The organism is Candidatus Atelocyanobacterium thalassa isolate ALOHA (assembly GCF_000025125.1).
In the GTDB taxonomy this organism is placed as follows: Bacteria; Cyanobacteriota; Cyanobacteriia; order Cyanobacteriales; family Microcystaceae; genus Atelocyanobacterium; species Atelocyanobacterium thalassae.
The window spans coordinates 57,672-519,044 of record NC_013771.1; the positions used below are offsets into that span (position 1 = coordinate 57,672).

Below are 461,373 nucleotides of genomic sequence, written 5' to 3' on the forward strand. Positions count from 1 at the left end.
ACATGATTATTCTGCTCAATTTATTCCTAATATTAGAGACTATCCTGCAATCAAAAAATCTCATGCTCAAGGTATGGCAGTTGCTTTAAAACATTCTGGATTGGTAGGTTTAGAAGGTTTTATTTTACCTATATTTCGTATCGCAGTGATCACTGACAAAGAATTTTTTGGGCAAAGTACCTTAGGATCCTCAGAATTTTTTAAAAAACGTCGTCGTTCAAATGCTAAAAAAGTCAACTTACAAAAACTTAACTCCGGCGATCATGTAGTTCATAAGAGCCATGGTATTGGTAAATTTTTAAGGCTAGAAAACTTGTCAAATCGTGAATACTTAGTTGTTCAATACTCTGATGGAGTATTAAGAGTTCCTGCTGATTCTCTTGATAATTTATTGCGTTATTCCTGTACAGATTCTACACCTCCTAAATTACATAAAATGACGGGAAAAGATTGGGGTAAATTAAAACAAAAAATACGTAAAAATATTAAAAAATTAGCATTTAATTTACTTCATTTATATGCAGAAAGAGCACAAAAGAAAGGATATTCTTATCCAGCAGATTCTCTTTGGCAACAAGAGCTTGAAGACTCTTTTCCCTATCAAGCAACACCAGATCAAGTACAAGCTATTAGAGAAGTTAAGATAGATTTGGAAAGCAACAGACCAATGGACCGTCTTATTTGCGGAGATGTTGGTTTTGGTAAGACAGAAGTAGCTATTAGAGCGATTTTTAAAGTTGTTACTAGCGGTCATAAACAAGTAGTGTTTTTAGCACCTACTACAATTTTGACTCAACAACACTACAATACTCTTCGAACAAGATTTGCTCCTTATCCTATTAGTATTGGTTTATTAAACAGATTTCGTACAACTTCAGAAAAAAAAGATATTATTGAACGTTTGACTACTGGAGAATTGGATATCGTAGTTGGAACACAACAACTTTTAGGAAAAAATATAAAATTTAAAGATTTAGGATTATTAGTAATTGATGAAGAACAACGTTTTGGAGTTAATCATAAAGAAAAAATTAGGACAATAAAAGCAAATGTAGATGTTTTAACTTTGACTGCAACTCCTATCCCTAGAACTCTTCATATGTCTTTATCAGGAATAAGAGAAATGAGTCTAATTTCTACACCTCCACCATCTCGTCGTTCTATTAAGACTCATTTATCTAGTTACGATCCAAATTTAGTAAAAGCAGCTGTTCGAGCAGAACTTGATCGTGGTGGTCAAGTATTTTATGTTGTTCCTAGAATAGAACATATTGATGAATTAGTTCTACAACTAAAGAGAATGATTCCAGATGCTAAAATTTTGGTCGCGCATGGACAAATGGATGTTAATAATTTAGAGCTAACTATGCTAAGTTTTAACAATGGAGATGCTGACATTTTAGTCTGTACAACAATTATTGAATCTGGATTAGATATCCCTAAAGTTAATACAATTATTATTGAAGATGCACAGAAGTTTGGTTTGTCACAACTGTATCAACTAAGAGGAAGAGTTGGTAGATCTGGTATCCAGGCCCATGCCTGGTTATTTTATCCAAGTAGGTCCGAATTAACTGATAATGCACTCAAAAGACTAAATGCATTACAAGAATTCAGTGAGCTTGGTTCAGGTTATCATTTGGCAACTCGTGATCTGGAAATTAGAGGTGCAGGTAATTTACTTGGAGCAGAGCAATCTGGACAAATGGAAGCTATAGGTTTTGAACTATATATGGACATGTTACAAGAAGCTATCAAAGAAGTTCAAGGAGAAAAAATACCTGAAGTAGAAGATACCCAAATAGATTTAAAATTAACTGCTTTCATTCCAAATGATTATATTGCTGATATTGAACAAAAAATAATTGCTTATCGCACAGTTGCAGTTGCCAGTTCTAAAAAAGAATTAGATCTTATTGTTGCGGAATGGAGTGAACGTTATGGGTCGATACCAGACCCTGTAAAACAATTATTAAAAACAATTGAATTAAAGCAGTTATCTAAATCGTTAGGTTTTTCTCATATTAAGATAGAAGGAAAAAACTCTGTGGTCTTAAAAACTCCAATGGAAGAACCTGCTTGGATCATTTTACAAAATAAATTACCAGAACATTTACAAACGCGTTTTGTTTATAACTCTAAAAAAATTATAATTAGAGGGCTAGGAAGTTTAAGCCCGCAGAAACAACTTGAGAGTTTATTGGTATGGTTTAAAATCATGCAAGAAAATGAGAAAGTATAATGCCATATTATTTTTTAGTTTATGTAGTATAAAGCTCTAAATATTTATACTTTAAACTATTAGCGTAAAGCAAAAATTTCTTGAAAAATATTTTTCAAGGAATTTTTGCTTTACATATGATTGATTACCTAATTTAATAAGCATCTTGTAATTCATAAAAATTTGGAGAAATGTAATCTTTGCGTAAAGGCCAGCCAACCCAATCTTCTGGCATTAAAATTCTTTTCAAATCAGGATGGTTATCATACACAATTCCATACATATCGTAGTTTTCCCTTTCTTGCCAATCAGCAGCTTTCCAAATCCAATATACTGAAGGTACATGAGGATTATCCCTTGTTAAAAATACTTTGAGACGCATCTCTTGAGGACTATCGATATTGTCTGCAACTTTAACTAAGTGATAAAAACTAACTAGTTCTTTACCGGGACCTAAATCATAGGCTCCTTGGCACTGCAAATAATTGAATCCGTAGGCATATAAGGCAGTTGACAAAGGAATTAAAAACTTTGGAGATATGCCAATTATTTCTATTCCTAAATGATCCACTCCTAAAATATTATGTTCGAAACCATTTTTCGTTAACCAATTAGAAATTGGTCCTGGTTGCAAAGCTGTTGATTCTTGTTCGTCTTTAGAGACTTTTCCTGTTGTTTTTTTTTCTTCTTCAGTCACTTTACACGTCCTCCAGTTGCTTTTCAATAGCTAAAGTAGGTAATTTTTCAGCTCCGAATATTTCGCTTAACTCTTTAGGAGGAGTATGTCTAGTTTCAGTAGCTAAGTATTTACCGGTTAATATTGGGGAAACTACTTTCATGTTATGTGGAGCACTGTAATAACGATGAGTTTGCTCCATAATAGTCGCTCTTTCTTGAATTGTTTCATTAGAGACTTTCTTCCGCAATTTAATAACAGCATCAAAAATCGCTTCAGGTCGGGGAGGACAACCAGGAATATATACATCTACAGGAATTAATTTATCTACTCCACGTACAGTAGTTGTAGAATCACGGCTAAACATTCCTCCGGTAATTGTGCAGGCACCCATTGCAATTACATATTTAGGAGAAGGCATTTCCTCGTAAAGACGCACTAAAGCAGGAGCCATTTTCATAGTTACAGTTCCTGCAACTAGAAGCAAATCTGCTTGCCTTGGACTGCATCGAGGAACTAAACCAAAGCGATCAAAATCAAAACGTGAACCAATTAAAGCAGCAAATTCAATGAAGCAACAAGCTGTGCCGTATAACAATGGCCATAGGCTAGATAAACGAGCCCAGTTGTGCAAGTCATCAACGGTAGTCAAAATTATATTTTCTGATAAATCCTGGGTAATATTACCAGGAGATATAGGATTAAGAACTTTTTCTTTTTGCGACTGTTCTATAGTTGATAGATCTGGTGTTAAATTTTGATTCATAAGAATTCAGTTATGGTCAATGTACAATAATCGTTGGAAGATATTTTAAGGCCTTAAGACCATTCTAGTGCACCTTTTCTCCAAGCATAAACTAATGCAATAACAAGAATAGCTATAAATATAAGGGCTTCAACAAAAGCTAATAGGCCTAAACTATTGAAAGCTACTGCCCAAGGATATAAAAAGACTGTTTCCACATCAAATACAACAAACACTAAGGCAAACATATAATAGCGAATATTGAATTGTATCCAAGCGCCTCCAATAGGCTCCATCCCAGATTCATAAGTAGTTAGCGTTTCAGGGCCACCATTACTGGGACGCAAAATCTTCGATGCAGTTAAAGCTAAAACAGGAATTAGATTACAGGCTATAAGAAAGCCGAGTAAATATTCGTAACCGCTGAGGACAAACACTATTTTCTATTAACTCCTCTAAAGATATGGTTTATATCATTTTGCTTACACTTTCTATTAAACCGTAAACTATGCTCAAATAAACCTCTAAAAACAACTTTAATTTTAGATAAATTATTAACAAGTATTAATCTAATAATATATGTATATATTCTCAAATAAAAAGTTTCTAGATTTTATTGTTTAAAATTATTTATTCTGATAACTTTTCTTTAAAACTTGACAAATTTTTCCAACAATCGTTAATTAATGCTGAATCTTCTTTATCAATAATTTCCGGTATTTGACAATTATTACTACATAGTTTTCTCAAGGGCATAGACAATGAGAGTTGTTCATAAATCCAAACTTTAAGGTCAAAATATCCTTCTGAAGATAAAGTTTCAGAAAAATCTTCTGAAATTATTTTTTTTCTTTAGTAAATTTTTGATTAGCACTTAAATTTTTTCCCAATAATATATTTTCAGATACATCGAGAGTAATGCGATAGTTATATTGTTGGAGACAACGGTCACAGATTAAATTTACTATAGCCTCTCCTTTAATGATAATTTCTAAAAATGTCCCTCCATGTCTAATGATGACTGTCCCACGTAAAGGGGTTAAAGTGACTAGTTCAACAATAAAATCATCTAATGTAATGGTTTGAGTTTTTTGAGGAAGTTGGAGCAAATGAGGAATATATATATTTTCCATATTCTTATCTTTTTACGAAAAATTATCTACTTATAAATTACTAAAGTTTAAAACCATAGTCTAAAGAAATATCTTTAGACTATGAGTTTATTTTTGTCATGATTTTTGGAACTTGTTGAAAAACTTCTAATTTTCCTTCACAGTTAACTCCACTAATAGTTCCTTCAAAGTCATTAATTATAACTTTACATCCAACACCATTTAATATCTCCATATAATTTTTTAGTAATATTTCCATTCCTGAAACTAGATAATATTGGTAACCAGCAATTATTGCTTCAATAATAATTGCTGCAAGCTGCTCTATTGAATGTATTTGATGTTGGCATGATTTAATATTAATTCCATTATCTGGTACGGTATTAGACCAATTAATACCTATTCCAATAATTACTTGAGTAACCATGTCATTTTGAATTTTGATTTCACTTTTTATACCTCCTAACTTTTGATTGTTGACGACTAGATCATTAGGCCATTTTAATTTAACAGGAAGTTGATAACTTCTTAATTTATTAGCTATGCTCCAAGCGCTAAACAATGTGATATGAGAAGCATTTTTTGCGGCAATATCTAATTCAAAGCCTATAGACAGGTAAAGTCCGCCTACAGAAGAATACCATTCTCTCCCCCATTGTCCTCTCCCTTTTGTTTGTTCAGAAGCAATAATGACTAGAAATCCCCACTCTTTTTTTTTATTAAATCCCAAGCTACTGTATTGGTAGAAGAAACTTTGCTAAAAGCATATATAGGATAAGATGGTTTTTTAAGATAGGATTTAATTTTTTGAACATTGGTTTTCATTTAATTATTTTAAAAAAGTATTATATTTCTTTTGGATTAGAGATTTACTTTATAAATTTCATATAAAGAAAAATTTAGTAGATTAAAAGTATGAAATTTATAATAAATAAAAGCCTATTGTATATCTATGCAGATAAAATTAAAGTTACAAAAGATATATATTTGGTCAAAATATTTTATGTACTTTAACTCAATCAAAATTAAACTAGCTATAAATAACTATTTTATTTATACACATTAATTTAATGTATAGTCTTTTTGATTTACACTAGATACATGAATTATTATCAATAAATTTAGAAACTTTATTGTGTCTAACAAAAATCTATTACTTTCATTTTTTCTTACCTTAGGAATATCACAATTTAGCATTCCTACTAATGGACAAGTATTATTACCTTATACTCCACAGCTAAGTATGGAGCAACTCGAAGCGCAAGGCTTAAAAATGGCTGAAGAAGCTTCTCAGTTAGTACGTTTTCAGCAGCATGATCATGCTTTGTCACGTGCAAAATTAGCTGTTCAATTGGCTCCACAAAAATATCAACCTTGGTTTATTTTAGGAGCATTATATGTAATGAAGCAAGACTTGGATCTAGGTATTGATGCTCTGAAAAAATCTTTAGATCTTGAACCTAAAGAGACAACAATTAAATTTACTCTAGGTAATGCATATTTTCAACAAGGAAAATATCGACTTGCAGCTACTCAATTAGAAGAAGGATTAAAAATACAACCTAATACATCTTCTGCTCAGTTTGATTTAGGTAATACTTACTTTAAACTAAAACAAATAAAAAAATCTATAGCTGCTTATCAACAAGCAATTTATATACAAAAAGATTTTTGGCCAGCCATTAACAATGTTGGCTTAATTCAGTATGAGCAAGAAAATAAAAAAGAAGCAATTAAACAATGGAGAGAAGCATTAAAAATAAATTCTGAACAAGCAGAACCAAAATTTGCTTTAGGCGTTGCTCTATATTCTGAAGGAAATAAAAAACAAGGCATACAGTTGGGGGAAAATGCTCTTAAGCTAGATAACAATTATAGTGACTTAAAATATTTACAAGAAAATCTTTGGGGAGAAAGGCTTCTTAGAGACACGAAAGTGTTTTTAAATGATCCAGAAATTAAGAATTTCATTAGTCAGTTTGCAAAAGATTAAAAAAAGCGATATTTAATGTATCTTGCAGTTTATGAAAAAAAATTCTATTCTTCTTAGTTTTATATAGTAGAAAGCTTTAACTGAGATTTATTGTCGAGTTTGTTAAATTATACTTTTAGCTAGGTTTCAATTAAAACGACATATAGCTTTAATTTAATACTTCGCATACTTTAGAGTACGCTTAATAGCTAATTCATTGGGAGACCATAAAAAATAGTCTCCCAATGAATGAATAAGCATTATATTTATTTGCTCTTTATTTTTCAAATAGAAAAATAAAATAAATTTGTTGATTTCTCTATCTTACGAAACATAGTCTCTCAACATTTTTTTCAACTCTATATTATGTACTTCTTCTTGCCCAATCATGCCTCTTGTAAATTCTTCAATATAAACTGAGGCACCTTCAACTACTTCTAATAAATCTTTATAAAGATCTAATGCTTTCTTCTCATGGTTTAGACTTTCCACTAAAATATTGTGCAAAGTATGCTCATTACTTTCTTCCATCTGAGCAATTTTTAAGCTTGGATGTCCCTCTAAACCTGTTAAAATTTCTCCAACTTGTTGAGCATGTAATAAAGATTCAGTTGCTTGTTGTTGAAAAAATTGAACAATTGGGATGCGATGAGGACCTGTAACCATCAAAGAGTAATGTGTATAGCGTACAACACCAGCTAATTCATATTCCATGATGGTGTTAAGAAGTTCATTCGTTTTGTCTCGATTAAGTGTTCTCATACTTCACCTTTTGAAGAATCTAACTTTTAATGGCAGCATTCTAACTTATTAGAAAGAGTTAGTAAAGTTATTTATACCGAACTTTACCATGAATAGAAATATCTGTAAAATAATTTTATTTTCTATCAAAAGATCTTTTGATAGAAAAAATTAATAAAGAAAAATAATTTACTTAATGGATGTAAAGTATAATTGATTTGCTAATTAAGTATTTAAGTAGTGTGTATGGAAATTATGAATATTAGATTTAAATTTTATCTCTGATAAAATTTAAATCTAATATTCATAAAAACAGCACTCTATTATCAAAATATATTGATTTTTATTTTCTAATGTTTTCAAAAAATACTATGGATCATTTTCATTGGCTACATAGAGGGACTGCTGAAATATTTCCTAATCAAAATAATTCAAATAATTCTGAAGAAAATTTAGTAAATTTATTAAAAAATTCAGATCGTCCCTTAAGAGTCAAGTTAGGGATAGATCCGACTGGTAGTGACATTCACCTAGGGCATAGTATTCCTTTTCGAAAACTACGTGCTTTTCAAGATGCTGGCCATACAGCAGTAGTTATTATTGGAGATTTTACAGCGCAGATAGGAGATCCAACTGGTAAATCAGAAGTACGTAAACAACTCAACTCAAAACAAGTTGAAAAAAATGTGGAAAGTTACCTAGAACAGCTATCTTCAGTTTTAGATTTTAGTACCCCAGGGAGATTGGAAATAAGATATAACTCTGAATGGTTCAACAAATTAGACTTTCATAAAGTTCAAGAATTATTGTCTACAATGACCGTAAGTCAGATGCTAGCAAAAGAAGGATTTTCTGAACGATATAAAAAAGAAAATCCAATCTTTCTTCACGAATTTCTCTACCCTCTTATGCAAGGATATGATTCAGTTGTTGTAAATGCTGATGTTGAATTAGGTGGGACAGATCAGAAGTTTAACATTGCTGTAGGTAGAGACTTGCAGAGACATTTTGGACAAAAACCTCAGTTTGGTTTATTACTTCCCATTCTGACTGGGACAGATGGTACTCAAAAAATGTCCAAATCTCTTGGAAACTATATTGGATTAAAAGAAGATGCATTATCAATGTATTCCAAAATAGAAAAAATTCCTGATACCTTAGTACAGAACTATTTTGAATTATTAACTAATTTAGATCTTAATGAATTACCAAAAGATTCAAGAGAACTTCAAAAATTACTAGCTACAGAAATCACATCTCATTACCATGGTGAAGAAAAAGCATTATCTGCAAAAAAAACTGCAGAAAATCTTGTAAAAAATAGAAATAGTTTACTAACAGATACTATTACTGAGTTTAATTTATCCAACGTAGTTTTTCCTGCTAAATTATTTTATATTTTAAGTGCTAGTAAATTATGTGTAAGCAGTGGAGAAGGCCGAAGACAAATACAAGGAGGAAGTGTAAGATTAGAAGGAGAAAAAATTCTTGATGTTAATCTTGTTTTCGATAATCCTGAGCAGCTTGATAATAAAGTTTTACAGGTAGGAAAAACAAAGTTTACAAGATTAGTTTCGAGATAGTAATTAATTATAAAAAATTTATATTTTCTGTTAAAAACTATATTCAAGAGATTACTTCTAAAAAACTAATTTATAAATGTTGAAAATCTTTTTTAAAATTCATTAAGAATTTTTTATAGTTATTAATTAATTTGAGTTATGATTCTTCTGAGAATTAACTTTTTTATCTCTGTAATATTGATATTTCTTTTCTTAAGATTAACAATTAGCAAGTTTGTTCTGCAGTATTACTTTTCAAGTATTCAAAGCCAGATCATGAATAAAACTTTATAAATATAATGTTTTCATATAATTAGTATTTCATCATTAGAGTATATGAATATATGAAATCAAAAAAATATTTCTAAGTCAACATTAATTAAACTATAAATTTACATCGCTTTATGGGAAGTATTTGTAAGCCAAAAATTTTAGCCTTAGATTTTGATGGAGTAATTTGTGATGGAATACGAGAATATTTCGAAACTGCGAAAAAAGCTTATAGAGTAATATGGTCGCAAAATATAAACTATGATTGTGATCGTTTATTTGGATTATTCTCTCAATTCCGCCCCGTAATTGAGACTGGTTGGGAAATGCCTGTCCTCCTAAGAGCTGTAATTCTCGGGTATAAAGCTATGGATATTGAATCTAAATGGGGTTTAATCTGTACAGAAATTCTTAGTAAAGACAATCTTAAAAAAGAAGAATTAATATTGATTTTAGATAAAACTAGAGACTCTTCTATTAATTTTGATTTAGATCATTGGCTAAATTTGCATAGTTTTTATCCAGAAGTTATCAGAGAATTGCCAAAACTATTAAATTCAACAATACACTTGTACATTGTCACAACCAAAGAGGGAAGATTTGTAAAACAACTATTAAAAAGTAAAGGGATACAGTTTCCAGAAAATAAAATCATAGGAAAAGAAATTAAACAACCTAAATATAAGACCCTAAGTCAAATTCTCATACATCACGAAGAAAAACCTCAGAACTTATGGTTTGTTGAAGATTTATTAAAAACTTTGATGAGTATTTACAAACAAGAAGAATTGAGAGGAGTTAAACTTTTTTTGGCAAATTGGGGTTATAACACGACTAGAACACATAGTTTAGCCAAGAAAAACGGCGTCTTTTTACTTTCTTTAAATCAATTTTCTAAAAATTTCTCAAACTGGATTAAATCTTAAAACATGCTACATGTGAACCAAAATTTAAGACCAGATTCTAATGTATTTACTGATAACAAACACTAAATTTTAAAAGCTTTTAAAATACAATCAAAATATTGACTAGTTAGTTTACAAATCCCTATTTTTTAAATTTGATTAACAAAAATATAAGATATTTTGAAAAATATTTGTTCATTGTTATTACGGATAAATATTCTTAAACTAGAATAAATTATTAACATATAGATGTAGAGTAAATTAGTAAACGCAACATAGTCATCTATTTATAAGTTCATGATAGAAGCAACAAACAATTTTAGTAATACCATCATCAAGTAATAGGAAAAAATGATTTATAAACTTATAACTTTAATATTAGCTCTATTGATTTCAACACAAAGCATAACCAATACATTAGCTGGTGACAATATACCTAAAACTTCTTTCAATACTACTTCATATCATTTTAATGAAGAAACTTACAAAGATATAGTTACTAATTTATTAGCACCTATATCTACCTTTCATCCTCCTACAGATTTAGCGCTTTCTAATATTTCAAACAAACATAATCTTATTAAAGATAAAAAAAATAGAGATCTAAATCTTCCTACAGAAGTTCAAAGTAAATATCAACAAGCAATGATGGAATATGACAAAGGAAACATAAAGAGTATTCAACAGAAATGGAATGAAGCCCTAGAAAACTATAAGAGAGCAATTCAAATATGTCCTAATCTTATATTTGCTAGAGTCAACATTCCACTAATTTATTATCAATTTGGTAACAACTTAGAAGCTATTAAAGAAATTAAATATTTAGTAAAAAAATATCCTATGTCTCCAGATGCAAGAGCTGCTTTGGTAGCTCTTCTATGGAGTATAGGACAAGAGGGAGAAGCTAAAAGTCACTGGGTATCTGTTGTCGGTATAGATGATCGATATAAAGATTTAGAATGGATTCAAAGCAAACGTTTTTGGCCACCTAAAATAATTATGTCTCTAGATAGTTTTCTTAATTCGAAGCAATAAAGAATTTGATAAGAAAATAAAAAATAAAGTTCGTATTAAGTTATTATTGACAATAGTAAGACTTAAATCATAAAAGCAATTTAGATACTTACAAAAAGTGAAAAAAACATTATGGAAAAAGAAATTTCTATCTTTCGTATTTCCCCTTTAATACAATTTACATTAATTAGTTTATATATTTCTTTAACCATTCCTCTACCATTTCTCGCAGAAATAACTGATTCTTCTATTTCAGTTACAGCTTTATGGATCGGAATTGCTATAGGAGGATTGATATTAGTTGGTACTTTAAGCGAAAGGGTTGTAGTTGACGAAAATCAAATTAAAATTTCCTATCCAAGTTGGTTTTCTTTCTTTTTTCATAAAAATTGGTCTTTGTCCTGGTCACAAGTAAAAGATCTAAAATTGCGTACAACTGGCCAAGGTGGTTCGGTTTATTATTTAACTAGTAACAGTTTGGATAAAGCTTATTTGTTACCCACAAGAGTGGAAAACTTCAAATATTTAATAGAATTTATTACTAGGAAAACAGGTATTGATACGAGCGAAATTCGTCCGCTCTCTCAACCATGGATGTATATTATCTTACTTTTTTGTACGTTACTTTTACTATTCGTAGACGGTTGGGTTATTTGGCAAGTTATTTTCAACTAATATTATGCGCAGAATAAATTTATGTGGTTTTATTCTTCAAATAATTAGGTCTGAAGAATTTTAGAGAAATTAGATTTAGTTAGGATTCTTTATCTTGATTCACTATACTTAAGTGCAGCATCTATAAATCCTAAAAATAACGGGTGAGCACAATTAGGACGAGAAAGGAACTCTGGATGAAACTGAGTCGCAATAAAAAATGGATGTTCTGATAATTCAATAATTTCTACCAAACGCCCATCAGGTGAAGTTCCACTTATTTTATAACCAGTTTTATTTAAGAGGCTTCTATAGGCATTATTAAATTCGTAACGATGTCTATGGCGTTCGTAAATCACTTCTTGTTGATACAAAGAAGCAGCTAATGTATCATTTTCAATGCGGCATGGATAAAGTCCAAGACGCATAGTTCCTCCTAAATCCATAACATCTTGTTGTTCCGGTAAAATATTTATTACTGGATTAGCTGTTTCTGGATTAAATTCAGCGCTATCAACATTGTCTAGGCAGGCTACATTTCTACCCCACTCAATTACAGCACATTGCATTCCTAAACATAGTCCTAGAAAAGGAATACGATGTTTTCTGGCATATTCAATAGATCTAACTTTACCATCTACCCCTCGGAATCCAAATCCTCCCGGAACAATAATACCGCTTACATTATTCAAGTACTTCTCTGCATTGTTATTCTCGATATCTTCTGCATCGACCCATCTCAATTTTATTTCGCTGTTCATAGCTATTCCTGCATGTACGAGCGATTCTACGACGGACAGATAGGCATCACTTAATTGAACATATTTACCCACTAAAGCAATTTCAAAATGCTGCTTGGGTGACCGCATTTTTTGAACTAATGTTTCCCATTGTGTTAAATCTGGTTTAGATGATTCTAAGTGCAATAATTCCAAAGCTTGTTTTGCTAATCCTTCTTTTTCAACTATCAAAGGAACTTCATAAATACTATATGCATCTTGGGCAGTAATTACTGACTCAACAGGTACATCGCAAAATTCAGACAGTTTTTCTTTCATTCCTTCTTTTAAAGGACGATCACAACGACAAACTAAAATATCAGGCTGAATACCAATAGAACGCAATTCTTTTACAGAATGTTGAGTTGGTTTAGTTTTCATTTCTCTAGCAGCAGGTATCCAAGGAATTAAAGTGACATGCATGTAGATAACATTATTTTTACCAACATCTTTTCTAAATTGCCTAATTGCTTCTAGAAAAGGTAAAGATTCAATATCACCGACCGTTCCTCCAATTTCAATAATTACGATATCAGGATTGGTATTTTTTGCAACGCGATGAATGCGATCTTTAATTTCATTAGTTATATGAGGAATAACTTGTACAGTTCCTCCCATATAATCTCCTCGTCTTTCTTTATTTAAGACTGCTTGATAAATTGAACCTGTTGTAACACTATTAAGACGAGACATAGGAGTATCTGTAAATCTCTCATAATGCCCCAAGTCAAGATCAGTTTCAGCTCCATCATCAGTAACAAATACTTCTCCATGCTGATAGGGACTCATGGTTCCTGGATCAACGTTAATATATGGATCAAGTTTTAGGATAGAAACTGAATAACGTCTAGATTTAAGTAAGCAACCTAAACTGGCTGCAATAATTCCTTTTCCGATACTAGATACAACACCACCAGTAACAAATACGAATTTAGTCATATAAGTTTAGTTAAATTATGATTTTTATATATTTATTCATTATACTAACCTGTCTTTTCTATATAAGACTTGTCTAAAATATACAATTGTACAAATTAAATATAGAAAGTTAAACTGATTTAGTATACAAATCAAAAATATTAGAGTTACAAATAAGACATACTACATTAATAATAGAGTTAAATAAAGTAAAGAGTTATAAATAACCTAAAATTTTTTAAAGTGATATTGTATTTCTTAGTATATTAATTTCTTTAATTATTCTTAGATATATAATCTAGTAGTTATAATAGATACTTATTATTAATATATAACTTAAAATTTTTAGTATACTACAAGAATAGGTATTACAGAGTTTATTATGGAATGGCAAGAAATATTAGGAAGTTTCGTTTTAATTCCAAAATCTCCAATTGCTGTCATACACTTTATTGGTGGAGCATTTATAGGTAGCGCTCCTAATTTTACTTATCGCTGGTTACTTGAGGCGCTAGCTAAAAAAGGATATGTTGTTATTGCTACGCCTTTCATTATTACGTTAGATCATTTAGCTATTTCTCATGATTTGTTAAATCGTTTTGAAAGTATACTAGAATCTGTTAATAGTGATATCTATAGAGGGATAATAAACCTTCCTGTGTATGGACTTGGTCATAGTATGGGATGTAAACTTCATTTATTAATTGGTAGTTTGTCTCCAATAGAAAGAGCGGGCAACATATTTATTTCTTTCAATAATTATCCTATTAGACAGGCTATTCCCTTTTTTGAACAGCTTAATTTCCATAATGTTTTTGATTTAGAATTTACTCCATCCCCTAATAAAACTCAAGATATTATTCAAAAAAGCTATATTATTCGACATAATTTATTAATAAAACTGACTCAAGATAATATTGATGAAACAATATCTCTAATGAAAATACTACATAGAAAATATCCTAATTTAGTAGCCTTGCAAACATTACCCGGCAATCATTTAACACCATTAGGACAAGAGGTAAATTTCAAAACTGGAAATATATTCACGCCTATGGATATTATGAAACAGTGGTTTCAGAACAAGTTATCTAATGATTTATACAACCTTAAAAATGAGATTTTAAGATGGTTAAATCCAGGACAAATTATCTAAGTTATCTAATGGCTTAAGACTTTTGAAAAGATATATCTTTAGAAAGTCTTAATTTTTTAGTTTTCACTAAAAGTAGATAATTTATATGTTCCACTATCCAAAAAAGTCAAGATACGATATACTCCTCTCGAAAGTTTAGATAGATAAAAAATGACAGCAGTAGCAATTCTTGCAGCGGGACGTGGTACACGTATGAAGTCTAACTTACCAAAAGTCCTACATACTCTGGGTGGACAATCTTTAGTACAAAGGGTATTAAATAATTGTTCTTTAATTGCTCCATCTAGACAATTTATAGTTATTGGATTTGAGGGAGACAAAGTTAAACAATCTTTAGCCCAAAATTTGTCTTTAAAGTTTGTTGAGCAAAAAGAACAGCTAGGTACAGGACATGCTGTACAACAACTTTTGCCATATTTACAGGATTTTAAAGAAGATTTGTTAGTTTTAAATGGAGATGTTCCACTTTTACGTCCTAAAACTCTACAAAATCTTTTAAGTATTCATAAAAACAACAATAATGCAGCAACGGTTTTGACAGCTAATTTACCTAATCCTAAAGGTTACGGTAGAGTTTTTTGTGACGGAAATAATCTGGTTACTCAAATTATTGAGGATCGTGACTGTAATTCAGCTCAACAACAAAATTGCAGAGTAAATGGAGGAATTTACTGTTTTAATTGGGCTAAACTTGCTCAAATATTACCTCATCTTTCTGCCAATAATCAACAAAAAGAGTATTACTTAACTGATGTAGCACAACATCTTGAACCTTTTATGGCGGTTGATGTAGAAGATTATTTTGAAATTAATGGTATTAATAATCGTCAACAATTATCTGATGCAAATAATATCTTACAAGATCGAATAAAGAAATATTGGATGAATGAAGGGGTTACCATGATTAATCCCCAAAGTATTAGTATCGACGACACAGTAAGTTTGTCGCCAGATACAGTCATTGAACCTCAAACTCATTTAAGAGGCAAAACTTATATTGGCTCAAAAAGTCATATTGGACCAGGAACTTTTATTGAAGATAGCAAAATTGGTGAACATGTAAACATATCATATTCTGTTGTTAGTCATTCTGAAATATCATCTTACTGTCAGATTGGTCCCTATGCTCATATACGTAAGGAGGTTAAGATTCATGAATCTTGTCGTATTGGTAACTTTGTTGAAATTAAAAAGTCTCAAGTAGAAAAAAATAGTAATATCGCTCATTTATCTTATATTGGAGATGCTAGTTTAGGAGAGCAAGTAAATATAGGGGCAGGAACAATTACAGCTAATTATGATGGCGTCAACAAACATCCCACTATTATCGGTAGTCAAACTAAGACAGGTGCAAATAGTGTATTTGTTGCTCCTGTAACCTTGGGAAATAACGTTACAGTTGCTGCTGGCTCAGTAGTTACTAATGATGTTCCTGATAATGCTTTGGTGATTGCTCGGCAACAACAAAAAATTATTAAAGAATGGAAAAAAACTAAAAAATAATGCTCTTCTCATGTATTAAATGAGTGAGATTTAGTTTCAATTTATAAAATACAAATAATTGTATTTTTTTAGTATTTTATGAAAATCATAATAATATCTCAGATAATGAGTTGTTGTATTTATAAATAGAATAGCTAAATAACTATATCGTATTGTAAATAATAGTATTTTGTTGATGTTTACTGTGTCTTAGAATTCTACCCTATTTACACGTTGAATATTTAAGACATCACTCATATTACAAATACTATTTGTTAAATACTCTAATTGTTGGCGATCACGAATTTCAATACGTAAGTTAACGATAGCAGGCTTGTTTTGTACAGTTTTTACACTAGCATTACAAACATTGATATTATGATTACTTACCCTTAACAGAATATCTTTTAGAACGCCTACTCTATCAATAACTTCTATTTGAACATCTACTGGATACGTGATAGTACATCCTTTTTCATCTACTCTATTCCAGCGTACTGGAATAAAGCGCTCCCCAGGTATGTTCTCAATATTAGAACAGTTTTGAGTATGGATTGAAATACCTCTGTCTCCTCTGGTAACTACGCCAATAATTGGTTCTCCGGGTAATGGTCTACAACATCCGGCAATATGGTATAGTAGTCCCTCAACTCCTAGAATTGGGGATCTATTTGGTTTTTTGAGTCCCAAAGAAGAAGGTGGTGCAGGTATATTTATTTCATGAGATTCAGCAGCTTTCTGTTGAGTTTTTACTGTTATTTCTCTTACACGATTAACTACTTGATTTAAGGTGATTCCCCCATATCCTAACCCAGATAATAGATCATCAACTGAATGATAATTACATCTTTCTACTACAGTTTTCATTGGTTCTGATTTTAATAAAGCTTCAAAACCATTTTTGCCTAGTTCTTTTTCCAACATATCACGTCCTCTGATCATATTTTCTTCTCTACAAGATCTCTTATACCATTGACGGATACGATTACGAGCAGTAGGCGTAACTACTATATTGAGCCAATTTAGACTAGGATGACAATTTTTTTGCGTAATAATTTCTACTATGTCGCCGTTATGTAATGGTTGACCAAAAACTGACCACTTGCCATTGATTCTAGCTCCTTTCATATGATTACCAACTTCTGTATGAATGCGATAAGCAAAATCTACAGTAGTAGCCCCTCTCGCTAAAGCAATAACGTCTCCATCAGGAGTAAATACATAAACATCGTCATCAAAAAGATTATCTTTAAGATTGTCAACATACTCTTGAGCATCTTTAAGATCTTTCTGCCAATCTAATAGTTGTCTTAGCCAGGTAAATTTTTCATCTTCCTGAGATAACTGAGTATAGTGAGATACACCAGTTTCTTTATATTTCCAATGAGCTGCAATACCATATTCAGCAATATGATGCATTTCTAATGTTCTGATCTGGATTTCTAAGGGACGACCATTAAATCCTACTACTGTCGTATGCAAAGATTGATAGCGGTTGGGCTTAGGCAACCCAATATAGTCTTTAAACCTTCCAGGCATAGGTTTAAAGGTATCATGAACTACGGCTAGAGCACGATAACACTCTTCTTTATTCTGAACAATAATCCTTAAAGCTGCTAAGTCATATATTTCATGAAATCCTTTATTTTGACTATGCATCTTGTAGTAAATTCCATAGAGATGCTTAGATCTTCCTTGTAATTCCAGTACTTGTATCCCTATGCTATTTAATCTCTTTTGTAATATATTTTTAACGTTTTCTATACGAGCTTCACGATCAATACGTTTTTCCGCTACTAAACCTTGTATTTCCCAATAGGCATTTGTCTCTAAATATTTAAAGGATAAATCTTCTAGTTCCCACTTTACTCTCCAAATACCTAAACGATTTGCTAATGGGGAAAATATTTCTTTGGTTTCTAAAGCAATACGTTTTTGCTTTTCTGGTTTGAGAGCATCCAAAGTTCTCATGTTATGAAGACGATCAGCCAACTTCACTACAATTACTCTAATATCCTTAGCCATTGCTAAAAACATTCTTCGAAAATTTTCAGCTTGTTGTTCTGTTTTGTTAGAAAAATTAAATTTTGATAGTTTTGTAACTCCTTCAACTAGCAACCTTACTTCTTGACCAAACATTTCTTCAATATTATCTGCAGTAATATCAGTATCTTCCACTACATCATGAAGAAAACCTGCAGCAATCATTGATTTATCTCCTCCTAAGTCTCTCAATATCCCTGCTACAGTTACTGGATGAACAATATAAGGTTCACCTGATTTGCGATATTGTCCTTTATGTAATTGATATGCGAAGTCAAAGGCATGGCAAATCAAATCTTGATTCTGATTATAGATATCTGATTTACGAGAAATTAAACATTGGTTTAACCAATCAGGAAGAGTAAAATCAAGAGGTTTATTATTGAGGGATGTAACTGTATTCATAAAATAAGTTGAGTCAGAAACAAAAGAAGAATAGATTATTCAAAATTTAAAAAAAATTAATGCTTTTTTGACGCTTCTTTAGTATTAACACTTGTATTAGAAATAAGCAATCAGTCTTTTTTAGATAAAATCAACCTTAAAAATAGAATTTAAATTTTTCAAAATTCAGTAAAAGGCGTAGTATTGATAAAAATATATTATTACGAAGCAAATACTTAATGCTACTAAAATATTACAAAAAATTCTTAGAACAACTATTTATCCTTCAGCAACAGTTTGCATCAGAAAGTATAGATATCGTAAAAGCTAAAAGAACTTTTGAGCAGATGAAAATAATATTCCATAATGAAATTACGCAGGAAAATATGCATACATATCTGCAAAATAATGACAACTGTATAATTATTCAATCAGTAGAAGTAGAAATTAATAAAAATTTAAGGTTACTGGAAACTGAGTTCTTATACTTAGAGTCTTCTCGCCAGTTAATAACAATACATAGCAGAGAAATAACAATACATAGCAGAGTAGATAAAATACAACAGAGAATAATTAAGTTAATAGAATATTCTAAATTTATAAATAAGCAACTTCATGAATCCAATACTGATTACATATAGTTAAGTTGCTTTTATAAGATACATTGATTGAATGATAACTTTTCTTACGTGCTCAATACATTTCGATATTGAAGTTATTTCTTATATTATTAAGTAATACAAGATAAACGAAAATCTAATATTAGAACAAATACAAAAGCTATTGGAAACATGCCATATTTATTAAATAAAATTAGCAAGAGTATTTAGTCTAAATATTTATAATTAAACAACAAGTGCTAGAATACGGGGTGCAAATTTCTTCTGCTAATTAATATATATCTTTAATCTTGAACTGTTTTATTAATATTTTTGAAACGATGGGGATCTGAAAATGACAACTTTATTGCGTAATTGTTGGTATGTTGCTGTAAGTAGCAAAGACTTAAAACCAAAAAAGATAATACATAAAAAAATTCTTGGTGAACCTATTCTTATTGGGCGAAAGAAAAATGGTCAAGTTTTTGCAATGCGTGATATTTGTCCACATAGAGGCATTCCCTTGAGTTATGGCTCATTAGATCAAGATGATATAACTTGTAGATATCATGGTTGGAAATTCAATACAAATAATGGTAAATGTAAAGAGATTCCCTCTTTAACAAAATACGACAATTTAGATGTGGAGCGTATTCAAGTTCTTACATATCCATGTGAAGAAGTTCAAGGTAATATTTGGATATATTTTATCAATACTAATAAAAGTCAATCTAAATCAACAGATATTCCTTCTGTTCCAACCATTCCTGATTTTGGCAAACTTAGCCCTGGCATAACAGAGACCATGCAATTTTCTTGTAATATTGATCATGCAATTATCGGTCTTATGGATCCAGCTCATGGACCTTATATTCATGATGCTTGGTGGTGGCGCAGTGGCCCTCGTAAATTTCGAGTCAAAGAAAAGCATTATGAACCTGTATCACAAGGTTTTCGTCTTGTCTCTTATAATATGCCTGTTAGTGCTCGTCCCTACAAGATTTTAGGTAAAGATGTATCTATAGAAATCATTTTTCAGTTACCTGGAGTTCGTACAGAAATTTTAAAAGGTGATCGTTATTCTGCTTGCTTATTAACATGCATTACTCCCATTGATGAATATTCATGTGAAATATTTCAAAGTGTTTATTGGACGATTCCTTGGGCAGCTGTTTTCAAACCGTTACTCAGTTTATTAACTCGTCAATTTTTAGCTCAAGATCGTGATGCAATAATCCAACAACAAGAGGGTCTTATGTATGATCCCTCACTAATGCTAATAGATGATGCAGATACTCAAGCAAAATGGTATTTTCGCTTAAAACAAGAATATCAGAGATCTCAGGAAAATAATATACCTTTTGTCAATCCTCTAGATCCCAAAATATTACGTTGGAGGAGTTGAATTCATAAGCATTAGATAGTAGACAAAACAATTTTTATAGTTCATTGGTATGTATACCTACAGTATATCGAGTAATATTCTCAATAACTATAGGTTTCTTTTCTCTTGCTTTTTATTTATGTAGTACTAACGGAAAGAATCCTAATGTAGCTAAACTGACTAGATAATAAGCATTTTATGTAATTTTTAATGATTACTTTACATCATTAAGAATGAACATGCTTTTGTAAAATTGCAACTAAACATAATATTTGGATAAATTTCTTACAAATAACTATTCTGTTAAAAAGTATAAATATTTTTTAAACTTTATTAACCATAATAAATAGATACTTTGAGATAATATCTCATCTTTAAGATAGTAAAATTCTTAGGATAGTAAAGTAAATAAATCTTAAATTGTAATAAGAATCGGTATAAGTTATTGCTATAATAGTTTTAAAAACCTATCAGAAAAGATCAATGGCTAATGTTCTTTGGTTACAAGGTGGTGCCTGTTCTGGAAATACAATTTCTTTTCTTAACGCAGAAGAACCAACCTTAGTAGATTTAATCACCGATTTTGGAATTAATATTTTATGGCATCCATCCTTGGGTATGCAGTTAGGTGATGAATTACAAGAACTATTGATTAACTGTATTAATGGAAAAATTTCTATTGATATATTAGTGTTTGAAGGATCAGTAGTTAATGCTCCTAATGGAACTGGTGAATGGAATCGTTTTGCTGGTCGTCCTATGAAAGATTGGTTGAACGACTTATCTAAAGTCGCTGGTTTTGTAGTTGCAGTTGGTGACTGCGCAACTTATGGCGGAGTTCCCGCTATGGAGCCGAATCCCAGTGAGTCCATTGGTTTACAGTTTCTTAAACGTCAAAAAGGTGGCTTTTTGGGAGATGATTTTCTTTCCCAAAAAGGTTTTCCTGTTATCAATATACCTGGATGTCCTGCTCACCCAGACTGGATCTCCCAGATATTAGTAGCTGTTGCTACTGGAAGAGTTGGGGATTTGACTCTTGATGAGTTTCATCGCCCTGAAACCTTCTTCCGTAGTTTTACACAAACTGGTTGTACGAGAAATATGCATTTTTCTTATAAGTCAAGTACTGAGGAATTTGGTCAACGTACAGGATGTTTGTTTTATGATCTGGGTTGCCGTGGGCCTATGACTCACTCTTCATGTAATCGCATTTTATGGAATAGAGTTTCTTCTAAAACTCGTGTTGGAATGCCTTGTTTGGGTTGTACTGAACCAGAATTTCCTTTCCATGATCTTAAGAAAGGAACTGTTTTTAAAACGCAAACCGTTATGGGTGTTCCTAGAGAATTACCTCCCGGTATTAATGCTAAAGATTATGCAGTAGTAACAGTTGTTTCTAAAGATGCTCGTCCATCTTGGACAGATGAAGATTTTTTCACTGTATAACATAAATATATGTTTATAGTTGATATTAAGATTTGATGACAAAGCTTAATTATCAAGGAAAAATCTAAAATAAAATGATAAAAGTAATAGTAAGCTCACTATTACTTTTATGGTTTTGTTCCCCATCCACCTTGTATGTGGAAATAATAAATAATTACAAATTATTTCTAGTATTTTATTAAAATTTTACTATTTTTGAGAGGAAAACATGGTAGTTCAAAAGCTGGAAATTTCTCCTGTAGGAAGAGTTGAAGGAGATTTAGATATTAGAGTAGATATCGAAGATGGATATGTTGTAAATGCTTGGACAAAAGCAGAATTATTCCGTGGCTTTGAAGTTATTTTAAAAGGAAAGGATCCACAAGCTGGGCTTATTGTTACCCCCCGTATTTGCGGTATTTGTGGTGCATCACATTTAACTTGTGCATCTTGGGCACTAGATACAATCTGGGAAACAGAGGTACCTCGCAACGCTATCCTAGCACGTAACCTAGGTCAAATAGTTGAAACTATACAAAGCCATCCTAGACACTTCTATGCTTTATACGCAACTGACCTAACAAACAAAAAATATAAAAATAGTCCTTTCTATGAAGAAGCATGTAAAAGATTTACTCCTTTTACAGGGACTTCTTATGAAATAGCTATAATAACTTCTGCGAAACCAGTTGAGCTTTATGCTTTATTCGGAGGACAATGGCCTCATTCTAGTTATATGGTTCCAGGAGGTGTAATGTGTGCTCCAACGCTCACTGATGTAACACGTGGTTGGGGAATATTAGAGTATTTCCGTACTAATTGGCTAGAACCTGTTTGGTTAGGATGTTCTCTTGAGCGATATGAAAAAATTCAAACTTACGAAGACTTTTTAGAATGGCTAGAAGAAAGTCCAAAACATTTTAATTCTGACTTAGGGTTTTATTGGCGTATGGGTTTAGATATTGGACTAGATAAATATGGCCAAGGACCCGGAAGATATCTAACCTGGGGATATCTTCCACATGAAGATAAGTACCAGAAACCTACAATTAAGGATCGTAATTCAGCCGTAATAATGAAAGGTGGGGTTTATGATAGTTTTACTGATATGCATCATATGGTAGATCATAGTTTTGCCATAGAAAATACAAGTCATTCTTGGTATGAAGAAGGTACTACTGATGTCCATCCTTTTGATAGAGTTACTAATCCTCAAAATATGAACAAGGCAGACTATGATAATAAATATTCATGGTCAACAGCAGTAAGTCATAAAGATTTAGGCCGCATGGAAGTGGGTTCTCTTGCACGCCAATTAGTAGCAGGTGGAAAACATGGAGAAAGTTGGCAACATTATGATGGTTTGATTTTAGATATGTTCAAAAAAATAGGCGGGCCCAGTGTACATTTGAGGGAGTTTGCACGGATGCATGAGTCTGTAAAATTATATAGAGAAGCAGAGAGATGTTTAAGAGAATTCAAACTCAATGACCCGTGGTATATAAAACCGAAAGAAAAGGATGGACGTGGTTGGGGAGGCACAGAAGCTAGCCGTGGTGCTTTATGTCATTGGGTTGAAGTAGAAAAAGGAGTTATCAAAAATTATCAGATAATTGCTCCAAGTACTTGGAACATTGGACCCAGGGACGGTAAAGATGTTAGAGGTCCTATTGAAGAAGCATTAATTGGTATACCGATTGAAGATATGAGCAATCCAGTAGAAGTTGGACATGTTGCTCGTTCATTTGATTCTTGTTTAGTCTGTACAGTACATGCACACGATGCTAAAACAGGTAAAGAGCTAGCAAGATTTCGTACCAACTAAAAATTAAATGGAAGTGATATATATTATTTCACTTCCATTCAATTCTCTGTGATACTACTAAAACTTAGTTTCATTGTATTGCTTAAGTAAGCTAGCATGAGAAAGAGGCCCTTTTAAGTGAGCCCATGGTAATACTTGATCTGTCTTCCAATTGTTATGAGCATAATATTCAAGAGGAGGAATTTCTCCTTTCAGCTCTTTGAAAGCACGCTTATAACTACCAAGAGAGTTGCCATAAGAGCGAGTTAATTTAAATAACTTGCTTAGTCTTCTATCACCTCTGGAAATTAAAGCTTGAATAATAGACCAATTATAACTCTCTGGACGAAACTCTATTCTTCTCTTGCCTAAAACTTTCTCTAAAAATTTGAGTCTTTTTTGGGATAGTTTATTTACTCCTAACCATTGAAAAGGAGTATGAGCTTTGGGGACAAAAGTACTACAGCCAAATGTTATTTTCAAGCCTTGTGCTGCTTTTTGTATAGAATCTAACATTGAAATTGTTTGTTCGATATCTTCTTCGTTTTCTCCTGGTAATCCAACCATTCCGTATAATTTAAGGTTTTTTAATCCACCAATTTTTGCATTAATTGCTGCACTAATAATTTCATCATTATCTAACTTTTTATTGATATTCTTTCTGATTTTTGGTGAGCCACTTTCAACGGCGATTGTTATAGATTTTGTTTTACGACTACTTAACAATTTTGCTAGTTTTTCTGTAACTGTATTAGCCCTAACTGAAGCAATACTTACTCTAATATCATCATACTTAGGTTGGTTTAAATAGTTCAACAAATTACCAAACTCAGGATGTTGTGTGATTGATGGTCCTAATAAACCAATTCTATTGGTAACTTTAAGACCCTTTTCAATATTAGGAATTAAAGAAGTATTTAAATCTGCTATACGAAAGGGCAAATTAAGATAACTAACTAGGCAGAAACGACACATTTCTGGACAACTTCTAACTACTTCCACCATGTAAATGTTTTCCCAAACAGCTTTTTCTGTAACTACTGTTGAAGTCGATAAAGAATCCCCACGATAAATTTGCTTTTCAATACTAGAAGGGATAGATTCCTCAATTGCTTTGATAGATTTAATTTCTCCATCATTGTCGTAATAGGTTATTTCATACAAACTGGGTATATAAATTCCAGGAATAGTTGCTAAATAAGATAATTTAACAGCTCGACTCTCATTCCTTATGACTTTATATGCTTCTAAAAAGCTATTTATTAAATCTTCTCCATCACCTAGTAAAATTACATCAAAGAAATCAGCAAAGGGTTCAGGATTGGATGTTAGTGTAGGACCACCTCCAAACACCAATGGGTGATCATCATTTCGTTCGCTGGTTTGAAGAGGAATATTTAACGTGTCTAAGATATCGAAAATATTAACATAATCCAATTCCCAAGAGAAAGAGAAACCTAATATCTCAGATTTTTTAGGCAAAGGTTCATTGATATCTGTAAATAAACGACTAACATTAACATCAGATCTACTAGCGAAGCTAGCCCAAACAGTTTGATATCCTAAACTTGTAATACCTACATTATAGTTATTTGGAAAGCAGAAAATTATTTTAATAGCATTATTATTAGGTATTTTTGGTTCAAACAATAATCGTTCTTGGTCAAAAATAGTCGTCATATTTTAGTTTTGTTTATTTATTAATTTTTTAGAACTATTTCTTAAGTTTCTGGATTAGATAATATTAATAGTTAAATTATTAATTAATACTTTTTATAAAATTAACCGGTAATTTTCTCACAATGTACTAGCTTACAAATAGAGTAATTATTTTTAATATAAAACTACGAAAATATTTTATTTTTATAAATTTTTAGTTATTATTTTTGCTAAAAAATTTGAAAAAGCAATCATGAATTTCTAATATCATAATAGCATTATTATTGATAATAATTTAATCTATTTTGTAATTAAAGAATAGCTTATAATGAGATTTATTAATTTTTAATATAAGTCAAAGTGAGAGTTACAGTTAAGGTAATAGCTGTAATTCTTTCTAGAGAATAACTAACAGTTTATTTTTTATATGTAGTAGTAATATATTGATTTCTATAAGGTTAAAAGACTAGTAATATATAATTGGGCTAACTATATACATGCAAAATAATTATATGCAGCAAAATATTGATAATATGTTGAAAATTGGTACTATAGTTGGTCCTAGAGGATTAAAAGGAGAATTAAAAGTTTTATCTAGTACAGATTTCCCTGAAAGATTTGAAATATCTGAGGAGCATTGGATTAGCGATCCTAACAAGTCAACACTTCAATCAGTTAAATTAATCAGTAGTCGCTATGTTATGGAGAAAAATATTTATATTGTTCGCTTACAAGGAATAGAGACTAGAAACCAAGCAGAGTTATTGAGAAACTATAAACTGTTTATATCTAATCACTCTATTCCAGAGTTAAAAAAAGACGAATACCATATATCTCAACTTATTAATTTAGAGGTTTATCATCAAAAAACGAAAAAACTTATAGGTATCGTAACTGATGTATTTACTACAGGTCATGATTTATTGGAAATTGAACTAGAGAATCCATCTTTACCAGAATCAGATAAGAAGCAAAAATTTTTAGTTCCTTTCGTTTATGAAATTGTTCCAATAGTAGATTTAGTAAATAGAAGAATAGAACTTAACCCTCCTAAAGGATTATTAGATTTATCTATAGTAAAATAAAGTCTCATTTAAGAGATCTAACTTGTTAAATATTAAAATTTAATCATAATTTTTGAATTTGATTGATCCATTATGTCCCATAACAGATTACAATCTACTTTTGATAAATTATATTTACTAAAATTAAGGAGAAAGCTATTCCTGAGCAACTAAACCTAACCGTGAGTTTAAGGGGAACTCATGAGACAAACGGTAATTACCAAATTTTCCGTTTAACTGGCTTACTAGATGCCTTTTCTGAACCTATATTTCGTAAAGTTGTTGGAACACATATAGATAAAGGTCCTTATGATATTATTTTGGTCCTAACTCAAATCGATTTTGTAGATAGTTCAGGATTAGGAGCATTAGTACAATTAGTTAAACAAGCCCAAAATCATAACGGAAGTTTACAAGTTGTTACTAACCCTAGGGTTACACAAACTGTCAAATTAGTACGTCTAGAGGAATTTCTATCTTTACAAACAACTTTGGAAGATGCTATCTCTCATCTTAAAGATAAGAAAAATAGTTAGAGTCTTTATTCTCTCAGCTTCAGAACAAGCCAATATTTCTAGTATGGTATGATAAAAAAATGTTATCCTGATGTTGGTTTCCGAATGTTTGTACAAACGAAAGACCATAGCAGCATTGACCGATTATCTCCTGCTTTTTTAGCCTATATCGGTGATGCTGTTTATGAACTTTACGTACGTACAGCTTATTTATTACCTCCGCGTAAATTAGCCGATTATCACAATCAGGTTGTGGCGCAAGTTAGGGCAGAAACTCAAGCAGCCGCTTTACAACAATTGCAGCCATATTTAACAGAGACTGAGAAAGATATCGTTAGGCGGGGAAGAAATGCTACGAATAGCCATCCCCGTCGTTTAAAGCCAGAAGTTTATCAGCAAGCAACTAGTTTGGAGACACTAATAGGTTATTTATATCTACAAGACTCTCAGCGACTAAATGAAATACTCAGAAATTTAGTTTAATAATTTTAATCTTGAGAGAAAAACTGTGTTGAACAAGCTAACTGCCAACCATCATAAAAGTCAGCTAGGGGAAAAAATATTTTAAAACAAAACGTTAATTCTACTTCCGGTAATCTAAAGTCAAAAACATCGAAATCTCACGATAATGATGATCTGATATATGGACGTCATGCTGTCTTGGCAGCTTTAGAAAATGACCGTCAACTAAATCGTATATGGGTTACCAATAAGCTGCGCCATGATTCTCGTTTTTCTAATCTTTTACGAATATCAAAAAGTAAAGGTGCGGTAGTAGATGAAGTTTCCCTTCAACGTTTATCTCAAATCACTAATGGTTCTAATCATCAGGGAATAGCTGCTCAAGTCTCTCCCTATAGTTACTACACTTTAGATAGATTGATAACCAAAGCTAAGCAAGAAAGTGATCAGCCAGTCATTATAATTGCTGATGGTATTGTTGATCCTCAAAATCTAGGAGCTATTATTCGCACTTCTGAAGCTATGGGTTGTCAAGGATTAATTATTCCTCAGAGAAGAGCTGCTAGTATTACCTCCTCCGTAGCTAAAGTTGCTGCAGGTGCTCTAGAATTTTTTCCTATAGCTAGAGTAATTAACTTAAATCGAGCTTTAGAAACTTTAAAAGCTGAGGGATTTTGGATTTATGGAACAGTGGCAGAGGGAGGGAAAAATTTACCTAATTTTGATTTCTCTTGTGCTATTGGTTTAGTCATAGGTTCGGAAGGTAATGGATTAAATTTACTTACTCAACGTTATTGTGATGAATTACTATCAATTCCGCTAGAAGGTAAAACTTCTAGCTTAAATGCTTCTGCTGCCGCATCAATAAGTATTTATGAAATTTTTCGTTCTCGTTCTATAAATAATTAAAACTACACTCTCAAGGATGTTAGAGATAAAATCTGGCTATATGCTTCAACTTCTTTTTTTTGTAAGTAATACCTCTAAATAACAAAATATTACATTTTTTATCTTGATAACTTAACTTCATATTATTGATTTAAAAAATTACTATATAAATTAAAAATGCTAGGATAATAGCAAAAATATATAAGAAATGTGTATATAAGCTTATGATAGAGGCGCCTGTATCTCCAGTAGTTTTAGTAATTTTAGATGGTTGGGGTTATCGCATCGAGGAAGAACACAATGCGATTAAACTTGCAAGAACCCCTGTAATGGACTGTTTATGGCAGGCTTACCCAAAAACACTTATCGAAACATCAGGTAAAGAGGTAGGACTTCCTGACGGACAGATGGGCAATTCAGAAGTGGGGCATCTTAACTTAGGTGCAGGACGTATTGTTTCTCAAGAGTTGGTAAGAATTTTCAATACAATTGAGGATAAGTCGTTTTATAGCAATAAAGCTTTAGTTAGTCTTTTTGAAAAAGTAAAACATCGCCAGGGGAAATTACACTTAATTGGTTTATGTTCTGAGGGAGGCGTACATTCTCATTTAGATCATTTATTAGAATTACTAAATTTAGCTAAACAAAAAGATCTAGACAATGTTTGCATTCATGCAATTACAGATGGAAGAGATACTAAAAAAACTGACGGTATTACATCTATTAGTAAAATCTATAAACATATAGACAAAATAGGGATAGGACGTCTCTGTACAATAAGTGGACGTTATTATTCAATGGATCGAGATCAACGCTGGGAGAGAGTCAAGTTGGCCTATGATGTCATCACAGAGAATATATTTAAAAGTAAACGCTCTGCACTTGATGTTTTGGAAAAATCTTACAAAGAAAATATAACTGACGAATTTATTGTTCCTACTCGAATTGATAGTGGAGCAATCGATTCAGGAGATGGAGTTGTTTTTTTCAATTTTAGACCAGATCGAGCTCGACAATTATGTTCTGCTTTAATAAAACGCGATTTTAATAAATTTGATAGAAAATTAATTAGTCCTCTAGAGTTTGTTACTTTTACCAAATATAGCGATCAATTGCCTGCAGAGGTTGCTTTTAAATCTAAAAACCTCAATTTTACTTTGGGAGAAGTTATATCAAATAACGGTTTAAAACAATTACGGATAGCAGAAACAGAAAAATATCCTCATGTAACTTATTTTTTTAATGGGGGAATGGAAAAACCTTTCGAAGGTGAAATAAGAGAATTGGTTAAAAGTCCCATGGTTTCAACATATGATGAATCTCCAGAAATGTCGGCCAATCAAGTTACCAATAAAGCTTGTCTGGAAGTAGAAAAATGTATTTATTCTTTAATCGTTATTAATTATGCTAATCCTGATATGGTAGGGCATACTGGGAATATGGAAGCGACAATTCAAGCTATTGAAACAGTGGATAAGTGCTTAGGAAGATTATTATCTAGTATTAGTAAAGTTGGAGGTACTACTTTAATTACTGCTGATCATGGCAATGCTGAAACCATGAAAGATAATAACAATATTTTAACTTCCCATACCCTTAATCCCGTCCCTTTAATTTTTATTGAAGGTGAAAAAAGAAAAATTACTGGCTATGGTGGAAATGTAATTCTAAGAGATAATAGTAAATTATCTGATATTGCTCCAACAATTCTTCAAATACTTGGAATTCAACAACCTGAAGAAATGACAGGAAAGTCATGTTTTGTAAACACCATAGATACAAAGATAAATAGGAAAAATAATCCTAGCTAATACTATCATTATTGAATATAATAAGAACCAATGACTAAACTACACTATGCTTATGGATTTCTCACAGATTCTACAAATAATTTGGACTATTTCTGCTATTTCCCTAATTTTTCTTATCCTTTTACATAGCCCTAAAGGAGACGGTTTAGGCGGGATTGGTGGACAAGCTCAATTATTCACATCTACTAAAAGCGCTGAAAAAACCTTAAATCAAATAACCTGGACTTTAAGTACTATCTTTATAGCTATTACAATTATATTAAGTGCAGGATGGTTAAATTCTTAGATACTTAGTTAATGCTTTGAGAAGTATAAAATTTCAAGCAAAGTAAACTTTTTGATATATTATAATTTAGCGAAATTTTTCATAAGAAGAAGAATCAATAATTTGAATGGCTAATGATGAATACAATTTTTTATATAAAGTGTTATATATATTTTAGTTAACTGTACTTTCAAAAACCTTGTCTATGAATAATTCCATTCTTTTAGAAGCAAGGACAGCTAATTGGTCGCATCGTTCGTTCTCAGGATGTCCAGAATGCCCTTTGACCCAAATAAATTGAACATTATGTTTAGTGCATAGATCTAACAACCTTTTCCATAGATCAGAATTCTTGGCTATTTCTTGTTTATTGCGTTTCCAATTATTAGATTGCCATTTACTTGCCCATCCTTTATTCATAGTGTCTACTACGTAACGAGAGTCAGAATAAATAGTTACATTACACAATTTTGTTAAAGCCTCTAACCCAATAATAATCGATATTATTTCCATACGATTATTAGTTGTTAGTCTATAGCCTCCTGATAATTCTTTTCGATATTTGTTAAACACTAATATTACTCCATAACCTCCTTTACCTGGATTTCCAGAGCAAGCACCATCAGTATAAATTTTTAATTTTTTCAAGATTATATGCCTTTTTAAAACTTATGTTGATTGTTGTTTATCTAAACATATAGATTTAAACTTTATTCATTATTCTTTTAATCTGTATTATTAATATCTAACTTAATTTTTTAATAATGAAGAAATATAAAATATAATATTTCTTCATCATTAAAAAATTAAGTTAGATATTAATAATGCTACTTAAAGCTCTTTTCATATTGACAGGATTCATTGCGTCAGCAGCAGCTGTAGGTTCATAGCCACAATGTACCATGCAATCTTTACATTGTGGATTATTACTGTTGTGACCATAATTTTCCCATTGAGTATTGTCAATCAATTCTTGAAAAGTTTCATAATGCCCTTCATTAAGCAAATAACAAGGTTTTTGCCATCCTAAGACGCTATAACTTGGACTTCCCCAAGGAGTACATTCATAATCTTTTTCTCCCATTAAAAAATCTAAAAATAAAGGGTTATGATTAAAATTCCAATTTTTTTGACCTAATTTCCATGGCATTAGAATTTCTTTAAATAAGGATTTTGTCTGTTCCCGTTTTAAAAAATGTTGTTGATCTGGAGCCCATTCGTAACTATACCCAGGAGAAATCATCGTACCATCGGTCCCCAAGGTACCTAAAAAGTCAAGAAATTTTTGTACTTCTTGAGGATCTGCACCTTCAAAAATAGTAGTATTTGTAGTAACACGGAATCCTTGAGCTTTAGCTTTTTTAATAGCACTAACAGCCTTCTGAAAAACTCCTTTACGATCTACACATTTATCATGATGTTCTTCTAATCCGTCGAGATGTACACTAAAAGCAAAATATGGAGAAGGTTTGAATTTATGTAAACTTTTCTCTAAAAGAAGTGCATTAGTGCATAAGTATACAAATTTTTTTCGTTTAACCAGGCCTTCAACAATTTCATCAATTTGAGGATGGAGCAATGGCTCTCCTCCTGGAATAGAAACAACCGGTGCTCCACATTCTTCAACAGCTGAAAAACATTGTGAAGGAGTAAGATTACGGGTTAAGATTTCAGTAGGATGTTGAATTTTTCCACATCCAGAGCAAGCTAAGTTACAGCGAAACAAAGGTTCCAACATTAATACTATAGGAAAATGTTGACGACCTTGTAAACGTTGTTTAATTATATAAGCACCAACTTTAAGTGCTTGTTTTAGTTGAACAGCCATAGAATTTTCTCACACCTTTTATTTTCTAAATATTATAGACTTTCTTACATATTATTTATGATATGTAGAAAAAATATCCATTTTATGGAAAATTTCAAAATAAATTATAAGCAATTAATAGTTATTCAAGTAATTTGATGGGTAACTATAAAATATTCTTCTTAAGAATATGTCAAAATAAAACTATAAAAAGCTAGCCTTTATAAATTTATCTTAATTACGAATTTTATGACCAATGTTCCTGTTTCACAAATTCGAAATTTTTCTATTATTGCTCATATTGATCATGGAAAGTCAACATTAGCAGATAGGATGTTACAAGAAACTCAAACGATTACACAACGAGAAATGAAAGAACAATTTCTCGATAATATGGATCTCGAAAGAGAAAGAGGAATTACTATAAAACTTCAAGCAGCAAGAATGAAGTATAAATCAAAAGATGGTAAAGAATATGTAATTAATCTTATCGACACTCCTGGTCATGTTGACTTTTCTTATGAAGTATCTCGTTCCTTAGCTGCATGTGAAGGAGCTTTATTAGTAGTAGATTCTTCTCAGGGAGTAGAAGCGCAGACTTTAGCTAATGTTTATCTTGCATTAGAAAATAATCTAGAGATTATTCCAGTTTTAAATAAGATAGATTTACCAGGTTCAGAGCCAGAAAGAGTATCTGATGAAATCGAAGAAGTTATTGGATTAGATTGTACCAATATTATTAAAGCTTCAGCTAAAGCAGGTATTGGTATTAATGAAATCTTAGAATCTATCGTAGAATTAGTTCCTCCACCTCAGGATACAGCTGATAAACCTTTGCGAGCGCTAATCTTTGATAGTTATTATGATGCTTACCGCGGGGTAATAGTCTATTTTCGTATTATGGATGGAGTGATTAAGAAAGGAGACCTAATCTATTTAATGGCTTCCCAAAAAGAATATGAAATTGATGAATTAGGAATTCTTGCTCCTAATCAAATAGCTGTAGATTCGCTTCATGCAGGTGAAGTAGGATATTTCTCCGCAGCAATTAAAACAGTTCAAGATGCAAGAGTAGGAGATACAATAACCAGTGCTCTAGAGCCAGCTACAGAACCTTTGCATGGCTATACAGAAGCAAAGCCAATGGTGTTTTGTGGCTTATTCCCTATTGATTCAGATCAATATGAAGATTTACGTGAATCCTTGAAGAAACTAAAGCTCAATGATGCAGCTCTTTCATTTGAACCAGAGACCTCTAGTGCGATGGGATTTGGATTTCGTTGTGGTTTTCTTGGCTTGCTTCATATGGAAGTCGTTCAAGAGCGTTTAGAAAGAGAATATAATTTAGATCTAATAACTACAGCTCCTTCAGTAATTTATCGCATAACTACTATAGATGGAAAGGTGGTGGAAATAGATAATCCCAGCGAACTTCCTGTGCCTCAACAGCAGGAAAAAGTTGAAGAGCCATATATTAAAGTGGAAATGATTACGCCTGAAGTCTACATTGGAACCTTGATGGAGCTATGCCAAGGTCGTAGAGGAATATTTAAAGAAATTCGCTATTTCACTTTATCCAGAACTGCTCTAATATATGAAATACCTTTAGCAGAAGTGGTTACAGACTTTTTCGATCAACTCAAATCTAGATCAAAGGGCTATGCTAGCATGGAATACGAATTAATAGGTTATAGAACTAATCCTCTCGTGAAGCTAGATATTCTAGTTAATGGCGATAGTGTAGATGCTTTGGCTATGATTGTTCATCGTGACAAGGCATACTATGTAGGTCGTGCTTTAACTGAAAAATTAAAAGAGTTAATTCCCCGTCATCAATTCAAGGTTCCTATACAAGCAGCTATCGGTGCAAAAATTATTGCTAGTGAGCATATTCCTGCGTTACGAAAAGATGTGTTAGCCAAATGCTATGGAGGAGATATTTCACGCAAGAAAAAATTGCTACAAAAACAAGCAAAAGGTAAAAAGAGGATGAAGTCAGTCGGTACAGTTGATGTCCCACAAGAAGCATTTATGGCAGTATTAAAGCTTGATCCGCAATAAAAAGTAAAATTATTACCTTATGTACTAAAAATATTTTTAAGATCTTAAATAAAAACTTATTATTCTTTGCTAGAAATATGCAATATAGTTCTATCTTAACGATCTAATTTAGTAATCTTGAGAAATTTAAATATTTTTATAATTTAAAACAATAATTTGTATAACATTTGCTAACTATCTATACCTATAAATCCATAGTCTTTAAAGATGTTTTGAGCTCTTTCTGTTAAAAGAAAGTTTATAAATTTTTTAGCTTCACTAATGTTTTGACTACTTTTAACTACAGCAATTTGATATGTTATTGGCGAATGAAGATCATAAGGTATATTAGCTAATGTGATAGCATCTGAATTTTTTGTGTCAGTGATATAAACAATTCCAAGATCTGCGTTCCCACTTTCCACATAAAAAAGAACCTGACGTACATTTTTTCCAAAAATAAATTTTGACTCTAATTTGTTGTAGACTTTTAATGCAGTTAAAGCTTCTTTAGCATATTGACCGGCAGGCACACTTCTAAATTCTCCTAATGCAAGTTTTTCAAAGTTACCGTCTGTTAAAGTATTCAGATCAATATTTTGAATTGACTTTTTGGAAGCGACTAAGACCATCTTGTTTTTTAAAAATGTTTTATTGCTTTCTCTTATTAACAAATTCTTTTTTAATAGAAAATCCATTTGTTTCGAAGAGGCAGAAATGAAAATATCTATTGGAGCTCCTCGTTCTACTTGTTGTTGTAAAGCGCCAGAAGATCCACTATTGTATATAACATCAATATTAGGGTTATCTCTTTGATAAATATCCTTTATAAGTTTCATGGCACTATACATACTAGATGGAACTGATATAAATAGTTGATTATTGTATTTTTTCTGCTGATTCGAATTAGATGTTCCACAAGCAGCTATTGACATTAAGCAACTAAGGATAATAAATTTTTTTCTGTTCATAATTAATTTTTACTACCTGATTTAAAAAAATTTTAATAACTAAAACTAAATAAAAATAACTATTGAAATCAACAAGAAGAATTAAGGCTGGCAACTAGTTATAAGTAATTAATATTATATGCATATTTAATTTTGTAGAAAAAGTAACTTTTTTTACAAAATTAAGTAACTTTTATTTTTATTTCATGATTAATCATATATATACTTTAATCTTTATATATTATGAATAAATTGTTCGTTGTCTAAAACATGAAAAAATATTATTCTTTATTGAAATCGCACTATGAAAATTCATACCATTCCAACAAAACCATTTAAAGACCAAAAAGCCTGGAACTTCTGGGTTACGTAAACCTGTAACTACTTTTCAACAATCGAATTATTTAGAAAACTTTATTCAATCTATTTTTAATAGTATAAATATTTCTCAAAAATCAACTTTAATCGTTGGTGGTGATGGACGTTACTATAATTCTCAAGCAATCCAAATTATAGTAAAGATCGCAGCTGCTAATTCTATTGAAAGAATTCTAGTAGGCTGTAAAGGTATTTTTTCTACTCCTGCTATATCTGCTGCTATAAGATATCATCAAGCTTTTGGAGGGATTATATTATCTGCTAGTCATAATCCTGGCGGCTTAAATGGTGATTTTGGGATAAAGTACAATACAGAAAGTGGTGGACCTGCTTCTGAAAAACTTACTGATAAGATTTTTTATTGTACCCAAAATATTAATAAATATAAAATTATTGAAGCTGAGGATATTGATCTTAATCATTTAGGTTCTTTTAATCTCGGGACAACAAAAGTTGAAATCATTGATTCCATAACTCCGTATATTGAATTAATGCAGAAAATATTTGATTTTGAAAAAATTCGTACTTTACTTACTTCTTCTAACTTTAGAATATCCATAGATTCTTTAAGTGCTGTAACAGGTCCATATGCTCGAGCTTTGTTCGAGAATTATTTGGGTGCTCCAAAAGGAAGCATCCAGAATGCTATCCCTTTAGAAGATTTTGGAGGTAAACATCCTGATCCTAACTTAATTAATGCTAGTAATCTTGTTAACAATTTATTTGGACCTAATTCCCCTGACTTTGGTGCAGCTTCTGATGGGGATGGTGACCGTAATATGATATTAGGTCGTAATTTTTTCGTTACACCTAGTGATAGCTTAGCTATAATAACGGCGAATGCGCATTTAATACCAGGATATGTAAACGGAGTACAAGGTGTTGCTCGCTCTATGCCAACCAGTAAAGCAGTTGACAGAGTAGCTAAAAAACTTGGTATAGAATGTTATGAGACTCCCACTGGTTGGAAGTTTTTCAATAATCTCTTAAATGCTAACAAAGTAACCCTTTGTGGAGAGGAAAGTTTTGGGACTGGTTCTAATCACATTAGAGAGAAAGATGGCTTATGGGCAATATTATTTTGGTTGAACATCATTTCTGTAACAGGTCAATCTGTAAAAGATATTGTTTATAAACATTGGGAAGAATACGGACGTAATTTTTATTCTCGCCATGATTATGAAGAGATAGAATTTAATAAAGCTAATGATTGTATGAATCATTTACGTAATACGATTAATAAAATAAAAGACCAAACATTCTTCAATCAATATAAAGTTTCTCATGCTGATGATTTCAACTATATTGATCCAATAGATAAAAGTATTTCTAATAAGCAGGGAATTCGCATTAGTTTTAGTAATGGTTCTCGAATAATTTTTCGCTTATCGGGTACAGGAACTAAAGGAGCAACTCTACGTATTTATTTAGAAAGTTATCAATCAGATAATAATAAAATCAAACTAAATGCCCAACATATTTTATCGCCTTTAATTCAAATAGCAGAAGAAATTGCACATATCAAAAGCTTTACAGGACGTGATAAACCCACAATCATTACTTAAACAAATATTGTTAGAAAAGATTTTTTCCAATCTAATAATTTATGTTAAATTACTATTATCGATTTCTTAGAAAGAAAAGAAAAATCTTTTCCCTGTATCTTACATGAAAAATCGTCACCATAAGCGAAGCTTATATTTGTCAAATATTAAATACCTTTTGTATATTTTATTCTAGATAACCACTTAGCAACTTTATATAAACAAATATCATGATTGACGCAGCTGTCAATACAATTGAAGAATTTGATCTTTCTCGTGAAGAGAGAGTTATTGAAATTCAAAATCTCATTGAAACCTTGCGTATTGCTGATGAAATAGCTGAAAAAGGCTATTTAATTACTAGTTCTGAATTAGCCGATTTAATGGATATTAATGCTAGTGCTGTTACGAGTCGTGGTGATCATTGGTCATGGCGAAACTGGGTAGTTTCTAGAGTTCGTAGAGAAGGAAACCAAATTCTTTGGCAACTAGAGAAGATTGATTAAAAAATTAAAGACTTTTAATACTATGAGATAAAGGTCTAGATATAATTTAATTTAATCTTTGAAAGTTTGCTGTAAATTACTCTTAATAGCTGAATTATACTTAAAGACTGAAAAGTTTGCTTGTCAAAATATTAGGCTTTCTAATATAGTTCAGATTAATGGTTGGGAATATGATGAGAATACTATATTACTCATATTCTCTCTTGCCTATTTTCTATCAAATTTTTGACATGTAAATGCATTTTGATAGGGTCGATGCTCAAATATAAATTTATGCTGAAGATTTAAGGATGATAATGATGCAGTCTATATTTAGTAAAGCTAAATCAAAGCAAGTCTTTAATTCTCATGTTTTTTCTATTTTTACGTCTATTTCTGTTCATATTTTGGCTTTCTCTTTGGCTAACTCCAATTTGACCAACATATTATTTTCCAAGTCTCAAAAAGTACATAAACGTTCTGAAAGTATTCAGATAGTAGAACTAGAATCCATGGAAGAACTTGAGACACCACTTCAACCTTTGAAATCTTTAAACGTTAAAGATTCTTCCATTCATAGTAATAATTCAACAATTTCTAACACTTCTTCTTCAAATATTACTAAAACTTCATCTACCCCTTTAAAAAAAGATTTTTCAAAGAATGAGAATAATACTCTTATAAAAGATGAACTAAAAATCAAACCAAATAATGTATCTGTTAAAAATAAATTAGAGAAAAATCATATTAAAGAAATAGAATCACTTGAAAAAAAATTACCAGATGATAAACCAATAAATAAAAACGATAAAGATAATATTGACCTTAAAACCCAGTTGGTCCAGTCAACTAATAAACCTCCATCTTTTGAAAAACATAAAATTAGTAAAGTCAGACAAAATCAAATTACGCAAAAGCTTTTAGAAGAAACATTAAATGGAGCTGAAAAACTTATCTATAACGATGTAGGTACTCAAAGAGCAGAAGCCAGGCAAAAAGATATAGAATGGATGCAAAGGACAGGAATAGCTTTAAAACTAAATCAGATGATAACTATTGAAGGTAGCTATCCAAAAAGTGCTTGCAACCTCAATTTACAAGGCTCTTCAGTCTATAATATATTCGTAAATAAGAATGGAAAATTAAATGGTTCTCCTTTTATGACACAAAGTTCAGGCTATGGTATTTTGAATGATCAAGGATTGGAAGACATAAAATTATATAATTTTTCTCAATCAACTAGAGTAAGAGTTATATTTCAACCTGACTATGATAAATGTCCGAATTTAGTACCAATACAGAACTCTAAAAAACATTCTACTTTTAATAAAACCATAGAAAGATCTAATAATATTGAGAACTAAATTGAATTTTTATTTAGCTCATATATTGTTCTAAAAATCATTTAATAATTCTTACTATATTTTTTTGATCAACCGCTTTAATTCACTGTAATTATGTTAAGTATTCTGATTATCAGAAAATAATCTAATCTCCTAAATTTTTTGAAAAAATTTGAACATTTTTATTATTTAGTAATTAACAATTATAGCCATAATATAGTTGAAGATCTTTTGCGACGTTAATAGGTACAAGATGAGAAATGCAACCACCAAACTGAGCAATTTCTTTAACAGTACTGCTGCTTAAAAAACTATATTCTTTATTAGTTGCTAAAAAAACAGTTTCTAATTCCTTAGCCAGAGTCTTGTTTGTATGAGCCATTTGTAATTCTTTTTCAAAGTCAGAAAGAACTCTCAAACCTCTTAATAAAACTTTAGCCTGATGAAGTTTTGCATAATCAACAGTTAATCCTGTAAAGCTATCTACTTCAATTCGAGATAAATGTTTAGTACATTGACTAATTTGTTGAACTCTTTTCTCTACAGAAAACAAAGAATGTTTATTAGGATTACATAAAACTGCAACAATTACTTTCTCAAATAAAATAACTCCTCGCTCAATAATGTCAAGGTGTCCAAGTGTAATAGGATCAAAGCTTCCTGGATAAATAGCTATCATAATCTTACTGAATTGGGGTGAAATTATAAATTAAACTGTTGATGATAGTTATACTAAGATAATATATTATTTATTACTTAGTATTGTTCTCAGATAATGCACATAGTGTGTCTTATCGAGTCAGTAATTGCTGTAGAGTAAGCTGATATAGATGATATAAAATAATGGTTGAGACTACAGACAGTAAAACATGGTTATGACAGGTGAAGATCATGTGACGCAAATTGAGACATCTTGTTTCGATTTAGTGTCTTATCTTAAAGAGAAAAAACAATTGGTTGAAGCTGCTTTAGATGCTTCTATCCCTATTACTTGTCCTGAAAAAATCTACGAAGCAATGCGTTATTCCCTTCTTGCAGGGGGGAAGAGGTTGCGTCCTATCCTATGCTTAACTACTTGTGAGCTTATGGGAGGAACAGTTGAGATGGCACTTCCAACAGCTTGTGCGTTAGAAATGATTCATACTATGTCTCTTATTCACGACGACCTTCCTGCTATGGATAATGATGATTATCGTCGAGGACAACTAACAAACCACAAGGTTTATGGTGAAGATATAGCTATTCTTGCAGGTGATGCTCTGTTATCATACGCTTTTGAACATGTTGCTACTCAAACTCATAACGTTTCTTTGACAAACTTAGTAGATGTTATAGCTCGTCTAGGTCGTACTGTTGGGGCGGCAGGGTTAGTAGGTGGACAAGTTTTAGATTTAGAATCTGAAGGGAAGTCTAATATAACATCAGATATTTTAAAATTTATCCATGTTCATAAAACAGGTGCTTTACTAGAAACTTCAGTAGTATCCGGAGCAATTTTAGCAGGAGCTAACTTAGAAGATATAGAACGCCTTTCTCATTATGCACAAAATATTGGTTTAGCTTTTCAAATTATTGATGATATATTAGATATAACTTCTACTCAGGCAGAGTTGGGGAAAACTGCTGGAAAAGATAAACAAGCTCAGAAAGCTACTTATCCAAGTTTGTGGGGGTTGGAAGAATCACAAAAACAAGCTCAAATTCTTATAGAAGATGCAATAGCTCAATTGGCTCCTTACGGCCGAGAAGCATACCCTTTAGAAGCTATTGCCAGATTTATCGTTTCTCGCAAAAATTAAAATTCTTAGCCACTAATCATGCAGAATTTTGAAACAATTATTCACAACAAAATACTGTTGGTATCTTTATTAGCTTGTTTTTCTGCCCAAAGCTTGAAATTCTTGATTGAGTTAATCCATCATCGAAAGATGAATTTTAACTCTTTAGTTAGTACAGGTGGAATGCCGAGTGCACACTCGGCATTGGTAGGATCACTAGCTACCAGCATTGGATTAACTGAAGGCTGGGAAAGCTCAGAGTTTGCTATTACTTGTCTATTTGCTATTATCGTTATGTATGATGCGACTGGTATACGTCAAGCAGCTGGTAAGCAAGCTCAAATTCTTAATCAATTAATTGATTCATTTCGAGATAATATCTTTTCCTTGAATACAGAAGAAAGATTAAAAGAATTGCTAGGACATACACCAGTTCAAGTACTTGTAGGATTGGGCTGGGGAATATGGATTTCAGTATTAGCAATAACAATATTTTAGTTTTTTAAATATGTAGACATTATTAAGTAACCGTCATGTTATGGGACAAAAAGTGCAAATTAAAGAATATCTTTACTATTATGGTGGATATGTATTGTATTAAAATCAACCAAAATTAGTGTGAGATCGTAAATTTTTTATATCTAAAGAATATTTACTTAATACAATTACTCGAAGAAATAGAAAATTTTGTTAATGTATGAATATAAAGCTCTAATTTTTTTGTCTGCTAAAAGTAAAAGTATTACTTATTGTTAAACGGTTTAAAATCAATAATTTTTTATTTAGAGATAACGCTTTTTACCACAGCTAAGATTTGAATTCTTATTCTAAAATTCCTAACCTGTATTAAAGCTAACTTAAATAAAAAATAAACATGATTTTGATGAAGTTAAAGCAAAAATTGTTCTTGAACTTTTATATCCGAGATTAAAATTAGGTGAATATTCAGTTCTCTTATTGAGGATCATACGATTTAAATAATCATTAAATAAGTACAACTATTTAAATTAGGTGTTATTTTTGATTAAAAATCTCATTTATCTATCCTCGTTTCAGAAAGTTAAGTTTATTCTAAAATGGTTGACTTATATTTGTTAACTTAACCCAACTGTAATTTACCTTTATCTTCTAATTTTATATAGGAGAAGCAAGAGGAAAACGCCATGACGCAGGCTAATGACCTATTAACCCTTACTGAACCTCAGATGGAAGTAACGTTCTTTATTGATGAAGATATAAATGAAACAAGTAGTGATTCTATTAACAGTATCACTACCGAGCCAGACGGTAAAAACCGAAAAATTAGTGCCTCTCGTCGTCGAGATACTAGCAAGAAAAAGCCTTATACCGAGGATTCAATACGGGTTTATTTACAAGAAATAGGTCGTATTCGACTCTTGCGTGCCGAGGAAGAGATCGAGCTGGCTCGTAAAATAGCTGACTTATTACAGCTTGAACGTATTAGAGAAGCTTTGTGGGAAGAACTAGATCAAGTTCCTAATGATGAGCAATGGGCTAAAAGAATTTTTCAATGGGAAAATATTGAGCAGATAATTCGTACTCAATCCTCTAAAGAGAAAGAGCCAAAATGGTCTGAAGTAACTAGTCTGTTACAAGAAAAGAAAACAATTTCCAATTTGGAAAAAATATGGGAATTAGAACAAAAATCTTATCTTCCTAAATTTAAACGTCGTTTGTACTTAGGTCGCAAAGCTAAAGATAAGATGGTTCATTCTAATCTTCGTCTTGTCGTTTCCATAGCTAAAAAATATATGAATCGTGGTCTTTCTTTTCAAGATCTAATTCAAGAAGGTTCTTTAGGATTGATTAGAGCAGCTGAAAAGTTTGATCATGAAAAAGGTTATAAATTCTCAACCTACGCAACTTGGTGGATTCGTCAAGCTATTACAAGAGCAATAGCTGATCAATCACGTACCATACGTCTTCCTGTTCATCTATATGAAACTATTTCTCGTATTAAAAAAACGACTAAGCTTCTGTCTCAAGAAATGCGTCGTAAGCCAACAGAGGAAGAAATTGCTACTCGGATGGAAATGACTATTGAGAAACTACGTTTTATTGCTAAATCAGCACAATTACCAATTTCTCTAGAAACTCCTATAGGGAAAGAGGAGGATTCTCGCTTAGGTGATTTTATTGAAGCAGATGGAGAAACACCAGAAGATGAGGTTGCCAAGAATCTTCTTCGAGAAGATTTAGAAAATGTCTTAGATACTCTTAGCCCAAGAGAGAGAGATGTTTTACGTTTGCGGTATGGATTGGATGACGGAAGAATGAAAACTTTAGAAGAAATTGGTCAGATTTTTAACGTTACTCGTGAACGAATTCGACAAATAGAAGCTAAAGCCCTAAGGAAACTTAGACATCCTAATCGTAATAGTGTTCTTAAAGAATATATCCGTTAAGTTCTATTTGTGAAGATGTAATATACAAAAAAGTATAGGGGCTCCTTTGAAAGGGAAATAGGCAACAGATACTAAAGATAAATTCTTGTTGCCTAAATTCTTTAACTAATAGACTTTTAAGTTTACTAGCTATTAAAAAACTAGTAATAATAAAAAACAATTTTCAGTATTTTTTGTAAATAATAATTTTAAAAAGTTAAACTTTTTAGCTATCAAGCTAAAATGATCATGATATAGCTCTTTTTTGTAGTGATAAAGATTAAATATAATATTAAAACGACTATAGTCTAAGTAGGTAATATGACGATCCCTCCTGATTTTTCTTCTGATTCATCTTTAAACAATAATGATAAAGAAGCTTCATCTTCCCTGTTATCAAATTCTCAATATAGAAAGTTATCAAGCTTAAATTCTGTCTCTTTTCAAGAGTCAAAAAAACCTTTATATTTGCAAGAAGTTAAATCTTCTAATCCATGGTTATTTTTTATTATTATTAGTTTAATGATCACTGGATTGATGTTTAACTTACCTTTAATAGGTTTGACAAGTGCTTTGGTAGCATTAGCTCTTTCCTTGCGTTCAATGCTTCCTCGCTTTTATAGATGGTTTGTTAGGTATCTTAACTCCTCAGAAAGAGATATTTTGATTACCCTCATTGTTTTTATCCTATCTCTAGCAGGAATACTTTACTATATTGGTGTTTATCAAATTATTGGAAATTGGTTAGATAAATTTAAATATGATGAATTTGGTTCCTGGGCTGAATGGGTTGGAGCACTTGGACAAATAATGATTGCTATACTAGCTGTTTATGTTGCTTGGGCTCAATATGTAATTTCTAAAGACCTAACTTTGCAACAAAATAGAATTACTCAACAACAAACTATTGATACTTACTTTCAAGGTATTTCTGATTTAGTATTAGATGGAGAAGGTATGCTAGAAGATTGGCCTCAAGAGCGCTCTATCGCAGAAGGTAGAACTGCTGCAATATTAAGTAGTGTAGATAAAATTGGAAAAACAAAAATTTTAAAATTTCTTTCTCAATCTAGACTCTTAACTCCACTCATGAGAGATAGTCGTTTAGGAAGACCAATATTAGATGGTTCAGGTGGATATGCTGAAGATCGTGCAAACGGGATTCGTGTTATTAATTTAGGCGTTATGCTAGCAGAGATTGATTTATCAGATCAAGATTTAAGATGGACAGATTTAAGCGAAGCTAATATGGTACGGGTGGATTTAAGTCGTTGTAACTTGGTAAAAGCAAACTTGTCTCGTGCAATCTTATATGATGCCAACCTTCAAGAGGTAGATCTTAAAAATACTCGCTTATTCTATGGATCAAGTGAAACCGCAAGTCCTCGCTCAAGAATTCATCCTCCTGACTACAAGACAGGAGCTTATACAGGAGTAGTAATCGAAAATTGTAATTTATCTGGAGCTAAAAACTTAACAAAAGAACAACATTATTACCTATGCGCTTGGGGAGGAGAACATACACGAGAAACAATTCCAGGTGGATGTCATAACATTCCTAATAAGTTAAATAAATATAAATAAACTATCAATTTCTAGCTTTTAAAAAAATCTTAAGTTAAATTTATAACCTGTGTATTTTTAGGAGAGCAAGCTTATGACGTTTCAAGAGTTTTGTTTATTGTTAGTTTCTGTACTTGCAAGTGCTCTAGGTCAATTGTTTTTAAAAATGGGGGCTTTGAAATTAGGTAAAGTTAATTCCGTTAATATCATAAGTCACATCTCAAAAATTATTGTTGTCCCAGAATTGCTTTTAGGGTTATCTTGTTATGGATTCGGAGCGATCGCATATATTTTACTATTGACTCGTGTTAATTTGAGTGTCGCCGGTCCATCTGCATCAATTATTTACATATTTTCAGTCTTGATTGGCTATTTTATGTTTAAGGAAGTTATTCCTGTTTATCGTGCTTTTGGCCTTGGACTCGTAGTATGTGGTGTTATTTTGGTTGTATGGAAACCAAATTAAATTATTATTACTTGTCAAAGTAGTAATGGTTATGTTAGTATTACTACTTGGTGGTTTAATAAGGGCTTGTAGCTTAGTGGATTAGAGCGCGTGGCTACGAACCACGAGGTCGGGGGTTCGAGTCCCTCCAAGCCCATATTTTCAAGTTATGTTGCATAATGAAAAATGTAGTTGTGTCTTAAACAGATGGATTTCATAAGAAAACTTTAAGATACAGTTACATTTTTTTTGTTAAAGGTATATTTAGATAGATATAAATTATTAAGGATAATGTCAAAGAGATATACAGTAGAAATTCATCATCAAGAAGCTAATTATGTCATTGAAGTTTCTGAAGATGAAAAAATTTTAGAGTCAGCCAGAAGAGCTGGCGTTGAACTGCCATTATCTTGTGAGGCAGGTGTATGTACAACTTGTACTGCTCATATATTAGAAGGTAAAGTAGAACAAGGAGAAGGAATGGGGTTATCTCCCCAACTTCAAGATGAAGGTTATGCTCTGCTATGTGTTTCATATCCTCGATCTAACTTAAAATTGGTCACTGAAAAAGAAGAAAAAGTATATGATAGACAATTTTCACCAAATACTTAATCTTCTTCAAAATTAGAAACTAAATTGGAGTAACTATGTTATTTCATAAAATATATAGATTTTTTAATTGCAAATATATCTCTCATAATGATATCCATCAATATGAGGATATTTTTTTGTATCAAGATTACAATTTTTAAGCTTAATAGGATCTTTAAAATTAACAGTCCAAACTTCTAAAGGTTCTTTAGTATTTTCAACGATTGTTTGTAATGTTTCAGCTTCTTGAGGGTAATCTTTACTATTTTTATCTATTAATAAAAAAGAAGTATTAGTTAGTTTTTGATTATTTTGTAATTCTAATCCTATACCCATCATTTCTCCTGTTTGGACCAAACTTTGATGCGTAGTAACAATTACAGCATCATGAGATACTGTTCTTTGAAAAATATCAACAAACTGTTCAGGTCTATAGTATTTTTGATATCCCAAATTTAATAGTACTGTTATTGAACCTAATAATCCCATAATCCATACAATATAAAACCCCATTTTTCTATTTAATAAAATAATGGAATAGATTTTTGATAATTTATGTTCCGAATTACTATGCCAAGGAATTGATAGTATGCCCCCTAAGACTGCTATCACAGCAGGAAAATAAGTAAAACTATAACGTGCACCACGAGTTAAGTCTAATCTAGCTAAATAAGTGATAGTTAAAAAAATACCAATAACTCCAGAGATAAAAGAGATAAGTACAATCAAAGGTAAGCTAAATTTTTTATCTCTTAAACCTATCTTTACTTCTTGCAGAATATATGGAACTAAAAATATTAAAAATAATAATAAAATTAATCCAGATAAAATGACGATTGGAATAGAAGATGACTCTACTGGTAAAAGTGAAATCATAGGAATCCAAACAGCTAATAATTGAAAAGGAGGACTAATAAAATATAAAACGTTATTTACTGGATGAATCCAGCTGATCATGTCATTGCCGTAACCTTTGGGTATTATGATTAGTAGCCACATTAACCCTGTACAAAACGTTCCTATAATAACTAAAAAGATTCGATAATAGTTTTTTCTTTTTAAATTCGATAGCTTTTCGTGTGGTTGAATATTATATAAAAATATCAAAGTTATAATTTCTGATATTAAGGTCAAACAAAAAAAGTAATGAATAGATAATCCAATACTATTAGCTAACAACCAAACTAAAACTAACCAGTAAGGAATAACTGATTCCTCTTTGATTTTTCTGATAGCAACAACTAAACATAGTAAAGATGCAATGACAAATAAAGTTGCAAATGTATAATGCCGTGCTTCTTGCGCAAGGTAGATGCCATATGGAGATACTGCCATTAAGGATGCACTAATTTGTCCAGCCAAGCGAGAACGAAAGCTGATAGAACTTAAAATATAGATTCCAGGAATAGAAAGAACACCAAAAAAAGCAGGAAGTATTCTCATGATCGTAATATCAATATTTTCGACAACTCCCAAATGAGATAATAAGCCTATCCATAAGTGATTAATAACAAAATATAGAGGTGGATGATTATCTTCTTCCAGCAACAGAGATATGACACTGCTAATTCCTGCATTAGTATTGAATTGTAATGGTTGCAAAAGTGTATCTAATGAAATAAGCTGATTCAGAGGTACTGAACGAAAATCATTCCCTAAACTAAAAACCATAGTGGCAAATTCATCAGTCCATGGCGATTTAGCGCCTAAATTAGTAAATCTAAGAATACCGCCGATGATTGTCCAAAAAACTAATAAAATTGAATTATTCACATAAAGTAATTGATTAATCCATTGCCTATATAATTTCACTTTTAGCACTGAAATTCCTCTTGATCAAACTATACATAAAATAACCTAAATTTAAAATATGCACCTAATAGATTGGATTGTTGTTTTAGTTTATTTTTTGGTTACTACTATTTTAGGGTTATTTATATCTTATAAAAATAAAATAACTTCGAAAAATTTTGAGAATCATAAGAATACTCATTTTATTAACAATTTACTTGCAGGTCGAAATTTACCTTGGTGGTTAGCAGGGACAAGTATGGCTGCAACAACATTTTCCATTGATACTCCTTTATATATATGTGGAATAGTTGCGAGTCGCGGGATTGCTGGTAATTGGGAGTGGTGGAGCTTTGGAATCTCTAACATCTTTTTAATATATATCTTTGCTGGCATGTGGAGAAGATCAGGATTATTAACAGATGCTGAAATTACTGAATTACGATATGGTGGAAAAAATGCTGCTATTTTAAGAGCTACTAAAGCGTTTTTATTCGCCATACCAATTAATTGTATTGGTATAGGATATGCCATGTTAGCCATTATAAAGGTAGTCGATGCTTTAGAATTATGGCAAAGTTTAGGATTTAGTCCTGGAGAAGAAGCTAAATTTTGGACAATAATCTCCTTAAATTTTTTTGTTCTTCTTTATACTGGGGTATCAGGACTTTGGGGTGTAGTCATAACAGATTTCTTTCAATTTTTTTTAGGATTAATTGGGTCAATAGTATTGTGTGTTTTTAGTGTGCATGATGCAGGAGGAATAAATAAGTTAGTTTTAGATGTTCAAAATGCAACTGATTTTGATGTATTGTCTTTTATTCCTATTGTTTACAACAGACATCTTGGTTTTACGTGGAATGATGCGGCAGGAATTACTGCAACCACATTTTCTAGTTATATATTTGTACAATGGTGGTCGTTTCGACGTAGTGATGGAGGAGGAGAATTTGTCCAAAGGCTACTTTCGGTAAAAGGAGACACAGAATCTCAGGCAAGGAATGAAGCAGAAAAGGCAACTTGGCTTTTTAATATTCTCAATTATGTTATCAGAACTTGGCCATGGATACTCACAGCATTAGCTTCTATCGTCTTACTACCTAATTTAAAAGACCCTGAGTTAGCATATCCTAAGCTTATGATAGCTTATTTACCCCCCATAGCTCTTGGATTAGTTGTTTCATCTTTAATTGCTGCTTTTATGAGCACCATTTCTACTTCAATTAATTGGGGAGCTTCCTATTTAAGTAATGATTTATACAAACGCTTTTTTCGGCCTGAAGCTTCTGATCGCGAATTGACTATTGTTGTTAAAGTAGCTTCAATTGTAGTAATAATTTTAGGTTCTATTACTGCCTTTTACGCCAATGATATTCGTACAATATTTCGTGTAGTAATTTCTATTGGAACTGGTCCTGGATTGGTTTTGATCTTAAGATGGTATTGGTCTCGTATTAATGCTGCAGCTGAACTTTCAGCAATGGTTACAGGATTTGTTATTGGGTTGATATCAGTTTTTAGTTCAAATTTTAATATAGTTTTTTCTGATTTTGGCTGGAAAATACTGGCAATTTCTATCATCACTGGTGTAGTGTGGATTTCTACAATGTTTTTAACTCCTCCCGAGAAAGAAGAAACATTAATTAATTTTTATAGGCATATACGTCCAGGAGGAAGAGGTTGGTACATTCAACAACAGCAAACAGGATTACAGCCGTCTCAAAATTTAAAGTTAGACTTGTTAAAAGTATTAGCAGCAATTTTAATAATGTTTGGTAGTATGTTTACTCTTGGAGGTTTCTTGCTACTACAGCCTATCACTGGATTGGTTTCAGTTATATCTATAATATTTGGAGGAATGTTGCTAAAAGGTCTTAAAAGAAAAGAAGTAAATCTTTAAATGTAATTCTATAAAAATGTTAAATACATGAATTTACTCGATAATTCTATTCTAATAGAATTATTCAAAAACCAAAAAAAGAATAAAAGACCTTTGTAAGAAATTTTACTTACAAAGGTCTTTTATTCTTTTGACTAGTTAAATTTTTAAATAGCTATTGGATATACACTGACCTTTTTGCGGCTTTTTGTTTTGTGCTCAAAGGTAACAATCCCATCAACTAAAGCAAATAAAGTATCATCCTTGCCTATTCCTACATTATTGCCTGGGTGAACTTTTGTTCCTCTTTGGCGAATTAGAATGTTTCCTGCTCTAACTGTTTGTCCACCAAAACGTTTAACTCCGAGTCTTTGAGAATTAGAGTCACGTCCGTTCCGAGTACTACCGGTTCCTTTCTTATGAGCCATAATTTCTTGTTGGTTGTTTTCTGTGGTTTTATAAAATAATTTGTCTTCGCAGACTTATTTTTCCTGTTTTATATCTTCTTCGGCGGAAGCTTCTGGAGAACTTTTGCAAATAACTGAACCATTGAGACTAATAGAATTAATCATTAGGCGACTAAGTTCTTGACGATGTCCTCTTTTTTTGCGTGTTTTCTTCTTAGGACGCATTTTATAGACAATAACCTTTTTGCCTCTTCGCTCTCTAGTCACAATTCCTTCTACAGTAGCTCCTTCAATAAAAGGGTGACCAATAGTTATTTTACTATCATTACTAATAAGTAATACTTTGTCGATTACATAAGAGTTACTATCATCAGTAGTAAGGCGGTTCATATCATAAAAGCGGCCAGGCTCAACACGAAACTGTGATCCTCCAGCCTCAATAATTGCATAATTCATAACTTTATCCTTGATGTTAATTGCCGTACAGGTAGAATAAAAACAAATAGTCTCATCCTTTTGCTAATACTGTGACCTGATCCGAGCAGGATCTTTTCGAGACCCTATAATATCATACTATCATTACATTTTATGTCAAACAATCTTCTCGCTATAGTTAATATTTCATTCACTATATTTTAATAGTCCTTCATTTGTTCTGTATTTAGAGGAAATAAAAAATTTAAACTTTCAAAAAATACTTTAAGAAAACAAAGTTACTTAATAAAAATTATTCCAATAATCTGTTAGGGTGTACTCTAAACAAGTTACTTCTTAATTACAATTGTATGCACCAAAATCAGTCTATTCCAACAATTACAGTAAAAAAACTTGCCGAATATCTTATAAAAGATAATTCTGAATTACAACTTATAGATGTCAGAGAGCCGGAAGAGGTAAAAATTGCTCATATCGAAAAATTCAAGGTATTTTCTTTAAGTAAGTTTCCTGAATGGTCTCAAACAATTATTAATGACTTAGACTTTGATAAAGAAACATTAGTTCTTTGTCATCATGGAGTACGATCTGCTCAAGTCTGTTTCTGGTTACTTAAAAATGGTTTTATTAATGTTAAAAATATAGAAGGAGGAATCGCTGCTTACTCTTTAATAATTGATAATAGTATTCCTCAATATTAAGTAAGAATAAAAGCAATTATTCCGTAAATGTTACATTTAAAAGCTACATTGTTATGACTGTCCCCTTTCTTTTAAATCAAAGATATCAAAAAATATTACGAGCAGCAGTTCAACATTATATTGCTACAGCAGAACCTGTTGGTTCTAATACTTTAGTTAGAGAATATAATTTAAGTATTAGTTCAGCTACTATTCGTAATACATTAGGAAAGCTAGAAAAAGCTGGATTCTTATATCAACCTCATACTTCTGCTGGCAGAATACCATCAGATTTTGGTTATCGAATATATGTAGACAAGTTAATGGTTCCAGATTATAAGTATACAAAAAGAATCATACGTACATTAAACGGACAGTTAAATCAAAAGTTTTATGATTCTAATGAAACTTTTTTACAAAAAGTAGCTCAGATATTAACTAACTTAAGTGGTTACATAGCTCTCATTACTCTCCCGCAAATGTTTCCAAACAAGCTATATCATTTACAGTTAATACAGGTATCTTCTAAGCAAATAGTATTTGTTGTTGTAACTAATGATTATAAAACTAAATCTATTTTAGTGGATATTCCATCTGTTTTAATTAATGATAATAAAGAATGGTTAGATGAAAAACTACAAATATTCTCTAATTTTTTGAATAGTCATTTAAAAGGAAGGTCTATATTCGACATTCCGAATTCAACTTGGGCAACAATAGATCAGGATTTTATTGATTACTCTGATTTTTTAAAAGGAATTCTTAAACAATTGAGGAATAATCTTCAATTATCTATTTCTACCCAAATTATAATTCATGGTATTTCAGAAATTCTTAGACAACCAGAATTTTCTAAATTAAAGCAAGTCAAGATGTTAATTCACTTGTTAGAAGAAGAACAAGATAAATTACAGTCTTTAATTCTAGATGTTCCCAAAAATAAGCTATTAAATAAACAAGTAAATATTAGAATTGGCAATGAAAACCCTCTCAAATCTATGCATCTTTATAGCTTAGTTTATTCAACTTATTGTCAACATGATATCCCTGTTGGGAGTATTGGAATTATTGGTCCAACAAGAATGTTATATGAGAACACTATTCCTCTGGTGGAATCGACAGCAAATTATTTATCGAAAATATTTAGTTTAAAATTAAGCTAGTTTCTTAAACTAACAGGTTTTATTAAGCCTATGATATGTAAAAAATGTGTTGTAAATAGAATAATTTTTAAATGAATTTCATAGAGCATATTGCAGAATTACATAAAAAATTTCAATATAAAATATCAGCAAATAAATAAAAATACATAACTACTCTTTGCTTGTCATCTTTTTCAGTAAACTGCTATATTGAAGTGCTTATAAATCCAAATTGAGGTTATCTTTGCAAAAATTACTTAACATCGCTAAGGTTATAGATGCTATTAATGAATGGATAGGCAGATTTGCTTATTGGATAATCTTATTAATGATCTTTATAGGTGTTTGGAATGTTGTAGGAAGATATGTTGGAAGGTTCCTTGGATATACTTTAACTTCCAATGCGCTTATTGAAATACAGTGGTATTTATTTGATATTGTTTTTTTCTTGGGAGCAGCATATACTCTGAAACACAATGGACATGTTAGAGTAGATGTTTTTTACAAAGATTTATCATTAAAACAAAAAGCATTAGTAGATTTTATAGGTACTTTCATTTTTTTGATCCCTTTTTGTTTAGTAATAATTTATTATTCCTGGGATAATGTTATAAACTCTTGGAAATTTCTAGAGACATCTCCAGATCCTGGAGGTTTAGCTCGTTATCCTATTAAATCAATGATTATTGTTAGTAGCATATCACTAATTTTCCAAGGAATATCTGAAGCCATAAAAAGTTTAAATAAGTTTAAAAAACAGTTAAACTCTCAGGAGGATAACCATGATCCAAGTATATGACGGATTAGGCCCACTAATGTTTGCTGTAGCATTAGTTCTACTTTCATTAGGGTATCCAGTTGCTTTTTCTCTAGGCGGAGTATCAATAATTTTTGCTTGTGTTGGGGTATTATTAGACATTTTCAACCCAGTCTTTTTAAGTGCATTGCCAAGTAGAATTTTTGGCATTATGGGAAACTATACTTTGTTAGCTATTCCTTATTTCATTTTTTTAGGTTCAATGCTTGAAAAAACAGGTATTGCCGAAAAATTGCTATTAACTATGGGAATATTGTTCGGTAAATTACGTGGAGGATTAGCCTTAGCCGTTGTGATTGTAGGATCACTACTAGCTGCTACAACTGGAGTGGTTGCGGCAACTGTTGTAGCTATGGGATTAATTTCTCTCCCAATTATGTTGCGTTATGGATATAATAAACAACTTGCAGCAGGAGTAATAGTAGCATCAGGCACATTAGGTCAGTTAATTCCGCCTAGCATAGTGTTAGTTGTATTAGCAGATCAATTAAGTATTCCCGTTGGAACCTTGTTTATTGGTTCAATTGTTCCAGGAATAATGATGGCAAGTGTATTTGCCTTGCATGTTGTCATAATTGCTATGATACGTCCTGACATTGCACCTGCAATTCCTAAAGAAGAAAGATCTATTGGAATAAAAACATTAGCAAAACAAGTCATACAAGCTATGCTTCCACCTTTACTACTTATTTTTTTAGTTATGGGAAGTATTTTTTTTGGCTTTGCGACTCCAACAGAGGCAGGAGCGGTAGGCGCTTTAGGGACTATATTTTTAGCTGCTTTTAATAAGCAGCTAAATTGGGTAACTCTTAGACAAGTATGTGATACGACATTGCGCATCAGCACCATGGTAATTTTTATTCTTTTTGGATCAACTGCTTTTAGTCTGGTTTTCCGAGGAGTACATGGAGATCAATTTATGCTAGATATATTAACAACACTCCCAGGAGGAAAATATGGATTTCTAATTGTTAGTATGTTAACAGTTTTCATACTAGGTTTTTTTATTGACTTTTTTGAAATAGCTTTTATAGTTATCCCTATTTTTAAACCTGTTGCTGAAACTTTAGGTATAGATTTACTTTGGTATGGAGTTATATTAGCAGCTAATTTACAGACTTCTTTCTTAACACCTCCTTTCGGATTCGCTCTTTTTTATTTAAGAGGAGTAGCTCCTCCAGACTTAAAAACAGAAGAAATTTACTATGGTGTTATCCCTTTTATCTTACTTCAACTTTTAGTACTGATTTTGATTGTTATTTTTCCTTCCTTTGTAAACTTTTTACCATCTTTAAGTACTAATGTTAGGTAATCTTATACTTAAAATTACAAATTAAATATTTATTTTTTTAATTCAGATGTCTGTTTAAAGTACCTTACAAACTTTATAAGAGAATCACATACAATCAAAGCATATAAATTACCGATATCTTTACTTAAGATAATATTATTCAATACATCTTTTCTAATATTAATTTTTTTAAATATGAACTTTTTGCGTGATCAAGTTAATACTTTTACAGGTAAGACTCGTTTCTTAGTATCTCGTATCTTTTTACATATCTCAGGAGAAGATGCAGCTCCTTTGTTAGGAATCCTTAATGAAGAAGCACGGGCAGCAGTAGACCAAGAAGGAGACTTATTAAAGATGGGGGAAGGGTTGGTTAGGATTTGTCAATATCTTCTTCAATTTAGTTTTAATTGGCAATCTTCTGCTAATGAAGGAGATATTTTCTGGGAAGAAGAAATGGCAGGTGACTATTTCAATGAGCTCTTTTCTGATTCAGCACAACGTTATTTAAGTAGTGAAGATTTAGAGTCAGATATAAAGAAAGAAAATTCCGTCCTAAGCTTACCATCTAATCGTAATTTAGTTATCATGATTACTATTGCCTGCACGGGAGAAGTACCAGATTTAGAAACTAATCTTGCTGATAAAGAAGCTTTAGAATATGGTTTAAAGGCTTTGCTAAACCTTCATTACCAAGAACGTTTAGAAGCACTTCAAATTCATTACTCTCCAGCACATTTTGGAGATGAGCTCACTAACGATCAATTATTATTAAATTTTCCTGAATTAATTCCTCTATAACTTTATTAAAATAATGCGCAAAATTCTTATCATCTTTTTATCATTTACTCTCTGTTTAACTACAATATCTTGTGGCTCATCAACACTGGATAAACCTTTGCCACATGATAAAGTAAATACTACTATTTCCAACCAAGTAAAGAATGGAAGTTATCCTATACATCAAGCAGAATACAATGATATTGATGGAGTATATACTATAAATTTACTTGATACTCCTCCTGGAGCTTCTTCTGTATATAGTACGAATAACTTACAAATGGCTAGGTTGACTCCTGAGCAAATAACTAATGGTAAAAGTAATTATTTAGAAATTACTGAGGATACAGTAGTAATGTATCTTAAAGAAGATTTTAAAATAGAGTATATTCATAATGTTATTGAACCACAAATAAATTCTCAAACAGAAACTTCTAAAAATGTTATGAGGAGAGAGTCTAGCTTTTGGAGTCCTTTCGCAGGTGCCATGGCAGGACAAGCACTCGGAAATATTCTGTTTTCTCCTCGATACTATGTTCCTCCACTATATCGTTCTGGAGGAGTCATGAATGGTTATGGAAGTTATGGGAATAATTACAACCAAGCTATTCAACGCTATCAGAAGAAATATAATGCTTCACCACCGGCAATAAAGAACAAACGAACTTTTAGAACAACAAGAAATCTACAAAATTCTAATTCAAGTATACGTAATTCTAGAAAAGGGATGTCTCGTTCCAGTGGCTCTGGTTTTGGCTCAAGTAATTTAGGAAAAGGTAAGACATCAAGACCTAGTGTTAGAGGAAGATCTAGCTTTGGATCAAGAAACTCTTTCCGATCTCGTCCTCGTAGTCGCAGTTTTAGAAGAAGACGTTAGTTTTACTGATAGTGAAAATTAACCATATTTAATCTTCACTATCAATAAAATTAAATATTTATAAGATTGATAAAAAATAACTATTTTGTCTAAAAATAAAATGCATATCTAAAAATTAGATATATTACGTACATAAAATATTTTACGATGGCTATATTTAGGTTGTTTTTGATGAAATTTTTATATCCATGCTAAAAATTTTTTATGAAAATTAATTTAATATTTTGAAAAAGCTATTATCATAATATTCACATAATTTTTTACATATTAATCTTAAGAAAATAAATCAATGAAAGGAGAACCATTAATTGAGTTGAAAAATGTTTCTAAATCTTTTGGTGGCTATAATATCCTAGATAAAATTAATTTAACTATCTATAGAGGAGAAGCTCTAGTTATCATAGGACCATCAGGTACAGGAAAATCAACTATTTTACGTCTTATAGCTGGATTATTACCATTAGATACAGGAAAAATTTATATTAAAGGCAAAGAACGTAAAGGAATTATCGAAGACGGTTATCAACCTATGCGAATTGCTTTAGTTTTTCAACAAGCAGCATTATTTGATTCGTTGACGGTTGATGAAAATGTTGGCTTTTTTCTCTATGAACATTCTCAATTATCTCGTTCTAAAATCCGAAAACTAGTTGATAAAAAGCTTGCTATGGTCGGATTACATGGAATAAGTGATCGTTATCCTTCTCAACTCTCAGGAGGAATGCGAAAAAGAGTTAGTTTTGCTAGGGCTTTAATGTCTAATCCTGAAAATTCCTTAGATAATCCAGAAATAGTTTTATATGACGAGCCTACTGCTGGATTAGATCCTATCTCATCTACTGTTATTGAGAATTTAGTTCGTGATTTACAAAATGATTCTGAAGGTTGTGGAAGCTATGTCATGGTATCTCACCAAGATAGTACTATTAGACGTACTGCAGATAGAGTGATTTTTTTGTATGGTGGAAAAATTCAATGGGAAGGAAAAGTCAATGAAATTGACTCTACAAATAATCCTATTGTTAGGCAATTTTTTAATGCTAGTGTTAAAGGTCCTATTCGAGTAACTGATTAATTTTTTGTATAAAAACGGTCTTTATTATCAACTATTCTGTGGAACAATGTGAGGAAGAACTATGTTAAGAATGCGAACCCTTCAAGAGGGCTCAGTAGGCTTGTTTGTTATTTTCGGTTTGACTATTTTTGGAGGATTAGTTGTCTGGCTGCGAGGAGGTGTTTTGGGGCAGAAAACTTATCAGTTTTTTGCTAATTTTAAAAATGTTAGTGGATTGCAAGTTGGTGCACCTATAAGATACAGAGGTGTAACAGTAGGTAAAATATTAGGTCTTCAACCTAATAGTAATGGAGTAAGAGTCATTTTAGAAATTTCTTCTAATCAATTAAGAATCCCAAAAGATTCTAATGTTCAAATTAATCGTTATGGATTAATTGGTGAAGCTTCAGTTGATATTACTCCATCACACAACCTCTCCGAACAAGAGCTAGCTATTGATCCTATTAGTGAAGAGTGCATAAAAGAAAGGCAAATACTTTGCAATAATGATGAAGTGATAGGTAAGACAGGTTCTCAGTTAGTTGAGGCATTGACGCGTTTAAGCAATGCTTATAGTGATCCTAAATTTATTGGTGATGTTAATTCAGCAGTAAGAAATGTATCAAAAGCAGGAGATAGAATTGCTGTCCTTAGTCAAGAGGTAACAAAATTATCAGAAGTTGCTCGCGGTCAAATTGATGGTATAGGGGATGCTATTCGTAATACTGACCAAGCGGCTCAAGATGCTTCTAAATTAATAAGAAATGTTGATTCTATAATAGTAGAAAATCGTACCGATGTTGATAAAACAATTAAAGGAGCTGCTAATTTAACTCATAATTTAAATACTTTAGTAGAAGAAAATAGAGAAAACATAGTTAATACACTGAATAGTATTGAACAAACTAGTGATCAAATACGTTTACTAGCTCTCAATTTTGGAGTAACAGTAGATAAAATCAATCAAGGAATTAGTGAGATTGATATAAAACAATTTGCAAATGATCTAGAATCTCTCATGTCTAATGCAGCGTTGACAGCAAAAAACTTACAAAACTTATCTAAATCTTTAAGCGATCCTGAAGTTATAATTACTATTCAACAAACTTTAGATTCTGCGCGTGTAACTTTTGATAATGCTCAAAAAATCACTTCTGATGTTGAAGAATTAACAGGCGATCCCGTTTTTAGAAATAATATCCGTAAGCTTATAGATGGCTTGAGCGACTTAGTATCTGAGACCGAAAGTTTAGAACAGCAGGTTTATGCCGCACAAATAATTGAATCGGTAACTAATGCAATGGAGTACAAACTATTGTCGAAAAAAAAACTACAAGAATTTTCTCCTATAATTTATCCTCTAGATAATTCAGCAGAAGATAATGTAAAAACTTAGAAATCTTAATAATAAAAAATTAAATATTTTTAGCAAGTTTTTTGACTTTATCAAATTTTAAAATATTAATTACCTTAATGACGAATATCGCCTTTTAGAGTGAATGGGATAGCTTGAATTTAGGATGGTATTTTGGCTCTTGTTTTTGAAGTCCAAACAAATAAAAAATCAAGAAAAATTTTGAGATAATTAAAACATAGTAAAGTCCAAAGTATAATAGAATGCATACAAAATATTTATAGAGAATAATAAAAAATGTTAGTTGCAATTTCTGGAGCGGGTTTGGCGGGTCTTTCTTGTGCTAAATATCTTGTAGATAATGGTCATACTCCTCTTATCGTAGAACGTCAGAGTGTTCCTGGTGGTAAAATAGCTGCCTGGAAAGATAAAGATGGCGACTGGTATGAAACTGGGCTGCATATTTTTTTTGGTGCTTATCCTAACTTACTTCAGTTATTCAAAGAACTTGATATTGAAGATCATTTGCAGTGGAAAACACACTCTATGATCTTTAACCAGTTAGAGAATCGTGAAACTTATTCACGCTTTGATTTCCCTGATCTTCCCGCACCCATAAACGGAATGGTAGCTATCTTAAGAAATAATGATATGTTGACTTGGGAAGAAAAAATTAAATTTGGGATTGGCCTTCTTCCTGCCATCATAAAAGGACAAAATTACGTTGAAGAAATGGATTGCTATTCTTGGTCTGAATGGATTTCAAAGCAAAATATTCCATCTAGAGTAGAAAAAGAAGTTTTTATAGCAATGTCTAAAGCTTTAAACTTCATAAACCCGGATGAAATTTCCGCTACCATTCTCTTAACAGCTTTAAACAGATTTTTACAAGAAAAAAATGGTTCAAAGATGGCTTTCTTAGACGGTTCTCCTACCGAAAGATTATGCCAACCATTAATAGATTACATTACAGATAAAGGAGGAGAAGTTAGATTAAACACTTCTTTAAAAGAAATTTTATTAACAGAAGATAATAATGTTAAAGGATTTTTAGTTGGAGGCCGTAACGGTGAACCAGATCAGGTTATTGAAGCAGACGCTTATATATCTGCAATGCCAGTTGACCCATTAAAAGCCAAATTACCAAAAGCATGGAAAGAATTAGAAGAGTTTAAAAAGTTAGAAGGATTAGAAGGGGTTCCTGTTATAAATCTTCATCTTTGGTTTGATAAAAAACTTACTGACATTGATCATTTGCTATTTTCTCGCTCTGACTTACTGAGCGTATATGCTGATATGAGTAATACTTGTCGAGAGTATTCTGATCCTAATAAATCTATGTTAGAACTAATCCTAGCTCCTGCACAGGAATGGATTAATAAAAGTGATCAAACAATTATTGATGTTACTATGATGGAAATTCAAAAACTTTTTCCTCAACATTTTGAAGGCAAACAAAAAGCTAAACTCTTAAAATATCATATAGTCAGAACTCCTCGTTCCGTTTATAAAGCAACGCCTAATAGACAGGCTCATCGTCCTTCTCAAAGAACTTCTATCCCTAATTTTTATTTAGCTGGAGACTATACTATGCAAAAATACTTAGGTAGTATGGAGGGAGCAGTATTATCTGGAAAATTAGCTGCTCAAGCGATAGTTAAGGATTATCCAATTTAAGTTTCTAAAACTAGAGAAACATCTCTAGCATATTTGCTGTCATTAATAGTACTATGATCAATAGATTCTTTCCTCATAAAGATAAAACTATTCGTTAAATGTAACAATGATAGATATATCTAAAAAGTTAAGAGTTCATTGATTCTTTTCTATCTTTATCGTTATAAAAATCATTCTGCTTGTGCTGAATGCTACAAATTCCTAAAACTCCCCAAACCCCAAAAGCCCTAAATTCTGTCTTAGAGGCTTATGAACGCTGTCGTCGAATTACTCAAAAATATTCTAAAACTTTTTACTTAGGAACATTATTAATGCCGCCTAAGAAAAGATGTGCAATTTGGGCTCTCTACGTTTGGTGTCGAAGAACTGATGAATTAGTTGATGGAGCTCAAGCTAACTTTACAACACCAGAAACTTTACAACAATGGGAAAATAATTTAGAGCATTTATTTGCAGGTTATCCTTTGGATGATGAAGATGTTGCCTTAGTTGATACATTAAGAAACTTTCCAATAGAAATTACTCCATTTAAAGATATGATAGCTGGTCAAAAAATGGATTTGTATCGCAATCGCTATCAAACCTTTGATGAATTAAAACTCTATTGTTATCGTGTCGCAGGAACAGTAGGACTTATGTCTAATGCGGTTTTGGGCGTTGAAGAGCATCCTTCCATCGTCCCCTGGGAATCGCAGTTTAAGCAGAATATTCCTAAAGAAGAGGCAATTGCACTAGGTATCGCTAATCAATTAACTAATATTCTTAGAGATATTGGCGAAGATGCTCAAAGAGGGCGAATATATTTACCTCTAGAAGATTTAGAACGTTTTAAATATACTGAAGAAGATCTATTCAATGGAGTAATAGATGATCGTTGGAAGAATTTAATGAATTTTCAGATTCAAAGAGCTAGACAATACTATAAAGAAGCTGAACGCGGAATCAGAATTTTATCTAGAGATTCTCGCTGGCCTGTATGGTCGGCTTTGATGCTTTATCAAGGTATCTTAGATATTATTGAAGCTAATGAATATGATGTATTTTCCAAACGTGCTTTTGTCCCAAATTTTAAAAAAATCATATATTTACCTATTGCTTGGTTAAGAGCTCAAGCACTTTAACTACTTATATTTGTAATATGTTTATTTTTTCTATTTATTAATTAGAAAAAATTTAATAAATGAGTACAAGAAAATATATTAACATTAGAGTAATGGAGCTAAGAGAAAGAGGATCATTCATGCGATATGCTGTAGTTATTGAAAAAGGAAAATATTATTATGGAGCTTATGTTCCTGATTTACCAGAATGTTCTGCAGTTGGAAAAACTGTAGAAGAGACAAGGGAACTTATATATAATTCAATTTCTAATCATCTAGGTGGATTAGAGGAGGAAGGTAATTCTTTCCCTAGTCCTAAAACTATATGTGAATACGTAGAAATTAATTAACTGTAAAACCTATAGGAGTAATCACTTTACTATGATTTAATTATTTTAGATTACTCCAAACCCTAATTTTTTCAATAATTAAATTCTTTACTTAATTATTAAACGAGATAGCTTGTAAAAAAGTAATTTATATCTAATTTTTTTACTAGAGTAAAGATGCCTAGTTATATGGTCAATGTATTATAAAAGCTTGGGACAATACAAATTGATTATTTGTCATAGATGACTATAATAAGTAATGAATAATTTGAAATTAATACAAAGTAGATGCTAAAAGCTGGAATAGTTGGACTCCCTAATGTCGGAAAATCGACACTATTTAATGCTTTGGTTGCTAATGCTAAAGCAGACGCAGCAAATTTCCCTTTTTGTACTATCGAACCTAATGTAGGCTTGGTATCTGTACCTGACGAAAGATTAAAAGTTTTAGCCGAACTTTCTAAGTCAGAAAAAATTCTACCAACTCGTGTTGAATTTGTAGATATTGCTGGACTAGTCAAAGGTGCTGCACAAGGAGAAGGTCTTGGAAATAAATTTTTAGCTAATATTCGCGAAGTAGATGCCATAGTTCATGTGGTACGTTGTTTTGATGATGATGATATTATTCATGTATCAGGTTCTGTCAGCCCAACAAGAGATATTGAGACAATAGATCTAGAACTAGCTTTGGCTGATCTTTCTCAGGTGGAAAAACGCCTAACTAGATTAAAGAAACAGAAAAGTAATCAAAAGGAAGAACAAGAAGAAATATCTATTTTAGAAAAATTCACTATTCAGCTCAATAAGGGTATGCCAGTCAGATATCTACAGCTGACAGAAGAAGAAAGAGTATTAATTAAACCTCTGGAATTACTGACTCTTAAACCAGTTATTTATGCTGCTAATGTTTCCGAAGATGATTTGAGTTCAGAAAATGATTGGGTACAAGAAGTAAGAAATTTTGCTTCTAATAGTCATGCAAAAGTAATTGTAGTTTCTGCCCAAGTAGAATCAGAACTAATAGAAATTTCAGATGAAGAAAAATTGGAGTTTTTAAATGCTTTGGGAGTAAGCGAAGGCGGCTTAAAACTTTTAATCAAAGCAGTTTATGATTTGCTTGGATTAAGAACATATTTAACCACTGGTCCTAAAGAAACTCGTGCTTGGACTATCTATGCTGGAATGAAAGCTCCTCAGGCTGCAGGTGTAATTCACTCAGATTTTGAAAGAGGATTTATTCGTGCTGAAACTATCTCTTATAAAGATTTAGTATTTTGTAAAAATATTACTTTAGCAAAAGAGAAAGGTTTGGTAAGAAGTGAAGGTAAAGACTATGTTGTTCAAGAGGGAGATGTAATTTTATTTAGATTTAATGTTTAGCAACTTTGTAAAAAAATAAATTGATATTAACTATTTGTTGTTAATCTGTTCAACTTAATCTACATAGTAAAAGTAGTTATTTTCTATCTTGTAGCATTAATATTTATGAAGAAAGAACTTTATGTATTTACTAGTCATACTATCGTATCAGTATATAAAATAAATAATATTGCTAATATTTTACATACGCATTAATTATGTAATCTACTCGCTAAATATATCTTGTGATATGTAAACTTAAAATTTTTTATTTTTACACTGAAGAAGATACATAAAAGAGTTAAAATATTGTAATACGCTTAATAAGGAGTATTTAAAACTAATGTCAGGATATGCTATTGCTGGATTCAGTGGATATATTATTTCTTATACTGTAATCGCTCTTGGATTATATTTTGGATTACGTATTGCTAAAATAATTTAGTTATGATATCGGCATCAACGCCGATATCATAACTAATATTAAGTTAAAAAAATGTTTCTAAGTCATCTAGAATGCTTTAGAAGTAACTAGTCACATAAATAAAAAATTTAATATTTTATAAAGTCATATTATTAAAATTACAGAAATAAAAGTCTAGTGTGAAAAATGATAATAATATTTCGACATTGTGCTTTTGTCTAATTTAATTATTTAAATGATTTTTAATTTTTTATTTAGAATTGTTCAATGCTTCTGTTAAAATTTTTATGGCTTCTATGATTTTGACTAATGGCAGGGAATCGAGCAAGAATAGCAGTAGATGCTATGGGAGGAGACTATGCTCCTATAGAAATCATAAAAGGGGCTATCCGAGCCTCAAAAGAATTAGATGTTGACATCTTGTTGGTAGGTAATCGTCAGCAAATTCAAGCATCTTTTCAAGATAGTAGTAAATTTTCTAATATTGAAATAGTAGATGCAGATGAAATAATTGCTATGCACGAAGGGATCAACGAACTTCGTCGTAAGCCTAAAGCTTCAATTAATGTTGCTATGGACTTAGTTAAGAAAAATCGTGCAGATGCAGTAATCTCTGCTGGACATTCTGGAGCAGCAATGGGAGCTGCTACTCTCAAGTTAGGTCGCCTGAAAGGTATTGATCGTCCAGCTATTGGAGCCGTTTTTCCAACTCTCATAGCAAATAAGTCAGTTATTGTCTTGGATGTAGGAGCTAATGTAGATTGTCGTCCTAAATATTTAGAGCAATTTGCTTTAATGGGAACAATCTATAGTAAGTATGTGATGGGAATCAACACTCCTAAGGTAGGATTACTTAACATTGGAGAAGAATCTAGTAAAGGAAATGATCTTGCTTTAGCAACTCATAAGTTATTAGAAAATAATGAAACAATTCCTTTTATTGGTAATGCTGAAGGAAGAGATATACTTTCAGGAAAATTTGATGTTATTGTTTGTGACGGTTTTGTAGGTAATGTTTTACTTAAGTTTGCCGAAGCTGTTGGTGACGTAGTATTGCAAATTATGCATGAGGAACTACCTCAAGGCTGGAGAGGATTATTAGGGACATTTATTTTAAAATCCAACCTTAAAAAACTGAAACAACGAATAGACCATGCTGAACATGGTGGTGGATTACTATTGGGAGTAGCTGGTATTTGTATTATTAGTCATGGTAGTTCTCGAGCTCCATCAATCTTTAATGCAATTCGTTTAGCAAAAGAGGCTATTGATCACAAAGTATTGGAACAAATTAACTCTTACGGAGATAAGCTAATACCAGAAAGCCCTAATTAGCAAATTGCATGATAGCGAAAATAAAAATCTTAAATGCCATTAATTTTTAATTTACTATTCACTGCTTTTCTTTTTTCATATTCTTAGTTTTAATATAGAGGATTGAAAAATATCATTAGAAATAATAAAAATAATTTTTCAAAATTTTAATCCTAGATCCTCTTTTATTCAATTATGTTAAAAAATTATCAGGGGGAATAATTATTGAGAGAATTAGATATTGGTATAGCTATTACTGGTTGTGGTTCGGCTACACCAAAACAAATAATGACAAACGAAGATTTAAGTTATCTAGTAGATACTTCTGATGAATGGATCTATAGTAGAACAGGTATCAAAGAAAGACGTCTAGCGACAAATAACTTGTCTTTAAGTGATCTCTCAGCTGAAGCTGCAATTAAAGGAATTACTATGGCAGGTCTTTCTCCTTCTGATATTGACTTAATTATCTTAGCAACTTCTACAGCTGATGATTTGTTTGGTAGTGCATCTAAAATTCAAAATATACTAAAAGCTGATAATGCAGTGGCTTTTGACCTAACAGCAGCTTGCTCAGGATTCGTGTTCGGACTAATTACAGCCGCTCAATTTATTTATTCAGGAGTTTATCAAAAAGTTCTAATAATTGGTGGTGATATGCTTTCTCGCTGGGTAGACTGGTCTGATCGTAACACTTGTGTTTTATTTGGAGATGGAGCTGGGGCTGTGGTTTGTCAACGAGCTGTCAAAAATGATCACTTACTAGGTTTCGCTATGTATAGTGACGGGAAGCAGAATGAATCCTTGAATCTAGCATATGATTTTCAAACTAAATTCCTTAAAAATGGCATGGAAATTAATCAAGGTAATTATCAATTTGTTACAATGAAGGGGAAAGAAGTTTATCGCTTTGCTATCGAAAAGGTTCCAGAAGTTATTGAAAAGGCTCTCCATAAAGCAAAATTAACAACTAATGATATTGATTGGCTTATCCTACATCAAGCAAATCAAAGAATCATAGAGGTAGTTGCTAGAAAACTAAAAATTCCATCAGAAAAGGTAATTTCAAACATTAGTAAATATGGAAATACATCAGCTGCATCTATTCCATTAGCTTTGGATGAAGCGGTAAGATCTGGCAAGATAAAATCAGGTGATATTGTCGCTAGTTCAGGTTTTGGAGCTGGTTTAACCTGGGGAGCAGTTATTTTTAGATGGACTGTTGAAGTTTAATCTTTTTATTAAACATTTTTTAAAAAATATGGTGACAAAAACAGCATGGGTATTCCCAGGACAGGGATCACAAGTAGTTGGCATGGGGAAAGATCTAGCAACAACTTCTTTAGGAGAAGAGTATTTTAAAGAAGCGCAAGATATTTTAGGTTGGTCTGTGCTTGAGTTATGTGAAGGTGATACAGTAAATTTATCTAAAACCTTATATACTCAACCTTGTCTTTATGTAATCCAATGTATTCTTGTTCGTTTATTAAAAGAGAATCAAGTCAATCCAAATCTTCTAGCCGGCCATAGCTTAGGGGAATATGTGGCTTTATATGCAGCGGAGGTTTTTGATTTTACTACAGGGCTGAAATTGGTTAAAAGTCGTGCAGAGTTGATGAATAAAGCTGTTGGAGGGAAAATGGTTGCTTTGATAAAATTTGATCGTTTATCTCTCAATGAAATAATTGCAAATACTCCTGATGTAGTTTTAGCTAACGATAATAGTGAACAACAGGTAGTTATTTCAGGTACTCCTCAAGCAGTTGATGAAGTTTCTCATAAGATTAAAGCGAAAAGAGCTATTGAGCTTAAGGTGTCTGGGGCATTTCATTCTCATTTAATGAAAGAAGCATCAGAACAATTTCAAATATTATTAGAAAATACTGATTTTAAAGAAGCACAAATTCCCATTCTTTCAAATATTGAAGCAGTTCCAAGGACTTCTGAAATTATCTTAAAAGAAAACTTAAAAAAACAAATGACTGGGTCAGTTCGTTGGCGTGAAACCATGGTTTTCATGGTAGAGCATGAAATTACTAATATAATAGAAATTGGACCAGGCAAAATTCTATCTAACTTATTTAAGAAAGAATATACTCAAATTGACACAAGAAGTATTGGATCTCTGTCTGATTTCTGAAAATAATATTAAAAAATATAATTTATATATTTCTAAATTTGAGAATAGCCACGATATCTATAGTAGGCTGAACAACTACCTTCTGAAGATACCATAGGTGCACCTAAAGGGTTTTCTGGAGTACATGTGCTACCAAAAGCTGGGCAATCATAAGGTTTCTTTTGACCTTGCATGATATCACCACTAATACATATTTGTGGATATTCTGGAATAGGTTTGTCTACAAAAATTTGAAAACGATTTAAAGCATCATATTCTTGATATTCAGATCTTAAAGATAAACCACTTTCTGGAATTTCACCGATACCTCTCCAACAACGAGATACTGTCATAAAAATTTCTTGAACTAGTTTTGTCGCCAGTACATTTCCATCAATACTCACAGAACGAGAATATTGATTTTTACAGTTAAACTCACCAGCTTCCAGTTGTAATATGCATTGATAGATTCCTTTTAAGATATCTAAGGGTTCAAATCCTGTTACGATAACAGGGATTTTATATTTTTCAGAAATAGATTGATATTCTTTATATCCAGTTATTGTACAGACATGTCCAGCAGCTAAAAATCCTTCTATTGCACAATTAGAAGATGATAAAAGCATTTTCATTGCTGGCGGAACTAAAACATGAGAGACTAATAATGAAAAATTTTTAATATTTTGGTGTCTGGCCTGGTATACAGCCATAGCCGTTGCAGGAGCCGTTGTTTCAAAACCAACAGCAAAAAAAACAATTTGTTTGTCAGGATTTTCTTGAGCAATTTTTAAACTGTCTAAAGGAGAATAAACTATGCGAACATCTCCTCCGGAAGCTTTTACCATAAGTAGATCTCTTTTTGTCCCTGGAACCCTTAACATATCCCCAAAAGAGCAAAAAATAATATTAGGTAAATTGGCAATAATTAAAGCATAATCAATCAATTCTATTGGGGTTACGCAGACAGGACATCCTGGTCCATGTATTAAAGTTATTTCAGGAGGCAAAAGTTGATCAATACCATATTTAAAAATGGAGTGTGTTTGCCCACCACAAATTTCCATAATTGTCCAAGGTTTACTAACATTTTTTATAATGTTTTCAGTAAATATTTTAATTAACTCAGAATCACGGTATTCATCAACAAATTTCATAGTATTTTTTAAAATATAAATTCTTTAAATAAGCTTTAAATATTCAGATTATCGGTTTGATTTTATATGTTGAATTAAATACATATAAAAAAATTAATTTTTTTTAATTGTTGTTTTTGTTAATTAAATTTTTCATATAAAAAGTTATGTATATAGAGAGATAAGGTTTTTTACAGTATTGCAATAGTGTAGATCAATTATTTAATATAAATGTTACCTTGATATTACATAGTTATACTTGCTAAGATAAAGTCTTTAGAGAAAACTTAAGTTAGTTTTTAAATTACAGGTCTTTACTTATGTCATCTTCGGAAAACTCTCTACCATCTAACTTAGCTTGTATTGTTGAAAAGTTTAAGAGACGTTCTGATCCTAAAAAAAGTTACGAGCAATTACTGTGGTATGCAAAAAAACTATCAGAGATGCCAGAGAATTTTAAAATAGAGACAAATCAGGTCAAGGGATGTGTATCTAAAGTATATATTAGCGCGGATCTTAAAGATGATAAAGTTTGGTATCAAGGAGATTCGGATGCCCAATTAGTTAAAGGGTTAGTTGCTTTATTAATTGAAGGACTAAATGGACTAACTCCTCAAGAAATTTTGGAAGTAAATCCTGATTTCATTGAAGATACAGGATTAAAAGTTAGCTTAACGCCATCTCGAGCTAATGGTTTTTATAATATTTTTCAACTAATGAAGAAGAAGGCATTAGCTTTTCAACTAGGAAAATCAATTTAATAGATTTTAATCAAAGAAGGTTAAGATATTTGTTCTTATTATTTAGTTAATTACTAATTTTTAATATTTATCTTAGTAATCTTGATAAGATTACTAAGATAAAAAATCAACCATTTACTACATACAAGTTATATTGAGTAATAAAGATAACCTTATTTAAACACCATTAAAAAATTATCCCTAGATAGAAAAACAGTAATGATAAACTCCTATTAGCTCAGTAATCACAAACACCAACTTTACTTAGTTGAACGATCATCCTATCTATTTCTTTAATCAAATTTGGGCCTGAGATATTAGAATTATTAGCTAAAATACTAAAAACTATCATACCAAGGTAAGAATGATCTATGTAGCCGGACAATGCTCGTACATTTCTTAAAGTTCCTGTTTTTGCATAAACATATCCTTGAGCTGATGTACTTTTCATCCGATTCCTAAGCGTACCTGTTAAACCTGCAACAGGTAAAGAAGTATAAAAATATTGTTTAGCAGAAGTATAGTACATGGCTCTCAAAACAGTAACTAAAGAACGAGGTGTAGCTATATTACGACGAGATAATCCTGAGCCATCGATTTGACGAAAACTATTAGATGTAACACCAAGTTGAACTAAAGCCTTTTTTGCAGTTTCTTGCCCATCAATATAGCGAAGTAACGTATCTGCATAATAATTATTGCTTTTGGTGTTGGTAATGTTAACCCAAGACTCTAAAGTTTTAGAACCAATTTTTGATTTAGGATTAAATAACTGTAATGCTGCAGCAGTAGTAAATATTTTATTATTAGAAGCAGGAATAAAATATTTATCTGGATTATGGCTATATAACACAGTGCCATCTTCTAATTTCTCTACTAATATTCCCCAATGTTTTTGGTGAGAAAGAATAATATTGTCTAATTCTTTGTGGATTAAAAACTTACAAGATTTAGAATCTACTCTACTAAAACTGTTTTTATGTGGTTGAGTAGATTCTAAATTATTGTAAAGAGAAGGTTGTTTAATAGAAAACATTAATTCACTAGCAAAACTATTGTTAGCCCACAAAACAAAAGTTATTACTAAGATAGCTTTTTGGTAAGATAAAAAAAAATTTGGCATCATCATAAAAATGATTTTTAATTATTCATATTAGATTTAAAACATCATGGAAATTTTAATTTTTCCTGTTTTGCTCAATAATAACTTTATGATAATCTTTTTTTTAAGTTTTAACATAATCTAAAGATTAAAAAAAACTTTTAAATATAATTAATTATTAAGTACTTTTAAAGAAGGAATGTTTAACTTTATATTTAATATCTAAAAGATCAATAATCTTTAGTAGGAAAACTGTGATTAATGAAATACCATTAAATTAGCAATTACATAATAATTTATTTCTTATGACATCACCAAATCCTTATAGTTATGGATTAGGATTGCATACAACAAGTACTCAGTTGGGGGTTAGTTTAGGTAAACAAAATCAACAAAAAAGTACTCAAGTTTGGGATCTTAACCGAAAATTATCAAGTCATTTACATAAAATTTTACAAGAATTTATTCAGCCCCAGAGATGGGAGAATATTAATTTTGCTGCCGTGGCAAAAGGGCCGGGAAGTTTTACTGGTATCAGAATTGGTATAACTGCTGCTCGTACAATAGCTCAACAACTTGAGATTCCTTTATTTAGTATATCTACATTAGCGGGATTTGCTTGGTTTCATAAAGATAATAAATTATTTAAAGAGTTAATTCCTGTACAAATGGAAGCTTCAAGAGGACAAGTTTATGGAGCAGTTTATCAAAAGAAATCTAAAGGAAATGGTTTAATTGCAGTTGTTAATGATACTGTGATGGAATTAGACAAATGGGAAAAAGTATTAAAAGATCTAAATTTATTCCATGAGCCTCTAATTGTTACATCAGAAATAGGAGCTACAGTTTGTAGTATTTTAGAGTTAGCAGAGTTTGAATGGGAACAGGGCAAACGCCCTCACTTTTCAGAAAGTATGCCATTTTATGGACATTTGAATGTTCCTAGATGACTAAGGTTCATAAGATACGAAATTTAGGTAAAAAATAAACAACTAGCATCATTTTAAAACACTATAAACACTGAAGTTTGTAGTAATGCTAAATCTTATAGTGATGCTCTGATTTTCTAAAACATAAAACCAAATATTTTGTTCATTGTATCTTCTATTTTATGGATAAGAACAACCTTTTAAGATTCCTTCCTCCTTGCTTCAGCTTAGCAGTCTTTACTTTGTCAATATGGACTATACAAAATAACTTTCAACATTATCAAGCTGCAAATTTTTGGGATAGTCTATCTAAAATTCCTTCTTCTAATATTCTTTGGGCTATTGCTTGTATGGGCTTAAATTATCTTGTTATGACAGGATATGAATGTCTTGCTCTATTTTATGTTCGTCGTATATTACCATATCGAAAAAAAATATTAGTTGGTATTATTTGTTCTGGAATTAGCAACAGCATAGGGTTTGCCGTATTAAGTAGTTGCATGATTCGCTATAGGTTTTACTCCAATTGGGGATTTTCTATGATTACAATTGCACAAATCTCGGCATTTTGCAATTTATCATTTTGTTTGGGACTATTTAGTATTGGTAGTATCCTTTTCCTAAAAGAACCTTTAGCGATTCCTCGTTTATTAGATATCCCTTTTATCTCAGTACGTCCTTTAGGAATAATTTTTTTAATTATAATTCTTGCTTATTTATTTTTTACGGTAGTTCGTCAAAAACCTCTAATTATTGGAAAATGGGTTATTCCTAATCTTTCTCCTCAATTAGCTATTGGTCAATTAATTGTTTCCAGCTTAGACTGGTCTCTTGCAGCAATGGTCTTTTATATACTTTTAAAGACTTCAGTATCTTTATCCTATCCTACTTTTTTCGGAATTTTTATATTAGCTCAAGTAGCAGGACTAGCTAGTAATGTTCCAGGAGGATTAGGAGTTTTTGAAACAGTCATGATTTTGTTACTTGCCCCATTTATTGAATCAGAAGAATTGTTAGGCACTCTATTAATTTATCGTGGAATCTATTATTTTATTCCTTTAGGAATAGCTATTTTACTTTTAGGTAAATACGAGTTAAGCAATCTTTTTAATAACAAAAAGAATAGTATTCCTACTTCTTTTGTTAATAATATAAAAAGATAAACTATAGTTTCTTCAATTATTCACCAATAAAATTACTAAAGAGTTCCGTATTGATAATATATTTTATTTAAATACTAAATCTGCGTTACTAAAAATCTAATTTTATTAATCAAACAGATTTTAAAACTTTTGTTACTATCTTTAAAGTTTTAAATATTTACAACTTATCTTTTTGATTATAGTCACTAAATAGTATGTTAGTTTAACTTTAAGCTATATATAATCATATTTTCATTGGCTTCATTTAAGATATTTTGTATTATTTCACTTAAACCTAAAATTCTCCAGCTACAGCCTTCCACTAAATAATTTTGAACAGCTTTACTTATTTTGTAAGTGCTATGAGCAGCAATTCCACCTTGTAAAATAGCAGTACCTGAGTAAAACTCTATAGATGTTGAACTATCTAGTATGTTGTTAAATGTTATTGCTGTTTTACTTATATTTAATAATAAGTGAGTAAGGATTTCGGTAAGAAGTAGTTTACCAGAACTAAAAAAGAGCTGTAACCATAATCTATCTATGTTGTGATTTGTAATAGGTAATGCGTATAAATTAAACAACTTCCTAACTAAAACTAAATCAATCAATAATCCTCCACAAATATCTAAAATAGCAATAGGGTTAAGAGAAACTATCAAAGATTTATACTTCACATATTTATCAATAATATGTTCACTATCTTTTTCGAATATTTGAATTGTTTTGAGAGCAATCTTTTCCTCAGCTTTTTTTGCTTGCAATAAAACATTAATACATAAAAGATAACGTCCTTCTTTATTTAAAACACTTAATAATTTATGTCTTAAACTTTCTATCTGAGGAGATTGAACTTCTAATTCTTCTCTGATTTGCCCATCAAAACTTCTGACTTTTACAGGTATAGATCTAGGAGAAGCAGCCACTAATAATATATCTTGAATATTAATTAATAGTGCTTCTTCATTTTTAATATTCTTACTAAATTCTTGTAAATGTTTATAAATATCAAGACAAGTTTTCTTTGGATATAAGTCAATTTTATTAAAAACTAAAATAATAGGTTTTAATAGTTTCTTTAAATATATCAAAGCTTTATATTCAACTTCGATAATATCTTCAGAAATTACAAATAAAATTAAGTCTGATTCTTCTGCAACTTCTTGGGACATTATTGATTTTTGAATTCCGTCGATTTCGTCTAATCCTGGAGTATCAATAAATTCTAATATAACTTTAGTATCACTAGGAAACCAACGGAAAGATTTTGGCCACTTTGTGGTTCCATTGATTGGTTCACTATTAAAAATATTTTGACCAACTAATGCATTTACAATAGCAGACTTACCTCTACTAACTAACCCGAAGATAGCAATTTTAATGACATTATTATTAACTCTTTCTAGTCCTAGTTCAATTACTTGTAGCTCTTTTTTAATGGATGCTTTCAACTCTAGATTATTGGTATACCGAGATAAGCAATCTTGGAGACTAGCATAAGTTTTTTGTATATAAAAATCTTGTTGATCCAAAATTAATTACTCTAAAGTATTTTTATAATGTAAAATCTCGTTAGCTACACGATCACAAACCCCTGTTTCCCCTAGAAGAAGTCGCATCTCTTTATAATTTGATAATGTTTTTTGGCGACATTCGTTATTTAATAATAATTCTAAAGACTTTTCAACAATACATTCTACAGTAGCGTCTTCTTGTAATAATTCGGGCACTATCTCTTTCATCATTATCAAATTTGGGGGTGACATAAAAGGGATAGAAAATTTAAGAATATTTCTAGCAATCCACATAGTTAGAGGATTGACCAAACATAACACTAACTGGGGAACATTTAACAATGCTAATTCTAGATTAACAGTTCCTGATTTTGCAATTGCAAAATCGGCTGCAGCCATGGCTTCTATTCCACGACCGTCCAACAAAGTAATTGATAAATCATATTTTTCAACTATTTTTTCAATAGTACCGTAATATTCTTTTAAAGAAACAGGTAATAAAAAATGAAGTTCTGGAATTTTTGTTTGTAATTGTTTAGCAGCTTTACAAATTAAAGGTAAATGATATTTTAACTCTTGATATCTAGAAGCTGGAAACAACGCAATAACAGGTTTATCAACTTCTAAACCCAAAGATTGACGTGCCACTTCTTTTGTTGAAGCTTTTTCTATTCTATCTAATAAGGGATGGCCTACCCATTTTACATTGACACCTTTTTGTTCAAAAAATCTAGCTTCTTCTGGAAAAATTGCTAAAAGAAGATCAGTTATTTCAGCAAATTGTTCAATTGTTTTATTATTAGGAGACCAGACCCAAGACTGAGGTGCAATATAGTAAATAATAGGTACTTGGGGTAAATTTTTTCTAACATACTTGCCAAGAGAAACATTCGGACCCATATAGTCTAATAAAACTAAAAGATCTGGAGGGTTATCTCTTAAGTAAGCTTTTACCCTATTTTGCATCCGCCAAGTTGGGATTATAAAAGGTAATGCTTCTATAATCCCAATAGAACCTATAGCTGCTGTATTGCCGAGCAAATCAGCACCAGCAGAGATCATAGCATCACCTCCTAATGCCATAATTTCTATAGGAATATTCTGAAGTTTCGCTTGACGATAAAGAGCCTCAACTAACAGTGAGCCCTGTAAATCACCCGAGACTTCACCTGTACTAACAAAAATTTTCATTAATTACTTTAATCCCTAATTATTTTAATGTTTACCTGGAATTAATCCACGTCTTTTTTCTCCTGTAATTGATAATTCCAGAAATTGATGTAGATATTTAGTATATTCATTACTTTCAAAAGTCTTTAATTGCTTTAATACCTGTTGTAGAGTTAAACCAGAATGATATAGTAAACGAAATGCTTTTTTGAGATGACGAATGTCTTCGACAGTAAGCCCAGAACGCTTTAATCCAATCAAATTAAGCGATCTTACTCTAGAAGGGTTCCCTTCAATCATCATAAATGGAGGTGCATCGCGGTCAATTCTACTCATTCCTCCTAACATGGCATTACGACCGATTCTTACGAATTGGTGTATACCTAAGGCACCACCTACAACAGCTCTGGACTCAATATGGACATGGCCTGCAAGAGATACAGAATTAGCAATAATTATATTATCTTCAAGTAAACAATTATGAGCAACGTGTACGTAAGCCATCAGTAAATTATTGTTACCAATTTTAGTAACTTCATTAGCGAAAGTCGCACGATTAATTGTGACGAACTCTCGAATTGTATTACCATTACCAATTTCGACGCGACTAGAACAATTTTTATATTTTAAATCTTGCGGAGCCGCTCCGATAACTGCACTAGGGAATATATAGTTATTCATTCCAATTTCTGTTGGACCTTCAATAACTGCATGAGAGCCAATAATCGTTTGTGCACCTACTTTAACCTGATCACCAATGACAGCATAAGGTCCTACTTCAGTAGTAGGGTGTAGTTGCGCATTCTTATGAATGATAGCTGTAGGATGAATTAGCGTATTCAACAGGTTATCTCCCTTTAAATAGATTCATTATTGAATTTAGTTATAAAGTACACAATAAAAGTTTTCAAGGGAACAGGAAAAGAAGAATTGAGGACATTATAAATGTGACGCAAAATCTTAATTTTGGATTCTAAATTAATAAGTTTTCTAGCTATAAATCAATGGAAAACAAAATAATTAATCAATAAAAATTTTTAAAGATAATTTATGAAATTTATTTGGGGTTTGATTACTTTTTCTTCTTTTTCTCCAGAAATATGGTTAAAAGCCAGCTTTTATTATCGTATTGTTGGTTTATTTCGAAATTGGCGACAATCTAGTTTTCTATTGCGATGGGGAAAGACTATTGGTGCTTTGCTAATTAGTCTTATATTGATGTTTAGCCCATTTGTTACAACGGGAGTTATTGGTATATGGCTTATCTCGATTGCCATGTATTGGATAATATTAATTGTTTCTGAACGTGAACAACCAGTTTTCAACTCCATACATTTATTAGTCTTTTTGTATTGGGTTATTTCAGCGATCGCAGTTATTTTTTCTCCTGTTAGAGATGCAGCTTTTTCGGGATTTATAAAACTAACGCTATATTTGATTTTTTTTGCTTGTACATCTCATATTCTACGCTCACCTATCCTAACCAATTGGTTGATTTTATCTACTTTAGGATCCGGACTATTGGTAGGTATTTATGGAGTAAGACAGAGACTTTTCGGAGTAGAACAATTAGCGACATGGAACGATCCAACTGCTTATTTTTCTAATTCAATTAGAGTTTATAGTTATTTAGGTAATCCTAATTTATTATCCGCATATATCTTGCCTTCAATTGCTTTAAGCATGGCTGCTTTTTTTGTTTGGCAAAAAACATTACCTAAATTATTAGCATTAACTATTCTTCTAATCAATACTTTTTGTCTTTACTTTACAGGCAGTCGTAGTGGTTGGATAGCGCTTATAATCTGCTTGGTAATATTTTCATTATTACTTTTTACATGGTTTAAAGATGAACTTCCTCTATTTTGGCGGCAGTGGCTTTTACCCATAACATTTGGAACATTAATAAGTTTTATTTTCGTTCTTATTGCCTCTAATGATATTTTACAATCAAGAATTATGAGTATTTTTATTGGAAGAGCCGATAGTAGTAATAACTTTCGTATCAACGTATGGACATCAGTAGTAAATATGATAAAAGATTATCCTTTTCTAGGCATTGGCCCAGGAAATGATGCATTTAGTAAAATATATCCACTTTATATGAGCCCAAAATATAGTGCTTTAAGTGCATACTCCGTTTTTTTAGAGACAGCAGTAGAGATGGGATTAGTGGGATTAAGTATTTTTATTTGGCTTATTTTTACAATAATTAATCAAGGAATACAAAAAATTAACAAACTTAAAAATGATAAAAACTCTCACGGAATATGGATTATTGCTGCAGTTGCTGCAATAGTTGGTTTATTGATGCAAGGTTTATTTGATACTGTTTGGTATCGTCCACAAGTAAATACTCTATGGTGGTTTTTAGTCGCTCTGATTGCTAGTCAACATAAGTCAAAGGAGAAAATTAATATACATAGTTAATAAAATTTTTTCTAACTGTTCATATTGACTTGTTCTAACTTTCCTTTATTAATTTTCCAACATTTATCAGCTATTGTTAATAACTCAGAAGGATCATGAGAAACAATTATTAAAGTCCAATGTCGTTTTAATTTAGATACTAAATTAATTAACTGTTTACGCATTGACCAATCTAAACCTGCTGTTGGTTCGTCCAATAATAATAAGTTAGGTTGACGAATTAGTTGAACTGCTAGAGCTAATCTTCTTTGCTGTCCACCACTAATATTGTGCGGAGAAGTGCTTAAGACGATATCCTGTAGACCTACTTCTTCTAAAGCAATTTCAATTTCCTCTCTAGTAATTTTTAAGTGACCTAATCTTAGTTCTTCTAAGATATTACTGCTGCAAAAATGGCGTTCAGGAAATTGAAAAACTAATCCTGATATTTGTTGTAACTCTGAATTAGTGATTTCTTGACCACTCCAAAAAATTTTTCCTTGGGTTTGCTCTACTAATCCTGCAAGAATTTCTAGCAATGTTGTTTTTCCGGAACCACTAGGACCAACAATAACACCTAATTGATTAAATCCTAATTCTAATGCAATAGATTTTAAAATAGGTTCAGCGGAGGCAGGAGGATGATATACGATGTCTTTAAGGTTAAGCATTAATGTGTATTCTAATAACAATTAGTTGTAAAAAGTAATTGCATATTTATTATGTCTAAAACAATAGTTCAAGAAGATTGTACGCGAATTTAAGCTTGTAGAAAAATAAAACTAGTTTTCAGTATTCTCAACTAATGTTAATATAATTAGTCTGAGTTATATAATTAATCTGAGTTATTAAATTAAACTTAATGTCTAAAGAAAGCTTTTTTGAAAGTCCAGCTATTAGCCAAGAAGCTCGATATGAGCCAGCCACCGTTATTCCCATTAAAAGAGACTCTTCTATTATTAATTGGTTAGAAGCAACAAATCGTTTAATCTACCGTGAGCAAGAAGAAATTAAGACGACTTCTGAAGAAGATGCAGAAATTTCTGATTTAATAGATGTCGATGAAAATTACGATGATGAGGATTTGAATTTGAACAGCAATGACTAGTATATAAGAGCTAAGTTGCTAAAATAGATAGGGAATTGCTTTTCCTGATCTTACACAATCTATTTTTAAGTTTAAAATATCAAATCTTTAGCTGTGAATAAAATATTCTCCTTTTCAATACTTATAAAAAAAATATTAGCAAATAATCTATTGATTTTGCTTATTTTGATAAATGTTCTTTTGGTTGGAAGTTTTGTCATATTAGATAATAAGAATATAAATTTTCATCATATCTTGACATTTCCATTAGGGCTTTCTCTGCTTATAAGTAGTCTTTTAGGTTATATTGCAGTTCCACTACTAAAAAGGTTAAAAATAGAGCAAGTCATACAAGAAGATGGTGTTAAAAAACATCTAAGTAAGGCAGGTACTCCAACAATGGGCGGAATATTTTTTATTCCAATCGCTATTTTAGTAACTTTAGTATGGTCTAACTTCTCTCTTATAACAATTACCATATCTCTTCTAACTCTAGCCTATATGTCTATTGGGTGGATTGATGATTGGTATATTTTAAGACGACAATCAAATTTAGGACTTTCTCCTCGTACAAAATTATTTTTGCAAATAACAGTAGCTATTGTTTTTTGTATATGGATAAAATCAACTCAAATAATAACAATGAACGAAATTATATTGCCTGGTAATATAATTTTAGAAGCAGGAATATTATTTTGGTTCTTATCCGTTTTTGTATTAGTTTCAGAAAGCAATGCAATTAACCTTACAGACGGAATTGATGGCTTAGCCGGAGGAACAGGAGCATTAACTTTTTTAGGACTAGGAATTATTATTTTAGACACTTCATCTGATCTCAGTATCTTTTGTGCTTGTATCGCTGGAAGTTGTTTAGGTTTTTTACTTCACAATAGCAATCCTGCTAAGGTATTTATGGGAGATACCGGCTCTCTAGCTTTGGGAGGAGCCCTTGCTGGAGTAGGAATTTTAAGTGGTCATTTTTGGGAGCTTTTTATCCTCAGTGGAATTTTTTTTATAGAATCTTTGTCTGTAATTATTCAAGTTACTTATTATAAGATGACCAAAGATAGTCAAGGGAAAGGAAAAAGACTTCTAATGATGGCACCTTTGCATCACCATCTAGAATTAGTAGGTTGGCCCGAAGGTAAGATCGTCAGAATATCATATCTAATTAATACAAGCTTAATTTTTTTAGTTGCAGTTTTATATAAATATTTTTTATAAGTCATTAATATATGATGGCACATCAGCATATACTATAAATATTGTGAACATATTGCTTCAACTTGATTTGAGAAATAATTCTGACTACCATAATCAGATCGTAACCATAGCAAATACTCAGTATTACCTGCAGGACCCTTAATAGGAGAATGAGTTAATCCGCAATATAACCATCCTAAACCATAAGAAACTTCTATTATTTTACAAATTGCTTCGCAGTGATCTTTTAAATCACGAACAACTCCGTTTTTTCCTATCTTAGATTTACCAACTTCAAATTGTGGTTTAACAAGCAATATAACCTCTTTTGGACTAGTCAAAAGTCTTGACAAAGGTTCTAAAATTTTAGTTAACGAAATAAAAGAAACATCTACAACTCCTAAGTTAGCTTGGATATTTTTTTCGTATAAAATATCAGGAGTAAGATAACGAATATTTGTTCTTTCCTTTAAGAATATTCTTTTATTTTGTCTTAATGACCAAGCAACTTGTCCGTATCCTACATCTATTCCATATACTAAACGAGCCCCTGACTGTAACAAACAATCACTAAAGCCTCCTGTTGAAATACCCCCATCAAGACATATCCTATCCACTACAGAAACCTGAAAAGTTTTAAGAGCTTTTTCAAGTTTTTTCCCTCCGCGCGAAACATATGGAGGTTTAATCTTTACCTCAATTTCAGCTTTTATATTAATTTCTGTCCCAGGTTTGTCAATAATTCTTTGATTAATTTTAACTTCTCCAGCACGAATGCATCTTTGTGCTTGCTGACGAGAAGTGTATAAGTTTTTCTCTACTAGAAGAATATCAAGTCGTTTTTTCAAGATATATGATTATAAGCTTAGCTATCTAATTGTAAAAAGAAAATATTATTTAGACAAATATTAGTTTCAAAGTTTTTCTAATTCTTTTGATATGATTCATGTAAAAATCAATAAATTAATGATTAAGACAGTTGTTATATAATATAAGTAAGAACAAAATAATTAAAAATATAATTTACATTTAATTAACCTAATTAATTTAAATATGAAATTTGTTTGCAGCCAAAATGATTTTAGCAATAACTTATCTCTGGTTAGTCGAGCAGTTCCTACTCGACCTACTCATCCTATTCTAGCAAATGTCCTGATGGTTGCAGATATCGTAAAACAAAAAATTAGCCTAACTGCATTTGATCTAAGTCTTGGTATCGAAACTAGCTTTGATGCTAATATCAGTGAAGGAGGCCAAACAACTCTACCAGCAAAATTACTTAATGATATTGTATCTCGATTACCAGAAGGGGAAATAAGCCTTATAAGTGAGGAGACAAAAGATAACCAGACAAATTTACTATATCTTAAATCAGCATCAGGTAAGTTTCAAATAAGAACAATAAGTGCGGACGAATTTCCTCCTTTACCAATGATTGAAAATGATGATTTTATTGAATTACCTACTATTACGATAACCGAAGGATTAAGAGGTGTATTGTTTGCATCAAGTAATGATGAACTTAAACAAGTACTAACTGGAGTTCATTTAAAGGGAACTGCTGATAGTTTAGAATTTGCTGCAACAGATGGGCATAGATTATCAGTAGTAGAGGCTATGTTCTCTTCAGAAATCGATAATAAGAAAGAACAAACTCTTAAAACTAAAAATTCAAATGAATTTTCAGTTACAATTCCTGCAAAAGCTTTGAGAGAATTAGAGAAAATTATTCATAATAATAATGATTTTGAAGTTATTCAATTGCAAATAGATGATCTGCAAGTCATATTTTATTTAGGAAAACAGAAGTTAACTATTCGTAAATTGGATGGAAATTATCCAAAATATAGTATGCTGATACCACAAAAGTTTGAGCATGTTATAAGTTTAGATAGAAAAAATTTCTTAAATAGTCTTGAGAGAGTGGCTGTTTTAGCAAGTCAAAAAAATAATTTAGTAAAATGTGTCTTTAATAATAAAAAACAAATTATTCTTTTATCTGTAGAGACTCAAGATCTGGGTAGTGCTGAAGAATCAATTGAAGCAAAAATAACAGGAGAAAGTGGTGATATAGCTTTCAATATCAAGTACTTAATGGATGGTTTAAAAGCTCTATCAACTAAAGAAATAAAAATGCAACTTAACGAAGGAAATAAACCAGTAATTTTTAATCCTTTAGGTGGTTTGAAAATGACATACTTAGTGATGCCAGTTCAAATGGTTAAATAAATATTCAAAATAATATTAATTACTACACAGTTTATAAGTTTTTCATATTCTAATATTGACTTAGGATATTTTTCTATAATTTATTCACTACTAAAGAATATTTTTAAATTTAATCTGTAAATTTAGAAATATTATTTTGAAACCAACTAGCATCTTCTTCTCGTTTGATAGTTAGTTCTAAAACACGTACTCCAAAAGTAGGTAAAGGATTTAGTAATTCTTGTAGATGTCGCCAATCTTGAATATTAATATGTTGAATATCATAAGTGTTACAAAGTTTTGCAAAATCAATATTTTGGGGAGTTGCAAAATAATCTTCAAACAAGAGTTTATCCTTAGAAATGGGTAACATTTCAAAAATACCTCCTCCATTGTTATTTATTAAAATAATAGTCAAATGTCCTTTAAATTTTTTACTAACAAGGAACCCGTTTGTATCGTGTAAAAGAGCTAAGTCTCCAGTAACTAGAATGTTGTTGCTGCTATTTTGAGCCATCCCTAAGGCACTGGACAAAGTGCCTTCTATTCCATTAGCACCTCGGTTAAAATATGGTATTAATTCTTTGTTGTTAGGAAACCAAAAAGATTCTGCATAACGCACCGACATACTATTAGCAATAAAGATATTAGTCTGGAGAGGTAATATCGTAGAAAGGATAAAAGGTAATTTTGCTTGCAACATTAAATCTATTCCAGTAAAAGTTGACTGAATATTTTTGTTAACATTATCATTTATTATTTTCCATCTTTTCAAATATTCTGAGTTTGATTTTGTAGACATAGTATTTTTTATATTTCTTAGATCTAAATTTTCAACAGAAGAATAAATTGAAAAACTATGATTGTGAAGTGGATCAAAGTTATCTGAAGAGCTATCAATTAACCAATATCGAGCTTGAGTTTGTTCTAACCATTTTCGTAGTCTTTTGCTGGTAGGAAACTGTCCAAACTGAATTACTATATCTGGTTTTAGAGATTCCTTTAGTTTTGGATTACATAAAATGACATCGTAAGTATTAATTAAATTAGGATTTTTATTTGCAAAATTTCTTAACGGAGACAAAGCTTCTGCCAGAATTGGATAATTTAAAAATCTAGAAATAAAAGCAATATTTTTACAGTAAAGAGATGGATTTGTAGAATTATTTACTCCTGCAATAATAATTCCTTTTTTAATAGATCTCCATTTATTTAAATAATTAAATATGTCAAATTTACAGTAATTGCTTGAAGATACTCTACTATCTTCATTAATATCTAAAAAAAAGTCCTTAAAATATTTCTTAAAGGAGAGTAACTCAATTTCTGGTTGAGTGAATGGTGCTAAAGGTTCACGGAAAGGACAGTTTATATGAACAACACCTTTATTAGGAAGAAAAGATTTGTTCCAGGAAGAAATTATGGTTTGTCTTAAATAACTTAATAGTTTTATTTCTATGAGAGGTAAAGATAACTCAGTATACCAATTACAATAACTACCATATAGTTTAACTTGATCAATTGCTTGTCCAGCATGGCAATCCCTCAATTCTGGAGGACGATCAGCTGTTAAGATTATTAGCGCAGTTTTACTTTCCCTGGCTTCAATAACAGCTGGATAAAAATTTGCTCCCGCTGTTCCCGAAGTACAAATTAAAACAACAGGTAGACGAGAACGCTTTGCTATACCTAATGCGAAAAAAGATGCTGATCTCTCATCCAAAATTGGTATGGTTTCTATTTTAGGGTGATTGGCGAATGCTACAGTAAGAGGAGTTGAACGAGATCCAGGACAAATAATAGCCGTTTTTAAGCCTAAATTAGATAAGGTTTCTGCAATTATAGAAGACCATAAAGTATTAATATTGCGAAAATCAAGATTTTTTATCAATTTCTTACACCTAAAATCTATTACAATTTTTTTTTCTCCTAAAAGAGTTCGTCACGAAATCTTTAGTTTTTGATTTCAAGCTTTTTAATTTTAAGTACCAAATTTATTTATGGAGTATTTACTATTAATAAAAAATTAAGTATATATTTAATCTATTTGCCATACAAAATAAATATTCCCTTACTTTAATTATTAAAAATAAGATTCAGATTATTATAAAAATGACACTTTTAAAGTTTCTATTTTCTGGTTAGATAAAGTATTTTGAGTAATTTATTTCCATCTATTAATTAAAATAAAAAGGCGTTTAGAATAATTCTAAATGCCTTATACTTTCAATATTATAGATTCTAAATATAGTCTATAATGCATTTGCTCCAGCAACTACTTCCATTAATTGCTGAGTGATTGATGCTTGACGAGCCTTATTGTATGACATTGTTAGAGACCCAGCTAGTTGAGTAGCATTCTCACTAGCATTACTCATCGCAGTCATCCTGGCTGCCAATTCACTAGCAGCTGATTCCTGTAGTGCTCTGAGCAACTGGTTATTAATATATAAAGGCAATAAAGCATCTAAAATTTGAACTGGATCTTGTTCAAAAATCATGTCTTGAGACAAGTTATGAACAGGTTTCTCTATTGTTTGTCGTTCAACTTGAAATTCACCTTCACGAGTTATTAAACGAAAAATCTCATCGTCTTCAGGTTCTAAGCCTTGTAAATTTAAAGGAGCTAAGGTTTGTACAACTGGACTAGAGTTAATCAAAGAAACAAAACGAGTATAAACTAGTTCAACTCGGTCTACAGTTTCTGATAGAAATAATGATATTAACTCATCAGCAATAGGCATTGCGTCATCACTTGTGGGAATTTGCTCCAAACCTATGTATTTAGCCTTTACAGATATTTTACGTTTTGAGAAATATTGAGTAGATTTACGTCCGATGGTTATCAAGCAGGGATTGATTCCTTTATCTTGCAATTCCTTAATGCGTTTCTCTGCTCGACGGATAACGTAGCTATTATAGCCTCCACATAATCCTCGATCTCCTGAAATTACTACAATCGCTACAGTTTTTACTGCTCTCTGTTTTAATAGAGATAAATCAACATCCCCATATTTCAGACGATTTAGTAAATTGTAAAGAACATTAGCTAAAATATTAGCGAAAGGCCTAGTAGAAACAACTCTCTCTTGAGCACGGCGAACTTTGGCTGCTGCCACCAAACGCATGGCTTCAGTAATTTTTTTGGTATTTTTGACCGAGTCAATACGATCTCGGATAGCTTTAAGATTAGCCATAATATTTAGTAATTATTTATCGGACTCTCATCATTTTGGATCTTCAGCTAATGTTTTAGCTTTTAAGTAAAGGTAAACATTGAGTTTACCCTTACTTAATTAAGCAGCAAACGCTTGTTTGTATTCTGCAATTGCTTCTTTTAGCAATTTTTCTGCTTCATCGGTAAGTTTTTTCTCACCTTTGACAATTTCAACGTATTTAGGCTTGCTACTAGCTATGTATTCTCTTAACCCAATAGAAAATTCCAGAGCTTTCTCTACTGGTATCTCATCAATATGACCATTCAAACCAGCATAGGCGATAGATACTTGTTCCCAAACAGCAAGAGGAGAGTTTTCAGATTGCTTTAAAATTTGGCGTAATCTTTGACCCCGTGCAAGCTGAGATTGAGTTGCTGCATCAAGATCAGACGCAAACTGAGAAAAAGCTTCTAGTTCTGCAAACTGAGCTAACTCTAACTTTAATTTACCTGCAACCTGCTTCATCGCTTTTGTCTGAGCAGCGGATCCAACTCTACTAACAGAGATACCTGCGTTAATAGCAGGACGGAAGCCTGAGTTGAATAAATCGCTGGAAAGAAATATTTGTCCATCTGTAATAGAAATTACATTGGTTGGAATATATGCTGACACATCTCCAGCCTGAGTTTCAATTACAGGTAGAGCGGTCATACTACCTTCACCAAGTTCTGGACTAAGTTTAGCTGCTCTTTCTAACAGGCGAGAATGAATGTAGAAAACATCGCCAGGATAAGCTTCTCTTCCTGGTGGACGACGTAATAATAAAGATAATTGACGATAAGCCTGTGCTTGTTTTGTCAAATCATCATAAATAACTAAGGTATGTTTTCCTTTATACATGAAAAATTCTGCTAAACTTGCTCCTGTGTAAGGTGCGAGATATTGTAGAGTAGCAGGATCATTCGCATTGGCTGCAACTACTATAGTGTAGTCCATTGCACCTTTTTCTTCCAAAACTCCAATGACTTGTGCTACGGTAGAAGCTTTTTGTCCAATCGCAACATAAACACAAATTACATCTTCAGATTTTTGGTTGATTATGGTGTCAATCGCAATAGCAGTTTTTCCTGTTTTACGATCACCAATGATTAATTCCCGTTGTCCTCTACCAATAGGAATCATTGCATCAATAGCTGTAATTCCAGTTTGTAAAGGCTCACATACTGATTTTCTAGCAATAATGCCAGGAGCAGTAGACTCAATTAATCTATATTCTGATGCCTTAATATCTCCTTTACCGTCAATTGGACGACCTAAAGAGTCAACCACCCGACCAACCATAGCTTCCCCTACAGGAACTTGGGCAATTTTTCCAGTAGCTTTAACAGTACTACCTTCCTGAATATCTAAGCCGGTCCCCATTAAAACGGCCCCAACGTTATCTTCTTCTAAGTTAAGAGCAATCCCAATCGTTCCGTCTTCAAATTCCAACAATTCTCCTGCCATAGCTTGCTCTAAGCCATGTATCCGAACAGTCCCATCTCCAACCTGAAGAACAGTTCCTACATTGGAGACTTGAACACTTTGATCATAAGATTCAATTTGTTGGCGAATAATACTACTAATTTCGTCAGGTCTGATACTAACCATAATGGGGTTTTTTAACAATTGAATGAACTACAATGAGAGAAAATTATAAGGTTCCGCTAAGACTTACGCTTATGCGCCGTAACTGACCTCGAAGACTAGCATCAAATACTTGGGAGCCAATTTTGATAATGAATCCTCCAATTAAGTCAGGATCCTTACCTATCTCCATTTCTACTGATTCAGCCCCAGTCAAACCTTTAATTTTATCGCTAATGGCAGAACGCTGCTCCTCGCTTATTTCAGTTGTAACAGTCACTTTAGCGAGAACAGTGTTAGTTAATTTTCTTGCCAAATCTATATATCTTTGACAAGTAGCTTCAAGTAAAGCGATTCTACGCTTTTCTATTAGAAGCATCACAAAATTACGGAAATATTGATGAGTATTTTTCCCAAGTATCTTGTTTAGTACAGACTTTTTATCCTCATCTTTAATAACAGGAGAGCTAATGAAAGCTCTTAGCTCCGAGGAATCTTTCAGAATCTGCAAGACGGTTTTACAGTCTTGTTCAACTAATCTTGTGATTTTATGGGATTCGGCAATAGACATCATAGCTTGAGCATAGGGCTCTGCAATTTCTGCATTAACTAGTGATCCTTTCACTACGAACCTCCTAACCGATCAATATTACGGTTAATAAGTGTTTGTTGAACATTATTATCAACTTTAGATTTCAATTGCTCCTCTGCTTTAACAATAGCTTGTTCTGCAATTTGTTTTTTTAACTGCGCAATTACTCGTTCTTGCTCAGATGAAAGATCCGCAGCAGCAGTTTCCTTAAGACGTGCAATGTCTTTTTCGTTCTGTGCCAAGATTTCAGCTTTAATAGCTACAGCCCTCTCTTGAGCAGCTTTATGAATTCTTTCTGCTTCAATTTGAGCTTGAGCTAATCTTTTTTCTTCTTGAGCTAAAGAAGTAATTGCTTGCTGTTGTTTCTTTTCAGCTTCTTGAATAGACAGAGCTATGGAATTGTGCCTTTCAGCGAGGGTATCTTTTATAATCTTACTTCCATAAAATACTAAGATACCAACAAGAATGGCTAGATTGAAAATGTTACTTTCCAAAAAATCGAAATGAAACCCAATTAAGGGGCCACTTTCAGCGTGACTTTCAGCAACTAATAATAAAGAATCGATCATACCGGTTTATCACCCAAAGGACGGCGTCGTTACTTGATTAACTTTGGACCTAAAAGTTTTTCTAAAATTTGATGACTTAATATGTCAACCTGTTTTTCTAGAACTTTTAGGGCATCTTGGCGCTGTTGCGCAATCTCTTTAGCAACAGCTTCTTTCTTAATTTGGGCTTCTTGTTGAGCAATAACAATTGCTTCACTGGCAATTTTTTTAGCCTCTGATTGAGCAGAAATAACAACCTCTTGAGACTTCTTTCTTGTCTCTGATAATTGTTGTTCGTACTGGGCAGCCAGTTCTCTAGCTTTCTCTAAATGCTCTTTTCCACCTATTTCTTGCTGACGGATATAGTCAGCTCGTTTATCTAGTACCTCATTAAGAGGCTTATAAAAAGTGGCGTTTAGAATAATTACTAATAGGATAAATTGCAATGCCATAACTGGCAAAGTTGCGTCAAAATCAAACATAACTTACTCAACTAGGTCTTTTATTTTATGATTGAGAGGCAGCCATGTAGCTACCTCTATTAACCGACTAAATCCTAAATGAAGGGATTAGCAAATAAGAGAACAAGAGAAATTACTAGACCATAGATGGTCAAAGATTCCATAAAAGCTAAAGTTAAAAGTAGAGTTCCACGAATTTTTCCTTCAGCTTCTGGCTGACGAGCAATCCCAGAAACAGCTTGACCTGAAGCGTTACCCTGACCTATACCAGGTCCAATAGCAGCTAAACCAACAGCTAGGGCAGCAGCGATAACAGAAGCGGCAGCAATAGTAGAATCCATGTTAATTCTTCCTCGATTTTATTGATGAAACAAATTACGAGCTAATTGTCAACTTAAATAACTTAGGAGTATAAGTTTTGAAGCAAGACTAAAATATTCAATTCTGTCTCTATAAACTCCCAATAAGTAAGAATCTGAGTTAATGATGGAAACTTTATATCCATCTCCTCTGTCTATTGTCTTACGTTTTGGTCATTTTTGCTTAACAGATATTTTTCTTTTTAACAGTCTGCTTAGCCAAGACCTTACTCTTATTAGTGTTCTTCTTCCTCTTCTGATTCGATTGCTTCATGTATATAAGCTCCGGCTAGGGTGGCAAATACTAAAGCTTGAATCGCACTAGTGAAAAGTCCTAGTGCCATTAATGGTAATGGCACTAGCAGAGGAACAAGAAATACAAGTACTCCTACTACTAGCTCATCAGCTAAGATATTACCAAATAGACGAAAACTCAAAGAAAGAGGCTTGGTAAAGTCTTCTAAGATTTTAATAGGTAACAGAATAGGAATAGGCTGAATATAGTTAGCAAAATAACCTAAACCTTTTTTACTAAGACCTGCGTAAAAGTAAGCTAAGGAAGTTAAAAGTGCTAATGCAACAGTTGTATTAATGTCATTAGTAGGAGCAGCTAATTCACCCTCTGGAATTTCTATAAGTTTCCATGGAATTAAAGCTCCTGACCAATTAGAAACAAAAATAAACAAAAACAGTGTCCCAATGAAGGGTAACCATTGTCTATAATGTTTTTCTCCGAGTTGGTTCTTAGCCAAATCTCGTAGAAATTCTAAAACATACTCCATAAAATTTTGCATCCCACTAGGAACTCGTTGAATATTACGAGTTGCAGATAAAGATGCAATAACCAATAGGGCGATGACAAACCAGGAAGCAAGAAATACTTGCCCATGTAACCTCAGATTGCCAATTTCCCAGTACCAGTGCTTACCAACTTCTAAGGCAGCAAGGGATAAGGTGTTTGAAATGTGTAAACCATGTAACATTGTCATTGGGTAGAATTTACCAAATCTGGTCACTGAATGGAATCTTAATCGCTCTTTTGTGCTGGAACCATTACATTCTGTATGGTATAAGCAATTATGGCGATCTTATAAGTCAAAAATCCCAAGAAGACTGGGACAATGTAAAGTTTTTGCCATTGACTAGCCACGATGATCATAGCTGCAATTAGAATTAATCCTTTTTTACCTAGTTTTTGCTGTGAGGTTCCAACTTTCTCTACTTCTTTCGCTAATATTTTTAGATAAACGATTCCTACAAGAGCTCCTAGTAAGTAATTAAGAGCCAAAAGCAAGGAATGAAATATCCAGACACATGTGAAGATGATTATTGTAAGTACTATACTTAGCAACATAAGCGTACGCTGCAACTGATAGTAATCCTTCATAAAATCTGTCTGAATTGTTTCCGTATCAGAAGCTTGAGAAATAGACCTGGTTGATTGCATACAGTTACAGGTTTTTATTTAACTAAAAGTTAGCCTATCTTTAAAATCAAAGCTAATTTAAGTTTGTAATTCTAAGTGAGCTTCGTAAGAGAATACAATAATTGCAAATTATTAAATATTCCTTACTACTTTATCTATCGTGTTAGAAAAAGCTTTATAGCGAGTCATTGTTAATAATATCATGTTGATGTAACAACATGAATAGAGGTACTGAGCCAATAAAAATAAGTTAAGGAAGTATTAAACATCTAAATATAAAATACTGGGAAAGTATGATAAATATTAAGCGAATAATAATCATATAAAATTAAAGTACAGATACGCATAATTTTTAATTAGTTAAACCAAATATTTCTATACAATAATTTCTAGAAAGCAAACATAGTTTAGACAACGTAATATATTCTACATTTTGAACAATGAGCTACTAAGAATTACTTAGGCAATAATTTTTATCATTTTGCACAATCATTTATAAAAATATTTAAAGTTTTTAGTTTTAAAAATAAAATTACTTACAAATACCTCAGTTTTACAGAATTAATTTACTCAAAAAAGTTAATTTACCTTCCTAGGTTGAAATACTACATATCTTTACTTTTTAAAAATAACTTGTAGCATTAAAATTTCAATAATGTATTAAATTATTAAACATAGATTAGATGTTATTTATGAAATTTGACAACCTATCTTATTTTAAAAACTTGTAATATCTCTTTAAACAAATTAAGTTTTAAAGTACAGCTAACTCAATTTTATTCCATTAAGTTTTAAGTATTGAGTATAGAATTCTAACAATGCTCCATTATAGGGTTTATAAAAGTATTGTACAGCAGTAATAAAAGTAGCTTGAGAAAAAGTTAAGTGTTATTTATCTTACTTTTTATTTTATCGTTTTGAAAGTTTTTTTTACTTTCCTAATATTCCAGAGATCTATGTCTAGGGTGAGGTTTTAGAATTCTTAAAATAAATTTTATTCTTTTTATTTGTTAACTCAGTTACTAGTATTATTGAAGAATCAAAATAAAAACTTAATTATATGGTTAAGCTACCTATATTTATTTTGATTCTTTAAAGAGAAGAATATTAAGTTGATAATTATGTATTTTTTTTATTTGAATTTAAAGATTTAAAGTTATATTTTTGATATGATAGCTAGTGATTAATTATATTAATCACTAGCTATCACTAATGCACATTCAAAGGACATTGAGAAAATATGACCAATGCAAATTCTACTCCCTTAATGGGAAAAGCCTTACTTCAAAAGGTAAAAGAATTATCACATAAACCTCGAAGAGAAACTGCTAAAGAGTGTGGATACTATTCAGTAACAAAAGACGGACAAATTCGTGTTAATTTAACTGATTTTTACGATGCAGTTTTAGGAGCTAAAGGAGTTCCCTTAGAGCCTGGCTCTAACAAAGATGGACGAGGACGTGAACCTACATTTCGTGTTAGCGTTCACAAAAATGGTCAAATTGTTATTGGTTCTACTTATACCGAACAAATGGGACTAAAACCCGGTGATGAATTTGAGATCAAACTTGGTTATAAACATATTCATCTAAAACAAGTTGAGGTTGAAGAAAAAGATGTTACTTAAATTATTTTCAATCTCAATAAATGTAGATGATATTGTTAACTAGGATAAAAGAAGATAGTCATTAGCCTTAGACAATAAATAGGATTAATGACTAAGGAACGAAAAAGAATGCTTAATATCTAAATTTTGAGATATGTCTCCAAAAATAGTATGTGTTATTGTGAATAAAAAATTAATCTATAAATACGCTCCACAATGTTATTAAGAGCAGTACAAGATAGCTTAGGCTTTATTCTAAATCGTATTAAATGGGAAGTGGTATCATCTTCCCTCTTCATTGAACAATTATCGATATCTTTTAAGACTTTTCCCAGTGAGATTAAAATTACTCTCTTAATACTCACTTGGTTTATTATCTGGCTACCTATTGCTATTTTTGTAAGTAAAAAGATTGTTTGGAAACCACTTGAACCATTAAAACCTAATCAAAAAATATTACTACTGAGTTCTTTATATTTACTAGTTCCTGTCTTAATATTTTTAATATTAATTTTAGATGATAAATCTTTAGCTAATTATGGATTAGTTCTCAACTATAAATTTTTAATTGATTTTTTTCTAGGCTTATTTATAAGCTTTATTGAGTTTAATAATTTTATTTAAAATAGAAGAGAAGTTTAATTATCTAAAATGGAATTTCGAAAATAAAGCTATATTAAAGAAAATCTTATTACCTACTCTAAGTTTAGTTCTATGGATAGGATTGACAGAAGAATTGGTTTTTAGAGGATTGATACAAACAATTTTAGAAGATGATCATAATATATTAATAGCAGCTATTATTTGTAATGTAGTTTTTATGTTACTTCACTTAATTTGGGAAAGAGAAGAAACTATTCCTCAATTACCCGGACTATGGTTAATGGGTATGGTCTTAACAGAAGCAAAATGGTTCTATGGTAGCCTGGGCATGCCTTGGGGATTACATGCAGGATGGATTCTTGGAATATCTTTATTAGAATCTGCAAAATTAATTACATATACAGACTCAGCAGGTAACTATATAGTCGGAGTTAAGCAAAAACCTTTAGCAGGTATTATGGGAATTTTATCTTTGTTGATTACTGCAATAATTTTATGGTGTCTCACCATGTTTTAAGATAAATCATAGAGGATATAAAATTATGCTTATTCAATTTTATAAAAATTTTCTCAATATTGAGAAAATTACAATTCCAATTACAGGTTTACCTCATTCTCTAAACCAAGTAAAAATTATCCAATTATCAGATTTTCATTACGATGGAATTTCTCTTTCTACTTCATTACTTATGAAAGCAATCCAACTAAGTAATGCAGAAAAACCAGATCTTATCTTGTTAACAGGAGATTATATTACTAACTCAACTAATTCTGTTAATAAATTGGCTTCACAGCTAAATTTATTAACAAGCAAAAAAGGAGTTTATGCAGTTTTAGGAAACCATGATACTTTACATGAAAACGAGAAAAAATTCATAACACAAGCATTCAGTCATGTAGATATTAAAGTTCTTTGTAATGAAATTGCTTACCCTTTAGGAGAATATTTACCAATAGTAGGATTAGCAGATTATTGGTCGCAAGAATTTAATCCTGAAGCTGTTATGCAAAAATTATCTCCATCACAGCCTCGATTAGTTCTATCCCACAATCCTGATACAGCAAGTATTTTAAAAAAATGGCGTGTTGATTTACAGTTATCAGGGCATACTCATGGCGGACAGATTATCATTCCAGGTTTTGGACCATGTTTAATGTTATTTCAAAAAATACATAAAAGAATTCCTCGTAAGTTACAAAGATATTTTCCTTTAGCTAAATATAGCTTAAGTATTGTAAAAAATTGGAAATGGGGTTTGGGATTGCATAGTATAGGTAAGAATAAACTATATGTAAATCGAGGGTTAGGAACATATTCACCAGGAAGATTTTTCTGTTCTCCAGAACTTACTATAATTACATTAATCAATAGTATTGATTAATGTAATTATATTAAAAATCATATGTCTATATGGTAAGTTGTTATATTTAAAGTGCAATTATCTTTACTAGAAAATTTTAGTAACTGAATTTGTACTAGGATCAATGATTTTTCTTCCCAAATTTTTAAATTTAATAGCTAGATTCACTTTTTTTTCTGATCCTAAAACATGTGTGACTTCACCCTCTCCAAAACTATAGTGTACTAAATGGTCACCAACTGCCCATTTAGTATTATTGTCCATAGAGTTGTTCTTTTTCCATGAAGATTTTTCAGGAATTATATTTGTATGGTTATCTATTAAATTTTGAGGAATTTCCTCCAAAAACTGTGAAACGATTTTAGTTTCTTTTGATCCCCATACGGATCGTTCCCTAGCATAGGTTATAAATAACTTTTCTTGTGCACGAGTTATTCCTACATAGCATAAACGTCTTTCTTCTTCTAAAGACAGAGGATTATTAAGGCTACGAATATGTGGCAAAGTTCCTTGTTCCAAGCCTACTAAAAAAACAACAGGAAATTCTAACCCTTTTGCAGAATGTAATGTCATAAGAGATACTTTATTGTTTTCATTTTCTAAATTATCTAAATCAGAAGCAAGAGATGCATTAGTTAAATAGCCTTGTAAACTAGGATCATTATTTTCCTCTCGATATTGATTCATAGCATTATATAGTTCTTGAAGATTTTCTAATCTATTATCTGACTCTTCTGTTTCCTTTCTTTTTAAATCATCTATATATCCTGATTTCTGCATTACTTGATTAAAAATATCCGTAGATACTAACTCAGTTGATTTTTCTTGTAATTTTTTAATCATATGTACAAAATTAAGAACTGCTTTTGAAGATTTTCCTGTTAAAGTTTTCACAGAAGTCTCGTCAATAAGTATTTCCCATAAGGAAGTTTTTAGTTCTTGAGAGGCTTTTAATAACAAGTCAATAGTTGTTTTTCCAATACCACGACGAGGAGAGTTGATAACTCTTAAAAGACTTACAGTATCATAGGGGTTAACAATTAAGCGTAAATATGCTACCGAATCTTTAATTTCTTGACGATCATAAAATTTAAATCCTCCTACAATAGTATAAGGAATGCTTTTACGGACCAAAATATCTTCAAATGGTCTAGATTGAGAATTAACTCTATACAAAAAAGCAATGTCTTTCCAACTTAATTCAGAATTTATACTTATTAGTTCCTGGATTTTACTAATGACAAACTCTGCTTCTATATGTTCGTCATCTGCTTTATAACAATAAATTTTTTCGCCTTTGCCTCTTGTTGCTTTAAGAGTTTTATCAATACGTTGACTATTCTTATATATGAGATTATTGGCTGCGACTAATATATTTTCTGTTGATCTATAATTATTTTCCAGTTTTATCATAGTTTTAGTGTCGTCATCTGGCAAACCATCTCCAAATTCAGCCTGAAAATTGAGCAAAATTGTAAAATCAGCCATCCGAAAACTATAAATAGATTGATCTGCATCTCCTACGACAAAAATGGACCGATTTTTCCAATTCCAGCTATTCTTATTTATTTTTCCATTTGTTGTTAATAATTGTATTAACGTATATTGAATTCTGTTTGTATCCTGATATTCGTCAACTAGAATGTGCTTAAACTGAGAATGCCAATAACCTAAAACAGACTTATTATCTTGAAATAAGCATACTGGAATTAAAATTAAATCATCAAAATCTAGGGCATTATTTTCAGCAAGTTGAGTTTGATATTCGTCATAAATTTCTGCAATAACGCGTCCTTTTGAGTAAGAGTGCTCTTTTAAATATTCTTCAGGAGACAAACCTAAATTTTTAGCACTACTTATAGCGTAGCGAATTGCTCTAGGATTAAAAGTTTTTTCATCTAAATTAAATTGTTTTAAGATTATATTTTTTAAAATATTTTGAACATCAGATTCATCAAAAATAGAAAAATTTCTATCCCACTTTCTTTTCTTACTATCTTGATATTTATTGATATCGTAACGCAGAATCCTTGCGCACAAACTATGAAAAGTACCTATCCATAATTGTTTTGTAGTTTTTTTATAAATAAAGGAAAGTAGTTTTTTTTGATTAAATTCTGACAGAGAATCAAACGGTTGTTTATAATTTTTTGAAGAAATTTCTTGAGCAAGCAGCTTATCAAGTCGATCTTTCATTTCTTTTGCTGCTTTATTTGTAAACGTTACAGCAAGAATAGATTCAGGATTAACTTTATTGTAAATAATTAAGTTTGCGATCCTATAAGTAAGTGCACGTGTTTTACCTGATCCAGCTCCTGCAATAACTAGAAGAGGACCACAAAAATGTTCTACAGCACAACGTTGAGAATGATTTAATTTAGAAAGGAAATCGGCAGAAGTAGTCATAAAGATTTAAAAATCAAATGCTATTGTCTGATTTTTTAATTGTAGCTTTAGCAATCTAATTTGTTAATAATTTAGACTAAAATAATTACAGATGCTCAGCCTAACACATTAAGTAAAAGAAAAGTTTTTGTTTACACTAAGATTCATAAATCAAAATGTAAATTTTCCCCTACAATAGAAGAAGCGGAAACAATTGTTTCCGTTCACTCCTCACACCACACTCCGTCCGGCAATGTTCGGACGGTTTCTTATTAAATAATAATCTATAAAATTTAAGTAAATCTAAAGAGAGTTTTTGATGTGGTAGAATAAAACCCTAGAGTATTCTAGAGAAATATGAGCAATTAAAGGAATTCTTATATGTCAGCTACAGCGCAAGTTACAGATAGTAGTTTCAAAACAGATGTCTTAGAGAGTGAAGTCCCTGTTTTGGTTGATTTTTGGGCACCTTGGTGTGGTCCTTGTCGTATGGTAGCTCCAGTCGTAGACGAAATAGCAGAACAATACGCGGGACAAATAAAAGTAGTTAAGCTTAACACTGATGAAAATCCCAATACAGCTAGTCAATATGGAATCCGCAGTATTCCTACTCTTATGATTTTTAAAGGAGGTCAAAGAGTTGATATGGTTGTAGGTGCTGTTCCTAAAACAACTTTAGCCTCTACTCTCGAAAAATATCTTTAATTTTTATTAAAAAGTTAAAACTATATCTAAGAGGTAAGTTCTTGAAAACTTACCTCTTTTTTAATAAATTCAATCAAACATATTTATTATTGAATGATTAATGTAGTGTTGCTAAAATTAAAACTTTAGCGATTTCTCTAAGATAGTAAAATTATATATGTTACTACTTTTATTTTATAAAACTAGCAGTTACTTTCCCTTTTATTTTATGTCCTAACCAAAAAGTGTTATGACTTAGAGAGGAAAGGTTAGATAGAGAAATTTCCCAAGATTTATTAGGATCAAAAATAATAAATTCTAAAGGAGAACCTTCTTTGATGGAAGTTAAAGGCTCTCCTAAATATTTACGGGGTTCACTGCTTAGTGCCTTCCATAACTGGACTGCTGATAATTTTTTAGTTGCTACTAATTCTTGCCAAAGTAAGGGTAATGCTAATTCTAATCCTATAGTTCCTGGAGGAGCTTCCGCAAAAGGTACTGTTTTTTCTTCATAAGTATAGGCATGGTGATCAACGGCTATCATGTCAATCACACCTTCTGAAATTCCATTAATTAATGCAGTTCGATCTTCTGGATTCCCTAAAGGAGGGTTCAATCTTAGATTAGGATCATAACTAGCAATTGCTTCTGAGTCTAACAACATATGCATCCAAGTTGTACTTGCAGTAACTGGAATACCTCTTGATTTTCCCCATGCAATTAGTTCAATCGAGCGATGAGTAGAGATTCTCATTAAATGGACAGGGGTTTGAGTCACAGCTACTACTTCTAGTATTGATGCAACTGCTGTTGATTCTGCTATAGAAGGGTTTACATTAAGACCATAATTAATTGAAGAAGAACCCTCCCTAATTACTCCGTTACCTTTTAAAGAAAAACAATCTGGAACTAGAGCAATAGGTTTCTCAAGAGGTTTAAGATATTCCAACAATCGCCACAACATACCTAAACTTTCTATTTGCTGATTATCTGTAAATCCTAGTACCCCATTTATTGCTAACTCTCTTAACTCTGTCATTTGTTCACCTTTCCCATCTTTTGTAAGATTTCCCCAAAAATTTAGTTTTACAGGTAAAACTTCTTTTGCTCGTTGTTGTAAATAGGTAAGAGAAGTTAAAGTATCAACTGGTGGAATAGTTTGAGGAAGTATACCAACACGAGTAAACCCTCCTGCAATGGCGGAAGCTGCTAAATTTTCTAATGTTTCTCTGGATTCATGACCAGGCTCTTGACTATAACTATATAGATCTACTAATCCTGGAGCAAAAATAAGATCTTTACCGTTAATAATTTCTGTATTTGAGGAAATCTTATCTATATGAAAATCTATTTTAAGAATTTTTTCCTTATCTAATAAAATGTCGCGAATAGAATGAGTATTAGTTACAGGATCTAAAACTTGAATTTGCTTCAGTAAGGTTAAGGAATCAGTTGTCATATTAAAATCGAAGTAGGCGTTTCGATTAGATTATAAATATTTAGCAATAACATATTTATTTTTCAGTTAATTTTCAGTTATTTACTACTTCAACAATTATCACATAACGAGTTAAGTTTCTTATATTTTACTCATTAGTCTTTTACATAAGAATTTTATTTTTCAGATTAATTCATATTTCTAGTAATTAGCTTGATTTTTAATAAAAAAAACTTACGATCATTACTAACCCTCAGAAATATTTTAATTAGTATTATCCTATTATTAGATCCACCTAAGGTATAAAAATCTATAAAATGAGGTCATTATTAAAAATGATTTTGCCAATTTTTTATGTAATAAGTATTAGAAAATTCTTATACCTTTCAATTATTTAAAAGTACCAATAGTATCTTTAAAAATAATAACTTGTTCATCAGCATAACCAGCAAAGTTTCTATTTATAATAAGTTTAATTTTCACGCCTAAACCAGATTGTAAGTATTTTGAATCAATAGGCAATTCTCCAACATTAATTGTGAATTTACTACCATTTAAAGTAACTAAATTACTTGGAATCTCTCCTCTATATTTTGTACTATAATCAGAAACCGGTTTTAACCATGGATCTGAATAAGTAACACTATAAATAATGTTGAATTTAGTTGAAACTAGAGAAGATTTATCTGCTTTATCAACTAATATTAATTGTAATTTTTTTTCTTTCCCAGAAATTTCCTGAACCTTTAAGCGGGTTGCATCACTTTTTTTTATAGAGTTATGAACTATAAATTGTGTAATCTTTTTATGCTGTTGTGTAGTCGCTTCTATCCAAATATCATCAGGAATATTAATTACAATACCTTTGTTATTGATATATTGTAGAGTTACTTGCTGATGGGCAAAATTACTAAAAGATTGGGGAGCATTCCAAATTAATAAAAAAGAATGTTCTAATCTTTCTACCAAAGCTAAATATTGATCATTAATTATAGAAGCAGGAGCGAATAAGGCGGCTGCATTTTTTTTAGTTTCCCAAATATTCTTTGATAAAAGATAACCTTTATTTTTTAAAGTGGCCATACTTACTGTTACCGCAGACTTATCAGGTTCAAGGGGCTTGTCAAGGTTAATCAAAGTTAAATGTCCTCTTCGACCATCTTTTCCCAAAGTTCCACTAACACCATTCAAACCATTATTACCATCTTGACATTTAAACTTTAAAGTTGTGCAGCTATAACCAGAAGTACCTGGTTCATTATCACAACTTTCCAGTGCCCAATAATAGTTATTACATTTACATCCTTCTGCTCCAATTCCTCCTTGCCCTGGTTGTCCTCCTTGACCTCCTCCTGCATTAACAAAGATTTTACTTAAGTTTTTGATATTACTTGTATATAAAGTTAAATTTCCGCCATTTCCACCATTTCCGCCATTTCCACCACTTCCACCATTTCCACCATTGGAAGCCTTTAAGTGATATTGAACATTTAAAGGCTGATTTATACATTTTGGATCGTTACCATGTCCCCCATTTTCTCCTACTTGTCCGCTTTCTCCTGCTAAGTCAAGATTTAGGGGAGAATCATCAATAAAGATGGTTAAATCTTCGCTATTATTACCATCTTTCCCTGAAGTACCATTATGAGTCTCAATACCATTTTCGCCAAATGTTCTAATCTCAGTAGCAATTGCAGATCTTATATAAAATTTAGATGTTATGAGTGATGACGAAAGATTAAAAAATTGGAAAAAAAACAGAAAGGAAATAAATTTAATTAATTGCATTTATTCGTTAGAGGATTAACGACATTCAAATTATAAAAGACTATAATTGTAAATTTTTGTTTCTTACTATTACTGATAAAACTAATAGTAAAGTTGAACTTATGATTATAGATGAAGATTAACAACTTTAAGATTCAATATTTAAATTTTAAAAATTATTTATGCTCTATAAATTCCTCACTTAATCACTTCTTATCTTAATAAATGTTACTTAAGTGTATCAATAAATTCTTCTATTCTATTCATTCCTTTTTCAATAGACATTAGGTCAGTGGCATAAGAAATACGGATACAATTATCGTTACCGAATACTTGTCCCGGAATAACAGCAACTTGGTATTTTTCCAATAAATCATCTGAAAACTGTATAGAACTTTTACTTATTTGACTAATATCAATGAATACATAAAATGCTCCCATTGGGATGGGACAACTTATTTTTGGAATGGCTGCAATTCTTTCAAGAATACTATTACGACGATCTGTAAAGGCATTTAACATTTCTTGAACACACTTCGAAGATTCCTCTTCTTCTAAAGCAGCAATAGCTCCATACTGAGCAAAAGTACAAACATTAGAGGTACTATGACTTTGAATAGTACTTACAGTTTTAATTAAGTCATTTGGACCTGCTAAATAACCAAGACGCCATCCTGTCATAGCATAACTTTTAGAAAATCCATTACTAATAATTGTTTTTTTAAAGATATCTTCACCTACTGCGCCAATACTAGTATGTTCTGCTTTAGAATAAAGAATCTTTTCATAAATTTCGTCAGAAACAACCCATATATCATTGTCTACGATTATTTGTGCCAATTCCTTAATTTCCTGATATGTATAAACTGCACCAGTAGGATTAGACGGAGAATTTAGAATAAACAATTTTGTTTTTAAAGTAATGGCCTTTAATAATTGCTTAGGTGTAATTTTATAATTTGTTTCTGCTTGAGTCTCTACAATAACAGGTGTACCTTGAGCTAATCTCACCATCTCGGGGTAACTAAGCCAATAAGGAGCAGGAATAATCACTTCGTCTCCACTCTCTATTAAGGCTAACATTAGACTAAATAATGAATGTTTCCCTCCATTCGTCACAATAATGTTGTCGGGAGTATAGTCTAATTTGTTATCTTTCTTTAATTTATTTACTATAGCCTCTTTCAACGCTAATTCACCTGATACCGGACCATATTTAGTTTTACCTTTCTGTAAAGCTAATACTGCTGAGTTTTTAATATGTTGAGGTGTATCAAAGTCTGGTTCCCCCGAACTAAGACTACAAACGTCTATACCTTGCATCTTCATCTGTTTAGCTTTAGCAGCAATATCAAGGGTGATCGAGGGAGTAATTTTCTTCACTCTTGCCGCTAGTTGATTCATATTCACTCTTCCAAAACTAATACACTACCATTAATTACTCTACAACATTTTCTACAATACACTTTCAACAATATTTTGTTTCTTAATTGTAATAAAATCTCTTTATCATAATTAAGAAAACATTAGTTAATTAATATTATTAACTTGCATAGCGCTACACTATAGTATCAATTAATAAAACTCAAAATTATTAATTTGTTAGTTATATTATTTTTTTATTTTATTAGTAAAATATTTATTGAAGTTTCACTCCAACGCAATAGCCAGTTAGGCTGAATTCCCAATGTTATAATTAAAACTGTTAAAAGTAATGCTGGAGATCTTTCAGACCAGTATATACGAGGAATGTTAACCAATCTTGGAGTCAATCTTCCAAAAAAAACACGATTTACCATTAATAAAAAATATACTGCTGTTAACCCGCTACCTATTAAACATAGTAAAGTCTGAATTGGAAAAACAGGAAAGCTACCTCGAAATACTAAAAATTCTGCTATAAAACCAATCATTCCAGGGATACCAGAACTTGCCATTACCCCAAGAATAATTAAACTTCCTGTAATAGGTAAACCGTGCTGTGAATTGAATAGACCTGACAAAAAGTCCACATCACGACTGCCTGTTTTTTCATAAACAATCCCTACAAGAAGAAATAATAAAGCAGAAATTAATCCGTGACTAATCATCTGAAAAACAGCAGCATTTAAACTTAGTGGAGTACTTGCAGATGATGCTAGTAGTATATAGGCCATATGAGCAATAGAAGAGTAAGCAACTACTTTTTTCATATCTTTTTGTGCAATAGCACAAGAAGCTCCATATAACGCACTAACGACGGCTAAAGTTGCCAATACAGGAGATAAAAATACCCATCCATCTGGAAATAAGCCAATCCCAAAACGTAGTAGACCATAAGTACCTAACTTTAGCAAGATTCCTGCTAGTAAAATGGAAACAGGTGTTGAAGCCTCTACATGTGTATCTGGTAACCAAGAATGAAAAGGAACAATAGGAATTTTAATACTTAGGCCAATCAATAATGGAATTAATAAGAATAGTTGATGTGTAAGGGATAACGAATGAGAACGTAAAGACCAATAATTAAATGTAGGGATTTCTGCTAACCATACTAATCCTAAGAAAGATATCAAAACAAGAATTCCAGAAATAGATGTATATATTAAAAACTTAATAGAAGCATAATCACGTTTAATTCCGCCCCAAATTACGAGCAAAAAATATAATGGAATAGTTTCTAATTCATAAAAAATCAAAAATAATAGTAAATCTTGTGATAAGAAAGCTCCAGATATACCACTATTTAAAATGAATATTAATCCGTAATAAAAATTCTGTTTCTGTATGTTTTTACCGCTACTATAGATAGTAATTAAAGTAAGTAAATTATTAAGGCACAACAGTGGTAAAGACAGTCCATCAACTCCTAGGCTATAGTTTAAACCAATCTTTTTTATCCAGAGAAAAGATTCATAAAACTGTATTTCTGGATCGTTTATATTAAATTTGAAAATAATAACTAAAGTTAAAATCAATAAAATAATTGATATAAAAATAGCAAATAAACGACAATAGTTACTATCTTGCTGTTTAAAAAAAAATATTATTAAAATAGCACTTAATAAAGGTAACCAAATTAAGCAACTAAGGACTGACAAATTTTTAACTCCTAGAATGTAAAAAAATATTTATATAATAATTATTTAAGAATAAAAACTAATTTTAAAAATTAGTTAACTCAAGAAAAATAATCAATGTTAGAAATTAATAATAACTGATTTCTGAGTAAGAAGAGCCATATAAGTATACTAAACCATAGTCCTGTAAATATTGTTAACACATACAGTTGTAATTGTCCTGAATTAGCATATTTTAGGATACTACTACTGAAGAAAACTATATAACTAATTAAATTATTAAGGCCATCAATAATATAACTATCAAACCAAGATGTTATACGTGAAATATTTTTAACTAAGCCCACAATAGTTAGGGCATAAACTTGTTCTAAATAAAAATCGTGAGCAAATATATCTTGAAAAAAATGTAACCATAAATTAGTAAACTTTTTACTAGATACTCTGTACTTAGCTCCAAGCAAACAGCCAAACAAACCTGATAAAATGATAGTAAAACATACTGAATTCATTATTGAAGATACCTGTAATACCAAATGCATAGGTATAATAGGCTCAATTAAAACAAAAATTATCAAAATTATCATCGGAAATGACATAAGCCAGCCGACCTCTGGTGTTCGTTTCGTTTTATTTTGAGAAACCCCTAAAAAAACAGTACAAAAAATTCTAGTTAAGTTAAAAGCACACAACATATTGATAATAGTTAAAGTAACTAATAAATAATAAAAAGAAATACTCCAATAATTATCAAACCAAATTTTCCATGTCCAAAACATGCCCATAGGAAATAATGCCACTAAACCACTTGAACCAGTCAAAAAAGCGATAGTTGTAACTGGCATTTTTGACCATAGGCCTCCCATTTCGGTAATATTTTGACTATTTGTAGTGAAAACAATAGATCCAACACTCATAAATAGTAGTGCTTTTGGAATTAAGTGTGCGCATATTAATAAAAAAGCAACATCAATATGGCCTAAACCGACAGCAATAAATACTAAACCTAAGTAGGTGCTCGTAGAGTGACATAAAGCCCTTTTAATATCTATTTGAGCCATGGCTATTAAAGAAGTACCAATACTAGTGACAATTCCTAAAACAATTAATACGTTAGAAGCTATAGACGATAAGGCAAAAATTGGCTGTAACTTTATAAGAACATAAGCTCCGGCAGACACAACTATAGAATTTCTCATTATACTCGCAGGATTAGGTCCCTCCATAGCTTTGTCTAACCACAAATTCAAAGGAAACTGGGCACATTTCCCTGTTAATCCTGCAATCAGTGATAATCCCAATAAAGTTACGTTTAACATTGAGATTGAAGTATTTGAAGCCCAGACTTCTAATTCGGAAAAAGTCAACCCTTCTCCATAACTTGATAGGGCTACTAACCCCATAAAAAAAAATATATCTCCTACTCTTTTGGTTAAAAAAGCGTCTCTTGCTGCCGTTTTCACCAGTGGTTGAGCATACCAAAAACCTACCAAAAGATAAGTAGATAAAGTTAAAATTTCTAAGAGCCCATAACTTAACAATAAAGAATCACTGAGAGCAATACCTCCCAAAGATGCTTCAAAAATTCCCATCATTCCCAAGAAACGAGCTAAAGAGGAATCTTTTTCCATGTAACCTAAAGCATATATTTGAGATAAAAAACTAATACAAGTAATGAGCTCCAAAGCTCCTAAACTAATAGGAGATAATTCAACAGATAAAGATAAATGTAATTTAGCTACATTTAACCAATCAAAAACCAAGTGTTGAACTGGTGTTTTCCAAATTAAAATAAAAGCAAAAGAGTTGTGAACAAATGCTAAAAAACTCATTAACAAGTTTAGATAAGCTCCGAAAAGAGGCCCAGCTCTTAGAGTAATATTGATTGACCAAGGTAGAGAAAGTAGCGTACCTATCAAACCATAAAACGGAATTAGCCAACTATTATCCAGGAAAAAAGTACTCATGTATAGTAATGAATTTACTTTAATAAAATTAGTTTAAAAAATATCATTGAAATCGTAAATTATCTTTTGTTATTTTTGTAAGATAATTTATATCTAAAAATACACTTCTTAAAAAATATTAATTCTAAAACTAGAATTAATATTTAAGTTATATCAAACATCTCTTAAGTAATTATCAAGTCAAAAAATAGTATCAGTTATAATCATATAAATTATTTTTAACATAAAGAAAAGCCTCCAGAGATAGCTTTTATAGGAATTATAGAACAGTTAGAATTTAACTTTTATTTCATAAATTATACTTGTATTAATTTCTTCAATAAAAACTTCCCTGTACTACTAGATACCACAATGGTCCTATCCCGTTTAAAAAGAATTGATCCTATAGTGACGTTAAAACTAACATGTTTATTAATATAAGCTTGTGCTTTTTTATCAATTGTTTCAGCAATTGATTGATAAATTTTATTACCCCATTGATTATTTGTTTCTTTATCTAACTTTCTTAAAAAATTTAGAGCATCTTCTGCTGTTTGACATTTAAATAAACTTTGTAGATTCTTAGGTGGTAATCCTACCTTGACTCCATGAGTAATTAATACTTCTAATCGTCCATCTGCTAAGTGATGATGAGTGTTAAAAATACCCCCTGCAAGTTTAATTAACTTTCCATGATATCCGAACAATAAAATAGAGTTAATTCTTTCGGCTCCAGCCATTATCAATAATGGCCCTATCCAATTAGCTGTCTTGATTATATTCTGAGAATGAATACCTATTTTTTTAGCTACAAATAAACCATTTTCTCCTAGGCAAAATACTAAAGTATCAGTTTCTTGAGATTTTTTTTGTAATTCTTTTTGACAATTGTGCAATTGGCTAATTGTACTTAAAGGTCTAGCTATGCCAGAAGTACCCAATAGTGATAATCCTTGAACTATTCCAAAGGATTCATTTGAAGTTTGTTTTGCAAGTTTTTTACCTTCTGGCAGGATGATCGTAACTATAATTTTTTCCGTAGAAGTCAGATAAAATTGTAAATTATATTTTAATAGTTTTTCGGCATAGAAATAAATGGCATCCTTAAAGCCATTATGAATCTGTTTGCCAACACCTTCTCCTCCTTTTATAACAATTTGTGTTTGATTATGATTACGTTTTTTTAATTCTACTATTACCCAAATAGGAGTATTTCTAGTTAAATCAAGATTATCACCTGGATTACTCTCAGTAATTGCTAAAGATTTATTTTGGTGAATTTTGACTACTTGATTAATAGGAACAGTTATTATTGTTGATGGTTCAACTAGATCAAGATAAATCTCGTCATTAATTTTTCTATTTTGTAATCTGAACAAGGCTGCGATTGATGATGCGCAAGCAAAAACAGGTAACGTATAGCCAGAGGAAGCTATGATATTGTTCATAATCTTTCCTTGATATTTAGACTAGAATCACAATGAGGGCAAGAGTTGTTTTTTTCAGAACAATCAAACAAATCAGACTTATTAAGTAAGGGATAACCACATCCTTTACACATTTTATAGTTTCCTTTTTCTAATTTATGTTGAACAGCAACCCTTTCATCAAAAACGAAACATTCGCCTTGCCATAAACTTTGAGATTTAGAGATGTTCTTCAAATAATTTAGAACTCCCCCTTTGAGATGAAAAACTTCTTTAAATCCTTTTTTTAATAAGTATGATGAAGCTTTTTCACATCTTATTCCTCCAGTACAAAACATAGCAACCTTTTTATGTTTATTAGGATTTAAATAATTTCTAACATAGTCAGGAAATTCCCTAAAAAAATGAGTATTGGGATTAATTGCACCTTTAAAAGTACCAATTGCTATTTCATAAATATTTCTTGTATCGATTACAATAATTTCTTTATCTTCAAGTATATTATTCCAATTTTCAGGAGCAACATAAGTTCCCACCTGTTGTTCAGGATCAATATCAGTCATCCCTAATGTTACTATCTCTTTCTTTAACCTAACTTTCATACGTTTAAAAGGAAGATAAGAAGAAGTAGAATACTTGACATCTAAATCCAGAAAATAATTATCTTTCTTTAAATAGTTAATAGTTGCTTGGATATCTTCAGGAATTCCTGCAATAGTAGCGTTTATTCCTTCCTGAGACAGCAATATAGTTCCTTTAATACTGTGATCTTGGCAGAATTTAAGTAATAATTGCTTTTTTTCAGTATATTCAGGCAAAAAAATAAATTTGTAAAAAGTTGCGATGGTATAAGACATAAAAAATAATTTTATAAGTAACTATGACAGAATAATAACAAAAAACTTTAAAAATTTAATACAGTTACTTTTTAAAAAATGTTGGCCTCCATTACAAATTGAATTAAAGTACACTGCATTGTTAAGGAAAGATAAGCAATTAAAGAATTAAAATAAAAAAACTTGCATATTTATGCTATTGTTATGTATGCTATGAGAGGTTAATAGTTAGGTTAAGTCGTAACTCAATTATTAAACAACTTTGGGGGTTTAGCTCAGTTGGTAGAGCGCCTGCTTTGCAAGCAGGATGTCAGCGGTTCAAGTCCGCTAATCTCCATATTTTTTCTTGTTAATCTTTGGTCATTCTAATTAGGATACCTGAGATTAGCCTTTTTAATGACATTTATTGAGCAAATAATTTTTTGTTATTATACATAACTAGTAGACACTAGTTATCTCTTTTCTACATGAAATGTTTAGACTATAAATAATGTTTACTACACGTTTATTTGTTTTTATTTTTAAATCTTATTTATGATTAGTACTTACCTGATATCTTAATTTTGTAAAAAATTTTAGTAATTAAATAGAACAAGTTCTATCCTTTAAACCTATACATTTAAGTCCTTTACAATCTAGAATGAGATCAATCCTACCATTTTAAATAATAACTTGTGAATGCCTCACGAAACCTGATTTTTGAATTTGATTCTATAGAAGCTGCTTTAGCCGATATTAAAGTTGGTCGTGCTGTCATCGTTGTAGATGATGAAAACCGAGAAAATGAAGGTGATCTTATTTGTGCTGCTCAGTTTGCTACTCCCAGCATTATAAATTTTATGGCAACGGAAGCAAGGGGATTAGTATGTTTAGCTATGAATGGAAAACAATTAGATGATCTAGATCTTCCTCTAATGGTTACTAAAAATACTGATAGTAACCAAACTGCTTTTACTGTAAGTATTGATGCTTCACCTCATTTCGGTGTTACTACTGGCATTTCTGCAGAGGATAGATCCAAAACTATTCAAATTGCTATTGATCCTAGTACACAGCCTGAAGATTTAACTCGTCCTGGTCATATTTTCCCGATTCGTGCAAAAGTTGGAGGAGTACTTAAACGAGCTGGCCATACTGAAGCAGCTGTAGATTTATCTAGATTAGCAGGCTTGTATCCGGCTGGTGTAATTTGTGAAATACAAAACCTAGATGGTTCAATGGCTCGCCTTCCAGAATTGATTGATTATGGGAAAAAACATAATTTAAAACTTATTAGTATTGCAGATTTAATTAGTTATCGTCTGCAACATGATCGTTTCGTATATAGAGAAACAGTTTGTCAATTTCCAAGTAAGTTTGGAACTTTTCGACTTTATGCTTATAGAAATGTATTAGACAATACAGAACATGTTGCAATTGTTAAAGGAGAACCTGATAAGTTTAAAGAACACCCAGTAATGGTAAGAATGCATTCTGAATGCTTGACAGGTGATGCTTTGGGATCATTGCGTTGTGACTGTAGAATGCAATTACAAACTGCACTAAAGAAAATAGAAGAAGCACAAGCGGGTGTTGTTGTTTATCTTAGACAAGAAGGTAGAGGGATTGGATTAATAAATAAGTTAAAAGCTTATTCATTACAAGATATAGGCCTTGATACTGTAGAAGCAAATGAAAGATTAGGATTTCCTGCAGACTTAAGAGATTATGGCATGGGAGCTCAGATGCTTAATGATTTAGGCATAAAAAAAATTCGTCTTATCACTAATAATCCAAGAAAAATTGCAGGACTGAAAGGATATGGATTAGAAATAGTTGAACGTCTTCCATTATTAATAGAATCTAATTACTATAATTCAAATTATTTAGCAACAAAAGCAGAGAAACTAGGACATTTACTTTTACGAACTTACCTGGTAACTGTTGCTATTGAATGGAAAATAGAAATTAATTCAGTTGCAGAACATTATCAAAATTTAGAGCAAATACGTGACCTGAGTCGTTCTGTAGAACTCTTTTTACAAGAAGAAGTTAGACCAGTAGCAAATGCTTTATTTGAACAACCTTCAATAATATTTCACCTAGGATTTAAACAAGTTCAAACGATTAATAAAAACTGGTATTGTGATCCTAATCATGTCAATGTAAAAGCTATTACACAAGTTCTTGATAATTTAGTAAGTTGGACAAGTGTTAAGCGACTAGAATTTTTGATTTCTTCTGAAGATGATCCTATGTCAGGCTTGCAAGTTGGTATTAAACGTCATATATTTCCTTTAAGTAAAAGCCCTTCCCAGTGCACTAATCCCTGGGAGCAACAGACTATTTATAGTTTTACTTTATGAAATTGATATTAATGATAAATATCATAATCTATGTAAATTCAATATACAGTTCAATATACAGTATAGAAAGATGCTTTATAAACGCCGTAGCTTTTTGGTAATTATAGGAAGTATGTTCGGAGGAAAAGTTTTTTCTTTGATACATAACTTTTTAATTCGTAATAAAAATATTAATATTCAAAAACAAAACTTAAATTTTTTAAGCAAAGTATTATCCGTATCTCCTAGCGCTGCTGCTTCTGATTTGCCAAATATTCTAAAACAAGAAATAAGAGTAGTTGTTATTAGTGATCTTAATGGTGAATATGGAACGACTAGCTATGCTCCAGAAGTTATTAAAAGTATATCTTTAATCAAGCAGTGGAAACCTGATTTAGTTCTATGTGCAGGAGATATGATTGCTGGTCAGAAGTATTCTTTAACCAAAAAGCAAATACAATCAATGTGGATGGCTTTTAATAATAATATTGCTTTACCTTTAAAGCAATTAAAGATACCGTTTGGATTTTCTCTTGGTAATCATGATGCTTCAGGAGCAATGTATAGAGATCAATTAACCTTTTATAAAGAAAGAATTATAGCTTCCAAATTTTGGAATAATTCCCAACGTAACCTTAGATTAAATTTTATTGATAAAAGCAAATTTCCTTTTTATTATACTTTTAATCAAAACAATATATTTTATTTAGTTTTAGATGCTTCTACTCATATTATCTCTAAGGAACAATTAACTTGGATTGAGCATAGTTTAAAAAGTTTAGAGTCTAAACAAGCAAAACTTCGTTTTGTCATTGGTCACCTTCCCCTTTTTCCCATCGCAGTAGGAAGAAATAATAACGGTAATTTCATTAAAAATGGGGAAAAATTACAATTTTTATTAGAAAAATATGATGTTCATACTTATATTAGTGGTCATCATCATGCTTACTATCCTGGTAAAAAAGGTAAGTTAGAACTACTCTATAGTGGAGCATTAGGAGGTGGTCCTCGTAGATTGTTAAATAGTAAACTGCCTCCTATAAAAACATTAACAGTAATTAATATTTCTCTATTATTAAAAGAAACAAAATATATTACTTACAATATGAATAATCTAGAAATTTTAGATATTAAAACGTTACCAAAATTAATTGGTAACGTTAAAAGAAAAGATATATCTTCTTCAAAAATAATTAACACCATATAGATTGAGAAAATATTATGATTACAACAAAGAAGAGTCCGATATTTTCACAAAATTATTTCTCAGGGAAATTATGATAAATCAACTAGTAATAACAAAGAGAATTATCTCATTTATATTGTCTATATTAATGTTAAGTTTTGCAGAAGATTATGCTCAAGCTAGTGATCCTTTCCGTAAGATCAAGCCAAGGCCTATCGGAGAAAATACTGCAGCAGCTTTTACTGAGATCTTTAAAGAAGGTAATTATCAAAAAGGTAAAAGTTATTTGCAGAAAGCAATTAGAACTGAAGGTAATGAGCCTTTAGCCTATGCGATAGAAGCATCATTAGCTTATTCAAATGAAGATTGGGAAACCATGAAGAATTCTGCAGATAAAACTTTAGCTGTCGCAAAAAAATTAGTATCTAGTGATTTATTGAGAGGTAATCTTTATCAAGCAGTAGGCCACTTCCTCCAAGGAGCATATACTTTTAAAATGCACGGACCTTTGGGGGCAGTTGACAAGCTGCAGTTAGTTTTTGACTATCTTGATATATCCGAGAATATTGACCCACAAGACCCAGAATTTAATTTATTAAAGGGATATCTTGAACTAATTCTGTCTGTTAATTTACCTTTTTCATCACCAAAAGATGCTATTTTACGTTTTGAAAAATATGCAGCTCCAAAATATATGGTTGATCGTGCTTTATTTGCTGCTTATCGAGACTTAGGAGAATATAACAAAGCTATGAGCTACATTAACATTGCTCTTGATAATAATCCTAATAATCCTGAGCTGCATTACTTTAAAGGACAATTACTTCGCAAACAAGGTAAAACTGAAGAAAGCGAAATAAAAAGCTTTAATTTACTCAAAGAAGCATATGTCTATTTTGATAAAGCCATGATTAAATTTAATCAGTTACCAAAAGGTATTCAAATACCTTTACGACATGATCATCGAGCTGTACAAGATGAAATTACTAGTATTAATTAAACAACCAAAACCATAAAATATATCCTAGAGCTTTAACACCGTCTTTCCAATTAATTTTTTTACCTTCCTCGTAAGTTCTTCCATAGTAAGAAATACCAGTTTCGTATATTCGCCATTTACGAGCCTTAGTAATTTTAATTGTGAACTCTACTTCAAATCCAAAGTCATTACAAATGAGTTCCATTTCATTTATAACCTCACGACGAAACATTTTATAACAAACTTCGATGTCTGTAAGAGTAGTGTTACATAACAGATTAATCAAATTAGATATTACTTGATTTCCTAGAAGATGGTGAAAGTATAATACTCGATGAGGTTCACCATAAAAACGGCTTCCGTAAACTATATCTGCATTATTTTCCGCAATTAATTTCCACATTCGTTTCCAGTCCTGTGGATCATATTCTAAGTCGGCGTCTTGTATAACAAGAACTTCTCCAGTAGACTTCTTAAATCCTGTTCTTAATGCGGCGCCTTTACCTTGATTAAAATGATGGAAAATTATGCTTACTGTTATTAAAGCTGTTTCTCCTTGTATTTTTGTAGATAATTGCTGTGAATTGTTTTTAATTTTATCTATAGCTGTAAGAGAACCATTATTTAATAACGCTTCAACAGGTTTTGTATTAGCAGAACCAAAGTTCCCTACTAGCCATTCTCGAGTACCATCTGTAGATCCATCATCCACTAGAATGATTTCTTTATCTACATTTGGAAGAACCATAGCTATTTTTGCTAGAATAATAGATATGGTATGGATTTCATTGTAAACGGGGATAATAATAGACAGCTTCATATGACACTTTTAAGGTAGCTGAAATTACAAAAGAACATAATCTTAGCTTTTTATATATAATATTTTTGTTTTAACATGAGAATTTTTTCATTCATGGTGAATGACTTGTTGAAGTTGATTTAGTTCCTATGTTTGAATTGTGAACTTTATAAAATGTTTTATGGAATGTCTAAAGATAGACATTAGAATGTATAAATAGCTATTAGTTCTAATTTATTTTTCTATCTAAATATCTTTATTCGCAAAAAATAAGCTTTGATATTTCTTTCTCTAAATATTAAGATAATTATTTTAATAAGAAAGTTTAATAAATAGTTAATATGAACTTAATAGAGAACCAAGAGAGAACCAAGAGAGAATCAGACAAAGCAGCTAAAAATTAGTGAGCAATCATTAGAAACTGTGAAAATATTTTTATTATTAGCATCTTTATCAATTACTCAAGTATTAGGCGATATTTTTCTAAGCCGAGGAATGAAAGATTTCGTTGGCTTTGATTCTTCTGATCCAACAATTATTCTATATTTAATTACTTACGTCCTAACTAATCATTGGATTTTATTAGGATTAGGAATACTGATAATTTCTTTAAGTCTTTACTTAACAGCAATTTCAAAATTAGATCTTAGTTATGTATTACCTATTCATGCCTCTAGTTATGTGCTAAATGGTATTTTTGCTTGGGCTATTTTAGGCGAGGATGTTACGGGTATGAGATGGGTAAGTACTTTTATTATTTCTTGTGGTGCCTTATGTGTAGGATTAAGCGACAGTAGTACGGCTGATTCAGTTCAGCATAACAATCTTAAATCTAGAAATTTACCTCTGTTTTTTTTACCATTTAGTTTGACTATTTCAAAGACTTGGTTAGCAATCATGATTAGTTCTGTATCTGATGCTAGTGGAGATTTGTTGTTAGCAGTTGGTATGAAAAAAATAGGAGAAATAGAAAGAGTAACTTTACCAGAAGTTAAAAAAATGATTATTAAGATAATCACCAGTCCTTTAATAATTAGTGGTATTGCTTGCCAAGGTATCGCATTTTTTAGTTTTATATCTGTTTTAAGTTGGACAGATATTAGTTTTGCTCGTCCAGCAACTGCACTAACGTACATTATAAGTATGTTAGGAGCCAAATTAATATTAAAAGAAAATATTCAGAGACAAAAACTATGGGGAATAATCCTTATAGGACTAGGAGTTTTTATACATCGTTAACTTAATTCTTGATTAGAGTGGCTCAAAAATATGTACTAATACTTTACGGAGAAACTATAACTTGAATATATATACTTTTTATTAAGGTAACTAATTTAAGCTATTAAATCACATAAAAAAGTAGCGAAAAAAGGTTATTACATAAAGAAAATAATAGTTCTCACTTAATTATTGGATGATTTAAAAATTGTTTTCCGCTATAATCAGCTTCAGTCATAGTTTTCTATCAATTAACAATGAATAAAGAAGACCTCGTTAACACTATTGCTGCAAAAACTCGCCTTACCAAAAAGGAAACAAGCCAAATTTTAGATGCACTAACAAGTACAATCATGGAAACAGTTGCTTCTGGAAATAAGGTAGTTCTAGTAGGGTTCGGAACATTTGAGCCAAGAGACAGAAAAGAACGAAAAGGTATGAATCCTCAAACAGGTCAACCAATTACTATTCCTGCAACTACAGTTCCAGCATTCTCTGCTGGAAAAGTTTTCAAAGGAAAAGTTGTAGAATCCATGTAGCAAAATGTCTTGTACAGATTTTGCATGATATCTCACTGCAAAACTATTTTAAAGTCGAATATCTATGCCTAACGACATGGGTATTCGACTATATTATTAAACATGGTCAACTAAAACTAATGGCAAAGTATTTAGTTTATAAAAAAGATAAGATATTTCTACATATAAAATTTATATAAACTAATGGTTACTTCTTTTATTGAGTTAACAGTTAGAATACCAGAAGACATTAAAACGCTTCAAAAAAGTATAGAGATAGAATTATCAAAGCATGGAAAATCTTTACGTTGGGCAATCACGAAAGTAGATGTCGAAAAACAAATTGCTCAAGTGGAAGCTGTTGTTATTAAAGATATTGATAGATAAATATAAAGTTGTTTTAAAATCAACAATTTAATTATACTAAAAACATTAATTATTATTCTGTAACAAACTTGTGTTTAGTCGTCCTTATAATGCTGTTTTAATTGTTCCTACTGGTATTGGAGCGTCTATTGGTGGTTATGCTGGAGATGCATTACCTTTAGCTAGAGCTATGGCAAAAATATGTGACTATTTAATTACTCATCCTAATGTTTTAAATGGAGCGCAATTATATTGGCCTTCTAGCAATATCCTTTATGTTGAAGGATATGGTTTAGATAATTTTTCTTGTGGTAATTGGGGACTAGATCCGGTACTTTCAAATAGAGTTGGACTAATTCTTGATCAAGGAATTGAGTCGGATTTAATGTTAAGACATATACAAGCGGCAAACGCGGCTAGAGCAACTCTTGGACTAAAACTAACTGATTATATAGTGACTGATGCTTCACTAGGAGTAGAACTCCGTATTACCAACTCAGGAACAAGTTGGGGGACAATTAGTAATCCGGGTAGTTTGCTACGAGCTGCTGAAAAATTAATTAATATAGATAGGGCTGAAGCGATCGCTGTAGTATCTCGTTTTCCTGATGAAATAGATAAAACGTTACTTAATAATTATCGTTCTGGAAGTGGTGTTGATCCCATAGCAGGTGCTGAATCAGTTATTTCGCATTTGATAGTTAGTCAGTTTTGCATACCAGCTGCCCATGCTCCTGCCTTAAATCCTTTACCATTAGATAGTACTATTTCTCCTCGTTCAGCAGCGGAAGAACTAGGATATACGTTTTTATCTTCTGTCTTAGTTGGATTAAGCCGTGCACCACAATTTGTCACTAAACAAAATTTTCATAGTATTTGGGCTGATGATGTTGATGCTTTAGTAGTTCCAGCAACTGCTTGTGGAGGATCATCTGTTCTTAGTCTTAATCAAAGAAATTCAGTACTAATAGCAGTAGCGGAAAATGAAACAGCCATTAATGTTTTACCTGAATCATTAAAACTAAAAGCTATCACAGTAAATTCATATTTAGAAGCACTAGGTGTCTTAGTAGCTCATAAAGCTGGTATTGATATCAATACTATTGGTCTAAACTTATCTTCTTTGTCTTCATTGACTGAGAGATGAAAGTTGGTTAATTTTCTATTCTAGTTTTTATCTTCACTAATTAAATATCTAACATTTGATCAATTTTAATCAAACACTCTTACAATATAATTTTTAGTCAACTCTTTATTATTTTATGGAAATCAAATTTCGAGAATTCAATCCTTTTGATCTATGGATATGGTTAGAATTTGAAACGATACCATCCAATCTAGAAAAACAGTATATTGAAGAAGTATTTAATTCTTGGTTTTATTTAGGTAAATTAGGAGCATTTAATGCTGAAAATTTACAAGTACAAGATGCAGGAATTGATATTAGTTATATGAATTATGATACAGATATTCTTGACAATAGTATGATGGCTCTTATGCACAACATGGGAGATTTTGAATATCAAGATCTATGGGGGCGTTGTTGGCTTGACTTAGGCACTAGTGACTTATTTTCATTAGACATTCTGATAAATTCATTAAATCAATTGGATAAAGAATTGATTAAAATTAAACAATTTATTATTGGGGGAGAGAATGAAAACTGGCGTATTGAAACACAAGAAGAGTCTATGTTTGTTGATGATGATGTAGTGTAATAAGATAACTTGGTAGAATCTTATTACACCATAATTTTATAATCTGTATTTTATATATATAAAACAAAGAATATCAATTAAATGTTGATTATGAAATTTTAAAAAGGTTTAATGAAACTTAAAAATCACAAACTTTTAGTAAAATCATAATTTCTATAATATTTATGAGATGAAAGTTATTTATAGTTTCAAATTATATTAACTTTTAACAATTTCACCAAAGTCAGCCAAAATCCTTCCATAATTACGTAAAATTCCTAATAAATTTAAACGATTTTGTTTGACTTTCTGATTCTCATCCATTACCAAAACGCTATTTTTGCCATCGAAGAATTCATCAACTAGAGGAATAATATTGATTAGCCCTTTCATTAACAGATCATAATCTTTATTAGTTACAACAAAATTTATTGTAGGCTCTAAATTGATTAAGCTATCATACAATTGTTGTTCTGATAATTTTTTAAATAAATTATTGTCAATAATTACGGAAGGACTAAACTCTTCATAGCCAAGATTACCTTGCTTCGCTAATCGAGTTGAACGATTAATAGTTTGATATACTTTCTCTAAAATCCCATTATTACGTATATTTTGTAAAAATTGAGCACGTTTTTTTAAATCTGTAATATCTTGAAAAGCGCGCTCTATATATTCAGACTCTACATCACCTAATACTGCGTTTACTAAATCATAATCAATCCCCATTTCATCTTGTAATAAAGATTGAATTCTTTGAGCAAAGAAGTTTCTTAAAGATTTTAGAGGAGATTTTTGTTCAGGATTATTTAAAAGAAATGATTGGCACCCTTCAGATATTAAACCAGATAGATTTATAGACAATTGAGATCCCCATGCTATGGAAATAATTGCGTTTGCTGCTCTTCTTAAGCCAAAAGGATCAGATGAGCCTGTTGGAATCATTCCTAGTCCAAAAATTCCAATCAAAGTATCTAAACGATCAGCAATCCCAACGACAATACCTGTCAAAGATTTCGGCATTTGATCATCATGACCACGTGGTAAATAATGATCAAAGATTCCCTGAGCGACAATCTCTAACTCTCCGCTGACTAAAGCATATTTTTGTCCCATAATTCCCTGCAGTTCGGGAAACTCATATACCATTTGAGTTACAAGATCAGCTTTGCATAATAAAGCTGTCCTCAAAACTTCTTCTATTTGTTGTGGCGTAAACTGTAATTGATTTGATACTTGCTTAGAAATATTGATAATTCGATCTACCTTATTTCTTATACTCCCTAATTCTTTTTGAAAAGTAACATTCTCTAATTTAGGTAAATAACTACTTAGAGATTGATTACTATCAGATGCATAAAAAAACTGAGCATCTGATAGCCTTGCTTTTAATACTTTTTCATTTCCCTGAGTAATTATTGTACTCTTACTAGGATCACCATTTGAAATACTAATAAATTGTGATAAAAGTTGATTACTAGATATCTTTTTGATAGGAAAATACCTTTGATGTTTAATCATTACAGTTTTAATAACTTCATCAGGAAGTTCTAAGAATTCTTCATTAAAAGTTCCTAAAATTGCCGTAGGGTATTCCACTAAATTTACAACTTCCTTTAATAACTCATGAGAAGTATCGATAACTCCTTTTGCATTTTCAGCTATGGTTTTAATATCATTTTCAATAATGTTATAACGTCTAGCAGGATCGACCTCAACATAAGCAGATTTTAATATATCTACATAGGAAGCAGCATGTGGAATATTAATAGGGCCAGGTCTTAAAACTCGGTGTCCATATGAAAAAGAGCTACTAGTTATTACACTATCTCCATTTTCAATCTTGATAGGTAATATTTGAGAATCACACAAAGATACTATCCATCTAATAGGACGGGAAAATTTAAAATCGCCATTCCCCCATTTCATGAATCTTTTACCCTCTAAACCACCAATCCAAGCATTAATTAATTCTGGTAAAATCTCAGTTGTTTTAATGCCCTGTATTTTTTTATCAACAAATACGCATTCTCCTTTTTTAGTAGAACGAATCTCCAAGGCTTCAATTTCAACATTTTGTTTTCGTAAAAATCCTTCTAAAGCTATTGTTGGTTTTCCTTCTGTAAATGCTGCTTTTACACTAGGACCTTTTATTAATTCGTTACGGTCTGTTTGCTTATCTAATAGACCAGTAATTATAACAGCAAGTCTTCTTGGCGTTCCATATACAAAAATAGACTCTGAACTCAAAAAATTCTTTTTTAAACTAGTAGGAATGATTTGTTTCCACTGATTAATAGCACGGTCAACGAAACTTGTGGGTAATTCTTCTGTGCCAATTTCTAATAAAAAGATCATACTAATATGACAAAAACATATCTTAAATAATGTATGATCTTAACACTATGCACTATAAGTTATATTGTTTTTCTAGATATTTTATATTTCTCTAAAAATTTTCAGTTTTTCAACTAATGCTATTTATTAAAGTTGAATTGTTATTCAAATACCTTTATTTATAAGATAATAAACAGATAACCACAAAATTATATAAATTCTATATTAAAAATATTTTAATCAATCCACTAAATTCTCCTGTTAAGTGCAAACACTTTACCTTCTAGTACTAACTTTTATTTACTAGATGTAAACAAATTTACGAGGGAAAACTGAGTTGTGAAACTTAATAAACCAACTATTCTTTTAGCTAAAATAATTTCTATAATTTTAATTAGTAGCGCTATCATATGTGAATTGTGTAGTGCATATATATTAGTTAATAATTATGAATCTCATAATTATTTAAGATTTTTACTTTGGATAAGCCGATGCGCACTCATGATTCATTTTATTGAATCTTTAATAGTGGTTTACCATATAAGATTGGAAAATAAAAGCTATAAAAACTATGTTAAATATGGAATTTATTCTTTTTTAGTAGGGACAGTAAGTTTATTGGAACTAAAAAAAAATAGAAATAAAGTCTAAATATGTACTTATTTTTAACTTAAAACTATTTAAGTACTAATAATATTGAAAGATATTATTTTAATGATGCTTTATGAAACGAGTATAATTTAATCTCCATATCACAAAAGTAAGTAAGCAATTTATTAAATCATTATATCCAAGGTCACTTTAAAATATAACTACATAATTTTTGAAATTAGTAAATAAAAAATTTATTGAGGATATAAATCTAATACTTTAGAAACAGTAATAATGTTTAATTTTCATATCGTCACTGTTCTTGCAAAATAATTTCTTCCTCAAATAAATATTAACAATTTATTTTTATAATATAAAATTACTTTTTTACTATCTGCAGTTACTCTAAATCTCCATTTTTATAAAACTCTCGTAACCTTTGGTTTTTATCCTGCCTAGAATAACGCCGATATTTTTTAATCTCTAATTTTGGTTCATAGACTTCTTTCCCAAAAGCTTTAATTTTAAGTTTTAATGTTGATTCTTGAACTTTCTTTTTTTGTTCTACTTCTTTTTGTGAAAGCATTTCTGCCAGAATAGTTAAATAATGTTCGTACCTTTCCCAACTTTTACTAATAATACAATTTGGTTCACTTCTATGAAGACAATTATTAAATTGACATTCACCTTGTTTGAGTTGGCTTCTCACTTCAGGAAAATAATTAATTAGTTTACGAGGATCACATTGTAAGTCAGCTTGATTAAAACCAGGCGTATCAGCTACTAAGCCTCCTTTAGGTAATCTAAAAAGTTCAACATGACGAGTAGTATGACGGCCTTTGCGCAATTTACCTGAAACTTTATCAACTCTTTGCTCAATATTAGGAACTAACTTGTTAATTAAGCTAGATTTGCCAGCTCCAGAAGGACCAGCAAAGATTGTAATCTTATTTTGCAAGCAATCATATAGTTCCTGAATCCCCTGAATGTTTAAGATGCTAATTAAATGGGGAGTATATCCCCATTTTTTCAATCTCATTTTCCATTTTTTCTGTTCATCAGGTTTAATTAGGTCAGCTTTATTAAGACATAAAACTAATGGAATTAATGTTGATTCTGCTTTAATAAGAAAACGACTCAATTGCCAAGGTTCTAATTCAGGTTCTTTAAAAGGAAAAAGTAAAAGTATCTGATCTGCATTAGCTACTTTGGGACGAGATAATTCTGTTTTACGAGGCAAGACAGAAATAATTAACCCTCGAAGATCTTGAAGACTAGACTTTTTTATTATTACACGATCTCCTACCATAACGTTTTGTCCAATTTTTTTAAGACGTTCACGTCGAGTACAAAGTAAATATGAGCTAAAATCATAATTCTCATACTCATGGTTTTCATCTAAATAAACCCGATAAAAGTTAGCTTGAGCTGCTACGACTGTTCCATAAAATTCTGGAATAGTCGTAGATAAGAAAATATGTGTTGAATCCATATCACACATAATAAACAAGATTCATAATAAAATATAGTGGAATTAATGAGTAATTCTTTATATCGATAGATTTTAATTTTTTAATGTTTAAGGACGCAGAATTTTAATAGAAAAAAATCCATGGCAGTCTTCCATGGATTCTATCTTGTACCCTTCCATGGCTAAGCTCTCAGGAACCTGCTCCATAGGCTCACCAGCATCTAACCAAACTTCTAAAATAGAACTAGAAGGAATACTTTCTAACCTTAATTTAATTCGAATAAAATTTACAGGACAAGAGACGCCACGTAAATCTAAAAGCAATTCATTTGAGTTTAAAGAATTCATTTATTAAATAGACTTCCTAAGAATCCTTCTATTCCACCTTTCCCATGAGTTTGACCCTTAATTACAGCTAGTTTCTCCAGAAGTTCTCTTTCTTCAGAATTAATTCTAGTCGGAATGTCTACATTAACTGTAATTAAATGATCACCACGGATAGCATCATTTCCTAACTTTGGTACACCTAGATTATCTAGAGTTAAGATTGTCCTAGGCTGAGTACCAGAAGGGATGGATAAATCTTTCTTTCCATCTACTGTATCTACTGATACAGTACATCCAAGAATCGCCTGAAGATAACTAATTTTAATTTCAGAAAGGATATTCATCTTTTCTCTAGTAAATACCTTGTCAGACTCAACATATAGGTATACATAAAGATCTCCTGCCACTCCTCCTCTTAATCCAGCATCTCCCTTACGTGATACCCTAAGACGAGTTCCATCACCTACCCCAGCTGGAATCGTAATTTTCACTTTCTCAGTTACTTGTCTACGTCCAGCACCTCCACAAACTTCACATTTTTCTTTAATAATTTGTCCTTCACCATTACAAGTTGGACAGGTAGAAACTTGAGCAAAGCTTCCAAATGGAGTACGAGTTGAACGACGGACTTGGCCTTGGCCATCACAAGTCGGACAAGTAGTTTTTTGTGTCCCTGGCTTAGCCCCACTACCTTGACACACTGTACATATTTCAAGGTGAGGAATACGAATTTCTTTCTCTCCTCCAAATATTGCTTCACGAAAATTCAATTTAAGGTCAAGACGTAAATCATCTCCCTTAGTTGGCTCGTTACGGCGACGTGTATTGGATGTACCAGCACCACCTCCAAATCCACTAAAAATAGTTTCAAAGATATCGGCAAAACCGCCCATATCTCCCATATCTCCTTGATTAAAACCGTTTGCCCCACTAACTCCGGCTTCTCCAAACTGATCATAGCGACTTCGTGTATCAGGCTCAGACAATACCTCGTATGCGCGGTTAATTTCTTTGAAACGTTCTTCAGCTCCTGCTTCTTTATTTACATCAGGGTGGTATTTTCGTGCAAGACGTCGATAAGCTTGTTTTAAATCGTCTTTACTGGAGTTACGATCAACCCCAAGAGTTTTGTAGTAGTCACCTGGCATAAAATATTAATATCGATTTATTTAAGTAATAGTTTATTAATTTGCTTGATAATTACTTTAGCAAACTATTGTTAAGAAAATAATATTATAATTGATTTTTTGAATTATAATTCTTTAATTTGATAATCTAAAAGCAAATATTCTTAAATAGAAATATTTACTAAATAATAACTGTCATCAATGTGAATTTATTATTTGACATTTAATTCAAAAATAATTCTAGAGATAAAAAAATAATTGTTATGTTATTTAGAATTCCAAATCTTCTTCTTTTATTATTATTGGTCTCCCTTTAATTTTTTTTGTAGTTTTTGTTCCAGTAACTCTTTATTATCTATTATTTCACTTTTAATATTATCTGAGAAAAATGGTTTTTTTGTCTCATAAATATATTGCTCTTCTTCTTTAACTTGAGAATCTTGACATATATTTGTAATTATTTTTTCTTGTGAATTATCTGATATGGATAGGTCCTGAAAAGAATCATTGTCTTTCTTATTCTTGTGATTATCTATGATCTCTCCCTTAAAAAATGTAGCTAATTTTTTCGCTATTTGAGTAACTCCATTACTGGGTAAATCTATTAAATCAGGATCCTTGAAAGATTGTTTAGATATTTTAGTAGAAACACCAACTCCTGATTTACAGGAAAGTTCTTGGTTATTATTTAAAACTGTTTCTTCTGTATTATTTGTTTTTTGTATATTGTTATTACTATTTAGACTTTTGTTTTTAATTATATTTTTTGCTGGATTATTAGCGCTGTTAGGGATATCTGAATTTGATTTACGTAGTAAATCTTGGCTAGATTTTGGCTTTGTTTCTACTTTAAGACTTATGGTAACTTTATGGCCTATGACTTTTTCAAAAGCTAATTCAATTTCAGAAAGCTTACTTTTTGTTAGTTCAAGTAATGGAGAACTAGACATACCAACAGTTGCAGTTCTTCCCTTGTGACTAACAAGACACCCATGCTCTTTAATTAATCCCGCTAAAAATGGTGGAAGATTTTGTATTATCAAATTCCATGTTCCTTCTAAGTCAGCATTACTAGTTGAAACACTTGATTTACTGCTACTTTCAACCAGATTTTCTATGTTTCCTTTAGTTTGATCTTCAATTCTTGAATCATCTGTTATCAATTTCTTATTATTGCTATTTTCAACCAGATTTTCTATGTTTCCCTTAGTTTGATCTTCAATTCTTGAATCATCTGTTATCAATTTCTTATTATTGCTATTTTCAACCAGATTTTTTATGTTTCCCTTAGTTTGATCTTCAATTTTTGGATCATCTATTACCAATTTCTTATTACTAGAAAACTTAGCAGCTATATCTAGATTGTTACTATCTATTGAAAATTCTTTTTCTTCTTGCAATAAATCTAATAAAATAATTTCTATCCAGAGATAAGGCTGAGTTGTGCTTTTTAATTGAATTTCACTATTTCTTAGTTTTTGTTGATTTTTTAGAATTCTATCAGTTTTCCAAAACTCTGCTTCTATACAGAGCTCTTTCCAGATATCTTTGCTTATCATCGTTAGTTCAGGACATTGGGGAGATACTTTAGAAATAAGTAGATTTAAATGAAAATTTGCAATATTTTGCAATATTGTTAATGGTTCCTTACCTTTGTTTATTAATTGTCCACAAAATTCAATAATAAGCTTTGAGTTATTAGAGCGAATTGCTTGTAACAGTGATAATAGATCTCGCTCAGAAATTAAACCTACTAAATCATTTACTTTTTCGGAATTAATTTTTCCTGTAAATAAACTTAATTGATCTAATAAGCTTTCAGCATCTCTTAAACCACCATTAGAAATTTTTGCAACAAGATTTAGCGCATCTATTTCGATATTAATATTCTCTTCTTTCGCTATTTTACCTAAATGCTGAACTATCTCTTCAATCGCAATTCGACGATAGTCAAAACGTTGACAACGAGAAATAATCGTAGGTAAGACTCTCTGAGGATCAGTGGTTGCTAGTATGAATATCACATGTTTTGGAGGTTCTTCTAATATTTTTAGCAAAGCATTAAAAGCTGCTGTGCTAAGCATATGGCATTCATCAACAATGTATATTTTGTAGCGTAACTGCATTGGAGCAAATTTTGCTTGCTCAATAATTTCCCGAATATTATCAACTCCTGTATTACTTGCTGCATCAATTTCTATAACATCTAATGAAGAACCTTTGTTTATAGTTTGGCATGCTTCGCAATTACCACAAGGGGATATGCTAGGAGCATCTGATGCTAGACAATTAATAGATTTTGCAAAAATTCTAGCAGTAGATGTTTTACCCGTTCCTCTAGGACCAGTAAATAGGTAAGCATGGGATATACGCTGAGATCTAATAGCATTACTTAAAGTTAAGACAATTGATTTTTGTCCTACTAAACCATCAAAGGTTTGAGGACGATACTTTTGATACAGAGGTTCATAAAACAGCATAATTTTAGTAATTTGATTCAAACATATTTAATCATGTTCTGATAAAAATTTAATAATTTTAAATAGATAAACATCATTAAAAGTTAAATGGAAATTTCAAACTTAGTTTTTTTATTTTTTAAACTTCATCCTGTTAAAGTATTAGATACTAAATTTCTCCAATTTATATATAAAGGTAACAACAAATCTCATGAGTAAAAGAACTATTAATGCTAGAGACTTATTCCGTTCTGCATATGAAAATCGCTATACTTGGGACGCTAATTTCCCAGGATATACTGCGAGTATAACTTTTCGAGAAAATGATCAAGTCTTTTCTGGTCAAATTAAGATTAATAAGGATCTTTCCTCAGAAGTATTCAATATTAAAGATAAAGAGGTTTTAGCTCAGATTAAATCTCAATTGTGGGAAATTACTATTCATAGGGTACGTCGTTCGTTTGAAGATACTCATGGTCAAAATAGTTTCCGCTATGGAAGTATAGATGAAAAGGGCTTGGTAGAAATTCTTATGGGTGGTAAATCAGAAGGAGACTGTTATAAGCTTTATGATAACAAAATTTGCCATGTTCATCGTCACATTCAGGGTATTGCCATAACAATCAATACTTTTAACAGTCATGATACAGGAGAAGGTTATTTATCACATTGTTATGATTCTATTTATCATGATCCTAAAACAGGAAAAATAAGAACAGAGAAAAGAGATTTTGAAGATAATTATCATAAGGTGAAAAATTATCATATTCTAAGTAACCGTATTATTAAGGGTAGGGAAGATGAAAAATCTTTAATTAAAGATTTTTCATTTTCTAGTATTGAACTTTTGTAATTAGCCATCTCTTATATCTTCAATATTTATTACTAAGCATAAATACAAAACCATAAACTATTATGTCTCCATATACGAAAAATGAAAACAATTTCTTATTATATTTATAGATAAATATAGTAATTCAAAAAGTATTTGATATTTACAAAAAATTGAATAGAAATAGTTACTATATTTCTATTGTTTATTAGTCATTCTTCTTGTAAACTGCAACAGTTAAAATAGTAGTAACTAGTAGTAAAGTAATATGATCGAAGTTCCTATCAATGTAGAGCAGGCTATATGTCAAGCAAAAGAAGCCGTAAAGCTTGCCCTCTCAGAAGGGGTTGAGCGCATTTGTATTGAAATAGTTGTTCCAGAAATTGTTCTTCAAGCACAAAATTTAACTTTAGATTTTATATCTATATTTGAAGAAGAATCAGGATTGAAAATATTTTTCCCCGACACAGGCTCTGCTGCTTTAGCTCGTCGCGACTGGGGAGAAACTAATTTTAGCGTAACTGATTTAGGAGATAGAGGAGTCGCTATAGAAGATAAATTATTAGAAACAGATCAAATTTTATTATTAGTAGCTCCTTCTTTTACTGAAATAAAATCTATAGAAAAACTATGTAGTCTAGCCTATGATCGACCTATCATTTTTTTAATTCCTCAATTTGAAGATATTTCTATTGTTGGTATAGGATCTGTTGCACGAGAAATACAAAAAAGATTTCTTAATACATTAGAATCTGTTTATTATTTTCATCCATTAGACAACCTTTTAGTAGTACACTCATACTCTTCTCCTTGGTACATATATTCTAAAGAGAAAGAAAGCCATAAACTCATAAGTGAAAAAAATGAAAAACCTAATCAAGAAGAGCTAGATCTATTAATTACCAATGAAATTGTAGTAAATAATAGTAATTTTAGTCAGACTTCAAAAACAGGTTTTATAAATGAGATACAACGTTTTATAGATTTTCTAAGTAAATAACTTAACAGTGAGATAGTGAGTTAAGTAGCCGAATTTATTATTAACTAAAGTTGAATGATGAATTCCTACAAAACTCATGTCAAAAGATATTACCTTTTATCATAAGTTATTTTTTATCGTAAGAAAAATAACATACTAATATCAATTTGAAGATTTTATTTTCCTCATTAAGCTTACCATCTCTAAAGAGTTTAAAGCATAATTCCATCCTTGATTACTCTTGATCCCCGCTCTTTCCAGAGCTTGCTGCATAGTATCAGTGGTTAGGATACCAAAAACTATAGGAGTACCAGTTTGAAAGCCTATCGCAGCTATTCCTTTTGCTGCTTCTGCCGATACATAATCAAAATGTGGTGTTTGACCACGGATAATAGCTCCTAGACAAATAATGGCATTATATCTACCTGATAAAGCTAATTGATGTGCAACCAATGGAACTTCAAAGCTCCCAGGAACCCAGGCATAATCAACTTGACTGCCTTGAGGATCTGTGTTTATCCCATGACGCTTTAAACAGTCTTGACATCCAGATAAAAGTTTATTAGTTACTAAGTCGTTAAAACGACCTATAACAATAGCAAAGCGAGTATCAGACAAGTCTTCTGTAAAAGTACCTTCAAAAGTAGCCATAATATTACAAATTTTGTTTCTAAAGAAATAACTTTCACTATTAGCATAACTAAAGATAGAAAATTGTGTTAAAAATAAGCACGCTATATAAAATTTAAATATTTATCAATGTTTTTATATATTTCGTATGTATTTAAGTATTTACTTTAAACAAAAAGATATAAGACTTAAATATCATTGAATTCTTGAAAGAGTACATAGTTTTATCTTTATATTTTAACTCTTTTTTATAAGATTTTAAGAAATATTTACTAACAAGGCTATAGTATTTGTGGAGTATTATTTAAAAGTAAAAGCCTGCTTGCTGCAGGCTTTTCGCTATTCTACTTAGTAGATTCTCTAAACTGTCATAATATCCTTATTTTTAATAGTTAGTAACTCATCAATTTTTTTTGTAAATTCATCAGTTACTTTCTGAATATTATCCTGTAAGTTACGAGATTCATCTTCAGAAGCATCCCCATCTTTTTCTTGTTTACGTACAGTTTCAATAGCATCTCTGCGAATATTTCTAATAGCAACTTTTCCTTCTTCTGCCATTTTATTAGCTATTTTTACTAGCTCTTTTCTTCTTTCTTTCGTTAAAGGAGGAATATTAAGACGTATAACTTGACCATCATTATTAGGAGTTAATCCTACATCCGACATATTGATAGCTTTTTCAATTTGTCCTATGCTTCCTCTGTCAAAAGGTTGAATTAAAAGAGTGGTTGCATCAGGGGTGTTAATATTTGCAAGAGATTTTAATTGAACTTCTGATCCATAATAATCAACCGTTACTCTATCAAGAATCGCTGAATTAGCACGTCCTGTTCGTAAGGTATTAAAAGACTTTTGAGTAGACTCAACAGTCTTTTTCATACTATCTTTAAGGTCATTTAACATCACAGGAGCCTCCCACAATAGTTCCAACAGTTTCGCCTCTAATTGCTCTGATAATATTTCCTTGAATGGAAAGGTTAAAAACAATTATTGGTATATTATTTTCCTTGCATAGTGATATAGCTGTACTATCCATAACTCGTAAATCATGTGTTAAAACATGACTGTAATTTAGACTTATATAGCGACGAGCATTAGGGTTAAGCTGAGGATCAGAGTCGTATACTCCATCAACTTTAGTAGCTTTAAAAACTACTTCTGCATCAATTTCTGCTGCTCTTAAAGCGGCAGTCGTATCAGTAGTAAAAAAAGGGTTGCCTGAACCTGCCCCAAAAACAATAACTCGTCCTTTTTCTAAATGTCGAATTGCACGACGACGAATGTATGGCTCAGCTACTTCTTGCATAGCAATTGCTGTTAATACTCTCGTTGGAACACTAATTTGTTCAAGAGCATCCTGTAATGTCATTGCATTCATAACTGTAGCGATCATCCCTACATAATCTGCAGTTGCCCGGTCCATCCCTGCTGAAGCAGCTTTAACTCCACGGAAAATGTTACCTCCGCCCACAACAATCGCTAATTGGATGTTGTGACTAATAACTTCTTTAATTTCTTGAGCAATGTTGGCTACGACTTTGGGGTCAATGCCATAGCCCAGATTTCCCATTAGAGCTTCACCGCTAATCTTAAGCAATACGCGCTGGTAAGTCATCCCTTTGCTACAACTTGTTTTATTGAGCCTATAATATCTGGATAATAAGCATCATGTATCTTGTCCCTTTTGTCAAATAAATTAGTATTTTTTTCTAAATTTTAAGCACATACAAGTTGTATCTGACTACTAAGTCTTAATAATAAAGATAACTTTAGTTTAATTATAAATATTTATGATAATACAAACTTAATATTAATTATTATCTATTATTTAATTTTTTACAAGAATCAAATAATAGATAATAATAACTTTTCTTAGAGACTATCTATAATAATATTTGACATATTGATGACGGATTATAAAAAAATTATTTAAATAATATAGTTAGTTTTACATGTATTTTTTATGGAATTTCGAGAATAATAATGCTATGTAAGTTTAATATATAAAATCTAATTTTCATTCACAATTTATAAATTGAAAAATTAAAATAGTTCTAATTTAAAGCTTGATTCTTTGATGTGAGAAATAGATTTTAAATACAAAAGTCTTATATAAAACAAGCTATATATTATGACTTTAGCCACAAATAATGCATGAAAAATTCTAGTGCATCATAATAAGCTATATGAAATTTTAATTTACTTTAAGATCCACCAGCCAAAAGTAGGTCCAATAAAATGAACTGCGAACCATATAAATATAGTAATTCCTATACCTGTCCAAGCCGCATTTGTTGTCCATTTAAATAATAAATCAGCTTTATTCTTAGGAAAGACAATTTGAGAGAAGAACGTACTTTTATTTTTTTTAAGCTTATTCATTTTATCTGTACGACGTTTTGATTCACCCATATTCAACTTAAAATAATTAAATAGTAATACTAAACAAAATGTATGCCTTATTAAATACTTACATAATTTTATATAAAATATTTAAGATATATAACAATGCAAACTTAGGAATATGATAATAAATATTAACAGATATCATGTTGTTTATTCATGATTTTTTAATATTTATAAATATTATTTTTTGTATAAAAATTAATTTAATATGTGCTTTTATTCTTTATATATTTACTATGTTTAAAGTAATCTATTATAGTCATTGACTAAGACTATAATTTTAAATAGTAAGATTATTTTTATATAATGGTTGATTTATAAATCATAGAATGTTAGAAAATCTATATTGATATCTATTTCTATAGCCTGTGTTGTTACTTTTTAAGTATAAAAAAATAAATACAAGCTATGGGCAAAATTATTAGTTATTAACAGTAAATGTTTTGATGAATAATAGTTAATAGTTATATTTTTTAAATTAATTTTATATTTTTCTTTTTATCTTTTAATTTAAAACTTATTTGTACAGAAACTTGGTATCATAAAACTCGAGTAATTATAATTAATTCTTAGATTAAAAATATGGGAGAGACTATTACCCTATTATCAAAACGAGAAATTGATAAAATGCGTCAAGCAGGTCGTCTAGCTGCTAAGCTTCTAAATCATTTAGAACCTATGATCAAACCTGGGATAAGTACATTAGAAATTAATAATGAAGCAGAACAATGGACTCAATCTCATGGAGCAATAAGTGCCCCTCTTGGGTATCATGGCTTTCCAAAGTCAATTTGTACTAGTGTCAATAATGTTATTTGTCATGGTATTCCTAATGCACAACAAATTTTAAAAGAAGGAGATATAATAAATGTTGATGTCACACCAATTTTAGATGGTTATCATGGTGATACATCGAAAACATTTTTTGTAGGAAAACCTTCTCAAATTGCAAAAAAATTAGTCGAAACCGCAGAGATATCTTTAATGAATGCTATTCAGGTTGTAAAACCCGGCTCAAAAATTGGAGATATTGGGGCTGCAATTCAAGAGTGTGCTGAACCTTATGGTTTTTCAGTAGTAAGAGATTTTGTTGGTCATGGTATTAGTAATATTTTTCATACAGCTCCTCAGATTCCTCACTATGGGATAAAAGGTAAAGGGAAAAAATTACGTTCTGGAATGGTATTTACTATTGAACCAATGATAAATGAAGGAACATGGGAAGCAATTATATTAAAGGATGGCTGGACAGCAATTACTAAAGATGGAAAGTTATCAGCCCAATTTGAGCATACTATTGCTGTGACAGATACGGGAGTCGAAATTCTAACTATTTTAGATTAAATTGCTCAAGATGATATTTATATTTCAGCTCATTGAAAATAAAAACTAAATTATTAACTATTTCAATCTAATTTTAAAATTAACTCTTACATTCAAATATAAATTGTATTTTTCATAAGAACAAAAATTAATAAATCATATTAGAATTTTTATTAAATGTAGTAAAGATTAATTTCTTAGTTTCAAAATAAATTATATATCTAGTTTTTATATGGTGAAAGTTCTTCATTTTTCTGATATTCATCTTGGCAGTGGTTTATCTCATGGGAAGGTAAATCCTAAAACAGGTTTTAATACTCGATTAGAAGATTTTATAAAATGCTTAAGTTTATCTATTGATAATGCAATTAGAGAACAAGTTGATATTGTTCTTTTTGGAGGTGATGCTTTTCCAAATTCAACGCCACCTCCTTATATTCAAGAAGCCTTTGCTACTCAATTTCGACGTCTAGCTAATGCCAATATTCCTACTGTTCTCTTAGTAGGAAATCACGATCAGCATTCTCAAGTAAATGGAGGAGCAAGTTTATCTATTTACAGAACTCTAGAAGTGCCTGGTTTTATAGTGGCAGATAGCTTAAAGACTCATAAGGTATTAACAAAAAATAATTATGTACAAGTTGTAGCTTTACCTTGGCTAACTAGATCTTCTCTCTTAACAAAAACAAAAACTGAAGGTTTGTCTTTAGAGCAAATTGACAATCTTTTACTTGAAGCATTAGGACCAGCTTTAGAGTCAGAGATTAGAAAGTTGAATCCTAGCTATCCAACAATTCTACTAGCACATTTGATGGTTGATCGCGCAAGATTTGGAACTGAAAAATTTTTAGCAGTGGGAAGAGGATTCACTATTCCTATTTCTTTATTAATGCGTTCTGAATTTGATTATGTGGCATTAGGTCATGTGCATAAACATCAAAATCTTAATCCTCAAAACAATCCTCCTATTGTCTATCCGGGCAGTATTGAGAGAGTAGATTTTAGTGAAGAAAAGGAAGAAAAAGGATATGTACTACTAACAATTGACAAAAAACAAACAAGTTGGAATTTTTGTTCACTACCTGCACGCTCATTTATTACGATAAAAGTGGATGTTTCTCAGAGTATAGACCCACAAAAAACTTTAATTGATAACATAAAAAAGAAACCAATTGCAGAAGCTATTGTCAGACTAAATTATCAAATTCGTTCTGAACAGTTAGAATTGGTTAATGTTTCTTCTATTCATAAAATATTAGCTTCGTCCCATAGCTATACAATCTGTCCTGAAATAATTAATGAAATATCGAGAGTACGTTTACCAGAATTAGGATTTGGAAAAAGTTTAGATCCAATTGAAGCTTTGAAAACTTATCTTGACAATAGAAATGATATTAAAGATATAACTAACGATATGTTAGAAACGGCTTATTCATTATTAAATGAGAAAGACGAGATAATAGAATTAGAATAGTTTAAATATTAATTTATCTGAAAAGTTAGTAATATTAATTGTAATTTGATATTTACTGTATTAAAAATATGACATTCTATATCAAATGAGTGCTTGCAAATTATCTTTATAAGAATTACTACAACTATCCCAAAGAATTACATAGTTAGAAGCTGAGTATTACTTTCTATTACTTTTGCGAGATCCTGTAAGAAAGAAGCTGCATGAGAACCATAAATTATACGATGGTCACATGTTATATTGACTGTCATCTTATTTTGAATTCCAAATAGTTTATCTGAAATTGCTATTACATGAGGCTTAGAAGCTCCAATTGCCAAAATAGAACCCTGTTCTGGAGGTAAAATAGCGTCAAATGTATCTACTCCAAACATACCTAAGTTTGACAAGGTAAATGTACCATTACTATATTCACTAGGTTTTAATTCTCTTGTTCGTGCTCTAGATAATAAATCTTTCCAGATCCGAGAAAGAGAATAAATATCTGTTTTATCTACGTTGTTTAAAACTGGGGTAATTAGGCCGCCATCAGGCATAGCTACAGCTATCGCGATATTGATAGATTCACAATATTGAATACCTGAACTTTCATATTTAGCGTTTATCAATGAATGTTTTCGTAATGTTAAAGCAATAGCTTTTGCTAAAATAACAGTCATTGTAACGCCTTTAGTTTTAATACTTTGATACAATTTATCCAATTGTTCCGTATTAATATCATAACTTACTCTAAATACTGGAATTCCTAAAGTAGCTAACATATTTTTTGCTACTGTCTTTTGCATAGTGCTGAACGGAATAACTTCTTGGGATGTATTAATTTTAGAGTCGACAATTGTTTTGTTTTCTTGCTTATCTTGGAGATCTTCTGTCACAATTCTGCCATATGGGCCGCTACCTTTGATTTTGTTCAAATCTATCCCTAAGTCCCTAGCTATTTTTTTGGCTCTTGGAGATGCTATTATACGTCCTTTAAACTTTTCTAGGTTATTAGTATCTACAAAGGAATTAGATTCACCTTGATAACTTTCAGTAGAGTTTTTCTCTATTATCTTTTCTTCAATTTTTGACGAAAAATTAGATTTTTTAAAAATAGATGGAGCTTTGTCCTGGGCATTAGTAATTTCTTCTTTAGTTTCTGCTATTAAAGCAATTGCTTCTCCTACAGGAGCTTCTTCCCCAGCCTTGACTAAAATAGTCGCAAGATAACCATCATAAAAAGACTCCACATCCATGTCTGCCTTATCTGATTCTATAATTACGACAGTTTCTCCTTTTGTAACTTTGTCACCAGGAGATTTTTCCCAAGAAATAATTTTCCCTTCAGTCATTGTAGAACTCAAGGCTGGCATGAAAATGTCATAAATCATAAAGTATTATTTTTATTTTGTAGTATTAAAGTATTAATAAATAAATAATCAAAACAAGAAAATTAAACAGATCTTGAAATTCGATAACGTATTTTATTGTAACGGAAAAATAATAATTTTAGCATTGATAAGTAAGAAGTAAAAAAGTTGGGAAATCATTCTTTTATCTACCTTTTTATTGAATAACTTTCAAGGATATATTGACTTATTGATTAATTCTTATATTTCTAAAAATGATGGAACAAAATCATTTAAATCTTTTACTTTCTTATTTACTAGAATTGTTTTTAATATGAAAATAAATCTAGTCTATCAAATACTATATGTGGAATATTTATCGATCAATTTAAAAAATAGTAATTTAAATAACAGAAATCATGCTGTACTTAATTAGAGTTTTTGTAAGTAAAAATTTTAAAATAAAGACTTTGGAAAAATTCTTTTAAAGGAAAAATCAAAAAAATAACAGGATTTATAGTAACAATTATATTTCGGCAATCTTTTTTAGCATTCTTAATAATTTGCTTTGCTACCCAATTTGCCGACATAATTCCAATAGGATTAAGCTTACTTTTAAAAGGACCTAATATTAATTTTCTAACAATACAAGGAGCATCTAACCGGCGAAGCGTAACTAAATTTCCTAAAGCTCTTTTACTTAGTTCATACAATGGGCTAAAGGCAGGCATTACTTCTGCTTCTGATGTATTAATCCAAACTTCCTTACAAGCTTTATCTCGATTAGTTTTAATAGTTTGGAAAAATAGCTCCATTAATCGACAACTTGAAAACGTATTAACTTCATAAGATTCCTTAATAAATTCTATACTTCTTTTGCTATTAACATTTATTCCATGATTAATTATTAATATGTCAATTTTAAGTAGTTCATTTATTAGTTCATGCTCTTTTCCTACTTCCCATATTAATGTTTTAACAGGCAAATCATAGCCATTCATGTCTAAAGTAATAGATTTATTTTTAGAGCTAAAAGCAACTATTTTGGCTTGGTTAAGATGTAATATTTTCAATATTTCAATTCCAAGAGTTCCAGAGGCACCTGTCACTCCAACAGTTTTACCTTTCAAAGACAAAGCTGTTCCCATAACTTTGTCGACTAATGCTAATGTACCACTGTAATAAGCTTTCTGATTATCAAAGTGATGTCTCCAATGATAAGGACGATTTATGAACCATTGAGCAGGTAAAGAAGAAAATTGCCCAGGATGATGAGTAAGATCAGTAATTTTATCCATATTAGGAAGCCCTGATCCACGAAAAATTGCTCCCAACAGAAAGAATGAAGAGTAGAAGAATCCAGATTCTGCGAACCACCAATAGTCAACATTAAATGACCATAAGATTATTACAGGGATAGTACCAAAAAACATCATAACTAAAGCTTCTGGTACATCATTATACCAATGAGCTTTACGATAGATTTCTTGGCTAACAGGATTAAAATTTGAGTTGAATACTCTATGATGCCAATTATGAAAACGATATAGTGCTTGCCAGTTATGGGCAAGAATATGATAGAAGTCCCGAACAATTTCTACCCAAACAATTAAGCCCAAACAAAGTGTAATAATAAATACGATATCAGTCATAATGGAGTCATATGAATACTTATTTTGTATTATAAATAAATAGTCCAAAATATTGTCGAAGTTATTTAAAAAGAGATTTTACTCCTCTACAAATATTACAAACATATTTTTTATTAATTATCTATAAAATACTTTATTAAATTGTTCTAATATAAATTATGTTAATAGTTTTAATTTTGAGGAACATCAAATCAATAGTAACAAATTAAATCTTTAGATTAATGTATCTAAAATAATTAATTTTTATTTTTTAGATGGCTAATTAATTATTCTTTTTTAGAAATTACTCAATGATTTATCCTTAATTATTAGCTATTTACTTTATACTTTTATTTAGTTATATTTTCTAACTAATTGATTCTTGATATGAACAGAAATTTAAGAGAATTTATAAAAGAAGTTGATCAAAGAAAACAACTAAGACGTATTAAAACTTTAGTAGATCCTGAATTAGAAATTGCAGAAATTTCTAATAGGCTTTTACAAGCAGGGGGACCAGCATTACTTTTTGAAAATGTCAAAGGCTCTAACTTTCCTTTAGTTGTTAATTTATTAGGAACTGTAGAAAGAGTATGTTGGGCTTTAAAAGTCGAAAAGCCTGAAGAGTTAGAAATTCTAGGCAAAAAGCTAGCAATGTTGCAACAGCCTAAGCCACCAAAAAATATCTCTCAAGCAATTGATTTCGGAAAAGTACTTTTTGATGTCATTAAAGCAAAATCTGGCAATAGCTTTTTTCCTCCTTGTCAGCAATTAATTCTTAAAGATGAAAAAGTTGACCTTTCAATTCTTCCCTTAATACGTCCCTACCCAAAAGATGCAGGAAAAATAATTACTTTTGGGTTAGTTATAACAAAAGACTGTGAGACTGGTACTGCTAACGTTGGTGTTTATCGTTTGCAGCTGCAATCAAAAAATACAATGACAGTACATTGGTTGTCTGTAAGGGGAGGCGCTAGGCACCTTCGGAAAGCGAAAGAAGCAGGGAAAAAATTAGAGGTTGCTATAGCGTTAGGAGTTGATCCTTTAATTATCATGGCAGCTGCAACTCCAATTCCAGTAGATCTTTCAGAATGGTTATTTGCTGGTTTATATGCAGGTTCAGGTGTTCCTCTTACAAAATGTAAAACTTTAAACCTAGAAGTTCCAGCTGAAGCTGAATTTATTTTAGAAGGTACAATAAATCCAGGTGAAGTAATGGCTGATGGTCCTTTCGGAGATCATATGGGATATTACGGAGGAAAAGAAGATTCTCCTTTAATACATTTTCATTGCATAACACATCGTAAAGAACCAATTTATTTAACAACTTTTAGTGGTCGCCCCCCCAAAGAAGAGGCAATGATTGCCATAGCTCTAAATAGAATTTATACTCCTATTCTAAGGCAGCAAATTACTGAAATTAAAGATTTCTTTCTTCCTATGGAAGCTTTGAGTTACAAAGTAGCTATTATTTCTATTAAGAAAGCTTATCCTGGTCATGCTCGACGTGCTGCCTTAGCCTTTTGGAGTGTTTTACCTCAATTTACTTATACTAAATTTGTGGTTGTTGTTGATGAAAATATTAATATACGCGATCCAAGACAGGTAATGTGGGCTATTAGTTCTAAGACTGACCCATCAAGAGATGTTTTCATCATAGAAGATACTCCTTTTGACACTTTAGATTTTGCTAGTGAGAAAATTGGTTTAGGTGGGAGGATGGGAATAGATGCCACCACCAAAATTTATCCTGAAACTAACCATGAATGGGGAGAACCTTTAGAACCTGATGCCAGTACCACTCAATTAGTGGATCAACGCTGGTCAGAATATGGATTAGGTAACATAACTTTAAAAGAAGTAAATGCCAACTTGTTTGGTTATGACATTCTATAGTAATTGAATTTTATCGAAAAATAATAAATAATATGACAAAACTATTGGGAAGTATTGAAAAATTAATTTTCTAAACTTCATACCTTTAATACAGTATGTAATTTTTCTTAAACATAAATAAGCGCTAGCATATAAGCAAACAATACTTTTAAGCAGCTTTAGATTGCTATATGTTAGAATCTTTTAATATTTCACTGTGATTAAGGAACCACAAAAAACTTCAATATTCAACTAATTATTAAGGAAATTTCATGGCAATAAAAAGTGATTATGGTGCAGAACAAATTCAAGTTCTTGAAGGACTAGAGCCGGTAAGAAAACGTCCAGGTATGTACATCGGGACTACTGGACCAAAAGGACTTCACCACCTTGTTTATGAAGTTGTAGATAATTCGATTGACGAGGCTTTAGCTGGCCATTGTACCCATATTGAAGTTGATATAAATATTGATGGTTCTGTCACTGTTACAGATAATGGACGAGGAATACCAACTGATATTCATCCTGCTACAGGCAAATCTGCTCTAGAAACAGTAATGACGGTTCTTCATGCAGGAGGTAAGTTTGGAGGTGGCGGATATAAAGTCTCAGGAGGGCTTCACGGAGTTGGAATTTCCGTTGTTAACGCTTTATCAGAATGGCTGATTATTAAAGTTTGGCGGGATAACAGTGTATATACACAACGTTATGAATGCGGAGTTGCTGTTAGCGAACTAAAAAAAGAACCGGATACTGAACACCCAAAAGGTACATCGGTTTCTTTTCTCCCTGATAAACAAATCTTTACATCTGATACAAATTTTGACTATGCTACTTTGTCAGCAAGACTGAGAGAACTGGCATATTTAAATTCTCAAATAACAATCAAGTTTACTGACTACCGAAAACAAGAACCTTATAGTGAGACCTATTTCTACGAAGGAGGACTTAGGGAATATGTTACCTATATGTGTCGAAACAAAGAAGCTTTACATAAAGATATCATATACATTTGCGGAGAAAAAAAAGGTGTTCAAGTTGAAGCTGCATTGCTTTGGTGTATAGATGCATATAGTGATAATTTATTGGGTTTTGCTAATAATATTAGAACTATTGATGGTGGTACACACTTAGAAGGATTAAAAACAGTTTTAACTAGAACGATGAATAACGTTGCTAGAAAACGGAATAAGATAAAAGAAAACGAACCTAATTTAAGTGGTGAAAATGTTAGAGAAGGTTTAACAGGAATCGTTTCAGTTAAAGTTCCAGAACCAGAATTTGAAGGACAAACAAAAACAAAACTTGGTAATACAGAAGTTAGAGGTATTGTAGATTTACTAGTAGGGGAAGTCTTAGGAGAATATTTAGAGTTTAATCCTCATGTAGGCGATATTATTATAGAAAAAGCTGTCCAAGCATTTAAAGCAGCGGAAGCGGCAAGAAGAGCTAGAGATCTTGTACGTCGTAAATCTGTTTTAGAATCTTCTCCTTTACCTGGGAAACTTGCAGACTGTAGTACGAGAGATCCTGCAGAAGCAGAAATTTTTTTAGTGGAAGGAGATTCAGCGGGAGGCTCTGCCAAACAGGGTAGAGATAGGCGTTTTCAAGCTATATTACCTCTTAGAGGAAAAATTATTAACATTGAGAAGACTGATGATGCAAAAATATATAAGAATAACGAAATTCAATCTCTCATAACTGCTTTAGGACTAGGAATTAAGGGAGAAGAATTTGATGTATCACAATTGCGATATCACAGGATTGTAATAATGACAGATGCAGATGTTGATGGAGCACATATTCGTACTTTAATATTAACTTTTTTCTATCGTTATCAGCGATTATTAATAGAACAAGGTTTTATATATATTGCTTGTCCTCCTTTATACAAAATAGAAAGGGGACGTAATCATTCCTATTGTTATAATGAGCAGCAACTACAAGACAATATTAAGGCTTTACCTGCAAACGCTAAATACACAATTCAACGATTCAAAGGTTTAGGAGAAATGATGCCTGTTCAATTGTGGAATACAACGATGAATCCTGAGACACGTAGTATGAAAAGAGTAGAAATTGATGATGCTGTTGAAGCAGATCGTATTTTTACAATTTTAATGGGTGATAAAGTTGCTCCTAGACGACAGTTTATTGAAAACTACGGCTCTAAGTTAAATTTAAATGACCTAGATATATAAAAATTACACCTATACATTTAGATTTAAGTTCACTCATTAAATATTTTGAATAGTATTGTCTCGTTTTGAATAATAAGTAAAAATTAATTGAATATTTTGTAAAATTATATGCCATTAATATCTGATATATTTATGGTGAACATCATTTAGATGTCATATTCAATATAAAATACCTAGTCTAAGGGGAATAAGTTGTTGGCTTAATAGTTAAGTTTCTGATTAATAACTCTTATCTTTAAAGATTTTTAATGGCTCATATGTAAAATACCTTTGTCAATTTACTTCAAAAACATTATTAGTATACTTGTTTTACTATTTTAAGACAGTTTAATCATAGTTATACTATTTTGAAATAGTATTTTCTAAGACAAATAATAGTTTTTCTTCATCGGTATTTCCAATTAGTTTAAAAGATAAAACTAGGTATTATTATTTTTTTATAAAAGACAAGCAAATATAAAATTCATTATTTATATTTAGGAAACTAATATTTTTTGCAGTTTAACAACATTACCAACAATAACAACTGCTGGAGCTTGAAAATCTTGCTGTTTAACTTGCTCAACAACTAATCCCAACGTACTTATTAATTGTTCCTGTTTGAGCATAGTTCCCCAACGTATTAGAGCAATTGGGGTTTTAGATATTAATCCTTCTAATAACAATTGAGTTACGATATTCGCCAAATTGTGGATTCCCATATAAATAACGATAGTTTCTGCACCATTAGCAATTGCTGACCAATTGACTCCGGGGCGATACTTACCTACAGCTTCATGTCCAGTGACAAATGTTACGGAAGAACTATAATTTCGATGAGTAATTGGAATTCCTGCATATGCAGGAGCTGCAATTCCTGCAGTAATACCAGGGACAACTTCGACTGAAATTCCAGCATTTATAAGGTCTTCCATTTCTTCCCCTCCTCTGCCAAAGACGAATGGATCTCCACCTTTTAATCTTACTACCACAGGATGTTTTTTTGCTTGCTCTATTAAAATTGTGGTAGTTTCTATTTGTAACTTAGAATGACTTCCCCTACGCTTTCCTACATTAATTTTAATCGCATCACTATTGATCATATTAAGAATTTCAGAGCTTATAAGGGCATCATAAACTACTACATTGGCATGTTTTAATAATTTTTGACCCTTTATGGTCATTAAATCAGGGTCGCCTGGTCCTGAGCCTACTAAGTAGACTTTAGATGTTTCACTCATTATTTTATTACCTCGTCTACAATTAATTTAACAAGATCGAAAGTCTCTCCTATTGGATGTCCTAAATTAATCTGGATCTCAGGTAAATTACTTTGTATTTTTTTAATTTGTTGAGTAATGATAGTTGTGATTTTTCCTCGAAAAAGAAAATAAGGAATAATAGTAATTGCTAATTTATTTTGTTTTAATAATATATTAATTTGATCAGACAAATCTGGTTTCATTCCCCAGTAGGCTGTAATTGCATTCAGATTGCTAGCAATAACTTCAATGGTATTATTTCCATCTTTAAAATGGCTACCATGGGAAATAATTATTTTAGCATTCATTTGAGAGCATATCGAAAACTGATTAGATAAAAGATTTGACAAACCTTTATAGCTACCTAAGTGTGGACATAACTCTAAATTAATCAGATTACCTATTTTTTTCTGAGCAGTACTAATTTCTAATGGAATATCTTGTTTGACATGTATGCCAGGAAATAAAAACATTGGAATAATTTTTAGGTTTTTAATTCCGTATTTATTTATCTTTAAGGCAAATTGTTGAATCTTTTTAGCTAAAGATATTTGCGATAACTCTAAAGTTGCCACCTCAACGATAACTGCCTGAAGAAATATTATGATAACAGCTATTAGAGTTTTCATTTATAACTTTTTTATTGAGATAATTAAGTTGCCAGGATATCAAATAGGATAGTCTTTTTAAGGAAACTTGAGATTGTAAATCACGACTACCATGAACAACTAGAAGATAAGCTGATGTAGAAATCAAAATATTTAAAGTATATAATTATTATTTAGTGAAATTAACTTAAAAATTATTGATAAAAATAAAAAATAATCAAATGTAGTCAACTAAAGTCTATTTTTAGAACTAATCACATATCATATAAAAATGAATAATACTAACTTTTATCTAATATTCTTTAGATAATTATTAGTTGATATATTATCAATTAAATTTTTATTTTATGGAAAGTTTATCTAAATATTAGAAAAAGTATACTATTGAATAATTATATAAATAAACCCTTTTCTTGACTCCTAATATTTTTATTAGATGATAAGGTAAGAATGCTCTTTTATTTTTTCTAGTCTTTATATAAAATAATGTCTGATATAGATTCTTCTGCCCAATTAAAACCAATTATATTAGATGACCTACCAGATTTTATGATTTCTGGATATCATTGTTCTACTCATATTCAAAAGCATATAGATCTTATTTTACTTGCTCTTGAGGCACTTGATTTAGGAGTATCAGAACAAATGCTAGCAACAGTTAAGCTTTTCAATTTGCAAAAAGTTATCAAAAACCGTATTGCACTTTGGCGTTTGAGATCTACTAATCCTTGGAGACGTGCTTATAATCGTGGTATTTTGTCTATTGAACAGGCGAAAGCTTTAGTTATAATTACAAACCATCATGTTAAACCTCTAACCGCAGACATTCGACAGTTATTGTTAGCCGAGCAACAAATGAGTAAAAATAATTTACCAGTAACCTGTCATTTTCTTTTGGCTGAATATTTAGATCAATTTCGTGCTCATTTTCATAGTCGGATGAATCCTCGTCGTGCCAAAGTTGCACTATATTTAGATTCAGAGCACAAATTAAATGAATTAGCTTTAATATTGCTTAAACAATTATTATTTTGTACAGGAACTTCTGGAATGCAACGTTTATGGGTTAGCTTATTTGATGGAGAAGTTATATGAATATTAGACGATGCTATAGTCTGCCTAACTGCACTTTGATTCTAGAAGGTTTAGATAATAAAGTTTCTAATAGTGAAACTCGTGAAATATTATCTGTATTGATCAATGTCGAATGTCAATTCACAGGTATTACTCAAAAAATAGAAGGGGGGAACGCGCTTTTTGAAAATCTTGTCAAAGCTACTAGTGAATATGTTCAAGCTTATTTAAGTGGAGTTTCTCATCCCTCACATTCTCAAACGGAAGAAAATATAATTAATATTGAAAAAATTATTGACAAAGATCTTCATTGTTTAGCTTGGAACCCCTCTACTGAGGATAGAGATGTTGTCAAAATCATACTGACAACAGTTCAGTTATTTGACTTAGTAGAAGGAATTGATCAATTTTTCGCTGACAACTACACTTTGCCTAACTTTAATTTACAATTAAAGCCAATATCTAAGCGTTATCATCATTCTGACGAATCATTTGTTGAACTAGTAATTCCAATTACCATAGGAATTTTTAGTTTAAGCTTTGTATCTTTACTGTTATCTTTTCTTCCCATTCCAGAAGTTGTTGAACCAAAACCTAGTTTATCTCCAGTGTCTATAGAAAGATCTTTACATTCCATTAATACATAAAAATAAATTATTTTATTGAAATATTCTTTAGTTGAACATATAAATTATTTTATGATCTTAAAATTGGAAAATTTTACCTCTTTCAACTTTTATAATTTGTGAAGATTTCAACCACTCTGTGTCAAAAGTAGGTAAATGAGTAGTTGTAATAAGTGTTTGGAACTTTCCTTGAATAGCCTCTAGTAATTGCTTTTGCCTATTGTGATCTAATTCAGCCAATACATCGTCAAGTAACAACAATGGAGGTTCCCCAATCACATCTTCAATTAACTGAAGTTCAGCTAATTTAATAGCTAAAACTAAAGTTCTCTGTTGTCCTTGGGAACCATAAAATTTTGCTTGATTTTTATTAATATTAAACTCTACATCATCTCGATGAGGTCCAACAACTGTTGTAGCAAGATTTCTTTCAATAATACTACGTTGCTCTATTTTCTCTAAAAATCTTTGTTGTATTGTTTGATGATTCTCATTTTCAATAGTTATATTCGATAAATAATTAATATCTAATAATTCTGCCTTTCCACTAATACTTTTGTGCCATTTTTGTGCTAGAGGAACTAATCTTTGTATTACACGATTTCGCCTTCTAGTAACTCTCGTTCCTGCTTCTGCAAGTTGTTCATCCCACAATTTTAATTGAGATATTGTAGTCATGAAATTATCAGATTTTTTTGAATCGTTAAACTGCTTTCGAATTATTTTAAGGAGAGAGTTTCTTTGTCTTAAAATTTTATGGTATTGATTAATGATATGAGCATAAATAGGTTCTAATTGGATCAAAAGAGTATCTAACCAAATACGACGAATTTCTGGTGATCCTCTTACTAAGTCCAAATCCAAACATGAAAATTCTACTGCGTTAATATGACCTAAAAATTCAAGATGGCGATGAAGTTTTTCATGGTTTAACATTAAGCTACGTTTACCACTTGAACGAAGTGTAATACTTAACTCAGATTGTCCATAAATTCTTTCAACATTAGCTGTGATTTGACTACTTTTTTCTCCTTCTAATATTAGATCTTGATCTCTTCTTGTGCGATGACTTTTTAGAGTAGCCAATAACTCTATTGCTTCAAGTAAATTAGATTTCCCTTGAGCGTTATTACCTAATAAAATTGTCTTTTGTGACTGTAAGTTAACTGACTGTTTATAATAGTTACGAAAAGTATATAAATGAATATTTTTTAAATACATTTTTATTTTTTGATTAGCATAATTGCAAATTTACTAGAAAATAAAGATAAGTTTGTAAGCAAGAGGTTAAACACATCTTTACAAGTTTAAATGTTATGTATTTTGATAATAATATTTTACTTAAAGATAAGTCCATTTAGCTATTATTTCTATGTTTTAAAAGCTTATAATTTCATTATTTTTAAAATATTTTTTACTTTCCATATCAAATATTAAAAAGTAGAGTTACTAGCTTATGACTCTATGGTGAATTGTATTTATTCACCATCTATTTTTAAAACAAATTCTTTTAATCTTAGAACAAACTCATCTTTTATCTTAGTAAAATAAAAATGAGAAATTCAAATTATTCTTAATAAAATATCAATATATAGAGGACAGTATATAAAGAGTATTTATATACTATTATGTAATGATTTAAATTCATACTACTTTCTCGTAAATAATAATTACTTAGAATATACTGAATTTTTTAATAAGATAAGTAGCAGTATTCATTCCTCTAAATCTAAAGAATATATCTGGCCATCCATAAAAATACGAGTTATTCCTTTAGCTTGTAAATAAGCACAGGTTTTATATAAAAGACGGCTGTCAGGAATCTTAATGACTCTTTGAGAACGATTAGAAAATCTACGGGCAAAACGATGATTATCAAATATTGGTAGAGTGTTCTGCTGTATCTCACTAATTGGAATTTGTCCTAGATGAGCAAATTCTTTTAATGGTCGCGCAATTAGCTCTGCAGAACGGTCTATGACAAGATAACAAGTTCTTGGGAGTATTGCATCAGAAAAAGGTAAAACGCAGATATTACCACTAGTAGACAAAGACTCATCATAATTTTTATCATCTTCGTTACTATCCTCATCTTCTTCATCCCAATCTTCATAATTGCTCTCAATATCTTCTCCTAGCATTTCTCCTAAAGCCATAACATCTACATCTTCCAATTCATCATCATCTTCTTCTATTAATTCTGTTTCTTTTGAAGATAGTAGCAAAGTTGGAATATGTTTTACGGTTATTGGCTTAGGTTTACTTAATAACTCATCAGGTGTTTTTTCTGATAAAGATTCAGTAATACGAATATTTTCATTATTCTTTTTAGATTCAGAAAATGATTTTAAAGTGTCTAAATTACTTTTTTTTATCTTTTCTGTGTCATTATTATTTTGAATCTTATTAGTTCTTGCCAATCGTTTTTGCTGAATTAATTCTTCATACTCTATATCTGATAGTGTATTTTTCAGAAAGCGACTAATAGTAGAACTACTTACACCATAACGATGAGCTAAGGTAGAGGTAGTTTCTGAAGTTTGACGATAAAGGTTAAGAATCTCTTGCTTATCATCATCGATTAATTTTTTAGGACTCATGGTATTATGCCTATTCTTGTCAGTTTGACTCTATACTAATATTTTTATAATATTTGTTAAGATTGCCTCCTAGTAATCTAGGAATAAGTATGTCTCGACAAATAGGCAAAATACTAGGATTATACTAATTCTCTAATCTAGTTTATCGTCAATTGCTAAGTTTCATCCTTTTTAGATATTAAAAACTTAATTATTATGAACATAATGAAAGGAGAACCCGCTTTATTAGTACTAGCCGATGGTACATTTTTTGAAGGTTTATCATTTGGTGCGAAAGGTACGGTCATGGGAGAAGTCGTATTTAATACAGGGATGACAGGATATCAAGAAGTTTTAACAGATCCAAGCTACTATGGTCAAATTGTAAATTTTACATGTCCTGAATTAGGTAATACAGGAATAAATGATGACGATCAAGAATCTGACAGACCCCATGTTTTTGGTGTCATTGCTAAAAATATTACATATCGCCCAAGTAATTGGCGTTCAACAGAGTCTCTGCCAGATTATTTAATTCGTCATGGAATTGTAAGTATTTATGGAATTGATACTAGACAGTTAACTCGTAAAATTAGAGCTATGGGGGCAATGAATGGAATTATTTCCACAGAAATATTAGATAAAGAAACTTTAATATCTAAGCTAAAATCAGCTCCTCCGATGGAAGGGCTAAATCTAGTTAAAAAAGTTACTACTAATAAAATTTACCAGTGGTCAATTGCTACTAATGAAAAATGGGAATTCGTTGACCATCATAGTCAAACTGTTAAGGATTTGTTAACTGTCATAGTAGTTGACTTTGGAATTAAACGAAATATTTTAAAACGTTTGGTCAGCTACGGATGTAAGGTTATTGTTGTTCCTGTTGATACAGAACTTAACAGTATTTTAAATTATGACCCTGATGGTATTTTTCTTTCTAACGGTCCTGGTGATCCAGCTTCAGTTAGCGAAGGTATAAATCTTGTAAAATTGCTTATTGGCACTGAAATACCTATTTTTGGTATTTGTATGGGACACCAGATTTTAAGTCTAGCCTTGGGAGGTAGCACTTTCAAATTAAGATTTGGCCATCGTGGACTAAATCAACCTTGTGGACTAAGCAACAAGATAGAAATCACAAGTCAAAACCATGGATTTGCAGTATCTGAAGAATCATTAAATGAAACAATTGAAATTAGTCATTTCAATTTAAATGATCAAACTATAGCTGGAATATGCCATAAAAAGTTACCTTTCTTTTCTGTGCAATATCACCCAGAAGCAAGTCCAGGACCGCATGATGCCGACTATCTGTTTGTAAAATTTATCAATTTTATGCAGCAATACAGAATAAAATCTAATAAATCGTCCTAGCCATCTATCAAAAATACTTTATTGTTACACCAAAATTTTAATATTCTATTTAGAATTAAAAAATTAAAAATTATTGCCTTGAATTGCAAAAATATATTAAGTTTATTATTTTGCAAATATAAACTTAATATAGAAATAGCAATTAAGTTAAGGAACTTTACAGCAAAAATGCTTAGAATTAATAAACGATTGAATAAATAAGAATATTAAAGAATAAGATTTAGATTTAATACTTTTGCTGATAATTTTTACTTTAAATGAAATATAACCAGATAGGTTACAGATTTCTAAACTATAATTAAGTTTTAATCTTCTGGAATAGCTGTTTTTAACATTAAATGAAATCAAAACACTTTTGACCAATATTATAAAGTTATTATTTATGCTGTAAAATAATTATGCTAATACCTTTAATGCTTAATCATAAAAAATATAATGTTTTATAATTTCAAATTAAGCAATTAAGCTTATAGAGATTCTATATACTTTATGAAACAAATTTAGGAAAAAGTTAAAGACATGAACTTTTATCGTTCTTTCCTTCCACCTTATCTGAATATTACCCTATGCCCTGGACTAGAACTATAACAGCTATTATTGGTATCTTTTTTGCTTTAGGAATATTAATTATTGGCAAGTGGCTCTTTACTATTGGACTATGTTTGATAGTTTTTTTAGGACAATTAGAATATTTTCAGTTAGTTAGAGCTAAAGGAATTATTCCTGCCACTAAAACAACTTTAATCGTATCCCAAATTTTATTGATCACAGCAGCTATCGCGCCACATTTTACGGATGCTTTATTTGCTTTAGCAGGTACATTAATTTGCTTTTATCTCCTATTTCAGCCTAAATTAGCTAGTATTGCCGATATTTCTACTTCTATTTTAGGCTTGTTTTATGGAGGATATTTACCTAGTTACTGGCTAAGATTAAGAGTTGGTTTTGACAGCACTATTACAAATATTAATGTTGAAAATAATGATTTATTTCTTCAAAAATATTTGCCTAATCTATGGACAAAATCTCAATTCCTTTCTCCCGCATTAACTGTTACTTGTTTAGCTTTCAGTTGTATTTGGGCCGCTGATATTGGAGCTTATGTTATGGGTAAATCATTTGGTAAAACTCGTTTGTCCAATATTAGTCCTAAAAAAACTGTTGAAGGTGCAATAGCTGGATTAATAGGAAGTATAATAGTTGCAGAAATTGGTGCCTGGTATCTTAAGTGGCCTTATTGCTACTTAACTGGTATGATTCTAGGGATATTAATTGGGATTGTGAGTCTTCTAGGGGATTTAACCGAATCTATGATGAAAAGAGATGCAGGCGTAAAAGATTCAGGTAAATTAATTCCTGGCCATGGTGGAATTTTAGATAGGACAGATAGTTATGTATTTACAGCTCCTCTAGTATATTATTTTGTAACGCTTTTCTTACCGTTGTTGAGATAGAAGATCTAATTATATATAAATAATTTCTATTTCATCGAAGTATAATAATTTTGTTTCAAATCTAGATTGTTTAAATAAAAAACATGAAATTTAATTTTATAAATTGGTTGAATTATTTATTAGTAGCAAATATATTTTTAATTTTTTTAGGATTCGCCTGGTTTTCAATAGCTGTAATAGGTAATTTATTCAACCTAACCTTAGGTTTAAAATTATGGTATAGATTATGGAATGTATTGTTTCAACCAGCTATTGGTATTTTATTTATTAGTATTCTAATTAACTGGTTAACTCAAAAATTTTTCATCCTTTTTCGCACCTTATCCTCTAAGGGGAAAAACTCATAGGTACACATTATCTTACAATAAAAGGTTATTTATTATGATTTATTAAAAACATAATTAATCTTGATAAGAATCAGATAGATTGTTTAATATCATCACCATAAAAACTTACATAAAACTACTATTCTCATGAGCCAATTTAATAAACCTATAGTTATTTCTCCTTCTATTCTCTCAGCCGATTTTAGCTGTTTAAGAGAGGAAATCGAATTGGTTGACAAGGCAGGCGCAGATTGGATACATATAGATGTTATGGATGGCCGCTTTGTCCCAAATATCACTATTGGTCCACTAGTAGTTGAAGCGATTCGTCCTTATACTAAAAAACCATTAGATGTTCATTTAATGATTGTAGAACCTGAAAAATATATTACTGACTTTGTAAACGCAGGAGCAGATATAATTTCTATACATGCAGAGAATAATGCATCTCTTCATTTACATCGAACTCTTGGACAAATTAAAGAACTAGGTAAAAAAGCTGGAGTTGTTCTTAATCCTGCTACTCCTTTAACATCTATTGAACATGTTTTAGAAATATGTGACTTGATCTTAATAATGAGTGTTAATCCTGGCTTTGGAGGACAAAGTTTTATTCCTACCATGCTAGACAAGATTTATCAATTGCGTCAAATATGTAATAAAAAGGGATTAGACCCTTGGATTGAGGTAGATGGAGGATTAAAGCCAGAAAACACCTGGAAAGTTATAGAAGCTGGTGCTAATTCTATCGTAGCCGGATCCGCTATATTTAAATCTGCAAATTATGCAGAAGCTATTAGAGGAATCCGGGAAAGTAAATCCTCTATACAATAAAAATAAGTTCATTGTTTTCTACAATATTTACCAAATTATTCTTTAAAAACGATATTTGTGAAATCAACATAGATATTACGGAGAAGATGATTAAATAATATTCAATCATTATTTGCTTTTAGACTTAATATATAATTCAGGGCATAGTTAAGTTATTATGCCCTCTTAATTAGTCGAAATAAAAAAGTGTAACTAGTTTTCTTTGCTCTTCTGCTTCCTCACAGGTTTGTAGTAGAGTATGACTATCATGAAAAGCAAAACAAATGAGCTGTTGGCATCGAGATATTATCTCTCGATTACATAAAGCACTAGCTTCTCCTAAAGATAAACTATCGTTATTAGGATTTTCTACTAAATGAATTACTCTTTCTAGTTGTTTTTTTGATTCTCTGGGTTGCTTGTTCAAGCTTTGAGGCAATATCACAGTGAGAAGACTTGGATCTGCTCTCATTGCCCCTTTAATAGCCGCTGCATTAGTTCCGGTAGCGCCTGATGTCATTAAACGATTTCCGCCCAATACTAAAGCGTAACTCATCATTTCAATTAATTGTTGATGAGTAATAGGTACATGGCGCGAACCTAATAAAGCAATTCTTTTAGAACCCGTTTGCTGTATTGCAGCAAGTTCCTGCGCCAAAGTATCTAAGGTAAGAATATCAAGTGGTTGACTCAAAGATCCTCTTCTATATTAAATAAACGTACGCCATCTTAACAAAAGTTTCTTGATTGTGGCATGGACTTTATGGTTTTTCATAATTTAATTTTTACTAATTAAATCATGAAAAACATCGTATCAAATCTAAAAAGATAAGTTTTTTTGAAGATTTTTTATAACTGTATCACAGATATACAAGAGGAAAACGAGGAATAATTTTTTCTTCTTGAAGTAATTTTTAATGTGAAACAGGAATTTCAAATTTAAAAGCTTCAAACCATTTCTTAAAAGTAATATTGCTTATCTTTAATTTACATAGGTAACAAGGAGATTTCTTTCTTTTTATGTGTTTTGAAAGAAATTACTGGAAAGACTTGGGGAGAATGAGGTGTGATAGCTAATTTAACTCTTGTACCAATAAGCAGTTGAGTTTGTAAAGATGTTCTTGCTTGAATTTGGCATCCAGAAGGGGTTTTGAGACAATAACAATATTCTCTACCTAAAAATTGACGATCGCAAATTACAATTTCACCTGTATCATCTGGATGTAGCATAATATCTTCTTGTCTGACCATCAAGTCTCCTTCTGCAATATTCTCAAAACTTGAAGGAGCTTCCCATTGACCTATCTCTGTTATCCAAAATTTTCCTTTCCGTTTGGCCGGAATAAAATTAGCTTGAGTAACAAATTCTGCGACAAAGCGTGATGAAGGATGAGTATAAACTTCTTCAGGAGTTCCAAATTGTTCAATTTTTCCGTAAGACATAACTCCTATTTTGTCGGATATTGCTAAAGCCTCTTCTTGATCGTGAGTAACAAAAATTGCTGTGATACCTGTTCCTTTTAAAACATGGCGAATTTCATGTCTTAACTGTAAACGAACTTGCACGTCAAGATTACTTAATGGCTCATCCAGCAGGATTAATGAAGGTTTCGGAGCCAAGGCCCTAGCTAAAGCTACCCTTTGTTGTTGTCCACCTGAGAGTTGATGTGGATAACGCTTTTCAAGCCCCTCTAGACCTACTAAAGCTAAGGCTTCACTGATACGTTGTTTCACTTCATTTCTGCTTAATTTTTTCTTTTTTAAACCAAAAGAGATATTGTTAGCGATATTTAAGTGAGGAAATAGTGCATAGTCTTGAAAAACCATACCTGTATTTCTATATTCGGGAGGTATTACTTCATAAGGACTAGCTATTATATTTCCTGCTAATTCTATAGTTCCAACAGAAGGTTGCTCAAAACCTGCGATTAAGCGCAAAAGTGTAGTTTTTCCGCATCCTGAGGGACCAAGCAATCCCAGAATTTCTCCTTGCATCAACTTAAAGCTAACCTGATCAATAGCTACCGTTGTATGATTAAGAAACCGTTTAACGATTTGATCAACTTGAAGGATAATAGAATCTGTCATAACTAAGGGGCTTTAATGATAAGTTAGAATTTTTAGTTGGAAATTATTTTAGGTTTCAAAGGTAAATGAGAGAAGCCCTGATAAAGATTTACTCTTGTTTTTAGAAGATCATTTAAGTTATCTTCTTAAGTATTCAACTTGGACTAGCATCCAATAAGTACCCTTAACCTGTTACATAATAACATTTCTCCAATTTTTTAAATAAAAAATTCACAAGAATGAATAATATTTTAGTTTGAAACTTATGTATAAAAAGAATAATTTTTTAGATTGTTGGTTCGATACACTTCTTGTGCCGCAAGGAGCAGAATATCAAGCAGTTCTTCAAGGAATCAAAAAGAATCCTAATACCATAAATATTAAGTCTATTCCAGCAGGAGTAAAAGCTGTTACCGAATTTTTAGAAAAGTGGGAACAAAACCCTTATTTTCTAAAGGAACTGCCTAAAACTATTATGATGATAGGTTTAGGTGGAAGCTTATCCCCCAAACATTCAATAGGGGACATAATAATATATGAAGAGTGTACTTCGCTAGAATCCAAAACTAATGAATGTAGACAATGTGATCCTTTCCTAAGTAAGTTAGTGATTGAAAAACTAAAAGGCAAGTGTACTTTTGGAAAAGGTATAACAGGTCAGTATGTTATGTCATCAGCAAAAGAAAAACAAGTTTTGGGGAAAATATATAAAGCTGATGTAATTGATATGGAAGGAATAGCTTTATTAAACTGGAGTCGGAAATGGAATATCTCAGTTATTGTGATAAGAGTTATTAGTGATAATTGCCAGCAAGATTTACCAGATTTACGTGATGTTTTTGGAGTTGATGGAAAGTTACAATATTTTTATTTAGCCTACCAAATGATTAAAAAACCATTATCCTCTATTCATCTAATATATAGTTCTTTAAAAAGTTTAAATGTTTTAAAAGAAACTATAAGGCAATTAATATTCTAAATAATATTCCAACAATTTTTTAGCTAATGCTAATTATATATAAAATATTTTAAATTAAGTAATAAGTAATAATTTCTCTTACCACTTACTACTTATCGATATTCTCCTAGATATCTCCCCTTATTTCTTCAATTACACCATCGCGAATAACAATTTCTATATTAAGTTTTTGAATTAAATTATCTCCTTTCCTAACTTGAAAAAAGTTTTCTATTTGTCCTTGAACTACTTCTTGATCTAATTCGACAACCTGAACTTGTTGAATTTGCTGCAAAAATTGATTTTTTTGCTCTAATATTTCACTTTTTTTATGATTAGCTTGAAGACTTACGTTATCAATTTGTTGATTAATTTGAGGACTAGAAGAAGAAATATTTTGTTTCTGAAGTTCAGCAACTGCTCTTTTTTCTTGCATTTCTATTTGTTGTATTTGATTGTCAAGTTGATTTATTTGTGATTGCAATTGTTGTTGCATTTCCTCTTTCCAACGAGCAGTCACGATAACTTTCAGGTTAACTGGTCTTTTGAGCAGTAAGCTGGTATTTATTTCATCCATAAGTTGTATTGGTTTTTATTTTAATGTTCTATATTTTGGAAACAAATCATTAAGAGTTAAACATTTTATCAATAATAACCTGATAATGTTTCATAATAACAAGACGTTTCATTTTTAATGTTTGAGTCATCATATTATTTTCAATAGAAAATGGCTCTAATATAAAATCAAAAGTTTTTATCAAATCATCTGAACGATATCCTGGGCGATTTTGCACTTCTTTCTTTAACTCCTTACGATATAAGTCTTGAATTGATTGTGAGTAAAGATCATTATCAGCCAAGACATTTTTTAACTCATCTTTGGATGGTATGTTCAGGTGTAAATTTTGATCTTCTGCCCAAGACTTTAACATATCCAGATTTGGAACTATTAAAGCTCCCAACATTTTTTGATCCTGCCCAACCAACATGATTTGATCAATATATACACTTCTTAAACAAGCATCTTCAATAGGTTGAGGTTCAATATTTTCTCCATTACTTAAAACAATAGTATCTTTAATCCTCCCGGTGATGACAAGATCATTCATAGGAGTTAACCATCCTAAGTCTCCACTATCAAACCATCCTTGAGAATCTTTAACTTTGTTAGTTTCTTCTATTTTTTTATAGTATCCTTGCATGACTTGTGGTCCTCTAATGAGTATTAAGCCACACTTTCCTTTAGACAAGATTTGTCTGGTATTAGGATCTACAATATTAATTTCAGTTCCAGCAATCGGCTGCCCTGCTGTTCCTCTTAAGTTATGTTTATGAGTACGTGCATTAGCAACAGGAGAAGTTTCTGTAAGACCATATCCTACTAATATAGGGATATCAATAATTTCATAAAAATCATCTAAGTGTTTTGCTAAAGATCCTCCTCCACTAATAAGTGTTTTAAAGCTTCCTCCTAAATTATCTCGAATTTGACGATAAACTAATAAGTCAGCTAGTTTATGTATTGGATAAAGAGCAATAAGTTTTATAAAGGCCATAGCTCTTGTTTGAAAAGAAGGTTTTAAGTTCTCTAAACTAAGACAGTTAAAAATACGTCTACATACAATAAATTTGAGAGAATTTTCAAAACAATATTTTATTATTTTTTCTTTTGCAACACTTTGTTCTCTAAATTGTTTTTGAATAACTTCATATAAAGATTCCCAAAGACGAGGTACACCAACCATGTGGTGCGGCTTGAATTTTTTTAGATCATTTTTAAAATTACGAATATTTGTGTAAATTAAAGTACATCCTTGAGAAAGTAAAAAATATTCTGCACTACGTTCATAAGAATGCCAAGATGGCAATATACTAAGGATACGATCACCTGGCTTAGGCTTGATTATGGTATCTAAGCTCCTGATTTGATGTAGTATATTGCCGTGAGACAACATAGCTCCTTTTGGCTTTCCTGTTGTTCCTGAGGTATAAATTAAAGTAGCCAGATCGGTATCTTTTTTAACAATAGATCTTAAGTCAAAGTTTTTACCAAGTTTCATAAGCTCAGTAAAATTTAAAACCTTCACAGGTATTTCTAAATTACTTTTTTCATTACTTAATAAAATAATTAAACGTAAATTAAATTGATCTGAAAAAGAATATAATTTTTCTAGTGTTTTTATATCTTCTACAATAAGTATACTACTATCACTATCTTGAAGAATATGAAGTAATTCATTAGGATCTGACTGAGAAGATCGCACTGCATTTGATGCTCCTGCAAGCATTGATCCTTGATCAGCTATAAACCAACGAGGACTATTGTCAGCAATTAAACAAATTTTGTCATTTTCTACAATTCCTAAGGATTGAAGTCCAGCTGCAAAAATTTTTAACTGTTCATATAATTGGGAAAAAGTCAGTTTAACTTCTGGCTTACTATGAGGATCATAAAGTGCAATGATATCAGCAAATTTTGTAGCTGTAATTGCCCATATTTCCGATAAAGCTTGTAAATTACGATATTCGCGAATAGTTGTCATAAAATCTACTTTAATAACTTTTTATCCTATTACATTAAACTAACTAATAATAAAACAAATATTTCGAAATAAATAATCATTTTTAATATCAATACTAATTATATTTATATTAACGACTACCTATCTCTTTGAATACTTTTATATTCATAAAAAATTAGTTTTGATTATTCTTAAATTACTTTGTAACAAAATTAGAATAATATTTATTATTTTAGCTTTTTATTACAAAGTGATTTAAGAATAAAAAGCTAAAATTATCTCGATTATTTTTATATCAATTTAGCTTTTTTGTTTTTTGAGTTAATTCTTTTAAAGATATTTATCGAACTTAACCACTATAGTATGAAAATAAGTACTAGGAAAATATATAAAAATTACTAATAACTCAAAAAAGTATTAATCTGCAACTCATACTATATTCCTTTATCTATTATTTTTTTAATTCTTTTATAACTACTGAGCTGAATTTTTTACAAAGTTAATTTAATATTGTCATACAGATTGGTTAGGAAAGAGAAAAATTACTTGATTATTATATTAGCGGATAATAAGAGACACTATTATATCTGGGAGTATCCAATAACTAATAAAGGAACAAGTCTCTAAACGACATAAGTCATTTTTTAGCAAGTGGATAAGTTGAAAGTTATTTATTTTAGTAAAATATAAATAGTTAACTGTTAAAGCTAATTTTTAAACTCGTGAGAAATGAAAATATTTAAAAAAGTTTATTTTTGTATAGTCCATAACTTTCTTAAAACCTTATCTATCTCAACAATATCTATAATCACGGGAACCTATTTTGTATATTGTTATTGTAAAGATTCTTTTTGTAAATTTCGAGCCTTAAAAAAAGTTTCTAAACTATGAGCATCACCAACATAGCGCCAATGCCAAGGCTCATAACTAATGTTTTGAATATTATTTGGTGGAAAAGATAGCTCAAAACTATATTTAGCTGCATTTTTCTTTAACCATTTAAAAAGAAGTGTATTTTCAAATTCTATATTCAAATGTGTTGAAGGAGAGTCACCATCTCCAATGTCAATCGCATACCCTGTATGATGTTCACTGTATTGAGGAGGTGCACTAACTTCAGCTCTTTTTCTTGTCTCCTCATTTTGGCGCCGCTTTACTTCAAAAAATAAATACTCTTGTTGATTAAAGGTTCTAAATCCAGATATTGGAACTAAGGTGAAACCATTCTTTCTTGCATCTTGTTGCATTCGTAAGAAGTTCTTAGCCGCTTTTGTTCTGAGCTTGATGCGCCCATCACTAGTAACTGAAATCAAATCCTCTAAAGAGGCTTCAGTATAGGGCAAATGACCAAGAACATTTTCAATTTTATTAGTAGTCAAGTTTGACGAAGGAGCAAAATCAGTTGTTGCTTTAGAAGACAAGAATAATTTTTGTGATGTTGGGGGAAAAATGCGTGTTATTAAAAAAACACTAAAACTAAGAACTCCAAAACTAACTAAACCTACTGTAAGAAAGTTAGTCTTTCGAGGTGTGCTAGGTTTATAATTCGGGGTGTCCCTCGATGCTTCAGGTATATCTAAAGACATTCCTTGCTTTTGTTTTCCCTTCATGGATTAATAGTTGATGGTATTTTTTTAGTATTTTTACTCATATTCTAAAGGTAAATATAAAGTTAATAACAATATTGATTGTAAGTTGTTAAGATAATTTTTCTTATCTGTAACTGATTTTTTATAGTTATTAGTTCCTTGATCTTACCTCAGAACAATTGATATATGTAGAAATTACTATTCAAACAGTATTTATTTAATTGTAAAAAAAGTAATAATCATAAACTTAATAATCATTAAGATATTGACCTATTGCTTTTAGTCCCATAGTTTACAAATAAATAATATAAAAAATATTACTTGAATCGGTTAAAAAATTATCAATACTTTAAGTTTAATAATAATCGAGTACTTAACATAGCATAAAATCATCAATGTATAATAATTTTGACAGTTATACAAGTAATACATCTATTTTTTTTAATATCAATAAAATAGCAAATCTTCTTGATTCTATTAGTCAAGAAAATTTGTTATTTCATTGATATTATCATTTTTAGCTAGTAAAAACTTACGAAAATACTTTTATAGAATTAAGTATAGTTATAAGTTAATTTACATATAGGAAAAATCATATAAAATTTTCTTTTTATAAATCTAATTAATAAATCAAAAAAGGTTTTTAGTTAAATAAAATGAAATATAGGAGGTTACAAAAATTAGTTTAATTGTTGAACAAAGTTATTCGCAACTATTGTATGCAGTGCTTTTCATTAATTATATTGTATTATAAAATACCCTTATTAACTCTAAAAAAACTTGAAATATAATTTTTATAATCAATGATACTTAAGGTAAAAATAATAATTTTTTATTTTTTATAAATGAAAAAATTATATTGGCAATAGAGAAAAATATTTGATAGCTATCGTAAATATTTTTAGAAAAACAATACAAAATATTTTGTCAGTTTTAATTTAATGATATAGTTAAAATCACATTGATAATGTAATGATAAGACACAATAAATAATGCTTAATCATAGGTTTTTTCAGTTATCATTTTTAGTTAAATTATTCTTTAATTTTGTTCTTATTAGTTTTATTTGTTTAGGTTTATTAGCCTGTAACAACAATTTTGAAACAACTTCTCTTAAAATCAAAACCAACTTAGTTCCTATTTTTGAAAACAAATTATCAGAAGTTCCTCCTTCAGATACCATTCAATTGTTAAGTGAAAGTTTAAAAAAGTATCACCCAAAGATAGAAATTGTTAGTCCTAAGCCATATGAAATGCTGTCAGACAATAATGTGTCTGTTAAATTACGGTTAACAGATTATCCTTTATTTAAAAATGAAAAATTAGATTTGGGCCCTTACTTACATCTTTTCGTTGATAAAAAATCTTATAAAAAAATTTATGATTTGAGTGAACCAATAATTTTAGAAGATTTAGATCCTGGAACACATACTATTAGGGTTTTAGTTTCTAGACCATGGCATGAAAGCTTCAAAACTAAGGAAGCATATGCCCAGACAACATTTCATATATTTACAGAAATAGACAATAATTCTCCAGATCCTTCTCTACCTATGCTTACATATAATAGTCCCCAAGGTGATTATGGTGAAGAGCCTATTATGTTAGATTTCTATATATCTAATTTATCTTCAGACCCATTAAAAAATAGTAATATCAATAACAAAAAAATCGACTGGCGTGTAAAGGCAACTATCAATGGAGAAGCATTTATTCTAAATAAATTAGAACCCATTTATCTAAAGGGTTTTAAGCCAGGTAAAAACTGGATTAAGTTAGAGTTAATTGATAAAAATGGTGAGAAAATTAATAATATTTTTAATGATGCAATACAGTTAATTAATTACGATCCTAACAAAAAAGATATATTATCTAAATTAATTCAAGGAGGATTATCTAATCAGTTAGCCTATTCTATAATTGATCCAAAATTCCCACAAATTCCAGAGATAATTATTGAAGAAGAACCCCTTCCTCCTCAGCTAAAAGAAATAACACCTTCTGTCGAAAATGAAAAAGAGTCTCAGAAAAATAGTAATCTTTCAGAACAACTAACATAGTTACAAAATTTATGGGCTTTATAAAGCTATAGTTAAGTTTTTTGAGTTATGCTTCAAAGCTGAACTATTCTAAAAAGTATCTAGAGACAATTTACCCAATTAAGCTGGAGTGAGGTTATCGTGTTTATCAAACACTCACACATATTAGCAGGATTAGCTCTTAGCTTATCCTTTTTCGGTATCAATCCTGCTCAGGCAGATACCAACCAAAAAGAGATTTTCCTGAGTCAGTTGAGAGGTTCCGCGATTGAAGATCCTATCGATGTATATCGTGCAGATTGGTTAAAATTTAAGTTTGAAGACTATGCTATTGGTCGTATTCGTGGAGTTACTGGAGATGTAGCTCAAATCCAAATCATTTCAGCTGGTCAAAGCAAAGATGCTCATATCAGAATGCATTATGATGTTGGAATGTTTACTAAAGGTGAAAGAGACGTTTGGCGTGTTAGTACCCAAATGCCTCGCCAGTGGCCTACTCTTGTAGCCGGTTCTGATGTAATCATGAAAGAGGTAGATGGTCAATGGGTTATTATTAGCCCTAAAAGATCTGATTTAGATGCATATTTTGCGTATGCTCAACCTAGTTGGATATCTCGTTTAGACTTGAGAGAAGTGCCTCTAGTTACACGTACAGATATTAACTGGGGTCGCCCTGATGTAAGTTTACCTCCTTTACAACCTAATCAGAAGGCTCCAGCACCAGAGCCAGTTCCTGGTATGTGGTAAAGGTTTTAATTTAGATTATCACTTCAATTTAAAGACTAAAAGCAACACTTTATAGTAAGGTGTTGCTTTTAGTCTTTAAATTGAAGTGATAATCTAAATTCTTAATATAATCTTTTTTATTTAAGAAACTAACTAGATAATTTACTAAATATGTATTTCAAGTCTTTATCATAGAATCAATGTAATACATTATTAAATGTTTCTATTTTTCAAGTAACACTCATCTTAGTATGTTTTCTAATGAGCCAATTATGTAAAAGAATCATAGGTTTAACTGGTGGTATTGCTACTGGCAAAACAAGTGTTTCTTCTTATATTAAGAGACACTTTAGTATTCCTGTCTTAGATGCAGACGCATATGCTAGAAATGAAATTAGATTAAATTCTACTCTTTCTAAACTTATCAAGCAACGATATGGGAAAAGCATCTACTTAGAAAATGGAGACTTAGATTATCAGAGATTAGGGAATATAATATTTTATGATGTCAAACAAAAAGAATGGTTAGAAAATAAAATCCATCCCTACGTTAAACAAATATTTATTACAGAAATTAAAAAAAGTAAAAGTAGAACTCTGATTTTAGATTTGCCGTTACTTTTTGAATCCAAACTAACTTTTTTGGTAACAGAAATCTGGATTGTATATTGTAATGAACAAGAGCAGTTGAAAAGGCTAATGAAGAGAAATTCTTTGAATAAGAAAGATGGAATTATACGTATGAAAAATCAATTACCATTTAAAGATAAAGTAAAAACAGCAGATTATATTCTTGATAATTCTTCTACATTCGAAAATCTGTATATTCAAATAAATGAAGTTATAAGAAAAACTGACTTATATTAAGTTCTACTTTATTTTTTATAATATGTAGATACTTTGAGATTAACAATTGAAAAAGCTAATATTATTAGAAATAAAACTAGCCCAATTGTACATGCATAATTAATATCTAAATCATGAAATGCTTTTTCATAGAGGTAATAAACAATTGTTTTAGAGCTGTTTAAAGGTCCTCCTTGAGTCATAATATAAACCTCTTCAAAAGTTTTGATAGCAGAAATAGAAGATATGACAGCAACCAGGAGTATATAAGAACGCATCAAGGGGATTGTGATATCTAAGTGTTTTTGCCAACCATCTGAACCGTCTATAGCAGCAGCTTCATATAATTCTTTAGAAATTCCTTGCAATCCTGCTAGATAAATCATCATATAATATCCTAAACCCTTCCAAACTGTAACAAGCATGACACTCCAAATTGCCATTTTAGTGCTAGTTAGCCAAGGAATTGCATCTATTCCTAAGTAGTTAAGCATTTGATTAAATAATCCATTAGAACTATACAAAGCTTTCCATGTAATCCCTACAACAACCGTTGAGATAATTACCGGAATATAAAATGCTAAACGAAATAAGCTAATACCTCTTAAATTGTTATTAACTAAAATAGCTAATAGAAGTGGAAGTGAAACTAAGAGAGGAACTACCCCTAAAAGATATAGTATTGTGTTTATTAATGTTTTCCAAAATGCTGAATCTTGTGATAGCCTATAAAAGTTTTCTAGACCTATCCAATTAGAGGGTTTTGTTAGATCGTAGTTATATTGTGTAAAGCTTAGATAAAAGGCTTGAAAAGTAGGAATTAATATAACAATTCCAAGTAAAAATAAAGCTGGAAATAAGAATAAATATGGTGTAAGTTTTATTAATAATTGCTGTTTAGTTAGAGTTACAGGTTTCACAAAAGATTCGATATTTACTTTAGCTCTACCCGAAATAGTAACACAGGAAATCAAAAAGATCTTTAAATAATAATTCAACTTCTTTTATCATAAGATATATTCATAATCTGTAAATTAATAAAAGTAAACTTATTAATGAAAAATTAATGACTAGTATGATAATAAAAAGATACTTGACAAGTATTAAAGTATAAAAAATACATCTCAAAAGCTATATCATATTCACTTATATGATTTTGAATTAGTTTACTTTGATATTTAAAAAGTTTTATAAGATATTTTAGTATCTACAATTTATTGCCTAAATAATTTTAGTCTTTGGAAATCTTTCCTTATTGTAAATTAATAATAAATTTTCTTTATTCTTCATAAAAATAAATGCAAAACATAGAAAATTTTCATATCTATTAACATGAAGAAATTCTGCTCGTTACTTGAAAATTTATTGAACAAATAGCTAATACAGCAATTAACAAGTTTTTTGATCTATACGTTATGTTTCGGTTAATAAATATTTATTTAATTATATTTTTTCTTTGCAGCAAAATTAGTTATTTACTATTATCATATAGTAATTCTAATAATAATTTTAATTGAGGTTAAGGTTTTCATTATTTGTTATGAGTCAAAACTACGAAATTTCTCAACCGCTTCCTCCTAGTGTCAAACGTGCCTCAACTATTCTTCAATGGTCAGGAAATATTGGCTTTTGGACACAATTAGTATTAGGAGTATTGGCAGCAGCTCTCCTGTTTTTGTCTTTAGCAGGATTAGTTACACAGGATAAATCATCAGAAGGAACTTCTTTTAGTGTTTTTTGTTCCATTTCTGGTGTTATAGCACTTATGATCAGCACATTTATTTGTTTTAGATACAAGAAAATTGCTCAATTAATGAAGAATCCTGAACCAAAGGCTAGACCTAAAAAATCTTCAACCTTACAGTTGATCAGAGCAGGATTATTATCTAATTTAGTAGGTATTTTCTTGTCAATTATTGGTGCAGAAGGCTTTGTTGGGATCCTTTGGAGAAAGCTTTCTAACATTCCTCAAGGTGCAGCAGTCTACGATACTGGTAAATTACCAACTCCTAGCGAAATTTTATTACTTCTAGCTAATACACATACGATATCATGCCATTTTGCTGGAATTATAGTAGGTTTATATCTCTTAGATCGGTTAGATAGATAATAATTTAAATAATTTAGTACGGGATTAATGCAAAAAACAAGACTTAATACTTTGTATGAAACAATATATAATAACTTAAGCCGAACTTTTAGTAATCCTTGGCGTAATTTATTTTTAAATTTCACTAGTATTCTTGTAGGTTTTTTTATTGGCCAGGCTATTGCACTTATTGCAGGACAAGAGTCTTACTGGGAAATTACAGTTGGAATAATTTTACTAGTATTTACTGAAGTGAGTAGTAAAATTATCTATGGCAGAAAAAGAACCAAGAAAAAAATATTGTGGCTAGAAACCTTTAACTTTTTCAAGATGGGTATTGTTTATAGTCTTTATATAGAAGCTTTAAAACTTGGATCTTAGCTAAGTTTTTTAATTAGAATAGTTACAAAAATTGTTAATTTTCATATAAAAATTAATTTAAGCAAGTTTTGTATAATAGATAGAAGAAAAATTATTTAGTATATGAACCTTAACTATCTTATATATAATTTTTTATTCTTAAATTAGAATCTTCATTTAGAATTTATTGAAAAAAATATAGTATTACTTGCATGCTGGAATAATCAATTTGATTTAGTGGAATTTATATGTAATAAGACTGAATTAAATTTAATTTAACAAAAATAATAATTATTTAATTAAATTTATGAAAAAATCTTCAGTGATAGGAATCGACCTTGGTGGAACCTATATTAAAATTGGACAATTTCTTGAGAATGGATTATGTATTAACTTCTCAACAATAGAAACTCCCAGACCTGCTACTCCTGAAGCTGTAGTTACAGCTATTACACAGATAGTTAAAGTTTTAAAAAAAGATTGTGATTCTATAGCTTTAGGGGTCGGAATACCTGGACCAGTAGATTGTACTAATAGAATTTCTAAAATAGCTATAAATTTATCAAACTGGAAGAACGTTTCTTTAGCAGACCTATTGGAAAAACATACTCAATTACCTACAGTTATCGAGAATGATGCTAATTGTGCAGGTTTAGGAGAAGCTTGGTTAGGTGCAGGAAAAATCTACAAGAATTTAATAATGTTAACTTTAGGGACTGGAGTTGGAGGAGCAATTATTCTTGATGATCAGCTATTTACAGGACATTTAGGAACCGCAGGAGAGTTGGGATTAATCACCTTAGATTTTAATGGCCCTATCTGTAAAAGTGGTAATAGAGGATCACTAGAACAATTTGGTTCAATTCAAGCAATTCGTCGTATGACAGGCAAGGATCCAGCCGAACTTGGCTCTTTAGCTAAGGAAGGACACAAGGAAGCTATTCTTTTCTGGGAAAAATACGGACAATTACTAGGAGCAGGGTTAGCAAATATAATTTATATATTAACTCCAGAAGCAATAGTTATAGGTGGTGGAATTAGTGGCAGCATGCCTTTTTTCCTCGAAGCTACTTTAAAAGAAATTGAGCAACGTGTTTTGCCAACTTCTCGTACGAATCTTAAATTATTAGAGGCAAAATTAGGAAATAAGGCAGGTATGCTTGGTGCTGCTAAACTTGCCTGGAATCTTGTTAACAACATCAGCAATAAGTTTAATTAGTGTTATTGAAAGCTTTACTCAAAGATGTTGTCTGAGAATTTTGATACTTTCGTTGTTTTTTTATCAAGTAAGTTAAATAACTTTTTACAAGCAATTTCTTGACTCTCTTTTATCTGTCCATAGGAAAGTATCCAAGGTAATTGTTGGGCTATATTCATTTTTGTAAACCAATTTAGTACATATGGACTTCCATAAATAATCAAACCTTGAAGAAGAGAAGTAGAAAATAATTTTAAATAAACTTCTTTAGATGCATCACATAAACCTGCACTTGCTCGAAAAGGATTACCTCGTGCAAAGATTTGTAATAGTGTTAGATAGTTATCATCTAAAATACTTTGAAAATTAGTAGATTCTACTATTTGAAGATCATAACCTAGAGATTTAGGTATAGTTATTCCAGGAGATTGCTGAATTAAGAAAGGCATACTAAGTAAATCATCAACTACTATTAGATTACGTTTCTTGATTTTTACAATTGTTTTTAATGGTAGTTTCGAGCTTGTTCTTATAGAGTTATAAATGATATTAGTTACGGCTTTTTTAGTCTTCTTGTTTGATAAAGTATAAACCGAATCAATATTGTTTTTATAATTACATATTTTATTTTTTGCTTTCCAAATCTTATCAAGAGATTGATCGATTGTTTCTATTTCTAGCTCTCCAGATATAACTGAATCGTAAATAGCTTTTATAGTATTCTCTGGATCATCTGGCATTAATAATACATTAGCACCAGCTTTAATAGCTCTAATAGCTATTTCTTTAGGAGAAAAATATTTTGATATTCCTCCCATCATTAATGCATCTGTAATAATTAATCCTTTAAAGTTAAGCTTTTCCCTTAATTGTTTAGTTAAAATTTTCTTAGATAAAGTTGCTGGATTTTCTCTATCCCAAGCATTAATTAAAATATGGGCGCTCATTATACTATCAATTTTCAAACTAATCGCTTCTTTAAAAGGAACTAGTTCTAAATTGTTTAATCTTTTAGAATCATGATTAATTACAGGGAGTTCAATATGAGAATCATTACTCGTGTTACCGTGGCCTGGAAAATGTTTAGCTGTTGTTAATATAGGATGGTTTTTTGCACCTTTAATAAAAGCTTTGGCTAATTGAGATACTACATCAGGAGTTTCGCCAAAAGAGCGAATATTAATGACGGGATTGTTTGGATTATTATTGATATCAACTATTGGTGCTAACATCCAATTAATTCCGATAGATAACGCTTCTTCTGCTATCATCTCTCCCATACTATAAGCTAGCTTAGTAGCAGTTTTTAAATCATGTTTTGCAATTTCTCCCAGGGCCATTGGAGGTGGAAAATGGGTTCCCCCTGAAAAACGTTGGCCTACACCTTCTTCAATATCTGCAGCAATAAACAACGGAATATTTGATAGTTTTTGAAGTTGTCTAGTTCTTAGTGTTATTTCTCCAGCACTTCCTCCTAATAAAATTACTCCACCTATATTTAAGGTGTTTAACCAACTAAATAATTTATCATTAGAAACTTCCCAGGCTGGATAACGTATTTCGTGATCAAATAAGCAACCAGAAGCACGGACGATAATCATTTGTCCGATTTTTTGTCTCAAAGTGAATTTTGTCCAATCGGGTAGCAAAAAAACCTCAAAAGCTTATTAAAGTTATAACTATTTTAATGGAGAAGGGTCTTGTTCAGTTACATTGATATCTTTGAGTTCGCTTAGCAAATATAACATTTCATTTCCTTTCTCAATACCGTAATCTTGGAAAAATTTTACATCTGGAGCTCGCCTTAGTCGTATACGCTGTGCAAGTTCTTTCCTGACATAACCTTCTGAAGACTTAAGCCCTTGCATTGTTTCAAATTGTACTTCTTCAGTGCCATAGATACTTACGAAGATTTTAACATGTTGTAAATCTCCTGACAAATCCACGTTAGTTATACTAATCATGCCGGCTCCTACTCGATCATCTTTTATATCAAAGAGAAGCATGTTGGAAATTTCACGTTTAATTAATGAGGAGATACGAGATACTCGACGACTATTAGCCATATTGATCTTCTATTATCTGTAATAAATAATATCCAGTTTGTCACAAATAAAACTGTTTATATTGTACTTGTAACATAGCATATTAAAGTTGCATATCATCCAATTCACAATGTTGCTATGTTTATTTCTATATCTGATAAATAGATGACTTACCCTCCACCTACTATAGTTACAACTTCTAAATTATCTCCTGTTTTTAGAAAAGTATTCTCCCAGTACTCTTTATGTAAAATTTCTCCATTATATTCAATAACTACTAAATATGGATTAAATTGCATTTCTTCTAAAAATTGCGGCAAATTCATTTGAGATATGAATTTTTTAGGTTTTCCATTAACTTGTAAGGTTATCGTTTCGATGTTATTCATAAATAATTTTATATTTATTGTTAGAAGCTTATGGAATCATAACAAATAATTAAATTCACTATACTACATAACATTTATAAATTTATACATATTATTTTTTGAATCTTTAACCCATCTATAAAGTTTGGTTATATATCTTTGTTAGGATTAAGATAAGTAATTTTTTAAAAGGAACTTTGTCATCTCCTCAGGATTATCTGCTTCCATAATCAAGCGAATTACAGCTACTTGCTTCACCCCTAAGTCAGTAATATTCTTAATGTTATCAATATTAATTCCTCCAATAGCAAACCAAGGAATAGTACATTTATTAATTACATAGTCCAAATAGTCCGACTGAATTGTTTCCTTTTCTGGTTTATTAGGTGTTGGATATATAGGTCCAACACCTATATAATCTGCCCCTTCTTCTATTGCTTTCTCCATTTCCAAAGGATTTGTTGTTGAACACCCGATAATTTTTTGAGGACCAATTATTTCTCTTGCTATTTTAATTGAAATATCTTCTTGTCCTATGTGTACTCCATCAGCATTGATAGCTAATGCAATATCAACTCTATCATTCATAATAAATAAAGCATCATATTGATGACACAACTCACAAAGTTTTCTTGCTACTTTTATATAAGAACTATCACTTATATTTTTTTCTCTATATTGTAATATTTGTAATCCACCTTTTAAAGATGACTCAACTACACTAAACAAGTTTTTTATAGGTGAAGTAATTAGGTATATTGATGCTTTACAGAGTTGTTTGTGATTTGAGTATCTTATTAAAGAACTTTCTAATATATAAACCTCATAACGAATTTTTTTAAAAGATTTTCCCATTTTGCTATCGTAAAGTTTTCCATACTCTTCCAATACTCTTAGAGCTTCTTGAACACGGCATAAATTAGCCTGTAAAAGCTCTTCAACATTATTTTTCACTTCTTCTTTTGGATGTGATAAATCTATTCCTGGATCATTTTCAGTATTTCTTGATAAGCGCAACTCATAAGTATGCCAAAGAGCAAGCTCTTGTCGTATGTCTTTGCAAGTTTTAGCTAAGTGACCTTTTTTAATGCCAAAACGACACCATTCTTCTATAACTCTTATTCCTTCCCTAGCTCTATCTAAATTGGCATCTAGAATTTGAGAAATTAAAAAATTATTATTCATTGTATATTTCCTAGTTTCAAATAATTATATATTTCTAAACTTAAGATAGAAAGGGCACACTGTTTTCTAACAATGTACCCTTTCTGTCTTAATGATTGTCTTTAGTTTCATTTCTATTGCTAAAAATAATCTATTTTCAGCAACAGAAATGAAATTACTATTTACAACACCTAGAACTTAACTATTTCTCAATATGCGCTAATCTCGTTTTAAGCATTTCTTCAAGAGACTCTAATGCTTGTGTAAACCCTTTAATTCCTTCATCGAGCTTATCATAAGCCATTTGATTTTCCTTATGCATCTTATCAAAAGTAGCTTTATCGATAGAGATTTTTTCAAGATTCATACTTGTAGCTTTATTTGGGTCAAGCTTACGTAGTAATTTATCATCAGTAGATTTTAATTCTTCTAGAAGTTTAGGAGAAATAGTTAATAAATCACATCCTGCTAATTCGCGAATTTCTCCAACATTTCTGAAACTTGCTCCCATAACCTCAGTTTTATAACCAAACTTTTTGTAGTAATTATATATTTGAGCTACTGAGATTACTCCAGGGTCTTCTGAAGAAGAATAATCTTCTCCTGTATTTTTTTTGTACCAATCTAGAATTCTCCCAACAAAAGGAGAAATTAAAGTAATATTCGATTCTGCACAAGCAATTGCTTGATGTAAACCAAACAATAAAGTTAAATTGCAGTGAATACCTTCTTTCTCTAAGACTTCTGCTGCTTTAATACCTTCCCAAGTAGAAGCAATTTTTATTAAAACACGTTTACGAGAAATTCCTGCTTTTTCGTACTCAGAAATTAAAAAATGTGCTTTTTCAATAGTTGCTTCCATATCATATGATAAACGCGCATCAACTTCCGTAGAGACTCGTCCTGGTATTATTTCAAGAATCTTTAACCCAAAACCTACTGCTAATCTATCAAATGCCAACGTTGTAACATCAGACTCACTTGCGTTTTTACCCAATTCTTTTCTTGCAGTTATTAAGGTATTATCTACAATAGATTGGTATTGCGGCATCTGAGCTGCAGCTGTAATCAAAGATGGATTTGTAGTAGCATCACGAGGTGTAAAGGTTTCAATAGCTTGAATATCCCCAGTATCGGCTACAACAACTGTAAATTCTTTTAATTGTTCTAATAACGTTCCCATAATTACTCCTTCCGACACAAGTGAAAATTCTAAAATTTAAATGGATAACCTCAGTCTAATCAACCTGAATTGTGCTATCTTCTTAACCTTATCAGTTACCCCTTATTTCAGTAAATAATTTCAGAAATTCCTTAATGATTTAATCTTCTCTTATCTACAGATTATTGAGCAAAATTTCTAAAAAATAAATCAGACATTATTATTCACAAACGAAACAAAGCAATGATAATTATTTAAAAATTTTCTCCTTCTGAGCGAGAATTTGTTGAGCCCTGGGGATTTAAAAACAAATTTCCAGCAGCATCATTAGGATAAATACAGTTAATACTAGGCTTACTTTCAAGAGATCCAACAAAGCCAAAAGTATTCATTCGATTTTTGCAGTCTCTGACTTGCTCTCCTGATATTAATCTTTTTTGTTCTAATATGGTCATGTTAGAACGACGTAATACACAACCAGGCTGCATTTGTGGTTGAGTTGCATAAACACTAAAAGGATTTAAAGATAAGAATATACGCATATCTGTGACAATGGCGCTTGCTCCATACTGTACACAAAGTTCTGGATTGGGAGCACTTTTATCAATAACTTCTCTAGAAACGACATTCTGTGGATTAAAACTTGCATTAGAAGTTATTCCAATACCTACTCCAATTCCTAATATAAAAGTGCCTCCAAATAAAGCAATTTTACTATAGTTAACATTTGAAATTATTGATTGTTTTGAAGAATAACGAGAATAAGTTCTGCGAGCCATATTATTACTAAATTTACTTTGTGTATATTGAGTTTACCTTTCTTTATATCTAGTTAGAATGAAAAGTGTTATTTATTTCAATTTCTTTATATTTAAAGAAAGAGCCTATCATTTATAGTAATAAATGATTTAAAGTAATTTGAGATATTTTTGCAATAAACAACAATTATGAAAGCTTTACAGATAATAAAGATAGCTGGAGGAGCAGGTTTAATAGGACTAGGAGTTGTAATGATTGTCACTAATCCTGGAAAACATGCATATGAAAAGTACGCTACCAAAACTCTTACATCGTATTTAAAACAAGAGGTTTGTTCACAATCATCTGGAGTATTAGGAGGTTTCCTGTCAGACCACTGTAAAACCCTTGTAGATATAGGTAAGACTAACATTCATAAAGTTATTTCAAACAAAACTGTTCGTCAAAATTATTTACTATTTAGTATTTACGAAACTGAATTATTATTACCTCCTCCAATTTCTAATTATGAGTTTGAAACTATTGGAATATTTCAAAAATTTTATACTTATCAAGCTGATAAATTCTAGATTGGATGTTCACAATTAGTAATTATTTATATATTTTGCCTACTTAGATGTATAAATGTTGTTTTCATGTTTTTTATCTTAGAGAAAACATGACGCTTTAATACAAAATAAAATTACATTGATTAATTTTCAAAATATATATTTTTTGAACTTCTATGTAAATGAAACCGTCTAGGAAGTAGTTTGAATAATATTTTTTCTATCGTTATACTTATTCAAAATTTCAAAAAACATAAAAATAAATAATTTTAGTAATCGTTCTAAAGGTGATTCCTTTATATCATCAAAAAATAGATGATATAAATTTCTAAACTTATATTTAATATTGTGAGATCAAATTAAAATATGATTCCTCAAGCAGCAAATGCAATAGAAACCTTGATAAATCTAGCCCAACAGGGAGAAATTGATCCTTGGGATGTTCAAGTAATTGAAGTAGTTGATCGTTTTCTCAATGAGATAGAAAATACTCAACAGTCTGATAAAGTTTTTCAGCAAACTACATTGCCAAAATCAGGACAAGCTTTTCTATGGGCATCTATGTTAGTTCGCTTCAAAGCTGATACGCTTGATAGACTTCATTCGCAAAGCTTTACACAAGAAGAAGATTTCAATGAAGTTGACAATATTGAAGAAGATATTGTTAAAAAACAATTATTACGACCAGACTTAGAAAAGTATCTACGTCGTCGCAATGCAGCATTACCAACACGTAAGCGTAAAGTAAATTTACAAGAGTTAATTAGTTATATTGAAGAATTCGCAGAGGAATTAGAAGTATCAAAACCTTCTAAAAAACCTCAAAAAACACCTCGTGCTTATTCACAGAGGGAAGCTACAAAAATGGTTGTTGAGCTTGCACACCAGGAGAATTTAACAGAATTAGCTAAACAATTGGAAATTTTTCTTCAAGAAAAATTTCCACAATGTATTCAGAATCAAAAAAAAATTAGTATTGAAGATCTTCTAAGTCAATGGCATAAGGTCTCTAAACCCGTCAACAATCCTAAACTAGAAGCTCAAGATAGGGTTGGGATATTTTGGGCTTTACTACTTTTATCATCACAATCTAAAGTTGAGTTATTCCAAGAAGAGCTTTATCAAAGTTTATATATTCAAGTTTTATAAATATTTTTTTAAATTCTTATCGAGATTTTTGAAAAGTAAATGCTAAACTAAGCATTGTTGTTTAAAAAAACAATGGCAAAGATTGAGGAAAAGTATTCATGAAAGCCATGATTCTAGCTGCTGGCAAAGGAACTCGAGTTCGCCCTATTACTCAGACTATCCCTAAGCCTCTAATTCCTATTCTACAAAAACCTGTAATGGAGTTTTTGTTAGAACTATTACGAAAACATGGCTTTGATCAAGTCATGGTAAATGTTAGCCATTTGGCGGAAGAAATTGAAAGTTATTTCCGTGACGGGCAACGTTTTGGCGTGCAAATAGCTTACTCATTTGAAGGGAAAATTGTTGATGGTGATTTGGTGGGAGAAGCTTTAGGATCTGCCGGTGGATTGAGACGTATTCAAGATTTTAATCCTTTTTTTGATGATACTTTTATTGTATTGTGCGGAGATGCATTGATTGATTTAGATCTAACAGCTGCTGTCAAATGGCATAAAGAGAAAGGAGCAATTGCTACAGTTATTACCAAGTCAGTTTCAAAAGAAGTTGTTTCTAGCTATGGAGTAGTAGTAACTGATGAAGAAGGTAAAATTAAAACTTTTCAAGAAAAGCCTTCTATTGAAGAAGCATTAAGCACAAATATTAATACTGGAATTTATATTTTTGAACCAGAAGTTATTAATTACATCCCTCCAAATCAAAAATATGATATAGGAAGTGAACTATTTCCTAAATTAGTTAGTGAAAATACGCCTTTTTATGCAGTTAACATGGACTTTGAATGGGTTGATATAGGTAAAGTTCCTGACTACTGGCACGCTATTCGTGGAGTCTTGCAAAGAACAATTAAAAACGTTCAAATACCAGGTATTGAAGTTAGACCCGGTATTTATACAGGATTAAATGTCGCTGTAAATTGGGATAAGGTCAACATTCAAGGACCTGTTTATATTGGTGGAATGACTCATATTGAGGATGGGGCAACTATTATTGGTCCTAGCATGATTGGACCTAATTGCTGGATTTGCAGTAATGCCACTGTAGATAATAGCGTTATCTTTGAATATTCTCGTTTAGGCCCAGGGGTTAGATTGGCGGACAAATTAGTATTTGGAAGATATTGTGTAGACAAGACAGGGGCTGCAATTGATGTGCAAGCAGCAGCTTTAGATTGGCTAATTACAGATTCTCGGCAAACTATGCCTTTTGACCATCAAAATCAACAAAAAGCCATTGCTGATTTACTCAACCAAGGTCATCAAAACATTTATTAACAAGATACTTAGCTATCCTTTTAGAAGCCCCCGATTTTCCCATACGTTTTTTTCCATTTTTACTAATACTATTTATTAGCTTTTTATCACTTAATAATTTTTTTAGGACCTCACTACTATTGTTTGGCTTTTTAACCAAGATTACAGAGTGACCTAATAAGCGTGTTTGGCTTTCAGCGAAATATTGAGTAAATTGTGGACCTTCTCCAGGAAATGAAATAACAGGTTTACCTAAACCTACAAACTGTTCAGTGGCAGTTCCTGCCATAGCTATACCTAAATGAGATGATTGCAGGCATTCTTCATAAGCAAATTGTGTAAGTATTAAAGTAGCATTTTTCTTTTGAAATTGTAAGGCTTGAGAATCTTTTAACTTAATATAATCTTGATCCAATGTTTGGTTTTTCCAGTTATCATCTATTAGTTCTTTTTGAAAAGGTGTAAATTTTAAGCTAGGGGCAATAGCACTCAAAAAAAGAAAAGATTTTTTAGGGAAAGTTTTTAAAATAGTCTGAATAGACTGTAAAATCAAATTCCAGTTACGCCATGTTTCAGGAGTTCTTGAGCCAGGTAAAAGTAAAATAGTTATTTGATCTAAATGAGTGTCAAAACAAACTGTTGTTAACTTTGAAAAATCATTCATCATAGGGTTTCCCAAAGCATGAGCAAAAACTTTTAATTTACATAAGCTTGCTGCTGTTAGAGTATCTCGTACAAAAATACCTTTACATTTATTGGATCTCATCAACCAGCGTTCCCAAGGGTAATATACTGATTTAAAAAAGCGATCAATCATTGAAGTTGATGACAACCAACCACTTTCATCTCTAACATAATATTCTGATTTAGCAACTCCAATAAAAGCAAAGTTAGTATTACTTAGCCAAGCAAAAAATAAGGGAAGAATATCTCCAACTGCTAATATGATTCCATCTTCTTTCCCCCATTGATAAATTACTTTATATTGCTGATATGTTAGATTAATTAATCCTTTATTAACATCACGCAATAGTTCTGATATTTTTTGATTAAATCCTCCTGAAGGCATGTTACTAACTTTGCCTATAATTGGTATCTGATTGTTTTTAAAAGCATAACCTTCTCCAACTAAAGGAAGAGCAACAACCTCAGAAACTATAGAGTAAGTAATTAATTCTTTAATTATAGAAATAGCAATGGTATCTTCTCCATGTCCATTACTAATTACTAGAATCTTCATAAATTTTATTCAAATAACTGGTTAAAATATATTGTTATTTTGTTCTAAGATTTTTAGTAAAAATAGAATCTTTTTTGTCAATTTTATGGATTAAAAAGTTTAATCGAATTAAAATCAGAAACATTTACATTTAATTATTATTATTTACTATAATTTAATTTGATGATTATAGTATTGCTTCAAATAATTAGAAATGTAAATAATATTAATATTTCTAAGATTTAGCTAAATTCTTTACTAATTTAATTTACTAGTTAAAATAATTAACGTAATGAGTTTAATAAGTTAAACATTTTGTATCTGTTAAGTTAAAGTTTTACTAACTAGTATTCTGGAAACTTAATCTAAACAAAAGTTGAGGATTATTTGCTTCTGATTTACGAGAAGATGATAAACTGACCTACTAGAAACAAAATTCTTAATATTCAATGGTCTAAAAGGTGCCAAGTCTTGGTACTTTTATACATTAACTAAAAATTTGCAAAATTATTTATAGAGTCAATATGAAAGTTCTGGTTATCGGCGGTGATGGTTATTGTGGTTGGGCAACCGCCCTACATCTTTCCAAAAAAGGTTATGAAGTTGGAATTCTTGATAATTTAAGTCGAAGACATTGGGATTTGAAGTTAGGAGCAGATACTTTAACTCCTATTAACTCAATTCAAAAACGAATTCAACGTTGGAAAGACTTAACAGGGAAAGTTATTGATTTATTTATTGGAGATATTACTGATTATGCTTTTTTAAGTAAATCTTTTCATGAATTCGAGCCAGATTCAGTGGTTCATTTTGGAGAACAACGCTCTGCTCCATATTCTATGATCGATAGAGAGCACTCAGTATTTACTCAAGTTAATAATGTGGTAGGTACGTTAAATATTCTTTATTGTATTAAAGAATATTTCCCTGATTGTCATCTTATTAAATTAGGTACTATGGGAGAGTATGGAACTCCTAATATTGATATTGAGGAAGGATATATCACCATTGAACATAATGGTCGTACAGACACATTACCATATCCGAAACAACCAGGTAGTTTTTATCATCTAAGTAAGGTTCACGATAGTCATAATATTCAATTCGCCTGTAAAATTTGGGGATTAAGAGCTACTGACTTGAATCAAGGTGTAGTATACGGTGTGCTTACAGAAGAAACTGGTATGGATGAAGTTTTAATCAATCGTTTAGATTACGATGGTGTTTTCGGAACAGCATTAAATCGTTTCTGTATTCAGGCAGCTATTGGACATCCTTTGACTGTATACGGTACTGGCGGTCAAACAAGAAGTTTCTTAGATATTCGGGATACAGTACGTTGTATTGAATTAGCTGTTAAAAATCCTGCTGATGTAGGACAATTCCGTGTTTTTAACCAATTTACAGAGCTGTTTAGCATTAAAGATTTAGCTTTAATGGTACAGAAAGCTGGTAATGCGATAGGGTTAAATGTAGAAATTAATAATTTAGAGAATCCCAGGGTTGAAGCAGAAGAGCACTATTTCAACGCAAAAAATACTAAATTACTAGATTTAGGGTTAAATCCTCACTATCTATCTGACTCTCTCCTAGATTCTTTACTGAATTTTGCAACCAAATATAAAGGAAGAATTGATAAAAAACAAATTTTACCCACAGTTTCTTGGCGAAGAAAATAATTACGTAAAGTGTTCTAGTTAGCTGGAATTTTAATATATCAAGAAAGGCCTTTTTAACTAGATTGCAATCTAGTTAAAAAGGCCTTTCTTGTAGAAAAAAATTAATTAATTTGCTGAGTATAGGTAAAGTATTTTTGCACTCATATTTAAATAATCTATTGATTATTTTTTTACAGCATAAAACATTCCAAATTTGCAAAGACCTGTTCCAAAAGCTATACGCATCAAAAGTAGTGTTGGTACTTCTCTCAAAGACTTTATGAAACCGATAATACCAAAGTGCCATAAACCACTAGGTCTTTTAATTCCCTGCCAAATAGATTCTAGCCAGGAAGGAAGTGTTTGTTCTGTCCAATCATCTGTGATTACTTTTCCTTTTACCAAGCCTGTAATTTCTAAAAGTTCTGTAAAACCTTCAATACTTGCAAAGGCTGGATGAGACCATTGTTCTAAGAGTTGTTTCATGATAGTTGCCTCTAAAAAATTTAAAGGTTGCTTTCTATCATCACGTTGATTCCAATCAGCAACAATCAATATACCATTAGGTTTGAGGACACGAAGCAACTCTTGGGCAAACTTTCTTTTATTGGACATGTGGGGACCTGCTTCAATACACCACACAACATCAAAACTATCATCAGAAAAAGATAAATTCATAGCATCGTTAACCATAAACTTAGTATTGAGATCTGAAGAACTTAGCTCTTGAGCACGTTTAACTTGTTTCGGACTAATAGTAATACCAGTAACATTAAATCCATAATTTCTTGACAAAATGCGGCTGCTCCCTCCGATACCACATCCTACATCAAGAACGCTAGTTTCAGTCGGTAATTTATTTAATTTTCCCCAATGAACCATTTCATGAACAAAATCAGATTTTGCCTTTAAAAAATCTTTCTTTTGAGGTGGAGAACCATAATAACCTAAATGAATATGTTCACCCCAATAAAACTCTAATATACCGTCTTTTGTCCATTGATCATAAGATTGAGCTACTGATTCAGGAGATTGATAAGGACGGGTTGACAAAAAATAAATCGTGCCAGATACACCTAGTAATATTAATGATATTCCGACAATTATATGCAGTAAATCCATGATAGTTATAAGATTAAAACTTTTAATAGTATTAATTATCTACTAGACTAATATATTGATTTTTAGTTTTTAATTTTAGGATAAAAATAATTACAATATAACAATAAAAAATTGTTATTTTTGCTATAAGAAGATATTTTAATACGTTTAAAATTATTTTTTATCTAGACGATAAGACTAATTATACTATTAATTCAATAAGTAACATTCAATTATTTTGTTTTTAATAAGTACTACAAAATAACTTGATAAATAAATTTACTTATTAAATATAAACTTAATAGTTTTCTTCTTATAATTTTGTTTTTTTATAAAAAAATGTCATATGATTGAATCATGACACACTTAAAATTATAAGCTTTTGAGCTAAATTACTTAATCAATTTATAAGTTAATTTTTTCCTCGCTACAAAATTTTTAATTATTAAATCTAGCAAAATTTACACTTTACTCAAATATTCGATTACATTTATAACTCTTAAAATCACATGACTTCTTATAATAATTTTAATTTTCAAGATGAATTTGACGTTATCGTAGTTGGTGCAGGACATTCAGGATGTGAAGCTGCATTAGCCACTTCACGTTTAGGGTGTAAAACTTTAATGTTGACCCTAAATCTTGATCGTGTTGCTTGGCAACCATGTAATCCTGCGATAGGAGGACCTGCTAAATCTCAATTAGCTCATGAAGTAGATGCTTTAGGAGGAGAAATTGGGAAAGTAACTGATTTAACATATTTACAAAAGCGTATTCTTAATGCTTCCAGGGGTCCTGCAGTTTGGGCATTACGTGCTCAAGTTGATAAGCGTGAATACTCTGCAGCTATGAAAGCAATTATTGAGAATCAAGAGAACCTTAATATTCGCGAAGGTATGGTTACTGATTTGGTCTTAGGTCGTAATGATGAAATCAGAGGGGTTCAGACATATTTTGGTAGTTGCTTTGCTGCAAAAGCAGTTATCTTAGCAACTGGAACTTTCCTGGGAGGACAGATTTGGATTGGCGATAAATCTATGGATGCTGGAAGAGCTGGTGAATTCCCTTCTATAAACTTAACCAATACCCTTAAACAACTAGGATTTGAAACAGAAAGATTAAAAACTGGAACCCCTGCGAGAATTGACAAACGTTCTGTCGATTATTCTCAACTAGAACCTCAGCCTCCTGATAAAAATTTAAAATGGTTTAGTTTTGATCCCAATTTTTGGATAGAAAAAGAGCAAATGAATTGTTACTTAACTAGAACTACACCTGAGACACATAAGTTAATACAAGATAATCTTCACTTATCACCTATCTATGGAGGGTTCGTAAAGTCTAAAGGACCTCGCTATTGTCCATCCATAGAAGATAAAATTGTAAGGTTTGCAGATAAAAATAGTCATCAAATTTTTATAGAACCAGAAGGAAGAGAAACTCCTGAGTTATATGTACAGGGATTTTCTACGGGTTTGCCAGAAAACATCCAATCAGCAATGTTGAAAACTTTACCTGGTTTAGAAAAATGCGTCATGTTACGTCCTGCATATGCTGTAGAGTATGATTTTTTGCCAGCTACTCAATGTAAGCCAACTCTAATGACGAAAAAGATAGAAGGTCTTTTTTGTGCTGGACAAATTAATGGAACAACAGGATATGAAGAGGCAGCAGCGCAAGGAATTGTTGCCGGAATTAATGCCGCAAAATTTATCAAAAATGAAGAAATGATAATTTTTTCTAGAGAAGACAGTTATATTGGTACTCTAATTGATGATTTGTGTACTAAAGATATCAGAGAACCTTATCGAATGCTAACTTCTAGATCTGAATACCGTTTAATACTACGTTCAGATAATGCTGATGAAAGATTAACGCCATTAGGGAGAAGAATTGGACTAATTGATAACTATAGATGGCATCTATTTCAAAAAAAGCAAAAAAACATTCTCGAAGAAAAAATACGTCTTTCAAAAGTTAGGATAAAAGAAAAAGATGAAATCGGTATTAGACTTATCAAAGATACTCAGCAAAATATTAAAGGGGCAATTACTCTAGCTGATTTGCTAAAACGTCCAAAAATTCACTATAAAAATCTAGAACAGTATGGATTAGGAAATAATAATTTGACTGTCGGAGAAAAAGAGGGAGTAGAAATTAATATTAAATATTCTGGTTATTTGAAACGTCAACAAAATCAACTTGAGCAAGTTAAACGTTATTCTGACCGTAATTTGCCCACAGATATTGATTATATGAATATTGAAACTTTATCAATGGAAGCGCGAGAAAAATTAACTAAGGTGTCTCCACTAACTATTGGTCAAGCATCTCGTATTGGTGGAGTTAGTCCTGCAGATACTAATGCTTTACTGATATATCTAGAAATAAAATCACGCCAAAATACTTAGAATATATGCTAAAAAAGTGTAAAGTTTCTTGTTATTTAGACTTATCTGTTAGTTTCCTCCTGTTCCTAATAAGAAAAGACTAACTAAAGTTCCTGTATTCCATAGACTATGCATTAATATAGACGATAAAAGATTACCTGAACGTGTATAAACAACTCCCAGAATAATTCCTAAAGTTGTTAGTGGCAGAATTTCAGAAATATTAAGATGAGCAACAGCAAAGATCAGACTACTCACTATAATTGCACCCCATGGGGAAATATAACGAGTTAAAGAAGGTAATAAAAAACCTCGAAAAATTATTTCTTCATAAAACGGTGCAGCTACTGCTGCAGTTAAATAAAAAATTGCTAAAGCAAATAAATCTTGATTTTCTAAAACTAAAGAAAGCAAAGGATTACTACCTCCTTTACCTCCCCAAAAATTATCATTAATCAATGAAATGATAAGGACTGAAGGTAAAGCAACTAAATATCCACTAATTCCCCATATGATCCAATTTTTAAAAATTTTAAAATTAAATAATTTTTGAGGTAAAGGAAAGAAAGGCTTGATTGATAAATAAAGTACTAGAATTCCACCTAAAGCCATTATAAGATAGCTGCTGAAGATATAAATAGCTTTTCCCCTAAGACTCAAATTAATCAGATTGATATTTAGAGTAGTAAACAAAGCAGGCAAAATAATTTGGCCAAAGAAGAAAAATCCTATAATAAAAACTTTCCAAGGAGTCTCAACTGTCCAGGGTATTTCCCATTTATAATCACTACTTATATTTAAAATTGCAGAATCTTGTCTTAAAATAAGTTGAATCAAAGAGAAAATAATAATTCCTATTCCTACAACACTTCCTAAGCCTGGAATTATATTAAGGAAAGCCAATTTTAAGATTGTTGATTGCAAATTTTTCTCATATTTTGCTTGCAAAATTTGTAAATCTTGTTGCCGATCTTCTATTTCATAAAGTCTTTTTAAAGAATAGCTAAGAAACCAGCCATTTAAATTCTCTTTAATTATAAATTCTGCATCATCTGATTTCACAAAACTATTATTCCATAAATTAATCAGAACGTCAGATAACTTGTTCGAAGAAGATGGAGATAGTAAAGAGTTGTTATTTTTCCAAATATCTAAAGCCTGCTTTGTATTTCCTTGAGCAACTTCTAGTAATCCTATTTTAAGATTTAAATTACTAAGTGTCTTTTTTCGATAATCTATATCGGTTAATATTTTTTTTCTATGATCAGAAATATTAGAAGAATTTAAGCTAAGAATTTCTTCTTTTACCCCAATCGTATTGTTATCAAATGTTTTCAGCTCAGTACTTAATTCATCTAATCTATCAGATAAAATACCATGTGTTTCGCTATACTTTTTGAGAGCATCTATATATGGTTGCTGTCCTGATATATATTGACTAATACTCTTAATTTTTTGATGATCATTATCAAAAATCTGGGAAGTCTTAAGGATTAAATTTGTTTGATAAAGTTGAAAATTAGATTGAGATTGCGGTTGATGAACACTATTTACCAATGATAAAAATACTGGAATTAATGAAACTACTGTTATTATGGCTAATAATAATTTTTTTATTTTCATAAATCTCATCTAAATATGTTTATGCTTATTCTTTTTGGGTCGAAATAAGAATAAATCCTGAAGCTTCTCCTAGCATCTTAGCATCAATCAACTTGAAGTCTAGAGCTTTTCTATCCTCTAATAAAAGATATGATGAATTTAATGCAAGTATATCTAACTCATTTTTATTTTGAGATATAACTTGACGCTTACTATAAAAATCTAAACTAGGGCGATTATAAGGAAATGAGGTGTAAACAATAGTATCAATTGGTGTATTCTCTCTAATTAGTTTGGCTACAGATTTTACAGGAAATGACTCATTTAATTCCCATAACCAAGAATTAGAGATCATCAATAAGGTCAAACTTAAATATAGACCTACTATCAGAACCGTGATAAAACTAGATGACTTTTTATATAACTTTTGATTAGTCCATAAAAAAGTATTAAAAAATGTAAAAAATATCAATTGAAAAATAAATTGTTGTGGCTCCCTAAATATATATATTCCTAATCCCAATATAAGGTAAGTTAATGCAGACATACCAAGCATTAATACTTTAGGAAAACTTTTGGGGTACGAATAGAAATAAGATAGATTATATCCAGTAGCTAGAGCAAAAAAGGGATAAACCGGCATTATATACCAAGGTAATTTAGTGCCCATAATTGTAATTATAAACAAAAACAGGAAAAATCCTGTTGCTATTAACTTAATTAAATTTTTTTGACGTTTCTTCCAAGCAACAATTAAACCCCCTGGAAAAAATATTAACCAAGGAAAACTATACTTTGCTAGTTCAAGTATATAGTACCAAACCTCCCCTTTATTACCTTCTACAGCAGTTGATAAACGATCAAAATTCTGTTGAAAAAAATGAACTTCAATAAACTTCTCTCCATAGAAATTTATTTGGAAATAATACCAAATAAAGACCGGAGAAAAACCTATCAATAAACCTATCCAAAATAAATTACTTTTAAATAATTTACTATAGTCACTTAAAAGCATGTAAACCCCCAAAACACCTCCTAAGGCGATTGCTAAAATTCCTTTACTTAATGCAATCATCCCTAAACCAATACCAAAGCCTAATATCCATAATGGTTGTTTTTTTGATTTCAATAAAGATAATATGCATAAAATCAAAAAGGTATTAACCATACCATCAATCATTGCTAAGCGCCCATGCCTTAATATGGGAAGTGAAGTTAGATAAACTAAACTGCTTAAAATTGCTGGGAGTTGTGTGTGAAATATATTTCTACCAACTAAGTAAAGCAAAGGAATACCAACTGCAGTCAGCAGAGCGCAAGGGAGACGAGTAGTAAATTCATTAATACCACCCAAGTGATAAGAAAGATTAATGAGCCAAATAATTAAAGGAGGTTTTAGCAAAAAAGGTTGATTATGGTACTTAAGATAAAGCCAATCACCAGATTCAAACATATTGCTAGCAACTGTAGCGTAGTATCCTTCGTCCCAGTCTCTAATTGGTAAGTCTCCTAATCTAATTAACCAAATAAATAGAGCTAATATTAGTAAAAGTAAAAACCATGAAACGTCATTTTTAATATTTAGCCTAATCATTTTTATGGGGCTTTACTAAATAAATATAATATTTCTCATTATAGATGAAAGATTTCATAAATTTTTTTAGTAATACAATATCTAAATTATCGGAATATTCTAATAATTCATGATTTAGAATAAGTAAAATATTTTCATTCTGATTTAAAATTCTTTTTTCTATTTGACTTATAATCTCCAAATCATTAGTAGGTTGTCGAGAATTATTAAATAATACATAACTACCCATTTTTTTTGTTTCAGGATAATAAATTTTTTTATTGAGATACCCACTAATAGGAGCTATAGTGAAATCTTCACTTCCAAATATTAGATAATCATCTAGGTTATTTTGTTGAATAAAATTTGCTGTCATTCTGCTACTAGAATATGGAATAGATAAATCTCTACTAAAGGCAACTATACCTGCTATTACCTGTAACCATAATATGATTCCAATAACATACTTTCTGTAAGACACAAGAAATTCTGTTATTTTAGAAAAAGAATTTAAAAAACGGACAAATATATTTTCTAGATATTTTTTATGCAATCTTACATCATCGCAACTATTTTCTATCCACAAAGAACTGATAAGAATAATATATAAATGTCCATAATGTCTTTGTGAGCCTAAAAATTTAATATAGGTAAAAATAATAATTTCTAAGCTTCCTACTAAATAAAAGCAAAGAGCTACTGGCTTTTGAATAAACGATAATAAAATACAACTAAATAAAATAATAGATAAAAAAGAAAAAAAGATTAGGTCTAATATTTTTGAGTCACTTGGAATAATTACCATAATATAGCTACGCCATATTCTATTAACTGTTTGAAGCAAGCGATTTATATCAAAATTTAAAAACCATTGATTTGCACCGCCTTGTAATGTGCTATCAATAGGAGGTAGTAATGTAAAAACTGAAATACTTACTCCTATAATTAAAATTAATATAGATATTATTATGTGAGCTTTTTTAGCCTCTATTGTATAACCTAAATATTTTTTAAAGCAGTATTCAAAAAATAACGTAATACCTAGTGCTATCGATATCAATAAACAATAAGCATTAGTATTTGCCATAAAAGCTAGAATAAAAGCCAAAGTAACATAGTTCCTATGTCTACTTCTGATCTGAAAGCATGTACAAAATAAGAAAATTGATAAAATTCCAAAAGCATAATTACGACTAATCAGAGAATATTCATATAGAGGGAAATAACCAAAACTAAATAATACTTTTTGTAATGTATTAAAAGGAGCGTATATGATAAAAATAGATAATGTAGCAACAGATATTAACCAATGAACAACTTGCATTATTATTGGATTAGCCGTGAATTTATTTAAAAACCATAACAAGAAATACCATAATAAGGGGTGCCCTTCATATTTAACGCTTTCAAAGAAATCAAAAAAGGAAGAGCTATCTCGTGCAATCAACCAACCATTCAATTCATCACGCCACATAGAATGATTTAGAATTCCAATGAATGTAATGATAGCAAAAGTTATTATTAAGACTATTTCAATCTTCTTCTTCTGTTTCAACAGCATAAATTTTTAATTAATATAATTTAAAAAATGTGAGTAAAAATTAATATAAAAAAACTATTCTAAAAAATAGTTTGTTAGCTAAAAAAGTTAGTTATTTAGATCATTATGATTCGTTATGGATACAAAAATTTTGGCTTTTATATTAAGAAAATAAAATATGATAATTAGTTTGTTGTATTAAAGATAGCTAATTACTACATGAAAAGAGCTAATATTAAGTTCTTTTGTTACTAATGCTACGTATTTAAGACTTTGACAAGAGTTATTATTGAGATAACACAAAATTACATTAAAAAAATTAAATGTTTAAATTGTCAAGCATACCAATATTGTAAATTTTGTAGTTAAATGAATAAGTAAAGTTGTTTATTTTTTAAACTTTCATGATTTTTTGTAATGACAGTTAAAAATGTTATTGTATGACTTATCAATAAGGATCTAGGCTAATATTTAGAAAATTAATTAAATTAATAATTGTACCTATAAGATAAAAAAGTTCTTCTATAGTTGTATGTAATAGGTTCAATTAATGATTTGAGAGCTAGTCAGTCAAATAAAATTCTGATAAGAGCATTTTGATAAAAAAAAATATAAATTGATTCTTTACTACCCATTCATGGCAAAAACCGCCATAATAAAAAAGTCAGGAAAGAATTAAAAAATTTACTGTAAATAGTAGAAAATTTAAATGTATCATTCTTGGCTGTTAGAAATATTTATTAATCTCTTGGTGTGAGGAAATTAAGAACTGTGTCGTTTAAAACTATTCGACAAAAACAAAATAATAAAAAATTCTCGATTATTGATAATTCTTTTATTCGAGAAACCTTTTTTGTTGTTAAAAAAACTACTTTAGGACTTAGCCTGCTAACGACTTCCATGGTTGCCGGAGGGTTGGTAGGTTTGGCTATTAGTTTTCGAGATTTACCGAATGTACGTACTCTTAGTAACTACTCTCCATCAGAAACTAGCTATGTTTATGATATAAAAGGTAAGTTGATATCTCGACTTCATGGTGAAGCAAATCGTGAAGCTGTAGCATTTAAACAAATTTCACCTCACTTAAAACGTGCAGTTTTAGCAATTGAAGATAGTCATTTTTATTTACACCATGGAATTAATCCTAACAGTATCGGAAGAGCTATGTGGGTTAATTGGAAAAGTGGTGGAGTAGTAGAAGGCGCATCAACTTTAACTATGCAGTTGGTTAAAAACATTTTTTTGAGTAGCGATCGCACCTTTAGCAGAAAGTTATCTGAAGCAGTTTTAGCAATTCGCATAGAACAAGTATTTTCGAAAAACCAAATCATGGAAATGTATCTCAATAATATTTATTGGGGACATAATAATTATGGTGCACAAACTGCAGCACAAAGCTACTTTAATAAATCAGCTGCTAAGTTGAATTTACCAGAAGCAGCTCTCATAGCAGGTCTAATTCAAGCTCCAGAAACACACAGTCCTTTTTTTGATTATCAAAAAGCAAAAAAAAGACAAAAAGTTGTTCTTGATCGTATGGCTGCTTTAGGATGGATTACTGAGAAAGAAGCTGCAATAGCCTATAAAACATCTTTAAAAATTGGAAAACCAACTTCGTGGCAAGCTAGTAAATTACCTTACGTTAGCGACACGGTAATGCAAGAGTTAAAGGGTAAGTTTAGTAAAGATATAATACTAAAGGGTGGGATGCGTATACAAACATCTATTAATTATGCCACGCAACAAAAAGCCGAAAGAGCAGTTAAAGACGGATATGAAAAATTAAGAAAGCAAGGAATATCTGCTAAAGATCTTCAAGTTGCTTTAGTAGCAATTGATCCACGTACCCATTTCATAAAAGCAATTGTTGGAGGAGTAAATTATAATAAAAGCCAACTAAACCGAGCTACTCAATCTCGCCGTCAACCAGGTTCATCTTTTAAACCATTCGTTTATTACACAGCTTTTGCTAGTGGGAAATTTACACCAAGCTCGGTAATTAATGATAGTCCTGTTACTTATAGAGACGGGGCAGGACAATTATATAGTCCTAGAAACTATGGAGGAAAGTTTTCAGGAACTATGTCACTAAAATCTGCTCTGATGAAGTCTCGTAATGTTCCTGCCGTAGTTATTGGACAAAAAGTTGGGGTAAGAAAAATAATTGATGTTTGTCGTTTATTAGGTATTACGAGCCCTATGCGTCCAGTAATTTCTCTTCCTCTAGGTGCCGGAGATATTACACCTTTAGAGATGGCAAATGCTTATGCAACTTTTGCTAGCAATGGATGGTATGCTGATCCTACAATTATTCTCAAAGTTACTGATAGCAAAGGTAATATCTTATTAGATAATACTCCCCAACCGTACTTTGTCCTTGATCCTTGGGCAACATCTTCTTTAACTAGTGTTTTACAAGAAGTTATTCAAAGAGGTACAGGAAGAGCCGCTAATATTGGTAGGCCAGCAGCAGGAAAAACTGGAACTACAGATAATGAACGTAATGTTTGGTTTGTTGGTTATGTACCCCAACTAGCGACTGCCGTATGGGTTGGTGATGATGCTAATCGAGCTTTAGGGAAAGGTATTACAGGAGGCGGACATGCAGCACCTATATGGCGTAGCTTTATGAAAGAAGCTCTAAAAAATGAACCAGTCAAAAATTTTCATGGAGCCTCGAAATTTTCTCGACCTCAAGCAAAAAAATAGACTGAATATGAACTTAATGAAAAGAGTATATTAAAAATTAATAGCATAAATTACTTATTTACTTTTTATAAGTAACGGTAACTATTATTTTAAAAAATTTATATTTCAATACGACAAAAGTCATGTAAGCTGTATAAATATTTTTTTAAGTTCAAATATTTTTCTATTATTTAACTAATTTTAAATTATGTCTTTTGTTGGTTTACATGTACATAGTGCCTATAGTTTGCTTGATGGAGCATCTCAATTAGATGCGTTGGTTGATCGCGCTATTCAGCTAGGCATGCCTGCAATAGCATTAACTGATCATGGAGTTATGTATGGAGCGATTGAACTAATTAAAGTTTGTAAGAATAAAAATATTAAACCCATTATTGGTAACGAAATGTACGTTATTAATGGGGATATTACAGAAAAAAAACGATATAAAAAGTATCACCAAGTTGTTTTAGCTAAAAATACACAAGGATATAAAAATTTATCAAAGCTAACTACGATTTCTCATCTTGAGGGAGTACAGGGCAAAGGAATTTTTTCACGCCCTTGTATTAATAAAGAATTATTAGAAAAGTACCACGATGGATTAATTGTAACTAGTGCCTGCTTAGGAGGAGAAATACCTCAAAAAATTTTATCAGGAGATTTTCAAGGTGCAAAAGAAGTGGCCCAGTGGTACAAAAAAATCTTTGCAAATGATTTCTACCTAGAAATTCAAGATCATGGATCTACAGAAGATAGAATTGTTAATGTTTCAATTAGTAAAATCGCTCAAGATTTAAATATTAAGATTATAGCTACTAATGATTCTCACTTTACTTCTTGCTATGATGTCGAAGCGCATGATGCTTTACTATGCATTCAAACAGCAAAACTTATTTCTGATGAGAAAAGGTTAAGATATAGCGGAACAGAATACCTAAAATCTATTGATGAAATGAAATTACTTTTTCGTGATCATCTTGATGATGATCTTATAAAAGAAGCTATTAATAATACTTTAGAAGTCGCTAATAAAATCGATACTTACCATATTTTAGGAGAACCACGTATTCCAGACTTTCCGGTTCCTATAGGGCATGATCTTGACAGCTATGTAAGAGAAATTAGTCTCCAAGGATTATTAGAAAGATTAAATTGTAAATCTATCAATCAAGTTTCAGAAGAATACCAGCAGCGTTTAGAATATGAGTTGGACATGCTTGAAAAAATGGGATTCTCAAGTTATTTTTTAGTAGTTTGGGATTATATTAAATATGCAAGAGATAATGAAATTCCCGTAGGTCCAGGTAGAGGATCCGCAGCAGGTTCTTTGGTAGCATACTCTTTAAAAATTACAAACATTGATCCCATTTATCATGGTTTACTTTTTGAAAGATTTTTAAATCCTGAAAGAAAATCAATGCCTGATGTTGATACAGACTTTTGCATCGAAAGGCGTGATGAAATGATTAAATATGTCACGAAAAAGTATGGCGAGAAAAACGTTGCTCAGATTATTACATTCAATCGAATGACTTCTAAAGCTGTTTTAAAAGATGTAGCAAGGGTATTAGATATTCCATATTCTGAATCAGATAAAATGACTAAAATGATTCCTGTAACAAGAGGGAAACCTACAAAATTAAAAGTAATGGTTTCTAATGAAACTCCTTCTCCAGAATTTAAAGATCGATACGATCAAGACCCGTTAGTTAGACGATGGTTAGATATGGCTATCCGTATTGAGGGTACTAATAAAACATTTGGAGTACATGCAGCAGGAGTAGTAATTTCCTCAGAATCTTTGGATGAAATCGTTCCGTTACAAAAAAATAACGATGGGGCCGTAATAACACAATACTATATGGAAGATTTAGAATCATTAGGTCTGTTAAAAATGGATTTCTTAGGATTAAGAAATTTAACTACAATTCAACGAGCTGCTGATTTAATAGAAAAAAATCGGAATATTAAACTAGATGTAGAACAATTGCCTACAGATGAAAGGAAAGCTCTGAAAGAATTGGAACAAGGAAAAATCAGCAAGTTACCTACTGATATTGAAAAAACTCATAAATTATTAGGAGACGGCGAATTGGAAGGAATTTTTCAATTAGAATCATCAGGGATGAAGCAGATAGTAAAAGATTTAAAACCATCAGGAATAGAAGATATATCCTCTATTCTTGCTCTATATCGTCCTGGGCCATTAGATGCAGGATTAATTCCAAAATTTATTAACCGTAAGCATGGTAAAGAAGCAATTAAATATGAAGATAAACTTTTAGAACCTATTTTAAAAGAAACATATGCTGTTTTAGTTTACCAAGAGCAAATCATGACAATGGCGCAACAATTAGCTGGCTATTCTCTCGGAGAAGCAGATTTGCTACGTCGAGCTATGGGTAAAAAGAAGGCCTCAGAAATGGAAAAACACCAAAAAAATTTTATTGATGGTTCATTAAATAATGGGGTTTCTCGGTCTGTTGCAGAAAATCTTTTTCAACAGATGGTTAAGTTTGCTGAATACTGCCTCAGTTATGACACAAAAGTTTTAACTGTTGAATATGGGCTGTTGCCTATTGGAAGAATAGTACAAGAAAATATTAAATGTAAAGTTTACACTATTAATAATCAAGGGGTCATTTATACTCAGCCAATTGCTCAATGGCATGATAGAGGTAAACAAGAAATTTTTGAATACTGTCTCGATGATGAAACAGTGATTCAAGCAACTAAAGACCATAAATTCATGACTACTGACAACGTAATGATGCCTATTGATCAAATTTTTGAGGAAGGATTAGAATTAAAAAAAATTAAACTATAAAAAAGAAATAAGTTACTTTTTATTATTAATAAAGTCTATCTAATACATAATTAACAAGCTCAGTTAAAGATTGAGAAAAGGGTGAAGGCTTAAGACAATCTAATTGTTCTATAGCTAATAGAGCATAATATTTCGCCAACTCTTGTGAGCGTTGAATACCTTTGCTTTCAGCTACTATTGCTAAAGCTTTTTCAATATCTTTTTCTTGATTAAATTCTCTTTCAATAAGTTTTGCTAAATAAGGTGTTTCCTCCATTGCAAATAGAACAGGAGCAGTAATATTACCGTTAATCAAATCTGAACCTGCAGGTTTACCTAGTACTTTTGTTGGTGAAGTAAAATCAAGAATATCGTCAACGATTTGAAAGGCTAATCCTAGACATCGTCCATAAGTGTAAATGCTATTAATAATATCTAAGGAAGAGTTGCTTAAAATTGTTGCAGATTTAGCGCTATTAGCAATTAAAGAAGCTGTTTTGTAATAACTTTTATCTAAGTATGAATCCAAAGTTAAACTTGTATCAAAGCGATTAATTCCCTGAGATATTTCACCTTCAGCAAAATCACGAATAACTTCAGAAAGTAATTTTACTACTTGCAAGTTGTCTAAATTGGCTAAATACCAAGAAGATTGAGCAAATAAAAAATCTCCTGCGAGAACAGCTATTCGATTATCAAATAGGCTATTTACCGTAGGAACATTACGCCGCAATACCGCTTCATCTACTATATCGTCATGGACTAAACTTGCAGTGTGAATCATTTCAGTTATTTCTGCGAGTCGACGATGATGTGGAGTAATATCACCTTCTAGCATAGTTGCTTTAGAAACTAGTAATACGATGGCAGGACGAATATGTTTGCCACCAGCATCAAAAAGATGTTCAGCAGCTGCACTAAGAATAGGGTGGCGTGTTCCAACTAAACTCTTTAAATTATTTCTTAAAAGTTTTAAATCGTCTTCTACGGGAAAAAATAGGGAAGTTTTTGAGGTCATACGGTTAGCTAAACCTGATTATCAAGTCATGAAATTTTACATACCGCTATATTTATTTTAAGCTAACCTTTTCACACTGGGAAGCCCTGTAATTTTTTGTTTAATAATAATAAATGTTTCAAAAAGTATAAATTGATTAAGAAAATTATTCTCTGGTATGTTAATTGTATTTTTTTATTTATGGATAATTATTACTATTTAAATTACTAAATTAGAGGTAAGGCATTAATAATAACATAACAATTAGTTGTTTTTATTTATTGTATTACTAATCATTAATTCCTGGAGATTTCTATTTAATGAAATAAAGTCAACTAACGGATAATAACCTAAACATTTTTTAGAAAGTCGGGAAAAGTTTTTAGGAGAGCCAGTGACTACAAATCTTACATTGAAGCCAGGACTCCTTTTGCGTAAGCTCATTATTTCCAATTCTTTCTTTACTGATTGTGCTACATAATATGCAGGATCTATTAATTCAATTTTATAAGGAATAATATTTTTAATTATTTCTTCTAAATGCCTATAATGAGTACAGCCGTATATAAGTGTATCAATATTTTTTTCTAATAAAGGATTGATATATTTTTTAAGAATTTCTTGTGTATGAAAATCATAAATTTTATCGCGTTCAATTAAAGGTACAAGTTCAGGACACCCTACTTGCCAGACTTTTATATTAGGATTAATTTCTTGAATAGCTTGACGATAGGAGTCACTTTTAGCTGTTGCAAGAGTTGATATAACTCCAACACGGTGGCTATATTTTGTAGCCGCTCTAGCTCCAGGTAAAACTACCCCCAAGATTGGAAAATTGAATTCTTTACGAACAGCTTCTAAAGCCAGGGCAGAACTGGTATTGCAAGCCATAACAGCCATTTTTACCTTGCTGTAACTCATCCAATTTAGAATTTCTCTAACAAATTGTAGTATTTCGGTCGAAGAGCGGTTTCCATAAGGCAGTCTAGCATTATCAGCAAAATATAAAATTGATTCTTGAGGTAGTAGTTTGTGAATTTCTTGAAAGACGGTTAATCCTCCTACACCACTATCAAAAATTCCAATTGGATAGTCATTCACTGTTCTCATTTGCAATTATTTTGTAAGAAATTTTTTAATAGTCAAGAATAGTATTACATTCAAGTAAATTATGTTGTACATGTAAAAGAAGATTATTAAATTTTTTGTTGTTAATAATTTAGAAGTCTTAATAAAGATAATTAAGTCTTCTAAATTAGAGCGATTTGAAAAATTTTGCTAGTAGACTAAATTCTATCAAACTAAAGAACTCGACATTTTAAAGCTTTTTAGCACATGAAATAAAACTTATTTGTTAAATTTATGGTTAAAAATATTAAAACTAAATAATATGATATGTTATTTCAAATAAATTAAGTAATTTTTTGTTTTTGAGTAGCCAAGAAAGGTTCTTTTAAGATACTTCTAAGGAGAAGGGGAGCTAAAAAAGTTGTAAAAATAACCATTACAATAATTGATGCTTCTATAGGTTTAGATAATATGCCGCTAGCTGAACCAACACCTACAAATACCAGGCCAACTTCACCTCGAGGAATCATACCTACACCAATAGCAAGTTTATTAAGTTCAGGTTGACCAATAATAGTAAATCCAGAAATAATTTTCCCAATAATAGCTACAAGTATTAAAAATCCAGCTAGAATTAGTCCTTCTCTATTATTAGGATCAGTAGGATTTAAAACGCTTAAATCTGTTTTTGCCCCAACACATACGAAAAATATAGGAACAAAAATATCAGAAATCGGGGCTATTACATCTTGAAGCTCCTTTCGTTTTTCTGTCTCTGCTAAGACTAACCCTGCAGCAAAAGAGCCAAGAATAGTTTCCAAGTGAATTATTTGAGCTATGTAAGAGAGTACAAAAGCGAAGCATAAAGATATCAACAATAGTTGACCTCTAGTCTTCATTTTATTGACTAACTTAACATATACTGGATGTAGTAATCGTCCTATAAAAATTGCTCCAATTAAAAATATTGCAGCACTCAAAGATAAATAAGCAATATTAAAAATTTCAACTTGTCCTGTTTTAATTAAGCTTGCTACTACTGCTAGGACAATAATTCCTAAAATATCATCTAAAACAGCTGCCCCAATTATAATTTGTCCCTCTTGAGAACTAAGATGACCAAGTTCAGCCAGAACCTTAGCTGTGATTCCAATACTAGTGGCTGTCAAAGCTGCCCCAGCAAAAATTGAGGGAATTATATCAACGTGAAATAAGTAGGTCAAGCCCAAGGTTCCTAATACAAATGGAGCAACAACACCAACTATAGCTACCATTACTGATTGAGGACCAACGCTGATCAATTCTTTCAAATTAGATTCTAAACCAATCTCAAATAGGAGAATAATAACGCCAAGTTCTGAAAGAATTGAGATAATTTCACCTTGCGAATTAAAAATAGTTTGTATATTTTCAGGGGTAACATCAGCTGAAAATTGCAAAAATCTCATAATCAATGAATTATTTGCAGTATTCATACCTTCTGGAAACACTAATAGTCCTAAAATAGATATTCCTATTGTTACTCCCCCAACTAATTCTCCTAAGACAGGAGGAAGATCTATGCGGGCACAAATTTCTCCTCCTAGTTTACTCGCGAAATAAATTATTACTAAACTAAGCAATATGCTAGATAAAACAAGAGAAGTATCTGTATCTGTATCTACATGCTCTGGTATTGTTGCGAATAAAGAAATATAAAAATTGTAATCTATAAAGGTTAAAATTGAATTCAATATATCCATACAAATCTTTGTTTATCCAAAAAATAGCTATATTTGATAATGATCTAAGTAAAATAATTTTTATATACTTTACAGGCCACCTTGATTTTCAAGCATTTAGGAATGTACTAAATATTCAAGGATTGAAGACTTTTTTGTATTGCCAATTAAAATCGTTACTGAAGAAATAACATACTACCATTGTATTGCTTAATATAAAAATATATTAAATTAATTTTAAAAATTAATATTTAGAACTATTTATATTTTTTCAAAATATAAATATCATGTCATTGAAATAATATTATTAAATTTTTCTAATGTACTTCGAATAAATCAGAGCAACTTATTCCCATGTTATGGAGCAATAAAGCTCTGTTTCCAGTATATTATTTATGGTATAAAAAATAGGAAAATTAATAAGTAGTATAGTTAATAACTAACAATTAGTTCACTATGTTTAAGACTGCTGAAATATAAACAACGATTATTTTACATAATAACCAGTTCTTATTAAACTAAGAAAAGTATAAAAAAGAGTAAATTCATTATGGTCCTATTACTTGCTGGAGACATCGGCGGAACCAAAACAATTTTAAGCTTAGTTGAGTCAGAAAATGTTGAAAATGGCCAAAAATTACCCCAGCAACAAAGACTATATGAGAAAACATATCCTAGTCAAGATTTTGTAGACCTTGTACCAATCGTAAAGCATTTTTGCGAAGAAGCACAGCTTCAACTAGGTTCAAAAATAATAGTGAAAAACGCCTGTTTTGGGATTGCTGGACCAGTTATTAATAATACTTCAAAGCTAACTAATTTAAATTGGTTTTTAACTAGTAGTCGTTTACAGGAAGAACTTTTTATAGATAAAGTTGATTTAATTAATGATTTTGTAGCTATTAGCTATGGCATCTTAGGACTAAAGGATGAAGATCTATATACTTTACAAGATGTTGAACCAAAGCCAAAAGCTCCTATTGCTGTTTTAGGAGCGGGTACAGGACTAGGAGAAGGATTTTTAATACCTTTAGAGAATGAAAAGTATGCCGCTTTCCCTTCTGAAGGTTCTCATGCTGATTTTGCACCACACAATAGTTTAGGATATGAATTATCAACATATATTAAAGAAAAATATAACTTATCTAGGATATCAGTTGAAAGAGTAGTTTCTGGAATAGGAATTAGTACAATATACGAATTTTTACGCCTAAAATACCCTGAACAAGAGTCAGAAAAGATGAAGATAGCTTATGAAGCTTGGAAAATCAAAAAAGCTATTAATATTTCAGCAACCATATCTAAAGCTGCTATAGAAAATAATGATTTTCTATGTCAGCAAGCAATGGGACTCTTCATCGAATCTTATGGTTCAGAAGCAGGTAATCTTGCTTTAAAACTTCTACCATATAGTGGATTATATGTTGCTGGAGGAATAGCTGCAAAAATATTACCCTTGATGAAAAGTGAGGCATTTATAAACTCATTTAAATCTAAAGGAAGGATGAGTTCTCTTTTGTCTGAAATTCCTGTGCACGTAATATTGAATCCAAAAGTTGGCTTGATTGGTGCTGCATTATATGCAGGGCAGTAAAAAATCTAATTTACTTTTCACAATATATGAGTTATAAGCATACAATTGTTGTCAAGATTGGTACCTCCAATCTTACCCAACCAGAGACAAGAAAATTAGTTTTATCGACAATTAATTCTTTAGTTAAAACATTAACTAAGTTAAGGCAATTAGGTCATAATGTTGTTCTAGTTTCCTCAGGAGCTGTTGGAGTAGGTTGTAGTCGTCTAAAAGTAAAAGAAACACCAAAAAAAATTTCTTTAAAACAAGCGATTGCTGCAGTGGGCCAAGGAAGATTAATGCACGTATACGATGAGCTTTTTACTTCAATAGATCAACCAATAGCACAAATTCTATTAACTCGAAGAGAATTAATGGAAAGAAGCTGTTATATCAATGCTAGAAATACTTTTAATGCATTATTCAAGTTAGGTGTAATTCCTATCGTTAATGAAAATGATACAGTTGCCATTGAAGAATTAAAGTTTGGTGATAATGACACTCTCTCTGCCTCAGTCGCAAGTTTAATCAATGCAGATTGGTTATTTATACTAACAGATGTTGATTATCTTTATTCTGCTGATCCACGTTTATTTCCTGACGCTCAACCTATTAGTAATGTTGATAGTGTACAGCTAGCTAAATTACAAGTTCAAGCTAATAGCACAGGATCTCAATGGGGAACAGGAGGAATGCTGACTAAGTTAACGGCGGCAAAATTAGCTACCAAAGCAGGAATAACAACAGTTATCACCAATGGAAAGTATCCAGAAAACTTAATCAAAATTCTTGATGGCGAAGATATCGGAACTAAATTTGGTGCTTATTTAGAAAACGATAATGCTCGAAAACGCTGGATTTCTTATGGTTTATTACCTACAGGAAAACTTTATCTTAATGAAGAGTCAATTATAGCAATTTCTCAAAAAGGAAAATCATTATTAGTAGCAGATGTAATAAGGGTCGAAGGTAATTTCAAGTCTTTTGAAGCAGTTAGGTTATGTAATGAGGGAGGAGAGGAAGTAGCAAGAGGAATAGTTAATTATAGTAAACATGAAATTGATAAAATAAATAAAAATCGTTTAGATAATATATCTCAATTACCAACTTGTGATGGATATGAGACAATTGTGCATAAAAATAACTTAGTCATTAGCAAAAAAAATATCAGACTATAAAAAATATATATCTGAGCTTTGAACTTCTATTGTTCAATTGTCTACTTATATTATTAAATAACTTAAAAGTCTCTACAGTTAAGCCTACGATTATTCGTAGGCTTAACTGTAATAATGGTTTTTAGTACAATTATTGTACGACGATTTTTCCAACCATTCCAGCCCCACGATGAGGTTCACAATAATAGGTATATTCTCCAGCTTCATTGAAAGTACTTTCAAATGATTCTCCAGGAGAAAAAAGCAATCCTTTGTGAGAGTATTCTGCAGAGCTTTCAAATACAACATTATGAGGAGCTAATTTATTGTTGACCCATTTAACAGTATCTCCTGATTTAATTGTTACTGTTTTTGGTTCAAATCCTAACATTCCGGAATCGGTTCCCATTTTTACTTCGAAGGTTTTAGCTGTAGCAGGACTAGCTGCAACAAAAAAACTAGAAATAACTAGGCAAAATGCAGCAATAAGCAATCCTAATTTTTTAAACATATTATCGTTCCTACCAGTGTCTTAACTAAAAGAAAGATTGACGTAACTTGTTCGGTTATACATCCCACTATAAATCTAATAATGAAGTTTGACAACCTGTCTTTGGACAAAAGTTAATATTTTTGCTCTGCTTTAATTGAGATACTGTCAAGCAATATATTAATGTAATAATACTTTTAAAGATTTACCACAATTGATAAATCTTTAAAAGTATTATTGGTTAATGATACCCTCATGCTAGTCGGCAAAATTATTTTTTTGCTAATTTTTTCGTTTTAACTTTGCGTAACCGAATAGACTCTGGGGTAACCTCTACAAGTTCATCAGGACCAATATATTCTAAAGCCCTTTCTAAATTCATCTCTTGTGGTGTTTGTAACTGAACTAACTCTTCACCGCCCGAGGCACGATGGTTAGTTAGCTGCTTAGTTTTACAAACATTAATTTCTATATCTGGTGGACGGTTATGTTCCCCTATAACCATACCTCTATATACTTTTGTGCCAGGAGAAATAAAGAACATTCCTCTATCTTCAGCATTTTTCATTGCGTAGAAAGTAGACACACCTTCTTCAAAGGAAATCATTACACCGTTATAACGTGTTTCTAGATTACCAGATGCAGGACGATAATCTAAAAAGCTATGATTCATAATTCCATCTCCTCTTGATAGACGAATAAAGTCTCCGCGGAAACCTAGTAATCCTCTGGCAGGTATAATGAATTCCAGCTGTGTTCGTCCATTAACACCTGTCTCCATATCTTGCATTTCTCCTCTTCTTTGCCCTAGACGTTCCATGCAGGATCCAACAGCTTCTTCAGGAACATCTAAAATCAAATATTCGAAAGGTTCATGAGATTTCCCATCAACTTGTCGATAAATAACCTGAGGCTGAGCAACTTGGAACTCATAACCTTCTCTACGCATTGTTTCGATGAGAATACCTAAGTGTAATTCTCCTCTCCCTGATACTAGGAACTTATCAGAAGAATCTCCAGTACTTACCTTTAAAGCAACATTAGTTTCTAATTCTCTCATTAGACGATCACGTAATTGTCGAGAAGTGACAAATTTTCCTTCTTGACCTGCAAAAGGAGAATCATTAACTGAAAAAGTCATTTGTAAAGTAGGTTCGTCAACCTTGATCAAGGGTAAGGCTTGAGGGCTTTCAGAACACGCTAAAGTTTCTCCAATGTTGGCATCAGAAAAACCCGCTACAGCTACAATATTACCCGCAGTACTTTCTTTCAACTCTACTCTTTGTAAACCTTCAAATCCTAAAAGCTTACTAACTTTCCCTTTAACATAACTACCATCTTCTTTAATTAGTGTTGCTTGTTGTCCAGCAACAATTTTCCCATTATTTATACGACCTATTATGATACGTCCTAAATATTCTGAATAATCTAAAGTAGTGACCTGTAACTGTAAAGGTTTTTCTTCATCTCCTGATGGAGGGGGAACACAACGCAAAATTGTTTGAAAAAGAGGTTGCATATCTACAGATTCATCCTCTAAATTCACTTTTGCAAATCCTGATATACCAGAGGCGAATAAAGTAGTAAAGTCACATTGATCATCGTCACCCCCAAGTTCAACGAAAAGATCAAATACTTTATCAACAGCTTGATCTGGTTCAGCTTGAGGACGATCAATTTTATTTACGACAACAATAGGGCGTAAACCTTTTTCTAAGGCTTTCTTAAGTACAAAGCGAGTTTGAGGCATAGGGCCTTCATTCGCATCTACAATTAAAATACAACCATCAACCATTCCCAATACTCGTTCAACTTCCCCGCCAAAATCTGCGTGTCCAGGAGTATCAATAATGTTGATCAGAGTATTTTCATATCGAACAGCAGTATTTTTTGATAAAATAGTAATGCCTCGTTCTCTCTCTAAAGTATTAGAGTCCATTACACAATCAGGAACTTCTTCTCCTTCACGGAAAACTCCAGACTGTTTAAGAAGAGAATCAACCAAGGTAGTTTTACCGTGGTCAACGTGGGCGATAATAGCAACATTGCGGATGAGGAGAGACATAGGATGCAGTAATGAGAGTAGTATAGCTACTCTACTATTAATTTTGTTATAATTGTAGCTTATATTAAAAAATATCTAAAGAAAATTGATATTTTCTTTAGATATTTAGTTTATTTAGCTATTCTTATACGTGTAATGGCTTGTAAAACATTACACATATTTTATAGAAAAATTTCGTAAAGTTTTGATGGAGCCGAGCAGAGTTGAACTGCTGTCCAAATTAGCTATTAACTTAAAGCTCATTCACAGGCTTAGCCTATTATTCCTTAAGGCAGGATTTACTCTTATACCTGAGTAAAAAGGTTACTCTGATAAATTTTTACTTAATAGTCAATCAGAGGCAGCTATTAAGAATATCCGTTTAAGGTTGATCTCTTACTTTTAACGGAGTCAAGTATGAGATAAGCGAATTCTGTAAAAGAATTTTTAGGCAGCTACTGCCACGCGCTTGAAGCTTACGATGTTGTTCGCAGTTACTATTTTTTTTGAGTTTTTGATTTACGAGAGGAAACTCACTCTCGACCTGTATCACAATTCAGAGTTCACTAACCTGTCGAAGCCGTTGCGGCCCCTAGATTATTTCTATATTGATGATTATAAAGATAATTTTATTTTTTCGCAACGTAAAGACTTGTTAAAAGATTTTAAAAATATTGTACTTATCTCAATTATTAATTTAAACTATCTAGATTAATAATTACTTAATATTACTTTATGTTTCCTCTTAACCGTCCTCGTCGTTTACGCACCAATCAAAGATTACGTGACATGGTATGTGAAACAAAATTAACATTAGATGACCTAATTTATCCCTTATTCGCAGTTCCAGGAAACAATATTGCTAAAGAAGTAATATCTATGCCTGGTATTTTCCAGTTATCGATAGATAAAATTGTGAATGAAGCAAAAATGGTTCGCGATTTAGGGATTCCAGCAATTATTCTTTTTGGAGTTCCAGAAGAAAAGAATTCAGAAGCTACAGGTGCATGGGGTAAAGAAGGTATAGTACAGCGAGCTACTGAAGCAATTAAAAGAGAAGTTAAAGATCTAATAGTTATTGTTGATACTTGTGTATGCGAATATACTGATCATGGGCATTGCGGATATTTAAAGAAGGATGATTGCACTGGAGAAGTTTTAAACGATTCAACTTTAGAGTTATTAAAAAAGACTGCCGTTTCTCAAGCTCTTGCCGGAGCTGATATAATTGCACCATCAGGAATGATGGATGGTTTTGTAAGGTCTATTAGAGAAAAGTTAGATCAAGAGGGTTTTAGTAATATTCCTATATTATCTTATGCAGCTAAGTATGCTTCTGGTTATTATGGACCATTTCGAGATGCTGCAGATTCATCTCCACAATTTGGTGATCGTAGAACTTACCAAATGGATCCTGGAAATGCTAGAGAAGCATTAAAAGAAGTTATGTTAGACATTGAAGAAGGAGCAGACATGTTAATGGTTAAACCTGCATTATCATACATGGATATCCTGTGGAGGATCAAGGAAATGACTAATCTTCCTGTCGCTGCATACAACGTTTCTGGAGAATACTCAATGATTAAAGCGGCAGCAGCTAATGGATGGATAGATGAAAAGCAGGTTACATTGGAAACCTTAACTAGTTTTAAAAGAGCTGGTGCAGATCTTATTTTAACCTATCATGCAAAAGACGTTGCTCGCTGGATTCAGTCAAAATAGGCTTTAAAGTGAAAAAATTTCATTAACTATAATACTTTTCGATTTATATGACTTATGGTAAAACTTTAACTTTTACATTTTTATTTTACGAATCTAGAAGCAAAAGAGAGTCAACAAATATAATTATTAATACACTAATGAATAAGTAGCATGAAAATTCTAGATATTTATTCTAACTATTTTTAAAAAGACTGAATAGATTTATGCCTGATGAAATAACAATACTTTTAATACAAATTATTTTACTAATAAACATATACTATGTTAATATATATGAGGTTTAAAAACACAAAGCTCTCGCGGGTGTAGTTTAGTGGTAAAACCTTAGCCTTCCAAGCTAATGATGGGGGTTCGATTCCCCCCACCCGCTTTATTAAGATTAGACTATGTAATAATTATATTTTTAAAGTCATGAGTCACATGACAGTTATCTATGTTACTAGGACTCCAATTTCAATCTCCTGGTCCTATAATATTTGAATTAGGACCTTTTGTTGTCAGATGGTACGGTCTCTTTATTGCTTCTGCGGTTTTGATTGGAATTACATTATCAAAGTGGTTAGCAAAGTCTCTTCGAATTGATCCAGAAATGATAGGTGACTTAGGAATTTGGCTAATCATAGCTGCTATTCCTTGTGCACGAATTTATTATGTTATATTTCAGTGGCACATTTATAGTCAATATCCAGAAGATATAATTGCCATCTGGAAAGGAGGTATTGCGATCCATGGAGCAATTATTGGAGGAACTTTATCTACCTTGATTTTCGCGCGTCTAAATAAAATTTCTGCCTGGCAGTTAACTGACTTAGTAGTTCCATCTTTAGCATTGGGACAGTCTATTGGTAGATGGGGGAATTTTTTTAATTCTGAAGCTTTTGGAATACCAACTAATTTACCTTGGAAACTATACATTCCTTTGATTAAACGGCCGGTAGAATATATCTCTTTCGAATACTTTCATCCTACTTTCTTATATGAATCTATCTGGGATTTTTTAGTTTTTGTAATTTTATTAACTTTATTCTTTTGGACATTAAAATACCCAAACTATTTTCATACTGGGACTTTATCGTTAGTATATTTGATAGTATATAGCTTTGGCAGAATTTTTATAGAAACACTTAGAACAGATAGTTTAATTTTTGGATCATTTAAAGTGGCACAAGTTATTAGTTTAATGATGATTATTTCAGGAATATTTGGACTAGTATGGTTATATCTTTTAAAAAAATCTTTGCCAGATGTAGTCTCTCGTAGATAAGGCCAGAATATCAATCTTCTTTGCTTCATTATTGTAATGAAATTTAGATTGAATGATGAATCTGGCTTTTAAAAATCTTTTATTAAACGCTTTATATTCATCTCTTACAATATGAAAACGCTACAATCACTAAAAAAGAACTTGGTAAAACTTTTACGAGAAAATTATTCCAAACATTTCGGGCTGAAGAAAAAAAACAATTTTGAATCAAAAATTATTTATGAGTCAAATTGGTTAGCAAAGTTACATCAATCAAAATCAATTAAGAAAATTTATCCACCATTAATGTGGGGAATAACTGTTATATCGCTTTCCAGCGTTATTGGATACCGTTTTTATAATCAACCTCAATTATCTGTAGGTACTCTTTCCCCAGTAAAAGTTATTGCTCCTAAAGATGGTAATTTTGAAGATAGGAAAACTACTGAAGATAAACGAAAAGAAGTCCGTACAGGTATCATACCTGTCTTAAAGAGAGATCCAAGACTTACAAAAGAACTTAAAGAAGAGCTTAAAAAAACTATTTCTGAAATCGAACAATTACGTAAAAAAATAAATCTTTTTTCTTCTGTAGATGTTGTACTCATTCCTCTCTCTACTCAAAAATACTTAAGAAAAGTGAATGAAAGAGATTGGCAAATAATTCAGCTAGTAATTATTAATCATAATTTTCAGAATATACCGGCATCTAAACCCAAAATCAAACAAGTAGTTTCTCAATTAGTTGCTTATAGTGAAGCAACTTCTTTAATATCTCTTAAAAATCTTTTAGAGAAAATTGAACAATCTCGACAACTTTACAATCAAACCAAGGCTGAAGCTTCAAATAGTCAAGCCTCTTATTTGTCATCAGAACTGTTTACAACTTTTTTAAATCTTGATGATTATACTTGGCAAACTGTAGAAAAAATCTTACAGACAACTTTAAATAGAATCCTTCTTCAAGGCCTTCATCCTGGAATTCCTGATTATTTATTAAAGGAGATAATTAATATTCAGCTTGAATCCACCACCTCGGCTGTACCAAAGCCAGCAATAACGAAGCTTTTGATGAGAATTCTCAAAAGTCAGCATAATTTAACAGTAGACAAAGAAGCAACGAAGCAGAGAGCGGAACAAGCTGCTCAAGCGGTTGAAGCAGTCATAGTAAAAATCAAGGCAGGAGATATAATTGTAGAAGCAGAAGAATATATTACTCAGGAAAAATTTGTACTTCTTGATAGCTTTCGATTAAGCCGTCGTGGAATAAATTGGATTGGATTATCTATTTCTGTACTAATAGTTATAGGTACAGTCGTCATATTTTGTTTAATTAGTCAAAGAATTAATCATTCTATACGTCGAAGAGATCATATTTTAATTTGTCTATTAAGTTTAAGTACTCCGCTTTTAGGAATTTTTAATTTAGGTTATACGAATCTTCCGGCTATAGGATTATTATCTAGTAGTTTTTATGGTCCAACTTTAGCAATAACTCAAGTAATTTTATTAAGTGGTTTATCAGCATTTGCAGCGACTAGTATTAATTGGAGCTATATACTAGCAGGAACTGCAGGAGGATTATTAGCTGCTTCTGTAGCCTGGAAGCTTAGATCTCGTGATGAGTTAGCTTGTTTGGGAGGAGTAGTTGGTATAGTGCAAGGAAGTCTCTATTTTATTGGTTATTTAATAATGGCTCCAGCAGTAGGAACAATTTGGTCAGTAATTCTGCCTGAATCAATAATTTATGGTTTGTCTGGAATTGCTTGGAGTGTAATGGGACTAGGAATTTCTCCTTATTTAGAACGCTTATTTGATTTAGTAACATCAATTAGATTAGTAGAGCTAGCTAATCCGAATTGTGGATTATTAAAAAGATTAGCGACAGAAACACCAGGAACATTTCAACATACTCTTTTCGTTGCATGTTTAGCGGAAGCAGCGGCAAGAGAGTTAGATTGCAACGTTGAACTAATTAGAGCTGGGACTTTATACCATGATATTGGAAAATTACATGATCCTATGGGTTTTATCGAAAATCAAATGGGAGACACCAATAAACATGATGTGATAGATGATCCATGGCAAAGTGTAAAAATTATAAAAAAACATGTTAGCGAAGGCTTGGTTATGGCAAATAAATATGGCCTACCAAAAGTAATTCGCGACTTTATACCTGAACATCAAGGTACATTACTAATTTCTTACTTTTATCATCAAGCAGCTCAAGAGGCGCTAAATAATGGAGAAAATGAGATTTCTGAACAAGAATTTAGATATGCTGGACCTATTCCTCAATTACGTGAAACTGGAATTGTTATGCTAGCAGATGGATGTGAGGCCGCGCTAAGATCCTTAAAAGAAGCAACTCCAGAAATGGCTTTATTAATGGTCCAAAAAATTTTTAAAGCTCGTTGGCGCGATAATCAATTGAAAGATAGTGGTATTAGATATGAAGAATTACCTATAATTGCTGAAGTTTTTGTTAAAGTTTGGCAACAGTTTCATCACCAAAGAATTGTTTATCCTAAATCTGCTCTTGAGCCTACAAAAAATAACAAATTAAGTTAATTGTTAAAGGGAATATTTCAAATGAAATTTAAAAAGTATGTTTTTTTTGAAAAAGTATTAATAAGTGCCTTATTTTTGACTTTAAATGCCTGTGATAATAGCTTTCTAAAAACGAGATTATTTACTAATAATAAATTAAACGAACAAATAGAATCTAATTTACTTTCTAAACACAAGTATCTTTTTTATTATCCTTCTATTATTCCTCATTATCCTAATTCTTTTATAGCAAAAATTCCTGAAGCTTTAACAGATGATAAAGGAAGCATCTTTTACCTGTCTAATGATTCTATAAAAGTAATAAGTGATTTTTATAATCAGCAATTCAAGTCGCATTCCTGGAAAATCATCAAGTCTTTCAGTAAAGAAGATAAAAGTTTTATAGCTAAAAAAGATGATTTAGAAGTGGAATTAGTATTTTTATCTCATGATGAAAAAACTAACTATTTCATAAATTATAAAAATACAAAAACTGTTATTACACAAGAGAAAAAAGAAGTTTATGAAAATGAGGTTGGGAAATTTAAAAATATACCAAAAGTACTATATTCATATGTGGGTGATTTAGTAGCTTTAGAAACACTAGATTTAAAGGTCAAGGAGGTAAACCAATTAATTGATACAAATGCACAAATAAATCGTAGGACTTATGCGAAATGGCTTTTTAAAACATACAATAAATTTTATCAAGACGTTCCGGAGAAACAAATTCGATTAGCATCATCTAATTTAAAACCTGTTTTTTCTGATGTTTCTAGTAATGATCCAGATTATCTTTATATACAGGGATTAGCAGAAGCAGGAATTATTCCATCTTCTTTAAGCAAAGACAATAACTCACTATTGTTTTATCCTGATGCTTATTTAACAAGAGAAAATTTAATAATATGGAAAGTCCCTCTAGATTTTGGCAAAGGATTGTCAATAATTCCTACTATAGATATTGAAAAAAATTGGGGGTTTCAAGATATAAAAACAATTAACCTAAAAGCTTTGCAGGCCTTATATATAGATTTTCACAACAAAGAAAAATCTAATATACGTCGCATTTTTGGTTATACCATATTGTTTCAGCCACAAAAACCAGTTACATTAGCTGAAGCAATTACTAGTTTATGGTATTTTGGATATCAAGAAAAAGGAATTTCAGCACGTGATATTTTACAGAAGTAAAAAATCTAAATTAGTCTCAAAAATCACTATAATCATTAGTTATAACTTATGGATATGGTGAAAAAACTTTTATATTATATTTTGTAGATATTAAAGCTGAGTTATTATTTTTTATGTTCTAGCAATTTTTAAGTTTTTATCGTATTAGTTTTTAAGAAGCACACACTAACATAAATTTTATGAAATATATGATTAATGAACCAATCAAGCCCTTCTATTTTGATTTAACAGAAGAAGAAATAGATCTATTTAAGAATGAATGTGGAAAAATTCTTAGTTCAGGAAAGTTAATTCTTGGAGAAAATACTTTAGCATTTGAAAAAGCCTTTGCTGAATATGTAGGAACAAAGCATGCAATTGCAGTTAATACTGGTTCATCTGGCTTAGAGATTATTCTAAGACTTAAAAAAATAGAAAATACAACTGTATTAGTACCAACAAACACGAATTTTGCTACTGTAGCTGCCATATTGAGAGCCGGAGGAAAAGTAAAATATCTTGATATGGATGAGAAGACATTTGCACCTTCTTTGCAGATGGTGATAGATGCAGTTAAAGAAAATTCTATTCCTCCTATTTCTGGAGTATTATGGGTTCATATCGGGGGAGTAATTTCGCCTGAATTTCCTGCAGTAATAGAATATTGTCATAAAAATGGTCTATTTGTCTTAGAAGATACTGCTCATGCTCATGGAAGTCAAATAAATGGAATTCAAGCTGGTAATTTAGGAGATGGTGCATCTTTTTCTTTTTTCCCTACTAAAATCATGACGACTTTTGAAGGAGGAATGATTACTCTAAATGATGATGAAGAAGACTATATTGCTCGTTCATTAAGAAATCAAGGAAAAAGAGGAATGGATTTTGGTGGATTACATACAGACTTTGGGAATAGCAGTCGTATGACAGAAGTTCATGCGGTTTTAGGGCTCATCCAATTAACTAAATTATCAAAAATGATTGCTAAACGACAAAGATGTTATGACATCATTACTAAACATTTACAAGAAGCAAATATTAATTTTGTCTCTACGGAGCATATGGATAGTGCAAGTCAATATAAGTTAATAGTTTTATTACCTAAAGATAAAAATGTAGAAGAAATTAAAAAATCTTTATTTAATGAAAAAGTTCTTTTAGGAGGAGAAGTCTATCAGATTCCTTGTCATTTACAACCCGTCTTTAAAAACATTAACGGAGGACAAGAAAATCTTCCTATTGCTGAATATTGGTGTCCTCGCCATATTTGTCCTCCATTAACATCTGGAATGACAGATGAAGAAGCTGATATTACAGGAAAGATGCTAGTAAAGTATTTAACAGCTAGTTAAATACTTTATCGTGTTAGATATTTTATATTTATATGGACTTGACGATTATTTTTTCATATTAATTATAAATTAAGTCTCTTTGTATTTTTTATTAATTATATTTTTCAGTAAAAAATTCATTTTCACTGAAAAATATGATTTGTTTTTCTGATTCTTCAAGCTTATTTTTTATTTAGATACTTCTAAATCTTGGAACAAAATAGTACTTAAATAACGTTCGCCAAAACTTGGTTGTATCATAACAATTAATTTATTTTTATTTTCTGGTCTTTTCCCAATTTTTATTGCAGCACATAAAGCTGCCCCTGTAGATATACCTGATAATAATCCTTCTTCTTTGGCAAGCCTTCTTGCATACTCAATTGCTTCCATATCTTCAACTGTAACAATTTCATCGATTAATTCCACATCTAAAACTTTAGGAACAAAACCTGCTCCAATACCCTGAATTTTATGTCCTCCTGGGCTTCCCCCTGAAAGTATTGGACTATTCGCTGGCTCGACTGCGATTGCTTGAAAGTTTGCTTTTCTTTGTTTAAGAATATTTGCAATTCCAGTAATTGTACCTCCAGTACCAACACCAGCAATGAGAATATCTACATTACCATCAGTATCTTCCCAAATTTCTTCTCCTGTTGTTAAGCTATGTATTTGAGGATTAGCGGGATTATTAAATTGTTGTAGCATGTAAGCATTAGGTAAACTATCTACTATTTCTTGAGCTTTGCGAATACAACCACCCATTCCTTCGCCACCTGGTGTTAGTTCTAACTGTGCTCCATAAGCTTTTAGCATTGAGCGGCGTTCTTTACTCATAGTATCTGGCATTGTTAATATTAAGTCATAACCTTTAGCGGCTGCTACCATAGCTAAAGCAATGCCTGTGTTTCCTGATGTAGGCTCTACTAAAATAGTCTTACCAGGAGTAATTAAATCTTCTTTTTCAGCCATTGTAATCATATTAATTCCAATACGATCTTTTACTGAAGATGCCGGATTCATACTTTCCAGCTTTACTAGAATTCTTGCTACACAACCTTCTGCTTGAGGAATATGATTTAGTTGTACAAGTGGAGTCTTCCCAATAAGCTCTGTAATATTTTGCGCTATTTTCATAAGTTTTTATTTCTATTAGAAAAATTTGTATTCTACTGTTTTAAGACTTTACAAGACATTTTTAAATATTCTTTATTTTTTCTTTACTTAATTCTAGATACTAAAAAGCCCTATCTTAAAGATAGGGCCTTTTAGTATCTAGAATTAAGTATGAATTAAATCATTTAATATCTAGAAGGAGAATGTTCCACGAAGAGTACCAACTACTTCATCATCTGCGCCTTGAATGTTAACAAATTGATCAGGATTTGCAATCCAAATAACGCCTGGAGTAATGGAAATATTGTCAGTAAGTTGATATCTGTAGAATACTTCAGCGGTTACAGGGTTACGGCTAGGTAACTCAAAGAAACCACTTGTACGTCCTAAATAAGGACGTTGACGTCCACCTTGGTAAGGCTGAACCCCAGCGAATATACCTAGTAAGTTACCTTCTTTAAATAGATCTGGGAATGCGAATCCGCCTCCACCAGTCCAAACTTCAGCACTTTTTCCACGGCCAAGGAAACGAACATTAGTGAAAGAACCAAATGCACTAAAGTTCATCCATTCAGCAATACGCCATGTCATTTCACCACCATAACTGTTAGTGACTTTACCACCAATGTCAAATGGGTTAACTTGTAAAGGATCATTAGCATTATTACCATTGCCGTTGAAAACTTTGGTTGGGGTACCAGGAGAACCTACACTACCTTCAGCAAAAGCATTATTCAACTCAGAACGAGAGAAGTTAGCGAAAGAAGTTCCTACTTCACCAGGACCAAAAGGAATTCCGGATCCGAAGATAGGACTATCAGGTTTATGGTAAGCATGAACATATGTGAAAGCAATATTTACTAAATCAAATAAGTTTGCATTTAGCTGTGCTAATCCACCATAGTTACCATTGAATAAACCGTTACCACCGTCACTTTCTGTATAAGGATTACCAGTAGCAGGATTAGTAGCGTTGCTATTTTGACATCCACGGATACTACGATCTACGTTTTGTCCTCCGCCATTGACACAAGGATCATTAGATGTTCCAGCAAGGTAACCAAAACTAACGGAGGTAGGTCCAATTAGGCTTTCTAGGAAGCCAACTTGGAAACTCATACCTGCACCAGCACCACCACCAATTCTATAAATTGGGTTACGCTGAGCAAATGTACTTAAAGATCCCTTACCACCATCAAAATCTTCGAAGAATGGGTTTAATGTAGGAACGAAATGATGCCATCTTCCACCCCAAGCGGTGACATAGGTATCTAATTTCCAGTTATCTAAGGGTTCTATAGGTGCGTAATAACCAACCCAATCAACAGTTACATCATTGTCTTCTTCATTGCGTCGAGGACCAATGTTGAAGGTTTGAGTTGCTGTAGGATTAATTAGTGTATTTTCTTTAAATGCAATACCAATTGGTTGACCAGTAGCAGGGTTGATAACTCTTAAGTTAGGCTCAGTTAGAGTAAAACGTTCAGAACCGGTACCTGTACTAGCAGATAAGCGAGTAACTAATAAATCTTCTCCACTAAAACTAGTGTTGAAGCTTAATCTAATACGATCTTGTAAAACAGCTTGGTTATCTTCAGAAGAGCGACTACCACCAGCTGCTGTTGCTGCCATGATAACTTCACCAACTAACTTAGTAGTGGTAGAGAATTGATGATCTTCTAAGAAAGATACACGTCCTTCTAAGTTATCAACTCGAGCACCTAATGCAGCTAATTCAGCTTCAAATTCTTGCATTAAGCGTTTAAGCTTTTCAATATCTTCTCTTAATACAGCAACATTCTCTTGAATCAAACGTTCCATGGTATTTAGACAAGCGTTTAATCCAGCTGCGAATTCCCAACGTGATGTTGCGCGATTACCTCTAAAAGTACGATCAGGATAACCTACAATACATCCGTAGCGCTCTACAAGGCTTCTTAGCGCTTCATAAGCCCATTCGGTAGGAGCTACATCACGTAGTTCACTAACGCTGGTAACTTGGTCATTAGTATTAAGTTGACCTTCTTGACTGTAATTTTCTAATTTTTCTAGTAGGCTGTCTTGACCTTTTGCGATTTCAATGTCAGACAGTCCTTCTGCTGCATTAGCAGGAACAGAAATTGATAATACTGCACCCATTAAAGCTGGGCTTACCAGCAGGGTTTTCCATAATAATTTTAGCATTTTCAGCTTTTCCTCACACCTTTAAATTGACTATAGAATAATAGCCTCACTCACATTTCTATAATACACAATTTTTTGAAAAATAGTGAGAAATAAGCTTAACTTTTATATATATTTTCTTAAATTATTTATTTATTAATGTACAAATGTTTCCATACAAGGGTTTGGCAGTTTAATTTTGTATTATTTTAAATAAAAGAAATTTACTTTTATCAAGTTAATTCACTCATAACTTATATTCATTAAGAATATATTTATGAATTAAATACTTTTTATGCCCTATTAATTTTAATTATTTACATATAAATATGAGTATTGACTCTCTTTTGTTACCTTTTCAACGCTTTGGAATTCATTTAGGCCTTGAACGCATTAATAATTTACTAACTAAGTTAGAAAATCCTTGTCAAAACATTCCTATTATTCATGTTGGAGGAAGTAATGGAAAAGGTTCAGTTTGTGCTTATTTGTCATCAATATTGATTGAGGCTGGTTATAAGGTAGGACTTTATACATCTCCTCATTTAATAAACTGGACAGAAAGAATTTGTTTAAACAATCAACCAATATCAGAATTACATTTAAAAGAGATACTTATTAATATTCAAAATTTAATCTTCAATGATCAGGATGCTCCTACTCAATTTGAAGTAATAACAGCCGCAGCTTTAGCTTATTTTGAGCAAGAGAAGGTAGATATTATTGTTATGGAGGTTGGTTTAGGAGGACGTTTAGATGCTACAAATATTTGCAAATCTCCTTTAGTAACAGTTATCACATCTATTAGCCTAGAGCACTGTCAAAATTTAGGTCCAACTCTAACAGATATTGCTCGCGAAAAATCTGGAATTTTCAAATTTAATTGTCCAGTAGTTATCGGCGAAGTCCCTAATGAAGCCAAAGCCATATTTATATCTAGAATTAAAGCTTTAGAATGCCCTAGTGTTTGGGTCCAACCAGCAATTTTTACCAAAAATAATTCAGCCATTTATGACAATATTGAATATTCTCTAGCTTTACAAGGAGAAGTTCAGTTAAGTAATTCAGCTATATCAATAGAAGTAATTAAAATCTTAAAACAAAGAGGTTGGAATATTCCTATTAGCTGCATTCAGGATGGGATTAAAAAAACGTTATGGAGAGGAAGATTAGAATGGCTAACTTGGGAAGGCATGAATTTATTAGTAGATGGTGCGCATAATCCAGATGCTGCGAAAATGCTACGTCACCATACTGATAGTTTAAATAAACCTATTACTTGGATAATAGGAATTATAAACACTAAAGAACATGATAAGATTTTTAAAGAATTATTAAAAAATAATGACACTATATATTTAGTACCTATATCTGACCATAACAATATAAAGCCCAAAAACTTGTTAAGATCCATAATTAGTTGTTCTGTTGAATTGGAGGAAATTAGAGTTGAAAAAACATTGAACTCTGCTCTGAAAAAGATTACTAATAGACAATCTAATAAAAATCTGGTTGTTTTATGTGGTTCTCTGTATCTAGTTGGTTATCTTCTTAGAACTATAGAGTCTTCTAAGCCTAAATTATAAAAACCTAAATCATACTAAGATTTAATAATAACTAATATGTTTTATGTTGACATACTCAATTCTTTAGAAACTAAGCTTTATTTTTTTGAACAGTTTGCCAATAAAGTAGTTTCTGCTCAATTGGAACATATTAATATTGTAGGTTTTGCAATTATCGTCTTTGCAGGACTTTTAACTAGTTTAAATCCATGTGTTGTTTCTATGTTACCAATCACTATTGCTTATATTGGTTGCCACGAGTCTCAAAAAAAGGTTGAAGGATTTATTCAATCTTTCTTATTTTCTTTAGGTTTAGCAACAACATTAGTATTATTAGGTATAACTGCGGCACTGTTAGGTAAAATTTACGGACAAGTTGGGATACAATCACCAATCTTTGTAAGTATAATTTCGATATTGATGGGTTTAAATCTATTAGGTTTAGTTTCATTTCAATTCCCTTCTGTGAGAGTAGAGAACTGGGTTATTAATAAGCTGAATTTAAGAATTCGTGCTTATCTTTTTGGTATGACTTTTGGTTTGGTCGCTTCTCCCTGTAGTACACCTGTTTTAGCAACTTTATTGACTTGGGTTACTAATACTCAAAATCTAGCTTTAGGAGCAAGTGTATTATTAGCATATACGATTGGCTACGTATCACCATTAATTTTAGTAGGGACTTTTACTGCAACTCTTAAACAGATACTAAATTTTCGTCGCTGGTCAGCAATTATTAATCCTATGAGTGCCGTTTTATTAATAGGATTTGGAACATTCTCTTTACTGTCACATATATCATTAAGCTATTTCTAGAGATATTAAATGTCTTGATTTTTAACTTTATCTTTAATTAAAGTAATTTAACTTATGATTACATCTAACTTTGCCGTAAAGCTAAATAAAGTTTCCTTCTTGAAATTAAAATTATGGCAAACGATGAGAGTGATCATAGATATACGTTTAACAGTTAGTTTATTACTATTAATAGCTTTAGTTAGCATTAGTGGAACTTTAATAGAGCAAGAGAAAAGCCTTGAATTCTATCAAAAAGCTTATCCTGATTCACCTGCTCTTTTCGGTTTTTTAACATGGAATCTAATCTTACTATTAGGTTTAAATCATGTTTACAGTACTTGGTGGTTTTTATTGTTGTTGGCACTATTTAGCTTAAGTTTAATCTTATGCACTTTTACTCGCCAATGGTCTGCACTAAAAGCTACAAATAAATGGATTTTTTATAAAAAACCACATCAATTTCAGAAATTATTATTGAGTTCAGAATTAAAAGCTAAAAAAATAATCCCCATTATCAATATTTTAAAAGAAAAAAAATATAAAATTTTTCAAGAGAACAATACCATCTATGCTCGTAAAGGAATTCTTGGAAAAATTGGACCTATTGTCGTACATATTGGAATATTGATTACATTGTGCGGGGCAGTTCTTGGTTCTTTAACAGGATTTTTAGAACAAAAAATGGTTGCTAGCGGATCTGAATTTAAAATCAATAGTCATCTTAATCTAGGTCCTTTGTCCACCTTACAGAGTTCTAGAAATTGGAAAGTCCGAGTTAATCGATTTTGGATTGACTATAATTCTAAAGGATCAGTTGATCAATTTTATTCTGATCTATCTATCATAAACGATGATGATGAAGAGTTGAAAAAAGAAACTATTTATGTAAATAAACCATTGCGTTACGATGGGGTTACTATATACCAAACAGACTGGGGAATTTCATCAGCTCAAATTCAAATTGATAATGGTAATATTTTTCAACTTCCTATGGCGTCTTTAGAAAATAATAACCAGTCTAAAATATGGGGTACATGGATACCTTTGAAAAATGATTTAAGCAAAGGGATTTCATTAATTGCTAAAGACTTACAGGGAACCATGATTATTTATGATGAGAATGGCAGTCTTGACAGCGCAGTTAGAATTGGGATGCCATTAGTAATTAATGGCGTGGAACTAAAAGTTCATAAGCTAATAGGAAGTACTGGGTTTCAAATTAAAGCAGATCCAGGAATTCCCCTCGTTTACACTGGTTTCGGCTTATTAATGCTTGGTGTGATTATGAGCTATATATCTCATTCTCAAATTTGGATACTACAAACTAATCACACATGCTTAATAGGCGGGAAGACAAATAGATCCCAAATAACCTTCGAAAAGGAAATTATAGGTATAATTGACTCTCTAGAATGTTCTGAATAGCTTAATTTATTAACCCTAATACAAAAAAGACTCTCTGCTTTTATAGCAGAGAGTTTGCAGTAGATAACTTTTAAAGTAATTATCTATCTATTCTATTTAATAGTTACCTTAGCTCCAGCATCTTCAAGCTGTTTCTTGATACTTTCGGCGTCATCTTTTGTAGTTCCTTCTTTAAGGGACTTAGGAGTTGATTCAACAAGATCTTTTGCTTCTTTAAGTCCTAATCCAGTTATGGTACGGACAACTTTAAGAATAGCTATTTTTTTGTCGCTAGGGAATTCTTCAAGAATAACATCAAATTCTGTTTTTTCTTCTGCAGCTTCTCCAGCACCTGCTGCAGCTGCTACTGGAGCTCCCATCATCATTCCTCCTACAGGTGCAGAAGCACTTACATCAAATACTTCTTCAATCTGCTTAACAAGTTCAGACGCTTCTAAAAGACTTAAGGATTTAAGTTTTTCGATGATTTCATCAGTTATATTAGACATTGTTTAACTCCTAAATATTGTAAAAAAGTTGAATAAGTAAACCAGTTAATAATTAAAATTTATTAACTTTCTTTTTTTGCTGCAACAGCAGCAAACGCACGACCTAAGGAATTTGGTATCTCATTAACACCTCTACCTAAAGAAGTCGGTACTTGATTGATTCCAATGGCAATTTTAGCAGTAATGGAATTGATCAATCCTGCTGCTTGCCCTATAAGCTCTTCTTTAGAAGGCAAGTCAGCAATTGCTTTGACTTGTTCTTCGTTTAGAGTCTGCCCTTGCATTACACCACCACGAAAAGCAGTTTTTTTAGTTTCTTTTTTAAAAGCTTGATAGGCTTTAATTGCACCACCTAAATCTTCTTTCACTAAGATAAAAGCCGATGATCCATTCAGAAAACTAGTTATTGGTTTCCATTTCTCACTACCAATTACTGCTTTTTCCATGAAAGTGTTTTTGGTTACCTTACAGATCGCTCCGCTTGAACGTAAACGATTCCGTAGGTCAGTTATTTCTGCAACAGTTAAACCTTGATAATCAATGACGAAACTTAATTCTGCTTCATCAAGTAATTCCTTCAAGTTAGAAATAACCATTGCTTTGTTTTCTTTTGTTCTTCCCATTATATTCTCACCTCCTTTATTTTTTGGGAAAAAATAAGCCCTAGCATTCTGCCGGGCTGGAGGGTCAAACTTCATAATAATAAAAATTTATTAAGCTTGATCCTTCAGGTTTTACCTCGGCAGGATTATTATGCTATTTGCACCTGCTGTCTTTGATATTAACCAAAGTCTAATTTTCAATTTTAAGATTTTAGATATCTTCTAACTTCAAATCTCGCAAGGCATTGATATCTATTTGAATAGATGGGCCCATAGATGCAGAAACATATACACTACGCCAGTAACGTCCTTTCGCTCCGGAAGGTCTTTGTTTATCGACGGTATCCTGTAAAGCTTTTAGGTTAACTAATAAGTCTTTAGGTGAAAAGGATGCCTTGCCAAATATAACATGAACGATGCCAGTACGATCAGCACGAAATTCCAACTTACCTGATTTAAATTCAGAAATTGCTTTTCCCAAATCAGAGGTAACAGTTCCTCCTTTTGGCGAGGGCATTAGACCACGAGGTCCAAGTGCACGACCAAGTTTTGCAACTTTAGGCATCATATCAGGAGTGGCTATTAAGACCTCAAAATCCATCATACCTTTCTGGATTTCCTCAATAAGTTCTTCTGAACCTACTATATCTGCTCCAGCATTGCTTGCTTCTTGGACTTTTTCGCCTTTCGCTATAACAGCTACTCGGATCGATTGGCCCGTACCATTGGGTAAAGAGACAGTTGTTCTTAACTGTTGATCAGTATACTTAGGATCAATTCCTAAACGTATATGAGCTTCTGCTGATTCATTAAATTTAGCAGTAGCAGTTTCTTTTAACAATTCTAAAGCTTCAATAGGTTGATAAGCTTTTTTTTGATCAATCTTAGCTAACGCTTCTTTAATACGTTTTGAAAGTTTTTTAGACATGTTTTATTTTGGGTATTAGCGAAGTTTTCTTCTCCCCTTAAATTAACTTGATTTCTACTTAATCTTTGATGAGAACGCCCATATTACGAGCAGTTCCTTCAACAATATTCATTGCTGCATCAATATCATTAGCATTAAGATCAGGCATTTTAGTTTGGGCAATATCCTTAAGTTGGTTATAAGTAATACTACCTACTTTTTCCTTATCTGGTTGACTTGAACCTTTTTCGATTCCAGCAGCTTTAAGAATGAGTACTGATGCTGGTGGAGTTTTAAGAACAAAGGTAAAACTACGATCTTCATAGACAGAGATTTCAACAGGAATAATCATTCCTGCTTTATCTGATGTCTTAGCATTATATTCTTTACAAAATGCCATAATATTGACACCACGCTGTCCTAATGCTGGGCCGACAGGAGGTGCAGGATTAGCCTTTCCCGCAGGAAGGGCAAGTTTAATTAAGGCAACAACTTTTTTCGCCATCGCTAATTTTGCTTCTCAACTTGATTAAATTCTAGTTCAACCGGGGTATCTCTTCCAAAAATTGAAAGTAACGCTCTTAGTTTATTCCTTTCAGAACTAACTTCTACCACTTCTCCCTCGAAGTCTTTAAATGGACCCGAAAGTACCACAATTTTGTCACCAACCTCCATATCAATTTTAATGATAGGTTCTGATCGTTCTGTTTGTCTGAAAATTCGTTCTACTTCTGATGGACTAAGGGGAAGAGGTTTTACATGCCCACGTCCTCTACCAGAGGCTCGACGTTGTTCAGATCCAACAAAATTAATTACATTGGGGGTACTTTTTATGACCAACCAAGTATCGTCATCCATAATCATTTTGACTAGTATGTAACCAGGGAATACTTTTTCTTCTCCCTGTTGACGACTACCATCTTTACGAACTTTGATTGTTGGCGCTTTTGGGATCTGGATTTGTAATATATTTCCAGCTGTGTCCAAGGTCTGAACTCGTTGTTCCAAATTACTTTTTACTCGTTTTTCACAACCAGAAGCTACTTGTACAGCATACCAGCGAACAACAGGTTTCTGTACATCTGAAAATTCTTCTAAATCTGATGAAAGATTATAAGTATGATCCATTAAAATACCTTCCCTGATCCCCAAGTAAAGAAATTATCTACGAGATAAATCACGGTTGCTACAAGACTTACCATTAAAATAACAGCAGCAGATTCACTCAATAACTGCTGTCTTGAGGGCCAAACAATCTTAGCCAACTCTTCCCTCGTGTCAATCACGAAGTTTTTTACTTTGGTATCGCCTCTAGCTTGTTTTAAATCTCTTTCAGATTCTTCTTTTCTTGTCACAATGATCTTTTCCCAACATAAAACGACGGTTTTTATTACTGTATTGGTTTCTTAGACTTGGAAACTAGGGAAATTACCCCCATTACACTTGGTATATTAGATATAGACCGAGATACTGTTTCTAATTATTTATTAATTAATTGATAAATAATCTTGTCTTAAAAGAACCGCATACCAATACAGGATCGGAGCGGCGGGATTTGAACCCACGACCCCTACTACCCCAAAGTAGTGCGCTACCAAGCTGCGCTACGCCCCGATATTCACAAAGATGTATTGTACACTTATTATTGTAATAAAAGCAAGCCAAAGTGTTTTTCAGTTTTTAATTACTTATATGTAGTTTTTTGAGATGCTTGAGTAATTAATTTTGCTAGCAACTTTTTAATATAGACCATAAATGAAAAACGATGATCTTCGTATTTCTAATTATAAAAAATCAATTTACGATTAGTAAATAATTTTTCATTTACTAACTAATTTCTATCACTTGTGGTCATATAAATTTAGACTGGAGAAGAATAGGAAAACTAAAAACTTTCAAACTTTCAACAATCAACCTTATTGCTAAATATTTATTTTTAAGTATTTTAGATTAATGATTTTTCAGAGTTTAACCATATAGATTACTCACAACTTTGTTGAATATTTATCAGAAATAGTCTTGAATATTTAAATAAAACTTTTCATCTAGATAAAGACCAAAAAAGTATAAACTTATAAATTAAACCTGTTCTGTTGTAAAAAATATTTTTTACTTAGGAAACAATGCTAACAGGATATTATGTATGAGTTTTCAACTATCTAAAAGTCAAAACTTAAGTACTCTAATACGTAAATAGATAGCTGACAAATATTTAAAAAATAAAGTTAACGATTATTTTAAAATATAATAAATAATTATTAACTTTATTCTTTAATACTATTAATCTCTTACATCACTGATGATTTCTGGCTGATTTAGCTCGTCTGACATTTCGATAATAGCCCGAACTGCTGGTTTCATATGGGCATTATCAATATTATCAAATTCTTCATAACGACGACGCTTTGCTCTAGTAGCAACTTGTACTGTTATACGATAACGATTAGGTGCCGCATCAAGTAGCTCTTGTGAACAGTACATGATTTGGGAAGAATCAAAAGAATATTTTTTTAGCATACTTAATCTAAACCTGAGATCGACCTATAATGTAACATTCCTTCTCGTGATTGACAAACTTTTAATTATGCTATTGTCTATATTATCTACTATGTACTGCAACAAATAAAAATATTAATTTACAGAATAAAAAATGATATTTATCATATAAATGACCTGCATAATGCAACTCAAATTATTCTGTAAAATCAATCAAAATCAATATTTAAATTTTCAAAATTGCAATATCAACAAATATTTTTCTTATTTATGTAAGCTAAAGCCAGCCCTTGATAGCGAGTAAAAATATATGGATATTAAAAAAAATAAAATTTAAGAACTATATTGATACCTAGAAATCAACTAAATAGAATACATACTATATTTACGTACATATCACCCTAGATAGAATAGGTTTATTTAACTATCTAGAGCTTGAAATTAAAGCTAAATGGCTCGATTGTAGTTGTTAATTAAAATATCATTTAGATGAGTACTCTAAATTTTTTCATATATACTGAAGCGATCTTAAATGATTTATGCTATCTTGTGACCATAGTTAAATGCTTTATGAAATCTAATTCTTATATTACTTGGGAAATAATATTATGGTTCAAATGAAAAAAAATAAGATAGATGATACTGTTGTAATTCCTTTTTCTTCAACTAATACAGAGAATTTGTTAACAGAAAAACGCCCTTGGGGATCATTTACAACTTTAGAAGAAGGGCCAGGTTATAAAATCAAAAGAATAGAAGTTAATCCAGGGCACAGACTTAGTCTACAAATGCATTATCATCGTAGCGAGCATTGGATAGTAGTTTCTGGAACAGCTAAGGTAACCTGTGGAGATAAAGAAAAAATTTTAGGTGCAAATGAGTCTACTTATGTACCCCAATGCACCTCGCATCGATTAGAAAATCCAGGGGTAATAAAACTAATTTTAATTGAAGTCCAAAATGGCGAATATTTGGGAGAAGATGATATTGTTCGTTTTCAGGACGATTACTCACGTCATAAATAGTAAATAAAATGTGATATTTTTGCAGTATAAAAAATATTTAAACTATCAACATATCCCATAAAAAAAGGGATCTTTAGATCCCTCAGTGTTATCGATTATAACAATAAGTTAAAATCGTTTTGACAATAATGTACTAGATTACGATTTTTTAGTAAGCTAAACCCATACTCCGACTGGTCTCTGCTCCAAGGTAAACACGAATACTCAAGAAATCAGTAGGGCAAGCTGTTTCACAGCGCTTACAACCTACACAATCTTCTGTACGGGGAGAAGCAGCAATTTCACCTGCTTTACAACCATTCCATGGAACCATCTCTAGTACATCTAGAGGACAGGCGCGGACACACTGAGTACATCCGACGCAGGTATCGTAGATTTTAACTTTATGTGACATTAATTTTGGCTCCTTAACCAAGTGCTCTGTTCTTAAAAAAACAATAGGGCTTTAAAAGTTAGTTTACCGCAGTGATTGAATTTACTGATGCAAATCTTGATAGAACTTTAGATTATTTAATAGTTGAGAAAAGAAAATAAGATATATATATATATTTATAACCTAGTTAATATTAAATATATTTATATGTGGTAGATATTAGGGTATAAATATAAGTTCAGTATTGTTTTCAGATATTACAATTTTTGCGAATAGAAAATCACTTATTAGATTTAGCTTGAGCTTTCTATTTGATTATCATAAGAATCAACTATTTCAACATCAACAGTGTCAACTGACGTAATACAATGAAATTCACCATTTTTAATTTGTAAAGCTTCTCCACAATTAAGGCAATAAGACTCTGTATTTCTAAAACTTGTTAATTCACTATTACATACAGGACAGTGACCATAAACTAAATTATTTTTCAACCACCATTTGAATATTAATAAGGCAATTACAGGAGTTATAATAATAATTCCTAATATCATTAATAATCCATTAATTATCCAACTTAAACCTGCTAAACCCAGCAAGAAAGTTAGTAAAAGTAAGTTTACAAAACAGCCAGGGCTGAAATTTTTCAGCCATAATAGCCTTGAAGAGTAACTATTCATTGTCAAGTATTTATATTTACCTATACTTTCGCCTATTATTACATATATTGCAGATACTAAAGATAATCAAAGTTGAATATCATTAATATAGTTTTAGTTTTATCATATGCTTAAGTATGATAACTACATATTTACCAATAAGAACTAAGTACTTAATCTTTACTTTAATTGAAAATATTGAATTTTAATAAACTAAAATCTTATAATTTTATATATCGAAAAATTACTTATAAGAAATAAGATATTAGACAACATTACTATACTTCGAAAGAATTAATACAAAATGAAAAAGCTATATTTCTTGGTACCGGGGACAGATAAGACTTTTTTTTGTGGTGGACTCGTTGCAGAATTAAAAATTTTAAATTTAGCAAAAGAAATTTGCAATTCAGAGTTGGTAACTTACAGGCAAAGAGAAATAGATACATTGTTTCTAGATGATATTTTAAAACAAGACACTAGAGATATTATTTTTATAATTAGTTGGGGATTCGATATTCCTAAATTGATTAAGAGACTGAAGGGACATAACATAGTATATCATGCTCATAGTAGCGGTTATGGATTCAATATTCCTTCATATATTCCTATAATAACAGTGAGCCACAACACAATGGGATATTGGGGACAGAAAGCACCTCATTCTCCAATTTATTATTTACCGAATCAGATCTCAGATGAATTTTGTAATTTAAATTTAACAAGAGATATCGACGTTTTAGTACAAAAAAGAAAATCATCTAGATATTTGTTAGAACAATTAGTTCCTCGACTAGAAAGTAGATGCAAAGTAGTTTTAATAACAAATTTTGTTGAAGATATTACAAAACTTTTTAATCATTCAAAAGTTTATCTTTATGATTCAGCAGAGTACTGGGGACAACAAAATGTAAGTGAAGGATTTGGCTTACAACCCATGGAAGCCATGGCTTGTGGTTGCCAAGTTTTTTCAAGTTTAAATGGGGGTCTTTCTGACTATTTAGATCCAGAATTTAATTGCCAAAAAATTGCTGTCTATTCCACAGATTATGATGTATTACGCATTCTTAAAGCCATCGACAATCCGAACCCAAATATAGTAAGTGATCCATCCCAAATGCTAATAAATTATCGAAGTAAAAAAATTATTGAACGTTTGGAAGTTATTCTGAATCAAATTAATTTATTTTTTGACCATAAATCTAATTTTGCAAGTGATATTAAAAACTTACAAAAAACGACAAAAATTAAAACCTTGACAAAAAAAGTTTGGAGTAAATTAAAGAGTTACAAGGTTTAACGGATCAAATATCATAACAAAGGACTTAAATGTTTCCATCCTTTTATAACATTACCTTGCATAAGAAGACTTACTCCTTTTAGTAATTGAAATTCTTTTAGGTCAGGATTCTTTTCAAGAGCAAATTTCAACGCTATCTCTGCTTTTTTAGGCTGCCAATCATAAAGATAGACAAAAGCGAGATAAGCATAATGATAGGGATTATCTTGATATGATTTGATTAGTTGTTTTAGAGACTCTATAGTTTTTTCAGAGTTTTCCTGTAAAACTTGAGATAGTATTAATCCATAATTCCAATCTAAGGAAATATCTTCGACGTTTTCCTTTAAACGATAGTCTAATGAAATTTCTGTTTGTTTTAAGTAATCTTGAATAGGATCATATTGATTAAAACGACTAACTTTACTAAAAATCATGTCTAATCCAGATACTCCCTGAGCTAAGTTAGTGGAAGCATATCTCAGTTGAGTACTTAAATCTAATTCAGGTGATGGAATAGATTCGGAACTATTTTTGATAGTTAAAGTTACATTAGGAGTATTAATTGGATAACTTTCATGAGTAACACGATTATAATAAGTTCCTTTAAGAGTATACTCTCCATTCTCTACATCTTTAATGGGGAGCATTGCTATATTTTCTATAACTTTAAATCCTGTTTTCCCTTGATTATTGTTCCATAACGTTCCTTGCCCAATTCCATGATCATGAATCCAAGCTATTTTGTCACTATTCAAGTTTTTATTGTGCCAAGACAATAGAACTATACCTTGTTGTAAATCCTTCCAGTTACCTAACCACTCATACCTAATAGGTATCGGAAATTTTGAAGAAACTACATTAGGAATATTTATTTTATTTAAGATAACTTTATTAATAGACTTATTCAGTTCACTAACTTTAATAGATTCTTCTTTGCGATGGTACAATTTTACTAGTGAGTGATCGGGCATATTCCAAGTTTTTATAACTTTAAATTGAGGATCAATATCTAATTGTTTAGCAAAATTTAATTGATGATCTCTAGTAAATCCCTTGTCACCCGTCTTAGTAAGAAACCACTCAAAAGATTTTTTATCTTGTTCAAGATACTTAATCTTATTTCCTAATTCTCTTCCATAAACTTGAGACCCTAGTAATTGTCCATAATAATTAATATTATTGTGATTGATAGTGTCAGTATTGGCGATAACTCCTAAATTAATAATTTTATTTGGTGTCGTTTCTTGAGCTGTTTTTATAATAGATTCAATAGGTATTGTTTCTCCTATATAAGGATGAAATGTAGTTTTAGAATTTATATATGATAGTGCCTGAATGCCAGGAACAGGAAATAGATTTACTGTCATGAATAAAATACCTGAAACTAAAGTTATCCATTTAGCAAATCTCCATTTCTCTTTCCATAAATTTAAGCAATAGCCTAAAAATATAGCTAGGATTGGTAAGTAAGGCATTATGTATCTGCTATCTTTGTTAAAAATAGCAGAGCAAATCAAGTACGAACCAAAAAAGTAAACTCCTAGCCATTGAAATGATTCTATATATTTCTTATTGCTTACATTATGTTTAGGTTTTAAAAAACGTTCTAATAAATATAAAAACAGTCCTACCAAAGGAATTAAAAGTGTAATAAATCCTATAGCTGATGGTAGATCATGCCAATAGAAAGTCCATGCATCTAAAGTATTTAATGGTGGGTCACCTTCATAAGTGGCAGGGATATCATTAGAGTTACGAATAGTACTAAACAAATAGATCCAATTAGTACTATACCAAGGAAACCATAGAAGACTAGAGGTGAAAAAACTAAAAATTAATTGTACTATCCTTTCCCATTTTTGTTGCCACAAATAACTAATAAACAACCAAAGTAAAGGTACCGTGAGAAAAAACATGGTACTTTGCTTGGTAAGCAAAGCAAGTCCCCAAAATATCCCAAAGACGAATGACCACAACCATTTCTTTGATCTATTATTTTCATATTTCCACATAGTTAGACAGCAAAAAGAAGCTATTGTGAAAGTTACTAAAGGAGTATCTATTAAAAATTGCAACCGATTTTCATATAAACGCGGAAATATAACAGATAAACCAGCACTCCACAACCCAACTTTTGGATTAAATAATACTTTACCAATACTATAAATTGATAATATTAATATAAAACTGTATAAAAAATTAGATAAAAGAGCTTGATCGTTTCCTAAGCCGAATATTTTTTGAGGAAGAGCACCAATGATATATGTTAAAGGGGGATATTTCGTTGATATTTTCCAGAAATTATGCCACCACTCTGAATTCAAGAATTCTGGAGAAGTTAAAATATGGAAATATTCTAAAGATTTATTCAAATGGTTACTTTGATCCCAAGCAGGTATAGATTTATCTAAAGCTAGCCACAAACGATCAAAAAAATTACTTCCTAACCATATCACTCCTAAAATTATCCAAATTCTAATTTTATTTAAAAAAAGTTTTTCAATAGACATAGAATGTAAATTCTTGTTTTTTTATCAAATAGTAAGGTAATTATATATCAAAGTTTTATTTTTCGTAAAAATCAATAAGTAGTCTACATAGAGATTTTTACTATTGGTAAAAATCAAATTTCGAAAACAATTAGAAAAATTAAAAAATACTTTTTACACAGCATATAAATACTTATAAACATAAATAATTTAATAACTTGATAAAATATTTTTTAGCTACAGTTTATTTTTTAAAACTATCGAATATGAGCGTAAATATTACCTGATTAAATTTGTCTAGATTTTTATACAATTTGTTCTTATAAAAGTTTTGAAATTATAGTTATTGAACCAGATTTTTTTAGTATCTAATGATATTCCCAAAAGTTATTAATTTTTTAATTACCTCGGTGATTATTATCAAAATGGATTCTTGTTCCTGCCCACTGTAATTTATCTCTGAGAGTTTGATAGAAAGAGTAATTTTCTCTAAGCACAATAAATTTAGCCATAAAATTTGCCATTCTAACTGAAATCCACTGGCCTGGCCAAATTGAGGTAGCTAAGGAAGCATCAGTCCATAATTTAGTATGTAACTCATAATCTTCTAGAGGCCATATATCTACTACTGAGCCAGGAGGAATTATAATAGGACGACTCGATAGACTTAAAGGACAAATAGGTGTGACTGCAATAGCATCAATTCCAGGATGAATAATAGGACCATTGGCTGAGGCCGTATAGCATGTAGATCCAGTTGGAGTAGCTACTAATAAACCATCTCCTTGATATTGATCCACAATTTCTCCATCTACTTCTATCTCTAATGTAGCAGTAGGCATCCTATCAATACTTGCAGGCTTAATACACATTTCATTAAGACAATAAAAACGTTGACTATTTATTCTAGGAGCATAGCGATCACCTTCAAAAATTCGAGCTTCTAGCATCATACGCTGTAACATTGCATAGCGATCGCTTTGAAGACGATGCCAAACTTGTTCTGTATTTTTAAACAACTCAAAAGGTTCAGTTAAAAATCCCAAATTCCCACCTATATTTATTGCCAATATAGGTATGCCTTCTGGAGCTAATTGTCTCGCTGCAGCTAAAACTGTACCATCCCCGCCTAATATTATAGCAAGATCGATTTTTTCTGAAACGGAGGAGAGGAAGACTGGATAAGGGTTGTCTTTATAACCACTGGGACCCATTAAAACTTTACACTTAAGAGCTTCTAATTGCTTTGCGCAGGTTTGGGCCCAAGCTTTACTGTGATTATCTCCTGCTTTGTGAGCAATAATGACCTGTTTAAGTTCCACTTTTATACACTTAGTAATAATCTTACTTAAATAATTAAGTTTAACTTAAATATTAAGGTGGAATTACAAAAGAATTTATAATACCTTACTTAAAATTTAAGACAAGATGTTTTAAAATAAAATCTGAAAATTGAAAGTTTATAGCATCAACATGCTTGCATTTAATAAAAAATAAAATAGTCTAATATCTTAAAAGTTAGCATTTTAAGACATAACTTATACATAGATTATATTTTTTACTACTTTTAGTTACTGCATACAATAACAACCATTATTAAAGAATCTTGTGTACATTAAAGCAAGGCATATACAGGAAAGAAATATAAGACTTTTGTCAATATTAGTAGAAACAAGTTTTTATAACCAGACAAGAATGTATTATTCGACAAGTCAATTATCTATATTAAGGTCTAAAATATAAAATAGCTATATGATTTTACTGATATTTTTTAGGAGTAAGAAACTTTTTCTCTATGGTTTGAATACAGTAAAAATATTGATCTAAAACAAAGATTGAATTGAGACTAGTTCAATCTTATTTTAATACTGATAAACAATTATTTAGTCTAATGTCTGACACAAGATAGAGTATTGATCTCGAAAAACCAATACCCTATAACTAGATTATTTAAACTTCATAAGGAGCTTTATCTGAAAATTTTAAAGTGACAGGTTCAGGATTAGCCCCGATTTTTCTATCTACTTTACCAGCATAAGAACGTCCTTCTTTTGCTACTTCAGAAGCGACTCCATCAATAGGGTAAAGAAGCTGAGCATTACCATCAGGAAAAACGCGGTAAACTTTGTAGCTCTCAATTATAGGCTCAAATTTTGTTTGCAACTGTTTTCCTAAGGCTAGACATTGTTCTTTGGTTGCAAGATGTAAAAGATTTGCTCCTACATTCATAATTGCTGCTCCACCAGTAGGCATTTCAAAAACCTGTTCTGTTCCGCTACTCCAAGTAATAGCATATTTTTCTTCAAGATATGCGCTAGAAAGTAAACCACCTGTACTACCTCCAAAAATAGGAAGCTTTCCTTTAAGCTTTTCTGCCATGGTACTTTGTTTTCCTTAAAAAGTGTTTTAGGGAATCCTATCATTAAGTTATCCCCTATTCCTCAGATTAGTAAAAAACTGTAATAAATATTCGTTAATTTTTGTATGGAGTTAATTTTGAAACACTAGATTAATGATGAGATTATTATGTACTTCTAGATAGCAAATAGTTCTAAAAGATTAACAGTGAAGCTATTGGAGTTATCTTGATAGAATATTTTGTTAAAGTAACTGAATTGGTAATGATTTTAAGAACCTTTAAAAATCAGATATTTCTGGTAACAGGACAATTTAGAAATCGATTAAATAAAGATCTTAATGCTAATTTTTTGTTTAATAAAGAATTAGAGTATCAATAAAATTAATCCCTAATTCTTTACCAAAATATTTATTTATTTGGGAGAACATAACAGAAGCTGAGATGTATGAGACTTCTTTTCCAAGGATGAGCTTGAATTTCTTTAAGTATAACTTCACCCTTCCAGGAGAGATCGGGAATATCGACATTGATTATCGTTTCATTGACTTTGACATCTCTAAGCATTAATGCAGCTTCTTTCTTATCAACAACTAATTGCATTGATTCAGTACCATTATGTCCATACAAAGTTGTAGGAAGTAGTCCTTCACGACGAAGAGCATTAGGTTTAGTATTTAGAGGTCTTTTTTGACATTGAATTGATAGAGGCATAACACTTAACTCACTATATAGTTGATTTGATTTTTTATAAATAACGACAAAATCTATCGTTAATGGTGAAAATCTTGAAGTAAATATTCTAAAATACTTCATTTTTCTGCGTTTTTTGCAATCTAAGCAAAATTATATAAATAAAATTAGTGAAGTTCAGATAAACAATACTACTACGAAAATAAAGACATACTTAACCATATAATTTATAGATTGGATATATTTTTATATCTTTATCTTCTAATTCATCAATGATACTTAATTTAATAATATCTAAATAGCTTAGTTAATCAATTTTGATTGAGCAATAATTAAAACTTATCACAATATTTACAGCGATACTAACATTTATAGTAATTTTGTCCTTTTAGTTTTATAGTTCTTCTAAAAATCTCTTATTTTTTTGTATTATTGACATCAATAAAAAGTCTCATTATCAATATATATTAATAGTTTGATCGTTTATTCTAAGAAAATTAGTGTAAATATAATTCTTTGTATCATTAATATGAATTATTATTCTGTCATAAAAGTTAGTTCAGAAGTTTTTTTCAGACATAAATAGTCATGATACGGGCATTTATCTTTACAGTTTTTATGATGACCAAAGTTATTATTATCTTGGTTAATATCATATAGGTTGTAGTTAAGGTAGTTTAACAATTTGCTTAAGTCCGATTTAGTTTGCTGGTGCTGGTTTTGGCTGTATTGGAAGCTTAAATATTGAGGCTTATACTTATCTTTTATGAACCAATATGTCATTGAAATATTTTCTGGTGAATAAGTTGATGTTTCTGCTAATAAATATAAATATAATCTAGTCTGCCAATCACTTTCTAGCTGTTTTTTATCATTAGGCTTTAAATATGTTTTCCAATCTAAAATTTGTACTTGGTTATTTTTCACAATTAACAAGTCATATATGGCTGTTAATAAATAATTATCTTTTTTAAAAGTTATGTAATGTTCTGCTTCTGTCCAAAATTGGGAATTTAGAATATGTTTTTCAACAATACATTTGAATAAGACTTTTATTACTTCACTTAAATTGGAGTATTGAGCCAATACAGCATCAATTGAGAGACCCATGAAATGCTGCTGCATTAACTGATGGAATTGATTCCCCCAATTTAGACTTCTTTGCGATTCTAAGCTTACAGGAAAGTTTAAATGATCTAGATATATTTTCTTAAACTGAGGAGGACAAGTTTCTAATAAATTTAGTTGAGATTGAGATAAACGTATTAATGAGTTATCACATTTAGGATAGTGTATCATCTAAATATCGACCTCATATATTATGACTAATAAGTATTATAGTATTAACTTTTATTACATTTATGTAAAGCACTAATAAGAAATAAGGAACTCCATTTTCATATGTCCTGTCTTTTCCCTAAGATTAAAAAACTTGGTAGCGTAATAAAATAACTCTATCTTGTCAGTCTTTAAACATAAATTTATAGCTTAGATCATGAAGATATCTACTTTACCATTACGATTAACTGCCATTGTAGCTATTGCTTTTAATAACTGTTTTTTTTCAAGCTTAGTTGCTAAAGCCTATACTTTTAGCGAGACTACTGTCGACCAAAACAAAGTTATTGCCATTGCCAGACCTTATGGTCAAGGTAAATATGATTTATTAGTAATTGAACAAATAGAGGGGAAAAGAAATTGTTGGAAAGAACAGGGGCAAAATCCAGTTTTAATTGATCCTTTGTTAATTAATTTTGATTTTACTGGTATCTGTCGACGCTCTACAGATAGTAATGGTTATTCAATACGTCTTGATGGTAATGATTTAGGATTAGATTATTTATTACGTATAGTTAATCGTAATGGAGAACTGCAATTAGTAGGAACTCCTAGAAGTAATAATTATAGTGAAATAGTTTTAGGCACCACTCAGGGATTAGCTTCTGGGTTTATGAAAATTAATCTATATTCAGGTTGGCAATTTACAAAACGAACTTACCAAAATAAGGTACTAGGACATTTTTATCTTAGTGGTTCTCAGGTAGCTATTAACAAGGGACAAAATAATTCTACACAATCTAATTTCTCTACTGCATCTATAGCTAAGAACAGCTCTCAAAATAATTTAATAGATATTCAAGGTGAGAAATATGAGAATGAAATTTCTCAAGTAGTTGATGTAGGCTTAATGTCGGGATTTAAGGATAATACCTTTCGTCCAAATCAATCTATTAATCAAGGCCAATTAATTTCTATGGCGGTTAACGTAATCAATGCTGTTCAGAAGATAGGTTCAGAAACAACCCAAGGTAGTGATAACAGTAACATCATGTCCTCAGAAAACTCTTATCAAGATACAAGTAAGATGAAGTGGGCCTACTCAAATTTTTTAAATACAGGGAATACCAACAACGTATTGCAGACAAATAAATCGGTTAACCGTTCAGAATTAATTAATGCTATGCAACGTGTGGTTGTCTATCTAAGAAAAGAATTAAATATTTCGAAAGATACCCAAAATAGTAATCAGGCTACTTCGGATAGCTCAGCTATATCTTCAATAAAACAAAAATCAAAATATTGCAATATGGTTACTGCTAAAAATGAAAAAGAAGTTACCTCTGATTTAGAAGGTAAGGCAACTCGTGGCTATACAGCATCCGTTTTAGCCAAAGTTTTGGATTGTTTGAAATCTGAAATAGAACAAAATAATAAGTAGTTTATAGTTCTGTTTTAACTATACGATTATGTAAAAATTGAAGTTACAAAATAAAATTATTATATTTAACCTTCAAAATAATTGTAAAAATATGATAATTTTTCTGACCAGTAATAGCATGGCATTAATTTATTAAAAGTTAAATTGACCTTATAGATCTCAAAGATTTTTTATTAAAACTTTGAGATCTTTTAGTTTTTAAATAAAGCTTGATAGTGTGACAATTTAAAAAATGTCATATTGCATGTCACTTATTGCTACCAAGATGATATGGTGTATTAGTGTGTAAGGAGTAAGAGTGACTTGAAAAGGTCCCTGAAGTCGAAACATGGCAAGACGTTCTGGACCTTTTCTTTTCTTACATCTTTAACAAAAGTATTTTTCCATATCCATACATAAAACGTAGCCCCTCGAAGGTTAGAAAACGATTTCTAGTTATTTTCTAACCTTCGAGGGGCTACGTTTTATGTATGGATATAGAGATCTTGATTTAAGATACTATTCCAGCAGCATTTAAACGAGCTTTCGCACGTTTGAATGCATTAGAAGCTTTAATTTTCTCTAAACTTTCATTTCCTTTATTGGCTTCTTCTAGTTTAGCTTGAGCGATGTTGTACTCTTGCTTTGCTTCTTCTTTGTCAATAGAATTTCCTATCTCAGCAAAGTTTACCAAAACCTTTACTTCATCTTGTTCGACTTCTGCAAAACCTCCCATTACTGCTACGTTTTGCCATTCCTTATCTGTTCTAATACGCATTACTCCAGTATCAAGAGCAGTTAAAAGAGGTGCATGTCCACTTAAAATTCCCAACTGTCCTGAAATACTTGGTAAAACAACTTCTTGAACAGTATTGTCCCAAACGGTCTTATCTGGGGTGATTACACGAACTGTTAGTACCATATTAATTATTAATTATCAGTTGTTAGAAGGGCGAATAGTTATTCGCCCTGATACAAATTTAGAGAATAGAAGATTAAAGAATGTTTAACTACTTACTCTTGAAGTGTTGCAGCTTTTTCTTTTGCTTCGTTAATATCTCCTACCAAGTAAAATGCTTGTTCAGGAAGACTATCTAACTCTCCGCCAAGAATCATTTGAAAGCCTTTAATAGTATCGCTTAAAGATACATATTTACCAGGAGAACCTGTAAAAACTTCTGCTACAAAGAAAGGTTGAGACAAGAAACGTTCTATTTTTCTTGCTCTATCTACGGTCCGACGGTCATCTTCAGATAATTCATCTAAACCAAGAATAGCAATAATATCTTGTAGCTCTTTATATCTCTGTAAAGTAGATTGTACAGCTCGGGCTGTATCGTAGTGTTCTTGACCAACAATATTTGGTTGCAACATTGTGCTAGTAGAATCCAATGGATCAACTGCTGGATAAATGCCTTTGGAAGCTAAAGCACGTGATAGCACAGTAGTTCCATCCAAGTGAGCAAAAGTTGTTGCAGGTGCAGGATCTGTTAAATCATCTGCTGGAACATAAACAGCTTGAATAGAAGTAATAGAACCTTCTTTTGTTGAAGTAATTCTCTCTTGTAAGTCTCCAACATCTGTTCCTAACGTAGGCTGGTAACCAACTGCAGAAGGCATCCTTCCTAGCAATGCCGATACTTCAGCACCTGCTTGAACGAAGCGGAAAATATTGTCAACAAATAATAATACATCTTGCTTATTTACATCACGGAAGTATTCTGCCATCGTTAAAGCAGATAAAGCCACACGCATTCTAGCTCCAGGTGGTTCATTCATTTGCCCATAAACCAAGGCAATTTTAGAATCATTTAAATTCTCAGAATTAATAACACCTGATTCCATCATCTCATTGTATAGATCATTACCCTCACGTGTACGTTCTCCAACACCTGCGAACACAGATACGCCACCATGTTGAGTTGCGATATTATTAATTAATTCCATCATAATAACGGTTTTTCCAACGCCTGCTCCGCCGAATAGACCAATCTTGCCACCTTGTCGATAAGGAGTGAGCAAATCAATTACTTTAATACCAGTTTCAAAAACTTGAGGCTTGGTTTCTAAATCAGTTAGTTTTGGAGCAGGACGATGAATAGGAGAGAATTCTTTGTTTCCAACTTCACCTCTTTGATCTACAGGTTCGCCTAAAACATTGAAAATACGACCTAATGTTTCTTTTCCTACAGGAACACTAATGGGCGACCCTGAATCAGTAACGCTCATTCCTCTGATTAATCCATCTGTACCGCTCATAGAAACAGCTCGGACCTGATTGTCTCCAAGTAGCTGTTGTACTTCACATGTAATTTTTATAGTTTCTCCAGCAGAATTTTTTCCTTCTACTGTCAGTGAATTATAAATACGAGGTAATTTACCGCTAGGAAATTCAGCATCAATTACAGGGCCAATAATTTGTGTTACTTTACCAGCTTTCAATTGTTTCTTTGTAGCTACCATGTTTGCTTATCCTCTTTTTGGAGTTAGCTTACAAATGACTAAGTGAAAATATTTAATGTTATTTTCGTCATTTTTATAGAATACCATTTTCATAGTACTCAGGGAAATGATTTGATTATCATGTTAAGGGTAGTATTAATGTCATGTATTTAATGATAAACATATTTTTTTTGAAGTATGCTTAATACCTTATATGCGCAAACTAAGATGAAAGTTATTTAAATTTAAAAAAATTCTATATGCTTGTTATCTTCTAGATACACAATTTCACGATAATAAATCATTTATTTCGTAAAAGTTTTTTATAATTGTTATTTTAGTTTTAAAATATAAAGTCTATTAGGAATGGAAAATAATTTTAAGATTCATCATCAATGGATGAAAAAAGCATTAAGCTTAGCTCAAAAAGCAGAAAATTTAGAAGATGTTCCTGTAGGAGCTGTGATTGTTGACAATTACGGAAATTTAATTGCTCAAGGACATAATTGTAAAAAGAGAAATAACGACCCTACAGGCCATGCAGAGATTGTTGCTATTCGTCAAGCTAGTCAAAAATTACAATCTTGCTATTTAGAAAAGTGTGTTCTTTACGTTACGCTAGAGCCTTGTATAATGTGCACTGGAGCTATCATACATTCTCGAATAGGATTGTTAGTTTACGGGATAGATGATCCTAAGACAGGAGCTATTCGTACAGTACTGAATTTACCTGATTCAAATGCTTCTAATCATCGTTTACCTGTAATTTCTGGCATCTTGAAACAAGATTGTCAACAGCATTTACAAGAATGGTTTAAAAAAATAAGGGATAAAAAAATAATTTATATTAAGTAACTTTAAATTGTTGTAATCTCTTATAATCTTAAATATTGTAAAAGGTCAAAGATGAGTTATATAAAAATCTGTGCCTACAATAGCTTAATGTATAAATCCTAACAATTTTATTATGACAAATCAGAAAGATTTACCTCTTCTAATTCTAATTGATGGTCATTCTTTAGCATTCAGAGCTTATTATGCTTTTTTAAATTCTAGGAGAGGACTATTAAAAACTTCTACAGGAATCCCGACTAGTATTTGTTTTGGATTTTTAAATTCTTTAATGCAAGTTATCAAAGTAGAAAAGCCTAAGTATGTAGCTATTGCTTTCGATAGTAAGGAGAAGACGTTTCGTCATAAGTTTGATGTCAGCTATAAAGCAGGTCGGCCAGAAACTCCAGAAAATTTTATTGTTGATATTAAGAATTTGCAAAAAGTATTAGAGATACTAAATTTATTTACTATTACTATGCCTGGATATGAAGCAGACGATATATTAGGCACATTAGCTACAGAAGCAAGTAATAAAGGCTATCGTGTCAAAATTCTTAGTGGTGATAAAGATACTTTTCAACTAATTAGTGATGAACAAAATATCAGTGTTCTTTATTTGGGAAGAAGTGGAGTCAACTCTTCTTCAGAGAAAGGATATACAGAAATAATTTCTAAGACAGTAATAGAAAGATTAGGAATAGCGTCATTTCAAGTCGTTGACTACAAAGCGTTATGTGGTGATAAATCAGATAATATCCCTGGTGTTAAAGGTATTGGCGAAAAAACAGCAGTTAAGCTATTAACTGAGTATAAAACAATAGAAAGTATTTATGAGAATATTGAACATATAAAAGGTGCAAATCAAAAAAAACTTAAAGAAGGTAAATCCGAAGCAGAGCATTCTCGCTATTTAGCCAAAATTATTACTAATTGTCCATTAGTTTTTAATATAGATGAGTTTAAATTAGTAGGTTTTGATCAAGCCACAGCACAAAATATTTTCGAAAAATTAGAACTAAAAAAATTTAGGGAAAATATTAATCAATTACAGAAAAATTTAGGTGGAGAAATTCCTCATCAATCATTGCAAAAAGTAGAAGAAGCAATTAATGAACAACAAACTAATAAAAATAATAAAGAGATATGCATTAAGCCTTTAATTATTAACGACATACTTCAATTAGATAAATTAATTAATATACTTACAGAATATCAAGACATTAATTATCCAATTGCTTGGGATACAGAAACAACAGGTTTAAATCCCCAAACAGCTAAATTGGTAGGAATTAGCTGTTGTTGGGGAGAAGAGGTTAATAATATTGCATATATACCTATAGAACACAAAGAAGGTGAACAATTAAGTAAAGAAAAGGTTTTAGAAAAGTTACGACCAATTCTCGAAAACAAGTGTTACCCCAAAGTTTTTCAAAACGCAAAATTTGATCGTCTCGTTTTGCTTAATCAAGGTATTCAATTAAATGGAGTTGTCTTTGATACAATGCTAGCTAGCTATGTTATCAACCCTGATAAAAGCCATAAGCTAAGTAGTTTATGTAAACAATATTTGACAAATATTTCTTCTCAAGATTATTTAGAGCTAAAAATTAATAAACAACAAACTATTGCTGATTTAGATATTACACAAGTCGCTAATTATTGTGGTATGGATGCTTATAGTACTTTTTTGTTAGTTAAGCCATTAAAAAAAAGACTTGCAGAAATCCCAATTTTAGAGAAATTATTCTTAGAAGTAGAACAATCTTTGGAAAAGGTTTTATCAAAAATGGAAAACCAAGGTATTCTAATTGATATAGAATATTTGAATAATTTATCTGAACAAAATAAAGTTAATTTATTATGTCTTGAAGAAAAAATTTATGAAGAAGCTAAAGAAAAATTTAACTTAGAATCACCTAAACAATTAAGTAAGATTTTATTTGAAAACCTTCAACTAAGTACTAAAAAATCTAAAAAAATAACAACTGGATATTCTACTAATCATGCAATCTTAGAGAAATTAAAAGGTGATCATCCAATTATTGATTACCTTTTGAAATATAGAACTTTATCTAAATTACAATCAACTTATATTGATAATTTACCTACATTAGTTAGTAATCAGACACATCGTATACATACTAGTTTCAATCAATCCGTTACTTCTACTGGAAGATTATCTTCTTCTAAGCCAAACTTACAAAATATCCCAATTAGGACCGAATTATCTCGTAAAATTAGAAAAGCATTTATTTCTCCCAAGAAATGGTTACTAGTTTCAGCAGATTATTCGCAAATTGAATTAAGAATTTTAGCTCATTTAAGCCAGGAACCTCTACTTGTAAAAGCCTATTGTGATTGTCAAGATATTCACACTCTTTCAGCACAGTTATTATTTGATAAAGAAGAAATTACGATAGAAGAAAGAAATCTAGGGAAAACTATTAATTTTGGTGTTATTTATGGAATGGGTTCACAAAGATTTGCAAGGGAAGCAGGAGTAACACCAACTAAAGGAAAAGATTTTATCAAAAAGTATCATCAACGCTACAAAAAAGTATTTCAATTTCTAGAAAATTTGAAAATAGAAGCTATTACAAAGGGTTATGTCACGACAATACTAGGAAGAAGACGTTATTTTAACTTTTATAGCGATAGTTTACGTAATCTATATGGATGTAATCCTGATGAGATTAATTTAGATGAACTAAAATATAGTTATAGTGATTCCCAGCTATTAAGATCTGCTGCTAATGCTCCAATACAAGGCTCAAGCGCTGATATAATAAAAGTTGCAATGATTAAAATAGAAAAACTTTTAAGAAATTATCAAGCTAAATTATTATTGCAAGTCCATGATGAATTAGTATTCGAGATACCTCTTGAAGAGCTAGAAGAATTACAGAGTGAGATAAAGCAAATCATGGAAAATTCTGTAAAATTGACTATCCCATTATTGGTAGAAATAAATTCTGGAATTAATTGGATGGAAGCTAAATAAACTTAATCGCAACGGTTAGGAATATGATTAATTAAAAATTATCAAACCATGAAAGACGAACTTTACTCCTGATTAATTTTAAAACAAAAAATTATTGATTAGTTTTTGTAAATAGTAGACTATAGAATTATTGTTTACTTAAGTTGTATTGAGATCTTAAATAGCGTTATGGTCTATTTTAAAAATTACAAATATTTCTTCTCTAACTTTTAGTATAGTGAAACTATATTAATCTATTAAGCATTAATTACTTCTATTTTGTATATGATTGTTGAGATTAAAACTAATATGTAATTAAGTTACAAAGCAATTAATTATTTTTTTGCACATTTTAAATTATTCAAATTCTTTATAACAACAAAATTCATTATTGGTAATTTGTATATATGACGAAACAAGATTGGTTAGTGAAAAATAGTGGTAAATGTATATTATTTAACTCACCTCGAGATTGGGATTTATTAAACTCATCTTGTCCTTATCGACTATATCAATTTTTAATGGAATTAGATGACATAATAAGTGTTGCTAATAGGGAAAAAGAAACTGAAGATGAATATCTTTTAAAATTAAGACATTTGACTAGAAAATTAATAGTTAATACTCATTGGATTAGTAATAATATACCCATTAGTGATAAAGAAATAGATATATCGACACTATATGATGAACCAGGTTATCCATACACTCTTCAAAGGGAAATAATGCTTCCTGGTAGTAGTACATTTATTCACAATCATGGAACTTGGGGAATCGTGGCAACATTACAAGGGATGCAGAAAAATATTTTATGGAAGTCTTCTCCAACTCCAGACTATCCCCATAAGATAGAAAAAACTGAAGAAAAAATCTTTAAGGCTGGAGATATCATCAGTTTTACGACTAATGCCATTCATTCTGTTGAAGCTGTAGGTGATGAACCAAGTATTACTTTAAATATTTATGGAGAAACTGATGCTTTAAAGAGATTAAAGTTTGACATTATTCGCAATCTTTCTTATCGTTTTTAGAAAAATTTTAATTACTTTTTTATAATATCTTTTTAAATTTGTCAGAAAATAGGGGTACTGCGACAAGACTCAATTTTAATATCCATGGAGCAAGGATAAGAGTTATAAACAATGATAGCAATGCAAGACATCCCATAGAAACTTTAACTATATCTTCTTTTAAACTGAAGCTCAAAAAAGCAGACATAGAAGCAATACCCAGAGCAATTAAAGAAGTAACTAACATTTCTTCGTACTACCTCATGCTAATTTTTAGGATGGAAAACTTTGTCTTAGAAAAAATTACATTTTTAGCTTTTTTAAACATAATCATCTTTCAAGGAATCATAAGACATCAACAAAGATATCCTACATCAATAAAACTACACAATTCTTAATACAAGTGTCAAGTTAAAGTATAAAGATAGTATCAAGTTGCTTTTTTAGATATCTATTGTTTTAAAAAATAGTTCTTATAATATTAATAGCAAAAAATTATTGATATCCTTGTTCCGCCAAAAAATCCGAGTTGATATTGGATTGCCTATCCTTTGTAGATTTTAAAGTACTACTTAAAAATTTCTCTACATATTTACCTAGAATATCTCCTTCAATATTTACTAAATCACCAGGTCTTAAATAATGAAGATTGGTATAAGCATAGGTATGAGGAATTACTGAAACTTTAAACCAATTTCCTGATACATCACATTCAGCTATAGTTAGGCTAATGCCGTTAACAGCGATACTTCCTTTTGTAATTAAATATGGTTCAATAAAATTAGACCATTCCTGAATTTTTGAAGATGGAGCTGCAAAAGTCATTTCCCAAGCTTTGTTAGTAGAGATATAATTTACCAGCGAGCCAATTCCATCCACATGACCCGTAACAAAGTGACCACCTAGCTTACTACCTACGCATAATGAAGATTCTAAATTAACGTAATTAGTAGTTTTTATTTTTTCGGACAAAGTAGTCCTTTGTAGAGTTTCAGGAGAAACGGTGACTGTAAAACTGTTATCTGTAAAACTTTCTACTGTCAAACATACACCGTCTACAGCTATACTATCGCCTACCGATGCAGTTGATAAAATGCTTGTAGTAGAGGTGTTTAAAACCGAGAGAGTAAAACGATCAGATTCAAAAGAATCTATAACACCAAGATTTTCAATTAAGCCAGTAAACATTTTTGCAATTATCAAAAAAGTATAACTCTATTTTATATAGAAAATTTATCCATATTTTGAGACATAATGTGAATATAACTTATAATTTGAAAAAAGTATTCAATTATAACTGGATGTAAAAATTAGCTTAAATAAAATAATAGATATTTATTTAAACTTAATCATATATACTCTATTGTCTACAGTTATTAAATGATTTTTGTTGCACCTCATAGGTTATAAGTCATTAAAAATTTATTTGTTCCTATTATTTAGGTTAGAAAATAATCACGATATTATTTATATTTAATTTTATGTTGATTAGATAATTTGTTTCTTTCTTATTCTCTTTCCAATTACATCAGTACTGATATTGTAATAAGTTGCTGCTTGTGAGGTATTAAAACTCAAATTTTCTTCATTTTCTAATTTATATTCAATAATTGGTTTAATAGGTGATATATCTAACGTTTTAAGGATTTCTTTCGCGATAGCTTTTGCCAATAAAGGTGGTACTGAATTGCCAACTTGTCGAAATCCATGCCATTTGGTGACATGAAACCTGAACCAATCGGGATAAGAATGTAATCTTGCAGCTTCTCTTACAGTGATACACCTAGGAGTAAAAGGATGAATAGGACGAGGAGATGTATAAGATCCTCTATTACTAGGTGTTCCTGCTCTTAAGGTATTACACAAACCTTCTGGATGCAGTTTAAAAAATCGACTAATAGGTTCTTTTTTACCTTGAGGAGTTTTGTTAAATCTCTCAATCAATTTTGTTGTGTGCTTTGTTCTAAAACTAGACGTTAAAAGATTCTTATCATATATTCTTTTATAAGAAAAATTATCATTTGAATCAAGAAGACCCTTAACATAGTCGTTAAGTTTACTAGAATTAACTTTCATCGAATCTTTATAACTCAATTCTGGATAATGATTAACCTCAGGTAGATCATTTATAGCTTGACTAACTGTTGGGGTAAAAGGAATAGTTGAGTTTATTTCTTGGTTATAGTTTGTTAGAAATTGAGGATAATCAGGAAGTGGTAAATCTGATTTCCCTCCCATAATAAATAGTCTTTTTCTTATCTGTGGAACTCCATAATTAGCAGCATTTAAGATTTTATAATTTGTTTCAATTCTATAATTATTTGCAATAAACTCATCAAATATTTCTTCTAAGAATGCTTGATTATTTTTTGTGGCCATCCCAGGAACATTTTCAATAACAAAATACTTGGGCTGTAGTTCTATAACTAAGCGAATGAAGTGTTTAATTAAATTATTACGATTATCTTTTGGATTTCGTTTGCCTATTAAAGAAAAACCTTGACAAGGTGGGCCACCGAAAACAACATCAATTTCTCGATTCCCAATACAAGATAAATTTCTAATAGTTTTAGCATTAATTATAGAGATATCAGAACATATAGTTGTCCAGAATGGGAAATTATAATGATGAGCAGCACAATGAATAGGGTCAATTTCTACGGATCCTAAAACATCGAATCCAGCCTGCTCGAAACCAAGTGTCATACCTCCCACACCAGCGAATAAGTCAATAGCAATAGGACGTTTTTGATTCATAATAGAATTATTTTAGTAACTTATCTATTTGTATTGATAAGTTAATCAACTTTCGTACCATGGCTAATTATACTAAATATGTAAATTATTTATCTATTAGATTTGTACAATAATTTCTATATTTTTATAGGATAACAAGATAATCTATATTTTTTCAGTGAGTTATTTTTCTCTTAAAAATTTAATTGCTTCTTGATACTGTATGTCTTTTATTGTCCCAATCTCATCATAAGCAAGTGTTTCTTGTAAAATAATTTTATCTGGTTGAATACCTAATTTATGGATATCCTTATGATTAGGAGTCTCATATTTGGCTACAGTAACAGCTAAACCGCAATTATTAGATAATTCAAATAAAGATTGAATTAAGCCTTTCCCAAACGTTGTTTCACCAAATAATATTGCTCTTCTACTATCTTGCAAAGCTCCTGCTAAAATTTCACTAGAACTTGCAGTACCTTTATTTACTAATAAAACTAATGGAGAATTTGTTAACGGTTTTCCTGAAGAACTAAAACTATTTTGAATACCTTGACGATTAATAGTGTAGACTATCGTTCCTTTATTCATCCATAGACGAGCAATATTAATTCCACTTTCAAAAAGTCCTCCTGGGTTATCTCTCAAATCTAAGATATAAGATTTAGCGCCTTCTTCTTCGAGCGTTTTAATAGTTGTTTTCATTTCTTCAACAGCATTTGAGCTAAATTTATTTAAACGAATATAGCCAACAAATGAATCAGACGAAGTTTTGTCTATATTAGATATTAAAGGGCTTAGAGATATATGCTTACGAATAATTTGATTTTGATATACTTTTTTATTTTGAGAAGAAAAAATAGTTAAGTTTATTCTTGTACCAGTTAGTCCGCGCATTTTCTCAGCGGCTTGGTCTAAATTTAAGTTAGTAGTACTGATACCATCAATTTCTAAAATTAAATCATGTTCTTTAATACCGGCAAATTCTGCAGGAGAATTTTTAATAGGAGAAACAACTTCTAATTTTTCAGTTTGAGGATTAATTTGGAGTCGCAAACCTATTCCTGAAAATTCTCCCGAAGTTTCAATCTTTAGGTTATGATACTGCTCTGGCCTTAATAAGCGAGTAAAAGGTTCATCAAGTGTTATTAACATTTCATCAATTACTTTATATGTCTCTTCTCGTGTATTTAGAGAATATTTCATTAAATCTTGTTTCACTAAATACCAATTTTGGTTGTTGAAAGTATCATCTAAATAAGATGTATTTAGTAAATCCCAAGATTCCAATAATAGTTTTTGATTTTCAATAGAAGCGTAAGTATTAGGCGCAAAAACAAGGCAGTTACAAACAACCAAGATAATAAAAAAATATATAAATCTAGAAAAAATTCTTTTCATGAGAATAATCAAAACAATGTTTTTAAATGTAGAAAATATATTTTAATTTAGTTAAAAATCACTATGTAGAAATATATTTTTAATTAACACTTCTTGAGCTAATTCCTAATAATTACCAACAAAACGCTAAAGTTGTGATGGTATTAATATAATTTAGCTGAGATATAAAATTATTCATTAAATAAATTTATTACAAATAGAAATAAGCAGAAATATTTATACCTAAATTAAAGGTTAATATGATTTACAATCATGTTCTAACATTATTATTTGTAAATGATCGTATTGTTTTAAGTATATTTTGAGCAATAGACAATGGAAATCATAAGATATCGTCAATGAAAAAATGACTTTAACGCTTACTATCGCCCATAAAGTTTTTGTTTAAAATGGTAAGATTTTATAATTTAGTTCATCGCTTTTATTCATTATATAAAATAGAATAAATTTTATATAATAAATATGGTAGATATAATAGGAACTATAAATTTTAGAGAGAAAAAATAAAAAGTGTCAATTAATTTTCAGGAAATTATCATAAAATTAAATAATTTTTGGAGCAATCACGGCTGTCTAATTTTACAGCCTTATGATATCGAAAAAGGTGCAGGAACTATGAACCCTGGAACTTTTCTTAAAGCTATTGGACCAGAACCATGGTCAGTAGCATATGTAGAACCCTGCCGTCGTCCTACAGATGGTCGTTATGGTAAAAACCCTAATCGTTTTCAATATTATTTTCAATACCAAGTATTGATTAAGCCATCGCTAGATAATATTCAAGAGATCTACTTAGAATCCCTTAAAACATTAGGTATTAAGCCAGAGGAACATGATATTCGTTTTGTAGAAGATAATTGGGAATCACCTACTTTGGGTGCTTGGGGTGTAGGCTGGGAGGTATGGCTTGACGGAATGGAAGTTACTCAGTTTACTTACTTTCAGCAATGCGGAGGGAAAGATTGTTATCCAACTCCCATAGAAATAACTTATGGTTTAGAAAGATTAGCAATGTATTTACAAAAAGTAGAAGTAATTACTGATATTCAATGGAATAAAAGTATCACTTATGGAGATATCTTTCTACAAAGCGAAATAGAACAGTGCATATATAATTTTGAAGTATCTAATTCTGATTTATTGTTTCAATTATTTAATTTGTACGAGAAAGAAGCCAAGGAATTAATTTCTCAAAAATTAATTGCTCCTAGCTTAGATTATGTTCTTAAATGTTCTCATTCATTTAATTTATTAGATGCTAGAGGAGTGATTGCAGTAGCAGAAAGAACTTTATATATAGGACGCATTCGTTCTTTAGCTAAAGAAATTGCTAACTTATATCTAGAACAAAGAAAAGCTCTAAATTTTCCTTTATTACGTAATGGTGTCAATAACTATTGATTTACCGTATTTACTTTTTATTAAAATAGCTTTCAACTTAACTATATTATTTCTGATATATCAGCATAATGTAATTACTTTGATTTGTTTATTAAATAATAAAATATTTCAAAATTTGGAATGGTTAATAAAAGCGGTTTTGGTAGTTAAAACATTCACTAATCATAATGATTATTTTCCTCTAATTGTTGAGTAAACTGAAAGTTTTACGACTTTAGCTAATCCATTTTTCTGTTCTATTTTTTTTAGATTTTTTATTTTAGTTTCTAATTCTTTTACTATATTAGAATATTCCCAAGTTTTACGTTGATTGGTTGAAATGGTAACATTCTTATAAGTTAAGCTTGTTCCATTTTCTTGTTTATAATTATTTGCATAAGTTGTAATATCTTCTTTTAAAATTTCTTTTTCTTCTTCTAATTTCTCGATTAGATTTGATATTTTTAAATATCTATCAATTTTTTCCTGAAATGATGAACATTTAGAATTGGATATTTTGTCATTGCTTATTTGATCTTTATTCTGATTCCAAGAAGGTGTATAAAAAATTGTATATTCTGCTTCTATATCTTCTAGCTCTGTTTGGTTGCAGAGCAAATAATAGATCTTATGAATATCATACTTATGCAGATCAGATAAATTATAACTTAGTAAATACTGTCTAAGATTGATGGAATTTCCTATATAGTATACGTATCCAGAACTACTAGCCATCATATAAATACCTGTTTTTTCTGGCAAGTGAGTTAAATTATCTAAACTAACTTCTTTTAAATCTTCTAGTAAAGATAAGTTTGATATATTAGACATGAAAAATTCTCCGGCTTTCTTACAAAAGATAAAGTACAATTTAGAACAATAATCATTAATATTTATAATACGATAATAAAAAAATTATGTTTGATGCTCTTACTGATCGCTTAGAGGAAGCTTGGAAAAAATTACGTGGTCAAAACATAATAACTCATGCAAATATACAGGAAACTTTAAAAGAGGTTAGACGTGCTCTTTTAGAGGCGGATGTTAATTTACAGGTAGTCAAAGATTTTATTGCAGATATTGAAAAATCTGCAATTGGTGTAAAAGTTATTCAAGGAGTTAATCCTGGGCAGCAGTTTATAAAAGTTGTTTATGAAGAATTAGTAAAAGTTATGGGAGAAAGTAATTCTCCTCTAGCTAAAGCAGAAAGTGATCCTACAGTTATCTTAATGGTAGGATTGCAAGGAACTGGTAAAACAACTGCAACAGCAAAACTTGCTCATTATCTTAAAAAACAAAAGCAAAGTTGTTTAATGGTTGCTGCAGATATCTATCGTCCTGCAGCTATTGATCAATTAAAAACATTAGGACAACAAATTGAGGTTCCAGTTTTTGAATTAGGCAATCAAGAAAATCCTGTTAATATTGCTCTTCAGGGTGTTAACAAAGCTAAAGAGATAGAAGCTGATGTAGTAATTATCGATACAGCAGGACGATTGCAGATTGATCAAGGGATGATGCTGGAGTTGACTCAGATAAAAGAGAGTATTAATCCTCATGATACTTTATTAGTCGTAGATGCTATGACAGGACAAGAAGCGGCTAATCTTGCTCAAACTTTTCATGAAAAAATTAAAATTACAGGAACAATTTTAACTAAAATGGATGGCGACACCAGAGGTGGAGCAGCTTTATCAGTTAGAAAAGTTTCAGGACAACCTATAAAGTTTGTTGGTGTCGGTGAAAAAATAGAAGCTTTACAACCTTTTTATCCTGATCGGATGGCTTCTAGAATATTAAATATGGGAGATATCCTCACACTAGTAGAAAAGGCTCAGGAAGAAATTGATTTTTCTGACATGGAACAGCTACAGTCCAAAATTCTAGACGCAAAATTTGACTTTAATGATTTTCTTAAACAGACACGTCTAATGAAAAGTATGGGCTCATTTAGTAATATTTTAAAAATGGTTCCGGGATTAAATAAAATCAATACAAAAGATATTGAAAAAGGGGAAAATGAACTCAAGCGTACTGAAGCTATGATTGGTTCTATGACTTTAGAAGAACGTAAAGACCCAGATTTATTAGCAAAATCACCAAGTCGTAGATATCGTATAGCTAAAGGTTCAGGATATTCAGAAACTGAAATTAGTAAATTAATCAAAAACTTTACTAGAATGCGTACAATGATGCAGCAGTTAGGAAATGGTGGAATGCCTGGAATGGGAGGTGGAATGCCTGGAATGGGAGGTGGAATGCCTGGAATGGGAGGTGGAATGCCTGGAATGGGAAATTTGTTTAGTCAAGGGCCATCTAACGGATTCCGCGATCATTCACAAGTAAATCAAAAGAAAAAAGCTAAGAAAATTAAAAAGAAAAAAGGATTTGGAAGTCTATAAATATAATTTTCAAAACTCAATGTGGACAAATGATTAAAACTTACAATACTTATAGACAAAAACCCTTTAAAATCAACAATGTCTATTTTTTACAAGGGATGATTTGAATAAACTAGTTGATTGTTCAAAGCTTATGTGCAATTAGAATTCCTAGCATTTTTTCTTCGAGAAGTTCAGGCTTTTCTATCATAGGCATGTGTCCACAGTTTGGAAAATCAATAACATTTTTACCTTGGAAACTAAAGAGCTTATGAAAACTAGCTAGGTATCTTACATATTGAGACTCAATCAATCTATCTTGTCCTCCGGCTAAAAAATATACTGGCTGCGATAAACAGGCAACAATTTGTGGTAATACATGAACTTCTTTTTCAGTAGTTGAATTCAATAAAGAGCCTAACGCAGCTATTGGGTTAGCTTTTATTAAATCTATTACTCTCTGTTTTCCCCATCTTCTAGCTATAGAATTTGTTATTATAATTTTTGAAAAAAGAATTTCAACTACAGGAAAGCCTAATAGCCAAGTAGGCTTATACCTAATTAATTGTTGTCCAACAAGAAGAAATCGTTCAAATTCTTCTTTAAGGTATATACCACCGCCAACATTTAAACAGATGACCCCTTGAACTTTTTCCGGACAAAGTTCAGCTCCCCATAATGCAATATTTCCTCCAACAGAGTGCCCTATCAACCAACTTTTGTGAATTTTTAATTTTTCTAATAGAATGACTAAGTCTTTTGCGTAAGTTTCTGGAGAATAAGGAGAAGATATTTGTATCTCTTGAGATACAAAGTTATTTATAGGTTGGGAATCTCCAAATCCTCTAAGATCATATATGAGGCAAGAATATTTTTTAGAAAGTCTTTTGATAAGAGGAGACCAATATTGACGACTTAATAACCAACCATGAACAAAAATCAAAACAGGTTTAGATGAATTAGACGAAGATGGGATCAATTCATAAGCGTGAGAAACTCCTAAAATATTTATAGTTGGCATATTATTAATGTTGTGTCTTATCCCACGGAAAAGTCATAATGACATTGTTTAGTTAAAACCATTTGATGCCAGTAGTCTTATTTAATTGTAATTTATATGGAGTTCTGATGCTTAACTTTATTTCTGTGAATATTCAACTTGTTAGTACAAAAATATTACTAATTTTAATTAAAGGTTATAAAAAATATATTTCTCCATTTCTACCTCCTAGTTGTCGATTTCAACCAACATGTTCAGAATATATGCTAGAAGCTGTTGAAAGGTTTGGCCCTTTACATGGAACGTTGTTAGGAGTTAAAAGATTTTTCCGTTGTAATCCTTTCAGTACTCCAAAATATGATCCTGTACCACCTAAAGTTAAAACATAAGTGCTGTAAAATAAATTAAAAATTATATGTAGAGTACTTTTTAGTTTTGCTCTAATGAGACATGAAGTTATATATTTTAAATTTTATTTGTCTTTACTTTAATATCAAGAATAATATAAATCAACCCTGATATTAATGTTAAAGCTACAGATATCCAAAATAATATATTAGTAAATTCATCCCAGCTTTGAGAAAGAGGTGCAATAAGAAAAGCAATAGCTATTATCTGACTTACAGTTTTAGCTTTACCCCAAATTTTAGCTTCTTTAGGTCCTTTTTTATTTTTAATACTATTAATTCGATAACAAGTTATTCCTACTTCTCTTATTATAATTAAAATTATTCCCCATATTGAAATTTGCTTTATTATTACTAAACCTAATAAAGTCAAAATTATAAAAATTTTATCTACCAATGGATCAAGAAATTTACCTAAATCTGTAACTTGATTCATTTTTCTAGCTAAATATCCATCTAGCCAATCTGTAGATGCTATCGTAAGAAAAACTATCAAACTAAGCCAACGACTGAAAAAAAGAGGTGTAATCAAAAAATAGAAGAGGAAAAAGACTCCTAGTAAACGACTAATAGTAATCCAGTTAGGGATGTTCATTAATAATTTTTATAAATATAATATAAATTTACCAAATACCTATTTCTTGTAGCTTATCACGCAGCATGTCTGCCTCTGTCTGTTTATTCTGTACCTCGTAAAGACTTATGGCTTTATGAAAGGCTTCAGAACTTTTAGTCACTTTCTTTAACTTAAATAAAACTACTCCTAAAGTTTTGATAAGCCTGAGCGCAACTAGGATCAAGAGAAATTAACTTTTTATAAATAATTGCAGAATTTGCTAATTCTCCCATAGTACTTAAGATTATAGCGAGATTATAGTAGCCATTTAAAAAATTAGGATCAATTTTTAAAATTATTTCATATACTTTTACTGCATCTTTAAATCTTTTTATGTTTTGTAATGCGACTCCATAGTTGTTATAAGCACCTAGCTTCAAACAATCCATAAGATTTTGAGCTATTGCCTTTTGATAATGTTTAATTGCTTGCTCGTTATTATTAGTTTTAGTATAGATATTACCTAAATGGTAATGTAATTCAAATAATATATGAGGGTTTTTTGGGTTAAACTTTAAGCCTTGTTTGAATAATTTAACAGCCTGTTTTTCTTTACCCGCTTGAGAGTATAAGGCTCCTAGTTTACTGCAAGTATATGAATCATGCGGAAATTTTTTCAAAAAAATTTCCATCGCTTCCGTAGCACGGTTATGTTTGTTTAAAGATAAAATTTGGCTCGGTGTATAGCCGTAATGGAAAATAGAAACTGAAGGAAGATCTACAATTTTCCAATAATCTTCTATCTTTAATAACTTATTTATGCTCTCATCTATGGAAGAATGATATGGACGAGAAAAAGAAATATTTGCATGCTTACGAAATAGACGAGAAACTAAAGAATAAGGTGATTGGGATGCTCCTATTTCATGACGTATTAAATTAATTACTAAATTATTTTTTTGACAAATCGCTTGTTTTATATTGGGAATGGTCTCTTTGTTAAGGACTTCATCAGCATCAAGTACTAATACCCAATCTTTATTAACGTATTTTAAAGATTCATTTCTTGCTGCTGAAAAATCATTATTCCACTTAAAAAAAGGAACAACTGCTCCAAAACTCTGAGCAATTGACACAGTTTTATCGGTTGAGCCAGTATCTAAAATTATCATTTCATCAACTAATTCGCTAACACTATCTAAACATTTAGCTAACCTTTCCTCTTCATTTTTAACAATCATGCAAAGACTAAGTTCTGTCATTTTTTAATCTGATAAGTTGTTAGGATTCTGCAGTAAAAGTCATTCTTTATGTAGTATATTGTTAATAAACTAATACTGTAATTAATGATGCTCAAATAATATTAAGTGAATTTTTCCTATAATGTTTGGAGCATTAATATTTCACTTATTATGTTTCAAAAAATGCTTCATATAAAAAGGTATTGATACAAGATAAGTTATTCTTTTTAGATTACTTCTCATTACTATCTCATTATCTCAAAGAATAATAAAAGATCATTGTATATGAGTGTGTTAGTGATTCACCTTTATTAAAGATTAATATAAATCATCATATGTCATTAACTCTATTAACATCAAAGGAAATTCCTCAACTAATTTATCAACCCAGTCGTGAACACTTTGATGAAACTTGGAGAAAACCTTTAAGTATCTTATTGGGACTAGGAAGAGCTGCAGGAGCAGATTTTTTAGAGTTTTTTTTAGAAAGAACTAACTATTTAAGTTGTCTAGGAGAAGAAGATATTATTACAGCTGTTTCTCCATCTCTGTCTTCTGGAGCTGGAGTACGTATTTTTAAAGGAAAAGCCGATTGTTATGTAAGTACTAATAATATTTCATTTAAAGGCCTTAGGATAGCTTTGGAAAAAGGGCTATCCATATTAGATTTAAGCTTACCTTATTCTAATGCTTATGTTCCAGAAGTAAATTTAGAAATATTAAGAGACTATACTACACATAAAGATAAAGAATCATGGTTGCCAGAATGTATCCAAATTGAAGAAATAGGACAAATTTTACTTTCAGCCAATAAAACTATTGCGAAAAAAGCTAATCACATACAGTCTCGACGCTCTACTTATTTTAGAAATTGGCAAGAAATTTTAGTAGCTGCTAGTGATGGTACTTTTGCTAGAGATATTCGTCTTACCCAATCTGTAGGATATTCTCTTTTATGTGCAGATAGAGAAGATCGTAGTTTAATAAACAAACGTTTTGGTGATACCAGTAATATTAACTTTCTAAGAGAATGGGATTATGAAAGTGCATCAGAAGAAATCGCAGAATCTTCTGGAAAAATGCTATATGCAGATTTCGTTGAATCAGGTAACTATCCTATAGTTATGGCTAATAAATTTGGCGGAGTAATTTTCCATGAAGCTTGCGGACATCTTTTAGAAACTACTCAAATAGAAACTAATACAACTCCTTTTATAGATAAAAAAGGATGTAAAATTGCTCATGAAAATTTAACTGCTTGGGATGAAGGGGCATCAGAAAAAGCTTTTGGAAGTATTGATATGGATGATGAAGGAATGCCTTCTCAAAGAACTCTCTTAATTGAAAACGGTATTTTAAAAAACTTTTTATCTGATCGGGCTGGTTACCTTCGTACCGGTTCTCCTCGTACAGGTAATGGAAGGCGTCAGAACTACGCTTATGCTCCAACATCTAGAATGCGAAATACATATATTGCCCCTGGCAATTGTTCTACAAAAGATATTTTTGATTCTATAGATAGAGGAATTTATTGTAAGCAAATGGGTGGTGGTAGTGTTGGGGTTACAGGTGAGTTTAATTTTTCCGTTTCTGAAGCATACTTAATTGAAAAAGGAAAATTAACAAAACCTTTAAAAGGAGCAACTTTGATTGGAACAGCTCAAAATATAATGAACGAAATATCAATGTGTTCACAGGATTTAGAGTACGCTCCAGGATTTTGTGGTTCTACGAGCGGTAGCATTTATGTTACTGTTGGTCAGCCACATATTAAAGTTGATGGAATTACTGTAGGTGGGCGTTAAAAATAAAAAACTTAGAAAGTACATATCATATAGAATATACTTATAAAAGGTATTTATTGTGACTAAGTATTATTTAAAAAAATCAAATATGCTTTATAAGTTATTTATTTGGTTTATTCTTTAACAAATTTTTGTAGCAAATATTTAAAATTTCTTGATCTTTCTCTTTATCAAAAATGAGTCTTTTTATACACTTTTGAAGTATAAATAAAATTGGAAGTAAAATTAATTTAGAATATAGCTTAAAACTATTAGAATTATTGATACTATCAATAACTAAAAAGCGAAATATATTTTAGATTTAAAACTATGAATTCATCTAAAATCACAAAGATTGAATATGTTGATGTTATTATAGTCGGCGGTGGTATAGCTGGAATAGCAACTGCAGAATTTTTAGCTCGTCACAGTAATTTATCTATTAAACTTTTAGATAAAGCCTCTCATTTAGGGACTGAATCTTCAGGAAAACTAGAAGGATGGTATCATACCGGAGCATTATATTCTGGACAAGATGATGCGCAAACATTTATTAATTGTGTGAATGGAGTCGAGGATTTAATAAACTTTTATACTCCATATTTTACTTCTCAATGTAATGTTGAATTATTAGAGAAGAAAGCTGGGTTCTTTACACCTTCAGTTATTCCGAAATTAGGAGGTTGGTTTGATAATTCACCAGTTTACTTGATTCATCCTCAAGTTGATTCTCCAGAAATTCATTTTTCTCGTCTTAAAAGTGATTTAATACATATTAATAATCAAAAAGAAAGGGTTTTAGGAAGATTAGAGGCTGCTTATGGAGAACAACATAACTGGTTAATTGATAATAAATGTATTGCTCCAACCTATGCTCAAGTTGAAAATAATGAAAAAATAGAATCTTCTCTACAACAATCAACGACAACTATTCGTAATATTTGCAATCAATTTAATTTGTCATATGGAATAAAGACTAATGGTTATGGCTATATTAAAACTCTAGATTGCTCTATGAATACCAATAAAATTTTAAAGGATCTAGTGTCTAGTTCCCTCAATCACGGTGTGAATTTTGAAACGGGAATCACAATCGAAAAATTGTCAATGGATAATTATGGGCCTGTTCGATTAAAAAGTCTATTATGTAAAACTAAAGAAGGATTATCAAAAAAGTTTAAGGCGCGACTATTTATTTTTGCTGTTGGAAATGGATTTGAACCATTCTTGCGAGATTTGCAAATTAGAGCAAGGTTAAAATGTAATAAAAGTGCGATGGTAGTTGCTGTTCCTCCTCTTACTGATGTCAATTTTTTTAGAATGTCTACTAAAAATAACTTTCATTTCAACCACTTTCTAAGACGATCAGATCCTAACAGTCATGCTTATTCAATATTAGCTAATTCTGGTTATATTAATAATGAAACAAGTGATGAGATCAATACCGATCCTATCTTAGAATTAGCAGAGCGTTATTTTGGAGATAAAAACTTGTATAGTAGGGAACTATATAGCTATGAATGTGCAAAAACTGAATTTGTTAGTGAAGAAGAGCAGAAACGGCGTTATAGCTATTGGATTGAATCAAAACCGAACAGTAATTATATATGTATTTTGCCAGGTAAATTTTCTTTTTTCCCTACTGTAGCCTATCAAACTTATCAAAGAGTAAAAACTTTATTAGATTTTCAGGAAATAAATCCTAGGTTACAATTTCAATCCACTAATGATCTTGAAATCAAGACTAACGGTCTAGTTGCCAATTCATTTTCTTTTCAAATTTCTGAAAACAGCTACTTGTACAATATTAAATAATACTATATATGTATCAAGATTATAATACTAGTCTTAAAAGTGAAAATTAGCACGAATAGATGTTCTAATAACTATATATAATATTTATTATTAAGTTACTTTTAAGTAAATGTTCCAAAATGAAATATTTAAAAGATATTACTCTAATTATTATTTTTTGACTCAAAACGATAGATTCAATAAATAATTTTTGCAGACAATCACTATGGTAGACAAAAAAGAATTAAACTTAGGAACTTTGTATATAGTAGGAACACCTATTGGTAACCTAGAAGACATAACACTAAGAGCAATTAGAATTCTAAAATCAGTTGATATGATTGCGGCAGAAGATACTCGTCATACTGCTAAGCTTTTGAATCATTTCCAAATAAACACTCCCAAGATTAGTTATCATCAACATAATTGCGTAACGCGTCAAAATGAATTATTAAGCAAATTAAAACAAGGAAATATAATTGCCTTAGTAAGTGATGCTGGTATGCCAGGTATTTCAGATCCTGGTTATGATTTAGTATGCCTATGTATTGCCGAAAATATCCCCATAGTACCAATTCCTGGACCTACGGCAGTTGTCACAGCTCTTGTAACTTCAGGATTACCTAGCAACCGTTTTGTTTTTGAAGGTTTTTTACCTATTAAATTTCAAATAAGACAAGAGCGTTTGAACTTATTAAAAAAAGAACCCCGTACAATTGTTGTTTACGAATCTCCCCATCGTTTATTAAAAACTTTGATTGATTTCGTAAAAATATTTGGTAATGATCGCCAAATCGTATTAGGAAGAGAGTTGACTAAATATTATGAAGAATTTTGGAGGGGCAGTCTCAAAGAAGCCGTATTACATTATCAACAAAATAAAAATATTAAGGGAGAATTTACATTAGTTTTATCTGGTTGTTCTCAAGATAACTTATTAGATTTAAATATCGAACAGGTGAAGATTGAACTGCAAAAATTACTAGAAAGAGGAATGACAAGATCTCAGGCAAGCAAATATTTAGCTACAACAGTAAAATTTTCCCGTCGTGAAATTTATGAATTATCTTTAAATAATTTATAGTTGCTAGCGATTTTATTATGATAATAGTAGTAGAAAATTATTAAAAGAATAAACTGTAAAAGTTTTGCATAGTCTCTTTCATAAAAACTAAACAATAGAAGAAATTATGATTCATATGTCTTCTCAGCTTAAAAAAAAATGTCTTCTCCACTAAAGGTAGGATCTTTAAACCTTAATAGTAGAGTTTTTCAATCACCTTTAGCCGGAGTAACGGATCGGATATTTCGTAAGTTAGTTCGACGTTATTCTCCTAATTCCATGATTTATACTGAAATGATTAATGCAACGGAATTATGTCATTTAAAGAAAGTGCAACAACTTGTTGATATTGAACAAAAACCAATTGGGGTACAAATTTTTGATTCTCGTTATGACTTTATAGTAGAAGCAGCTAAGAAAATAGAAAGTCAAGGTGCTCAAATAATTGATATAAATATGGGATGTCCAGTTAATAAGATCACAAAGAAAGGTGGGGGCTCTTCATTATTAAAACAACCTAAAGTGGCTCAAAAAATTATTTATGAAATTACAAGAATAGTAAAAATACCGATTACTGTGAAAACAAGAATTGGTTGGAATGATAGTGGTATTGATATATTAGATTTTGCAAAAATGATGGAAGATGCCGGAGCCGCTATGCTAACTATTCATGCAAGAACTAGAGATCAAGGCTATAACGGAACTTCTCACTGGAAATGGGTTAAAAAAATTAAAGAAAATTTACTTATTCCAATAATAGCGAATGGCAATATTTTTTCTATTGAAGATGCAGTAAAATGCTTGGAAATAACAAATGCAGATGGAGTTATGTGTTCTAGAGGAACTTTAGGGTACCCGTTTCTTGTAGGAGAAATAGATTATTTTTTTCAAACAGGATATTGTTCACAAATAATTACTCCTTATCAAAGGCTGAAATGCGCTAAAGAACATTTAAAAGAACTGTGGAAATATAAAGGTAATCAAGGGATTTATCAGGGAAGAAAACATCTTCGCTGGTACTGTCAAGGATTTCCTGGTGCATCAGAATTAAGAAAAAAAATTATATGTATTGAAAGTATAGAGGAAGGTTATAGATTATTAGATAAAGGTATTGAATTATGCACATAAAAAAATATGCTAAAGATCTTGTTAAATTGTAACCACTAATTAGATTTAGAGATATCTATAATTGTTTCAGTCATAGAATAAATTATTATGTAGTCTGTAAGAGATACCACTTGATAATATTTATACAGTTTTTTAAAAATTTGCTATGTGTACGAAAGAATAAATTAAATGTTTTATATTGTCTAATACAGCAATTCTCTTGTATATTACACAGCATTATTAAAAATAATAATTAGTTTCTAACCTTAATAGTTTCATAAATATTTTGTTGCTATCTTTCTTGAAGATAAATAATTAACCTTTCAATAAAAGTTAATTTTCATTTAATTTCAGTAGATAATTCAAAAAAATGTTATATTAACGAGAGTATCTAATTTTAAAACTTCTAAATTTCTATTTGTATATACATATATTAAAAATAGAATTTATTACTTATTAACTATTTGTCCGGATCCTCCAAACGTGACTACTCAAAATTCTTTTATTAACAACAACTCAGAGACTCTTCCAATAAACGTTATGGGTGATAGCTTCAATCATAATCATCAAATGATAGTCATCCTTGACTTTGGTTCTCAGTATTCAGAATTAATCGCACGTCGAATACGAGAAACACACGTTTATTCTGAGGTTATGTCCTATCAAACTGATATAAAAAAAATATGTGAACTTAATCCAAAAGGAATTATTTTTTCAGGAGGTCCTAATTCCGTCTATAGTGACTTTTCTCCACAATGTGACAGAAAAATATGGGATCTTGGTATTCCTATCTTAGGTATTTGCTACGGAATGCAGTTGATGGTACAACAACTTGGAGGACAAGTTGAAAAAGCTAAGTATGGAGAGTATGGTAAAGCATTATTGAGAATAGATGATCCAACAGATCTATTTACTAATTTAGAAGATGGTTCTATTATGTGGATGAGTCATGGAGATTCATCCACAAAACTACCTGAAGGATTCTCTATTTTAGCTCATACAGAGAATACACCATGTGCTGCAATTGCCAATCATGATAAAAAGCTCTTTGGAGTGCAATTCCATCCAGAAGTTGTACATTCTGTAGGAGGAATTGCGATTATACGTAATTTTGTTTATCACATTTGTGGGTGTGAGCCTACATGGACTACAAAAGCTTTTGTTGATGAAACTATTGATGGAATTCGTAAAAAAGTTAAAGACAGAAAAGTCTTACTAGCTCTATCTGGAGGAGTAGACTCTTCAACATTAGCTTTTTTATTGCATCAAGCTATTGGCGATAATTTAACTTGTATGTTTATCGACCAAGGCTTTATGCGAAAAGGAGAGCCGGAACGTCTTGTAAGCATATTTAGTAAACAATTTCATATCCCTGTCGAATATGTTGATGCAAGAGAACGTTTTATAAAAAAATTAGAAGGAATTGTCGACCCTGAAGAAAAGCGTCATCTTATTGGGCATGAATTCATACAAGTATTTGAAGAAGAATCACAACGTTTGGGACCTTTTGATTATTTAGCACAAGGTACACTTTATCCTGATGTAATAGAATCTGCAGACACTAATATCAACTCTAGTACAGGAGAAAGAGTTGCTGTTAAAATTAAAAGTCACCATAATGTTGGCGGATTACCCAAAAATTTAAGGTTTAAATTAGTTGAACCTTTGCGCAAATTATTCAAAGATGAAGTTCGAAGAGTTGGCCAATCTATTGGCTTACCCGAAGAAATTGTGCGACGACATCCTTTCCCCGGACCAGGACTAGCTATTCGTATAATCGGAGAAGTTACTGCAGAGCGTTTAAATATACTAAGAGACGCAGACTTTATTGTAAGAGATGAGATAAGTAAACAAGGTGTATACCATGACTTTTGGCAAGCATTTGCTGTTTTACTACCTATTAGAAGTGTTGGAGTTATGGGAGATAAACGTACCTACTCTCATCCGATAGTATTACGTTTTATTACTAGTGAAGATGGAATGACTGCAGATTGGGCCAAGGTTCCTTATGAACTTTTGGAAATTATCTCTAATCGTATCGTTAATGAAGTAGAAGCAGTAAATCGTATAGTTTATGACATCACTTCAAAGCCTCCAGGAACAATTGAATGGGAATAAAATAAATACTAAAACTCAGCCATAGCATCGTAATTTAATATTAATTAAATTACGATGCTATGGCTGAGTTTTAGTATTTATTTTTATAAGTTTTAAAAATATAAACTTCAAGATCCTTCATCTGAAGAACTTCTTGAAGTTATTACTTTCATAAGTTTTTATTCTCGTAACTACATATTATTTAACTCTCGTTTAAGTTTTTCTAACTCTTCATCATCAGTAATTTGATCTTTAGAAGAAAAATCACTATCTTCGGTTGATTCAGGAAGAATACCTTGTGGAGTACTAGAACCAGATATTTGAGTTTTTAACATTGCTAGCTCTTCGTCTACTTCACTACTAGCTTCCAATTGGGCAAACTGACCTTCAACTCCAGCCGCTGCAAGCTCTCCTACAGATTGAGACTGAGCCTCCATATCTAAAACCTTGCTTTCCATTCTCTCAAAAGCAGACATAGAAGTACTTGTATCTAATCCACTCATGGTTTTTTGTAAAGATTGAGTAGCTTTTGCTGCTTTTGAACGGGCAATAAGAATATTTTTTTTAGTTTTAGCCTCTCCGATTTTACTTTCTAAAGTAGCTAAATTTTGACGCATTGTTTCAAGTTGAGCATTTTGCTGGTTAAGCTGCTCATTGAGAGTCAAAGCAGTTTCAGAGTAAGATTTCTTACGTACCAGTGCTTCTCTAGCAAGGTCTTCTTCTTTCCTTGATATAGCTAATTTTGCTCTTTGTTCCCAATTGTTAGCCTCCATAAGTGATTTTTTATACTGCGATTCGATCCGTTTTTGGGAGCTAAGACTTTGAGCAAAAGCTTGCTTTAATTGAACTAAATCTTCACTCATATCAACAAGTGTCTGTTCTAAAACCTTTTCTGGATCTTCTGCTCTGCTGACAAGATCGTTAAGATTAGCTCTCACGACCCGACTTAGACGATCAAATAGTCCCATAATATTTTATTTCCTCTTGATATTGATAAATTTTACTAAGGTTTATGATTAAAATAACATTTTTATCTCTTAATTGAGATATATTAATTTCTAGTTTATCAGTTGTTTTTCAATTAATCATTAACTTGACATTAATTAGATAACTTAAAATGTATTTAATAAGTATACGGCAATAATAAGAAATTTATAATGGTATGATAATCTATTCTAACTTTTCCTATTACTGTTTTGTATTTAGTCTTTCAATTCCTGTTGTCTAATTGCCTTAATTCGATTTTCACGAAAGGATTTAGTAGCTTCGCTAAGATTATCCATAGTATCTTCTATAAATTCGCCACCATTGCGGCTTCTTTGAAAATTAGTTTTGTGCATTAAATTTAAAGGATTTATGAGGTTTTCTGATCCTTCAGTTTCATAATTTTTACCATTTTGGTAAGAATCCGTATTGATTGGCTTTTTGGATTGAGAATAAGCTTTTGGAATACTTGCAAAAGTAACTAACAGAAAAATTGGTAAAAATAGGAACTTGATTGGTTCAAATTTTTTAAACATTTAAAGTTATTACTCCTATAGATAGTTATTAGGTTTAAATTAATTAAATTTTCGACGCAATAGTGGTTGGATAGAAAGCAAAACTAACATATCAAATCCTAGTAACAGGAGCAAGATTTTTATCCCGGTTAACTCGATAAAAGGAGCCTTGAAGACAATATCATTCATAGATAAATTTCCATAAACATAAATATACCTTATAAATTCAATAGCATAAGTTAAAGGATTTAAACTTGCAATAACCTGTAACCATCTCGACATAAAAGATAAAGGAGCAAGAGCAGTACTTGCAAAAAGTAGAGGTAGATTAGTTACAAAAATAACAGCGATAAGTTCAATATGACCTGGCAATGCAAAAGCAAGTCCTAGACTCATTCCTGTTACTCCACAAACAGTTAATAAAACGACAAGAATAATTGCTGCTAAATTATAAATATTTGGAATTCCAGCTCCTAACATTGAACTTGCTATTATGATAACTCCTGTTTGAAGTAAACTAAGACTTACAATATACAAAGTAGAAGATGCAACGATAGAATATCGAGAAGATAGTGGAGCAACTAATAAACGATTAAGAAATCCAAACTCCCTATCAAACATTATAGGAAGCCCTGCATTTAATGATCCTGAAAAAGCTGTAAATACTATAATTCCAGGTGATAAAAATTTTGCATAATTAATATTACTTTCAAATATCCCTTCTGGAGCATTATGAAATAATGCTCCAAATAATATTAACCACATAAAAGGTTGAACAATACCTGCTATTAAGGTTGAAGGCCGACGCCACAATTGAATAAATAAACGCTTAGTCATAGCTAAGGTTTCTTGTAAAAATTTTGATAAAAATTTTTGTTCTTGGCAAGTATTACTTATAGAATTTGGCGATAAAAAATCTTTATTCTCAGAAAGCACAAGTTTTTTTCAATTTGTTAATTATTGTTCTACGATTTTAGCTTATATATTAAGATTTAGTTCATTTGTTGTTTTTTCTCTTTCTTTAAGTCTCGATTACCTATAGCAGCTAACTCAGCATCCATCAAGGTTTTTCCTGTTGCTGCTAAATATACATCATCAAGGCTAGGACGAGATTGAGATAAGCTAAAAATAGATAGATTAGATTCTTTAAGAGTTTTTTCTATTTTACCAAATAAGTCTATTTCTTCTTTAACTATTAAATTTAAAGAATTACCTTGAGAACTATTAATAATAATTTCTTCTACAAAAGATAGTCTTTGCAGCACTTCTTGAGCTTTATACACATCTTTAAGTTCTGAGAATTCTTTAATCTTCAAAGTTACACGATTACCACCTAAATGATTTTTAAGTTGAGTCGGAGATCCTTGGGCAATTACTTTACCGCGATCAATAATAGCTAAGTTGTCCGCTAAAGAATCAATTTCTTCTAGGTAGTGACTTGTTATAAGAATTGACGTCCCTGCTATTTTAAGTTGTTTAAGAAATTCCCAAACTATCAATCGACTCTCAATATCTAGACCAACAGTAGGTTCGTCAAGAACTACTAAACTTGGCTTATGTAGTAGCCCAGCTGCGATATCAAATCGTTTACGAATTCCTCCTGAATAATCTCCTATTCTGCGATCGCTATATTCATCAAGGTTTAATAAAGTTAATAATTTTTTAATTCTATCTTCAGCATCATATCTAGGCAAATGATAAAGAGATGCTTGTAACTCAAGTAGTTCTCTACCTGTTAAAATTTTATCAAGAGCAATATCTTGAGCTACATAACCCAGAAAGTTCCTAACGATATTTGGGTATTTTAATACTGAGATCCCACCTACTGTAATCTCTCCACTATCAGGTTTAGTTAAGGTACATAAACATCGAATAGTTGTCGTTTTACCGGATCCATTTGGCCCTAACAAGCCAAAAATCTCCCCTTTATTGATATTAAAGGAAATATCTTGAACTGCTTTCACTGTATTGAAACTTTTTTGTAACGATTCAACTGTAACTAAAGGAGTCATCATTTATTTGTTGTTTTATATAGAATTCAGATTATTTAAAAGATTCTTATTATCAACTTCTTCTTAAAAATTTTATACACAATATTAAGTTAATAAAAAGTAAGTAAAAGTTTTGATACTAACCAATAATAATACATCTTTTTAAAATCTATTCATTAAATTTTATATAAGGTATGCGACTACATTTATGATCAATTTTGAATAAGTTATTTCTGACAACTTATTCAAAATTATTGAAGTTTCATTTAATAAGCAAAACTATTTATATTTTTTTGTATAGTAGCTAATTATTAGTACTAAATAATACTTGTGATATGTAGTTATCAGCCCATTCCTCACCAAAAAAATACTCTAAAATGCGGCGAGTTTTATCATTTTGTTTTTGTCTATTACAATAATATTCTTGTCCTTGTAAATTTAGATACTTTTCATGATCAGAAATTATTTTGGAATTTGCTGATTGTTCGCAATGTATTTGTAAAATGTTTTCAACCTGTTCAAGAAAATTATTTTCTTCTTTTAAATTAAGAGGCTGAATAAATATGCAATACTCTGAAAATATGTCTCCCCAGTCCGGTAAGTCACGAGTTACTAAAAAATCATGAGATTTTAATTGAGATAGTTTTTGCTGATATTGTTTGGAAAGTTTTACTTTAAGATTGGTTGGGGATAGGTCAGCAACTGCAGCACTAATTTTATTTTTTCCTATAACTAGATCACATCCAAATATAGGTAAAGAATATTCAAGGCGAGGAAACATTACACAATGAAGAATGTCTAGTTTTTGTTCATACCTTACAAGCTCTAAATGGATTTTACTAAATTGATGTGATTGATAACAAAAGTTTTGGATTATTAATTTATCTGTTTTTAACGCACACTCTACATAGTTTAAATTTGTTGGTAGTTTGCATGGAACTAAATAAAGATTTTTTTCCCAACAAGAAACTATAGAATTGGCTAATTTATAAATTAAAGGATGTAAAGGCAAAAAAATAGTTAGATTTTGAACCATCAATCTTTCAGTATTTATAATTAATCAGTAATCTATCTTGATCAGATAAGATATCTTTTTTTCATTCATTTAATTTAATCCAAAATTTCTTTAATAGCTAATTCTAGTTCCTGTTGACTTAAATCTGTAACAATAAAAACTTCCTGAACTGTTTTGCCTTGTCTAGCTATTACTTTAAATCCTCCTAGGATTTGCACCGATATTCTTAACTTTAAGTGTGGACAATGGCTTTTAGCTCTGCCAATAACCCCAGGAGCAATAGTTCTAATACCTGGAAAAATAACTAACTTTTCTAAAATAGGTATCAAACCTTCTAAATGAGTCGAGTGATTCCAAATCAATCTTCCTTTATTTTCCCGAGTCATAAGTTTATATTCCTTCCAGTGGAGCCATTGTCAATCCTTCGCGGCGTAATTGCTGGTGATATAGTTCTGCTTGCTCTAAGGGACCCATCCAAACGGTTGCAAATCCATTAAAATGGATTTTTTGAGTCAACTCCCAGGCATGGCTTTTAGTCATAGCAGGAATATATCTTATTAAACAATTAGCAACATGGTCGAAAGTATTAAAGTCATCGTTAAGAACAATTATTTTGCAGTTGGGATAAGGTTTATAATCAATAACTGCTGAATGTTTTATATTGGTTGATATAGATGTTTCTGGAATGGTTATGGACAATCTCTTGAACATAAATTTTAATAAATAAAAAATTTTCGAAAATTATGAGTACAGTCTAGCTGAAAGTTTAACAATTTTTCATAAAAAAAACAGTTTTAAAAAACTAATCACTTTAATTATTAAAAACGATTCTTAAATATTAAGAAATTTGTGGTAAAAGCTACTAAATATATTTTGATTGTATAAAACATAATTAATATAAAATCACTCTTGCAAAAAAATGATAAATCTTTGAGATAGCTATAAAAAAACTCAATTTGCACAATAAAAATTAAGCTTGTTAAACTTATATATAATAAGTTTATAGCTGTTTTTTCAATATAGAAAACAGTGAATAAATTTAAAGTAAGATTAACTTTTAGATAAGCTTTGAAAATACAATAACTACATAATATAAAATATGACTTTTATTTAATGTATCGTGTACTTGTACTATATACTGGTCTACTATAAATTGATATTAATTTAAGCATGGTATAAATAACAAACCTTATGGTACAACGGGAAAAAATACGTGACCTCCAATTAACAGCTTATGAAAACTTCAATCTAGAATGTGAAAATATCACAATACCGCTCAAATTTTATTTTTACGAAACACAACGTTTAGTTAAAGTTATTGCAGGGAAAAACATAATAGAACAAATATCAGAATTTGAGTTTCGTTTTCACATGAAAACTTTAAATTTTATAAATATTTATCACTTTCAACCTATTGTAACTATTAAAGTTTTACCAGATGGACAAGGTGCTGTTTCTTTTGAATCTCAAAATTTTGAAATAATAGGTATTAATTATATAAATCATAACTTTTCCTTGAAATTTAAAGGTAAGTTATTTTCTAAAGAAAAAAATAATAGAACATTTCTGCAAGGTCAAGCATATCTAACTTCTTCTCTAGATTTACCATCTAATTTATGGATAGTTCCAAAATCCATACTACAAAAAGCTGGTGATGCATTATTAAAAAATATTTTAGACCGTATCAGAAAAAGCTTATCAGATGAACTGTTGAATGATTATCGAAGCTGGGCTAACTCACAACAAAAATAAGTTTTTAAAAACTGTAAAATAAATTCTTACCACCATAAAAGAATAATTAAAGTTTAATGAAATATGTGAAATTATCTAAATCTTATTATTCCTTTAATATTTATTTTTTTCCTAAAGCGTGACTAAATGAATTTAAAAATAAACTTATTGAATTTTTAAAAATTAAAAATTTAGTGCATAAGCCTTTCAAACCTCTTAAGATTAAAGCTTTGAGGACTTTAATCCTGTTTAAAGATTTAAGATTCAGAAGTCGCAATAAAACTTAAAATTTAAAATTAGTAGGGTGTGCTGTCCAGTAGTAAGCTTTTATTAAGAGTTAAATACTATCTAGTAAAATAAGGATACTTACTCATGATTAAACGTAAAGATAAAGTTAGAGTTAAGCGCAAAGAGTCTTATTGGTATAACGATGTTGGTACTGTTGTAACTATAGATAAAGGTGATTCTCTTTTATATCCAGTTGTTGTTCGTTTCGAAAAAGTTAATTATATTGGTCTTTCTGGAGATCCTTCAGGGCTTAATATGAATTCATTTGCAGAGAGCGAACTAGAAGTTGTAGCTGAGCAATAAAATTTATAGCTAAAGGACAACATATTTAGGATAAGCTTTGCCAGAATTACCCGAAGTTGAGAGTATTTGTCGGAAACTCAATGAATTAACTACCGGCCAAACTATTTTGGGAGGACAAGTGTTGTTAGCACGTTCACTTGCCTACCCTTCTTCTATGCAAGAATTTTTAAATTTGATTGATAATGTTGATTTAAAAATATGGAAGAGAAGAGGAAAATATTTATTAGCAGAATTAGATAGTAATAAAGGCTGGATAGTATTTCATCTTAGAATGACAGGTCAACTTTTATTGACTCAGCAAAGTGAACCATTATCAAAGCACACTCGACTACGATTATTTTGCAAAAACTCTTATGAGTTAAGATTTATAGATATCAGAACTTTTGGAAAGGTATGGGTAATTCCACCATCCTATAATCCAGAAGATATAATCACTGGCCTAAAAAAATTAGGTGTAGAACCTTTCTCAAATGATTTTTCAATTAATTATCTTATTGAAAATTTAACAAGATATAAGCGTAATATCAAAACTATCTTATTAGATCAATCAATCATTGCAGGAATTGGTAATATATATGCTGATGAAGCTCTATTTCGAAGTAATATTCATCCCGAAACTAAAGGTGCAGAGTTAACTCTCAAACAAATTAAGAATTTACAAAAGGCTATTCTTGAAGTTCTTAGTAAATCTATTGATGAAGGAGGAACTACCTTTAGTGATTTTTTAAATATTACTGGTAATAAAGGTAACTATACAGAATTTGCTTGGGTTTATGGCAGAAACCATTCTCCTTGTCGTATTTGTAGTACTCCCATTAAGCGCATTAAGTTAAACGGTAGATCTTCCCATTTTTGCCCAAAATGCCAACAATATAGTAACTTGTTCAAATAGTTTTTTTATTATACTTGACAAGTAAGGAAGTACTTTGCTAAATTTATGAACGTCTCCACATTAATGGGGTGTAGCCAAGCGGTAAGGCAGCGGGTTTTGGTCTCGCCATTCCTGGGTTCGAATCCTAGCACCCCAGTCACAGTAATAAAAAATCAAATTTTAGGTTATTTAGTACTCTAAATAATAGAAATAACATTGAGATTCTTGCTATTTAAAGTTAGCTTCCCAATGGATTAAATGCTTACTAATAATCTAGTTGAGAAACAAAAAATTAACTTAACTCATTAATGTAATTTACTTCTTAAATAAGATTAATCTAGATTGCAAGGTTTTATATTTAGAAGCTGACTATACTTTTTAATAATATAGTTGTCATAAGAATTAAGAGATGTATAGTAAGTAAAGGAAGATTCTCCGGTATAGGTTTTTGCAAAGAAAAGGAAATCCATGGCACAACAGTTAAAGTTTACGAAAACTGGCAAAATTATCTCAACATCTTTACATACAGAAATGAGACATTCGTATTTAGAGTATGCTATGAGTGTAATTGTAGGAAGAGCTCTACCAGATGCGAGAGACGGGTTGAAACCTGTTCATCGCCGTATTCTTTATGCTATGTATGAATTAGGTTTAACTCCTGAGCGTCCTTTTCGTAAATGCGCCCGTGTAGTAGGTGACGTTCTTGGCAAATATCATCCTCATGGTGATCAAGCCGTGTATGATGCTTTAGTACGCATGGCACAGGATTTTTCAAGTCGTTATCCTTTACTTTCTGGACATGGCAACTTTGGTTCTATAGATAATGACCCGCCTGCAGCAATGCGTTATACAGAAACCAGGCTTTCTTCTATTGCTAATGAAGGAATACTTGGAGAAATTGGTGAAAATATCATCGATTTTAATAATAATTTTGATAATTCTCAGCAAGAACCTATTGTTCTTCCTGTTAAAATTCCTAATTTATTAGTTAATGGTTGTACAGGGATTGCTGTAGGAATGGCTACTAATATTCCTCCGCATAATTTAGGAGAGTTGATAGACGGATTAATAGCTTTATTAGAAAAACCTGAATTATCTAATGAAAAATTGTGGAAAATAATTCCTGGCCCAGATTTTCCTACTGGAGGTGAAATCATTCAAACTGAAGGAATTAAAGATGCTTACCGTGATGGAAAAGGAATCATTAGAGTCCGCGGAGTAGTAAGTATAGAAAAGATTAATGTAGGAAAGAAAAGACGTCAAGAAAGAACAGCATTGATAATAACTGAGCTTCCTTATCAAGTAAATAAAGCCGCCTGGATTGAGAAAATTGCCGATTTAGTTAATTGTGGACGTCTAGAGGGCATAGCAGATATTAGAGATGAAAGTGATCGTACTGGTATGAGGGTAGTAATTGAGCTAAAAAGAGATGCAGTTACTAAATTAGTTCTTAAAGAGTTATATAAGAAAACAGCTTTAGAGCATAACTTTGGCGCGATTATGCTAGCTTTAGTTGATAACCAACCACAACAGTTGTCTCTACGTAGTTTATTGGAGGAATTCTTAAGTTTTAGAGAAAAGACTCTAAATCGTCAGTACAGTAATGAATTAAAAAACTGTCAAGATCAGTCAGATATTTTAAAGGGATTACTAATTGCTCTTGCAAATTTAGACAAAGTAATTAACATTTTGTGTAATTCAGTAGATTCGACAATCGCTAAAGAACAGTTTCAGAAAGAGTTAGGCTTGAATGAAAAACAAGCGAATGGTATTTTAGCAATGCCTATGAGACGTTTGACTGGGCTAGAAAGGAAAAAAATTGAGACAGAATATGAAGAACTACAAATAAAAGTTAATAAATTAGAAATTTTATTGAAAAATCGTAAAGAGTTTTTGGCAGAATTGAAAAAAGAATTACGTTCTCTTAAGAAAAAATATGGAGATAAGCGCCGTACTAGAATTATTGGGAAAGACACTACGAAAATAAATAATATTGAAACTCAGAAGCTTGATGTTCCAAAGCAACCAATATTACAAAGTAAAAAAAAGATATCCCATACACCTAAACAATTAAATCTTAATTTATCTAAAGATTCTATTTTAGAAATGACTTACCAGGGAGAAGTAGCTTGGAGAAAGCCGGAAGATAGGGGCTTTGAGAATAAGCTATTGATTTATAGTGAGATAATAGGAGAAAGAGAGCAAATAATTGTAATTACCGATAATGGTAAAGCTTATCCTATAAAAATCCTCGATATTCCCTATATTGATGTTCAATCAACTTTTTTAATTAGCTTATTACCTGAAAATGCACAAAAAGATACTAAAAGCGTTATATCTATATTTTTTTTAACTAAGAACGTTGAAAATCGGAATTTACTTCTATTAACAAACCAAGGAAAAATTAAGCGTATTCAACTATCAGAATTAAATAGCCTTACCAACAGAGGATTATCATTAATGAAGTTAAAAAATGATGATTTCTTAAAATATATCTCTTTTGTTAAAGAAGAAGATGAAATCGTAATTGCTATAACCAGCGGTCGCTTATTACGTTTTCAAATGAAAAATGAGGAGATTCCTGTCATGAATCGTAATACGCAGGGAGAGCAAGCTTTTAGGCTTAGGAGTAAAGAAGAGATTGTCGGATGCATTAATATGAATAAGAAAGATGATATTTTATTAGTATCAAAACTAGGGTATGGGAAAAGGCTCAATGTATTAGATTTACGTATAACAAAACTAGGTGACATTGGAACACAAGCTTTGAAGTTTATTCATCAAGCTGATAGCCTATTAGGCATAAAGGTATCATCAGATATAAGAAACATTAATATTTTAACTAATAAGAATAGAGTTATTACTACAGAAATAACAGAAGTCGAAAATAACAAACCAATAGTTGAATTATTTGATACGGAAATAATTATTCATATTAATTAATTTCACACGAAACAGTAATAAGTGAAAGATAAAAAAGAATCATAATCCACATTCATTGTTATGTATTTATTTGTGCCTAAACTTATTAATACTTAAGGTTAAATCTAAAATTATGTTTAGATATCTAAATTCTTTTACTAATTGAAATATAAAAACTTACTTTTTATTGGAGGAAAGTTTAATGAAGTATGCAATTTTGTAAAAACAAATGATATGTATAATACAATTATTATAAATCTATAAAATCAAAACATATCTCGAAAATTTTATGATAATATTAAGGATACTCTTTTGAAATTATATTTAAAATTGCTAATATGACTCTTCAACTTGGTGATATTGCGCCCGATTTTTCTCAAGATTCTAGCGAAGGAATTATTTCTTTTCATGAATGGGCTGGTGACAAATGGGTAGTCCTTTTTTCACATCCTGCTGACTATACTCCTGTATGTACAACTGAGTTGGGTATGGTTTCTAAACTTAAATCAGAATTTGAGAAACGCAATGTTAAAGTTTTAGCTTTAAGTGTAGATGGTGTAAGTTCTCATAAAGGATGGATAAATGATATTAATGAAACTCAGAACACCACTGTCAATTATCCTATTATTGCCGACTCTGACTCTAAAGTGGCTAACTTATATGGAATGATTCATCCTAAATCTTTAAATAAACTTACAGTTCGTTCTGTATTTATTATTGATCCTAATAAGAAAGTTCGTTTGATTTTAACTTATCCTGCCAGTACCGGAAGAAACTTTGATGAGATCTTAAGAGTTATTGATTCTCTACAATTAACTGATTATCACCAAGTAGCAACCCCAGCTAATTGGAAAGATGGTAATGATTGTGTTGTAGTGCCTTCTATCTCTACTGAAGAAGCTAAACAAAAGTTTCCAAAAGGCGTGACCGAAGTCAAACCTTACCTACGCATGACTCCTCAGCCAAATAAATAAAATTAAAATAGTTATCCAACTTTTTAATCAAATAAACAGAGAAAATAGTTTAGAAAAAATTTTCTCTGTTTATTAATACAATACATATATAAAGCAATTTACTAATCTTTTTGTAAATTGCTTTACATATATGAATATTTTGGTAAATTTTGTTATAATAGTAATTTAAACTTTTTATTAATTGAGAGATTTTGGAATGTCTAGAAAATGTCAGTTAACTGGGAAAAAAGCAAATAATGGTTTTGCTGTCTCACATTCTCATCGTCGTACAAAAAAATTACAACAAGTAAACTTGCAATGGAAGAGAATTTGGTGGGAAGAAGGCAATCGTTGGGTAAAATTACGCCTTTCCACTAAAGCTATTAAAACTTTGGAGAAAAAAAGTTTACATCTCATGGCTAAAGAAGCAGGTATTAACTTAAATAAACTTTAAGTTAATATCTATGATCTGATTAAATAAAAAATAGCTATCCTCTTAAGGTGGTAAAAGCAATATATAATGTAGAGTTTTTACTAATCTCTTTTATTATTGTTCTTAAGTTTTAAGAAATAATTTCAACAAAAACTGCAGATATTTAGATATTTAGATAAGGAATTTAGATATTTGTAGTTTTTTAAATATTTAGATTTCTTATTCGCAGTTTAAACATTTATATTTTAGCGACTTTAGTGAATATCTTTAAGATTTCGATGCAATCTTATTTGATGAAGATGATAAAGTTATATTCTAGTATTTAGTTATCGATTACTTTTTGCGAAAAGTTGATTTTTTAGGACAGTACATCTCTAAATTTGTATTACAAATAAAAAAATATTAATAACAGTTAAGTATAACTTCATAAGCAATGAAGTATAAAATTAGTAATATAAAGCTAACAACAAATAACATTAAATTTCCAAAAAAGAATATAAATACGTACAGTTCACTTTTTATATATTGCTAATAAAAAAATCTTACTAATTATTAAAAAAAAGTGTAAAAAATATTAAAGAATTTTTTAATACACAAAGTTAATACTAGATGTAGTTATCAAATTCTATATCTAATAATTAATTTATAAGAATAAATATATTAACTATGTTATTTATCAAGAAAAAATTAAAATGGATTTTTCTTATATTGTCATTTCTAGCAATCATAATAATGGTACAAGATAGTTGGCAAGATATTAGAAATATTCATATAAAGTCTAATGGTTATATATTTTTACTTTTATCTTTGTTAATAACTTTCTTGGCTCATATTTGGTCAGGAATTCTTTGGGTCTATATACTTAAAAGTTGTCAACAATCTATTCATATTAATCTTGGTCTAAAAATTTATCTAATTACTAATATTTATAAGTATCTTCCAGGAAATGTAGGTCATTTTTTAAAACGAATCTATGAACTCCAAAGGCTAGGTTTCTCAGCGTCAATTGCCAGTGTAGGAATTATTATAGAACCATGTTTAATGCTTATATCTGCTTTATTAGTCACACTACTAGCTCATGTTTTAGACTCTACGAAGATAACTATAAATACTAATACATTATTTTTATATCTAATTCCCATTAGTATTGCTTTAATTATTATTCATCCATTTTTTTTAAATAAGGTAATCAGTTACTTATCAAAGCAAAAATATAAAAGCTTAGAAAGTAAAAATGCTAATTATATTAAAAGATATCCAGGATTAATAATTCTAGGAGAAGTAGGATTTATTTTATTAAAGGCACAAGGATTTATTTTAGTTTTAATGTCATTTATATCAATATCATCAGACAATTTTTTAAGATTCATAGGTTCTTTTAGTTTTGCTTGGCTTTTAGGTTTAGTTACTCCTGGTGCGCCTGGAGGAATAGGTATATTTGAAGCAACAGTTTTACGTATGCTTAGGCCATCTATATCTAACATAGAGGTTATCTTAGCAAGCGTGGCTATCTTTAGAATAATTAATGTCTTAGCGGAAGTATTGGGAATGTTTCTAGGTTATTTAATTAATAGAAATTCCCTAAAAAAAACATATAAATAGATTTAATAATAAATTAAAAAATTTATCTTTGTGCTTTAATATCTAAGCTATTAATCAATGTATTTATTCTGTTAATAAAGACTTTCAGGTTAAGACTATTTTACTTATTAATGGTTTTGTTTTTTTGTTTAAAAACAAAATGCCGAATTTCTTCTTCTATATGTTCAGTTACTTTTTTGACAGCTGGTTGTAGAATAGAGCTTATCTCTAATCCGAAGCTCAAATCTTTTACCTGGATAAGATATACAGTAACATCTTCAGGGAACTCCTTCTTAAATATTTTTTTACCAACTGCTAGAGCATTATCCCATCTAAAATCATGCAAGCTATTATTAATTTCTGGTAGCTCTTCTAATTCTTCTCCAGGAACTTTATAGATAGTACCTGGAGAAGAATTGATTGAGCAAGCATCTATAATAATTAATTTTTGGCTACCTTTTGCTTGAAACATAACTTCCATACCTGAAGTTCCACAATCAAAGATATTAATTCTGGAGAGAAATTTTTTTTGTAATTTTTTTTGTAATTTTTGAGCAATTATTGCTCCTATCGCATCATCGCAACGATTCAAATTACCGCAACCAATAATTGTTAACATTATAAATATTAGATACTCAAAATTTCTGATAATGCATCAAGAAGTTTTTTATTATCTTGATGTTTACGTACTGCAACTCTAAAATATTTATCACCTAACTCAGGGAAACTAAGACAATCACGGATTAAAATATGATACTTTTGTAATAATTTTTGTTGTAAAGTAGAGCTTTTCATTGATGTTTCTACTAGAAAAAAATTAGCTGAACTTGATATAGGTTTTAAGCCTTTTATTTTTGATAGACCTTGAAACAACTTTTCACTGGTAAACGAAAGCCATCTTTTTGTATTATATGTAAATTCTTTATCATTAATTGCTGCAATTCCTGCAACCATAGCTAAATAATTTACGCACCAAGGGTCTCTCCAAGTTTGCCATTTCTTTATACGATCAGGATGAGAAATTACATATCCTAAACGTAACCCAGGAATACTATAAAATTTTGTTAGAGAACGTAAAATTATTAAATTAGAATATTTTGATATCCAAGATATTAGACTTTGCTCTTGAAGAGGATCAACAAAGTCCATAAATGCTTCATCTACTACCACTAAAGATGATTCTTCTAGTAAAGGTATAAAAAATTCTTTTTTTAGCAATTTCCCTGTTGGGTTATGAGGGTTGTTAACAATAACTCCTGACTTTTTCCTTTTAAAGCTGGTAAGGGTAGCTATAGGGTTATCCTGTTGCCATAGAAAATCAACTGGCTCAATATTTGCCTGAAATGTTTTTAAAGCTCTTAAATAATCATTAAAAAAAGGTTTGAAAACATATGTTCTTTCTTCCTGTGCTAACTCACGTCCTGCCCAAGTCAATAATTCAGCTACACCATTTCCAATAAGGATCCATTCAGGAGGTAGATGATGATATTGAGCCAAAATTTTTCTTAACTGTGTATAGTTTGGATCGGGGTAATGATTAATATCTTGTAGTGCATCTTGAATTGCATTCAAAACACTTTGAGGTGGGCCAAGAGGATTTATACTAGCAGAAAAATCTAATATGGAAGAGGCAGGACAACCAATTTGATAGGCTGCCCAAAACAAGTTTCCTCCATGAATAGGACGCTGCATATTCATAAGAAAATAATAGCTATTTTTTTGGAGCGACTTTTTCTTTGAAAAGCTTCCCAGCTGAAAATGCAGGAACCTTAGTTGCAGGAATACTCATCTTTTCATTAGTTTTTGGATTGCGCCCTTCACGAGCTTTACGATTACGAGCTTCAAAAGAACCAAAGCCTACTAAGGTAACTTTGTCATCTCCAGCAACTGCTTCCATAATAGTTTCAATCGTAGCACTAATGATACTATCTGCTTGTTTTTTAGTAACATCAGCTTTGTTTGCTACTGTATCGATCAGTTCTCCTTTATTCATTTGGTAATCTCCTAATTTGAAGTTTTTACACTAATTTATTTTTGACATCATACCAAGAAATATATCGTTTGCAACTTTTTTAGTAAAATTAAATTATTAAATCCTAACAGAAGACCTTGTTTCTAGGTTGTTAGACTGACTTATTTCACTGAAAATAATTAACTAAATTGATATAAAGTAACTGATCAAATTATTATCTTGATCATGATATATTTTAACCATATCGAGAAGCAGTCGAAATAGATAGTTCGCTACCTCTCAATATGATTTCAAATGTAATTCCAGTGCTTACTTAACAATTGATGGTTGAAGAGAGTTAAAGAATTTTTTTCTAATTGTCTCAGCAATTTGAGGACTGGTTAATTCTAACTCTGCTTTTGATTCATCAGGAGTAGCATGATCAACTAATTGATCGGGAATTCCAATTCTCTTAATTGGAACTACAACATCAAGATCCATTAAAGCTTCGGTCACGGCTGAACCAAATCCACCCATCAAACAGCCTTCCTCTAGGGTTACTACTTTCCCAATACTTTTAGCGAGTGGTGCAATCAGATCAATATCTAAAGGCTTAACGAAACGTGCATTGATAACAGTTGCTTCAATACCGTGTTCTTTTAAAATTTCAGCTACTTGTAGTGACTGATTAACCATAGTTCCATAAGCTACTAGTAGAATATCATCACCATGACGAAGAATTTCTCCTTTACCAATGGGAATAGACTCCCAACCTTCCTCCATTAAAGGAACTCCAACTCCACTACCACGAGGAAAACGCATGGCGATAGGACCTGATACATGATTAATACCTGTAACTACCATACGCTGTAGTTCTGCTTCATCCTTAGGAGCCATTATTGTCATATTCGGTATACAACGTAGATAAGATATATCATACAGGCCCTGGTGAGTAGGTCCATCAGCTCCAACAATTCCTGCTCTATCTAAACAGAAAAATACAGGAAGATTTTGAATGGCAACATCATGTAAAACCTGATCATATGCTCGTTGTAAAAAAGTCGAATAAATTGCAACTAAAGGACGTATCCCTTCGCAAGCTAACCCAGCAGCTAAAGTAACTGCATGTTGTTCAGCAATACCAACATCAATGTACTGTTCCGGCAATTTTGCTTGAAGCTTATCCAAACCTGTCCCTGTCGCCATTGCGGCAGTAATACCAATAATTTTTGAATTATTTTGAGCTAAGGTCGTCAAAGTATGTGCAAAAACTTTGGAATAACTGGGAGGTTTAGGAGTATTAGAAGGTATTGCTTTTCCTGTAGCAAGACTAAATGGACTTTGGGCATGGTAGCCTACTTGATCTTTTTCTGCAATTTCATACCCTTTGCCTTTGACAGTAGATACATGTACAAAAACAGGTCCAGTGGCTTTATGTGCTTGTTTAAAGGTAGAAATTAATTCTTCTATATTGTGACCATCTATAGGTCCAAAGTATTTAAAACCTAGTTCTTCAATAACTGCACCAACTTTAGGCATAGCCAAGCGTTTAACGCCTTCTCTTAGCCTTTCCATTTCAGGAGTCAAAGAGTCACCAAAAAAAGGTAAATGCTTAAATTGCTCTTCGATATTATCTGAAATAAATTGGACAGGATCGCTTAATCTAACCTTGTTAAGGTAGCGAGAAATGGCTCCGACATTTGGGGAGATAGACATCTCATTATCATTAAGGACAACCATAAGGCTAGTATTAGGGAGATGACCAGCATGATTAATAGCTTCTAAAGCCATTCCTCCAGTCAAAGCTCCATCACCAATAATAGATACTACTTTATAGTTTTCACCTTTATTATCTCTAGCTATGGCCATTCCAAGGCCTGCAGAAATACTTGTAGAAGCGTGTCCAGCTCCAAAATGGTCAAATCTGCTTTCACATCTTTTTAAATATCCGGCGATGCCATTTTTTTGACGTAAGGTGTGGAAATTATTATAGCGACCAGTTAGGATTTTATGAGGATAGGCTTGATGCCCTACATCCCATATAACTTTATCTTGGTCAAGATCAAGAGTCTGATAAAGTGCGACAGTTAGCTCTACAACTCCCAATCCTGGTCCAAGATGTCCTCCACTAGCTGCAATAGTTTGTAAATGCTTTTCCCGAATTTGACGAGCAACGTCTTCTAATTGACGAACTGGTAGCCCGTGTAACTGATTAGGATGAATAATATCACTTAAATTCATAATGGTTTACTTTATACCATCTTGATTTGGTTGTTATGTTATCTTGATTTGATTGTTATATCAAATGATAGAATATTTCTTAGATATAGTAACTTTTATTATGTGTATTTAACTTATTTTTTAATCAGTTAAATTTATTTGTGCTATGTCAAAGATTATTAAACTTATCATTTAGTCATTAATATAAATATATTTGTTGTATTTGTCACATAAAATCATTAATTATGTAAAGTTTAAAAACTTTATTTATTTTTTATAATCTGATGGTAATAGCCTTTGACTAGAAGATCAACATCATTTTACCTATTTTTTCTATAGATGACCTAATCTGTACACAATACACTCAAATGACAAAGAATATGTAACAATATTAATTCCATACAATATTTAAAGCTTAACTTTTAATTATCCATGACCACAACAAACTCTAATAATCAACATGATAAAGTACTCAACGCGATGAAAAAGTTTGCTGAACAGTACGCGAAAAGAACAAATACTTATTTCTGTAATGAACCTTCTGTTACAGCGGTAGTTATCGAGGGTCTTTCTAGACATAAAGAAACACTAGGTTCTCCATTATGTCCATGTCGTCACTATGAAGATAAAGTTGCAGAAGTTAAAAGTACTTATTGGAACTGCCCTTGCGTTCCTATGAGAGAACGCAAAGAATGTCATTGCATGTTGTTTTTGACATCAGATAATACATTTGCTGGTAAAGAGCAAAAAATTGATTTAGAATTTATTAAAGAAGTACGAGAAAGTATGTCAAATTAACAAATATGATTGCAGAGAATTTTTTGGAAGGAATTAAACAATTCAATCAACAGGAATTTTATGCTTGTCATGATACATTAGAGTCTATCTGGATAAAAACAATTGACTTAGATAAACATTTTTATCAAGGCATATTACAGATATCAGTTGGTTGCTATCATCTAATAAATAATAATTGGCACGGAGCAGTTACTTTATTAGGAGAAGGAATAAGAAAACTTCGTAAGTATCAACCAAATTATAAAAACGTCAATGTTTCTCAATTTTTAGAAGAAAGTGAAAATTTATTGACGTATCTTCATGGTGTAAGTCCTGATAGCATTACTGAGATTTCTATGCTTTTAAAATCAGATGCTAAACATTCTTTGTGTAAACTTCCTTATATTATTATGCTTTCATAGTATGATACACAACAGTATCTATACTGAGTTTCTAGTTGCTATTTTAGCAATTGCCTTTTAAATATAATAGATTAGAAATACTATTAACAAGGGCTTAGTAAGTTTCTAAACAACTATTTAATATAAAAAGAACTTGTTTAAAAATTTTTTTACTTAAAAATATTTTTTTGCACATTTTTTATAATCTTAAAAATTGCCAAGGCATAGTTTTCCTACTAGATACAAAATTAAATTATATAATTTATATTCGCTATTAATTTAATCTTTTTTAGAAGATTTATTTATTTTTGATATCAGTTAACAAGACGCACTGAAAAGGTTTAATTTTACAATATGAACAAAAATAATATGAGAAAAAAACTATATCAAAAAATTATAATAATTTTTTCAGGCTTAGCATTACTTGGTAGTATGGTTATGGCAACTTTTTCTTTTAAGCAATACTCTCCATCTTCATTATCAAAATCAAACACAGAGACAATTTACTCTATTGATGAAAGATTATATTCTATTATTCAAGGATATGAGACTGTTTTAGAAAGGGAACCAAATAATATGACAGCTAAACAAGGTTTAGAAGAAGCTCTAAGAACTTTAGTTGCTAGTCAAATACAAGCAAAAAATTTGGATAAAACTATTCCAATAATGGAAAAGTTGACAACACTAGTACCAGAAAATGATCAATACAGAAACATATTAAAACAAATTAAAAATAATACAAATTCAAATACTAAAACAAAAGATCTAAGTGTTTCTGATTCGGCTAATCCTTAATTTTTTTTGAATTTACGCTCGACAGCCGAACGTCGACTTAGTTCTTTACAATTAGCCATTAAAATTTTTAAAAAGAATGTATCTGAAGGCACTCATTTCGGGAAAGAAATCTCATTTTTATTTCTTTCCCTATATGTTACATATATAATATATAGTCTCTTGAAAAAAGACTTCTAATTTTTTATATCATTTAAAGCAATATTTATTTAATTAAATTGTAAATTCTCAAATATTAGATAAATGTATATTACAGCTCATAGATATATTCACTGTATATTAAACTGCATTGACAGATTGTCCTTATTAACTCATTTATCTGGTCATATCCTGAGATGTCAATTGCTTTTTATTAATATAATGACTAATTCACTTTCATCGTTTTTTAAGTTGTTTTGTCCGTATTAAGCTTTTAAATCTACAGAAAATCCTATTGATTTTGACAATTTAATTTTTCTAGCCATTATTTGTTTATCTGTTCTTGCTATTTTATCGTTGTAATGACTAACTTCTTCTCATTTAACTAATAAAAATTTTACAAATTATAATAATTAAGTTTCTAATATTTAAAAAAATAACAAATATTATTCTACTTGTTATCAGAATATTTAACTCTAGATATTTCAAAATTAAACATTCTGTTGTTTTCTAAAACGTATTTTTATTACGTTTTAGAAAACAACAGAATGTTTAAGAAGTTTTTTCTTTTTTCTTTGGACGTTTCTCAAAAGGTAATGCTTCTCTGGTTATTTCTTCTTTTTTTTGCTCGTCTACTAACTTCTGCAAATTATCAGGCAGTGGCTCTCGCATGAGAATCAAACTTTGTAATGTTTGAAAAACATTGGCTACCACAATATACATTAAAACTCCTGCAGGCAAGGGAAAGAATAAGAACATACCACTAAATAAAATCGGGGTAATTTTAGTGATTGCTTGTTGTTGTTGTTGTCCACCACCCGAAGAACCCGATAATTCTTGGTTTACATAAATACTGGCACCAAAAAATAATATCATTGCTAGGATATCCCAATTAATATTTCCATCTTCACCCATAACACCTACCTGGCCTAGTGCTTTAATAAAAAGAAATCCTTTGTTAGCAGCGATACCAGGAATAGTTGCTTTTATACTAACTTCTCCAGGATATAAGGCTTTAAAGGTTCCATCTTCATAATTTTCTAATCTCTCGGAACCCTTCACAACTTCAAATATAGGGTGAATTTTGCTATACGAATCTTGGGAAATTAACTGTGTAAGTTTTTCTCCTTCAACAGTTTGAAATACGACATCTACTTTCTCACCTACCTCCAACTTATTACCTTTTGGCAATGATGCCGTTACGGGGAAATGTATTCCATCATTAATATAAATATTGTTAGGCTTAGTTTGAAAAAGTTGTGAGGTTACTACTTCTATATTTTCTTTAGGTAAAATCTGAGCATCTAGTGTATAGCTAATATCAGCGAATGGTGATCCTCTTAAAGTTGCAAATAAAGCAAAAAGAATAGGCATTTGCAGTACAAGGGGCAAACAACCTGCTAAGGGATTACCAAATTCTTTCATTAGTTTTCCCATTTCTTCTTGCTGTTTTGCAGAATCATCTTTGTAGCGACGTTGAATTTCTTCTTGCCTTTCCTTCATCAGAGGCTGAGTAATTTTCATTTTTCGCATATTGCGAATTTGCCCTGCACTTAAAGGATACAAAGCTAAACGAATTACTAATGTCAAAGCAATAATTGAAAAGCCATAACTAGGTACAATCCCATAAAAAAAATCTAGGATTGGTAGCATAATATTTGTAGAAATAAATCCGATCCCAAAATCCATTCTTCTTAATCCAAATTATTTTTCTAAAAGGTGATCTTTTTGTATAGACTCTATAATAAAGTGAAGAGTAATAGTAACTAAAAGTTATCTCATCTTACTTTTAAGTTTAAAGTTTATTTAAATTTAATTATCCAAAATATTTTAATTTATAACTTTAGTATTTTTAAAATATAAAGATAATTGAGAATAGATAACTATCATATTTGTGAGCAACAAAATAAGATTATCATATCCAACAGCTAAATGAGTAATTAATGTTCATTTCATAAAGATATAACCATTAAAAACAATTACATTTGATTGGTAATAAGAATTTCTCACTATTTTAAAGTAGTAGTATATTTTAATTTTCTAAATAGTTGAATTTAAACAAATTATGGCTAATTTTAATAAGGTTTTATGTCATCATAAAAAATACCAAAAAATATAATTTTTCTAATAACCATAAACAATTTTTGCATTAATCAACAATTCTTTTATTTCTCTTAAAAAAATATTGTACTGGCATACTTGAGGTTGCTTCTTGACTACTATAACAACTTGATAGCCTGAAACAATTTTAGGCAAAAAGGTGCGTATTACTGACTTAACTTGCCGTTTTAAATAATTACGAACTATTGCTTTTTTACTTACTTTTTGGCTGATAGAAATACCAAACTGGGTCGGTAATATTTGATGATTTTTATTAGTATCAAACAATGAATGCATTATAAATTGAGAACTTTGATAACATTCTCCTCTCTTATAAACAGATTTAAATGCTTTGTAATGTCTAAGACGATTATTTTTAGGTAATCCCACTTTTCTCCACAATTACTTAAACATTCAGGGGAACGTTATTGACTTAAACAGATAAACGATGTCTTCCTCTTTTGCGTCTTGCTTGAATGACTTTTCGTCCATTATGATCTCTCATACGTGCTCGGAAGCCTGATGTTCTTTTCTGTTTACGGTTAGTTCCTCCTAGTGTTCGCTGGGTCATGAGCTTGTTCCTCCGATAATAATTCTTTAGCTAAACGTTGCAAATATACAAAAGTATATCATAACAAAACACAAGATAAATAGCAAATTCTGTTCTTTTTTAACATGGTATATTTTCATCCTAATTTTTATATCAGTTCTTACAAACTAAAGTTTTATATTTAAATTAATTATTCTACTTAGCATCATTTTAAATACAATCGCATTATTTATTACAGAAAAAATATCAATGTATAAGTCTTATATACTGGTGTTTTTTCTTTTAACAGTATTGATTAATAATTAAATTAAACTTATCTTTACTAGGTTTTTAGCGCTTCTCATATTTTATTTGTGTCAATATTTTTAATTTTTGAATATGAGTTAGAACTTAACAAGGTAGCTAAAATATTAAATATTTCGGATGCTTAAGTTTTGTAATAAAAATAATTTTAGAGTTTACCAAATCTTCTTTGTCTATGTTGATATTCTAATAAAGCTTCATAAAAAGTTTTATATGTAAAATCTGGCCAAAGTGTTGAAGTAACATAAATTTCTGCATAAGCTAATTGCCACAATAAAAAATTGCTTAAACGCATTTCTCCACTAGTACGAATTAGCAGATCAGGGTGAGGGATATCTTTAGTGTATAAGTAGTTTTCGAATAGACTTTCATCTATATCGTTTATATTAAGCAAACCCTGCTTAACTTTCATCGCAATAGTTCGACAACTTTGGACAATTTCCTGACGTCCTCCATAGTTAGTAGCTATTGTGAATTGTACTCCTGTATTATTTTCCGTATTTTTCATTGAGCGGAAAATTTCTGATTGTAAAGATGAGGGTAGTTCTTCTAGGTTTCCAACAAAACGTATCTTTACGTTTTCAGCCATCATTTCTTGTAGCTCTCTATGTAAAACTGTTTCAAAAAGAGCCATTAAAAATTCTACTTCTTGAAGAGGTCTTCCCCAATTTTCAGTCGAAAAAGCATAGGCTGTCAGGGCAGGAATACCTAAGTCTCTACAATAACGAAGTAAATCTTTAAGAGTTCCTACACCTCTTTGATGTCCCACGATTCGAGGAAGTCCACGATTTTTCGCCCAACGGCCATTGCCATCCATTATGACGGCAATATGGCTTGGGAGGCGCTTTTGATCAAGATCGGTTGGTAAATTTTTCAACACAATAGATTGCTTAACAGTCATTTCTTCTCTTCCGATGAGTTCGATGACGAAATATTAAAAGTTCGTTTAAAAAAAAGTTTTCCTTGTGAGTTAATAGTATGTTTTAAAACATCCCAACCAGGAGCTACAGAATTACTGTCAACAATTAGAGAAAAGCGCTGTTGTAATAATTCTTTTAACCTACTATTGGTTAAGGGACGATCTAAAACTCCTTTCTCGGCTAAAGAAATAGAGCCTGTTTCCTCAGAAACTACTATACAAAGACATTTATCAAGATTTTCAGTTACCCCAATAGCGGCACGATGTCGAGTTCCTAACTGACGTGAAAAAGTTTTGTCAGACAAAGGTAAGATAACTCCTGCAGAAATTATTCTAGAACCACGAATGAAAACAGCTCCATCATGAAGTAAGGTTTTAGGCTGAAAAATTGTCTGTAATAAGGCCTTAGAAATTTCCCCGTTAACTACTACTCCGGGATCGACAAAAGCCCTAGTATCAATAGATGCTTCTGTCTCAATAACAATTAATGCTCCTGTTCTATTTTGAGATAATTCTCGTACTGCCTCTACCAGTTCATCCACTATATTATCTGGTTTAGTGATAGGTCTTCTTTGTTTGAATAGTTGTAGTATTTTTCCTCTTCCTAGTAATTCTAGAAATCTTCGAAATTCTCCCTGAAAAACGACAGCCATGGATACTGCTGCTCCTAAAACTAATTTTTCTAATACGAATTTCAGCAGTGTTAGTTGAAGCTTTTCGCTAATTACTGTTACTAACATTAAAATAATTAGCCCCCGAACCATCCACAAAGTACGACGCTCACCAATAACAAGAAGCATCAAATAGGTTAACAACAGCACAAAACTAGTATCAATGCCGCTATGAATCAACCCTGAGGGTATCCAGCGCTGATCAGGAGGCTCACCTAACATGATGTAAAATGACAAGATGGATGATTAGTAAGAACAGAAATAAATTATAGAATGCAATTAGGCAGGAGCCTCTGGGGTAAACAGTCTTGTTTAACTAGATCGTCATAAGTTTCCCGTCGTACAATCAAATTAGCTTCTCCATGATTAACTAAGACTGCAGCTGGACGTGGAATACGATTATAGTTTGAAGCCATACTATAGTTATATGCTCCTGTTCCCATTACTACTAGAATATCTCCTGTATGAGTTTGAGGCAACTGAGCATCTTTAATTATTATATCTCCAGATTCGCAATGTTTTCCTGCAATAATAAATGTTTCAGTAATTTTTTCTGACATTTTATTACCTATAAGAATACTATAAAGCGATTGATAAGTAATAGGGCGAGGATTATCAGACATTCCTCCATCAATAGCAAGGTAAGTGTGAAGTCCAGGAATCTCTTTACGACTCCCTACTGTATAAGCAGTTACACCGGCAGAACCTATTAATGATCTACCAGGTTCTGCTATCAATTTTGGAAATGATAGGTTACTGTCTAGACAGGCTTCCATGACTGATTCACTAACATTTTTAACCCATTCTTCAATACTCGGAGGATTATCATCAGAGGTATAAGAAATACCTAATCCTCCTCCAATATTTAACTCAGACAAGGTTAATCCAAGTTCTTGAGATTTTTTTAACAATTTAACCAAAATAAAAGCAAGATCACGATGTGGTTGCTTTTCAAAAATTTGAGACCCTATATGAGAATGCAATCCTCGACAATTTAAAACTTTTTGTTTAATTACGTAGTTAATTACAGTTTCAAAATCGTTTAGATTAAAGCCAAATTTACTATTCACATGTCCTGTCTTTATATATTCATGAGTATGGCATTCAATTCCCGGGGTTAATCTCAGTAAAATACGAATAGACTTTTCTGGCAAACAACTGCCAAGTTCTACTAAATTTTGAAGTTCCAGCCAATTATCTACAACTATGTTGCAGTTGGCTTTTATAGCTAATTCTAATTCATCTAAAGACTTATTATTACCATGAAAGTAAACTCTATTAGCTATTTCTATTTCAGAGTATCCTAATTTTGACATCGCTATTTGAACAGTGTGAAACTCTCCTCCTGAAACGACATCAAAGCCTAAATTTTCAGTTGCTATGATTCCAACTACTGAGAGGCAGCTCCAAGCTTTTGAAGCATAAATAACTTGAGATGAGCCTTTGTAATAAAGCTTGAAATTATCTCGATATTGCTTACAAGAAGTTCTTAGAGTTTTTTCATCTAAGATATATAAAGGAGAGCCAAATTTCTCCACTAAATCTTTAATATTACATTCACCAATTTCTAAGAAATCATCTTCTGTAGTCTTAGATGTTAATGGTAATAAACAATTATTGGGTGATTTTTGTAAAATTTCATTAGTATATTTAGATATATAATCTTGTCCTGTACGAAAAATATGTTCTGATTTGGATACCATTATTTCCTGACCTTTGGTAATTTAATTACTAAAATAATTAAAGAGTCTAAAACCTATTTTAGGAATCCTCCAAATGGTATTTGAAGAATATGTTAAGAATTATAATATGGATTTTTCTATATCAATATTCATGATAGTGATAACTAGCAATTACTTTGTGGTTTTAAAAATTAGTATATTAAGTACAAAATATATTATGTAAAGTTTGTTATTCAGTAATCAATAAGACTTGCTTTTATTTATTTTAAATTTAATATTACTTTTACTCAATAAAAATGATGTGAAATATTTGTTATTGCTTCTATTAAACTATTAATATTTCTTGAAATTAATAACTAGGTTTGGCTTTGTTTATATATAGTTCTAAGATTGCAATTATATAATTGCAATCTTAGAACTATATATAATTTAGAGAAGAAAAAGATTTTTCTTAACAAATTATCAAGGTAGATAATTTATTCTTCAGAGATATCTGTAGTTTCAACTACCTCCTCTTGAATTTCATCTACATCTGATGCAGAGGGAATATCTTCCATGGTACTTTTGTCTTCTCCAGTTGTTTCTCCAGTGATTTCTTCAGGTATCTCTCTACCTTCCGCCTCTGCAAGAAGCTTTTGACGATACTTCTCAGCCATCTCTTCTGCTTTTTCGAATACCACATCGCGATTTTTCAGCATATCTCCAGGTTCAGGTTCAAGCTGTTTTGTTGATAAAGATATTCTTCCTCTTTCTGCATCGAGATCGATAATCATAACTTTTAATTCATCATTCACTCCAAAAACACTATGAGGAGTATCAATGTGATCATGAGAAATTTCAGAAATGTGCAAAAGTCCGCTAACTCCGCCTATATCAATGAAAGCACCATAAGGCTTAATTCCACGAACAGAACCAATAACAACTTGTCCTACTTCTAAGCCGTTCATTTTGCGTTCAACTAATGCACGACGATGACTAAGGACTAAGCGGTTTCTTTCTTCGTCAACTTCAAGGAATTTTAAAGGTAATTCCTCTCCAACCAAATCTTCCTTAGCTTCACGAGTACTTATATGGGATCCTGGAATAAAACCTCTTAATCCTTCAATTCTAACGAGGGCACCTCCTCGATTGGTTGCAAAAACATTCGAACGCACAGTTGCGTCTTCTTCTCTTAATTGACGTACTCTTTCCCAAGCTCGCATATATTCAATGCGTCTAATAGAAAGAGTTAGCTGTCCGTCTTCATTCTCATCAGTTAAAATGAAAAACTCTCTTGTTTCATTAGGCTGAAGAACTTCATCAGGATTATCTACTCTGTTAATTGACATTTCCTGGATAGGAATATAAGCTGCAGTTTTTGCTCCGATATCAATTAATGCGCCTCTTGGCTCCATACTAAAAACAGTACCAGGGACAATATCTCCAGGACTGAAGTGATAATCATATTTATCAAGTAATGCAGCAAAATCTTCGTGAGTAAAACCAATATCTTTAATTGTTGCTTTCTGATCTGCCATGTATTTTCATTTTCCTATACTTAAATCTCTGATAATTAGTAATGCCTCCTGTTGACGCATGTTTTCTAATTCTAAGATATTAACCGTAAAGATCATATCTTGATTGAATTAGCCACCATAAAGAATATCCTTCTTAAACTTTGTGGAATAGTAAGAATAAATCCAAAAGATTGATTTATTATTTTGTCAATCATTAGCAGGTTGCAGGTCTTCATCATATCATCATTTATAATAACTTGTATTGATTATGGTAGTAATTTATTCAAAGAAGCCTAGGTAAAAAAGAGTTGGACATAAGCCGGATTTTGTTCTAAAGGAGAGTTATCTATCTGGGATATTTGTTACCAAATATCTCTTGCGGTACACCTAGATGGGATTGGAAAAAGATCAACCTATATCCCTTCGACCTTGCTCCCAACTGGGGTTTGCCGAGCCAGTATCTCACAATACTGCTGGTATGCTCTTACCATACCTTTGCACCCTTACCTTTTATCAAGGCGGTATTTTTCTGTGACACTGTCCTCACGCTCGCGCGCACTGGGTATTATCCAGCAAGTTTGATCTTTTGGGAGTCCGGACTTTCCTCAGATTATTTGATTTTAATAACCCGCAACTCTCTCGCCAACTCTTTAATGATTATATCTTAATGTTTTTTATAAGATAACTTCAAATTTTTTATATATCTTAAGAAGAATACAGCACATTAAAAAATTACCTTCAAAATAAAACTTAATATATTTGTTCTTGTCAGTGAGGGTAGATTAAATGATAGATAATCAAATCACTATTTAACTCGAAAGTATATGTTCCGATCCTCATACTCTAAATTATACGAATTTATTCATAATCAATGTATAGTTTTGAGACACTAGTTATGTCTTCTAGTTTCAAGAACTTTAAACTATTTTTTGCATAGCGGTTCTAAACATTTTTTGAAAAATTTTAATAACTTTAGCAAAGCTTAATTGGGAATGATTTTGTAAAGGATCAAGAGCTTGTAATTCAAGTAATAGCTTAGCTTCTTGTATCTGAATATTGCCATCACTATAAATTAAAAAACTTAAAGACTCTAAAAGTTCCTGATAATCTTTTAGAGTCGGATGATCACCTAAGTACTCTTCTAACCATTGATAGCATTGAACTGCTTTAATAGGTTTTAATTCTGATAGAAAATACTTTAATTCCATATCTCCAGACAATCCATTATGTTCTGATATCTGTTTCAAATAGTTTCTTTCTTCTATCTGGATAATTCCATCTATCCAAGCAACTCCAATTAAAATTTTTAGCAGTTGTTTTTTTTATATTTTGTACTCATTATCTATTGACTAGGTTTTCAATGAACTATAGTTGAATTTTTACGTAGTTTTACCATAAAGAATCCGTCCATATTGTGTTCATGAGGCAATGTTTGTAACCATCCCGATGATGTAATAAAGGGCGAAAAAAGTTTAGAAAAAAGAGGTTTTTCAATATTCCATTCAGGATTATTTTTAAGAAAATTACAAACGATTGTTTCATTTTCCGAAACATTTAAAGTACAGGTAGAGTAAACTAATACGCCATTTGGTTTTACCCATTTAGATGCTTTATCTAATATTTCTTGTTGTATTATTGATAATTGTTTTATTTTTTCTGGAGTTTGTCTCCATCGAATATCTGGATTTCTATGTAAAGTGCCCAATCCAGAACAAGGAGCGTCTACTAAAACACGATCAGCAAAGTTATTAAACTGTTGCAAATATCGACTATCTCCTTTAACAAGTTTGATTGATCTTAACTTTAATCTTTCTATATTTTGTTGAATTTTTGTAAGACGAGACGAAATACGATCACAAGCTAATATCAATCCTTTATCTCTCATTAGCTCAGCAATATGAGTGGTTTTTCCTCCAGGAGCAGCACAAGCATCTATTACAGTTTCCCCAATCTTTGGATCTAATAAATAACTAACTAATTGCGCACTAATATCTTGTACTGTCCAATCTCCCTTTATAAATCCTGGTAAATTTTTTATATCGCCTGTTTGCCCTTTTAGCCTCAAAGAGCAAGGTAAATGTGGTAAATATTCTACATTTACATTAGCCATAATAAGTTCATTCTTGATTTCTTGAGTAGTCTTTCCAAGAACATTTACACGTATATCAATTGTTGGAGATTGATTGAACCAATAGCATAGTTTTACCGAAGTATCTCCTCCCCATTGTTGGTACCAATTCTTAACTATCCAGTTAGGAAAACTATATTTGATGGCTGTAGTGTTAACAAAATCTTTCGATAATATCAACTTACAGTTTTCTTTCTTTTTTACTCTAATATATTCTCTCAATATTGCATTAACAACTTTAGACAGAACATTTAAATTATTATTTTTTGCAAGATCTACACTTGTATTAACAGCTGCAGACAAAGGGACATGATCAAGATATAAAAGCTGATATAGTCCAATATGGAGAATACGACGTAAAACCGGTGACTGTTTTTGAGATTTTTTATTTCCTAATTGATCAATTAAGGAATCTAGAGTACGTTGACAGCGTATTATTCCATAAACTAATTCTGTACATAGTCCACGATCCTGTCTACTTAGTTCGTTGTGCTTAAAAGCACTATCTAGGGATATGTTGATAAAACTATTATTCTTATCTATTTCTCTTAGGATTTTTAGAACTAGTTGACGAGCATTAGAAACTTTCAAAATAAAATGTTATTAAAAATTAAGCTATGGCTTGAAATGATTGAAAAATTAAGATTAACTATTTAAATGTATTTAAATTATATAAATAATAATAATAATTTGCTATTATCCATTATTATTTAATCTTAAAAAATAATTTAATTGGGATAAGTAAATCTAATCAAAGTATCTTTTAATCTCTCTATGTTAAAGACCTTATTTGATAATTAATAATTTTTATGTATGGGCACTTAGGTAATATGGTAAATTTTTAAAAATGAATAAAATAATAGGAACTCTATATGGAATAAGTATAGGGCCAGGTGATCCTGAATTAATTACATTGAAAGGGAAACGATTGTTGAAGGAAGTTCCTGTCATAGCTTTCCCTACAGGTAAAGCTAATAAAACAGGTTTAGCCGAACAAATAATTTCTTTTTGGGTTAATGAGCAACAGATAAAACTGCCTTTATACTTTCCTTATGTTAAAGATAAGAAACAATTGTGGGAAGCTTGGAAAAAAGCTGCCTGTAATGTTGAAAATTATCTCCATAAAGGTATTGATGTAGCCTTTGCTTGTGAAGGAGATGTTAATTTCTTTAGTACTTTTACGTATTTAGCTCAGTTTATACTTAAGAAGTACCCTCAAATTTCAATAAAAACAGTTTCTGGCGTTTGTTCACCAATTGTTTCTGCTTCTACTTTAGGTGTTCCATTAGCTTTTTATTCTCAAAACTTAGCTATTCTTCCTATAGTTCACAATGTAGATGATATCAAAGTAATAATGCGTTGGGCTGATGTCATTGTTTTACTAAAAGTTAGTTCTGTTTACATTCAGATATGGGATATTTTGAAAAGTTTAAATTTATTGCACAAAACTTCTTTAATCATTAGAGCTACACAATTAGAAGAGAGGGTATATAAAGATTTAACTAACCATCGCTATTTATCTATTCCATATTTTTCTTTAATGGTTATTCAAACTAACTAGCTAAAAACTGTTTAATTGCTATTCATTTTCCATGAAAAAATCTTTGAAACTAACAATATTATTTACTTATCAGGTATTTAATAAATTTTCATAGTAGTTTCAGTTTGAATCACCATACAGTTTGTTTTAATAGATTTATTTTTATATTCTCAATAACAGGAAAAAACAAATATTAATTTTAATTAAATAATGGATGACTATATATGTTATATTTACTTAGTTGCCAAACTTTAAGAAAATAAAATTTTATTTATTTCTCTAAAGCTGCTATAATAAAGCTTTTGTATACTAGGAGAAAACCAATAATATGTCTCGTTATAGAGGGCCTCGCCTTAGGGTTGTACGAAGACTTGGAGAACTTCCAGGACTAAGTAGAAAAAACCCTCGTCGCACTTATCCACCTGGACAACATGGTCAGGGTCGTAGAAAACGTTCTGAATATGCTGTGCGACTCGAAGAAAAACAGAAACTTCTTTATAATTACGGAGTAACTGAAAAACAGTTAATTCGTTATATGAAGAAAGCTCGTCGTGCTACTGGTTCTACAGGACAAAAACTATTAGAACTTTTAGAGATGCGCTTAGATAATACAGTATTTCGTTTAGGAATGGCTGGAACAATACCTGGTGCTCGTCAGCTTGTAAACCACTGTCATGTATTAGTAAACGGACGGACTGTTAACATTGCTAGTTATCAGTGTCGTGCTGGAGATATTATTTCTGTTAGAAATAATGATAATTCTCGTCGTATGGTAGAAGCTAATATGCAATATCCTGGACTAGCTAACCTTCCTGAGCATCTAGAATTTGACAAAAATACTTTCACTGGAAAGGTTAATGATGTCATTAAACGCGAATGGGTTGCACTACAAATTAATGAGCTTCTAATTGTTGAATACTATTCTCGAAAAGTATAAACTAGATAAGCAATTTTATAATTGTTTTCTCTAAATAATGAGATAGAGGTTGCTTAGGCAACCCTTATCAATTTAAACTTTAGTTATCTTTCATGTAAGAAATAATTTATGAGAAAGACACGAAATTAAATAATTTTTAGTTAATCTAGATTTCAATCGCTGTACAAGTTTTTGTAACAATACGCTGCATAGATGTTACACAAAATATATTCATTTTATATGGCTCTTAAATAAGATACATTAAGTATTTTCACTTAGGTAATTTTCCAAACTTAGAAATTTATATATCAGCTTTTCCAATACTTATAAGCCGTATAAGCTAAAGTAGTTATTCCTGTCGCGATCGCCGATTCATCTATATCAAATAGAGGATGATGTAAGGGATGATTTATCTTGTTTGGATAACCAGTACCTAGCCGAAACATTGTTCCTGGTGAATATTCTAAGTATGAGGAAAAATCTTCTGAACCTAATGATGGCTCAGATAAGATTCTAACAAAATCATTTCCCCATGCTTCTCGAGAAGCATTTTCTAGAATACTAGTAAGATGGATATCATTTTCAACAGAAGATACTCCCCATTGATAATCAATTTCGTACTTAGCATTATGAGCTTGGCAAACATTGGAAATAATACCTTCTATCCATTGAGGTAGCTTAGCACGAGTTTCAGGATGTAATGAACGCATCGTACCAGACATTTCCACTTGGTCTGCAATAATATTAGGCGCATGCCCTCCAGTAATTTTTCCAATTGTCAAAACTAGTGGATGTAGGGGGTTTTGAGTACGGCTAATAGCTTGTTGTAAAACTGTAATTATTTGAGATGCAATCCATATTGCATCTACTGCTTCATGAGGCCGAGCTCCATGTCCTGATTCACCCTTAATAAATACTTGAATATTATCTACTGAAGCTGTTAATGTTCCATATTTGATGCCAATAGAACCCGCAGGAAGAGATGGGAAAACATGAACTCCAAAAATTGCATCAACATTATTCATAACGCCATCTTGTAACATCCATTTAGCCCCTTGAGCAATTTCTTCTGCAGGCTGAAACAGAAATCTAATATTTCCTCCTAATTGTTTTCTCAGCATAGATAGAATAACTGCAGTTCCTATTCCTACTGTAGTATGGACGTCATGTCCACAAGCATGCATTACCCCAGAATTATAAGAAGAAAAGTTTAATTTAGTTTTTTCTTGCATGGGTAAGGCATCCATATCTGTACGAATTGCTAAAACACTTTTTTCTTCAGAATCACTAATCAAATGCCCTACTACTCCTGTTTTACCAATAAATTTTTCTACAGGAATATCATAAGAAGAAAGTATATTTGCCACATAAGCAGCTGTTTGATGTTCTTTACCACTTAATTCTGGATAAGAATGTAAATTTCGGCGAATTTCAACAAATCTAGGTAGAAAATCTTCGACGAGATTTTTTATTTCAGATAGCATATAACCTTTATGGATTGTTGTAATGTTAGTATTACTACTAACATTACAACAATCCATAAAGGTTAAGAATTTTTTATGTTTTAAATTTATAATTGTTAGTATTATTTATTTAAACTAGAAAAACTAATTGACTTAAAACTATTTATGCAAACTAACTTAGAGTAACAAGAATTAAATTTTATGACTAGTTTTTAGAAGGGAAGATAAATATCACCAAGTAGCATTGGATAGGAAGCTCCAGTTACTTGTGGTAAGTTTCCTGGAATTTTATTTACATATCTCCAATAAGCTAAAACTGCAAAAGAAATTGCTTCTTTAAAATCACTGTTTAAGCCAACTTCAGTAGTTGTTTTTACCATAGTCTTATAAGGCGAATGATGTTTTATACGTTCTTTTAAATAAAGATTATGACTACCTCCCCCACATAGCAACACTTCATCAATAGGATGTTGAATAAAATGTTTATAACTATTAGTAATAGAAATTGCAGTTAACTCTGTAATAGTAGTTAAAAAATCTGTTTCAGATAGTTCATAAACTTGAGCGTCATTCCAACAATATTCTAAATATTCTTTTCCAAAAAGCTCCCTACCAGTTGATTTAGGAGGCTTCTGATGAAAAAAAGTATTATTTAACCATTTTCTGATCAATTGATAATCAGGTTTACCTTGAGATGCCCAATCTCCATTTTCATCATAAAAATGTTTTCCCCTGCTTAACTTGTGAATAGCCAAATCAATTAACACATTTCCTGGTCCAGTATCCCATCCTGTAATGTTTTCAAACCAGTTATCCATACATCTTGGCGGTAAGTATGTAACATTACCTATTCCACCAATATTTTGTATGCATCTATGATACCGAGAATGACCCAACATACAAGCATCTACTGCTGATACTAAAGGTGCTCCTTGACCTCCAACAGCTATATCAGCAGCTCGAAAATTATTGACTGTTGGAATACCTGTAAAATTAGCAATAATTTCTCCCCTGCCTAGTTGAATCGTATATCCCATAATATTTTCAACTGGCGGTCTGTGAAATACAGTTTGTCCGTGAGAGCCAATTAAATCTACAGGAAAAAATTCTTTTTGAACTTCTTTAACGACATCTACAAAAGTCAAGGCGATTTTTTCATCTAATTTAGAAAATTCTTCTATTGATAAAGAGTGACCTTCAGCAACTTTTAAAATCTGATTTCGAATTTTTTCTGGATAGGAATAGCTAATATTTAATAAGTATCTAATTCTCAGATCGAGTTTATTTCCTTGGATTTCTATTAATGATGCATCAATGCTATCTACTGATGTACCACTCATTAGTCCGAGACAATACATATTTAAAATTAATTTTTTGTAAACTACAATTGTTTAAATTCTATCTTAATGTATACATTATTATTTTTTATATATATAACTAACCCATTTAAATATCTCATCTAGTATTTACGAAAAATAAAAAGCTTTAAAATATTATTAATAATGATTTTTAGTTATTAACTTATATTTAATCGTTAATAAATAACTCAATATAAGTTAGTAAAGTTCACCTATAAGTAATTAAGAACGTTTAGGGTCTGTAAAAAGTAATAGTGAATAACTACAACTTATTTTAAAACTTCATTCAAACTATAAAAAATATTTGTATTTAAGACAAAAATACTCTCTTATGTTAAAAACTATATCATGTGGAAACTATTAATTAAAAATATTTTCGTTTTACTTGACTTAAATTAATCAAGGACCTAATTAAGATAAAAAATACTTAGATATTAGTATAGTTTTTATAGCAATATTAAAATAATTACTAAAGTAATTGAGCTAATTATTTTAGCTTACACAAATATAAGACTAGCCAAATATTATCAGTAATAATATCGTTAAAATATAACTTTTGTTAACTGATCTAACTCTTAAGATTCTTATTGAGAGGCAATTGATATTTTACATTTACAACACATCATAATGCCTAAAATCCGATTGAAATTTAATCAAAAGCTCATTTCATATTTTTTTGAAACAGCACAACCCTATTTTTTCCCTATCAATAATAATCAAATATGGGTTTTCTGTACGTTATTAGTAACACTAATTGTTATGGTTATTAGTTTAACTTTTTTCATGACAATTGGAGCAACTCTATTAACTAATACAGTTTTCGCTAATTTCTCTAATGTTATTACTAATAGTTTTGTCAATAAAATTAATAATATTTTAGATTCAAATATTGTTAGTTATGTAGCCATTATTTTATTAATTAGTAATTTAATTTTTCTATCACAATTTTCTAAAATCAGTAAAAAATGGAAGCAGTGGTTTTTACTAGGATCTCTTCTTTTTCTTTTACTAGTTGTTAATGGATTAAGGCTCATCATGAGCTATGTTTTTCGTTTTATTGATACTGCATTGACTGAAAAAAATGCAGATGTTTTTTGGCAATTTATGATAGTTTATGGCTTGGTATTAATCTCTGCTGTACCTATTATTGTCACTTACCGCTATACCAGGAAAAAGTTAGGCTTAATGTGGCGAGAGTGGCTTACAGAGAGTTTCTTGAGTCGCTATTTTAGCTATCGTACATATTATAAGTTAAATTCTGAATCTATCGGGAAAGAAGTGGATAACCCTGATCAGAGAATAACGCAAGATATAAAATCTTTTACAACTGTTACTCTTGATTTTCTACTTGATTTCTTTAACTCAATCTTAACATTAATCTCTTTTTCTTATATTTTATACACAATATCTGAGAGGTTAACATATGGTTTATTAATTTACGCAATATTTGGTACTGTAGTAGTTTTAATTGCAGGAAATCGTCTAATTAAGATTAATTATGCTCAATTGCGTCTAGAAGCAAATTTTCGCTATAGCATCTTAAGAATTAGGGACTATGCTGAATCAATTGCATTCTATAGAGGGGAATTTTTAGAAAACAAACAAGTTGCTAAAAAATTAAAAAAGGTTGTTAAAAACTTTAACTTATTAATCATTTGGCAATCAGTTATAAATCTTTTTCAATTAGGGTATAACTATTTTACGAGATTAATACCATATATTATGATTGCTCCTTTGTATTTAAAAGGAGAGTTAGATTTTGGATCTATTGCACAGGCAACTGTTGCATTTAGTCAAGTTCTGGAGGCGCTATCTTTAATAACTAACCGGATTCCGGAAATCACAAGATTCGCTGCTAGTATTAATCGCTTGGGAGAATTTTATGAATCAATGAATCCGAAGTTATTAAACGAAGAAAAATTAAGTAATAATTTAATTCATATCGAAAAATTCCCTTTTATTGTTTTACAAAACGTTTCTTTATACCCTCCTAATTCTCAAAGAAAATTAGTTAAAAATATTACTATTCGTGTAGATAGAAGTAATAATTTATTAATTATGGGGACTAGTGGAACTGGCAAAAGTTCTCTACTTAGGGCTATTGCCGGACTTTGGAGCTCAGGAGATGGAACGATCTTTCGGCCTAGTCCAAAAGAGATATTATTTTTACCCCAACATCCATATATGATTTCAGGAAGTCTAAAAGAACAACTTTTATATCCTGATGTAGGGAAGTATATTACACAAAGCCAACTAAATGAAATATTAACAGCTGTTGACTTACAGAGTTTGAGAAATCGTTTTCAAGATTTTGACATAAAAGAAAATTGGAGTAGCTTATTATCTTTGGGAGAACAACAGCGTATAGCATTTGCTAGAATTTTAATTACCAAGCCTCGTTATGTTATTTTAGACGAAGCTACTAGTGCTTTAGATGAAGAGAATGAAGAGTCTCTTTACTATAGTTTATCAACCTCAGAGACTAGCTATATTAGTGTAGGTCATAGACCTACTTTGACTAAATATCATCAGCAAATATTAACCATAATGGATAAAGGTGATTGGGAACTAGAAATTCACAAAGTTCATAATTAGCTAAAGTTACAATAAAGTATTATGTAATAAATTTTTATTTTTCAGATCAAAAAAATTAGTTTATGATCATTGAATATAAAAATACGTCTTATATATTTATATTTTTGATAAGCATCAATGTAAAAAATTACTATACTATTTTAGATAACTAAAGTTTAAATTTCCTTTCTATTCAAAAAATTAGTATAATAATTGTATGAGGTTCTTAGAATCTTTCTTTTATTCTTAAACATGCAGTCAAGACCATTAATTTATGGAATCTAGTAGTTCATCAAAGAAGGGGACAGAACCTTCTGCTCATAGGTGGAATCATATTATAGGAACGGTAATTGCCATGGTAACCCTAACATTACCTGTCTTTGTAATTGCATATTACTCTTCAAATAAAGTCGATTCTCCATCGAGTCAATTTCATTATCTGAATGATTCTAGAAAATAGTATCTTTATTATCAATCAAAATGTCATCTATATTGATTCATATGAAGAAAGGTACTAAACCACAACAATAAAAATATCATTTAAGGAACTTATTAAAAATATAGTGAAAATTTATATAGTTTTTTATCTAGCCTTGCTAATAAATGAAACTTAAAAACACTTTATAAGAATTATGGCCTTCCTTAAATTGAAGCAATAGTTTTTAATTGCTAAGTTAAAAAATTAAAAACCTTATCTTAAACATTATAAAAAAACAATTAAAATTTCAAACTTAAAATCATTTGACATGCTATGTATATCAAATTATTCAGTGAATGAATGATAGATAAAAGCTTCAAAAATCATTTTTAGATTTCAGCAATATTACTATTTGGCTGTAATCACTCTATTGATATATCAAAGTATTTTGTTTTATACTCAAAAGCTGAAGAATAGTAAATTCCTACGGAGAAATTTGGGAATGAGAAGATTAAAATCGAACAATAAACGCTAAAAAAATTAATATTCATGTCAGATTTGCCAGCATCCATAGCTGTTTATTATCATCAAAGAACAAAATACGATCCCCAAACTATTGCTACTAAGAACAAAGGCTTGGATTGGTCAAAACAGCCAATCCCTTTCAAAGAATATAAAATTGGTAAATCTTACGAGCTAATAACTTATTCATCAAAGGAATCACCATTTACTTCTCATTCTTCATATTGGCAAAGGCTTTCTCGTTTATGTGGCTGTAGTTATGGATTAACAGCAAAAGTTCCTACTATTGGAAGTCCTATATATTTGAGAGCGACTCCCTCAGCTGGAGGATTATATCCAGCTGAAGTTTATTTAATTTCTAAAGGAACTTCATGGCTACCAGCTGGACTATATAGTTACCAACCACAAAACCATTCTTTGTTGCATTTTTGGGATAATGATGTCTGGGACAATCTAAAGAAAGCATGTTTATCTCATCAAGCTCTTGAAAATTCAGAGCTAGCAATCGTCACAACCGCTATTTTTTACAGGTCTTCTTGGCGATATGAAGATAGGGCTTATCGAAGAATTTGTCTAGATACAGGGCATTTGTTGGGTAATATAGAGCTAGCTTGCGCTATGACTAATTACCGTCCTCACTTAATCGGAGGATTTATAGACAATGTACTTAATAAAATTTTTTATTTTAACTCTAAAGAAGAAGGAGTAACTTCAGTTATAGCCTTATCTGACTTAACCTACAATAACAAGAATTTAGAGGATATAGGGCCTACAGCTGTACCTTCAATTATAAAAACCAATTATTCCGAAGTATCTGATGGAGAATTACTAGGCTATTTTCATCAAGCTACTGAGATACAAGAGTCTGATATTAATAAAGTACAAAAAATAGTATCTCAAAAAAGTATTGTAGAAGATAAGTATAACTTTCCATTTTGTTTAAAGGTCTCTACATCCACAACTCCTATAGTATGGGGAAGTGATTTTAGTCTTCTTGAAAAAACTATTTTCAAAAGACGATCTACTCGTGCGTATACGGGTGAAGAGTTAACTTTAGATGAGTTAAAAGCATTATTACACTTTACTTACCAGTCTCAAGATTATGTTCATCAGGGATTTGATTCGAATCCTGATTATTTTGATATCAGTTTAATTGAAACTTTTATAGCAGTCTCTGGAGTAGAAGGACTAGAATCTGGTTGTTATTATTATGCTCCAAAGGCTCAAGAACTTAGACAAATTAGGTTTAAAAATTTTCGAAAAGAATTACACTACCTGTGTTTAGGGCAAAATTTAGGAAGAGATGCAGGGGCAATTATTTTTCACACGACAGAATTGAAAAAGGCAATAGAAAAATATGGTGATCGTGTCTATAGATATTTGCATCTTGATGCAGGACATTTAGGTCAAAAAATCAATCTGGCTGCTATTCATCTTCAACTTGGCGTAAGTGGAATTGGTGGTTTTTTTGACGATCAAGTAAATGAGGTTCTTGGTATTCCTGAAGATGAAGTTGTTATTTACATTACAACAATTGGAAGACCAAGATATCAATCTATAAATTAAATAGCAAATTAACTTAACTTATGGTGCTTCTTAATTATTAAAAATAATGGTTAATAAATTCTAGATATTATTTAGTTCCTATATTTTTAAACCATATCTAGAATTTTACTTAAAAATGACTTTTTAGAATTACTTTATGTTTAAAATTTATAATACTATTATATTCCGGTGCGGTATTCTTTACTAGTTTTCAATCTAAGTAATAAGCTATAAAAAATAGTATGTTATCTACTAGATTTTTTTAGTGAGAATAAAATTATGAGTAATACAAGTAATTTTCGTAAAGCAATTAATGAATCTCAAAAGAAAGACATTGTCGGTCCTAATGTTATAGCTAATGCTTTACCTATTGTTGGTAGTGGCTTAATTTTGACTGGACTAGGAACGTATGGTGGACTAGGCATAATCAATTCTTATCCAGAGACTTTTTCTTCAACTTTTGTAATTGCTGTTATCTTAGAACTGGTTTTCTTTTTTATTGTAAATAGAGTAATTAATAAGAATAATCAAAGTATTGCCTTACCTTTATTATCTATTTATAGTTTGTTGTCTGGATATACTCTCAGTGGTATTGTTTATATTGCTTTAGGAACTGAAGGAGTAGGAATTCAAGGAGTAGGAATTTCAGCTTTTGGATGTGGAGCCACTTTTATTATTGCCCGTAGCATTGGAACAAACTTATCAGATCAAGATGGGATGGCTTTAACGAAAACAGTTCAATTAGGATTAATAGCTCTCTTGGCAGTAATTATAGGGCAATTTATATTTTCTATTTTTGGCTTCTACACACCGTCATGGTTAGAGATAGCATTTTCTGGATTAGGAGTATTTTTATTTGCAGGAGCTGCAGTGGTTGACTTTTACGTGCTTCCTCGTAGTTACAATGATAAACAGTATCTTGCTGCAGCACTTTCAATGTACTTGACTTATATTAATTTATTCGTATTTATCTTAAGATTAGTGATCTCGCTTAACGATAGAGATAATAATTAAAACACATAAAAGATTAAAACTACTCCTATTTTACGTTTATTTTGTTATAATAATTGAGAGTTATTAATTAGTATTGACCTTAAAATCTTTATGAACTTTAAATTCATAGTATTTTATGACCATATTAATTCTTAATTTTTTGTTTAGTTCCTTTAAATATATAAGCAAGGCAAATTCACAAAAATTATGAATACTAACACTGACAAGAGAGCTTTTGATGAACCTAAATTTGGCTTTACTGAATATGCAGAACGCTTAAATGGCCGCGCTGCTATGATCGGTATTATGAGCATTTTTATTATTGAGTATATAAGTGGACAAGGCATTTTTCATTGGCTAGGTCTATAAATTACGCTTAATAATTTATATCTACCGCTTTCAATTGTATGAATCTTAAGCTATTTTCATAAATAAAACGCTAAGATTTTAGGTATTAAAATAACATCATTAAAAATAGGTATTTTAATGTTACAAGATCAAATACATCCTCAAGAACATCGTGATCGCCTTATTGTTAATGATTTATTAAATTCCCAAGCCGATGATTACAAATTGGTTGAGTTAGCAAGATTATTAATACGTTATCAGGATTTTCCAGGAGCTAGGAAAATATATCAAGATTTGAATAAAATTTTAGCTACTTGGCAATTAACACAAGAAGAATTATTTGTAAAAACTCGTGAAATTCATAATAAAAGAATTCTTCATTCTGATTCCCTAGACAACGAAGTTCAAGATTGGAATTAATTTTCTAGATAATACCTAAGATTTATTACTTATAGAAGTAAGAAGCCTTTTATATAAAGGTAAGAAAATAGTTAAATTTTATTTATATATGATTCAAAATTAAGTTATTTAATGAAATCGAATTCCTAAGAAAATATCATAAAGGAAGCCTAGAAAGTTTTTTCCTTTAAGTAAATCTAAAGATTGTTCGCATTCTTTTTCGTCTAGTAGTTGTTTGGTTGCATAGTAAGCAGGCTCGTATCTATACCAAGGAATTGATGGCCATAAATGATGAACTAAATGATAGTTTTGTCCGAAAATTAAAAAGTTCAATATTTTACTTGGATAGACTCTAGCATTTTTCCAACGATTACGTTCTTGAAAAGGCCGATGAGGTAGATAATCAAAAAATAGCCCTAGAGCTACACCTACTACTAGTGCTGGTACAAACCAGAAATTCATAACATAATTAATGAATCCGTATTTTATACCTAGTACGATTACAGTAAATAAAACTAATCTACTTAAGAACCATTCTAATATTTCGTATTTAACCCATAGACGGCGTCTAAAAAAAAATATCTCATGGTAGAAAAAGCGCGCTGCTATCATCCATAAAGGTCCCCCTGTTGATACAAAATGATCGGGATCATTTTCAGGATCATTGACATGGGCGTGGTGTTGTAGATGTACTCGGGTAAAGACAGGAAATGCAAAGCCTAACATTAATGCACTACCATGACCTAGAGTTGAATTGATAGTTCGGTTTGGATGAGCTGAATTATGTGAAGCGTCATGTATAACAGTGCCAGAAAAATGAAGAGCAATAACGTTACAACTAAAACATATCCAATCTCTCCAGTTCCACAAGAAATGTCCACAAGTTGAAGAGAAAATTAAAAACAAAGCAGTTAAAAACATGACTACATTGGGATTAAATCCACCAGGAGCCTTCAAAAACTTTTTGGGAACCGTTTGCAGCGTTCCTGCCGACTGCATGATGATTTTGTACCTCTTCCTCGAAATTATTTATTAACACTACTAAGCTTACACGATAATGGAAATTTAACAAAGCTTAATAACATATCTTCTCTTAGTGTCTACAAACTAATATAAAAGATGAATAACAAAGCAAAATTTTATTTAAAAAAATTCAAGAAAGTTAATTGACAGAGAGTTCTAGCACTTTTCTAAAATTATGGAAATAAGAAGCAAAATTCTTAAGATAGATTAAAGTTTCTCATATTTTGTCCTACCAGTAGAGCTAAGATAAGTTAATATATAATTTACGTATGAAAGTGCTATAAAATCGAATGGCGATAGCTTATGTTATTGGATTAGGAAAATCAGGAATTGCTGCTGCAAGGTGTCTTAAACAAGAAGGGTGGAGTGTAGTTATTAGCGATTCTTCAACTTCTTCTGAACTACAAGACTTACAAAAAAAATTAAAACTAGAAGACATTACTGTTAAGTTACTTCATAATCCAGTTTTTCAGCCTTCTTTTTTACCAGAATTAATAATAGTTAGTCCAGGAGTACCATGGGATGCTCCTTTTTTAGTTCAAGCCCGTCTTCATAAAGTTAGCATAATTGGTGAATTAGAGTTATCCTGGCGATATCTTAATTTATCCCCTTGGTTAATTATTACTGGTACTAATGGAAAAACTACAACCACAAAATTAGTTGAATCAATTTTTCAAAAATCTTCACTTAGTGCTGTTGCCTGCGGGAATGTCGGAAATGCAGCTTCTGAATTAGCTTTATCTAAACTAAAAAATCCAAGTATTCCCAATTATGACTGGATTATTACAGAAGTTAGTAGTTATCAGTGTGAATCTTCTCAAACGATAAGGCCTACGATTGGTATTTGGACAAGCTTTACACCAGACCATTTAAGTCGCCATAAAACATTGCATAACTATTATTCGATAAAGGCTTCATTACTTAAAAATTGTAAATATCAAATTTTAAATAATGATGATAACTATCTACATACTATAAGTTCTCACAGTTGGCCAAATGCCTATTGGACAACAATAAAAGGAAAAGAAGATTTACCTTGTGATCCTATTAAAGGAGTATATGTCCAAGATGGTTGGATTGTTGCCTTTGGAGAATTAATGTTTCCAATAAACTTATTTAAAGTTGCAGGACTCCATAATCAACAAAATCTTTTGATGGCTGTTGCAGCTGCTAAGATTGCCGGAATCGATAAAAAAGATATTTCTTTGGCAGTAGAAAATTTTGATGGTGTACCTCACCGTTTAGAATATGTTGTTAGCATTGATGATATTCAGTTTATAAATGATAGTAAAGCGACTAACTATGATGCTGCTGCTATGGGTTTGATTTCAGTAGAATCCCCTGCTATTTTAATTGCAGGAGGACAATCAAAAGAAGGAAATGATAGCGAGTGGATTAAACTTATAAAATCTCAAGTTTCTAAAGTCCTACTCATTGGTGAATCTGCATCTTTTATCGCAGAACGTCTTGAAAGTTTTAGCTATTATAATTATGAAATTGTTGAAGAGATGGACGTAGCAGTAAGAAAGAAGTTTCAGCTTAGGTAAAGAATTAAAAGCTAAAGTAGTTCTTTTATCTCCAGCATGCGCAAGTTTTGATCAGTATAAAAATTTTGAAGATCGAGGAAATTGTTTTAAAAGTCTATGCAAAAAGCTTTTTATGGATACTAATGAGCTGCTTTAATGAATATTCATCTAAACTTTATTTATCAAGAACAGTTTTATCTACGATCACATCATAAATACTGTATTACGATTATTGATATTTATTTTTCATATATCAATAATAAAAAACGTTTTATAGATTATTGGAAAGTAAAATCCACTTTATAAACACCCTTACCACCTCTCCTTTTTAATCAAATAAATAGATATTTCGTATTTCCTACTGATAGTTATTTTTGTGTTAAAGTACTATTAAATAGTAAAAAAAACCGTGCTAAATCCACTTAGGAAGTTTTTTTTATCAATTTATTAAAGCGTTTTTTCAAGCTACCCTGTGAACGGAGTTAATTACCCTATGACAATCCCTCAGGATCGAATTATCCCAACAGATTTAAGTAATGAGATGTCTCGTTCTTATTTAGAATATGCAATGAGCGTAATTGTAGGACGAGCTTTACCTGATGCAAGGGATGGTTTAAAACCTGTTCATAGACGTATTTTATACGCTATGTATGAACTAGGATTAGTTCCGGAAAAGCCTTTTCGTAAATGTGCTCGTGTTGTAGGAGAAGTTTTAGGGAAATATCATCCCCATGGAGATACGGCTGTTTATGATGCTTTAGTACGTATGGCCCAGAATTTCTCTATGCGTAGTCCTTTGGTTGATGGACATGGGAATTTTGGCTCAATAGACAATGATCCTCCCGCAGCTATGCGTTATACAGAGTGTCGTCTTAGAAATCTTTCAACTGATGCTTTACTCCGAGATATAGAATTTGAAACTGTAGATTTTGCAGATAATTTTGATGGTTCTCAAAAGGAACCTGTTGTTCTTCCTTCTAGAATACCGCAGCTTCTTCTTAATGGTTCCTCTGGTATCGCTGTAGGTATGGCGACTAATATTCCTCCACATAATTTAGGGGAACTGATTGATGGAACTATTGCTTTAATACATAATCCAGAGCTAGAAGAGAAAGATCTTATTAAAATAATTCCAGGACCTGACTTTCCTACAGGAGGACAGATATTAGGCCGCTCAGGTATCCATGAGGCTTATATGACAGGTCGTGGTTCCATAACAATGAGAGGAGTCGCCCAAATTGAAACTTTGGAATATCAAGGACGTTCCAACAGAGACGCAATTATTATTACTCAGTTGCCATATCAAACAAATAAATCTGCTTTAATTGAGCGCATAGCTGATATGGTGAACGATAAACGTATTGATGGAATTTCCGACATTCGGGATGAAAGTGATCGTGAAGGAATGCGTATTGTAATCGAGTTAAAAAGAGACGCACATTCCAGAGTAGTTCTTAATAATATTTATAAGCAAACTCCTGTCCAAGCAAATTTTGGAGCCAATATGCTAGCTTTGGTGAAGGGAGAACCGCAACTCCTAACTCTAAAAAACTTCCTTACTGTTTTCATTAGTTTCCGAGTAGAAACTATTATTCGACGTTCCAAGTATGAACTTAGAAAGGCAGAAGAAAGAAATCATTTATTACAAGGACTTCTTATTGCTTTAGATAGCCTAGATCCTATTATCTCTATTATTCGTAGTGCAGATGATTCAATAACTGCAAAGAAAAAACTAATAGATCAATTTGAACTATCTGATGTTCAAGCAGATGCTATTTTGCAAATGCAACTACGTCGTCTTACTGCTTTAGAAGCAGAAAAAATACATGCTGAACATAAAGAGTTACAAATAAAAATTGCTAACTTAAATGATATTTTATCTAAAAAAGAAAGAATAGAAGCCATTATAGAAGAAGAATTAGTTCAAATTAAGAATATTCACGGCACTCCTAGATGTACGGAAATTATTCATGATGAAGGAGAAATTGTAGATACTGATCTTATCGCTAATGAACAAGCTATCATACTTCTTACTGAGCAAGGGTATATAAAAAGAATGCCTGTTAGCTCTTTCGATGCACAGCAAAGAGCAACGAGAGGAAAAGCTGGAGCAAAAATAAAAGAAAACGATGTGGTAGAACATTTTTTAACTTGTTGTGATCACGATGTAGTCCTTCTCTTTAGTGACAGAGGAGTCGTTTATGCTACTAATGCTTATCAAATTCCATCTTCCTCAAGAACGTCAAGAGGGGTTCCTATCGTACAGATGTTGTCTATCTCAAAAAGTGAAAAAATAACTTCTATTATTTCAGTTAGTGAATTTAAAGAAGATATCTTTTTAGTAATGCTGACTCGTCAGGGCTATATTAAGAAAACCGCTCTTTCTGCTTTTAGTAATATAAGGACTAATGGATTAATAGCTATTTCACTCGGAGAAGGAGATCAATTACGGTGGGTTAGATTAACTAGAGAAGAGGATAGTGTAATCCTTGGTACTCGACTAGGAATGGCTATTCATTTTCATGCAGATCACCAACAGCTACGACCTCTTGGTAGGGCTACAAGAGGTGTAAAGTCTATGAGATTAAAGAAAAAAGATGAATTAATTAGTATGGATATTCTTTCTGCTCAAGTAACTATAGGAGTCGAGGAATCTCAAGATAACGAAGAGGTATTGGAAATAGAACCTGAAGAATTGACTGAAAAAGAAACTAGTCTAGGACCATGGATTTTAGCTATTACCAATAAAGGTTATGGAAAAAGAATTCCTATTACTCAATTTCGCTTACAGCGTCGTGCTGGCATGGGAGTAAGAGCAATTAAATTTAAATCGGGAAAAGATAATTTAACGTCACTTCGTGTTGTAAATGCAGAAGATGAATTAATGATTGTTTCGAATCGAGGTATTATTATTAGACAAGCTGTAAAAGCAATTTCTTTACAATCTCGTTCTGCTACAGGGGTTAGAGTACAAAGGCTGGATGAAGATGATGCTATTGCTGCAGTTGCTCTTGTACCTCCTGTACCTGAAGAAGATGGAGAAAATGAAGAGATTTAATCTATAAATTAAATCTCTTACAAATTTGTCAATAATTAATCAGAAACAACTTTAGTTTGTAACGAAGATTGATTTAATAGTTGACGAAATTCTTCTCCTTCTATAGTTTCTTTATCAATTAGCACATCAACTAAGTGATCAACTAATGTACGATTATCAGAAATTATTTTTTGTGCTTTTTGATAGCAAAGTTTAACTATAGAACGGACTTGTAAATCAATCTTTTCTGCAACTCCCTCAGAATAATCAGATTGAACAGCATTGTCAAAACCAAAAGAACTTTTATCATCCTTCTCAAGTGCTACTAAGCCTAACTCTGACATTCCAAAACGAGTAACCATTTGTCTCGCTAAGTAAGTTACTTTTTCAAGATCATTACCTGCCCCTGTAGTAACTTCATCTTGTCCAAAAATCACCTCTTCTGCAACACGTCCTCCCAGAAGACCAGATATTCTAGCTAATATTTGATTGCGAGTAATTAATGCGGATTCTTCTTCGGGAGTAAACCAGGTCAACCCTTTTGCTTGCCCTCTAGGTATTAAAGTTACTTTTTCAACTGATTCATGTTCAGGAATTATTGTCCCTACTAAAGCATGACCAATTTCATGATATGCAATCAACCTTTTACTTTTACTATCAATCAGAGGTGCTCCCTCCATACCAGCAACAACTCTATCTATAGCGTCATAAATTTCTGTCATAGAAATAGTTTTCTTCCTTCTCCTAGCTGTAAAAATTGCGGCTTCATTCAAGAGATTAGCTAGATCAGCACCTGTAAAACCTGGGGTGCGTCTAGCAATAGTTTCCAATGAAACACTTTCGCTAATTTTTTTATTCCGTGAGTGAACTTCTAAAATACCTTGTCTTCCTTTAAGATCAGGATAATCAACGATGACCTGTCTATCAAACCTTCCAGGTCTTGATAAAGCCGCATCTAAAACATCAGGACGATTAGTAGCGGCAATTAAAATTATTCCTGAATTTCCTTCAAAACCATCCATTTCAGTTAATAGCTGATTAAGAGTTTGTTCTCTTTCATCATTACCACCGCCATATCCGACTCCTCTTTGACGACCAACAGCATCTATTTCATCAATAAATATTAGACAGGGAGTATTTTCTTTAGCTTTTTTAAATAGATCTCTAACTCGTGAAGCACCAACACCTACAAACATTTCTACGAATTCTGAACCAGAGATGCTAAAAAAAGGTACTCCAGCTTCTCCAGCTATCGCTTTAGCTAGAAGAGTTTTACCAGTCCCTGGAGGACCAACTAGTAGTACTCCTTTAGGGATTTTTGCTCCAATAGCAGTAAACTTTTCTGGCTCTTTAAGAAAAGTTACAATTTCTTGTAACTCTTCTTTTGCTTCATCAATTCCAGCTACATCTTCAAAAGAGATACCTGTAGTTACCTCCATTTGAAAACGAGCTTTAGATTTACTAAAGTTAGTTGTCTGACCTGAGATATTTGTGGATCTTCGAACAATAGTAATAACAATTACCAATATTAGAAGTAAAATTGGAACTTGGAGAAGCAAACGTACTGCAGTAGAATTATCTGATGACGGACTGTAGTCAATTTTTACGTTATTAGCTTTTAAACTCTGAATCAATTCAGGATTTTTCTCAAATAGAGTAACTTGTTCAACTATATCGTTGTTGTTAAAGTTAACTTGTGCTTTTTGTAATCTAGGATCGATCTCAATTAGACTTATTTTGCCTGATTTGACATCTTCGAGTAATTTACTGTAATTATAAGAATCTTTTTTTTGTTGTCCAAAACAAGGAGAAGACATCAATAATAGATTCAACAAGATACTGGCAGCTATTACATTGTTCGTTTTTTTAAACTTAAGTCTATTAGAGTTTAAGCATGGCATATTTTTCTTATGCATTATATTTGATTTGTATTTTTGCTTTAATAAAGTTGAAAAATATTTCATATTTTTCAACTTGAAGAAATTTTTATTATTAATAAAGATGAAATAGCATTCTTGTATAAGATTTGAAAAAACGATTTGTTTATGATTTTGAATTAGGATTTATCGTTTTTTTTAAATAATCACTACCAATTAAACTATTTCCAATTCCCTGTAAAATTCCTTTACCTACTAATCCAATGCTACGACCGATTATTTGGGTTAGAAGATAAACTATGGCATTTCCAGATGTTTTCAATAGAGAACTTAAAGGTAATGCTATGGCATCTCTAATTTCTAAAATAATTGTAACAGACCAGCGTATTCTAGTTAATTTATTAAGTTCTTCTTGTCTAGCTGCGTAAACAAACATAAGATTTATTCCTTTATCTTCTAAGAAAAAAAGTTGATGTTGACTTTCAAAAATGTTTTTAGGCTCTTGCCAATATTCATTTTTTCTATACTCCCATGCCAATCGATTTCTGAATTTTGCTAATTCTCTTGTTGAAATCATGTTTGTATGAAATAAATTTTCTTTAACTCTTTCATTATTTGAAAAATTATTCAATATCAGTGAAATGATTCCGTTCGAGACTTGTATTATAACGTTATGTAAAGCCTTTTCTGTTTTCTCTGTTAAATTTACAGTAGTATTTATTGTTAAAGTCTGCTCTTCTACCCAAACATCCTTAAGTAACAAGTAATCTAATAATTCTATACAAAAAGGTATTTTATCTAAAATTTCTTTAGATATTAAAACTTCATTATCTTCAATGATTTGCTCAAGTTCTTTTAAAGAAATTTTTTGAGCAAGTTTGCAATATTTTTCAATAAAAATTAAAGAAGCTTCTCTCCATAACTTCTGCAAAACTGATAGGCTGCTTTTGATAACTCTTTTATTTTCTATCTCAATAAAATTTATATCTTCTATAATCCTGTATAAGTGTTTAGTAACTATTTTCAAAAGTTCTTTTCTTTTATCACCTTCTAATATATCAATTTCCAAATATACTCTAGTAAAATTACTAGTGTTTTTCTCAATTTTTTCAAGAGTTCGATTAAATATTATTAGGCTATTTACAGGCTGAACTGCACTATTTGTAATCCAAAAATTCTTTAAAAATGAATCATTTTTGATTTGATTATTTGATTTGTTAGGCTTTTGCCTAAGGACATTAATACTGAAAAGTTTTTCTAATAAATAAGAAACTACCAATAGCTCTCTTCTCCTTCCTTTCCAAAATAAGATCTTTAGCTTAGATGCCGAAGGTTTTTTTAAAGTTTCATTAATAAAGATTAGTCGATCTTCAATAAGCTTAAGACCATATCTTTGAATACGGGATACCCAATTATTGTTTGTGATTCGGGATCTGGACTTAATAAACTGATGATTTAAAGAAGCTGATTTATATAAAAATTTATTCTGAATTACTTCGTCTAAATTATTTATTAGTACATCAATTTCAATATTTTTATCAAAATATCCTCGGATACCTATTTTTTGAAATTCTTTTTCTTCTTCAACTCTAAAGTAGCGACTTAAACAACATAATCTAATACTTGGATATTCTCTTCTAATTTTTATACAGAATTGCTTAATAGCTAAAAAACTATTAAATAAATTAGGTTCAAAAATAATTATATCAGGTGAATTGGTTGATAATTTTATAAAAATATCAGTTAAATTATCAGCTTGATCAATAATTTTATATCGAGAATCTTTACTTAAGGCTGTTGCTAAACCTAAAAGAAAAATCTGATCCGTATCTAGAATTAGTATAGAAATAGAGCTATCACTCACAGTTTTAAAGGTGAAGACTAATGAGGTTAATAATTAAAATCAGCTTTATTGTAAACACTTATATATGAATAAATCAATATAACAACTACTTATTAATTTTTTTTATTTGTTATGTATATTTTATAGAAAATTAATCTTAAAAAATTACTAAATTTCGTTGAGTTTTTTGAGAAGAATCGATCTTTGTAATATTAGTTCTTCTCTTCTTTAGGATCACTTAGATTCATTATATTTTCAATAGTGGCACAATAATCATCTGCTCCAAAGCTAGAAGGAACTATGGTTTTTTTATAAGTAAAATGACGGTAGTTCATAGAAAAATAATCCCATGCTTCCATACGTAATTGAAAAATTTTAATAAACATATTTGCCAAAGTAATTGACAATGGAATTCGGAAATAAATTCTTTTATTAAAATACTTACATATTGTTTCTACCGCTTCATTAACTGTTGTTTTTTTATTACCTAAAACAATATCTTTATTTGTAATGGCTAGAGATGGATTTTCAATTAAATATTTAATAACTTGAGCTATATCTTTTGCATGAATATAATGGAAACTTCCATCTATTTTAAAGAAACGTATTAAACCTATCCATTTTGTAACATCGTTAATACCACCAGATAAATGAGAATATGGTTTATTGTGTTCTCCTCCAAAAACTAAAGTAGGAAAAACTGTGACAATCTTTTCATATACTGGTAATTTTTGTAATTGGGTATAACATTGGTATTTAGTCCGTATATAGTTAGTACCAAGCGTTCTTGCTTCAGGTAGTGGCTTGTTGTTCTTATCTAAGATGCTTGCAGTAGAAAAATAAATAATTTGCTGACATACTTCAGAGTCTAATAGATTGATTAAATCTATCATTGAACTTACATTAATTTCATAAGATTCTACGTCTCCTCCCCAGCTTGTTGCAGCTAAAATGGCGATATTAACTGTTTTTAAAAAATCACTTAGCTGATTTATATTTTTCAAATCTTCTTCAATTAAATGTATGCCAGGACGGCTATTATAATTAAATAACAGCTTATCTGGATTTCTCACTAGGAAATAAAGTTCATAGTCTGTATAGTTAATTAAAGTTTCTGCTATGTAGTGTCCTATACATCCACTTGCACCTGTTATGAAAATACGTTTCATTAGTTATTTTTTTATAATACTTTAGACAATAAAAAGATACTAAAACCTTCCTATTGCCGATATATTGTAACAGACTTTGAAAATATATTTATGCTGTTGAGTTTTACAATTTAATTAAATAGTCAAAGTTGTTAATTTATCAATTTGCTTGGCTATTTCGAAGAAATATCTAACATTTTCTTCTGGTGTTCCTACCACTACTCCATGACCTAAGTTTAAAATATGTCTGCCTTTACCAGCTTTTTGTACTGTATCAATAATACGTTCTTTAATAACTTTGTGAGAACCAAATAATATACCTGGATCAATATTACCTTGTATAGTTATATGATTACTTAAACGTTGCCTAGCTTCTGCCATATCTATTGTCCAGTCAATACTTACAATGTCTGCTTTAGAACACTCCATTTGGTTTAGTTTCCCAGCACTACTATTGATATAAAGAATAACAGGAGTATCTGGGTAAATTTTTTTAATTTTATGAATTACTTGTTGTTGATAAGGAAGTGCAAAAGATTCATAGTCTTGAGGACTTAAATGTCCAGCCCATGAATCAAATAATTGTATTATTTGTGCCCCACAAGCGATTTGATGACATGCATAAGTAGCTATTGAATTTGTAATCTTACTTAAAAGTCGATGAAGAATTTCAGGTTCAGAAAAAGCCATAGCTTTAGTGATAGTATAGTTCTTAGAACTTTTACCTTCAATAGCATAAGCAGCTAATGTCCAAGGTGCACCAACGAAACCTAATACAGTAGATTGATTACCTACCTCTTTTCTTAAAGACTGTAAAATTGTTTTCACGAAAGGTAAGGATTCTTCCGGTTCGAGATCATGCAGATCTTCAATTTGTTTTAGTGTACGAATTGCAGGGGAGATTACTGGTCCTTTATTAGGTATGATATCAAAAGAAACACCCATGCCAGACAATGGAGTCAGTATATCTGAAAACATAATTACACCATCTGGCTGAAAAGCATGCCAAGGCTGTAGAGAAATTTCAATAGCAAGATTAGGATTTTCTGATCTTTCTCGGAAACTAGGATATCTATCTCGTAAATCTCGATATACTTTCATATAACGTCCAGCTTGTCTCATCATCCAAACAGGCGGACGATCTAAAATTTCTCCTCGTGCTGCACGAAGAAGATAAGGCATATTGTCAGCTCCTTTCATATAGCTTCCAAGGTAATAAAATTGCTCCTCTAAGGTATCATTAGGCGTGACTTAGTTGTATAGGTTGTAATGAATATTTATTATTTTTTAATCTAGAGCACAAGATAATGTAATAAGAAAAAATTTCTATTCATATTTTTATGATTAAATTAATATTTTAGGAATAAAGATGTAAACATTAAAAATTGTTATTTTTTAGCTTTAAGCAATCTTGCAGCTAAAGCTCCTCCTAAAAAACCAAACAAATGACCTTGCCAAGAAATACCTGGTTGTGAAGGCAACAATCCAATAATTAGTCCTCCATATAGACAAAATATCAAGATAGATACACATATTGAAATGATTTGCTTTTGAAAATAACCTCTCAGTAATAAAAATCCTAAATAGCCAAAAATCAGTATACTTGCTCCAATATGAACAGAGTTTGTAGGACCAAATAACCAAACACCTAAACCGCCTATTATTGTAGTTAAAAGAGTTACAATCCAGAAATCCTTAGTTCTGTGAAGCATAACAAAGGATCCCAGAACTAAAAAAGGAATAGTGTTATTAATTAAATGAGATAAATCTCCATGTAAAAAAGGTGCAAAAAAAATACCTCGTAATCCCTTTAAAGTGTGAGGTTGAACACCTAAATTATCTAATTTTCCATGAAAAATAAAAATATCAATCAGCTCTACTATCCAAAAAATACTTACAAAACTTCCCAAAATGATAGCTTGTGTTTTAAATTTTTTAGAAAAGCTATTTTTAAATAATTGCCCCATAACGTTTTTAAGTAAAAATATTATTAACAATAATAACTATTAGTGGTACATTTCATATAAATATTTAGTACTATAAAAGATAATGGACTTTATCAAGATAAAGGGAATTCGCTGCTATGGTTATACCGGATATGTACCAGAAGAGAAAATTTTAGGACAGTGGTTTGAAGTTAATCTTAGTTTAGGTATGGATTTACACGTTTCAGGAATATCTGACTCAATTGAAGATACTTTAGACTATTGTCATGTAATTAATACCGTTAAAGATCAAATTACTTCTGCTAATTTTTCTCTTATAGAAAAATTAGCAGAAGTAATAGCTCAAAAAGTATTATCTTTCCCAAAAGTTAATGAAGTTAGGATTAATCTAAGTAAACTCTCGCCTCCTATTGATAATTTCGAAGGTAGAGTTACTATTAATATTACTCGGAAAAAAGAAGATAACATATAAATTATATAAGATTGTCTTTTGACAATAAGTTACAACAGAAAACATAATTTAATTTATTAACTAAAAAATATTTTAAACATTATCTAATCAATGCTAATTAGTGTTTTGATCGATTATTTAACAAAATTAAATATTTAATTAAATTATCAATAACTTTTATTTTATGAACATTAATTCTGAAATTAGCAGATTATTAGATGTAATGCCTGCTTCGGGTAGAATGTTAACTAAGATTGTCAGTAAATCAACTCAATCAGAGGTAATTAGGATACCTTTTGCATTTCCTTGGAACAGAAGTAAGAGACTGATTTATATTAATTTTGATCTTTGGTATCAATTAACAGAAGCCCAGCGAGATTTACTGATTTTACGTGTAGGCTTCCAGTTACAAGATGTTTATTCATTTAAATTAAATTTAAACCAATTTATTTTATCTCTCGGTGTTTTAGAGTTATTTATTAAAGTCCTACAAAGAGATACATTAGGAATTTCTATATTTGGAATATTAATTATCATTTTTACGAAACAATTTTGGTATGGTAATCAAAATATTCAAAAAGAATTAGATTTTGATAAAGATACAATAAAAGCTTCTCTTAAAAGAGGATATAGAAAAGATGACGCAGCGAAACATCTCTTAGAAGGCATTAAAAAGATAGCTAAACTAGAAAGTCATCCTAAATTAGAATCAAAAATTCGTCTAGAATATCTTCAATCTTTTATTAATTAATTACTTTAATAGTTTTTAGATCTTGATTATCACATCCAGCAATTATTCCTCCCTGTTGTTTAATTTTTACCAAATATTTAATTGCTTCGCCGGTAATAATTTCTCCTGGCATTATTATAGGTATCCCTGGAGGATAAGGACATAAAACTTCTCCACTAATTAATCCAGCACTCTTTTCAATAGGAACAATCTTTTTAGAGGCAAAAAAAGCATCTCTGGGAGACATGTTGAAACATGAGAAAACTTTTGATTCATAAGATAAATAAGGTATTGATAGTTCTGAACATGATGAAAGTGTCATCTCCTTAAGTCCTATCAAAGCTTTTACTAAAGATATGATATCTTTTTTATTATTTCCTATCGAAATAATAAAAGTTAGAGATGAAAGCATAGGAAGTTCTGCTGTAACGTTGAATTTTGTTCTCAAAACTTTATCAATCTTCCAGCCACTAACTCCTAGAGAAGAAATATCAATTGTCAGTCTAGTGATATCTAAATCATAAAATTCTGGTTTCTTATTTATTAATTCTAAAGTAGAAAATCCGTTAATATTATTAATTTCGCTTCTTGCTAATTCCGATAATTTTATGGTTTTATTTAATAGTTTTTGACCATCAATCATAATCTGCTGTCTTGCACCATCCAAAGAAGCTAATAATAAGTTACTAGGACTGCTAGATTGCATCAACTGTAAAGCTTGATTAATTTTATTCTCATTAATTAGATTACCCTGTAAATGCAACATTGAGGCTTGTGTTATTGCACCTAAAACTTTATGTGTGGATTGAATGCTTAGGTCGGCTCCTTCTGACAATGCTGAAGAAGGTAGAGCTGAATGAAACTGAAAGTGTGCCCCATGTGCTTCATCTACTAGTAAAGGAATGTTATAAGAATGAGTAACTTTTACTATTTCTTTGATATTCCCACAAATACCATGATAAGTAGGATGGATTATTAAAACAGCTTTGATATTACCATGCCTTTTCAAAGTTGCTTTTAAAGATTTTGGGGTAATATTCAGAGGTAAATCCCATGTAGAATAACATTGAGGATATAAAAAAACAGGAATCGCCCCAGACAAAATTAAGCCGGTAATAACTGAATGATGAATATTTCTTGGTACGATAATTTTGTCGCCTGGATTACATACTGCTAAAATCCCAGCAGCTATACCACAACTTGAACCATTAACAAGAAACCAAGTTCGTTTGGCTCCAAAAGCTTCTGCAGCAAGATCTTGAGCTTCTTTAATTGCTTCGTCAGGAACAAACAAGTTGCCTAATTCTGGTAATTCAGGCAGATCTGATTTGAATACTTTCTTTCCGAGTAAGGATAACATTAATTCACTAATCCCTTGACCTCTTTTATGTCCAGGAGCATAAAAAGCTGCATCGTTTCGTCTTCTTAAAACATTTAAGGCCTCAATTAAGGGAGCTCTATTTTGATTACTAGAACAGATATTGTCAAATATTGTCATTTACTTATTATAAGAAAGAATAAATTCAGTAGTTAAAAAACTATTTAAAGGTTTATTACTAGATTTTTGAAATTTATAAAATTTATTTTTATTTTTATTATTTGATAACAAAAAATAATATGAAAAGTATTGTTTAAATTTTTTACTTGCAAGATATTTTTAAGATATTTTAAAATTCTTGTTTTTTTTATAAATTATGTAATTTATTTTTGTATAACTATTAATGCTTTAGTTAAATATTTTTATTGTTAGAAAACATATTATTTTTTAATAAAATACTTGAAAGATATTTAACTAATATGCAATTTTAAGAGCTTTAATGTTATTAATTGATATTAAAGCTCTTAGAATTGTTTTCTTAATTAAATAAACTATTTAAGAAGAAAGATTTCAATTAATGTTAATTGTAAGAAATCAAAATAAACAAATAAATAAATAATCTTTATTTATAGAAGATTATTTATTTATTTAAAATCAGAGTATCTATTCACTAAGTGCAAAAGTATAAGAAAAATCATAATATAAATGAACAAAAATCTAACATAATATGACTTTTGTTTAAAGTAAGTTTTTTACTTAAAACAATCCTTCTTTTATAATCAAAGAAAGGCTTATTAGATTCAATTCTTTATTAATAACATGGCACTGCTTACTACAGGGAAAGGTTTTATTCGTGACTTAGAAAAGTCAGGTGCACTTGGAATATTTACTCCTTTAGAGGGAGGGTCAGAAGGACGTTACCAAAGACGTTTACGACTTAATGGATATGATAGTTTCTCTCTTACTGCGAAAGGACTTGGGGATATAGAAGCTTATCTTACAAAAGTTCACGGAGTATCTGTTCCTCATTTAGGTAAAAAAAACATTGGCCAAGAAGCTGCGGTAGGTCCAATATATTTTGTTCCTCCAGTTGCTACCTATAAATTAGATAATCTGTCTCCAAAATCTAAGGGATTAATTTTATGGATTATAGAAGGTCACGTCTTATCTAGAGACGAATTAGAATATCTAACAAATCTACCTCACCAAGAACCTCGAATTAAAGTTGTTGTTGAGTTAGGAGGTGAGCGTTATTTTCGCTGGGAGTCTTTAGAGAAAATTGCTCAAGCGGTTTAATACAGTTAAGAAGTTATAGTCTTCTGGTAGTTAGAGGATTACAACTTCTTAACATTTAAAATTTTTAAAGATTTACTATCCTCGGCAAGGAAGGCTAAATTATTAGCTATTAATATTCTTCAAATAATATTCAATCACTATATATATTTTTTTTCTCTCATACAATTATATAATTTTATTAACTCAGCTCTTGTCGGCCAGCCAAAGCTCTCGCTAAAGTTATTTCATCTGTATATTCTAAGTCTCCACCTACTGGTAAACCAAAAGCAATACGTGTAACTTTTGTGAAAGCTTTTAGTACCTGACAAAGGTATAGAGTCATAGTTTCTCCTTCAACTGTTGGACTAATTGCTAGGATTACTTCTTTTATATTTTCCTGAGATACACGCCTTACTAATGGCTCAACGTTAAGTTGCTCTGGACCAATACCATCTATAGGAGACATGATTCCTCCTAGTACATGGTACATTCCTTTATATTCTCTAGTTTTTTCTAGAGCGATAACATCTCGAGAATCAGCTACGACACATATAAGATTTGAATCTCTATTCGTATTACTACAAATCTCACAGATAGGTTTTTCTGAGAAATGAAAACATTTTGTACATAAACCTGTACGTTGTTTTGCATTTATTAAAGCTTTAGCAAAGGCTTGAACTTCAGACTCGGGTAGTTTAAGAATATAAAAAGCTAATCTTTGTGCTGATTTAGGACCAATTCCTGGCAAGCGTTGCAATTTTTCAATTAAACGGGCTAGAGGAGGTGTGAAAATAAGAAACTACTCCTAACTTAATAAAGTACATATAATGCTGAAACAGCTAAAAATACAATTAAACTACTATAAATTATTATTTTACTAATTTAATTTTTTAATTTTATCAGTTTTAATATCTAATTTTGCATTTTCTTTTGTATGCTGATTTTCATCATTAATTAATTTAATGGGCCTTTTATAACGAGGTATTTTTTGTGTTGGTGCTTCAAGGTCTTTATCCCATCCCCAACAATTTCGTGAAGGAATAAATTTAAAAATTCCTTGAATAAACCAACGAGAAGGCATACTATCTTTTGATATTTTAGGATTAAATCTAAAAGGTATTGCTTCATCTTGACGTCTCATCAAAACTGGAAGATGAGATGCTTTGAATTTTCCCTTAGGATCATTAGCATTTTGGTTTCGGTATACGGAAATAACTGGAGTTCTAATTTGTGGAACAAATTGCCAAACCCCTCTGAATTTAAACATTCCTGACTCTTCTCCCCAAGAATTTTGCTCTTCCCAAGCAGCAACTTGAAAATAAATTTGGGGTTCTTTTCGAGGTATCATCAAGAACTTGGGATAAACACGCAAAAATAGAGTTTGATCAGGATTAGAAGATATTTGCTTAAGCCAAGCTTGATACTTATAGCCAGTAACAAATAACTTATAACATTTTTCTCCTAAACGAATAAAAAAATGACCTTCTTCATCTTGTTCAGGCCTCCCTTTAAGGGTTCCAATAGCTTGAAAAAGGATAGGATTTTCTTTGACTTCAAGTTCAGAAATTGAAGATTCTTTAGATTTAGTAGGTTTTAAGATCCCAGTAACAAGTTCTTCAGGGACGGACATTTTTACGTTTCCCAATAGTTTTTTGTGATTTATCTAGCTAAATTTATCTAAATAATAAACTCCTAGATACAATAAGTCTAGGGGTTTTATAGTATAGCCTTTGCCATAATTATTCTACACAAGTCGTTTAAAAAAGTGTTTTAACTAAAGAATGCATTTAGGTTTAATAAGAATAATTTTTGATTTATTAACAGAAAATATCTAGTATAAGATAAGCACTTTTACAAAAATCAGTTGCATCTACTTAGTTATAAATATATATTTAAATAGTTTTCTCATTAAATAGTATCCATGATTTAAATAATACTAAAGTTATATAGTATAGTACAGGAAGCAAATTTTAAAAGATTTATTAACTCTATAATTTTCAATTTTTTTAGGGTAATGATTTTTATTAAAAATTTTTAGGAGCTAATTTAATTTATAGGCTAAGTAAAAATAAGAGTTTAAAAAATTTTGCTCTTAGTCTCTAGAATAATTATATCTTTTATAGCTAATATTTAGATATTTATAATAAATATGTAATAAGGTTATCTTAAATTTAATACAAAAAATCTTAAAAAGTGTCTAATATAAAATTTGTATATACAGTTTTCTAATTGAACTACCTATTATTGTTCATTACGTTAAATTCATTATTTATTAGCTGATATATGTTTAAGATAAAACTTTTACAGCCTGACTTAGTATTAGGTGACACAGTTCTTGACTTAACACAGGAGATTCTTGATCAATACGAAATTAAAGGATTAATTTTAGATGTTGATGAAACTTTGGTTCCTCTCACAAAATCCTTCGTTTCAGAAGAACTTAGACATTGGATAGATAATATTAAAGCAAAAACTCCTATTTGGTTAGTTAGTAATAATCTTAGTAGAAATCGCATTAGTTATATAGCTAGTACATTAAAATTACCCTATTTATCAGGAGCTGGTAAACCTTCTAGAAGAAAACTTCGTAAAGCTGTTAGTACTATGGATCTGCCGGTATCACAAATCGCGATGGTGGGTGATCGATTATTTACAGATGTTTTAGCTGGAAACCGTTTAGGAATGTTTACCATTTTAGTTAATCCTATCCAAATCTCTAAATCTCATCCTATTCAAGATTTAGAGATTTGGATATCAAAAAGATTGGGAGTATCTCTTACATCCTCAAAATATAAATTGGTGAAAAAGAATAAAAACATTACAGATTAAAGAAAATATCAATTATTAAAACACGAAACAAATTTTTGAGATTAATTTCAAAAATCTTAAACTCTTTTGTCATACACTCAGGTTGCACCTCAATAAGGAGCTATAAGATTATCTAAGACTATTTTTAACTTAATAATTAACCTTATAAAATTTTTGGCTTAGTAATGAATAATAATATTTTATTTTGTATTGAAAATTTGTCTATCAAGTATCCTGATAATAATACTCGGGCAGTAAGCAGTATCTCTTTTAACCTGTATGAAGGAGAAAGAATTGGATTGATAGGAGAGTCTGGTTCTGGTAAATCAACTGTAGGAAAAGCTATGTTGAATCTGTTACCAGAAATGACTACGATAGAAGGCTCTATAAAATTTAATAATCAATCAATTTTTAGTTTAGATTATAAGCAGCTAAGGCATTTGAGAGGAGAACTAGTCGGTCTGGTTTTTCAAGATCCAATGAATCGTTTTAATCCAATAATGACTATTGGAGAACATTGTGTTGAGACGCTACAAGTCCATAATCATAAATTATCTTACAGATCTGCAAAAAAAATTGCTATGGATATGTTGGCAAAAGTAAAAGTTAATTTTTGTTGGAAACAATATCCTCATGAGTTAAGTGGAGGAATGAGGCAAAGAGTAGCTATAGCTATGGTTTTATTATTAAAACCTAAAATTATAATTGCTGATGAACCAACTACTGCTCTTGATGCTACTGTAGCTAACGAAATATTAGAAGAATTAGTTTCTTTATGTAAAGAACAAAATATGGGATTATTAATGATTTCTCATGACTTAGCTATGGTAGGTAAGTATTGCAATCGTTTAGCAGTTATGAAGCAAGGCGAAATATTAGAAATTGGGGAAATACCAGATATTTTAAATTATCCTCAACATCATTATACAAAATCACTGTTAAGTATAGCTTTACGTACACAAAAACAAGACGACTATACAAACATAAAAGTGGATAAACAAAGTAAAGTATCAATAAAACCTTTATTAAGTATTGAAAACTTAAAACAATACTTCACTATCCAACAAAGTTTCTTTTTGAAAAAAACACAGATAATTAAAGCTGTAGATAATATTAGCTTTGATATTTTTCCTGGAGATTCCTTAGGATTAATAGGAGAATCTGGCTGTGGAAAAAGTACTTTGTCCAGAACCATATTACAACTATTAAAAGCCACATCAGGAACTATTAACTTTCAAGGACAAGATCTAACACAACTATCTAGAAAAAAGATGCGTTTCCAACGACGTCATTTGCAAATGATTTTTCAAGATCCTCAAGCTTCTTTGAATCCTCTTATGACAATTGGAGAAAGTATCGCTGAGCCTTTAATTGTCCATGGTTTAGCAACTAACAAAGAAGCAAAAGAGAAGGCATATGAAATGCTCGAAAAGGTAAAATTAAACTTAGCAAGTAACTACTATGATCGTTATCCTAATGAAATTTCAGGAGGACAGCAACAAAGAGTTGCTATTGCTAGAGCACTTATCATAAAACCTAGTTTAGTTATTTGCGACGAACCTGTTAGTATGCTTGATGTCAGTATTCAAGAAGAGATACTTGACTTGATGTCTGAATTAAAAGAAGAGTTCAAATTAACATATCTTTTCATAACACATGATTTATTAGTTGCTCGTTCTTTTTGTAATAAAATAGCTGTCATGAAGCAAGGTAAGATAGTAGAAATAAACGACACTAATAGTATCTTCACATGTCCTGTACATCCTTATACAGTTAAACTTTTAAAATCTATACCTCTATTATCATTATAAAAATAATTGACTTTTGGCACTTAAAATATTGATCTTGCCAAGCAACATATAGTTGCTGTTTATGATAAAAAAAGCAATCAGTATCTTAACAATATTTTTAGATCAAAGTAGATTGTTATTATTTAATGCTAAATTTTTTAAATTTATTTTAAACTACACTTTTTCACAATCTTAATGATTTCATGGTTTAGATGTTATTTCAAAGTAACCATAATACATTTTGAAAGCCACGTATCGGATTTGAACCGACGGCCCCATCATTACGAGTGATGTGCTCTACCAACTGAGCTAACGTGGCTTAAACCATGTAACACTATATCATATTCAAGAAGTTAAGTTACCTAAGAAATATAGGTATTTATTTGAATAATATAATTTTTAAATTTCAAATAAAAGATTTGAAAATCATTGATAAAAAAATATTATTTAGAATAGATAAAATCAATTGCTATGTACTAAGCATCTATTGATATATGTCTTATATATCAATAGATAAGAACTCAAAGTCCAAAATTATTTTTAATACGATGGAATACCAAGAGAAGTACCTTTTTTCTAGTAGATAGCTTTATACATTAGTTCAAGTATATTAATTCTTACCATTTATTTTTTAACTGACTTTTGTAGTATCTCTTTTTACTCTACGAATAGGAAGGTTAGCTATTAATGCCGTCATCCGTTGATCGCTTTCTAAAGAGAATTCCATTTGTTCAGAATCAATATCTACATAACGTTTTACTACTGCTAGTATATCGGCTCTCATAGCTTCTACCATTTCTGGATTTAGATCAGCACGATCATGAGCTAAAATAAATTTTAGACGATGTTTAGCATCATCTCCACTTTTAAGAGAACTTTTCCAAGGAAATATTTTTTCGAGTAAATCAATAATCATGACTATAATTTAAATATGATAAAACTTTTACTTTTTGAAAAAACTAATTAAACGACTAAACAAGTTTTCTTCAACTGCCATAAAGTCGAGAAAAGGAATACTTTTTCCATTTAATCGTTCTGCAATATTAACAAAAGCTGTTGCAGGTAAAGAATGATTTTCCTCTAGTACTAGAGGTTCTCCTTTATTTGTTGAAATAATTATTTTTTCATCATCTGGTACGATGCCTAATAGAGGAACTACCAGTAAATCTAAAATATCTTCGACTGCAATCATTTGATTAGACTGAATCATTTTGGGTTTAATTCGATTAACTATTAAATGAATTTTTTGAATATCTTCACTTTCTAAAAGTCCTACCACTCTATCAGCGTCACGAACTGCAGCCATTTCAGGAGTGGTAACTATTACGGCTTCATGTGCAGGAGTAATAGCATTTCGAAAACCCATTTCAATACCTGCTGGACAATCAATAAGAATAAAATCAAATTTTTTATCTAGTTCAGCTACTAACTTCTTCATATCATCAGGGCATATAGCCTCCTTGGTACGATTTTGAGCTGCTGGGAGCAACATTAAATTAGGCTGACGCTTATCTTTGACTAATGCCTTATCAATAGTGCAATGTCCCGCTAAAACATCAACAGCAGTATAAACTACTCTTTGTTCTAATCCTAAAAGTAAGTCTAAATTTCTTAAACCAAAATCTGCATCAACTAAAACAATTTTAAATCCTAGATAAGCTATTGCTGATCCTAAATTCGCGGTAATAGTAGTTTTACCAACGCCTCCTTTTCCAGAAGTAATTACAATTACACGACTCATGATTAAAAACTCTACTATATAGTATGAAATATTTATTTTACATGGCTAGGGATTTTTTTTCAGTCCATTTTTCTTTTTTATTAGTAAAAATATGAGTTTTGTTAAAATTAATAGCTGATTTTAAATGTATACCTTCTTTACTTAAGTAGGCTATTTCTGGTTCTAGTATATCTGGAGTATCAGAAGGAGGTCGAGCAACAGCTACGCCTATTCTGAGTTGTGTAGGTTGCATCTTGAGAGCCATAACACAAAATTCTGAATCTCCTTGTGCGCCTGCGTGAGCAATGCCTCGCAAACATCCCCATATAATAATGTCACCATCAGCAATTATTTCTCCTCCTGGATTAACATCTCCTTGAATAATAATTGTTCCCGGATGACGAATAACTGTACCAGAGCGAATAGTTGTTTTCAAATATAGAGGTTCCTTTAGCCCGCTTTTTTGAGTATTCTCTACAGAACAATCTTGTCTATCAAGAGCTTGCTGCTTAACGGAATAACCTATAGTAGCAGCAGTTACGGCAGTTTGACGACGACTGGTACAAATACATATTAGTTGTAGTTCTAAAGTATCTAGTATTTTACCTATGCTATTAAATTGCCGACTATCGAGTAAACGATTCTTTGTTATTAAATGTACTTCTGTGCCAGAATTCCAAGTTCCTTTATGATGCTTTAAACAACATTTAAGATCTTGCAAGTGTTCTATCCAATCTTTATCTTTGGTATTAGGCTCAATATCCGGTAAAGTTAAATATAGTTTTTCTCCTACTCTTTGCAAATGAACTTGAGAATACGTCGTATTACCAGATCGTTCAGTATTTGTTTGAGAAGTAATGTTCTTAGAACTCATACAATCAACTCTTTAAAAAATGATAAGCATCAGCTTATCATTAACTGATGCTTATCATGTATGTTTTTTAAATAATCAATTACCATATCTGGATTATAGACTAACGCATAGTAACAAATTCTTCGGCAGATGTCGGGTGGATTCCGACTGTCGCATCAAAAATTGCTTTAGTGGCACCTGCATTAATTGCAATAGCTATACCTTGAATGATTTCGGAGGCATAATTACCAACCATATGGGCTCCTATTACGCGATCGCTATCTTTATGAACAATTAATTTCATTAAAGTTTTTTCTTCTTTCTCTGGTAAAACATAATACATTGGACGGAATTGACTTTTATAAACTTTTATTCCATTTTCTCCATATTGTTCACTAGCTTCGAATTCTGTTAGGCCAACAGTAGCAGCTTCCGGATTACTGAAAATTGCAGAAGGAACATTCTCATAATTCATGATTCTTGTACTTTTACCAAAATGAGAATCTGCAAACAATCTACCTTCATTAATAGCAACAGGGGTCAAATTGATACGATTAGTACAATCTCCTACTGCATAGATATTGGGTTGATTCGTACAATTGTATTGATCAACGACAATAGCTCCTTTATTAATTTCAATATTAATGTTTTCCAACCCTAAGTTATCTAAATTAGGCTTACGTCCAGTTGCTGCTAACCCGATAGTATCTGCTAAAACAATTTCATTGTTTTTATTACCTTTTGTAGAAATTTTTAAGCCTTGAGGTGTTTTTTCTATACTAGTAACTTCAGAGTTTTTAAGAATTTGAATATTATTATTCTCCATAGATTGTTGAATAGCTAACCTAAGATCATCATCAAATCCTCGTAGTATTTTATCTCGTCTAATGATTTGAATTACTTCTGATCCCAAGCCACGCATAATGCAAGCAAACTCTACACCTATATAACCACCACCCCAAATAACAATACGCTTAGGTTGTTTAGGAAGATTAAAAATATCATCAGAAGTAATGGTATGTTCAATACCTGGTATGTTAGGTTTCACAGGATATCCACCAACAGCAATTAAAATTTTATCAGCAGTAACCTTATCTTTCCCTACTTCTATAGTGTGATTATCAATGAATTTTCCACGACCTTGAAAAATTTTAACTTTTGAAGTGTCTAACATCTTCTGATAGATACCGTTTAATCTTTTGGTCTCATTTTGGATAGATGTAATCATTTTTGGCCAATCTAAAACGCTAGACACATTACTCCATCCATATCCCTGGGATTCTACAAACGACTCAGGAAAATGTGAAGTATAAACCATTAATTTTTTTGGAATACATCCACGATTCACGCATGTTCCGCCTAAACGATCATATTCTGCTAAACCAACTCTCGCTCCATATCCAGCAGCTCTTCTGGCAGTTGCTATACCTCCTGAACCTGCACCAATAACGAATAAGTCAAAATCATATTTCATAGTGATATTCATCTCCCAAAACAGTAGGATGCCTAAAATTTTTTAATATTATTTCTTATTTATTTTATCCTCTGTAGGGAAGATTTCTAACAATTTATTTATACATAGTTACATCCTTCTGATAAAACTTGAAAAAAGAAAAACTATTACACCAATAAAAAACAAAGTTTTGATTAATATTGAGCAATAAGATTTTCCTTAACTTAAAAAAATACTAATATTATTTTTGAATATTAATAATTATATGACAAATATCACTATAAATTATTTCACAAGGTTCGCAAGTATGAACTCTAATACACAAAGTTGTATTTTTTAAAAAACTAATATAAAAGATAAATAGCGCATCTTATGATCGTAAGTTATACTGTTAATTTCATTAAAAATTGACATGGTAAGCGATAAACTTATTTTCTATCAAAACGTTCTTGGCTCTCGCCGTTTAAGTAACTTTTTTTGGGCAGTAGTAACCATAACAGGTGGTATAGGTTTTCTTTTAGCCGGACTTTCTAGCTATCTAGGTATAAACCTATTAGTTGTTAGTGACACATCATCTCTTCAATTTATTCCCCAGGGTATTACTTTGATATTTTATGGAATAATAGGTTCTCTACTTTCCTTATATCAATGGTTTATGATCGTTTTAAATATTGGTAGTGGTTACAATGAATTTAATAAGAAAACTAATATAGCAACTATTTTTCGTTGGGGTTTTCTTGGTAAAAATCGTCGTATCGAATTTACTTGTCCACTAGAAGATGTAAAAGCAATCAGAGCAGAGATTCGAGATGGAATAAACGCCAAACGAAAGTTGTATCTCAGAGTTAAAAACAAACGAGATATTCCTTTAACTCGCATTGGAGAACCCATGTCTCTTTCTGATCTAGAAAACCAAGCAGCAGAGTTAGCAAGTTTTTTATCAGTTCCTCTTGAAGGGATTTGATTATTTGATCTTAAAAAAGTTTTTATTTGCTCTCTCTGTCAGAAATTTTTAAACACTTTGATATTCGAAAAATCATATGATAAAAACGAGAAAAAATTACTTAAGGACTTTTTTAAATATAATTTTTATTAGCAGTCTTGTACTTACAGGATGTAGCGAAATATCAAGTAAATTCAATAGTTCAGATTCTAAAAGAGAAATTAATAGTACTCAACAAATGCATCAAATAGATGTGAATAACTATACACCTAGACTTGATAGTACTGCAGTTGTTGAAATGAGTATTAATGACTCTTCTATAATTATTGAGATTAACGGCCGAGAAGCTCCAATTACAGCAGGAAATTTTATAGATTTAGTAGAACGTGGTTTTTATAATGGTTTAGTGTTTCATCGTGTAATTAAAGATCCTACGCCCTTTGTTGCTCAAGGTGGTGATCCCGATGGAACAGGGATGGGAGGTTTCGTAGATCCAAAAACTAAGCAAAGAAGATATATTCCTTTAGAAATTAAACTAGAAAATGACGAAAAGCCTATTTACAACCAATCTTTAGGAATTCAAGGATCGGCATCTCCAAAGTCAGTAGTCTTAAAGCATAAAAGGGGTTCAGTAGCTATGGCTCGTTCGGCAATGCCTGATTCTGCATCTTCTCAATTTTATGTAGCTTTATCAGATTTAGATTTTCTAAATGGAGATTATGCTGTCTTTGGTACAGTAATCGAAGGGATGAAAATAGTTGACAATATTAAAGAAGGTGATCGAATAAGTTCTATGCACGTAATTTCTGGTCTAGAAAACTTTAAAAAATAAGTTCTGCTTACGATGTAATGGCAACATTATTAAGTTAAGAAATTTTTCTTAATAGTCAATATCTAGATAAGATATTCAAAGCTTAACTATAAGTTGAATAATTGAAATAAAAAGCTAAATCATCTTCATGCTTTGACTTAAGAGAAGTTATTAATATTTAATGTAGATTATTAGGTATTTTACACTCTCATGGTAGTGTATTTTTATAATTTCAAAAATTATTGTAATACTTATAATTATATTTTTTAGTATTCAACATTATTAAAAAATTTTAAGTATAAGTTGGTACTACTGATATTTTTTATCGTTTATTATTTCTCAAATTCAATCCACGCTATATTGTAATCCCCTTTAGTTATGATACAGAAGGAATCTGTTGATTTAACAATTAGTCTTAAAGATAGTAAATATTATCTCAATCGTGAACTAAGTTGGTTAGAGTTTAATTATCGTGTTCTAAATGAAGCTTTAGACACTCGTACACCTTTATTAGAAAGGCTTAAATTTACTGCTATTTTCAGTTCTAATCTTGATGAATTTTTCATGGTGCGTATAGCAGGATTAAAGCAGCAAATTCAAGCTGGGGTTACTAAGTTAACTTTTGATGGATGTACTCCTTTAGAACAACTAGTAGCTATAAGTGAGCGTCTTCATTTTCTAATTAAAGAACAAGACTATCTTTTTGAATACACTTTAAGGAATCTTTTAGCTGTTCAGGGAATCCACTTAGTAAACTATATAGACCTTGATCAAAAGCAACGTACATATCTTCATCAATACTTTGATGAAAATATTTTTCCAGTTTTAACTCCTTTAGTAGTTGATAAGTCACACCCCTTCCCTTATATCTCTAACTTAAGTCTGAATTTAGGTGTTGTAATATGTAACCCTGAAACGAAAGAGGAGCATTTTGCAAGAGTCAAAGTTCCTAGTGTATTACCACGCTTTGTAGCTCTTCCTCAAAGACTTTACAGTCAAACAAATAATAAATCTATAGTTTGGCAGGGTATACCATTAGAACAAGTCATTGCTCATAACATTGAAGCTTTATTTTCTGGAATGATAGTACAGGAATGTTACCCCTTCCGAGTAACTAGAAATGCTGATTTATCAGTTGAAGAAGATGAAGCAGATGATTTATTATTAGCTATTGAACAAGAGTTAAGGAAGCGTAATATAGGCAGATCAGCAGTACGTCTAGAAGTTCATGCTTCGACTCCTACATTAATTAGACAGCAATTAGTTGAAGATTTAGAGCTAGAGGAAATAGACGTATATGATATTCAAGGACTATTAGGTTTAAAAGATTTATTGTATTTTTTATCTCTTCCTTATCCAAAACTAAAGTATGAAAGTTGGAGTTCTATAGTTCCAAAAGATTTAAATAAAATCAAGAAAATCACTAGCAGCAATAATCAAAAAATTGAGTCTAACGAAAAAGATATTTTTTCTTTAATTCGCCAATCAGATATTCTAGTTCATCATCCTTATCAATCTTTTAGTGCTTCTGTAGAACAATTTATCGCCCAAGCTGCTTATGATCCTAGTGTTTTGACTATTAAAATGACTCTATATCGAACTTCAGGGGATTCTCCTATTATTGAAGCATTAATTGCAGCAGCTGCTAATGATAAACAAGTAGTTACTTTAATAGAATTAAAAGCCAGATTTGATGAAGAGAATAATATTATTTGGGCTCGCCAACTTGAACAGTCGGGAGTCCATGTGGTTTATGGTTTAGCAGGATTAAAGACGCATACTAAAATTGTCTTAATTGTTCGAAAAGAAGGAGAAAAAATTCGCCGTTATGTTCATATAGGCACGGGAAACTATAATTCCAAAACAGCTAATTTATATACAGACGTAGGATTGTTTAGTTGTCGTGAAGAATTAGGAGCAGATCTAACAGATTTATTTAATTTTTTAACAGGCTATTCTTGTCAAAAACTTTATCGCAAATTGCTAGTAGCTCCAGTTAATATGCGTGATCGTATATTATCAATGATTAATAGAGAAATTACTCATTGTCGAAAAGGAGGTAAAGGCCATATAGTTGCAAAAATGAATTCATTAGTAGATCCAAAAATTATTGAAGCTCTCTATTTAGCTTCTCAAGTTGGAGTTAAAATTGATTTAATTATCAGAGGAATTTGTTGCCTTAGACCTGGAATTAAGGGAATCAGTAATAATATTAGAGTTATTAGTGTAATAGGACGTTTTTTAGAACATTCACGAATTTTTTATTTATACAATGGTGGTAAGAAAGAAGTTTATATTGGCAGTGCAGACTGGATGACACGTAATTTTGTTCGCCGTGTCGAAGCTATCACTCTTGTTAACGATCCTAACATTTCCTATAAATTAGAGGAAATATTGAGAATAACATTGGAAGATAATTCTCAAGCTTGGCAATTGTCTTCTAACGGTAATTATATAAGACGTTTCCCCATGAGTAATCAGTATGAAAAAAACTCTCAAAAAATATTCATGGAAATGGCATTAAAGTCTATACTCTAAACTTATTAATGCGAGTGATCTTTGTCTTATGATTTTTTACCAATTTTAGGTTCTGTACCTTTTGAAAGGCGTACTATATTCTCTCGATGTCGATAAATTACATATATTCCTATACTCATCATAAATAAACAATAAGGTAAAGGTTCATTGGATCTAATAGTTAATAAATTAGCTATTAAAACACCTACAATAGAACTTATTGAAACAATACGAGATATAAGTAATGTAATTAAAAAACTTATTAATGTGCCCAAAGCAACTATAGGATTTAGAATTAATAAAACTCCTAAACTCGAAGCTACAGACTTACCACCAGTAAAATTTAGGAATATAGATTTACTATGGCCAAGTATAACGGAACTTCCCCCTAAAATTTCTAACCAAGGGTTCCATGTCGGATTAAGAATATCTGACGTAATATTAGAAATTATAAGTTTTGTTATCAGGACTCCTGTCATAGCTTTTAATATATCTAATACCAAAACTACAATGGCTGCTTTTTTACCAACATTTCTTAATATATTGGTTGCTCCTGTAGACCCTGAACCATAATTACGAATATCAATCTTCTTTAAGTATAATCCTGCTATGTAGCCTGTAGGGAAAGAGCCACAAATGTAACAAAGTAAGAATATGAATATTGTAATTAACAGAGTCATAAGTTAGTAATTAATATAAAAGAACAAAATTTAAATTTGGAAATAAGTATCTAGCTGTTATGAATAATTAATAAAAGCAAAATATAGTGGAAATTGAAGTAAAAGAAGATTAACTTGCTCTTCTGCTTCATCAATAATGATAAGTGGTAAGAATTTATCATGGATCAATTTTTTAGCTCTCTGAGCCAAAACTTCGGAAGATTCAAATAATGTAATTCTTTTATCCGGACCAAAGTCACTGCGAGAAATACCTAATGATTCCTGTAATCCACGCCTCCACTCTCCTAGCCTTTCTGGCGTACTGGCTAAAACCAGAATTTTATTATCATTACCATAAAGTTCATTCAGTATAGAAACTATTGCTGATGCTACTAGCATATCGTGTAAACGGTTTCCTGTAGAGTTAATTGCTCCTTTTCCACCTCTCAAAAAGAACCATTGTTTAACTTTCTCAGCATGCATCATCTCAAATGTTCGACGCAGTTGCCATGGTGCACCGTAATAATTAGGCTCTGTTTGATAATTTTTTATAGCTCTCTCAATCTGTAAATGCTGTTTTATGAACCTTTGTGTTGTGAAATGGTTTTTCAAGGTATTTTTTTGAGGAAGTATTTCAGTATTCTGAAAAGTGTTTATTGGATTTTCTTTTTTTGACAATTTTAATTGTTCAGCAGTCTCTGTCAAATCCTGCAGACTACCTACTAAGTATTTTTTAAACTCCTGTACTCTAATTGCCAAATCTTCAGAAACCCCAGCGAAATTGGTTCTCATTTCCTCGCGAATCTTGTTTCTACGACGTTCTAGCTTTTTGATTGAAATTATTAATATTTGTTTTTGTTCTTTAAGCTCTTTTAATCCTTCTTGAACTATTTCTTGTAATATTTGTTTCGCTGAAAGATCATTCACTATATCTTCATTTTTAGCAATAGCAAGAGATCTCTCGTGTTTTAAAACTTTCAATTGTTCGATTAATTTCTTAATTTGATTTTCTAAATCAAAAATATTTTTAGAAAGTTCAGAATTGGTTATGCTGCAAAATTGTTTTTTTTCACATGTATGAGAAGAATTGTCAGAAACATTATGTAATATTTTTTTATTTATGCTCTTATCAAGAGACTGTGAAAAATTAGATTCCATAGATATAAATTTATTTTTTAAGATCTAAGTATTTATATAAAGTTAAGAATTAGAGCTAGGATAACTTACTTTGAATAAAAATAGCTATCGTTGTATAAGAACTTATCTAGAACTTAATTAGTAGTTGAATCTAATAAAAATTGCATTAAGAAAACATCATATCGAACATTAGTGAGTTGAAAATATAAATAATTTTTATTAAGTTATAACAATATCAGATCATAAAAACACTTTTCTTTACTAAAACTATTTCTACTTATCACATTATTATTTAATGCTTAGACTTTTATTTTTATCGACTCCTGTAGGTCCCTTAGGTTCAGGTATAGGCGGAGGTGTCGAATTAACTTTATACAACCTTGCTAAAGAAATGAATAAAAGGGGACATCAAGTGAAAATTATTGCGCCCCAACAATCCAGCTTGCCTTACATTACTTGTCAAGAAATACCAGGTATTTGGCAAGAAATGATCCAGAGTTCTAAGAGAGATACCCCTATTATTTTTCCGCGAAATTCAGTTTTAGCAAATATGTGGAATTCTGCAAAAAAAGTAGAAGATAATTACGATTTGATAGTTAATTTTGCTTTTGATTGGCTTCCACTATATTTAACTCCTTTTTTTAAATGTACTATTGCTCATTTAATTAGTATGGGATCAATGACAGAGGCTATTGATGATATGATTCGCCAAGTAGATATATCTTTTCCTTATACTATTGGTGTACATACTCAAGAGCAAGCAAAAACATTTCCTTTCTTAAAGAATTTCTATATTTTAGGTAATGGCATAGATGTACCTCTATACAAATTTTGTGATAACCCAAGTAACAGTTTTTCTTGGATTGGTCGTATCTCTCCTGAGAAAGGTTTGGAGGATGCCATTCTAGCGGCAAAAACCGCTAACGTAAAACTAAAAATTTTTGGGAAAATCCAAGATATTGACTATTGGAATAATATTCAAACTAAATACTCAGACGTTGATTTTCAATATGAAGGATTTTTTGATACAAGTAAACTTCAAGAAAAAATAAGAGTAAGTAAAGCTATACTAGTGACACCAAAATGGATAGAAGCGTTTGGTAACATCATTATTGAATCTCTAGCTTGTGGAGTTCCTGTTATCGCTTATAAACGAGGTGGTCCAGCAGGGTTGGTGAAAAATGAAGAAACAGGTTTTTTAGTAACTCCCGACAATATTAGTGAATTAGTTCATGCCATTAAGAATATAGAAAAAATTGATAGGAAAAAATGTCGTGATTATGTAGAAATCAACTATTCTCTAAAAGTTTTAGGTGATCGCTTTGAAGAATGGATGCTAATGTTGAAAAAATAAATAAGACCTAAAACTAACATTTAAATATTATTTACTTAATAGCTTTAAAATCTGTAAAATATAGTTATTGTAATAGTAGTAGATAGTTAATTCTTTTTTTATTATTGAGTTCAAGATTTGTTTTAGTAGTGATATTGAATTTAATTTAAAAAAAGTTATTACGATAAACTAATATAACTACTAATTTTTTGTTAAGTTAAAAAGAGTAAGTTAAATTTCCTCCATGGCTTTGAAAATATATAACTATGAGCAATGTTATTCTTGATGTTTCTAATCTTCGTGTTGAGTTTTACATCAATAGGGAACTAAATAAAATTGCTGTAGATGGTATCAGTTTTCAGTTGAAACGAGGAGATATACTAGGTATTGTTGGAGAGTCTGGCTCAGGTAAATCTGTTACTTCTTTAGCCATTATGGGTCTACTTCAAAGATCTGGGAAAATTGCCTTAGATAGTCAAATAAGGTACTACTTAACACAACAAGAATATATTGAAACAACCAAATTAAATTCTAAGGAATGGACTCAATATCGTGGCAAAAAAATTGCTATGATTTTTCAAGAACCCATGAGTTCCTTTAATCCTTTATACACAATCGGTTACCAGCTGCTTGAAGTCATCGAACTTCACCAAACTCTAAACAAAAAAGAAGCTAAAAAAAAGGCTGTTGAGTTGTTACAATCTGTAAAAGTCTTAGAAGATGATATTACATTAGAGAAAAAGTATTTTTCAGAGAAGATAAAGACAAAAAAATTAAGATTTAAATCAAAAAATAATTTAGAACATAGACAAATTCAATCATATATAAAAAAGCAAAAAGAAACTTTTTTGCAACGTTATCCGCATGAACTCTCGGGAGGCCAACTTCAGAGAGTTATGATTGCTATGGCTATTTCCTGCAAACCAGATATTTTAATTGCTGACGAACCTACAACAGCTCTTGATGTTACTGTTCAAAAAACTATTCTGAAATTATTGTTAGGTTTATGTAAACAAAATAATATATCTATGATTTTTATCTCCCATGATTTAGGTGTTATTAATGAAGTTGCTGATAAAATCCTGGTTATGTATAGAGGAAAAATAGTAGAGAGAGGGGAAAAGGATCAAATTCTTTACCACCCTAAACATGACTATACTAAGGGGTTGATTGCTTGTCTTCCTCCTTTGAAAAACAAAATAGACAGGTTACCTATAATTTCAAATTTCTCTAGCGATAAGCAAACAGTCGATCTCTTTAAACAAAAAAAATTAATTGATAGAATAATTTCAAACAAAGAAATTCAAGATAGAGAAAAAGATGTTATTGATAAAAAAGTTTTACTATCAGTAAAAAATTTAACTGTTGAGCTTAATAAAGCTACCATACTTAACAATATAACTTTTGAAGTATATACAGGTGAAACTTTAGGCTTGGTTGGTGAATCTGGATGTGGAAAATCAACTTTATCAAAAACAATTTTAAAGTTACTTGAGGCGAAGCAAGGAAGTATTCTATTTGATAAATATGAAATATTAAAATTTCCGGATAATAGTAATTTTTTACGGAAATTAAGAAAAGATATACAAATTATTTTTCAAAATCCTTATAATTCTTTAAATCCTCGCTTAACTATCGGACAAACAATTATGGAGCCAATGATTATTCACAAGACAGAAAAAAAATATACTAAAAGAAAAGAAATTGTTGAAACACTACTAAAATTAGTTGGCTTGGAAGAGACAAGTTTTGAACGCTACCCTCATGAGTTTTCAGGTGGTCAAAGACAGAGAATATGTATTGCAAGAGCATTAGCATTGAATCCTCGTTTTATTATCTGTGATGAATCAGTATCGGCTTTAGATGTCTCCGTACAGGCACAAATCTTAAATCTACTAAAAGAAATACAACAAAAATTTAAATTAACTTGCATCTTTATTTCTCACGATTTAAGTGTTACAAGATTTATGAGTGATAGAATTATGGTAATGAGAAAAGGTGAAATTATTGAGTTGGGAACAGCAGAAGAAATAGTTAATACACCTAAAATAAAATACACAAAAGAACTTCTTGATTCAGTTCCACAATTTTCTAAAAATAAATAATTAACTTTACTGTTTACATAATAAAATTATTTTTATTATTAAGAAAAGAAAAATAAGGACTATATTACTAATGGAACAATATTAGGTTGAATATTTCTTTTAATTCAAAGAAGGTAAGCTGAAGATTGTCTTGTTAAAATTATTGAAAATTGTTAATTAAAATGTTTTCGAAAAAGTTAACTTAATATTTCACTTCATTGTATTTTTTAATAATGCCAATCTAATTCATATTATCAGTATCTGATCTATAATAGAATTTTATATATAACATAATTTTTCTAGAGTTTATAAATTTAAAAAACTATTCAAATTAGATTTAACAAATCTAATTAATTTTTAAGTAAAATATTTAAAGTAGTTTCATATCAAAATACTTTCCCCACAATAAATTTTTTTAAAAAATATGTTAAATAAAATTATATTTTTTTGTATAGTTTCTTTATTTTTTAATTTTTCTGAGACTATTGCTCTTGGTCTATCAACTCCAGATTTCGTTATATCTCGATATTCTTCTGAAAAAAAACTTGACAATTTATTACGTCAAGGACGAAAGTACGCCGAAAATAAAGATTATCAGAGAGCAATTGATATTTATAAAGAAGCATCAACTTTAGACAAAAATAATGCAAGAATATATTCTGGAATTGCTTATCTATATACACAACAGAATAATTTTCAAGCTGCTGCTCAATACTATAGAAAAGCTCTTTCTATTGATTTAAGTAATGTAGATTTTTATTATGCTTTAGGTCATAGTTTAGCTAATATTGGAGATAACGATAATGCAGCTACAGCATACTACTATGCTGTACAGCTTAATCCTAAGTCTGTTAAGAGTTATATCGGATTAGGCGTTGTACTTCTACGAAAAGAAGATTATGATGGAGCTGCTGAAGCGTATAGAAGGGTTATGACTTTAGAACCAAATAATCCTAATATATTTTCTATTATGGGAGCCTCGTTATTACAGCAAAAAGAATTTAAACAAGCCATTAAATATTTGAAAAGTGCAGTTAAGCAATTTCCACGTGATACTGAATTAAGGATGTTATTAGCTACTGCTCTATTGCAACAAGGTCAAATTTTTTCTGGGAAAGAAGAGCTTAGAATAGCAGAAAAAATTGATCCTAAAAATTTAAAAATTCAGTTAAAAATTGCCGGTATATTAGAAATCCAAAATAATTTAGAAGAAGCTTTAAAAATTTATAAACGAATTTCTTATTTTAACAAACAATCTTCAGAAGCTCATATGGGAATTGGACGTATTCAAATGGCACAAAAAGATTTTTTAAGAGCAACTATTACTTATACAGATCTGATTAGTATTATTCCACAGAGTCCTCTTCCTTATTATTATCTAGGTATTACTTTTAAAGAAAGAAAAAAAATTAAAGAAGCAGAAAAAGCTTTGAAACAAGCTCTTCATCTGTATCAAAAGTATGACAATACAAATGGTATACAAAAAACTAACGAACTATTGAAAAAACTTAGTAACCTTTAATATTAGAGTTATTAATATGCATCATTTGTCAAAATAATATTAAACAAAGACAAGAATCAAATATTTTTTGTAACATAAAATGGTATCGAAAGAATTAATATTATTTTTCTGCTGTACGAATTCATGTATGAAACAAGTGACGCGATAGAATTAAACTTTGTTGATTTAGGCTGGTCTTTCGGTATAATGGCTGTTGCTATAGCTTTATCAAATTGGCAAAAATTAGGATTGGAAAAACAATTACTGCTTGCTACAGGAAGATCTTTTCTTCAGTTACTAGCTTTAGGATATTTAGTTTCTACTATTTTTGATTTAAATCATCCTATACCTATAGTAATTATTCTTGGAGTAATGCTGTTAATTGCTACAAAAGCTACTCAAGAACGTATTGATCATAATGGAAAAAGCTTTTTTTTTATGATTTTAGGTTCTTTGCTGGTCAGTAGCTTGTTTACTCTAAGTTATGTTTTTTCTTTAATTGTTCATCTTAAAGTCTGGTATTCTCCTCGATATCTTATTCCTTTTACTGGAATGATCCTTGGAAATGCTATGAATAGTGCAGCTTTATCTGGTCAACATCTTATTAGGAGTATTAGACAAAATCATCGTGAAATAGAAACATATTTATGTCTCGGAGCCAGTCCTAGACAAGCAATCATCAATTATAAATATGAATCCATACGTATCAGTTTGATTCCTATTTTAAACCAGATGATGGTAGTAGGGGTTGTAAGCTTACCTGGGATGTTTACTGGACAAATCTTAGGAGGTTCTGATCCTTTTAATGCCTCTTCTTATCAGATCTTAATTCTTTTTATGATTGTTTTAACGAATATATTAACTTCTATCTTAGTGACAGAAGGAATCTACAGGAAGTGTTTTAATAAAAACGCACAACTGATAGTTTAAATTTTTATATAAAAATTCTTAAAGAACTTAATTATGCACAATATTATTATTTTAATTGTTTGTCTTTCTATAATTGCATGGATATATTTATTATTATTTAGAGGCAAATTTTGGCTAAATAATGAAAAAATTTCTCGAAGTTTCGATTGTCTTGATGACTATCCTTCTGTTTGTGCCATAGTACCTGCTCGAAATGAGGCTGCAGTTATTGCTACTAGCTTAAAGTCTCTTTTGAAACAAAATTATCCGGGGAATTTTTCTATTATTTTAGTTGATGATCAAAGTACTGATAACACAAAGGATATCGCTAAACAAAGTATAGAAAGTTATGATAATTCTCATGATTTGGAGATTATTTCTGGAATACCTCTTGCAAATAAATGGTCAGGAAAATTATGGGCAATGAAACAAGGAATTGATAAAGCTAACCACCTAAAAAACAAACCAGATTATTTTCTTTTTACTGATGCAGATATTAAACATCACACAAATAATTTAAAAGAACTTGTTACTAAAGCAAAAAAAGAGAATTTAGCTTTAGTTTCTTTAATGGTGAAGCTAGAATGTAAGAGTCTATGGGAAAAACTATTAATTCCTGCATTTATATTTTTCTTCAAAAAACTTTATCCCTTTTCTTGGGTTAATAACTATTATAAAAAAACCGCAGCAGCAGCTGGAGGCTGTATACTAATTAGTCGTTTTATTTTAGAAGAAATTGGTGGTCTTGAAGTGCTCAAAGAAACTTTAATTGATGATTGTTCTTTAGCGACTTTTGTTAAGAAAAAATTGAAAGATAATAAACAATATGCCGATCAAGGAATTTGGTTAGGACTAAGCGAGAAAACGGTTAGTCTACGTTCGTATGATAGGTTAGAACCTATATGGAACATGGTGGCAAGAACTGCTTATACTCAATTAAAGCATTCTCCGCTTATGTTAATAGGAACTTTAATAGGTCTGGTTTTCATATATTTAATAGGACCCATTAGTTTTATATACGGAACAGTAGTTTATGACAAAACACTAATAGCTCTTGGAGCAATTAACTGGTTTTTAATGACTCTTGCTTATTTTCCAACTGTTCTATTATATAAATGCTCACCTTTATGGGCTTTGAGCTTACCATTTACGACTTCTTTATATGCCGCAATGACTTTTGATTCGGCTCTAAAGTATTGGAAAGGAAAAGGTGGAAAATGGAAGGGTAGAACTTATAGCTAAAAATTAATAATCGTCCTTTAAGGATATATGTCTAAAGTTAATACTAATAGACTTAAATAAGATAAAAAATACACGCCCTGGAGGACTTGAACCCCCGACATCAGGTTTTGGAGACCTGCGTTCTACCAACTGAACTAAGAGCGCACGGTTTGTGCCATAGTTAAAAATCTTCTATACTCTTTTATTATAGCGTAGTTTAGCTATGTGCACTATTTTTAAAGATTAAATAGGACGGTCAAAACGTTGACGAATTCTAGTAGCTTTTCCTACACGATCACGCAGATAGTAAAGCTTAGCCCGACGAACTCTTCCTCGGCTAACAATTTTAATATTTGCAATACGTGGGGAATGAAGTAGGAAAACTCTCTCTACTCCAACTCCTTGAAAGGTTTTACGAACAGTGATAGTTTCATTAATACCACCATTTCGCATTGCTATAACTACCCCTTCATAAGGCTGAACTCGTTCTTTTCCCCCTTCTGAGATACGCACACTCACACGAATAGAATCACCAACGTTAATCTCAGGAAGATCACTCTTTAAGTATTTGGATTCTATATTTTTAATAATTTCTTGGGCATTCATAGTTTTAATAAAAACTTACAAAATACTATGGTAATTTATTTCTTCTTTAAAATCAATATATTAAAATTCAATTCCTGCTTGGGCTTTAATTTTTTGCTCTTTAAAAGGATGTTTTATTAAATTCATTTCTGTTACCATATCAGCAATTTCAATTATTTCAGGGAGTGCATTTCTTCCAGTTAGAATAACATGAGTGTTTTTAGGCTTGTTCTTAAGAGCTTTGATAACAACTGATGATTCTAAGTAACCTAACTTTAGAGCAATATTTATTTCATCAAGAAGTATTAATTGGTAGTCTGAATTATTTATATAGGATAAGCTTTTTTCCCATGCTTCTTTGGCTTTAAAAATATCTCTTTCTCTATCTTGAGTTTCCCATGTAAATCCTTCTCCCATAGCATAGAACTCAATTTGTTTTCCAAAACTTTTAAATATACTCTTTTCTGCGGGTTCCCAGGCCCCTTTGACAAATTGAATAATAGCTACTTGGAATCCATGCCCTAAAGAACGTAATACCATACCTAAAGCAGCAGTAGTTTTGCCTTTACCATGGCCTGTATTAATGATAATTAATCCTTTCTTCTTTGAGGCTTCAACGAGACGTTGTTCCTGAATTTTTTTACGTTGTTCCATTTTTTGTTGATACTGTTCCGTAGAAAGTTTTTTTTCACTTATCATGTAAACAATCCTCTAAAAAATTAGGTTTATTTATCACAGCCTAACCTATAAACGTGATACTTTATCATCTAAGTTCCAATTCTATTAATGAGTTATTTTAAAAAAGCATGATTTATCATAAAAGTTTGGTTTCTTTTTCCAAAACAAAAACTTTGTTAAAGAAGTTTTTTATAGTGGGATCATTGATTTTATGATTTTTTTATAAATATGAAGATTTACACATTATTTAATAAAACTTTTTTATTTCGTATTAAGATGCTATTGCTAAAATCAAATAAATATATTGTCTCCAATAATTAACTTTATCAGGGAGAAATAAATTTATGATTTTAAAAAATATTGCATAGTTATATTGAGTTAATCTTACTGAGTTCTTTATAAAAATTATTCTTAAAAAGATAAAATCTTTATACTTCTGTATGTTAGATTTCATTATTTCTTAATAATCAGCAAAAAAGTTGGATGGTTTTTCTCGGTACATAGTAATAAAATATCGAAGGTTAACTAAAAAATTCAACTAGTTATTTTAGATACAATCATTGATAGTTAATTAGTTATAAATATACAAAAAATATGTGTGGAATTATTGGATATATTGGTACACAAACAGCATCAGAAATTTTAATCGGTGGATTAGAAAGACTAGAGTATCGAGGTTATGATTCAGCAGGGATTGCAACAGTTTTTGAAGGCAACATGTTTTGTACTAAAGCTAAAGGTAAATTGTACAACCTGCGAGAAAAGATAGAGAGAGAAAGTAACTTTTCTAAAGTTGGTATTGGCCATACTCGTTGGGCTACACATGGAAAACCAGAAGAATATAATGCCCATCCTCATATTAATAATAAAAAGCAAATAGCTGTGGTACAGAATGGTATTATCGAAAATCATCAAGAATTACGAGAACAGTTAATAGATGATGGTTATACATTTACGTCAGAAACTGATACTGAAGTAATACCTCATTTGATAGCTAAGCATATGTCTAAAGACACGGGTTATAATGGCTTGTTAGAAGCAGTTAAAAAAGCCATTAGTTGTCTAAATGGATCTTTTGCAATTGCCGTTATTTGCGCAGATTTTCCTGATGAAATTATAGTAGCGAGAAATCAAGCTCCTTTGATTATTGGTTTTGGGCAAGGAGAGTTTGTATGTGCATCTGATGTAACAGCAGTTGTTCCTCATACTAATACGGTATTATCTCTGGAGAATGGTGAAATTGCTCGTCTTACACCTCTTGGTGTCGAAGTTTATAATTTTGAACTACAGCGTCTCAAGAAGTTACCTCGTACTCTTGACTGGAATCTTGGGACAGTAGAAAAACAAGGTTTTCGACATTTCATGCTTAAAGAAATTTATGAACAACCTTCTGTTGTAAGAAGTTGTTTAGAAAATTATTTAGATTCTAGCTGGAGCATAGATAGTATTGAAGCAAGAAGCCCTATTACATTAGGTGCTGCTGCTGAATTATGTAGTGACGTTGACTATATACAGATTGTAGCTTGTGGTACTAGCTGGAATGCAAGTTTAGTTGGAAAACATTTATTAGAGCAATTAGCAGGAATTCCGACGATGGTGCAGTATGCATCAGAGTTCCGTTACTTTCCATCTCCTATGCTAGCAAATACCTTAACTATTGGAGTAACACAATCAGGTGAGACAGCTGATACTCTAGCTGCGTTAGAGATGGAGAAACAACGTAGAATGGGATTAGAATTTCCCTATAATGCAAAAATCTTAGGTATTACTAATCGTCCTGAAAGTACTTTAACCCACATGGTTGACTGTATAATCAATACCCATGCTGGTGTTGAAATTGGAGTGGCAGCAACTAAAAGCTTTGTAGCTCAGCTAATGGGTTTTTATTTCTTAGCATTAGAATTAGCCTATCGTCGTAAAACATTAAGTTTAGAAAAAATTGAAATACTTATTAAGGGCTTAAGAAAATTACCTAATCAAATCGAAATAATTTTAGAAAAACAAGGAGAACAAATTCAGGAATTATCTCACAATTTTTGTGATACCCAAGATTTTATCTTTCTGGGTCGAGGAATAAATTTCCCGATTGCTTTAGAAGGAGCTTTAAAATTAAAAGAAATTAGTTACATACATGCTGAAGGCTACCCAGCAGGAGAAATGAAGCATGGGCCTATAGCTTTATTAGATGCTAAAGTTCCTGTCGTAGCAATTACGATGCCTGGAGTCGCACATGAAAAAGTTTTATCCAACGCTCAAGAAGCAAGGGCAAGAGATGCACATCTAATAGGTGTTACATCCATTGATAATGCAGAGTCTAGAACTATATTTAATGATTTATTATTTGTACCTGAAATAGATGAAATATTATCGCCTATCATATCAGTAATTCCTTTACAATTATTGGCATATCATATCGCAGCCAAACGCGGTTTAGATGTCGATCAACCTCGAAATTTGGCTAAATCTGTAACTGTTGAGTGATATCAATAGCTATTAATATTATATATATTTCATAGCTATGCTTTTAGTCTTTTACAAAAAGTAAAAACTAAGAAAATTACTCGATATTATCATCATAATTACCTTAGATAGAAAATATATAACTATGTTTTAAAACTATTAGTTTATTGAAACTAATAGAGTACCGATAAAATTAAAATTAGAGTACCGATAAAATTAAAATAGTTAATCTTTTAATTAAAATCTGCTCAGGTAGTATTACATTACATAAATATTGATAAACAATGAGTTTTTTAGATATTAGACGTGAAAAGCAGTTAAAAAATTGCATACAAAAACTAGGATTATCTAGTGTTGAAAATGTTGATTGGGAAATACTTAATTTAGCATTAACTCATCCTACATTCTCCCAAAAAGATAATTATCAACAACTAGAATTTGTAGGAGATTCAGTTATAAGATTAGTAGCTGCAGAAATATTATTAGAAAATTATCCTAATGAGCTTGTGGGAGAATTCGCTGCCATAAGATCCATACTAGTTAGCGATAATACTTTAGCAGAATTTGCTGAAGTATATGGATTAGAACGTTATCTTCTGATGGCAGAAAGTGTTGCTAAAGATAAAATTGGCAGGGTATCTTGGCTAGCAGACACTTTTGAAGCATTGTTAGGAGCACTGTATCTTAATAGGCAGAATATGAGTTTAATACGTCCTTGGTTAGATCCCTTGCTTATTACAAAGGCAGCTGAGATAAGAGCTGATCCTGCACGTCAAAACTATAAAGATGCGTTACAAGAATGGAGTCAAAGTCAATATAAATTACTACCAAAATATCAAGTTGTTCAGCATCAAGGAAGTGAAAATCATCATCAAAGATTTTTTGCAGAAGTTTGGGTAAAAAATAATAATTTAGGTTCTGGTTATGGCTGTTCGAAAAAAGTGGCAGAGCAAGCTGCTGCTAAGAATGCCTTTTTTTCCTATATTCATAAAGGGAATTATAAATATAAACATTGATTAGCATAGAACGAGATTTACATTAATAAAAGTAAAGAAGTTATTTCTTCCAATTGATATTTTTCCAGAATAAAATAATATTAAATAGTTACTTTGATTTGAATTGGTCAAGGTATCTAATTGCAACTAAATGAAATCTTAGTAAGAGTACACTATTAAATCTTGCTTAAAAAGAAATATATTTATGAAGTGAATCCTTGAACTAATTTTAAAGTTAGTTTAATAACATCATAATTAAATCAAATAATTTATCTTTAATTTTCTAAAATATCTACATGGATTAGTTTGACACATTAATACAATAAAAATAAATAGTAATATGAATTTCAGGAGTAAATCTAATACAACCTATATGGGACCACCTTCTACTGTTGAGAGTAGGGATTCTTGTGGAGTGGGATTCATTGCAGATATCAAAAAGCAGGGTTCCCATCAGCTAATTCAAAAAGCTTTGATCGCACTGGAAAGGATGGAACATCGGGGTGGCTGTAATGCAGATAATGATTCAGGCGATGGCGCAGGTATTATGGTTGAGATTCCCTATATTTTATTAAAAACTTGGTTTGTTGAAAATAAAGTTACTATGCCTCCCAGAGAAAAATTAGGGGTAGGTATGGTTTTCCTGCCTCAAGATCCTTACCAGCAGAGAATTAAGCGTTTACATGTTAATACCGTAATTAAAGCTTCTGGTTTAATTATATTGGGTTGGCGCAAAGTTCCTGTCAATCCTACTGTTCTGGGTATCCAGGCAAGAGAAAACCAACCTCATATTGAACAAATAATGGTTACATCTTCAGATGAAATATCAGGGGATGAACTGGAAAAAAAACTATATATTGCACGTTCATATTTGGGCAAATTACTAGAAGATGATTTTTATATTTGTTCCTTTAGTTGCCGTACTATCGTATATAAGGGAATGGTACGTAGTTCAGTTCTTGGAAAGTTTTATAAAGATTTAAAAGATCTAAGATTTATTAGTCAATTTGTTTTATTTCATAGACGCTTCAGTACCAACACTATGCCTAAATGGCCTCTGGCACAACCAATGCGTTTGTTAGGACATAATGGTGAAATTAATACTTTAACTGGTAATATTAATTCAATATCTGCTAGAGAGAAAATTCTTAAAATACAAAATTGGACATCTCAAGAATTAAGTGCTTTAGATCCTATTGTTAACATTGCAAATAGTGATTCCTATAATTTGGATAGTATTCTTGAATTATTGATAAGAAGTGGTCATGATTTACTTAAATCAATGATGATATTAGTGCCAGAAGCTTATCAAAATCAACCTGATTTAAAAAATTATCCACAAATTATAGATTTTTATGAGTACTATAGTGGGTTACAAGAACCCTGGGATGGTCCAGCACTGCTGGTTTTTAGTGATGGAAAAGCTGTAGGAACTTGTTTAGATCGTAATGGATTGCGTCCAGCAAGATACTCGATTACTGATAATTATATTATTGTTAGTTCAGAAACTGGTGTAGTGGATTTGCCCGAAGAAAGTTTTATAGAAAAAGGGAAACTAGGTCCTGGGCAAAGTATTGCGGTAGATTTAAAAACGAAAAAAATATCAAAAAATTGGGAAATAAAACAACGTGTAGCTGAAAAAGAACCTTACAGAGAATGGTTGAAAAAACATCGCAAAGAAATTACACCTCAAAGTTTTTCTGATACTTTATTGATAGAAAATTCAGAACAATTATTAATTCAGCAAACAGCTTTTGGTTACACAGCAGAAGATGTTGATATGGTTGTTATCCCTATGGCAATTCAAGGTAAAGAACCTGTCTTTTGCATGGGAGACGATATTCCTTTATCAATATTGTCTGAAAAACATCATCTGCTCTATGATTATTTTAAACAAAGGTTCGCTCAAGTAACTAATCCCCCTATAGACTCTTTACGAGAAAGTTTGGTTATGTCTCTAGAGACGTTATTAGGCGAAAAAGGAAATCTTCTAGAACCTAGAGATATAGATGCTAAGCTTTTAAAGTTAAAAACTCCTATTTTAAATGAAATAGAATTAAATCAAATTAAGCATTCGGATTTTAATATAAGCGAATTATCTACACTATTTAATATTACGTTGGGAACAAATGGACTTAATGTCGCTTTAGATAACTTGTGCAAAAAAGCAGCTCAAGTAGTGAAGGAAGGAGCTACGATTATAATATTAAGTGATCGTTTTTTTAATACTCCTAGCATAAGTGAAACTACGAGCTATATTCCACCTTTGCTAGCAGTAGGAAGTGTTCATCATTATTTAATTAAACAAGGATTACGTTCAAAAACGTCTTTAATTGTTGATACAGGACAATGCTGGAGTACGCATCATTACGCATGTTTGTTTGGCTATGGAGCTTCAGCAGTATGTCCTTACCTTACTTTAGAAACTATAAGACAGTGGTGGCAAGCTCCTAAAACTCAGAAACTAATCAATAAGAGTAAAATAAATGCAATTGAGATTCAAGAAGCATTAAGAAATTATCGTCATGCAGTAGAGATAGGGTTGTTAAAAATTCTTTCAAAAATGGGAGTTTCTTTATTATCTTCTTATCATGGAGCCCAAATTTTTGAGGCTATAGGTCTAGACTTAGATGTTATTAATAAAGCTTTTAGAGGAACTACTAGTCGTATCGGTGGATTAAATTTAGTAGAGCTGGGCCAAGAAACAATTGGAATTCATAGTCAAGCTTTTCCTGAACTAACAGAAAAAAAACTTAAAAATTTTGGTTTTATCAATTATCGTCCAGGAGGAGAGTATCATATGAATTCTCAAAAGATGGCTAAAATTCTCCATAAAGCTGTTGGTAATCATAAACTAAAAAATAATGAACAAAATCAAGAAACTTATAACTACTACGAAATATATCAAAAGTATCTTAAAGAACGTCCTGTAACAGTTTTAAGAGATTTACTTGAGTTTGCTAGTGATCGTTCTTCTATCTCAATTACTGAGGTTGAATCTGTAGAAGATATAGTAAAAAGATTTTGCACAGGAGGTATGTCTTTGGGTGCATTATCGAGAGAAGCTCATGAAACTCTTGCAATTGCCATGAATCGCTTAGGAAGTAAGTCAAATTCAGGAGAGGGAGGGGAAGATCCTGTTCGGTTTAAAATTTTGTCAGATGTAGATGAGAATGGACATTCTCCAACATTTCCACACTTAAAAGGTTTATTTAATGGTGATACTGCAAGTTCAGCAATCAAACAAATCTCGTCGGGAAGATTTGGAGTAACACCAGAATATTTAATGAATGCTCAGCAGCTAGAAATTAAAATGGCTCAAGGTGCAAAGCCAGGAGAAGGAGGACAGTTACCAGGAGAAAAAGCTAGTTCTTATATTGCTATGCTAAGAGGCTCAAAACCTGGTGTCACGCTTATTTCTCCTCCTCCTCATCATGATATATACTCTATTGAAGATTTAGCTCAACTAATTTTTGATCTCCACCAAATTAATCCCACTGCGCAAGTTGCCGTTAAGCTTGTAACAGAAATTGGCATTGGAACTATATCAGCAGGAGTAGCAAAGGCTAATGCTGACATAATACAAATTTCTGGACATGATGGAGGTACTGGGGCATCACCATTGAGCTCTATTAAACATGCAGGATGCCCGTGGGAACTTGGAGTTACTGAAGTACATCGAACACTGATAGAAAATAAACTTCGTGATCGAGTTATTTTACGTACTGATGGTGGTCTTAAAACAGGCTGGGACGTTGTAATGGCAGGAATAATGGGAGCGGAACAGTTTGGATTTGGCTCCATTGCTATGATTGCTGAAGGATGTGTAATGGCACGTATTTGCCATACAAACAATTGTCCTGTTGGAGTTGCAACACAGCAAGAGAAATTACGAAAAAGGTTTAATGGAATTCCTGCGAATGTTGTTAATTTCTTTTATTTTATTGCTGAGGAGATTCGTTCTGTACTTGCCAAAATAGGTTATCAATCATTACAAGAAATTATTGGACGTTCTGATCTCTTAAGAATGCGTCCCGATAGTTGCTTAAGTAAAACTCAATCAATTGATTTAGGATGTATTCTTAATCTCCCTAATACAAAAGAAAATCGTACTTGGCTCAATCATCAAAAAAGAAAAGAAAGTAATTCAACATTAGATAAACAATTGCTTAATGATTTTGAATTTATATCTGCTATTGATAATCACAAAAATATTGTCAAAAATATTAATATCTCTAATGTTGATCGTACTACTGGAGGTTATATAGCAGGATTATTAGCCAAAAGATATGGAAATAAAGGTTTTTCTGGAAAGCTTGAGCTTAAATTTACAGGATCGGCCGGACAAAGTTTTGCTGCCTTTAACTTATCTGGTATGTTTATGTACCTAGAAGGAGAAGCTAATGATTATGTAGGTAAAAGTATGAATGGTGGAGAAATCATAATAATTCCTAGTAAAAAGTCAAAATTTAAAGCAGAAGACAATATTATTATTGGAAATACCTGTCTTTATGGAGCTACTGGAGGAATTCTATCAGTCAACGGTCGTGCTGGAGAAAGGTTTGGCGTTCGAAATTCTCAAGGGAAGGCAATTATAGAAGGAGCTGGAGACCATTGTTGTGAGTACATGACAGGTGGGGTAATAGTAGTTTTAGGTTCAGTTGGTCGTAATGTTGGAGCAGGTATGACAGGAGGCCTTGGTTATTTTCTTGATGAAGATGATAAATTTCCTGAAAAAATTAATTCTGATAGTGTAAATATACAAAGAATTTGTACTCAGGAAGGAAAAGTACAATTAAAAAAATTGATTCAGTTTCATTTTGACAGAACAAATAGTCAAAAAGCTAAATATATTCTCGACAATTGGATAAAATATGTGTATAGGTTTTGGCAAGTTTTTCCACCTTCTGAATCTAATATTCCTGAAACTAACCAAAACTTTTCTGATTTTCACTGATCTAAAATAAACATGACTATTTTGAGAGACCTTTTATTATCTAATATACATAGCTTAAATATACTTTTTAAACAAAATTATACTGCTCTAAAATTCTGTATCTTCAATAATGGATTATCAAATTTAAAAATTTTGATTAATAATCACCAAGATCATATGAAGTTACATATCATATAATTTAAGAATGTTGCGTTTCTTTACATTCTCGGGGAAACAATTTTTATAGGATATAATTCAAAGAATAAATGAAGTAATCAAAGTAGCCATTGTTAAAATACAGATGTTAAACATTTATATAATTAAGTAAGGTACGAATAATAGTCATAAAAGATTTTTGCTCGTGATCAAAATTATAGATAAGCTACTACATTTAAGAGCAATTATTCCAGTCAGATATTTGACTTTTGTAAATGAGATTTTTATAAAAACCAGGAGTTGTGTCGCATATGTTCACTCACGTCAAGTCAACCATTCGTCATATTATTCCAGAGACATTAAATGATCGTTCTTTGCTCAAAGTAGTCTATGTTGTATTAGAACCACAATATCAAAGTTCCCTTTCCGCAGCAGTTAAAAACATTAATAATAATAATTCTAAAATAGCAATTGAAATTAGTGGATATTTAATAGAAGAACTTCGAGATCCAGAAAACTATAAACAATTTCAACAAGATATAGAAAAAGCAAACTTGTTTATTGCTTCTTTGATTTTTATTGAAGACTTGGCTGATAAAGTTGTTGAAGCAGTTTCGCCTTATCGTGAAAAGTTAGATGCTATAGTAGTTTTCCCGTCAATGCCGCAAGTAATGCGTTTAAATAAATTGGGAAGCTTCTCAATGAATCAATTGGGGCAATCTAAAAGTATGATTTCTCAATTTATGCGTAAGCGGCAGCAAAATTCTGGAACAGGTTTTCAGGATGCGATGTTAAAGTTATTACGTACATTACCTCAAGTATTAAAATATCTTCCAGTAGAGAAAGCCCAGGACGCTCGAAGCTTTATGCTAAGCTTCCAATATTGGCTAGGGGGATCCTCAGAAAATTTAGAGAATTTTCTGGTTATGCTAGCTCATAAATACTCTTTTCCTGATCTTTTTAAGGATGAAGTAGTTACTTATAAAGATCCTCTCGTTTATCCTGATATAGGAATTTGGCATCCTTTATCATTAAAAATGTTTGAAGATATTAATTCTTATCTTCAATGGTATAGTTCGCGCACAGATATTTCAGATGATCTTAAAAGAGATACAACACCATGTATAGGGCTAGTATTACAAAGGACTCATCTAGTTACGAAAGATGATGCTCATTATGTCGCTATGATTCAAGAATTAGAATCTATGGGGGTAAGAGTTATTCCTATATTTGCAGGTGGATTAGATTTCTCTAAACCTATTGAGGCATATTTTTGGAACACATCTATCGATAGTAGTGATAGAGTAAAAGCTCCTATAGTCGATACTATTGTTTCCTTAACAGGATTTGCTTTAGTAGGTGGGCCAGCAAGGCAAGATCACCCCAAAGCGATAGATGCATTAAAATCTTTGAACTGTCCTTATATGTGCGTATTACCATTGGTTTTTCAAACTACTGAGGAATGGGAAGATAGTGACTTAGGATTACATCCAATTCAGGTTGCTTTACAGATAGCAATACCTGAACTAGATGGAGCTATCGAACCTATAATATTATCAGGTAGAGATGGTAATACTGGACGCTCGATAGCACTTCAAGATCGTATTGAGACAGTGGCAAAACGCGCCGTAAAATGGGCTAATCTTAGGAAAAAAAAGAGAGAAGCGAAAAAAATAGCTATTACTATTTTCAGTTTTCCACCAGATAAGGGCAATATTGGATCGGCAGCATACTTAGATGTATTTAGTTCTATTTATGAAGTACTTAAAGCCCTAAAGGATAAAGGTTATAATTTATCAGAATTACCAAGTTCACCAAAAGCTTTGATGGATAATATTATTCAGGATGCACAAGCTCAATACGCTTCTCCTGAATTAAATGTAGCTTATCGAATGTCTGTTGAAGAATATGAAAAATTAACACCTTATTCTACGCGCTTAGAAGAAAATTGGGGAACTCCACCTGGAAATCTTAATAGTGATGGCCAAAGTTTGCTTATATACGGTAAGCATTTTGGGAATGTCTTTATTGGTGTGCAACCTACTTTTGGCTATGAAGGCGACCCTATGCGCTTATTATTTTCAAAATCTGCTAGTCCTCATCATGGATTTGCAGCATACTATACATATTTAAATCAAGTTTGGCAGGCAGACGCAGTTTTACACTTTGGTACTCATGGATCTTTAGAGTTCATGCCAGGAAAACAAATGGGAATGTCTAGCAATTGTTATCCTGATACTTTAATTGGTAATATTCCTAACCTGTATTACTATGCGGCGAATAATCCTTCGGAAGCTACTATTGCAAAACGTCGTAGCTATGCAGAAACTATCTCATATCTAACTCCTCCAGCTGAGAATGCAGGTCTATATAAAGGCTTAAAAGAATTAAATGAATTAATAGGATCATATCAAACTTTAAAAGCTACCAGTCGCGGAATTCAGATAGTTAATACAGTGATGGACCAGTGTCGATTAGTGAACTTAGATAAAGATATTAAGTTACCTGAAACTGATGCAAAGGAAATGACTTCGGAAGAAATGGATAATATTATTGGTATCGTTTATAGTAAGCTCATGGAAATTGAGTCTAGACTATTACCATGTGGTCTTCATGTTATTGGCAAACCTCCAACAGGCGAAGAGGTAGTAGCGACATTAGTCAATATCGCATCACTAGATAGAGAGGAAGAAGATATAATATCTTTACCAAGCCTCATTGCCACAAGCATAGAAAGAGACATTAAAGATATATATTACAATAATGATATTGGTAAATTAGAAGATGTCGAGTTATTGCAAAAAATTACATTGGCAACTAGGAAAGCTGTAGCTTCAATGGTTGAAGCAACTACAAATCAAGAAGGTCGAGTGGACTTCATCTCAAAAATAGATATTCTGAAAATTACCCAGAAAGCCCCTTGGGTAAGTACTTTAGAAAACTTAGGGTATTCTAAAGTCAATAGAAGTTCTTTAAAAGTTCTTTTTGAATATCTTGAATCCTGTTTGAAAAAGCTTTGCGAAAGCCATGAATTAGAAGCATTGCTTAAAGGTTTAGAAGGAGAGTATGTTTTACCTGGACCAGGTGGTGATATTGTTCGTAATCCGGATGTTTTACCTACGGGTAAAAATATCCATGCATTAGACCCTCAATCCATTCCTACGTTAGCTGCAATAAAATCTGCAAAAATAGTAGTAGATTCTCTTCTTAAGCGACAAAAAATCGATAATGGAGATCAATATCCAGAAACTATTGCATGTGTTCTGTGGGGAACCGATAATATTAAAACATATGGAGAATCTCTAGCTCAGATTATGTGGATGGTAGGAGTCAAGCCTCTTCCAGATGCTCTAGGAAGAATTAATAAGTTAGAACTGATACCTCTTGAAGAATTAGCAAGACCTCGTATTGATGTTGTGGTGACCTGTTCCGGCGTATTTCGTGATCTTTTTATTAACCAAATGAATCTATTAGATAAAGCTGTTAAAATGGCAGCAGAAGCTGATGAACCTTCAGAAATGAATTATGTGCGTAAACATGCACTGGAACAAGCATCAGAAATGAATATTGATGTTAGAGAAGCAGCAACTCGCATTTTTTCAAATGCTTCTGGTTCTTATTCCTCCAATGTTAATTTAGCGATAGAAAATAGTAGCTGGGAAGAAGAAAAAGAATTACACAATATGTATTTAAACAGGAAAAGTTTTTCTTTTGACTCAAATAATCCTGGTATTATGAAAGATAATAGAAAGATATTTGAATCTGCTTTAAAAACAGCGAATGCAACCTTTCAAAATCTGGATTCTTCAGAAGTTAGTTTAACAGACGTTTCTCATTATTTTGATTCTGATCCAACAAAAATCGTAGCTAGCCTACGGGAAGATGGCAAGCAACCTGCGGCTTACATAGCTGATACAACAACTGCAAATGCACAGGTACGTACTCTCTCTGAAACTGTTCGATTGGATACACGCACTAAACTATTAAATCCAAAATGGTATGAAGGAATGTTATCTCATGGTTATGAAGGAGTTAGAGAGATTTCAAAACGTTTGGTAAATACTATGGGATGGTCTGCTACCGCTAATGCGGTAGATAATTGGGTATATGAAGATGCAAATACTACTTTTATTGAAGATGAAGAAATGTGTAAGCGTTTAATGGATTTAAATCCTAATTCTTTCCGTAAAATGGTTAGTACTCTATTAGAAGTTAATGGTAGAGGTTACTGGGAAACATCCGATAGTAATCTAGAACGATTACAAGAACTGTATCAGCAGGCTGAAGACAGAATAGAAGGAATAGATTAAAAGTGTATAAACTTTAAATTATGAACCATTACAAATAATAAGAGAGATTTTACTATTTATTCTATGACTGCAAATAAAGCTAAACATACTAATTAAGCATACATAAATTTAAATCTTAATTATTATGTCCAAAAATTTTAATAACTTTTTGCCTACCGATATATTCTATTATTAATTGTGGAGAGTGAAATATTCTCTACTAGTAATAAGTTTGTATAGTAGTTTCTATGAATAAACAAGAACTGTGGCAACGTTACGAAAACTGGTTGTACTATCATAATGGATTAGGGATATACCTCGACATCAGTAGAATGAGTTTCAATCAAGACTTTGTCGATAAACTTCTACCGAAGTTTAACAAAGCTTTTCAGGATATGGAATCTCTAGAAAGTGGAAAAATTTCTAATCCTGATGAAAAAAGAATGGTTGGACATTATTGGTTAAGAGCCCCAGAATTGGCTCCTAATGATGAAATTAGAAAAGAAATTACTGAACCTTTAATTAAAATTAAGCAATTCGTTACAAAGATTCATCAAGGGACTATTAAACCACCATCAGCGAGTAAATTTACTGATGTACTTTGTGTTGGAATTGGAGGCTCAGCTCTAGGACCCCAATTCGTATCAGACGCATTAGCTCCATGCCAAGCACCCATGTCTATTCACTTCGTTGACAATACAGATCCAGAAGGAATAGATAAAACGATTCACCAAATTGGTGAACGTCTAAAAAGTACTTTAGTAATTGTTACTACCAAATCTGGAAAAACACCTGAAACTCGAAATGGTATGTTAGAAGTTCAACATGCCTATGAAATGCAAGGTTTAAAATTTGAATCTCATGCTGTGGCGGTTACGATGCCAGGTAGCCTGATGGATGAAATTGCAAATGAATGGCTTGAAAGATTTCCTATGCAAGATTGGGTGGGAGGAAGAACGTCTGAATTATCTGCTGTTGGTTTATTGCCTGCTGCTCTCCAAGGAATTGATATCGATGAGATGTTAATTGGAGCTAAAGAAATGGATGAAGCTACTAGAGTTAAATCTTTAAAAGATAATCCCTCTGCATTACTAGCTCTAGCTTGGTTCTATTCTGGAAACGGTAAAGGAGAAAAAGACATGGTTGTCCTTCCTTACAAAGATAGCCTACTTCTTTTCAGTCGTTATTTACAACAACTAGTAATGGAATCTTTAGGTAAAGAAAAAGATCTTGATGGTAATATAGTTCATCAAGGTATTGCTGTATATGGTAATAAAGGATCAACAGATCAGCATGCTTATGTTCAGCAACTTAGAGATGGAGTTTCCAATTTTTTTGCTACTTTTATAGAAGTACTTCAAGATGGACAAAATAATCCATTAGAATTAGAACCTGGAGTAACATCAGGTGATTACTTGTCTATTTTCTTACAAGGAACCAGACAAGCATTATATGAAAACGGACGAGATTCTATCACAATATCTATACCTCAAGTGAAGCCTCGTACAATAGGAGCTTTAATTGCTATGTATGAAAGAACAATTAGCTTCTATGCTTCTCTAGTCAATATTAATGCTTATCATCAGCCTGGAGTAGAAGCAGGAAAACAAATGGCTGCTTCAATATTAAATTTGCAAACTAAAGTACAAGCAATAATGAAGCAAACATCTGGAGAGATAAGTATTGAAACTTTGGCATTACAAACAGGTTATCCTGACGAAATAGAAGCAGTTTATAAAATTGTTCGTCATCTTGCAGCAAATAATCGTAATATTGCCTTAGAAGGAGATTTATCTAATTTATTAAGTCTAAAAGTTTCAGCTATTTAGCTATTTGGGTGGGCTGAGCCCACCCAAATAGCTAAATCTTTTTCAACTGTTCAAAAATCTTATTTAATTAATACGTTATTTAAATACAAACTTAAAAATTCTTTAATTATTTATTTAATCTATTTGTTTTATATGTTGTTGGTAATATTACTAATTAATACTGGCTATTTTTTGTGCTAATTGAATATGAAGTTTGTGACTAGCTTTATAAGCTATAAAGTGAGCCCGAGGTATAAATCTTAATAAACTTAGATCTCCTACTAGATCTAAAAGTTTATGTCGTACAGGTTCATTGCTAAATCTTAAAGGAGGGTTTAACCAATCTTTATGATTACAAATTAATGCGTTATCAAAACTTCCTCCCTTGATTAGCCCAGATGCTCTTAAATGTTCAATCTGGTCTATAAAACCAAATGTTCTTGCAGGAGCAACAAAGTCCATAAAAGTTTCTTTCCGAGGATTCCAACTAGCCCATTGATTTCCAATAGCTTTATAAGTAAAATTAATTCCATAAGTGAAACATATTTCTGGTGCAGGAATTGCTGCAACAAAAGCATCTTTGTCTTGAACCCAAATTGGTTTTAGTAAAGGAGCACTTTCCTGTATTTTTGAAAAAGTAAAGTCTGAGTCAATAAAAGCATTAACCCAATTCTTCGCTGAACCATCTAATAATGGAACTTCTGTTCCATTAATTTCTATACGAGCATTTTTAATTCCACATCCAGCTAAAGCTGCTAATAGATGTTCTACTGTTCGAACAGTAATGTTGTTATTAGATAACTCTGTAGATAATATAGTCTGACTAACTTTTGAAATATGAACAGGAATAATTGGATTACCTAAAAGATCTACCCTAACGAAATGATGTCCTTCTGTATAGTAATTAGGTATTATTTTTACCTGAGTTTCTTTTCCAGAATGTAAGCCAATACCTGATACCTTAAACTTTAAATTCATATCTAGTTTCATGATAAACAAATAACATAATAATTTATATTAATTAAAATCTTTCTCCGATCCCGAAATGAACACGAGAATCACCTTCGTTATTAATTCCATAATCTACTCTAATTGGTCCAACAGGTGATTGTATCCTGAGACCAACTCCATATCCATAGCCATCACTAGGTAATCCCCTTACTACACCAGGAAGACCCCGTACAGATCTTTGAGATTTAATTGTAGTACCATAATCAAAGAAAATAGAAGCTCCTACGGCAGGAATGATAGGAAGTCGATATTCTGCGGTAGCCTGAAAAAAACTACGACCATTTCCAACTTCGCCTTCAGCGTAACCCCGTATTGAATTACTTCCACCTATAACAAAAGCTTCATAAGGAGGAAGATCTTCAAAAACCGTACCTAACTGTACATTAAATGCAAAAGCTTGAGGTTTAGGTTGATTTTCTTCAATAAAACCTAAATCGATCAAATTAACTGGAATATAGTAACTATAATTTCCCCGCAAACGTGTAAAACCAATACTACCTGAACCAATTGGTACAGTTTGTTCTAATCCTAAGCGAATGACATGTCCACTAGTAGGTCGTAAAGGATTATTTCGAAAATCCTGAGCTGCCGCAAAAGATAATGTATATAAATCATCACGACCTGAATCACTAAAGGAAAGAGGTTGTTCTGGGTAACCATTTATCGGAGCAGAAAGAGGAGCAATCTTGCCATTAGCATTTTCTATTAACACTCGTTGATAATTTAATCCAGCAGTCAATCTCCAATCAGGTTTACTAAAGGGATCTTCTGCCAATGGACGCGCGAAGGAAACTCCTCCCCCTGTACGTATTACTCTAGGGCTATCAAAACCATTCATAGTTCTAATCGAGCTATCATCTCCATCAAATACTAGAGAGATGGTACGGCGACGAAAACCGTTTACAGTATAAGCTGTGCGATATGGATCTCCTGCAATCCAAGGATCTGTAAAATTAACATCAAGAAGCAATTCTCGCTCACCGACTTGTATTTCACCACCAATAGTTTGTCCATTACCTCCTAAATTTTGTTCTTGATAACTGATTGTTCCAAATAATCCACTACTAGAGCTAATACCAGTTCCAGCGGCGAGTGATCCGGTATTTCCTTCTACTAAATCAACATTTACAATAACTTCTCTTAAATCTTCTCCTGGACTAAAAGAAATTCTTACATCTTCAAATAAACCTAAGCCAAATATACGTTGTAAATCGAATTGAGCTGTTTTTCGATTAAATACGCTACCTGGTTTTAACTGCATTTCTCGAGTAACTATAAAGTCACGAGTTCCACCATCAACAGGTTCATCCTCAGCGTTAAAAAAACGAACTTTTATATTTTCTATAACTCCTTCAGCAATAATCAAAGTAATGACACCATCATCACTCACCGCAGGGGAACCTATTACTTGGGCAAGATCAAAACCCTGTTCGGCATACCATTCATTGATTTTTTTGATACCTTTCTGGAGATCCCTTAAGTTAAGAGTTTTATTATATTGTTGTCCAAAAATCTTTTGAACGGTTTCAGGAAGTAATGCTCTCTGATCTTTAATATCAGGAACTGTATTAACAACCACTTGTTTTAAGACGGGATTAACTTTTACAGCATAAGTAATTCGAACTCCTAAAGGGGTATCAGTAGGAGTAACTTGAACATTTGCAAAGTAACCAGTCGCATAAATAGCATTAACATCTTGTTGTAACTCAGAACGTGTAGTTGTGCGTCCTGGCTTAGTTTGAAGTATGTTATATATTAAATTTTCTAATTCTTCATTTGCCCCTTTAACTATTACTTCTACTACTAAGATTCTTGGTTCTTCTTCTAGTATTTCCTGTTTGTTTATTTCACTTCTTATTGTTTCTTGTGAAATAAAAGTTTCTGATAAATTTATATCTTTAAACTTATTAGATGAAGATTTTTCTAGTTGAGCAGTATAAAAAGTTTTGGGTAATTTTGAAGTTGATACTTTGAAATAAGAGTTATTTAAATTAGATAAATTATCAGAATATTTGTTCAGGTTTAAATGGCCAAGAAATTTTTGTTGAATTTCTTGGTCTTTCAAATTTTTTATAAATAATATATCCTGTCCTTTAACAGGTCTACTTATTGACCATACTGTTGTTGTAAGAATAATTCCCAATAATGGAAAAAAATGTGACTTTTTGATCTGGTTTACCACTTCCACACACTCAATAAAGCTATAGCGTTTTTACTGTTATCTGTTGCTTATTGTCAACCTCAGTGATAGCTGACAGCTCTAATAGCCGGGTCATACTAACTACAGGTGTCTAGAGCTCTGACTATCACAACAATAGAATGTTCCAAAAAAATAAGTTTTTTAAAAAAGAATTATTATTAAAAGCACTATTATATTCATATGTAAATAATCTTAGCCTGAGTATAGAGTCTATAAAAAAGGATTTTTTATATCAGTTTCTTTTTTCTCTTAAGGAAATTCATATTTCAAGAAAAGTAAAATTAACATATTAAAATAACCAACCAGTAGGGCACTTTACTGGTTTTTTATAAATTTAACTAAGATTAAATTCATGAAAGACTTTATACAGAAGATATTTAGATAATCTACTTTTAAAAAAATAAGATCTAAATTTTAGAATTTAATCTATTTTCATGTAGTCAACATATATAGTTATTAGCGTTAATTATTAAACAAACAATATCTATAGGAGTGAAGCTGAGCACTTATCCAATAATAAAGTTGTATCAGAATGCTGTCTTAAAATGGATGAAGGACATTTTGAAGAAATATTGTTTTGTAACATAATTTTAACTATTTTTGCTTTATTTTCTCCAGTTGCTAAGCAAAGAATTCTTTTGACTGACAAAATCATTGGAATAGTTACAGTTAAAGCATATTTAGGTACATTTTCTATAGATTGAAAGTAATTTTGATCTACTTGAGAACAACGAGTATTTAGATCTAGCTCAACAATTTTTACTAAATCAAAATCATTAAAATTTTCTGCCTGCGGTTCATTGAAAGCCAAATGTCCGTTAACTCCTACTCCTAAAAAACAAATATCAACTTGTCTTCTTCTGAGTAATTTAGAATAGCGAATACATTCTTGCAAGGGCTCTAAGGTATCTCCAAGTAAGTAGTTAAAAGATTTTGCCTTAATTTTGTTTTCTACTTTTGCACGAAGATAAGTATGGAAACTAGCAGGATGATCTTTATCGATATTTAAGTATTCATCTAGATGTAAAAAATTAACACGTGACCAATCAATTTTTCTTGAATCTGTTAAAGCTTCTAGAAATTTAATTTGAGAATTACCTGTGGCTAATAAAACTGTGGCTTCATCTTGTTTATTTAAAGTCTCCATAAGATAGTTTTGCGTAATTCTAGCTGCTTCAGCTGATACGGCATATTTATCTTCATGTATCTGAACAGTTAAAGAACTCATTATTTAGTATTTGATTGTTTTTTATACAGTATCTAGTTTTGTTAAAAAATAGAATTTTCTATATATTTTTATTTAGTTTCATAAAATTAAAAATAAATTAGAAACATTTTAATTAAAATATATAAAATATTATTAATTTTCACGATAGTATAAATCTTCTCTCTTTCCTACAGCAAAAGCTAAAGACGTTTTTATCGTGGGATTAGATTGGACAATAAATAAGATAAATGCAATTAAGGCTAAATTACTACTAAAAGTAAAAATAGTTTGATAAGTAAGTTCACTTCCTAGAATACCTACTATAGGTCCTGCAAGAGCTATACCAAGATCATAACCACCTAGACATACAGAGTAAACTTGACCTCTTTCTTGAGGAGATGAACGATCAGAAACTAAGGTGATGATCATAGGCATAAGAATTCCTGCTCCTATTCCTTCAAAGATAGCTGCTAAATATAATTGTTGACTTCCAGTCGCTTGAGTCAATAAAATCATTGAGCTAAAATAGCAAAGAATACTAGTTGTAATAAATAAACCACGCCCAAATTTATCAGCTACTCTACCTAAGAAAATTCGCGATAAAAAGCTTGTAATAGAAGCTAATGTATAAAATAAACCTGCACTAAATTCTAATCCTTTTTCTTCTAAAAAGAGAGGTAAAAAAGTTATTATCGTACCAAATAGCAGACCAATTAATAACAAAACTAATGTTGGAATAACTAAAGAATGACTAGATAGTATTTTATGAAAGCTATGAGACGAATCGTTATTATTAATACCAGAAGAACTATAAGAGTTAGAGTTGGATTCTTTTTGCATTGCGACAACTAAAAATAACCCTAAAAAGCCACAAATTGATGACACAATAAATAAAGTAGTATATCCAAAATTTTCTTTTAATAAATCTCCAAATACAGGACCAATGCTCATACCAATAGGTGTTACTAAGCTCATATAGCCAATTACTCGTCCTCTATGTTTTATGGGCGAAAAATCTATAACCAAAGCACTATAGGCTGTAGTAAAAGCAGAAATACTAATACCGTGAATTGCACGAACAATAGACAAAGGAAGGATAGTTTGAACAAAAAGATAATTTAATGGAGATAAAGCTGCAATAATAACTCCAATATAAAGAACTAATTTTCTGCTTTTAGTATCAGCTAAATAACCTAACAGTGTTCTAGAAAATAATGATCCCACAGCAAAACTACCCATAATCAAACCAATTTCAGGTTTTGTACCACCAAGATACTCAACATATGTTGGTAAGGTAGGTAATAAAACTGTAATACTAATCCAAAAAAATAAGCTTACTCCCAGTAGAAGTCCTAAATTTTGTTTTTGTCGAGAGTCGAGATCGATATAGTCCATTAAGATGTCCACATAGAGTGCTTAATTCATAATAATATTGTTTTTAACGAAAAAGCTATTTAGTTAAATTAAAGAAAATCATTAGACATAACAACTACAATCTAAAATTTTTTAATGACAGATTTAGTTATAAAATCCAGAGATTATTTTTTACTTGCAGATTTTATATTCATTTTTTACTTTATTGAATGAATTTTTCTTTATTTTCATATAATATTAAATGAGCTAATGTATATTAACTATAAGTAATATGCTAGTCAATGATCATCAAAATATTTACTTTTAAAAATAAAATTTTTAGAACATAACACTAAAATTTTACTTATACTATTTCGTTAAATATATAATTTTTATTTTGAAAAACTAAAATATCACATACACAAAATAAAACTACGAAACATAAAAAATTTATTTTTAATTAGATATTAAGCTCAAACAAACGCTACCTTATCTATGCTACTCGACTATAAAAATGGTTTTAACAAAATATTAGGTTTTAGAAACCTAATATGAAATATGAAGGGAGAATTTCTTTGGTATCCATAATATTTCTGAAAAAACTCATCAAAAATATTATTTATTCAAAGTCTAAAAAAGCAAATATACCAATTACTAAAGTTTAAAAACTTAAGTTTAATAAGGAAACTGCACGCGTTATTTTTTATTTTAAATATTAAAGCTAAGATATTATGACTAAATTATCGATTGAATTGGAACAATACTTTTCGCAAAAAAAGCTGTCAGATGATATAAGATTAGTTGATCTTCTAGAACTAGCTGGAAAAAGAGTTTTTGGTTTTTTATTTGTTATCTTATCCCTTCCCTCAGCTTTACCAGTCCCAGCACCTGGTTATTCGATTCCTTTTGGAATATTAATACTTATTCTAGCCTGCCAATTTGTTTTAGGAACTAGAATTCCTTGGTTTCCAAAAAAGCTTTTAAATAGTTCTATAAAGCTAGGAACTGCACAAGCTTTTGTTCAAAAAAGCAAACCATGGTTACAACGTATTGAATTATTAGCTCGTCCTCGTATGACCTACATCTGTACTAACAAAATTACACGTATTTTTATTGGTTTAATAATTATTTTTATGTCGATTTCTATGATGATACCTATTCCTGGGACGAATACATTACCTGCAATAGGTATTTTCGTAACAGGCTTTGGATTGCAAGAAAATGATGGATGTATTACTTTTCTCGGACTAATTGTTTGCTCAATAGCTAGCGTTTTATCTGCGTCTATTCTTATGGTTGCTATTTGGAGCGGAAGTACGCTTATCGAGGTTCTTAAGGGTTATTTAACAATTTTATAATTATTATAATTTCTCTAATTTTAATTAGAGAAATACAATATTGTTTAAAGACTGTGTCAAAAGCATATTCTAGATTTAATTAAGCTGATACGATAAATTATTTATCTTACTTATTTTTAAATTAAAGTCGTTAAGATAATAATGATAGTTTATGATTGTTTCTAATTAGACAATAAAAAGAAATGATGAAAATATCAATAGGCTTATTGTTTGGCGGAGCCTCAGAAGAACATATAGTTTCTATTAATTCAGCTAGAGCTATTTTACAAGCATTACAAATAGGTAATAATCTATGTAAGTATAATGTAATACCTATTTATATTCAAAGAAATGGTGTTTGGATATCTGGAAAAATAGCTGAACAAGTTTTACAAACCAAACAAGCTTTACCATTAGTATTACTAAAAAAAGAAGAAAAATTTCAGCTATGGCAATTTCCAACTGAAGTAAATCAAATAGATGTTTGGTTTCCAGTTTTACATGGTCCAAATGGAGAAGATGGAACTATTCAGGGCCTATTAAAGATGATGCAAACTCCCTTTGTTGGAACTAGTGTATTAGGATCAGCAATAGGTATGGATAAGATTGTAATGAAAACAATATTTTCACAAGCAGGATTTCCTCAGGTTAAATATTTAACTCTTGAATATTCTAAATTGTTTTCTAATGCTCAATACTATTCTCAATTATGTAATGATATTAGAACAAATCTTGGATATCCATGTTTTATTAAACCAGCCAATCTGGGTTCTTCAGTTGGAGTTTCAAAAGTCTCTTCTCATGATGAATTAGAGATTGCTCTAAAAAATGCTGCTAGTTATGACAATCGAATCATTATTGAAGAAGGAATTATCGCTAGAGAATTAGAATGTGGAGTTTTGGGAAATGATATTCCTAAAGCATCTGTCGTAGGAGAAATTACTTTTGAAAGTGATTTCTATGATTATAAAGCTAAATATAAAGATACTAGTTCTAAGATACATATTCCTGCTCAATTACCAAATCATATAATAGAAAAAATTCAACAGATGGCCATTAACGCATTTACTACAATTAATGGTAGAGGATTATCTAGAGTAGATTTCTTTTATATTGAAGGAACCCAAAAAATTTTTATCAATGAGATTAACAGTTTCCCTGGCTTTACAGAGTCTAGTATGTATCCAGAATTATGGATAAAGACAGGATTAGAGTTTCACGAGCTAGTAGATAAATTAATTGAATTAGCTTTAAAATAAATTTAGAAGTTATCTTTTAAAAAAACTATTGAAGACGAATATTTGCATAAAGGAATAAAGATATTCAATAATCTTTTTTTATTACAAAAGCTAATTTTATTGTTAATCAAAATAATTACAATTTGTCTTTATAAAGAATAAAACCATATTATTTTTTATATTCCAATAAAGAAATAGAATATGAATTAAACTCAACTTTGTTTAAAGCATTAATGACTAATTTTTCATCATTAGGCCAATAACTTTCGTCTAATCTAATTAATTTTTTATTGCCTTTATCCTGAAGAAATATAAAAAGTGGTATTTTAGTTTGATTATTTTTTCCTGCATGTCCAGATAGAATAGACTTCAAATTATGACAAGATATTTTATTGGTAGCTTGTTCCAAACTCAAATCAATAATAACTATTCTCATAGAATCTATATCTTGAGCATGTTCTATTATTACTTGTACTTTATCGTCTCGAAAATCAACTTTTCCCCAAATAATTAATACGGAGTCTTTTGTTAGAACATTTTTAATTTTCTTATAACTTTTTGGGAAACAAACTCCTTCGATATGTCTTGATGTATCTTCTAAAACTAAAAAGGCCATCTGATCTCCTTTTTTAGTTGTATATTCTTTAATTTCAGCAATTGTAGATAAAATAGTAATATTTCTCTTAGCTTTCTGAACTATTATTTCATCAAAAGAAACTGGAGAGAGAATTGAAACTGGTTCTTCAATTATTCTTAGAGGATGTTCTGAAATATAAAAACCAAGATATTCCTTCTCAAATTTTAATTTATCTTGTAGAGAGAAATCTTCAACTGATGGAGAGCTAGGAACATCTTCATATTCTAAGTCTAAGTTAGAGTTATCAGCATTATTAGTAATTAAATCAAAAAGATTTAATTGACCACTTTCTTTATCTTTTGCTTTTTTTTGTGCCCAAGAAATTACTAAATCAAGATCATTAATTAATTGTTTACGATTATTAGAAACACTATCAAAAGCTCCAGAATAAATTAAAGTTTCTAAGGCTCTTTTGTTAACAGTTCTTGAATCAGTATTAGAGCAAAAATCTGCCAAAGAATTAAATTTTGTATTTAATTGTATTCTAGCTTTTAAGATACTATCTATAGCTCCTTCTCCTAAGTTTCTAACTGCTGATAATCCAAAAAGAATTTGATTTTCTAAAGGAGTAAAATCTTTAAGAGAAAGACTAATATCTGGAGGTAAAACTTGAATACCCATTTTTTGACAATTTTCTCGATATTTTTCTATCTTATCTTGATTATCACTATTAGCAGTTAATAAAGCAGCCATATATTCAACAGGATAATTGGCTTTTAAATATGCTGTCTGATAGGTTATGTAAGCATAAGCTGTGGAGTGAGATTTATTAAAGCAATTAGAAGCTATAAAACCATTATCTAATAGAAAATTATGATCTTTTTCTAGACCAATATCAAATACTTCATGAATTCCTAAAGATTTACGGGATGTAATTTTAGTCATATTTATCTGTTATAAAACTTTTATTTTTTAAACTTAAAATTAAACCTTATGTGATTAATATATAAAAAGTAATTAACTAAAAATTGAAATTTTAACACAATTAGAATGGAACCATTTACAAATAATAATACAGTATATGATATTTTCTGAGATGAGTTAACTGATCCATTTATTAATTTTAAAGAGTCCTGAAACTAATAAATTTTTAGAAAATCTTATGTCTAATGTATTTTTAATTAATATATAGACTAACAATTTAGTACAGTAAGTAATTTAGTATCTAATGATATACAAACTTAATATAAATCGTACTTTAATAAAGTACAGTTCAAGGATCCATTATAAATTGAAGTACGACTAGATGCTCTTAGTCCAATTTGTTTTATTAATTCTTTATCACCACTTAGAATATAAGCCACCCATCCTTTAAAACGTTGCTTGAGTATATCACCCAATAGTTTATATAATTTGCCTAATTCTTTAGTATCTCCTATACGCTTTCCGTAAGGTGGATTACATATAATCATTCCTCTATCTGCTGGTGCCTCAATATCTTTCAGAACTGTTTGGATAAAATAAATATGTTTTTCAATATTACACTGTTTCGCATTTATTTTTGCTTGTTCTATTACTGATAAGTCACAATCATACCCGAAGATAGGTGCTTTAAGTTTCTTTCTTTGTTTTTCAACTGCTTCATTAATTATAGTTTTATAAAGTTTTTCATCAAAGTCTTGCCAGAATTGAAATCCAAAAGATTTTCTGTTTAAACCTACAGCTATGTTTAAACTTTTTAAAGTTGCTTCAATAGGTATAGTTCCTGACCCACACATAGGATCTAATAAACAGATATCAGGTGTCCACTCTGCTATGTCTAATAGTGCTGAAGCCAAGCTCTCTTTGATAGGTGCGAAGCCCATGGCTGTGCGATATCCTCTTCTGTGTAAACTATTTCCAGAACTGTCTAAACTTAAAATACATGAATTTTTATCAATATGAGCATTTATTAAAATATTAGGATTTTTAGTATCAATAATAGATCTCTTATTGAAGCGAAGTCTTTGCTGATCAACAATAGAGTTTTTAATTTGTAGAGCGGTAAAGTGAGTATGATTTAATTTTAAGTTTTTTCCTGTACAGTTTACTGCGAATGTTTGTTCTGTTCTTAAATATTGAGACCAGTCTATTTTATTAACATTGTTATACAGTTCCAACTCATCATTACACTTAATTGTAAGAATAGGCATTAGAAAACGAAAGACAGTTCTTGACCATATATTAACCCTGTACAATAGAGATTTATCACCTTGAAAATGAACTCCAGCAAATGTGATTTCAATATTCTTAGCGTTTAATTTTCTTAATTCTTCAGCAGCTACTTTCTCTAATCCTCTGGCAACAGTAGCAAAGTATTGATTAGGCATTAATTCAATAATCCTGTAAAATGAATTCTATCAATCATGACTATTCTCATAATATACGTACTACACATATACTACTAGAAATGGGTTTGCGACAAATATCTAAAATAAAATTATATTATTAGTACTGTTTATTTATAGTAATTCTATATCTAATTACGGCATTAATCATAACGAAAAAATATAAATTAAATTATTTACAATCTAAACTGTTAACAATTTATATCAAAAAATTCAATAGTATAAAAAATAATAAAAGTAATGTTTATATCTTTATGAAGTAAGATATAAATCGTGGTATGAAACAAGACTTATCTTGCTAGTAATTAATCACGAAATTTTATAAATTAAAGACCTACAATATTTTATTCTTAACTTATAAAATATAAGAAAAGTAAATTATTATTTATCGCTATTTTCTCTAGATTGTATAGAATATCAAGTGTTATGAAAAAATGAAGAAAATTATTACTTTAAAACAGTTTTTACTGTAGAAGTGGCCTATAAGTCTAAAATTAGCATTTTTTTAACTTTATCTTACTTATATATAATAGCTATATATGAAATACGCCTTAGTTCATGAATGGTTAACTCCAAAAGCTACAGGAGGTTCTGAATTAGTAGTCAAAGAAATCCTTAAGCACATAACAGCTGATGTTTATTCTCTTATTGACTTTGAATCTACTAACCCTAAGAGTTATCTTTATAATCGCTCTATTGGAACCACTTTTTTACAATACTTTCCTTTAGCCCATACTGGTGTCCAAAAGTATTTGCCTTTCCTCCCTTTAGCTATAGAACAACTAGATTTAAGAAAATACGATGTAATACTATCTTCTTCTCACTCTGTAGCTAAGGGAATACTTGCAAGTCCACATCAACTACATGTTTGCTATTGTCATACACCAATGCGCTATGCTTGGGATTTAACTTTTGATTATCTCAGAAGTTCAATGATAGGTAGAGGAATTCCTGGAATATTTACGCGTTATTTATTACATCATCTAAGACAGTGGGATGTTATATCTGCTAACCGTGTTGATTTTTTTATAGCTAATTCTCATCATACGGCTGATCGTATATGGCGTTGTTATCGTCGTACAGCTAAAGTTATTTATCCTCCAGTGGATATAGATAGATTTACCTTTAATTCTAGTAAAGATGATTTTTATGTTACTGTTTCTAGGCTAGTTAGTTATAAAAAAATTAGCTTAATCGTACAAGCTTTTAATAAATTAGGATATCCTCTAATTATTATTGGTGATGGACCAGAAATTGCAAAACTTCGTTTAATAGCCAAACCAAACATACAAATTTTAGGAGCACAAAAGGATACAGTAGTAGAAAAGTATGTTGCAAAAGCAAAGGCTTTTATATATGCTGCCTGTGAAGACTTTGGAATTGCCTTAGTAGAAGCTCAAGCTTGTGGAACTCCAGTTATCGCCTATGGAAATGGTGGTGCTTTAGAAACTGTTATTGATGTACAACAAGATGCACAAAATGGAACTGGGATTTTATTTAAACATCAAACTGTTGAATCTCTTATTGATGCAGTTGAAACTTTTCAAGATTTCCAGTATCAAGTGGATCCTAAAAGTTGTCGTCGTCAGGCAGAAAAGTTTTCTCCTGAGATTTTTAAAACATCTTATTTAGCTTTTTTAGAAAAATGCTATAAAAATTTTACTGAAAATTCCTCGTCATAGACTTATACTAATGTACATATTTACCTGATAAGATTCTAAAAAACTAGTATGGTGTAACTTAAAGGAGTGAAATGACTGTTAACAACCAATTGACTTCTATTAAAGTATTGCAAGTTTTAACAAAAAACAAATTAATTCCTTCAATTTTTCAAAAAATTCATTTTAAATCTAGATCACAAAATATATTAAGCAATCAATTTATAAAGAGAGCTTTTGATGTATTGTTTTCTTTATCTGTATTGATTGTCTTTTTGCCTCTCTATTTGTTATTAAGTTTTTTGATAGCAATTAGTTCTCCTGGCCCTATTTTTTATTTTCAAGAAAGAGCTGGAAAGAATTTTAAGAAATTTAAATGCATTAAGTTTAGAACCATGGTTCAGAATGCAGATGAAGTATTAGAATCAATAATGGCAAGTTCTCCACAAATCAAAGCTGAATTTGAAAATAATTTTAAGTTAAGAGAAGATCCTCGAATTACTTGGATTGGGAAATTTCTTCGTTTAACTAGTCTGGATGAATTTCCTCAGTTTTGGAATGTTCTAAAAGGAGATATGAGTGTTGTTGGGCCTAGGCCTTTAGTTACTGAAGAGCTTTGTAAATACGGAGATAAGATAGGCAAGGTTTTAACTATTCGTCCGGGTATTACTGGTTTGTGGCAAGTTTCAGGGCGTAATGATATCCCTTATCCTCAAAGAGTACAAATTGATGTTTATTATGTGAATTATTATAATTGGATGATAGATATATGGATAATCTTTAAAACTATTGGAATAATTATTTTTCCGAAGAATAATGGTGCTTACTAAATTAAAGATTAATTATATAAAAACTACCATAATTAAGAGTTAAATTATGGTAGTTTTTATTTACTATGGATTAAAAAATTATTACTGATTTGTAAGATATTTCTTAATGTCGTTATGCAATATCGCAAGTTAAAGGACAAGATGCATAAACAGAAGTATTTATATGAGTTCCTTTACCATTTAACCATCTTAGCCAATGTACTTCTTGAGGATGTATACCTTTAATTGTTAATATGGCTGCACTTGTGAAAATTATTAGTAAATTAAGACTAAGTAGAGTTCCTACAACTAATAATACAGAACTCATGGGTAAAAATGTTTGTAGGATAATGGAAGCTAAAGCGCAAAAAGTTGCCATAAAAATAATTACAGGAAACCCTACAATCAATAAGCACACTATTAAAGAAAAACTCCATATTAAAAAACTTTTAATGATTATAAAAGAGTCAAGATTTCTCAAGTCTATCTTTTGTATAAGATTCATATATTACTCCTCCTTAAGAAACGTAAGCTTCAACAGCGTTGATTGAAATAAGTATAAGTATCACAATGAATTGATTGTAATTTCTGACATAAAAATTAACATACAAAGCTAGCTTTCATTGCTTATATATGTTATCCAAATAGAGATAATTTAGCTTAAGGTCTATTTCAGTTAATAAAGTTATTATTTATATTTTCTCTATGTAGAGTCAAACGTCACATAGCATTTATTTTGTACTTTAAATAATGTTTCTATTGCTTTAAAATGAAAAGAAGTAACTATTTTTAATAATGTAATTATTAAAAATAGAAGTTCAAGGAAATAAAAACCACATCATATAGTTTTGATCTTCTCGAACCTCATGTTAAACATAAACAACAGCTTCTTTTCAATAAAACTGTCTTATGAATGATGATTACTCATTATCAAGCTATAACTATTACTTACCTTCAGATTTAATTGCTCAGAGTCCTTTGGTTCCTAGAGATTCTTCGCGGCTATTAGTGATAAATTCTCTCGATACTCATATTCATAGTTTTTTTCATGAATTACCTAAGTGGCTATTACCTGGAGATTTGTTAGTGTTTAATAATACACAAGTTATTCCAGCAAGGCTCTACGGACAAAAAACTACTGGAGCTAAGGTTGAGGTTTTATTACTAGAGGAAAAAGAACCTTTCTCCTGGCTTGCGCTAGTTAAACCAGGAAAAAGATTTAAAATTGGTAGTGAAATTTTATTTAAAGAAAAATTAGATGATCTCAACCAAGATTTTTTAATAAAGGCAACAGTAGTAGATCAAGATGAAGAAACAGGAGGAAGAATACTAAAGTTTGACGTGAGCTCTAGAAAAATTTTTTGGGAAGCTTTAGAAAGAATTGGGCATCTTCCTTTGCCGCCTTATATTTCTAATTGCAATGCTCATTCATCTCAGTATCAAACAATTTATGCACAAAAGCCTGGAGCAGTAGCTGCTCCGACAGCAGGATTGCACTTTACTCAAGAGTTATTACAAAAGTTACAGAAGAAAGGAATTGAGCAAGCTTATATTACTTTACATGTAGGACTAGGAACATTCCGCCCAGTTAGTACAGATGATATAAAGCAACATACAATGCATCAAGAATGGGTAGAAGTGCCAAGTGAAACAATCCAGAAAATTCATAAAACTAAGATTAACGGAGGAAGAGTAATAGCAGTAGGGACTACTGTGGTAAGAGCTTTAGAGGGAATGGCGAATGAAACTTCAATGGATACAGAATATGGCGTAAAGTCTTTTTCAGGTAAAACTGATATTTTTATTTATCCAGGATATAGTTGGCGCTTGATTGATGGAATGATTACAAACTTTCATCTTCCTAAATCTAGTTTACTAATGCTTGTTAGTGCTCTAATAGGGAGAAAAAGATTATTAGAATTGTATAAGATAGCTATTGAACAAAAATACCGTTTTTATTCTTTTGGAGATGGGATGTTGGTTCTACTATCTTGAAAAACTATAAGAAATAAAAATAAAGATTATGGCTGATTTAGATAACATTCGTATTCGTGGCGCTAGACAACATAACTTAAAAAATATCAATCTTGAACTTCCACGTAATAAATTAATTGTTTTTACTGGAGTATCAGGTTCAGGAAAATCTTCTCTAGCATTTGATACTATTTTTGCTGAGGGACAAAGACGTTATGTAGAGTCTTTAAGTACTTATGCTAGGCAATTTTTGGGTCAATTAGATAAACCAGAAGTTGATACAATTGAAGGACTGAGTCCTGCTATCTCTATTGATCAAAAATCGACTTCTCATAATCCTCGCTCAACTGTAGGTACAGTAACAGAGATTTATGATTATTTGAGACTATTGTTTGGTCGAGCTGGTACACCATACTGTCCTATATGTGGTCATAGCATTTCTCCTCAAACTATCGACCAGATGTGCGATCGCATAATGGAATTACCAGAAAATACAAGGTTTCAGATTTTATCACCTGTAGCAAGGAGAAAAAAAGGAACTCATAAACAGTTATTATCTAACCTAGCCTCTCAAGGATTCGTAAGAGTAAGAGTTAATGGAGAAATCAAAGAAATTACAGATAATATTCAACTCAATAAAAATCAATACCATAACATTGAAATTGTTGTTGATCGTCTAATTAAAAAGGAAGGTATAGAAGAAAGATTAACTGATTCTTTGAGGACTTGCTTGTTTAACTCTGAAGGATTAGCATTAATCACTATTAATACAGAAAAAGTTATACAAGAAGAAAAAATAGCTATCAAATTGCCCTCTGAATTAATGTTTTCTGAAAACTTCTCTTGTCCTAAACATGGGACAGTAATGGAAGAACTATCTCCTCGATTATTTTCTTTCAATTCCCCTTATGGTGCTTGTCCTGATTGTCATGGCCTAGGAAGTTTACGTAAATTCTCTCCAGAATTAATTATTCCTAATCCTTATTCTCCACTATATGCAGCTATTGCTCCTTGGTCAGAAAAAAACAATTCTTATTATTTATCTCTACTTTATAGTATTGGTAAAAGTTGCGGCTTTGATATTCAGACTCCTTGGAATGAATTAACTAAGGAACAACAAGATTTTGTGTTATACGGTAGTGATGAGCCTATATGGCTTGAAGAAGATTCTCGATTTAATAACCGTAAAGGATACTACTATAATTTTAAAGGAGTTTTAGCAATTTTAGAACGTAATTATAGCGAAATTAGTTCTGAAAATATGAAACAAAAAATGGAAAAGTATATTATTGAACAAACTTGTAAATCTTGCTCAGGTAAACGGTTAAAACCAGAAGTACTATCTGTTAAATTGGGACAATACAATATTAATGAATTAACCAGTGTTTCTATTGATAAATGTTTGAAAAAAATCGAACAATTAGAGCTAACCCAAAAACAGAAGATAATTGGTGAGATAGCGTTGAAAGAAATTAAAAATCGATTACAGTTTCTTTTAGATGTTGGCTTAAATTATTTAACTTTAGATAGAGGAACAGCTACCTTATCGGGAGGAGAAGCACAAAGAATTCGTTTAGCGACACAAATTGGTTCAGGATTAACAGGGGTTTTGTATGTATTAGATGAACCAAGTATCGGATTACATCAACGAGATAATGAACGTCTTTTAAAAACTTTACAGAACCTCAGGGATTTAGGAAATACTCTAATAGTTGTTGAACATGACGAAGAAACTATTAGAATAGCTGATCATATAGTTGACATAGGTCCTCTAGCAGGAATACATGGAGGAATAATAACTTCTCAAGGAAACCTAGAAGCATTGCTAAATTCAAAAAACTCTCTTACGGCAGACTACTTGTCTGGCAGGAGAATAATTAAAAAACGAGAAAAAAGACGCTCAGGTAATGGAGCTATCTTACAGTTGAAAAACTGTCATGCTAACAATTTGAAAAATCTCAATGTATCAATTCCATTAGGTAAATTAGTTACTATTACAGGAGTGTCTGGTTCGGGAAAATCTACTCTAATTAAAAGACTTTTATATCCTGCATTACAAAATCATTTAACTAAAAAAATTCCTTTTCCAAAATATCTTTCTGAAGTTAAAGGTCTTGAACTGATTGACAAAGTAATTATTATAGATCAATCTCCTATTGGTCGAACTCCTCGTTCAAATCCTGTTACCTATACTGGTATCTTTGATAGTATACGAGAACTTTTTTCTCAAACCATAGAAGCAAAAGCAAGAGGCTATAAACCAGGACAGTTCTCTTTTAATGTAAAGGGTGGGAGATGTGAAAATTGTGGAGGACAAGGAGTCAATATGATAGAAATGAATTTTTTACCGGATGTATATGTTCAATGTGAAGTTTGCAAAGGAGCAAGATATAATAGAGAGACCCTACAAGTTAAATATAAAGGATATACAATTTCTGATATTTTAAATGTAACTATTGAAGAAGGATTGCAAATTTTTGAAAACATTCCTAGAGTTATAAATAAATTGCAGACTTTAGTCGATGTAGGATTAGGATATTTAAAACTAGGACAATCAGCGCCAACATTGTCAGGAGGCGAAGCACAACGAGTTAAACTAGCTTCAGAGCTATCTCGTAGGGCGACAGGTAAAACTTTATATCTTATTGATGAACCTACTACTGGTTTATCTTTCTATGATATTCATCATTTGTTAAATATTCTACAAAGACTAGTTGATAAAGGAAATTCAATTGTAGTTATTGAACATAACTTAGATGTAATCAAATGTTCAGATTGGATAATTGATCTTGGTCCAGAAGGCGGTGATGAAGGAGGAAATATTATTGCGGCTGGAACTCCAGAAGCAATTGCTCAAAATCTTCAATCTTATACAGGAAAATATTTAAAAAATATCTTAGACTAAAATTTAGTTTTGAAAGAAGGTTTTATGAAAAAGCTTTCATGTTATTAGTATAAATTTATTATTTTATCAAAAATTAAATACGTAAAAACATGAATATTCAGTATAAATATTTCTAACAAAACAAGTCTTTAAATAAATTATTTTTAACAAAGAAATATAAGTTAAGAAATTTATAAATTGAACCCTAATAAATTATTTATATATTACGGCATGTCTACTCAAAAATTTTCTAAGCTTATTGTAGCTATTGATGGCCCAGCAGGGGCTGGTAAATCAACTGTGACTAAAAAGGTAGCTAAAGCACTTCACTTAACTTATTTGGATACAGGAGCAATGTATCGAGCAATTACCTGGTTGGTCTTAAAATCAAGAATTGCACTAGAAGATGAAAAAGCAATAGCAGAGTTAATTAAAACAGTAACTTTGTGTTTGATAGATGATTTTAAACAAGAAACATCTCAAATTTTGATTAATGGAGAGAATGTAACTAAAAATATAAGAACATTAGAAGTAACTCAATCAGTTTCTCTAATTTCAGCTCAAGTTGCAGTAAGAAATAAATTAGTAAGACATCAGAGAGAGATAGGTTGTTCCAGGGGTGTTGTTGCTGAGGGAAGGGATATTGGCACTAATGTTTTCCCAGACGCAGATATTAAAATATTTCTTACTGCATCTGTAGAAGAAAGAGCAAAACGTAGATTGATAGACTATGAATCTCAAAAATTAGAAAATATTAGTATACACGAACTAAAAAAAGATATTAAAGCAAGAGATTATCAAGATAGTTATCGAAAAATCGCACCTCTCTGTAAAGCTACTGATGCTATTGAATTAAATACAGATGGGCTCACAGTTGAAGAAGTAACTTCTCAAATAATTCTCATATGTAAAAGCTATGTTGAATAACAAGTTGTGTTTTGGCTAAATATTTTAATTTAGTAATTAAATATGTAATGCAATAACTAGAAATTTAAGATGTTAATATTAATTAACCTAAATTTCTAGTTATAAAATGTAATTGCAATCGTTATATTGCAATCAACCTTTTTTACTTGTTGTTAGCTCATTTCTAGAATATTTTGCGGCATAATCTTCAAGACTCATCTGTTTAATTTTGCTAGCATTACCTGCAGCCCAAAACTTTTGATAACGATCAACACAGACTGTTTTCATATAGCCGATAGATGGTTTCATAAAATGGCGTGGATCAAAGTTACTAGGATCTTTTGCAAAGCACTCACGAATAGCCGCTGTAATAGCTAAACGATTGTCAGTATCAATATTGATTTTACGAACCCCGCTCTTTATGCCTTTTTGAATCTCTTCAATAGGTACACCATATGTTTCAGATATCTTCCCACCATATTGATTAATTATATTTAACCATTCTTGAGGTACAGAAGAAGAGCCATGCATGACTAAGTGAGTATTAGGAAGACGTTTATGTATTTCTTCAATAAGACTAATAGCCAATACTTCTCCAGTAGGCTTACGGGTAAATTTGTAAGCGCCATGACTAGTACCAATAGCTACAGCTAAGGCATCAACTTCAGTATTCTCAACAAAATCTACTGCTTCATCCGGATCAGTAAGAAGTTGCTCTTTACTTAAAGTTCCTTCAAATCCATGCCCATCTTCTTTTTCTCCTTGACCAGTCTCAAGCGAACCTAAACACCCAAGTTCGCCCTCCACACTAGAGCCTACAGCATGAGCTACTTTAACTACTTCAGAAGTAACACGAACGTTATAGTCAAAGCTAGCAGGAGTTTTACCGTCTGCCTCTAATGAGCCGTCCATCATTACACTAGTAAATCCGTTACGAATTGCACTATAACAAGTAGCAGGACTATTCCCATGATCCTGATGCATAGCAATAGGAATATGAGGATAACTTTCAACTGCCGCAAGAATTAAATGACGAAGAAAGTTTTCTCCTGCATACTTCCGGGCACCACGAGAGGCTTGTAAAATTGCAGGACTGTTTGTTTCGTCTGCTGCCTGCATGATTGCTAATATCTGTTCCATATTGTTGACATTGAATGCAGGAATACCATAATTGTTTTCTGCTGCATGATCTAAAAGTAGCCGCATAGGTACAAGCGCCATAGATGCCCTCCTAGTTTTTTATAATTTTTATGAGTGGTTCACTAAGAAAATTAATTCCCTTATTCGTTAATCTTAAGCTAGATTTCACTCTTTTGACGAATCCTTTATTTTATTTCTCTTTCTATATGTCGTTATGTAAATAGAGAATTTTATTCATAAAGTAGATAAATAAATGTTTGTGTCCCATATGTACTATGAGATACATGTTTTTTATAAATAAGATTTTTACTAATTTTTTAAAATATTGAAGTTTTTTAAGTACCGATTAGATGTAATAGCTTTTTAAAAGATTCTCAACAATTGATAATAAATCTTTCTCTGTTAAATTATAAGAAATGCTAGAAGCTACAGCACATGCTCCAGCACCCATGCCTTCTTTAACATATCCTTTCTCATAAACCTGCAATTGTTCATAGCAAGATTTAGAAAAATTTAATTGAGTTGCTAGTAAAGGAACTCCTCCTATTGATTTTGCTAATCCTAATATATCTCCACTCTTATCTTCTAAAATCCATCGTGTTGTTCCTACAAGAATATTTTCTAAGTTTGCTTTATAGTGAAATGTTTTTACAATAATTTTTATTAATTGATATACTGCTAGCATTTGTGTACCTCCTGCTAGTATTAAACCAGTTTTTAAGCTAGCTGAAATTGCCATTCCAGCTACAGTAATTTGCATAGGATCTCCAATCGAAGCAATTAATTCGAAGGGGTTGATTGGAGCATCAGCAAAACTATGATTAGCTTTCTTAAAACCCTCATTAATTATTAATTCTTTATAACTATGATTGCAGTAAGGATAACTGCTATTAACTTTCTGTGACGCATTAATCCCTAATCCTTTGAGCACAGCCAATGCTGTTGTTGTCCCACCTACAACACATTCACCTAAAACTAAATATTTTTTGTTTGAATTCTCAGTTAATTTTTCACCCCAAGCTAGACCTTCATAAAATAAATTAATAACTAACTCTAAGGGTAATGCTTTGCCACTACTTAAACAATTAGCCGGCTTTCCTTTTAAATTAATACAAGGAAAAGATGGATTTAGTGGCAACCCAGTATTGAATAAATATAAAGGAATCTGACAGTAATCAATAATTGCACGTGTAATAAATACAGGAGAAACTCCTTGAATTAAAGGTGGTAAGGGATATTTACATGGAGCACTTATTCCTTTAACTAAAAATTCTGCATCTGCTAATGCTGTATATTTTCTAGCTTCTGGAGTAGATCCTGCTAATGAAATATTTGGGATTAGAGCAGTTTTGGTGAATCCTAAAATACAAACGAAAAGAGGAGAAAATTTATCATAAGTACTAATCCATTTATTTGCTAAAGATTTCTCGCTATATGTATAGAACATTCTTTTATTTAATTTGGGAACATTATGGCAGCACAAACGACCAGTTTTAATTTAAATATTTACTGACATACTAGTATAAATAAACTACATATTATTTATATAAAAAAATTAATACTCGACTTTAAAGGGAAAAGCTATAAACAAATCAATTTTATTAAAGTCTATTATATTAATATAATCTTTTATTTCTTTGCCCGTAAAGGATAATAGTTGATAAAATATATAAGAAGAAGGTAAATAAATTACCTTTCTTGTAAAGGCTTGAAAGTTAGTATGAATTTTTAATTGATTAGAAAAGTTAATATTTAACCAATAACAGTGAAATAATTAAAAATACTTTTTATAAACAACTAATTTATTAGAAAATATATTTTGAATTAAAATTATAAGAACATAAAAGCAGTTTCTAAATTATAAGTTTTTAAATCTTATCTAAATACCAATATGGATTATCCATCCAGTGATGTCATTGATTATTTTTCAATTGCCCCTGCTCATATTATTAAAGGGGAAAACGTTATATCTAAAATTGGAGAAAATATTACTCATCTGGGTACTCGGCCTTTAATTGTTGGAGGAGAAAAAACCCTTCCTATTACTGATAATAATTTAAGAACTATTTTAAAAAAACATAAAGAGATAGTAGTTGTTTCTAAAAGTTATTCTCCTGAATGCTCTGAAACTTCTCTAAAACACCTCACCTCTTTAGTTCATGAACATAAAGCAGATGTAATTATTGGAGTTGGAGGAGGAAAAGCTCTTGATATGGCGAAAATATTAGCTTACTGCAATAGGTTACCAATAGTTACAATTCCTACCTCTGGTGCAACTTGTGCTGCATGGACTGCTTTATCTAATATATATACACATCAAGGTATATTTAAATACGATGTATCATTATCACGTTGTCCTGATATCTTAATATTAGACTATTCAATTATCAGAACAGCTCCTCAGAGAACTTTAATAGCCGGGATAGGAGATGCTATTGCTAAGTGGTATGAAGCATCAATTAGCCTGAAAAATGTTAATAATAGGCAAGTTTTAACAATGACGGCGATTCAACAGGCAAAAACCATAAAAAATATATTATTACAAAAATCTTATATAGCTATTAACAATATATATGGGAAAGAGTGGTTCGAAGTGGTTGATGCTTGTATATTATTAGCTGGTATAGTTAGTGGCTTAGGTGGTTCTAATTGTAGAACAGTAGCTGCGCATGCAGTTCATAATGGTTTAACTAATATTAAAACAGTACATACAATATTACATGGAGAAAAAGTAGCTTATGGTATTTTAGTCCAATTAAGATTGGAAGAAATAATGCAAAATAGTCAACTAGCAGCAATTTCGAGACAACAACTTTTAAAATTTTATCAAAAGATTGGTTTGCCACGAAATTTAAAAGAATTAGGATTAGATAAAATAACAAAAGAAGAATTAAATCTTATAGCTCAAATAATTTGTCGTCCAGATTCTGATATTCATCGACTACCTTTTACTGTATCCTCAAAACAATTATTATTAGCAATGAGATCAACAGCGCAATAATTGTTTCAACTAAAATAAAATCTTTTATCCTAATTGACTATTACCAGCAAATAATATAATTTTTATTATTAGATTCTTTAAATAGTTAAAGTTAAGTATTCAATATAATTATTCGTTAAGAAAGATATCAGTCATTCTTCCACTTATTATTTATCATCGTAATGAAAAATAAGTTTAATCCTTTAAAATGGAATAAGAGATAAATTGTTTTTGAAACTTCATTAAAGCAGCAAGGAACAAAATGTAGCTTTTAATCAATCTTTAATTTATGACATTAGAAATTTCAAAATTAATTAAGTAGCAGGACCTTTTATACATACTAGGAGACAACAAATGAACAGTTTTATTTTAATGGCTAAAGTTATTAGTAATCCTGAATTAAGATATACTTCAGATACTCAAAAAGAAGTGACTCAGATGCTTGTAGAGTTTGAAGGCGGTCGTTTGGAAGACTCGTTTCGCACTTTAAAAATTGTAGGTTGGGGTAATCTAGCTGCTAATATGAAAACAAATTGTCATGAAGGTGATATGTTAGTAATTGAGGGTAGATTATCTACTAATACCTTTGAACGTAAAGAAGGATTTAAAGAAAAGAGAGTTGAATTAGTGGCATCAAATTTTTATCCTATTCATAAATCTTCTAGTCCAGATAATTCAAATAACTCTAATGTAAATTTAGATATGTATCAAAGTGAAGATGATAGTAACTATAATCCAGAACAATTAAATAGTAGTGTTACAGTTGCTGAGAATGATGATCCAATTCCTTTTTAGTTAGGATAAGTTTAAGGAATTTCTAAAACTCAGGTCAGACTTTTAAAAACGCTGGATAATAGATCATATACTTAGCATTAATTACTTATGTATTACTATGATCATTTTCTTTATTTCTTCTGTGAATATATTTATTAATATACGTTGCAACATAATTAGAAGAATAATTATCACTATTATTTAATCATTTTTATTAAGATATTTGGAGAAAGTTATGGATTTGAAACTCATCCCTGCTCAGCCTAAATTAGGTTTAGTTAATATCTTAGTAGAAATTCCTGCAGGAAGTAAGAACAAGTATGAATTTGATAGAAACATGCAATCTTTTACTTTAGAGAAGGTATTGCATACCTCTGTACATTATCCTTATGATTACGGTTTTATTCCAAATACAATAGCAGAAGATGGAGATCCTTTAGATGGAATGGTAATCATGGACCAACCAACTTTTCCTGGATGCATAATTGCTTCACGACCTATTGGAATGCTTGAAATAATTGATGGAAAGAAATACGATCAGAAAATTTTATGCATTCCTGATAAAGATGTACGTTTTGATTATGTAAAGTCTTTAAATGATATTGATACTCATCGTTTAGATGAAATTGCTGAATTCTTCCGGACTTATACAAACCTTGAAAAAAAGACTACAAAAATTCTAGGTTGGAAAAATATAGAAGCTGTTTCTTCTCTAATTCAAAAGTGTATTAGGAATAACTAAAATTAAAGGTTATTCATTGTAGAAAAAATAAATTGCTCTTTTAAAAAGAAAACATTACTATTTAAAGTATCAGTTCCCATTTTTACCTAGTCCTTATGTTAGTTAAATATACTACTCGACATATCCGAATCTTTACAGCTGAAATCAAAGAAAATGAGTTGGTTGAAAATGATAAAATACTTACTCTAGATATTGATCCTGACAATGAATTTGTTTGGAATGAAGATATTTTAGAAAAAGTTTACCGTAGATTTGATGAACTAATAGAATCTTCTAGTGGAGAAGATTTAACTGATTATAATCTCAATTATATTGGCTCATCTTTAGAAGACTTTATTCGTGATCTTTTACAAAAAGGTGAAATTAGTTATAACTTAGAGGGACGTTCTCCAAATTATAGTATGGGATTACCTAGAGTTAAAAATCTAGAAACCGAAGGTAAGTACCATCTATAAAATAGTTAATTCTTAATCTCTAAGATATTTTGAAAATATCTTAGAGGATTATTTCTACCTAAATTATTATTGTTTTAAAATATACAAACAATATATATTCAAAATAGTAGTTATTTTTTGGAAAATTAATTTAAACGAATATTTCATCACTATACATATGATATTTAAACCACAATTTTTATAGTAATCTTGTGAACTTATCTTATTTATAAGTTTTTATAATCTTTTCGAAATTTATCATGTCACCCTCTATAAGTACAACTAAAAAGCTAATGCGCCTAGGCATAGCAATAACACTTTTTTGGTTATTTATTGCATTATTTTCGCCACTTTTACAAATAATAGGTGTTTTGCAGGATCCCACAGAGTTGTTAAGTAACATGCCAAGAGAAGCTCCTAGTATAAGCCATTTACTAGGTACTGATATTAGAGGTTATGATGTATTGTCAAGAACATTAATAGGCTCACAAGCTGCCTTGAAAGTTGTATTTCTTTCAACTATTTTTTCTTTAGTTATAGGTGTGCCATCTGGATTAATTAGCGGATATCTAGGGGGAAAGTTAGATAAATTTCTTATGTTTCTGATGGATACTATTTACACTATTCCTGGATTATTACTATCTGTTACCCTATCTTTTATTTTAGGAAAAGGTATAGTTAATATTGCAATTGCAGTAAGCATTGCTTACGTTCCTCAGTATTATCGTATCATACGTAATCATACGAATAGTATCAAAAATCAACTATTTATTGAAGCAGCACAAGCTATAGGAGCTACTCCTCGAACCATTCTATATCGCTATTTATTTTTAAATGTTATTCAAAATGTTCCTGTAGTTTTTACGTTAAATGCTGCAGATGCCATCTTGGTATTAGGAGGATTAGGGTTTTTAGGCTTGGGATTGCCTGAAGAAGTAGCAGAGTGGGGTCATGATCTTAAAGAGGCACTACCAAGTTTATCTACAGGAATATGGTGGACTACTTTATTCCCAGGACTTGCGATGACATCAATGGTGGTCGGATTATCACTTATTGGTGAAGGAATTAGTGAAATATTCATACCCTCTTTACGTAATGAAAATAAATGAGAGTTAAAGATATTGGAGAACAAAAGCTTTTAGAACAGATAAAATCATTTTGCTCTGAAAATCTTATTGGTGATGATGGAGCAGTTCTATCCATAGACCCTCTGCAAAAAATAGTAGTTACAACTGATGTTCTCGTTGATGGAGTACATTTTAGTGACAAAACGACTCCTCCTAGCTCAGTTGGATGGCGTTCTGTAGCTGCAAATTTGTCAGATTTGGCTGCTATGGGGGCTGCTCCAGTCGCGATTACTATAGGGTTAGCAATACCTAAAGAATTACCAATTAAATGGATAAAGTCTTTATATAGTGGAATAAATATTATGTTAAATAAATATAATATACCTATAGTAGGAGGAGATCTTTGTCATTCTCCTGTAAAAACAATTAGCATAACTGCTATAGGTAAAGTATATCCTAATCATATTATTAAACGATCTACAGCTAAGCCAAATCAAGTAATTCTTGTTACAGGTCACCATGGAATGTCAAGAGCAGGGCTGGAAATACTTTCTAATCCAAGATTGGCAAGAGATTTAAATAAAGATATACGGTTAAAATTTATCAATGCCCATCAAAATCCTCAACCTCGTTTAGATGTTTTACCTTATCTTTGGAATACTATGAAAACTCATAAAATAGCAGGAATGGATAGTAGTGACGGTTTGGCAGATGCAATTATCAAAATATGTCAGATGAGTAACGTTGGGGCAGAGATAGAACAATCAAAAATTCCCATGATAGCTAAATTATCTAAATGGATACCTAAGGAAGAAGCACTAAGATGGGTTTTATATGGAGGAGAAGACTTTGAACTAGTGTTGTGTTTACCTCAAGAGATAGCTCTTAAACTACTTCCTCAGTTAGGGGAAAATGCTCATATTATCGGCAAAATAACTCAAAAAAAATCTGTCACTTTACTGAATGATAATTCAGAAGATTTACCTTTAGACCTCTCTAAAGGATTTCAACATTTTTATTAGTTAAAAAACTTCAATATTGCAAAAATTAAGAATAAAAAAACGGTATTCTTATAAATTATGTATTCATCAAAAATATGAAAAATATCCTATTTCATACAATCATAGTGATTAATTTAATGTTAAAAATTACGGAAGCTCAAGTAGGACTTACACTGCCTCCTCCACAAGATATTCCTGAAGAGATCTTACGTAACGAAGTGATTATAGAAGGACGTTCTGAATTAACTGGAGAAATCCTAAATTCTTCAGAGTATGCTAAAGAGAAGGAAGAATTATCTAAAAGCGCTTATCATCCTGAAGTAAATACAAAATTAAAACATCTTGTGTTCTTGTTAAAAATAAGAAAGATGTTAAAAACTATTGTGCCTATATTATAAAAAAAGATTCTTTAAATAATTACTTATAGTCATAAAGTTATTACTATAAGTCTTATCTTAAAAAGTATTAAATAAAATAATAAAAGGTTAGTGCTAGCGTTATAAATTAGCCTTAGCATTTCTCCGCCAAGCTTTTACTTTTATCCTTTTTAGCGAAGAAGATGAAAACTTTTGTTGCCATTGTATTTCTGTAAGATTGGATATTTCTTTCAAGTCAAGTGATATATTTCCAGGTTGAGGATAAAAATCTTGAATATTTGTTTCTTTAGAAAAGCGTTTATTCCAAGGGCAAACATCTTGACAAAGATCACATCCAGCAATCCATCCGTTTAAATTATTTTTTATGTATTCAGGGAAATCATTTGATCGGTTTTCAATAGTATTGTACGCAATACATCTTCTAGAATCTACTACGAATGGATGAACAATAGCTTTTGTAGGGCATATATCTAAACATTTTCTGCATGTACCGCAGTATTTAGCATGAGGAGTATCACTAGTTAAACTTAAGTTAGTTAAAACTACTCCTAAAAACACCCAACTACCAAATTCTTTAGTAATAACATTACCATTCTTCGCAATCCATCCGACTCCCGAACGTTCTGCCCAAACCTTTTCCTGTATAGGTCCCGTATCAACATAACAAGTAGTCTTTATACCTCTATTATTTAACCATTTACAGAAAAGTTTAAGTTTTTGGCTTAATACTTTATGATAGTCTTTTCCCCAAGCATAGCGAGAGACTTTACCATACCTTGAATTACTTGAATGCTGATGAGGAGTATAATAATTTAAAGCAACGGTTATAACCGATTGAATATCTGGCATGCATTGAGTAATATCAAATCGTTTAGGATTGTCCATCCATGTCATATCTGCTTGGTATCCTGAGGATAACCAACCTTGTAAATTAGAAACGGCATTATCCTGATAAGCTATATGGGGATTAGCAATACCTATTTTATGAAATCCTATATCGCGGCCTTTATTTTTAATTTCTTCAGTAATCGATAGCATACTAAAAATTTAGATAAAAATAGCAAAAAATATTATTTTTGGAATTAATTATGATTCAAATTATATTTAATCATTTTTCCATGCTTAGTTAATTTATATTTATTATTACGCCATATAACAGTTCTTTGGGTAAAAGCTAATCCCCAAAAGATCAAACCGAATAAATCTCTTAGAGGTAATAAATACAAGCTTTTAATACTTTCATTGTCTTTCATATCCTGAGCCACCATAAAAGCAGTAAAAATTCTAACAAGTATTGTTAGAATTAATATTATTAAACTAATTATACTTCCCTGAAGCATATAAAGTATCGCAGCGAATGGAATGGCGCGAATAAAAATAGTTGAGACAAAAGCTCCAGGTCTTGCTAAATAAGTGTTTTGATCCCAATATACTTGATGATCCCACCATTGTTTCCAACTATTCAAATCTACTACAACGTCTATGATGTACGGTAAAAGTACCATTTTTTTACCAGACGTCCATACTCTTCTTCCAATTTCATAGTCTTCTACAAGGTAATTCGCTAAGCTTTTTAATCCTCCGAAAGATTCCAAAGTTGACTTTTGGATTGCAATAGATGGACCTAAACATGAATTAGAAGCTTTCGTTACATAAGCAAAAATAACACTTGGAATAAAGTCTGAATTAATTGTTAACATTTCTAATTTCTCAAAAAAGTTATTAGCTTTTATGAGCTTAAAAGGAGTGCAAACACATCCAACTTCTTCTTCCATGAAAGGTGCAATGATATTAGAAATATAATTATCTCGTAAATAGGTATCACTATCACTTATTATAAGAAATTCATAGTTTGCTTTATCAATTGCTCCTAGAAGATTATTAACTTTACCATTTGCTCCTTCTTCAATCGCACTAATAACAATAGAGACTAGATCTTCACCTAATTCAGATTGAATCTTCTTTAGTATAGGATAAGCTGGATCTTCTAGATCTTGAACAGAATAAATTATTTGGTAATTAGGATAATTCTGTTTAGCAATACTTTTTAGGTTGTTCTCTAAATTTTTTTCGAGACCTTTCACAGGTTTCAAGATTGACACTGGTGGAGTAAAACCTTTACTTATATGAGAATTCTTTAGAAAATATTTAGTTGTAAAAACAGTGATAATCGAAAAAACAGATCCACATATAATAGGAATCAGGCATAGTAATGATAGTGTGCTAAAAATATCTATCATAAGTTGATATATTTTAAAGTTAATGTATATGCTTACAAATTAAAAATAGATTTGTATACCAAACAGAATCTACCAAATAATTCTTTATTGCTGAAACTTATCTCTGGATAAACAAATTAGCTACTTCAATTTAGTTAAAGTAGCTTTTGTCAAAATAAAAGATCATTCTTTGGGATTACAGAAATTAATTTACTTATATTTTTATTATTTTGGAGATAGAGTAGCATCTTAATCAGTGATATATATTTCTGATCAAGATGCTACTTTATTTCAGTTCTTTTTTGGGACTCATTAACATCATCATATTTCGCCCTTCACGTTTTGGGGCTTGTTGAATTTCAGCTAATTCTTTTAGATCAGCAGCCATGCGACTCAGTAATTCTTGTGCTAAGTTAGCATGTTGAATTTCACGTCCCCGAAAAGTGATAGTCGCTTTCACTTTATCTCCTGATTTCAGAAATCGCTTAGCTTGATTTACACGGACTTGATAGTCATGCTCGTCAATTTTGTAGCGCATTTTTACTTCCTTAACATCAGCAGTATGTTGCTTTTTTTTCGCTTCTCTAGCTTTCTTTTCCTGTTCGAATTTATACTTGCCATAATCCATGATTCTACAGACAGGAGGCTTGGCAGTTTCACTTACAAGAACAAGATCTAGTTCTTGTTCTTGAGCAGTATTTAAAGCTTCTTCTGGGGAGATAATACCGAGCTGTGAACCGTCACTATCAATTACTCGGATTTCAGGGAAGCGAATTCTTTCGTTAATCTTTGGGAGATCGCGTTGTGTGCGTCTTTTATCTATCACAGGCGTTTTTTAATGTTTCTCTATATGATATAAATGAGTTACGATCAATTTAGATACGAGCTCTTGAATGAGCTATCTGCTATTGTAATAATTTTTTAGCAAATCATGCTTACTTTGACCATAGATTTAGTGTCGACTTTAAACTATTTATCTGTATCATAATTTTACTTTAAAGTTAGGTACCAAATAACAACTTTTGTAAAATCCTAAAGTATAAATATTTATTGTAAGACAACTATACATTAATCAATAACTTTAGTGAAAATAAAGTCATAATATTTCAAATAATAATTTGAAATTAATGAATAGAAGGTAAACCTTTAGTAATAGAGTTACATAATTTTGCTTTGAAATTAATCTTTTAAATACAATACCTCATTTCTGGCTAGAATAATTAATTTTATGTTTGATATTTTTTAAATTAAACTAGATAAAGCAAATTAATATTCTTCTTAATAATAAACTCTCAATTAAGATCACTTAGTTAATAATAGTTGTAAACATAGTCTTTCTTTGATTGACATTTTAATATTTTACTTGTTTAGCTTAAATTTTATAAAAAACGAATGCTTAGATTTTTTGAATATTTTAATTGAGAAATAAGATAAGGACGCTAACATACACTATCCAAAAAATTAAATAATTTTATAAATTTATTGAAAAATAAAACTTCAGTGACAATAAACCGTTACTCTAGACTGAAGAAAAACTATAGGAGTAATGCCTTCGTGACTATCAAAATTGGTTTGTTAGGTTTGGGAGTAGTTGGAACAGGAGCTGCAAAAATTATACTTGATCCTTCAGGTCGTAATTCTCTTGTAAAAGATATTTCCATAGTAAAAATAGGAGTAAAATCAGCCAATAAACCTCGTCAGATAGATTTACCCCCAAATGTAATTGAAACTGATTTAGAAAATATAGTTAACAATCCTGATATAGATATTGTGGTTGAATTGTTAGGTGGTTTAGAGCCAGCTAGAACACTTATCTTGAAAGCTATTGCTAACAAAAAACATATTGTTACTGCAAATAAGGCAGTCATGGCACTTTATGGAGATGAAATCTACAAAAAAGCTTGTATAGCTGGTGTCTATGTTTTATTAGAAGCTGCCGTTGGAGGAGGTATTCCTATCGTAAAAGCTTTAAAACAATCTTTAAGTGCTAACCGTATTGAAAGTATTGTCGGCATAGTCAATGGTACTACAAATTATATTTTGACAAAAATGGCTTCTGAAGGAACTGACTTTGAAAAAGTTTTGATGGAAGCACAAAAATTAGGGTATGCAGAGGCTGATCCAAGTGCTGATATTGATGGATTGGATGCAGCTGATAAAATTACTATCCTGGCTTCATTAGGATTTGGAATGCAAATAAATAGACATGACATCTATTATGAAGGTATTCGTGGAATTAACTCTATAGATATAAAATATGCTAAACAATTAGGATTCGTAATAAAACTATTAGCAATTGCAAAAAAAGTAACAAACAATACTTCAGAAAAATTACAATTAACAGTACATCCTACTTTAGTACCAGAAGAACATCCCTTAGCTCATGTAGATGGAGTATATAATGCAGTTCTAGTGGAAGGAGACCCTTTGGGAGAAGTCATGTTTTTAGGGCAAGGTGCTGGTTCTGGACCTACAGCAAGTGCAGTAGTTTCTGATATCGTAAATATCGTAGATGCTCTCAAAAACAATAGGACTGTCAGTTCTTCATTAGATTATATTAACAGTGATTTATATAAGATAACTCCTATAGAGTCGGTTAAAACTCGCTTTTATGTTCGTTTTCTTAGCAAAGATTTACCTGGCGTTATAGGACATCTAGGAACAATATTTGGTGAGTATAGTGTTAGTCTAAAGTCAGTTGTACAAATCGGTTTGCAAAAAAAATTAGCTGAAATTGTTATTATTACTTATCATGTTGATGAAGGCTCTTTGCGTGCTGCTCTTGATAAAATTAGTACTTTAGATGCTATTGACTCTATTCCTAGTATCTTAAGAGTTTTATAAAAATTAATAGAACTAAATATGTGGTGAAAGAATAAGATGTTTATATTTTGGTAAAATTATTGTAAAGCTATATACAAGCTAGTACTATCTAATACATAATATATATTTAAAGTTATCTTAACTACGAAATAAATAACTCTATATGCATTTCATAAATAATAGCAAAAACACCATGCAAAATATATGATTAATCCTTGAAGTCTTGTCTTCTAATAATTTTTGTAGAAAATAAAAAAGCCCGAAATAATAGATTTGTAATAAATGACTTTATAATATTTTTGTTAGTTCTTTTTTAATATTGTTCAAAGAAGCTCAATCTTATTTAGCTAACTCATGCAGTCTTATTTAAATTCTCAACATTTTTATAAATGGATAAAATCACGAAAATTTAATATCGATAATAATAATAATAACTATGCTCTAATAGAAGCGTGCATCATAGGTATACTCTCGGCTATTGCTGCTCTACTTTTAAAGCAAGGGGTAGGCTATTTAGGTAGTTGGCGTATTATATTAGTCAATAACTTTGGAGCTATATGGATATTGCCTTGTGGAGGCTTAGCCCTAGGTTACTTATCTGGTTGGCTAATTGAAAAAGTCTCCCCAACTGCAGCTGGTGGAGGAATAGCACAAGTTAAAGCAACTCTTTATAGATATCCTATTCCACTGTCTCTAAAAGTAGCAATTGTTAAGCTAATTGGTACTATTTTAGTTTTAGGATCAGGATCAATTCTTGGTCGTCGTGCTCCTACTGTTCATATTGGGGCTGCCTTAGCAGCGCAACTTAATAGTTGGTTTCCTACCTCTCCTGAACGCAGAAGACAAATGATTGCTGCAGGAGCAGCAGCAGGATTAGCAGCTGGTTTTACCACACCTATAGCAGGAGTACTCTTTGTTGTAGAAGAATTAATGCAAGATGTTTCTGGATTAACTTTGGAAACATCTATTGTCGCTTCATTTACAGGAGCTGTAGTTTCGCTACTTCTTCAATCATCAACACTTAATTTTCCCTCACCTTTATTAAAACTTCCTAATATTAATTTTTCAGTATCTGAAATTCCGTTTTATTTACTTCTAGGTATCTTAGCAGGAGTTTTAGGAGCTTTATTTAATAAAGGTCTATTATTTAGTCTAAAAATACAACATAATTTTAATTTATCTTTATCTGCGCGTATTGGATTATCAGGTATGCTTTCAGGTATTATAATAGCTGTTTTACCTCCTTTTTTCCAAGATAATGCCGGGTTAAGAATTGTATTAGTAACAGGAGGATTAAGCGGAGAAAAAATTTTACTAGTATTTATAGCCCATTTTTTTTTAACAATGCTTGCTTATAGTGCTAATACTCCTGGCGGTTTGTTTAGCCCTGCTCTAGTTTTAGGCTCAGCACTAGGCTATTTAGTTGGGGATTTTGAAGCATTTTTAACAGGTACTGGATCAGAATCTACTTACGCATTAGTAGGAATGGGAGCTTTCTTTACAGCCGTAGTAAGAGTTCCTATTACTGCTATTGTTTTTGTTTTTGAACTTAATACAGACTTTAATATTGTACTTCCATTGATGGTTACTTGTGCAACATCATACATAATTGCCGAGAATGTTTCCAGGGGGTCTTTATATAATAATATGTTAGAGGCTTTAGGTATTAACAACACTGAAAAATTAATCTCACAAAACTTAAGTCATGAATTAACGGCATCTCAAATAATGCAACCTAAGGTCGAAGTATTATCTAGTTATTTAACATTAGATGATGTGCTTAAAAAAATGATGATATCAACTCATCGGGGTTTTCCTGTAGTAAGTGATGGAAAATTAGTAGGAATTATTACTCAAATAGATTTAAGAAAATTATCCCATATTCCATTAAGTACTCCTCTGTCAGATTTTATGAATCCCAATCCTTTAACTATAAAAGCAGATGCATCTTTAAGTGATATTTTACATGTTCTTAACCATCATCAATTTTCTCGAGTTCCCGTTATTGAAGGAAATAAAATAGTAGGAATAATAACTAGGACAGATATTATTAATATCAAAGCAAACAAAGTAGAAAAAAATTTTTTTTAGTTATGGAATTAATTACTATTGTTTATTTTGTAGAGCTTGAGAGAACAAATATTCAACAATAGAATACTTTTGTTTTTTTAGAATTTCAGTAGAAACTTTTCTCTAAATTGATTATTAGTTGATTAATATAAAGTTTAATTACATACTGAAACTTTTACATTTTATAATTTTAAATTAATTAAATTATATCTTTGTCAAAGCTTTTTTAAGATCAATTTTTAAATATTTTAAAATACCTACTCTTAGATAAGATTTGAAGCATTATCTTGACTAAATTTAGTAAAAATATATCAGACAATTAATGTATTTGATACAAGATTTAAAAACTTATTGTTATGGTTAAAAGTTAGATTAAATATTGTTTTTTAATCCCGATAATCCTGCATATGCTATGGCAATTGCGTCTACACTATCATCAATTGGGATTGTTTGTAGGTTGAATAGCTGGCTAACAGTTTGTGCTACGCTATCTTTTGTGGCTCTTCCACTTCCTATATGACGTTTCCAACTAGCCTGATGAAGAAAAACTGGTTGAATTTGTGTTTCTCTATAACAAACTAAATTAATTACTCCTACTGCTTGTATTACTCCACCAGCAGCTTTAATAGTACGATTGAAAAAAGGCATTTCAATCGAAATACCATAAAAATTAAATTCATTCAGTAACTCTACTAAATCATGCTCAATTTCTAAAAGTCTTTGGGATGTTGATAACTTTTTACTTGTTTGAATAACTCCATAGTCAACAATTAACGGGATTGTTTTTGTATGAGCTTTTAAGATTGCCCACCCAGTTATAGCAAGTCCTGGATCAATTCCTAGCCAGATTCTGTCAGACATTTTATTTTAATTACAATAAATAAAAATGAAAACTAATATAAATAGCTGATATTCTAACTCAGTAAATGAAATAAACTCTAGTAGTTTATTTTTATAAAAATATAATATTACTATGTTAAATTTATTTGAATGAAGTTAAAATTATTGTTTTCAAACGGATAGAACATTGATTATTTTATATTAATTATAAATAAGAATTATCTGATTATATAAGAGACAAAGCTACGGTTTATTCCATTATTTTTTAACAAGATCTTTTGATAATTTTACAAATACTATTATTCTTAACAGTGAAAAATTTTCAAATTTAGATTAAGAATTGTTCGGATATCCTCACCTTCATATTACAGACTCCCACACTATTTTTATTATGTGAAAAAAACTTTTCTAATCTCTTGCTTTAAGCATTAGCACTCACACCATAAGAGTGCTAAATTAACACTAATGGAAAAAAACTAAAATTACAAACTTTTGCTATGAAGATTACTTGTAGCATTTAGATTAATTAGTTTTAACCATCATATAAAAACATTAAGATTAAGATTCATAGGAGTAGTAAAACAAATATGGCAAAAATTGTATCATTTGGAGATCAATCTAGGCGTTCTCTAGAACGAGGAGTTAACTCTCTCGCTAATGCCGTAAGAATTACCCTTGGTCCGAAAGGACGTAACGTATTATTAGAAAAAAAATTTGGTGCACCTCAGATTATTAATGACGGAATAACCGTTGCGAAAGAAATTGAATTAGAAGATCCTTTAGAAAATGCAGGAGCTAAATTAATTCAAGAAATTGCGTCCAAAACTAAAGAGATAGCAGGAGATGGGACTACTACTGCTACAGTAATTGGTCAAGCTCTAATTAGAGAAGGTCTTAAAAATGTTATTGCTGGAGCCAATCCTGTAGCTTTAAGACGTGGCATGGATAAAACAGTTGCTTATTTAGTCAAAGAAATTGAATCTATTTCTAAGCCTGTTGAAGGTGAAGCTATTGCTCAAGTCGCAACTGTTTCTGCAGGCAATGATCCAGAAGTCGGTAAAATGATTGCCTTGGCTATGGATAAAGTTACTAAAGACGGTGTAATCACTGTTGAAGAATCTAAGTCACTTAATACTGAATTAGAAATAGTAGAAGGAATGCAAATTGATCGCGGTTACTTATCTCCTTATTTTATAACCGATCAAGAGCGTCAACAGGTAGAATTTGATGATGCGTTAATTTTGATTACTGATAAGAAAATTAGCGCAATTGCTGATTTAGTACCAATTCTTGAAGGCGTTGCTAAAGCTGGTAAGCCCTTATTAATAATTGCTGAAGATGTTGATGGAGAAGCTTTGGCAACCTTAGTAGTTAATAAAGCCAGAGGGGTTTTAAATGTTGCAGCGATAAAGGCTCCCGCTTTTGGAGATAGAAGAAAATCTGTACTTCAAGATATAGCTATCCTAACAGGAGGAAGTGTTATTTCCGAAGAAGTAGGATTAACTCTGGATACAGTATCTATAGATATGTTAGGTACAGCAAGTAAAATTACTATAGTAAAAGAAAATACGACTATAGTAGCCAATACTGACCCTAAAACCACTGCTGCAGTGCAAAAACGTGTTGAACAATTACGTAAACAAGCAGCAGAAACAGATTCTGAATATGATGGCGAAAAACTACAAGAACGTATTGCCAAATTAGCGGGTGGTGTAGCTGTTATCAAAGTTGGAGCTGCAACAGAAACAGAATTGAAAAACCGTAAACTTCGTATTGAAGATGCTCTTAATGCGACGAAAGCTGCAGTAGAAGAAGGTATTGTTCCTGGAGGAGGAACAACATTAATCTATTTAGCAATTAAAACTACAGAATTTATAAACAATCTAGGTAATGAAGAAGAAAAATTGGCAGCTAATATCGTAGAAAAGGCTTTAGAAGCACCTTTACGCCAATTATCTAATAATGCTGGAGTTGAAGGGTCAGTAATCGTCGAAAAAGTAAGAAATACAGACTTTAGCATTGGCTATAACGCACTAACAGGAGTTTTTGAAAACATGATTGCTGCAGGTATTATTGACCCAGCTAAAGTTATCCGTTCTGCTTTACAAAATGCTTCATCCATTGCAGGTATGGTAATGACTACAGAAGCTTTAGTAGTTGAAAAACCTCAGCCTGAGTCTGAATCTTCTGCTCCAGACATGGGCGGCATGGGTGGCATGGGTGGTATGGGTGGTATGGGTGGTATGGGTGGTATGGGTGGTATGGGTGGTATGGGTGGTATGGGCTTCTAGAACCATATTACTTTTTAGGCTAGTTCTTATTTATAATTACTTAAATTTTCAAGGGTTTTATTGTATTTTTAATACAATAAAACCCTTGAAAGCTTTTTTATATATAACAACATCTTCACTGAGACTAAAATATATTATTTATGTACTAACCAATAATCTCAAAAATATATTTCAATATATGGGTTAGTTAATTAAGGTAAATAAAAAAATATAAATTTTTTAAATTCTAGATATCAGCTCATCTTTCAAAAGCCAAAATCCACTAAACAATTCCACATCAGGACTAGGCTGAATAGCAAGAAAATGAATTCCCTTAGAATTTTCTTTTTTTCTCTCAAAGTTTTTAGCTTCTTGGATCAATCTAATATCATTTAAATTAATTAATACTGATTTGTCATTTAATCCTGTTTCCAAATAGAGGGTTGAACTATTTTTTCTGTCAAATCTTAATGAAACTAACTCAAAACCAGATAACCAAGCCGCAATTGGAAGAGCTCTTGGAGAGAAGAAAACTAAACCAGGAATTATAGTGTGTGAAGATAAACCATATGGCGATATTGCATAATTTTCTCCAAACCCGATATCCCACTCATCTATATGATTAAAATCAGAAACTTTTAAGTCAACACAAAAGTATTTACTGAACTGGTTATCTTTTAAAGTATCAGGCAAGGATACCATTTGAGAGTCTGTATCAGTTCTATTTATAGTAGAAACTGTGTTGTTAATCCGATTTTTTACAAGTTTAAATTGTTTTTCTCTTTTATCTATCCAATAATTAAGAGCAAATGTTCTACGACTTGGAATAGCCTCAATTTCTGCATCTTTACAGGCTTTTATTATCATATTTTGCATCTGAAAGCGAAAAAAACGAATTAAGTCTGGACTTTCTCCTGCTTTTTTCATTGCCTTTTCAATAGCTTGACGCAACCAAATAGAGTTAACAGTACTGGAAGGACAAAGCTGAGAAAATTTAAAACAATCGTTAAATGATTTATTAGAGTACATGGGAGTTTCACAAATCAAAACTTCCCATAATTTTTTATTATGTTTAAAGAAGTTTGGACGTGAATAAAAATCTAATTCCCATATTTTTTTCATAACCACCTTGTGAATTCTTAATTAATAATTTCGCGTACTCTATAAATTGGACGTTTTTGTGATTCGTGATAAGTACGCATTACTAATTCTGCTAATAAACCAAAACTCAGTAATTGAACTCCTGCTAAAATTAATAATACAGAAAAGATTAAGAGAGGACGTACTCCAATATTTTGCCCTAAAATTTTAATCATTGTTAAATAAATACCGCTAGATAAGCCAAAAATCATTAGTGTCAGTCCCAATGAACCAAAAATATGCATTGGACGAGTTAAAAATTTTTTTATAAAAAGAATAGTGAATAAATCCATGATAACGGCGAATGTTCTTCCCAGTCCATATTTGCTCACTCCAAAACGACGAGGATTATGATTTACAGGTAGCTCAGTGATTCTAGCTCCTTCTATATAAGCTAAAACTGGTATGAAACGATGTAATTCTCCATATAAATTCATGTCTGCTACTAACTCTGATCGATAAGCCTTCAATGAACAGCCATAATCATGAAGACTTATACCCGTTAATTGAGCAATAAGTATATTAGCAATTTTTGAAGGAAGAAGACGTGTGAAAGTATTGTCTTGCCTATTATTACGCCAACCACTGACTAAATCATAACCTTCATTCAACTTAGCAATAAGGCGAGGAATATCTGCTGGATCATTTTGCATGTCTCCGTCTAAACTAATAATTATATTACCTCTAGCATTTTCAAATCCTGCTGCCATAGCAGGCGTTTGGCCATAATTACGACGTAAAACAATAGCTCTTAGATCTTGCCTTTTTTTTGCCAGTTGTTTAAGAATACTTGTAGATCCATCTTTAGAACCATCATCAATACAAATAATTTCATACGAATATTCGCTAATCAAAGCGTTAGAAACATTGTTTACTAAAGTTTCCAATGTATCTCTTTCATTAAAAATTGGGATAACTACAGATACAGTGACAGAGTTTTGAGATGAATTAGATATTATAGATTCCATGTTTTGTGTATTAATATTTTTTATCCTACTCATAACTCATTTTTGAGTGAGATAAATACGCCATTCTTTTAACTTCTAATCGGCCACGAGCTACAGAATCAAGAATTAAGCCACAAGTAAAACTGAGAAAAGCAAGTAACATTATAGCAACAGTTAAAATAGCTGTTGGCAATCTAGGGACTAGCCCTGTACTTAAATAAGTTGTAATTAGAGGAAATCCAATCATAATTGATAACATTCCCAAAATAGAAGAAATAATGCTAAAGAAGAAAAAAGGCTTCACTTCTTTAAAAAGTAATATAGCAGTTCCTAGAACTCTCCATCCATCAGTCAATGTTTTTAATTTGCTCTCTGAGCCTGGGGGTCTAGAGCCATAAACGGTATATTCTTCTATAAAAGGAATCTTTAACTCTAGAGTATGAATTGTAAGTTCAGTTTCAATTTCAAAGCCAGATGAAAAAGCTGGAAATGATTTAACAAATCTACGAGAAAATATACGATATCCCGAAAGCATATCTTTAAGCTTTGCGCCAAATAAAAGTTTAACAACTCCAGTAAGAAAAATATTCCCACTACGATGTCCTAATCGATATGCTTGTTTATCAGTAATTGTAGAGTGGCGAGCTCCAACAACCATGTCAAGTTGTTCAGAAGTTAATTTTGAAATGAGAAATGATATTGCTTCTATTTCATATGTATTATCCCCATCCACCAATATATATATATCCGCTTCAACGTCAGCAAACATTCTTCGCACAACATTACCTTTGCCTGGCTGAGGTTCATATCGAACTATAGCACCGGCTTTCTTAGCTTGAGATACAGTATCGTCGGTAGAAAGATTATCATAAACATAAATCTTAGCGTCCGGTAGCTCTTGACGAAATTGATTTACTACATTACCAATAGTTAAGCTCTCATCTTTACAAGGAATCAACACTGCTAAACGATTACAGGTGTGAGTAATATTTGTAAATAAAGGTTGATGCTCTGACATTTGTTGTATGTATATTTAAATATTGTTTAAGTGACTTTTGTCATTATTCAAAGTTCCATTAGACCATAAATAATAAAGTCTTAGGATGATTTTTCAAACTACGGTTAAAGTTGTAGAAATGTAGATTTTTTATTTTTTAAATTTTTACTAATTTGTTTAAAAATATCACGGCGGAGGTAAGGATATTTTCCTACCCATAAATTATGTTGAGGTAGATAAACATCTGTTGTTTTAGCAATACGACTCAAATTAGATACCTGAGAAAGAACCAACATTTCTGCAAAATCGCCAGGCCTAACGGATTGAAAAAGCTTATCAATAGGTGTCTTTACTGTTGTCTTGAATCCTTTATTATCTCCCACTTCAATATTAATTAATCGCCTCTTATTTTTGATAATAATTAATTCTCCAAATTTATTAACAGTTTGTTCTTCTCTAACAAGTTCCTCAGTAGTAAAAATATCTAATACTCTTCCTCGCCAAAAGCCGCAATATTGATAATTTAGGCAACTCATATTTTTAATGCTAGCCCATAAAATAGGCGCCCACAACCAATAAGACCCAGTAATAATATAAAAAACGAATTGTATGGTCAACCATCCTGAGACAAGCAATGTTCCTAGTAACCAGGCCATTATTAACAGAACTAAAGATAGGAACAATCGTTGCAACAAATCACGCCATTTACCCCAATAAAAGGAATATTGGGTTCCAGTAGCGACAAGGGGAATTAGTTGCTTAAAAGCTTTACGAGTTAAGGGAACTAACATAAGTCACTGTTCATAAATACTCTATATTTATCGTTTAAATTAATACTGAAGACTAACATATTAAGTATTTAATTCACACTATGATATGTGGAAATATTGATATTCAATAAATAAGAGTATGCATATATATTTAGTAATTATCTATGTAACAGTTTAACCTTAACAAATAGATAAATAATAAAACTTTATAGTATATTTACTTACTCTTTAGAAGATATAAATAATTACTTAGTTCTATCCATTGATTGATACTAAGGTTTTCTGCTCTTACTTTAAGATCAAGATTGTTTTTTTCCAAAAATTCAGTTATGTATTTAATATCCATAATGCTTTTTAAATTGTTATGCAACATTTTACGACGACTAGAAAAACCTAAGTTAATTAATTTTTCTAAGTGTGGCCGATTTAGAACAGAACTGTCCAAAATATGAGGACGAAGAGTTATTATTGCTGAATCAACTTTTGGAGCAGGATAAAAAGCTTTAGAAGGAACATCACAAATGTAATTACAATGAGCTAAGTATTGTATTTTTGCCGATAACGCTCCATACATTTTATTCCCAGGTAAAGCGGTAATTCTCTTTGCAACTTCTTTTTGAACTAATAAAACAATTATTTCATAAGGAAGATTGTAGGGTTCAGAAACACTACCTAATAACTTTTCCAAAATAGGGTTAGTAATGTTGTAAGGAATATTTGCAACCACTTTGTTCATAGGCCAAAAAAGGTTGTAATTACTAATTTCTGTGAATAAATCTATTTTAAGAATATCTTCTTGCAAGAGTAATAAGTTTTTACAATAATGAAATTTCTTCACCAATTGTTCATACAAGTCTCGATCTACTTCAATTGCAGTAACAGAAGAAACTTCAGGTAAAAGCCGAGAAGTCAAGATACCTGTTCCTGGACCAATTTCCAAAACTTTGTCAATCTTGGTAAGATGAGCAGATTTTATAATTCTCTCTAAGACTGTATTATCTTTTAACCAGTGTTGCCCAAATCGTTTACGAGGATAAATCATTATAAACTTATATTAATCTACTAAATAATAAAAAATAGAACTTAATCTTATAAGATATTACTGTGTATATTGATTGATATATCAATTAGGAACATTCATTTTATTTATCCGATAAGATACTTAGTTGTTAAACTACTAATAACTATAAGAAAAATTAAATATTTAAATTATTAATTTTGAGTAAATTTTATTAAAAGACTAGTTTATTTAAAAGCAAAAAATAGTAAGGAATATATTATGCAAAATAAAAATATGTTGATGATTCCAGGTCCAACTCCTGTACCTGAAAGTGTTCTTTTAGCTATGGCTCAGCATCCTATTGGGCATCGTGGTCAAGACTTTAATCAAATTATCAGTGAAATTTCTCAAAATTTAAAATGGCTTCATCAAACTAAGGAAGATGTTCTCATGTTAACTGCTAGTGGCACAGGAGCTATGGAAGCAGCAATCATTAACTTCCTTAGTTCTGGCGACTCTGTCCTAATAGGCAATAACGGAAAATTTGGAGAACGCTGGGTAAATGTTGCCCGTGCTTTTGGATTAAAAGTTGATGAAATACGTGCTGAATGGGGCGAGCCGTTAGATCCTGAAATGTTTAAAGATAAGCTTATGAATGATAAAAGCAAAAAAATTAAAGCTGTTATCGTTACTCATTCTGAAACTTCTACAGGAGTACTTAATGATTTAGAAACTATTAATAAGTACACTAAAGAACACGGAGAAGCTTTGATCATAGTTGATGCAGTTACAAGCTTAGGAACTGTAAATCTTCCTATCGATAAATGGGAATTAGATGTCGTAGCATCTGGAGCTCAAAAGGGATATATGATTCCTCCTGGACTAGGTTTTGTATCTGTGAGTCAAAAAGCTTGGAAAGCTTATCAGAATTCGAATTTACCTAAATTTTATTTAGATCTTGGAGCATACAAAAAAGCAATTAATAACAATTCTTTTCCTTTCACGCCTCCAGTAAATTTAATTTATGGATTGCAAATTGCTTTAAGAATTATGAAAGCAGAAGGACTAGCTCAAATGTTTACTCGTCACCAAAAACTTGCTCAGGCAACTCGAATTGCTATTAAAACATTAGGTTTGAATTTATTAGCTACTGACGAATCAGCTAGCTATGCAATAACAGCTGTTTCTTCTTCTAAAATTGATATAACAAATATTTGTTATGTAATGAAGGAAAAGTTCAATATAATTTTGGCAGCAGGACAGGATCATATGAAAGGTAAAATTTTCCGTATAGGTCATTTAGGATTTATATGTGAACGAGATATATTAACGACTATTACATGCTTAGAAACAACTTTACAACTTTTAGGTGATACTAGCATAGTTTCAGGAAAAGCCGTATCCGAAGCTTTAAAATTTTTACCATAGTTTATCTATCATCTAATAATCTAGTAAGATGACTATCTTATTTTTATTAATGGATAGTAAATCTATAATGAATAAAACAACAATCAAGTTCATAGTTATTAATAAGTTGATAAATAAGCTCTTTATTAGAAATTAATTTGGTTATTGTCATTATTAGACTAGTATAACAAGAAGCAATATGATATGAAGTTCGGTTTATATATAATTAAAGCTGAAAAATTTTGAACCTAATAAAAAATTTGTATAACTATTAATAGATTTATTTTCTATTACTATTTTTCAAAAGAAAGTTATTAAGGTAAATATTATATAAATGATAGAAATACAATTAAATTTATAAAAAATAAAATTTATTTTTTATAAATTTTCAAGATTTACACTATTAAAATTTTGCTGAAAGGTATAGATTAGTTAGCGTATCTAATTATCTAACAAATTACTAATTTTATTTAACTTTAAATATTATGAAATTCGAAAAAATTGTTAATAAGCTAGACTTTTTGAGTAATGGGAATAGCTTAGTCGATAATAAAAAATGTGAACTAGAAATAACGGGAGTATCATCTATTACTGAAGCAAAAACTGGACATTTAAGTTATATAGAAGGTCCAAAATTTGCCTCTATGATTAGTAAAACTTCTGCAAGTGCTTTAATTCTTCCACCTGATAAAAAATTACAAGAAGAAGCTACCGAAAGAGGAATATTGTGGCTAACAACATCTGAAACACGTTTAGCCTTTGCCCATGCTATTAAATTATTTTATCAGCCTTTTCGTCCAGCTCCAGGAATAGATTCTACTTCGATAATTCATCCTTCCGTTAAAATTGGGGAAAATGTTTTCATAGGTCCTCACACTATTATTCAACAAGATTCTGTAATTGAAGATGAAGTTTGTATTCAGGGAAATGTAGTAATTTATCCTGAAGTTATTATTGGAAATAATACTTTGCTACATGCTAATTGCACTATTCATGAACGTACTCAAATTGGAAATAATTGTGTTATTCATAGTGGAGCAGTTATTGGAGCTGAGGGTTTTGGATTTGTTCCTATAGCTGAGGGTTGGTTTAAAATGGAACAATCTGGCTTTGTCTCTTTAGGAAATAATGTCGAAATTGGTTGCAATAGTGCAATAGACCGTCCTGCGGTAGGAACAACACGTATTGAAAACAATACTAAAATAGATAATTTAGTGCATGTAGCTCATAATTGTAATATTGGGGAAAGTTGTGCTTTTGCAGCACAAGTAGGATTAGCGGGAGGAGTAAAAGTAGGAAAAAGAGTTATTCTTGCAGGACAAGTAGGGGTAGCAAACCAGGTTAGTATTGGTGATGGAGCAATTGCGACAGCACAAACTGGTATTGCTAGTAATATTAATTCAGGAGAGGTCGTATCTAGTAGTCCAGCAATAGACAATAAGTTGTATTTAAAAGCATCTGCTATATATAAACGTCTTCCTGAAATGTATAAAATATTAAGAAATCTTCAAAAAAAATAGAAAACTTAAAATAGTATTCTCATATATAACTTTATCGTACAGATAAGTTATTATAAATAATTAGTTAGTACAGAAGATACTATATCCCTCCTTACTTACGTTCTTGACTAACCAATTCATAAGTTTATAAGAATATTTATTGAACAATATAGTAAAGCTTACTATCAATCTAAAATAATTAATTAAATTAACTTTGTTGTAATGATTAAATCTTCTTCTGATAAGAAATATGAAGCCGTTATTGGACTAGAAACTCATTGTCAGTTAAATACTTCCAGTAAAATTTTTTGTACTTGTTCAACTAAGTTTAGTAGTTCTCCTAATACTAATATTTGTCCAATTTGCTTAGGATATCCCGGTGTATTACCTGTCCTTAATAAGGAAGTTTTATCTTCAGCTGTTAAACTAGGTCTTGCTTTAAAAGCTAAGATTGCTAATTATAGTAAGTTTGATAGAAAACAATATTTTTATCCTGATTTACCTAAGAATTATCAAATTTCTCAATATGATTTTCCTATTGTTGAGGGAGGTACTTTAGAGATTGAACTAACAGATAAAAATAATCAAGAAACTATATATAAAAATATCGGGATAACAAGATTACACATGGAAGAAGATGCAGGAAAATTGATTCACTCTGGAAGTGCTCAATTAACCGGCTCGAATTACTCTCTAATTGATTTTAATCGTACAGGAATACCTTTATTAGAAATTGTTTCTGAACCAGATTTAAGAACAGGTCAAGAAGCAGCAGAATATGCTCAAGAATTACGCCGTCTAGTACGTTATCTGAAGATTAGTGATGGAAATATGCAAGAAGGATCCTTGCGCTGCGACGTAAATATTTCTGTTCGTCTTTTAGGGCAAATAGAGTATGGCACAAAAGTAGAAATTAAGAATATGAACTCTTTTAGTGCAATTCAGAAAGCTATAGAGTATGAAATTAATAGACAGACTCATCTATTAGATAATAATGAAACTATTTTTCAAGAAACACGTTTGTGGGATGAATCATCACAAGAAACGATAAGTATGAGGAAAAAAGCAGGTGCTAGCGATTATCGCTATTTTCCTGAGCCCGATCTTCCTCCAATTGAGATTTTAAGTGATCAATTAGAATTTTGGAAGAAAGAGTTACCTGAACTTCCTGCTTATAAACGTAGACGTTATCAAGATATATTTGGATTATCTTCTTATGATGCACGTATCTTAAGTGATGATCGAGAAATTGCTGAATACTTTGAAGAAACTGTGTCCAATGGTGCAGATGTTAAGTTAGTAGCAAATTGGATAACACAAGAAATTGCAGCATATCTTAATAATGAAAAGTTAGCCATAACTGAAATTGCTCTAAGACCCAAGCATCTAGAAGAATTGGTTCTATTGATTGAAAAGAAAGTTATTAGCGGAAAAATTGCCAAAGAAATTCTTCCTACTTTGTTAAAAGAAGGAGGATCACCTCAGGATATTGTTAATAAGAACGGATTAACTCAAATTTCTAGTGAAGAAACAATTATAAAAATTATTAATGAAGTTATTGAGGAGAATCCTTTAGAAGTAGATAAGTATAAGGCGGGTAAAAAGAAATTAAAAGGCTTCTTTGTAGGACAAGTTATGAAAAAAAGCGAAGGAAGAGCCGATCCTAAACTGACCAATCAGTTAATAGAGAAAAAATTAAATGAATAGTTAAAATCAAGAAATAACTACACATAAAAGTGATATATAGATTGATCTTAATAATCTTTTCAACTATTGCTTATCTCATATTAATAATGCATTTATTTTATCCAAATTTTCCATTGATGTAATGCTTAGTTGATTCCATCGTAGGGTCATTGAAAATAATTTCAGTTTTATTATACTCAATTAATTGACCTGTTCTTTTTCCTTTATCTATTATTGCTAGATTATAAAATGCTGTAAGGTCAGATATCCTTGAAGCCTGATACATGTTATGGGTAACAATAACAATAGTATGCTCCTTTTTCAAGTTATTAATTAATTCTTCTATTTTCAAGGTCGAGATAGGGTCTAAAGCCGCACACGGTTCGTCCATCAAAATAACATCAGGTTTTATAGCTATAACACGTGCTATACATAGTCTTTGTTGTTGACCTCCCGACAAGATTAATCCGCTTCTATGCAATTTATCTTTAGTTTCATCCCAAACAGCTGCTTTTTTAAGAGAAGTCTCTACGAGCTCATCCATATTACCTTTGAATCCATTGACTCTTGCACCAAAAGCAATGTTTTCATAGATAGATTTTGGGAAAGGATTAGGCCTTTGAAATACCATTCCAATGCTAGAGCGTAAGTCTACAGGATCAAGTTTTTTAGAGTAAATATCTTTACCATAATATGTTATCTTACCAGATACTCTAGCATTAGGGATTAAATCATTCATACGGTTAAAGCATCGCAATACAGTACTTTTACCACATCCGGAAGGACCAATAAAGGCTACCACTTTACCTTTAGGAATGACTAAGTCAACTCCCCTAACCACTAGATTAGAGCCATAGAAGACATTAAGATTTTCTGCTTTTAAAATAGGTTCTATTTTAATACTATTTTTCATATTTATATCTTGAACTTTATCTAGTCAATAACAATAAGTTAGTTAAAATTAACCAAAATGTCCGCTTATATAATTTTGAGTATCTAACTTAGTTGGACATTCAAAAATTACTTTTGTATTATTATATTCTGCCAAAAAACCGACTTTTTTCCCTTCTTTAGTAGTTTCTGCATTAAAAAATGCTGTATAGTCGGCTACTCTTCTCGCTTGTTGCATATTGTGAGTTACTAAAATTACAGTATAGTTCTGTTTTAATTCATTTATTAGCTCTTCTATTTTTAAAACTGATATTGGATCAAGAGCTGAACAAGGTTCATCCATAAGAATAACTTCAGGTTTTGCTGCAATTGTACGAGCTATGCATAATCTTTGCTGTTGACCCCCTGATAAGGAAAAGCCACTTTCTCCCAACTTGTCTTTGACTTCATCCCAAAGAACTACTTTTTTTAATGAAGTTTCTACTAATTCATCTAAATCTCCCTTAAAATTATTAATTCTAGCTCCATAAGCTACATTGTCATAAATAGTTTTTGGAAAAGGATTAGGCTTTTGAAATACTATACCAATACGCTTTCTTACTTCAATAGGATCAATATTAGAAGCATATAAATCTTGTTTATAATATATAATTTTGCCTTTGAGATGAAAAGAATCAATTAAATCATTAAGTCTATTTAAACATCTCAACATTGTACTTTTCCCACATCCAGAAGGGCCAATTAGAGCAGTGACTTTATTCTTAGGAATTGTGAAAGTAACATCACGGATAGCTTTATGTTTTCCATAATAGACATTAACAGAATCTAAAGTGAAAATTGTTTCTAGAATTTGTAAAGATTTAGAATCTTGTATATATTCCATCGTATTTTGGTCTTTAAACAACTAAATTTTCCTCATTACATTATGTTTATAAGAATTAATGAGTTTTTTCCCGAGTAGCTAAACGAGATGCAATACTTGTTATTAACACTAAGAAAACTAAAATCAAGGATGCGGACCAAGCAAGTTGTTTCTGAGGTTCAAACGGCACAACTGAGAAATTATAGATTAGTACCGAGAGAGTAGCGATTGGTTCTATAAGACCTTCTGGAGGATTGCTGGCCCAAAAATTTGAATAAAGTGCTGTAAAAAGTAAAGGGGCTGTTTCGCCTGCTGCGCGAGCAATTGCTAAAGTAATACCTGTTACTATAGTAGGAGCTGCTGCTGGTAAAATCACTCCTAGGACTGCTTGGTAATTGTATGCTCCAATTCCTAAAGCGGCCCATCGCAAATCTTGAGGGACAATTTGTAAAGCTTCATCAGTAGTTTTGGTAATAGTAGGCAGCATAAGTACAGAAAGGGCAGTTCCTCCAGCAATAGCAGAGAACCCTATGATTTTCGTTGCTATTAGTAATCCATATATGAATACTCCAATAAGTATAGAAGGAACTCCGCTTAAAACGCTAGCAGTAAATCTAACCCAGTAAGCAATTTTATTATTACCGCTAAATTCTGCAAGATAAATAGCTGCAAAAATTCCTATAGGAATTGCAATTAAAGAACCAATACCAACAGTTAATAAAGTACCAAGAATTGCATGAGCAATTCCTCCTTCCGAATATCCAGGAGGTGGTGATAGTTGAGTAAAAAGTGGATAATCAATTCTGCGTACGCCGCTATATCCTACAAAAAATAATACTGCGAATAAAGGAACAACAGTGCATAACATGCATAAAAAAGCGGTAGCAGTCCAAAAAACGTCAAATAATGAACGGGTAGTTATAAGCTTTTTTGTAATACTTAATTCTTGATCTTCCATAGTTAAATAATGTTTAGTAATAGTTCACAAACTTTTAAACAGAATAGGAAGTTTACAAATACACTGCAAAAGATGTCGTTTGAAAATTTTTTTTATAAAAAATGATAAATAACCTCATTTTCAAAGTTAGTTTAGGTTAAACAGTAGATTAACGTTGAAGAATATTTTTAGAAAAAGTATTCCACAAATCATTATCTCACAAATTATTAACTGACAAATGACTATAAGTTTGAATTCGTAAAAAATTCAAAGGTTTTTCTGTTATTTAGTCTTTGCTCTTTTAAGAGTTAATTATCTAATACGAGTTCTATCAATAATAAAGCCAGCAAATATATTTACAATAAATGTTAAAAACAATAATACTAAACCTGCATACATTAATGCTGAAACTTGCATTCCTGAAGCTTCAGCGAACTGGCTGGCAATAAGAGAAGAAATAGTATTAGCAGGTTCTAGAACAGATACACTAATCTTGTTAACATTACCAATAATCATGGTAACAGCCATAGTTTCCCCCATTGCTCTACCTAAAGCTAACATAATACCTCCAGCAATGCCAGGAAAAGCAGCAGGTATAAGAACACGAAAAAGTGTTTGCCACCGAGTTGCTCCTAGACCTAAAGAAGCTTGCTTTAAATCGACAGGAAGAGAGTCGAGGGATTCTCTGGCAATAGCAGTGATGATGGGTAATATCATAATAGCTAAAATAATACCTGAGGCAAGAAGCCCTGTACCACCTATCGGAGGTTTACTGAAAATTGGTACCCAATACAAAGTATTATATAGCCATTCAGAAAGGGGACGTACTAAAGGAGTTAAGATGAAGATACCCCAAAGACCATAGACAACACTAGGAATAGCAGCAAGTAATTCTACTAAAAAGATTAAAGGAACCCTGATTTGGGTAGGTATAAAATCTTTACTCAGAAAGATAGCTGTTCCAACCCCCAGAGGCGCAGCAAAGAATATACCTATAAAAGAACTGGCTATAGTCCCATAAACAACAGGTAATGCACCATAATTTTCACGTCCAATCACTGGATTCCAGGACATACTAAGAATAAAACCCAACCCATATTCTAAGATGGCTGGCCATGCACGCCAGATAATAACACCAAAAATGGCAACTAATATCAAGCTAATTCCGATAGCAAGTCCCAGAGTTAGTAGCCTAAACAACTTATCAATGGTTTTCTCGAAAGTAGCACGAGATCCTACTCCCGTTTGTCGTCTAGAAAATAGTCGGGTCACAATAAACCTAGTAATTTTTGCGCTTTAATAAACAACAATGAAAAAAGAAGAGATTAGAAGAGAATCTATAATTTCAATTTCACTGAAATTCAGAATTTTATGGTGAAAAATATTCATAAATCACGAAATAAAGCTTGAGCTTTCAGATTATTGTTTGGTTTGATCAAACTCAGTAAGATTAATATCATAATCAGGGCTAATAGTATCAGCTACCATTGCTACTTTCTTTCCTAACACTAAGAGGTAGGGTAATATAGCCTAGAGCTTTACTTTGATTCTGCCCTTCAGTTAAAGCGTACTCGATCATGGTCTCCATTGCAATTGCTTTTTTAGGGTCATCATAGCTCTCATAAGCTAAAATCCAAGTATAAGTAACAATAGGATAAGAGTCCTCTCCTTGAGGGTCTGTAATAAAAGCACGTAAATTGTCTGGTAAAGAAACTGCCTCAAGAGTTTTAGAGGCAGTTTCACTATTAGCCTCAATGTAATTGCCTGAAGCATTCTCTAATAAGGCAGTTGGTAATTGACTATTTTTAGCATAACCATATTCAATATAGCCAATAGCCCCTTTATTTTGCTGAATAAGAGCAGTCACCCCTGCATTCCTTTTCCCACCAATAAATTTCCCTGTTGTAATTGGCCATTCAACACTTCTACCTTGACCAATATCAGTTTCCCATTGCTGACTAATAGTACTGAGATGTTTGGTAAATACTCCTGTAGTACCACTACCATCAGAACGATGAACAACAGTTATAGGCAAATTAGGTAATTGTTGATTTGGATTTAATGAAGAAATTTTAGGATCATCCCAATAAGTTATCTTTCCACTAAAAATATCCACGTAAACTTCTCTCGATAATTTTAGTTCAGTAATACCAGGAACATTATAAGCAATTACGATACTACCAGCAGTTATAGGAAGCATATAAACGCCTTTATCTACTCTACTAATTTCTGCATCTTCCATTGCTACATCGCTTGCCCCAAAGTCCACGATTCCCATAGTAAATTGTCTTACACCAGTCCCACTACCCATAGACTGATAATCAATTTGTAAGTTAGGTATAGATTGATGAATTTGTGCAAACCAATTTTGATATAAAGGTGCTGGGAATGAGCCTCCTGTTCCAATTAAAGAAACATTCTCTTCTATTGGAAATTTTGATGCTATGTCTATTTGAGGGTTAGATTCAATTGTTTTAACGTCAGAAGGATTACCTCCACAAGATTCTAGAGCCGCAACTAAAGTTATAATAGATAGTGAGGTTATTGTTTGTTTAATTGATTTTACAGTTTTAAACATAAGAAGTTAATTGATGGAATAATCTAAACAAATCTTAGGGCAGAATTGAACATCTATGAAAGATATTTTGTTAAGAAATTGAAAATAAAACAATATCGAGTAGGATATTGATAATCAATACATAAAGTAAGACCAAGGATTATCTTACTCGATTAAATAATGAATTTCAAAAAACTTGTTTTAATTAAAATAAGTTTTTTGACAGCAAGAGAAGCCTCTGCTTTTAATTTTTTTATAATTCTGTTAATTTTACATAATTATCTCAAGTTGTTCGAGGAGTATGAAAACTATTTTCCTGAAATAAGAAAGAACTGCTTACGTTTTAATTCTGCAATTATTACTTAGGATAACTAGTTTAAGTAAATGATGCTTATATCATGTTGCTTTTCTGTAAAACTATTTTTTGAGACCTTTAATGTATCCAAAAACAACTAATATTTTTTCGAAAGAAAAAAGTATTATTAAAAAGTAGAATGACTAGCTTATCTTCTGGATTTTCCATAAGGTACTTATAAATTAAAAGTTGTACAATATCATTCAACCATACTATTACTTATATATGATAAATAAATAATAGTATAATAAAGAATATTTTGGATAATCTTTTCAAGTAAAATTTTGAAAAACCATAGGTTATAAGAATATAGTAAGAAAAATAAATATTTTTAATAAAATCTTACAGTATTTATTCATATATCTTGATTTTAGCTCTATATGATAACTAATAAATTAGCTACAAATTGGCAATGGAAAACATTAAATGGTTTGCCTTACTTAACTTGTAATTTTTTAAAGCAATGGAACCATGGCTTTCTCACCAGGTCTTTTCACCCTTTATCTCCTGAAAAAATAGGGAGGTTCTTTCACTCAGATGTAACTAATTACCAATTAAAACAAGTACATAGTAATCTTATATTGTCATCTAATGAGATTGACAAATTTTCTTTAAAAAATAGTGCACTTTTAGGAGATGGAATAATTTCGAATAAGAAAAAACAAGCTCTTTGGGTAGCCAGTGCGGATTGTGTTCCTATTCTCATAGGCGATTGTAAAACAGGTTATGTTGCTGCAATTCATGCTGGATGGAAAGGAACTGCACAACGTATCGTTCCAGAGGCAATTATTCGATTGCAAGATTGGGGAAGTTCTCTAGAAAATCTATATATCGCAATTGGACCAGCAATTAATGGACGGCTATATCAAGTTTCCAGATCTGTTGCCACAAAGATATTGGTAAGTTTGGATAATAAGTCTAATTTAGGTAAAAAACTGAAACCTTTGAATAATATTCCTATTTCTTTTAATCAAAAGAGAGATAAAGTCTACATAAATATTGCTCAAATCAATCAAATTCAGTTAGAGCAACTAGGTGTTGATAAAGACAAGATATCTATTGCCCCTTATTGTACATATCAATCTTCTTCTAATTTCTTTTCCTATAGACGTACTGGCGCTAGGCAGGTTCAATGGTCACTAATTATCTCAGACAAATAAACTTTTTTAAAAAATATTTTATTTTATTTACTAATTACTACAGAATAGCATTGCTATCTTAAATTTTATAGAAAATATCGTATTGAATGTTAAATTAACGACAAGAAATTATTTTTAGAATTTTTTATCTACGAAGATAATTTTGAGTTGCGTAATTATATTTTGTAATATTAGCAATAGATTACAAATTATTTTTTAATTTAATTTTATAAAAAATAGGTTTTACAATTCATATATTTAGATCAGTAACTAGTACTAAATAAATTTTTAGCTTTATTCTAATGAGCTATTTAAAGACTTATAAGATATGATTGACAGTATTTAGAGTGATTAAAGTTTTCTATATTTTCAGTATCTAAATTATTTTAGCCCTTATAAATGTTGACAAATATTCATTTCAGGTAGCTTCTAGCTAATTATTTAATAATAAATAAAATATAGAAAAATTGTTGAAATATTATTAATGCTTAAAAAGTCTTATTTATAAAAATCTTGAATGACTATCCACCTTTTAATTATACTTAGTTATTGGGGTATTTAAAGAAGAATTTATGACCGAATCAACCTCTCCCTCGAATCTTACTAATACTTTAATTGGACGCCTTCCTTCAAAAGGATGGATAGTAGTAGTTATTACAATTGCTGCTCTAATCTCGACTCCTATACTATTTGTATTCAGTAGTGTTTTTACTGATGCAGGAGATATTTGGCAACATTTAGCTGATACAGTTTTGACTGACTACATACTAAATTCTTTATGTTTAATGCTAGGCGTAGGAATTGGGGTATTAGTTATTGGGGTCACAACTGCATGGCTTGTTAGTCTCTGTCAATTTTCGGGGTGTGACTGGTTTGAATGGCTTTTACTAATGCCTTTATCTGCTCCAGCTTATCTTCTGGCATATACTTACACAGATATGCTGGATTATTATGGTCCTGTACAAATAGCTCTTAGGAATTGGTTTGGATGGCAAGACTTTAATGATTACTGGTTCCCAAATATTCGTTCATTATGGGGAGCAGTTATTATGTTGATTTTAGTACTTTATCCTTATGTTTATCTATTAGCAAGAACTGCTTTTTTAGAACAGTCTATTTGTACACTGGAAGCTAGTCGTTCTTTGGGTTGTAGTCCATGGAAAAGTTTTTCAAAAGTTACTCTTCCTTTAGCTCGTCCCGCCATAATAGCAGGATTAGCTTTAGCTTTAATGGAAACATTAAATGATTTTGGTACTGTTCAATATTTTGGAATTAATACCTTTACTACAGGCATCTTTAGTATCTGGTTTGATTTTGGAGAGAGACAAGCAGCTGGGCAATTGGCTGCTTGTTTGATGTTATTTATTTTTTGCTTAATTATTTTAGAATTATGGTCTCGCCGAAAAATACGTTATTACCAAAATAGCAGTGCCCGTATAAGATTACCTCGCTATCAATTAAAATCATGGCGGGGGTTAATTGCTTGGTTAATTTGTTTCTTACCTTTTTTAGGGGGATTTTTAATACCTGCTATTTATTTAACTAAATTAGTTGTTGCTAATTTCACTACTGCCTTTGCTAACAATTTTTGGAATTTAGCCAGCCATAGCTTAACTGTTGCTTTTATAAGCTCAATTCTTTCTGCTACCTTAGCTTTAATCATGGCTTATGGGCAACGTTCAGAAAATAATTTTCTTGTTAACATATCTATTAAAGTCGCTGCTCTTGGATATGCGATTCCAGGATCGGTTATTGCAGTAGGAATATTAATTCCTTTAGGACGTTTAGATAATATTATTACTAACTTTATTGGACAGATTTTCGAGATCAAAATTGGGTTGTTAATTAGTGGCACAATAATAGCTCTAATTTATTCTTATCTAGTAAGGTTTCTAGCCGTTGCCTTTGGGTCAGTTGATTCAAGTTTGGGGAAAATAAAGCCTAGTCTAGATGACGCTGCTAGAAGTTTAGGATCTACACCTAGAAATATTCTAATTAAAATTCATACACCTTTAATGACTGGTGGAATACTTACAGCAATCATGTTAGTTTTTGTAGATGTAATGAAAGAACTTCCTGCTACACTAGTTATTCGTCCTTTTAACTTTGATACCTTAGCAATTAGAGTTTATCAATATGCTTCAGACGAAAGGTTGTCAGAAGCTGCTGCGCCAGCTTTAGCTATTGTTTTAGTTGGCTTAATTCCTGTTATTTTTCTTAGTTGGCAGATTACTAGAGCAAGACGTCATCAAGACTCTTTTTAGAATTCTTAATTATGAAAAAATAATTAAAGTTAAAGAAAGATGTTCTATTTTTAATGAAAGTATTGAGATATGTTCAATAACTCAAGCTTTATAGGATAAGTTAAATAAATTTTTCATTATTTAAATTATCCTATAACTTACAGGCAAAGTATCTTAGCCATAAGTTAATGTAATTATTAATTTATGTCATAATGTAGGGCTTCTACTGTTATTAGAAGAAATAAATCTAAACGATTAATATTATTTTCTTAAGATGCTGTGTTCTCTCTAATTTAATTCGTCAAAGTAATCTACAATTAACTACGATCACCATAAAAAACACAGAGCAAATCATCTAGACTTCTCTAAAGCCTACAGAAAAGCTACTCAAAATTTATATTGCGAGAAGTTGGTTTTAGTATGTACTAGTTATAAAGGCAACACTTATGTTCCCTCTGAGTAATTACTTAATGGTAGAAATTACCTACTATCAAATCTAAAACTAGAAATAAATATGACAAAAGACCTGAATTATTATCGTAACATTGGCATCTTTGCTCATGTAGATGCTGGAAAAACTACTACTACTGAACGAATCTTAAAACTAACAGGTAAGATACATAAAATTGGTGAGGTACACGAAGGAGCTGCAACTACCGATTTTATGGAACAAGAGCAAGAAAGAGGTATCACCATACAATCTGCAGCAACTAGTTGCTTTTGGAGGGATCATCAGTTAAATATTATAGATACCCCTGGGCACGTTGATTTCACAATTGAGGTTTACCGCTCTTTAAAAGTTTTAGATGGTGGAATTGGAGTTTTTTGCGGTTCAGGAGGTGTAGAACCTCAGTCTGAAACAAATTGGCGCTATGCTAATGACTCTAAAGTTGCTCGCATTATTTATATTAATAAACTTGATAGGACTGGTGCTGATTTTTTCAGAGTTACTCAACAAGTTGATGAAATATTAGCTGCTAAGCCTCTTGTAATGGTATTACCTATCGGAATAGAAAATGATTTTTGTGGTGTCGTAGACTTACTCACTGAAAAAGCATGGATCTGGGATAATTCTGGAGATCCGATGAAGTATACCGTAGAAGATGTTCCTGAAGACATGAAAGAACAGGTAGCAGAATATAGAGAAATGCTCATTGAAACTGCTATAGAACAAGATGATACTTTAATGGAAAAGTATCTTGAGGGGGAAGAGTTAACTATTGATGAAATTAAGTTTTGTATTCGAAAAGGTACTCGTGATCTTGCCTTTTTCCCTACTTATTGTGGCTCCTCTTTCAAAAATAAAGGAGTACAGCTAGTGCTTGATGCTGTAATCGATTATCTTCCTAATCCTATGGAGGTAAAACCACAGCCAGAAGTAGATTTAGAAGGAAAAGAAACAGGAAATTATGCTATTGTAGATGTTGAAAAACCCTTAAGAGCGTTAGCTTTCAAAATCATGGATGATCGTTTTGGAGCGCTAACATTCACACGTATTTATTCAGGAAAAATCGCTAAGGGTGATACTGTACTAAATACAGCAACAGGAAAAACAGAAAGAATTAGTCGCTTAGTAGAAATGCATGCTGACTCTCGAGAAGAAGTAGAGTCAGCACAAGCAGGAGATATTATAGCCATTGTAGGTATGAAAAATGTCCAAACAGGTCATACTTTATGTGACCCCAAACTACCTGCAACATTAGAGCCTATGGTTTTCCCAGATCCCGTGATATCTGTTGCTATTTCACCTAAGAAAAAAGGTGAAAATGAAAAAATGGCTTTAGCCATAAGTAAGATGGTTCAGGAAGATCCATCTTTTTATATGGAAACAGATAAAGAAAGTGGTGAAACAATTATCAAGGGAATGGGAGAGCTGCATTTGGATATAAAAGTTGATATCCTTAAGCGTACTCATGGAATTGAAGTAGAAGTTGGTAAGCCACAAGTAGCTTATCGTGAGTCTATTACCAAAGTTGTTAAAGATACTTATGTTCACAAGAAACAATCTGGTGGTTCTGGTCAATTTGCGAAAATTGATTACAGTATCGAACCAGGAGAACCTGGTAGTGGCTTTCAGTTTACTTCAAAAGTTACAGGAGGCAATGTTCCAAGAGAATTTTGGCCTGCAGTTCAAAAAGGTTTTGAATCCAGTGTAAAAAAAGGTGTTTTAGCTGGTTATCCTTGTGTAGATTTAACAGTAAATCTTACAGACGGATCATTTCACCCAGTTGATTCTTCAGCTATAGCTTTTGAGATTGCAGCTAGAGCTGCTTATCGTCAAACAGTTCCTAAGGCTGGACCTCAATTATTAGAGCCTATTATGAATGTAGATGTTTTTACTCCTGAAGATTATATGGGAGATGTCATAGGAGATATTAATCGCCGTCGTGGTATGATAAAGTCTCAAAATTCAACACCTATGGGAGCACGAATCAAAGCAGATATTCCTTTAAGTGAGATGTTTGGCTATATAGGTGATTTGCGTACAATGACTTCTGGACGTGGTCAGTTTTCTATGGAATTTGGTCATTATGCTCCAGCTCCAAGTAATATAGCAGAAGAAGTCATCAAAGAAGTAAAAGAGCGTCAAGCCTCTTCTTAGTTTACAAAATTTACTTGATACTAATATATTTTTTATTTAAAAAATATTACCTATTAGTATTTCAAAATAAATGATTTTCTTGTATTTTTATAAATATAGGAAAATCATTTATTAATAATAGATTATTTAACTAACTTACTATTTCAAAAGGGTTAAATTAGAATTTTGATAGTAATGACTTAAAATTCGATAATAGGGGACATTCTGTTTTGCTAAATAAAAACTTCCCCATTGACTCATTCCAATACCATGTCCAAATCCTCTTCCTTTAATTGTAAAAGATTCTTTATCAACTGATATTTTAAATATCGTGCTTTTTAATTTAAGTATTTTACGTAATTCGACTCCTGAAATTATTTTTGATCCTTTATTACCTAGAACTTTTAAAGTTCGTATACGACCACTTGAAGTTACTTGTTCAGGAACTAACGAATAGATTGAGCCTAATCCGCTTATTAATTGGTTTATTTCTAATAAACTAAAAGTTTTACTCCATGAATATACAGGAGAAAGGTGGTCATAATCTGAAACTCCTTTCAAATAAGGTAAAGAAGAATTCCATACATTTTTAACACTCTCTGTATGACCACCAGAAGATGAATGAAATACTGATAAAATAAGTTTTCCATCATGAGTCAAAACTTCTCCAGAAGTTACTCTAACTGCATTATGAGTTGCCACAGACTCTGCTTCCATTCCTCTGTAAATTTGAGTTTTAGTAGTTGTATCTAAATCATAATATATATTATTTGAAGTAGATGTTTTAAAAAGAGCATAAGTACGTGCGACTACTGCTTGAGCTTTTAGGGCTTCTTTAGGCCAGGAAGGGTAAGATTCACCACCCACAACACTATAGAGATATTCATCCAAATCAACCAAGTTGATAACTATTATTGAGTTTCTTTCTTTAATAATTAATATTTTACCTCTATACCAGTGACCATCTATCCAAACTGCGCCTTTCTTTTGAGGCTCTATTAAAAAATAGTCTAACTTCCAATGCTTAAGGCTAATTTTGTTTTGATTAAATAACTTTATTTTAAATTTATTTAATGGAGTTAGATTACCTATTTGTTTTCCTTGGCTGTTTATAACATTTGCCGGAGAAGAACTACCTATATGTAAAGTCTTCACATTTTTTTTAATAGCAACACGAAGCTCTGTGTAGGCATATGTAGATGAACAAGAAAATAATATTATGTAAACTATTAAACTTCTAAAAAGCGTGATAATAAATGGATTTTTTAAGCTTATTATCATAAACCTTACTTTTTAAATCCTCATAAACATATGAAGACTATATTATAGTTAATCTCTTACAAAATTTTAAATATAAATAATAAAGTTAGGTTTCAAAGTTATTTTAAGAATAACTTTAAAGCCTAACTTCAATTTACTAATTAAAAATATGAATTTTCGATTTTCTGTGTATTGTATTAGCTAGTTTGCACAAGAAGTACAAGTGTTATCGAAATCCTTAAAATCATCTTTTTGAACAGTTCTAACATAATAAATAGCCTTACAACCATTTTTCCAAGCTGTTACAAACATTTTAAAAATATCTGTAGCTGATAAAGAACTTTCAGGTTCCTCCGGTAAATAAATCCCTTTATTTAAATTGAATAACAACTCCATAGATATTCCAGTATCTATCCATTCTTGTATTGCTGAAACTGCTTTAATGACTTTTTGTTGATCTAAAACTTTATTTTCATGGTAGAACCAAAAAGATTCCTTTATAAAAGGAGGAGCGATAGGTACTGTTCCTTTTGCCCATTTATCGTAGAAAAAACGACTATAGACAGGAAGAATACTTGCTGTACAGCCTTGTACTAGAGAAGAAGAAGTATTAGGAGCTATTGCTGTAATGTGAGAATTACGAATACCATAGGTTTTAATATTTTCTGACAATTCTACCCAACGCTCTTTTTGAGAAGCATTTTCTATAAACCAATCAACAGGCTTTGAACCAATTAACTTACCTTTACTCCAGTCACTTCCGGCAAATGCATTATACGCACCTCGTTCCTTAGACAACTCCATAGAAGTATGAGTACACCAATAGCCAACTTCTTCGAACAATTGGCTAATTGCGTTTATATCATCATAAGTTAAAAATCTCTTGGCTAACCAATCTGCCAAACCCATACATCCCACTCCAATAGTACGATACCTATCATTATGAGCTTTGGCATAACTAAACGGAGGGTTTGTAATATCTATAGTGTTATCTAAAATTCGAACTGCTAAACTTGAAAGATAACCAATTTCAGATTCTTCAATGTTTGCTAAGTTTAAACTAACTAAATTACAACAATGACTTTCTTTTCTAGGATCAACATTGGAAAAAGATTCTGTACATAAATTTACACTTGGAATATAGCCTACATGTTTATTAGGATTTGCTCGATTTATAGTATCTTTAAAAGCTAAATAAGGCATTCCTGTTTCTATTTGAGAACGCATTATATTTTTAAATAACTCACGAGCATTAATCTTCTTATAAAGAGTAATTTTATTTCCTAATTCAGATTCAATTAATGTATAAGCTCTTTCAAATTCTTCACCCCATAATTCTGCTAATTCGATACCAAGTTTTGTTCGAACTTCATAAGGATCAACTAGCGTCCATTCTTGCTTATTCTCAACTCGTCGCATGAATTCATCTGTTAAGACTAGCTGAGGAAAAACATCATATGCTTTGCGTCTCTGATCTCCATTTTCTGTTTGCATTTCTAGAAATTCTGGAATATCTAAATGCCAAATATCTACACTAATTGTAATAGCTCCAGCTCTTCTTCCTCCTTGGTTAACAGCTATTGCTGTATCATTTAGTAATTTAACCCAAGGAATAATACCTCCAGAAGCATTAGCTTTACCCATTACCCAGCTTCCTGTAGCTCTAATGCGGCTAACGTTGGCTCCAACTCCACCACCGTTTTTAGATATTCTAGCCGCGTTAGTTACCCCCTCACAAATACTTTCCAAGTCATCGTCAATAGCTATAATAAAACAACTAGTTAATGAACCTTCTGGAACTCTCAAGTTTGCTAAAATTGGAGTAGCTAAGGATATTTTACGAGTAGCAATAGCTTCATAGAAACGTTTAGCCCAAGGTAATCTATTTTGAGGAGCTTCAACTATTGCTAATAAAAGAGCACAAGTTAATAAAGCTTCTTGAGGAAGTTCATCTGGCAATAAGTAACGACTGCTGAGAAGCACCGCTCCAGCATAGTCATAATCTATATCCCAATCTGAATTAATCCAAGATCCTGCTTCTTTTAGTTCTTCTAAAGAATAAGTAAGCAAACGTTTGTCATATTGACGATTTTCTACTTTAGTTTGAACTGTAAATTCGTATTTATCATATTGATAACCACGACTCACTAAAATATTTTTCCAAAGGCTCCAGATATGGAGCCTGCCAGCGACATAACGCCAATCAGGCTCTTGAGGACTACACATCTCCAAAGTGCAATTGATTAGGTTATTTTGAATATCTTTTGTAGTAATACCATCACGTAAACGAGTAGTTAATCCCGCTTCTAAAGCAATACTATTTACATCCTTTCCAGAACATGCCCAACTAACAACGGCACGTATTTTTCCGATATCGAGAGCAGCCCAAGATCCATCTCGTCGTTCTACCTTAATTTTACTTGCTCCCAAGTTTGAATAGTGATTAAGGTGAGATGTGTTCGTGTCTCCTGGATTATTATTTTGCTGAGAGAAATTTGAGACAGTAGATTGCATCATTTAAACTAAATAAATTATGACTAAGAAAAAACTAATAAATTGTGTACTTGAATTTTATTACCTTTGTATCAGCTTGAGGAGGATACATTTATCGTTGTTACACCATAGATATGCTGTGATATATGGTATGTTTTTGCTAAGACTCTACAGAAAAAATATAAAAATATTTTTATCGAATAGATCGTTAGGAAAAAATATAAATTTATAAATGAAAATCCTGAGTTTAATCTATAGGATACCAAGGTTTAAAGTGTTCATTAAGAAAATTTAATATCTTATATACCTTTTAAGTATTATCCATATCAATACGAAAAATATACAACATACAATTAATTGATTACATAAATAACTAAATAATCTTAAGTAAAAGATAATAAAAATTTACCTTGAAATTTCTGTATACTTCTAGGCTCAATTTTTCACAAATTCACATTTTATTGATACTTAATTACTAAAAAAGAAAACCTTAAGTTAATCGAATAAATGTAAAGTTAAATTACGTTGTCAAGTTTACATCATTTTACGTCATTAATTATCTAAATATATTTTTACAGAATTATTCCATAGGTAAAGTATCATAACATCCTATTGTCTGTTATTTCAGTATATTTAGAATATTTTTTATTATCTAGCCATCAATAGTTAAATTATAATTTATAGCTTAATATATTACTTTTTTATAAATAAAATATATTTATATTTTATTTATAAAATTCAAATACTATTAACTTAAGTTTCTTCGTTAAAGATAGTGATTTCCTAATTAAAAATATTATCTTTTATGATATGTTTTTTGATTATTTAAGCATCAAAAAGATGTTGCTTAAATAATTAAAAAAATTAATAACGTGTATATTTATTTTTTGTTTTAAATATAAATTTTTCACAACTTATTAATTTAGTTTTTTAAGTCAACGAATAATTAAAAATTAATATAATTATTGTAACTACATTAATTTTTCACGAGTTTATGTGTAGCGATTCTAATCTATTTCTTATAAATAGTTATAGTTTGCTACATAGTCTATGTATTAAACCTTTTTAGTTATTCAATTAAGATTAGTTAAATTATTTCAGTAAATAAAAACATATAAAATTTTTATTTATTAAGATTATCAATGTCTCTTATATTATTGTCTTCTGCTTTATATTCTAATTCTGATTTTTCAAGAGGTTGGTAATCAACATAATCAATATGATTATAATTATTCGTCTCAGAACTAAAACTTTTATTTCTATTCTTTTTATTTAAGCGTGATCTGCTTTTTCTAGAAGTACGAGATAAGTCAGAATTGTTTGCCCACACATCATTCACATTTTCCCAGACACCATAGTCATTATCAGAGTTACGGTTGGAGTTAATTTTTGTTCTGGAAGACGGACGATTACTTCTAGAACGACGGATTCTTTCTTTACTGTTTAATCGACGATTGTCCTGTAAATCGCTAGTGCCTTTTAAACGAGGATTATTGCGATAATCCTGCGATTTATTTTCATAAGAGTCTAAATTATCAAGCTCAGCTTCAGTATATACTCTAGTTTTGCTAACTCTACGCCCATTATCAATAAACGAAGAACTACGTCTAGCTTGTTCTGTAGTAGCTCCTCTTAAACGAATACTTTCTGCAGCGAAGAATATGGCCGATCCTGTTAATAAGAATTGTCCAAATTGTAAAATAGGATCTAATCTCCAACCTTGAAATAGTAAAATTAATCCGCATAATAGACCAACTGCAGCAAAAAAAATATCATGATCTCTTGATAGCTCTGGTCGCACAGAGCGCAAAAAATATAAACCCGCTCCGGCTATTGCTAAAAATATTCCCAGCACACTAGCTGAATTTAGTCCAAAATTAACCATTACTAATCTCCATTTTCTATTTTAATAATAACGAATTTTTGCTAATCATCTCTATACTCTTATACTAAATAATTAATATAGTGGATATTACCGATAATTCAGAGAAAAATTAATAAAAGATTGTTTGTTTTTTCATCAGTATAAGAAGAAGAATAAGTAAGTAGAAACCTGATTGTTTTTATTTACCTTAGTTATCATAAATCAGTTAAAGTTTACATAAATAATTACTACCAATTTGGACTTCAAATATATTTATAAATAGTATCAGTTTTACTCGTCAAAATTTTAAAGCAGACATTTCCATTGAAAATCTCAATTCTTTTCAGTTTTATTTAATGTTACTAAAGCCTTTTTGTAAGCATCATCTAAAACTTCGGAAAGAGTTGGATGAGTATGTATATTGAGTGCTAAGTTATATATGGTTTGATGTTGACCAATCGAGTTAGCGGCTTCTTGAATTAAGTCAGAAGCATGAGAGCCAATGATATGTACCCCTAGTAGCTCTCCGCTATCTTTCCTAAAAATAATCTTAACAAAGCCATCGGCATCTCCTTCTGCGAGTGCTTTAGAATTTCCCTTAAAATATGCTTTGACTGAGGAAAATTCAAAATTTTCTAACTTACTTAATTCTTTTGCTGCAGATTCTGTAAGTCCTACATAGCTAATTTCGGGATGAGTAAAAGTTGCCGCTGGTATACTTCGATAATCTATTTCTATATTACGTCCACATATGTTTTCAACAGCAATAACTCCTTGTCCAGATGCCACATGAGCTAGCATCATTTTCCCAGTAGCATCTCCTATTGACCATATATGAGGAACAACTTGACCATTACTTATCACTTGCATCTTATCGTTAATAGGAATAAATCCTTTTTGTAGTTCAATACCAAGATTATTTAATCCAAGATTACTAGTTTCAGGAATACGACCTGTAGCGACTAAGCAGGCATCAACTTCTAAAACATCTACTAATTGTTTAGTTTTAACATTCGTTAGTTCAATAACAACAGGTTTACCTGGAATTACTTTACTTGCAAAGACACCAGAATAAGTCTCAATATCACGAGATTCAATTAGTTTGCGCTGAGCAAACTTGGAGATTTCAGAATCAAAGCCAGGAATTAAATTATCTAATGCCTCTACTATAGTTACTTCACAACCTAATGCAGTATAAATGTCAGAAAATTCTAGTCCAATATAACCACTACCAATAATAGCAATCCATTTAGGCAATTCTTTGAGCTTCACTGCTTCATCACTTGTGAAAACAGTATCATTATCAATTTTTATTCCAGGGGGAACAAAAGGACTTGAACCAGGAGATAATATAATATTTTCTGCGGTAATTTTTTGTTCTCCATTATCGGTTAAAACATTAATTGTTTGGTTGTTAATAACTTTTCCCTGGCCATATATGACTTCTACTTTTAAATGCTTCAAACTATTTGTTAGATCTTGACGAATTTTATTTACTAAATTTATTGCATGATTAGAAATTTTTTCTTTATCAAATTTTAATTCGCCAACTTTAATTCCTAATTCTTCAAGATGGTTCGAATTTTGTAATTCTCTTACTTTTTTTGCTGCTGCCAATAAAGCTTTCGAAGGAATACATCCACGGTTAACACATGTTCCACCCATATCTCTCATTTCTATTAAAGCAGTTTTTAAACCACATTTAACTGCATGCACAGCAGCTCCATGACCTCCTACTCCTCCTCCAATAATAACTAGATCGTAATCAAATTCTTTTTTATTCATATTTTTCTCTATTACATTGCGATCATTTTATTTTACTTAAAAATATATACTCTGATAAAAATCTTTTTTTAAAAAAGATTTTTATCAAGGCTCTAATATTTATTACCATTCATTTAATCTATACTCATATCAATATTGGTTTTATATGATTCAAAAAATATAGTGTTATTTTTTAGAGTAATCAATTAAGATGTAAAAATTAAAATAATTTGGTTATTTGACAAAAAATCTTGGGAAATAATACCTTTTACTGTTTTTAAAAATTGTTTACATAACTCTTTATTTATTTACATAGCTATATATAGAATTTAATTACTAATATTACATAGATTTAATGAATAGATTATTAGTGTTAATTATTTTACATTGACAATAACTCTAAACCTTAAAGACGTAATTTAACGAATACGGAGGGACTCGAACCCCCGACACCCAGGACCGGAACCTGGTGCTCTATCCACTGAGCTACGTATCCAGACACATTATATTAACATAGTTTATTTAACTAATGTTAAATATTATAAACGTATTGAAAGATATATTGTAAAGTCCTAAATTTATATGTAATTTTGTATTTTTAATATTGATTTCGATATGATTCAAATAGTAATAAATCTGATCAGATATTTAAAAAACTGAGATGATAAAAGTTTGCTACGAATTAAGGATTAAAACTCTCCTGTGAGCCATGCTTCACCAATATTAATGCCACATTTTACAGTGTCGTCGTCATCAGATAATAATCGTCTAAGACTTTTTTGTGGATCGTCCAACATTGCTCTAGCCCAAGAAATTGCCAGTTATCTGGGAATGGACATTGGACCGATGGTTCGTAAACGATTCGCCGATGGTGAATTATACATCCAAATTCAAGAATCAATTCGAGGATGTGATGTTTATTTAATACAGCCTTGTTGTAACCCTGTTAATGATCATTTTATGGAGTTGCTGATTATGATTGATGCTTGTCGAAGAGCATCTGCACGTCAAATTACTGCTGTAATTCCTTATTATGGTTATGCCAGAGCCGATAGAAAAACGGCAGGACGTGAATCTATTACAGCAAAACTGGTAGCTAATTTAATAACAGAAGCTGGTGCCCATAGAGTTTTGTCTATGGATCTTCACTCTGCTCAGATACAGGGTTATTTTGATATACCTTTTGATCATATATATAGTACTCCTGTATTATTAGACTATTTTTCTACAAAAGATTTGTCTGATTTGGTAATTGTTTCTCCAGATGTTGGAGGAGTTGCTAGAGCTAGAGCGTTTGCTAAAAAACTTGATGATGCTCCATTGGCAATTATAGATAAGCGTCGTCAATCTCATAATGTAGCTGAGGTTATGAATATTATTGGTGACGTCAAAGATAAGACAGCTGTCTTAGTCGATGACATGATTGATACAGCTGGGACAATCACAAAGGGAGCAAATCTTCTTAAAGAAGAAGGGGCGAGAAGAGTTTATGCCTGTGCTACTCATGCTGTGTTTTCTGGTCCTGCAATTTCTCGACTTTCAAGTGGTGTTCTAGAAGAAGTAATCGTTACAAATACGATTCCAATTCCTGAAAAAAACTGTTTTAAACAACTTACTGTATTATCTGTAGCTAATCTGTTAGGAGAAGCTATTTGGCGTGTTCACGAAGATACATCTGTAAGTAGCATGTTTCGTTAGATAATATTTAACCTTGCAGGCATGATCATGAGCTATTTAGTTTTTATCAAGAAAGAAAAAACTGGACTATTTGATTGGTATTTTCAAAATTAGATATATTTAATATTTAATTTTACACAGGAAGTAATCATAGCTCTAAAGTATTATGTTTTAATAATTAAAGTTACATTCTGTAGCTAAGTTATATAATTTAACTACAGAATGTAACTTTAATCATTGCATTTTTATATCTTTAAGTAAAAATGGCATCATTATTCCTGTAAAAGCACTAGAGGCAATGAGAGCCATCGTAAAATTCAACCCTACTTCTTTTGAGCCAACTAATATTAATAAGCCTTCTAATCCAATTAGCATAAAGGATCCTAATAAAATACCAAAAACTACTTGTCTATAAACATGAAGAGGATCACGTAGTAACTTACCCTTGAAAAATAATTTTGCTGAATACCAAACTAAATTAAACATATTTTAAACTCCTAAATAAACTTAAGAATAATCAAGCCAATAATAGCAACGGGAACTCCTCCTGCTGGGCCTAATAAGCCTCCAAGAATACCTGCTAATTCATAGCCTAAATCTTTGCCGGCTAAAACGATGCCACCAATGGCACCTGAAACAGTTGAAAATAGAGCAGCGACAAATAACCAAAAAAGACCACTAATCAGAGTTATATCCCCATTTATCAAATCAAATAGGAAAGTTTTTATCACAAGGTTCACATTTAACTGCTCAACAAATAAGTTCATATAGAAAGTCCTCCCGAATATAGATTAGATTCTAGGTTTATTGCTTTTAGTAATTTAATAATTTTTTTTGGATATCTTGTAACATACTGTCCACAACACATGACTGCTTTACTTGTTTATGATGGGTAAAAATTGCATATGCTTCTTCACAATATTTTCGGCATCTTTCTAGGTTGTTGGTATTTCCCATTTCAGGATGCTCAATATTGTCTGGTAAGTTGAACAAAACATTAGCCTTATTGGCAATAGTATTAGCATACTCCAAAGGTGTATCACTAGCTGTTCTAACCTTTAAAGCTTCGTCATATGCTTTTAAAGCTTTTAAATTATTTTCTATGGGATGAGAAGTAGGTAAATACTGTAGTGTATTTGCTAGATTATTTTGCAACATAGCATATTCACTAGGATGATTAGTAATTGTGACCCATTTCAATGCTGACTGAAAAGACTGCACTACGACTCCATACCTTATTTTTTTTTTATTTGGCCCCAAAGGTAAAGATAAATAAGCAACTGCAATATTGTTTTGCAAAATAGCAAATTCTTGGGGATAATTTTCACCAGTAAATATTTTTGTCGCTTTATAATATATCTGTATAGCTTCTTGTATGGTAGCCTTATTGAATTCTACCAGGCCTTGTAAAACAATTCCCAAGTTCATTTGTGTTTCAGCAATCTCTAAAGAAGAAGCATACTTTTCTAAAATAGGTAAAGCTTCTTCATAAGAGTTTTTTGCTTCTAACAATAGATTTTCTTCTTGATCTGGAATAGAACGTAAAGCTGTCCCTATCCCAGAAAGGCATCTAGCCTTAAGTAAAGACTCATTATGAGTATTCAATTCCATACCTTTGCGATAAAGAAAAATAGAATCTTTTATTTGTTCAATTGTTTTTGCTTGTCCTTGTAATCTAGTTGCTATTTCTATCAGCATTTCGATTTTTTCTGATGTTGTAGCTACTTCAGATTCAATAGCCTTTAGGGCAGCTTTAACGTTAGCATCACTAAAAGTAAGTATCACAATATTAATAGTTAGTTACTTGAAAATTAACAAAAAGATGTACAGAAAGGTTGATTTCTATAAATAAACTTAAGCACGTTTTTCATACTTATTACTTCAAATATATTTGAAGATATATTATTATTGAATCAAAAATATTTTATTTGGTTAGAATTCCTTGATATTTTTTAATAAATTTATCTTTATTCATAGTAAAGATTTAGAATGCTTATTACTAGAAGCCATGCAGTTAGACATTAAAACTTAGATGCCTTAATACAATACACTTAAGTATTCATTCTCACCCGATAGAAGTACTATCGTTAAAGAATTGAATTTTCATCATCCTATCGAGGAATAGGGCTATTAGATATGGCTATAAGAATAAAAAGTTTTCTTAAAAGCTATAAAAATTCACACTTCATGAGAATAGAATATTAGTGCTTATGAAGAAAACTGACATGTGGCTATCTGGCTTACTCATAATGAGATTTATTTACTAATAAATATAAGATTCAAAAAATGTTTAATTAAAGAATTTTATATCATCTAAAAAAGTAAATATTAATCGAAGTTTTTTCTAATATATATAAATTAGAAAATAGCATATATTGCTACTAAGATTAAATTAACAAAGAATTACAAATATTGATATTACCTTGTTTTCAACTATCTTATAGAATTTCTAATTGATCCACACGCAACCAAACACTAGGGGTTGGAGCTGAGAACTGAATTAAGGCATATTCGTCATTAAGGTCTAATATCTCGCCCTTAGTTTGAAATATATAGCTTGGAAAACGTTTATCACTAGCTTTTCCTTCCAAGCTGTTTTCTAAATTTTCTTTAATTACACGAACCAACATACCTTTCTTAATTTGAGATGCCATAATTAACTATAATTTTTAGAACTCATCCTTCGAATACAATTCTAACAAATAATGTGTTGTTAATAAATTGCAAAGTTTTTTTATTTAACAAATAAAAAAACTTTTCTTAATCAAGATTATTCAAGCTTGCCTTATTAAAAATAATAAAATGATGTGTGTATAATGAGGCCATATCTTTGAAACTAATTAATAGTCTTGTATTAAAGGGGTTTTCTCTGAGAATCTTTTGCCTTTGTGATAATCCTATCTTAATGAAGCTTTTTTCTCTAAGTAAAGGGTAATTGTTTTTAGGTAAACAAGAAAAAATTAATCATCAACTGTTACTATAATCATTAATCCTAATATTAATAATTTTAAAGGAAAATCTTTAAAGAACTGGCTAAGGACTATGAAAAATAAACAGCTTCTACTTAATATAAGAAATTATTGCATAGTATTTCTATTTACTATGATTTTTTGTGTTTTTGGCTTCTACAATTCAGTTTCTCAAGCTGAATCTATCAATCATGTATTAGAAAAGCCACCGAGTTCCTACGATAATACTGGAGCTAATAATTTTGTATCTGCTGCAGTTATTCGTACCGGTCCAGCAGTAGTGCGTATTGATACTGAAACTGTTGTCACAAGACAGCTTAACCCGTTCTTTGATGATCCATTATTTCGTGATTTTTTTGGGCAACAGCTCAGACCTCGCATTCCTCAAGAACGTAGGATTACCGGACAAGGTTCAGGATTTATTATTGATAAAAGCGGTATTATTCTAACGAATGCTCATGTAGTAAGCAACGCTGACAAAGTAACTGTTACTCTTAAAGATGGACGTACTTTCAATGGAAAAGTTAAAGGTACTGATGAAGTGACTGACTTGGCTGTAGTAGGTATAGACACCAAAGGAAACATGATACCCGTCGCGAAATTGGGAGATTCTGATAATCTTAAAGTTGGTAACTGGGCAATCGCTGTAGGTAATCCTGTAGGTTTAGATAATACAGTTACTTTAGGTATTATTAGTACTATTGGTCGTTCTGCAGCTCAAGCTGGCATTCCTGACAAGCGTCTTGACTTTATTCAAACAGATGCTGCAATAAATCCTGGTAACTCTGGGGGACCATTATTAAATGGGCTAGGAGAAGTAATTGGTATAAATACTGCTATTCGTGCTGACGCAATGGGTATTGGATTTGCTATTCCTATTAATAAAGCAAAAGCTTTACAAAAAGCTTTAGTATCTGGCCAACAGGTACCTCATCCATATATCGGAGTACAAATGGTTAACATTACTCCTGAGATAGCTAGAGAAAATAACAGAAACCCCAACTCTCCAATTATTATTGCTGAAGTTGAGGGTATTTTAGTTATTCAAGTAGTTCCTGACAGTCCAGCCGCAAAAGCAAAACTACGTCGCGGTGATGTAATTATAGCTGTTAACAATCAACCAGTTAAGGATGGAGGGGATTTGCAAAAAATTGTTGAGGAAACTGGAATTAATACTAATTTAAAGCTGAAGTTGTATCGTGGTGATCGTCTAATGGAATTGACTGTTAAAACTAAACAACTAAAAGGAACATCATAGTTTAGGTATAGTAAATAGTTCTACACAAGGACTATTTACTATACCTACATTGTTCACAGTTTTTGTAATAAATTAAGGTAATAAGATTCTTATTTAAAATAAATTAGTTTCTAAAAAATATAAAAAGAAAGCTATTAAAGCACCGATCAAGGTGTTGATGATGTTAACTACGTCATTATTCATCCAACTCACTCGATTTTGCAATGTTGCCCCGATCACACTTTCTACATTTGTAGCAAAAAAAGCAGAAATTACACAATAAGAAACTTCGTTTAAATTAATAAAATTAATAAAAAAACCAACTAATGCGATAAGTACTGATGCGATAAATCCTGCAAGAGTTCCTTCCAGGCTAATTGCTCCTTCTGTACCTGGAGAAGCTGGCCTTAAAGTAGTAATTAAAAAAGTATTTTTTCCATAAACTTTACCTAATTCAGAAGCTACTGTATCTGATAGTTTAGTACTGATACTTGCTACATATCCTAATATAAATAATTTTGTATAAAAAGGATTGCTAAATAAAGTTCCTAAAGCACAGAATAGAGCAGTAAGTCCTGAACCCCAAACATTTTCAGGCCCTCTAGTTCCTGATCTTTTCTCAGCGATTCCTGCCTTTTCTTTTTTTGATATGCCAACATATGTAATAGCCGAGCCAATTATGAAATAAGACATTATTAAGATATATCCTTGCCATCCCAATAGCCACCAAATCAAAACTCCTAAAAGCCAAGCATGTAGATACCCTGAAAAGGTTAAAAGTTTTTTAGGTATAATCATAGCAAAGCCAAGTAATAAACTATTTAGTATGATACTAATCAACCAAGATCTATCTAAATATGACGTGATCATCGTTTGCAATTCCTTATATAAGTAGAAGCATTCGTCTAATTCTTTGATTTCTATTTTAATCGTTAAAGGCTGTAAGTATACGATATGTCCAAAATATATATATATTTCGAAAGAATATAAAATAATTTACAATTTATCAAATAGCAATAAAAATATTAAATAAGATAAAATATTAATACTACAAAAACTCCCACAACCACTATAATTTTTTAAAGGCTACTATAAATCATGACAGAAACAAATCAAAATCAATCCACAGGAATAAACTTAACAGAAGCTGCTCTTGAGCATGTCTTAAAATTAAGAGAAAAACAAAATAAGGATCTGTGTTTACGTGTTGGAGTTAGGCAAGGAGGATGTTCTGGTATGTCCTACATAATGGAATTTGAAAGTTCTGAAAATATAGAAAAACAAGATAAAGTATTTGAGTATGATGGTTTCCAACTTGTGTGTGATCCTAAAAGTTTTCTCTACCTTTATGGATTAGTCCTTGATTATAGCGATGCCATGATAGGTGGCGGATTTGAATTTACAAATCCTAATGCTAACCAAACTTGTGGGTGTGGAAAATCTTTTGGCGTTTAAACATATCTTAATTGAGGATATGTTTAAAACTAATTTCTTCCTACTAATTAATAAGATCTAATGAAACTTAAGGTATGACAAATTTATTCGAGACTGATTTTGAAGAAGGATTGGAAAGATATAAGCAAGGTGAAAAACCTGAAGACCTGATTGTCTATTTTAAAAAAATTTGTGATCATTCTCCTAAACATGCGATCGCTTGGACTTGTCTCGCTTGGTTATATTTACTTGCCGATAAACCATATAAAGCCCTAGAAGCTGCTAAAAAAAGTGTTAAAATCGATAGTAAGTCACCTCAAAGTCGAATCAATTTAGCCTTAGCAATGTTAGAATGCAATGTAACAGGTGTTCGCTCTCACATTCAAGTAGCAGAGCAGGTGATGTCTTTAGATAAAGAAACTTATCAAGAGGTTTTAGATAACATAGAAGACGGTTTAACTAGAAAACCTAACTGGGAAAATCTAAAGAACATCCAAAAATGGTTATCATTACCCAGTTAACTATAGTTACTTACATGTAGCTACTTATACTATTTTATTTTTATATAAAATGATGTTGCCATATTGTGTTTTATATTATTACAATATAATCTTTAACTTGTTAAAAAATATAAAACGCAGTATGGTATTGAGCGGACTTTATGGGCGGATGGCGAAATTGGTAGACGCACCACACTCAAAATGTGGCGACTTCGGTTGTGGGGGTTCGAGTCCCCCTCTGCCCACTAAACACAAAAATGCGTAATACTTTAAAGACATCGCATGACTTATGTTTCTCATTAAGTTAGTATTCAAATGAATATATATATAATAATAAATCGAATGGTATTTGATCTATTACACTTTATGAGTAAAATATCAATAACTCATCAATTATAAATACGTAGTTATTTGATAGGTTAACTTTTAAAATTCATTCTAATTTTTTTAGTAGTTCGTAAATAAGATATAATTTCGAGTTGAAACTAAATTTTAGATTGCTCAATTGCAGCCGACCATTAGGTAGATTCAGTGGACTTGATTCAAATTTTTAACACAACAAAGCCAATCATTGGTGTTGTTCATCTGTTACCTCTACCCACATCAGCACGGTGGGGAGGTAGTTTAACTACAGTTATTGAACGGGCCGAACAAGAAGCTACTGCTCTTGCAGCAGGAGGAGTACATGGTATTATTCTTGAGAATTTTTTTGATACTCCGTTCACAAAAGATAAAGTTGATCCGGCAGTCATAAGTGCTATGACTTTAATTGTTGATCGAATTAAAAATTTGGTCGTCATTCCTGTCGGTATTAATTTATTGCGTAATGATTCCATTGGAGCCATGGCTATCGCTTCAACAATAGATGCTCAGTTTATACGCGTTAATGCTTTAACAGGCATTATGACTACGGATCAAGGCTTTATTGAAGGTAATGCTCACCAACTATTAAGATATAGAAAAGAATTAGGAGCAAACGTAATTATATTAGCAGACGTTTTAGTTAAGCATGCTCGCCCACTAGATACTATTAATTTAACGGATGCTGTAAAAGATACTGTAGAAAAGGGACTTGCAGACGGTATTGTTTTATCGGGTTGGTCTGAGAGTAGTCCTCCTAGTATTGAAGATTTGAAATTAGCTGCTACGGTTGCTGAAGGAATTCCAATTTTTGTAGGTAGTGGAGCTAATTCAAATAATATTAGCAACTTAATGAATGTAGCAGATGGAGTTATTGTAGCAAGGTCATTAAAACGTCATGGAAAAATAAGTGATCCTATTGATCCAATCCGTGTGGCTCAATTTATTGAGGTAACCAAGCAAAATATTTATTTACAGGAGAAATTGGATTATAGTAGTTCCTAGAGTTAAAATAATAAAAACATTTTTAAGATCCAGAATAATTATATTTTAGTAAAAAATCACTATGATAAATAAACGTTCCACTCCTATGATTTATCGCTGGTCACGATATATTATTGGTATGATTGCAATATCTGGTACGATCTTAACGGCCTATTTAACCATAACCAAACTGACTGGAACAAATGTATATTGTGGTGTTAATGATGCTCAAATTCTAGAGGCAGGTTGTAAAAGTGTTCTTAATAGTCGCTATGCAACAGTTTTTAATCTACCCTTGAGCTTGTTTGGTACCCTGGCCTACGCTAGTATGTCTATCGCCTCTCTAGGCCCATTATTATTAAAAGCTGAGAAAAATAAAAATTTCATAAAAAAAATTAACGAATGGACTTGGCAGTTTCTTCTGATAGGAGGAATCGCTATGGCAATGTTTAGTAGCTATTTAATTTATATTTTAAATACAGAATTACATTTAGTTTGCTACTATTGCATAAGTTCTTTTATCTTTTCTTTTGGTTTAATGATTTTTAGTATCCTAGGAAAAGAGTGGGAAGATGTAGGTCAAACTTTATCTATTTCGATTATTGTTGTGATAATAACTTTAGTCGGAACTTTAGGGATATATGCTGATACTGAAAAACCCTTAGTAGAAGGTCGTATCGTAGTCAAGCAGGCGAGAACGGCACCAACTGCTCCTAATGGATGGCCTATAACTTCTAAATCTGGAGAGTCAGAGGCAAAATTAGCAGAACATTTGACATCTATTGGAGCTAAGATGTACGGCGCTTTTTGGTGTCCTCATTGCCACGATCAAAAACAACTTTTTGGTTCAGAAGCATTTCAGAAAGTTGATTATATTGAATGTGATCCTAGAGGGAAGGCACCTCAGCCTGATATATGTATTTCTTCCAATATAAAATCTTATCCTTCATGGAAAATTAACGAAGAGCAACTATCAGGAGCTCAGTCTCTTGATAAATTAGCAGAAAGATCTAACTATACAGGTCCTACTAATTTCAAATATATAATTCCTGAGCATAAATAAATACAATCAATTACGAATATATTTCAAATTCATACCATTTTAATTTATAGATAACTGAGCCTTATTCTAAGAACTAGGAAAATAATATACATAATTCCAAGATTTTATTTTTTAGGATTTTTTCTGAATCATATCCTTTTTTTAAATTATTTTCCAAGTCTAATAGAATAGGAAAAGCCTCTAATAAATCTTCACTTTTAATATTCTTTATTTCTTTTCTCAAAAAAAACAAACGATTAGGATTTGATACTTCAGCGGCTTTGGCTATCACTGTATTATCATTCTCTCCTGTTTCGATTTTTAATTTAATAATAGTCCAAATACGAAACTGTCCTACTAAAGTTGTTAGTATTTTTAAAGGATGCTCGTTATAAGATAATAATTTTATAGTTATTTCTAATGCTTTTTCTTTATTACCCTGAGATATAGCTTTAGCTAACTGCAAACTACTATAATTACTAATATTTACGATAGAAGATACTGTATCCTTGCTTACAGGCTTTTCTTTTTCATAATTATAAAGACTTAATTTCTCTAACTCATTCCATAACAGTCGAGTATCATTTCCTACAGACTCTACTAATAAGTTTAGAGCTGATGAAGATAAATTGACTCCAATTTCTTCAGAGAATTGTTGAGCCTTAGTAATTAATTCATCTATTTTCCAGGGAAGAATTAAGCTAAACTCACGCATATCTGCATATTTTTCAAAAAGTTTTGTTGATTTTAATTTTTTATTAGGTCTTTTACTCGATGTTAAAACAAAATTCGAATCATTAGGAATAGCTGCTATGAAAGGTTCTATTTTAGTAAAAATATCATCTGAACATTGCTGAAGAATAGAAGATCCTTCAAGCCATATAAGCTTTTCTCCTGTTCCAAGCACAGGAGTCATAACTTGATTTAGAGCTTCTAATATACTGTAAGTATTTTCTTCATGTATTTTATGGTAATTAAATTGTATCCACTCAGGATTAATAACTTTCTTTCTTAGTTTTTGGATAGTCTGAATAATTCTAAAATTATCTTCACCCCAAAAAAAATAAATTCCCATACTAAAACATTAAGGTAGTTTTATAGATTTTTTGTATCATAGCTTTAATACATAGCATATATAGAGCAACTATGTACTATCTTATTTTACTTTTATAAGAATATAAATTTTAGATGCTTTTAATTTTTTTAAAAGAAATTGATATGTTTTTGAAGGTAAAAAATCTAATAAAAAACTACAGCACCATTCTTGAGATTAAAGTGTAAATGAATATGATATGAAGTACTTAAAAAGTCATGCTATGAATTTTATCAAATATGTTTTTTAGTGAAGTAAAATAAATTAATATTTTTAATTTAATTATATGATTGTAGAAAAATACTCGTTGTTACCAGAGTATAACTTAGCAACAATTTTTGCTATGGATAACATTCTTTCTACCCAAGGCATTATGGTTATGCTATTAGTAGCTTATGGATTAGCCATGTGGACTTTTCTTACTAATGCACCCAAAGTCTATACAGTTATGGTGTCTGATATTAAAATTGCACAAAAGTTTTATGAAGGTTTATTAAAACTAAATGCAGCAGACATTCCCTTGCATTATTACTATACACCCACAAAAAATATAAGTACACCGGCGACAGTCGATCCACTACATATGTCAGTGGATTATACAAGCATGGGTGGTATGGATATGGATACAAAATATGGATTATGGTATCAACTTAAAAAGAATACTCAGCTACATATTATTAGTGGAGCAAGTTATGGCTATAATAATCGTCAGCGCCATGTATGTTTTGATAATCATTGTTTGAAAACTATTCTACTTAAGATTCAAGCAAAAAGGTTAAGGTATAAAGTCCGCTGCAAGCAACCTCTTAATTTTTTAGTCAAAGATATTGATGAAAGAACTATTGAAATAGTGGAAGTGAAGAATTAGTTACAATAAAACAGCTCTTATTGAATAAGATTTAATTATTTTATGGAATAACTTTTACGCGTTGAGTAATCATAGTAATGCCATCGTTTCTAACCAGGATAGAGGATAGCCAATGATCTTGAAGATTATCCTTTATAGATATTCTTTTAAATAGACCCCCAGATTTCAACAATTTTAATGGCATTTTAGGAGGGTTTAAATAATTATTAGTATCAACTTCTCCTGAGATCGCCATTCCAGCCAGAAGATTATCACCTAAAGGCTCGCTAAGAATAACATCAAAGTCAAATGTTTCTCCAATTTTTACAGTTGTTGGTAAATTAACAATCACGGTTGGTGGTTGTTTCCCAGTAGTTAATTTTGTTATTTCACTTAAAATTTCTTGTTCGACTATCTTATTTTTTTGAAGAGATTGGTAAGATTTTATTGTTGACTCTAATCTAATTTCTCTTCCATTACTTATACTGTTCCCTGAAATTTTCGTTAAAGTTTTTACCAACCAACTTTTATCTTTTTTTTCCCAAGATAATATTTTTGTTTGATATCTTAAATTAGGATACTCTATCCATAATTTACTAATTCCTTCAGCAAGTTTATTTAATGTTAATCCATCAGTTGTTATATACTGATCACCATAAAAAGATTTTACAGATTTTAAATTTTTTGAATTAGCTGCATCATCAACTTTTGCAATAAATTCTTGAAGTTCCATTGGAATATCATTGGTCTTTACTGCATAAACTGGCATATATCTTCCTAAGCTTAATCCGCAACCAAGTATGATAGAGAGGAACCAACGTTGATAAATCATACGTTTATTCATATTAGGGCATTCCGATTAATAGTACAGAATCCAATCTAAATTATAGCGAATTTTTATTTTTATGATACGTTTACTTATAGCTGCAAGTGGTACCGGAGGTCATGTTTTTCCTGCTTTAGCAGTAGCAAAAAAATTACCTAATTATGATGTTCACTGGCTAGGCACATCTAATCGCTTAGAACAAAGTCTAGTAAATGATTTATATCCTTTACATACAATACCTGTTGAGGGATTTCAAACCAGATCTATTCTGAAAAATATAAAAATTTTATTTAGATTACTCCAATCAGTCTTCTGGATCAGAAAATTACTCAAAGAAAAAAAGATTGATGTTATTTTTACTACCGGAGGATATATTTCTGGTGCTGTTACTTTAGCTGCTTACATATTAGGAATTCCTGTGATATTACACGAGTCTAATTACATTCCAGGAAAAACAACAAAATTACTAAGTTATTTTTGTCATGTTACGGCTTTAGGATTTAAAGAAACAGAAAAATATTTACCATGGGCTACTACCACCTATTTAGGAACACCTATTAGAGAACAATTTAGTATTTCTCAATATTTAGATTTGAATATTCCAGAAAAAGCATTTCTAATAATTGTGATTGGTGGATCCCAGGGAGCAGTCTCAATTAACAACTTAGTACGTCAATGTGCTTTAGATTGGATCAACTCAGGTGCATATGTTGTTCATTTAACGGGAAACAATGATACGAAAGTTAAAACTATTAATCATACTCAATATATTACACTACCTTTCCATAGCAATATGGCTGCGCTTTTGCAAAGAGCAAATTTAGCGATTAGTCGTGCTGGTTCGGGAACATTAGCAGAATTAGCTGCTACTCATACACCTGCAATTTTAATTCCTTATCCTTTTGCTGCAGAAAACCATCAATTTTATAATGCAGATTTTTTTGTCAAAGCTAAAGCTGCTTATTGTTATGAACAAAAAAAATTAACAAGAGAGCAATTAAAAATTGCTGTGTTAGACCTAATAAAAGATCCAACAAAGCTAAAAAGAAATGGCATATGAAATGTCAAAACTAACAACTAAAGACAGTGCAGAAAAGTTAGCAGAACTAATAAATAATAGTTTAAAAAATTAATCACTAGATGCTTTCTTTTAAAGATTTACTATAAAAAAATATCATTTGTTATGTTATTTTTAGTATTTTTATATTCAATTAGGTAAGAAAAAATATACTCTCAACTTTAATCATAATAAAATTGTATATATCTATGATTAAGAAATATTGCGAAAAGAAAATAAATAAGTCATAATTATTGGTGTAATACCTACATGTATAAGACTTTAGAATTATTTTCAACCAAGATTATTCTTGTTATTTGTGTTTTAGAGGCATTAGTAAAAATTTGTGACTTGGCAAACAGCAAAATTACATAACTTAAATTTAGAGATTAGAAGACAAAAAAAATATGATGCTCATGAGATTGCACTGTATTATCGCAGCCGTCCTTGGCGGGTAATTAAAAGAACAATCTCTATAGTATGGTCTTTTGGTTGGTTCTTTATTAATATTCAATGGGATAAATTTACTCATAAAAAAAATAGTAAAAAGAAACGTTCTATTCAATTACGGCAAATTCTTACTAATTTAGGGCCAACATTCATTAAAGTAGGACAAGCTTTATCTACTCGGCCAGATTTAATTCATCCAGATTTTTTAGATGAATTAGTAAAACTTCAAGATCAATTACCTTCTTTTGATAATAAAATAGCTTTTTCAATCATAGAAAAATCATTGAAAGTCAAGATTGATAAGGCTTATAAAGAAATTTCACCTAACCCTGTTGCAGCAGCAAGCTTAGGCCAAGTATATAGGGCTATTTTATATACAGGAGAAGAGGTAGCAGTAAAAGTTCAAAGAGCTAATCTAGAATCTATATTAACTTGTGATCTTTTCCTAATGCGCTTGGTAGCTTCTAAATTATCTAGATTTTTACCTCTTAATCTAAAACATGACTTAACATTGATCGTTGATGAATTTGGAAGCAAGCTTCTTGAAGAAATAGATTATGTTAATGAAGGAAAAAATGCTGAAAAGTTTGCATCTAATTTTCAAGATGATGCTGATGTAAAAGTTCCTAAAATTTATTGGGCTCTTAGTAGTGATCGAATATTAACTCTCGAATGGATTCAAGGGTATAAGTTAACGAATACTGAGCAAATTAAAAATGCAGGATTAGATCCATACTCTATTGTAAAAATTGGAGTCATATCAGGTCTAAAACAATTATTAGAACATGGTTTCTTTCATGCAGACCCCCATCCTGGAAATTTATTTGCTACTCATGATGGTCGTATGGCGTTTATCGATTTTGGCATGATGGATCAGTTAGACAACTCTACAAAAGAGATTATAGCTGATTCAGTAGTTCAACTTATAAACGAAGACTATGATGCTTTAGCTAAGGATTTCGTAAAGCTTGGATTTCTGACTCCAGATACAGATATTAAGCCAATAATACCTGCCCTTGAGAAGATTTTAGGTAATGCTATTACCAAAAACGTCAATGATTTTAACTTTAAAACAATTACTGATGATTTTTCAAAATTAGTTCATAAATATCCTTTTCGTCTCCCAGCTAAATTTGCTCTCATTATTAGATCATTAATCACGCAGGAAGGATTAGCTTTAAGCTTAGATCCGAATTTTAAACTTGTTGAAATTGCCTACCCATATGTAGCCATGCAACTTTTAGCAGGAGGAACTTCTCAGTTAAGAAATAGACTGTCAGAAATCTTAATAAAAGATAATAAGTTCCAATGGAGTAGATTAGAAAATATGCTTGCTATAGCTTCTTCCGAAGAAAAGTTTAATTTGTTACCGACTGCACAATTAGGTTTACAGTATTTGTTCTCGGATGAAGGACAATATCTAAGGCATAAATTATTATTAGCCCTAACAGAAGATGATAAATTGCACATTGAAGAAGTTCAAAGAGTTTGGTCTATTATAAGCAATGATTTATATCCACAACAATTGATGATAATTATGATTAATGTATTGCAAAAACTGATTGCAACAAAAGCATAATTAGCCATGGAGAATTATTTTAAGAGGATAAATAATTATTTTGCTTTTATAGATATTTTATATATGTCGATATACTAATTACTGATAAAAAATTGGATAACCTATATTTAAAGTAGTATTACTAAAAATTCTATGAACAAAAATCTTGCTAAGGTACTATATTAAGATTAACTATAGAATATTCGACCTGACTTTTGAGTTAGAGAAAGCCAATAATGAATAAAAGTAAAGTATTAGCTATCGTTACTGGATTAATTTCCATATTGCTAGCAGTAGCTTACCTCGTTATCGTTCAGCTATTAGACTTTCGAGGAGAAATGCTTCCTGCTCCGATTATTGAAAATATTGTAATCTTTCTAAATTTGTTAAATTATTTTTAATTATTAAACAAGCATAATGATTCCTTTGAAATTAACACTTAAAAATTTTTTAAGTTATCAAGATGTAACTCTTGACTTTCAAGGGTTGCACACTGTCTGTATCTGCGGCGCTAATGGTGCAGGTAAATCTTCTTTATTAGAAGCAATAGCTTGGACAGTTTGGGGTCAGGGTAGGACAAGTAGCGATGAAGATGTTATTCACGCAAGCGCAGACTATGTAAGAACTGATTTTGTATTTATTTGTTATCAAGAAGTTTATCGTATTATTCGTAGTCGTCAACGAAACAGAACAAATTCTCTAGATTTTCAAATAAAGAGTTCTGAAGGATTTACTCCTTTAAGTAGAAAAGGAGTTAAGGCAACTCAAGAATCTATTATTTCTACTTTAAAGTTAGATTACGAGACCTTCATTAACTCAGCTTATCTAAGACAAGGTAGGGCAGACGAGTTTATGCTACGTCGTCCTACAGAGAGAAAAAAAGTTCTTGCAGATCTTTTAAAACTTGATCATTATGAAAATTTATCTATTAAAGCTAAAGAATTAGCACGTCAATATAAAGGGAAATCTGAACAAATAAAATTAAATATTGAAGCAAACAAGAAAAGATTAATTAAAGAAAAAAGTATTAGAATTCAGCAAAAAATGATTCAAGAAAATATTGAAGTATTAAACATTTTGCAGAATAAAAATGAGAAAGTATTTCAATTTATTAAACAAGAAGATAGTGATCGTAAAAGTTGGCTAGATAAATTACTCTGGAATCAAGAGCGGCTTAAAAACCTGCAACAAGAAATATTTAAATTTAGGCAAGAAAAAGAAGAATTAAGTAGAAAAATTTATAGTTACGGAAATTTAATTAATCAAGGGATAAAAGTTTCTAGAAAGTACAAGAAACTTCTTTTTTTTCGTAACCAAGAAGAAAATTTAGCTAACCAATTCAATATCTTCCAAGAATTTCATAAAAAAAAGCAAGATTTGGAGAAGCAACTATTAGATGAAGACAATAAATTACAATTAAAAATTCATCAGCAGAAAATTGGTTTAGAACAATTAGAAAAAGAAGAAAAAGAATTGAAAAATTTCTTAAATAATGCTGAGGATTTAAAGTCAGCTTTGAAGACATTTGATTTTTATAATCAAGAGTTAAAAAGATTAGATAAATTACGTTGCAAGGTTTCCCCACTATTTAAGGAAAAACAGGAATTAACAAATCAAACTTTAAAGATTCAAATAGATTTTGAAGCAAGGTTAGGGCAACTATACATATCAGAAGTCAATTATTTAAAAGAATTAGGTACGATTCTTCAAAAACGGAAAATATTATGTAGTTTGAATGATGATATTCATGATTTAGAGGATGAAAAAGGACACCATAAACAAATAAAAGATAAAATTCAAGAAAAGAAAATTGTTCAAGGTAAATTGTTTATTGATAAGCAAAATAATATAAAGGAGATAGATAAGTTACAGCAAAAAATACATGAATTAAATATCTATCATTCTAACTGTCCTTTATGTGAACAAAAACTAGATAGGAATCGACGTCATGATGTTATTAAAAAGATAGCGAGACAATATAAAAACATTCAAAAGCAAATATATAAAGTACAAGAGAAAGTTGATATTCTTGAAGAAAATATTAATCTATTTATTTTTAAGGAAAATTTTTTAGCTGAGAAACTACAGTATTTGAACAAAATACAACAGAGATTTTGTCAAATCGAAACGCAACTAAATAGGTCAGGAGAGATAAAAGATAAGTTAAATTCTGTAATAAAAGAAAAAATAAGAGTTGAAAAAACAATTAAATCTGAATCTTTTGATTTAACTTTACAAAATAGGTTGAAGAATATTGAAAAAAAATTAGCAGAACTTAACTATACAGAAGAAAATCATATATTAGTAAGAAATAAAGTTGACGAATGGCGTTGGGCTGATATTAAAAACTCTAAAGTTAATGATTTAATTTATAGACAAGATCAAATCTCTCAGCAAAAATCTGATTTAGTTCAACAAATTAATCAATTAGGAAAACAAGAAGAAAAACTAAACAACATTTCAAGATTAAAAAAAAGAATTAATCTAGTAGAAAAAAGAATTAAAACCTTGAATTACGATAAATCTGCTCACGAGCAGATTTCTAATTCCATTCGTAGTTCTCAACAATGTGTTATTACTTATGAAAAACTACAAAATGCGAAAAAGTCTTATCCCTTATTACAAAAATATTTAAAATTTACAGAGGATAAATTAAGGAATAACTATGAAGAACAAAATAATATTGTTAAAATTATAAATCGCTTATCCGACAAGCTTAGCATTACAATAAACTATGATAAAGAAATAGTTAAACTAACAACAACTCTTAAAATACAACGACAGAATTTAGATAAGTTGTTTGGGAAACAAGGTAGATCTGAGCAAGCAATATCTGAATTTAAAATATTACAAAACGAAAAAAGAGAATTACAAGCATCATATAACAATACTTGTAGACAGTACCGTATACATCTAGAACTAACCAAAGCTTTTAGTAAAAATGGTATTCAGCTACTAATGATTGAGAATGTATTGCCTCAATTAGAAGCAGAAACAAATAAAATTCTGACGCGTTTGACAGGAAATGAGCTGCACATCCAATTTATTACTCAAAAATTAGGAAAAGGCATCACTATTCGCAAAAAATCGACGAAATTGATTGATACTTTAGATATTTTAATTGCTGATACAGAGGGTACTCGTGTATATGAAACATATTCAGGAGGAGAAGCTTTTAGAATAAATTTTTCTGTACGTCTGGCTCTAGCTAAGTTACTAGCGCAAAGAGCAGGCGCATCATTGCAAATGTTGATAATTGACGAAGGCTTTGGTACTCAAGATACTGAAGGTTGCGAGCGTCTAATTGGAGCAATCAACAGCATCGCTTCCGATTTTTCTTGTATATTAATAGTTACACATATGCCCCAGTTTCAAGAAGCTTTTCAACATCGTATAGAAATTAGCAAGACCCATCAAGGCTCACAAATAAATATAATAAACTGATATATATAAATCATAAATTCCCTTCATTTTCTTTTAAATTTAATTTGTACAAGATTAATAATACATTTAGGATTAAAAAATAAGCTCTAATAGTTAATGTTTCTCAGAATAACAATATTGAGTATTAAAAGTAATTAGAATTTGCTTGCATATTTAAAAATTTAGTTAATTCTGCCTGGAAAAGTAATTTAACAGTTCCAGTAGGGCCGTTACGATGTTTCGTTAAGATAAGTTCAGTAACTCCTTTATCTATTGTTTCAGGATTATAATACTCATCTCGGTATAACATCATAATTAAATCAGCATCTTGTTCAATAGAGCCACTTTCCCGTAAATCTGACATCATGGGACGCTTATTGTTTCTGGCTTCAACGCCCCTGCTTAACTGTGATAGCGCGATAACAGGAGCTTTTATCTCACGTGCTAATCCTTTTAAAGAGCGAGTCATTTTTGATAATTCTTGAACTCGATTATCTTTCTCTGCTCCTTCCATTAATTGTAAATAGTCAATTAGAACTAATCCAAAGTCTCCTTTTTTTTCTGCCAATAATCGACGTACTTGAGAACGTACCTGCATAACTGTAACATTTGCAGAATCGTCAATATAAATTGGTAGGTTAGATAAAGTACCTATTGCAGTACTAATTGTACTGTAGTCATCTTGTACAAATCTTCCTGATCGCAAGCGATTACTTTCAATTTCTGCTTCCGATGCTAATAACCTCATAGAAAGTTGTTCTTTTGACATTTCTAGGCTAAATATTGCTACTGGTAAATTAAAATTTTTAGCAATATGTGCTACTAGTCCTAATCCAAAAGCAGTTTTCCCCATTGATGGTCTTCCGGCAATGATAATAAGATCTGAACGTTGCAACCCCCCTGTCATAGCATCTAAGTCATAAAATCCTGTCTCTATTCCAGGAAGAGCCGTCTGATTATGTAATTTTTCTAATTCATTAAAAGTTTGGATAATTGTATCCGAAATTGGAACTAGTCCTCCTTGTGGCCTTTTTTGAGTTAAACCAAATATTTTTTTTTCTGATTCATCTAAAACTATTTCTAAATCTCTAGTCGTTTCAAATCCTAAAGAGACAATCTCATGGCCAGAACTAATTAGTTGACGACGTAAGTACTTATCCATAATTAATGCCGCATAACGATCAATGTTAACGGCAGAGACTGTTCTATCAAGCAATTGAGTTAATTTATCAATTCCACCTATTTTCTCTAATAATAAATGATCTTCTAAAACACTTTTAACTGTTAAAAAGTCAGTAGGCTTTCCTTGACTATGTAACTTTAAGGCAGCTTCATAAATTTCTTGATGTGCTCTTACATAAAACGATTCTGGAGTTATTAGGTCTACAATTCTTCCCATAGCTTCAGGATCGAGTAAGATTCCGCCTAGAATAGACTCTTCAGCTTCGATATTTTGAGGAGGAATATTGTTATTAGTCATAATTAATAAGAGTATAAGCGAATTAATTTTATTGGACTTCAGTTATTTATATATAAATCTCAAATAATTATCATCGAAACTAAATTGATTAAACCACTTGAATGAAAAATATAGATTAATATTATTCAGATATAAACTTAATTAAGTGTTAATCAATTCATTCTTAAAATTGGACTTCATAATCTAAGCTTAAGAAACTAGAAATTTGACAATAGAAATTTTTAAAATGTCATAACTGGTTAAATAGTAACAGAGTTATAAATAGTATACTAAAGGTTCTTGAAGTATGAAAAAACTATTTTGGCAACTTTTTAGAGCAAAAATTGTAAAATAGTTTAGTAGTAGATTATCATGATTTTAATAAGATTAGTTTCTCTAACAAAGATAATTCTCAACAAGCTTGTCATATAAAGAATTAGTAAAAAAATTATTAATTTTTTAGTTACTACTATCTAACTCCAGAGCAATAATTCTATAAAGGTTATTTCAAATAATAAGAAATATCATCATAAAATGCTTATACATAAGCTATTAATTCGTACGGTAAATTTGAATGATTAAGTAATTGTTCTAAAAGTCTTTAACTATTTAGATTGATTTATTCCTGATAAAAAATTACGAACTAAGCGAGCCATAGTTTTCTGTGCAAATCCATCAATAATTTCTGCTCCTATTCGTTTAGTCTCTTGTTTTTTTAGTAGTTTAATTAATAAAGAAGACACATGTATAGCTTTAAAATCAGGTAAATCATTTAAGATTATCAGAATATTTTTTAAATGCTTTAAACTATCGTCATTTTTTAATTGCTGAACACTATTTTGCCTTGTTAGACCTATCTGTTTACGGATTATCATAGATAAATCAAACCAGATTCGATGACTGAGAATATCTACAGAATCAATTATTTCATGAATTAATCGTTCTCGAATAAATTCTCCTTGTGGAGAAAAAATAAAATCTGCAATTTGGTCAAATACTAGTTCAATATCATCGCTTTGAAAATTTTGTGCATTTATCATTAGACTCTCTAACCTATTCCAACGTAGATTTCCGTCTTTAAATAATAAATCTTTCAAAGATATTCTTAATTCAGGTGAAGAATCAGTTAATAGACGTTTAGCAACATATGAATATGCTTTACTCAATACTTTGAAGTTAGGATCAATTCCAATCGCTATACCTTCAAGGGTTACCATTGATCTTAAAATTAATGCATAATAAGCAGGAACTTTAAAAGGAAAGTCATACATTATATTTGACATCTGATCAGTAATGTTCTTGAAGTTCAATTCAGCTACACTTGAACCTAAAGCATTACTAAATATTTCTTTTAAAGCAATTGTGATGGGAGTTAAATCTACTTCAGGCTCCAAAAAACCTAATTTTACATAATCATGAGCTAAAGCATCAAAATCTCTATTGACTAAGTGAACAACTGCTTCTATAAAACCATATCTTTGATAACTCTCAATACGACTCATCATTCCAAAATCAAGATAAGCTAATTTACCGTCTTTCATTGCTAGTAAATTACCAGGATGAGGATCTGCATGAAAAAGACCATATTCGAGCAACTGACACAAAGAACAATGAACGCCTATCTCTACTAAATGTGTTGCTTCAATTCCTTGAGCCTGAATTTCTTCTATATGAGTTAATTTTGTTCCTTCAATCCATTCCATTGTCAACACCCTTCTGGCCGTATACTTCCAATGAATTTTAGGAACATAGATCTCTGGTAAATGACTATAATGCCTAGCAAATTCTTCAGCATTATTTCCTTCTTTAACATAATCAATCTCTTCAAAAATACGTTCAGCCAATTCATCCGTAATAGCTACTAAATCAGAATGAATAAAAGAGAAATGATTCTGTAACCAATGAGAAATATGTCGAAGAATATAAATATCTAGTGTAATGCAGTGAAGTAGTCCGGGTCTTTGTACTTTAATCGCAACTAGCTCTCCTGTTGCTAATTTTCCTTTATATACTTGGCCTAATGAAGCAGCAGCTATAGGTGTATCTGATAGCTCTTGATAAATTGATTGAGCACTATGGCCTAATTCTTCCTTGATGAAACGATAAGCTATTTCATCAGGAAAAGATGGCAGTTTATCCTGTAAACAAGTTAACTCATTTAAATAAACTGGAGGAACTAAGTCAGGTCGAGTGGACAAAGCCTGGCCAATCTTAATATAAGTTGGACCTAATTTAGTTAAAATTTCTCTTAAATGAATCGCCTGATTAATATCTTCTTTAATATTTTTGCCTATTAATCTGCCCCACCATAATTTAAAGGTAAAAGATGAAAAGGAAGAAAGAAGAAGAATCAATCGTTTAGCAACCTTAAAGATGTGTTTGCGATAATATTTATTGATTGCTTCTGGATTATACCGGTAGTTTTTCTCGATATAATTATCTAAATCTTCTTTACTTTCTTTAAAGGGATGATTAGAGTATATGTTTATTTTAGCTATTTTAAAATTCAAGTTCTCTAGAAAAAGAATTGAATGGAGCATAAGATCTATCCCACGAAATTATAGGAATTATTCCGTAAACTATTGTAACAATTTTTGTTTATTAATTAAAACTATTAAGAAAGTTTAATCTTTCTTCAATATTTATGATTACATAAATATTGGTTTAAGTCTTTTTATAGCTTTGATGCTAGAGTTGGAATAATGTTAGGAAATATAAATTTTCCGTCGATTTTAAGTAACTGTCTTTGGTTAAACAATTCTTGCACTAATATTGTTAGTAATGTAAGAATTGTTTTTTATGTTATTGAAACCGTAAATAATTTATAGTTTCTTTACATACATTAAAAATTATTTATTTACATCTCTCAAAGTATTATTAAATAAAACAAAAAGATTATTATGGATATTCCAAAAAAATAATAACCTTATCATTTTTTTTGAAAACCATTTTAATAATAAAAAAATACATCATAAAGAAATAAAACATGGTTAAACGAACATTATTACAAAGAAAAGGTGTCTTAATTATCTGCATGATTTTTTTGCAACTATTTACTTTAAAGTATTCGCCGAAAATAATTGCTCAATCTTCTTCTACAGAGATTGATGACAGTGTTGTTATTAAGGATGAACAGCTAAAAAAATTCACTGTAGCTATTAAAAGCTTACAAATAATTGATAAAACAACTCAACTAGAAATACTGAAAGTTATGGAAAAGATGGAAATGTCTCCAGAAGAATTTATGAAAATTGGGCAACAAGAAAAAAACAAACTCAGCCCTAATATAGAAAAACAAACTAAGTTTGAAGAAACCCTCAATATCATTAAAAAAATTAATGAAGAAGATCGTTTAAAGAAACGAGAAGCTATAAAAAATGCAGGGTTAGAAGTTTCCCAATTTAATAAAATCGGGAAACTGGTTGAAAGTGATCCGAAATTACAGAAGGTAGTTGTAAGACTTTTAGGAACTTAAGGCTGATTTAACAATAATTAGGAAATATAATGGGTCGCCTGGGATTCGAACCCAAGACCATTCGGTTAAAAGCCGAGTGCTCTACCGCTGAGCTAGCGACCCTATTACTTTTGTAACATTCACAAACATAACACAATCTTTTGTAAATAACAATAGCTATCTAAGAAAATTTTATCGTTTTTAGCTTACTAAACAATAACCAAATCTATAAATTAGTTAAATAAAAAGATATATATGCACTACCTAGGGGAACCGTTAAGTTATCAATCCCAAAGCTGGAAAATATTTCGAGTACTGTGGCAACTATGGAAGTGATTAGAGATATTGTGAAAATTTTTGAAGACGGCTCCCCTACAAAAAAGAGGACTATACTACAAACAACAAAGCTTACCCCCATCATTGCAAGAGATCCTTCCCAACTTTTGTTAACATTTAATATCTGGTAAGTATGTTTCCCAAATTTTTGTCCAATAACGGCTGCCATACCATCACCCCAGGTCATTGTTAGAATACCGATAACTACATACTGGATTTCTTTTTGATGCCAGAAGAAATAACTTAAAATACCAATGCTACATGCATAGAACAATGTTCCAAAACTTATTCTTTTTATGTCATTTATACTAGGAAAAAGAGAAGAAACATAAGAGGTTAGAACTAATATCATAGATATTACAGAACCTATTATTAATATCCATGCAGGTAGTTGTGATTTCCATGCAATTAAAATTACATTACCAGAAGCAATATGGACAATTTTTCTAGTAATTTCCGTTCTTATATTCCAAGAATGTTTTAAAAATTCAGCTATTGCAAGTACAGTGATTAAATAAGAAATAATTAGAAAGATAGGAAAGCAAAAGGGATATAAAGCATCAATAAAAGAAGAAAAATACAAAATAATCTGAATTTAATTTTTAATCTCTTACGTATTATAACTAAGTAAAGTAGTATATTTATAAACATATATAAATACGACTATTTGCACATGTTTATAAAACATCTATAAAAGTATTGATGAATTTGCTATTCAATATAAAACTAACTTTTAATAAGTCAGTTAAAAATATTAATCTTTTTAAAAGAATTAGGAAATGATATCAATTATTGTAATAGTAGTCCTGTTTATCTAAAAAATAAAAAATATACAAGATATTCAATCTTGACACTTGCCGTTAACTTAATTAATAAAAAAGCAAGTATTATTCAATGCTTCGCATAAAAGCCTTTTATATTCATTATTATTTATCACATACGAGCCAAATCTTTCTAAGTGATTATTCTGTAATTGAACATCAAATAATGTGAATTTTACAGATCTTAAATGCTCTACTAATTTAACCATCGCCACTTTGGAACCATTTGGTATACGGTAGAACATTGATTCTCCTATAAAAGCGCTTCCAATCGCAATTCCTAAAATTCCTCCAGCTAATTGATCCCCCTGCCAAGTCTCAAAACTATGAGCAAAACCATTTAAGTGCAATTGGTAATAGATTTGAATTAATTCAGGAGTTATCCAAGTAGTTTCTCTTTCCGCACAACCTTGACAAACTTCTAAAAATTTTTTATTAATTGAAATTGAAAATTGCTCTTGATTCAAGATACGTTGTAAAGACTTAGGATATCGAAAACGCTCATCTAAAGGGATTAAAGTTCTTTGATAGCTTGAATACCAATTCAATACTTTAAACTCATCACCCATTAAAAAATACCCTTGAGTGTATCCCTTTATAATTAGCTCTAAGTTGTTAATAAGCTTCATCGTATACTTTCATATTTGATTTCTAGCATATGATGAATAAGAGTTTTCTATTTGTAAGGAAAACTCTATGAGACGATATACTGTATTAAAACGATTAATAATATTATTCAATAATAAATACTATTTGAAGAATGATTTAATCATTAATTGAATATAAGTTTCTTTAAACTTTTACTTTGCTAGATTAACGACAGATTTAAGTATGATGTAATATCTACTAAAGATTTAGAGGGTATATTTTCTTATACCCTTATTTTTATCTAAGGATTACCAACTAGATTTAACAACTCCAGGTAATAGTCCTTCATGAGCCCATTCTCTTAAAACGTTACGCGATAAGCCAAAGTCTCTATAGTATCCTCTTGGACGGCCAGTAAGCCAACAGCGGTTCCGATGACGTGTAGGAGCACTATTTCGAGGAAGACGTTGAATTTGGCGGTGAATTTCAATTTTCTCCTCATAATTTTCTGCATTATGAAAAGCTTCTTTCAAAGAGGCTCTTTTCTCAGCATATTTCTGAATCAGACGTTCTTCTTTTTTTTTCTCGTTCGATCATGCTTTTTTTAGCCATAAAACTTCTGATGTAATTTTTCCATTTTAAAATGTACCGTCTCTAATATATCAAAAAATTACCAATAGAAAAGCTTATTCTTATTCTTTTATTAAAAACTTTCTACATTTTAAGTTGTCTTAATGGATTTTTTACTAAATACTTGAAGTATTTAGTAAAATAAAATCTTTTGATATGGGGATAATATGTTCTCGCAAGACAGAAAGAGCTTTAATATACTGAGGATCTGCTTTAGTTCCTACTAAAGTTGGATCATTTTTTAGACGAACTTGTTCTTGCACAGTTAAATCCAAATAAATATTTGGAGTAATTCCTTTATAGTTAATGTCTTTACCACTAGGTGGATAGTAACGAGCAATAGTAACTGCCAAGCCTGAACCATCAGATAATGAATGAACTGATTGTACAGTCCCTTTCCCATAGGTTGTGGTGCCAATTACAGTAGCACGATTATTTTCTTTTAAAGCACCAGCTAATATTTCACTAGCACTTGCAGACCATTTATTAACTAAAACAACTAAAGGTAAACTTGTTAAAGATGTACCGTTGGCTGAAAAATTTTGATTGCCTCCTTTACGATCAATTGTACTGACAATTTTTCCTTTTTCAAGCCAGAGACGAGCAATGTTGACACTCGAAAACAGTAAACCACCAGGATTTCCTCTCAAATCTAAAATAAATCCAGAAACTTCTTGTTTTCTAAGCTCATCAATTGCTTGTTTCATTTGCTCAGTTGCATGCGAACTAAATTCATCAAGCTTAATATATCCTATGCTATGAAGCCTTTCTTCTTGGAGATGATAACTTACAGAAGCAATTTGTATTTGAGTACGTTTAAGAGTAACTTGGAAAATTCCTTTGTCACGACGTGATAATTGTAAGTTAACTTCAGTTCCTAGCTTTCCAAAGATAGCTTCTTGGGCTTGTTCTAGAGTCATTAATGCAGTTGGTTGACCATTAATACGAATTAGACGATCACCACGTTTAAGTCCTGCTTCCATGGCAGGAGAGCTTCTAATTGTTTCTACTACGTATAACTCACTAGTTCTTCTGTCAATTGCCAATCTAATACCAATTCCTGAAAGCTCTCCTGATGTCTGGCTGGTAAGCATAGAGAACTCTTGAGGAGGTAAAAATCGAGTATATGGATCTCCTAACTTTTTTAAAGCTTCACTAATAATTTTGTATGCTTGTTTAGAGTTTTTATATTTTTGAGACAACAATTCTTGTCTTTTCTCTTTCCAGTTAATTCGGTTAAATTCTAAATCTACAAACTCATTGTTCACAATTTGCCAAATTTCGTCTATTACAGCTTTGGGATTGTCCTCAGGGATATCGAAGCCTAAACTAGGAGAAATAACTATCAATGTGGATAATATTCCTACGGTACTACTCCATAACAATGACTTATAAGCATGTAATGATTTTATTGAATATTTCATTTTATAGAATTATTTACATGGTATGAATTTAGTATTGAATAAAAATTAGATAAATTAGTTATGTTGATTATTAAGTATGAGCAGACAATATCTAACTACTAATAATTGTGCAGTACGCTTTTTATTATGTTACATACATGTTATTTCTGGAAATTAAATATTACTTTTTTGTATCGGGATGACAGGATTCGAACCTGTGACATCCTGCTCCCAAAGCAGGCGCGCTACCAAGCTGCGCTACATCCCGTAGTATCACCTTTTGTATTATAACTAATTTTTCTTAATTAGGGTACCAAAACATTCCTTTTATTCCTTCTGGTTCAATTACGAATCCTAAACGACAGTAAAAATCAACTACTTGAGGATCCGCAAAAAGTGTAATATTACTAATATCTTCATTTTTTAAATGTCTGATCATATAGCTTATCATTCCTTTGCCTAATCCTTGACTTTGAAATCTAGGATGAATAACTACATCCCAAATAGTTGCATTAAATGCATGATCTGAAGTTGCGCGAGCAAATCCAATTAGACGTCGCTGGTTTTTTCTAATTTCCCATGCAGAAACTATTATGAAACTGTTTTTTAGCGCTCTTTGGATCTTTCGAAGAGGACGACGGCTCCATCCTACAGAATCGCAAAGTTCTTCTAAATCATGTAAATCAATTTTTCTTTCTTTTGTAAAGAAAATACGAGATTGGACTGTGTTCTTTTTTCTCAAATTTATTTTTTTCGATAACGAGGTGGATTTAGTCTCAATATTTGAATTGATATTATTAAACAATCGTTTCTAAAAGAACATTAAACGGGAAATAAAGCTTTATTTTAAGTAAGTATCTAACGCAAAATTAATAATCTATAGTAACAACTTTTAGTTTATTAATTTAAGAATATTTCAATAGTATTCTGTAATATCTTTATACCATAAAATTGATTTTATGGTACAAAACATCTATCTTTTATAAATAATAGTAGTGAACACCTACATAAGTAATATTGATATTACAGTGTGAATATAAGCAAAATCTTTTTTAACAGTAATCAAATATCGATTAAGCTAAGATAAAAACGCTTTTTCTGGCGAATACTAAATATATAGTTCTTAATGTAAAATAATTTATATTATCTTTATTTAAGGATATGAAATTACGCTAATTTGTAAAAATATTTTGAGTAATTATTTAATAGCGTCTTAAATAAAATTCTAAGAATGTAAAGTCAGCAATATGTTAATAATCAATCCTTGTAAAAAGACGTTTTTTATAATCTATTTTTTATAAAAATATGATATCGTAATGGACAATAAATATAATTACTATATTTTTAAGAATTAATATGAAACATTTTAAAGAAGAATGGATCGAAGACTGGTGTGAGCAAAATGGTTGGACTGATTTAACAAGAGAAAGTCAAACTAGCTATTGGGCTTTTCCCCCTAGTGCAGTGATGCCAGAACCCATACCTTTTAATGTGTTACAGTCGATCAAAAACAATAATGGATTTTGTTCTGAAGAAAAACTTTGGTTATTTTCAGCTATTACAATTTCACTAGTATCTGTTTTTCTAAGTTATTGGATTAAAAGCCCTGTACCAGCACTTTTAGCTTTCGCCTTTGATGCTTTCATTTTTGCTAACTTAGAATTTGAAGAATTTTGATGAATCCAGATTTAATTAAATCCTAGAAAAATTATTCAGCTCTGTTAATTTTTGTCTCCGACAGTTTCAATATTAAAATTTTTCTGCAAATTTTAATCGAATACTTATTTGTTTATTCTTACTATTTTCAATAAAAACAGACAGATCTTAATCTGTCTGTTTTTAAAAACTAATTAACTTGTTTTTAAACAATTTTAAAAGTTCATATCAGCTGCTTGAACTCGTTCTACTTGCTTCTTCTTAATAACTAAGAGAATTTGTACTAACATTATTCCAGCTAGGAAAAGCATTAGACCTTTTATACGATCTGGATTTTGTAAAACAACTTCCGTATCTTTTTGTCCAAAGCCACCTACATTTGGATTGTTAGTTAGAGGTTGTCCAGCTTCAACTTCATTTCCTTCGGAAACAATTAGTTCAGGCCCTGCAGGTATTTTTTCCTCAATGTTGCCGTCAGAAGTAGCAATAGTTACGTTATGTCCACCATCTTCTTGATCGATAATTTGAGTAATATTTCCTGCTTGTGAAGCTTTGAAAACATTATTGTTACTTAATTGTCCAGTTGGATATACTTGTCCACGACCACGATTAGCACCTAGATGAACTTGATACTTGCCGAAATGGATATTTTTATCAACAGCAGGACTAGGAGATAATACTGGAAAAATAATTTCCTGATATTCTTCTCCAGGCAGAGGACCTACAAGAACAACATTTTCTTGATCTTCACGATAGCTTTGAAAGAAGACACTACCCATTTCTTCTTTAAGTTCTTCAGAGATTCGTTCAGGAGGAGCAATTTTAAAACCTTCTGGTAACATTAAAACAGCTCCTACATTAAGTCCTCCTTTAGAACCATCCCCAAGTATCTGTTGTGAATTTAGATCATAAGGAATTTTAACAACAGCTTTAAAAACTGTGTCAGGTAAAACGGAATGTGGGATTTCTACTTCAGCAGGTTTTTGTCCTAGATGGCAGTTAGCACAGACAATTTTTCCTGTAGCTTCTCTAGGAGTCTCTGGAGCAGTTTCTTGGGCCCAAAAGGGATAAGCAGTTGCAGTTTGAGTAAAAACAAAACAATTACAAATCAGCAAAACAATTGTCGTCACTCCTAATAAAAATGACTTTAGTAAAGTTTGCTTACCTGTAGACCAAATTGCCGAAAAATCGGATATTCTCATTGCTCAGTCAAATTATATAATTCTTAAACAGTAAAATGGAAACTTAAATTTAAGTCCACCATGGAGATTTGTCAGTACGAAAATCAGTTTCTGCCCAGTTAGAGAACATGACTTTATCATCTTCGTCCACATTAACGTGAGCTAATGCTAGTGAAAGAGGAGCAGGACCACGAACTACTTTACCTCTGGCATCGTACTGAGAGCCGTGACAAGGACAAATAAATTTATCTTCGCCAGCATTCCAAGGAACAACACAACCTAAATGGGTACAAACAGCATTAATACCATAACTTGAAATCGTGTTATCTCCTTCAATAACAAGATACGTAGGATCACCTTTTAAACCCTGGCTTAAAACACGGTCACCTACTTTATGGCTGGAAATAAATTCAGTAGCAACGATATCATTTCCTAAAGCATCTTTAGCAACAATACCACCACCACTCCCTCCACTAGAAGGAGGAACAAAGTATTTAACTACAGGATATAGTGCGCCAGCAGCTACTCCTGTAATTGTTCCAAAAGTGAGTAAGTTCATAAATTGGCGACGTCCCATATCGGGGACATCTGATGAACCAGATACTTGTGTCATAACATTTTTTAGATGATCTAGGTTAATTTGTAGATTGAGAGATTAATCTCAATAACGCTTTAGGTAGTACGCTATAAGAAAATATAGTGATGAACATACCTTTTAGAAAGATAAAGTTACCAAAATCTTCATATAAATAAATTAAAGACTTTTAGTAATTTACTAGCCCATATTAAATTATGGCAGAAATTGTTGACAATGTATAAGGTACTTTTAAGGAAACCAAATATTTATATAAAGATTTTTGATCTTAATTTATCCTCTTAAAACATTTTATTGAAGATTATACTCTTACCTTTAAATACTTTATATGTTGAATTTATAAGAAAGAGTATAATTAATTTGGTTATGAAAGATTAGATAAAAGATTAGCAGTTTTAATTTGTAAATTAATTTTTTTGGGTAACAACTTCTGCTTAGTGTCTAGTAGAAGTTCATTAAGTGTCATGTACTATATTTATAAAAAAAATTTAAAGGACCAAAATAATTTTTTTATAGATAACGAAATATTGTTAAGATTGGTTTTAGAAAATAACTTCAAGATTCTCATGTAAGTGATATTTCAAAATAACAACTAGATTCTTTAACAGATCACTAATTACAATTTTTCTTCTAAAGAAGAAACAAAAAAAATAAACTAAATATTAAACTAATAAAGCCTAGGTTTATGAAATCTTCACTTATCATTTTATATCATCGTGAACCTCATGATGAAGTGATTGAAAACGGTACTATAAGGTATATTCCTCATAAGAGTCCTAATGGCATTATTCCAACCTTAAAAAGTTTTTTTGCTAATAATTTTCAAGGAACTTGGATAGCCTGGAAGCAAGTCTCAGAAAAGCAGAGAAGTGATTTTAGTGAAAAAGTAAGTGTGGAAAATGATGAAAATTATCATGTCTTTCGTATACCTTTGAGTCCTGAACAAGTAAAAAGCTTTTATTATATAACCTCGAAAGAGGCTTTTTGGCCTATACTTCACTCTTTCCCCTATCACTTTACTAGCAAATCTTCAAATTGGAGTAATTTTGTAGAGATCAATTGCCTTTTTGCTGAAGCTGCTTGTAAATATGCAAGAGATGACACCTTAATTTGGATACATGACTATAATCTATGGCTAGTCCCCTATTTCATAAGACAAAAAAAGCCAAATATTCGTATTGCTTTTTTTCATCATACACCTTTTCCTCCTGCAGATATTTTTAATATTCTTCCTTGGAGAGAGTCAATTATAGACAGTTTACTTAGCTGTGATTTAGTAGGCTTTCATATTCCCCGCTATTCTGAAAACTTTATTAATACCATTCAAAGTTTACGTTCTATTGATATTGTAGAAAAGAAACAAGTTCCAAAACACCTAACTTCCATGGGGACTGCTTTAGCACAACGAGAATTTACAACTAAAATAAAGTGTAATAACCAAATTATTAAAATTGATGCATTTCCAGTAGGAACTAATCCAAAAGATATTTTACAGGTTTTGTACTCTGAATATGCAGTAAAAAGATTCAGAAAAATTAAAGAAAGTTTTCATGGCTGCAAAACAATCATCGCAGCTGGACGAGTTGATTATGTTAAAGGAAATACTCAAAAGCTAGAAGCTTTTGATCGTTTATTAAAACGTCGTCCTGAATTACATGGAAAAATTAAATTTGTACTTACCTGTGTACGAGCAGCTACTGAAATTAGGATATATAAAGAAGCACAAAATCAAATCGAGCAATTGGTAGGTGCAATTAATGGTAATTACTCTAGCTCAAGTTGGACACCAGTTACATTATTTACTGAACCTGTTTCTCTATTAGATTTATTTTGTTATTACAAAGCTGCTGATATCTGCTGGACAACACCTCTAAGAGATGGACTAAATCTTGTTGCGAAAGAATATATTATCGCCCATGAAGGGGTTAACGGTGTACTGATATTATCAGAATTTGTCGGAGCAGCTATTGAATTACCTCAAGCGATTTTAGTAAATCCTTATTCATCTGAATTAATGGATCAAGCTATTGACGAGGCTTTAGGCATGCCTGAAGAAGAACAAAGAGAAAAAATGGCTAAAATGTATGAAATTGTTAGTACCTATGATGTTCAATATTGGGCAAATCGTTTTTTACATCACTTTAGCAATAATCTTAAAGCGTGAATACATATTGGCGTATTGACTATACTGCTTGACGTATTTAATTGAATATTTATATTATCTCTGCCATGTAATAGAAACTAAGCGTCTATAGGATATGAATATAATTTGAATTTTACATGATAGAGGAATATATACTAGATTTAGTGTTTGTCTAGTTTATTATGTCTATTTCAAAATCTATTATTCGTAAGTCTCTTAGTACAAATCTTCGAGAACAACCAATTAAAGAAAAATCAAATAAAGATATTGTGTGTTTACACTGCAAAAGAACTACTAGTAATAATGTTAAATGTAAAGGTATTTGTGTTTCAGATAGTGATTATTAAGTAAAGTTTATCTTTTAAGTAAATTTTATTTTAAAATAGGCTAGCTACAGGTGATTACATGAATTTACTAAAAATATAAATTAATATAAAAAATATTTTTGTACAAAATTACAACCCAGGTATGTACTTTTTTTCATATTATATAATAATTAAGAAAATGATTAGTTTTATAGTAGTGCTTAAAACATATAAATTAATAATAAAAGTGTCTTTACAAAACTTTTATCGTATCTATTCGTTTTAAAAAAAACTTTGATTATCTTAATTTTTATTCTTAAATTCTGCCTTCTATTTAGTATTTTTATTGAAACAAATCTTTTAAAGTAATTGCTTTGTCTTTTAAAATTTCACGATATCTATAGAACATTCTAGTATTTTGAAAAGTCTTAAATATATAAATTAATATTTATGAGTATAAACTTTATATGTTTTATTTGCTTTTTGTCCTAATTATCTAATTTAATGTAAATTTGTTACAAAAATAATTAATTTTTACAAACTTTTTGCCATATTTTTATTATTTATAAACTATATAAACTCTTATGAAATTTGATCCTTTTTCTTCTAATGATATTCGTAATGCTATTAGCAATTCTGATGTTTTCAATTTTAAGTTACCTAATCCAGAAGATATTGGAATTGAAGAAATAGATTTTCAAAAACAATTGAACATGGTGTGGGAAGTTTGTGATCATTTTGATTTACAAACAGATATTTGGCGAGGCAGAATTTTAAGAGCAGCTCGTGATCGCGAAAAAAAACAAGGTGACAATGTAAAAATAGGATTTATACATTGGTTGAAAGAACGCGAGATTTCAAAAAATCAAGCTTATAGATTAATTCAGTTGGCAGAAAGTGCTGATAAACTTCTTGAGGAAGGAGATCTATCTATTGATTCCATTAATAATTTTAGTAAGCGTGCTTTTATAGAAACAGCGAAGTCAAAAACAGAAGTACAAAAAATAATTAGTGAAGCGGCAAACAATGGTGACCATATTACTTGCAGAGAAGTTAAACAACTATCAGATGAATGGAATGCTATGAGTTCTGATTTGTTGCCCAATACAATTAAAGAAAAAATTGAGCAGGGAGTATTAATGTCTCATCATGTAGCGCCGCTAGTTCAAGCGATGGAAAATTTACCTGATTTTCACTTAAAGACTATTCAAAAAGAAATTTTTAAAAACTCTGAAATAGATAATATTAAACTATTAACTGCAGATTCAAAGACCTTGATTCAGTATTTAAATGTTACTGAACAACTGCAAACTTTAAAAAATGCAGAAGTTGTTCTCAATATGGAGATGGTATTAGAAGAATCAATAAGATTAGAATGTCTGAATACTACATTGGATTTGGTTAAGCAAGCTTCTCATCTGGAGCAAATAGCAGTAAAGTTTTACATGGCTTGGAAACGTTTAGGCAATATTTCAGAAAAATTATACATAAATTCCGGAGAAAGTAGCCCTAATCTAAGAGCTATGCTGACATCTCTAGAATCATTAAGTGGAGAAATTGTAGAAGTACCACTCAACGAATTAAAAGATAAGGTTATTAAATTAGGTGTTCTTAATGAATAAGTAATATTAAAATTATCTGACAATTCTAATATTAAGAACTACTAAATGTACTTAACCATAGAATATATTTGTAATTACAAATATATTCTATGGTTAAAACTAAATAAGTTAAAGCATCTTTGACTTAAGAAAAAGACACTTTAACTTATTTTTTTATGCCAGGAGGCGGGCTTGAACCGCCGACACGAGGATTTTCAGTCCACTGCTCTACCAACTGAGCTATCCCGGCATAAGATTTATTTGTGTGGCATTGATAATAATAGCAAATTTTTTTCCCTGTTGCAATAATATTTATAATTTTTTATGTATAAAAATATTTTCTAGAGTTTTAAAGATCAAACATAAGCTAGAGATATAAGAAAATAGACCTTACAATATTAAAAAAAGGGAATATGTAGTTATTACTAATAGTTAAGCTTCCATAAATATATTATGATTAAAATCAAGTAAATTTTTATCATGAATATCCAAGAATATTAAATTTGGGCATAAAGCGATGATAATATCACGTAAATAAGACGTAATATTAATATCTCAATAAGGTTTTAAAAGTTTATTTTTTTAATGAATTAGTAATTATGCTTATTGTGATTAATGAATTTATAACTTTTTATGATGGGTTCCTCTAATTAGAAACGTTTCTTATTGTAAATTTAGAAGTAAGACTAAAGTCATTTTATTGGATTAATATTATGAATGGAGACAAAATTGGCACAGAGAATAATGATTGGATAAGACAACTGGTGCTTATGGGTATTGGTACGACTTCAATGGCTGCTGAAAAATTAAAAGAAGCCAGCGAAGAATGGGTGAAAGAAGGTAAAATCAACCCTGATCAGGCTCAAAGTTTTGTTGATGAACTTTTAGGTCAAATAAAAGTTGGACAAAATAATTTTGAAATAAATATGGAAAGAGAGATTAGGAATATCCTAAGAGATTTAGGTGTTCCAAGGCAGGCAGAGATAGATGAATTAAGAGGAAGGATTGATAGATTAGAACATCAAATTAGAGATTTAGAAAATAAATCATGGCGTTAAAAAGAATTAAACTATTAATAATAGCTACATACAACAAAACTATTATTAATAGTTTTGTTGTATGTAAGTCATATATCTATAATTAATTTTTATTTTCAATAAAATTAACCTTAATAATTCAAGGATTTATTAGTTTAATAACTTTTCAAAACAACATATATATTTATAATGTATTTAATATTGTTAATAGGTGGCTGAAAAATATGAACTTAGAAAAAACTATTACCACTACTTCAGGATTGCAATATATTGATATTAGAGAGGGGGAAGGAGTTGAACCTAAGGCTGGACAATTTGTCTCTGTTCACTATGTGGGTACTCTTGAAAATGGTAAAAAATTTGATAGCTCTTACGATCGTAAACAACCTTTCTCTTTTAAAATAGGTGTTGGACAGGTAATTAAAGGTTGGGATGAAGGAGTCTCTTCTATGAAGGTTGGAAGTCAAAGAAAATTAATTATCCCATCTAATTTAGGATATGGATCAAGAGGAGCAGGAAATGTTATTCCTCCTAATTCTGTATTGATTTTTAATATTGAATTATTAAGCATAGAATAATTGTGAAAGTATTTATCAAGATTAGAACAAGAGTAATTTCTACTAGTTATTCGAATCTTGATTTAATATTTTCAACCTACAAAGGTATTGAGCTATTAATTAAGCGATCTTAAAATATAAAAGTCATGTAAAATTATTTGCAAAGTATTAAATCAATTATTCTGTAATAGAAAATAATAGTAATGATTGTTTACCAAAAATCATAAATTAAGCTAGAATGATTTAACTTATAATCATATAAATGATATTGATTACCTTGATAGATTTAATTGTTAAGATAACTTGTTCTAGTTTTAGCTTTAACTGACACTGATAAAGCATAACTAAATTCTTATCATATACTTCTATCCAAGATACGAGTAAAATTATGCAATTTTCCAAAATATTAATTGCCAACCGCGGGGAAATAGCTTTACGAATTTTACATAGCTGTGAAGAACTTGGTATTAAAACAGTAGCTGTTCATTCTACAATAGACAATCAATCACTTCATGTTCAATTAGCTGATGAAAGTATTTGTATTGGTCCACCTTCAAGTAGTAAAAGTTATTTAAATATTCCTAATATTATTTCAGCTGCCTTAATTCACAATGCCACAGCTATTCATCCTGGTTATGGATTTTTATCTGAAAATGCGAGATTTGCAGAAATCTGTGCTGATCATAAAATAGTATTTATTGGTCCTTCTCCTGAAGTTATTGACGCTATGGGAGATAAATCAACTGCAAAAAAAACAATGCAGAAAGCTGGGGTTCCAACTATACCTGGAAGCTGGGGATTGTTAGAGAGTAAAGAAAATGCGCTAAGTATTGCTCGCGATATCGGTTATCCTGTAATTATCAAAGCTACAGCAGGCGGTGGTGGAAAAGGAATGCGTTTGGTAAGAGAAGAAAGTGAATTTCCTAGACTATTTCAAATAGCACAAAGAGAGGCAGAAGCATTTTTTGGCAATCCCAGCGTTTATCTAGAAAAATTTATTGAAAATCCACGCCATATTGAGTTTCAAATTCTAGCAGATAGCTATGGAAACGTTATTCATTTAGGAGAAAGAGATTGTTCCATTCAACGTCGACATCAAAAACTGTTGGAAGAAGCTCCTAGTCCTTTTTTAACTCTCCAACTTAGGAAGAAGATGGGAGATGCAGCTATTAAAGCTGCAAAATCTATAAATTATGTTGGAGCTGGTACTATTGAGTTTTTAGTAGATAGTCAAAGCAATTTTTATTTTATGGAAATGAATACCCGTATTCAAGTAGAACATCCGATAACAGAAATGATTACAGGATTAGACTTGATTACGGAGCAAATTTCTATTGCTCAGGGAGAAAAGTTAAAACTGAAGCAGAGCGATATTGTATTAAAAGGTCATTCGATAGAATGCCGTATTAATGCTGAAGATCCGAACTTAAATTTTCGTCCTCATCCTGGTAAGATAAGCGGATATCTTCCTCCTGGAGGGCCAGGGGTTAGAATGGACTCTCATATCTATACTGATTATGAAGTTCCTCCATATTATGATTCTTTAATCGGAAAATTGATCGTTTGGGGACCAGATCGTCTAACTGCTATTAGAAGAATGAAAAGAGCATTAAAAGAATGTGCTATTACTGGAGTACCAACCACAATTGACTTTCATAAAAAAGTAATAGAAGTGCCAGCGTTTCTAGCAGGAGAAACATATACTAACTTTATTGAAGAAAATATAATCAATAATTAAATAAATTGTTAAAACATTAAAAATATATAAAAAAGATTACACCTATTTCTTAATGATTTTTGTTGTTATAAATCTATTATTTATATATTGAAAAACTAACTTTTTACTTGTATATTTAATTAATAGTATAAAAAACTATCATTTTTTAGCTTTTATGTTAGCGGGAAAAAAATAGTAAAGGTCTCTTCTCTTCTTGAACGTTGACGGATAATTAATTTACCACCTAAACGATGAAAAAGATTTTTTGTCACATCCAAATTTAAGCTAACGCTACCTGTCTCAGGCTGTAACATTAGTACTTGTCCTAGAGATTCGAGAGGGTTGTGTCGTCCATAAGATTCTGTTTGAAATTGTAACTTCAATTGATGTCCAGCAGTACTAACCTGAATCCTTATCAAGCCTTGACCAGAAAGGCTTCGAGTACATTTTTCAATTAAAGATGTTAAAACTTTATCTAGCATTTGAGGATCACTAACTACTTGAGGCAATGTTTTAGGCAATCCTATATCAAGATCTATATTTCGACGTTGTGCCTGTTTTTTCCATCGAGGAATACATCTATTCAACAAACTCTCCAAAGAAGTTTTAACTAATTCAACAGAAGAATTCTGGTATTTTTTACTTTTTAATTCAGTAGCTCGGAAAATTAATTCCATTCTATTAATTTGTTCGCTACATTCTTGATCTATATTTTCTAATAATTGAGTTATTTTTGGTTCTAAATCTTGGTATTTAAGCAATAATCTTGTCATTGTTCGAATACTTGTTAGAGGTGTAAGAACTTCATGACTTAGTGCTCGAAGTAAATCTAGATCATTTGCTTTTTCAACATTTGCAACATTAAGAGAAATGTCTTTAGGTAAATGATTATTTTCGCTTACTACATCTGAGTCCTTATTGTACGAATTTTTTTTATAAATTATTGTTGATACGGAAGTAAAATTATGGAGTAGTAAACGACTAAATTCTTCAATAATTTGGTAACGAGGAAAGATAGGCATAAATCTTTGAACTAATTGATCTAGTTCAAATAATTGAGAATAGCTTAATGTATTGAGACCAAAACGTAATCTTAGCCATCCTCTATAATTGATTTCTGGATTAAATGTGAATTGAAATGTAGGAAAGCCTAGAGAATTCTCTCCTAAGACTATCATTAAAGAAAAATGAGAAGTTAATATTAAACAAAATTGCTCAGATGCAAGAGGATCTTGTGGAAGTATTGGTAACTCCATTACTCTTGAAATATTATGATGAATCTGGTTAGAGCAATTTATATCTGCAGGAAGTTTAAATTGCTTCCATAAATTAAGTGTATTAGTTTGTAAAGTAAAAATACCAGTATGTAAAATTTTTATAAGGGCAGGATGACACAGAATTGGGGTTGGAGCTGATAAGATTAATCCTTGATAATTTTCTTTGCTAACTACAGTTGTTTCTAAATAAGATAAAAGTAATGTCTCTAAAGCAGAAATTGAACTAACCCATTTTCCTTGTGCTTCTATACGTGCCTGCTTAATATCAATAGTATGTGATTGAAATAAATGAGGTGCAGTTTTTATCCTACTACAGTCATTCATAATCTTACTAAGATTATCTAATGAAGTCTTAGGAGCATCTAAAAGTCTCTCTTGATTTAATTCTTTGACTCTCATACTTTTACTATTATAAAGAAAGTTATAAGGTAGACATATTACAGAAACTTATAATAAAAAGGAAATTTACTTTTGTTAAAGTTCTATACTAGCTATAAATTTGAGGTTTTTATCAAAAAAATAAGATTTTAGCTAGACAAAAAATTAAGTAATTACCTGATTAAGAATATAATGCAAACGATCATAATCATCCTTTAATAAGATGCCTAGGGCTCTACCAATATGAACTAACCAATTTTTGTCAGACTTTTTTAGTAGATATATATTTCTTATGGAGGCTATAATTAAAGCATCTACTGGAGCTTCTTTAACTTGTAATAGAATTCTTAAAAAATCAAATTTTTTACTAAAATTAATAATCTCCTTCTCTTGACATCTATAAACTGCTTGATGAATTTGAGGAGGACGAGGTGGTAAATATTGATGATACACTTCTGAATCATCTTGGGTCATGAAAGAATTTTTAAAACCAACAATTGTTGCTTTAAATTCTGTTTTAAGCATAGCAAAAATTTGTGGCTGCTGTTCTCGCAATTCTGCTAAAGATAATCCTAATGCTCTAGTATGATGTACAGAATCTATAGAAGTAGTAGTTGCATAAGTAACAACGGCTAAAATTGTATTTCCTGACTCTTCATCTAAAGACTTTACCAAACTTCCAAACGGAGGCATTATAGGAAAACTTAAATCTTTAGTTTCTAAACATTGAGCAAAGAATTGTGTCGTTGATGTTTCTATTACTTCTGCAATATAATCTGATTCAATCATTTTGATGTTAAATTGCTAGGTTAGGTTCGAGAAAAAGCCATAACCTAAACAACAATAGTTATGATGTACTTAATAAGCTTTTTTATTTTATGATCTTATTAAAAAGTTTTTTATATTAGATTTAAGATTATAGTAATCTAAAAAACATATATCTGAAGTTTGTCAAACTATAATTTCAGAAATTCTGTTTTTATGCAAAATCTTTACTCAGTTCTAAAAAATATAATGAGTGTTGGTAAGATTTCTTATAAACTTAAATTCTGATATATCTAAACTATATGACTACTTTTTCTCTTTCACTTTAGTTTTAGGAATAATTGCCTCAATTTCAGATAAAGGAAAAGTAACTAATTTACTCCAATTTCCTCCTTCAAATAAAACAGCAGCTTTTCCATCACTAACTCTTTGTACTAAGCCTTCAAAACAATAGTAGATATCGTCAGAATTAATAATTTTTACAGTTGTTCCTGGTAAGATTAGCATTGCTTTTTCGTAATATACTAGTTCATATATATATATTAGCAGATTAGATTTCAACTCAGCTTTAAGTTGAAATTTTTTAATTTATATTATTGCCAACTTGATTCGAATATTAATTAATATTATTGATTTAATATGTTAACTATTACAAATTATTCTTCATACAATATTCTATAAAGATATATAGCTAAGAATAAATATATTTTAAGTAATATCTTAATTTATACAAAAGATTAGTTTTTTTAAACAATAATCCGAATGCTTACATTAGTGTCATAAAATATTATTTATCTTAATTAGCTATTTTTTCTCTATCAACTCATCTTTTCATTAGCATATTACTTTAAGAGTCTTTTATTAGGTATGGTAGTTTTATTATGTCTATTCCACCGATTGTTTTAACATTAATAATTCTATTTTCAGCTCTAATTAGTTTTATTTTTGAGTTTTTTCCTGCGGATACTACAGCAATTGGTATCACAGTTGTATTGATTGTATGTGGATTAGTAACTCCTGAAGAAGGTACATCTGGTTTTAGTAACTCTGCAACTATTACTGTTATGGCTATGTTTATTTTAAGTGGTGGAATTACCAGAACTGGAGGACTACAAGTTGTTAGAGATCTTTTATTTCAGATTGGAGGGAAAAACTTAAATAAACAGATTGCTCTTATAGGTATTATGGTAGGCTCTATTAGCGCTTTTATTAATAATACTGCAGTTGTTGCTGTTTTTTTGCCGATCATAGAAGCTTTTGGGAAAAAACAAAAAATTTTTCTATCAAAGCTACTAATTCCGCTTTCTTATACGGCTATTTTAGGTGGAGCTATTACTACAATTGGAACTTCTACTAATATATTGGCAAGTGGCTTGTCTAAGCAGCTAGGTTATGGAGAGTTTGGGATATTTTTAATTACCCCTATCGGAATTCCAATATTTATTATTGGATTAACCTATTTAACTTTTTTCAGCCCTCAAATACTACCAAATGATAAATCAAGTAGTAATGATGGATTTAATGTTGATTATGGAATGAAAGACTACGTTAGTGAAATTATTATTACTCCACGTTCTAATTTAGTTGGACAGAGTTTACGCCAAAGTAAAATTCAAAGAAAGTTTGACATTGATGTATTAGAAATAATTCATAATAATATTCACTTTCCACAACCTTTAGCTGATAGGATTTTGTCATTAGGAGACATATTACTAGTTCGTGGAAGCAAAGAAGATTTATTACAGATTAGAGATGAAAAAGGAGTTGATATTTTAGCTAATATTAAATTTCATAAAAGGCAATTCAAAGATGAAGTTAATTACAGAGAAGATAAAATAGCTGAAGTTCTTATACTATCTAATTCACGTTTAATAGGATCTACATTGAAAGATTTACGTTTTCGCCAGAGATATAATGCTACTGTAATCGCTATTCGTAGGGGAGAAGAATTATTAAGAACAAGATTAGGTAAAGTACGTTTGAAGTTTGGAGATTTATTATTAGTTCAGGGACCAAAAGAAAGTTTTATTGGATTACAGACAACAAGAGAATTACTAGTTCTTGAGGAAAGGGATATCGAAACTTTAAGACAAAATAAAGCTTACATAGCTATTTTAATTATTTTTGGAGTTGTTACTATTGCTGCGTTAGAAATATTACCAATTTTAGTCAGTAGTTTAGTAGGTGTTATGTTAATGATTTTTACTGGATGCCTTAAGCCTGGAGAAATTTATGGGACAGTACGTTGGGATATCATCTTTTTATTAGCAGGATTAATTCCTTTAGGTATTGCTATGGAAAAATCAGGGACTAATTATTGGATAGCGCAGCATATCATTAATATGGGACACTATATCCCTGGATATTTAGTGTTGGTTATTTTTTATTTTGTTACTGCTCTATTTACTGAAATACTTTCAAACAATACATCTGTTTTGTTAATGTTACCAGTTGCTGTTGAGGTGGCGGAAGGCTTTGGATTTAATCCTATTTCGTTTATGCTAGTAGTTATGTTCGCAGCTTCTAATAGCTTTATTACACCTATAGGATACCAAACAAATACTATGGTTTATGTACCTGGAGGATATCGTTTTTTAGACTTTACTCGTGTAGGATTACCTCTAACCTTGATGTTTACTTTTCTAGTACCATTTCTTGTTAAATCTATATACGGAATATAATGCTACAAGTTAATAATATTATAGAAAATAACTTTCTATCCTAAAGAATTATCTTAAAATTCTCTTGTACCAAAAAACTATTTATAACACTTAAACTGTTGCCGGAATATGCTTAAGTCAATATTTCTAGAGTAGACAAATAATTATCATATTCCAAAGTTTTTACTAGAAATTTAATGATAAGATATCCAAAATAAAAATAATTATTCTAAAAGTTTTAAATTCAGATTTCTTTAGCAATATGTGGAAAAAAAAACTTCTCAATCCCGTTGGCAGAATCTAATAAAAGAAAAAAAGCATAGTTTACAAATTTTCGAAAAAAGGACAAATAATTTAACTATTGGTCAGAGAAATCAACCTTTTTTAATAATGCTGTTTATCAGTTTTATTTTATTAGGTACTATAGGAAGTCGTTTGTTCTTTTTACAGTTAATAGAAGGAGAAAGCTA

Annotated in this window: 378 protein-coding genes, 12 tRNA genes, 2 other RNA genes, 9 pseudogenes and 1 other annotated feature (2 of these 402 running past the window's edge); of the genes and pseudogenes, 203 read left to right on the forward strand and 198 right to left on the reverse strand. The window is 30.9% G+C overall.

Features of this window, described 5'->3' with window-relative positions; genetic code table 11:
* Window positions 1-2,242 carry the 3' portion of a transcription-repair coupling factor gene (gene mfd / locus UCYN_RS00220; protein ID WP_012953472.1) on the forward strand. The gene continues 1,214 nt to the left of window position 1, outside the view, so the window shows 2,242 of its 3,456 coding nt (coding positions 1,215-3,456); its start codon lies off the left edge, out of view; it ends in the stop codon at window positions 2,240-2,242.
* A 133-nt stretch (window positions 2,243-2,375) separates the two neighbouring features.
* Here mfd and UCYN_RS00225 read toward each other — a convergent pair whose 3' ends face one another.
* From UCYN_RS00225 to UCYN_RS00245, 6 genes are all read right to left on the reverse strand, one after another.
* The gene (locus UCYN_RS00225) at window positions 2,376-2,855 is read right to left on the reverse strand and encodes an NAD(P)H-quinone oxidoreductase subunit J (RefSeq protein WP_236608139.1); all 480 of its coding nucleotides are present in this window, start codon (window positions 2,853-2,855) and stop codon (window positions 2,376-2,378) included.
* A gap of 64 nt (window positions 2,856-2,919) precedes the next feature.
* On the reverse strand, window positions 2,920-3,663 hold the full coding sequence (gene nuoB / locus UCYN_RS00230; RefSeq protein WP_012953474.1) for an NADH-quinone oxidoreductase subunit NuoB: 744 nt from the start codon (window positions 3,661-3,663) through the stop codon (window positions 2,920-2,922).
* A 53-nt stretch (window positions 3,664-3,716) separates the two neighbouring features.
* Window positions 3,717-4,079 carry a photosynthetic/respiratory NAD(P)H-quinone oxidoreductase subunit C gene (gene ndhC / locus UCYN_RS00235; RefSeq protein WP_012953475.1) on the reverse strand — a complete coding sequence of 121 codons (363 nt, stop codon included), beginning with the start codon at window positions 4,077-4,079 and terminating at the stop codon, window positions 3,717-3,719.
* Between the two features lie 193 nt (window positions 4,080-4,272).
* Complete coding sequence (locus UCYN_RS06250) at window positions 4,273-4,398, reverse strand: hypothetical protein (RefSeq protein ID WP_261330635.1); 126 nt, start codon at window positions 4,396-4,398, stop codon at window positions 4,273-4,275.
* Window positions 4,399-4,481: 83 nt separating this feature from the next.
* Window positions 4,482-4,775 (reverse strand): YceD family protein, encoded by a 294-nt coding sequence (locus UCYN_RS06225; RefSeq protein WP_012953476.1) that lies wholly within the window; start codon window positions 4,773-4,775, stop codon window positions 4,482-4,484.
* Window positions 4,776-4,854: 79 nt separating this feature from the next.
* Window positions 4,855-5,484 carry a biotin--[acetyl-CoA-carboxylase] ligase gene (locus UCYN_RS00245; protein ID WP_012953477.1) on the reverse strand — a complete coding sequence of 210 codons (630 nt, stop codon included), beginning with the start codon at window positions 5,482-5,484 and terminating at the stop codon, window positions 4,855-4,857.
* 405 nt (window positions 5,485-5,889) lie between these two features.
* Here UCYN_RS00245 and UCYN_RS00250 point away from each other — a divergent pair, with 405 nt between their 5' ends.
* Window positions 5,890-6,747 carry a tetratricopeptide repeat protein gene (locus UCYN_RS00250; protein ID WP_012953478.1) on the forward strand — a complete coding sequence of 286 codons (858 nt, stop codon included), beginning with the start codon at window positions 5,890-5,892 and terminating at the stop codon, window positions 6,745-6,747.
* A 303-nt stretch (window positions 6,748-7,050) separates the two neighbouring features.
* On the opposite strand, the gene UCYN_RS00255 is transcribed toward UCYN_RS00250, so the two are convergent.
* Window positions 7,051-7,488 (reverse strand): ferritin-like domain-containing protein, encoded by a 438-nt coding sequence (locus tag UCYN_RS00255; protein WP_041487700.1) that lies wholly within the window; start codon window positions 7,486-7,488, stop codon window positions 7,051-7,053.
* A gap of 350 nt (window positions 7,489-7,838) precedes the next feature.
* Here UCYN_RS00255 and tyrS point away from each other — a divergent pair, with 350 nt between their 5' ends.
* The 4 genes from tyrS to UCYN_RS00275 all read left to right on the forward strand — a co-directional run bounded on the left by tyrS (window position 7,839) and on the right by UCYN_RS00275 (window position 11,893).
* Window positions 7,839-9,050, forward strand: a complete 1,212-nt coding sequence (gene tyrS, locus UCYN_RS00260) for a tyrosine--tRNA ligase (RefSeq protein WP_012953480.1) — start codon at window positions 7,839-7,841, stop codon at window positions 9,048-9,050.
* A 383-nt stretch (window positions 9,051-9,433) separates the two neighbouring features.
* Entirely contained in the window at window positions 9,434-10,225 is a 792-nt protein-coding gene (locus tag UCYN_RS00265) for an HAD family hydrolase (RefSeq protein WP_012953481.1), read from the forward strand.
* Between the two features lie 330 nt (window positions 10,226-10,555).
* Window positions 10,556-11,239, forward strand: coding sequence for a tetratricopeptide repeat protein (locus UCYN_RS06035; protein ID WP_012953482.1), 684 nt, complete (start codon window positions 10,556-10,558; stop codon window positions 11,237-11,239).
* A gap of 111 nt (window positions 11,240-11,350) precedes the next feature.
* Window positions 11,351-11,893 carry a hypothetical protein gene (locus UCYN_RS00275; RefSeq protein ID WP_012953483.1) on the forward strand — a complete coding sequence of 181 codons (543 nt, stop codon included), beginning with the start codon at window positions 11,351-11,353 and terminating at the stop codon, window positions 11,891-11,893.
* An 89-nt stretch (window positions 11,894-11,982) separates the two neighbouring features.
* Here UCYN_RS00275 and pyrG read toward each other — a convergent pair whose 3' ends face one another.
* Window positions 11,983-13,590: a CTP synthase gene (pyrG, locus tag UCYN_RS00280; RefSeq protein WP_012953484.1), complete on the reverse strand. Its 1,608-nt coding sequence runs from the start codon at window positions 13,588-13,590 to the stop codon at window positions 11,983-11,985.
* A 361-nt stretch (window positions 13,591-13,951) separates the two neighbouring features.
* On the opposite strand from pyrG, the gene UCYN_RS00285 reads away from it, so the two are divergent.
* Entirely contained in the window at window positions 13,952-14,725 is a 774-nt protein-coding gene (locus tag UCYN_RS00285) for a DUF1350 family protein (RefSeq protein WP_012953485.1), read from the forward strand.
* A gap of 150 nt (window positions 14,726-14,875) precedes the next feature.
* A complete protein-coding gene (glmU, locus tag UCYN_RS00290; RefSeq protein WP_012953486.1) occupies window positions 14,876-16,228 on the forward strand; it encodes a bifunctional UDP-N-acetylglucosamine diphosphorylase/glucosamine-1-phosphate N-acetyltransferase GlmU in 1,353 nt (450 codons plus the stop codon).
* Window positions 16,229-16,417: 189 nt separating this feature from the next.
* Here the strand turns inward: glmU and UCYN_RS00295 are convergent, their stop codons facing one another.
* Window positions 16,418-18,655 carry a RelA/SpoT family protein gene (locus UCYN_RS00295; protein WP_012953487.1) on the reverse strand — a complete coding sequence of 746 codons (2,238 nt, stop codon included), beginning with the start codon at window positions 18,653-18,655 and terminating at the stop codon, window positions 16,418-16,420.
* Between the two features lie 218 nt (window positions 18,656-18,873).
* Between UCYN_RS00295 and patD the strand changes: the two genes are divergently transcribed.
* The 4 genes from patD to UCYN_RS00315 all read left to right on the forward strand — a co-directional run bounded on the left by patD (window position 18,874) and on the right by UCYN_RS00315 (window position 23,867).
* Window positions 18,874-19,275 carry a heterocyst frequency control protein PatD gene (gene patD, locus UCYN_RS00300; RefSeq protein ID WP_012953488.1) on the forward strand — a complete coding sequence of 134 codons (402 nt, stop codon included), beginning with the start codon at window positions 18,874-18,876 and terminating at the stop codon, window positions 19,273-19,275.
* Between the two features lie 313 nt (window positions 19,276-19,588).
* The gene (locus tag UCYN_RS00305; protein ID WP_012953489.1) at window positions 19,589-20,638 is read left to right on the forward strand and encodes a Rieske 2Fe-2S domain-containing protein; all 1,050 of its coding nucleotides are present in this window, start codon (window positions 19,589-19,591) and stop codon (window positions 20,636-20,638) included.
* Between the two features lie 462 nt (window positions 20,639-21,100).
* Entirely contained in the window at window positions 21,101-22,063 is a 963-nt protein-coding gene (locus tag UCYN_RS00310; RefSeq protein ID WP_012953490.1) for a hydrogenase small subunit, read from the forward strand.
* 208 nt (window positions 22,064-22,271) lie between these two features.
* Window positions 22,272-23,867: a nickel-dependent hydrogenase large subunit gene (locus tag UCYN_RS00315; protein WP_012953491.1), complete on the forward strand. Its 1,596-nt coding sequence runs from the start codon at window positions 22,272-22,274 to the stop codon at window positions 23,865-23,867.
* 57 nt (window positions 23,868-23,924) lie between these two features.
* Here the strand turns inward: UCYN_RS00315 and UCYN_RS00320 are convergent, their stop codons facing one another.
* Window positions 23,925-25,526, reverse strand: a complete 1,602-nt coding sequence (locus UCYN_RS00320; protein WP_012953492.1) for a B12-binding domain-containing radical SAM protein — start codon at window positions 25,524-25,526, stop codon at window positions 23,925-23,927.
* 491 nt (window positions 25,527-26,017) lie between these two features.
* Here UCYN_RS00320 and rimM point away from each other — a divergent pair, with 491 nt between their 5' ends.
* The 6 genes from rimM (at window position 26,018) to secG (ending at window position 30,531) form a co-directional block, all read left to right on the forward strand.
* Window positions 26,018-26,590 (forward strand): ribosome maturation factor RimM, encoded by a 573-nt coding sequence (rimM, locus tag UCYN_RS00325; protein WP_041487795.1) that lies wholly within the window; start codon window positions 26,018-26,020, stop codon window positions 26,588-26,590.
* Window positions 26,591-26,751: 161 nt separating this feature from the next.
* Complete coding sequence (locus tag UCYN_RS00330; protein WP_012953494.1) at window positions 26,752-27,105, forward strand: STAS domain-containing protein; 354 nt, start codon at window positions 26,752-26,754, stop codon at window positions 27,103-27,105.
* An 84-nt stretch (window positions 27,106-27,189) separates the two neighbouring features.
* On the forward strand, window positions 27,190-27,567 hold the full coding sequence (locus UCYN_RS00335) for a Mini-ribonuclease 3 (RefSeq protein WP_236608140.1): 378 nt from the start codon (window positions 27,190-27,192) through the stop codon (window positions 27,565-27,567).
* Between the two features lie 78 nt (window positions 27,568-27,645).
* Entirely contained in the window at window positions 27,646-28,455 is an 810-nt protein-coding gene (gene rlmB, locus UCYN_RS00340; RefSeq protein WP_049765564.1) for a 23S rRNA (guanosine(2251)-2'-O)-methyltransferase RlmB, read from the forward strand.
* Window positions 28,456-28,658: 203 nt separating this feature from the next.
* On the forward strand, window positions 28,659-30,245 hold the full coding sequence (gene gpmI / locus UCYN_RS00345; RefSeq protein WP_012953497.1) for a 2,3-bisphosphoglycerate-independent phosphoglycerate mutase: 1,587 nt from the start codon (window positions 28,659-28,661) through the stop codon (window positions 30,243-30,245).
* A 52-nt stretch (window positions 30,246-30,297) separates the two neighbouring features.
* A complete protein-coding gene (gene secG / locus UCYN_RS00350; protein ID WP_041487798.1) occupies window positions 30,298-30,531 on the forward strand; it encodes a preprotein translocase subunit SecG in 234 nt (77 codons plus the stop codon).
* A gap of 153 nt (window positions 30,532-30,684) precedes the next feature.
* Here secG and rnhA read toward each other — a convergent pair whose 3' ends face one another.
* A complete protein-coding gene (gene rnhA / locus UCYN_RS00355) occupies window positions 30,685-31,158 on the reverse strand; it encodes a ribonuclease HI (protein ID WP_012953499.1) in 474 nt (157 codons plus the stop codon).
* A gap of 163 nt (window positions 31,159-31,321) precedes the next feature.
* The gene (hpnH, locus tag UCYN_RS00360) at window positions 31,322-32,338 is read right to left on the reverse strand and encodes an adenosyl-hopene transferase HpnH (RefSeq protein ID WP_012953500.1); all 1,017 of its coding nucleotides are present in this window, start codon (window positions 32,336-32,338) and stop codon (window positions 31,322-31,324) included.
* 228 nt (window positions 32,339-32,566) lie between these two features.
* Between hpnH and lepA the strand changes: the two genes are divergently transcribed.
* Window positions 32,567-34,378, forward strand: a complete 1,812-nt coding sequence (lepA, locus tag UCYN_RS00365; protein ID WP_012953501.1) for a translation elongation factor 4 — start codon at window positions 32,567-32,569, stop codon at window positions 34,376-34,378.
* A 170-nt stretch (window positions 34,379-34,548) separates the two neighbouring features.
* Here lepA and modA read toward each other — a convergent pair whose 3' ends face one another.
* On the reverse strand, window positions 34,549-35,328 hold the full coding sequence (modA, locus tag UCYN_RS00370) for a molybdate ABC transporter substrate-binding protein (RefSeq protein WP_041487702.1): 780 nt from the start codon (window positions 35,326-35,328) through the stop codon (window positions 34,549-34,551).
* 283 nt (window positions 35,329-35,611) lie between these two features.
* On the opposite strand from modA, the pseudogene UCYN_RS00375 reads away from it, so the two are divergent.
* The 3 genes and pseudogenes from UCYN_RS00375 (at window position 35,612) to UCYN_RS00385 (ending at window position 39,078) form a co-directional block, all read left to right on the forward strand.
* Window positions 35,612-37,250 (forward strand): annotated as a pseudogene (locus tag UCYN_RS00375) (alpha-D-glucose phosphate-specific phosphoglucomutase).
* Window positions 37,251-37,459: 209 nt separating this feature from the next.
* Window positions 37,460-37,735 (forward strand): hypothetical protein, encoded by a 276-nt coding sequence (locus tag UCYN_RS00380; protein WP_012953504.1) that lies wholly within the window; start codon window positions 37,460-37,462, stop codon window positions 37,733-37,735.
* Between the two features lie 296 nt (window positions 37,736-38,031).
* Window positions 38,032-39,078 carry a hypothetical protein gene (locus UCYN_RS00385; RefSeq protein WP_012953505.1) on the forward strand — a complete coding sequence of 349 codons (1,047 nt, stop codon included), beginning with the start codon at window positions 38,032-38,034 and terminating at the stop codon, window positions 39,076-39,078.
* A gap of 175 nt (window positions 39,079-39,253) precedes the next feature.
* Here the strand turns inward: UCYN_RS00385 and coaD are convergent, their stop codons facing one another.
* Entirely contained in the window at window positions 39,254-39,736 is a 483-nt protein-coding gene (coaD, locus tag UCYN_RS00390) for a pantetheine-phosphate adenylyltransferase (protein ID WP_012953506.1), read from the reverse strand.
* A gap of 190 nt (window positions 39,737-39,926) precedes the next feature.
* Here coaD and crtE point away from each other — a divergent pair, with 190 nt between their 5' ends.
* The 7 genes from crtE to UCYN_RS00425 all read left to right on the forward strand — a co-directional run bounded on the left by crtE (window position 39,927) and on the right by UCYN_RS00425 (window position 45,860).
* Complete coding sequence (crtE, locus tag UCYN_RS00395) at window positions 39,927-40,856, forward strand: geranylgeranyl diphosphate synthase CrtE (protein ID WP_012953507.1); 930 nt, start codon at window positions 39,927-39,929, stop codon at window positions 40,854-40,856.
* Between the two features lie 18 nt (window positions 40,857-40,874).
* Window positions 40,875-41,333: a divergent PAP2 family protein gene (locus UCYN_RS00400; RefSeq protein ID WP_012953508.1), complete on the forward strand. Its 459-nt coding sequence runs from the start codon at window positions 40,875-40,877 to the stop codon at window positions 41,331-41,333.
* A gap of 665 nt (window positions 41,334-41,998) precedes the next feature.
* Window positions 41,999-43,261, forward strand: a complete 1,263-nt coding sequence (gene rpoD / locus UCYN_RS00405) for an RNA polymerase sigma factor RpoD (RefSeq protein WP_012953509.1) — start codon at window positions 41,999-42,001, stop codon at window positions 43,259-43,261.
* 300 nt (window positions 43,262-43,561) lie between these two features.
* Window positions 43,562-44,824 carry a pentapeptide repeat-containing protein gene (locus UCYN_RS00410; protein WP_012953510.1) on the forward strand — a complete coding sequence of 421 codons (1,263 nt, stop codon included), beginning with the start codon at window positions 43,562-43,564 and terminating at the stop codon, window positions 44,822-44,824.
* A gap of 73 nt (window positions 44,825-44,897) precedes the next feature.
* Entirely contained in the window at window positions 44,898-45,269 is a 372-nt protein-coding gene (locus UCYN_RS00415; RefSeq protein WP_012953511.1) for an EamA family transporter, read from the forward strand.
* 62 nt (window positions 45,270-45,331) lie between these two features.
* Window positions 45,332-45,405: transfer RNA gene (locus UCYN_RS00420), tRNA-Arg, on the forward strand.
* A gap of 134 nt (window positions 45,406-45,539) precedes the next feature.
* Window positions 45,540-45,860 (forward strand): 2Fe-2S iron-sulfur cluster-binding protein, encoded by a 321-nt coding sequence (locus tag UCYN_RS00425; protein ID WP_012953512.1) that lies wholly within the window; start codon window positions 45,540-45,542, stop codon window positions 45,858-45,860.
* Window positions 45,861-45,923: 63 nt separating this feature from the next.
* Here the strand turns inward: UCYN_RS00425 and UCYN_RS00430 are convergent, their stop codons facing one another.
* Window positions 45,924-47,651, reverse strand: coding sequence for a glycosyltransferase family 39 protein (locus tag UCYN_RS00430; protein WP_236608130.1), 1,728 nt, complete (start codon window positions 47,649-47,651; stop codon window positions 45,924-45,926).
* Between the two features lie 58 nt (window positions 47,652-47,709).
* Here UCYN_RS00430 and UCYN_RS00435 point away from each other — a divergent pair, with 58 nt between their 5' ends.
* A complete protein-coding gene (locus UCYN_RS00435) occupies window positions 47,710-49,530 on the forward strand; it encodes a sodium:solute symporter family protein (RefSeq protein WP_012953514.1) in 1,821 nt (606 codons plus the stop codon).
* A 146-nt stretch (window positions 49,531-49,676) separates the two neighbouring features.
* Here UCYN_RS00435 and rpmA read toward each other — a convergent pair whose 3' ends face one another.
* Together rpmA and rplU are read right to left on the reverse strand one after the other, a co-directional pair.
* On the reverse strand, window positions 49,677-49,937 hold the full coding sequence (rpmA, locus tag UCYN_RS00440) for a 50S ribosomal protein L27 (protein WP_012953515.1): 261 nt from the start codon (window positions 49,935-49,937) through the stop codon (window positions 49,677-49,679).
* Between the two features lie 54 nt (window positions 49,938-49,991).
* On the reverse strand, window positions 49,992-50,372 hold the full coding sequence (rplU, locus tag UCYN_RS00445) for a 50S ribosomal protein L21 (RefSeq protein WP_012953516.1): 381 nt from the start codon (window positions 50,370-50,372) through the stop codon (window positions 49,992-49,994).
* A 329-nt stretch (window positions 50,373-50,701) separates the two neighbouring features.
* Between rplU and UCYN_RS00450 the strand changes: the two genes are divergently transcribed.
* From UCYN_RS00450 to fabD, 16 genes are all read left to right on the forward strand, one after another.
* Complete coding sequence (locus UCYN_RS00450) at window positions 50,702-51,052, forward strand: rhodanese-like domain-containing protein (protein ID WP_012953517.1); 351 nt, start codon at window positions 50,702-50,704, stop codon at window positions 51,050-51,052.
* Between the two features lie 53 nt (window positions 51,053-51,105).
* Window positions 51,106-52,194, forward strand: coding sequence for a heat-inducible transcriptional repressor HrcA (gene hrcA / locus UCYN_RS00455; protein WP_012953518.1), 1,089 nt, complete (start codon window positions 51,106-51,108; stop codon window positions 52,192-52,194).
* Between the two features lie 223 nt (window positions 52,195-52,417).
* Entirely contained in the window at window positions 52,418-52,972 is a 555-nt protein-coding gene (locus UCYN_RS00460; RefSeq protein ID WP_012953519.1) for a TRAP transporter small permease subunit, read from the forward strand.
* Window positions 52,956-54,302 (forward strand): TRAP transporter large permease, encoded by a 1,347-nt coding sequence (locus tag UCYN_RS00465; protein ID WP_012953520.1) that lies wholly within the window; start codon window positions 52,956-52,958, stop codon window positions 54,300-54,302. The genes UCYN_RS00460 and UCYN_RS00465 overlap by 17 nt, the downstream gene beginning before the upstream one ends.
* 174 nt (window positions 54,303-54,476) lie before the next feature.
* Window positions 54,477-55,082, forward strand: coding sequence for a DUF1517 domain-containing protein (locus UCYN_RS00470; protein ID WP_012953521.1), 606 nt, complete (start codon window positions 54,477-54,479; stop codon window positions 55,080-55,082).
* A 13-nt stretch (window positions 55,083-55,095) separates the two neighbouring features.
* Complete coding sequence (locus tag UCYN_RS00475) at window positions 55,096-55,938, forward strand: DUF1190 domain-containing protein (RefSeq protein WP_012953522.1); 843 nt, start codon at window positions 55,096-55,098, stop codon at window positions 55,936-55,938.
* 289 nt (window positions 55,939-56,227) lie between these two features.
* Window positions 56,228-57,013 carry an ABC transporter ATP-binding protein gene (locus UCYN_RS00480; RefSeq protein WP_012953523.1) on the forward strand — a complete coding sequence of 262 codons (786 nt, stop codon included), beginning with the start codon at window positions 56,228-56,230 and terminating at the stop codon, window positions 57,011-57,013.
* A gap of 61 nt (window positions 57,014-57,074) precedes the next feature.
* Entirely contained in the window at window positions 57,075-58,388 is a 1,314-nt protein-coding gene (locus tag UCYN_RS00485; protein ID WP_012953524.1) for an MlaD family protein, read from the forward strand.
* Window positions 58,389-58,643: 255 nt separating this feature from the next.
* Window positions 58,644-60,023, forward strand: a complete 1,380-nt coding sequence (gene pds / locus UCYN_RS00490) for a 15-cis-phytoene desaturase (RefSeq protein ID WP_012953525.1) — start codon at window positions 58,644-58,646, stop codon at window positions 60,021-60,023.
* A 188-nt stretch (window positions 60,024-60,211) separates the two neighbouring features.
* Window positions 60,212-61,144, forward strand: a complete 933-nt coding sequence (crtB, locus tag UCYN_RS00495; protein WP_012953527.1) for a 15-cis-phytoene synthase CrtB — start codon at window positions 60,212-60,214, stop codon at window positions 61,142-61,144.
* Window positions 61,145-61,203: 59 nt separating this feature from the next.
* Window positions 61,204-61,473: a type II toxin-antitoxin system HicB family antitoxin gene (locus tag UCYN_RS00500; protein WP_012953528.1), complete on the forward strand. Its 270-nt coding sequence runs from the start codon at window positions 61,204-61,206 to the stop codon at window positions 61,471-61,473.
* Between the two features lie 267 nt (window positions 61,474-61,740).
* A complete protein-coding gene (gene ychF / locus UCYN_RS00505) occupies window positions 61,741-62,832 on the forward strand; it encodes a redox-regulated ATPase YchF (RefSeq protein WP_012953529.1) in 1,092 nt (363 codons plus the stop codon).
* 322 nt (window positions 62,833-63,154) lie between these two features.
* The gene (gene petL, locus UCYN_RS00510) at window positions 63,155-63,256 is read left to right on the forward strand and encodes a cytochrome b6-f complex subunit PetL (RefSeq protein ID WP_012953530.1); all 102 of its coding nucleotides are present in this window, start codon (window positions 63,155-63,157) and stop codon (window positions 63,254-63,256) included.
* Window positions 63,257-63,544: 288 nt separating this feature from the next.
* Window positions 63,545-64,570 carry a phosphate acyltransferase PlsX gene (gene plsX / locus UCYN_RS00515; RefSeq protein WP_012953531.1) on the forward strand — a complete coding sequence of 342 codons (1,026 nt, stop codon included), beginning with the start codon at window positions 63,545-63,547 and terminating at the stop codon, window positions 64,568-64,570.
* A 204-nt stretch (window positions 64,571-64,774) separates the two neighbouring features.
* Window positions 64,775-65,782 (forward strand): beta-ketoacyl-ACP synthase III, encoded by a 1,008-nt coding sequence (locus tag UCYN_RS00520; protein ID WP_012953532.1) that lies wholly within the window; start codon window positions 64,775-64,777, stop codon window positions 65,780-65,782.
* Between the two features lie 28 nt (window positions 65,783-65,810).
* Window positions 65,811-66,689, forward strand: coding sequence for an ACP S-malonyltransferase (gene fabD, locus UCYN_RS00525; RefSeq protein ID WP_041487801.1), 879 nt, complete (start codon window positions 65,811-65,813; stop codon window positions 66,687-66,689).
* 32 nt (window positions 66,690-66,721) lie between these two features.
* Here fabD and hypD read toward each other — a convergent pair whose 3' ends face one another.
* A complete protein-coding gene (gene hypD, locus UCYN_RS00530) occupies window positions 66,722-67,822 on the reverse strand; it encodes a hydrogenase formation protein HypD (protein ID WP_012953534.1) in 1,101 nt (366 codons plus the stop codon).
* 299 nt (window positions 67,823-68,121) lie between these two features.
* Here hypD and UCYN_RS00535 point away from each other — a divergent pair, with 299 nt between their 5' ends.
* Entirely contained in the window at window positions 68,122-68,562 is a 441-nt protein-coding gene (locus UCYN_RS00535; RefSeq protein ID WP_012953535.1) for a SufE family protein, read from the forward strand.
* A 217-nt stretch (window positions 68,563-68,779) separates the two neighbouring features.
* Here UCYN_RS00535 and UCYN_RS00540 read toward each other — a convergent pair whose 3' ends face one another.
* Window positions 68,780-69,670, reverse strand: a complete 891-nt coding sequence (locus UCYN_RS00540; protein ID WP_236608131.1) for a D-alanyl-D-alanine carboxypeptidase — start codon at window positions 69,668-69,670, stop codon at window positions 68,780-68,782.
* Window positions 69,671-69,948: 278 nt separating this feature from the next.
* Here UCYN_RS00540 and tsaB point away from each other — a divergent pair, with 278 nt between their 5' ends.
* Complete coding sequence (tsaB, locus tag UCYN_RS00545; protein WP_012953537.1) at window positions 69,949-70,593, forward strand: tRNA (adenosine(37)-N6)-threonylcarbamoyltransferase complex dimerization subunit type 1 TsaB; 645 nt, start codon at window positions 69,949-69,951, stop codon at window positions 70,591-70,593.
* A 161-nt stretch (window positions 70,594-70,754) separates the two neighbouring features.
* The gene (locus UCYN_RS00550; protein ID WP_012953538.1) at window positions 70,755-71,735 is read left to right on the forward strand and encodes a lysylphosphatidylglycerol synthase domain-containing protein; all 981 of its coding nucleotides are present in this window, start codon (window positions 70,755-70,757) and stop codon (window positions 71,733-71,735) included.
* Window positions 71,736-71,932: 197 nt separating this feature from the next.
* On the opposite strand, the gene UCYN_RS00555 is transcribed toward UCYN_RS00550, so the two are convergent.
* The 3 genes from UCYN_RS00555 to lpxA are packed head-to-tail and all read right to left on the reverse strand — an operon-like array spanning window position 71,933 to window position 75,265.
* Window positions 71,933-73,246 carry a GTP-binding protein gene (locus UCYN_RS00555; RefSeq protein WP_012953539.1) on the reverse strand — a complete coding sequence of 438 codons (1,314 nt, stop codon included), beginning with the start codon at window positions 73,244-73,246 and terminating at the stop codon, window positions 71,933-71,935.
* 6 nt (window positions 73,247-73,252) lie between these two features.
* Window positions 73,253-74,419: a lipid-A-disaccharide synthase gene (gene lpxB, locus UCYN_RS00560; RefSeq protein ID WP_012953540.1), complete on the reverse strand. Its 1,167-nt coding sequence runs from the start codon at window positions 74,417-74,419 to the stop codon at window positions 73,253-73,255.
* A 24-nt stretch (window positions 74,420-74,443) separates the two neighbouring features.
* Window positions 74,444-75,265: an acyl-ACP--UDP-N-acetylglucosamine O-acyltransferase gene (gene lpxA / locus UCYN_RS00565; protein WP_041487706.1), complete on the reverse strand. Its 822-nt coding sequence runs from the start codon at window positions 75,263-75,265 to the stop codon at window positions 74,444-74,446.
* A 183-nt stretch (window positions 75,266-75,448) separates the two neighbouring features.
* Here lpxA and UCYN_RS00570 point away from each other — a divergent pair, with 183 nt between their 5' ends.
* Window positions 75,449-76,828, forward strand: a complete 1,380-nt coding sequence (locus tag UCYN_RS00570) for an IctB family putative bicarbonate transporter (RefSeq protein ID WP_012953542.1) — start codon at window positions 75,449-75,451, stop codon at window positions 76,826-76,828.
* An 11-nt stretch (window positions 76,829-76,839) separates the two neighbouring features.
* On the opposite strand, the gene UCYN_RS00575 is transcribed toward UCYN_RS00570, so the two are convergent.
* Window positions 76,840-77,478, reverse strand: coding sequence for an ABC transporter ATP-binding protein (locus UCYN_RS00575; protein ID WP_012953543.1), 639 nt, complete (start codon window positions 77,476-77,478; stop codon window positions 76,840-76,842).
* A gap of 191 nt (window positions 77,479-77,669) precedes the next feature.
* Here UCYN_RS00575 and UCYN_RS00580 point away from each other — a divergent pair, with 191 nt between their 5' ends.
* Together UCYN_RS00580 and mraY are read left to right on the forward strand one after the other, a co-directional pair.
* Window positions 77,670-77,915 (forward strand): DUF3134 domain-containing protein, encoded by a 246-nt coding sequence (locus UCYN_RS00580; protein ID WP_012953544.1) that lies wholly within the window; start codon window positions 77,670-77,672, stop codon window positions 77,913-77,915.
* 102 nt (window positions 77,916-78,017) lie between these two features.
* Window positions 78,018-79,118: a phospho-N-acetylmuramoyl-pentapeptide-transferase gene (gene mraY / locus UCYN_RS00585; protein WP_081440570.1), complete on the forward strand. Its 1,101-nt coding sequence runs from the start codon at window positions 78,018-78,020 to the stop codon at window positions 79,116-79,118.
* Window positions 79,119-79,150: 32 nt separating this feature from the next.
* Here mraY and UCYN_RS00590 read toward each other — a convergent pair whose 3' ends face one another.
* Window positions 79,151-79,948: a TlyA family RNA methyltransferase gene (locus UCYN_RS00590; RefSeq protein ID WP_041487707.1), complete on the reverse strand. Its 798-nt coding sequence runs from the start codon at window positions 79,946-79,948 to the stop codon at window positions 79,151-79,153.
* 202 nt (window positions 79,949-80,150) lie between these two features.
* Here UCYN_RS00590 and dnaN point away from each other — a divergent pair, with 202 nt between their 5' ends.
* Entirely contained in the window at window positions 80,151-81,326 is a 1,176-nt protein-coding gene (gene dnaN / locus UCYN_RS00595) for a DNA polymerase III subunit beta (RefSeq protein ID WP_012953547.1), read from the forward strand.
* Window positions 81,327-81,435: 109 nt separating this feature from the next.
* Here dnaN and menD read toward each other — a convergent pair whose 3' ends face one another.
* From menD to UCYN_RS00640, 9 genes are all read right to left on the reverse strand, one after another.
* Window positions 81,436-83,196, reverse strand: coding sequence for a 2-succinyl-5-enolpyruvyl-6-hydroxy-3-cyclohexene-1-carboxylic-acid synthase (menD, locus tag UCYN_RS00600; RefSeq protein WP_012953548.1), 1,761 nt, complete (start codon window positions 83,194-83,196; stop codon window positions 81,436-81,438).
* A 361-nt stretch (window positions 83,197-83,557) separates the two neighbouring features.
* Window positions 83,558-84,502, reverse strand: a complete 945-nt coding sequence (locus UCYN_RS00605) for a F0F1 ATP synthase subunit gamma (RefSeq protein WP_012953549.1) — start codon at window positions 84,500-84,502, stop codon at window positions 83,558-83,560.
* Window positions 84,503-84,601: 99 nt separating this feature from the next.
* Window positions 84,602-86,113 (reverse strand): F0F1 ATP synthase subunit alpha, encoded by a 1,512-nt coding sequence (atpA, locus tag UCYN_RS00610; RefSeq protein WP_012953550.1) that lies wholly within the window; start codon window positions 86,111-86,113, stop codon window positions 84,602-84,604.
* Window positions 86,114-86,156: 43 nt separating this feature from the next.
* The gene (gene atpH, locus UCYN_RS00615) at window positions 86,157-86,714 is read right to left on the reverse strand and encodes an ATP synthase F1 subunit delta (RefSeq protein ID WP_012953551.1); all 558 of its coding nucleotides are present in this window, start codon (window positions 86,712-86,714) and stop codon (window positions 86,157-86,159) included.
* Window positions 86,714-87,250, reverse strand: a complete 537-nt coding sequence (locus tag UCYN_RS00620) for a F0F1 ATP synthase subunit B (RefSeq protein WP_012953552.1) — start codon at window positions 87,248-87,250, stop codon at window positions 86,714-86,716. Before UCYN_RS00620 ends, atpH begins: the two co-directional genes overlap by 1 nt.
* Before the next feature lie 29 nt (window positions 87,251-87,279).
* A complete protein-coding gene (locus UCYN_RS00625) occupies window positions 87,280-87,711 on the reverse strand; it encodes a F0F1 ATP synthase subunit B' (protein ID WP_012953553.1) in 432 nt (143 codons plus the stop codon).
* Between the two features lie 74 nt (window positions 87,712-87,785).
* A complete protein-coding gene (atpE, locus tag UCYN_RS00630; RefSeq protein ID WP_012953554.1) occupies window positions 87,786-88,031 on the reverse strand; it encodes an ATP synthase F0 subunit C in 246 nt (81 codons plus the stop codon).
* 254 nt (window positions 88,032-88,285) lie between these two features.
* Entirely contained in the window at window positions 88,286-89,038 is a 753-nt protein-coding gene (atpB, locus tag UCYN_RS00635; RefSeq protein WP_041487708.1) for a F0F1 ATP synthase subunit A, read from the reverse strand.
* A 38-nt stretch (window positions 89,039-89,076) separates the two neighbouring features.
* A complete protein-coding gene (locus UCYN_RS00640) occupies window positions 89,077-89,496 on the reverse strand; it encodes an ATP synthase subunit I (RefSeq protein WP_012953556.1) in 420 nt (139 codons plus the stop codon).
* A 1,219-nt stretch (window positions 89,497-90,715) separates the two neighbouring features.
* On the opposite strand from UCYN_RS00640, the gene UCYN_RS00645 reads away from it, so the two are divergent.
* The 4 genes from UCYN_RS00645 (at window position 90,716) to UCYN_RS00655 (ending at window position 93,066) form a co-directional block, all read left to right on the forward strand.
* Window positions 90,716-91,102, forward strand: coding sequence for an AbrB family transcriptional regulator (locus tag UCYN_RS00645; protein WP_012953557.1), 387 nt, complete (start codon window positions 90,716-90,718; stop codon window positions 91,100-91,102).
* Window positions 91,103-91,297: 195 nt separating this feature from the next.
* Window positions 91,298-91,705: a hypothetical protein gene (locus UCYN_RS06170; RefSeq protein WP_012953558.1), complete on the forward strand. Its 408-nt coding sequence runs from the start codon at window positions 91,298-91,300 to the stop codon at window positions 91,703-91,705.
* Window positions 91,683-92,201 carry a CPBP family intramembrane glutamic endopeptidase gene (locus UCYN_RS06175; protein ID WP_012953559.1) on the forward strand — a complete coding sequence of 173 codons (519 nt, stop codon included), beginning with the start codon at window positions 91,683-91,685 and terminating at the stop codon, window positions 92,199-92,201. Before UCYN_RS06170 ends, UCYN_RS06175 begins: the two co-directional genes overlap by 23 nt.
* 25 nt (window positions 92,202-92,226) lie before the next feature.
* The gene (locus UCYN_RS00655; protein ID WP_012953560.1) at window positions 92,227-93,066 is read left to right on the forward strand and encodes a metallophosphoesterase; all 840 of its coding nucleotides are present in this window, start codon (window positions 92,227-92,229) and stop codon (window positions 93,064-93,066) included.
* 66 nt (window positions 93,067-93,132) lie between these two features.
* Here UCYN_RS00655 and pcrA read toward each other — a convergent pair whose 3' ends face one another.
* Window positions 93,133-95,451: a DNA helicase PcrA gene (pcrA, locus tag UCYN_RS00660; RefSeq protein ID WP_012953561.1), complete on the reverse strand. Its 2,319-nt coding sequence runs from the start codon at window positions 95,449-95,451 to the stop codon at window positions 93,133-93,135.
* 360 nt (window positions 95,452-95,811) lie between these two features.
* Here pcrA and trxA point away from each other — a divergent pair, with 360 nt between their 5' ends.
* A complete protein-coding gene (trxA, locus tag UCYN_RS00665; protein WP_012953562.1) occupies window positions 95,812-96,135 on the forward strand; it encodes a thioredoxin in 324 nt (107 codons plus the stop codon).
* Between the two features lie 169 nt (window positions 96,136-96,304).
* On the opposite strand, the gene UCYN_RS00670 is transcribed toward trxA, so the two are convergent.
* The 7 genes from UCYN_RS00670 to trhO all read right to left on the reverse strand — a co-directional run bounded on the left by UCYN_RS00670 (window position 96,305) and on the right by trhO (window position 106,608).
* Window positions 96,305-97,573, reverse strand: a complete 1,269-nt coding sequence (locus tag UCYN_RS00670) for a dihydroorotase (RefSeq protein WP_012953563.1) — start codon at window positions 97,571-97,573, stop codon at window positions 96,305-96,307.
* A 369-nt stretch (window positions 97,574-97,942) separates the two neighbouring features.
* Window positions 97,943-99,340 carry a hypothetical protein gene (locus tag UCYN_RS00675; protein ID WP_012953564.1) on the reverse strand — a complete coding sequence of 466 codons (1,398 nt, stop codon included), beginning with the start codon at window positions 99,338-99,340 and terminating at the stop codon, window positions 97,943-97,945.
* A gap of 207 nt (window positions 99,341-99,547) precedes the next feature.
* On the reverse strand, window positions 99,548-100,723 hold the full coding sequence (locus tag UCYN_RS00680) for a pyridoxal phosphate-dependent aminotransferase (RefSeq protein ID WP_012953565.1): 1,176 nt from the start codon (window positions 100,721-100,723) through the stop codon (window positions 99,548-99,550).
* 215 nt (window positions 100,724-100,938) lie between these two features.
* The gene (locus UCYN_RS00685; protein ID WP_012953566.1) at window positions 100,939-102,399 is read right to left on the reverse strand and encodes an NADH-quinone oxidoreductase subunit M; all 1,461 of its coding nucleotides are present in this window, start codon (window positions 102,397-102,399) and stop codon (window positions 100,939-100,941) included.
* An 80-nt stretch (window positions 102,400-102,479) separates the two neighbouring features.
* Window positions 102,480-104,345: an NAD(P)H-quinone oxidoreductase subunit F gene (locus tag UCYN_RS00690; RefSeq protein WP_012953567.1), complete on the reverse strand. Its 1,866-nt coding sequence runs from the start codon at window positions 104,343-104,345 to the stop codon at window positions 102,480-102,482.
* Window positions 104,346-104,641: 296 nt separating this feature from the next.
* The gene (cbiD, locus tag UCYN_RS00695; protein ID WP_012953568.1) at window positions 104,642-105,772 is read right to left on the reverse strand and encodes a cobalt-precorrin-5B (C(1))-methyltransferase CbiD; all 1,131 of its coding nucleotides are present in this window, start codon (window positions 105,770-105,772) and stop codon (window positions 104,642-104,644) included.
* Complete coding sequence (trhO, locus tag UCYN_RS00700; protein WP_012953569.1) at window positions 105,769-106,608, reverse strand: oxygen-dependent tRNA uridine(34) hydroxylase TrhO; 840 nt, start codon at window positions 106,606-106,608, stop codon at window positions 105,769-105,771. The genes cbiD and trhO overlap by 4 nt, the downstream gene beginning before the upstream one ends.
* 243 nt (window positions 106,609-106,851) lie before the next feature.
* Here trhO and UCYN_RS00705 point away from each other — a divergent pair.
* The 4 genes from UCYN_RS00705 to UCYN_RS00720 all read left to right on the forward strand — a co-directional run bounded on the left by UCYN_RS00705 (window position 106,852) and on the right by UCYN_RS00720 (window position 111,097).
* Window positions 106,852-106,924, forward strand: a tRNA-Ala gene (locus UCYN_RS00705).
* Between the two features lie 337 nt (window positions 106,925-107,261).
* A complete protein-coding gene (gene ribBA / locus UCYN_RS00710; protein WP_012953570.1) occupies window positions 107,262-108,932 on the forward strand; it encodes a bifunctional 3,4-dihydroxy-2-butanone-4-phosphate synthase/GTP cyclohydrolase II in 1,671 nt (556 codons plus the stop codon).
* 70 nt (window positions 108,933-109,002) lie between these two features.
* On the forward strand, window positions 109,003-110,118 hold the full coding sequence (locus UCYN_RS00715) for a metallophosphoesterase family protein (RefSeq protein WP_012953571.1): 1,116 nt from the start codon (window positions 109,003-109,005) through the stop codon (window positions 110,116-110,118).
* Window positions 110,119-110,188: 70 nt separating this feature from the next.
* On the forward strand, window positions 110,189-111,097 hold the full coding sequence (locus UCYN_RS00720; protein WP_041487709.1) for a Sll0314/Alr1548 family TPR repeat-containing protein: 909 nt from the start codon (window positions 110,189-110,191) through the stop codon (window positions 111,095-111,097).
* Here UCYN_RS00720 and UCYN_RS00725 read toward each other — a convergent pair.
* On the reverse strand, window positions 111,090-111,896 hold the full coding sequence (locus UCYN_RS00725) for a glycosyltransferase family 2 protein (protein WP_012953573.1): 807 nt from the start codon (window positions 111,894-111,896) through the stop codon (window positions 111,090-111,092). The two genes, UCYN_RS00720 and UCYN_RS00725, sit on opposite strands and share 8 nt — an antisense overlap.
* Before the next feature lie 402 nt (window positions 111,897-112,298).
* Here UCYN_RS00725 and UCYN_RS00730 point away from each other — a divergent pair, with 402 nt between their 5' ends.
* The 5 genes from UCYN_RS00730 to UCYN_RS00750 all read left to right on the forward strand — a co-directional run bounded on the left by UCYN_RS00730 (window position 112,299) and on the right by UCYN_RS00750 (window position 115,695).
* Window positions 112,299-113,114 carry an EamA family transporter gene (locus UCYN_RS00730; protein WP_012953574.1) on the forward strand — a complete coding sequence of 272 codons (816 nt, stop codon included), beginning with the start codon at window positions 112,299-112,301 and terminating at the stop codon, window positions 113,112-113,114.
* 236 nt (window positions 113,115-113,350) lie between these two features.
* On the forward strand, window positions 113,351-113,632 hold the full coding sequence (locus UCYN_RS00735) for an HU family DNA-binding protein (RefSeq protein ID WP_012953575.1): 282 nt from the start codon (window positions 113,351-113,353) through the stop codon (window positions 113,630-113,632).
* Window positions 113,633-113,815: 183 nt separating this feature from the next.
* Window positions 113,816-113,998, forward strand: a complete 183-nt coding sequence (locus UCYN_RS00740; RefSeq protein WP_012953576.1) for a DUF8621 family protein — start codon at window positions 113,816-113,818, stop codon at window positions 113,996-113,998.
* Window positions 113,999-114,068: 70 nt separating this feature from the next.
* Entirely contained in the window at window positions 114,069-115,124 is a 1,056-nt protein-coding gene (locus UCYN_RS00745) for a DUF3326 domain-containing protein (RefSeq protein ID WP_012953577.1), read from the forward strand.
* Between the two features lie 115 nt (window positions 115,125-115,239).
* Entirely contained in the window at window positions 115,240-115,695 is a 456-nt protein-coding gene (locus UCYN_RS00750) for a DUF3531 family protein (RefSeq protein WP_012953578.1), read from the forward strand.
* 198 nt (window positions 115,696-115,893) lie between these two features.
* Here UCYN_RS00750 and glyS read toward each other — a convergent pair whose 3' ends face one another.
* The 5 genes from glyS to UCYN_RS00775 form a co-directional block, all read right to left on the reverse strand.
* Window positions 115,894-118,032 (reverse strand): glycine--tRNA ligase subunit beta, encoded by a 2,139-nt coding sequence (glyS, locus tag UCYN_RS00755; RefSeq protein ID WP_012953579.1) that lies wholly within the window; start codon window positions 118,030-118,032, stop codon window positions 115,894-115,896.
* Window positions 118,033-119,002: 970 nt separating this feature from the next.
* Complete coding sequence (gene rsgA / locus UCYN_RS00760; protein ID WP_012953580.1) at window positions 119,003-120,094, reverse strand: small ribosomal subunit biogenesis GTPase RsgA; 1,092 nt, start codon at window positions 120,092-120,094, stop codon at window positions 119,003-119,005.
* An 87-nt stretch (window positions 120,095-120,181) separates the two neighbouring features.
* Window positions 120,182-120,421, reverse strand: a complete 240-nt coding sequence (locus tag UCYN_RS00765) for a sulfurtransferase TusA family protein (RefSeq protein ID WP_012953581.1) — start codon at window positions 120,419-120,421, stop codon at window positions 120,182-120,184.
* A complete protein-coding gene (dnaJ, locus tag UCYN_RS00770; RefSeq protein ID WP_012953582.1) occupies window positions 120,418-121,548 on the reverse strand; it encodes a molecular chaperone DnaJ in 1,131 nt (376 codons plus the stop codon). Before dnaJ ends, UCYN_RS00765 begins: the two co-directional genes overlap by 4 nt.
* Before the next feature lie 278 nt (window positions 121,549-121,826).
* Entirely contained in the window at window positions 121,827-124,004 is a 2,178-nt protein-coding gene (locus UCYN_RS00775) for a DNA polymerase III subunit gamma/tau (protein ID WP_081440571.1), read from the reverse strand.
* Window positions 124,005-124,197: 193 nt separating this feature from the next.
* Here UCYN_RS00775 and UCYN_RS00780 point away from each other — a divergent pair, with 193 nt between their 5' ends.
* Window positions 124,198-124,839 (forward strand): DUF3386 domain-containing protein, encoded by a 642-nt coding sequence (locus tag UCYN_RS00780; RefSeq protein ID WP_012953585.1) that lies wholly within the window; start codon window positions 124,198-124,200, stop codon window positions 124,837-124,839.
* Between the two features lie 247 nt (window positions 124,840-125,086).
* On the forward strand, window positions 125,087-125,818 hold the full coding sequence (locus UCYN_RS00785; RefSeq protein WP_012953586.1) for a DUF1995 family protein: 732 nt from the start codon (window positions 125,087-125,089) through the stop codon (window positions 125,816-125,818).
* A gap of 141 nt (window positions 125,819-125,959) precedes the next feature.
* Here the strand turns inward: UCYN_RS00785 and ribH are convergent, their stop codons facing one another.
* The 4 genes from ribH to UCYN_RS00805 form a co-directional block, all read right to left on the reverse strand.
* Complete coding sequence (ribH, locus tag UCYN_RS00790) at window positions 125,960-126,448, reverse strand: 6,7-dimethyl-8-ribityllumazine synthase (RefSeq protein WP_012953587.1); 489 nt, start codon at window positions 126,446-126,448, stop codon at window positions 125,960-125,962.
* Window positions 126,449-126,787: 339 nt separating this feature from the next.
* Window positions 126,788-127,333 carry a ribosome recycling factor gene (gene frr, locus UCYN_RS00795; protein ID WP_012953588.1) on the reverse strand — a complete coding sequence of 182 codons (546 nt, stop codon included), beginning with the start codon at window positions 127,331-127,333 and terminating at the stop codon, window positions 126,788-126,790.
* Window positions 127,323-128,045 (reverse strand): UMP kinase, encoded by a 723-nt coding sequence (gene pyrH, locus UCYN_RS00800; protein ID WP_012953589.1) that lies wholly within the window; start codon window positions 128,043-128,045, stop codon window positions 127,323-127,325. The genes frr and pyrH overlap by 11 nt, the downstream gene beginning before the upstream one ends.
* 584 nt (window positions 128,046-128,629) lie before the next feature.
* On the reverse strand, window positions 128,630-128,842 hold the full coding sequence (locus UCYN_RS00805) for a DUF2839 domain-containing protein (protein ID WP_012953590.1): 213 nt from the start codon (window positions 128,840-128,842) through the stop codon (window positions 128,630-128,632).
* Between the two features lie 576 nt (window positions 128,843-129,418).
* Between UCYN_RS00805 and map the strand changes: the two genes are divergently transcribed.
* Together map and sbcD are read left to right on the forward strand one after the other, a co-directional pair.
* Window positions 129,419-130,180: a type I methionyl aminopeptidase gene (map, locus tag UCYN_RS00810; protein ID WP_012953591.1), complete on the forward strand. Its 762-nt coding sequence runs from the start codon at window positions 129,419-129,421 to the stop codon at window positions 130,178-130,180.
* A gap of 211 nt (window positions 130,181-130,391) precedes the next feature.
* On the forward strand, window positions 130,392-131,633 hold the full coding sequence (sbcD, locus tag UCYN_RS00815; RefSeq protein WP_012953592.1) for an exonuclease subunit SbcD: 1,242 nt from the start codon (window positions 130,392-130,394) through the stop codon (window positions 131,631-131,633).
* Window positions 131,634-131,770: 137 nt separating this feature from the next.
* On the opposite strand, the gene UCYN_RS00820 is transcribed toward sbcD, so the two are convergent.
* Together UCYN_RS00820 and UCYN_RS00830 are read right to left on the reverse strand one after the other, a co-directional pair.
* A complete protein-coding gene (locus UCYN_RS00820; RefSeq protein ID WP_041487711.1) occupies window positions 131,771-133,003 on the reverse strand; it encodes a dihydrolipoamide acetyltransferase family protein in 1,233 nt (410 codons plus the stop codon).
* Window positions 133,004-133,389: 386 nt separating this feature from the next.
* The gene (locus UCYN_RS00830; RefSeq protein ID WP_012953595.1) at window positions 133,390-134,613 is read right to left on the reverse strand and encodes a bifunctional sterol desaturase/short chain dehydrogenase; all 1,224 of its coding nucleotides are present in this window, start codon (window positions 134,611-134,613) and stop codon (window positions 133,390-133,392) included.
* 366 nt (window positions 134,614-134,979) lie between these two features.
* Between UCYN_RS00830 and UCYN_RS00835 the strand changes: the two genes are divergently transcribed.
* Window positions 134,980-136,488, forward strand: coding sequence for a UbiD family decarboxylase (locus tag UCYN_RS00835; RefSeq protein WP_012953596.1), 1,509 nt, complete (start codon window positions 134,980-134,982; stop codon window positions 136,486-136,488).
* Between the two features lie 251 nt (window positions 136,489-136,739).
* A complete protein-coding gene (gyrB, locus tag UCYN_RS00840; protein WP_012953597.1) occupies window positions 136,740-138,668 on the forward strand; it encodes a DNA topoisomerase (ATP-hydrolyzing) subunit B in 1,929 nt (642 codons plus the stop codon).
* A 476-nt stretch (window positions 138,669-139,144) separates the two neighbouring features.
* On the opposite strand, the gene cobA is transcribed toward gyrB, so the two are convergent.
* Together cobA and UCYN_RS00850 are read right to left on the reverse strand one after the other, a co-directional pair.
* The gene (gene cobA / locus UCYN_RS00845; protein ID WP_012953598.1) at window positions 139,145-139,888 is read right to left on the reverse strand and encodes a uroporphyrinogen-III C-methyltransferase; all 744 of its coding nucleotides are present in this window, start codon (window positions 139,886-139,888) and stop codon (window positions 139,145-139,147) included.
* The gene (locus UCYN_RS00850; protein WP_012953599.1) at window positions 139,888-140,538 is read right to left on the reverse strand and encodes a sirohydrochlorin chelatase; all 651 of its coding nucleotides are present in this window, start codon (window positions 140,536-140,538) and stop codon (window positions 139,888-139,890) included. Before UCYN_RS00850 ends, cobA begins: the two co-directional genes overlap by 1 nt.
* A 465-nt stretch (window positions 140,539-141,003) precedes the next feature.
* On the opposite strand from UCYN_RS00850, the gene UCYN_RS00855 reads away from it, so the two are divergent.
* Window positions 141,004-141,612, forward strand: a complete 609-nt coding sequence (locus UCYN_RS00855) for a DUF3038 domain-containing protein (RefSeq protein ID WP_012953600.1) — start codon at window positions 141,004-141,006, stop codon at window positions 141,610-141,612.
* Window positions 141,609-142,238 (forward strand): DUF4335 domain-containing protein, encoded by a 630-nt coding sequence (locus tag UCYN_RS00860; protein WP_012953601.1) that lies wholly within the window; start codon window positions 141,609-141,611, stop codon window positions 142,236-142,238. Before UCYN_RS00855 ends, UCYN_RS00860 begins: the two co-directional genes overlap by 4 nt.
* 57 nt (window positions 142,239-142,295) lie before the next feature.
* Here the strand turns inward: UCYN_RS00860 and recF are convergent, their stop codons facing one another.
* Window positions 142,296-143,438, reverse strand: coding sequence for a DNA replication/repair protein RecF (recF, locus tag UCYN_RS00865; protein WP_012953602.1), 1,143 nt, complete (start codon window positions 143,436-143,438; stop codon window positions 142,296-142,298).
* Window positions 143,439-143,932: 494 nt separating this feature from the next.
* Window positions 143,933-144,817: a transposase gene (locus tag UCYN_RS00870; protein WP_012953603.1), complete on the reverse strand. Its 885-nt coding sequence runs from the start codon at window positions 144,815-144,817 to the stop codon at window positions 143,933-143,935.
* A gap of 195 nt (window positions 144,818-145,012) precedes the next feature.
* Between UCYN_RS00870 and carA the strand changes: the two genes are divergently transcribed.
* From carA to rpe, 4 genes are all read left to right on the forward strand, one after another.
* Entirely contained in the window at window positions 145,013-146,173 is a 1,161-nt protein-coding gene (gene carA / locus UCYN_RS00875; protein WP_041487712.1) for a glutamine-hydrolyzing carbamoyl-phosphate synthase small subunit, read from the forward strand.
* Window positions 146,174-146,739: 566 nt separating this feature from the next.
* On the forward strand, window positions 146,740-147,627 hold the full coding sequence (locus UCYN_RS00880; RefSeq protein WP_012953605.1) for a phosphatidate cytidylyltransferase: 888 nt from the start codon (window positions 146,740-146,742) through the stop codon (window positions 147,625-147,627).
* Window positions 147,628-147,710: 83 nt separating this feature from the next.
* Entirely contained in the window at window positions 147,711-147,974 is a 264-nt protein-coding gene (locus tag UCYN_RS00885) for a DUF8620 family protein (protein ID WP_012953606.1), read from the forward strand.
* Window positions 147,975-148,100: 126 nt separating this feature from the next.
* A complete protein-coding gene (gene rpe, locus UCYN_RS00890; protein ID WP_012953607.1) occupies window positions 148,101-148,787 on the forward strand; it encodes a ribulose-phosphate 3-epimerase in 687 nt (228 codons plus the stop codon).
* Window positions 148,788-148,956: 169 nt separating this feature from the next.
* On the opposite strand, the gene UCYN_RS00895 is transcribed toward rpe, so the two are convergent.
* Entirely contained in the window at window positions 148,957-149,460 is a 504-nt protein-coding gene (locus UCYN_RS00895) for a hypothetical protein (RefSeq protein WP_012953608.1), read from the reverse strand.
* Window positions 149,461-149,753: 293 nt separating this feature from the next.
* A complete protein-coding gene (locus UCYN_RS00900; RefSeq protein ID WP_012953609.1) occupies window positions 149,754-150,854 on the reverse strand; it encodes an ABC transporter ATP-binding protein in 1,101 nt (366 codons plus the stop codon).
* Window positions 150,855-151,098: 244 nt separating this feature from the next.
* Here UCYN_RS00900 and UCYN_RS00905 point away from each other — a divergent pair, with 244 nt between their 5' ends.
* Window positions 151,099-151,812, forward strand: coding sequence for a 5'-methylthioadenosine/S-adenosylhomocysteine nucleosidase family protein (locus tag UCYN_RS00905; protein ID WP_012953610.1), 714 nt, complete (start codon window positions 151,099-151,101; stop codon window positions 151,810-151,812).
* A 106-nt stretch (window positions 151,813-151,918) separates the two neighbouring features.
* On the opposite strand, the gene UCYN_RS00910 is transcribed toward UCYN_RS00905, so the two are convergent.
* The 3 genes from UCYN_RS00910 to UCYN_RS00920 all read right to left on the reverse strand — a co-directional run bounded on the left by UCYN_RS00910 (window position 151,919) and on the right by UCYN_RS00920 (window position 155,923).
* Window positions 151,919-152,368 carry a YlqD family protein gene (locus UCYN_RS00910; protein ID WP_012953611.1) on the reverse strand — a complete coding sequence of 150 codons (450 nt, stop codon included), beginning with the start codon at window positions 152,366-152,368 and terminating at the stop codon, window positions 151,919-151,921.
* Window positions 152,369-152,417: 49 nt separating this feature from the next.
* Window positions 152,418-154,334 carry an AMP-dependent synthetase/ligase gene (locus tag UCYN_RS00915; RefSeq protein WP_012953612.1) on the reverse strand — a complete coding sequence of 639 codons (1,917 nt, stop codon included), beginning with the start codon at window positions 154,332-154,334 and terminating at the stop codon, window positions 152,418-152,420.
* Between the two features lie 812 nt (window positions 154,335-155,146).
* On the reverse strand, window positions 155,147-155,923 hold the full coding sequence (locus tag UCYN_RS00920; protein WP_012953613.1) for a M15 family metallopeptidase: 777 nt from the start codon (window positions 155,921-155,923) through the stop codon (window positions 155,147-155,149).
* A gap of 971 nt (window positions 155,924-156,894) precedes the next feature.
* On the opposite strand from UCYN_RS00920, the gene UCYN_RS00925 reads away from it, so the two are divergent.
* The 3 genes from UCYN_RS00925 to coaE all read left to right on the forward strand — a co-directional run bounded on the left by UCYN_RS00925 (window position 156,895) and on the right by coaE (window position 159,534).
* On the forward strand, window positions 156,895-157,962 hold the full coding sequence (locus UCYN_RS00925) for a hypothetical protein (protein ID WP_012953614.1): 1,068 nt from the start codon (window positions 156,895-156,897) through the stop codon (window positions 157,960-157,962).
* A gap of 120 nt (window positions 157,963-158,082) precedes the next feature.
* Window positions 158,083-158,688 carry a hypothetical protein gene (locus UCYN_RS00930; protein ID WP_012953615.1) on the forward strand — a complete coding sequence of 202 codons (606 nt, stop codon included), beginning with the start codon at window positions 158,083-158,085 and terminating at the stop codon, window positions 158,686-158,688.
* 240 nt (window positions 158,689-158,928) lie between these two features.
* Window positions 158,929-159,534 (forward strand): dephospho-CoA kinase, encoded by a 606-nt coding sequence (gene coaE, locus UCYN_RS00935; RefSeq protein WP_012953616.1) that lies wholly within the window; start codon window positions 158,929-158,931, stop codon window positions 159,532-159,534.
* Between the two features lie 8 nt (window positions 159,535-159,542).
* Here coaE and UCYN_RS00940 read toward each other — a convergent pair whose 3' ends face one another.
* Complete coding sequence (locus tag UCYN_RS00940; protein WP_041487713.1) at window positions 159,543-160,433, reverse strand: carbohydrate ABC transporter permease; 891 nt, start codon at window positions 160,431-160,433, stop codon at window positions 159,543-159,545.
* Between the two features lie 620 nt (window positions 160,434-161,053).
* Between UCYN_RS00940 and UCYN_RS00945 the strand changes: the two genes are divergently transcribed.
* The 3 genes from UCYN_RS00945 (at window position 161,054) to UCYN_RS00955 (ending at window position 163,181) form a co-directional block, all read left to right on the forward strand.
* Window positions 161,054-161,623 carry a DUF3611 family protein gene (locus UCYN_RS00945; protein ID WP_012953618.1) on the forward strand — a complete coding sequence of 190 codons (570 nt, stop codon included), beginning with the start codon at window positions 161,054-161,056 and terminating at the stop codon, window positions 161,621-161,623.
* 27 nt (window positions 161,624-161,650) lie between these two features.
* A complete protein-coding gene (locus UCYN_RS00950) occupies window positions 161,651-161,983 on the forward strand; it encodes a DUF565 domain-containing protein (RefSeq protein ID WP_012953619.1) in 333 nt (110 codons plus the stop codon).
* A 286-nt stretch (window positions 161,984-162,269) separates the two neighbouring features.
* A complete protein-coding gene (locus UCYN_RS00955) occupies window positions 162,270-163,181 on the forward strand; it encodes an ROK family protein (protein WP_012953620.1) in 912 nt (303 codons plus the stop codon).
* Window positions 163,182-163,195: 14 nt separating this feature from the next.
* Here UCYN_RS00955 and UCYN_RS00960 read toward each other — a convergent pair whose 3' ends face one another.
* The 6 genes and pseudogenes from UCYN_RS00960 to UCYN_RS00985 all read right to left on the reverse strand — a co-directional run bounded on the left by UCYN_RS00960 (window position 163,196) and on the right by UCYN_RS00985 (window position 168,678).
* Window positions 163,196-164,761, reverse strand: coding sequence for a glycoside hydrolase family 3 N-terminal domain-containing protein (locus UCYN_RS00960; protein ID WP_012953621.1), 1,566 nt, complete (start codon window positions 164,759-164,761; stop codon window positions 163,196-163,198).
* Between the two features lie 78 nt (window positions 164,762-164,839).
* A complete protein-coding gene (gene rbfA, locus UCYN_RS00965; RefSeq protein ID WP_012953622.1) occupies window positions 164,840-165,226 on the reverse strand; it encodes a 30S ribosome-binding factor RbfA in 387 nt (128 codons plus the stop codon).
* 149 nt (window positions 165,227-165,375) lie between these two features.
* Window positions 165,376-165,594: a sulfur carrier protein ThiS gene (gene thiS, locus UCYN_RS00970; RefSeq protein WP_012953623.1), complete on the reverse strand. Its 219-nt coding sequence runs from the start codon at window positions 165,592-165,594 to the stop codon at window positions 165,376-165,378.
* 147 nt (window positions 165,595-165,741) lie between these two features.
* Complete coding sequence (locus UCYN_RS00975) at window positions 165,742-166,758, reverse strand: thiamine phosphate synthase (protein ID WP_012953624.1); 1,017 nt, start codon at window positions 166,756-166,758, stop codon at window positions 165,742-165,744.
* Window positions 166,759-166,945: 187 nt separating this feature from the next.
* Window positions 166,946-167,920: pseudogene (locus tag UCYN_RS00980) on the reverse strand (transaldolase); the annotation flags it as partial.
* A gap of 233 nt (window positions 167,921-168,153) precedes the next feature.
* Window positions 168,154-168,678, reverse strand: coding sequence for a DUF3172 domain-containing protein (locus UCYN_RS00985; protein ID WP_012953626.1), 525 nt, complete (start codon window positions 168,676-168,678; stop codon window positions 168,154-168,156).
* A gap of 168 nt (window positions 168,679-168,846) precedes the next feature.
* Here UCYN_RS00985 and UCYN_RS00990 point away from each other — a divergent pair, with 168 nt between their 5' ends.
* From UCYN_RS00990 to UCYN_RS01000, 3 genes are all read left to right on the forward strand, one after another.
* The gene (locus UCYN_RS00990) at window positions 168,847-169,227 is read left to right on the forward strand and encodes a DUF4359 domain-containing protein (protein ID WP_012953627.1); all 381 of its coding nucleotides are present in this window, start codon (window positions 168,847-168,849) and stop codon (window positions 169,225-169,227) included.
* A 345-nt stretch (window positions 169,228-169,572) separates the two neighbouring features.
* Window positions 169,573-170,355 carry a segregation/condensation protein A gene (locus tag UCYN_RS00995; RefSeq protein ID WP_012953628.1) on the forward strand — a complete coding sequence of 261 codons (783 nt, stop codon included), beginning with the start codon at window positions 169,573-169,575 and terminating at the stop codon, window positions 170,353-170,355.
* A gap of 98 nt (window positions 170,356-170,453) precedes the next feature.
* Window positions 170,454-171,629: a nucleotidyltransferase family protein gene (locus UCYN_RS01000; protein WP_012953629.1), complete on the forward strand. Its 1,176-nt coding sequence runs from the start codon at window positions 170,454-170,456 to the stop codon at window positions 171,627-171,629.
* On the opposite strand, the gene UCYN_RS01005 is transcribed toward UCYN_RS01000, so the two are convergent.
* Window positions 171,601-172,848: a lipid-A-disaccharide synthase-related protein gene (locus UCYN_RS01005; RefSeq protein WP_012953630.1), complete on the reverse strand. Its 1,248-nt coding sequence runs from the start codon at window positions 172,846-172,848 to the stop codon at window positions 171,601-171,603. The genes UCYN_RS01000 and UCYN_RS01005 overlap by 29 nt on opposite strands.
* A gap of 503 nt (window positions 172,849-173,351) precedes the next feature.
* Between UCYN_RS01005 and UCYN_RS01010 the strand changes: the two genes are divergently transcribed.
* Window positions 173,352-174,506, forward strand: coding sequence for a UDP-sulfoquinovose synthase (locus UCYN_RS01010; protein WP_012953631.1), 1,155 nt, complete (start codon window positions 173,352-173,354; stop codon window positions 174,504-174,506).
* A 162-nt stretch (window positions 174,507-174,668) separates the two neighbouring features.
* Here the strand turns inward: UCYN_RS01010 and UCYN_RS01015 are convergent, their stop codons facing one another.
* Window positions 174,669-175,607, reverse strand: coding sequence for a methyltransferase domain-containing protein (locus UCYN_RS01015; RefSeq protein ID WP_012953632.1), 939 nt, complete (start codon window positions 175,605-175,607; stop codon window positions 174,669-174,671).
* A 488-nt stretch (window positions 175,608-176,095) separates the two neighbouring features.
* On the opposite strand from UCYN_RS01015, the gene mnmG reads away from it, so the two are divergent.
* Window positions 176,096-177,997 (forward strand): tRNA uridine-5-carboxymethylaminomethyl(34) synthesis enzyme MnmG, encoded by a 1,902-nt coding sequence (mnmG, locus tag UCYN_RS01020; RefSeq protein WP_012953633.1) that lies wholly within the window; start codon window positions 176,096-176,098, stop codon window positions 177,995-177,997.
* Window positions 177,998-178,045: 48 nt separating this feature from the next.
* Here mnmG and UCYN_RS01025 read toward each other — a convergent pair whose 3' ends face one another.
* Genes UCYN_RS01025 through UCYN_RS01035 form a run of 3 tightly spaced genes read right to left on the reverse strand, consistent with a single transcriptional unit; the run spans window position 178,046 to window position 182,712 of the window.
* Window positions 178,046-179,599 (reverse strand): CPBP family intramembrane glutamic endopeptidase, encoded by a 1,554-nt coding sequence (locus UCYN_RS01025; protein ID WP_012953634.1) that lies wholly within the window; start codon window positions 179,597-179,599, stop codon window positions 178,046-178,048.
* Between the two features lie 25 nt (window positions 179,600-179,624).
* Entirely contained in the window at window positions 179,625-181,172 is a 1,548-nt protein-coding gene (locus UCYN_RS01030) for an ArnT family glycosyltransferase (RefSeq protein ID WP_012953635.1), read from the reverse strand.
* A complete protein-coding gene (locus UCYN_RS01035; protein ID WP_012953636.1) occupies window positions 181,165-182,712 on the reverse strand; it encodes a hypothetical protein in 1,548 nt (515 codons plus the stop codon). The genes UCYN_RS01030 and UCYN_RS01035 overlap by 8 nt, the downstream gene beginning before the upstream one ends.
* 750 nt (window positions 182,713-183,462) lie before the next feature.
* Between UCYN_RS01035 and UCYN_RS01040 the strand changes: the two genes are divergently transcribed.
* Complete coding sequence (locus tag UCYN_RS01040; protein WP_012953637.1) at window positions 183,463-185,400, forward strand: transglycosylase domain-containing protein; 1,938 nt, start codon at window positions 183,463-183,465, stop codon at window positions 185,398-185,400.
* 187 nt (window positions 185,401-185,587) lie between these two features.
* Window positions 185,588-188,209 (forward strand): trans-splicing intein-formed DNA polymerase III subunit alpha N-terminal partner DnaE-N, encoded by a 2,622-nt coding sequence (locus UCYN_RS01045; protein WP_012953638.1) that lies wholly within the window; start codon window positions 185,588-185,590, stop codon window positions 188,207-188,209.
* Window positions 188,210-188,234: 25 nt separating this feature from the next.
* Here the strand turns inward: UCYN_RS01045 and sds are convergent, their stop codons facing one another.
* From sds to UCYN_RS01060, 3 genes are all read right to left on the reverse strand, one after another.
* A complete protein-coding gene (sds, locus tag UCYN_RS01050) occupies window positions 188,235-189,206 on the reverse strand; it encodes a solanesyl diphosphate synthase (protein ID WP_012953639.1) in 972 nt (323 codons plus the stop codon).
* A gap of 243 nt (window positions 189,207-189,449) precedes the next feature.
* Window positions 189,450-190,295: a glutamate racemase gene (gene murI / locus UCYN_RS01055; protein ID WP_012953640.1), complete on the reverse strand. Its 846-nt coding sequence runs from the start codon at window positions 190,293-190,295 to the stop codon at window positions 189,450-189,452.
* A gap of 302 nt (window positions 190,296-190,597) precedes the next feature.
* Window positions 190,598-191,995 (reverse strand): cation:proton antiporter, encoded by a 1,398-nt coding sequence (locus UCYN_RS01060; RefSeq protein ID WP_012953641.1) that lies wholly within the window; start codon window positions 191,993-191,995, stop codon window positions 190,598-190,600.
* Between the two features lie 529 nt (window positions 191,996-192,524).
* Between UCYN_RS01060 and UCYN_RS01065 the strand changes: the two genes are divergently transcribed.
* Both UCYN_RS01065 and proB read left to right on the forward strand, forming a co-directional pair.
* Window positions 192,525-193,568: a glucokinase gene (locus UCYN_RS01065; protein WP_012953642.1), complete on the forward strand. Its 1,044-nt coding sequence runs from the start codon at window positions 192,525-192,527 to the stop codon at window positions 193,566-193,568.
* A gap of 26 nt (window positions 193,569-193,594) precedes the next feature.
* Entirely contained in the window at window positions 193,595-194,725 is a 1,131-nt protein-coding gene (gene proB / locus UCYN_RS01070) for a glutamate 5-kinase (RefSeq protein ID WP_012953643.1), read from the forward strand.
* A 130-nt stretch (window positions 194,726-194,855) separates the two neighbouring features.
* Here proB and petE read toward each other — a convergent pair whose 3' ends face one another.
* The 3 genes from petE to ssrA all read right to left on the reverse strand — a co-directional run bounded on the left by petE (window position 194,856) and on the right by ssrA (window position 197,831).
* Window positions 194,856-195,215, reverse strand: coding sequence for a plastocyanin (petE, locus tag UCYN_RS01075; protein WP_012953644.1), 360 nt, complete (start codon window positions 195,213-195,215; stop codon window positions 194,856-194,858).
* Window positions 195,216-195,465: 250 nt separating this feature from the next.
* Window positions 195,466-197,259 carry a translational GTPase TypA gene (typA, locus tag UCYN_RS01080; RefSeq protein ID WP_012953645.1) on the reverse strand — a complete coding sequence of 598 codons (1,794 nt, stop codon included), beginning with the start codon at window positions 197,257-197,259 and terminating at the stop codon, window positions 195,466-195,468.
* Between the two features lie 185 nt (window positions 197,260-197,444).
* Window positions 197,445-197,831, reverse strand: a transfer-messenger RNA (tmRNA) gene (gene ssrA / locus UCYN_RS06090).
* 142 nt (window positions 197,832-197,973) lie between these two features.
* Between ssrA and hemB the strand changes: the two genes are divergently transcribed.
* From hemB to UCYN_RS01110, 6 genes are all read left to right on the forward strand, one after another.
* Window positions 197,974-198,960, forward strand: coding sequence for a porphobilinogen synthase (hemB, locus tag UCYN_RS01085; RefSeq protein ID WP_012953646.1), 987 nt, complete (start codon window positions 197,974-197,976; stop codon window positions 198,958-198,960).
* A 299-nt stretch (window positions 198,961-199,259) separates the two neighbouring features.
* A tRNA-Gly gene (locus UCYN_RS01090) sits at window positions 199,260-199,330 on the forward strand.
* A 63-nt stretch (window positions 199,331-199,393) separates the two neighbouring features.
* Window positions 199,394-200,224, forward strand: a complete 831-nt coding sequence (gene lgt / locus UCYN_RS01095) for a prolipoprotein diacylglyceryl transferase (protein WP_012953647.1) — start codon at window positions 199,394-199,396, stop codon at window positions 200,222-200,224.
* 111 nt (window positions 200,225-200,335) lie between these two features.
* The gene (locus UCYN_RS01100; protein ID WP_012953648.1) at window positions 200,336-202,774 is read left to right on the forward strand and encodes an HD family phosphohydrolase; all 2,439 of its coding nucleotides are present in this window, start codon (window positions 200,336-200,338) and stop codon (window positions 202,772-202,774) included.
* A 21-nt stretch (window positions 202,775-202,795) separates the two neighbouring features.
* Window positions 202,796-203,947 carry an S-layer homology domain-containing protein gene (locus UCYN_RS01105; RefSeq protein WP_012953649.1) on the forward strand — a complete coding sequence of 384 codons (1,152 nt, stop codon included), beginning with the start codon at window positions 202,796-202,798 and terminating at the stop codon, window positions 203,945-203,947.
* 188 nt (window positions 203,948-204,135) lie between these two features.
* Window positions 204,136-205,278 carry a DegT/DnrJ/EryC1/StrS family aminotransferase gene (locus UCYN_RS01110; RefSeq protein WP_012953650.1) on the forward strand — a complete coding sequence of 381 codons (1,143 nt, stop codon included), beginning with the start codon at window positions 204,136-204,138 and terminating at the stop codon, window positions 205,276-205,278.
* Window positions 205,279-205,446: 168 nt separating this feature from the next.
* Here UCYN_RS01110 and cysK read toward each other — a convergent pair whose 3' ends face one another.
* Together cysK and UCYN_RS01120 are read right to left on the reverse strand one after the other, a co-directional pair.
* Complete coding sequence (gene cysK / locus UCYN_RS01115) at window positions 205,447-206,394, reverse strand: cysteine synthase A (RefSeq protein ID WP_012953651.1); 948 nt, start codon at window positions 206,392-206,394, stop codon at window positions 205,447-205,449.
* 171 nt (window positions 206,395-206,565) lie between these two features.
* Complete coding sequence (locus tag UCYN_RS01120; RefSeq protein WP_012953652.1) at window positions 206,566-208,557, reverse strand: iron uptake porin; 1,992 nt, start codon at window positions 208,555-208,557, stop codon at window positions 206,566-206,568.
* Window positions 208,558-208,865: 308 nt separating this feature from the next.
* Here UCYN_RS01120 and UCYN_RS01125 point away from each other — a divergent pair, with 308 nt between their 5' ends.
* The 3 genes from UCYN_RS01125 to UCYN_RS01135 all read left to right on the forward strand — a co-directional run bounded on the left by UCYN_RS01125 (window position 208,866) and on the right by UCYN_RS01135 (window position 212,321).
* Entirely contained in the window at window positions 208,866-210,122 is a 1,257-nt protein-coding gene (locus UCYN_RS01125) for a bifunctional folylpolyglutamate synthase/dihydrofolate synthase (protein ID WP_012953653.1), read from the forward strand.
* 51 nt (window positions 210,123-210,173) lie between these two features.
* The gene (locus tag UCYN_RS01130) at window positions 210,174-210,914 is read left to right on the forward strand and encodes a cytochrome c biogenesis protein CcdA (RefSeq protein ID WP_041487812.1); all 741 of its coding nucleotides are present in this window, start codon (window positions 210,174-210,176) and stop codon (window positions 210,912-210,914) included.
* 123 nt (window positions 210,915-211,037) lie between these two features.
* Window positions 211,038-212,321: a cytochrome c biogenesis protein gene (locus UCYN_RS01135; protein ID WP_407078871.1), complete on the forward strand. Its 1,284-nt coding sequence runs from the start codon at window positions 211,038-211,040 to the stop codon at window positions 212,319-212,321.
* Between the two features lie 92 nt (window positions 212,322-212,413).
* Here the strand turns inward: UCYN_RS01135 and rplL are convergent, their stop codons facing one another.
* The 8 genes from rplL to UCYN_RS01175 all read right to left on the reverse strand — a co-directional run bounded on the left by rplL (window position 212,414) and on the right by UCYN_RS01175 (window position 216,835).
* Window positions 212,414-212,809 carry a 50S ribosomal protein L7/L12 gene (rplL, locus tag UCYN_RS01140; RefSeq protein ID WP_012953656.1) on the reverse strand — a complete coding sequence of 132 codons (396 nt, stop codon included), beginning with the start codon at window positions 212,807-212,809 and terminating at the stop codon, window positions 212,414-212,416.
* 62 nt (window positions 212,810-212,871) lie between these two features.
* The gene (gene rplJ / locus UCYN_RS01145; protein WP_041487813.1) at window positions 212,872-213,432 is read right to left on the reverse strand and encodes a 50S ribosomal protein L10; all 561 of its coding nucleotides are present in this window, start codon (window positions 213,430-213,432) and stop codon (window positions 212,872-212,874) included.
* A 71-nt stretch (window positions 213,433-213,503) separates the two neighbouring features.
* Window positions 213,504-213,606 (reverse strand) — a sequence feature (ribosomal protein L10 leader region).
* 16 nt (window positions 213,607-213,622) lie between these two features.
* Window positions 213,623-214,339: a 50S ribosomal protein L1 gene (rplA, locus tag UCYN_RS01150; RefSeq protein WP_012953658.1), complete on the reverse strand. Its 717-nt coding sequence runs from the start codon at window positions 214,337-214,339 to the stop codon at window positions 213,623-213,625.
* Window positions 214,340-214,397: 58 nt separating this feature from the next.
* Window positions 214,398-214,823, reverse strand: a complete 426-nt coding sequence (gene rplK / locus UCYN_RS01155; RefSeq protein ID WP_012953659.1) for a 50S ribosomal protein L11 — start codon at window positions 214,821-214,823, stop codon at window positions 214,398-214,400.
* A 2-nt stretch (window positions 214,824-214,825) separates the two neighbouring features.
* Window positions 214,826-215,446, reverse strand: coding sequence for a transcription termination/antitermination protein NusG (gene nusG, locus UCYN_RS01160; RefSeq protein ID WP_012953660.1), 621 nt, complete (start codon window positions 215,444-215,446; stop codon window positions 214,826-214,828).
* Window positions 215,446-215,673, reverse strand: a complete 228-nt coding sequence (gene secE, locus UCYN_RS01165) for a preprotein translocase subunit SecE (protein ID WP_012953661.1) — start codon at window positions 215,671-215,673, stop codon at window positions 215,446-215,448. The genes nusG and secE overlap by 1 nt, the downstream gene beginning before the upstream one ends.
* 185 nt (window positions 215,674-215,858) lie before the next feature.
* A tRNA-Pro gene (locus UCYN_RS01170) sits at window positions 215,859-215,932 on the reverse strand.
* Window positions 215,933-216,598: 666 nt separating this feature from the next.
* Window positions 216,599-216,835: a DNA-directed RNA polymerase subunit omega gene (locus UCYN_RS01175; protein ID WP_012953662.1), complete on the reverse strand. Its 237-nt coding sequence runs from the start codon at window positions 216,833-216,835 to the stop codon at window positions 216,599-216,601.
* A 587-nt stretch (window positions 216,836-217,422) separates the two neighbouring features.
* Here UCYN_RS01175 and UCYN_RS01180 point away from each other — a divergent pair.
* Window positions 217,423-217,839, forward strand: a complete 417-nt coding sequence (locus UCYN_RS01180; protein ID WP_012953663.1) for a phosphomannose isomerase type II C-terminal cupin domain — start codon at window positions 217,423-217,425, stop codon at window positions 217,837-217,839.
* 148 nt (window positions 217,840-217,987) lie between these two features.
* On the opposite strand, the gene psaC is transcribed toward UCYN_RS01180, so the two are convergent.
* Both psaC and UCYN_RS01190 read right to left on the reverse strand, forming a co-directional pair.
* Window positions 217,988-218,233 carry a photosystem I iron-sulfur center protein PsaC gene (psaC, locus tag UCYN_RS01185; protein ID WP_041487715.1) on the reverse strand — a complete coding sequence of 82 codons (246 nt, stop codon included), beginning with the start codon at window positions 218,231-218,233 and terminating at the stop codon, window positions 217,988-217,990.
* A gap of 272 nt (window positions 218,234-218,505) precedes the next feature.
* Window positions 218,506-218,892: a hypothetical protein gene (locus tag UCYN_RS01190; RefSeq protein ID WP_012953665.1), complete on the reverse strand. Its 387-nt coding sequence runs from the start codon at window positions 218,890-218,892 to the stop codon at window positions 218,506-218,508.
* A 283-nt stretch (window positions 218,893-219,175) separates the two neighbouring features.
* Here UCYN_RS01190 and UCYN_RS01195 point away from each other — a divergent pair, with 283 nt between their 5' ends.
* The gene (locus tag UCYN_RS01195) at window positions 219,176-220,171 is read left to right on the forward strand and encodes a glycosyltransferase (protein ID WP_012953666.1); all 996 of its coding nucleotides are present in this window, start codon (window positions 219,176-219,178) and stop codon (window positions 220,169-220,171) included.
* A gap of 11 nt (window positions 220,172-220,182) precedes the next feature.
* On the opposite strand, the gene UCYN_RS01200 is transcribed toward UCYN_RS01195, so the two are convergent.
* From UCYN_RS01200 to UCYN_RS01220, 5 genes are all read right to left on the reverse strand, one after another.
* Complete coding sequence (locus UCYN_RS01200; protein ID WP_012953667.1) at window positions 220,183-222,663, reverse strand: phospholipid carrier-dependent glycosyltransferase; 2,481 nt, start codon at window positions 222,661-222,663, stop codon at window positions 220,183-220,185.
* A 377-nt stretch (window positions 222,664-223,040) separates the two neighbouring features.
* Window positions 223,041-223,964 carry an NAD(+) kinase gene (locus UCYN_RS01205; protein ID WP_012953668.1) on the reverse strand — a complete coding sequence of 308 codons (924 nt, stop codon included), beginning with the start codon at window positions 223,962-223,964 and terminating at the stop codon, window positions 223,041-223,043.
* A gap of 628 nt (window positions 223,965-224,592) precedes the next feature.
* Window positions 224,593-225,021: a photosystem I reaction center subunit II PsaD gene (locus UCYN_RS01210; RefSeq protein ID WP_012953669.1), complete on the reverse strand. Its 429-nt coding sequence runs from the start codon at window positions 225,019-225,021 to the stop codon at window positions 224,593-224,595.
* Between the two features lie 388 nt (window positions 225,022-225,409).
* Entirely contained in the window at window positions 225,410-225,712 is a 303-nt protein-coding gene (rplY, locus tag UCYN_RS01215; protein WP_041487814.1) for a 50S ribosomal protein L25, read from the reverse strand.
* Window positions 225,713-226,228: 516 nt separating this feature from the next.
* The gene (locus tag UCYN_RS01220) at window positions 226,229-226,990 is read right to left on the reverse strand and encodes a PD-(D/E)XK nuclease family protein (RefSeq protein ID WP_012953672.1); all 762 of its coding nucleotides are present in this window, start codon (window positions 226,988-226,990) and stop codon (window positions 226,229-226,231) included.
* 196 nt (window positions 226,991-227,186) lie between these two features.
* On the opposite strand from UCYN_RS01220, the gene UCYN_RS01225 reads away from it, so the two are divergent.
* Complete coding sequence (locus tag UCYN_RS01225) at window positions 227,187-228,410, forward strand: DUF3747 domain-containing protein (RefSeq protein ID WP_012953673.1); 1,224 nt, start codon at window positions 227,187-227,189, stop codon at window positions 228,408-228,410.
* A gap of 490 nt (window positions 228,411-228,900) precedes the next feature.
* Here the strand turns inward: UCYN_RS01225 and atpC are convergent, their stop codons facing one another.
* Complete coding sequence (atpC, locus tag UCYN_RS01230; protein ID WP_012953674.1) at window positions 228,901-229,311, reverse strand: ATP synthase F1 subunit epsilon; 411 nt, start codon at window positions 229,309-229,311, stop codon at window positions 228,901-228,903.
* A 92-nt stretch (window positions 229,312-229,403) separates the two neighbouring features.
* Complete coding sequence (atpD, locus tag UCYN_RS01235; protein ID WP_012953675.1) at window positions 229,404-230,852, reverse strand: F0F1 ATP synthase subunit beta; 1,449 nt, start codon at window positions 230,850-230,852, stop codon at window positions 229,404-229,406.
* A 345-nt stretch (window positions 230,853-231,197) separates the two neighbouring features.
* Between atpD and tadA the strand changes: the two genes are divergently transcribed.
* The 4 genes from tadA (at window position 231,198) to UCYN_RS06220 (ending at window position 236,053) form a co-directional block, all read left to right on the forward strand.
* Window positions 231,198-231,686 carry a tRNA adenosine(34) deaminase TadA gene (tadA, locus tag UCYN_RS01240; protein WP_012953676.1) on the forward strand — a complete coding sequence of 163 codons (489 nt, stop codon included), beginning with the start codon at window positions 231,198-231,200 and terminating at the stop codon, window positions 231,684-231,686.
* A 112-nt stretch (window positions 231,687-231,798) separates the two neighbouring features.
* Window positions 231,799-234,666 (forward strand): DNA polymerase I, encoded by a 2,868-nt coding sequence (polA, locus tag UCYN_RS01245; protein ID WP_012953677.1) that lies wholly within the window; start codon window positions 231,799-231,801, stop codon window positions 234,664-234,666.
* 386 nt (window positions 234,667-235,052) lie between these two features.
* Entirely contained in the window at window positions 235,053-235,676 is a 624-nt protein-coding gene (locus tag UCYN_RS01250) for a cysteine dioxygenase family protein (protein WP_012953678.1), read from the forward strand.
* Between the two features lie 38 nt (window positions 235,677-235,714).
* Window positions 235,715-236,053: a hypothetical protein gene (locus UCYN_RS06220; protein WP_201763748.1), complete on the forward strand. Its 339-nt coding sequence runs from the start codon at window positions 235,715-235,717 to the stop codon at window positions 236,051-236,053.
* Window positions 236,054-236,150: 97 nt separating this feature from the next.
* On the opposite strand, the gene ribE is transcribed toward UCYN_RS06220, so the two are convergent.
* The 3 genes from ribE to UCYN_RS01270 form a co-directional block, all read right to left on the reverse strand.
* Window positions 236,151-236,843 (reverse strand): riboflavin synthase, encoded by a 693-nt coding sequence (ribE, locus tag UCYN_RS01260; protein WP_012953680.1) that lies wholly within the window; start codon window positions 236,841-236,843, stop codon window positions 236,151-236,153.
* A 300-nt stretch (window positions 236,844-237,143) separates the two neighbouring features.
* The gene (locus UCYN_RS01265; protein WP_012953681.1) at window positions 237,144-238,412 is read right to left on the reverse strand and encodes a DNA cytosine methyltransferase; all 1,269 of its coding nucleotides are present in this window, start codon (window positions 238,410-238,412) and stop codon (window positions 237,144-237,146) included.
* A 162-nt stretch (window positions 238,413-238,574) separates the two neighbouring features.
* The gene (locus tag UCYN_RS01270) at window positions 238,575-239,792 is read right to left on the reverse strand and encodes a S41 family peptidase (RefSeq protein ID WP_012953682.1); all 1,218 of its coding nucleotides are present in this window, start codon (window positions 239,790-239,792) and stop codon (window positions 238,575-238,577) included.
* A 510-nt stretch (window positions 239,793-240,302) separates the two neighbouring features.
* Here UCYN_RS01270 and glyQ point away from each other — a divergent pair.
* Entirely contained in the window at window positions 240,303-241,193 is an 891-nt protein-coding gene (gene glyQ / locus UCYN_RS01275) for a glycine--tRNA ligase subunit alpha (RefSeq protein ID WP_012953683.1), read from the forward strand.
* A gap of 171 nt (window positions 241,194-241,364) precedes the next feature.
* Here glyQ and UCYN_RS01285 read toward each other — a convergent pair whose 3' ends face one another.
* Window positions 241,365-242,003 carry a GIY-YIG nuclease family protein gene (locus UCYN_RS01285; protein WP_012953685.1) on the reverse strand — a complete coding sequence of 213 codons (639 nt, stop codon included), beginning with the start codon at window positions 242,001-242,003 and terminating at the stop codon, window positions 241,365-241,367.
* Window positions 242,004-242,089: 86 nt separating this feature from the next.
* Between UCYN_RS01285 and ffh the strand changes: the two genes are divergently transcribed.
* A complete protein-coding gene (gene ffh / locus UCYN_RS01290) occupies window positions 242,090-243,574 on the forward strand; it encodes a signal recognition particle protein (protein ID WP_012953686.1) in 1,485 nt (494 codons plus the stop codon).
* A gap of 124 nt (window positions 243,575-243,698) precedes the next feature.
* On the opposite strand, the gene UCYN_RS01295 is transcribed toward ffh, so the two are convergent.
* Entirely contained in the window at window positions 243,699-244,574 is an 876-nt protein-coding gene (locus tag UCYN_RS01295; RefSeq protein WP_012953687.1) for an alpha/beta fold hydrolase, read from the reverse strand.
* A gap of 131 nt (window positions 244,575-244,705) precedes the next feature.
* Here UCYN_RS01295 and yidD point away from each other — a divergent pair, with 131 nt between their 5' ends.
* Window positions 244,706-244,942 (forward strand): membrane protein insertion efficiency factor YidD, encoded by a 237-nt coding sequence (yidD, locus tag UCYN_RS01300; RefSeq protein ID WP_041487815.1) that lies wholly within the window; start codon window positions 244,706-244,708, stop codon window positions 244,940-244,942.
* A gap of 76 nt (window positions 244,943-245,018) precedes the next feature.
* Here the strand turns inward: yidD and pgsA are convergent, their stop codons facing one another.
* Both pgsA and UCYN_RS01310 read right to left on the reverse strand, forming a co-directional pair.
* Window positions 245,019-245,555: a CDP-diacylglycerol--glycerol-3-phosphate 3-phosphatidyltransferase gene (gene pgsA / locus UCYN_RS01305; RefSeq protein WP_012953689.1), complete on the reverse strand. Its 537-nt coding sequence runs from the start codon at window positions 245,553-245,555 to the stop codon at window positions 245,019-245,021.
* Window positions 245,556-245,583: 28 nt separating this feature from the next.
* A pseudogene (locus UCYN_RS01310) lies at window positions 245,584-246,778 on the reverse strand (tetratricopeptide repeat protein).
* Window positions 246,779-247,092: 314 nt separating this feature from the next.
* Here UCYN_RS01310 and UCYN_RS01315 point away from each other — a divergent pair.
* From UCYN_RS01315 to guaA, 5 genes are all read left to right on the forward strand, one after another.
* Window positions 247,093-248,562 (forward strand): TldD/PmbA family protein, encoded by a 1,470-nt coding sequence (locus UCYN_RS01315; RefSeq protein WP_012953692.1) that lies wholly within the window; start codon window positions 247,093-247,095, stop codon window positions 248,560-248,562.
* 309 nt (window positions 248,563-248,871) lie between these two features.
* Window positions 248,872-250,356 (forward strand): FAD-dependent oxidoreductase, encoded by a 1,485-nt coding sequence (locus UCYN_RS01320; RefSeq protein WP_012953693.1) that lies wholly within the window; start codon window positions 248,872-248,874, stop codon window positions 250,354-250,356.
* A 205-nt stretch (window positions 250,357-250,561) separates the two neighbouring features.
* Window positions 250,562-251,419 (forward strand): 16S rRNA (cytidine(1402)-2'-O)-methyltransferase, encoded by an 858-nt coding sequence (rsmI, locus tag UCYN_RS01325; RefSeq protein WP_012953694.1) that lies wholly within the window; start codon window positions 250,562-250,564, stop codon window positions 251,417-251,419.
* Window positions 251,420-251,557: 138 nt separating this feature from the next.
* Window positions 251,558-252,526 (forward strand): tRNA dihydrouridine synthase DusB, encoded by a 969-nt coding sequence (gene dusB / locus UCYN_RS01330; protein ID WP_012953695.1) that lies wholly within the window; start codon window positions 251,558-251,560, stop codon window positions 252,524-252,526.
* A gap of 519 nt (window positions 252,527-253,045) precedes the next feature.
* A complete protein-coding gene (gene guaA / locus UCYN_RS01335; protein ID WP_041487816.1) occupies window positions 253,046-254,623 on the forward strand; it encodes a glutamine-hydrolyzing GMP synthase in 1,578 nt (525 codons plus the stop codon).
* 170 nt (window positions 254,624-254,793) lie between these two features.
* Here the strand turns inward: guaA and UCYN_RS01340 are convergent, their stop codons facing one another.
* The 7 genes from UCYN_RS01340 to clpS form a co-directional block, all read right to left on the reverse strand.
* Window positions 254,794-255,570, reverse strand: a complete 777-nt coding sequence (locus UCYN_RS01340) for a PspA/IM30 family protein (protein WP_012953697.1) — start codon at window positions 255,568-255,570, stop codon at window positions 254,794-254,796.
* A 234-nt stretch (window positions 255,571-255,804) separates the two neighbouring features.
* The gene (locus tag UCYN_RS01345; RefSeq protein WP_012953698.1) at window positions 255,805-256,122 is read right to left on the reverse strand and encodes a hypothetical protein; all 318 of its coding nucleotides are present in this window, start codon (window positions 256,120-256,122) and stop codon (window positions 255,805-255,807) included.
* A 39-nt stretch (window positions 256,123-256,161) separates the two neighbouring features.
* Window positions 256,162-257,037 carry an ABC transporter permease gene (locus UCYN_RS01350; RefSeq protein ID WP_012953699.1) on the reverse strand — a complete coding sequence of 292 codons (876 nt, stop codon included), beginning with the start codon at window positions 257,035-257,037 and terminating at the stop codon, window positions 256,162-256,164.
* A gap of 56 nt (window positions 257,038-257,093) precedes the next feature.
* Entirely contained in the window at window positions 257,094-258,113 is a 1,020-nt protein-coding gene (locus tag UCYN_RS01355) for an ABC transporter ATP-binding protein (protein WP_012953700.1), read from the reverse strand.
* Between the two features lie 283 nt (window positions 258,114-258,396).
* Window positions 258,397-259,128 (reverse strand): phycocyanobilin:ferredoxin oxidoreductase, encoded by a 732-nt coding sequence (locus UCYN_RS01360; RefSeq protein ID WP_012953701.1) that lies wholly within the window; start codon window positions 259,126-259,128, stop codon window positions 258,397-258,399.
* Between the two features lie 74 nt (window positions 259,129-259,202).
* Entirely contained in the window at window positions 259,203-259,493 is a 291-nt protein-coding gene (locus tag UCYN_RS01365) for a DUF2103 domain-containing protein (RefSeq protein WP_012953702.1), read from the reverse strand.
* A gap of 4 nt (window positions 259,494-259,497) precedes the next feature.
* A complete protein-coding gene (gene clpS / locus UCYN_RS01370) occupies window positions 259,498-259,818 on the reverse strand; it encodes an ATP-dependent Clp protease adapter ClpS (RefSeq protein ID WP_012953703.1) in 321 nt (106 codons plus the stop codon).
* A gap of 480 nt (window positions 259,819-260,298) precedes the next feature.
* Between clpS and UCYN_RS01375 the strand changes: the two genes are divergently transcribed.
* From UCYN_RS01375 to UCYN_RS01410, 8 genes are all read left to right on the forward strand, one after another.
* A complete protein-coding gene (locus UCYN_RS01375; protein WP_012953704.1) occupies window positions 260,299-260,859 on the forward strand; it encodes a DUF1997 domain-containing protein in 561 nt (186 codons plus the stop codon).
* A 351-nt stretch (window positions 260,860-261,210) separates the two neighbouring features.
* The gene (locus UCYN_RS01380) at window positions 261,211-261,429 is read left to right on the forward strand and encodes a photosystem I reaction center subunit IV (protein ID WP_012953705.1); all 219 of its coding nucleotides are present in this window, start codon (window positions 261,211-261,213) and stop codon (window positions 261,427-261,429) included.
* Window positions 261,430-261,466: 37 nt separating this feature from the next.
* Window positions 261,467-262,321, forward strand: a complete 855-nt coding sequence (locus tag UCYN_RS01385; protein ID WP_012953706.1) for a DNA-formamidopyrimidine glycosylase — start codon at window positions 261,467-261,469, stop codon at window positions 262,319-262,321.
* A 64-nt stretch (window positions 262,322-262,385) separates the two neighbouring features.
* A tRNA-Gln gene (locus UCYN_RS01390) sits at window positions 262,386-262,457 on the forward strand.
* A gap of 311 nt (window positions 262,458-262,768) precedes the next feature.
* On the forward strand, window positions 262,769-265,243 hold the full coding sequence (locus tag UCYN_RS01395) for a DNA gyrase/topoisomerase IV subunit A (RefSeq protein ID WP_012953707.1): 2,475 nt from the start codon (window positions 262,769-262,771) through the stop codon (window positions 265,241-265,243).
* 317 nt (window positions 265,244-265,560) lie between these two features.
* Window positions 265,561-266,196, forward strand: a complete 636-nt coding sequence (locus tag UCYN_RS01400) for a peroxiredoxin (RefSeq protein ID WP_012953708.1) — start codon at window positions 265,561-265,563, stop codon at window positions 266,194-266,196.
* Between the two features lie 196 nt (window positions 266,197-266,392).
* Window positions 266,393-266,629: a 50S ribosomal protein L28 gene (gene rpmB / locus UCYN_RS01405; RefSeq protein WP_041487717.1), complete on the forward strand. Its 237-nt coding sequence runs from the start codon at window positions 266,393-266,395 to the stop codon at window positions 266,627-266,629.
* Between the two features lie 711 nt (window positions 266,630-267,340).
* Window positions 267,341-268,210 carry a lysylphosphatidylglycerol synthase domain-containing protein gene (locus UCYN_RS01410; protein ID WP_012953710.1) on the forward strand — a complete coding sequence of 290 codons (870 nt, stop codon included), beginning with the start codon at window positions 267,341-267,343 and terminating at the stop codon, window positions 268,208-268,210.
* Between the two features lie 100 nt (window positions 268,211-268,310).
* Here the strand turns inward: UCYN_RS01410 and UCYN_RS01415 are convergent, their stop codons facing one another.
* From UCYN_RS01415 to dxs, 4 genes are all read right to left on the reverse strand, one after another.
* Window positions 268,311-268,808, reverse strand: a complete 498-nt coding sequence (locus UCYN_RS01415; RefSeq protein ID WP_012953711.1) for a hydrogenase maturation protease — start codon at window positions 268,806-268,808, stop codon at window positions 268,311-268,313.
* A gap of 8 nt (window positions 268,809-268,816) precedes the next feature.
* On the reverse strand, window positions 268,817-269,881 hold the full coding sequence (cobD, locus tag UCYN_RS01420; protein ID WP_041487817.1) for a threonine-phosphate decarboxylase CobD: 1,065 nt from the start codon (window positions 269,879-269,881) through the stop codon (window positions 268,817-268,819).
* Window positions 269,882-269,900: 19 nt separating this feature from the next.
* Window positions 269,901-270,182, reverse strand: coding sequence for an HU family DNA-binding protein (locus UCYN_RS01425; protein WP_012953713.1), 282 nt, complete (start codon window positions 270,180-270,182; stop codon window positions 269,901-269,903).
* 288 nt (window positions 270,183-270,470) lie between these two features.
* Entirely contained in the window at window positions 270,471-272,381 is a 1,911-nt protein-coding gene (gene dxs / locus UCYN_RS01430) for a 1-deoxy-D-xylulose-5-phosphate synthase (RefSeq protein ID WP_012953714.1), read from the reverse strand.
* 411 nt (window positions 272,382-272,792) lie between these two features.
* Here dxs and UCYN_RS01435 point away from each other — a divergent pair, with 411 nt between their 5' ends.
* The 3 genes from UCYN_RS01435 (at window position 272,793) to UCYN_RS01445 (ending at window position 274,333) form a co-directional block, all read left to right on the forward strand.
* A complete protein-coding gene (locus UCYN_RS01435) occupies window positions 272,793-273,158 on the forward strand; it encodes a ferredoxin-thioredoxin reductase catalytic domain-containing protein (protein ID WP_012953715.1) in 366 nt (121 codons plus the stop codon).
* 5 nt (window positions 273,159-273,163) lie between these two features.
* Window positions 273,164-273,559 carry a DUF309 domain-containing protein gene (locus tag UCYN_RS01440; protein ID WP_012953716.1) on the forward strand — a complete coding sequence of 132 codons (396 nt, stop codon included), beginning with the start codon at window positions 273,164-273,166 and terminating at the stop codon, window positions 273,557-273,559.
* Between the two features lie 348 nt (window positions 273,560-273,907).
* On the forward strand, window positions 273,908-274,333 hold the full coding sequence (locus UCYN_RS01445; RefSeq protein ID WP_049765567.1) for a tetratricopeptide repeat protein: 426 nt from the start codon (window positions 273,908-273,910) through the stop codon (window positions 274,331-274,333).
* Between the two features lie 687 nt (window positions 274,334-275,020).
* Here UCYN_RS01445 and yidC read toward each other — a convergent pair.
* The 10 genes from yidC to UCYN_RS01490 all read right to left on the reverse strand — a co-directional run bounded on the left by yidC (window position 275,021) and on the right by UCYN_RS01490 (window position 284,908).
* A complete protein-coding gene (gene yidC, locus UCYN_RS01450; protein WP_012953718.1) occupies window positions 275,021-276,157 on the reverse strand; it encodes a membrane protein insertase YidC in 1,137 nt (378 codons plus the stop codon).
* 435 nt (window positions 276,158-276,592) lie between these two features.
* A complete protein-coding gene (gene rnpA / locus UCYN_RS01455) occupies window positions 276,593-276,958 on the reverse strand; it encodes a ribonuclease P protein component (protein ID WP_012953719.1) in 366 nt (121 codons plus the stop codon).
* A 43-nt stretch (window positions 276,959-277,001) separates the two neighbouring features.
* Complete coding sequence (rpmH, locus tag UCYN_RS01460; RefSeq protein ID WP_012953720.1) at window positions 277,002-277,139, reverse strand: 50S ribosomal protein L34; 138 nt, start codon at window positions 277,137-277,139, stop codon at window positions 277,002-277,004.
* Between the two features lie 430 nt (window positions 277,140-277,569).
* Window positions 277,570-278,322, reverse strand: coding sequence for an undecaprenyl pyrophosphate synthase (gene uppS, locus UCYN_RS01465; protein WP_012953721.1), 753 nt, complete (start codon window positions 278,320-278,322; stop codon window positions 277,570-277,572).
* Complete coding sequence (gene cdaA, locus UCYN_RS01470; protein WP_012953722.1) at window positions 278,319-279,233, reverse strand: diadenylate cyclase CdaA; 915 nt, start codon at window positions 279,231-279,233, stop codon at window positions 278,319-278,321. Before cdaA ends, uppS begins: the two co-directional genes overlap by 4 nt.
* Before the next feature lie 44 nt (window positions 279,234-279,277).
* Complete coding sequence (gene lysA, locus UCYN_RS01475; protein WP_012953723.1) at window positions 279,278-280,714, reverse strand: diaminopimelate decarboxylase; 1,437 nt, start codon at window positions 280,712-280,714, stop codon at window positions 279,278-279,280.
* A gap of 455 nt (window positions 280,715-281,169) precedes the next feature.
* On the reverse strand, window positions 281,170-282,210 hold the full coding sequence (locus UCYN_RS01480; RefSeq protein WP_012953724.1) for a 30S ribosomal protein S1: 1,041 nt from the start codon (window positions 282,208-282,210) through the stop codon (window positions 281,170-281,172).
* A gap of 279 nt (window positions 282,211-282,489) precedes the next feature.
* Window positions 282,490-282,839, reverse strand: an RNA gene (rnpB, locus tag UCYN_RS06065) — RNase P RNA component class A.
* 267 nt (window positions 282,840-283,106) lie between these two features.
* Complete coding sequence (locus UCYN_RS01485) at window positions 283,107-283,502, reverse strand: tellurite resistance TerB family protein (protein ID WP_041487719.1); 396 nt, start codon at window positions 283,500-283,502, stop codon at window positions 283,107-283,109.
* A 44-nt stretch (window positions 283,503-283,546) separates the two neighbouring features.
* Complete coding sequence (locus tag UCYN_RS01490; RefSeq protein WP_012953726.1) at window positions 283,547-284,908, reverse strand: 16S rRNA (cytosine(967)-C(5))-methyltransferase; 1,362 nt, start codon at window positions 284,906-284,908, stop codon at window positions 283,547-283,549.
* Window positions 284,909-285,164: 256 nt separating this feature from the next.
* Between UCYN_RS01490 and UCYN_RS01495 the strand changes: the two genes are divergently transcribed.
* Both UCYN_RS01495 and rpsD read left to right on the forward strand, forming a co-directional pair.
* Window positions 285,165-285,878, forward strand: coding sequence for a precorrin-2 C(20)-methyltransferase (locus UCYN_RS01495; protein WP_012953727.1), 714 nt, complete (start codon window positions 285,165-285,167; stop codon window positions 285,876-285,878).
* 307 nt (window positions 285,879-286,185) lie between these two features.
* Window positions 286,186-286,794 (forward strand): 30S ribosomal protein S4, encoded by a 609-nt coding sequence (rpsD, locus tag UCYN_RS01500; RefSeq protein ID WP_012953728.1) that lies wholly within the window; start codon window positions 286,186-286,188, stop codon window positions 286,792-286,794.
* 287 nt (window positions 286,795-287,081) lie between these two features.
* Here the strand turns inward: rpsD and UCYN_RS01505 are convergent, their stop codons facing one another.
* Window positions 287,082-288,257 (reverse strand): M20 family metallopeptidase, encoded by a 1,176-nt coding sequence (locus UCYN_RS01505; RefSeq protein ID WP_041487819.1) that lies wholly within the window; start codon window positions 288,255-288,257, stop codon window positions 287,082-287,084.
* A 191-nt stretch (window positions 288,258-288,448) separates the two neighbouring features.
* Complete coding sequence (locus UCYN_RS01510; RefSeq protein ID WP_041487721.1) at window positions 288,449-289,594, reverse strand: anhydro-N-acetylmuramic acid kinase; 1,146 nt, start codon at window positions 289,592-289,594, stop codon at window positions 288,449-288,451.
* Between the two features lie 627 nt (window positions 289,595-290,221).
* Between UCYN_RS01510 and UCYN_RS01515 the strand changes: the two genes are divergently transcribed.
* The 6 genes from UCYN_RS01515 to UCYN_RS01535 all read left to right on the forward strand — a co-directional run bounded on the left by UCYN_RS01515 (window position 290,222) and on the right by UCYN_RS01535 (window position 296,414).
* Window positions 290,222-292,189, forward strand: a complete 1,968-nt coding sequence (locus UCYN_RS01515; protein ID WP_012953731.1) for an ABC transporter ATP-binding protein/permease — start codon at window positions 290,222-290,224, stop codon at window positions 292,187-292,189.
* Window positions 292,190-292,442: 253 nt separating this feature from the next.
* The gene (locus UCYN_RS06095; RefSeq protein WP_012953732.1) at window positions 292,443-292,628 is read left to right on the forward strand and encodes a TLTLP motif-containing protein; all 186 of its coding nucleotides are present in this window, start codon (window positions 292,443-292,445) and stop codon (window positions 292,626-292,628) included.
* 507 nt (window positions 292,629-293,135) lie between these two features.
* Window positions 293,136-294,674: a SagB/ThcOx family dehydrogenase gene (locus UCYN_RS01520; protein WP_012953733.1), complete on the forward strand. Its 1,539-nt coding sequence runs from the start codon at window positions 293,136-293,138 to the stop codon at window positions 294,672-294,674.
* Window positions 294,675-294,932: 258 nt separating this feature from the next.
* Window positions 294,933-295,667, forward strand: a complete 735-nt coding sequence (locus UCYN_RS01525) for a Bax inhibitor-1/YccA family protein (protein ID WP_012953734.1) — start codon at window positions 294,933-294,935, stop codon at window positions 295,665-295,667.
* A 186-nt stretch (window positions 295,668-295,853) separates the two neighbouring features.
* The gene (locus UCYN_RS06185) at window positions 295,854-296,015 is read left to right on the forward strand and encodes a CAB/ELIP/HLIP family chlorophyll-binding protein (RefSeq protein WP_012953735.1); all 162 of its coding nucleotides are present in this window, start codon (window positions 295,854-295,856) and stop codon (window positions 296,013-296,015) included.
* A gap of 117 nt (window positions 296,016-296,132) precedes the next feature.
* Entirely contained in the window at window positions 296,133-296,414 is a 282-nt protein-coding gene (locus tag UCYN_RS01535; RefSeq protein WP_012953736.1) for a DUF3288 family protein, read from the forward strand.
* A gap of 108 nt (window positions 296,415-296,522) precedes the next feature.
* On the opposite strand, the gene crtR is transcribed toward UCYN_RS01535, so the two are convergent.
* Window positions 296,523-297,392, reverse strand: a complete 870-nt coding sequence (gene crtR, locus UCYN_RS01540) for a beta-carotene hydroxylase (protein ID WP_012953737.1) — start codon at window positions 297,390-297,392, stop codon at window positions 296,523-296,525.
* Window positions 297,393-297,706: 314 nt separating this feature from the next.
* Between crtR and murD the strand changes: the two are divergent.
* Window positions 297,707-299,099, forward strand: a pseudogene (gene murD, locus UCYN_RS01545) (UDP-N-acetylmuramoyl-L-alanine--D-glutamate ligase).
* A gap of 336 nt (window positions 299,100-299,435) precedes the next feature.
* A complete protein-coding gene (gyrA, locus tag UCYN_RS01550) occupies window positions 299,436-302,000 on the forward strand; it encodes a DNA topoisomerase (ATP-hydrolyzing) subunit A (RefSeq protein ID WP_012953739.1) in 2,565 nt (854 codons plus the stop codon).
* Between the two features lie 35 nt (window positions 302,001-302,035).
* On the opposite strand, the gene ftsH is transcribed toward gyrA, so the two are convergent.
* The 5 genes from ftsH to UCYN_RS01575 all read right to left on the reverse strand — a co-directional run bounded on the left by ftsH (window position 302,036) and on the right by UCYN_RS01575 (window position 308,814).
* Window positions 302,036-303,880: an ATP-dependent zinc metalloprotease FtsH gene (ftsH, locus tag UCYN_RS01555; protein WP_407078872.1), complete on the reverse strand. Its 1,845-nt coding sequence runs from the start codon at window positions 303,878-303,880 to the stop codon at window positions 302,036-302,038.
* Between the two features lie 142 nt (window positions 303,881-304,022).
* Entirely contained in the window at window positions 304,023-305,720 is a 1,698-nt protein-coding gene (locus UCYN_RS01560; RefSeq protein WP_012953741.1) for a DUF3685 domain-containing protein, read from the reverse strand.
* Window positions 305,721-305,911: 191 nt separating this feature from the next.
* Window positions 305,912-306,868 carry an NAD-dependent epimerase/dehydratase family protein gene (locus UCYN_RS01565; protein WP_012953742.1) on the reverse strand — a complete coding sequence of 319 codons (957 nt, stop codon included), beginning with the start codon at window positions 306,866-306,868 and terminating at the stop codon, window positions 305,912-305,914.
* 114 nt (window positions 306,869-306,982) lie between these two features.
* Window positions 306,983-308,047 carry a uroporphyrinogen decarboxylase gene (gene hemE, locus UCYN_RS01570; RefSeq protein ID WP_012953743.1) on the reverse strand — a complete coding sequence of 355 codons (1,065 nt, stop codon included), beginning with the start codon at window positions 308,045-308,047 and terminating at the stop codon, window positions 306,983-306,985.
* Window positions 308,048-308,235: 188 nt separating this feature from the next.
* On the reverse strand, window positions 308,236-308,814 hold the full coding sequence (locus UCYN_RS01575; RefSeq protein ID WP_012953744.1) for a rhomboid family intramembrane serine protease: 579 nt from the start codon (window positions 308,812-308,814) through the stop codon (window positions 308,236-308,238).
* An 82-nt stretch (window positions 308,815-308,896) separates the two neighbouring features.
* Between UCYN_RS01575 and folB the strand changes: the two genes are divergently transcribed.
* Both folB and UCYN_RS01585 read left to right on the forward strand, forming a co-directional pair.
* Window positions 308,897-309,265, forward strand: a complete 369-nt coding sequence (gene folB, locus UCYN_RS01580; protein WP_012953745.1) for a dihydroneopterin aldolase — start codon at window positions 308,897-308,899, stop codon at window positions 309,263-309,265.
* 163 nt (window positions 309,266-309,428) lie between these two features.
* Window positions 309,429-309,995, forward strand: a complete 567-nt coding sequence (locus UCYN_RS01585; RefSeq protein WP_012953746.1) for a DUF3318 domain-containing protein — start codon at window positions 309,429-309,431, stop codon at window positions 309,993-309,995.
* Here UCYN_RS01585 and UCYN_RS01590 read toward each other — a convergent pair.
* The gene (locus UCYN_RS01590) at window positions 309,988-311,472 is read right to left on the reverse strand and encodes an aminotransferase class I/II-fold pyridoxal phosphate-dependent enzyme (RefSeq protein ID WP_012953747.1); all 1,485 of its coding nucleotides are present in this window, start codon (window positions 311,470-311,472) and stop codon (window positions 309,988-309,990) included. The genes UCYN_RS01585 and UCYN_RS01590 overlap by 8 nt on opposite strands.
* A gap of 639 nt (window positions 311,473-312,111) precedes the next feature.
* Between UCYN_RS01590 and UCYN_RS01595 the strand changes: the two genes are divergently transcribed.
* Window positions 312,112-312,588, forward strand: a complete 477-nt coding sequence (locus UCYN_RS01595) for an NAD(P)H-quinone oxidoreductase subunit N (RefSeq protein ID WP_012953748.1) — start codon at window positions 312,112-312,114, stop codon at window positions 312,586-312,588.
* Window positions 312,589-312,766: 178 nt separating this feature from the next.
* On the opposite strand, the gene recR is transcribed toward UCYN_RS01595, so the two are convergent.
* Together recR and UCYN_RS01605 are read right to left on the reverse strand one after the other, a co-directional pair.
* Entirely contained in the window at window positions 312,767-313,360 is a 594-nt protein-coding gene (recR, locus tag UCYN_RS01600; protein ID WP_071813722.1) for a recombination mediator RecR, read from the reverse strand.
* Between the two features lie 84 nt (window positions 313,361-313,444).
* Window positions 313,445-314,197: a hypothetical protein gene (locus UCYN_RS01605; RefSeq protein ID WP_012953750.1), complete on the reverse strand. Its 753-nt coding sequence runs from the start codon at window positions 314,195-314,197 to the stop codon at window positions 313,445-313,447.
* A gap of 653 nt (window positions 314,198-314,850) precedes the next feature.
* On the opposite strand from UCYN_RS01605, the gene UCYN_RS01610 reads away from it, so the two are divergent.
* The gene (locus tag UCYN_RS01610; protein WP_012953751.1) at window positions 314,851-315,396 is read left to right on the forward strand and encodes a YqeG family HAD IIIA-type phosphatase; all 546 of its coding nucleotides are present in this window, start codon (window positions 314,851-314,853) and stop codon (window positions 315,394-315,396) included.
* Between the two features lie 164 nt (window positions 315,397-315,560).
* The gene (locus UCYN_RS01615; RefSeq protein ID WP_012953752.1) at window positions 315,561-317,186 is read left to right on the forward strand and encodes an ABC transporter ATP-binding protein; all 1,626 of its coding nucleotides are present in this window, start codon (window positions 315,561-315,563) and stop codon (window positions 317,184-317,186) included.
* A 225-nt stretch (window positions 317,187-317,411) separates the two neighbouring features.
* Here UCYN_RS01615 and UCYN_RS01620 read toward each other — a convergent pair.
* The 5 genes from UCYN_RS01620 to gorA form a co-directional block, all read right to left on the reverse strand.
* Window positions 317,412-317,484 (reverse strand) — tRNA-Thr (locus UCYN_RS01620).
* A gap of 312 nt (window positions 317,485-317,796) precedes the next feature.
* A complete protein-coding gene (gene minE, locus UCYN_RS01625; RefSeq protein ID WP_201763751.1) occupies window positions 317,797-318,078 on the reverse strand; it encodes a cell division topological specificity factor MinE in 282 nt (93 codons plus the stop codon).
* Between the two features lie 30 nt (window positions 318,079-318,108).
* A complete protein-coding gene (minD, locus tag UCYN_RS01630; protein WP_012953754.1) occupies window positions 318,109-318,906 on the reverse strand; it encodes a septum site-determining protein MinD in 798 nt (265 codons plus the stop codon).
* A gap of 37 nt (window positions 318,907-318,943) precedes the next feature.
* Complete coding sequence (minC, locus tag UCYN_RS01635) at window positions 318,944-319,759, reverse strand: septum site-determining protein MinC (RefSeq protein WP_012953755.1); 816 nt, start codon at window positions 319,757-319,759, stop codon at window positions 318,944-318,946.
* 100 nt (window positions 319,760-319,859) lie between these two features.
* Window positions 319,860-321,212: a glutathione-disulfide reductase gene (gorA, locus tag UCYN_RS01640; protein WP_012953756.1), complete on the reverse strand. Its 1,353-nt coding sequence runs from the start codon at window positions 321,210-321,212 to the stop codon at window positions 319,860-319,862.
* Window positions 321,213-321,603: 391 nt separating this feature from the next.
* Between gorA and UCYN_RS01645 the strand changes: the two genes are divergently transcribed.
* From UCYN_RS01645 to ppk1, 3 genes are all read left to right on the forward strand, one after another.
* The gene (locus UCYN_RS01645) at window positions 321,604-322,155 is read left to right on the forward strand and encodes a photosystem I assembly protein Ycf4 (RefSeq protein WP_012953757.1); all 552 of its coding nucleotides are present in this window, start codon (window positions 321,604-321,606) and stop codon (window positions 322,153-322,155) included.
* Window positions 322,156-322,231: 76 nt separating this feature from the next.
* Window positions 322,232-322,966, forward strand: a complete 735-nt coding sequence (locus UCYN_RS01650) for a peptidylprolyl isomerase (protein WP_012953758.1) — start codon at window positions 322,232-322,234, stop codon at window positions 322,964-322,966.
* Window positions 322,967-323,323: 357 nt separating this feature from the next.
* Window positions 323,324-325,483: a polyphosphate kinase 1 gene (gene ppk1 / locus UCYN_RS01655; RefSeq protein WP_012953759.1), complete on the forward strand. Its 2,160-nt coding sequence runs from the start codon at window positions 323,324-323,326 to the stop codon at window positions 325,481-325,483.
* A 26-nt stretch (window positions 325,484-325,509) separates the two neighbouring features.
* Here ppk1 and plsY read toward each other — a convergent pair whose 3' ends face one another.
* Window positions 325,510-326,142 (reverse strand): glycerol-3-phosphate 1-O-acyltransferase PlsY, encoded by a 633-nt coding sequence (plsY, locus tag UCYN_RS01660; protein ID WP_012953760.1) that lies wholly within the window; start codon window positions 326,140-326,142, stop codon window positions 325,510-325,512.
* A 57-nt stretch (window positions 326,143-326,199) separates the two neighbouring features.
* Entirely contained in the window at window positions 326,200-327,279 is a 1,080-nt protein-coding gene (locus UCYN_RS01665) for a DUF3086 domain-containing protein (protein ID WP_012953761.1), read from the reverse strand.
* Window positions 327,280-327,553: 274 nt separating this feature from the next.
* Here UCYN_RS01665 and UCYN_RS01670 point away from each other — a divergent pair, with 274 nt between their 5' ends.
* The 5 genes from UCYN_RS01670 to UCYN_RS01690 all read left to right on the forward strand — a co-directional run bounded on the left by UCYN_RS01670 (window position 327,554) and on the right by UCYN_RS01690 (window position 334,327).
* Window positions 327,554-328,612: a glycosyltransferase family 4 protein gene (locus UCYN_RS01670; RefSeq protein ID WP_012953762.1), complete on the forward strand. Its 1,059-nt coding sequence runs from the start codon at window positions 327,554-327,556 to the stop codon at window positions 328,610-328,612.
* 245 nt (window positions 328,613-328,857) lie between these two features.
* Complete coding sequence (locus UCYN_RS01675; RefSeq protein ID WP_012953763.1) at window positions 328,858-330,696, forward strand: dipeptide ABC transporter ATP-binding protein; 1,839 nt, start codon at window positions 328,858-328,860, stop codon at window positions 330,694-330,696.
* 403 nt (window positions 330,697-331,099) lie between these two features.
* Window positions 331,100-332,197, forward strand: a complete 1,098-nt coding sequence (locus tag UCYN_RS01680) for a tetratricopeptide repeat protein (protein ID WP_012953764.1) — start codon at window positions 331,100-331,102, stop codon at window positions 332,195-332,197.
* Between the two features lie 123 nt (window positions 332,198-332,320).
* Entirely contained in the window at window positions 332,321-333,106 is a 786-nt protein-coding gene (locus UCYN_RS01685) for an ABC transporter permease (RefSeq protein WP_012953765.1), read from the forward strand.
* Window positions 333,107-333,139: 33 nt separating this feature from the next.
* Window positions 333,140-334,327: a glycosyltransferase gene (locus tag UCYN_RS01690; RefSeq protein WP_012953766.1), complete on the forward strand. Its 1,188-nt coding sequence runs from the start codon at window positions 333,140-333,142 to the stop codon at window positions 334,325-334,327.
* Window positions 334,328-334,398: 71 nt separating this feature from the next.
* On the opposite strand, the gene UCYN_RS01695 is transcribed toward UCYN_RS01690, so the two are convergent.
* From UCYN_RS01695 to cobO, 3 genes are all read right to left on the reverse strand, one after another.
* Window positions 334,399-334,471 (reverse strand) — tRNA-Trp (locus UCYN_RS01695).
* A 78-nt stretch (window positions 334,472-334,549) separates the two neighbouring features.
* Window positions 334,550-334,912: a 50S ribosomal protein L19 gene (rplS, locus tag UCYN_RS01700; protein WP_012953767.1), complete on the reverse strand. Its 363-nt coding sequence runs from the start codon at window positions 334,910-334,912 to the stop codon at window positions 334,550-334,552.
* Between the two features lie 60 nt (window positions 334,913-334,972).
* The gene (gene cobO / locus UCYN_RS01705; protein ID WP_012953768.1) at window positions 334,973-335,590 is read right to left on the reverse strand and encodes a cob(I)yrinic acid a,c-diamide adenosyltransferase; all 618 of its coding nucleotides are present in this window, start codon (window positions 335,588-335,590) and stop codon (window positions 334,973-334,975) included.
* Between the two features lie 573 nt (window positions 335,591-336,163).
* Here cobO and glmS point away from each other — a divergent pair.
* From glmS to UCYN_RS01730, 5 genes are all read left to right on the forward strand, one after another.
* Window positions 336,164-338,050 carry a glutamine--fructose-6-phosphate transaminase (isomerizing) gene (gene glmS / locus UCYN_RS01710; RefSeq protein ID WP_012953769.1) on the forward strand — a complete coding sequence of 629 codons (1,887 nt, stop codon included), beginning with the start codon at window positions 336,164-336,166 and terminating at the stop codon, window positions 338,048-338,050.
* Between the two features lie 263 nt (window positions 338,051-338,313).
* Window positions 338,314-339,045 (forward strand): ribonuclease III, encoded by a 732-nt coding sequence (gene rnc / locus UCYN_RS01715; protein WP_012953770.1) that lies wholly within the window; start codon window positions 338,314-338,316, stop codon window positions 339,043-339,045.
* Between the two features lie 319 nt (window positions 339,046-339,364).
* Window positions 339,365-343,981 (forward strand): glutamate synthase large subunit, encoded by a 4,617-nt coding sequence (gene gltB / locus UCYN_RS01720; protein WP_049765568.1) that lies wholly within the window; start codon window positions 339,365-339,367, stop codon window positions 343,979-343,981.
* A gap of 446 nt (window positions 343,982-344,427) precedes the next feature.
* Window positions 344,428-348,426: a magnesium chelatase subunit H gene (locus tag UCYN_RS01725; protein ID WP_012953772.1), complete on the forward strand. Its 3,999-nt coding sequence runs from the start codon at window positions 344,428-344,430 to the stop codon at window positions 348,424-348,426.
* A gap of 227 nt (window positions 348,427-348,653) precedes the next feature.
* Window positions 348,654-350,234, forward strand: a complete 1,581-nt coding sequence (locus UCYN_RS01730; protein ID WP_041487725.1) for a glucose-6-phosphate isomerase — start codon at window positions 348,654-348,656, stop codon at window positions 350,232-350,234.
* 150 nt (window positions 350,235-350,384) lie between these two features.
* Here the strand turns inward: UCYN_RS01730 and lpxC are convergent, their stop codons facing one another.
* From lpxC to UCYN_RS01750, 4 genes are all read right to left on the reverse strand, one after another.
* The gene (gene lpxC, locus UCYN_RS01735) at window positions 350,385-351,191 is read right to left on the reverse strand and encodes a UDP-3-O-acyl-N-acetylglucosamine deacetylase (protein ID WP_407078870.1); all 807 of its coding nucleotides are present in this window, start codon (window positions 351,189-351,191) and stop codon (window positions 350,385-350,387) included.
* Window positions 351,192-351,234: 43 nt separating this feature from the next.
* A complete protein-coding gene (locus UCYN_RS01740) occupies window positions 351,235-353,412 on the reverse strand; it encodes a BamA/TamA family outer membrane protein (RefSeq protein ID WP_041487726.1) in 2,178 nt (725 codons plus the stop codon).
* Window positions 353,413-353,908: 496 nt separating this feature from the next.
* Complete coding sequence (locus UCYN_RS01745; protein ID WP_012953777.1) at window positions 353,909-354,652, reverse strand: glucosamine-6-phosphate deaminase; 744 nt, start codon at window positions 354,650-354,652, stop codon at window positions 353,909-353,911.
* 132 nt (window positions 354,653-354,784) lie between these two features.
* Window positions 354,785-356,026, reverse strand: a complete 1,242-nt coding sequence (locus tag UCYN_RS01750; protein WP_012953778.1) for an MFS transporter — start codon at window positions 356,024-356,026, stop codon at window positions 354,785-354,787.
* A gap of 689 nt (window positions 356,027-356,715) precedes the next feature.
* Here UCYN_RS01750 and UCYN_RS01755 point away from each other — a divergent pair.
* Together UCYN_RS01755 and UCYN_RS01760 are read left to right on the forward strand one after the other, a co-directional pair.
* Entirely contained in the window at window positions 356,716-357,342 is a 627-nt protein-coding gene (locus UCYN_RS01755) for an exopolysaccharide biosynthesis protein (protein ID WP_012953779.1), read from the forward strand.
* A gap of 182 nt (window positions 357,343-357,524) precedes the next feature.
* A complete protein-coding gene (locus UCYN_RS01760; protein WP_041487728.1) occupies window positions 357,525-358,580 on the forward strand; it encodes a D-alanine--D-alanine ligase family protein in 1,056 nt (351 codons plus the stop codon).
* Window positions 358,581-358,728: 148 nt separating this feature from the next.
* On the opposite strand, the gene UCYN_RS01765 is transcribed toward UCYN_RS01760, so the two are convergent.
* Both UCYN_RS01765 and UCYN_RS01770 read right to left on the reverse strand, forming a co-directional pair.
* A complete protein-coding gene (locus tag UCYN_RS01765; protein WP_012953781.1) occupies window positions 358,729-360,081 on the reverse strand; it encodes a trans-splicing intein-formed DNA polymerase III subunit alpha C-terminal partner DnaE-C in 1,353 nt (450 codons plus the stop codon).
* 296 nt (window positions 360,082-360,377) lie between these two features.
* Window positions 360,378-361,505: a THUMP domain-containing class I SAM-dependent RNA methyltransferase gene (locus UCYN_RS01770; protein WP_012953782.1), complete on the reverse strand. Its 1,128-nt coding sequence runs from the start codon at window positions 361,503-361,505 to the stop codon at window positions 360,378-360,380.
* A gap of 557 nt (window positions 361,506-362,062) precedes the next feature.
* On the opposite strand from UCYN_RS01770, the gene UCYN_RS01775 reads away from it, so the two are divergent.
* Window positions 362,063-363,205 (forward strand): glycosyltransferase, encoded by a 1,143-nt coding sequence (locus UCYN_RS01775; protein ID WP_012953783.1) that lies wholly within the window; start codon window positions 362,063-362,065, stop codon window positions 363,203-363,205.
* 71 nt (window positions 363,206-363,276) lie between these two features.
* On the forward strand, window positions 363,277-364,011 hold the full coding sequence (locus UCYN_RS01780; RefSeq protein ID WP_012953784.1) for an undecaprenyl-phosphate galactose phosphotransferase family protein: 735 nt from the start codon (window positions 363,277-363,279) through the stop codon (window positions 364,009-364,011).
* Between the two features lie 112 nt (window positions 364,012-364,123).
* Here the strand turns inward: UCYN_RS01780 and UCYN_RS01785 are convergent, their stop codons facing one another.
* Complete coding sequence (locus UCYN_RS01785) at window positions 364,124-364,495, reverse strand: hypothetical protein (RefSeq protein ID WP_012953785.1); 372 nt, start codon at window positions 364,493-364,495, stop codon at window positions 364,124-364,126.
* A 404-nt stretch (window positions 364,496-364,899) separates the two neighbouring features.
* On the opposite strand from UCYN_RS01785, the gene queA reads away from it, so the two are divergent.
* The 3 genes from queA to cmk all read left to right on the forward strand — a co-directional run bounded on the left by queA (window position 364,900) and on the right by cmk (window position 369,775).
* Entirely contained in the window at window positions 364,900-365,985 is a 1,086-nt protein-coding gene (gene queA / locus UCYN_RS01790) for a tRNA preQ1(34) S-adenosylmethionine ribosyltransferase-isomerase QueA (protein ID WP_012953786.1), read from the forward strand.
* Between the two features lie 28 nt (window positions 365,986-366,013).
* Window positions 366,014-368,869, forward strand: coding sequence for an excinuclease ABC subunit UvrA (gene uvrA, locus UCYN_RS01795; protein ID WP_012953787.1), 2,856 nt, complete (start codon window positions 366,014-366,016; stop codon window positions 368,867-368,869).
* A 210-nt stretch (window positions 368,870-369,079) separates the two neighbouring features.
* Window positions 369,080-369,775, forward strand: a complete 696-nt coding sequence (cmk, locus tag UCYN_RS01800) for a (d)CMP kinase (protein ID WP_012953788.1) — start codon at window positions 369,080-369,082, stop codon at window positions 369,773-369,775.
* A gap of 132 nt (window positions 369,776-369,907) precedes the next feature.
* Here the strand turns inward: cmk and fba are convergent, their stop codons facing one another.
* Together fba and cobT are read right to left on the reverse strand one after the other, a co-directional pair.
* The gene (gene fba, locus UCYN_RS01805; protein WP_012953789.1) at window positions 369,908-370,975 is read right to left on the reverse strand and encodes a class II fructose-bisphosphate aldolase; all 1,068 of its coding nucleotides are present in this window, start codon (window positions 370,973-370,975) and stop codon (window positions 369,908-369,910) included.
* Between the two features lie 265 nt (window positions 370,976-371,240).
* Complete coding sequence (gene cobT / locus UCYN_RS01810) at window positions 371,241-372,341, reverse strand: nicotinate mononucleotide-dependent phosphoribosyltransferase CobT (protein WP_012953790.1); 1,101 nt, start codon at window positions 372,339-372,341, stop codon at window positions 371,241-371,243.
* A gap of 444 nt (window positions 372,342-372,785) precedes the next feature.
* On the opposite strand from cobT, the gene UCYN_RS01815 reads away from it, so the two are divergent.
* The 7 genes from UCYN_RS01815 to UCYN_RS01845 all read left to right on the forward strand — a co-directional run bounded on the left by UCYN_RS01815 (window position 372,786) and on the right by UCYN_RS01845 (window position 378,290).
* Window positions 372,786-373,895 carry an iron-containing alcohol dehydrogenase family protein gene (locus tag UCYN_RS01815; RefSeq protein WP_012953791.1) on the forward strand — a complete coding sequence of 370 codons (1,110 nt, stop codon included), beginning with the start codon at window positions 372,786-372,788 and terminating at the stop codon, window positions 373,893-373,895.
* Window positions 373,896-374,228: 333 nt separating this feature from the next.
* Window positions 374,229-374,669, forward strand: a complete 441-nt coding sequence (locus UCYN_RS01820; protein ID WP_041487729.1) for a single-stranded DNA-binding protein — start codon at window positions 374,229-374,231, stop codon at window positions 374,667-374,669.
* 214 nt (window positions 374,670-374,883) lie between these two features.
* Entirely contained in the window at window positions 374,884-375,390 is a 507-nt protein-coding gene (locus UCYN_RS01825; RefSeq protein ID WP_012953793.1) for an inorganic diphosphatase, read from the forward strand.
* Between the two features lie 95 nt (window positions 375,391-375,485).
* The gene (locus UCYN_RS01830) at window positions 375,486-375,845 is read left to right on the forward strand and encodes an NAD(P)H-quinone oxidoreductase subunit M (RefSeq protein WP_012953794.1); all 360 of its coding nucleotides are present in this window, start codon (window positions 375,486-375,488) and stop codon (window positions 375,843-375,845) included.
* Window positions 375,846-376,117: 272 nt separating this feature from the next.
* Window positions 376,118-376,933, forward strand: a complete 816-nt coding sequence (locus UCYN_RS01835) for an ABC transporter permease (protein WP_407078873.1) — start codon at window positions 376,118-376,120, stop codon at window positions 376,931-376,933.
* Entirely contained in the window at window positions 376,930-377,913 is a 984-nt protein-coding gene (gene thiL, locus UCYN_RS01840; protein WP_012953796.1) for a thiamine-phosphate kinase, read from the forward strand. Before UCYN_RS01835 ends, thiL begins: the two co-directional genes overlap by 4 nt.
* Before the next feature lie 116 nt (window positions 377,914-378,029).
* Entirely contained in the window at window positions 378,030-378,290 is a 261-nt protein-coding gene (locus tag UCYN_RS01845) for a hypothetical protein (protein WP_012953797.1), read from the forward strand.
* A gap of 99 nt (window positions 378,291-378,389) precedes the next feature.
* On the opposite strand, the gene queG is transcribed toward UCYN_RS01845, so the two are convergent.
* The 3 genes from queG to infC all read right to left on the reverse strand — a co-directional run bounded on the left by queG (window position 378,390) and on the right by infC (window position 381,314).
* Window positions 378,390-379,307, reverse strand: coding sequence for a tRNA epoxyqueuosine(34) reductase QueG (queG, locus tag UCYN_RS01850; protein WP_012953798.1), 918 nt, complete (start codon window positions 379,305-379,307; stop codon window positions 378,390-378,392).
* Between the two features lie 44 nt (window positions 379,308-379,351).
* A complete protein-coding gene (locus tag UCYN_RS01855) occupies window positions 379,352-380,509 on the reverse strand; it encodes a ceramide glucosyltransferase (RefSeq protein WP_012953799.1) in 1,158 nt (385 codons plus the stop codon).
* Between the two features lie 265 nt (window positions 380,510-380,774).
* A complete protein-coding gene (gene infC, locus UCYN_RS01860; RefSeq protein ID WP_012953800.1) occupies window positions 380,775-381,314 on the reverse strand; it encodes a translation initiation factor IF-3 in 540 nt (179 codons plus the stop codon).
* 728 nt (window positions 381,315-382,042) lie between these two features.
* On the opposite strand from infC, the gene UCYN_RS01865 reads away from it, so the two are divergent.
* Entirely contained in the window at window positions 382,043-383,332 is a 1,290-nt protein-coding gene (locus tag UCYN_RS01865) for a homoserine dehydrogenase (RefSeq protein WP_012953801.1), read from the forward strand.
* A 333-nt stretch (window positions 383,333-383,665) separates the two neighbouring features.
* A pseudogene (locus UCYN_RS01870) lies at window positions 383,666-385,384 on the forward strand (chloride channel protein); the annotation flags it as partial.
* Between the two features lie 369 nt (window positions 385,385-385,753).
* Here the strand turns inward: UCYN_RS01870 and UCYN_RS01875 are convergent.
* Window positions 385,754-386,242 carry a crossover junction endodeoxyribonuclease RuvC gene (locus UCYN_RS01875; protein WP_012953803.1) on the reverse strand — a complete coding sequence of 163 codons (489 nt, stop codon included), beginning with the start codon at window positions 386,240-386,242 and terminating at the stop codon, window positions 385,754-385,756.
* A 566-nt stretch (window positions 386,243-386,808) separates the two neighbouring features.
* Here UCYN_RS01875 and groL point away from each other — a divergent pair.
* Window positions 386,809-388,512, forward strand: coding sequence for a chaperonin GroEL (gene groL, locus UCYN_RS01880; protein ID WP_012953804.1), 1,704 nt, complete (start codon window positions 386,809-386,811; stop codon window positions 388,510-388,512).
* Window positions 388,513-388,731: 219 nt separating this feature from the next.
* On the opposite strand, the gene UCYN_RS01885 is transcribed toward groL, so the two are convergent.
* From UCYN_RS01885 to rsmA, 5 genes are all read right to left on the reverse strand, one after another.
* A complete protein-coding gene (locus UCYN_RS01885; protein WP_012953805.1) occupies window positions 388,732-389,613 on the reverse strand; it encodes a Tab2/Atab2 family RNA-binding protein in 882 nt (293 codons plus the stop codon).
* Window positions 389,614-389,630: 17 nt separating this feature from the next.
* A complete protein-coding gene (locus tag UCYN_RS01890; protein ID WP_012953806.1) occupies window positions 389,631-390,599 on the reverse strand; it encodes a glycosyltransferase family 2 protein in 969 nt (322 codons plus the stop codon).
* Window positions 390,600-390,624: 25 nt separating this feature from the next.
* On the reverse strand, window positions 390,625-391,596 hold the full coding sequence (locus tag UCYN_RS01895; protein ID WP_012953807.1) for a glycosyltransferase family 2 protein: 972 nt from the start codon (window positions 391,594-391,596) through the stop codon (window positions 390,625-390,627).
* Window positions 391,597-391,700: 104 nt separating this feature from the next.
* Entirely contained in the window at window positions 391,701-392,366 is a 666-nt protein-coding gene (locus UCYN_RS01900; RefSeq protein WP_012953808.1) for a DUF8619 family protein, read from the reverse strand.
* A 196-nt stretch (window positions 392,367-392,562) separates the two neighbouring features.
* Window positions 392,563-393,387 carry a 16S rRNA (adenine(1518)-N(6)/adenine(1519)-N(6))-dimethyltransferase RsmA gene (gene rsmA / locus UCYN_RS01905; protein WP_012953809.1) on the reverse strand — a complete coding sequence of 275 codons (825 nt, stop codon included), beginning with the start codon at window positions 393,385-393,387 and terminating at the stop codon, window positions 392,563-392,565.
* A 237-nt stretch (window positions 393,388-393,624) separates the two neighbouring features.
* Between rsmA and UCYN_RS01910 the strand changes: the two genes are divergently transcribed.
* The 3 genes from UCYN_RS01910 to gatB all read left to right on the forward strand — a co-directional run bounded on the left by UCYN_RS01910 (window position 393,625) and on the right by gatB (window position 397,958).
* On the forward strand, window positions 393,625-394,773 hold the full coding sequence (locus UCYN_RS01910; RefSeq protein ID WP_012953810.1) for a pyridoxal-phosphate-dependent aminotransferase family protein: 1,149 nt from the start codon (window positions 393,625-393,627) through the stop codon (window positions 394,771-394,773).
* 464 nt (window positions 394,774-395,237) lie between these two features.
* Entirely contained in the window at window positions 395,238-396,272 is a 1,035-nt protein-coding gene (gene lpxD / locus UCYN_RS01915) for a UDP-3-O-(3-hydroxymyristoyl)glucosamine N-acyltransferase (protein WP_012953811.1), read from the forward strand.
* 201 nt (window positions 396,273-396,473) lie between these two features.
* Complete coding sequence (gatB, locus tag UCYN_RS01920; RefSeq protein ID WP_012953812.1) at window positions 396,474-397,958, forward strand: Asp-tRNA(Asn)/Glu-tRNA(Gln) amidotransferase subunit GatB; 1,485 nt, start codon at window positions 396,474-396,476, stop codon at window positions 397,956-397,958.
* A 97-nt stretch (window positions 397,959-398,055) separates the two neighbouring features.
* Here the strand turns inward: gatB and pstB (UCYN_RS01925) are convergent, their stop codons facing one another.
* The 5 genes and pseudogenes from pstB (UCYN_RS01925) to pstS form a co-directional block, all read right to left on the reverse strand.
* A complete protein-coding gene (gene pstB, locus UCYN_RS01925) occupies window positions 398,056-398,850 on the reverse strand; it encodes a phosphate ABC transporter ATP-binding protein PstB (RefSeq protein ID WP_012953813.1) in 795 nt (264 codons plus the stop codon).
* A gap of 48 nt (window positions 398,851-398,898) precedes the next feature.
* Window positions 398,899-399,711: a phosphate ABC transporter ATP-binding protein PstB gene (gene pstB, locus UCYN_RS01930; RefSeq protein WP_012953814.1), complete on the reverse strand. Its 813-nt coding sequence runs from the start codon at window positions 399,709-399,711 to the stop codon at window positions 398,899-398,901.
* A gap of 55 nt (window positions 399,712-399,766) precedes the next feature.
* Window positions 399,767-400,648: a phosphate ABC transporter permease PstA gene (gene pstA, locus UCYN_RS01935; RefSeq protein WP_012953815.1), complete on the reverse strand. Its 882-nt coding sequence runs from the start codon at window positions 400,646-400,648 to the stop codon at window positions 399,767-399,769.
* 291 nt (window positions 400,649-400,939) lie between these two features.
* Window positions 400,940-401,899: a phosphate ABC transporter permease subunit PstC gene (gene pstC, locus UCYN_RS01940; protein ID WP_012953816.1), complete on the reverse strand. Its 960-nt coding sequence runs from the start codon at window positions 401,897-401,899 to the stop codon at window positions 400,940-400,942.
* Between the two features lie 147 nt (window positions 401,900-402,046).
* Window positions 402,047-403,205 (reverse strand): annotated as a pseudogene (gene pstS / locus UCYN_RS01945) (phosphate ABC transporter substrate-binding protein PstS).
* Between the two features lie 714 nt (window positions 403,206-403,919).
* On the opposite strand from pstS, the gene pgeF reads away from it, so the two are divergent.
* The 3 genes from pgeF (at window position 403,920) to fusA (ending at window position 409,523) form a co-directional block, all read left to right on the forward strand.
* Window positions 403,920-404,699 carry a peptidoglycan editing factor PgeF gene (pgeF, locus tag UCYN_RS01950; protein ID WP_012953820.1) on the forward strand — a complete coding sequence of 260 codons (780 nt, stop codon included), beginning with the start codon at window positions 403,920-403,922 and terminating at the stop codon, window positions 404,697-404,699.
* Window positions 404,700-405,250: 551 nt separating this feature from the next.
* Entirely contained in the window at window positions 405,251-406,942 is a 1,692-nt protein-coding gene (locus UCYN_RS01955; RefSeq protein ID WP_012953821.1) for an ABC transporter permease, read from the forward strand.
* Window positions 406,943-407,435: 493 nt separating this feature from the next.
* A complete protein-coding gene (gene fusA, locus UCYN_RS01960; protein ID WP_012953822.1) occupies window positions 407,436-409,523 on the forward strand; it encodes an elongation factor G in 2,088 nt (695 codons plus the stop codon).
* Between the two features lie 138 nt (window positions 409,524-409,661).
* On the opposite strand, the gene UCYN_RS01965 is transcribed toward fusA, so the two are convergent.
* The 5 genes from UCYN_RS01965 to UCYN_RS01985 all read right to left on the reverse strand — a co-directional run bounded on the left by UCYN_RS01965 (window position 409,662) and on the right by UCYN_RS01985 (window position 417,379).
* Window positions 409,662-410,657 carry a SpoIID/LytB domain-containing protein gene (locus UCYN_RS01965; protein WP_167884949.1) on the reverse strand — a complete coding sequence of 332 codons (996 nt, stop codon included), beginning with the start codon at window positions 410,655-410,657 and terminating at the stop codon, window positions 409,662-409,664.
* Window positions 410,658-410,963: 306 nt separating this feature from the next.
* Window positions 410,964-413,276 carry a ribonucleoside-diphosphate reductase subunit alpha gene (locus tag UCYN_RS01970; protein WP_012953824.1) on the reverse strand — a complete coding sequence of 771 codons (2,313 nt, stop codon included), beginning with the start codon at window positions 413,274-413,276 and terminating at the stop codon, window positions 410,964-410,966.
* A gap of 1,102 nt (window positions 413,277-414,378) precedes the next feature.
* Window positions 414,379-415,140, reverse strand: coding sequence for a Ycf66 family protein (locus UCYN_RS01975; protein WP_012953825.1), 762 nt, complete (start codon window positions 415,138-415,140; stop codon window positions 414,379-414,381).
* Window positions 415,141-415,452: 312 nt separating this feature from the next.
* A complete protein-coding gene (lpdA, locus tag UCYN_RS01980) occupies window positions 415,453-416,904 on the reverse strand; it encodes a dihydrolipoyl dehydrogenase (RefSeq protein ID WP_012953826.1) in 1,452 nt (483 codons plus the stop codon).
* 402 nt (window positions 416,905-417,306) lie between these two features.
* Window positions 417,307-417,379 (reverse strand) — tRNA-Arg (locus UCYN_RS01985).
* 230 nt (window positions 417,380-417,609) lie between these two features.
* On the opposite strand from UCYN_RS01985, the gene UCYN_RS01990 reads away from it, so the two are divergent.
* Window positions 417,610-418,581, forward strand: a complete 972-nt coding sequence (locus tag UCYN_RS01990) for a ribose-phosphate pyrophosphokinase (protein ID WP_071813723.1) — start codon at window positions 417,610-417,612, stop codon at window positions 418,579-418,581.
* A gap of 213 nt (window positions 418,582-418,794) precedes the next feature.
* On the opposite strand, the gene UCYN_RS01995 is transcribed toward UCYN_RS01990, so the two are convergent.
* From UCYN_RS01995 to UCYN_RS02010, 4 genes are all read right to left on the reverse strand, one after another.
* Window positions 418,795-419,046: a hypothetical protein gene (locus UCYN_RS01995; RefSeq protein ID WP_012953829.1), complete on the reverse strand. Its 252-nt coding sequence runs from the start codon at window positions 419,044-419,046 to the stop codon at window positions 418,795-418,797.
* An 11-nt stretch (window positions 419,047-419,057) separates the two neighbouring features.
* Entirely contained in the window at window positions 419,058-419,327 is a 270-nt protein-coding gene (locus tag UCYN_RS02000) for an asr0689 family protein (RefSeq protein ID WP_012953830.1), read from the reverse strand.
* 46 nt (window positions 419,328-419,373) lie between these two features.
* A complete protein-coding gene (locus tag UCYN_RS02005) occupies window positions 419,374-420,345 on the reverse strand; it encodes a hypothetical protein (RefSeq protein ID WP_012953831.1) in 972 nt (323 codons plus the stop codon).
* 653 nt (window positions 420,346-420,998) lie between these two features.
* Window positions 420,999-421,214 carry an NAD(P)H-quinone oxidoreductase subunit O gene (locus UCYN_RS02010; protein WP_012953832.1) on the reverse strand — a complete coding sequence of 72 codons (216 nt, stop codon included), beginning with the start codon at window positions 421,212-421,214 and terminating at the stop codon, window positions 420,999-421,001.
* A gap of 448 nt (window positions 421,215-421,662) precedes the next feature.
* Between UCYN_RS02010 and UCYN_RS02015 the strand changes: the two genes are divergently transcribed.
* On the forward strand, window positions 421,663-422,787 hold the full coding sequence (locus UCYN_RS02015; RefSeq protein WP_012953833.1) for an HhoA/HhoB/HtrA family serine endopeptidase: 1,125 nt from the start codon (window positions 421,663-421,665) through the stop codon (window positions 422,785-422,787).
* A 93-nt stretch (window positions 422,788-422,880) separates the two neighbouring features.
* Here the strand turns inward: UCYN_RS02015 and UCYN_RS02020 are convergent, their stop codons facing one another.
* Window positions 422,881-423,636 carry a TIGR00297 family protein gene (locus UCYN_RS02020; protein ID WP_012953834.1) on the reverse strand — a complete coding sequence of 252 codons (756 nt, stop codon included), beginning with the start codon at window positions 423,634-423,636 and terminating at the stop codon, window positions 422,881-422,883.
* 228 nt (window positions 423,637-423,864) lie between these two features.
* On the opposite strand from UCYN_RS02020, the gene UCYN_RS02025 reads away from it, so the two are divergent.
* The 5 genes from UCYN_RS02025 to UCYN_RS02045 all read left to right on the forward strand — a co-directional run bounded on the left by UCYN_RS02025 (window position 423,865) and on the right by UCYN_RS02045 (window position 427,107).
* Window positions 423,865-424,221, forward strand: coding sequence for a HesB/IscA family protein (locus UCYN_RS02025; RefSeq protein WP_012953835.1), 357 nt, complete (start codon window positions 423,865-423,867; stop codon window positions 424,219-424,221).
* 74 nt (window positions 424,222-424,295) lie between these two features.
* Window positions 424,296-424,721 carry a tetratricopeptide repeat protein gene (locus tag UCYN_RS02030; RefSeq protein ID WP_012953836.1) on the forward strand — a complete coding sequence of 142 codons (426 nt, stop codon included), beginning with the start codon at window positions 424,296-424,298 and terminating at the stop codon, window positions 424,719-424,721.
* 142 nt (window positions 424,722-424,863) lie between these two features.
* A tRNA-Leu gene (locus UCYN_RS02035) sits at window positions 424,864-424,945 on the forward strand.
* Between the two features lie 286 nt (window positions 424,946-425,231).
* Window positions 425,232-426,065, forward strand: a complete 834-nt coding sequence (gene btpA, locus UCYN_RS02040; RefSeq protein ID WP_012953837.1) for a photosystem I biogenesis protein BtpA — start codon at window positions 425,232-425,234, stop codon at window positions 426,063-426,065.
* Between the two features lie 61 nt (window positions 426,066-426,126).
* The gene (locus UCYN_RS02045) at window positions 426,127-427,107 is read left to right on the forward strand and encodes a vitamin K epoxide reductase family protein (protein ID WP_012953838.1); all 981 of its coding nucleotides are present in this window, start codon (window positions 426,127-426,129) and stop codon (window positions 427,105-427,107) included.
* A 73-nt stretch (window positions 427,108-427,180) separates the two neighbouring features.
* Here the strand turns inward: UCYN_RS02045 and holA are convergent, their stop codons facing one another.
* Window positions 427,181-428,161: a DNA polymerase III subunit delta gene (holA, locus tag UCYN_RS02050; protein WP_012953839.1), complete on the reverse strand. Its 981-nt coding sequence runs from the start codon at window positions 428,159-428,161 to the stop codon at window positions 427,181-427,183.
* Window positions 428,162-428,465: 304 nt separating this feature from the next.
* Between holA and UCYN_RS02055 the strand changes: the two genes are divergently transcribed.
* Window positions 428,466-429,047 carry a hypothetical protein gene (locus UCYN_RS02055; protein WP_012953840.1) on the forward strand — a complete coding sequence of 194 codons (582 nt, stop codon included), beginning with the start codon at window positions 428,466-428,468 and terminating at the stop codon, window positions 429,045-429,047.
* Window positions 429,048-429,087: 40 nt separating this feature from the next.
* Here the strand turns inward: UCYN_RS02055 and UCYN_RS02060 are convergent, their stop codons facing one another.
* Window positions 429,088-429,870: a DUF8623 domain-containing protein gene (locus tag UCYN_RS02060; RefSeq protein ID WP_012953841.1), complete on the reverse strand. Its 783-nt coding sequence runs from the start codon at window positions 429,868-429,870 to the stop codon at window positions 429,088-429,090.
* A 61-nt stretch (window positions 429,871-429,931) separates the two neighbouring features.
* Here UCYN_RS02060 and murG point away from each other — a divergent pair.
* From murG to UCYN_RS02075, 4 genes and pseudogenes are all read left to right on the forward strand, one after another.
* Window positions 429,932-430,985, forward strand: a pseudogene (murG, locus tag UCYN_RS02065) (undecaprenyldiphospho-muramoylpentapeptide beta-N-acetylglucosaminyltransferase).
* Between the two features lie 270 nt (window positions 430,986-431,255).
* A complete protein-coding gene (locus tag UCYN_RS02070) occupies window positions 431,256-432,938 on the forward strand; it encodes an ABC1 kinase family protein (RefSeq protein ID WP_012953844.1) in 1,683 nt (560 codons plus the stop codon).
* A 215-nt stretch (window positions 432,939-433,153) separates the two neighbouring features.
* On the forward strand, window positions 433,154-433,318 hold the full coding sequence (locus tag UCYN_RS06190; protein ID WP_012953845.1) for a hypothetical protein: 165 nt from the start codon (window positions 433,154-433,156) through the stop codon (window positions 433,316-433,318).
* A 16-nt stretch (window positions 433,319-433,334) separates the two neighbouring features.
* Complete coding sequence (locus UCYN_RS02075; protein WP_012953846.1) at window positions 433,335-436,361, forward strand: AAA family ATPase; 3,027 nt, start codon at window positions 433,335-433,337, stop codon at window positions 436,359-436,361.
* 124 nt (window positions 436,362-436,485) lie between these two features.
* On the opposite strand, the gene dnaB is transcribed toward UCYN_RS02075, so the two are convergent.
* Together dnaB and UCYN_RS02085 are read right to left on the reverse strand one after the other, a co-directional pair.
* A complete protein-coding gene (gene dnaB / locus UCYN_RS02080; protein WP_012953847.1) occupies window positions 436,486-437,820 on the reverse strand; it encodes a replicative DNA helicase in 1,335 nt (444 codons plus the stop codon).
* A gap of 584 nt (window positions 437,821-438,404) precedes the next feature.
* Window positions 438,405-440,339, reverse strand: a complete 1,935-nt coding sequence (locus UCYN_RS02085; protein ID WP_012953848.1) for an ABC1 kinase family protein — start codon at window positions 440,337-440,339, stop codon at window positions 438,405-438,407.
* A 446-nt stretch (window positions 440,340-440,785) separates the two neighbouring features.
* Between UCYN_RS02085 and UCYN_RS02090 the strand changes: the two genes are divergently transcribed.
* A complete protein-coding gene (locus UCYN_RS02090; RefSeq protein ID WP_012953849.1) occupies window positions 440,786-441,274 on the forward strand; it encodes a DUF4168 domain-containing protein in 489 nt (162 codons plus the stop codon).
* A gap of 30 nt (window positions 441,275-441,304) precedes the next feature.
* Here the strand turns inward: UCYN_RS02090 and UCYN_RS02095 are convergent.
* From UCYN_RS02095 to UCYN_RS02125, 7 genes and pseudogenes are all read right to left on the reverse strand, one after another.
* Window positions 441,305-441,376: transfer RNA gene (locus UCYN_RS02095), tRNA-Lys, on the reverse strand.
* 103 nt (window positions 441,377-441,479) lie between these two features.
* The gene (locus UCYN_RS02100; protein WP_012953850.1) at window positions 441,480-442,172 is read right to left on the reverse strand and encodes a diacylglycerol/polyprenol kinase family protein; all 693 of its coding nucleotides are present in this window, start codon (window positions 442,170-442,172) and stop codon (window positions 441,480-441,482) included.
* Window positions 442,173-442,454: 282 nt separating this feature from the next.
* On the reverse strand, window positions 442,455-443,039 hold the full coding sequence (aat, locus tag UCYN_RS02105) for a leucyl/phenylalanyl-tRNA--protein transferase (protein ID WP_012953851.1): 585 nt from the start codon (window positions 443,037-443,039) through the stop codon (window positions 442,455-442,457).
* A 267-nt stretch (window positions 443,040-443,306) separates the two neighbouring features.
* Window positions 443,307-443,610: pseudogene (gene rpsN / locus UCYN_RS02110) on the reverse strand (30S ribosomal protein S14).
* Between the two features lie 134 nt (window positions 443,611-443,744).
* On the reverse strand, window positions 443,745-445,052 hold the full coding sequence (gene ctpB / locus UCYN_RS02115) for a carboxyl-terminal processing protease CtpB (protein ID WP_012953853.1): 1,308 nt from the start codon (window positions 445,050-445,052) through the stop codon (window positions 443,745-443,747).
* Between the two features lie 173 nt (window positions 445,053-445,225).
* Window positions 445,226-445,299 (reverse strand) — tRNA-Pro (locus UCYN_RS02120).
* A gap of 33 nt (window positions 445,300-445,332) precedes the next feature.
* Complete coding sequence (locus UCYN_RS02125) at window positions 445,333-445,773, reverse strand: GNAT family N-acetyltransferase (RefSeq protein ID WP_012953854.1); 441 nt, start codon at window positions 445,771-445,773, stop codon at window positions 445,333-445,335.
* A 614-nt stretch (window positions 445,774-446,387) separates the two neighbouring features.
* Here UCYN_RS02125 and UCYN_RS02130 point away from each other — a divergent pair.
* Window positions 446,388-446,708: a slr1957 family protein gene (locus UCYN_RS02130; RefSeq protein WP_012953855.1), complete on the forward strand. Its 321-nt coding sequence runs from the start codon at window positions 446,388-446,390 to the stop codon at window positions 446,706-446,708.
* Between the two features lie 194 nt (window positions 446,709-446,902).
* Here UCYN_RS02130 and petA read toward each other — a convergent pair whose 3' ends face one another.
* Both petA and petC read right to left on the reverse strand, forming a co-directional pair.
* Window positions 446,903-447,889: a cytochrome f gene (gene petA, locus UCYN_RS02135; RefSeq protein WP_012953856.1), complete on the reverse strand. Its 987-nt coding sequence runs from the start codon at window positions 447,887-447,889 to the stop codon at window positions 446,903-446,905.
* A 49-nt stretch (window positions 447,890-447,938) separates the two neighbouring features.
* Window positions 447,939-448,481 carry a cytochrome b6-f complex iron-sulfur subunit gene (petC, locus tag UCYN_RS02140; protein WP_012953857.1) on the reverse strand — a complete coding sequence of 181 codons (543 nt, stop codon included), beginning with the start codon at window positions 448,479-448,481 and terminating at the stop codon, window positions 447,939-447,941.
* Window positions 448,482-449,148: 667 nt separating this feature from the next.
* On the opposite strand from petC, the gene ggpS reads away from it, so the two are divergent.
* From ggpS to UCYN_RS02150, 3 genes are all read left to right on the forward strand, one after another.
* A complete protein-coding gene (ggpS, locus tag UCYN_RS02145) occupies window positions 449,149-450,627 on the forward strand; it encodes a glucosylglycerol-phosphate synthase (protein ID WP_012953858.1) in 1,479 nt (492 codons plus the stop codon).
* Window positions 450,628-450,788: 161 nt separating this feature from the next.
* Entirely contained in the window at window positions 450,789-450,953 is a 165-nt protein-coding gene (locus UCYN_RS06285) for a DUF8639 family protein (RefSeq protein ID WP_012953859.1), read from the forward strand.
* Window positions 450,954-451,495: 542 nt separating this feature from the next.
* Window positions 451,496-452,533, forward strand: coding sequence for a hypothetical protein (locus UCYN_RS02150; protein WP_012953860.1), 1,038 nt, complete (start codon window positions 451,496-451,498; stop codon window positions 452,531-452,533).
* A 156-nt stretch (window positions 452,534-452,689) separates the two neighbouring features.
* Here UCYN_RS02150 and UCYN_RS02155 read toward each other — a convergent pair.
* Window positions 452,690-452,762 (reverse strand) — tRNA-Phe (locus UCYN_RS02155).
* A gap of 463 nt (window positions 452,763-453,225) precedes the next feature.
* Between UCYN_RS02155 and UCYN_RS02160 the strand changes: the two genes are divergently transcribed.
* The 3 genes and pseudogenes from UCYN_RS02160 (at window position 453,226) to accC (ending at window position 455,844) form a co-directional block, all read left to right on the forward strand.
* Window positions 453,226-453,570 (forward strand): phasin family protein, encoded by a 345-nt coding sequence (locus UCYN_RS02160; protein ID WP_012953861.1) that lies wholly within the window; start codon window positions 453,226-453,228, stop codon window positions 453,568-453,570.
* A gap of 224 nt (window positions 453,571-453,794) precedes the next feature.
* Window positions 453,795-454,127, forward strand: a pseudogene (locus UCYN_RS02165) (FKBP-type peptidyl-prolyl cis-trans isomerase); the annotation flags it as partial.
* A gap of 367 nt (window positions 454,128-454,494) precedes the next feature.
* Window positions 454,495-455,844, forward strand: a complete 1,350-nt coding sequence (gene accC, locus UCYN_RS02170; protein ID WP_012953863.1) for an acetyl-CoA carboxylase biotin carboxylase subunit — start codon at window positions 454,495-454,497, stop codon at window positions 455,842-455,844.
* A 152-nt stretch (window positions 455,845-455,996) separates the two neighbouring features.
* Here accC and UCYN_RS02175 read toward each other — a convergent pair whose 3' ends face one another.
* The 3 genes from UCYN_RS02175 to UCYN_RS02185 all read right to left on the reverse strand — a co-directional run bounded on the left by UCYN_RS02175 (window position 455,997) and on the right by UCYN_RS02185 (window position 458,750).
* Window positions 455,997-457,499, reverse strand: a complete 1,503-nt coding sequence (locus tag UCYN_RS02175) for a sensor histidine kinase (RefSeq protein WP_012953864.1) — start codon at window positions 457,497-457,499, stop codon at window positions 455,997-455,999.
* Window positions 457,500-457,643: 144 nt separating this feature from the next.
* Entirely contained in the window at window positions 457,644-458,267 is a 624-nt protein-coding gene (locus UCYN_RS02180; protein WP_012953865.1) for an HAS-barrel domain-containing protein, read from the reverse strand.
* 282 nt (window positions 458,268-458,549) lie between these two features.
* A complete protein-coding gene (locus tag UCYN_RS02185; RefSeq protein ID WP_012953866.1) occupies window positions 458,550-458,750 on the reverse strand; it encodes an NAD(P)H dehydrogenase subunit NdhS in 201 nt (66 codons plus the stop codon).
* A gap of 374 nt (window positions 458,751-459,124) precedes the next feature.
* Here UCYN_RS02185 and UCYN_RS02190 point away from each other — a divergent pair, with 374 nt between their 5' ends.
* Both UCYN_RS02190 and mrdA read left to right on the forward strand, forming a co-directional pair.
* Window positions 459,125-460,924 (forward strand): SLC13 family permease, encoded by a 1,800-nt coding sequence (locus UCYN_RS02190; RefSeq protein ID WP_012953867.1) that lies wholly within the window; start codon window positions 459,125-459,127, stop codon window positions 460,922-460,924.
* A gap of 243 nt (window positions 460,925-461,167) precedes the next feature.
* Window positions 461,168-461,373, forward strand: the 5' portion of a protein-coding gene (gene mrdA / locus UCYN_RS02195; protein WP_012953868.1) for a penicillin-binding protein 2. The gene runs 1,624 nt beyond the window's last position; the window shows 206 of its 1,830 coding nt (coding positions 1-206); the start codon lies at window positions 461,168-461,170; its stop codon lies off the right edge, out of view.

Excerpts from the sequence above, each read along its gene's own strand:
- nuoB (WP_012953474.1), bottom strand. The coding sequence starts at position 3,663 with ATGAATCAAAATTTAACACCAGATCTATCAACTATAGAACAGTCGCAA.
- UCYN_RS06250 (WP_261330635.1), bottom strand. The coding sequence starts at position 4,398 with ATGCCCTTGAGAAAACTATGTAGTAATAATTGTCAAATACCGGAAATT.
- UCYN_RS06225 (WP_012953476.1), bottom strand. The coding sequence starts at position 4,775 with ATGGAAAATATATATATTCCTCATTTGCTCCAACTTCCTCAAAAAACT.
- UCYN_RS00255 (WP_041487700.1), bottom strand. The coding sequence starts at position 7,488 with ATGAGAACACTTAATCGAGACAAAACGAATGAACTTCTTAACACCATC.
- tyrS (WP_012953480.1), top strand. The coding sequence starts at position 7,839 with ATGGATCATTTTCATTGGCTACATAGAGGGACTGCTGAAATATTTCCT.
- UCYN_RS00265 (WP_012953481.1), top strand. The coding sequence starts at position 9,434 with ATGGGAAGTATTTGTAAGCCAAAAATTTTAGCCTTAGATTTTGATGGA.
- UCYN_RS06035 (WP_012953482.1), top strand. The coding sequence starts at position 10,556 with ATGATTTATAAACTTATAACTTTAATATTAGCTCTATTGATTTCAACA.
- UCYN_RS00275 (WP_012953483.1), top strand. The coding sequence starts at position 11,351 with ATGGAAAAAGAAATTTCTATCTTTCGTATTTCCCCTTTAATACAATTT.
- pyrG (WP_012953484.1), bottom strand. The coding sequence starts at position 13,590 with ATGACTAAATTCGTATTTGTTACTGGTGGTGTTGTATCTAGTATCGGA.
- UCYN_RS00285 (WP_012953485.1), top strand. The coding sequence starts at position 13,952 with ATGGAATGGCAAGAAATATTAGGAAGTTTCGTTTTAATTCCAAAATCT.
- glmU (WP_012953486.1), top strand. The coding sequence starts at position 14,876 with ATGACAGCAGTAGCAATTCTTGCAGCGGGACGTGGTACACGTATGAAG.
- UCYN_RS00295 (WP_012953487.1), bottom strand. The coding sequence starts at position 18,655 with ATGAATACAGTTACATCCCTCAATAATAAACCTCTTGATTTTACTCTT.
- patD (WP_012953488.1), top strand. The coding sequence starts at position 18,874 with ATGCTACTAAAATATTACAAAAAATTCTTAGAACAACTATTTATCCTT.
- UCYN_RS00305 (WP_012953489.1), top strand. The coding sequence starts at position 19,589 with ATGACAACTTTATTGCGTAATTGTTGGTATGTTGCTGTAAGTAGCAAA.
- UCYN_RS00310 (WP_012953490.1), top strand. The coding sequence starts at position 21,101 with ATGGCTAATGTTCTTTGGTTACAAGGTGGTGCCTGTTCTGGAAATACA.
- UCYN_RS00315 (WP_012953491.1), top strand. The coding sequence starts at position 22,272 with ATGGTAGTTCAAAAGCTGGAAATTTCTCCTGTAGGAAGAGTTGAAGGA.
- UCYN_RS00320 (WP_012953492.1), bottom strand. The coding sequence starts at position 25,526 with ATGACGACTATTTTTGACCAAGAACGATTATTGTTTGAACCAAAAATA.
- rimM (WP_041487795.1), top strand. The coding sequence starts at position 26,018 with ATGCAGCAAAATATTGATAATATGTTGAAAATTGGTACTATAGTTGGT.
- UCYN_RS00335 (WP_236608140.1), top strand. The coding sequence starts at position 27,190 with ATGTTTGTACAAACGAAAGACCATAGCAGCATTGACCGATTATCTCCT.
- gpmI (WP_012953497.1), top strand. The coding sequence starts at position 28,659 with ATGATAGAGGCGCCTGTATCTCCAGTAGTTTTAGTAATTTTAGATGGT.
- secG (WP_041487798.1), top strand. The coding sequence starts at position 30,298 with ATGGATTTCTCACAGATTCTACAAATAATTTGGACTATTTCTGCTATT.
- hpnH (WP_012953500.1), bottom strand. The coding sequence starts at position 32,338 with ATGGCTGTTCAACTAAAACAAGCACTTAAAGTTGGTGCTTATATAATT.
- lepA (WP_012953501.1), top strand. The coding sequence starts at position 32,567 with ATGACCAATGTTCCTGTTTCACAAATTCGAAATTTTTCTATTATTGCT.
- modA (WP_041487702.1), bottom strand. The coding sequence starts at position 35,328 with ATGAACAGAAAAAAATTTATTATCCTTAGTTGCTTAATGTCAATAGCT.
- UCYN_RS00380 (WP_012953504.1), top strand. The coding sequence starts at position 37,460 with ATGATTGACGCAGCTGTCAATACAATTGAAGAATTTGATCTTTCTCGT.
- UCYN_RS00385 (WP_012953505.1), top strand. The coding sequence starts at position 38,032 with ATGATGCAGTCTATATTTAGTAAAGCTAAATCAAAGCAAGTCTTTAAT.
- coaD (WP_012953506.1), bottom strand. The coding sequence starts at position 39,736 with ATGATAGCTATTTATCCAGGAAGCTTTGATCCTATTACACTTGGACAC.
- crtE (WP_012953507.1), top strand. The coding sequence starts at position 39,927 with ATGGTTATGACAGGTGAAGATCATGTGACGCAAATTGAGACATCTTGT.
- UCYN_RS00400 (WP_012953508.1), top strand. The coding sequence starts at position 40,875 with ATGCAGAATTTTGAAACAATTATTCACAACAAAATACTGTTGGTATCT.
- rpoD (WP_012953509.1), top strand. The coding sequence starts at position 41,999 with ATGACGCAGGCTAATGACCTATTAACCCTTACTGAACCTCAGATGGAA.
- UCYN_RS00410 (WP_012953510.1), top strand. The coding sequence starts at position 43,562 with ATGACGATCCCTCCTGATTTTTCTTCTGATTCATCTTTAAACAATAAT.
- UCYN_RS00415 (WP_012953511.1), top strand. The coding sequence starts at position 44,898 with ATGACGTTTCAAGAGTTTTGTTTATTGTTAGTTTCTGTACTTGCAAGT.
- UCYN_RS00425 (WP_012953512.1), top strand. The coding sequence starts at position 45,540 with ATGTCAAAGAGATATACAGTAGAAATTCATCATCAAGAAGCTAATTAT.
- UCYN_RS00435 (WP_012953514.1), top strand. The coding sequence starts at position 47,710 with ATGCACCTAATAGATTGGATTGTTGTTTTAGTTTATTTTTTGGTTACT.
- rpmA (WP_012953515.1), bottom strand. The coding sequence starts at position 49,937 with ATGGCTCATAAGAAAGGAACCGGTAGTACTCGGAACGGACGTGACTCT.
- rplU (WP_012953516.1), bottom strand. The coding sequence starts at position 50,372 with ATGAATTATGCAATTATTGAGGCTGGAGGATCACAGTTTCGTGTTGAG.
- UCYN_RS00450 (WP_012953517.1), top strand. The coding sequence starts at position 50,702 with ATGCACCAAAATCAGTCTATTCCAACAATTACAGTAAAAAAACTTGCC.
- hrcA (WP_012953518.1), top strand. The coding sequence starts at position 51,106 with ATGACTGTCCCCTTTCTTTTAAATCAAAGATATCAAAAAATATTACGA.
- UCYN_RS00465 (WP_012953520.1), top strand. The coding sequence starts at position 52,956 with ATGATCCAAGTATATGACGGATTAGGCCCACTAATGTTTGCTGTAGCA.
- UCYN_RS00470 (WP_012953521.1), top strand. The coding sequence starts at position 54,477 with ATGAACTTTTTGCGTGATCAAGTTAATACTTTTACAGGTAAGACTCGT.
- UCYN_RS00475 (WP_012953522.1), top strand. The coding sequence starts at position 55,096 with ATGCGCAAAATTCTTATCATCTTTTTATCATTTACTCTCTGTTTAACT.
- UCYN_RS00480 (WP_012953523.1), top strand. The coding sequence starts at position 56,228 with ATGAAAGGAGAACCATTAATTGAGTTGAAAAATGTTTCTAAATCTTTT.
- UCYN_RS00485 (WP_012953524.1), top strand. The coding sequence starts at position 57,075 with ATGTTAAGAATGCGAACCCTTCAAGAGGGCTCAGTAGGCTTGTTTGTT.
- pds (WP_012953525.1), top strand. The coding sequence starts at position 58,644 with ATGTTAGTTGCAATTTCTGGAGCGGGTTTGGCGGGTCTTTCTTGTGCT.
- crtB (WP_012953527.1), top strand. The coding sequence starts at position 60,212 with ATGCTACAAATTCCTAAAACTCCCCAAACCCCAAAAGCCCTAAATTCT.
- UCYN_RS00500 (WP_012953528.1), top strand. The coding sequence starts at position 61,204 with ATGAGTACAAGAAAATATATTAACATTAGAGTAATGGAGCTAAGAGAA.
- ychF (WP_012953529.1), top strand. The coding sequence starts at position 61,741 with ATGCTAAAAGCTGGAATAGTTGGACTCCCTAATGTCGGAAAATCGACA.
- petL (WP_012953530.1), top strand. The coding sequence starts at position 63,155 with ATGTCAGGATATGCTATTGCTGGATTCAGTGGATATATTATTTCTTAT.
- plsX (WP_012953531.1), top strand. The coding sequence starts at position 63,545 with ATGGCAGGGAATCGAGCAAGAATAGCAGTAGATGCTATGGGAGGAGAC.
- fabD (WP_041487801.1), top strand. The coding sequence starts at position 65,811 with ATGGTGACAAAAACAGCATGGGTATTCCCAGGACAGGGATCACAAGTA.
- hypD (WP_012953534.1), bottom strand. The coding sequence starts at position 67,822 with ATGAAATTTGTTGATGAATACCGTGATTCTGAGTTAATTAAAATATTT.
- UCYN_RS00535 (WP_012953535.1), top strand. The coding sequence starts at position 68,122 with ATGTCATCTTCGGAAAACTCTCTACCATCTAACTTAGCTTGTATTGTT.
- UCYN_RS00540 (WP_236608131.1), bottom strand. The coding sequence starts at position 69,670 with ATGATGATGCCAAATTTTTTTTTATCTTACCAAAAAGCTATCTTAGTA.
- tsaB (WP_012953537.1), top strand. The coding sequence starts at position 69,949 with ATGACATCACCAAATCCTTATAGTTATGGATTAGGATTGCATACAACA.
- UCYN_RS00550 (WP_012953538.1), top strand. The coding sequence starts at position 70,755 with ATGGATAAGAACAACCTTTTAAGATTCCTTCCTCCTTGCTTCAGCTTA.
- lpxB (WP_012953540.1), bottom strand. The coding sequence starts at position 74,419 with ATGAAAATTTTTGTTAGTACAGGTGAAGTCTCGGGTGATTTACAGGGC.
- UCYN_RS00570 (WP_012953542.1), top strand. The coding sequence starts at position 75,449 with ATGAAATTTATTTGGGGTTTGATTACTTTTTCTTCTTTTTCTCCAGAA.
- UCYN_RS00575 (WP_012953543.1), bottom strand. The coding sequence starts at position 77,478 with ATGCTTAACCTTAAAGACATCGTATATCATCCTCCTGCCTCCGCTGAA.
- UCYN_RS00580 (WP_012953544.1), top strand. The coding sequence starts at position 77,670 with ATGTCTAAAGAAAGCTTTTTTGAAAGTCCAGCTATTAGCCAAGAAGCT.
- dnaN (WP_012953547.1), top strand. The coding sequence starts at position 80,151 with ATGAAATTTGTTTGCAGCCAAAATGATTTTAGCAATAACTTATCTCTG.
- UCYN_RS00605 (WP_012953549.1), bottom strand. The coding sequence starts at position 84,502 with ATGGCTAATCTTAAAGCTATCCGAGATCGTATTGACTCGGTCAAAAAT.
- atpA (WP_012953550.1), bottom strand. The coding sequence starts at position 86,113 with ATGGTTAGTATCAGACCTGACGAAATTAGTAGTATTATTCGCCAACAA.
- UCYN_RS00620 (WP_012953552.1), bottom strand. The coding sequence starts at position 87,250 with ATGATCGATTCTTTATTATTAGTTGCTGAAAGTCACGCTGAAAGTGGC.
- UCYN_RS00625 (WP_012953553.1), bottom strand. The coding sequence starts at position 87,711 with ATGTTTGATTTTGACGCAACTTTGCCAGTTATGGCATTGCAATTTATC.
- atpE (WP_012953554.1), bottom strand. The coding sequence starts at position 88,031 with ATGGATTCTACTATTGCTGCCGCTTCTGTTATCGCTGCTGCCCTAGCT.
- atpB (WP_041487708.1), bottom strand. The coding sequence starts at position 89,038 with ATGACAATGTTACATGGTTTACACATTTCAAACACCTTATCCCTTGCT.
- UCYN_RS00640 (WP_012953556.1), bottom strand. The coding sequence starts at position 89,496 with ATGCAATCAACCAGGTCTATTTCTCAAGCTTCTGATACGGAAACAATT.
- UCYN_RS00645 (WP_012953557.1), top strand. The coding sequence starts at position 90,716 with ATGACCAATGCAAATTCTACTCCCTTAATGGGAAAAGCCTTACTTCAA.
- UCYN_RS06170 (WP_012953558.1), top strand. The coding sequence starts at position 91,298 with ATGTTATTAAGAGCAGTACAAGATAGCTTAGGCTTTATTCTAAATCGT.
- UCYN_RS00655 (WP_012953560.1), top strand. The coding sequence starts at position 92,227 with ATGCTTATTCAATTTTATAAAAATTTTCTCAATATTGAGAAAATTACA.
- pcrA (WP_012953561.1), bottom strand. The coding sequence starts at position 95,451 with ATGACTACTTCTGCCGATTTCCTTTCTAAATTAAATCATTCTCAACGT.
- trxA (WP_012953562.1), top strand. The coding sequence starts at position 95,812 with ATGTCAGCTACAGCGCAAGTTACAGATAGTAGTTTCAAAACAGATGTC.
- UCYN_RS00670 (WP_012953563.1), bottom strand. The coding sequence starts at position 97,573 with ATGACAACTGATTCCTTAACCTTACTGAAGCAAATTCAAGTTTTAGAT.
- UCYN_RS00675 (WP_012953564.1), bottom strand. The coding sequence starts at position 99,340 with ATGCAATTAATTAAATTTATTTCCTTTCTGTTTTTTTTCCAATTTTTT.
- UCYN_RS00680 (WP_012953565.1), bottom strand. The coding sequence starts at position 100,723 with ATGAATCAACTAGCGGCAAGAGTGAAGAAAATTACTCCCTCGATCACC.
- UCYN_RS00690 (WP_012953567.1), bottom strand. The coding sequence starts at position 104,345 with ATGAGTACTTTTTTCCTGGATAATAGTTGGCTAATTCCGTTTTATGGT.
- cbiD (WP_012953568.1), bottom strand. The coding sequence starts at position 105,772 with ATGAACAATATCATAGCTTCCTCTGGCTATACGTTACCTGTTTTTGCT.
- trhO (WP_012953569.1), bottom strand. The coding sequence starts at position 106,608 with ATGTCTTATACCATCGCAACTTTTTACAAATTTATTTTTTTGCCTGAA.
- UCYN_RS00715 (WP_012953571.1), top strand. The coding sequence starts at position 109,003 with ATGCTTTATAAACGCCGTAGCTTTTTGGTAATTATAGGAAGTATGTTC.
- UCYN_RS00720 (WP_041487709.1), top strand. The coding sequence starts at position 110,189 with ATGATAAATCAACTAGTAATAACAAAGAGAATTATCTCATTTATATTG.
- UCYN_RS00725 (WP_012953573.1), bottom strand. The coding sequence starts at position 111,896 with ATGAAGCTGTCTATTATTATCCCCGTTTACAATGAAATCCATACCATA.
- UCYN_RS00735 (WP_012953575.1), top strand. The coding sequence starts at position 113,351 with ATGAATAAAGAAGACCTCGTTAACACTATTGCTGCAAAAACTCGCCTT.
- UCYN_RS00740 (WP_012953576.1), top strand. The coding sequence starts at position 113,816 with ATGGTTACTTCTTTTATTGAGTTAACAGTTAGAATACCAGAAGACATT.
- UCYN_RS00750 (WP_012953578.1), top strand. The coding sequence starts at position 115,240 with ATGGAAATCAAATTTCGAGAATTCAATCCTTTTGATCTATGGATATGG.
- glyS (WP_012953579.1), bottom strand. The coding sequence starts at position 118,032 with ATGATCTTTTTATTAGAAATTGGCACAGAAGAATTACCCACAAGTTTC.
- rsgA (WP_012953580.1), bottom strand. The coding sequence starts at position 120,094 with ATGGATTCAACACATATTTTCTTATCTACGACTATTCCAGAATTTTAT.
- UCYN_RS00765 (WP_012953581.1), bottom strand. The coding sequence starts at position 120,421 with ATGAATTCTTTAAACTCAAATGAATTGCTTTTAGATTTACGTGGCGTC.
- dnaJ (WP_012953582.1), bottom strand. The coding sequence starts at position 121,548 with ATGCCAGGTGACTACTACAAAACTCTTGGGGTTGATCGTAACTCCAGT.
- UCYN_RS00780 (WP_012953585.1), top strand. The coding sequence starts at position 124,198 with ATGAGTAAAAGAACTATTAATGCTAGAGACTTATTCCGTTCTGCATAT.
- UCYN_RS00785 (WP_012953586.1), top strand. The coding sequence starts at position 125,087 with ATGATCGAAGTTCCTATCAATGTAGAGCAGGCTATATGTCAAGCAAAA.
- ribH (WP_012953587.1), bottom strand. The coding sequence starts at position 126,448 with ATGGCTACTTTTGAAGGTACTTTTACAGAAGACTTGTCTGATACTCGC.
- frr (WP_012953588.1), bottom strand. The coding sequence starts at position 127,333 with ATGTTAAATGACCTTAAAGATAGTATGAAAAAGACTGTTGAGTCTACT.
- pyrH (WP_012953589.1), bottom strand. The coding sequence starts at position 128,045 with ATGACTTACCAGCGCGTATTGCTTAAGATTAGCGGTGAAGCTCTAATG.
- UCYN_RS00805 (WP_012953590.1), bottom strand. The coding sequence starts at position 128,842 with ATGGGTGAATCAAAACGTCGTACAGATAAAATGAATAAGCTTAAAAAA.
- map (WP_012953591.1), top strand. The coding sequence starts at position 129,419 with ATGGGAGAGACTATTACCCTATTATCAAAACGAGAAATTGATAAAATG.
- sbcD (WP_012953592.1), top strand. The coding sequence starts at position 130,392 with ATGGTGAAAGTTCTTCATTTTTCTGATATTCATCTTGGCAGTGGTTTA.
- UCYN_RS00820 (WP_041487711.1), bottom strand. The coding sequence starts at position 133,003 with ATGATTTATGACATTTTCATGCCAGCCTTGAGTTCTACAATGACTGAA.
- UCYN_RS00830 (WP_012953595.1), bottom strand. The coding sequence starts at position 134,613 with ATGACTGATATCGTATTTATTATTACACTTTGTTTGGGCTTAATTGTT.
- UCYN_RS00835 (WP_012953596.1), top strand. The coding sequence starts at position 134,980 with ATGAACAGAAATTTAAGAGAATTTATAAAAGAAGTTGATCAAAGAAAA.
- gyrB (WP_012953597.1), top strand. The coding sequence starts at position 136,740 with ATGGCAATAAAAAGTGATTATGGTGCAGAACAAATTCAAGTTCTTGAA.
- cobA (WP_012953598.1), bottom strand. The coding sequence starts at position 139,888 with ATGAGTGAAACATCTAAAGTCTACTTAGTAGGCTCAGGACCAGGCGAC.
- UCYN_RS00850 (WP_012953599.1), bottom strand. The coding sequence starts at position 140,538 with ATGAAAACTCTAATAGCTGTTATCATAATATTTCTTCAGGCAGTTATC.
- UCYN_RS00855 (WP_012953600.1), top strand. The coding sequence starts at position 141,004 with ATGTCTGATATAGATTCTTCTGCCCAATTAAAACCAATTATATTAGAT.
- UCYN_RS00860 (WP_012953601.1), top strand. The coding sequence starts at position 141,609 with ATGAATATTAGACGATGCTATAGTCTGCCTAACTGCACTTTGATTCTA.
- recF (WP_012953602.1), bottom strand. The coding sequence starts at position 143,438 with ATGTATTTAAAAAATATTCATTTATATACTTTTCGTAACTATTATAAA.
- UCYN_RS00870 (WP_012953603.1), bottom strand. The coding sequence starts at position 144,817 with ATGAGTCCTAAAAAATTAATCGATGATGATAAGCAAGAGATTCTTAAC.
- carA (WP_041487712.1), top strand. The coding sequence starts at position 145,013 with ATGAACATAATGAAAGGAGAACCCGCTTTATTAGTACTAGCCGATGGT.
- UCYN_RS00880 (WP_012953605.1), top strand. The coding sequence starts at position 146,740 with ATGCCCTGGACTAGAACTATAACAGCTATTATTGGTATCTTTTTTGCT.
- UCYN_RS00885 (WP_012953606.1), top strand. The coding sequence starts at position 147,711 with ATGAAATTTAATTTTATAAATTGGTTGAATTATTTATTAGTAGCAAAT.
- rpe (WP_012953607.1), top strand. The coding sequence starts at position 148,101 with ATGAGCCAATTTAATAAACCTATAGTTATTTCTCCTTCTATTCTCTCA.
- UCYN_RS00900 (WP_012953609.1), bottom strand. The coding sequence starts at position 150,854 with ATGACAGATTCTATTATCCTTCAAGTTGATCAAATCGTTAAACGGTTT.
- UCYN_RS00905 (WP_012953610.1), top strand. The coding sequence starts at position 151,099 with ATGTATAAAAAGAATAATTTTTTAGATTGTTGGTTCGATACACTTCTT.
- UCYN_RS00910 (WP_012953611.1), bottom strand. The coding sequence starts at position 152,368 with ATGGATGAAATAAATACCAGCTTACTGCTCAAAAGACCAGTTAACCTG.
- UCYN_RS00915 (WP_012953612.1), bottom strand. The coding sequence starts at position 154,334 with ATGACAACTATTCGCGAATATCGTAATTTACAAGCTTTATCGGAAATA.
- UCYN_RS00920 (WP_012953613.1), bottom strand. The coding sequence starts at position 155,923 with ATGAAGGGAAAACAAAAGCAAGGAATGTCTTTAGATATACCTGAAGCA.
- UCYN_RS00925 (WP_012953614.1), top strand. The coding sequence starts at position 156,895 with ATGCTTAATCATAGGTTTTTTCAGTTATCATTTTTAGTTAAATTATTC.
- coaE (WP_012953616.1), top strand. The coding sequence starts at position 158,929 with ATGAGCCAATTATGTAAAAGAATCATAGGTTTAACTGGTGGTATTGCT.
- UCYN_RS00945 (WP_012953618.1), top strand. The coding sequence starts at position 161,054 with ATGAGTCAAAACTACGAAATTTCTCAACCGCTTCCTCCTAGTGTCAAA.
- UCYN_RS00950 (WP_012953619.1), top strand. The coding sequence starts at position 161,651 with ATGCAAAAAACAAGACTTAATACTTTGTATGAAACAATATATAATAAC.
- UCYN_RS00955 (WP_012953620.1), top strand. The coding sequence starts at position 162,270 with ATGAAAAAATCTTCAGTGATAGGAATCGACCTTGGTGGAACCTATATT.
- UCYN_RS00960 (WP_012953621.1), bottom strand. The coding sequence starts at position 164,761 with ATGATTATCGTCCGTGCTTCTGGTTGCTTATTTGATCACGAAATACGT.
- rbfA (WP_012953622.1), bottom strand. The coding sequence starts at position 165,226 with ATGGCTAATAGTCGTCGAGTATCTCGTATCTCCTCATTAATTAAACGT.
- thiS (WP_012953623.1), bottom strand. The coding sequence starts at position 165,594 with ATGAATAACATCGAAACGATAACCTTACAAGTTAATGGAAAACCTAAA.
- UCYN_RS00975 (WP_012953624.1), bottom strand. The coding sequence starts at position 166,758 with ATGAATAATAATTTTTTAATTTCTCAAATTCTAGATGCCAATTTAGAT.
- UCYN_RS00985 (WP_012953626.1), bottom strand. The coding sequence starts at position 168,678 with ATGGCTCGCAGAACTTATTCTCGTTATTCTTCAAAACAATCAATAATT.
- UCYN_RS00990 (WP_012953627.1), top strand. The coding sequence starts at position 168,847 with ATGAAAGCTTTACAGATAATAAAGATAGCTGGAGGAGCAGGTTTAATA.
- UCYN_RS00995 (WP_012953628.1), top strand. The coding sequence starts at position 169,573 with ATGATTCCTCAAGCAGCAAATGCAATAGAAACCTTGATAAATCTAGCC.
- UCYN_RS01000 (WP_012953629.1), top strand. The coding sequence starts at position 170,454 with ATGAAAGCCATGATTCTAGCTGCTGGCAAAGGAACTCGAGTTCGCCCT.
- UCYN_RS01005 (WP_012953630.1), bottom strand. The coding sequence starts at position 172,848 with ATGAAGATTCTAGTAATTAGTAATGGACATGGAGAAGATACCATTGCT.
- UCYN_RS01010 (WP_012953631.1), top strand. The coding sequence starts at position 173,352 with ATGAAAGTTCTGGTTATCGGCGGTGATGGTTATTGTGGTTGGGCAACC.
- UCYN_RS01015 (WP_012953632.1), bottom strand. The coding sequence starts at position 175,607 with ATGGATTTACTGCATATAATTGTCGGAATATCATTAATATTACTAGGT.
- mnmG (WP_012953633.1), top strand. The coding sequence starts at position 176,096 with ATGACTTCTTATAATAATTTTAATTTTCAAGATGAATTTGACGTTATC.
- UCYN_RS01025 (WP_012953634.1), bottom strand. The coding sequence starts at position 179,599 with ATGAAAATAAAAAAATTATTATTAGCCATAATAACAGTAGTTTCATTA.
- UCYN_RS01030 (WP_012953635.1), bottom strand. The coding sequence starts at position 181,172 with ATGATTAGGCTAAATATTAAAAATGACGTTTCATGGTTTTTACTTTTA.
- UCYN_RS01035 (WP_012953636.1), bottom strand. The coding sequence starts at position 182,712 with ATGCTGTTGAAACAGAAGAAGAAGATTGAAATAGTCTTAATAATAACT.
- UCYN_RS01045 (WP_012953638.1), top strand. The coding sequence starts at position 185,588 with ATGTCTTTTGTTGGTTTACATGTACATAGTGCCTATAGTTTGCTTGAT.
- sds (WP_012953639.1), bottom strand. The coding sequence starts at position 189,206 with ATGACCTCAAAAACTTCCCTATTTTTTCCCGTAGAAGACGATTTAAAA.
- murI (WP_012953640.1), bottom strand. The coding sequence starts at position 190,295 with ATGAGAACAGTGAATGACTATCCAATTGGAATTTTTGATAGTGGTGTA.
- UCYN_RS01060 (WP_012953641.1), bottom strand. The coding sequence starts at position 191,995 with ATGGATATATTGAATTCAATTTTAACCTTTATAGATTACAATTTTTAT.
- UCYN_RS01065 (WP_012953642.1), top strand. The coding sequence starts at position 192,525 with ATGGTCCTATTACTTGCTGGAGACATCGGCGGAACCAAAACAATTTTA.
- proB (WP_012953643.1), top strand. The coding sequence starts at position 193,595 with ATGAGTTATAAGCATACAATTGTTGTCAAGATTGGTACCTCCAATCTT.
- petE (WP_012953644.1), bottom strand. The coding sequence starts at position 195,215 with ATGTTTAAAAAATTAGGATTGCTTATTGCTGCATTTTGCCTAGTTATT.
- typA (WP_012953645.1), bottom strand. The coding sequence starts at position 197,259 with ATGTCTCTCCTCATCCGCAATGTTGCTATTATCGCCCACGTTGACCAC.
- hemB (WP_012953646.1), top strand. The coding sequence starts at position 197,974 with ATGTTTCCTCTTAACCGTCCTCGTCGTTTACGCACCAATCAAAGATTA.
- lgt (WP_012953647.1), top strand. The coding sequence starts at position 199,394 with ATGTTACTAGGACTCCAATTTCAATCTCCTGGTCCTATAATATTTGAA.
- UCYN_RS01100 (WP_012953648.1), top strand. The coding sequence starts at position 200,336 with ATGAAAACGCTACAATCACTAAAAAAGAACTTGGTAAAACTTTTACGA.
- UCYN_RS01105 (WP_012953649.1), top strand. The coding sequence starts at position 202,796 with ATGAAATTTAAAAAGTATGTTTTTTTTGAAAAAGTATTAATAAGTGCC.
- UCYN_RS01110 (WP_012953650.1), top strand. The coding sequence starts at position 204,136 with ATGATTAATGAACCAATCAAGCCCTTCTATTTTGATTTAACAGAAGAA.
- cysK (WP_012953651.1), bottom strand. The coding sequence starts at position 206,394 with ATGAAAATAGCGCAAAATATTACAGAGCTTATTGGGAAGACTCCACTT.
- UCYN_RS01120 (WP_012953652.1), bottom strand. The coding sequence starts at position 208,557 with ATGCTAAAATTATTATGGAAAACCCTGCTGGTAAGCCCAGCTTTAATG.
- UCYN_RS01125 (WP_012953653.1), top strand. The coding sequence starts at position 208,866 with ATGAGTATTGACTCTCTTTTGTTACCTTTTCAACGCTTTGGAATTCAT.
- UCYN_RS01135 (WP_407078871.1), top strand. The coding sequence starts at position 211,038 with ATGAGAGTGATCATAGATATACGTTTAACAGTTAGTTTATTACTATTA.
- rplL (WP_012953656.1), bottom strand. The coding sequence starts at position 212,809 with ATGTCTAATATAACTGATGAAATCATCGAAAAACTTAAATCCTTAAGT.
- rplJ (WP_041487813.1), bottom strand. The coding sequence starts at position 213,432 with ATGGGAAGAACAAAAGAAAACAAAGCAATGGTTATTTCTAACTTGAAG.
- rplA (WP_012953658.1), bottom strand. The coding sequence starts at position 214,339 with ATGTCTAAAAAACTTTCAAAACGTATTAAAGAAGCGTTAGCTAAGATT.
- rplK (WP_012953659.1), bottom strand. The coding sequence starts at position 214,823 with ATGGCGAAAAAAGTTGTTGCCTTAATTAAACTTGCCCTTCCTGCGGGA.
- nusG (WP_012953660.1), bottom strand. The coding sequence starts at position 215,446 with ATGGATCATACTTATAATCTTTCATCAGATTTAGAAGAATTTTCAGAT.
- UCYN_RS01175 (WP_012953662.1), bottom strand. The coding sequence starts at position 216,835 with ATGCTAAAAAAATATTCTTTTGATTCTTCCCAAATCATGTACTGTTCA.
- UCYN_RS01180 (WP_012953663.1), top strand. The coding sequence starts at position 217,423 with ATGGTTCAAATGAAAAAAAATAAGATAGATGATACTGTTGTAATTCCT.
- psaC (WP_041487715.1), bottom strand. The coding sequence starts at position 218,233 with ATGTCACATAAAGTTAAAATCTACGATACCTGCGTCGGATGTACTCAG.
- UCYN_RS01190 (WP_012953665.1), bottom strand. The coding sequence starts at position 218,892 with ATGAATAGTTACTCTTCAAGGCTATTATGGCTGAAAAATTTCAGCCCT.
- UCYN_RS01195 (WP_012953666.1), top strand. The coding sequence starts at position 219,176 with ATGAAAAAGCTATATTTCTTGGTACCGGGGACAGATAAGACTTTTTTT.
- UCYN_RS01200 (WP_012953667.1), bottom strand. The coding sequence starts at position 222,663 with ATGTCTATTGAAAAACTTTTTTTAAATAAAATTAGAATTTGGATAATT.
- UCYN_RS01210 (WP_012953669.1), bottom strand. The coding sequence starts at position 225,021 with ATGGCAGAAAAGCTTAAAGGAAAGCTTCCTATTTTTGGAGGTAGTACA.
- rplY (WP_041487814.1), bottom strand. The coding sequence starts at position 225,712 with ATGCCTCTATCAATTCAATGTCAAAAAAGACCTCTAAATACTAAACCT.
- UCYN_RS01220 (WP_012953672.1), bottom strand. The coding sequence starts at position 226,990 with ATGATACACTATCCTAAATGTGATAACTCATTAATACGTTTATCTCAA.
- UCYN_RS01225 (WP_012953673.1), top strand. The coding sequence starts at position 227,187 with ATGAAGATATCTACTTTACCATTACGATTAACTGCCATTGTAGCTATT.
- atpC (WP_012953674.1), bottom strand. The coding sequence starts at position 229,311 with ATGGTACTAACAGTTCGTGTAATCACCCCAGATAAGACCGTTTGGGAC.
- atpD (WP_012953675.1), bottom strand. The coding sequence starts at position 230,852 with ATGGTAGCTACAAAGAAACAATTGAAAGCTGGTAAAGTAACACAAATT.
- tadA (WP_012953676.1), top strand. The coding sequence starts at position 231,198 with ATGGAAAATAATTTTAAGATTCATCATCAATGGATGAAAAAAGCATTA.
- polA (WP_012953677.1), top strand. The coding sequence starts at position 231,799 with ATGACAAATCAGAAAGATTTACCTCTTCTAATTCTAATTGATGGTCAT.
- UCYN_RS01250 (WP_012953678.1), top strand. The coding sequence starts at position 235,053 with ATGACGAAACAAGATTGGTTAGTGAAAAATAGTGGTAAATGTATATTA.
- ribE (WP_012953680.1), bottom strand. The coding sequence starts at position 236,843 with ATGTTTACTGGCTTAATTGAAAATCTTGGTGTTATAGATTCTTTTGAA.
- UCYN_RS01265 (WP_012953681.1), bottom strand. The coding sequence starts at position 238,412 with ATGAATCAAAAACGTCCTATTGCTATTGACTTATTCGCTGGTGTGGGA.
- UCYN_RS01270 (WP_012953682.1), bottom strand. The coding sequence starts at position 239,792 with ATGAAAAGAATTTTTTCTAGATTTATATATTTTTTTATTATCTTGGTT.
- UCYN_RS01285 (WP_012953685.1), bottom strand. The coding sequence starts at position 242,003 with ATGTCTAATATATCAAACTTATCTTTACTAGAAGATTTAAAAGAAGTT.
- ffh (WP_012953686.1), top strand. The coding sequence starts at position 242,090 with ATGTTTGATGCTCTTACTGATCGCTTAGAGGAAGCTTGGAAAAAATTA.
- UCYN_RS01295 (WP_012953687.1), bottom strand. The coding sequence starts at position 244,574 with ATGCCAACTATAAATATTTTAGGAGTTTCTCACGCTTATGAATTGATC.
- pgsA (WP_012953689.1), bottom strand. The coding sequence starts at position 245,555 with ATGAACATCCCTAACTGGATTACTATTAGTCGTTTACTAGGAGTCTTT.
- UCYN_RS01315 (WP_012953692.1), top strand. The coding sequence starts at position 247,093 with ATGTCATTAACTCTATTAACATCAAAGGAAATTCCTCAACTAATTTAT.
- UCYN_RS01320 (WP_012953693.1), top strand. The coding sequence starts at position 248,872 with ATGAATTCATCTAAAATCACAAAGATTGAATATGTTGATGTTATTATA.
- rsmI (WP_012953694.1), top strand. The coding sequence starts at position 250,562 with ATGGTAGACAAAAAAGAATTAAACTTAGGAACTTTGTATATAGTAGGA.
- dusB (WP_012953695.1), top strand. The coding sequence starts at position 251,558 with ATGTCTTCTCCACTAAAGGTAGGATCTTTAAACCTTAATAGTAGAGTT.
- guaA (WP_041487816.1), top strand. The coding sequence starts at position 253,046 with ATGGGTGATAGCTTCAATCATAATCATCAAATGATAGTCATCCTTGAC.
- UCYN_RS01340 (WP_012953697.1), bottom strand. The coding sequence starts at position 255,570 with ATGGGACTATTTGATCGTCTAAGTCGGGTCGTGAGAGCTAATCTTAAC.
- UCYN_RS01345 (WP_012953698.1), bottom strand. The coding sequence starts at position 256,122 with ATGTTTAAAAAATTTGAACCAATCAAGTTCCTATTTTTACCAATTTTT.
- UCYN_RS01355 (WP_012953700.1), bottom strand. The coding sequence starts at position 258,113 with ATGACTCCTTTAGTTACAGTTGAATCGTTACAAAAAAGTTTCAATACA.
- UCYN_RS01360 (WP_012953701.1), bottom strand. The coding sequence starts at position 259,128 with ATGGTTCAAAATCTAACTATTTTTTTGCCTTTACATCCTTTAATTTAT.
- UCYN_RS01365 (WP_012953702.1), bottom strand. The coding sequence starts at position 259,493 with ATGACTCGGGAAAATAAAGGAAGATTGATTTGGAATCACTCGACTCAT.
- clpS (WP_012953703.1), bottom strand. The coding sequence starts at position 259,818 with ATGTTCAAGAGATTGTCCATAACCATTCCAGAAACATCTATATCAACC.
- UCYN_RS01375 (WP_012953704.1), top strand. The coding sequence starts at position 260,299 with ATGGTACAACGGGAAAAAATACGTGACCTCCAATTAACAGCTTATGAA.
- UCYN_RS01380 (WP_012953705.1), top strand. The coding sequence starts at position 261,211 with ATGATTAAACGTAAAGATAAAGTTAGAGTTAAGCGCAAAGAGTCTTAT.
- UCYN_RS01395 (WP_012953707.1), top strand. The coding sequence starts at position 262,769 with ATGGCACAACAGTTAAAGTTTACGAAAACTGGCAAAATTATCTCAACA.
- UCYN_RS01400 (WP_012953708.1), top strand. The coding sequence starts at position 265,561 with ATGACTCTTCAACTTGGTGATATTGCGCCCGATTTTTCTCAAGATTCT.
- rpmB (WP_041487717.1), top strand. The coding sequence starts at position 266,393 with ATGTCTAGAAAATGTCAGTTAACTGGGAAAAAAGCAAATAATGGTTTT.
- UCYN_RS01410 (WP_012953710.1), top strand. The coding sequence starts at position 267,341 with ATGGTACAAGATAGTTGGCAAGATATTAGAAATATTCATATAAAGTCT.
- UCYN_RS01415 (WP_012953711.1), bottom strand. The coding sequence starts at position 268,808 with ATGTTAACAATTATTGGTTGCGGTAATTTGAATCGTTGCGATGATGCG.
- cobD (WP_041487817.1), bottom strand. The coding sequence starts at position 269,881 with ATGCAGCGTCCTATTCATGGAGGAAACTTGTTTTGGGCAGCCTATCAA.
- UCYN_RS01425 (WP_012953713.1), bottom strand. The coding sequence starts at position 270,182 with ATGAATAAAGGAGAACTGATCGATACAGTAGCAAACAAAGCTGATGTT.
- dxs (WP_012953714.1), bottom strand. The coding sequence starts at position 272,381 with ATGAATTTAAGTGATATTATTCATCCTAATCAGTTACACGGGCTACCA.
- UCYN_RS01435 (WP_012953715.1), top strand. The coding sequence starts at position 272,793 with ATGACCACAACAAACTCTAATAATCAACATGATAAAGTACTCAACGCG.
- UCYN_RS01440 (WP_012953716.1), top strand. The coding sequence starts at position 273,164 with ATGATTGCAGAGAATTTTTTGGAAGGAATTAAACAATTCAATCAACAG.
- UCYN_RS01445 (WP_049765567.1), top strand. The coding sequence starts at position 273,908 with ATGAGAAAAAAACTATATCAAAAAATTATAATAATTTTTTCAGGCTTA.
- yidC (WP_012953718.1), bottom strand. The coding sequence starts at position 276,157 with ATGGATTTTGGGATCGGATTTATTTCTACAAATATTATGCTACCAATC.
- rpmH (WP_012953720.1), bottom strand. The coding sequence starts at position 277,139 with ATGACCCAGCGAACACTAGGAGGAACTAACCGTAAACAGAAAAGAACA.
- uppS (WP_012953721.1), bottom strand. The coding sequence starts at position 278,322 with ATGACTGTTAAGCAATCTATTGTGTTGAAAAATTTACCAACCGATCTT.
- cdaA (WP_012953722.1), bottom strand. The coding sequence starts at position 279,233 with ATGTTAGGTGAGCCTCCTGATCAGCGCTGGATACCCTCAGGGTTGATT.
- lysA (WP_012953723.1), bottom strand. The coding sequence starts at position 280,714 with ATGGTATCCAAATCAGAACATATTTTTCGTACAGGACAAGATTATATA.
- UCYN_RS01480 (WP_012953724.1), bottom strand. The coding sequence starts at position 282,210 with ATGGCAGATCAGAAAGCAACAATTAAAGATATTGGTTTTACTCACGAA.
- UCYN_RS01495 (WP_012953727.1), top strand. The coding sequence starts at position 285,165 with ATGAATAAAATAATAGGAACTCTATATGGAATAAGTATAGGGCCAGGT.
- rpsD (WP_012953728.1), top strand. The coding sequence starts at position 286,186 with ATGTCTCGTTATAGAGGGCCTCGCCTTAGGGTTGTACGAAGACTTGGA.
- UCYN_RS01505 (WP_041487819.1), bottom strand. The coding sequence starts at position 288,257 with ATGCTATCTGAAATAAAAAATCTCGTCGAAGATTTTCTACCTAGATTT.
- UCYN_RS01510 (WP_041487721.1), bottom strand. The coding sequence starts at position 289,594 with ATGTATTGTCTCGGACTAATGAGTGGTACATCAGTAGATAGCATTGAT.
- UCYN_RS01515 (WP_012953731.1), top strand. The coding sequence starts at position 290,222 with ATGCCTAAAATCCGATTGAAATTTAATCAAAAGCTCATTTCATATTTT.
- UCYN_RS06095 (WP_012953732.1), top strand. The coding sequence starts at position 292,443 with ATGGAATCTAGTAGTTCATCAAAGAAGGGGACAGAACCTTCTGCTCAT.
- UCYN_RS01520 (WP_012953733.1), top strand. The coding sequence starts at position 293,136 with ATGTCAGATTTGCCAGCATCCATAGCTGTTTATTATCATCAAAGAACA.
- UCYN_RS01525 (WP_012953734.1), top strand. The coding sequence starts at position 294,933 with ATGAGTAATACAAGTAATTTTCGTAAAGCAATTAATGAATCTCAAAAG.
- UCYN_RS06185 (WP_012953735.1), top strand. The coding sequence starts at position 295,854 with ATGAATACTAACACTGACAAGAGAGCTTTTGATGAACCTAAATTTGGC.
- UCYN_RS01535 (WP_012953736.1), top strand. The coding sequence starts at position 296,133 with ATGTTACAAGATCAAATACATCCTCAAGAACATCGTGATCGCCTTATT.
- crtR (WP_012953737.1), bottom strand. The coding sequence starts at position 297,392 with ATGCAGTCGGCAGGAACGCTGCAAACGGTTCCCAAAAAGTTTTTGAAG.
- gyrA (WP_012953739.1), top strand. The coding sequence starts at position 299,436 with ATGACAATCCCTCAGGATCGAATTATCCCAACAGATTTAAGTAATGAG.
- ftsH (WP_407078872.1), bottom strand. The coding sequence starts at position 303,880 with ATGCCATGCTTAAACTCTAATAGACTTAAGTTTAAAAAAACGAACAAT.
- UCYN_RS01565 (WP_012953742.1), bottom strand. The coding sequence starts at position 306,868 with ATGAAACGTATTTTCATAACAGGTGCAAGTGGATGTATAGGACACTAC.
- hemE (WP_012953743.1), bottom strand. The coding sequence starts at position 308,047 with ATGAAAGGAGCTGACAATATGCCTTATCTTCTTCGTGCAGCACGAGGA.
- UCYN_RS01575 (WP_012953744.1), bottom strand. The coding sequence starts at position 308,814 with ATGGGGCAATTATTTAAAAATAGCTTTTCTAAAAAATTTAAAACACAA.
- folB (WP_012953745.1), top strand. The coding sequence starts at position 308,897 with ATGGACTTTATCAAGATAAAGGGAATTCGCTGCTATGGTTATACCGGA.
- UCYN_RS01585 (WP_012953746.1), top strand. The coding sequence starts at position 309,429 with ATGAACATTAATTCTGAAATTAGCAGATTATTAGATGTAATGCCTGCT.
- UCYN_RS01590 (WP_012953747.1), bottom strand. The coding sequence starts at position 311,472 with ATGACAATATTTGACAATATCTGTTCTAGTAATCAAAATAGAGCTCCC.
- UCYN_RS01595 (WP_012953748.1), top strand. The coding sequence starts at position 312,112 with ATGGCACTGCTTACTACAGGGAAAGGTTTTATTCGTGACTTAGAAAAG.
- UCYN_RS01605 (WP_012953750.1), bottom strand. The coding sequence starts at position 314,197 with ATGTCCGTCCCTGAAGAACTTGTTACTGGGATCTTAAAACCTACTAAA.
- UCYN_RS01610 (WP_012953751.1), top strand. The coding sequence starts at position 314,851 with ATGTTTAAGATAAAACTTTTACAGCCTGACTTAGTATTAGGTGACACA.
- UCYN_RS01615 (WP_012953752.1), top strand. The coding sequence starts at position 315,561 with ATGAATAATAATATTTTATTTTGTATTGAAAATTTGTCTATCAAGTAT.
- minD (WP_012953754.1), bottom strand. The coding sequence starts at position 318,906 with ATGAGTCGTGTAATTGTAATTACTTCTGGAAAAGGAGGCGTTGGTAAA.
- minC (WP_012953755.1), bottom strand. The coding sequence starts at position 319,759 with ATGAGTTCTAAGAACATTACTTCTCAAACAAATACTGAACGATCTGGT.
- gorA (WP_012953756.1), bottom strand. The coding sequence starts at position 321,212 with ATGAAATATGATTTTGACTTATTCGTTATTGGTGCAGGTTCAGGAGGT.
- UCYN_RS01645 (WP_012953757.1), top strand. The coding sequence starts at position 321,604 with ATGGTAAGCGATAAACTTATTTTCTATCAAAACGTTCTTGGCTCTCGC.
- UCYN_RS01650 (WP_012953758.1), top strand. The coding sequence starts at position 322,232 with ATGATAAAAACGAGAAAAAATTACTTAAGGACTTTTTTAAATATAATT.
- ppk1 (WP_012953759.1), top strand. The coding sequence starts at position 323,324 with ATGATACAGAAGGAATCTGTTGATTTAACAATTAGTCTTAAAGATAGT.
- plsY (WP_012953760.1), bottom strand. The coding sequence starts at position 326,142 with ATGACTCTGTTAATTACAATATTCATATTCTTACTTTGTTACATTTGT.
- UCYN_RS01665 (WP_012953761.1), bottom strand. The coding sequence starts at position 327,279 with ATGGAATCTAATTTTTCACAGTCTCTTGATAAGAGCATAAATAAAAAA.
- UCYN_RS01670 (WP_012953762.1), top strand. The coding sequence starts at position 327,554 with ATGCTTAGACTTTTATTTTTATCGACTCCTGTAGGTCCCTTAGGTTCA.
- UCYN_RS01675 (WP_012953763.1), top strand. The coding sequence starts at position 328,858 with ATGAGCAATGTTATTCTTGATGTTTCTAATCTTCGTGTTGAGTTTTAC.
- UCYN_RS01680 (WP_012953764.1), top strand. The coding sequence starts at position 331,100 with ATGTTAAATAAAATTATATTTTTTTGTATAGTTTCTTTATTTTTTAAT.
- UCYN_RS01685 (WP_012953765.1), top strand. The coding sequence starts at position 332,321 with ATGTATGAAACAAGTGACGCGATAGAATTAAACTTTGTTGATTTAGGC.
- UCYN_RS01690 (WP_012953766.1), top strand. The coding sequence starts at position 333,140 with ATGCACAATATTATTATTTTAATTGTTTGTCTTTCTATAATTGCATGG.
- rplS (WP_012953767.1), bottom strand. The coding sequence starts at position 334,912 with ATGAATGCCCAAGAAATTATTAAAAATATAGAATCCAAATACTTAAAG.
- cobO (WP_012953768.1), bottom strand. The coding sequence starts at position 335,590 with ATGATAAGTGAAAAAAAACTTTCTACGGAACAGTATCAACAAAAAATG.
- glmS (WP_012953769.1), top strand. The coding sequence starts at position 336,164 with ATGTGTGGAATTATTGGATATATTGGTACACAAACAGCATCAGAAATT.
- rnc (WP_012953770.1), top strand. The coding sequence starts at position 338,314 with ATGAGTTTTTTAGATATTAGACGTGAAAAGCAGTTAAAAAATTGCATA.
- gltB (WP_049765568.1), top strand. The coding sequence starts at position 339,365 with ATGAATTTCAGGAGTAAATCTAATACAACCTATATGGGACCACCTTCT.
- UCYN_RS01725 (WP_012953772.1), top strand. The coding sequence starts at position 344,428 with ATGTTCACTCACGTCAAGTCAACCATTCGTCATATTATTCCAGAGACA.
- UCYN_RS01730 (WP_041487725.1), top strand. The coding sequence starts at position 348,654 with ATGAATAAACAAGAACTGTGGCAACGTTACGAAAACTGGTTGTACTAT.
- lpxC (WP_407078870.1), bottom strand. The coding sequence starts at position 351,191 with ATGAATTTAAAGTTTAAGGTATCAGGTATTGGCTTACATTCTGGAAAA.
- UCYN_RS01745 (WP_012953777.1), bottom strand. The coding sequence starts at position 354,652 with ATGAGTTCTTTAACTGTTCAGATACATGAAGATAAATATGCCGTATCA.
- UCYN_RS01750 (WP_012953778.1), bottom strand. The coding sequence starts at position 356,026 with ATGGACTATATCGATCTCGACTCTCGACAAAAACAAAATTTAGGACTT.
- UCYN_RS01755 (WP_012953779.1), top strand. The coding sequence starts at position 356,716 with ATGACTAAATTATCGATTGAATTGGAACAATACTTTTCGCAAAAAAAG.
- UCYN_RS01760 (WP_041487728.1), top strand. The coding sequence starts at position 357,525 with ATGATGAAAATATCAATAGGCTTATTGTTTGGCGGAGCCTCAGAAGAA.
- UCYN_RS01765 (WP_012953781.1), bottom strand. The coding sequence starts at position 360,081 with ATGACTAAAATTACATCCCGTAAATCTTTAGGAATTCATGAAGTATTT.
- UCYN_RS01770 (WP_012953782.1), bottom strand. The coding sequence starts at position 361,505 with ATGCCTAATCAATACTTTGCTACTGTTGCCAGAGGATTAGAGAAAGTA.
- UCYN_RS01775 (WP_012953783.1), top strand. The coding sequence starts at position 362,063 with ATGAAATACGCCTTAGTTCATGAATGGTTAACTCCAAAAGCTACAGGA.
- UCYN_RS01780 (WP_012953784.1), top strand. The coding sequence starts at position 363,277 with ATGACTGTTAACAACCAATTGACTTCTATTAAAGTATTGCAAGTTTTA.
- UCYN_RS01785 (WP_012953785.1), bottom strand. The coding sequence starts at position 364,495 with ATGAATCTTATACAAAAGATAGACTTGAGAAATCTTGACTCTTTTATA.
- queA (WP_012953786.1), top strand. The coding sequence starts at position 364,900 with ATGAATGATGATTACTCATTATCAAGCTATAACTATTACTTACCTTCA.
- uvrA (WP_012953787.1), top strand. The coding sequence starts at position 366,014 with ATGGCTGATTTAGATAACATTCGTATTCGTGGCGCTAGACAACATAAC.
- cmk (WP_012953788.1), top strand. The coding sequence starts at position 369,080 with ATGTCTACTCAAAAATTTTCTAAGCTTATTGTAGCTATTGATGGCCCA.
- fba (WP_012953789.1), bottom strand. The coding sequence starts at position 370,975 with ATGGCGCTTGTACCTATGCGGCTACTTTTAGATCATGCAGCAGAAAAC.
- cobT (WP_012953790.1), bottom strand. The coding sequence starts at position 372,341 with ATGTTCTATACATATAGCGAGAAATCTTTAGCAAATAAATGGATTAGT.
- UCYN_RS01815 (WP_012953791.1), top strand. The coding sequence starts at position 372,786 with ATGGATTATCCATCCAGTGATGTCATTGATTATTTTTCAATTGCCCCT.
- UCYN_RS01820 (WP_041487729.1), top strand. The coding sequence starts at position 374,229 with ATGAACAGTTTTATTTTAATGGCTAAAGTTATTAGTAATCCTGAATTA.
- UCYN_RS01825 (WP_012953793.1), top strand. The coding sequence starts at position 374,884 with ATGGATTTGAAACTCATCCCTGCTCAGCCTAAATTAGGTTTAGTTAAT.
- UCYN_RS01830 (WP_012953794.1), top strand. The coding sequence starts at position 375,486 with ATGTTAGTTAAATATACTACTCGACATATCCGAATCTTTACAGCTGAA.
- UCYN_RS01835 (WP_407078873.1), top strand. The coding sequence starts at position 376,118 with ATGCGCCTAGGCATAGCAATAACACTTTTTTGGTTATTTATTGCATTA.
- thiL (WP_012953796.1), top strand. The coding sequence starts at position 376,930 with ATGAGAGTTAAAGATATTGGAGAACAAAAGCTTTTAGAACAGATAAAA.
- UCYN_RS01845 (WP_012953797.1), top strand. The coding sequence starts at position 378,030 with ATGTTAAAAATTACGGAAGCTCAAGTAGGACTTACACTGCCTCCTCCA.
- queG (WP_012953798.1), bottom strand. The coding sequence starts at position 379,307 with ATGCTATCGATTACTGAAGAAATTAAAAATAAAGGCCGCGATATAGGA.
- UCYN_RS01855 (WP_012953799.1), bottom strand. The coding sequence starts at position 380,509 with ATGATAGATATTTTTAGCACACTATCATTACTATGCCTGATTCCTATT.
- UCYN_RS01875 (WP_012953803.1), bottom strand. The coding sequence starts at position 386,242 with ATGTCTGACAGAATCTGGCTAGGAATTGATCCAGGACTTGCTATAACT.
- groL (WP_012953804.1), top strand. The coding sequence starts at position 386,809 with ATGGCAAAAATTGTATCATTTGGAGATCAATCTAGGCGTTCTCTAGAA.
- UCYN_RS01885 (WP_012953805.1), bottom strand. The coding sequence starts at position 389,613 with ATGAAAAAAATATGGGAATTAGATTTTTATTCACGTCCAAACTTCTTT.
- UCYN_RS01890 (WP_012953806.1), bottom strand. The coding sequence starts at position 390,599 with ATGGAATCTATAATATCTAATTCATCTCAAAACTCTGTCACTGTATCT.
- UCYN_RS01895 (WP_012953807.1), bottom strand. The coding sequence starts at position 391,596 with ATGTCAGAGCATCAACCTTTATTTACAAATATTACTCACACCTGTAAT.
- UCYN_RS01900 (WP_012953808.1), bottom strand. The coding sequence starts at position 392,366 with ATGTTAGTTCCCTTAACTCGTAAAGCTTTTAAGCAACTAATTCCCCTT.
- rsmA (WP_012953809.1), bottom strand. The coding sequence starts at position 393,387 with ATGATTTATCCTCGTAAACGATTTGGGCAACACTGGTTAAAAGATAAT.
- UCYN_RS01910 (WP_012953810.1), top strand. The coding sequence starts at position 393,625 with ATGCAAAATAAAAATATGTTGATGATTCCAGGTCCAACTCCTGTACCT.
- lpxD (WP_012953811.1), top strand. The coding sequence starts at position 395,238 with ATGAAATTCGAAAAAATTGTTAATAAGCTAGACTTTTTGAGTAATGGG.
- gatB (WP_012953812.1), top strand. The coding sequence starts at position 396,474 with ATGATTAAATCTTCTTCTGATAAGAAATATGAAGCCGTTATTGGACTA.
- pstB (WP_012953813.1), bottom strand. The coding sequence starts at position 398,850 with ATGAAAAATAGTATTAAAATAGAACCTATTTTAAAAGCAGAAAATCTT.
- pstB (WP_012953814.1), bottom strand. The coding sequence starts at position 399,711 with ATGGAATATATACAAGATTCTAAATCTTTACAAATTCTAGAAACAATT.
- pstA (WP_012953815.1), bottom strand. The coding sequence starts at position 400,648 with ATGGAAGATCAAGAATTAAGTATTACAAAAAAGCTTATAACTACCCGT.
- pgeF (WP_012953820.1), top strand. The coding sequence starts at position 403,920 with ATGATAACTAATAAATTAGCTACAAATTGGCAATGGAAAACATTAAAT.
- UCYN_RS01955 (WP_012953821.1), top strand. The coding sequence starts at position 405,251 with ATGACCGAATCAACCTCTCCCTCGAATCTTACTAATACTTTAATTGGA.
- fusA (WP_012953822.1), top strand. The coding sequence starts at position 407,436 with ATGACAAAAGACCTGAATTATTATCGTAACATTGGCATCTTTGCTCAT.
- UCYN_RS01970 (WP_012953824.1), bottom strand. The coding sequence starts at position 413,276 with ATGCAATCTACTGTCTCAAATTTCTCTCAGCAAAATAATAATCCAGGA.
- UCYN_RS01975 (WP_012953825.1), bottom strand. The coding sequence starts at position 415,140 with ATGGTTAATTTTGGACTAAATTCAGCTAGTGTGCTGGGAATATTTTTA.
- lpdA (WP_012953826.1), bottom strand. The coding sequence starts at position 416,904 with ATGAATAAAAAAGAATTTGATTACGATCTAGTTATTATTGGAGGAGGA.
- UCYN_RS01990 (WP_071813723.1), top strand. The coding sequence starts at position 417,610 with ATGCCACATTTTACAGTGTCGTCGTCATCAGATAATAATCGTCTAAGA.
- UCYN_RS01995 (WP_012953829.1), bottom strand. The coding sequence starts at position 419,046 with ATGTTTAATTTAGTTTGGTATTCAGCAAAATTATTTTTCAAGGGTAAG.
- UCYN_RS02000 (WP_012953830.1), bottom strand. The coding sequence starts at position 419,327 with ATGAACTTATTTGTTGAGCAGTTAAATGTGAACCTTGTGATAAAAACT.
- UCYN_RS02010 (WP_012953832.1), bottom strand. The coding sequence starts at position 421,214 with ATGGCATCTCAAATTAAGAAAGGTATGTTGGTTCGTGTAATTAAAGAA.
- UCYN_RS02015 (WP_012953833.1), top strand. The coding sequence starts at position 421,663 with ATGATTTTTTGTGTTTTTGGCTTCTACAATTCAGTTTCTCAAGCTGAA.
- UCYN_RS02020 (WP_012953834.1), bottom strand. The coding sequence starts at position 423,636 with ATGATCACGTCATATTTAGATAGATCTTGGTTGATTAGTATCATACTA.
- UCYN_RS02025 (WP_012953835.1), top strand. The coding sequence starts at position 423,865 with ATGACAGAAACAAATCAAAATCAATCCACAGGAATAAACTTAACAGAA.
- UCYN_RS02030 (WP_012953836.1), top strand. The coding sequence starts at position 424,296 with ATGACAAATTTATTCGAGACTGATTTTGAAGAAGGATTGGAAAGATAT.
- UCYN_RS02045 (WP_012953838.1), top strand. The coding sequence starts at position 426,127 with ATGATAAATAAACGTTCCACTCCTATGATTTATCGCTGGTCACGATAT.
- holA (WP_012953839.1), bottom strand. The coding sequence starts at position 428,161 with ATGGGAATTTATTTTTTTTGGGGTGAAGATAATTTTAGAATTATTCAG.
- UCYN_RS02055 (WP_012953840.1), top strand. The coding sequence starts at position 428,466 with ATGATTGTAGAAAAATACTCGTTGTTACCAGAGTATAACTTAGCAACA.
- UCYN_RS02060 (WP_012953841.1), bottom strand. The coding sequence starts at position 429,870 with ATGAATAAACGTATGATTTATCAACGTTGGTTCCTCTCTATCATACTT.
- UCYN_RS06190 (WP_012953845.1), top strand. The coding sequence starts at position 433,154 with ATGAATAAAAGTAAAGTATTAGCTATCGTTACTGGATTAATTTCCATA.
- UCYN_RS02075 (WP_012953846.1), top strand. The coding sequence starts at position 433,335 with ATGATTCCTTTGAAATTAACACTTAAAAATTTTTTAAGTTATCAAGAT.
- dnaB (WP_012953847.1), bottom strand. The coding sequence starts at position 437,820 with ATGACTAATAACAATATTCCTCCTCAAAATATCGAAGCTGAAGAGTCT.
- UCYN_RS02085 (WP_012953848.1), bottom strand. The coding sequence starts at position 440,339 with ATGCTCCATTCAATTCTTTTTCTAGAGAACTTGAATTTTAAAATAGCT.
- UCYN_RS02090 (WP_012953849.1), top strand. The coding sequence starts at position 440,786 with ATGGTTAAACGAACATTATTACAAAGAAAAGGTGTCTTAATTATCTGC.
- aat (WP_012953851.1), bottom strand. The coding sequence starts at position 443,039 with ATGAAGCTTATTAACAACTTAGAGCTAATTATAAAGGGATACACTCAA.
- ctpB (WP_012953853.1), bottom strand. The coding sequence starts at position 445,052 with ATGAAATATTCAATAAAATCATTACATGCTTATAAGTCATTGTTATGG.
- UCYN_RS02130 (WP_012953855.1), top strand. The coding sequence starts at position 446,388 with ATGAAACATTTTAAAGAAGAATGGATCGAAGACTGGTGTGAGCAAAAT.
- petA (WP_012953856.1), bottom strand. The coding sequence starts at position 447,889 with ATGAGAATATCCGATTTTTCGGCAATTTGGTCTACAGGTAAGCAAACT.
- petC (WP_012953857.1), bottom strand. The coding sequence starts at position 448,481 with ATGACACAAGTATCTGGTTCATCAGATGTCCCCGATATGGGACGTCGC.
- ggpS (WP_012953858.1), top strand. The coding sequence starts at position 449,149 with ATGAAATCTTCACTTATCATTTTATATCATCGTGAACCTCATGATGAA.
- UCYN_RS06285 (WP_012953859.1), top strand. The coding sequence starts at position 450,789 with ATGTCTATTTCAAAATCTATTATTCGTAAGTCTCTTAGTACAAATCTT.
- UCYN_RS02150 (WP_012953860.1), top strand. The coding sequence starts at position 451,496 with ATGAAATTTGATCCTTTTTCTTCTAATGATATTCGTAATGCTATTAGC.
- UCYN_RS02160 (WP_012953861.1), top strand. The coding sequence starts at position 453,226 with ATGAATGGAGACAAAATTGGCACAGAGAATAATGATTGGATAAGACAA.
- accC (WP_012953863.1), top strand. The coding sequence starts at position 454,495 with ATGCAATTTTCCAAAATATTAATTGCCAACCGCGGGGAAATAGCTTTA.
- UCYN_RS02175 (WP_012953864.1), bottom strand. The coding sequence starts at position 457,499 with ATGAGAGTCAAAGAATTAAATCAAGAGAGACTTTTAGATGCTCCTAAG.
- UCYN_RS02180 (WP_012953865.1), bottom strand. The coding sequence starts at position 458,267 with ATGATTGAATCAGATTATATTGCAGAAGTAATAGAAACATCAACGACA.
- UCYN_RS02185 (WP_012953866.1), bottom strand. The coding sequence starts at position 458,750 with ATGCTAATCTTACCAGGAACAACTGTAAAAATTATTAATTCTGACGAT.
- UCYN_RS02190 (WP_012953867.1), top strand. The coding sequence starts at position 459,125 with ATGTCTATTCCACCGATTGTTTTAACATTAATAATTCTATTTTCAGCT.